Raw genomic sequence first — 461,373 nt, 5'->3', positions numbered from 1 at the left:
TTTTACCTTTATCAGGAGTAAACTTAAAGGCATTTGATAATAAATTAAAATATACTTTATCCATTAAATTTTGATCGATATAAATTTCTAATTCTGGATTATTTATTGTCAAAGTAAAATCTATATTTTTTTTCTTCGCCTCTTTATCAAAATCATCAACTATATTTTTAGAAAAATCTAATATATTGGTTATTGATGCTTTAAGTTTAAATTTTCTCTCTTCTGTTTTTCTAAAATCTAATAACTGATTAATCAACCTCAACAATCTCCTAGAATTGTTATACATTAAATTAATTTCTTTATTCACTAAAACACCTTTATTTTTCAGTTCATTTCCTAAAGATTCAATGGAACTTAATATTAATGTTAATGGTGTTTTAAACTCATGGGATAGGCCAGTCAGAAGGCTCAGTCTTGCTTCATTAATTTTCCTTAATTCCTCGACATATTTTTCTATCTCATTTCTTTGGCTGATTATTTTTTCAACCATCAATTCTAATTCTTTCTTTTTACGACTAATTATTATCCTTGAATAGATACTGTATATGGACAAACTAAGGAGCAATAATGATAGAACCAATACCATTTTCAGCAGATTACTTTGAGTTGAATATTTCTTTACCTGATCTTTTATAACATTCTGTTGTTCTTCTATATCAGATTGTTGGATTGATATCTTATCGAATTGATTACTCATAATATCTGCATTAAGAGAGTCTATCAATATCGTACTCAACTTATTATTTTTAGGAACAATCTCATTATTAGCTAACTTCAAAGCTAATTTAATAGCATCACTTCCTCCTGTCGGGTATAAAACCGTAGCTTCTAGAATTCCATCTTTAACCAATTGAATTCCTCCATTAGGCCCATTCAATCCATCTACACCAACAAATTTGATTTTTTTGTCTAATCCTTTCCCTTTAGCAATCTTCCAAGCATTATAGGCAACTATATCATTAAAAGCAAAAACATAATCTATTTTATTTAAACTATCTAAATTTTTTATATAATCATCTTTAGGCCTTCCATAATTATCTGCAACAATATTGATTAACTTAATACCTGGATATTGTTTTATTATCTGTCTAAATCCTAAACTTCGTTCAGAACCTGGAGTTGTTGTTGCTTCACCTCTTATCTCTAATACATTCGCATTGCCTTTTGACAAGGAAACAATATTTCTTCCTGCTATGCGACCTACTTCTATATTATCGGCACCCAAATATGCCGTGTAATTTGAAGTATTTACTTTTCTATCAACTAAAATCACAGGAATTCCTTCTGCCTTTGCCTTTTCAATTACAGGGACAATAGAATCCGACTCAAAAGGTGAAATAATGATAACATCCATTTTATCTTCAATCATTCTTTCTATATCTCTAATTTGATTTTTTGCTTTCCGATTAGCATTATAAATCTTCAGATTTATATCTGAATGGAGTGATGCTTCTATTCCCATTTCATGTTCCATTGATTTTCTCCAAATATCATTGTCAATGCATTGCGAAAATCCAATATCAACTGTTGATTTCTCTTCTTCGGATAATTTACATGAGTTAAGTATAAATAAGAAAATTGACAATACTATAAAACAGGATTTTTTTAACATAGAAGTTTAATTAATTGATTATAATACGAATCAAGAGTCGAATAAACACAAGAAAGGAACATCTTTTAAATTATTCGTTTTAAAAACTGATTATCAACACATTTAAAAACACATCTTACGTACTTTAAACATACTATAATTCAGGCTAAGACACCAAAATTAGTAAAAACATACCCATCTCTTTTAGGCATTTAAAAAGATTTAAATATCCTTGTAGCCGATTTAGAGATAATAACAAATCCGATTAAACAGACCAAATAAATTACGACAATTTATCTATTTGTTATTAAAGTAGAACAAAGATTCACTGTTAAGCAGATATAATAAATTTGCCTGTGATTATTTACATTCTTGATTTCATTATCTTAGTTTTTATTCTGCATTTTTCTAATCGTTAGAAGCATTTGCCAGAATCATTTAGAATTCTTTTGAGTTCACCCTTTAATAATATAACATTTCAAAGCCAAAAATTTATTCATTTAGAAATATGAAAAAAAACCAAAAAGTCCCAAAAAAATTGGGACTTTTTTTTTGCTAAAACAATCCTACTATTATTTGAATTCCAGTATTACGGCTTCATATGGTCTTAAAGTGCTATTTGTTATTTTACTGGTATTAGGGTAATTGTCTAAAACTATTGTAGATTTATTCAATGCTATTCCTAAATTGAAGGAAGCCATTTTGGCTGAAAAATTCAACAGTACCAACATTTTCTTTCCGTTAAGTTCTCGGGAATAAGCAAAAACATCCGGATTTTCTTTATCCAAAAGAGTATAATTTCCATAAACCAGCGTTGGTTCATTTTTTCTAATTTGCACTAATCTTCTGAAATAATTTAATACTGAATTAGGGTCTTTTTCCTGAGCTATAACATTAACCGTTTTGTAATCAGGATTTACTTTTAGCCAAGGCGTTCCACTAGTAAAACCTGAGTTTTGAGTTGTGTCCCATTGAAACGGCGTCCTGCTATTATCTCTTGAAGTCTGCTTTTGTTCCTCAATATATGCTTTTAAATCTCCTCCCTTATTTTTTAACTCAAGGTATTTGTTTTTGGTTTGAACATCATTATAATCACTAATATTATCAAATCGGATATTTACCATTCCCAGCTCATCTCCATTATAATAAAAAGGAGTTCCACGCATTGTCATCACAAAAGTGGAAAGCATTTTTGAAGAAATAGCTCTAAATTTTGGAGTGTCATTACCAAATTTACTCACCATTCTAGGTTGGTCGTGATTGGCAAGAAAGATAGACAGCCACCCTTTGTCTTTAAAGGCGTTGTCATATCGGGAAAAAATGTCTTTGTATTTTACAAGTCCAAAATCTTTTAAATGCTTGCCAATATCTACACTTTCAAAATGATAGGCTATGTTTAATTCCTTTCGATCCGGATCCACAAATTGCATCGCATCTTCAGGAGAGCTTCCCGCACCTTCGGCCACGGTCATTATATCATATTTACTAAAAACTTCGCGATTCATTTCTTGTAAATAGTCATGCAAATGAGGTCCGACACCATAATATTTAATTACATTTTTTTCATAACCTTTTGGTAATTCTGGCCATGTGGTATCTTTGGATGCAAACTGAAAAGCATCCATTCTAAAACCATCAATCCCTTTATCCAACCAAAATTTCATCATGTCATAAATTTCTTCTCTTACTTTAGGATTTTCCCAATTTAAATCGGGTTGTTTTTGAGAAAAATAGTGGAGATAATAGGAGTCTGTTTGAGCATCATATTTCCAGGCATCACTATTTACATCAAAACAACTCCATCTGTAAGGCGGCTTTCCTTTTTCAGCTGGCCACCAATGGTAGTAATTTCTATACGGGTTGTTTCTGGAACTTCGGGATTGTTTAAACCATTCATGCTCATCGCTACTGTGATTCACAACTAAATCCATAATCAATTTAATGCCGCGTTCGTGCATTCCTTTTAGTAAAAGATCAAAGTCTTCCATAGCACCAAAATCCTTCATGATTTGACGGTAATTACTAACATCATAACCATTATCATCATTTGGAGAAGTATAAATGGGATTAAGCCAAATAGCATCTATTCCCAAACTTTTCAAATAATCTAATTTAGAAATAATTCCTTTTAAATCTCCCACTCCATCACCATCACTATCTTTGAAACTGCGTGGATATATTTGATAAACAACAGCTTCTTTCCACCATTTAGTATCTGCATTTTTAATTATGGTAGTCTTTTTATTTTGTGCCAATGTACTCTCAGATGAGAATAGCATCAAAGCAAAAAATAGACATAAATTAATAATATGTTTCATAGTAGTTTGTATTCAGTTTTAAATTCATTGACTGTCCGTTTTTAGTCATAGGCACAGGTTTTACTTTTATATCAAACCATCATAAACTTTTTGATTTCTTTGTCGGAAATCTTAGGATTCGCTCCTTCGTGACCTGCTACCAATGCACCAATGGCACAGGCATAATTCAACGATTTTTGTGGTGATTTACCCCTCAATAATCTTACAATCAGAGATGCCAGAAAAGAATCCCCAGCACCAACAGTATCGACCACTTTTATAAAATAACCACTGTTGTAATAAAACTTATCATTATAATACAAAACTGCTCCAAAGGCACCTTTAGTCACACAAACATGTTTTGTATTTGTTTTTTCAGCGATGAATTTAATGTTCTGTTCAAAGGAATGATACGGTGATCCCAATAATTGACTTATCTCATGCAGTTCTTCATCATTGAGCTTGATAAAATCAGCCTTTGACATTAATTCGAGAAGCACTTCTGCCGTGTAATAAGGCGCTCTCAAATTGGCATCCAGAACTTTATATTCCGCCTTATCTAAAAGTCCATACAAAGTCTCTCGGGAAACCTCATCACGACAAATCAAACTCCCAAAAATAAAGGCATCAGCTTCAGAAACTTTTTTATCCATTTCTTTTGTTGGCACAATTTTATCCCAGGAAGAAGGATAATGAATGTCATAAGAAGCATTCCCCTTGTCATTAACCATTACATGAACCACCCCTGTTTTATAATCTGCCCCTACCTGAATAGAATCGGAACTTACCCCCTGCTCATTTACAAAAGACAGAATTCCATTTCCGTCTTCATCATCACCAACACGACTTATCATCGTTGTTTTCATCCCTAAAGAATTCATTCGAAGCGCCACATTCAACGGAGCACCGCCTATTTTTTTATGCGTCGGAAAAAGATCCCACAAAACTTCCCCGAAGCAAACAACGTTTAATGATTTTTTTTTGTTCATTTTTCTAAAATTTTAAACTCTAAATTATTTCACCTCATTGATTTCTAACACCACACTTGTTCTTTGTAAAGTAACATTGGGATTAAAGCCTGCTTTCATTAAAAAATCCCCGGTAAACTCTCTGTCAGCAGCAAGCGTTGACGTTACTCCCGGATACAGGTTAATTTCTTTTACCGTATATTTTTTCTTTGGATCCAGGCCATTAAAAACCACTGGTCGTTTAGTCGCCGTAATACTAAATCTATTGTTCACTAAATAGTTAAATACAATTGCTTTGCTTTTATTTTCATTAACATACATCAATGCTGCAATATCATTTTCATGCGGATTTACCAAACGAAACATATCGCCATGCCACACTATATCTTTGAATGAATTATAATTACTGATGGCTTGTTTACAAAATATTTTGTCATTAGCATCTAATTTTCCGGCTACAATATCAAATCCTAATTTACCCATACTGGCCACATCTACTCTAAATTTCAGGGGTTGTTTTCCCCAATCGGTAACGTGATTATCCATTGCAATAGAAGGGAAGAAATATGAATAATCCCATTGCAGAAATATACGCTCCACAGGCTCGGTGTCATCACTTGGCCAAAACTCGGTGAAATATTTCAAAAATTCATAATCACCACGGCCACCACCACCCGAGCACAGCATCATGGGAACTTTTGGATATTTGGCACGAATGCGTTGCAGTACTTTGTACAATCCTTTAATATAATCTACATACAGATTAGACTGAGGAATTCCTTTTTTATTGAGATAAGCCGAATAGGCATTATAAATAACCGCATTACAGTCCCATTTGATGAAAGCCAATTCGGGATTTTTCACAAACAAATCATCCACAATTCCAAAAACGAAATCCTGAACCTCGGGATTCGACAAATCCAACACCAGCTGATTTCTATAATAAATCTCAGGTCTTTCAGGTTGTCGTATTACCCAATCCAAATGTTTTTCATACAATTCACTTCTTGGATTTACCATTTCAGGTTCAATCCAAATACCAAATTTCACTCCTTCTTTTTTGGCTTCTTTCACCAAATAACCCAGTCCGCTTGGCAGTTTCTTTTTATTTTCCTGCCAGTCACCCAATCCTGCATCGTCATTATTTCGTGGATATTTATTGCCAAACCAGCCATCATCCAATAAAAACATATCGACTCCCAAATCTTTAGCATCTTTAAACAAATCTTTAATTTTGTTTTCATCAAAATCAAAATAGGTCGCCTCCCAATTATTCAATAAAGTAAGGCGTTCCCCCTGACCATCCAATATTCTGTATTTTCTGGCCCAATTATGTAAATTTCTGCTTGCCTCCCCAGTACCATTATTTGATAAAGCATAAATTAAAGAAGGGGTTTTAAAAGTTTCATTTGGAGCCAGCGCATATTCAGAAGCAAATGGGTTGATTCCTGCAATGAGACGAAGGTTTTTATGCGAATCAATTTCAAAATCCAATTTAAAATTACTGCTCCAAGCCAACTGTCCTAACATAACCGTTCCTTCATTGTCTGAAGCCGGCTTGCCAAATGACACTATAAAATTAGGTGTTTGCAACAACATCGCTCTGGTTCCCAGTTTAGAATCCACCGTTCTTATTCCCTGTAAAAGTTTGGTCTCAGCAGGCTGCATTTCTTTCAGATATTCTCCCTGAAAACTCGTCAGATAAAAATCTTTATTGGCAAAATATAAATTAGCCGATGCATATTTTTGCAATATAACCGGTTTTTTCTCCTTGTGTTTTATTTCGGTCCATTGTTCGATTATGTTTTCTTTTTCCCAAACTTTATAAAACAAAGTCACCTCAAACGTATAAACGGGATCTTTCAAAAGAATACTGGTAACCGAAGTATTGGCATCTATTTTTTCTTTTTTATGACTCACATATTTCAACTCCAACGACGGATTCCCATCAGCATGTTTCACCTGAATTGCAGGCTCAGACAAATTCCAGGTTCCCGCGGGAGTATAAGCCGAATTATAAATCCCAGCATTCGATTCATCATAATTATAATTTGCAGCTACAGCCTTATACTCACTTTCATTCTCCAATGGTTTCCCAAAATATACTGTCCTTAATCTATTGTTATTGTCAGTTTGCATCAATAACATATTATTTTCGGTGGCGATAGGAATAATTACTTGTGCCGATATATCTGCCGTAACCAGAATAAAACCACAAAAAAATATGATTTTATTTAAATACGTTGCTCGTTTTTCTTTCATAATTCTTGTTTTTAAAACGCTGCTTTTTTTATTGAATGTTTTTTAATGTGCATGATGTGTTATTGCATTGAAATCAACTAAAAACACCTTCTAAACAATACACATTCAACACCTATTTAGATTCAAAATTAAGAAACAGCTAAGGGCAAGTAGAAACTCGCCCTTAATCTGATTCAACTAATTTAAACAACCATTATTAACCTTATTTTTAGTACCCAGGATTTTGTTTGTATAATCCTCCTGTAAAATCAATTTCTCTTTGAGGTATTGGATAATATTCATCTCTACCCGCTGTAAAATGAGCACTTAAAAGGAAACTTTTATTAGCTCTATTTGGATTTTTCTCAACAGCAAGATAAGCATTTAAAACCGGCTCAGCTTCACCCCATCTTACAAGATCAAAAAAGCGAGGACCTTCCATTCCAAACTCTAATCTTCTTTCAAATTTAAGTGCTTTCAAAGCATAGGCTTTTGAAGGAAAAGAAAGATATTGTCCTATTTTATAAACATTTGAAGCTCCTGCTGCCAATGGCATTGCTGTACTAGCTGCTGCTCTTGCTCTAATTTGGTTAATTATTGGCAGTGCCTCATCTTGTCTATTCAATTGAATTAATGCTTCTGCTTTGAACAATAACACATCAGCATATCTAATAAAATCGACGTTTTTAGAAGTTCCTACGAAAGGTCCGTTTTTAACATAACAAGAACAGTCCGGTGATTGTTGCTCTTTCATATTACCAAAGAAACCATAAACTCCAGGATCTCTAGCCCAGCTAAAATTATAAACCATATCTCCTGCTGTTTTCAGCGTATTTTTATATTTAAATGGTCTTCCAGGAATTCCTACTGTATGATCAATTCTTGGATCAAGCGTTACTCCTGCAGTTAATGATGATTTACCACTACTATCTACAGTATTATAAATATCAGAAGTATTAAAAGTATCCAATAATGGTAAACCTGTCACAGGATCGGTTTTGAATGCATTCACCATATTTTGACTTGCCAAGTGAAAACCACAACATCCATAAAGAGGTGTACCATGAGGTGAATTTAATCCCGTAACAAAACTTACTCTTCCTGTATTAGTTCCATCATTTATAGAAAACTGAACAGCCCAAATAGATTCTGGTCCATTATCATGACCATCTAAGAAATTGAAACCAAAATCAGGCTCTAAACTTCCCGTTACCTCATTAGCATAGTTGATTACTTCCTGCAATCTAGCTGCATTAATCCCTGTAACTTGATGTGCATCATTTTGTTCATACGCTTGATACAATCTCAATTTTGCTAAATATGCCGATGCAGCATTTTTATCCGCTCTACCTACCAGATCTTGTGAAGGAGGTAAATTATCATGTGCAAAAATAAAATCTTCGGCAATTTTATTCCATAATGCATCAGAAGATAAATCATTTGAAGTTTTCAAAATTTGCTCCTTAGTAAGATCTTCTGTAATAAACGGAACTTTATTAAATAATAACTTCAACATAAAATAAGAATGCGCTCTTAAAAAACGTAATTCTGCCTGTCTGGTTTTCTTTAACGGATAATCTGTTTCTGAGAAAGCATTGATTACAGATAAAGCAAAGTTAGCTCTGGAAATTGCCTTATAGTGATTAGTCCAGGTTCTAGGCAACATCCAGTCTCCATAATCAGGAATGGTCAAATTATACTGCTCATATCTGTCCACAACATCTACGTCTCCACGACCTCCACCTCCTTTGTAGGCATCATCAGATCGCACACTTCCATAAACCCACTGACTGGTAATTGGCCCAATCATTTCGTCATTTCCAATTGCGGCATAAGCAGCATTAACAAGTGCATCCGCATTTGCCATAGTAGCAACCTGATCTGGTTTTAATGCGCCTTTAGGTTCATAATCTAAAAAATCTGCGCTACATGATGCCAGCAATATTGCTGACAAAAAGCTGATAACTATTTTATTATATTTTTTCATGGGAATTAATTAAAAGTTTAAGTTTATACCTAATGAGAATGTCGTAGGTACTGGTATTCTATTGATATTAGTACGCTCCGGATCAGAACCGATATATCCTTTTGGAGTAAACCAAAATAAGTTTTCCCCTTGAGCGTATATTCTACAACGAGTAATAAAACCCGTTTTTTCAGTTATACTCTCCGGTAGTGAATATCCAATTTGTATATTTCTAACTTTGAAATAAGAGTTGTTTCTGAATAAGTAATCGGACATATTAGCGTAATCCGTATTATTTGTTGTCAGTGAAGGTATATCACTATTTGTATTTGTTGGAGACCATGCATTTAGTGTTCCAGGTCCTGCATTTTCTCTACCCTGAACAAAATTATTCCAATAGATATAAGGATCGACCCCTTTTCTTCCTGTAACCCCTGAACCAAAGATTGACATATCTATATTTTTATAAGCCAAACTAATATTGATACCATATTCTAATTTTGGTTGAGTTGAACCTATAAAAGTTCTATCATTAGAATTGATAACTCCATCATTATTGATATCCACATATTTAATACCTCCTAATCTGGATGCTACTTGAGTGGCATGGGAATTAATATCTGCTTGCGATTGGAACAAACCTTCCGTTTTATATCCAAAAACTTCAAACTGGGAATGACCAACGATAGAATTAGCTGCTGTACCCGGATAAGCTGTTCTTACTTCTTCCGGCAATTCTGTTATTTTGTTTTTAGTAGCACCAAAATTAGTGGTAACATTAAAATTCAATCCATTCTCTAAAGTGTCTGAGTATCCTAAAACTAATTCCCAACCTTTATTCGAAGTAGACGCCCCATTCACAAAACGTTGTTGTCCTTCTCCTAAAACTGAAGCAACTGGTGGTTTAATTAATATCCCGTCAGTTTTTCTGGTAAAATAATCAAAGGAACCTGATAATTTGTTATCCAAAAAAGCAAAATCCAAACCAACGTTTATCTCTTTAGTAGATTCCCATTTTAATCCTGAATTGGCCGCTTGTATAGAAACAAAACCTGATGGTAAATTCCCTGTATTAATTCCACCCAAATCATAAGCTGTACCAACATTATAATAAATATTGAAAAAATCAGGTATGAAAACATTTTGATTAGCTCCGTATCTGGCTTCATACAAGCCTAGACTGGCAAAATCTCCAATAGATTGATTTCCTACCTCACCATAACCGGCACGAAGTTTTAATGACGAAAGTGCTTTAACATTTTTCAAGAAATCTTCATTACTGATTTTCCAACCTACTGTAGCAGCCGGAAAAACACCATATCTGTTATCTGCTCCAAATCGAGAAGAACCATCTCGTCTTATAGTAAAAGTTGCCAAATATTTATCAGAAAACGCATAATTAACTTTTCCAAACTGAGATAGTAATCTGCTTCCTGTTGTTAATCCGTTTGAAGTTCTGGATCCTGATGCAGCCGATAATACAAAATAAGATTCTGATTCCACCGCAAAATTCTCTCCACGGGCTAATAAACTATTAAAATCTGTTTTAACCGATTCTATACCTGCAACAACACCAATTTTATGATTGGAAAGTTTTACATTATAACTTAAAGTATTGGATATCGTTAAACTGGAATATTTATTGGTATCATAAGTCAAACTATTATTACCTCTGTTTACAGAACCATTGTTTACTTTTGGCTCAATGTCTTTCCTGCTGAAATCATTAAAATCAATACCAATACTATTTCTATAAGTAAGGTTTTTAACTAAATCTATTTCTGTGAAAACATTTCCATATAAAGAGACTCTCCTTGTATTATCCCATCGGTTTAAATATTGCATCAACAAAGGGTTATTTCTGTCTGAATAACCAGAACCTAATGGTCCTCCATATCCACCAGAATTGGTATAAACAGGAATTGTTGGTGCTAATGAAATAGCTAGAGCAGGAACCGGAGAATTTCCTACATCATTAGCCGCTAATTTTTCATTAGACTGTGTAAACTGTGTATTAACCCCAAATCTAACCTTATCATTAAATAATTTAAAATTAGTATTTAATCTTGCGGTATATCTTTCATAATTCGTGTATTTCAACATTCCTGTATTGTCTAAATACCCTAAATTCAACATCGCATTCATTTTATCTGAACCTCCCGAAACAGACAAATCATTATTGACAACAAACCCTGTTTTATACACTACATCCTGCCAATTAGTATCTCCTGCAGGAACATCGGTATTACCCCCAACATATGGCTTAACCGATACACTATTTAAAACCGGATTACTCAAATTCTGATTCCAGTCAAAATTATAGATTTCGCCATAACCATCTTCTGGTTTCACTCCATCATTAACTGAAGCTTGCCATAAAACTTTCCCACGATCCACTGCATTAAGCATATCATATCTTTGTTTTTTTTCTGACATTCTAGAAATACTAGTACTATAAGAAACACTCATAGCTCCTCCTTTTGAGGCGTTCTTTGTGGTTACTACAATAACTCCATTGGCCGCTCTGGAACCATAGATAGAAGAGGCCGAAGCATCTTTCAATACCTGAACTGACTCTATCGCACTTGGATTTAAACTGGCAAAAACTTCAGGTCTTACTGTAGGAACCCCATCAATTACATACAATGGATCGGTATTCCCCAGGGTACTTACCCCTCTAATTAAAATCTTGCTACTCGTACCACTTGGATCTCCAGATTTCTCAATAGACAAACCGGCAACCCTACCCTGCATGGCCTGCATAGCGTTACCCGAACTCATACTTTGACCCACGATTGGTTTCATTTCAACAACAACAACAGCACCGGTCACATCGACTTTTCGTTCTTTAGAATATCCTGTTACAACAACTTCAGTTAATTGTTGCGATTCTGCTTTCAAAACAACATTAATCGTTTCTTGTCCATTTACTTGTACCGTTTGATTCATGTAGCCTACATAACTAAAGGTCAAAGTTGCTTTTGCATCTACATTTTTAAGTTCATAATGACCATCAAGATCAGTTGTAACACCCTTATTAGTTCCGGAGACCAGAACAGATACTCCCGGTAACGACATTCCGTCTTCGGAAGAAGTTACAGTTCCTTTTATTCCTATGTTTTGGGCCGTTAGTGAAAAAAAGGACCCCATTAGAATTAAGTAAAGAATGATTTTTCGTTTCATAGTTTAGATAGTTTAGTTAAAATTTAATTGGTTAATTGTTAAGTTTTCGATGGTGAAATCGAAATTTCCTTTGGTGACAGCAAATGTTTCCATTGGTTTCTCCGGAAAAAATATTTCTGTCATAACTGTTTTGCCATTATTATAAAAGACTTCAATTGACGTTTTATCAACGATGACTCTTACGTCAATTTTATCAAAATCCTCCGTAAAGGGAGCTTTAGAAATTTGCTTTGCAAACGCATCCGAAAAAGACAAATCCCCTGATTTTTTTCTGTCGATAAAAAAGTATTTGTCTTTTTTATTGATACCGAAACTTATGGTATTATTGGAACCATTGGATAGTGAAAAGGTATAGACATCTTTCTTTAGGTTCTTCAAAGTAAACTGAATGTCTAACTTTGTTAAATCAACCAGTGATCTATCAATTAAGACTGTTTTTTTATCCTTAATTTTAAGAGTTTCTTTCTTTATGGTCTTTGCCACATAATTTTGTAATTCCCTAACCGGCTGAGAAGAAACCCTGTAATGATTATCCTCTTTAATCAGTTTTAATTCTCTTGGCATAGTCATACTGCTTCTCCATTTTTGAGTTGGAACTTTTTGGGCATATTCCCAATTAGACATCCAACCTATAAACAACTTTCTGCCATCGATTTCTGAAATATTCGACCAGGTAACTCCTGCATAATTATCCCTTCCGTAATCTATCCATAACCCTTTTTCTTTATTTATATCTTTAGAAAAAGATTCATCCAGCTTAAATGTCTTACCGTCAAAATCTCCCACAAAATATTGCGTAGCCGAACCGCCATTAGGGCCTCCCGGATTGATACTCAGTAAAAGCACCCATTTGTATTCATCTGAACCTTCTACAAGCAGCGGGAAGAAATCAGGACATTCCCAAACACCTCCGTGAGCTCCAATATTTTCACCAAAATCAGAAAGCAATTCCCAATCTTTTAGGTTTTTCGAACCATAAAACATTGTTTTATTCCCAGCAGCCAGAACCATCAGCCATTGTTTATGAATATTATCCCAAGTCATTTTTGGATCTCTGAAATCCTTTTTACTCGGAAACTCAACCACTGGGTTATTTTTATACTTAGTCCAGGTCAGACCTTCATTTAACGAATAAGCGATTCCCTGAGATTGTACTCCCGGTGCATTGGCTTTCTCCTTCTCAGGATTATGATAGGTAAACATCGCTACGATAGGCGGATTTTTCAGACTCCCAAAACCAGAAGTATTTTTTAAATCAACTACTGCACTTCCTGAAAAAATATATCCTTTTTCATCCGGATAAATGGCAATTGGTTTTTCTGTCCAGGTAACCATATCGGTACTTATTGCATGTCCCCAGTGCATCGGTCCCCAAACAGTTGAATCCGGATAATATTGAAAATAAAGATGGTAATAGCCATTATAATAAAACATCCCGTTAGGGTCGTTCATCCAGGCTTTTTTAGGCGTAAAATGAAAGTTGGGTCTGTACAGTTCTTCATTTGAATACTCTTTTTTATCAGCAAACGGAGCTTGTTTACAACCAAACAAAACCAGAAATCCTATGGCGCTACACACCAATCTGAAGTAACTCTTTTTATTAATTTCGATCATGACTTTATTCTTTTATTAATTTTTTACTTAATTCTTCTAAAGAAATCCCTTTGGTTTCCGGCATTAAAAACGCAACAAACAAGAGTTGGAAAACCATCATTACGGCAAAAAACAAAAACACCACTCCAGGGCCTATCGTAGAAAACAAAAACGGAATCAACGATGGAATTATAGCTGCCAAAATCCAGTGGGTCGTACTACCAAAAGCTTGCCCAGATGCCCTAAGGTGATTCGGAAAAATTTCTGAAATGAATACCCAGATCACAGCTCCCTGTCCAATGGCGTGGGAAGCAATAAACAAAAACAAGAATGTCGGAACCGCGATTCCCTGCCATTTCAAAAAGAAAGCCATGGCAACAAGACTCAACGAAATAATATAGCCCACTGAACCGATATACATTAATACTTTTCTACCCAATCTGTCAATCAGAAAAACACCTACCAGCGTAAAAACCAAATTAGTAGCTCCAATTCCTATACTGCTTAATAAAGCTGTACTTTCTCCCAAACCTGCTTCCTGAAAAATCCTTGGTGAATAATATAAGAATGCATTTATCCCCGATAACTGATTGAAAAAAGCAATTAAGAAAGCTAAGATTAAAGGGGTACGGTATTTTTTCAGGAAGATATTATCATTTGCCAAAGCAGCATTGTTATTATCCAATTCAATCTCCTTTTTCATTTCTTCATACTCTGATTCCTGCCCCATTAATGCCAACACTTTTCTAGCCTCCTCATTTCTGGATTTAGACAACAACCATCTTGGACTCTTTGGAATAGAAAAAATAAACAGAGTATAAATAAAAGACGGAAAGGCTTGTACTCCCATCATCCATCTCCATGAATTTTCACCTGTATTTCTGAGTAAATAATTAGAAAGAAACGCCATCAAAATTCCAAATACAATATTAAACTGGTAAAAGGCAACCAATTTCCCCCTGTCTTTTGCAGGTGCTATTTCAGAAATATAGGCAGGCGCTGCAATTGTAGACGCTCCCACACCAAGACCTCCTATAAATCTAAAAGCAGCAAACACATAAGGATTGTTTGAAAGAGCTGATCCAATAGCTGAAAAGAAAAACAAAATTCCTATCCATAATAATGTCTTCTTTCTTCCTATTTTATTAGTAGGTATTCCTCCAAATATGGCTCCAAAAACGGTACCCCATAAAGCCATCCCCATCACAACCGTACCATGAAAAGCATCAGAGGAATTCCAAAGCACTTGTAGCTTTTTATCAGCTCCAGAAATGACCACGGTATCAAAACCAAAAAGAAAACCTGCTAGTGAAGCAATAACAGACCAAGTGACTATTTTTTTCATTATATGTAATTTTAAATTTATATTACTAATACATTATTTTTAAAATGGCTTGTCTTTAAACCTTTAAAAACCCATCAAATCGAACCTACAAAAACAAAAAGAGTACGTGTATTACATTTTTTTCAATCGAAACATCTTTGTTTCGTGACGTTGTACTACTCCATTCCATTTTTTCCCTTTACCAATCACTTTATGTTCCCATAAATCTTTGATCTCATAGGTTTCGTTCAATCCTAATTCAGCAAAATTTATTTTTGATTTCTGGATTGTTTCAGAACGGTTTACAATAGCGATTGCAGCATCACCATTTGCCAATGGTTTTACAAATACACTCCAAGTATCATTCTTGATTTTACAAACTGCCTGTTTACCCAAAGCATCCTGATTGATAACAATTACCTCATCATTTAATAAAATGCGTTTGGTTTCGGCATTCATATTCCGAACATCATTAGATGCTGCCAATGGAGAATTCATAATAGACCAAAGACTCATCTGACTTTGGTATTCGGCAACGGTACATCCAACTCCACCAAAATCACCCGAAGGCCCTTTTTTACCATAAAGCCCTACCACAAGCATATCCATATCATTCCAATGCCCAGGTCCGGCATAGGATGCGTAATCTTGAGAAAAATCAACAATATCTAATATTCCGGCTCCCTCAGTATCTAAATCTTTAAGTGTTTTCACTGGCTTAAGACTTCTCCATTTATCTCTGACATCACCGGTTGTACGCCATAACTGACCACCAACCTGTCCACCCCAAAGCCAAGGTTTACGTCCACCCCATTCGCAAATACCCAACACAATATCACGTCCGCTGTTACGTAAAGCATCTGCCATTTTTTTGTAACGTGTTTTCGCAATCTCCATATCATCGGGAGCACCGCAATAATCGTATTTCAAATAGTCAATTCCCCAAGAAGCAAAAATTTTCGCATCCTGTTCTTCAAAATTCAAACTAGCAGTATACCCCCCGCAGGTTAATGGTGCTGCATCCGAATAGATACCTAATTTTAATCCTTTGCTATGCACATAATCCGCAAGTGCTTTTATACCAGATGGAAATTTTTTAGGATCAGGAATTATATTGTTCCTGTTATCTCTTCCACCCTGCCATCCATCATCAATAAACAGATAACTATAGCCCGCCTTAACCATACCACTACTTACCATTGCATCTGCCATTTCACGTATGTCAGTTTCATTAAAATTATCCGCAAAATAGTTCCAAGTCATCCAACCCATAGGTGGAGTTGATGCCAATAAAGAACTATCGGTCGATTTGGTTTGCGCTTCTACACTTCCATAACTCAAGAAGAACACTATTAGGATAAGGCTGAAAATTTGTTTTCTCATTCTATATAAATTGTTACGTTTATTTTTTTATTGATTAGCATGACTCCAAAAAAAGTATCGGAGGTATTCTAAAGCACTTGTAGCTTCTTATCTTATCCTGAAATTAGCGTTGCATCAAATCCGAAAAAGAATTCTGCCAATGAAGCAATCACAGACCAAACAACATTTTTTTTCATTATCAAAAATTATTAATTTGAATTGCTAAGATATCCGTAAAAAAAAGCTGCCTATTTTAAATATGTTACAATAACCTACAACACATTAGAACCACTACAATCTTCCCTTCAAAACACTTGATTTCAGTAGATTAAAACCTAAAAAAGATTAAAAACTATACCGATGTAGTTATAATGATGTTACATCAATTACAATGATGTTACGTTAGTTTTTCAAAAAATGAATGTCGGTATTGATTTCTTAATTGGGTTTTAACACATTCTTATGCTTTTTAAGAGAACACAAGATTATTTTTGTGAAAATTTTAGGCAAATTGATTTTTAAAAGCATTATTAATTCAATGAAGTTTATTTTTGAATTGAATTAAAATGAAACTATATCATAATTTCTATGTATCATTTTTATTGGTAAATCAATCGATGTTGATTTTGTCCATACTAAAGCCTAAACACTCCATTTATATGATTACAAAAAAGCCCGTCAAAAGATATTTGACGGGCTTGATTGAAACACTAAAAAAATAAGCACGCTCTTTTCAAAACGTGCTTATTACAAACGAAGCTTAATTCTATTTTATATCTATATTGGACTTATTTAAAAATTTTCAGATTCAAAAAAGTACCACATGATTTTTGGTTCATTTTATAATACTGATGATACCTAAATATTTTTATATTCTTTAGGAGAAATTCCAAATTTATTCTTGAAGGAAGTCGAAAAATAATTGGGTGATGAAAAACCAACGGCATAGGCAATTTCCGAAATGGTCTGATCTGACTTTTTCAACAGTTCTTTGGATTTATCCAATCGCATATTATTGATATGATCACTGATACTAATTCCTAATATGGCTTTGACTTTTCGATACAATTGAACACGGGAAATCGCTAAATCCCGAGCTAAATCTTCAACAGTATACGATGAATTTTCCAAATTTTTCCCGATTAACTCATTCAGTTTTTTAAGAAAATCCTGTTCCGAAATACCAAAACTACCCTCCTCAATATTTACAATATTGTTAGTATAATAAAAACGTAGTTTTTCTCTATTAAAAAGCAATCCTTTTATAGACTGCGCTAAAACTTTTAAATGAAAAGGTTTAGTCAAAAATATGTCGGCTCCACTATCCAAAGCCTTTAAATAAGAGTCCTGATCATCTGAAGCGGTCAATATAATGGTGGGAATATGAGAAGTTCTTAAATCTTTCTTTAGCGTTTCACAAATTTGAAAACCATTCATTCCCGGCAAATTCAAATCACAAATAATAATATCCGGAATTAACTCCAAAGCTTTCTCAACGGCATCAGTACCATCTGATGAGAAAAAAATATACTCGGTTGAGAATTTATGGGAAACAAAATCCAAAAGATCTTTATTGTCCTCGATGTACAAGATGGAATATTTATCCTCAGTATTTTTAGGCTCCACTTTTTGAATCACCTCTGAATCCAAATAATCCGATTGATGAACAAAATCTAAAACTGGTTCTTTGATGATCTCTTTTTCATCAAGATGTGCCGTTCCTAATGGTAATGTAATTATAAATTCGGCTCCATTTTTTGAATGAATTTCTATAGTTCCTTTGTGCAATTCAACAAAATTTTTAGATAAATGCAATCCTATTCCGGAACTGTTTCTGTAATTATTTGAACCTTGATAAAAAGCATTAAACACTTCTCCCAATTCATTATCCGGGATTCCAATTCCTGAATCCTTAAAGTGAATTTTAACGATATTATTCGTTTTATCTTCTTTAATAGTAATCGAAATTTTTCCTTTTTCAGGAGTAAATTTGAAGGCATTTGACAACAAATTAAAATACACTTTATCCATTAAATTTCGATCCAAATACACCTCTAAATCCGGATTAGTTGTTGTTAATGAAAAATCGATATTCTTTTTCTTTGCTTCCCGTTCAAAATCACTGACAATACTTTTGGAGAAATCTAATAAATTAGTTTGAGATGCTCTTAAAGTAAAGCTATGCCCCTCGGTTTTTCTGTAGTCCAGCAGCTGATTGATCAAACGCAGCAATCTTCTGGAATTATTATACATCAAATTGATTTCTTTATTCACAGAAATTCCTTTATTCTTGAATTCCGTTTCCAAAGACTCTATAGAACTCAAAATCAATGTCAAAGGCGTTTTAAATTCGTGTGACAAACCGGTAAAAAAGTTCAATCTTGCCTCATTACTTTTCTTTAATTCATTAGAAAATTTCTTAATCTCATTTCTCTGATTCTTAATTTTTTTATTGGTGTCTTCTAATTCTATTTTTTTACGACGAATTACAATTCCAGAATAAATACTATAAACAGCAAGGCTCAACACAATTAGCAATAAAGAAATCAAAAGTTTTATAAGATTACTTTGAGTTGAATATTTTTTTAACTGATTTTTAATAACACTTTGTTGTTGCTCAATATCCGATTGCTGGATAGTTATTTTATCAAATTGATTGCTCAGGATATCCGCATTCAAAGAATCAATCAATATGGTATTCAGCTTGTTGTTTTTAGGGACAATCTCTTTATTTGCTATTTTCAATGCTAATTTAACAGCCTCTGCCGCTCCGGTGGGATACAAAACCGTTCCATCTATAATTCTATCTTTAACTAACTGAAGTCCTCCAGTGGGTCCGTTAAGTCCATCAACCCCAATAATTTTTATTTTCTTCTCTAAGCCTCTTTTCTTAAGTACCATCCAGGCTTGATAGGCAATTACATCATTATATGCATAAATATAATTGATTTCGGGAAAACGATTCAGAATTTCCACAAAAGGCTCCAAGTCTAGTTCATCCTTTCGGGCTTCCATAGTAACCACTTTAATACCCGGATATTTACTCAAAACCTGCTTAAAACCTAAATTTCTTTCAAAACCAGGGGAAGTAAAGGAACTACCTTTTATCTCTATAACATTCGCATTCCCTTTAGAGAGTGAAACAATATGTTTCGCCGCTATTCGTCCTACTTCAACATTATCAGCACCTACGTATGCCGTATAATTTGAGGTGTTTACTTTTCTGTCTACAATTATCACAGGAATCCCATTTACACCTGCTTTTTCTATTACCGGGACTATAGAATCCGATTCAAAAGGAGAGACAATTATAACATCCACATTATTCTGAATCATCCTTTCAATATCCTGAATCTGCTTTTTTACTTTACGATTAGCATTGTAGATTTTTAAATTAACTTCAGGATGAAGAGATGCCTCTACGGTCATTTCATGATTCATCGATATCCTCCAGACATCCTGGTTGATACATTGTGAAAACCCGATTGAGAGTTCCTCTTTGTCCTCTTCTGGTGACTTACATGAATTTAGAATACTTATAAAACCTAAAATCAAAATGAAAGAAACTTTTCTTAGCATATTTATATAAATTAAATAATGATAGTGACTGATGTGATAATGCCGTCTGTTTTAATTGCTTTTAATATTAAAACTTTTCAACGGTTCAAAAAACATGATGAAATAGAATAATTTCAATCGTGAAGTAATTGTATTTTTAACAATAATTAAACACTAATTGCAAACAAATATATAAAAACACAGCTATACTATTTCACTATATATCAAGAAAAAAATATAGTTTTTTTATCATTCCAACTTCAAAATTTAGCCCTTAGTTATTTTAACATAAATAACATTCAAAACTAAATGTCAATCAAGTTTAATTAATTATCCCCTTTGAAATTAATCATCGTAGCAATCGTAGTAAATAAATGAGGATGCTGTTTTTTAAAAACTTCCGGTGTTTCAAAAAAATGTTCTAAGATGACAGACAAAAATTCAAATTGATTTTCATAAGCATACAATCTAAAATAGCCTTTGGTTCTCAATTCGGCATTTAAATCAACATCATTATAATATTGTATCACTTTATCAAATTCATCCCGAAAAATAACTGCACTGGGATCTCTTTTTTGAAGACAATGAAAATGCAAGGCATGTGAAAACTCATGTAATCCTAAATTAATATTATCATTCAAGGTACCATGCCCTAAAACAAAATCTTCCCAGGAAAAAGCAATCACCTTCATCCTTGGATTGAATTCTCCTTTGTGAAAAGCATCATTTGTTGTTGAATAATAATTGGTAGCATAAATCAATATTCTTGAGAACTGATTGATCAGATAATTTCTCATTCCAAAAGTCAACATCACATAAGTTCCGGCTATAAGCACTTTCATTTCTTCAGTCACGGCAATGTCTTTGCCTATGAATTCATATTTCCCTATAAATTCATTTACTCTATGCTCAAAATAGCGTTTCTTTTTAATAGATAGTCTCCGGTAAAAAGGAAATTCTTTTTCTAAAACTTCTTTTTGATTGTCATTTAACTTTTTAAGAATAATATATCCATACAAAAACAACGGTTTTTTGAAGGCTAATACATAAACAGGTTCAATAATTCTAAAAACAATCAGTCGAAGGACAAGCAGCCCAAAAAGAAGAATAATTATAAATTGAAACAAGATTTTCAAATCCATTATAGGGGCAATTCTATTGGGACACAATTTAAAATAAAAAGCTTCAAAAACAATCAACTAAGCTGATTATTTTTGAAGCTTTACTATTTAGGGCTGCTTACCAGCTGACTCTTTTTTTATCTTAGCGTAAAATATTTTCGTTTTAAAATTAAGTGGGGCGCCTAAAATAAACGAATAAATTTCACCATAAACTTAAATGAACTCTAAAACAGTCTCTTTAATCTTGATTTTTTCTGCAACTTCTAAAATATCCGTAAGGACACTTCTTGCCGTTACCTGTCTTCCTGCTCCTGCACCCTGAATTACAATAGGCTCAACATTGCTTTTGGTATATATCTCAACCAGATTATCGGCTCCCCTTAACTGACCAATAACCGAATCCCTGGATACCGAAACCGGTTTTACATCCAATTTCTTTTTGGCAATATCCAATTCGCCCACATAGCGTAACACATTATTTTCGGCTTGCGCCAATTTGGCTAATCGAAAAGGCTTGTCTAATAATGACTTGTTTCGGGCATAATCTGCCTTGGAATTGTTTTCATTCAAATTCGGGAGCAATAATGACACAATTTTCACATCCGAAAAATCAAATTCATTTTCGATTTCACGGGCTAGAATGAGTAATTTTCGAGCTACATCATTTCCGGCCAGGTCTTCGCGGGAATCCGGTTCAGTCAAACCTAATTTCTCGGCATCCTTTAATATTACCGAAAAATATTCCTCCTCATTCGAAAATCGATTGAAAATATAACTCAATGAGCCTGAGAAAACCCCTCTGATTTTGGTGATTTTTTCTCCTGAAAAATGCAAATCGCGAATGGTTTTAATCACAGGTAAACCTGCTCCAACGGTAGCTTCGTACAAGAAAAGCTTGTCGTGTTTTTTTAAAATTCGACGCAATTCTTTATAAAACTCAATATGCAAAGTATTGGCTTTTTTATTGGCAGCCACAATATTAAAACCGTTTTGGATAAGCGGAATATAATTTTTAATGATTTCAGAACTTGCAGTAGCATCTACCGCAATTAGGTTTTCTAATTTCTTTTCCTTTACATAATCCAATATGTCCTGAAATTTATACGGAAATGCCAATTTTGTAAAATCGGCTTCCCATTTATTTTTAACGCCTTCTTCTTCAAAGAAAGCTAATGTAGAATTTGTAATTATAGGAAAACGCAAATCGATATTTCTTTTCTCAAGAAAAAATCGTTGGCTTTCAATGACCTGACTTAACAGTTCACTACCTATATTTCCAACTCCAAAAAGGACTACATTTATTCTTATTGCTGACATGATTTCTCTATCTATTAACTAATTATTGTTTTTTTTTAACTGCCCCCTACTAACCAATGAGGGCAGCTATAAAAAAAAACCAAAAACAAACTAAACTAACTTTTCAACCGGAAGCTGTACAAAAGCCTCTTTTAAATCGGCTTTTAAATCTTCTATATCTTCTAATCCTACTGAAAGGCGAATTAAATCATTGGTAACACCCGTAGCAATTTGCTCTTCTTCTGACAATTGCTGATGTGTTGTACTGGCAGGGTGAATAATCAGAGACTTGGTATCTCCTATATTGGCCAAAAGAGAAAATAATTTCACACCGTCAGCAACTTTTTTAGCGGCTTCGAATCCTCCTTTTAGACCAAAGGTCAAAACACCACTCTGCCCTTTTGGCAAATATTTTTGTGCCAAAACATATTGCTTACTCACCTTTAAACCAGGATAATTTACCCAGGCCACTTCTTTTTGAAGTTCCAGCCATTGGGCAAGAGCCAATGCGTTTTCACTATGTCTTTTAACACGAACTGCCAAAGTTTCTAAGCCCTGAATAATCTGAAAAGCGTTAAACGGACTCAAGGCTGCTCCGTAATCTCTAAGTCCTTCAATACGAACTTTTGCAATATAAGCGGCATTACCTAATACTTCATGGTATACTAAACCGTGATAACCGGCAGACGGTTCCGTAAATTCAGGGAATTTACCATTGCTCCAATCAAAATTTCCCGCATCGATAATTACACCTCCAAGCGAAGTTCCGTTACCCGAAATATATTTGGTCAATGAATGAATAACAATATTAGCTCCGTATTCAATTGGGTTTAATAAATATGGCGATGCCACGGTATTATCTACAATAAAAGGCACTTTAAATTGCTTCGCTACATCCGAAATAGCCTTTAAATCCAGTACATCTAATTTTGGATTCCCTAAACTCTCTGCAAAAAACACTCTTGTATTTTCTTTTGCAGCATTAATAAAATTAGATGGATCAGCAGCGTCTACAAAAGTGGTCGTGATACCTAATCTAGGCAAGGTTACTTTTAGCAAATTATAGGTTCCTCCGTATAAACTATTCGAAGCAACGATGTGATCTCCTGCTTTCAATAAAACCAATAAGGCCGTAGCTATTGCCGATGTGCCTGAAGCAGTAACCACTGCACCAATTCCTCCTTCGAGTTTTGCCAGGCGTTGTTCTAAAATATCATTTGTTGGATTATTTAATCGCGTGTAAATAAATCCTGCTTCGGCCAAACCAAAAAGATTGGCAGCTTGGTCCGAATTATTGAATACATAAGAACTTGTTTGGTAAATTGGTACAGCTCTTGTCCCTGCGTTTTTTGTTACGTCATGTCCTGCGTGTAATGCGTTTGTTTCAAATTTTTGAGTGCTCATGATTGATATGTTTTTAATGTTTTAATACTATTTTGTTTTTTATTCTTGTTGAAAATTGCTTTATAAAAAAAGTCCTTTTGGACAGCTTACCAAAAGGACTTTCGATTTCATAGTTAACTATGATTATCTCTTTCGCTTGAGGCAATATTTATCCGTGCTGCACATTGGCATCATACAACACAGTTTCATTGTTTTTATAATTGATTTCATTGTTTCTTCGTTTTTACTGTATGAGTTTTTCTTTTATTTTTAAATATTACTAAATCTATAAAATTAGCAGATTTTAAAATCAAAAAACTTACACTGCAAATGTATAACTATTTTTGAATTACAAAAAAATATTTTAATTTATTTTTCAAAAAACAATAACAACAAATCACAACCAACTAAAAAACAATAAGTTAAAATATAAATATTTTTAACCAAAACAATAGTAATCTATAAAAATAATAGACTTTTAAATTAAAAACAAGGCCATAAATGGATTATTACAAAATTTAAAAACCACAAAAAAACAACACAAAAACAACGTTTATACTTATATTTTTCTATAAATCAAAATGTTGTTGTTTTAGATAATCAACTGTCCTTAGCTTCCACAGTCGAGAGTCAAATGTTTGAAAAATGCGTAAAAAGAAAAGCTGTTTGAGCGATAGCGAGTTCTTTTCTTTTAGCATTCGAAAACTAATTTGACCGACGAGGAAGCGCAAGACTTGATTTTTTTGTTTCTTTTTTGATCAAGCAAAAAAGAAAATTGGTAAATCTAATTTTTCACTTTTGATAAAAACGTCATTAGTTCTGATTTCTTTTTGAGCGGAATCGTATCTAAGAAATTTATAATCTAAAACGGTTCTCGATACATTTTTATGCTTCATTTCATTACGCATAAAAACACTCGAACAGACGTTTTAATAATTTCACCCAACGAATTAGATTAGTAATTTTATATTTGTAAAAAAACAAACAGCATGCTTTCTAAAAAATCAAAATACGCTATCAAGGCATTAGTCGCTTTGGCAAAACACGAAAAGGAAAATAAAGATGGTTCTCCTATGCGTATTATAGAAATTTCAGAACAGGAAAAAATTCCTAAAAAATTCCTGGAAGCCATATTACTGGAATTACGCCGACATAACCTATTGGGAAGTAAAATGGGTGTGAATGGTGGCTATTATTTATTGAAAAGCCCAAAGGATATTGCTTTAACAGACATCATCCGTTTAACCGACGGACCTATAGCTATGATTCCTTGTGCCAGTTTAAATTTTTACGAAAAATGCGATGATTGTGTAGATGAAACCATCTGTGGATTACGAAAAGTAATGACCGAACTAAGAACCGCCAGCCTAAAAGTGCTTAGCGGAAACACCATAGAAGACATCATAAAAAACGAAAAAAAACTGATTAAGACGAAAAATCAGGAATGAAAAAGTCAAGCTTTGATTTATTGACTTACATCAATTTTTCACAGTTTTATTAGTTTCATCTTTGCATAGAACATTAAAGACTAGAAAGATGAATAAGAAATATTTCAAGTATATCAATACTTTATTTGTGGTTTTGCCAATGACTTTGATCATGGCATTTGTGGGATTGATTCGTAATTATGGTTTTGGAGAAGATTGGTTTTTCAAATTCTTAAATGCCTGGAGTATCATGCTTCCTGTTGCTTATATGGCTGCATTTTTAATTATCCCAAAAGCCCGAAAGTTGGCCGAAAAAGCAACTACTGAAACAAAAACAACACAAGCAATTTGAATTTAATACATCGGATTTTTGGTTTCTCTTAAATCCTGATTTAAGTTTATAAAAAATGCAGCAAGATGTATGACCAACTAACACAATTTATTAGAGAGAAATTAAGTATTTCTGGTGAAGATTTAGATTCTATATTACCTTACTTCAAAATGCTTTCTGCCAAAAAAAATGAACTTTTGGTAAGCCATGGCGAATTGGGTCATCAACTGTATTTTGTAGAAAAAGGATGCCTTCGTGTTTTTTTCATCAATGAAGAAGGCCAGGAATCTACCCGCCACCTGGCTTTTGAAAATTATCTTGCCGGTGCTCTTATTTCTTTCATAACTGATACTACTGCTGTAGAATATGTTCAGGCATTGGAAGATTCTGAACTTCTTTACATTGACAGAAAGGATTTCTTCTACTTGTTAGAAAAATATCCCGTTTGGGAGAAATTCTACAGGCATTATTTGGAATATGCTTATGTGACCAATACCAATCGTCTAATGTCGTTTATCACTATGGACGCCAAAACCCGCTATGAAAACCTGTTAAAAGAAAGACCTATTGTGGTAAAAAGACTTCCTAATAAAGTGGTAGCTTCGTTTTTAAATATCTCGCAGGAAACCTTGAGTAGGTTGAAGTCCAGGAAATAAAAGTTGATTGCAAACTTATTATTTTCTTTGCTTCTTCTCTTTTGATGTACTCACTTCGCTAAGCCATTTTGCCTGTGCCCTTGCTTCCTCTAAGGTAACTGGCGACTGCTTGGATAGTTGCTCCATGCTCAACTTGGCTCTTTTCTGAAATGATATTTTGTAGTTCATGTTTCATGAAATTTTATAACACAAATCTAAAGATTTTATTGTTATGATATTCTGATTCATGAGTACACCGTTTTATGCTCTCCTTTGTAGGCAGGGTTTCTACGTCAGTTCGCTATTGCTCGTGCAATGTCATATAGAAAAGCCACCCCGTCTTTCAGACACCCCTCCAGAGGAGGGGAAATCACGCAACTTCCCCTCCTCTGGAGGGGTGCCCAACGGGCGGGGTGGTTTAGTTACTATCCCTTAACTTATTACATTAATCGCTCGTGTGTAAAACCGAGGAATCAGGTGACAGTTACATTGCTTTATTATCGCTTCCTTTTAGAATAAAGATTCTCCATTTAAATTCGTAGTAAGTAATTCACTCATATAATCGAAAAAAGGTCTCATTGCTAAAAATGTTGCAATCACTTCTTTCTGAAAATCATCAGATAAAACTTCCTTGTCTGTAAATTTTCTCTTCACTACAAATTGTTTTTTCTTAATCAGATTAATTGCAGGATGATTTTTATCGAAGCCTTTCGGAGCAGTTTTTACTCCATCTTCTCCTTTAAGCTCTCCGAAATATTTTACGAAAGTATTTTCGGAAGTAATCTTTTCGATTTCTGTTGTATCCATTTCGAATTCTTTACGGATACGAAGTAAATCTTCACTATTTGGAGCCCAAAATCCTCCACCCACAAAACTGTTATTTTGTTCTAAATGAATATAATAACCACCTCTTAACATTGGTTTTGTACGGGAATATCCAGCTCCAAAATTAGTTTTATAAGGAGATTTATCTTTAGAAAAACGAACATCTTTGTAAATTCTAAAAATATGGATTCCTTGTAAACTATCCTGTTTTTGAAGTTCGGAATAAATCTGTTCGAAAAAAATTTTATTTTCTTTCACAATCAAATCGTATTCTGGTTTGTGCTTAGTAAACCATTCCCGATTGTTATTTTCTTTTATCTGTTTAAGAAATTCAAATCCTCTTTTCATAATACTATACAGGTCAAAGTCCGAATATTTTTCTCATTTGTTTCAAGTCTTAATTGTCTTTTCGGGTTGTAGCTTCTTAAAATTTCATTACTTAATCTCGTTTGTGGGCAAGGTTTACTTCGTCAGTTCGCTATCGCTCGTGTGTAAAACCGCGCTATCCGCTGACGAGATATTTACTACATATCCGAGCGATCGGGTTTCATAAATGTAAAATTACAGCGCTCAACTGATACTATCCTCTTGGGCTTTCATCTTTTCTTTTGACTGTCCTAAGATACCTGATGTACTTTCTGGATTTGTTTTTCTGAAATGATGCTTTTTTAAATCATCAACAATTTCATACCAAACATTATTAGATATCTCATAAGAATTAATTGGTTTACCTTTAAAATTAGAAGTATATTTTCCTAACAAATCTTCCCAATGAATTTTTTCTAAAATGATTGGAATCAAAACCACATTATCGTTTGGATCATTATTTCTTTCAATACCTCTTTTAACTTCTTCATCTAAAATAAAAGGTGTGCTAAAAAAATCACTACTAATAAAATAAAGAATTATATCAGCCTCATAAAATTTCTTTTTTATTTTAGATTCCCAATCCTCACCTAATTCAAGTTCAGAACAATGCCAAGTCTCAACTTCTTTTGTCAATTTAAAAGGAGCTATTTGTTTCTGAAATTCATTAACTTCTCTTTTATTCTCCTTTGCATAAGAGATAAATATTTTTTTCATATTTTCTGCATTCTTATTATTTGTAAAGTTCTTAAACAATCCTGTAGCTTTTTCTTTAAATGAATTTTTATCTAATCTTCTTATTTCAATTTCTTTATTGTTTTGTGTTTCATTTTTTATTTTCAAACCAAAAGACATAATTTTATTAAAGGTTTTATTCTTATTTTCTAAGTCTTTATGATTTACAAAATATCTATTATCTATCGAAATATATAAATCATCAGGACTAACAAATTCATAATTTATACTTTCATTATAAACATTAGCCTTTAATCTACTATCAATTAAATTTTCACTGTTAATATCTTCAATATTAATATTCCCTTCTTTTATATCTTTATGTTTGACTTCATATGTTTTATCCCAATATATATCTAAAATATCTTTAAATATTTCTTGTTGTAATTTATCTATCTTTTTACTGTCATCTTTGGATTTTATAGAGATGGAAATTTCTAAATTAGTAAAGTCTAATTTGATTAATATTTTAGAATTATCTTTAGTGAATAAAAGTTGATCCCTCCAATAATGTTTTTTATTTCTATTTTTTCCGTAGAAACAAACTAGTTGGTTAATTAGTCCGAAAGGAAGGAAATATTCGAACTTCATTACGAAATTAGGTTCAATAAAATCAAATGTAAGTAATTCATATAATTTATCTTCCTCTTCTGTCAATGGTAAGTAACCTGGAATAATATAATTATTATCATACTCGTCTAAAAATATTACTTTTTGATTAATTAATAATTTTATGACTTTATCATCCTTTATGATTTTATCAAAAGCTTCTTGATTAATTATCCCCCTATTCTTTTTTATAATATCTTTTGATAATATTCGGTTATGAATATCTTCTATTATTCCTGTTGGATTAAGCCAAACAATATCTTTTAAATCAGCATCATCTTTATAATATAAGATTAATCCTGTTTGAGCAATTTCGCGTAAAACTTCAGGCAATAAATAATTATTTTTATCACTTTCCCTTTTATATTCTAGTCCTAAATCTTCTAATCTTATATACGATTTCCTTTTAGACCTTAAAATATAATTCAAAAAATCTTTATACCAAATTGGTTCATATTTAACTATTTGCTTTTGTTTTATTTGTTCATTTAATGTTTCTTCAAAATAACGTAAACCAATATCTAAGGTTTTATTATTTTTAATGGCAGTTGAATTGAATGACAAATAAAATTCATTAATTATATTAAAATTATTACAATCGCCAATATAAGTCTCTCTATTAACTAATTCATTATCAGCGTGAGTTTGAATCAAAATAATAGGCTCTGTATTTTCAGTAGAATTTAATTTCTTTGAATTACTATACTGAAATTTTAATTGATATAACCAATAATTTCTATCATAATCTCTAGTTAGCTGTTCATTTCGATCTTTCCTTATTTGATTTTTATCATTTTGACTATCCCATAATAGAATATTTAAGGAATCATTACTTAGAAAAGCTTTATAAAGACCATGATAATAATCTTGCCCTCCAAAATCATAAAAGACAGCTTCTGGAATTATATTTTTCTTGATTTTTTTTGGAAAAGTTTCCACTTGAATTATATGTGTACTTTCTAAATTATTTTTAAACATTTTAGGATTTATGTCCTGTAATATATAATCTAATAAAGTCGATTTTCCACACCCTGTATTGCCTAGTAATAATACTTTCGTTGGTAAAACATATTCCTTTTTTTCTTCATCTATTTTTTTTATAAGATTTAAGACTAGATCATAATGGTTTTTATCTAATTCAAATTCCACATCATACCCATCAAAACAAGGATTATTATTAGTAGTAATAAATAATGAATCTATATTAACTATAAACTGAAATTGTTCTAAATCTAAAATTTCATTATCATTTAGAAAAATTTTTGAGATCTTTTTAAACTTCCTTAAAACATCTAGATTTGATAAATTATTCTTCCCTAAATTTAAAACTTTTAAGTCTGTTAAGTCTCCTAAAAAAGAAATGTTGTAAATATCATTACTAGCTATAAACAATTCTTCTAAACTTGTTAATTGCCCTAAAATTTGAAAATCATTAGAGGCAATATTATTTAATGATATTTTTTTTATTTTTTTTAAATATTTAAGAGGTGTGATGTCAAATACTGGATTATCACTTAAACGTAAAGTATTCAATTTTTCTAATTTCTTTAAACAATTAATCAAACTTATTTGATTACCAGACAACTCCAATGAAGTTAATGATGTCAAATTTTCAAGAAATGAAATATCCATGATATTATTTCTACTTAAATCTAATGAAGTAATAGATGTTAAATGTTCCAAAATAGAAATATCAGAAATTTTATTAAAGCCTAAATCTAAAATAATTAATAATTTCAAATTTTCTAAACTTGATATATCTGAAATTTTATTATGCCATAAATATAGTGTAGTCAAATTTTTTAAATTTGCCAAAACTGAAATATCGAAAATTTCATTTATCCATAAATTTAATGATCTCAAATTCACTAAATTCGCTAAATCTGAAATATCTGAAATTTGATTATTTCTTAAAGCTAAGGAATCTAAAGAAGTTAAATTTCTTAAACTTGAAATATCTGAAATTTCATTACTTCCTAAATCCAAATTAGTCAGTAATTTTAATTTTTCTAATATTGAAATATCTGAAATCTTATTATTTTCAATATTTAAATTAGTTAGTAATACCAAATTTTCTAAACTTGATATATCTGAAATTTTATTTTCACCCAATTTTAAAATGGTTAATGAAACTAAATCCTTCAAAATTGATATTTCTGAAATTTGGCATTTACTTAAATTTAAACCAACAATTTCATGATTTTCATTTAAACTATATGAATTATTTTGAAAAGAAGAACTCGATTCAGTAAGTGAAATTCCATAATATTCTTCTAATTCTAAAATTTCAGTAGGTTTATCCATTTTTTACAATTTAATCATTTTAAAACCTATTTAATTCCTTAAATATAGTCTTGTGATACGAGTATTTCTATTTTAATTACCCTCTATATATTTTCTCAAATTAACAAATAATAAACCACAAAAACTCCAAATAATTCAGAGAATTTGTGGTTACTGTTTATAACAAAAAAACCCAAGAACTAAATCCTGGGCTTTTGCTTTTTTATTTCTTTCCGGATTTTAATTTCCAGAGGGTTTCTATAAAAACATCCACATCCTGAGTGGTGTTGTAAAAGGCCAAAGACGGCCTCACACAGGTTTCTACGCCCATTCTTCTCAAAATAGGCTGTGCACAATGATGTCCTGTTCTCACGGCAACACCTTCTTTATTCAATGCCTGTCCTACTTCATCATTAGTAAAACCTTGCAGGTTAAAAGAAAGCACGCTCGCCTTATGAGCCGCAGTTCCTATCAATCGAACACCCGGAATTTGTTTCAGCAAATTAGTCGCATATTCTAATAAATAATGCTCGTATTGCCCAATCACTTCTATTCCTATTTTCGAAACATAATCAATCGCTGCACCCAGACCAATGGCATCGGCAATATTTCCTGTCCCCGCTTCAAAACGATTCGGTGCTTTGTGGTATTTGATTTCCTCAAAAGTCACATCCTGAATCATATTTCCACCAGATTGATACGGCTGGGTTTCGTTTAGCAAATCTTCCTTGCCATACAAAGCGCCAATTCCCGTTGGTCCAAATAATTTATGACCAGAGAAAACCAACCAATCGGCATTCAGATACTGAACATCTACTTTCATGTGCGAAACAGATTGCGCTCCATCCAAAAGTACTTTAGCACCAACAGCGTGAGCCATTTCTACCATTTGCTTAGCCGGAGTTACCGTTCCCAACGCATTCGAAACTTGTGTAAAAGCGACTAATTTCGTTTTAGAATTCAGCAGTTTTGCATATTCGTCTAACAGAATTTGTCCGCTATCGTCCACAGGAATCACTCTTAATTTCAGGCCTTTTTTATCAGCCAGACGTTTCCAGGGCACAATATTAGCATGATGCTCTAAATTACTCACCACAATCTCATCGCCGGCAACCAAATTCTGATCGCCCCAGCTTTGAGCCACTAAATTGATTCCTTCCGTTGCTCCACGAACAAAAACAATTTCGTTTACCGATTTGGCATTCAGGAATACTTTCACTTTTTCACGGGCAGCTTCATAGGCATCAGAAGCTCTGGCTGCCAGTTCGTGAGCGGCACGGTGAATATTCGAATTTTCGTGCTCGTAAAAATAACTCACACGATCAATTACTGATTGTGGCTTTTGGGTTGTTGCAGCATTGTCAAACCAGATTAAAGGTTTGCCATTTACCGTTTCCTTCAAAATTGGAAAATCTTTCTTGACAATATGTGGATTGAAATTCGTTCCACCAAAACCTTCAAATTCATGATGACTTACAGGCGAAACATCTGCTTTTTTGGAATCAAAACCAAAAGGATTTTCATTCAAAAAATAATAAGATGCCGGAGTATCGATAATTCCCGGAGTGTTTACCAAAGATGGAATTCCAAAACTCGAATTCAGTGCCTCTAAAGCCGCCTTTAATTCGGCTTCAAAAGAAGTATGTTCCAATTCGAATGGCAAATAATTCTGATTCAAATTCGTAGACGAAGACGAATTCCCGCCACTATTTTTCAGATTGGGATCATTGAAACTGGTTTGCGGGTCAGCCGCATTGATATTATTGCCGTTATGTACCGCATAGGGATCGGCTCCACTTCCTGAAACAGGAGCAGATGCAAACCCTTGATTGGTATCCAGATTCAAATCACCTAATTGTGAAATATTTTCGATAGTAGGATCGGAAAAAGCATTAGAATAGCCTCCAAAAGCGGGTGTCTTTCCATACTGTACCACCGAAGGCGATCCGCCAAAGCCACCAAACGAAGGCGGTGTTTGTACAGAACCTATCGGACTGGCTGAAACCGCCGGAGTTGCCAATGGAGCAAAACCGGATTGTCCCAACAAGGTATCGTGATTGCTAACTGGAAATGCCGCTTCGACACCACCTAAATTACCCGCAGCAAGCAGCGTTTCGGCAATTTTGGTAGCGCGAGGATGCTCACTGGCATTGGGACTCAACGAAATTTCTTTTGGAAACTCATTTGGCAACGCACTGAACAACTCATTGGCTAACTTTTCCAAGTCGGCAATATTAGGCAATCCCGTACCCGTTGTATTAATATTTGTACTCATGATACTTTCCTATTTCTACATCTTCCAATACGGCAATGGCATCATCCACAGTAACTGCCAAGGAACAATACAAGGATACTAAATAAGAAGCAATGGCTTTTTCATTAATTCCCATAAAACGTACCGATAATCCCGGAGACTGTTCTCCCTGTAATCCCGGTTGGATAAGACCAATTACACCTTGACGGCTTTCTCCTGTACGCAATAAAATGATTTTAGATTTACCGTCTTTAATTGGTAATTTATCAGAAGGAATAAGCGGAATTCCTCTCCATGTCAAAAATTGGGAACCAAACAAAGAAGTTGTTGGAGGCGGCACACCACGACGGGTACACTCACGACCAAATGCTGCAATAGCTAATGGGTGCAACAGGAAAAAACCAGGTTCTTTCCAAACTTTGGTCAACAATTCGTCTAAATCGTCCGGAGTTGGAGCTCCTGTTCTTGTTTTTATAATCTGAGAAGGCGCTACACTATTTAACAAACCGTATTCTTTGTTGTTGATTAATTCGCTTTCCTGACGTTCTTTAATCGTTTCAATTGCCAAACGCAATTGCTCTGAAATTTGGTTGTATGGTTTGCTGTACAAATCCGAAACACGAGTATGTACGTCAACAATAGTTTGAACTGCAGCCAAATTGTATTCTCTTGGATTATCGATGTAATCCACAAAGGTATTAGGCAAAGTTCTTTCGTCTCTGGCCGAACAATCCACTTCAATATGATTGGCATCTTTTACTTTATTCAAACGATACACCCCTGATTCAACCGGAACCCAGTGTAACAAATGTGTAAGCCATCTTGGAGAAGTTGCCATTGTAGGCACCGAACGTGTTGCTATTGCTAATTGTCTTGCTGCTACGTCTCCTAACGCAGTCTGTTGTTTTTTTACTTCTGCCATTTTCTTAGTTTTAGATTATTTAATAATGTATTCGTAAAATTCTATTGCGTAGTACTCTTCTGCTAATTTAATGTTTTACGATTAATTATCCACATCGACTACTTGTTATTTTTGTTAAATCCTCCTGCCTACAAAACCGAATCAAACAACTCATCTACAGACAAATATCGTTCTCCGGTATCGTAATTAAAAGTTAGAATTACTGCGTTTTCAGGTATCCCCTCAAGCTTTTTAGAAACTCCCGCCAAAGCAGCTCCTGTAGAAATTCCTGAAAAAATTCCTTCTGTTTTGGTTAATTTTTTTGAAAATTCAAAGGCATCTCCTTTTTCAACGGTAATGATTTCATCTACATGTTCCCTTTTAAAAACATCCGGAACAAATCCGGCGCCAATACCCTGAATGGGATGCGGTGAAGCTATACCACCGCTTAAAACCGGCGATAATGCCGGCTCAACAGCAAAGGTTTTCAACTTGGGGAAATGTTGTTTTAAAATTTTGGAAACTCCCGTAATATGTCCGCCGGTTCCCACTCCGGTGATTAAATAATCAATTCCATCGGGGAAATCTTTTAGAATTTCCTGGGCGGTGGTTCTTTCGTGAACTGCCACATTCGCCGGATTATTGAATTGCAAAGGCAAAAACGAATTGGGAGTCGAAGCCGCTAATTCATGTGCTTTTTCTACCGCTCCTGCAGTTCCTTTTTCTCTTGGTGTCAGAACAAATTCTGCGCCATAGGCATTCATGATTTTTCTTCTTTCGATACTCATCGATTCCGGCATTACCAAGATTACTTTGTATCCTTTTACAGCGGCTACTAATGCCAATCCAATTCCTGTGTTTCCGGAAGTGGGTTCGATAATAATCGAATCAGGATTTAAAAGCCCTTTTTCCTCTGCATCTTCAATCATCGCCAAGGCAATTCTGTCTTTGATACTCGATCCCGGATTTGATTTTTCTAATTTTATCCAAACCTGATGCGTTGGAAAAAGTTTGTTCAGTTTTACGTGGGGTGTATTCCCTATGGTTTCTAATATATTTTGATATTTCATTTTTTGTAATTCTTTTTTTAATACTTAGTTTTTAGTCCCTAGTACTTAGTCCGTAGTCCTTAGTTTTTAGTGCTTAGTTCCTAGTCTCTAGATTTGTACTAAGGACTAAGTACTAGGGACTAAAAAACAACTAAATCGAATAAAAAATAGGCTCCGGAAAAGGATTATTGTCCTTAACCCTGATTTCGTTTTTATGATAAACCACCGAATTAGACGGAATGGTATACGTCAACCAAACATTTCCTCCAATGATAGAATCCCTGCCTACGGTTGTTTGTCCACCAAGAATGGTACTATTGGCATAAATAATGACGTTGTTTTCAATCGTTGGATGTCTTTTTATGGATGCTTCTCCTTTTTTGACACTCAAAGCGCCAAGGGTAACTCCTTGATATATTTGAACATTATTCCCAATAATTACGGTTTCTCCAATCACGATTCCGGTTCCGTGATCTATGGCAAATTCATCGCCTATTTGTGCTCCGGGATGGATTTCGATACTGGTTTTACTGTGTGCATATTCCGAAATGGTTCGGGCCAACAATTTCAAATCCTGTTTCCAAATCTGATGTGAAAAACGATAAATGGCAATTGCAAAAAAACCGGGATAGGTATACAAAACTTCTTCTAAAGATTTTGCAGCCGGGTCTTTGGCAAAAATAGTTTTGGCATCACTTAATGCCTTTTTATGTAAATTGGGTAATGCCTCAAAAAACGTTTTGGTCTGTTGCTGGCTTCTCTCGTTTTTGGGTTCAAAATCCAAAACCAGCTCATTAAATTGTATTTCTAATTCTGTGAATTTTTCTTCGATGATAGTCACATTCCCGAAAGATTTTGAGGTATTCGAAAACAAAACCGAAAACAACTCATCTATAAATTGATGGATTAATTTCTTTTTTGGCAGAATCAGGAAGTCTTGATGCTGTTGGGCTATTTCTTGGTAAAAAGATTTCATAATAATTTAGCTTTTATGTTTAAAAATCAGTGCTGCTATTTGTCCTTCACACATCTAAATCCTAAGTGATTACAAGCGCTTGTCGTTTCTCCTTTGCCTCGGCTGCCAGCTACATAACGAATACAATATTGGTCGCTACACAAATAAGAGCCACCTCTTTGAACGTGTTTTTCAACACCCGGCTCTTCCGGATCATGACTTTCTAAAGGCCCTTTTGGATTATCACCGGGACTCGTTTTATAATAATCATCACGGTATAAATCGTTACACCATTCCCATACATTTCCTTCCAAATCATAGATTCCTAAAGGGTTTTTAGGGAAAGACTTTACAGGAGCTGCGGCTGCAAAACCGTCTTCGGCGGTATTATTATTCGGGAAAGTTCCCTGAAAAATATTGGCTAGCCATTTCCCATTCGGTTTCAACTCCTGACCCCAATAATATTTAGTATGCTCTCTTCCTGCTCTGGCGGCAAACTCCCACTCAGCCTCTGTTGGCAATCGCTTTCCAGCCCATTCAGCATAAGCTTTGGCATCCAGATAACTAACTTGTACTACAGGATTATTTTCGAGTCCTTCAATACTGCTTTCCGGTCCACTGGGATGTTTCCAACTGGCTCCCGGAACATACTGCCACCATTGCTGTATATTATCCAAAGAAACCTTTGTTGTTGGCGGTACAAATACTGCCGAACCCGGCACTAAATTTTCAAGTGGAACTCCCGGATAATCAGCCGGATTTAAAGGCCTTTCGGCAATAGTTACATAATTAGTCGCAGCTACAAAAGCTGCAAACTGGGCATTGGTTACCTCGTGTTCATCAATCCAATAGCCTTTTACACTTACTTTATGGACGGGTTTTGCATCGGGATAATCATTGGTTCCCATATTGAATTCTCCCCCTTGAACCCAGACCATTCCATCGGTAGAAGTTGCCGTGTTTTCTTTAGATTTCTTTTCAATAGATTGCAGTAACAATGCTTTTTTAGAAGTATTTGCCTTGCACATTGCTTCACAGCTTGTTGTTGTAACAACAGCAACAGCTTTATTTTCCTGCCCCGAAGCAGTATATAAACCCGATAAAATAATGGCAACAATTAAACTATATTTTTTCATATTCGTATTATTTCATTATCAGCGTACCCGAACGAATCAGGAACTTATTGTATTAAAATTTCAATGGATAAAAAGCAAAAGCATTAACAACAACACATCAGGCAAAGAATGCCACATGCAAAAAGATCTTGCATTTTTAAAAAAGAGATGTATTGGGTATTTTTCAAAATTTTTCTGTTTTAGAATTTTTAATTCTATTAATTTGATAGAACAAATGTATATTAAAAATACCAACTTACAAATTTTGAATTCTATTTTTTTGTCTTACAATAAAAACAGCGAACACAAAACCTACGCAAACCCATATAAAATAAGGATTAAACAGAATTATATTTTTTTTTAATCATACAGGATTTTAAACAAAAAACAACACAGATTTAGCCAATTCCCACCAAACATGCTGTGAAAAATGACTAAATCTGTGTTGAAAAATTAACTAACCTGACAGCTTTCTAAAACCTGTCAGGGATAAATAAAAATTATATTTTATTGGCTAAAGCCGCATCAACCTCTTTTTTCAAATCGTTCGAACCGTCTTTTTTGAAAACAATTTTTCCGTTTTGGTATAAAATCAAAGTTGGAAAAACCTTCACTGTTTTTAAATCGGCTATCACTTGTGGACTTTCTTCCAAATCAATTTCTATGATTTTTAAATTAGTGCCCTGCTCTGCTCTGATAGTTTCCAAAATAGGTTTTACTTTTTTACAGGCACCACAATATCTGGAACCTATATCAACTAAAACACTCTTATTATCGGCTATGATTTTATTGTATTCCGCCAATGTCAACTTGCTTTTCAAATTAGTGTAAAAAGGCTTTCCGCCTCCTATCCAGGCAGCAATTCCTCCTTGTAAATCATGTACTTCCGAAAAGCCATTTTTCAATAATTCTTTGGCTAATAAATTACTTCTTCCCGCACCAATTGAATAGATAAATACTGGTTTTGATTTATCCAAACGGGCTACATACTCGGTATAATTTTTTGTTTCCAAATTAAAATTAACCGCTCCATTGATATGGTTTAATGCAAACTCCTCGGGACCTCGTGCATCAACTATCTGAGGATTTTTTTGTTCCTTAATTTTTGCAGAAAAAGGAGCTAATTGTAAGGTAATTGTATTTTGATTTTGGGCAAAACCGACAATTGTAAAAAGCAAAATTATTGCTGTGATACTGTTTTTAAAACTTTTAAGATTGAACTGGCTCATATGCGTTTGGATTAGGTTGAACAGTCTGTTTTTGAGAAATTGGAATAGCAATGACTCCATCAGCTAAGGGACTTCCTTCAATTTTAGATTTAAATATTGGCCAAAGGAATTGTGCATACCACTCTTCGCTTTTGTATGATTTCGTTCCGTATGATTTTGGAAATTTACGAGTGATTAAACCCGTACCGAAAATCACATCCCATAAGAAAAACATATTTCCAAAGTTACCTTTAAAATGTCCTACGCCATCACCACTGGTATCCGCATGATGTGCGTGATGCGTAGCCGGAGTAGAAATAAGTCGTTCTAAAACCCAGGCAATCGGGTGCAATACTTTGTATTTGTAAAACGGTTTGTCCCAGGCAAGACTGGAATGTGCTCCTAAGGTGATAAAACTTTTGACAACCAAAACAAATAAAGCCGGTATTCCCAAACCTAAATAAGTCAGGGTTGCAGTCAAATAAATCTGAGAGAAAAAAACCGTGTAAAGGAAGTTTTGTCTTGAAGCCATTGCCATTCCCATGTAAGGAGCCGAGTGATGCGTTCTGTGAAAACGCCATAAAAAAGGCACTTGATGGTGCAAACGGTGGTACCAATATTGGGTTAAATCGTCAGCTATTGCAATCAGAAAAAATCCTCCCCAAAATGGCACCCATGACAATGTGTTTGCCAAATTTGGAATTACATACGGTAAAACGGTTAAGCTAAAGTATGCTGTTACAGGTGGTAAAAGCAATTTTGGTGCTAAAAAGCAAATGATATCCACTTTACGTTCACGTCCTGTCCAGTGATCATCATACAAACCTGCCGTAAATTCGACAATTCCTAAAACAATCGAGAATACAATTAATCCCCAACTTCTTATGTTTTTAAAAACTGGTTGCAAAAATTCCAAATAAGATGGTAATGTAAGCTGTGATTCTGCTACAATACCATTATTTAGTTTAAAATAAAGGTAAATTGCCAATACCGGCAAACTATAAATAAAAAGACTAATACCTAAGTCTCTTTTTAATTTTGTTTTATCTAATGCCATGATTTTTTAATTTAAAAAAGTTTTTAATAATGTTAAACCTCCAGCTAAAATCAGTAGTGGTACTAAAAAGACGATTATCCCAACGATAATTTTTTTTGCTATTATTTGAAAATCTATTAGTTTCATTTGTATAATTTTTAAAAGAATCAGGCCTTTTAGGTTCCAATAAAAGACCTGAATTCACGATTAAGCAATTAATTAGTGCTACCTGTTTGAGGTGTCTTATGAATTAATTCCTGAATATTTTGATTTTTATCTCCTGAAGGGTTGTGTATTTTTCTACCCAATACATCACTCCAGTCAATTAATGGATACAGGTTATTTTCTTTGGCCTGTTCGTCAAACAATTTTTTAAGTTCGGCTAATTTTTCAGGATACTTTTTAGCCAGGTTATTACGCTCGTTAAAATCTTCGTTCAGATTGTACAATTCCCAAACATCAGTGTCAAAATTGCTTGGTGTCGGTGCCTGATTTTTACCCGCAGTATTTGGTGAGGTAAACGGATTCGCATGTGCCGCAGCCGCTTTCCAACCATCTTTATAAATAGCCCTGTTTCCAAAAATATAATAGTACTGTACTTTGTGTAAAGATTCCGCTTTAGCATCATTTAACGAAGCATACAAAGACGAACCCTGAATAATATCCTGCTTAATCTCTTTAATTTTTTCAGGTGCTTTGATTCCTGCAATTTCCAATGTAGTAGGAAGAATATCCGTCACGTGGCTGTATTGATTTCTGATTCCGCCTTTTTCTTTAATACCTTTTGGATAAAAAACAATCAAAGGATTACGTGTTCCTCCTTCGGATTGTGCATCTTGTTTCCAATTTTTGAAAGGGGCATTAGTAGCCTGTGCCCATCCCAATGGATAATTGGTATTCAAGCCTTTTGCTGTACCAATTTCTCCGATTTTCTCCAAATTAGACTGAAGATTTTGCTCGTCAGATACACCTTTAGAAAAAAGATTTTGGCTGATTGTACCTACCTGACTTCCCTCTTTACTCGCACCGTTATCACCAATGGCAACAAAAATCAGGGTGTTATCTAATTGATTGCTTTCCTTCAAATAATTAACCACTCTTCCAATTTCGTAATCTGTATACGTCAAATATCCGGCATACACTTCCATGAATCTTGCATATAGTTTCTTTTGATCGGGAGTTAATTTTTTCCATTCAGTGATAAGTGCATTACGATCCGGCAACACCGCATTAGCAGGAATTACACCCAGTTTCTTTTGATTTGCCAATGCTTTTTCACGGTATACATCCCAACCTTCGTCAAATTTTCCTTTGTAAGCATCACTCCACTTTTCAGCAACCTGATGTGGGGCATGAACCGCTCCCGGAGCATAGTATAAAAAGAATGGTTTTCCCGGAGCTGCCTTTTGTTGTGTTTTAATATAACCAATCGCTTTATCCGTAATTTGATCGGTTAAATGTCTTCCGTCCGGTTTTACATGTGCCTGATCTTCCACTAAATCAGGATTGTATTGATCGGTTTGAGAACCTAAGAAACCAAAGAAATGATCGAATCCTTTCCCTGTTGGCCATCTGTCAAAAGGACCTGCATCGGTAGCATCTTCATCAGGAGTTACTCCATATTTACCCACTGCAAAAGTGTTGTAGCCATTCTCTCTTAAAATCTCGGCAATTGTTCCTTTATCCGCTGGAATTCTTCCGTCCCAACCCGGGAAACCTGCCGATAAAACGGTGTGTGAAAAACCACTAACGTGAACTCTTCCTGAATTTCTACCTGTCAATAATGCGGCACGGGTTGGTGCACAAATGGCTGTTGTATGGAAATTAGTATATCGCAATCCATTGTTTGCCAAGGCATCAAATGTTGGCGTGTTAATCAAACCACCAAAAGCACTGGAAGCACCGAATCCTACATCATCCAGCAAAATCCAAACTACGTTAGGAGCGCCTGCCGGAGCTTTTACCGGTTCTGGCCAATATTCTTTTGATTCTGCTAATGTTTTACCAATAACTCCTTTATAATTCACATCAGCTTTATTTTGAGCAAAACTAAGCTGTGCAACAACTAAAGCCGTAAGTAAAAGTCCCTTCTGGGGAGTTTTCAACTTTGAATTAAATTTAAATTTCTTCATTGTTTTGTTTTTTATAAATTATTAATGAACCCGCTATGGGGTGAATATTTCGTTAATTTTGAAAGAACTAAACACCTTAAACCTGTTTAATTCTATAGGTATGATATAATTTCATTATGTAATTATCCACTAACTTTAAAGTCCAGAATTAGAAATAGCCTTTGTTTACTTTGCCTTTATTGTTTTTTTTTACAACTCTTTTCAGAAAACGAATTATAGAAAAAACAGCCATCAAAATGGATAACGGTATCAGATAAATAACTGTCAGCACTAATTTCATTTTCCTGTAATTTCAAAGTTGATTCGTTTCACAACTATCTCATTTTTTGAATTATCAGAGCTACCAAATTCAAATTCAATAGCCCTGAAATAAATATTACCTGTTTGCCTTGGTCAATAATTCCTGAGCCGTCTTACCTTCCGTACCGGGCGTTTGGTGAATTCTTCTTTGGTAAACATCCGACCAGTCAATTAATGGGTACAGGTTATTTTTCTTAGCCTGTTCATCAAATAGTTTTTTCAATTCGGCCAGTTTTTCAGGATATTTCTTAGCCAAATCTTTTCTTTCATTGAAATCTTCATTGATATTATATAATTCCCAAACATCTTTATCGAAATCAGCATTTAAAGCATTCAATTTAGTTTTATCATTCAATGCCTCTTTCACATCAATGGAGCTTCTATGTGCAGCTGCTGCTTTCCAACCATCATTATAAATTGATCTGGCTCCAAAAATATAATAGTGCTGAATTTTATGTGACGATGCCACTTTTGCATCATTCAAAGAATTAGAAAACGAATAGCCCTGAATGGAATCCTGCTTAATTTCTCTGATAGACTCAGGTGCTTTAACTCCCAGAATATCAAGGGTTGTTGGCAAAATATCAATTACGTGACTGTATTGATTTCTGATTCCACCTTTCTCTTTAATCCCTTTTGGATAATAAACAATCAACGGATTGTGCGTTCCTCCTTCAGAGTTAGCATCTTGTTTCCATGATTTAAATGGAGTGTTAGTGGCCTGTGCCCAACCTAATGGATAATTCCCATAAGTTTGAGGAGTTCCAATTTCACCAATTCGGTTTAGATTATTTTGGAATGCCTGCTCTTCTGTAACTCCTGCTACATAAGTTTGTCTGTCGACTGCTCCTTGTAAGGTTCCTTCTTTACTGGCTCCATTATCACCTATTAAAACAAAAACCAAAGTATTATCTAATTGATTGGTTTCTTTTAAATGATTCACCAATCGTCCAATTTCATAATCGGTATAAGTCAGATATCCAGCATATACTTCCATGAATTTTGAATATACTTTCTTTTGATCCGGAGTTAATTTTTTCCAGTCTGCAATAAGTGAATTACGCTCCGGCAATACAGCATTGGCAGGAACCACTCCTAATTTCTTTTGGTTAGCCAATGTTTTTTCACGGTAAGCATCCCAACCGTCATCAAATTTTCCTTTATAAGCATCACTCCATTTTGCTTCAACCTGATGCGGTGCGTGAACAGCTGCTGGTGAATAATACAAAAAGAATGGTTTTCCCGGAGCTGCTTTTTGCTGTCTGCTGATATAGCTGATGGCTTTATCGGTAATTTGCTCGCTAAGATGTCTTCCATCCGGAGTAACGTGTGCCTGATCTTCAATTAAATCCGGTTTGTACTGATCGGTGGCTGAACCTAAGAATCCGAAGAAATGCTCGAATCCTTTACCTGTAGGCCATCTGTCAAAAGGACCTGCATCGGTAGCATCTTCATCAGGAGTTACTCCATATTTACCTACACCAAAAGTATTGTATCCTTTGTCACGTAAAATCTCAGCAATAGTTCCATTTTTTGAAGGTAATCTTCCATCCCAACCCGGAAACCCAGCTGACATTATAGTATGCGAGAATCCTCCAACATGGACTTTATGAGAATTACTTCCTGTCAACAAAGCCGAACGTGTAGGAGCACAAATAGCTGTAGTGTGAAAATTAGTATATCTCAATCCATTGTTGGCCAGACTCTCTAATACCGGTGTTTGTATTAATCCTCCAAAAGCACTCGAAGCCCCATAGCCTACATCGTCCAGAATAATCCAAACTACATTGGGAGCGCCCTTAGGCGCAGTAACCGGCTCCGGCCAATATTCTTTAGACTCAGCTAAAGTTTTACCAATAACTCCTTTATAATTGGCATCCGGTTTGTTCTGGGCAAAACCTAATTGAGCAACAATCAAAGCGGTAATCAAAAGCCCTTTTTGCGGGCTTTTGATGATACTATTATATTTAAAATTTTTCATTTTCTGTAATTTTATAGATTAATAACCGTCATTTTGTGGCAATCCTATCGGGTCAATATTGCGTTCACTTTGAGGAATTGGATACAAATTATTACGGGCAGAAACAGAGTTTTTAGCCGTTACTTTTTTCACTTCTGTAACTAAAGTTCCCCAACGCACTAAATCAAACCAACGTTGTCCTTCCTGAACGAATTCTTTTTTACGCTCTTCGCGAATAGCTTCTCTTAATTGAACAGTTGTTAGTCCTACTAAATCTACCGTCACATTTGGTGTTGAGATTGGTTTTGCAAAAGCTCTTCTTCTTACCTGGTTCACCAATTCATGAGCTTCTAAAGTCGCTCCGTCTTTTTCATTAATCGCTTCTGCAAGAGATAATAAAATATCAGCATAACGAATTATTGGGAAATTAATCGCCACGTTAGATGGTGTAGCCAAATTGTTCAAATCCAAATACTTTTTGAAAAGTGGTTTTGGAAAAGTATAAAGTGCCCCTGTAGCAGGATTCACTAATTGTTTCACATAACTCGCATCTCTTCGGGTATCTCCTGTTGCATAAATATCATAGAACAAGGCTACATCCGAAATAATATCTGCCGGCTCGGTAGCAGTGAATCCTGTAAAAGAAGTCGATTGAAAAGTGCTTCCACTAGAACCATTCCCTGCCTGATTTGACTCAAACTGAACAGAAAAAATATGTTCTTTTCCGTTCTTTTTCGTTTTATCAAAGATGTCTGCAAAATTTTCGAAAAGTGCATATCCATAACCTCCATTAATTACTTCTTTCGCTTTAAGTATCGCATTTGGCCAATCTTTTTTAGTCAAATACACTTTTGCCAAAATAGCTTTTGCAGCTCCTGAAGTAGCACGTCCCACATTCGTTCCTGTATAAGTTGATGGCAATGCTTCGGCGTCCGTTAAGTCCGAAATAATTTGCGTGTAAACCTGATCTACAGTAGCTCTGTTTGATTTTAAACTTTCCACTTGAATAGAAGTTGGTTCGTGTAAAACGATTGGAACTCCTCCCCAAAGACGCACTGCCTGAAAATACAATAATGCTCTGATGAATTTAGCTTCATTAATCAATCTTGTCTTTACAACGTCAGTAGCAGCTGTTTTCGGAATGTTATCAATAGCCACATTCGCTCTGTTTATTCCTGCATAAATTTGGCGCCAAGCCACCTGAACACGATCGGAAGTAGCATCATGAGTCAAACTACTTAAAGCTCTTACCTGTGGATTAGTCGCCGAAACTCCAGCCGCAGCATAATCAGAAGCCATATCAGTCAGGAAATAAAGATTTCTTCCGAATAAGCTTTGTTCTCCCGGGTCAAGACTCAAAGAAGCATAAACTGAAGTCACACTCGCAATAGCGTCATCCTGAGTTATAAAAAAATTTTCTTTGGTTACAAAAGAGGTTGGTGTGACCTCCAGCTCGGTGCACGATACAAATAGACCGGCACTTAATATCAATATTAGAATTATCTTTTTCATCGTATATATTTTTTTTACTTAGAAAGTTACGTTCAAGCCCGTGATGAATGTTTTAGAATTTGGATAAGCTCCAAAATCAATTCCGGGATATAAATTGTTTTGTTCATAAGAACTTACTTCTGGATCAAAGCCTCTGTATTTAGTCCATGTAATTAGATTTTCGGCAGATACATATAGCTTAACGCTCTTAGTTCCTATTTTTGAAGAAATACTTTTAGGAAGTGTATATCCAAAAGTGATGGTTTTTAATCTCACAAAAGAACCATCTTCAATATAACGCTCCGTAATGATTCCTAACGGAGAACTTGTTGCTCTAGGAATTTCATTACTTAGATTAGTAGGAGTCCAACGATCTAATAAAGCTGTAGAAGCATTGGTTCCAAGAGTTGAAATTTCTAATTGTTGGTTTAGGGCGTTAAATATTTTACCTCCAAAAGATCCCTGGAAATTAAATTGCAAATCGAAGTTGTTATAAGAAACAGTGTTACTGAAACTTGCCACAAATTTAGGTTGTGAACTTCCCAGATCCCCTTTGTCAGTAGCAGTAATTACTCCATCTCCATTGGTATCTACGTATCTTCTATCCCCTATTTTTGTATTAGCAAGACTGTTTATTTTAGGTTGTGTATTAATCTCTTCCTGAGTTTGGAAGATCCCATTAGATTTGTATCCCCAGAAAGTTCCCAAAGGCAATCCTACTTTTACCGTTACTGGTTGTTGTTGCAACAAAGTACCATTTGGAACTACCGGGAAAAATTGATCAACCCCATTCCCTATTTCAAGTACTTTGTTTCTATTGGCAGAAAAAACAAAGTTAGAATTCCATGAAAAATTTTCTGTTTTTAGGTTTTCTGTATTCAAACCAATTTCAATTCCTTTATTCTCAACACCTCCAATATTCTGAAGAACTGCAGAATACCCGGAAATCAATGGAACCGGTACATTAACTAGTAAATCGTTTGTTTTTTTATAGTAGGCATCAAAAACAAAGTTTACTTTCCTGTCCAATAATGATAGATCTAAACCAACATTGTATTGTGTTGTTTTTTCCCATCTCAAATCCGGATTTGCCAAACGCGTTGGCGTCAATCCTGTTTGAACAGTACCTCCAAAACTATAATTAACAGAACCTATTGATGCTAAAGAAAGATAATTCCCAATCTCTTGATTCCCTGTTGTTCCTGCACTTAATCTCAATTTAATATCATCAACCCCTTTGATATTTTTAGCAAAGTCCTCATCGGTAATGTTCCAGGAAAAACCTGCTGATGGGAAATACCCCCAAATTGATTTTGAACCAAATCTTGAAGAACCATCCGCACGTGCCGATACCGTTAAATTGTATTTCCCTTTATAAGAATAATTCGCTCTCGCTAACCATGATTTCAATACACTTTCGAATGCTTCGCTATACGGTTTTACAGCCACCCCATCTTGCAAAGCGTTGTAGCTATTAACATCATTTACAAAGCTGTTAGCCCCTGCATTTACCACTTCACCTTTAGTATATTGAAGTGTATATCCTCCCAAAGCAGAGAACTTGTGATCATCACCAAAATGAGTATTGTAATTCACTGTATTCTCATTCAATACCGAGCTTACTAATCTGTTTCCAACTGAAGCTAATCCTTTAGTCCCTGCTCCTGTTCCAGTAGTAGAAGGAGCGTAATAATTTTGTTTGGTATCAATCACATCTCCACTAACAGCCACTTTAGCTGTAAGTTCTCTGTTTACCTTATATTCACCAAACAAACTGGTCAAAATTCTATTAATTTGGGTTTTGTTGATGGTGTTTTCCAAATCATTAATTGGATTGGCTATAATCCCATTTACTGCAGTTGCGTAAGGATTATTGGTAAAATTATAGGTTCCGTCAGCATTTTTAATAGGAACTACAGGAGGTTGATATAAAACAGCAACCAATGGATTTGGATTTCTTCCACCAGCATTATTCGCAATACCATTAGAAGCTGAATTACTATAATTAGCATTCACACCAAATTTAAAGTTCTGGGAATAATTTCTTTCGTAATTAGCTCGAAGCGAAATTCGTTTAAAATCAGACCCTATAACAACTCCATCCTGATCGAAAAACCCTGCTGAAACCGCATATCTGGAACGATCATCTCCACCTGAAAATGACAATTGATGATTTTGAACCGGAGCAGTTCTAAAAGCTGCCGATTGCCAGTCATAATTTCCTGAAGTTTTTAAAGCTTCAATTTGCTCCGGAGTAAAAGAAGGTGCCTGTCCTATACTTGCCTGAACGTCATTGCGCAAACTGGCCCATTGGCTGGCATTCAATAAATCCAGTTTTTTGGAAACTCTTTGAAATCCAAAATAACCCTGATATGAAATATTATCCTGTCCTTTTGTTCCTTTTTTAGTAGTAATGATAACTACCCCATTAGCACCACGTGAACCGTAAATAGCTGTTGCAGAAGCATCTTTCAATACTTCAATCGACTCAATATCAGCCGGACTTATCGTTGACAACACATTGACTCCTGCTCCTGCATTAGACACCCCGGCCGTACCATTACTGTTGTCATTATAAATCAATATACCGTCTACCACATATAGTGGCTCATTCCCTCCTGTGATTGAGTTTCCTCCTCTAATACGAACACTGGAAGTAGCACCAGGTCGCCCTGAACTTTGAGTCACGACCACTCCTGATACCGCACCTCGTAATAAATTATCGGCTGAAGAAGTAACCTGACTTAGATTTCCTTTAGGAACTGAAGCTACTGAACCAGTAATATCTTTTTTCTTTTGAGTTCCATAACCCACTACTACCAACTCATTCAGCTCCTGAAGATCTTTCTTTAAACTGATGATAATGGGACTTCCGTCGGCTATAACTTCTTTTTTCTTGTAACCTATATAACTTACTACTAAAATATAAGGAAATCTTTGTCCTGTTTGAAAGTAAAATTTACCTTCGGCATCACTGATTACACTATGAGTAATCCCCTTAATAGCTATAGTCGCCCCAACAATTGGTTCATTTGTAATATCGTCTATTACGGTACCATCCAATCTTGACTGTATCAGTGGTTTTGTATTTTGTGCATTAATTCCAATTGATAATAATATTAGGATTACCAAAGAATATATATTTAATTTTTTTTTCATTACTTTGTTTTAGTTTAAATAATAAGGAGCCTGAAGGCTGATTTATCAACTTTCTTTTTCCTTTTTTGAGATGAACATTTCTTTTTTAAACTTCGCCATTTCTGTTGCCGCAGAAATGGCTTTTTTTATTTACAACACATTAACTTCATTTTCTTTTATTTTTGATTAATACTATTTTGATTTTTTATCAGATTCAAAAAAATATAATTTCTATTTACCACAAGAAACACACTTGACTTTCCACAAGCATTTCTCATCTTTCTTTTCCAATAAACTTTTGTATAATTCTTCTTTTAAGAATTTGTTTGTTTTCTATTTTAGTTTTGCATAACTAATAATACCAAGCGTTTTTTTTCTAAACTGCAACTGTACTTTCATACAAAACCAAATAATCTGAGGCTTATAAAAACTCTAACAGCAACAACATACTCGTCCAGGATTGACGAATACTTGATTTAATTGCATGATCAAAAAAGAGGTGTTTTTGATAGTTTTCAAAGCCTTAATTTTATTAATGAATATTGTTTTTAAAACTCTACTAATTCTATAGACAAAGTTAAGTTAAAATTCAAACTGACCAAATGAAAACTTAATTTTTTTAAAACAAATTATTAATTATTTCTAAAAATTAAAAAACACAGCACAATAATAAGCTGAATAATAAGCACTTAAAGATTAGTGGCTATTATTTTGAAATATAAAAAACAATTCATTCATACTAAAAATCATAAAACTATTACTATAAAAAAACTCGGGAATTTGAGTTTATAAGTCTTGTTAATTGAAAAGAAGTATCAAATTAAAAGCAAAAAAAGGGGCAATCTCAAAAGAGACTACCCCATTAAGAGATAAAAAAAACCGGAAGTAAATTCTAATTTTTATATTTAAACAAAATGCCAAATATAACTTCCTAAAAACAAAAAACACCTTAGTTTTCTAAGATGTTTTTTAAGGTGACCACGGCAGGGTTCCCTGCCCGACCGGCAGGCGGGGAACCTGCAACCCTCAGAGCCGAAATCTGATATTCCCTGGCTGTCGGCAGACAGGTATCCAGTTGACTAACAAAACTAAAAACCAACTGGTCATTTATTTTGTAATTTCTCTTTTAAAAAAGCCCTTCCACTTCCTGTTTTAAAATATTTTTCACGCTCTAATGCTTTTTCTCTTGTATCAAAAACCTCAAAATAAACTAATTTCCAAGGTTTATATCCTTTTGTAGATTTAGTTTTTCTAAATTATGTTCTTTTATACGTTTATCAATATCAGATGTCTGACCTTTATATAATCTCCCATCTATTTCACTTTCCAAAACATATACATAATATTTCATAGTTTACTGAAATTTGATTTTTATATAGATTGACTATTTCCAATTTAAAAACAAAAAGCCTCAAAAACAATCAAAATAGTCTGATTATTTTTGAAGCTTTAAAATTGTGACCACGGCAGGGTTCGAACCTGCAACCCTCAGAGCCGAAATCTGATATTCTATCCAGTTGAACTACGTAGCCAAAATATAAATTCCAAATCCCAATTTGGAATTTGGAATTTTTATATTGGAAATTTAGACTAATAATTTTTTTACAATAGTAGAAATCGTTTTGCCTTCGGCAGTTCCTCCTAATTGTGCTGAAGCCAATCCCATTACTTTACCCATAGATGCGATTCCAGAAGCTCCAGTTTCAGCAATGATTTTCGCAATTACAGCTTCTATCTCAGCTTCACTTAATTGAGCTGGTAAAAACTTCTCTATTACAGCAACCTGAGCCAATTCTGGCTCAACTAAATCAGGACGATTTTGTTCAGTAAAAATTCTTGCACTTTCTTTACGGGTTTTTACCAAACGTTGCAATAATTTAATCTCTTCGTCTTCTGAAATTTCTTCTTTAGAACCAGATGAAGTTTGTGCTAAAAGCAATTCTGATTTTATTGCTCTTAAAGCTTCTAATGCTACTGTATCTTTAGCTTTCATGGCCGTTTTCATTTCGTCCATGATTTTTACTGATAAACTCATTTGTGTTTTTATTAATAAGCAATACTGCTTTGTTTGACATTTTTTTGCATAAAAATAGGACTGGTTTTGATAAAAAACAATACGAACCAAGCCTCAAAATTTGTGCGAAGATAAAAAAAATAACCCGAAAATTAAATGCAATTTTCGGGTTATTGTATAAGTGAATATCCTGTACTAATCTACATTATCATGCAAATAAGAATTGTTTGAACGCAATTGTAAATCGTTATTACTATCAATTCCAACCGAAATTCTTGAATTGGCATTATTGGTTTGATTGTTTGAAATATCGATACCTAATCTTTTGTAAGCAGGCTCTTTTTCGTATTCATCAATTTTAGAAACATTATTATGAAACTTATAATTGAATTCTTTTAATTTTTTTCTTCTCTCATCAGCTCTTAAACGCAATGTTTCTTCAATTGTCATTTCGATTGGAGAAATATCTTCAGCATTTGAAAAATCTTCCGGAGCCAATTCTACTTTTTTCATCGTAATATTTAACTCCTCAGGAATTACCTCTTCAACTTTTGCAACCGCTTTAGAAGCTGCTAATTCGTTCTCAGCATCCATATACTCTTCAAGAGAATATTTGATAATTCCATTATCAGACAATTCAGTAACAGGCACAAATTGAACCGCTTGATTTACTTTGATTTCTTTAGTTTCATTTGTTAATTCAAATAAAACTTTCTCTTCTTTAACTTCCTGAACTGGCTCGGATTTAAAAAGAGGCATATCAAAAGAAATAGAAGTTTGTTCTTGTTTTTCAATTGCTTTTGGTTGTTCAACAATTGGTTGTTGTTGTTTTACTTCTTCTACTTTTGGTGCAGAAAATGTAAATTCTTCCTCTTGGATTGGAGAAACTATTTCGAAAGTAACATCTATATTTTTAATAAATTCAGACATTGCCATCAATTCTTCGTTTCCCGGAACAGGAACTACCGGAGCTTCGGCTACAACAGAAGTTGGAACTACAATAGGAGCTACAGCTATTTCTTCCTCTTCTTCATCAATTAAATCAAAAACAACCCTGTTCTCAGTATTACTTACCGGCTTGTCAATATTCAAATCAAAACTCGCAACAGGAGTATTACTTAAATTGTGAACAATTTTTTGCTCATCCTCTAAGCTGTGAATGATTTTTTTTGGTTCAGTATTTACAATTCCGTTTTGTTGTTCAATATCAAATCCAGTAGCAATGATAGTTACAGCAACTGCATCACCTAATGTATCATCTTCACCAACTCCCATGATGATATTAGCATTATAACCCGCTTCGCTTTGAATGTGGTCATTAATTTCACCAATTTCATCTAAGGTAATTTCGTTAGATCCAGAAACGATGAGCAACAATACGTTTTTGGCTCCTGTAATTTTGTTATCATTTAATAATGGAGAATCTAAAGCAGCAATAATAGCTTCTTTAGCTCTGTTTTCACCTGAAGCAACAGATGATCCCATGATAGCCGTTCCACTATTAGCTAATACGGTTTTAGCATCACGTAAATCGATATTTTGCGTATAGTGATGTGTAATTACTTCGGCAATTCCTCTTGAGGCTGTTGCCAAAACTTCATCGGCTTTTGAGAATCCTGCTTTAAAACCAAGATTTCCATATACTTCTCTTAATTTGTTATTATTGATAACAATTAAAGAATCGACTTGTTTACGTAATTTTTCAATTCCTATAAGTGCTTGTTCCTGACGCACCTTTCCTTCAAAAGTAAACGGCAAGGTTACAATACCCACGGTAAGGATTTCTCTTTCTTTAGCCAGTTGAGCAATTACAGGCGCAGCACCAGTTCCGGTACCTCCACCCATTCCGGCTGTAATAAAAACCATCTTAGTACCACGGTCTAACATTTTTTCGATATCAGCGATACTTTCTATAGCCGATTGCTGTCCTACGTCTGGATTAGCTCCAGCACCAAGACCTTCTGTTAGATTTACACCTAATTGAATTTTGTTAGGAACACCACTATTTTGCAGTGCTTGTGAATCAGTATTACAAACAATGAAATCAACCCCTTTGATTCCTTGCTTGAACATGTGGTTGATAGCGTTACTTCCGCCTCCACCTACACCTATTACTTTTATTACATTTGATTGATTTTTTGGTAAATCAAATGAAATACTTCCAAATTCTGAGTTGCTCGTCATAATATTTGGTTTTTGATATTAATATATTTTTGTGCTTTATTCTTCTATCTTACTACTCTGCGTTATCTAAAAAATCTTTAATCTTATCAACATAACGATCAAAGAAAGATCGCTTAATCTTCTCCCCTGTTGATTCTTCTTTTTTAGAATAACTTTGCGTTTCTACCTCTTCTACTTCTTGTTCAAATCGCTCTACAGTTTCAACAACTGGTTCACGATAAAAAACAGTTCTTTGAGGAACTACTTCTTCTTTTCTTATCGCACTCTGCGTATTATTACAAATACTATTCATTACTAATCCAACTGCAGTTGCATACAATGGACTAGAAAACTCTTCGTCTGAATTACCTGCTAAATGCTCATTAGGATATCCAATTCTGGTATCCATTCCAGTAATGTATTCTACTAATTGTTTGATGTGTTTCAGTTGAGCTCCACCACCGGTAAGTACAATTCCAGCAATTAGTTTTTTTCTTGGATCTTCGTGACCATAAGCTTTTACTTCTGTAAAAACCTGCTCAATGATTTCCACCACACGGGCGTGAATAATCTTAGACAAGTTTTTCAACGAAATCTCTTTTGGCTCTCTTCCTCTCAATCCCGGAATAGAAACAATCTCGTTGTCTTTATTTTCTCCCGGCCAAGCCGAACCAAATTTCACTTTCAACAATTCAGCCTGCTTTTCTATAATAGAACAACCTTCTTTAATATCATCAGTAATTACATTTCCTCCAAAAGGGATTACTGCTGTATGACGAATAATTCCATCTTTAAAAATTGCCAAATCAGTTGTTCCACCGCCGATGTCAATTAAGGCAACTCCGGCTTCTTTTTCTTCCTGACTTAAAACTGCATCTGACGACGCTAAAGGCTCTAAAGTCAATCCTGACAATTCGATTCCTGAACTTTGAATACAACGTCCTACGTTACGTATAGACGATGCCTGACCTACCACAACATGGAAACTAGATTCCAGTCTTCCACCGTACATTCCGATAGGCTCTTTAATTTCCGATTGCCCATCGATTTTAAATTCCTGAGGTAAAACATGGATAATTTCTTCCCCTGGCAACATGGCTAATTTATTAACCTGATCGATCAGTAATTGGATATCATTACCGCCAATCACTTCTTCGGGATTACTTCTGCTGATGTAATCGGTATGCTGAATACTACGGATGTGTTGTCCTGCAATCCCTACAACAACATCTTTAATTTTATAACCTGAATTTGTTTCCGCATCATTTATTGCTTGCTGAATAGATTGAATGGTTTGTGTAATATTATTAACCACTCCTCTAGCCACACCTAGACTTTTGGATTTTCCAACTCCCAAAATTTCTAACTTACCATATTCATTCTTCTTGCCTATCATGGCAACGATTTTGGTTGTCCCTATATCTAGACCTACTGCAATATTCTCTTTTTCCATTTTCTATTATTTAGTGCAAACTACTTGTTTTGTAAACCTGAGGTCAATCTTCTTATATTTATATAACGTACTATCTAAAACTGCTTTTTGAAAAAAGGCTTTATAATTTTTAAATTTCGTTTCAAAATTCATCATACTACCAAAATCAATCTGGTAATCGTAATTTCTATTGAACATTTTTAAGCTAGCATTAGGCATAATCTCTATAGCAATGATGTTTTTTTTCAAAAAATCATCCTCATAAATCACACGAAACAAACGAGCCAATTTTTCGTTATCCCCTCTATTTATATCCCCCGAAACAAGTGGAACTCTGGCTGTGAAATTATCCGATAGCGGCATCTTACCACCTTTATAATCAACATAAAAAGATTCCGAACCATTAATCACTCTAGCCACAGGAGTCTTTTGCTTTACAACCGCTTTCAGAATGCCATCGATACTTACAAAAACATCTGATTCGTCAATCATCGCATTTGAATTCAGCTTTCCTTCCAGCTTATTCAAATCTAATTTATCTTTTTCAATAGCTAATGGGTCACCCATATTTTCTATTAACAATTTATTAACCGTTTCCGTCTTAACAAAAAGATTGTTTTCTCCTACAAAAACAACAGAGATTTTTGCCAATTTTCGCTTTTCATTTCGCTTAGAAGTAAACGAAAAAAGAAAAACCACCAACCCTAACATTAGGATTAATCTGATGTTTGTCCAATTAAATATTTTTTTCATTTAAAGCGTTTTTAATTGCTCCCACCATTTCACCAATATCACCAGCTCCAACTGTAACCATAACCGGAGCATCACTTTTCAACATAGTTGCTATCAAATCTTCTTTTGAAACTAATTTTTTATTCTGATTTTCTATTTTAGACAACAACCAGTCCGAAGTCACTCCTTTCATAGGCAACTCACGTGCCGGATAAATATCCATCAACAAGACTTCATCAAATTGAGAAAGACTTTTAGCAAAATCATCTGCAAAATCTTTTGTTCTGCTAAAAAGATGCGGCTGAAAAACAGCCAATACTTTTTTGTTAGGATACAATTCCCTAACTGCTTGATGCACCGCATTTATCTCGGTAGGATGATGCGCATAATCATCAATATAAACCAGGTTTTCAGTTCTAATTTGATACGAAAAACGTCTTCTTATTCCTTGGAATGAAGCTAAGGCTTTTGCAATGGCATCGGTTGGGGTGCCGAAATTTACTGCCATTGCAAAAGCCATTAAAGCATTCATTAAATTATGTCTTCCTGGTAATCCAAAACGAAAATCTTTTAAAACTCCAGCAGGTGTTTTAACATCAAAAACATAGTTTCCGTCTTCTATTCTGATATTAAATGCATTGTAAACCGCTTCCTCATTTACTCCAACAGTAATTCCTGAAAGTGGCAAATCAGTCGTAATAAACAATTTAGATTTATCCTCTACTTTATCTGCAAACTCCGTAAACGATTCTTTTATAGCATCACTTGTTCCGTAAATATCTAAATGATCAGCATCCATAGAAGTCACACAGGCAATATCCGGATGCAAATGCAAAAACGAACGGTCAAATTCATCAGCTTCAACAACGGTTACGGTTTTCCCACTTCCTATTAAATTCGAATTGTAATTCTCTACAATTCCGCCTATAAAAGCCGTAACATCAGCACCACTTTCATGCAAAATATGTCCTAAAATACTTGATGTGGTGGTTTTCCCGTGCGTTCCCGCCACTGCAAAACAAAAAGTATCCTTAGTAATAATTCCTAAAACTTCGGCTCTTTTTTTAACCTGATAATCACGCTCTAAAAAGTAATTCCACTCTGAATGCGATTTAGGAACCGCAGGCGTAATTATCACCAAGGTATTTTCAACAAAATAATCCTTAGGTATCAAACTGATATCATCATCAAAATGAATATCAATTCCACTTTCGATTAATTCATTAGTTAAAATCGTTGGTGTTTTGTCATAACCGGAAACTTGCTTTCCGATATACTTAAAATAGCGCGCCAAAGCACTCATACCAATACCACCGATACCGATAAAATATACGTTATGTATTTGATTTAGATTCATTTTTAATATCAATTTCAATAACAATGTCAATTTTCAAGAAATCCAAATTGACTTTACTATTGTGTTATTATTTTTTTTTCTATTTTTCTATTGTCATTGCTATTAACAATTGCCATTGTTATTGTATCAATTTCACAATTTCGTCAGCAATTTGCTTCGTTGCTTCAGGCAATGCCAATTCTTTTATATTTTCACTCAGCTGTTTTTGTTTTCCTGTATCTTTCAACAATGCTTCGAAAACCAAACTAAACTCGGTATCTAATTCGGATTCTTTGATTAAAAGGGCTCCTTTTTTATCGACAATAGCCTTAGCATTTTTAGTCTGATGATCCTCGGCTACATTAGGCGATGGAATAAAAATTACCGGTTTCCCCACAATACATAATTCCGATACCGAAGAAGCTCCTGCACGCGAAATAATAATATCGGCGGCAGCATAAACAAAATCCATTTTTTCAATAAAAGCAACCACTTGAACGTTTTCTGAATTGTATTTTTTATAATCTTCGAAATACAACTTCCCACATTGCCAGATAATTTGAATGCCTTGAGCCTGTATATTTTTCAGCTCTTTTTCAATTAACTGATTCACTCTTCTGGCACCTAAACTTCCTCCAAGAACCAAAAGCGTTTTTTTATTGGCATCCAATTTAAAATATTCAATTGCTTCAGCTCTTTTATCCTCAATAGCAATCAAATCCTGACGAACAGGATTTCCAGTTAAAATCATTTTTTCTTTTGGAAAGAATCGTTCCAGATTTTCATAAGCCACACAAATAGCATTCGCTTTTTTACTCAACAATTTATTTGTAATTCCCGGAAAAGAATTTTGCTCCTGAATCAATGTTGGAATACCAAGCAAATTTGCCATTTGCAACAAAGGACCACTAGCAAAACCACCTGTTCCTATAACCGCATCGGGTTTGAACTCTTTTATTATTTTTCTGGATTTCCACAAACTGCTAATTAATTTCAATGGAAACATTGCATTTTGCAGAGTCAATTTTCTTTGCAATCCGGCAATCCACAAACCTTTGATAGCATATCCGGCCTGAGGCACTTTTTGCATTTCCATCTTGTCCTGAGCTCCTACAAAAAGAAACTCCGCGTCTGGAAATCGCGACTTTAATTCATTGGCAATTGCAATCGCAGGATAAATATGACCTCCTGTTCCTCCGCCACTTAATATGAATTTATACTGTTTCATTGCTATCAATCTATTTGTTTAAAACGGCATTCATTGGATTAGTCATTTTATCTTCTATCGAATAAGACTCTTTTTGCTGTTGTTCTTCAGCTGCCAATTCAGCATCAATCAATCTTTTAAGAGCTTCCTCTCTTCGGGCAGCTTCTTTTTGTTCCTGCTCTATCTCTTCTTCTTTTTTGGTCACACCAATGATAATTCCCAATGCGATACAAGTCATCCAGATAGAAGTTCCTCCACTACTGATTAACGGCAGGGTTTGTCCCGTAACAGGCAATAATTCTACTGCCACCGCCATATTAATCATCGCCTGAAAAATCATTGGAAAACCAAGTCCTATGACGACTAATTTTCCAAAAAGCGTATTGGCCTTATGCGAAGCAATTACAAAACGGAAAAGCAACAACAGATACAGGAACAACACTCCTAAACCACCAATCAATCCATATTCTTCAACTATAATAGCGTAAATAAAATCGGAAGAAGATTGTGGTAAAAAGTTTTTCTGAACACTTTTCCCCGGGCCTAATCCATATATTTTTCCAGATGCAATCGCAATTTTAGCTTTCTCAATCTGGTAATCGTCTTCATCCGGTTTATCGGTACTGAAATTTTCAATTCGGCTTTCCCAGGTTCTAACCCTGCTAAAGAATTTAGCATCAGGAAATGCTTTTGAAATCAAAACAAAGAAGGTCAGAAATATAATTCCGGAGCCTACAATGATTCCGATATACTTCATTGGATATTTCCCTATGAATACCAACATTAATATCATAGAAAAAATTAACGCCGTAGTAGAAAAATTCGAAGGAAGAATAAACATTAAAGTAATAAAAACAGGCAACCAAAGTTCTTTTAATGACTCTAAAAAATCTATCGGTTCTGTTCGTGTTTTAGACAAATAACGAGCCACAAACACAAATAAAACCAAAGCCGCAAAAGCAGAAGGCTGGAACGAAATCCCCACAAACGGAATTTGAAGCCATCTACTGGCGTTAGCTCCGCCAATAACCGTACCTTTAATCATTGTAATGGCTAAAACTACCCAAACTACAGGCAATAACCATTTAGAAATAGAACGGAAATAATGATAAGGAACTTTATGAACGTAATAGATAATGGCAAAACCACAACCAATATGCGCCAAATGTTTCAACAAATACCCTAAAGTATTTCCTGTCCCATGACCCAAATAAGCCAGATTACTACTCGCACTAAAAACAGGCATAAAGGAAAATAAGGCCAATAAGGCCACAAATGACCAAATACCTTTATCTCCTTTTAATCTGCTAATTAGTTTTTTCATCGTTTTTAAGTTATATATTGTCAGTTATAAGTTATGGGGCTGGGTTGTTAGAAAAAAACTTTAAATAATGGAAGACTTCTAACTCCTAACCTCTAACTCCTAACTTTTTTACAAATTATGCACTGCATCTTTAAATTGACGACCTCTGTCTTCATAGTTTTCAAACAAGTCAAAACTAGCGCAGGCTGGTGACAATAAAACGGCATCTCCTTTTTCAGAAATATGTTGAGCCATTCTTACAGCATCGCTCATAGTGTTCACTTCAACCATGATATCAACCACATTGCCAAAAGCATCAATAATTTTTCTATTATCAACTCCAAGACAAATAATAGCTTTTACTTTCTCACGAACCAATGCCATCAATTCGTTATAATCATTTCCTTTATCAACACCACCCACAATCCATACTGTTGGCGTATTCATACTGTCTAAGGCAAAAAAAGTAGCATTTACATTCGTTGCTTTAGAATCGTTTATGTATTGTACATTTTGGATTTTCAATACTTTCTCAAGACGGTGTTCTACACCTTGAAAATTAGATAAACTCTCGCGAATTGTTGCCTTTCTAATTTGCATCAATTTTGCTACAGAAGTTGCTGCCATGGCATTTTTTAAATTATGTTTTCCTTCCAAGGCAATTGATTCTGTTTCCATTTTAAATTCCTCTTGATTGATTATTGCTTCCATTGTGTTATTTTTTATAAAGGCTCCTTCTTCAAATGTTTTTGTCAAAGAGAAAGGAATTAATTTTGCTCTTGTTTTGTTCTTTTGTAACCATTCTGAAATTGCCTCATCATCTGCATCATAAATGAGATAATCCTCTTCAGTCTGATTCATTGTTATTCTAAATTTCGAATCAATGTAATTCTCATATTTATAATCATATCGGTCTAAATGATCCGGACTGATATTAGTTATAATGGCTATATGCGGCTTATAATTTATGATTCCGTCCAACTGAAAACTACTCAACTCTAACACATAACTATCGTACTTATCTTCGGCAACCTGTTCAGCAAAGCTTTTCCCGATATTTCCTGCCAGTCCTACATTCAATCCTGCTGATTGAAGCAGATGATACGTCAACATCGTAGTAGTTGTTTTCCCGTTACTTCCTGTTATTCCTATCGTAATTGCTTTAGTAAAAGGAGCAGCGAATTCTATTTCAGAAATTACCGGAATCCCCCTTTCAACCAGCTTTTTAACTATGGGTGCTTTCTCCGGAATTCCGGGACTTTTCATCACCACATCGGCATTTAAGATTAGGGATTCAGTATGCTTTTCATCCTCCCATTCAATCCCTTTATTTATAAGAACTTCTTTGTAACTTTCTTTTATTTTTCCAAAATCAGATACAAAAACATCGTATCCTTTTTCTTTTCCCAGGATGGCTGTCCCCACTCCGCTTTCGCCTCCGCCTAATACTACCAGTCTCATCTTATCTTAGTTTTAGGGTAACAATGGAAAGTATCGCTAACATGATGGCCACAATCCAAAATCGGGTAACAATCTTACTTTCGTGGTAACCTTTCTTTTGATAATGATGATGCAATGGCGACATCAGGAAAATTCTTCGGCCTTCGCCAAAACGTTTCTTCGTATATTTAAAATAACTCACCTGCAAAACCACTGAGAAATTTTCGACAAGGAAAATCCCGCATAAAAGTGGAATCAATAATTCTTTTCGAACCGCAATAGCTAATACCGCTATAATCCCTCCTATGGTTAAACTTCCTGTATCTCCCATAAATACGGATGCCGGATACGAATTATACCATAAAAATCCGATGAGTGCCCCAACAAAAGCGGCAATAAAAACCGTCATTTCCCCCGAATTAGGGATATACATAATATTGAGATAATTAGAGAAAATGATATTTCCCGAAACGAAGGTAAAAATCGCCAATGCCAGTACCGAAACTGCAGAAGTTCCAGCCGCGAGTCCGTCAATACCATCAGTTAAATTGGCACCGTTTGAAACCGCCGTGATAATAAAAATCACTACAGGAATAAAGATTATCCATGCCCATTTTTCATATCCATCTCCCATAAACGAAAGCACTTCGGCATAATCAAATTCGTTATTTTTCACGAAAGGAATTGTCGTTGCCGTCGATTTTTCTTCAACACCAGCTGGTACTACAACCGTTTCTGTAGTTTGCCTAAAGATGTCTGTTCTTCCTGTATCGGTACGAACAGTTACATGAGGATTAAAATACAAGACACTCCCCACAATCAATCCTAATCCTACCTGGCCAAAAACTTTAAAGATTCCTTTTAACCCTTGTTTGTCTTTTTTGAAAATTTTGATATAATCATCCACAAAACCAATTGTCCCCATCCATAAGGTAGTTACAATCAACAAAACAATGTAGATATTATGCAATTTGGCAAACAACAAAACAGGGATTAATGTTGCAAAAATGATAATCAAACCTCCCATGGTAGGAGTACCCGCTTTCTCATTTTGCCCTTCTAAACCAAGTTCCCTGATGGTTTCACCAACCTGCTGCCTTTGTAAAAAACGAATAACTCTTTTCCCGTAAATTGTAGACAACAACAACGAAAGTATAAAGGCCAATGCCGATCTAAAAGTGATGTATTGAAAAACTCCTGTTCCAGAAATATTCAATGTTTTGTTGAAATAATCAAATAAATAATACAGCATATTTTTACTATTTATGAAGTTGTTCTAAAATTTCCTTAACAGTTTCCATATCATCAAAATGGGTACGAACGCCCTTGATTTCCTGATAGGTTTCATGTCCTTTTCCGGCAATTAAAATAATATCATTTGGCTGAGCCAATTGACAAGCAATTTTTATAGCTTGTTTTCTATCGGTAACGGCAAAAACTTTTTTATGATTTTGTGGTGGCACTCCGGCTTCCATCTCACTGATAATGGTATCAGGATCTTCATCTCTGGGATTATCCGATGTTAAAATGGTTTTGTTGCTTAACTCGGCAGCAATTCCTGCCATAATTGGACGTTTAGCCTTATCTCTATTTCCTCCACAACCTACAATCGTGATAAGTTGTTCGTTTTTAGTACGTACTTCATTAACCGTTTTCAATACATTTTCTAAGGCATCAGGAGTATGTGCATAATCAACAATGGCAGTAATATTCGAATCGGAAACAATATATTGGAATCTTCCTGAAACGCTCTCTAGTTCCGACAACAAACGAAGTGTTTCCAAATTATCCAAACCTAATTCGATAGCAGTTCCATAAATTGCCAACAGATTATAAGCATTAAAAACACCTATTAATTTCACCCAAACTTCGTTGCCTTCAATTTTCAACAACAAACCGGATAATAAGTTCTCTAAAATTTGAGCCTTATAATCAGCATAAGATTTAAGAGCGTAAGTACGTTTTTTAGCTACCGTATTTTGTAACATTACCGCTCCATTCTTATCGTCGATATTAGAAATCGCAAAAGCAGTTTTTGGTAAATTGTCAAAAAATGATTTTTTAACATCTCTATATTCGGCAAATGTTGGATGGTAATCTAAATGGTCATGTGACAAATTAGTAAAAACACCTCCTGTAAAATGCAATGCTTCGGTGCGTTTTTGATGAATTCCATGCGAACTCACTTCCATAAAGCAATATTCAACACCGGCATCAACCATTTCATTCAAAAAATGATTTATCGTAATCGAATCGGGAGTGGTATGAGTCGCTTTGTACTCCACATCATCAACCAATATTTTTACGGTAGAAAGTAAACCAACTTTAAATCCTGCTTTTTTAAACAATTGATACAATAAAGAAGCAATAGTTGTTTTCCCATTAGTTCCCGTTATTCCTACTAACTTCAATTTTTCAGATGGATCTCCAAAATAATTAGCAGCCATAAAAGCAAGCGCCTTGTTCGTATCGTTTACCTGAACATAAGTAACTTCACTAGCAAATTGCTCAGGAAAAGTATCGCAAATTATTGCTTTGGCACCTAAATCGATTGCTTTTTGAATATAATCATGCCCATCCGAAATTGTTCCGCGAATAGCAACAAACACATCATTGGCTTCGATTTTTCTCGAATCGAAATCCAATTTCCCGATGGCAATGTCAGTCGATCCATGAACGGCTTCGATTGCTACTCTATATAATATGTCTTTTAGTTTTATCACAATAATTCTAAGGTTATAGTTGTGTTTTTCTTAATGTTTTGACCCGCCTGTAGCGATTGTCTTTTAACTTTCCCCATTCCACTGGTTCTTACTTTCATTCCTAAATTTTCTAGCAAAGCAATAGCATCCATCCCCGGCATTCCTTTAACATCAGGAATTAGTTGTTGATTTTTTTGAAGTTTAGCAAAATACTCGTTGTAATTTTTCTCTTGTTTTGGAATCTTTCTGTCCAGTTTTTTGATTTCATTTGTCGAAGGCACTTCAGTAAAAATCTTTTGAGCAATTCGTTTAAAAACAGGGCCCGCAACGTCGGCACCATAATAATTATTATTGGCCGTATTAGGTTTATGCACCACTACAATACAGGAATATTTAGGATGATCAGCCGGAAAATACCCCACAAAAGAAGAGGCATAATACATTCCTTCTCTTCCTGCCTTATTATAATTAACCATAGCAGTTCCTGTTTTTCCTGCCATCGGAAAATCTTTTGAATACAATTTAGAAGCTGTTCCTTTTTTTACCACATTCCCTAAAACTGCCCTTACTTTTTTAAGTGTTTCAGGCGAACAAATCCTTGGATTAATTACCTCCGTATCAAATTTTTTAATCGTTTTGTTCCATTCTTTAATTTCTGAAACAAATTGAGGCCTTACCATTACGCCATTATTTGCAACCGAATTATAAAAGGCTAAAGTTTGCATTGGAGTAACTGAAACTGAATATCCAAAAGCCATCCACGGAAGTGAAATTCCCGACCAAATTTTATCACCAGGATGTGGAATAATTGGCCTTCCTTCCCCTTTAAGATGCAATCCTAAAGGTTTGTCTAATCCAAAATTTTTGATGTGATTTACAAATTTTGATGGATTATTTTTATAATTCTCATAAACCGCCTGAACCATCACTGTATTTGATGAAAGTTCAAAACCACGGGCCAACGAAATCTTACCATAACCACCAGTATGTGAATCACGTACAGATCTTCCGTAATATTTAACTACACCACCATGACTATCATAAACCGTACTGGTATCGGCAACTTTATCTTCTAAAATGCTCATTAAATCAACCAGTTTAAAAGTAGAACCTGGTTCATGCGATTCGGCTACAGCATAATTAGTTGTTTCGTAATAAGAACCATCATTAGCTCTTCCTAAATTAGAAATTGCTTTTACCTGTCCGGTATGCGTTTCCATCACCACCACACAACCGTGATCGGCCTGATAATCTTCCAGTTGTTTCAATAAAGCATGGTGTGCAATGTCCTGAATGTAAACATCTAATGTAGAAATCACATCGTATCCATCCTGAGGGTCAACCTCATTTAAATCCCTGATAGGTTTCCATTGTCCTTTAGCAATTTTTTGCTTTAGAATTTTTCCATCCTTACCATTCAAATAATCTCTATAAGCCCATTCGATTCCTTTACCATCTGAATGTCCTACCTGATATTTTCTTTCGTAACCAATGGTTCTTTCAGCAATTTTGCCAATTGGATGTTCACGTACTGTTTTTTGTTCGATTATGATTCCGCCTTTATAAGCCCCTAATTCAAATAAAGGAAATCCTTTGATTTTCATGTAATCAGTGTAACTTAAATCTCTGGCAACTAAAAAATAACGGTTATTATTCGCTCTTGCTTTTCTAAGTTCGTTTTGATAATAAGCCGCTGATTTCCCTAAAACAGTCGCTAATGAATCGGCTAATGCATTAACATTTTTTTCAAAAGCTTCTCTCTTTGGTGCCAAAGCATCAAAACGGATAATGTATTTTGGAATTGAAGTAGCCAATAAACTTCCGTCAGAAGAATAAATATTTCCTTTATTGGCAGGAATAACAAAATTCCTAACAGTTCTTTCCTTAGCTAATTCTCTATAATAATCTCCTTCAACCCATTGAATATTGGTCAACTTAACAGCAATTGCCATTGCTATCAAAAAAATAGCAAAAGCAACCAGGTAGATTCGGTACGATATGTATTTATCATCTACTGCCATAATTTCTTAAGGAAATTTTTTTCTTCTACTTTTTTCACTTTTATCTTCACTGGAGGAACTGTTGACGGGAAAATCTCTTTCTCTACCATCTTTTCAGAAACCGTCGATTCCATTCTCAATTTCATCAATTCCGAACGTCTGTCCACAAACTCAGAACGCAACTCCTTTACCTCCGAAGTCAATTCGGCTATTTTAAATACTTTTTGCTCGTAGCGCTGTGTATTTGCAATCATGACAATAGCCAGAACAATCAAAAAAACAATAAAACGCCAGTTCTTAATCGCATCATCATCGATTAAAAATCTTGCTTTTAATAGATTGTAAATACTCGTTTTCATTGTTTTTATCTAAATCTTTTCGGCAATTCTCAACTTAGCACTTCTTGCTCTGTTATTAACTTTAATCTCTTCGTTATCAGGAACGATTAGCTTTCCAATAGTTTTAAATGGAACTGAAAAATTTCCAAAAAAATCACGTTCCGGCTCTCCTTCAAACATGCCGTTTTTTATAAATCTTTTTACCAAACGATCTTCTAAGGAATGATAAGATATCACACTTAATCTCCCTCCCGGTTTCAAAATTTCTAATGATTGTTCTAAAAATTCTTTTAAAACATCCATCTCCTGATTCACCTCAATTCGAATTGCCTGATAAATTTGAGCTAATACTTTATTTCGAACTCTTTCAGGTAAATATTTCGACAAAACTTCTTTTAGTTCATCAGTAGTTTTTATTGGTCGATGCACTCTGGCTTCTATAATGGTTCTTGACAAAGCAGGTGCATTTTTCAATTCGCCATAATCAAAGAAAACCCTTCTCAAATTAGCATCATCATACTCATTAACCACCTTATAAGCATTAAGGTCATTTTTCTGACTCATTCTCATATCCAAACCTGCATCAAATCGGGTTGAAAAACCTCTTTCCGGCACATCAAATTGATGGGAAGAAACACCTAAATCACCTAAAATCCCGTCAACACTTCTTGCACCGTGAAAACGCAAGAATCGTTTTATATGTCTAAAATTTTCATTAATCAACACAAATCGCTCATCAGGAAGCGCATTAGCCAACGCATCTTCATCCTGATCAAAAGCGAATAATTTTCCATCAGGACCTAATCTTCTTAAAATCTCTTTCGAATGACCACCTCCTCCAAAAGTCACATCTACATACACTCCATCAGGCTTAATATTTAAACCATCTACCGTCTCTTTCAGCAAAACCGGATTATGATATTCCATCGTTGTCATCATTTATATTACCCATTACCTCTTCAGCCAAGTCTGCAAAATCAACACCATCATCTATTGACTGCTCATACAAATCCTTATCCCAAATTTCCACAATATTAACCGCAGACGAAAAAACAACATCCTTAGCAATACTGGCAAAATTCACCAAATCCTTAGGCACTAATAAACGCCCCAAAGTATCAATCTCAACTACCTTAACACCAGCTGTAAACTTGCGGATAAAGTCGTTGTTCTTCTTAACAAATCGATTAAGCTTATTGATTTTTTGCATCATCAAATTCCATTCTTCCATTGGATACAACTCCAAACAAGGCTGAAACAAGGAACGCTTCAAAACAAAACCGTCCTGAAGAGAGGTAGCCAATTGCTTTTTTAAAGGAGCAGGTAACAAAACCCTCCCTTTAGCATCGACTTTACACTCATATGTTCCAATAATTGTATTCAAAAGAATTGCTTTAAATGATACAGAGCAAAAATATAAAAAAATTTACCACCTTTTACCACTTTCTACCACTTTGTTGATAAGTTTACCCACTTTAGAAGCAAAACCCTTAATTTTTAGACTATCAGAATATTAGCTCAATTATCTTTTCTTACAAGCATGCCATTTCAATCCAAAAAACAGTCCGTAGCAAGAAGCTTTTTTATCAACAAAAAACACCTACAATTCCTCAAAAAAACACTAGATACTCAACAAGATAACCAAACACACTTTTTTTAGATATAAGTGAATTCTGGAATATTATCCTCAAAAAAAGTTTTCAAAAACTCATTTTAACTGATTATATACTATATTTGTCGAAATTGAAATTCGCATCCAAAAGCATGGACAAAAACTATAAGAAAGAAGGCAGATACAGCTATTACGAAGCAGGAGAAGGAATCCCTATTGTTATTTTACACGGTTTAATGGGAGGTTTAAGCAACTTTGATGGTGTAGCTCGTTATTTCTCTGACAAAGGATATAAAATTGTTATTCCAGACTTACCAATATACACTCAAAGCTTACTTAAAACCAACGTAAAAGCCTTTGCTAAATACGTAAAGGACTTCATTACTTTTAAAGGTTTTGACAGGGTAATTCTTTTAGGAAACTCATTAGGTGGACACATTGCATTGTACCACACCAAAATGTATCCTGAAAAAGTAGCCGGACTTGTAATAACAGGAAGTTCAGGACTTTACGAAAGCGCCATGGGAGACAGCTACCCAAAAAGAGGTGACTACGAATACATCAAAAAGAAAGCTGAAGACGTATTTTACGACCCAAAAATTGCCACTCCTGATTTGATTGACGAAGTATATGCAACCGTAAACGATCGTATAAAACTAATCAAAACTTTAACTATTGCTAAGAGTGCAATTCGTCACAATATGGCTAAAGATTTACCAAAAATGCACGTTCAAACTTGTATTATTTGGGGGAAAAACGATAAGGTTACCCCTCCGGAAGTAGCGACGGAATTCAACAAATTACTACCTAATTCCACCTTGTACTGGATTGACCAATGTGGTCATGCAGCCATGATGGAACACCCCGATGAATTCAATAAATTACTGGAAGAATGGCTTACAAAAACCAATTTAAAAGTTCCTTCGCTATAAAAATAGCTTTTTTAGATAAAAAAATATGAAAATCAATACCGCCGAATTCGTAATTAGCAACTCAGATGTAAGCAAATGTCCTAAGGACTTTTTGCCCGAATATGCTTTTATAGGCAGGTCAAACGTAGGGAAGTCATCATTAATCAACATGTTGACTAACCGACAAAAATTAGCTAAAACATCAGGAAGACCAGGAAAAACCCAACTAATCAACCATTTTTTAATTAACAACAATTGGTTTTTAGTCGATTTACCAGGCTATGGTTACGCTAAAGTTTCCAAGAAAACTAAATCTGTTTTTCAACAATTCATCACGGATTATTTTGAAAAAAGAGAACAACTAGCCTGTGCTTTTGTATTAATTGACATTCGTCATGATGCACAAGCTATCGATATTGAATTCATGAGTTATATGGGTGAAAGCGAAATCCCTTTCTGCATTATTTTCACCAAAGCCGACAAAATCAGTAAGGTTAAAATTGACTCACACATTGCTGCTTACAAAAAACAGATGTTCGCTAACCATTGGGCCGAAATGCCACCATATTTTGTAACCTCATCTACAGAAGGAACCGGAAGAGACGAAGTTTTAAATTATATAGACGAAGTCAATCAGGAAATTTTCAAGAATAACAGCGGATTTTAAATTTCAAATTCCAATTCCGATAGCTATCGGAACAAAATTCCAAATTCTAAACACAATACTCAATATAAAAAATCCCAAATTCCAACTTTAACAATTGGAATTTGGGATTTTTTTATTGGAATTTTTATCCCGAAACTTCGGGATTATTTCGTCAACTCTAACTTTTCTGCAAAATACTCACAGAAATCTTTCATCGTTGCCGACATTTTTTCATCACCCGTTGCACGGTGAAAAGTATCCGACATAGCCACTAAAGTTTGGTGAAAGAAAATCTTCATTTCATCCACAGGCATATCCTTAGTCCACAAATCAATACGCATACTTTCTTTAGCCTTACTATCCCAAACAGACAGCATAATTGCCTTTGATTCTTCTAATTCTACCCCACCATCTTTTGCCGTCCAATACAATTTTTCCGGAATGCGGTTTTCATCTAATTCTACTAGAAAATTAATTTCTGATTTATTTTTATCTGACATTACTTCTTAGGTTTATAATTTGATTTTTCAAATATTTCTTTTGCACTGGCATGCATTAATTGCGGCAAAGATACTTCATTATTTTTCATATACGAACGAACAATTTGCCATCCTATCCACGCTCCCACTTTACCGGGAGACTCATTATCGATTTCCAAATAAAATTTAGAAAAAGGTGCCGGACTGATAAACCTGGGAATCAATTTAGGATCATCATTATACAACAATTGATCTTCAATAAAATAGCGCCACATGTAACTTTCGTTTTCCTGACACCATTTCAACTGCTCCGGTGTGTAACCTATTTTATCAGCATCAGTATAATCTTCCGATAAAAGCATATCCTTTAAATACAACTGCTTACCGGAATAAATCATGGCAGCCAAAAAACTTTTTTCCATACCAGGCGGAATTTGTCTTTTGGCAAAACTTTCCACAACATCTGGCATGAGTTGTTTAGGTTCAAAATTTTGTTTTAAATAATTTGGAAACTGATAAAATTTATGCTCTCTCCCCAAATACATTTCAAGCGAAATAATCAATAAACTGTCTGCATAAATCACCTTATTACTATAATCCATTTCCGAAATAACAGTATAGACTTTAGGAGTTTTCGTTTTTGGAAAGTAATACTTCACATGCTTAAAAACATCTTCTAATTCAGTTTTATACGAATCAAAATTGGAAAACTTTTTCTGAACCTCAGTATACAATTCTCGCCAAAGCGGGTTTTGCATTTTCTCTAACCAAACAGCATCACCATTTCCTACAGGAAAGAAAAAAGGAAATTCTTTTTTAATCTTAGGTAAATCCTTAGGAGCTGTTTCGAAAAATATTTTATCAAATCGCACCACTTTTAAATCTACCGGAATAGCTTCTACTGCTTTTTCTGTCTTATTCTTCGTATCACAAGACAAAAAAAAGAACAATACAAGTAAGGAAAATACACAAGTTTTCATTTTATTTTAATTAAATTTGCACCATTATATCAGGATAACCAGTATTTTACTAGAAATTTTGTGCAAAGATACGCTCCTGATGGCTAAAATTTGAACTATTATGACTAAAAAAAGTACTATCAAAGTTGAGCAGGTAAACACCCAGATTGTCAATTGGTTAAAATCCTATGCAGAAACCACAAAGGTTAATGGTTTTGTTGTAGGGATTTCAGGAGGCGTAGACTCGGCTGTAACTTCAACTTTATGTGCTCAAACAGGACTTCAGGTTCTATGTGTTGAAATGCCAATACACCAACATGAAAGTCATGTGAGTCGTGCCAAAGAACACATTGAGCAACTCAAAAAACGTTTTTCTAACGTAAGTAGTGTACAAACTGATTTAACCTCAGTATTTGAAACTTTCAAAAAAGAAGTCCCGACAAACTTTGATGAAAACAAACTAAATCTAACATTAGCCAATACCCGTGCCCGATTAAGAATGACTACTTTATATTACCATGCAGGAGTTCACGGACTTTTAGTTGCCGGAACAGGTAATAAAGTAGAAGATTTCGGCGTTGGTTTTTACACTAAATATGGTGATGGCGGTGTCGATTTAAGCCCAATCGCCGATTTGATGAAATCAGATGTTTTTGCATTAGCCACTTATTTAGGAGTTCCTGATTCTATTTTAACTGCCCAACCTTCAGATGGTTTATTTGGAGATGAAAAGACAGATGAACAACAATTAGGTGCCTCTTATGACGAATTAGAGTGGGCAATGCTTGAAGACGAAAACAAAAACTCTTCAGACAACTACACTGAAAGAGAAAAAAAGGTGTTTGAAATCTACAAAAGACTCAACACAATCAACCAACACAAGATGAATCCAATACCCGTATGTGTAATTAATCGGATTTAATACTATTTTATCTATAAAAAATAGTATTAAATCTTTTTTTTTCCTAAATTTATATATAGAATTCACACAAAAAAACAACCCTAAAAAAAAAAAATCATGATTAAAGTTTGTCTAGCCGATAATTTCCCGGTAGTGCATTTTGGAGTAAAGTCGTACTTCAAAGACCATTCAGACATATCAATTACTGCCAATGTTGGTAGTTTTTTGATGATTCGAGATATTCTCCAAACAAAAGAAATTGATGTTCTGGTCTTAGACCTGGAACTAGAAGGTCTTTCGAGTATATTTGAAGTGAAATCGCTTTTAAAGAATTTTCCTAAAACTAAAATTATTATTTTTAGCGGACTTTCTGAACAAATCTATGCTCCAAACGCTATTAAAGCCGGAGTATCTGGATATGTTCACAAAAAAGAGAAATTAGAGACATTAGGACAATCTATTATCAAAGTTCATCAAGGTAAAATTATCATGAATGAAACTGTTAAGAAAAACCTGGCTTTAATTGCTAAACAAAGTAAAAGCGAACGTTTGTACCGTAAACTTTCTAATCGTGAAGTAGAAGTTTTACGTTATTTAAGTGGTGGAAAGAAAAACCACGAGATTGCTGAAATCTTAGGTTTAAACGAAAAAACCATCAGTACTTACAAATTACGTTTATTAACTAAGCTAAATGTTACTAATTTAGTTGACTTAGTAAACAAAGCTAAAAGTTTAGAGATCGTTTAATTTAAAAACGAGACATAACCCGACCAAGTTTCTTTGAAAAAGCACGGGTTAGTTCATTATAATCTCTAATCATAATCATAGACTCCATATTATCCTTATCAGGTGATATGGAGTTTTTTAATTCGTCAATAATTCGCCCAACTAAATACCATCTTAAAGTTAAAATGGTTTCAGAAACATTTTGACTTATGGTATCTTGTTTTGTTTTCGGAAAAATATTTTGCCCTTCCCAGTCATGCATGACCAATTTTTCATCTTCCATCAAAATATCAGTCACTTCCTGAGCATACTCAGGCGGCAAGTGCATTAAATACTGCTCCAGACTGAATTTATCATTTTGAAGATAATAGTTTATCAAATTATTAAATATCCCTCGAAACAATGGATTTGCTAATTCAACCTCATCTTCTTGCAAACTCAGATAAATCCTTTGAAATACTTTATACGATTTCATCTCTGTAACATTGACGATTTCCCCTTCTTCATTAGTTCTCATCAAAACATCCTCAAACTCTTCGGTTTTATTACCATACAAAAGCAAAATTTCAATTATTTTACGCTCTAAACGATATAAAACATCTACTTTTTCTGTAGACTCGCTTGGATATCCTGGTTCTCCCGGATAATCCTCTGGCGGCCCAAATCTAGGATCTTCTGGATCTCCTCCTGAATACCCCGTATTTTTTGGGTTTTGGTTTCTATAAACCTCAAAAGGTTTTTGTTCCTGCTTTTGCTTTTTAGCAACTTCAGCAACATCTTTTTGAATCAACTGAGCTAAAGTACTCACCAATACCTGCTCCGAAATATCCATAATTCGGGAACATTCCTGAATATAAACTTCACGTTGAATACGATCTGGAATTTTAGAAATACTTTGCACCATATCCCGAATCAAATCGGCTTTTTTGATAGGATCGTTCTTAGCTTCATTCATCAAAAGCGAAGCCTTGAACTGGATAAAATCCTTGGCGTTATTTTCTAAATAAGCCACCAAATCATCGTGAGGTGTTTTTTTAGCAAAACTATCCGGGTCTTCACCGTCAGGAAAAGTACAAACTTTGACATTCATTCCTTCTTCCAGAATCAAATCGATTCCACGAACAGAAGCACGAAGTCCTGCAGCATCACCATCAAAAAGAACGGTAATATTTTTAGTCAATCGGTTGATTAGTCTAATTTGGTCCGGAGTTAAAGCAGTTCCCGAAGAAGCCACCACATTTTCAATCCCAGCTTGATTGAACTGAATCACGTCCGTATAGCCTTCAACCAAAAAACAATTATTCAGTTTTGCAATAGATTGTTTGGCCTGAAAAATTCCGTACAGAACTTTACTCTTATGATAAATTTCACTTTCTGGTGAATTCAGATATTTAGCCGCTTTTTTATCATTGGTTAAAATTCGACCTCCAAATCCTAAAATACGTCCCGACATACTTTGAATAGGAAACATCACACGACCTTTGAATCGGTCAAAAGGTCGGTCTTCTTTAGGAATAGTCAAACCTGTGCTTTCCAGAAATTCTAATTTATAGCCTTTCCCCAATGCTTCTTTAGTAAAAGCATCCCAGGTTTCAGGCGAATATCCTAAACTAAACTTTTTAATCGTTTCGGTAGTAAAACCTCTTTCTTTAAAATACGAAAGTCCAATTGCTTTACCTTCTTCGGAATTTAAAAGTGTTTTATGAAAATAATCTTTTGCAAATTCAGAAACCAAATACATACTTTCACGAGCATCTGTATTGGCTTTTTCAGCATCCGTTAACTCGGTTTCCTCAATTTCGATATTATATTTTTTAGCCAAATAACGAATGGCTTCCGGATAGGTAAAATGAGAGTGCTCCATCAGGAAAGCTACCGAATTCCCTCCTTTGCCCGAGCTAAAATCTTTCCAGATTCCTTTGGCAGGCGACACCATAAACGATGGCGAACGCTCATCAGAAAACGGACTCAAGCCTTTAAAATTACTTCCTGCGCGCTTTAATTGCACAAAATCGCCAATAACCTCCTCTACACGGGCAGTTTCGAATACAGTATCTATGGTAGCTTTTGAAATCAATTTTTAAGAAATAATATTAAGAAAGGTCAAAGATACAATATCAATGGCAATTTTCAATTTCAATGACAATATCAAAAATCAATTAAAATCAAATCGCAATCCTAAGGAAACATTGTTTTGCTTTACGGCATTATCTTTAAACAACGGATTTAAATCGTATTTCAAATACAAGCTAGTCGCTTTATAACCCATGTAAGTACTCAAACCATAAATAAAATCACTGGTATTAAAATCGCCTCGGGTTTTATCTACTGTTTTGTATCCATCCAAATTATACTTTACAATTTGCTTAGATTTTATATTAGTTCCAAAATAGCCTCCTATTCCCAACCTAAAACTGTCATGAGATTTAAAATAAGTCTTATCATTTATAACGGTCGGTTTTGTAAAATCAAATTCCAAATGTAAAGGCACTACCAAGTTTACATTTCTAAAACGGGAATCCTTTAAATCAACCGAATTAACAACAAGACCGGTTTGATTTCCGTTAACCTCAAAACTACTGTTATTAGTTGGACGCAAATCATTATACATCAACGACAAACCATATTTGGCATGCAATAAATTATCGTTTTTTAATATTCTGGTATTATAGGTCAATCCCCATTCATAAAAATACGATCTCGCGTATTTAAAATCAGAATTTTCAACTGCCCCATCAGTAATTAAATTATTGGCTCCTATAGCAAAAACAATCTGACTTGTTGTTCGTTTTATATGACGATTTAACTTGTCATCATAACCATAATAAAATTTCATTGAAGCAAGATTAATCTCTCTACTGTTATCAAAAGAACCATTATTACTTCCTAAAATTAACGTACCTCCTTTCTTTTTCGGATCAATTTCTTCACCTACCTTTCCATCTACCTTATCCTGAACTAATTGATTCAGTTTTTCTTGTTCAACAGCAACTTTCGTTTCAATATTAGCAGCATGTTCCTGTGCTTTTCTCAATTTGAGTTCTGCTGCTTTTTCTTTAAAAATTATTCCCTCTTCAATTTCTTTATCTATTGAACTTACTTCAGCTTTTAGAGCATTTTTCTCCTCATCTGTTATTCTTTTAATTTCATTACCAATTGCTTTGGCTTTGGCTTCAAATGACAATACTTTATTTTCTCTTCCTTTATTTATCCCTGTTTCAGGAACAGTATCATCAACAATTTCGAACTTTACATCCTTAAACCAAACTTGACCAGTTCCAGCTAATAAAACGCCATAAGAAATGGATGTTGCTTCAACAGGAACAAATAAAACAATTTCATATTTTCCCCAATCAGACGTTCCTTTGATAGGTCTTTTCTCCATATTATCAAAAGCAAGAACATTACTATCATAATAATCAACACGCATCCAAAGTCCAGTCCAGGATTTTACATCTTCACTTTTAACATAAGCCGTCATTTTAACTGTTTTTCCTAGATACAAATCCGGTTTAGTCGTTTTCATAAGCGTTCCAAAACCATCAATTTTACTTTTAACAGATTTAATAGTTAAGATGTTTTCATCAATTAGTTCCGCTTTTTTTTCAAGACTCATCTCGTATTCTGGCTGTTCAGCTTGCCAATATCCCCAATCTAAAACTTTTTTATAACTCCCTTTTTTTTGCGCATTTAAATTCGTTGCGAAAGCAAACGCCATTATTAGTATAAATAAAATATATTTTTGCATAATTTACTTTTTTGATTTTTTGATTGATTCTTAATCTTCGTAATTTCTATTAGCCAAAACTGTTTTTATAGTCTTAATTTTTTTATTAAATCTGTCTAATGCAGATTCTTTAAAAGACTGATTCAATTCATTTTCAGCATTTGATAATAAAATCTGTGGATTTACAGAAATAGTTTTAGTTGTACTTCCCATTGTCTCATTAGCAGATTCAAATTTAGTATTACTGATTTCTGCCAATAATTTTTCTGCTGAAACGTATTTATTTTTGGTCATTGATTGAAAATTTTTCTTTTCAAAAGAAACAGCAACAGAATCATAATCTTTATTTTGATTAATAACTGAAACCTCATTTCTAACAGCTACTGATTCTTGTTTTAACTCAGAAGGTTGATTACTTTTTGAAGTCGATTTTTGAATTATTTGAACTATAGATTCTTTTTTCTCCATTTTTAAATTAACAGAATCTGACGTTATTGCTTTAGTTTTAGGAGCAACTGTTTTTTGAATTACCACTTCATTTTTCTGGGTTTTAATTGTCTTTTCTTGAAAAGCAAAATAAGCTGTTCCAATCAATAGCAAACCTGCTAAACTTGCAGCTACATATAACCAAGGAAATTTAGCTTTTGGTTTTTCTGCTGCCGAAAGCATGGTATCGAGTTTTGTCCAAGCCATTTCAGAGGGTTTGATTTCACGAGAATTCAATTGTTCCCTAAATTGTTTTTCTAATTTATTCGGTTCCATTGCTATACTTTTTCAACTTATTAATTTGTCCTTTCAATACTTTTCTGGCATGCGATAACTGCGATTTAGACGTCCCTTCGCTAATTCCTAACATACTGGCAATTTCCTGATGTTTATATCCTTCAATAGCATACAAATTGAAAACGACTTTATAACCATCTGGCAAACTGTCTATCAAAAACTGAATATCAGCTACCGAAAATTGACTTTCAATAGAATCAAAACTTTCCTCATCGCGTCCAATGACGAAATCATCTTCGATATACTTCAATTTTTTGTGAACCCTGATAAATGAAATACATTCGTTTACCATGATTTGTCTTATCCAACCTTCAAAACTTCCTTTGAATTGAAAATTCTTCAAATTGGTAAACACTTTCATAAAAGCAGTTATCATGATATCTTCGGCCTGATGAATGTCTTTTATATATTGTCGGCAAACACTTAGCATCTTGGGTGAAAACTGGCTATAAATCTTTTGTTGAGCTTGTCGATTGTTTTCGACCGCTAACCGGATTAGTTCGTTTTCCTGCTGATGTAAGTTGATTACTTTCAAAATTTTTATAAAGTGTTTCTATTAGCATAGACGATTGACAATGCAAAAAGGTTGCATGGGGAAGAAAAAATTTCAAAAATCAATTACAATTTTCAATAGCAATGGTAATCACAAAGCAATGACAATTCCCAATATCAATTTAAAAATTTGATATTGCCATTGATTTTTGTCATTGAAATTGTTATTGATTTTATTGATTATTTTTTCCTTTCGATAACATAATTCACCATCAAAATCAAGGCTTCTTTGAATTCTGAATTAGGATAATGATCTAGAAGACGAAGTGCTTCTTGTTGGAATTCGACCATTTTTTGTTCGGCATACGCCAATCCGTTATTGTTTTTCACAAAAGCAATCACTTCTTTAACGCGTTTTTTGTCTTTATTGTGATTCTTTATCGAATTGATAAGCCAGCTTTTTTCTTTTGAAGTACAATTATTCAAGACATGAATTAAAGGCAAGGTCATTTTTTGCTCTTTGATATCAATTCCTGTAGGTTTTCCAATGGCTTCATCGGTATAATCGAATAAATCGTCTTTTATCTGGAAAGCCATTCCAATTAATTCACCAAACTTGCGCATATTCTCGACCTGAATTTCATCTTCAATAACCGATTTTGCACCAAGAGCGCAACAGGCAGCGATAAGAGTGGCCGTTTTTTGACGGATTATTTCATAATACACTGCTTCGGTAATATCAAGTCTTCGGGCTTTTTCAATCTGGAGTAATTCACCTTCGCTCATTTCGCGAACCGCTACCGAAATAATACGCAGTAAATCAAAATCGCCATTGTCTATAGAAAGCAACAATCCTTTTGAAAGAAGATAATCACCTACTAAAACTGCAATTTTATTTTTCCACAGAGCATTAATAGAAAAAAATCCACGACGACGGTTACTGTCATCCACCACATCATCATGCACTAAAGTTGCGGTATGAATCAACTCGATCACCGAGGCACCACGATAGGTTCTTTCGTTAACAACCCCACCCGAAACCATTTTTGCCGTCAAAAAAACAAACATCGGACGCATTTGTTTTCCCTTGCGGTTTACAATATAATAGGTAATTCGGTTTAACAACGCCACTTTAGAGGACATCGATTCGTGGAACTTTTTTTCAAAAAGTTCCATTTCATTAAAAATGGGCTGTTTTATTTGAGAAGTAATATTCATTCAGATTTCAAATATACTATTTTTAATAAAAAAACCACCTCTTTCTCAAGAAGTATCTTATTTAAATAAACCATAGTAAATTTAGACTATGAATTAAATAATTGCAACTATAAATCCAATCATGTCGTTCAACGATATTATATACAACATTAGAAATATTTGATTATTTTTATTCGATAATTACCCCATAATTAAACCTTTAACCAATTCTTTTATCAAAAAAGAAAACCTAAACCCTATTAGCTATGAAAACAAAAATTTTATTTTTAAGTATGGTATTGAGTTGCCTAACCTACACCGGCTGTACTAAAGATTCTGAACAGGATACATCTAATGTATCTGCTAATGATGTCGCTGAAAACCAACAAGTCGACGATTCCTTTGATGATATTTCGGTGATTGCTGATGACCAATACGAAGCAACAGAAGGCTCTACAACCGGAAAGGAAAACATTGCTATTTACACTTCCATATTACCGGATTGTGTCCATATCAGTGATTTAGGATCTACTGACTTAGTTAGGGTCTTGACAATTACTTTTGGAACCGAAACTACTGCCTGTAAATTTAGAGGTCATAATTTAAAAGGGAAAATTATTTTAACCCGTACCAGAGGAACTACATTTCCAAAAACAATGACCATTACTTATTCTGACTTTTATATTAATGACAATAAAATAGAAGGAACTTCAACCTGGACAAGAGAAATGATTGGAACCCTAAATGTAGATTTACACCCAAAAACTACATTTACTATGAACAATATGAAGCTGACAACTTCTAAAGGAACTTATACCCGCAACGGAAACAGAGTAAGAGAAATGACTGCAGGATTCTCAACAAGAACAAGCCCAACAGATGATATATTTTCTACTTATGGAACATTCACAACGACATACCCTAATGGAAATGTTTATACCTCTTTAATTGAATCAAGCACTCCATTGGTACATAAAACCGCTTGTGGTTTATTACAAAATCCGATGCCATTCCCTGTTTCGGGAATCTTAAAACTTTCAAAAAACACACACTATGCAACGATTAATTATGGTGAAGGTACTTGTGATAATTTAGCCATGCTATCTATTGATGGTGGCACAGCTACTCAAATCACACTGGGGAAATAATTAAAATACAATCTTAAAACTAAAAAAAAGGAGTTCAAATTGAACTCCTTTTTTTATGCTTCTTTATTCGCTAGCTGCCCACAGGCCGCATCTATGTCTTTCCCTCGACTTCTTCTTACTTTTACTACTATGCCAATAGCCTCCAATGCTTTTATATAGGCGCTTATTGATTCTTCAGATGCTTGTTGAAATTCGCCATCATCAATTGGGTTGTATTCAATCAAATTTACTTTACAAGGCACATATTTACAAAATTTAACCAATGCATCAACCGAAGCTTTGTTATCATTGATTCCTTTCCAAACCACATATTCGTATGACACCTTACTTTTAGTTTTTCGATACCAATATTCCAAGGCTTCACGCAAATCAGTCAATGGAAAATTTTTACTAAAAGGCATAATTCTGGATCTGATTTCATCAATTGCCGAATGTAAGGAAACTGCCAATTTGAATTTAACCTCATCATCAGCCATTTTCTTTATTATTTTAGGAATACCCGAAGTAGAAACCATAATTCGCTTTGGAGACATCCCCAATCCTTCTTCCGAAGTAATCATGTTAATCGCCTTAATAACATTGTTATAATTCATAAGCGGTTCACCCATTCCCATAAAAACAATATTCGACAACGGATGATTGTAATACAAACGACTTTCGCGATCAATGGCTAAAACCTGATCGTAAATTTCGGCAGGTTCAAGATTACGCATTCTTTTTAATCGTGCAGTAGCACAAAAATTACAATCCAAGCTACAACCCACCTGACTGGAAACACAAGCAGTAGTCCTGGTTTCAGTAGGAATCAATACCGACTCCACCACCAATCCATCGTGTAAACGAACGGCATTTTTTACCGTTCCGTCTTCACTGCGTTGCATCGTATCCACCTTGATGTGATTGATAACAAAATTAGCTTCCAGCATTCCGCGCGTTCCTTTAGAGATATTAGTCATATCTTCAAAACTATGCGCTCCTTTGCTCCACAACCATTCGTAAACCTGATTTCCACGAAATGCTTTATCCTTATTGGCAACAAAAAAATTGCGTAATTCTTCTTTAGATAAGGCTCTTATGTCTTTTTTCTCCATTTGCATGCTGCAAATTTAATGACTATTTGTTGATTTGTTGTTTTGATAATTTGATAACTTTGTCCGAAATTGAAAAAAATTTAAAAATGCATTTCATTTCCCAAGAATTAGAAGACTACATCGAACTACATTCTGAAAAAGAACCCGAATTATTGGCGGCTTTAAACAAAGAAACCTACCAAAAAATTTTATTACCCCGAATGTTAAGTGGACATTTTCAAGGACGTATTTTGAGTATGTTATCCAAATTAATCCGACCTGTAAATATTCTTGAAATTGGAACCTACACTGGTTATTCAGCCTTATGTCTGTGTGAAGGAATGCAGGAAAACGGACAGCTTCACACTATAGATATCAAAGAAGAATTAGTCGATTTTCAGAGAAAACATTTTGACAAATCACCTTGGGGAAGTCAAATTGTTCAACATTTAGGCGAAGCCGTTGATATAATCCCTACGCTTGACATCAAATTTGATTTGATCTTTATCGATGCTGACAAAGAAAATTACTTGAATTATTTTGAATTGATTGTTCCTAGAATGAACAAAGGAGGCATTATTTTATCAGATAATGTGCTTTGGAGCGGTAAAGTTTTAGAACCATTAAATCCGAAAGACAAAAGCACAAAAATATTACTTGATTACAACAAATTATTAAAAGAAGACCCAAGAGTAGAAACGGTCTTACTGCCTATCCGGGATGGACTAACCGTAAGCAGAGTACTTTAAAAAAACTCATTTATAAAAAAACCGCATATTCACATTTTACATAAAGGCTGTGAATATGCGGTTTTTATTTTTGGAACACTTTAAAATTTAAAGTGGGAAATATTTTATTTGTGTAAATTGGTATACTCTAAAAACAAATGTTCCTGTCAATATTCCAAATAAATAACCACTCAATATATCTAATGGATAATGCAAGCCTAAATAAATACGACTGTAGGCAAAAATTAACGGCCACAGAAACAATAAAAAAGTATATTTAAAATATGGCTTAATAAGATGATAAATAAACGTAGCTGCAGCCATACTATTAGCCGCATGTCCTGAGAAAAAACTAAATGAATTTGAGCTCTTTACAATCCTCATTATTGAATGAATATCCGGATTATTGCAAGGACGCAACCTATGAACACTATATTTAACCAAGTTGGTAAACTGGTCTGTAATTAAAATAAGTATCGCTATAGACAAAAGAACATACAAGGTTTGCTTAGCTCCTATTTTTTTAAAAATAACATAAAGTAAAAACAAAAACAACGGTATCCAGTTGATTTGTTTGGTTATAAAAAGCCATAATCCATCATACGATTCTGAACCTAGACCGTTTAAATAAACAAATAATTGAACATCTAAAGAAACTAGTTTATCCAGCATTATCGACTACGTTTTACTGGCCCTGCAATATCTTCGATATCTTCCTTGATTTTAGTTGCCTGAACAACGCTATCTCCTAAAAGATCTTCTTTGACTTTATTGATTTGCGAGTTGATACCACCTGTCATTTCCGACAATGATTTTGTATCTAAACCATTTTCCTCGGCACCTTTTTGAATTTCATGTTTTATATCGTTTGTGGCATTTTTTAATTGTGCCATAGCTTTTCCCATAGTACGAGCTATTTCCGGTATTTTATCAGAACCAAACAACAGCAATACTACAAACATTATAAAGACTAATTCTCCTCCACCTATACCAAACATATACTATATTTTTAAAGGGCAAATATACCAAAATTAAAAAAGTTCACTTTTAATTTTTTCATAAAAAAGCCTATTAATATTGAGTAATCTTCTTAAACTCATTATTTTTAGTTATAAAAAAGTCCATCAACTTAAATTCCTCACTCGGCTGCATTAAATCCCTGGATTTTGAATCATTTTCACAATAAATCAAAAACAACTTAATCTGATCGTCTTTTAACTGCAAAGTATTAGAAAAGAAAGAATAATTCACTTTGTTCAAAGCAAATTCAGAAAAACTGGTTTCCTTATAAAAATCGGTTTTTTGAGGATTCTTCTTTCTTAAAACACCTAAAACATCTTTGTAAATTCGTACAAAATCCATTCCGTTTTCTATCGTTCCATCAGGCGGCATAGTCCTGTTTTTAGGTGATGATTTTTCGTCATCAAAGAATTTTAAATCAACATATTTTTGCGTATTTCCTTCAATAGGACTTAATTCTTTCTTGGCTCTAATTAAAACTTCGGCTAATTCATTAGTGAAAACATCTAATTTCACAATCAATTTTGAAGCGATAAAATCTTTTTCACTAAGAACAATTTTTTTAGATTTAAATGCCAAACTAGAAAAAACCAAGGTATCATTGACTTTTGCCATAATTGCAAATGAGCCATATTGACTGACTACCGTTCCTAAACTTGAATTAACGTTAAAAACAATAACGTTTTCAACAGGAACCAAATCGTTTCTAACCTGTCCTTCTAATTTTTTTCTTTCCCCAATTTGACAAAATGATAATTGCCCCAAAAGAAGAAAAAACAAAATTGTTACTTTAGTTTTCATATACTACAATTTTATTATAATCACTTGCCAACGAAATAATTAAAAACATTGATAGCGTTTTGTTTTTTGCTTTTACAGAAGAAACAAAATCTTTATTTTCAATGCAATACAATTGAAAATCCTTAATATACTCTTTGGGGATTTTCAACTTTTCCACATAATATTTCTCTTCAAAAAGATATTCCAATTTAGCCATTAATTGTTCTTTTTCAGAAACAACTAATTCTTTTTTCAACATGGCAGTTCTGCCGGACATCCAATTTAAAGGTCTATCTAACAAACCCGATCTGGCGGTATACAATCTCCTCTCGGCAACTGTATATTTTTTTTGTCCAGAGGAAACAATCCCTAAACTTTCAGCATTAATTCGAGATTCCTCTTTTACAATAACTTCTTTAAGCGGTATGCTTTCAACATGTAATTGTACTACTAAATTTGATTTTTCCAAATCAGCACGCACTATCTTTTTACGTAAAGTTACGAGATTTACTGCAGAAAACACCAGAAGATCACCTTCTTTTAAAAAAAGAGAAAAATTCCCATTTTTATCACTCGAAGTTGCTTTTTGGGTAGTTTCATTTACAATATTCACTCCTTCCACCAAAGTAGAATCGACACGAATAATGCCATGAATTTCTTTTCTATCGTGATCTTGACCAAAAACAATTTGACACAATAAAAGCAGTAATAAAAAAATAGTATTATTCGTTTTCACAGGCTATTATCGCTTTGTATTTTTCAGCCAATTCTCCAAGTAAAAACTCAATTGTAGTCTTATTATTCATTTCTAACACTTTTGTGAATTTTTGATTATCCATCACATAATACTTAAAACCTTTCACGTAATCCAAAGGTAATTGCAATCTATTAATAAAATGTTCTTTCTCAAACATTTTTTCCAGCATCGCTATATAGGATTCTTTTTTCTCAACTTCTAATTCTTTTTTAAGCATAGCTGTCCTTCCTGAAAGCAAATTAATAAGCGGATCAGCCGAAATAGAGCCACCAGCCATTCCACTTAAGCTAGCAGAAGGATTCAAATCGGTAGCTGTTTTTAACTTTCTTTCAGCTTGCGTATATTTCCTTTGATTTGAAGGAATAATTCCAAGCGAAGCAGCATTAATCGAATTATAATTCCGAACCACTACCTCATCCAATTGATGAACCATTGTTACTAAATGCACATCCAAAATGATTTTCTGAAAATCTTCAGCACACAATACCACTTCCTTGCGTTTAAATTGCAATCCCGAAAACACCAAAGTATCTCCAACACTGGCTTTAATTACAAAATATCCGGTCTCGTTAGTAAAAACGGTTTGCTCTGATTTTAAATTAATAACAAAAACCCCCTCTAAATTAGATCCATAAGCATTTAGCTGTCCTTTTATCTCAGTCGATTTTTTTAACTGACCCAAAACAACAGTAGTAAACAAAATAAAAAAAGTAGCCAGAAATCTATTCATCTTACACAATACCAAAGAGTAAAAATAAACCAAGCCCATCCCAATTTGATACTAAGAAGCTGATAAAAATTTGTTAATAAATCAAAGCCAACTAGTTCTGATTTTATACCTTTAAATCCAAAGAAATCACAATGAAAAACCTATTACTAGCCAGCACCTCTAGCCTTTACGGAACCGATTATCTGGAATACCTTCTGCCAGAATTAAAATTGCATTTCAAGAACTGCAAAACAATATTATTTATTCCTTATGCCAGACCTAGCGGAATTTCACATGAAGAATACACAAAAAAAGTCGCCTTGGCTTTCGCCAAAATAAACATTGCCGTAAAAGGAATTCACGAATACAAAAACCCTGCATTAGCTATTCAAAATGCAGAAGGGATATTTACAGGAGGGGGCAACACTTTTTTACTGGTAAAGCAATTGTATCATGACAAAATCATGACTACCTTAAAAGAGACTCTTGAAAAAGGAACTCCCTATCTGGGCACCAGCGCAGGAAGCAACATTGCTGGATTGACAATGCAAACCACAAACGACATGCCTATTGTTTATCCTCCAAGTTTTCAAACTTTAGGATTAATTCCTTTTAATTTAAATGTACACTTTCTGGATACCGATCCTCAATCGACACATATGGGAGAATCCCGGGAAACCAGAATAAATGAATTCCATCAATTTAACAATTTTCCCGTTTTAGGACTAAAAGAAGGAAGTTGGCTTGAAATAAAAGAAGGGAAAATAATTTTAAAAGGAAACTTATCAGCTAAATTATTTCGACAAAACCGTATTCCAATTGGAGTAGCACCTGGCTCAGAATTGAGTTTTATAAAATAAAAGTTCATTAAACCCCCGCTTTTAAAATTCCAATTATCCAGATTGCTAAAAATTTTCCACATCCAGCTTAAAAAGAAAAAAAACTTCACAATTCCGGATTTTAAAAAACTAAGGCTTCTCATTACAAGCAACGAGACAACAACCAGTCTAAAAACAAAAAAACCCAAACTTTCGTTTGGGTTTAACAGAGCGGAAGACGAGGCTCGAACTCGCGACAACCAGCTTGGAAGGCTGGAGCTCTACCAACTGAGCTACTTCCGCATTAGCGTGGTGCAAATATAAAGAATAAGTTAAGTTTAAAACAAATTTTTAGAGTAGATTTTTTATCTAAAAACCCGAATTAAACTATAACTTTTTTAAAACTAAATTGTTACCTCTTGATTTTTTTTCATTCAATCCCCATCTAAACGATATATCCTTCTTTCTTTTTCTAATCTTAACTAAGAAATTAACTTTGATGAACGTTTATAAGACTCCGAAGGATAATAAATAAACAGGCAGGATTTGTCTTTTATGGTACTAATTAATTCATCTGTAATTTCTAATGGAATAGCAGGACAACCAAGACTTCTTCCTAATCTCTTATTATTTTGAATAAAAGAATTCGAAACATAATCGGCCCCATGAACCACAACAGCCCTATCTCGGGCATTATCATTAATTCCTTTTTCTAAACCGTCTAGTTTTAATGACTTACCATGCTTGCCATTGTACACTTCGCCGGTAACATAAAACCCCAAACTACTTTTGTAAGACTCTGGCGCATTTGAAAAACTATTAGCATATTCATCTCCTGTATTTCTTCCATGAGCCACAAGAGAGTGCAATAAAATGCTATTAGTATCCAAATCAATTACCCAAAGTCTTTTAGTATTTGCCGACAAACTAAAATCGATAAGCGTAATTATATTTTTACTTACAAGACCTTGATTTTTCAATTTGTAAAAACCTTCTAAGGCTTCTTTAAAACTTTCTAACTTAGGCAAATCATAATTTGCCGAATGTAATTTATTATAAACCTCTTCAATATCTGGCTCTACATTCACTCTTTCCACATTACTTTTTAAAACTGTTGCATTTGCTTTTTCTTTAGAAAAAAACACATTCGTGGAAACAAACAAAGCAACTAGCACTAAAAAGACCCTTAAACCATTATAAACCATTGACTATTATTTAATTACAACAAAACTATTGTTGCCAAAAATATAAAAAAAAACCGCTAAACAAAACTCAAAATAACACTTATATGATGCTTTTAACTTATTAGTAATTCTTTTACTACAGATATATCTGTTAAAAAGTTGTTAATGTCGTCGATTTTCTTATTTTTGCTTGAATATTATCTTTTGCATGGCGTCATTCCGTTTATCAATTTATTACTTATTCGCCCTATTGAACCTAAGTGTTTTTGCTCAAAAAAAAATCGTTTTGGCAAAAATAAAAGGTGGAAACATCGCTATTGACGGAAAAATTGACGAAGAAGAATGGCAAAACAATACCGAAATTGCCACTGATTTCATCATGTTTACTCCAGACAACGGAAAACCAATTAACAAAGATCAAAAAACAGAAGTAAAGGTTCTTTACGACAATGATGCCATCTACATTTCAGCTATCTTAAACGACAACGAACCTGAAAAAATCCAACGCGAATTAACAGAAAGAGATGTCTTTGGCGTAGCCGATCATTTTGCTGTTTACATTAACGGCTTTAATGATGGACAACAAGACTATCGCTTTTATGTCAGTGCTTCGGGTGTACAAATGGACTGTTTAGCCACCGAAGACAATGAAGATTTTACCTGGGATGCTATTTGGCAAAGCAGTGTTAAAATAACTAATTCTGGCTGGACAGTAGAAATGAAGATTCCCTATGCCGCTATCCGTTTTCCAAAAAACAAAAAACAAATCTGGGGCATTAATTTCTTACGTGAAATCAAAAGAACAACTCAAAAATACACTTGGAACCGAATAGACACTAAAATAGGCGCAGTTGTAACTCAAACTGGGCAACTGGAAGGCATTGAAAACATAAGTCCGTCCACTCGTCTTTTCTTTATCCCTTATACTTCAGCTTATTATCAAAAAGATGATTTTACATCTGACAAAACATTAAAAGCCGGATTGGACATTAAATACGGAATAAATGATGCATTCACTCTGGATGCTATTTTAGTTCCTGATTTTGGGCAAACTAAATTTGACAATGCCATCCTTAACCTGGCACCTTTTGAACAAAAACTAAACGAAAACAGACCTTTTTTTACAGAAGGAACTAATCTATTCAATATTGGTGGGCTATTCTATTCCCGAAGAATTGGTGGAAACCCAACTACTACTCCTTCAACTGCCAGTAATGAAGAAATCACCAATTATCCCAGTAATGTCGATTTAATAAATGCTGTAAAAATATCCGGAAGAACAAAAAAGGGATTGGGCATTGGTTTTCTTAATGCCATTACCGAAAAAACTTATGCAACCATAAAAAACACAGACACTAATAATACCCGAAAAGAAATAATAAATCCCTTAACCAATTATAACATACTAGTATTTGACCAACGCTTTAGACAAAATTCATCTATATCATTTATCAATACTAATACAACTCGTAATGGTAGTTTTAAAGATGCTAACGTTACAGGTTTAGTATTCGATCTAAACACAAAAGCAAATACCTATAATCTTTCTGGCGACTTCAAATACAGCTCTATAAACGACATCAATGATTCTAAGGGATTCAAAACCTTTCTAAATTTTGCCAAAACAAGCGGAAAATACCGATACTTATTTACCGGAAAATATACCTCAAAAGATTTTGACACTAATGACCTTGGCATCTTATACTACAACAATTACTACAGTGGTTATGTCAATGGAAGTTACAGGATCTTGAACCCTAATAAAATTTTCAACACTTTCCTTATAGAACAAGAAGTAAATTTAGACATAGACAACACTACTAATAAACTTCAAAACACTAGTTGGATTCAAACAGTCGCAACAGCAACAACATTAAATTTTTTTTATTTCCAATTAGGTCTCACATTAAACCCTTTTAAAACATTCGACTTTTACGAACCTCGTGAAAAAGGCAGATATCTTTATATGCCAAGTAAATTTTCGGGATATCTGGAAATAGAATCTAACAGGAACAAGAATTTAACATTTGACATCACTCCTTCTTTTGTTAAATACGACGAAGCCAATCGATTTTCTTATAGAATATATGCTGGACCAAAATACCGATTTAACGACAAATTCTCCCTGGCTTTTTATACTGATTACACAAAAGAAGCAAACAATATAGGATGGACAGAAACCACTGATTCTGAAATTGTTTTCGCAAGAAGGGATAGAGAAATATTACAAACCGAATTAACGGGAAAATATGCTATCAATAATAAAATGACTATTAACTTAAAAGCACGTTATTACTGGTCATACTCTGACAACCATCATTATTATACTCTTCAAGATGACGGTTACCTAACCCATAATGATCTTTATGATAACAATAAAAACAGAAATTTTAATTCCTGGAATCTAGATCTATCCTATTCCTGGTGGTTTGCTCCAGGAAGTCAATTGTCAGTTTTATACAGAAACTATGCTCAAGAAGAAACAAATATGGTAGAACGAAATCTAAATCGTAATCTTAATACAATTTTTAACGCTAATATGACTAATATTTTTTCTATTAGCCTGCGTTACTTCATTGATTATAATGTTGTAAAAAACAAATTCTAAACTGCATTTATTTTAATAAAACAGCACTTCCACAACAAAATTGTCATTTTTACTATAGCTAAATTCTTGAATACATAATAGTAGTTTTATTAATAACGAAGATTTTATAAATAATTTATCTTTGCCAAAAACTAAAAACTAATGAGCAAAAAAGTAATCCTTATGATTTTGGATGGTTGGGGAAAATCTCCTGACCCTAAAGTATCTGCAATTGACAATGCAAATGTTCCCTTTATAAACAGTCTTTATAAAAAATACCCTAGCGCACAACTTAGAACTGATGGTTTACATGTAGGTTTACCTGAAGGTCAAATGGGAAATTCTGAAGTAGGACACATGAATCTTGGTGCAGGAAGAATTGTTTACCAGGATTTAGCTAAAATCAATTTGGCTGTAGCCAATAAAACTTTAGCACAGGAACAAGTATTAAAAGATGCTTTTCAGTACGCAAAAGACAACAATAAAAAAGTTCATTTCCTAGGATTGGTTTCTGATGGAGGTGTTCACTCACATACTTCTCACTTACGTGGATTAATTGACGCCACTCAAGATTATGGCTTAAACCAAGTTTTCATCCACGCCTTTACTGATGGTAGAGATGTTGACCCTAAATCTGGTAAAAAGTACATCCAGGATTTAGAAAACTACATTGCTGATACTCCGGTAAAAATTGCCTCGGTAATTGGTCGTTACTACGCAATGGATCGTGACAAACGTTGGGAAAGAGTAAAACTGGCTTATGATTTGGTTGTTCACGGAAAAGGAACTCCAACAAGTAATGTAGTTACTTCTATCGCTACAAGTTATGGAAACGACATCACCGACGAATTCATAGAACCACTTGTAGTTACTGATGCTGACAATAAACCATTGGCTACTATCCAGGATGATGATGTTGTTATTTTCTTTAACTTCAGAACCGACAGAGGTCGTGAATTGACTGAAGCACTTTCGCAACAGGATTTTCATGAGCAAAACATGCATAAATTGAATTTGTACTATGTTACATTGACCAATTATGACGAAACCTACCAAAATGTAAAAGTGGTTTACAACAAAGATAACATCACTGAAACACTAGGTGAAGTTTTAGAAAAAGCCAACAAAAAGCAAATTCGTATTGCTGAAACTGAAAAATATCCACACGTAACTTTCTTCTTTTCTGGAGGTAGAGAGGTTCCGTTTGAAGGTGAATCACGTATCTTGAGAAACTCTCCTAAAGTAGCTACTTACGACTTACAACCTGAAATGAGTGCTTACGAATTAACCGATGCACTTTGTCCAGAACTTGAAAAAGGAGAAGTGGATTTTGTATGTCTTAATTTTGCCAATGGTGACATGGTAGGGCATACCGGAATCATGGAAGCTGCAATAAAAGCTTGTGAAGCTGTAGATAAATGTGTAGAAAAAGTAATTACTACTGCACTAGAAAATGGTTATTCAACAATTGTTATTGCCGATCACGGTAACTGTGAAACCATGATTAATCCTGATGGAAGTCCTAATACAGCTCATACAACTAATCCAGTTCCATTTATTTTAGTTGACAATGACCAAATAGCCATCCAAGACGGAGTTTTAGGTGATATTGCCCCAACAATTTTAGATTTAATGGGAGTAGCACAACCTGCTGCAATGTCTAGTCATTCGTTATTGGCAAAATAATATACACTACATATTTTACATAAACGGCTGTTCGAAAGAGCAGCCGTTTTTATTTGAATTCAATTTAACTTTTTAAAAAATCTTAATCCTAAAATTATGATTTCAGACTTCTTCAGCTGCTGATATTATTTTAAAAAGAAAACAATTACCTACAAAAAAATACCAAGATTAAACCAACATTAGAGCAACATTAGAAAATGCTTTTTTTTCACTTAATTAATTGTTAAAACCCCAAAATTAAAAGTAACACTATTAATTTTGTATGAAACAGAGATTGATAATGAGTGCTTTTTTAGAGAATTTAAAGATAAAAGTCAACGAAAAACTGTATCTGAAAGATCCGGACACTTCAGAGCTGGGGAATAAAATAATCCAACACAGTATTTTATTAATAGACGAAATTGGATTAGAACATTTCACTTTCAAGAAACTCGGGGAACGAATTAGTTCTAACGAAAGTTCTATTTATCGCTATTTTGAAAACAAACACAAACTAGTCATGTATTTATCAGCCTGGTATTGGGGATGGATAGAATACAAACTTATTTTGGCAACTAACAACATCCAAAATCCATCAGAAAAATTAAATAAAGCCATAAAAGTATTGACCGAAAAAATTAAGGATGACGACAGCACCAAACACATTAACGAATCTATTTTAAACAAAATTATTATATCCGAATTTAACAAAGCGCTCTATACTAAAGAAGTTGACGAGGACAACAAGGAAGGCTATTTCTGGGTCTATCAAAAAATAATCAATCAGTTGGCTGCCATTATTCACGAAGCCAACCCTGATTATCCATACAGCAAAAGCTTAGCATCGACAATAGTAGAAGGAAGTTTACACCAACATTTTCTTAACGACCATCTAAATACGATTACCGATTGTAATGATTCGATAAGCGTAACTTCATTTTACTTTGATTTAGTAAGCCGAATATTAAAAAAATAAAAAATACAATCTTTCATATGACACCATTAAGACGATTTTACAACTTACTCCAACTAGACAAAAAAGATGTTGCCCAGATTTTTTTCTACGCCATCTTCGCCGGACTAATAAGCTTGTCTTTGCCTTTGGGTATCCAAGCCATCATTAACTTTATACAATCAGGGCACGCCAGTGTTTCATGGATTGTTTTAATTATTATTGTAATTATTGGAGTGGCTCTGGTAGGGATTCTTTCGTTGATGCAATTGCGTATTACCGAGAATTTACAACAAAAAATATTTGTTCGTTCTTCTTTTGAATTCGCAACCCGATTGCCAAAAATAAAATTCGAAGCATTATACAATTCCTACCCGCCGGAAATTGCCAATCGTTTTTTTGATACTCTAACGATCCAAAAAGGGACTTCAAAACTATTAATTGATTTCTCGGCAGCTTTATTGCAAATTGCTTTTGGTATCATTCTATTATCCTTATACCATCCTTTCTTTATTGTATTTGGGATTTTCCTTTTCTTTTTATTGTATTTTATTTTCAAATTCTCTTATAAATCAGGGCTTGAAACCAGTTTAAAAGAATCTAAATTCAAATACAAAGTTGCAAGCTGGCTACAGGAAATTGCCCGAAACAATTCCAGTTTCAGAAACGATTTAAACTATAATTATGCGTTGCAAAAAAACGATGCTATAGTTTCAGGCTATCTTGATTACAGAGAGAAACATTTTAATGTAATCAAAAAACAATTCATCCAGTTAATTGGTTTTAAAGTTTTAATTACTGCAAGTTTATTATTAATTGGTGGATATTTAGTCTTATCACAGGAAATGAATATCGGTCAGTTTGTGGCTGCCGAAATCATTATTTTGCTTGTAATCAATTCAGTTGAAAAAATTATTTTAGGATTAGAAACTTTTTACGATGTATTGACCGCTACCGAAAAAATTGGTCAGGTAACCGATATGGACATCGAAGAAGAAACTACGGAATCTTACGATAATTGCTATACCAACATTAGTTTAGAGACTGAGAATCTAAGCTTTAGATTCCCTGATTCGAAACAAAAATCCTTAAATGAAATTGATTTAAAAATTAATCAGGGCGAACATATCTTTTTAGAAGGGAAAAACGGTTCAGGAAAAACCACTTTAATCCGAATCCTTTCGGGATTATTACAACCTACAGCTGGAGCTTTTTACATTAACGACGACACTTTCAAAAAGATAAACTTGAAACAATACCGTTCACAAATTGGCAGTATTATTCATGGTGAAACACCTTTCGAAGGGACTATTTTAAGCAATATTACCTTTAACGACAAATCTGTAAGCTCAGAAGATTTAAAGTGGGCAATTACAGGATTACAGCTCACCGATTTAATAAAATCATTACCTAAAGGACTCGACACTGCCATTTTCCCGGAAGCCAAACAACTGACTTCTTCAAATGTTAAGAAAATATTATTAGCCCGAAGTATCATACATAAACCGAAGATTCTTTTCTACGAAGACCCAACTGACATGATGGATGAAAACGTAGCCAAAGAAATCATTGATTTCTTAACTGCTAAGGAACACAACTGGACCATAGTTGTCTCCTCTAAAAATCCGTATTGGAAAACTAAAAGTGATAGAATAATCACAATGCAAGATGGTAAAATAGTTTCGGACTCAAAAAAGTAAAAAAATGCTAAATATTTCAGATAACAACAATCCCAAACAAGTCTTAGAACAATTTAAAACCGTTCGCACGCTTGAAAACAAAACGCATTATAAGATTTTAAACAAAATTATAATTGGTATTTCCATACTGGGAATAGCGATGTTGTTTTTGCCCTGGACACAAAATATTTCCGGTTCAGGTGCGGTAACCACCTTAAAACCCAACCAGCGTCCGCAATCTATTCAAAGCGTTATTTCCGGTCGAATAGAGAAATGGTATGTTCAGGAAGGTGATTTTGTCAAAAAAGGTGATACTATCTTATACATCTCGGAAATCAAGGAAGACTACATGGATCCTAATCTGGTTCAAAATACAAAAAACCAGGTTGATGCCAAACAAAATGCTGTCGAATCATATCAGGCAAAAGTAATCAGCTTAGAGAATCAATTACAAGCCATTGAAGCCGAAAAAAAATTAAAACTGGAACAGGCTTACAACAAAATCAAACAAGCGCGCCTTAAAATAAAAAGCGACAGTATTGATCTTGTTGCTGCTAATACCCAACTTAAAATTGCTACAACGCAATTTAACCGTGCTATTAAATTAAACGACGAAGGACTAAAACCTCTGACCGATGTTGAAGAAAAGAAACTAAAACTTCAGGAAGTCGAGGCTAAAATCATCAATCAGGAAAACAAATTATTGACCAGCAAAAATGATTTCATCAACTCCAAAGTAGAAGTAAACAGAATCATTGCTGAATATGCTGAGAAAGTTTCAAAATCTCAAAGCGATAAATTTACTGCCCTAAGTAGTCAATATGATGCTAAAGCACAGGTGAACAAACTGGAAAATCAGCATGCTAATTACAGCATCCGCAACAATATGTACTACATCAGAGCGGCTCAAAGCGGCTACATCAACAGGGCTTTACAATCAGGAATTGGTGAAACCGTAAAAGAAGGAACTGCTATTGCAACCATTATGCCTGCCGCTTATGAAATTGCCGTTGAAACTTATGTAGACCCTATTGACCTGCCTTTAATCCATAAAGGAGAGAAAGTTCGCATTTGGTTTGACGGATGGCCTACCATAGTTTTCTCAGGCTGGCCTGATATATCTTATGGAACCTTTGGAGGGACCATTGTTGCCATAGAAAATTTCATCAGTCCAAACGGCAAATACAGAGTCTTGATTACTCCCGACAAAAATGAAGACAAATGGCCTAAAGAATTAAGCATCGGTTCAGGCGCGCAAACCTTAGCCTTATTGGATACTGTGCCTATCTGGTTTGAAATCTGGCGAGTTCTAAACGGATTCCCTCCTAATTATTACAAACAAGCAACATCAACAACAACCAAAGAAAAGAAATAATGAAAAAGCTTTTCTACATCTTACTATTTTTATCCCTAAACATTGTAGCTCAGGAACCGGTTTCGAAAGAACTGAGCTACAATGAGTTTTTGGGCTATGTGAAAAAATTCCATCCGTTGGTAAAAAATGCTGAATTAACGCTCAACAAAGCCCAAGCCGATTTAATGATGACTCGCGGTGCTTTCGATCCTAAAATTGAAGTGGATTATGCAAAAAAACAATTCAAAGACAAGGAATATTATTCACTTTTAAACAGCAGTTTCAAAATACCGACTTGGTACGGAATCGAAATTAAAGCCGGTTTTGAAAACAACGAAGGTTATTATTTAAACCCGGAGCACAACACCCCTACTGATGGTTTAGCTTCACTGGGAATTAGTGTTCCCGTAGGACAGGGTTTGTGGATTAATAAACGAATGGCCGATTTAAGCAAAGCCAAAATGCAAATAAAACTCAGTCAGGCCGAGGTAAAACTACAAGCCATTGCTGTTTTATATGATGCTTCATTAGCTTATTTTAACTGGAAAAAAAACTATGAAGAAGTACAGCTGTATCAAAATTACAGCAATAACGCAAAGTCCAGATACAAGGGAATTCAAACCTTAATTGTCCTGGGAGACAAACCTGCTATTGACAGTGTAGAAGCAGGAATTAACGTTAAAAACCGCCTCCTGAGCTTAGAAGATTCTAATTTAAAATTGGCTAAAGCCAAATTAGAATTATCTAATTATTTATGGCTGGACAACGCTATTCCAATGGAAATTTCTAATGACCTGATCCCGGAAACAAAACTCGAAAGCAGCATTCAGGAAACTTTGAAAACCAATAATTTGTTTAGCGAATCGGTTTCCTTAGAAAACCATCCAAAGATTAATGCTTTGCAAAGTAAAATTGACATTCTAAACGTAGAAAGAAAATTAAACGCTAATGAATTACTGCCAAAAATCAATTTAGGCTATTCCTATTTGTCCGACACCAATTACCTTGACAATTTTAATCGGGAAAATTACAAAGTGGGTGTTGACTTTTCATTTCCTTTGTTTTTAAGAAAAGAAAGAGGTAAACTAAAACTGACCAAATATAAAATTCAGGAAACGGAATACATCATGAGTGTGGAAAAAATGCAACTTTCAAACAAAATTCAGGCTCAAAAAACAGAAATCCAATCGTTAAACAAACAATTAGACCTGATAAAAAAATTAGCTCAGGATAACAAAATCATGCTGGATTCGGAAGAACGATTATTTTCTTTTGGCGAAAGCTCGCTGTTTTTAATCAATACACGCGAGAATAATCTGGTAAGTGCTAAACTGGCTGAAATAAGTTTAGCCAACCGATTTTACGTTTCTAACTCGGAACTTTTTAAAATTATGGCGAATCCGGATTAAATAATTTAAAAATTGTACTTTTGCCCACTGAAAATCCGAAATTATGATTATAGTAAAATCACGTGAAGAAATAGAATTAATGCGCGAAAGTGCCTTAATCGTATCCAAAACATTAGGAATGCTGGCTTCTGAAGTAAAAGAAGGAGTTACAACTTTACACCTTGATAAATTAGCCGAAGAATTCATTCGCGACCATGGCGCCGTACCTAGTTTTTTAGGTCTATACGGTTTTCCAAATTCACTTTGTATGAGTCCAAACGCACAGGTAGTTCACGGAATTCCGAACAACACTCCTCTTGTTAACGGTGATATTATTTCTATTGACTGTGGTGCTTTTAAAAATGGCTTTCACGGTGATCACGCTTATACTTTTGAAGTGGGTGAAGTTGCCCCGGAAACTAAAAAATTATTACAGGTTACCAAAGAATCTTTATATGTGGGAATGCGCGAATTCAAAGCAGGTAATCGCGTAGAAGATGTAGGGAATGCTATTCAAAAATATACTGAAGGACATGGTTACGGAGTGGTTCGTGAATTAGTGGGCCACGGATTAGGACAAAAAATGCACGAAGATCCCGAAATGCCTAACTATGGAAAAAAAGGACGTGGAAAACTTTTTGTGGAAGGAATGGTTATCGCATTGGAACCCATGATTAACCAGGGAACACGAAACATTAAACAATTAAAAGACGGCTGGACAATCTTGACTGCCGACGGAAAACCATCTGCACATTTTGAGCACGATATTGCTTTAGTAGATGGAAAACCAGAGTTGCTTTCTACGTTTGCATACATCTATAAAGCGTTAGGAATAGAGAGTAATGAAGAAGATGAGTTCAGAAAAATTCCATTAGTTCTATAATGAAAAAAGCATTCAAATTCATTCTTAATACCATTCCGCGTCCATTATTAATTCGTTTGAGTTATGTGGCGCGTCCCGTTATCGCTTTTTCATTAAAAGGAACTAATTTTACGGATCCTATTGATGGAAAAAGTTTCAAATCGATGTTGCCTTACGGATACGAAAAACAAAGAAACAATGTACTTTCACCAAGTACACTTTCGTTAGAAAGACACCGTTTACTTTGGTTATATCTGAATGAAAAAACAGATTTTTTCACAGCTCCCAAAAAAGTTTTACACTTTGCTCCGGAACAGGCTTTTTACAAATTGTTCAGAAAACAAAAAAATTTGGATTACACCACAACCGATCTGTTTTCGCCTTTGGCAGACGTAAAAGCTGATATTTGTAATTTACCTTTTGAGGACAATCAGTACGATGTGATTTTATGCAATCACGTTTTGGAACACATCCCTGATGATACTAAAGCCATGCAGGAATTGTATCGTGTATTAAAACCGGGGGGAATGGCTATTTTACAAATTCCGCAAGACTTGAATCGAGACGTTACTTTTGCAGATGATTCGATTACAGACCAAAAAGAACGCGCTAAAATTTTCGGTCAATACGACCATGTACGCATTTACGGTCGCGATTATTTTGACAAACTAAGAAGTATTGGTTTTAAAGTAATCGAAGAAGATTACACTAACAAAATCAGTCCTGAATTAGTAGACAAATATTGTCTGGCCAAAGGAGAAATTATCCCTGTTTGTTTCAAATAATTTTACATCATAAAAAAACCTGTTCGCCGCGGCGAACAGGTTTTTAACTTTAATTCAGTTCTATTTTCTTTTCTGGCATTAGCATCCCAATTACTTTATCTTTTGTGAGGTATTTTTTGGCAACATTCTGAATGTCTTTAGCAGTTATTGCCTTTACAGATTCTTCAAATTTCAAGACTTCTTCCACACTGTTCCCCTTAGTATAAGAATTAGTAAAATTAGACAACCAATACCTGTTTTCTTTACTATCTTTTCTAAAATCGGCTAGTTCCCCTTCTTTAAATTTAGCCACATCTTTTTCATCCGGTCCGTTATCTATAATTTTCTTAAGTTCTTCTAAAGCTGAAGTTGTCAATTTCTCAGCATTCTCGGGACCACACGGAAATCCGATAGAAAAATTATAAGAACCATACGGCACTTTACTCATACTTCCTCTGGCTGAAACTCCATAAACCCCACTTTCATTTTCACGTAATTGTTCAATTAATTTTATTGTCAAAATTTCGCCTAATGCCTGCATGCTCATGGCTTCCTTATTCGAATATTTCGCATCTCCATAATACAATATCATGACATTACTTTTAGGGTCAGCTCCTTTATTCACCACTTTTTTCAAATCTCCTTTTAGCATTCTATATCCTAAATCTCTCGCTTTTTCTTTTTTATCAGAAGAAGGCAAAGAAGCCAAATATTTAACGGCGAATTCTTCTATCGTTTTATCATCAATATTTCCAACGAAATAAAATTCGAAATCGGCTGCATTAGCAAAACGCTCTTTGTATTTATTGTATGCCAAAGTATAATCTGTTTCTTTCCAGGTTTTATCATTTGGAACTAAACCATTAAATCTAGGATTATCTTGGTACAAATAAGAAGAAAGCTCTTGCTGAAAATAAAAATTAGGTTGTAAAGCCAGATTATTATAATAAGTAGATTGCTTTTGTTTGTATGCTTCAAAAACCACTGGATCTAAGTTTAAATCGGTAAAATAAGCATAGGTCATTTGAAATAAATATTCCAGATCCTTAGGAGTTGCATTACCGCTCAATCCTTCGGTTACGCTTCCAATATATGGCCTTACGCTTGCTTTTTTCCCTGTCATGAATTTATTAATATCATTCAGTTTAAGACCTGAAAAACCGGCTTCCTTCAAAGCTCCGTTTGCAAACTCTACTTTTTTCATCTCAGCATCAGAATACAAATTAGTACCTCCAAAACTAACCGCTTCAAAAAGAATCTCGTCATTTTTAAAATCGGTATTTTTATAAGTTACTTTTGCCCCATTAGACAATACTAAAGTCTTGGTTCCAATTTTTGGATTACTTTCACGCTTAACAATTTTACCTGGCTTAATTTCATTTCGAATCAAACTAGTTGCTACAGCTGCATCCTGATAAGGCTCAATAGCATCTGTATTAATTTTTAAAGCATCTAAAACCTCCTGCTCTCCAACTTTTTTAAGACCTTCTTTTTCTGGACCTGTTAGAATAACCACACGATTATCTTCTTTCAAATAGGTTTTAATCAAAGCATTTACATCATTCAAATCAATAACTGGCAATAGTTCTTTAACCATTTGATACGTCCAATCTAAACCTGGTGAAGGATCATTATTTAAGAAATTTGCCTGGTACTCGCTTACAAAATTTGCCGAATTGGTTTTATCTCTGTTATTGTATGCTTTTTCAATTGAAGCTAGAAATTCCGCCTTAGAACGATCTAATTCACCTTGGGTAAAACCAAATTTCTTCACTCTTTCATTTTCAGTAACCAATACTTTCAAAGCACTCAATTGCTTGTCTTCCTGTGACATCGCTACCGATTGAAACGCTTTTTTATTTCTGGCAAAAGTTCCTCCATAATAAGAATAGCCATACGTAAAAGGTGGCGCTGGAGAGTTAACCAATTCTCCTAATCTGGTATTCAAAATAGTTGTAAATAGACCTTCAACCAAATCATTTTTAAAATCTCCAACATTTATAACTGGCTTTGGAGCCTCATAATCTTTGTACAATAATTGAATTTGAGCTGATGGAGCCTCTTTATCTGTTTCAACAGCTACAAAAGTTTCTTTGTGGTTCGGAATCTCGAAAGTTTTTCTAGCCTTCTCATTCGTTGGATTTTTATAAGTCGAAAAATGAGAAATGATTTTTTGCTCCATTTCATTAACATCAATATCACCCACAACAATAACACTCATCAAATTTGGACGATACCAATCTGTATAAAAACGATTTAAGGTTTCATATTTGAATTTTTCTAAAATTTCTTTTTTCCCAATAGGCAAGCGTTCCGCATAATGAGAATTATACATCAGTTTAGAAATATAATGACTTAGCATTCGTTTTTGGGCACCTAAACCCAAACGATATTCTTCCAATACTACACCTCTTTCTTTATCAATTTCTTCGGGACTCAAAACGGTATTAAATGCCCAATCTTCAAGAATTTGAAAACCCTTCTCCAATTTTTCAGGACTATCTGATGGAATTGGCAGGAAATAAACTGTTTCATCAAAACTGGTATAAGCATTTAAATGTTGCCCAAACTTTACTCCGATACTTTGCAAATAATCGACTAACTGGTTTTTAGGAAACCGTTTCGTCCCATTAAAACACATGTGTTCCATAAAATGAGCCAATCCTTGTTGGTCATCATCCTCAAGAATAGAACCTACATTTACCACCAACCTAAGATCTACTTTTTTCTCTGGCTTTGCGTTTTTCTTGATGTAATAGGTTAAGCCGTTTTCAAGCTTTCCTGTTTTTACAGTTGGATCAAAAGGAATTTTCTTTGAAAAATCGATTTGCTGTGCAAAAACAGCCAATGGAAATACCATCATCCCGAATACTAAATTGTTGATTTTTTTCATAGAGCTAAATACAGTTACAATAAGATAATTCTTAACACCTAACGAAGATACATTTTATTTAACAGAAAATACACACGAAAAATATTTTTAGAAATTAATTTAATAAATAAAAACAAGGAGTATTCGTTATATTTACAAAATCTTAAGTACTACAAAATGGCAAAGTCTTTTTTCAAAATAATCCTGTTTTTTCTTATCGTACTTTCAACAAATCTTTCTTTAGCCCAAACAGAAAAGGAAGTGGCTCCTCCCTACAACATAAAAACAGTTTCTTTTGTACAAAACAACCAAAATGTAGTCCCTATTTTTGGATTAGGTAGCGGTTTTCAGTTTCAATTTGATGACCTTTTTGGCAACGAAGCCAACTATTATTATGAAATCATTCATTGTGATTATAACTGGGCTCCTTCTAATATTCAAAAAAACGAATATTTACAGGGGTTTGACAATCAAAGAATCCAAAATTATTCGAATTCTTTAAACACCCTACAAATTTATTCGCATTATAATTTAAGCATCCCAAACCAATTTACGCAGCAATTGCGCTTGAGTGGTAATTACATTCTTAAAATCTTAAACGAAGACAAAGAGGTTGTCTTTTCCAGAAAATTCATGCTTTACGAAGATATCGCCACAGTTCCTTTGCAAATAAAAAGAGCCAGAAATGTTAGTGTTATTGAATACAAACACAATCTGGACTTTTCAGTAAAATCAAGCACAATTACTTTTCAGAATCCTATAAAAAACATAAAAGTACGTCTGATTCAAAATGGAAATTTCAATTCTGAAATAAAAGACATCAAGCCCCAATACACCATTGGCAATGATTTAATCTATAAATATGATACCGAAACCCAATTTTGGGCAGGCAACGAATTTCTTTATTTTGAAAACAAAGACATCAGAATAGCGAGCAATAATGTAGCCCGAATAGACTCAAGTACTGATATTTACAATTGCTATTTACATACCAATAATGCACGGGCTAATTTTCCATATACCCAATTTGGAGACATTAACGGTAATTTTGTTGTAAAAAACACAAATGCAACCAACAATGAAATCGAAGCCGATTATGCCTGGGTTTATTTCAGTCTTTCGGCACCAACCTACAGACTTGATAAAGACATTTACATCAACGGCATGTTCAACAATTACAGTCTGACTCCAGATTATAAAATGGATTACAACGAGAAAAAAGGGATTTATGAAAAAGCGGTTTTAATCAAACAAGGCTTTACCAATTTCAAATATGTTGTTGCCGACAATAAAAAAACCATTGATAACACAAATGCAATCGACGGAAATTTCTATCAAACTGAAAACGAATATCTGGTTCTGGTTTACTATAAAGAAAACACTGGACGATATGACAGAATTATTGGAAAAGGAACAGCTAATTCTCTGAACATCATTAACTAAAAAAACATTTAAAAATAAACAAAAGCAAATGAAAATTTTGTAATTTTGACCCTGTTAAGCACATAATTTAGCACTTAAGTATGGTTTCTCAGATAACAAGAGGCATAAAAATAACCGTTTTGACTAGTTTTGAAGGTACCTACTTCAAAAACTACAAAATCCACTTTGCCTTTAGTTATCATATCACAATTGAAAATCACAGTAAAGATTCGGTACAGCTTACTTCACGCCACTGGGAAATATTTGACTCTTTAAACAATATCGAAATTGTTGATGGCGAAGGAATTATTGGCAAAAAGCCGGTTCTAAAACCTGGAGAAAACCACACTTACAGCTCAGGATGCTTACTTTCTTCTCCTTACGGAGCTATGAAAGGGCACTTTAATATGATTAACTTTACCAATACTAAAAACTTCAAAGTTATCATTCCTACCTTCAGGCTGTGTGCTCCATTTGCATTAAATTAATCCCCCGTTTAACATTTTTTAAAACTTATTTATAAATCTTTATAAAAGTTTTAAAATCTCCTTTTGTACTTTTGTTAGTAACCATTTAGATTTTATATTGATCCAATGTCAGTTCGAGTAAAGTCGAGAACATTGTCTATATAAAACCTTGTCTCTTGACTCCGCTCGGGATGACAACTCGATTATCTAAATAATATAAAATTTTCTAACCTTAGATAAACAAAATACAATGCTAAAAGGATTTTTTAAAGTACCCAAAGCTATAAATGAGCCTGTAAAAAGTTACGCTCCAAATTCACCCGAAAAAGAAGCCGTTCTTGCCGCTTACAAAAAAATGTGGAATACTCAAATTGACGTTCCCTTATACATTGGTAGTGAAGAAATCAGAACTGGAAACACCAAAAACATAACTCCTCCACACGACCACAAACACATTGTAGGGAGCTATCATCTTGCCGAAAAAAAGCATGTAGAAAGCGCTATTGCAAATGCACTAGAATCAAAAGCAGCATGGGCAAATATGGCTTGGGAACAACGCGCCGCTATTTTCCTGAAAGCCGCCGAACTGATTGCTGGTCCTTACAGAGCCCGAATCAACGCCGCAACCATGATTGGACAATCTAAAAACATTCATCAGGCTGAGATTGATGCTTCCTGTGAGTTAATTGATTTTTTGCGTTTCAACGTAGAATTCATGACGCAAATTTACGCTGACCAACCTACCTCCGACTCCGCAATCTGGAACCGTTTAGAATACCGCCCATTAGAAGGTTTTATATATGCCATCACTCCGTTTAACTTTACTGCCATTGCCGCTAATCTTCCTGCAAGTGCTGCCATGATGGGAAATGTGGTGATTTGGAAACCCAGCGATAGTCAGGTGTTTTCGGCAAAAATTATTATCGAAATTTTCAAAGAAGCAGGACTTCCTAACGGAGTTATCAATGTTGTTTTTGGTGATGCCGCAATGATTACCGATACCATTTTAGCAAGTCGTGATTTTGCCGGATTGCATTACACAGGTTCCACCTTTGTATTCAAAGATCTTTGGGCAAAAATTGGAAGCAACATTCACCATTACAAAACCTATCCAAGAATTGTAGGCGAAACTGGCGGAAAAGACTTTGTTATGGTCCATCCTAGTGCTAATGTAAAACAAGCCGTTACCGGAATTGTGCGTGGCGCTTTCGAATTCCAAGGGCAGAAATGCTCGGCTGCATCAAGAGTGTATATTCCTAAAAGTTTGTGGCCAGCTATTAAAGAGCAACTTACAATTGATATCCAATCCATGAAAATGGGATCGCCGGAAGATTTCAGCAACTTTATTACAGCTGTTATTCACGAAGGCTCTTTCGATAAATTGGCTGGTTATATTGACAGAGCTAAAAAAGATACTGATGCCGAAATTATCATTGGAGGAAATTACGACAAATCGGTTGGTTATTTTATTGAGCCTACGGTTATACTTACCACAAACCCAAAATACGTTACGATGGAAACCGAATTATTTGGACCTGTTTTAACTATTTATGTCTACGAGGATTCCAAATGGATTGAAACCTTAGAACTGATAGATCAAACTTCAGAATATGCTCTTACTGGAGCTATTTTTAGCCAGAATCGCTATGCAATTGAAGAAGCCACGGTAAAACTTCAAAATGCTGCCGGTAATCTTTACATCAATGACAAACCTACAGGAGCCGTTGTAGGCCAACAACCTTTTGGCGGTGCCAGAGCTTCTGGAACTAATGACAAAGCAGGTTCGGCAATGAACTTGTTACGATGGGTTTCACCAAGAACTATCAAGGAAGTTTTTGTATCTCCGGAAAATTACAGATATCCGTTTTTGGGAGAATAGTTTCAGAATTTAGAAATCAGATTTCAGATTAAAAAAACGCCGAATCTAGTTAAAGGTTCGGCGTTTTTATTCTATTTTTTGATCTCAATTAAACCACAAACTTCAATGGCAAATGCACCACTTTTTTAGTTTCAAAGAATTCATCTTTGAAGAAATCGGCTAAGTCGTATTGTGTTGCTTTTGGGAAAGCGGCTAATTCTTCGGTTAAATCTCCTCCTTTTAAATAAAGAATTCCGTTTTTCAATTCGTGTTTTTGTTGTTTCTTGATTTTGGTTTTTACCCAGGAAACAAAATCAGGCATATTTGTTACCGCACGACTTACAATAAAATCGAAATCGCCTTTTACATTTTCGGCTCTGATTTGTTCCGCTTTTACATTTTTCAAACCTAAAGCATCAGCAACACCTTGCACTACTTTTATTTTTTTGGCAATTACATCAATCAAATAAAAACGGGTTTCAGGAAATAAAATCGCCAATGGAATCCCTGGGAATCCTCCGCCAGTTCCCACATCCAGCACATAACTTCCGGGTTCGAATTTCATGATTTTAGCAATTCCTAAAGAATGCAAAACATGTTTAGTGTATAAAGAATCAATGTCTTTTCTTGAAATAACATTTATTTTTTCGTTCCAATCGTGGTATAAAAAATCCAGTTTTTGGAATTGTTCTTTTTGAATATCGGTTAAATCCGGAAAATAGCTCAATATTTCGTCCATCGTTTATTTTTTTAACAAAAGTACTATTTTTAAGTTTGAAATATTTAACTCAATTTTGCAGAGTTAAAATTTATAAATAATTATCTTTGAACGCTATTTTTGAATTATATGAATACTACCGCACCTACATTTGCTAAGCAAGACAAACTAAAGTTCTTTAGAACGCTTAACTCGCGGGTAAACAACTACTTCAAAGAAAATAACATTTCAAAAGCAGGTAATTGGAAACTGCATTTAAAAGCGGTCATCCTTTTTACTGTTTTTCTGGTTCCTTACTTTTTAATTCTTACGTTGGATATGCCTTTTTGGGCTCACCTACTTTTAACCATCGTTATGGGAATTGGCATGGCCGGATTAGGAATGAATGTCATGCATGATGGGAATCACGGTTCGTATTCGAATAAAAATTGGGTTAATAAAATAATGGGCGGAACCATTTATGTATTGGCCGGAAATGTGTACAACTGGCAGGTACAACATAATGTTTTACACCATACCTATACTAATATTCCCGGTTATGATGAAGACTTAGATGCAGGAAGAATTATCCGATTTACTAAAAGTGCACCATGGCATAGCTTTCATCGTTTTCAACATTACTACTCCGTTTTTCTATATGGATTATTAACTTTCAATTGGGCGATTACGACTGATTTTAAGCAAATGAAAAACTACCTTAAAAGAAAATTATCCTATGGTGAACCTAAAAGTCCTAAAATTCTATGGACTACTTTAATTATTACTAAAATAATTTATGTTTCGATCTGGATTGTAATGCCTATCCTAATTGGAATCGTTTGGTGGAAAGTATTAATTGGTTTCTTCGTAATGCATTATACCGCAGGATTGATTTTAAGTATCGTATTCCAATTGGCACACGTAGTAGATGAAGTCGAAAACCCTTCTCCAAATGAATTAGGAGAAATGGAAAACACCTGGGCAATCCACCAATTGTTTACCACAACTAATTTTGCCCCAAAAAACTGGTTAGTTAACTGGTACACCGGAGGATTAAATCATCAAATAGAACATCATATTTTTCCAAATATTAGTCACATTCATTATGGTAAAATTGCAAAGATTGTTCGCGAAACCGCACAAGAATGCAATTTGCCTTATTATGAATACAAAACCATGGGAAGTGCTATAATTGCACATTTCAAACATTTAAAAGAATTAGGAACAAACCCAGAAATGGCATAAAATAAAGAGACGCTTCGGTGTTTTTAAACAATAATTAATTAAAATAAATAATTAACCTCCCTTAATTCAAAAAAAGAATTTTAGGGCTTTCAACACTTTATTAATGAGTAATCCACTTTCAGACAGAATTAACAATCTTGCTACATCACAAACATTAGCAATGGCAGCTTTGGCTAGAGAATTAAAAGCGCAAGGTAAAGACATTATCAGTTTAAGTTTAGGAGAACCTGACTTTAACACGCCTGATTTCATCAAAGAAGCCGCTAAAAAAGCGATTGACGAAAACTACAGCACTTATTCTCCAGTTGACGGATATGCTGAATTGAAAGATGCTATCTGCAGAAAATTCAAAAGAGACAACGGTTTAGATTACAAACCATCTCAAATTGTAGTATCTACAGGGGCAAAACAATCTTTATACAACATTGCACAGGTAATGTTAAACGATGGTGACGAAGTAATCTTACCAGCACCTTACTGGGTTTCTTACTTCGAAATCGTAAAATTATCAGGTGGTGTTCCTGTAGAAGTTCCAACTTCTGTAGAAACTGATTTCAAAATCACACCAGAACAATTAGAAGCTGCTATCACACCAAAAACTAAAATGATGTGGTTTTCTTCTCCTTGTAATCCTTCAGGATCTGTTTACAGCCGTGAAGAATTAACTGCGCTTGGTAAAGTTTTAGAAAAATATCCAAACATATACATCGTTGCTGACGAAATCTATGAGCATATCAATTTCTCAGGAACTTTCTGCAGTATCGCTTCTATCCCAGGATTATTCGACAGAACAATCACTGTAAACGGAGTTGCTAAAGCTTTCGCTATGACAGGATACAGAATTGGATACATTGGAGCACCGGAATTTATCGCTAAAGCTTGTACTAAAATTCAAGGACAGGTAACTTCAGGAGCAAATTCTGTGGCACAACGCGCTACAATTACTGCTGTAGATGCTGACCCGTCTGTGTTAAACCACATGGTTCAGGCTTTCCACAGCCGTAGAGATTTAGTTGTTGGATTATTAAAAGAAATTCCAGGAGTAAAAATCAACGTTCCGGAAGGAGCTTTCTATGTGTTCCCAGACGTTTCTTCTTTCTTCGGAAAAACATTAAAAGGAACTGAAATTAAAGATGCTAACGATGTTTCTATGTATCTTTTGGCTGAAGCAAATGTAGCAACCGTAACTGGTGATGCTTTTGGTAACCCTAACTGTATTCGTTTTTCTTATGCTACCAGCGACGAATTGTTAAAAGAAGCATTAAAAAGAATCAAAGACGCTTTGGCAGGATAGTCTAAAGTTAGAAGTCAGAAATTAGAAGTTAGAACACTAACTTAAAATTTATATCAAAGCCTCAAGGAAACTTGGGGCTTTTTTTATTAAATATCCCGATACATCTTTCGATACTTAGAAGGCGACATTTTTACAAACTTATTGAACTGTCGATTAAAAAAACTCAAATTATTATAACCCACTTCGTAACCAATTTCAGAAGCGGTTAAATCAGTATTGATAAGCATTTTGGTTGCCATACTAATTTTGTATTCATTGATAAATTCAAAAAAAGATTTGCGAAAGGTCTTCTTAAAAAAACGGCAAAAGGATTCTTTGTTCATCGCTATTTTTTTAGAAACATCGTCCAGACTAATTTGCTGGTTGTAATATTCCTTCACATAATTGTAAATCAAATTCACCCGCTCACTTTCTTTAATGGTCAAATTAGTTGTAAAACCTTCGCCAGCTAAAAAGTGATGATTCGCATTCACTGCTAATTCCTGTAATATTTGCAAAAAAGACAAAAGCCGCTCAAAAGGAGGCAATTCAACCAAGGCTAACAACTTACTCTCCACCTTCAAAGCCGTTTCAAAATCAAACCGAATTCCTCTTGAAGCCAAAGCAAGGAGTTGCTTAATGTGCTGGAATTCTTTTTTCTCTAACCAATCTTCGAGCATTTCTTCGTCCCATTGCACAATAATACAGCGTACTTCTTCTTTTTGTTCGCCAATGGTTTTCCAGCAATGCGGCAAATTAGAACCGACCAAAACCAAGTCGCCATATTCAAAATTCCCCATATTATCTCCCACATATCGGATTCCACTACTTCCCAGAATATAAGTCAGCTCATATTGAGGATGAAAATGCCAGGAAGCAATAAATTCTTTGCCTTCAAACAAAGTCGTTTTAAAAGAACTACCCGGCGATGGACTTATACTTCGGTATTCAGCTTTCATTTTTACACTATAATGGTTTAATAAAGATTAAAAATACACTATTCTTTATCAATATAGTGTTTAAAAATCCATTTATTGTGTAAATAGTGTTGCTTTTAGAGTTGTAATATTGCATATCTAAAACAACATAGCATGAATACAGATACTGCCATCAGAGACGTCAAATTATACAAGGCTTCCACTACACTTAAAAAACCAATATCGGATGCCACACATACGCTAACCGAAATTTCATTTATCGTAATGCGAATCCAACTGGAAAACGGTGTCATTGGCGAATCCTATTTATTGTCTTTTCAATATTCTCCCAATGCCATTGTAGGTGCACTAAAAGATATTATTCCGGTCATAAAAGGCTATAAGGCCAACGAAACTGCGGCAGTTTACCAAAAATTGGACGACTTAGCCGAATATTTTGGAAACCAGGGCGTATTGCGTTGGGCACAAGCCGCCATCAACATTGCCATGTGGGATGCCTGGGGTAAAACTTTAGGACAACCCATCCATAAAATCTTAGGCACACACAAAGAAAAAGTATCCATTTACGGAAGCGGCGGTTGGATTTCCTACTCCATCGATGAATTGATTGAAGAAGTGACCAATTATGCCGACAGAGGTTTCAAAGCGGTAAAAATAAAAGTAGGTTCGCCAAAAGTCAGCACCGATGTGGAGCGTTTGCGTTTAGTGCGCGAAGCCGTGGGCGACAAAGTAGATATTATGATGGATGCCAACCAAGGAATGGATTTGCCATCGGCAATGAAACTGGCTCGTGAAGCCCGGGATTTAAACATCAACTGGTTTGAAGAACCTATCCATCACCAGAATTTTCAGGGCTACGAAATCCTGAAAAACCAAACCGGAATTTCACTAGCTATGGGAGAAAGAGAATTCGATACTTTGCCGCTTAGAGAATTAGCTACCAGAAATGCCTTGGACATTTGGCAACCCGATATTTTGAGAATTGGCGGTGTCGAAGCCTGGCGCGAAAGTGCAGCTTTGGCTAAAAGTTTCCACCTGCCTGTGCTCCCGCATTATTACAAGGATTACGATGTTCCGTTGTTGTGTACCATTTCAAATGGCGTGGGCGTAGAATCTTTTGACTGGGTCGATCCATTAATTGACAATCCTATGGTTATCCAGGATGGTTTTGCAAAACCGCACGATTTACCGGGTTGGGGATTCGGTTTTATCGATGACCGAATGACTGAAATTAAGTTATAAAAACAACTCCTTTTTCTAAAATAGTTTAAGATTTGAAGTGACAATACTCCAAATTTTAAACTATTTTTTTGTTTATGGGGTTCCCTCGTTGTTGAAAATTGTAATTCCAATTTATTTTGTTTCAACAACGAGGTCGGGCTATCCGTTACAATCTTTTATTTTTAAAGAAAAAATAAAAGGATTTCCACTACTATCCCTAACCCATAATCCTGTTACCACAATAGCATCTGGATTTACCTCAACACCAATAAAACTCCCAAATAGAAAAACTGCAAATCCAATTGAAAACCTTAAATAAAATGATTGAGAAAGAAAACGAGTTGCAGAAATATTTTGTAGGATATTTTTATATATTTGAGAAATAAATACGATAGCGGATAGCTATCAAACCTATATACAAGTTAACAGCAATTTACTAACACAGCCATCTAAATCGAGATATGAGTGATATTAGAATAATAGATTTAATTGATTTGGCATCAGAAGACATTGAAGACGCCGAAGAAAAAGTACAAAAAGCTTTTGATTGGTATTATGACAAAACAACGATGACTATAAAAGGCACAATCGGTGCTGCTGTTTCTATTATTGTCGCATTAAGCATATCATATTTCAAACAAGAATTTAAAGTTAATCTTCAAGAAATAATAATAGCTTTTTGCTTTTCACTTGCAACAGCTTCATATGGCTTTTATAAAATGTACGAGTTAAATTTGATAACACGAGAATACATTTCAGCAATCAAATTACTAAGCGATTTAAAAAAGATACGTCCTTTCCTTTCCTTATATAGATCAATTCTTAATCAGTAATTATGGAGGATTTTCAAAATATTATTACTACTATTTCTAGTTTAACAGGGATACTTTCTATGGTAGCTACTCTATTAGCTATTTATTTCAATAAAAAAAAAACAAACTAAATCACTCGACGATATAAGAGAGAAATCTTTGGATGAATTAATAGATTCATTTGATATAAAATTATTAGGCAAATATCTTGACAAAAATTTAGGACAAGTAACTATAAAAGAATATTCTGCCAACAAAAAAATTCAAAAAATAGTTAATAAATACGTTCAGACAATTGTTAACTATATAGGCACTGAAGAAAAATTAAGTCAAAAAATTATTGCTCCAGAAAATAGCAGAGAATATAGTGCCAATATTTCAATGGATTTAATCCCTATAATACTTGAGTATGAAACAGGTCAAACCTGGAATGCATTAGCAAAATTGCGTCGACACTTAGAGATAACTATAAGAGATTTAGCTAATAAAAATAAGTTACAAACAAATGAATATTCTTCTCCTCAAAAAATACTTTATACTATGTATGGATTGAATATCTTATCAAAATCAACAGTAGATAATTTAAACTATGTAATTAAAATTTGCAGTAAAGCAATTCACGGAATTGAATTGACCCAAGAAGAAGAAGATAATGCTTTAAATTTAGCTATTAGAAGTTTGGATGAAATTGAGAAACTTAAAAAATAAATTACGTCACGCTTGTCCCCATAAGATAAAACTATAAAGACCAAAATTAAATTACAGAATTCTTCCCCACTCTTCGAAGTCTTCATCTAACAACAAAATATAATTAGGAATGCTGTGCGAATATCTCCTGACTTCGCACGTCTTCCTATAATCTATAAAATTTATTGTGAGATTGCTTCGTTCCTCGCAATGACTCAGTTTGCGGAATTACTTTGTGAAAAATTTATAAATTTTGTCACTATGAGTTACAAAATAGCGCTCGTTTTCAACGCATACCCAATTACTAATAAAACACAAAAACAAGCGTTTGCAACAGAATTCATTTATACTTAAAATTAATCGCGTTGCTGAAAATAGTTTAAAATTTGAAGTCGCAATACTCCAAATTTTAAACTATTTTTGTTTTTTAATTATTCATTAGTAATTCTCGTAGTGAGATTGCTTCGTTCCTCGCAATAAAATATAAAATGGCAAAAATCCTTCTTCTCGGCTCAGGCGAACTTGGTAAAGAATTTGTAATCGCTGCGCAACGCATCGGGCAAACTGTAATTGCAGTTGACAGCTATCTAAATGCTCCTGCTATGCAAGTCGCTCACGATTTTGAAGTGATTAATATGTTGGACGGCGACGCTTTAGATAAAATTGTTGCTAAACACAATCCCGATTTCATCGTTCCCGAAATAGAAGCTATCAGAACCGAACGCTTTTACGATTACGAAAAACAGGGAATTACCGTTGTTCCATCGGCTAAGGCGGCCAACTTTACGATGAATCGCAAAGCCATTCGTGACTTAGCTTCTAAAGAATTAGGATTGAAAACTGCCGAATATCGTTATGCCACAACAGCCGAAGAGTTACGAAAAGGCGTTCTAGAAGTCGGGATTCCTTGTGTAGTAAAACCATTGATGTCATCGTCAGGAAAAGGACAATCTACGATAAAAACCGAAGCTGACATCGAAAAAGCATGGGAATATGCCGTTGCGGGTTCGCGTGGAGATGTGGTAGAAGTAATTGTGGAAGCTTTTGTAAAATTCAATTCCGAGATTACTTTATTAACCGTTACCCAAAACAACCGCCGCACTTTATTCTGTGCTCCTATTGGTCACAGACAAGAACGTGGCGATTATCAGGAAAGCTGGCAACCCGCCCGAATTTCTGATAAAGATTTATACGAAGCGCAGGATATGGCCAAAAAAGTTACTGAAGCCTTGGGTGGCGCAGGACTTTTTGGCGTTGAATTTTTCATAGCCGATGATGGCGTTTATTTCTCTGAATTGTCTCCTCGTCCGCATGATACCGGAATGGTAACGTTAGCCGGAACACAAAATTTTAATGAATTCGAATTGCATCTTCGAGCAATTTTAAGTTTACCTATTTTTGAAATCACCTTAGAAAAAACAGGAGCAAGTGCTGTAATCTTGGCTTCGGAAAACAGTGCCAATCCAACATATACCGGAATAGAAAAAATTGCTGCCTTAGCTAAAACCGATTTCAGAATCTTTGGCAAACCATCTTCAAGACCTTACCGAAGAATGGGCGTAGCTTTGACAAGCGATTCTTTAGAAACTCCAGTAGAAGAAGTTGTGGAACGTGCTGTAAAAGCCGCGAGTTTAGTAACTGTAAATCCTTAGTTAGTAGCAAGTATCAACAAGATTCTCTGAAAATGAATGCATCATCATATTTTTCGATTTTAGCAAATAAGCTACCTCCAATTGAAAACCAAGAACTTTTTGCTGAACTTGAGCAAAAATGTGATGTTATTATTCTCAACAAAAACGAACCTCTTATTAAATTTCAAACAAAGGATAGACAAATTTATTTTGTAGTAGAAGGAAGTTTTATAAGGAATATCATTACTTCCAGAGGTGAAGAAAAAACTATAATGTTTCACACAGAAAGTTTTCACGAATTTTTTAAATCTTACGATACCGTCTATTTTCATCAAAAAACAAATTATGAAATTAAAGCAAATGAAAAATCCATTGTTCTTGCTTTTGATTTCGACTTTTTATTTGCATTTGTACAAAAAGACATCCAATTGCTTCAATATTACATTCATAAAACAGAAGAGCTTTTTGTCACACTAGATTTATTCCGTAACTTTCAATTAGGTTTAACAAGTGAAGAATATTTGAGTTGGCTTTATGAAACTCATCCTTTTCTATTTAAACGTTTTCCCGCTCAAAATATAGCTAGCTTTATGGGAATAACTCCAGTTTGGTTAAGTAAATTAAAAGCTAAACTCATTTCTTAAATTAATTTAAGAGCATTTAAATTATTGATTTAGAACTTTGTACTATTAATTTTAAATCAACAAAAAATGAAAACTTATAATTCAAACACAGCTTGGAAACAATTGAACAATTTACTTCCAAAAGAATTTCAGATCACAGACGAACAACTTCCTCTTGAAGAAACTTGGGATTGGAACGGAAACAAAATTCATCTTGACAGATATCCAAATCCCACATCAGAATACAGAATTTTCCTGCATCATGGTGTTGGTACAAACGGAAGACAATTAAATATGATATTTGGTCATAAAATGGCGGAATTAGGTTACGATGTTGTTGCGATTGATAACTTAGGCTATGGAATGACGGAGGTAAACCAAAAAGATATTACTTATGATGATTGGGTACATTGTTTTGCGGACTTTGTAAATGCTGAAACAAAGCGAGATTATAAAAAACCAATACTTTATGGGTTAAGTGCCGGTGGTATGATATGTTATAATTCATCTTGCTTTATGAATGAAATTCACGGTATTATAGGAATGTGTTTTTTAAAAAATGATGACAAGACGGTTGGAAAACAAACAGCAAAGTACGGAAGTACAAATTGGTTTATGTTTCCGATGATGAATTTATTAAAAAAAATAGGTTTCAAAAGATTTTCAATTCCTATGAAAGCTGTTTCCAAAATGAATTATCTTACCAATCATCCAGAAGCCTTAAAGATCTTTATGAAAGATAAAGCTTCCGCAGCAGCCAACGTACAACTACAATTTTTGTATGAGTATATGAATTACAAATTACCAATCCCGGTTAATGAATTTGATAAATGTCCAATTTTATTAACACAACCTGACAAAGACAAATGGACACCATTAGAGTTGAGTAAAATATCAATGAAAGGAATTAAAGCACCTTATACTGTGAAAATATTAGAAGATGGTGGACATTATCCAATGGAAGAAAAATCTCTTAATCAATTAATAAAGTATGCAGATGAATTTGTAAAATCATTGAAATAAAAACACCTGTTACTAAAGTTATTACAACGGATTTGGGCAATTGGCTAAATGGAAAGTTGGTTTTTATTTGAGATGATTTGACAAATTCAATTAATGGGCTTAATTTAATCCCAAATTCGCTATAGTACTAGAACATTGTTTTTAATAATCGAAAAGCTGTGGGTGTTACACTCGTGTGTTTTTTAAACAAACGCGTAAAATAAGAGTAATCGTCATAGCCCAACTCGATTGCAATTTCATTAACCGTCCAGTTTTTATCGAGCAACATTCGTTTGGCTTCCAGCATAACCCTATCAACAATCACTTCGGTGGTTGTTTTTTTTAGGATTTCATTGCAAATTCGGTTCAAATGCTTCAAACTGACATTTAATGCTGAGGCATAAAACGCCGCCGATTTTTCTTCTTTAAATTTCGTCTCTAAAAGCTGTTCCAGATTTTTAATTTTCACATTGTACGAATGCGCTTCATGAATATAAATTTCGCTGTATTTACGAGCCAGTTCAATGTGAATAATATCCAACAAGTTCATTATTTTATCCCGTTTCAATACTTTATTCGTTTGCATTTCGGCAATCAAATTTTCGAAATAAGGCAAAATGGATTTTATTTCGGCTTCTTCCAATATAATTTCCGGACTATTTTTTACCGAAAAATAAAACGGATAATCTTCGATTGTCTTATTTCCAAAATACAAATTATACATTTCGGCAGTATAAAAAACAATGAATCCTTCTATATCTTCTGATAAAATCCAATGATGCATTTGTCCTGGCTGCAAGACAAAAACGCTTCCCGGACGAATATCAAAGCGATCAAAATCGACCTCATGAATTCCCGAACCATTGGTAAAAAAAACCAGCAAATAAAAATTATGACGATGCGGTTTTTCTACAAAACTATGATTAAGCAAATGATTTTTAAAAGTATTGATATACAAATCGCTCGTTACCGAATTGCAGTTAAACTGTTCAATACTATAGATGGGATATTTTTTCATCCTAAAAATGTCTTTTTTGTCCTATAATAAGCGAATATAGAAAATAGCTGGCAGATTGATAATAAATACCTTTGATAAAAAAATAGAAATCATGTCAAATACAATCCTTCACATCCTGAACAACGATTGTCCCCATTGTCATCAAGGGAAATTTTTTAAAGAAAATAGTATTTTTTTCAAATTCAGTTTTCCTAAAATGAACGAATACTGTTCGCATTGTCATTATAAATTCAAAAAAGAACCGGGTTATTTTTTTGGTGCCATGTATGTTAATTACGGACTTACAGTAACCCAGGGAATTGCAACTTATGTTATAGCTCATTTCTTTTTTAAAGAAACATTCGACTTAAGAATTATCCCCATTATTATGGGCGTAATAATCGCTTTGTCACCATTAAACATAAGATTATCAAGATTATTATGGATTTATATGTTTAAGAATTATTCGAATTAAAACAAAAAAAGAAAGACCGCTTAACTGTCTATTCGACAAGCAAGCAGTCTATCTCCTGACTAAACTAACACTAACACAAATTAAATTCTAATATCTATTTATAAGCTTCATTTTGAGTAATCACACCCGGATTTTGGTTAATTACTAAAAACGGAATTGGCAATAGTAATTTAGCTTCAGTAGTAGTAATATTTTTACCACTAGCTTTAATTACCGGAATCGCTCTTCCGGTTCTTATTAAATCAAACCAACGGTGGAATTCGCATGCAAATTCTACCTGATTTTCATGTTCCAGAGCAAGAGCTACCGTATTGTACTGAGCAGGATAACCTATCGCTCCATAAGCCGGTAAGCCAACACGAGCACGAACTTCGTTTAGGTATTTTGGATCTGAAGTTGCTTCTGTTAGCATTAAAAGGACATCTGCATAACGAAGAACGATAAAGTTATTATCCGAAGCTTCTCTTAAACCGGCAACAGGAGCTGTTTTATCTTTCCATTTAATTGGAAATTTCACATTGACAAATGATCCGCTAGGGGTTGTGTACCCATTTTGGATAGAAATATCTCTTCTTGGGTCACCTGTTTCATAAGCATTCCATAAATCATTGGTAACCTGATTAAATCCTCCTCCCCAGGCAGTAACCACACGATTATCAACCGGTGAAAACATAGCCCAATACAAACTATAAGGATTAGATACTCCACCTTTATATTGAATCTCAAAAATAGAAGACGCACCATTTTTCTTAGTTAAATTCCATAAATCAGCGTAAGGTACCAGACTAAATTTACCATAAACTTTCAACAAAGTTTCAGCAGCTTTTGTTTTATTCCCCATAGTTAGATAAACTTTACCCAGCAAAGTATTAGCTGCTTCCTGGCTGGCCGCACCTACAAAACGCTGACTTGTTTTTACCGGCAATTTAGCGGCAGCAAAATCAAGATCGGCAACAATTTGAGCATAAACCTGATCTTTTGGCGTACGTCCTTGTGAATAAGCATTAGCAATACTTAGCGGAGTTGTAACCAATGGCACATCGCCCCAGGCACGAACCATGTCAAAATAATACAAAGCACGTAAAAACTTGGCTTCGCCTATTAAAGCATCTCTACTGGCAAAATCCAGTTTTTCGGCATTAGCAATAATGTTATTTACAGTATAAAGTGCCTTATAATAATTATTCCAGAAATTGAACACTAACTCATTATCGATAGACATCGTGTGCAATTCAAAACTTTCGTAATCCTGAATCCTTCCGGCTGCATTATCACTGTATGCATTATCAGACATTAACTCGCCATAAAAAGAAGGCAAACTTTCAGGACCGTACAAGGTATAAAGCGAATTATAAGCAGACCATAGCCCTGTTTCTATATCTTTTTGGGATTTATAGAAATTTTCCTCATTAGCATTTGAAATAGGTGCTTTATCTAAAAAATCAGAACTACATCCCAATAGGAATAAGTTGCAAAAAAGTATGATGTATGTTATTTTTTTCATTTTCTTAAGTTTTAAATGATTGATCCGGATGATTAAAAACTAATATTTAGTCCAGCAGTAGCCGTAAAAGGATTTGGATAAGCACCATAATCAAAGCCTACCAATACACCTGATTGATAAGTACTACCTTCCGGATCGTAACCTAAATAATCAGAGAATACATGTACATTTTCCAAATTCACATATAATTTTACGTTACTTAGCTTCATTTTATTAACTAATGTTTTTGGCAAATTATAGCCCATACGAATATTTTGGATACGAACGAATGATCCGTCTTCAACCCAGTAACTGGATCCAAAATCACGAACAGTAGTTGGCAACATACGAGGTTTAGGAATCATTCCGTTTCCTGGCTCAGCATCCGACTTCCAGTAATTATTTACTTCAGCATACATGTTACGGTTACCACCACCAACACCTGATTTTAAATATCGGGCATTATGGTTAAGAATTTCGCCACCTTGTGAACCGCGTAACAAAACTGAAAGTTCAAATCCTGCATAAGAAAAATTATTTGTCATCCCCCATTGAAAATTAGGTTGGTAATTCCCTAAATAGGTACGGTCATTAGAATCAATTTTACCATCATTATTGACATCCCTTACCCTTGGGTCACCCGCTTCACTGCCTGGCCATACCGGATAAGCTTTGCTATCCAACTCAGCTTTTGACATGATTACACCATCAATTACATAACCATAGTACATACCTATTGGTTCTCCTACAGCTGTGCGCGATGTCATACTACTCACATTAATATCTATTGGAGCATCGTTAGCACCCAGTTTCAATACTTTGTTTCTATTAGCAGAAATATTAAAATCAGTGCTCCACTTGAATTCGCTGTCAATATTTTGTGTGCTAAGATTTAATTCAATCCCTCTGTTTTCAAGCTCGCCGATATTAGTCAAAGTAGAAGAGAATCCTGAAAGGATTGGAATAGGCACATTAAGTAATAAATCTTTCGTTTTAGAATAATAGATATCACCTGTAAACTTCACGCGCCCGTTAAATACACTGAAATCAACTCCAAAGTTAGTTTGACCCGTTTTTTCCCATTTCAAATTTTTATCAGCAAAATTTGATGTATAAATCCCCTGGTTCACAGTTCCGGAACTTACATAAGGGCTATACCCTAATGTTCCAATCGATCCATAATTTGGAATCGAATTGTTACCCGTTGCTCCATAACTTAACCTAACTTTCAGGTTGCTTATCCATGAAACATCTTTCAGGAAAGATTCTTCAGAGATACGCCATGCAAGCGATCCCGACGGGAAATACCCCCATCTGTTATTGGCTCCAAAACGGGAAGAACCATCTGCTCTAATTGCCGCCGATGCCAAATATTTACCTTTATAAGAATAATTAGCACGAGCCAAATAAGAAACTAACGACCACTCTTCTGAAAAAGTATTACCGGCATTCACAACACCCGCATTCAACGTATGCACTAAATCATTCGGGAAACTACCCGCTGTCATACTGCTGGTATCTGTAGTTTGTTCCTGAGCAGAATAACCCGCCAATAAATTTAATGTGTGAGCCTCATTAAATGTCTTATTGTAATTCAGTGTAGTTTCCGAAATCCAGTTATTGGATTGTAATGTTTTGAAATCAGCCTGAGCCGGCACCCATCCTGAGTAACCCCAGTTCTGACCTGCATTCCAATAGAAATTATAAAATGTATTCTCAATATTAGAACTCGCAGAAGTTTTAAACGTCAAATCTTTAATAACATCCCACTCCAAATAAGAAGTGATTGTAGATATATTAGTTGTTTTTTTAGTGGATGCTTCTCTTGTTAATGAATAAGGATGCCAAAGTTGGAAACCATATTTAGAAAAGGTATTCCAAATTGAAGCAGGATCTTTAAATCCTAAACTTCCTGTTTCAACATACAATGGAAAAAACGGATCACTTTGTAAAGCCAAACTCACCACATCACTTTTTCCACCTGTTCCGTAAGGAGCTTCTTTTGCACGGCTAAGACCAATGTTCAATCCCATACGGATATTATCATTAAACTTATGCTTAATATTTGATCTTAGGTTTATTCTATCATAAGTATTTCTGTCAACAACACCTTCTGAATCTAAAAAGCCCAATGACGCCATGAATTGCGTTTTTTCATTACCTCCGGAAGCCGATAATTGAAAATTTTTGTTGTGTGCAGTTCTAAGTGCAACATCCTGCCAGTCCGTTCCATTACCAATACGGGCAAGCCACGCTGGATCAGAAAATTCAACAGGAACAGTTACATTAAGTCCTCTTGTAGCCGTTGGATTTGCAGCAACAATTGTTGCCCATGAATTATTTCTGGCAGCTGTGTTGAAAGCAATAAATTCGGAAGCATTCATCATCTTAGTCGTACGGTTAACATGAGAAAAACCAGTTTCTATAGTTGCATCAATCTTAGTTTTACCGGCTTTTCCTTGCTTAGTTGTAATGATAACAACACCATTTGCTCCTCTTGAACCATAAATAGCTGCCGAAGATGCATCTTTCAGGATATCAATCGACTCAATATCATTAGGATTAATGAAATTTAGTGGATTTCGGTTAAAACTCAGGTTACTACCCGTGGTAATTCCTGTATCAGTTGAATTTGTTGAACTGTCTTCCAATGGAATTCCATCAATAACATAAAGCGGAGTAGTTCCTGCATTTATCGAAGAAGCACCACGTACTTTTACAGTTGGTGCAAGACCAGGAGCACCCTGAGATTGTGTAATTTGAACACCCGTAGCCTGTCCAGCAAGCGATTGAAGCACGTTAGTATTCGACCTGCCTTCCAGTTTTTCTGCACCAACAGAAACCACAGCTCCGGTCAAGTCCTTTTTCTTAACAGAACCGTAACCAACAACAACTACTTCCTCCAGTTTAGCTGAGTCTTCCTGTAATTTAATCACAAGATTACTCTGCCCATTTAACGGAATTTCTTTTGTTGTAAAACCAATATAAGAAACCACTAATATTGCTTTTTCGCTTTTTACACTTAATGAAAACTTACCGTCAAAATCACTCTGAACTCCGTTTGTGGTTCCTTTTTCAACAATATTTGCTCCAGGAATAGGCTGTCCTGAACCGTCGGTAATTTTTCCGCTTATTGTTTTTTGCTGTACTGCCTTATTTACAACTACTGCCTTTTCTTTAATTAAGATGGTATTATCATCCGTTAGCTCAAAATTGAGATTGTTTTTCGAAAGGCATTGTCCTAATAATTTAGTTACTGCAATGGTACCTTTTTTTAATTCAACATCCGGAATGTCTTTAAAAACCTTTCTGGGATACACAAAATTCAAATCAGTTTGTTGCTTGATAATTTTAAAAACCTGAAAAATTGTTACCGATTGATCCTTTTCGATAGTCACATTCGCTTGTGCAAATGTCTTGCCTACATTGAGACAAAAAACATTGGTACACCATAAAAAGATAAACGCTCTCATAGCAGTTTTAATTAGCCTTTCTCTAACGGGAATAAAGGCATTACGTACTTTAATTTCCATAATTTTTGGTTTGGTTTGGTTGGTTATACAATAGTTTAATCGATTTAAATAGCTGGGATTAGTAAACACTGAGGGATGTGCTACTTCTTCCCGATTTCTTATTCCAGAATTACTTCTTTGTCTTTTATCTCATAGTTTTTTATAATTTTAAAATTCTTAATACTTCTCAAAATTTCATCCAGACTTTGGGTTTTCCTTATAACCCCATCAAAAATTTCATTTTCAATTGCTTTATTTTTGAATACAACATCAAAATCATACCAACGGGACAACACTTTCATCATATCCTTAAGTGTTATTTTTTCGAAACTAAAAACCCCTTCTTTCCATGCTATTTCATTATAAACATCTACATTTTTTATAACCGAACTGCTGGTTGCGATGTTTAAACTTAATTGTTGGTTTGGCATTAATCTTTGTTTTCTATTTTCAATACTCACATCCACTTTTCCTTCAACTAAAGTTGTATAAATACTGGCTTCGTCTTTATAAGCTTTGATATTAAATTCGGTACCAATAACCTCCACTTCCTGTTTATTATTAAGCACTTTGAAATGAGCTCCTTTGTGTTTTGTACTAGGCGAAACATCAAAATAGGCTTCCCCGTAAACCAATTCTACTTTTCTGGTTTGTCCTTCAATAAAAGCTACCGGGAATTTTAATTTAGTTTCAGAATTTAACCATACTTGGGTGCCATCAGACAATGTAATAGAGAATTTCCCTCCTCTGGGAATAGTCAAATAATTGTAGACCATTTCATTTGCATTCCCTTTTTGGGAATCATAAATAATTTCCTCACCATTACTTTTGGCATTTTGTGTTTTCACCGAAGCTCCATTGGCTAAAACTACTTGCGAACCGTTCGCTAACGTAAGTACCGCCTTATCAGTACCCGGTTCAACAACATTTTTAGTATCCCGATTAACTATTACCGGAATAGTTTGGACTGGCTGATTAAAAAGAACATCCTTAAAAAAATAAGCTGTAGTTAAAACACCTATGAAAACAGCTGCAGCTGCATATTTCATAAAATGGGATTTCTTTTTTAGAGGTATCTTTTGTTCTTTTTGGGGAGTAGCTAGTATTTTATCCCTAATACGCATAGCATCAAGCTCGGTCAGCATTGGCTTATCATCTAAAATTGCCAACACTTCTTCTACAGTTGGTAGTCTGCTAGATTCGGTTAACTCCTGAATATACTGTACAACTTCATCAACCTCCTGTTCGGAACATTGATTGAGAATGAACTTTTTTAATAAATTTTGGGTATGGCTATCGTGTTGCATAATATACGTTCTTATATATAATACAGATGAGAAAAGGAAAAGTACTATTCAGTATTATTATTTTTTTCGAAAAATAGAAAAATAATAACTAAAAAGAAATAAATAGAAAGGAATGGAAAATATAAAAGAAAGAAAAGGTAATAATTAACGAATCATTATTCCAGCCAACGAGATGAAAGAAGAGTTATCAGAAGTGTAACATCTCCATGAGTCTCCAAAAAATTTCTAATATCGGCTAAGGCTTTGCTCATTTGACCTTTTACAGTACTTACCGAAATATTCAATTCCTTGCTTATTTCTTCATAGCTCATTTCTTCATTACGTGACATTTCAAAAATAGCTCTGCGTTTGGGTGGCAGTTGTTCAATAGCCTTTTGTTTTATAACATCATAATCAGCTTCATCAATAATATCCTCAATTGGGCTGTATGACTTTTGACTGACATAAAATACTTCTTCTTTAAGCTTATGGCTATTGGCTACTTTACTAATAAGATTAAATGTTAAGTTACGTGTAATAGTAAACACATAGGATTTAAAAGATAAATCAGCATTAAGTCGGTCTCTGTGTAACCAAATATTTAAGAATACATCCTGAACAATTTCTTCTGCCAGAGCCTGATTTTTAAGCATACTTAAACTATAAGCATAAACATCGTTACAGTAGGTATTAAAAAGCTCACTAAAAGCTTTTTCATTACCCACCATAAGTGCTGTAACCAATAGTTTATTATTAATTGCTTTTGTTTCAGTCATTATGAATTGCTTATATAGACCGCTTAATTATTGTCTTACTATAAATCTCCCGGTTTTGTATCAAAATTCTCATTTAGAACTCTGCACAATACTAATATAGCAATATTAACTAATTAATGTATAAAAAACACGCAATATTAGAACTGAGCTATTTTTTCTTCCTAAGCTAAACCCCACTTTGCCTTATGATTTGTTTCGATTGGTTTAAGAATTATTAAATTAACGAAAGAACAAACAAAGCAAAATAACTATCTTGCAGAGTCAATTTTTAAAAAACAATAATGTCCCTGATTTTAACCAATATAGAAAAACACGTTCAGCTAACAGCCGAAGAAAAAGAACTTTTCTTAAGTAAAACTGAAATTCATCATTACAAAGCCAAAAGTATTCTGCTCAATTCGGGGCAAATTTGCAAATACTCTTATTTTGTAAACTCCGGTATTTTAAGAAGCTTCAATATCAATGATAACATTGTCGAACACGTTTTAAGCTTTGCCTGCGAAGGATGGTGGATGGGCGATATGTACAGTTTAATTTCGCAAAAACCCGGAAATCTGTTTATCGAAGTATTAGAAGATGCCGAATTAGTATTGCTATCCAAAGAAAATCAGGAACAACTTTATACCGAAATTCCTAAACTGGAACGCTTTTTTAGAATCCTTACTGAAAATTCATTAGTAGCCCATCAAGACCGACTAATGGATAATTTGAGTTTATCGGCAGAAGAACGCTTTGACAAATTCAACAAAAGATATGGTAATCTTACCCATAAAATCCCTCAAAAACAAATTGCTTCTTATATAGGTGTAACACCTGAATTTTTCAGTAAAATGAAAAGCCGATTGCTAAAAAAATGATCCGTGGTCACTTCTTAATCTAGGTTAAGTGCAAAACGCTTATGGCGGATGTACATTTGTAATGTAATAATCAATAAACAAAAAATATCATGGCAACTACAGTTTTACACAAAGCAGATACAAGAGGACACGCAGATCACGGATGGTTAAACGCTTATCACAGTTTTAGTTTCGCTAGCTGGTACAATCCGGATAGAGTACAGTTTGGTTCACTTCGCGTTTTGAATGATGACACCGTTGCAGCTGGAATGGGTTTTGGAACACATCCTCACGATAATATGGAAATCATCACCATTCCATTGGAAGGCGATTTGGCTCACAAAGACAGCATGGGAAATGCCGCTACCATCAAAACAGGTGACGTACAAGTTATGAGCGCCGGAACAGGAATTCAGCACAGCGAATTTAACCCAAATGCAGATCAAAGAACTAAATTGTTCCAAATTTGGTTGTTTCCTAAAACCAGAAATGTAACACCTAGATACCAACAAATTACTTTAGACACAGCAGAACAAAAAAATAATTTTGCTCAAATATTGTCTCCAAATCCAGATGATGCAGGTGTTTGGATTCACCAGGACGCCTGGTTCCATTTAGCTGACTTTGACAAAGATTTTGCTAAAACATACGAAATTAAAAAAGAAGGAAACGGAATCTATATTTTTGTAATTTCAGGAACTGTAAATGTTGATGGTCAGGAATTAGAAACCCGTGACGGTTATGGAATCACTGATTTTAAAACTTTGGATATCAAAGCAACGACTGATGCTAAATTTTTATTAATGGAAATTCCAATGAAATACTAATAATAAAAGTCTATGAACGAAATTATAGGACTAGAATACAACGAAAAAAAAGGTTATTTTTATGTCAAAATCGAAGACAAGATTGAAGCAAGAATGACCTTTGTTTTCGCTGGACCTCATAAAATCATTATTGATCATACCGAAGTAAATCCAGGACACAATGGTAAAAACTTTGGAAAGAAAATGGTGGAGAAAGCAGTTTTATTTGCCAGAGAAAAAGAAATAACAATTCTCCCTCTGTGTCCTTTTGCAAAAAAAGTTTTTGACAAAACTCCTGAATTTAGGGATGTTTTATAATTGTCTTTAAAGAATTAATTTAAAAAAATGGGAAACTTACTAGAGAAAGACATTGTTGGAACAATCGGTTCGCAAAAATATTTGTGTACTATTTCCTGGCGTAATGGTCAATTGATTATGGATGAACCCGAAAGCAATGGAGGAAAAGATATAGGTCCTGATCCTTTTTCAACCCTCTTTGCTTCTTTAGCAGGATGTACACTGGCAACTCTGCGAATGTACATTGACCGAAAAGGCTGGAATATTCCTGAAATCAATATAACTCTCAACGCGACACAGGAATTAGACGGTGAATTTGAAACTATTTTTTCAAGACAAATTTCTTTTTCTACTGATATTACTCAAGAACAAAAAGAACGATTACTACTAATTGCTGACAAATGCCCCGTTTCTAAAATCTTAAAAGGAAAAGTAACTATTAATACACTATTGTAATTATGAATCCAAAAGACATCAAAAAAGAATATACTAATGGTGAAGTTACCATTGTATGGCAATCAGCAAAATGCATCCATTCGGCTAATTGCGTCCACAATAATCCGGATGTATTTCATCCCAAAGAAAAGCCCTGGATAAGACCGGAGGCTTCAACAACAGAAAAAATTATCGATACTGTAAATAAATGTCCTTCGGGAGCTTTAACCTACTTTTTAAACAAGAAAAATGACTAAAAAAATTATCGCCTTTGGTGCTTCCTCAAGTACAAATTCAATTAACAAACAACTGGCAACTTATGCTGCATCACAATTTGAAAACACTGATGTAGAAGTTTTAGACTTAAACGATTACGAAATGCCTATTTTTTCTTTGGACAGAGAATCTCAAAATGGTATTCCTGAATTAGCAAAAGACTTTTTCAATAAAATAGGAACTGCCGATTTAGTTATTGTTTCGCTTGCCGAACATAATGGCGCTTATTCAACCGCTTTCAAAAATATTTTTGACTGGACTTCCCGAGTGAATCCTAAATTTTTCCAGGAAAAGCAAACCCTGATCCTCGCTACTTCTCCAGGCCTAAGAGGAGGACTTAGCGTTTTAGAAATTGCAAAAAACCGTTTCCCTTTTCAGGGTGCTAATGTAAAAGGAAGTTTTTCTTTGCCAAGTTTTGGTGAAAATTTCAACAGCGAAGAAGGGATTACAAATGAAAAACTAAAAGGCGATTTGCTTGAAATCATACAATCAATCGAACTTTAAAAAATAATTCAAACCCTATTTTTAGAAAGCGTTACTTCTGGTAGCGCTTTCTTTTTTTATAAAAACAATATCTCCTTTTTTAACAAAAGCTACGATTTTGATAAAAAAATAAGATTAGTCATTATTTTGCAAATTTTTAAGAAGACAATATCTATTTTTGAAGTAGAATTAAAAAATCATTTATGAAACTACTCATTATTGAAGACGAACCCAACCTTTTATCGATTATTCGAAAAGGTCTCTCTGAAAAAAATAATGAGGTAAGTGTAGCCCTTGACGGTACAACAGGGCTGGAAATGATTTTGAACCATAATTTTGATGTCGTAATTTTAGACATCATGCTTCCTGATATTAACGGAATCGAAATTTGCAGACGATTAAGAGCCGCTAAAAACTTTGTACCAATTTTACTTTTAACCGCTCTGGGAACTACCGAAAACATTGTTACCGGATTGAATGCCGGTGCCGATGATTACCTGGCAAAACCTTTTAAATTTTCGGAACTGGAAGCGCGGATAGCAGCCTTAGCCCGAAGATCAAATCAGGAACACAGACCGAATGACTTAATCCAGATTGATGATTTAGAAATTGACAGAAGAGCAAAATCGGTCAAAAGAAATGGAGAGCTGATTCAATTAACCGCTAAAGAATTCAAATTATTATACTATTTGGCAAACAATGCCGAAACTATTTTGTCCCGGGAAAAAATATTGGATAATGTTTGGGATATTAATTTTGACATGAATACTAATGTGGTTGATGTTTACATCAACTATCTGAGAAACAAAATAGACAAACCTTATCAAAACAAATTAATCCATACCATCAAAGGCTTAGGCTACATTATAAAACCATAATTCATGCAAATTAGAAAAAAAATCACCATTACTTATATTGCGCTATCGTGCTTTAGCACTTTGCTGTTGTGTATAGCTGTTTTTTTTCTGTTCAAGCAAAACAATGAATATTATTTTATAAAAAGGCTTCAGGATAGGGCCAAAATCGCTTCATCGGCCTATTTCCAAAAAAATCAGGAAAACAAAGATTCTTTTCAAAAATTCAAAAAAGGCGGCTTAGAAGAACTCATTGAGGAAAAAGATTATGAATTAAAAGTAAACAGCAGCAATTCTTTTGAATACAACACCGATTTACATCTTCCTCATGAATTTTATGACGATGTAATGAAAAAAGGTTCCGGCTGGATTGAAGAAGATTACCGCTATTATTACGGACAAATTTTTAGTGAAGCCGGGCAAAAACACATTGTAATTGTTACAGCCAAAGACCGCCGTGGCAATACGAGTACCATTTATATCTTGCAACTTTTAATCTTTGGAGGTATCGGTTTTATCATTCTGGCTTACTTTTTTGGTAAGTTTTTAGCCCGAACAGTAATTGATCCAATCGCCCGAATCACAAAAGAAGTGCATAGAATCAGTGCTTCTAATCTTCATAACCGATTAGCGGATGCCGATGGAAAAGATGAGATTACTGATCTTACCAAAACCTTCAACGACATGCTGGACCGATTAGAAACTTCGTTCGAAATCCAGGCTAATTTTATTAATAATGCTTCGCATGAGTTAAAAACACCAATTACGACCATTATTGCCGAAACTGAAATTATGCTCTTAAAAGAAAGAGAAACTGAAGAGTACATTCATTCGTTAGAAAACATCAACAGGCAGGCTTCCAAATTAGGAAACCTAACCGAAAGCCTTTTAAAATTGACCCAAACCGGCTATGACGGAACCAAGCAAGTATTAGACATTGCCCGAATTGACGAAATTCTTTTAGAGGTAAAAGCTTCGATAGACACGCTTTTCCCTAATAATCGGGTTAACATTAAACTGAATGCTATTCCGGAAGACGAATCGCTATTGACCATTCCCTGCAACCGACCATTATTAGAATTGGCTTTGAATAATATTATTTCAAACGGTGTAAAATATTCGGATAACGATGAAGTTTTTGTCAACCTTACCGCAGACAAGTCTAAGATTAAAATTGCCATTACTGATATTGGTATTGGAATTCCACCTGAAGATATTCCGTATTTGTACGAACCTTTCTTTAGAGGAAAAATCGCTTCTAAATACAATGGCTACGGACTTGGATTGCCATTGGCCATGAAAATTATCCGAATGCACAGCGGAGAACTTCAAATTCAATCGGAAACTGGAAAAGGAACGGTTGTTAATATTACCTTCGAAAAAACCAACATTAAAAATTCTAATCTAAAATCTTAGGGAATTCTAATTTTAATCCAAGAACCCTCTAATATTCAACCCCTTATTTTGTATGTATAATTAAAACAATACATATGAAAAACTTATTAATACCTTCAACATTAGAATCAGATACTATAAATGCTATCAAAGTAGCCGTCCAGCAATCTCAAGGTAAAGACTGCACTATCTTTTTAGCATTAGTTAACGACATTCCAAACACTTATTCTTCGGCTACATTTCTAAGAAGCATGAAAAGCGACATGAGCGTTTCGCAAAAAAATGTATTAGAATATTGTAGAGAATTAATTGCTATTTCTCAAAACTGCAATCTAAAAATCCATTATCAATATGGAATTTCGACACCATTGATGCGAAATTTAATTGAACATCTTGAAATTGAATTGACCATTTTGACGCCTTCGTTCAGAAACGCCGAAAAAAGAATCCACAATCAATTTGTCCAAATTCTGAGTAATTGCAAATGCCCAATTTTGCATCTAAGTCCAAATTTCGAAGAGTACGATTTAACCAAAGCAATGTATCTGGAACAAACAAAATCAAAACTTCAAATTGAGGATTTACAGGAATTAATTCCGAATCGTTTTAATTTTAGAATCGTGAGTCAGGCTAAAATTTTTAGTGACCAAAATCCTGAAAACTTCGAATCATTGCTAAAAGAAGCTATTACAAAAAACAAAATCAATCTTTTAATCGAAACCAGAAAACCAAAAAAGATTAAACTCAAAAAACAAAACCCAAGTGCAACCGAAAATTTTGGTTTACCGATTTTATCTTTATACGAAGAGATAGCTTAAATTCCAAAGTTAATATCCCGTTTTTTATTTCTTAATCTAGGTTAAGTGACACAGCTGTATTGTTGCCATAAATTTGTCATATCAAAATAAAATAACAATTTAAAAAAATAAAATTATGGCAACTACAAAATGGGCAATTGACTCGACACACTCAGAAATTGGATTTAAAGTAAAACACATGATGTTTACAAATGTTTCAGGAAAATTTGAATCATACGACGCTACAATCACAGCCGAAGATGACAACTTCGAAAACGCAAATATCGAATTCTCTGCAAACATCGATTCGATTAACACCAACAACACTGACAGGGACAATCATTTAAAAAGTGGTGATTTTTTTGACGCTGAAAACTTTCCTAAACTCACTTTCAAAGCTACTTCTTTGACTAAAAATGGTGATGATTATGAACTAACAGGCGATTTAAGTTTAAGAGGAGTAACAAAAACGGTTAAGCTTCCTACCGAATTCAGCGGATTAATGAAAGACCCTTGGGGAAATACTAAAGCAGGATTGAATATTTCTGGTAAAATAAACCGTAAAGAATGGGGATTGAACTGGAACTCGGCTTTAGAAACTGGTGGTGTTTTAGTAGGCGAAGATGTAAAACTGAACATCGAATTACAATTAATAAAACTATAAAGAATCTCACAAAAACTGATTTTCTTCACATACAAACCTCCCTACTTCATTAGCAAGCAGGGAGGTTTTCTTTTATCCATTTTTATCTTTTCATATAAATCCTAAAAAAATACTACTTTTGCATCCCGATTGAATCTAATATTTCAATCTATAAATATTTCAATTTTTAAATTAAAAAAATATGAAGGCATACGTATTTCCAGGTCAGGGTGCGCAGTTTACAGGAATGGGCAAAGACTTATATGAAAACTCTCCATTAGCAAAAGAATTGTTTGAAAAAGCAAACGAAATATTAGGTTTCCGCATCACAGACATTATGTTTGAAGGAACTGCAGAAGAATTGAAAGAAACTAAAGTTACGCAACCGGCAGTATTTTTACACTCGGTAATCTTAGCTAAAACTTTAGAAGATTTCAAACCGGAAATGGTAGCGGGACATTCTTTAGGCGAATTTTCAGCTTTGGTTGCCAATGGTGCTTTGTCTTTTGAAGACGGATTAAAATTAGTTTCTCAAAGAGCTTTGGCGATGCAAAAAGCCTGCGAAATCACTCCTTCAACTATGGCTGCTGTTTTAGGATTAGCAGATAATATTGTGGAAGAAGTTTGTGCTTCTATCGACGGAGTTGTAGTGGCTGCCAACTATAACTGCCCTGGACAATTAGTAATTTCAGGAGAATTTAAAGCCGTAGAATTAGCTTGCGAAAAAATGAAAGAAGCAGGTGCAAAACGTGCTTTATTATTACCTGTTGGTGGTGCTTTTCACTCACCAATGATGGAGCCGGCAAGAGAAGAACTAGCTGCTGCAATCGAAGCAACTACTTTCTCTGCTCCTATTTGCCCAGTGTATCAAAACGTAACTGCAAGTGCGGTTTCGGATGCAAATGAGATTAAGAAAAATCTAATCATTCAATTAACAGCTCCTGTGAAATGGACACAATCAGTACAACAAATGATTGCTGACGGTGCTACTTTATTTACCGAAGTAGGTCCAGGAAAAGTATTGGCTGGATTAATTGGAAAAATCAATAAAGAAGCAGCTACTGCAAATGCATAAAATTGCAGATTGCAGTCCCGATAGTTATCGGGATTAGATTTCAGAATTAAAAATCAACACTATAATAAATAGAATCCTCATAAACTTCGGTTTGTGAGGATTTTTTGTTTTAAAAAGAAATTAGGCTATTCCGAAATAATAAACGCTAATAGTTATCTTTGTTTTTAAGAATACTTTCTTATGAATTTAGATTTACGAACAGTAAACGTTATACGATACATTACGCCACTTCGGGAAGGTGGCTCCTTACCTGCCTTAGCAGAAGCCGACGATGATTTTAAATATGTATTAAAATTTAGAGGAGCAGGTCATGGGGTAAAAGCATTAATTGCTGAATTTTTAGGTGGTCAAATAGCAAAACAATTAGGTTTACCAGTTCCTGAATTAGTTTTTGCACACTTAGACGAAGCCTTTGGAAGAACAGAAGCTGACGAAGAAATTCAGGATTTATTAAAATTTAGTCAGGGTTTAAATTTAGGGCTACACTATTTATCAGGAGCAATTACCTTTGATGCCGCTGCAAATGATTGCGAAGCTTTATTGGCATCAAAAATTGTTTGGTTAGATGCTTTTATTACTAATGTTGACCGAACCTTTAAAAACACCAATCTTTTAATTTGGAAAAAAGAACTTTGGCTTATTGATCACGGAGCTTCTTTTTATTTTCATCATTCCTGGATTAACTGGGAGAAAACTGCACTTACACCATTTGCATTAATTAAAGATCATGTTTTATTACCAAAGGCATCAAAACTTGAAGAAGCACATGTACAATGTTCAAGGCTATTAAATGATTCGATTTTAAAAGAAATTGTAAATCAAATTCCTGAAGACTGGTTGCAATGGAAAGATCAAACGATAACTCCGGAAGAAATTAAAAACGTCTATTTCCAGTTTTTAAGCTTACGCTTGAAAAATGCTGAAATATTTTTAAAACAAGCTCAAGATGCACGAACAACACTTATATGATTATGCTATCATTCGTGTTGTACCAAGAGTAGAACGCGAAGAATTTATAAATGTAGGTTTGATGCTTTATTCCAAGCGTCAGAAATATTTACGAATTCAATATCAAATTCCTGTTGCTAAAATCAGTTCGTTTTGCAGTGAATTTGATTTAGACCAACTCAAAATCAATTTAGATTCTTTTGTAGCCATTTGCGAAGGCAAAAAAGAAGCGGGACCTATTGCTCAATTTGAAAAAGACGAACGATTTAGATGGCTCACTGCTGTTAAAAGTTCGAGTATTCAAACCTCAAGACCCCATTCGGGATTTAGCAGCGATTTAGACCAGACTTTCGAAAAACTATATTCTGAATTAGTCTTGTAAAAAGAATTGTTTTCATAAATACATCTCCGTAAGCGAAAGTTTACGGGGATTTTTTTATATTTGAAAGACAACGTTTTAAATATCAATCATTAAAATACAGTACAAATGAGAAAAACAATTTTAGCAGTAGCTTTTATGCTTGCTGCGATGGTTTCCTGCCAGGACAAAACTAAAGACAAAATTGAAGATGCTAAAGAAGCCGTTGGAGCTGAAGTAGAACAAAAAGTGGATACTGTAACCAAAAAAGTGGAAACAGCCATTGATTCAACTCAATCAAAAACGGGTAAAATCCTTGAAAAAGGAGCAGAAAAAATGGATGAAGCCGCAAATAAATTAAAAGAAGCCGCTAAGAAGTAAGTAAACAAAAAATCCCAAACTATCTATTTCGATAATTTGGGATTTTTACTTTTTACAGCTTTTTTTACTGAGGTAATTTAAAAGCCTGTCTGGCAATCAGCAACCACTTGTTTTTTTGTTTTTGCCAAACGAGTACGTTTCCAATTTTTATGTCTTTTTCAACACCACTATCTTTAGTATGTGCTGCCAGACTATGTCTTACTATAGCAACATCTCCGGTAACTTGAATACTTTGATTTTGAAATTCTATCGTCACAAAATCAGATTCTCCGTTAAGTAATTTTTCGATAAAAACTTTTTGATCTTGAAGTACACCACTGGAATGTCCGTAGCTTAAATCTTTTGAAGTCAAAGCTTTCAAATTGCTTTCTGTTGGGTCAATTAATGCTTTTCTAAAAGCTTCAACGCTATTTAAAACAGCACTTTCTTCTTTAGAAATTGGTTTTATTTGCGCCCAATTTGAAAACGAGATTAAAACTAAGGTCAAGCATAAAAAACACTTTTTCATTTTTATTTATTTAAAAATTCTAAAACACTATCAGTAATAAATTTTATTTGCTCATCCTCTAATTCGGTATGCATTGGCAACGAAATCACCTCTTTAACCAATTGATTCGTCACCGGAAAATCTTCTTCTTTATACCTTACATCAACATAAGCTTTTTGCGAATGCAACGGAATTGGGTAGTAAATAGCACAAGGAATCCCTTTATCTAACAGATGTTGCATCAATGCATTTCTGTCAGCATCAATAATTCGCAACGTATATTGGTGAAAAACATGATCATTTTCATTTTCATCAAATGAAGGGGTAATAATATTAGCGTGACCAGCTAAAGCAGCATTATACTTAGCGGCAGCTCCACGACGCGCTGTATTATAATCGTTCAATAAAGGTAATTTAGCATTCAAAACAGCCGCCTGAATACTATCTAATCTAGAATTCACTCCTACTACATCATGATGGTAACGTTCGTACATTCCGTGATTTACAATTCCGCGAATAGTATGTGCCAAAGCATCATCATTGGTAAAAATAGCTCCACCATCACCATAACAACCTAAATTTTTAGAAGGAAAAAATGAAGTTGCTCCTACATGACCAATAGTTCCTACTTTAGATTTTGCACCTGAAGCTGAAATAAAATCGGCACCAATGGCTTGCGCATTATCTTCAATAACATACAAGTTATGTTCATTGGCCAAAGCCATAATTGCATCCATATTAGCTGCACGACCGAACAAATGTACTGGAACTATTGCCTTAGTTTTTGGAGTAATAGCCGCTTTGATTCTTTCTAATGAGATATTCATATTGTCCAAATCAACATCAACTAACACCGGAGTCAATTGCAACAAAGCAATTACCTCAACTGTAGCCGCAAAAGTAAAATCGGCAGTGATTACCTCATCACCCGGCTTTAAATCCAATCCCATCATCGCAATTTGCAAAGCATCTGTTCCGTTTGCACAAGGAATTACGTGTTTTACGCCCAAATAATCTTCCAAAGATTTTTGGAATTGATGCACTTGAGGTCCATTGATATAAGTATTTGTATCCAAAACGTCCTGAATAGAAGCGTTTACTGTAGTAGCAATTTTATCATATTGACTTTTCAAGTCAACCATTTGAATTTTCTTCATTTCAACTTTATTAATAGTTAGAAAGCTGTTGTTTTTACACTTCTTACGCAACAACAAAACTTTCATAAAACGGAAACAAAAATAGGTATTATTGATTTCAAACCAATGAATTTAAGCCAAAGAAAATGTATTTTAGCACCAAAAATTATCCGAATGCTTTTTCTGTACAATATAGCCATTACATTAGCCGATTTTTTCTTGAAAATTATCGCATTGTTTAACCCCAAAATGAAACTTTTTGTTGCCGGAAGAAAAACAGTTTTTGAAACGCTTTCGCAAAAAATAAAACCTCAGGATAAAACCATTTGGTTTCATGCGGCATCACTTGGCGAATACGAGCAAGGGCTTCCTGTGATTGAAAAAATAAAAGAAAAATATCCTTCACATAAAATTGTTTTGACTTTCTTTTCTCCTTCAGGTTACGAAGTTCGAAAAAACAATACGGTTGCTGATGCAACAGTGTATCTGCCGATGGACACTAAAAAGAATACTCAAAGATTCCTGAAACTAGTTCATCCGGAAAAGGCTTTCTTCATCAAATATGAATATTGGCCAAATTACCTAAACGAACTAAAAAAATCTAATACTCCGACCTATTTGATTTCTGGGATTTTTAGAGAAAACCAACTATTTTTTAAATGGTACGGTCAATTTTACAGAAACGCACTGAATACTTTTACCTATTTCTTTGTTCAAAATGAAGCTTCAAAAAAATTATTACTCCAATTAAACAAGACCAATATCGCTGTTTCCGGAGACACCCGCTTTGACCGGGTTGCCGCTATTTTAGAAAAAGATAACTCTTTGGATTTTATTTCCCAATTCAAAAACAATACGCTAACTATTGTCATTGGAAGTTCCTGGCCAAAAGACGAAAGTTTATTGATTGAATACATCAATTCATCTACTCAAAATGTAAAATTCATCATTGCACCTCACAACATAAAAGCGGAACAAATACAGCAATTAAAAAACAGCATTTCTAAGAAAACGGTTCTTTTTTCAGAAAAAGAAAACAAAAACCTTGCAGAGTTTGATGTATTTATCATTGATACTATTGGGATTTTAACTAAAATATACAGCTATGCTGATATTGCTTATGTGGGTGGCGGATTTGGAAATCCGGGCGTACACAACATATTAGAACCAGCTACTTTTGGAGTTCCAATAGTTATCGGATCTAATTTTTCACATTTTGCAGAAGCAACCGCTTTGGTAAATTTAGGTGGCTGCATCAGTATTACTAATCAAAACGAATTAAAAAACGCTTTTGATTCATTAATTTCTAATGACACAATCCGAGATGAAAAAGGGGCTATTTGCAGCAATTTTGTAAATACAAACAAAGGAGCAACCAGCCTGATAATAGAAAATATCTGAAAACGGGACCTTTAAATGAATCTTAAAAATTAGCATTTAAAACAATTTAATTCTCAAAAAAGAAAGCTACATATTTCACAATTCACAAATAAGCAACCAAAAACAGATACAACAAATTAAAAATCAAGTTATTAAAAACCAAAAAACACCCCATGTTCAAAGCAACTTTTTATTTTAAAATATTATTTTCCTTATAAAATTTGCTTTTTGAAGGTCGGAAAAATAATCGAATATTATTTCAAAAAAAAAATGAAAAAATATTTTACATATTAAAAATTTTATATCTTTGCCTCGAATTAATAATTAACCTTTTATAATAAAGTAAGATGAAAAAAGTATTTTTAAGTTTAGCTGTTGTTGCTGTTTTAACTGTTGTATCTTGTAAAAAAGCTGAAGAGGCTGCTCCAGAAGCTGCTGCTGATACAACTGCTGTAGCTGTTGATTCTGCTGCTACTGTAGCTGATACTGCTGCTGTTGCTGTTGATTCTGCTGCTGCTGCTCCTGCTGCTGCTGCTACTGAAGCTCCTGCTGCTGCACCTGCTAAGTAATTTTAAATTACAGTAAAAAATAAGCCGTTCACATTGTGACGGCTTTTTTTTATACCCAATAATTCCAAAGACCACACTTTAAACAGTCTTCAAAATTCTTAATCCGGAAAAACAAAATCATTGTTAGCAAAATCCAATATCTCTGCTTTCGAACCGTATTTTACTATTTCATCAATTCCTTTCTGAACCATCAACTCCGTACTGTATTTTCTACTTACAGCCACAACCCTGTTATCAATTACAACTCTAAAGAAAAATTTCCCTTTAGACGTCTTAAACTTTACATAAGAACAAGCCTCCAATACCGAACGCAAATATTCCGCATCTGCCTCACAATCCATCCTTAATTCATACGCATTACTCGTAAAAATAGTTTTTCCTTTCCTGGAAGTAAATTCAAACTTATAATCACCGCTAAATCTTTTACTAATAACAAAAGTTCCCATATTTTTTATTCCAAATACCAATTTTTAAAAATTCTAAATTCCAATTATTCAGAATTCAAAAAGCTCACCTCTTCACAGATTCAAAACAAACCACAAAACTGATTTTATACAAAATAAAAAAAGCTCCAAACATTAGTTTGAAGCTTTCTTTGTACTCAGAGCGGGACTTGAACCCGCACGAACATTGCTGTTCACTGGATTTTAAGTCCAGCGTGTCTACCAATTTCACCATCCGAGCATGATGTGATTTCGAGCGAAAAACGGGGCTCGAACCCGCGACCTCGACCTTGGCAAGGTCGCGCTCTACCAACTGAGCTATTTTCGCATTTATCAATTCTTAAAAAGAACCGCGATACTTGTTCTGTATTGCGGATGCAAATTTAAGAGCTTTTTTCGATTATACAAGCCTTTTTTGAAAAAATAATCAATATTTTTTTAAGCTTTTGATTTGCTTTAATTTAAAAAATAAAAAAATTATTTCCTGGTTAACATTCTTTTAATTTCGTTCAATTTCATCAAAGCTTCTACCGGCGTTACCGAATTGATATCGATATTTAAAATCTCTTCTTTGATTTCTTCCAGCAATGGATCGTCTAAATTAAAGAAACTCATCTGCATTTCTTCCTTTTCTGACTTGATTCCGTTTAATGCATCACCAGAATGATCTTTCTCCAGCTTCTTCAAAATCTTTTGTGCTTTCGAAATTACAATTTGAGGCATTCCCGCCATTTTTGCCACGTGAATTCCAAAACTATGCGCACTTCCTCCTTTGACTAATTTTCGAATAAAAAGCACCGTATCTTTTAATTCTTTTACAGCCACATTATAATTCTGAATTCGGGCTAATGACTCACTCATTTCATTCAATTCATGATAATGGGTCGCAAACAAAGTTTTAGGCTTAGATGGATGCTCATGCAAATACTCGGCAATAGCCCAGGCAATGGAAATTCCGTCATAAGTACTGGTTCCTCTTCCAATTTCGTCCAGCAACACCAAACTTCTATCGGAGATATTATTCAAAATAGAGGCTGTTTCGTTCATTTCGACCATAAAAGTAGATTCTCCCATCGAAATATTATCGCTCGCCCCTACTCTGGTAAAGATTTTATCTACTAGTCCCATTTTCACGCTATCAGCCGGAACAAAACTTCCCATTTGAGCCAAGAGCACAATTAAAGCAGTTTGACGCAAAATAGCCGACTTACCCGACATATTAGGCCCTGTAATCATAATCAATTGCTGAGTTTCTCTATCCAGGAAAACATCATTAGCAATATAAGGCACGCCTACAGGCAGTTGTTTTTCGATAACAGGATGCCTTCCGTTTTTAATATCTAATTCAAATGTTTCATCCAATTCTGGACAAACATATTTGTTCTCAATTGCCAATTGTGTAAAAGAACACAAACAATCCAGTTGCGCAACCAAATTAGCATTCAACTGAACCGGCTTGATGTAAGTAGCAATCCAAGCCACTAATTGCTCGAATAATTCCGATTCAATTTTGTGAATTTTCTCTTCAGCACCCAGAATTTTAGCTTCGTATTCCTTTAATTCTTCGGTAATATAGCGTTCGGCATTAACAAGGGTTTGTTTTCTTATCCATTCCGTTGGCACTTTATCTTTATGAGTATTTCTAACTTCGATATAATAACCAAAAACATTATTAAATGAAATTTTTAAAGAAGAAATCCCTGTACGCTCTGACTCTCTTGCCTCGATTCCTTCTAAAAATTCTTTTCCCGAAGTAGAAATCGCACGCAATTCGTCCAACTCTTCATTCACTCCTTTAGCAATCGCATTTCCTTTGGCAATAGCCACCGGCGCATCTTGGTTTAAAGTAGTTTTTATCTTTTCGCGCAATAAATCGCAGCTATGTAAATTATCTCCAATAACTTTCACCGCTTCCTGCGGACTTTCTAACGACAGCGTTTTTATAGGGATAATAGCATCTAATGATTCTTTCAAATAAACCACTTCACGAGGTGATACTTTCCCCGCAGCGATTTTAGAAATCAATCGCTCTAAATCCGAAATTTGCTTAATCTGATATTGTATTTTTTGCAACACCTCTTGATTTTCTTTCAAATAAGAGACTACATCATGTCGGCTTTGCACTTTCTTGATATCTTTTAAAGGCAATGCCAACCAACGTTTCAACAAACGTCCTCCCATTGGCGAAAGCGTTTTATCAATTACATCCAAAAGCGTAACCGCATTAGGATTATAACTGTGATACAATTCGAGATTCCTAATGGTAAATCGGTCCATCCACACATAAGCATCTTCGGCAATACGCTGAATTGCCGTGATATGTTGCACTTTGTTATGTTGGGTTTCCGACAAATAATACAACACTGCTCCCGAAGCTATAATTCCATCTTTTAAATCTTCTATTCCAAAACCTTTTAAAGAAATCGTTTGGAAATGCTTGGTCAAAGTCTCAAAAGCATAATCTTCTTTATAAACCCAGTCTTCTAAATAAAAACAATGGTAATCATCGCCAAAATTAGTTTTGAAATCATTCTTATTATTTTTTTGAATTAAAACCTCCGATGGGCTAAAATTCTGTAATAATTTATCAATGTATTCTGCATTTCCCTGAGCTGTCAAAAACTCACCTGTGGAAACATCCAAGAAAGAAATTCCTATTGCTTTATTAGAAAAATAAACAGAAGCCAGGAAGTTATTGGTCTTAGAATGTAAAACCTCGTCATTCATAGAAACCCCGGGAGTAACTAATTCGGTCACGCCGCGTTTCACAATCGTTTTAGTCATTTTAGGATCTTCAAGCTGATCACAAATTGCAACACGAAGTCCCGCTTTGACTAATTTTGGCAAATAAGTATTAATAGAATGATGTGGAAAACCAGCAAGAGCTGTTTCTGTTTCAGAACCCGCACCACGTTTAGTCAATGTAATTCCTAATATTTTTGCTGACCGAATAGCATCTTCTCCAAATGTTTCATAAAAATCACCAACCCTAAACAATAAACAAGCATCCGGATATTTCCTCTTGATTTCATTATACTGCTTCATTAATGGGGTTTCCTTAACCGTTTTCTCTTTAGATGCCAATTTGTATCGTATTTAATTTATTAGAAAAATGTGAAGGCGAATTTAAAAATTTTATAACGAATAACTATCACTAAAAAAATTAAAAACATTTTTAAGTAAATTTTAAGTCAATGGCATGATTTTTTCTTTAGATTTGTTGTACCAAACCTAAAATTAAAAAAAAAAATGAAAAAAATAATTTTACTTGCAGCACTTATTGTATTTGGAGTTACTACTTCTAAAGCACAAGAAACAACTAAAAAAATCAAAGCATCGGCTACTAAAATGGCAAAAGTAAACGGAGCAGGAATGGTTTTTGAAAATGAAACTATTGACTACGGAACAATTGCCCACAATGCTGACGGAAAACGTGAATTTGTTTTTACAAACAACGGAAACAAACCTTTAATTATCACGAATGCCGTAGGTTCATGCGGATGTACCGTTCCAACTTACCCAAAAGAGCCTATTGCTCCAGGTGCTAAAGCAGTTATCAATGTAAAATATGCTACTGACAGAGTAGGTCAATTTACAAAAACAGTTACTGTAACCTCTAATGCTGAAGGACAAGCTACTAAGACTTTAACTATCAAAGGAACAGTTCTTCCTGATGACGCTCCAAAAAAGAGCTAATTTTTAAATTATAAAACTCAAAAAAAGCTTCCTTTGACAAAATCGGAAGCTTTTTTTATTCGAATAAATGCCATTGTTAAAAAATGAGAAAACTAGAAAACAGCGAGCTGGAACGAAAATCAATTGAAGACTTCAAAAAATCTGAAAAAACACCTCTTATCCTTGTCTTAGACGATGTACGAAGCTTACACAATATTGGTTCGGTATTTAGAACTGCTGATGCCTTTTTGATTGAAAAAATATACTTATGTGGTATTACCGCAACTCCTCCCAACAAAGAAATTCACAAAACAGCCTTAGGCGCAACCGAAACGGTAACTTGGGAACACAACGAAAATGTACTTGACACCATCACCAACTTAAAACAAGAAGGAGTCATTACTCTAGCCATCGAACAAGTAGAAAGCGCTATTTTTCTACAAAATTTTGAAGTAGAAAAAGATCAAAAATACGCTTTGGTTTTTGGTAACGAAGTTCATGGCGTAGCCCAGGAAGCTGTAGCATTATGTGATGGCTGTATTGAAATTCCTCAATTAGGCACTAAACATTCGTTGAACATTTCAGTTAGTGCTGGAATTGTAGTTTGGGATTTATTTCAGAAAATGAATTGGAATTTGTGATTTTTTATTTTTTTTCATATAAAACAATTAATTTACAAGAGTTTATTTATATCTTCCGCGAACTTTTTTCTTTAAAAAATTTAATTTGGGCATGAAAAAACTTTATCTACTTTTTATCCTTTTGTCTAGTTTTTTTGGACATGCCCAATATACTTCAATTCCTGATGTTAATTTTGAGAAAGCTTTGATAGATTTAGGAATTGATAGTGGTGCTATTGATGGGAAAGTACTTACTGCAAGTGTTAAAAATTTGACAAGCTTAAGTGTTCCTTTTCGGAATATTACTGATTTAACAGGAATAGAGGATTTTTCTTCATTAACCTTTTTATCGTGTGAAGCTAATAAATTAACTAGTTTGGATGTTTCAAAAAATTTGGCTCTAAACACTTTGTATTGCTATTCTAATCAAATAACAAGATTGGACATTTCCGTAAATACAGCTTTAACTGGTTTAGGCTGTTCTAATAATCAAATAACCAGTCTAGACCTCTCTAAAAACATTAATTTAGTGGCACTAAGTTGTTTTAATAATAAGTTAGTAACGCTAAACTTAAAAAACGGAAATAATACAAATTTCGCTACTGGGCTTTCTGATCTAAAATTAAACCCCACACTAACCTGTATTCAAGTAGATAACAAAGTATATTCGGATGCTAAATGGGCGGCAATTAAAGACGCCACAGCCAGTTATTCTGAAATCTGTAACAAAACAACAAATACAATTAACCCTCCCTCGATTACTGCAGATGGTAATGAAATCTATTGCCCTCAATCTTATACAAAGATTGCAAAAAATGTAGTCATTACTCACGACCCGGCAGAAACAAGTACTGATGCAGTTTATATTCAAATTTCTTCCGGCTATGTAAATGGACAAGACATACTTAAATTAAGCGACAGCTATACTGCCGCCCATCCTGAAATCACAAGTTTTTTTTATCCTTCTGAAGGAAAATTAAAATTATACAGCCCAACAGCTAGCTTATTACCTTATACTGATTTTATTGCAGCAATTGAAGCGGTTGAATTTTACAATTCTTCTGCTTCTGCATCCGGAACGAGAAACTTTTCCATCAGCATCGGTATTGGAGAACTCAGTTATTTACCCAGAAATGGTCATTATTATGAGTATGTTGCTTCTTCTGGAATCAATTGGACAAGAGCCAGAGATGAAGCTGCTTCCAGAACCTATTATTATTTACAAGGCTATCTGGCGACATTAACCGCTTCGGATGAAGCACAACTAGCCGGCGCACAAGCACCCGGAACAGGATGGATTGGCGGAAGTGATGCCGAAACAGAAGGTACTTGGAAATGGGTTACAGGACCTGAGGCAGGAACTACTTTCTGGCAAGGAAAAAGCAATGGAACTGCGACTCCTCCTTTTTATTATACCAATTGGGTAATACAAAGAGGTGAACCAAACAACAGTACAAACACCACTACAAAAATAAACGGAGAAGATTATGCCCATATTACCGATCCGGCACTTGGATATCCCGGAACATGGAATGATTTAGCAGAACAAGGTGACCCACCCGGACTTTATTTCCCTAAAGGCTATATCGTAGAATATGGCGGAATGCCCGGAGACCCAGAATTACATCTTTCGGCAAGTACAACACTAAACTTTTCCAATATCACAAGCACAACCTCAGCTTCCCGATGTGGCAATGGATCAGTAACTTTAAAAGCAACTGCACTAAATGGAACCGTAAGCTGGTATGACTCTCTAACAGGAGGTACAATATTAGCAACAGGAAATAGTTTTACTACTCCTACTTTATCATCATCAACCACTTATTACGCCGAAGCTGCCGGCTGCGAATCTACAAGAATCGCCGTAACAGCCACTATCAACAAAATACCAACTTTAAGCATAGCAAACACCACAATCCCAATATGCGATTCAGGAAAAGCTACCTTAACAGCAACAACTGATATTGGCATCATTAACTGGTACACTTCTTCAACTGATAATACCATTTTAGGCTCGGGGACACAATTTACCACACCTATAATCACACAAAACACCACCTACTATGCCGAAGCTATAAACAATGGTTGTAGCAATGGTGTTAGAACCGCCGTAAATATTGTAGTGTATTCTTCTCCAAATGTTAGCGACGAAACCGTTATTTTATGCAAAGGAACTAACAAAGAATTAGACGCAGGACTAAGTGGAATGCGCTATTTGTGGTCTACAGGAGACACTTCGCAAAAGATCACCGTTTCAGCTTCTGGAAACTATATCGTAGAAATTACTAATGTAAATAATTGCAATAGCAAAAAAACTATAACCGTTACGGAACACACAACTCCCGAAATCGATCGTATAGATGTAAACGAAACTACCGTAGTCATCTATTTAAAAAAGGAAGAAGTTTATTTTGAATACTCCATTGACGGTATTAATTACCAATCTTCAAACGTATTTTTTGATGCTCCAAGTGGTTTACAAACGGCTTATGTTAGAGAAATAAATTCATGTGGCTTAGACAGTAAAAATTTCATTGTACTAATTGCCCCTAAATTTTTCACTCCAAACAATGACTCTTTCAATGACCGCTGGGAGATTAACGGATTAATTTATTACCCAAAAGCATCGGTAACCATTTTTGATCGTTACGGGAAATTAATCAGTATTTTAAATAGTAATAACCCAAGCTGGGATGGAACATATCATAAGATTATGCTCCCTGCTTCTGATTACTGGTACATTTTAAAAATAGATGATTCCGGTCTTGAAAAACGAGGACATTTTTCACTAAAAAGATAATAAATTAGCTATTAATTCGTTTTTGAATTTCGTCTAAAATAAAAAGATAATCCGATTGATTATTTACAAAATCTTTGTTGGTAACATCAATAATTAAAACATTCAATTCGGTCTGAGAATTCAAATAATCCAAATAAGCAGTATTTATTTTTTCTAAGTATTCGGTGGAAATCAGCTGTTCGTAATCCCGGCCCCTTTTCTGAATATTTTTCAATAATTGCTCCGGATGTTGCAACAAATAAACATACAAATCAGGCTTAGGAATTTCTTTGTAGACAATATCAAAAAGGTCTTTATACAGCTGATATTCGGCTTCTTCCAATGTCACTTTTGCAAAAATAAGCGACTTAAAAACATGGTAATCGGCAACTAGAAAATCTTTTTGCAAATCTAATGAAGCTAAATCTTCTGAAAGTTGTTGGTATCTATCTACCAGAAACGACAATTCAAGTGGTAAAGCATAACGCTCCTGGTCTTTGTAAAACTTAGCCAAAAACGAATTTCCGGCAAAACGTTCAAAAAGTGTTTTGGTATTAAAATCCTCTGAAATTTTAGTCGCCAATGTTGTTTTTCCTGCTCCAATATTTCCTTCAAAAGCAATATAATTTATCTTTTCAAAAGAAACATTTTGCAACGGACTTTCTAAATTAGCTACAGCTTCACAAACTCCTTTGTCAGGACAGGTTTCAATTAACTCCGAAATAGTTTTATGCAACACAGGATGCGTCCAATTTATTTTTAAATCCTGAAAAGGAAGCAAAACAAACTTTCGATCTTGCATCAATGGGTGTGGAACCGTGAGCGCCTCGGTATCGATAATTTCCTCATCAAAAGCAATCATATCAATGTCAATAATCCGGGATTGATATCCATTGGCATTTTGTCTAATTCGTCCTAATTTTTGCTCTACTTCTAAGGCCTTAGAAAGCACTTCTTCTGCCAAATGATAAGTATGCAAAATCAATGAACAATTGTAAAAAGCATCACTATCAAAGCCCCAGGCTGCGGTTTCATAAACCCGGGAAACGGCAATTACCGTTCCTATTTCCTGATGGATTAATCCAATACATTGTTTGATGTTTTCCAGACGATTGCCTTGATTAGTTCCGATAGATAAAATAACCTGATGTTGTGCTCTCATATTAAGCACAAATTAACTAAAGAATTTTAGAAATAGCAATATATTTGCACAGAGTATCTGTATTAAAATCCCTGACAAAGGCAATAATTCAGATACTTTTTCTTTATAAAATCAAAAATACTATTATGAAGTTTTTAAGCAATGTTATCGCTACCGTTGTAGGTCTGTTTGTATTTCTAATGCTGTTTTTTTTCGGAATCTTTTTTATCGCAGCTATTTTTGGCGGAGAAACTGAGACAGAAACCCTTAAAAATGATTCCGTTATCGAATTAAATCTTGAACATGTAAAATATGATTATGCCGGTAAATACAAAGATCCCTGGATGAGTTTTCTTTCTGAAGAAAAAAATATTGGTCTTTCGGATGTTATCAATGCTATTGATGTTGCTTCGATAGACGACAACATCAAAGGAATTTCTATTCTAAACAACAATACCGAATTAGGAATGGCACAAAGTAAAGATTTGCGCAATGCCTTAGAAAATTTCAAAAAATCAGGAAAGTTTGTAATGGCTTACGCCAATAGCTATTCACAAAAAGAATATTACCTGAATTCGGTAGCCAATAGCATTTATCTAAATCCTGTGGGTGAATTAGATTTCAAAGGATTATCTTCTGAAATTATGTTTTTCAAAGATTTACAGGAAAAAACAGGTGTAAAAATGGAAGTCCTGAGACATGGAAAATACAAAAGCGCCGTTGAACCTTTCTTAGAAAATAAAATGAGTGATGCCAATAGAGAACAAACCACGGCATTGCTACAATCCATTTGGAATTCAGTTTGTGCCGACATTTCAAAAAGCAGAAAAATTTCTGTTAGCCAATTAAACGAAATTGCCAACGGCTTACTTGCGAGAACTCCTGAAATGGCTAAAAAACAAAAACTAATCGACCACATTGCTTATGAAGATGTGTACCATAACGACATTAAAAAAGCACTAAAAATAAGCCCTGACAAGGACTACAACAAAATATCCATTGGCGATTACACGCATAAAATGACCTCAACTTCTATAATTTCTGAAACCGATGATAAAATCGCCATTATTTTTGCTCAAGGCGAAATTCAAAATGGAGAAGGAGATGTAAACACTATCGGGGAAGGCTCTATACGCCGTTCTTTAAAAGAAGCACGAAAAGACAAAAAAGTAAAAGCCATCGTACTGAGAATTGACAGTCCCGGAGGAAACGCCTTAACATCTGATTTGATTTGGAGAGAAGTTGAATTGACTAAAAAAGTAAAACCCATAGTGGTTTCAATGGGAAATTATGCCGCTTCAGGTGGTTATTATATTGCTTGTAATGCCAATACTATTTTTGCTCAAAAAAATACCATTACCGGTTCTATAGGTGTTTTTGGGATTTTGCCTAACTTTAGTCAACTGTCAAAAAAGATAGGAATCAATATCGAACAAGTAAAAACAAATGACAATGCTGCCCGCTACAGTCCTTTTGTTCCAATGGACGAAAACTTCAAAGCCGTTACACTTGAAAGCATTGAACACATCTATAAAACCTTTGTAAGTCACGTTGCCCAAGGCCGAAAAATGAATTTTGCGGCTGTAGATTCTATTGCTCAGGGAAGAGTCTGGTCAGGAGCCGAAGCACTAAAAATTGGTCTTGTCGATAAAATTGGCGGATTAAACGCTGCAATTGTCGAAGCAGCCCGTTTATCAAAAACCTCAAATTACACTACTCAGAATTATCCCGAATACGAAAAAGACTTAGATGATGTATTAGCTAAACTACCTTTTAGCAATTCAAAAGAGAATATCATAAAAGAGGAAATTGGCTTCGAAAATTACCAACTATTACAGCAACTAAAAAAATTCCAATCCCGAAAAGGAGTTCAGGCTATGATGCCATTTGAAATTTCGATTTATTAAAAAAACATCAGCCGTTTAAGTTATCCTTAAACGGTTTTTTTATCTATTCCTCACAAATTCAATGCTGTTGAAAATTGTAAGATATTATGAAAATATTGTAAATTTCCTATGAGCTAATCTGCTATTTTTGTAATAGAATAGGTTCATAAAATAGATTCTTTGTATAAAATAAATATTCCATCGCCATGTTAAAAAAAATAGCAATAATCACAGGAGCTATCATCCTCTTAGTTGCAGGATCATTATTTGCAATTCCTTATTTTTTCAAGGATCAGATAAAGGCTAAAATCATTGACGCCATCAATCAAAAAGTGGATGCCAAAGTCAGTTTTGCCGATGCCGATCTGAGTTTGTTTAAAAACTTTCCCAATGCTAATGTTACCATCGAAAAATTAGCTATCATCAATAAAGCACCTTTTGAAGGAGACACACTGATTGCATTAGGCGAACTGAATTTAAAAATGTCAATCAAAGAACTTTTCAAAGGAAATAATGAACCCATAAATATTGACGGAATTAGCTCTAAAGATGGTTTAATCAATATTATTTTCAACAAAGATGGAATTGGAAATTATGATATTGCCATAAAAGATAACAAAGCAGCTGAAGAATCTAAAAGCAAACCATTGGCTTTGAATATTCAGAATTATAAAATAGAGAATTTTCAGTTCCGATATTTTGATGAAAAATCGAAAATAAAAATGCTTATCGACAGCTTAAACCACGAAGGAACAGGTAATTTTGCGGCTTCCAAATTAGATTTAGAAACCAAATCAACTGCTAAAATAAGTCTGGATATGGACAAGGTGAATTATATGAAAAATGTAGCCCTGACACTGGACGCTGTTTTAGGGATTGATTTAGAAAAAAGCAAATACACTTTCAAAGAAAACAAGGCTTTAATCAATCAATTACCATTAGAATTTGACGGATTCATTCAATTAGTCGATGCGGGTCAGGAATACGATTTGAAATTTAAAACCCCTACCTCTTCCTTTAAAAATTTCTTAGGTGTTATTCCTGCGGCTTATGCCGCCAGTTTAGACAATGTAAAAACCACCGGTGATTTTACCGTTGTTGGTTTTGCCAAAGGATTGTATTCGGACACTACAGTACCAAAATTCAACATCGAAATTGCATCCAACAATGCCTCTTTTCAATATCCTAATCTACCAAAATCAGTACAAAATATTATCATAGACACTAAAATCATCAATCAAACCGGAATTTTAAATGACACTTATGTCAACTTAGACAAACTTTCTTTCCGCATTGATCAGGATGTTTTTAATGCCAAAGCCAATATTAAAAACGTTACTCAAAACGCCATTGTTGATGCTGCATTAAAAGGAACGATCAACTTGGGTAATTTATCTAAAGCCTACCCTATCAAATTAGACAAACCGTTAAGCGGAATCTTAAAAGCCGATGTCACTACTAAATTTGACATGCAATCGGTAGAAAAAAGCCAGTACCAGAACATCAACAATGCCGGTACGATGAGTTTATCAGGTTTTAAATATACTGACGAAAACGGTAAATCGATGAACATTAACAATGCTGCGATTGTATTTAATCCGTCAAGAGTGAACTTAAAACAATTTAATGCTTCGACCGGAAAAAGCGATTTGAGCGTTACTGGAGTTTTAGAAAATTTCTATGGTTTCATATTTAAAAATCAAAACCTGCAAGGAAATTTCAACCTGACTTCAAACCAATTGGCTGTCGATGATTTTGTGACTACTGAAAAAGATGATGCTTCTAAAACACAAACTAAGAAAACAGAAGCGATGAAAATCCCAGCTTTCTTAGATTGTAGTCTTACGGCAAAAGCCAATACGGTATTGTATGACAATTTAAACCTAAAAAATGTTTCCGGAAAATTAATTGTTAAAGACGAAAAACTAACAATGGAGAACGTTAAAACTTCCATTTTTGGCGGTTCAATCGGATTAAATGGTGCGGTTTCTACTAAAGAAAAAACACCCACTTTCAATATGAATTTAGGTTTAAATCAAGTAGATATTGCACAGTCTTTCACCCAATTGGACATGCTAAAAAAATTAGCCCCAATTGCCGGAATTGTTAATGGTAAAATCAACTCTACCATCAAATTGAATGGAAATCTGGATGCAAACGAACTAACACCTGATTTAAAAACCATTACAGGAGATTTATTAGGCCAGTTTCTTTCCACTACCATCAATTCCAGTAATTCGACGCTATTGACAGCCCTAACTTCAAATATCAAGTTCTTAGACATGAGTAAAATCAATTTGAACGATTTGAAAGCGGCTATTTCCTTCAAAGATGGAAAAGTAAACGTAAAACCTTTCAATATCAAATACCAGGACATTCAGGCAACTGTTGGTGGATCGCATGGTTTTGACCAAAGTATGAATTACAACATCAAACTAAATGTTCCCGCAAAATATCTGGGAACAGAAGCCAATGCGTTAATTTCGAAATTATCAGCTGCCGATGCCCAAAAACTGGAAAACATTCCTATCAATGCTATTTTGACCGGTAGTTTTTCGAAACCTAAAATCACCACCGATTTAAAAACTGCAGCTACAAATCTTACTAATCAGTTGATTCAACAACAAAAAACGAAATTAGTCAACAAAGGCACCTCAGCATTAACTGATATTATCAATAAAAACAAAAAACCGGGAGATACCACTAAAACAGTTATTCCTGCAACCAAGGCAGAAGTACAAGAAAAAGCCAAAGAGCAGGTAAAAGCGAAAGCTTCTGACTTATTAAATGGATTTTTCAACAAAAAGAAAAAAGTAGTGGATACGACTGCAACGAAGTAATAATTTATCTTTTTAAAAAAAGGATGGTTTCTGAATTAGAAAACCATCCTTTTTTTGTTTTCTAATTAAAACTTCATTGAACTAGCCAACTCGGCTCTTTAATAAAATTCAAAAACTTAAAATTTTGTAGGATATTTTTATATATTTGAGAAGCAAAATAAAACCAGCTTTATTGATTAAAGCAAGCTTAGTATAGATAGTATTGCGTATATAAGTTAGTTAAAATAAAACTATGAAATTAAAATGTTTAATTATTGCAGCAGCTATTTGTTTAATTACAAGTTATTCTTCTGCCCAAAATAGTACTTCTAAATACGAAACAATGAATCTTTCGGAATTGAAAAATAAGAAAGACAGTATTGACAAACAATTAAGTTATTTAAAGTTAGCTTTTTATCTTCAAAACATAAAAAAAGGAAAAAGTAGATATTCTTTGGCTACCCAAGAAGATCAAAATCTTTTATGGATTATGCATCAATCTCCTAACTATGAAAACCTAAGAAAAATATGGAAGAAGGCTGTTAATGAATATATTGCCTTTGAAGAAGAATATTCTCCTGAAATAAAGAAACATCGAAGTTTAAATTATAAAAACAGTGAGAAATCTTTAACTAGCAGAAATGAATATAATAAAATATATTTACATCTAAAGGATGAGTTAAAGCATCGAGAATATGAAAAATATATCTATTATGAAAAAAACTTCTCTGACAAACTTGGTGACATGTGGTATGATGGTGGATCATACTTATTAAACTTTCACAAATCTAGAAACTTGAAGGTTCCAACAGACTGGTTAACCTATAAAGATTTATTTGGAATTGAAAATTTCTCTAACTACAATGAATTGATGGAGAATTTAAAATATACTAATAAAGCAATCTCAACAAAATAACTTTAGCTAATCGAGAGACGGCTCTGCCCCAAACGGGGCGGAGTTCGCCTCTCAAATTTATATTCCGAAAACCAAAAAAACAACAAAAACTTATCGTTGTCCACTATGCGTAAGGGATAGAAGCGGCATCCTTTTAGGAATCCTTCGCCCTTTTTGGACGGGATGATTCCTAAAAGATATAGCGTACAGCCCGACCTTATTGAAAAAACATTTTTCTTGTTTTTTCAATAAGGATACGCCCCAATAATAATACTGTTAGACTTCAATACTCACCACATAACCCTCCGAACCACGAACATTAAAAACAGTTCCATCTTCAAATAACAAATACTGTCCTTTTATCCCGGTCAATTTCCCTTCAAAATTAGGGGTTTTGTCTAAACTCAGACTTTTTACTTTAGAAGGATATTGTAAAACGGGATATTCCATTTGGTACAAATCATTTTTATCCAAAATAAAATAATCTCGTACTTCGTGAGGAATTAAATTTTCCAATTTCAATCGTTCAGCAACTAAATCTACGGCTTCAATATCGTTGGTCAACATTTTGCGCCAATTGGTTTTATCGGCATAATGATTTTTTAGAGCGACCTCGGTAATTCCTGCCAAATAACGATTAGGAACTTCCACAATGGCTATCGCCTCATTGGCACCCTGATCAATCCATCGCGTAGGAACTTGTGTTTTTCTAGTCACTCCCACTTTTATCTCGCTTGACAAGGCCAGATAGACAATATGAGGTTGCAATTGCACTTTTTCTTCATAAGCCAAATCTCTATCTGCAATTCCTAAATGCGCCGTACTCAACTCGGGTTTCATAATCCAATCGCCCACAGCGGCACTGGAATAAAAACAATCATAACAAAAACCCTGACGGAATATTTTCTTCTTTTTACCACAATTCAAACATTGGAAACCAACAAAATTAATGGCAATATTTTTATCTAATAGCTGGTTTACATTCAAAAAACTATCTTCAAAAACCAGGTAATATTGAATCGGGTTTCCGTATTCGGTTTCCATTTTAGTAAGTACTCCTTCGTATTGCATTAAGATTAGTTTTTTAAAGTTTGATGTTTCGTAAATTTTCCTATTTTTGGTAAAGTTATTATTCCTAAGGTAAATTTCATAACCCTATTTTTTAAAAATGCCAACACAGCTCATCAATTCATTTGCATCCTGGGTTTTAAAACAACGAATCCATCAGATTGAACTTTTCTTGAAATACCCAAATGAGGTTCAGGAAGAGCTACTTGTGAATTTGATTGCTGCTGCAAAAAACACAGTATTGGGTAAAAAATACGATTATGCTTCCATTAATTCCTATGCCACTTTTGCAGAAAGAATTCCGATTTCTACTTATGAAGAATTACAGCCTTTAATTGAAAGAACAAGACAAGGAGAACAAAATGTTTTTTGGGAATCGCCTATCAAATGGTTTGCAAAATCCAGCGGAACTACCAATGCGAAAAGCAAATTTATTCCTGTAAGTAACGAAGCACTCGAAGATTGTCATTACAAAGGCAGCAAAGATTTATTGTGTTTGTACCTGAGTAACAATGAGAACTCTGAACTTTTTACAGGCAAAAGTTTACGTTTGGGAGGAAGCTCTCAAATCTATGAAGACAACAATAGTTTTTTTGGTGATTTATCAGCCATACTGATTGAGAATATGCCTATTTGGGCTGAATTTAGCAGCACTCCCAGCAACAAAATTTCGTTAATGAGCGAATGGGAATCTAAAATGGCTGCCATTATCAACGAAACCAAAAGAGAAAATGTAACCAGTTTTGCCGGTGTCCCTTCTTGGATGTTGGTTTTAATGAATAAAATGCTCGAAGAAACAGGCAAAGGGAATTTATTCGAAATTTGGCCAAACCTGGAAGTGTATTTTCATGGTGGAGTGAGTTTTAATCCATACCGCGAACAATATCAAAACTTACTTCCTAAAAAAGATTTTAAATACTACGAAATATACAATGCTTCCGAAGGCTTTTTTGCCATTCAGGATTTAAATCATTCCAGTGATTTATTGTTGATGCTGGACTACGGAATTTTCTATGAATTCATACCAATGGATACTTTTGGGACAATGAATCAAAAAACTATCCGTCTGGCCGATGTGGAGTTGAATAAAAACTATGCCGTTGTAATTACTACTAATTCAGGTTTATTTCGCTATTTAGTGGGAGACACGGTACGTTTTACTTCACTAAATCCATTCCGGATTAGAGTTACCGGAAGAACCAAACACCACATCAATGTTTTTGGAGAAGAATTGATGGTCGAGAACACCGATCAAGCCTTAGCCAAAGCCTGCCATATCACTCATTCCGAAATAGTAGATTATACCGTAGCTCCAATTTTCATGAAAGAAAAAGAAAAAGGAGCCCACGAATGGATGATTGAGTTCAAGAAAAAACCGGCTGATATGGTGGTTTTCCAAAAAGCGTTGGACGAAACTCTGCAATCATTAAATTCGGATTACGAAGCCAAACGTTACAACAACATGACGCTAAATCCATTGGTAATCAATGTGGCCAGAGAACACTTATTTTACGATTGGCTCAAAGACAATAACAAATTAGGCGGTCAACACAAAATCCCGAGATTATCTAATGAAAGGGATTATTTAGAACAGTTGAAGAACATGCAGGAAAAAGTGATTTTATAAAAAAACCTTAACTCATTGAATTAAGGTTTTTAACTATATATTTTACAAAAAGAATCATTCTTCCAAAATCTTCTTCAAATTAGCCAAATTTTGAGTTTGTGCATCGGTGATAAATTTCTTCCCTATAATAGACATTAAATTCATCGGATAAGCGGCATGACCATAGAATTCATTGGTAACTTTCGTTTGATTTCCTGAAACAGCCTCTACAATTGTAGCTGCCTTATCATCGCCTTTCATTGGTCTTTCAAAATGCAAATCAACGTCAATTCGTTCATCAGAAACAGCCGTAATTTGCTGCGAACCTTCGCCCACATTGTCATCCTTACTATTCCATGAAGCCTTAAATCCTACTGTACCGTCGGTGCCTTGGTAATCCATAACGACATTAGTATCCTGCATTACCCAAACACTGTATTTCTCTTGATTTTTAATCATCTTTACATAATCAAAAACCTCTGACTGCGGCTTATTAATAGTGGTTGAAACCGAAACCGTATAATCATTTGGAATAAACAAAGCCACAATTAAAAGTAAAGCTACTAAGGCCAGAAATACAAATATTATTTTTTTAATGATTCTCATGCTTATTGTTTTTCGTTTTTATCAAAATTCACCATCCAGTTGATTCCAAATTTATCGGTAAACATTCCAAAATAAGCACCCCAAAAAGTATCAGCCATCGGCATATAAGCATTTCCTCCTACTGAAAGTCCGTTAAAAATTCTATCGGCTTCGTCTTTGCTTTCCACATTGATAGAAATAGAAACATTACTGCCAAAAACCACATCACCACTAGCCGAATTACTATCGCTTCCCATCAAAACAGCCTGACCAATAGGCAGGCAAACGTGCATGATTCTGTTTCCTTCCTCTTCAGATAATTCAGGAGTATTGTCTCCTGCAGGCATATCTTTGAACTTTCCGATGTATGGAAATTCCCCACCAAAAACTGATTTGTAAAACAAAAAGGCTGCTTCACAGTTGCCATTAAAAATTAAATAAGGATTGATTGTTGCCATAATTATATTTTAAGTTTGATTGATTTATTCTTTTGAAAGTTCTTTTACTATCGCTAATGCCTTTAAAAATGTAGTGTTTTATATCTGTAAGTATTAAGACAACTTACTAAAATCCATATACAACACTCCCCATCGATGACCATCTAAATCAGAAAAACCACAGCCATACATCCAACCCTGACTCAAGGCCGGTTTTGAAAAGACTATTCCTCCTGCTTCCTCAACTTTATGAGCGATTGCATCTACTTCTTCCCAACTTTCAGCATCTATCGAAATTAATACTTCTGAACTTTGCTGTGTATCCGTAATTTTATTTTTTATAAACTCCTGAAACATCATCTCTTCAAAAAGCATGATCACAAAATTACTTTCCCCAACTAACAAACAAGTGGAATATTCGGTATCATGTTGTTCGTTAAAAGAAAAACCAAGTTTAGAAAAAAATAGCTTAGATTGCTTAATATCTTTTACCGGAAGATTAAGCCATATCTGTTTAGTCATCTTTATTGAATTTAAATCGGATTAGTTTTCAACGTACTTTTTGAAATTATCTAATATAGCCTGCCATCCCTGATGTTGTAATTCTTCTGAATTTACTGATTCCGGCTCGAAATATTCCCTTATTTCAAATCCATCTTCCTGCTCCTCAAAAACAACAATGACCATCCTGCCGTCTTCGATAAAATAAGCAATTAATTTTTTGTCCAGAATAGCCGAATAAGTACCTACAAAGTCAAAACTCATTGTTCCATCTTTGGAAGCCATAGTATATTTGAATTTCCCTCCTACTTTCAGATCATTTTCTGCATAAGGGGTATGCCAATCTTCTGAAGCTGCGTTCCAGCTTGTAATATGCTCAGGTGATGTCCACAAACTCCAAACCTTTTCTATGGGAGCTTGAATTTTAGTTTGTACTGTTATCATTATGCTCTATTTAAGTCCGTTTTATAAAAATACGATTTTAAATTTACATTCATAAAAAAAACCTTAGTTCAAAATGAGAACTAAGGTTTCTTAAACGTTATTATTTTGTTATTTAAATTTCGTCCATCATATCGATGTGTCTATCGTGGTAACCTAAAAGATACAAAACACCATCAAGACCCAAACTCGAAATAGAAGTGGCAGCACTTTCTTTTACCGTAGGTTTAGCATGGAAAGCAATTCCTAATCCGGCTAAATTAATCATTGGTAAATCGTTTGCTCCGTCACCCACAGCAATAGTTTGATTGATGTGAATGCCTTCTTTCTCAGCAATAGCTTTCAAATATTCGGCTTTCTTTTGACCGTCAACAATTTCGCCAATATAATTCCCTGTTAACTTACCGTCTTTAATTTCCAATTCATTGGCATGAACATAATCAATACCTAATTCTTTTTGCAAATAATTTCCAAAATAAGTAAAACCTCCAGATAAAATAGCCGTTTTATATCCGTAATACTTCAAGGCTTTCATCAAACGGTGTGCTCCTTTTGTTATTGGCAAATTGATAGCCACATTGTGCAATACATCTTCACTTAAGCCTTCTAACAAAGCCATACGTTTCTTAAAGCTTTCGCTAAAATCAATCTCACCATTCATCGCCGATTCGGTAATAGCTCTTACCTGCTCACCAACACCAGCCAATTCGGCCAATTCATCAATTACTTCGGTTTGAATCAAAGTAGAATCCATATCGAAACATACCAAACGACGGTTTCTTCTGTAAATGTTGTCTTCCTGAAAAGAAATATCAACATCTAAGGTTCTGGAAATTTCCATAAAACTAGCCGTCATAACAGTTTTATCTACAATTTCTCCAGAAACGGACAATTGTACACAAGAACGAGGATATACTTCTGTTTCTACAATCGAAGTTCTTCCAGTTAATCTTTTTATGGAATCAATATTTAAATTTTGGTCGGACATTATTTTAGTCACCGCAGCCAGTTGTACCGCAGCTAATGTTTCGCCTAAAATATTAATGATGTAACGTTGTTTAGATTGGGCTTTTACCCATTTTTCGTAATCGGCAATGGTAATTGGAATAAACTTTACTTTGATTCCCAATTCATAGGCTTTAAACAACAAGTCTTTTAAAACCGGCGCTGAAGAAGAACCTGCTTCGATTTCGAACAAAATCCCTAAAGAAAGTGTATCGTGAATATCGGCTTGTCCAATGTCTAAAACAATGGCATTATACGTTGCCAACACTGATGTTAAACCAGCAGTTACCCCTGGTTTATCCTGACCAGAAACTTTTAATAAAATAATCTCTTTATCCTCAATTTCCATTTTTAATCTATATTGATTTAGAAGCGACAAAAATCGACAATCTATTGCTGATATAAAAGAATATTGTTTGTTTTTTACAAAGAGATAATTTTAAAGAAATAATCCGCATAAAAAAACCCGTCTCGTTCTAAAAAACGAGACGGGTTTGAAATTTTATAAATCAAAAAAATTAAGAAGTAATCTCTAAACGCTTCAATAAATTTTACATATAAAAAATACGCTTTGTAACGACAGCTAATTATTTCAATTTAAAAATCTGGTTATCATACTTATCAAACACATAAATATCATCCTTAAATGACTCTATTTTTAATGTATTAGTATACTCACTTAAATTATGGTTTTTGTCTTTGCCTAAAGAAGAGTCTTCAAGAAAAATCTCCGCATCCAAATTTTGATCTATCTTTATAATTCGGGTTCTTTTTCTATCAGTGACATAGATATTCCCTGAAGCATCAATTGTAATATTCTCTGGTTCATCTAATATAATTCCGTTAGGAGCTATTAATTTCACATCATTATTTTTTGAAACTTTCAAAATTCTATTTGTGTTAGAATCACAAATAAACAGATTGTCATTTTTATCAACTGCAAGTCCTGCTGGACCATTCAATGCTACCGATAAATTAAACTGAATTTCTTTACCCCAAGCATCAAATTTGAAAATTTTATTTGCATAATTATCTGAAACATATAGGTTATTTTCAGAATCAAAAACCAAATCATTCCATCTTTTATAATCTAAATTTTTACTTTGGGGATCAATAAAAATTGAACATTGTCCATTTATATCAATTTTTTTTATCTGTACATTTTTAAAATCTCCATCTATAACATAGAGATTTCCCAAATTGTCGATTGTTATGGCTTCAGTATTTGTAAAACTTGTATTTTGTGGCATTCCTATTTTGTTACCATATTTTCCATTTCCGGAAAAAGTACTTACCATTCCGTCTGATGAAATTTTTCGAATCACCAAATTTCCTTTATCGATAACATAAAGATTGCCACTAGTATCAAAAACCCCATCATAAGGATAACTAAATGTTGCTTTATTTATAATCCCATTTCTACGACTACCATTATCTTCACCAATTTGAATTATCTGTGCATCTTTATCAATGATATTTACAAAATCTTTAGATGGAACTATAATATTATTATTATCATCTACAGTAATTTTGACATGAAATGAAAAGTCCTGAGAACTCAAACCATCACTCTTTAAAGCTTTTCTTAATCTACCTTGTTTATCAAACGCATACAATATTTTATCAGAACTATCAAATACTAAAACATATCCTTTGCTAGTTAACGCAATTGATGACGGCCATTTAATTATTCCATTAGGTATAAAAGTTGTAACCATTCCATCTAGACCTAATTTTTTAATTTTCCTATTTACTTGATCAACAATAAAAAGTTCATTTTCATTATTTAAAGCTATATCAGAAATTTGATTAAACAAAGCTTCACCAGCTTGTCCTTGCTGATCTCCACTTATATCTTTCCCGGTAACAGTAGTTACTTTTCCATCAGACCCAATTTTTCTGATTTTATTTTTATCTGCAACATATATTTCATCTTTTTTATCTACAACTAAAGCTGAAATAAATTTAAACATAGCCGTCTCTTTTTGACCGTCTACTGCGACATCATATCCACTCTTAGAATATTTCCCAGCAAAATGACTAACATTACCCAGAGTGTCAATTTTAAAAATTTGATCATAATCTGTGGAAACATAAATATTATTTTTACTATCAACAATGATGTTTTCCGGATTATTTAATGAAGCTTTGGTATATTGTCCTGCTATATTCTCTTTTTGACCATTACCTGCATATGTCGTAATCTTATTGTCTTTGATTTGTCTAATAAGATTATTACCCGTATCAGTTATTAAAATAGTTCCATTATAATTAATAGCACTTGAAGCATTATTAAAGTAAGTATCTTTAATCCCGGGTATTCCTGAATAATTTACAATTTGAGTTGTCTTAATTGGCTTTGTACTGACCGATTCAACTTTTCCAATAGATTTTAATTTGTTATCATTATTAGTTATTGTATTCTTTTTAACAGATGAACAACTAGCGATTACAAAAATCAGTATAGGTATTGAAATCTTTTGTAACATAAATTTATCTTATTTATTAATGATTGTGAAATACTTCAAATGTATAAATATTTTCTTATGCAAATTAAAATCAATTATAAAAAAAAACCTGCTCAAACTAATGAACAGGTTTTAAGTATTGTAATAAAAAAGGAATCTTTTTAAGAAGCAATTTCCAAACGCTTCAATAAATTTTTATTCAATGTTTCCTTAGCATAATCCACATCAATTTCTAATATTTTATCATCAGAACTTGGTAATTCATACATCGCATCGGTTAAGATAGCCTCGCAAAGCGAACGCAATCCACGAGCTCCTAATTTGTACTCCAATGCTTTATCGACAATAAAATCCAAAGCTTCATTAGTGATAGTGAATTCCACATCATCCATTAAGAATAACTTTTGGTATTGCTTGATTAAAGCATTTTTAGGCTGAGTCAAAATTGATCTCAAAGTTGCTCTATCCAAAGGATCCATGTGTGTTAACACCGGTAAACGACCAATAATCTCTGGAATCAATCCAAAATCTTTGATGTCTTTTGGAATGATGTATTGCAATAGATTTTCCTTATCAATATTGTCTTCATTTTTTGACGTAGAATAACCCACAGCCTGACGGTTCAAACGTTTAGAGATAATTCTTTCTACTCCATCAAAAGCACCACCGGCAATAAACAAAATGTTTTGGGTGTTTACTTCCACAAATTTTTGGTCCGGATGTTTACGCCCTCCTTTTGGTGGTACGTTTACAACCGTTCCTTCTAATAATTTCAATAAGGCTTGTTGCACTCCTTCTCCTGAAACGTCGCGAGTTATGGATGGATTATCGCTTTTACGGGCAATTTTATCTATTTCGTCAATAAACACGATTCCGCGTTCAGCTTTAGCCACATCATAATCTGCAGCCTGTAAAAGACGTGTCAAAATAGTTTCAACATCTTCTCCTACATAACCTGCTTCAGTTAAAACTGTCGCATCCACGATAGCCAAAGGAACATCTAACATTTTAGCAATGGTTTTTGCAACCAATGTTTTTCCAGTTCCTGTTTGTCCCACCATGATGATGTTACTTTTTTCAATCTCTACCTCATCATCCAGTTGCTGTTGCATTAAACGTTTGTAGTGATTATAAACCGCCACCGACATTACTTTTTTAGTCTGGTCTTGTCCGATTACATATTGATCCAAGAAAGCTCTAATTTCTTTTGGTTTTTGCAAAATCAAATCACCAACTAATTTTGAACTTCCGCTTGATTTCAATTCTTCCAGAACAATTCCGTGAGCTTGTTCGATACATCTGTCGCAAATGTGCGCATTAATTCCAGCAATCAATAAATTGGTTTCTGGCTTTTTCCTTCCACAAAACGAACATTCTAATACTTCTTTTGCCATCTTTTTAACTTAGAAGTTAGAAATTAGAAGTTAGAAGTCCATATTCGTACCTCTAACTTCTAACCTCTAACTTTTTATTTATCCTCTTATTAAAACCTCATCAATCATTCCGTACTGTTTTGCTTCTTCAGCAATCATCCAGTAATCACGTTCACTATCAGCATATACTTTATCAAATTCTTGTCCTGAATGGTGAGATATAATTTTATATAACTCATCTTTCAGTTTCAACATTTCGCGTAAATTGATTTCCATATCCGAAGCAACTCCTTGAGCTCCTCCTGACGGTTGGTGAATCATTACTCGTGAATGTGGTAAAGCCGAACGTTTTCCTGCCGCACCTGCACATAACAATACTGCTCCCATAGAAGCTGCCATTCCTGTACAAATTGTTGCTACATCTGGTTTGATGTATTGCATGGTGTCATAAATTCCTAATCCTGCGTAAACACTTCCTCCCGGAGAGTTCAAATAAATCTGAATATCCTTAGAAGCATCAGCACTTTCTAAGAAAAGTAATTGTGCCTGAACGATGTTTGCAATTTGGTCATCAATTCCTGTTCCCAGAAAAATGATTCTGTCCATCATCAGCCTTGAGAAAACGTCTAATTGCGAAATGTTTAATTGACGTTCTTCAATAATATACGGAGTCATATTAGTAGGTGTCATGGCGTTTACGATTTTATCGTAATACATGGCGTTTACTCCTTGGTGCTTTGTAGCAAACTTTTTAAATTCTTTACCGTAGTTCATATTTATTTGTTCTAAGTTTTACGTTATATCTCGTTCTGTTGTACTTGTACAAAGGTTATACCTCTTTACAAATAATGCCATTATGTCTTGTTTTTTAGCCCAGATAGTAGCGAAAAGCTTTTTGAAATCCGTTTTTTAGTTTTTTTATTCTTGTAAAGCGACCGGAGGAAGCTCTTTCAAGAATTTTAAAAAACTGAAACGGATGAAAAAACTTGTAGCGTATAGCTGGATTTTGCTCCTGAAACAATTTAAAACAAAAGAGCGTCAAAAAAAACTTCTGACGCTCAAATATAACTATTTTTTTAACTTTTGGCTAATGCCTACAGCTATTCACGAAATTATTTATTCTCCGTAAGAAGCAGCAATAAATTCTTCGTAAGTCACTTCTTTAGTTGTTGGGTTTGCTTTTTCTTTGAACAATTCCAATAATTTTTCAGCAACTACCTGATCAGAAAGTCTTTTTACTTCGTCTTGGTTAGATAAAACTCTAGCTACAATTCCTTGAACTTCTTCGTCAGTAGGATTTGTTTGCCCGAATTGAGCCATTTGAACTCTGATGTTTTTAGCTGTAAAAGTTTTTAAGTCTTCAAAAGTGATTTTGATATCATTTTGAGCCAATGCTTTTCCTTCGATTAATTGGAAACGCAATCCTTTTTCAGAACGTGCATATTCTACTTCAGCTTCTTCTGGAGTTAATTTTTTCTCTCCTACAGTTTGCAACCATTTTTTAAGAAATTCAGAAGGCAAGTCGAATTTTGTGTTTTCGATTAAAAACTCAGTAACGTCACCTAATAATTTTTGGTCCGCTTGTTGAGCAAATTGAGATTCAGCATCTTCTTTGATTTTTCCTTTCAAATCTTCCAATGAAGCTACTTTTCCTTCTCCGAACAATTTGTCGAACAATTCTTGGTTCAATTCAGCTGGCTCAGAAACACTGATAGCTTCGATAACGAAATCTACATCAATTGCTAAACCGTGAACGTTATCATGACCTACTTTTAAGTAATCCATCAATTGGTGATCGTCTTCAAATAAACCGCTAGTGTTTACAGTAACAACATCACCCACTTTTTTACCGATGAATTTATCAGCAGTAGCTTTGTCTTTGAAAATATCTAATGAAATAGTAGTTGTGTTACCAATTCCTTCAGCCTCGTTAGTAAAAATTCCTTTGATGTCAGAAGTAGCTTCAACAACTTCCTGAGGAATTGCAGTACCAAATTGTTTTTGGATACGAGCTACCTGACCATCGATTAATTTATCATCAGCAGTAACTACATATTTTACGATATCGTTTTTAGCATCTAAGTCTAATTCGAAGTTTGGCACTAAACCAATTTCGAATTCAAAAGTCAATTCTTCAGCAGACCAATCTAATTCTTCGTTTACTTTAGCAAGTGGAGTTCCAAGAAGATTTAATCTTTCAGATTGAATATAACGCTCTAAAGCCAAGTCAACAACTTTCTTAACTTCTTCTTTTTTAATCTCTCTACCGTATTGTTTTTCAACTAAATCTTTAGGCACAGCCCCTTTTCTAAATCCTTTTACTTGCGCCAAAGGCATTTTTTCGTTGATTCTTTTGGCTACTTGTCCTTTGTAATCCATGTGTACCACAGTCATTACAATGGTTTCAGTTACAGCATCAATTGCTACTCTTTTAATATCCATCTTCTTCTTTAATTTACATAATAAAATTGGCTGGCAAAATTATAAAATTTTCACAAGCCAACCAAGCTTTTTTATTTATTGAATTTCAAGGAGTTCAAGATGCTAAAGTCCAACTTATTTCCACCTATTTATTTGGGCGTGTCCCTCCGAGATTGCTTCGTCGTTCCTCCTCGCAACTCCGGTTCAGGCTGTTCGTTATAATCTTTTATTCCGCTACGCTCCATAAAAGGATTTTCACTGCCATCCTTCACGCAACTTTGTGTTTAGAGACAACACCTTGTTATTGAAATTGATTTAAATATTTTGTAAGAAAAAATGAATATATTTGGATTAAAAATACTAGTTATTCAAAAAAAACATCATTATGCTTGAACTAATCTGGGGAATACTCAATTTTGCCATCCTAATTTATTTCATAATTATTTGCTTCAAAGCAGTTAAAGTTATTCGTGAAAATTTAGGAGGAATAGCAGCACTTGTTTTGGTTTTGGGTCTTTTATCCTTTAAAGTGAATTCAAAAGATGAAAATAACAAAATTAAAACCTTTGATTTACAAAACGTATCCCAGAAAATAGAATCTGAAAAATTTGAAGGGAACGAACATCTTAATGAGAAGAAACTTGAGCAAAATCTATTAACAGATTTTCAAATGTTAATTAAATATAGTGAAAATAATAATGAAATTAAATTACTAACCGCTTACGTAAGTAGGACAGGAATCGAAATGGGAACCGAATGGAAACCCTCTACTGTATTTCTAAATAAAGTTCACAATAATTTATATGAATATCATATTTCAGGTTCAATCGATTGGAAAATTTTAGGAATTAGATTTTATACCCAATCAAAAGAATTTGATGGAAAAATTGAATTGAAAAACTAAAATTATCAACAACAAATGAAAAAAATAATCCTCACAATATTAACCAGTTTAATTTCACTAAGCTTCTTTGGACAAGAAATTGCAGGACAATGGAATGGAATTTTAAAAGTCCCGGGGGCACAATTAAGGCTTGTATTTGATATCCAAAAAACAGCTAATGGAATCGGCGCAACTATGGACAGTCCAGATCAGGGAGCTAAAGGAATTCCGGTAAGCACAAGCAGTTTTGAAAATTCGGTATTAAAAATCACCGTAGCAAACTTAAAAATTGAATACGAAGGAACATTAGGAAAAGACAATATCATTGTGGGTAATTTTAAACAAGCCGGGCAAAGTTTCCCTATGAATTTGTCAAAAGAAAAAGCGGAAAAAGAAGCACTTATTCGACCACAAGAACCTACAAAACCATATTCCTATTATTCAGAATACATTATTTTCGAAAATAAAAAAGCAGGAATCAATTTAGCCGGCACGCTGACATTACCAAAAAAAGACGGCGTTTTCCCAGTTGTAATTTTAATTAGTGGTAGCGGACCTCAAAACAGAGACGAGGAACTATTAGGTCACAAACCATTCCTTGTATTATCAGACTATTTAACAAAAAACGGAATTGCCGTTTTGCGCTATGACGACAGAGGAGTTGCAGCATCCAAAGGCAATTTTAAAACCGCTACAAGCCTGGATTTCTCCACAGACGTTGAAGCCGGAATTGAATATTTAAAAACCAGAAAGGAAATTAATAAAAGTAAAATTGGTTTAATTGGTCACAGTGAAGGTGGAATAATTGCACCTATGGTTGCCCGTAAATCAAAAGATGTTGCTTTTATTGTTTTGTTAGCTGGAACAGGAATTCAAGGCGACCAATTGCTTTTATTACAACAACAATTAATAGGAAAAGCATCAGGAGTTAGTGATGAGGACTTACAAAAAAACAAATTGTCCAATAGAAAAGTTTTTGACATTGTAAACAAATCGGCGAGCCTTGAGCAATTGCAAATAGATTTAACGAATTACATTAAACAAACTTTAAAAGACAATTCTAACGGTGAAAAACCAGCAGAAATGAGCGATGATGATTTTATAAAACTACAACTTAAACAAATCGCAACTCCTTGGATGCATTATTTCATCAAGTACAACCCTGCACCAACCTTAGAAAAAGTCAAATGCGCCGTATTAGCTCTTAATGGTGAAAAAGATTTGCAAGTACCTCCAAAAGAGAATTTAGCAGCAATAAAAGAAGCATTATCAAAAGGTGGAAATAAAAATGTAACTGCAATAGAACTTCCCAACTTAAACCATTTATTTCAAGAATGTAAAACGGGTTCTCCACAGGAATACGCTACAATTGAACAAACTTTCTCCCCTACTACTTTAATAGAAATTCTAAAGTGGATAAAAACTCAGACGAAGTAAAAAAAACGAGAATAGTATTAAAATAAAATCTAAAAAAACATGCTTACAGACATTCATCCAAAGTTACCCATGCGGGACAAAGGACTAACCCGGGATTATTACATCAATAAACTAGGCTTTCAGGAATTTGGCAGCGCTGATTTTGACGGCTATCTTATGGTGCAAAAAGACCATATCCAAATTCATTTTTTTGAGTTTAAAGAACTTGACCCGAAAGAAAACTACGGTCAGGTTTACATCCGGACAGATGATATTGACCAATTGTACCAATCCTTATTAAACAACAAAGTACCCATTCATCCAAACGGACATTTAGCAATAAAACCTTGGGATCAAAAAGAATTTTCATTACTTGATCCTGATAACAACTTGCTGACCTTTGGGCAAACATTATAAAAGTAAAAGCTTGTGCTAGTTCAATAAAAAGAATTAAATACTTTTTAAACCTTTATTTAGCATCAATTGGAATAAGCTTAGACAAAATTAATGTTTGGAATAGAATTGCCCAACTACCCCATTGAAACCTGAAAAAAGAATCAACTTACAAACTAACGTTTTCTTATTCAAAAGAATACTAAAATTACAATCAACTCGTTTAACTTCTGTATGCAAGCTGATTTATTTTTAAAAATCAACCAATCATGTCAATTCTGTGTTACATTTGTTTCCTCTGTATCAGCAAAATAAATTTTACGTTCTTATATTAAATCGCATATTTGTAAATAAAAACCTATTCACCGTATAGTCTTTACTATTACACAACCAAACCCCATTCTAACCGATTTACAAAAAATGAAAACGCCAATCATACCCAAAAATGAAAAAGAAAGACTTGCAGAACTGGATTCTTATAAAATAATAGGAGAACTAGAAGGGGAAGATTATGATTTTTTGACACAAATGGCGGCACAAATTTGCGATACCAAAATCTCCTTAATCAGCTTAGTTACGAATGACAAACAATGGTTTTTATCCCATCATGGTTTAAAAGAACGTGAAACGCCAAAAGAAATAGCATTTTGTGCACACACCATCAATCACCCAAAAGACATTTTCATTATTGAAGACGCGACTATAGACGAACGTTTTCACGACAATCCTTTAGTAACAGGACATCCAAAAGTAAGCTTTTATGCAGGAATGCCTTTGGTAACTGAAAATGGTTTTCCGCTAGGGACAATTTGTGTAATAGATGATTCCCCAAAAACACTAACTGAAAAACAAATTACATCTTTAAAGATGCTAGCCAGTCAAGTCATCAACCTTTTGGAACTTCGTAAAAAAACATTTGAGCTAAAAGAACAAAATAACAGCTTAAATAAAATTTCAGCATTATTCAATGAAAGCCAAAAAATAAATAATATTGGTGCTTGGGAATTAGACTTAACAACGGGTAATACCTTTTGGACAGACCAAGTGTACCACATTCATGAAGTACCTAATAATTTAATTTACGACAAATCAAAAGCAATTGAATTTTACCATCCTGATGATAGACATATCATTATAAATGCCATTGAAAACGCCATCGCAACAGGAGAAGATTTTGATGTAGAATGTCGTTTTATTACCGCAAAAAATAACTTCAAATGGGTGCGTTCTTCTGGAAAAGCATGGATAGAAAATGATAAAATCATCAAACTCATAGGAACTTTCCAAGATATTACAGAAAAGAAAAAAACCGAGGAACAACTGCGCATAAACGAAGAAGCTTTCAGAGGAAATTTTGAAAATGCAGCTGTCGGCATGGCGTTGTTGAACCATAAAGGACAATGGATTAAAGTAAACAAAAAACTTTGTTCCATTTTAGGATACGAAGAAAAAGATTTTTTGAACCTGACCTTTAAAAAAATAACCCATCCTGAAGATGTAACAACTGATTTATACTTACTAAAACAACTGATTCAAGGCAAGCGGGACAGTTATACTACAGAAAAACGATATTTTCATAAAAACGGACAATTAGTTTATATCATTCTTGCGGTTTCCATAGTCAAAAATAACAAAGGAGAAATCCTCTATTTCATATCCCAATTTGTAGATATTACATCGCTGAAAAATACCGAGATCCAATTAGAAAATACGATTGCTTATAATGAAGCCATAATGCATGCCAGCACTCAAGTGGCCATTATTGGGACGGATACCAGAGGAATTATTAAAACTTTTAATGAAGGCGCCGAACTATTACTAGGATATAATGCCAACGACCTTATTGATAAAGAAACACCTCAATTCATTCACCTTCCCGAGGAAATGATAAAGGCCGGTCAAAAGCATTTTGAAGAAACAGGCGAACAAATAGAAGGTCTTAACATCTTTGTAAATAACGTACGAAAGGGAAAATCAGAAACCAAAGAATGGACTTACAAACGAAAAGACGGCAGTACTTTTCCTGTTTTACTTTCTATGTCAGCCATTAAACAAAAAGGTGAAATTACCGGATTTCTTGGAATAGCCACTGATATTACCCAAATGAAACAAGTAGAAAGAGAAATCCTAACACTGCTTGAAATTGCCGAATCTCAAAATGAAAGACTAAAAAACTTTGCTTATATCGTTTCGCATAATTTACGCTCGCATTCTGGAGGTATCAGTTCCCTAATTGAATTGATAGCATCAGAATTTCCGGATTTTAGCCAAACTGACTATTTTGATTATCTAAAAAAATCCTCTATCAACCTTTCAGAAACGATAAAACATTTAACCGAAGTAGTTCAAATTAATTTATCTGCTAAAGCAAAACTGGAAACCATTTTGTTAAAGCCTGTTATTGAAAATAATATTAGCAGTCTAATGATTCAGGCTCATAAACAAAACATAACTATTACAAACGAAGTCAATCAAGACACTACTGTCAAAGCAATTCCAGCTTACTTAGATAGCATCATTATGAATCTAATTTCGAATGCTATTAAATACAGCTCTGAAGAAAGAAATAGTTACTTAAAAATAAAAGCGAAAAAAACCGATAAATATATTATTTTAAAATTTATTGACAACGGCTTAGGAATCGATTTAAAAAAACACGAAAAGAAGCTTTTTGGAATGTATAAAACATTTCATAATCATGCTGATTCCAGGGGTATTGGGTTATTTATTACCAAAAACCAAATTGAATCCATGAATGGTAAAATTGAAGTCAACAGCGAAATAAATATTGGCTCTACTTTTAAAATATATTTAGAATATGAAGAAAATTGATATTACATCCGTTATTAAAAACAATACTACTTTTTCTTTTTAAACATCCTCATTGGAAATAACTGGCCTTTCTCAAGAAACAAAACTATTTTGAGTCACTGTGTTTCACAACTGTAACAACATCACTAACTTTTAAATTTCCGTCCTGTTTTGCAATTGCATTCTGCCCAAAAATCACTTTCTCACCTACTTTCTTGTATTTTGACAAGGTAAACAAAGGATCCTTACCCGAGAAAACTCCTTTTTCGGGATTAACGGTTGTCATAATACAGCGCCCACAGGGTTTCACTCCATAAAATAGCAATGTACCAATAGTAAATTCCTTCCAGCTTTCTTCTTCGTAGGCTTGTCCTCCGCTAAAAACAAAATTAGGTCGGAAACGACGAATACTCAAATTTTCTGCCAATCGCGAATTCAAATCATCCAACGACGACTGACCAATAATTAAGAAAGGGAATCCATCCGAAAACGACGTAATATCAGTCGGAGAAACGGCAAAATCAGGATCTACTTTTCGCTGACTTTCATCAGGCATATAGACCAATCGAACGCTAAAGCCCAGAATTTCCGAAAACCAAGCCGAAATTTCGGCATCCACTTCAACGGCTGCTACACAATCTTCCCAAACCATAACATCTGACAGTGCATTGTTATTTTGCTGAGAAAGAGAAAAAGACACACTGCCTTTGGACAAATCAGCATGCGAAATATGAAAAATATCCTTCTCTATTTTTGGCTGAAATAAAGCTAATTTGGGATGTGTTCTTTGACTGATAAAAACACCTTCCTCATCCACTAACATCCAGCGTCTGTCGTATTCCAATCCTCTTTGGGTTACCCGGGATTCCTCTAAACGAATACCTGCCAGTGATTTTACAGGATAAATCCAAATTTCTGAAAGTTGCAACATCGAAGTTTTTTTCAAAAATAATAAAAAACTATAAACATCTAAATCTTTTAAAACCATTAAGACAGCTAAGAGTCATTAAGTTTATTGCTTAACTTCTTAACTACCTTAATGGTTAAATTTTAAAACATTATACTTAAAAAAACTATTTAATTTCTTTTATCATTCCTCCACATTCCAGCATTTCTGAACCATAATACGGATTCTTGATTACTTTAAATTCACTTATCCAGTAGCCATTTTTGCCTTCATTATACATTGGGCAATAGTCCTGATACAATTTTTGTTTACTTCCAAAAGTGGCAATCAAGCTGGTTATATCCTTACTTAAAACCGCAAAATGCATTCTTTGTTGGTCAATTTTTCCTGAATTAGAAACAATCAATTCAGCTTGTTTTTTAGCATCCTCGGTGATTTCAGAATACTTCACTGTAAGTTTTGCATCTATTTTATTAGTATCAGTAGCTGAAACTGCCTTAATAAAATCGGTTGAAGCTGCGGCTGCATCTTTACCGTTATCTTTTGCTAATGCATTTTTAATTTTCAAATAGGCATTGATAATTACTTCAGTTGAAACAGATGCTTTAACGGCATCGCTTACCGGGACAATTTCTTCTATTTTTTCTTCAGGAGCTTCTTGAGCTTCTTTTACCGGCTCTAAATCCATTCCGCATTTTTTGCAGCTATCTCCTTTTTTCCCTGTTTCTTCAGGATGCATAGGACAGCAGTATTTTTCGTCGCTTTGTGCTGTCGTTTGTTCGATTTCGCTTCCTGTTTCTTTATTTTTTTGATTACAACTTAGCACCACAAGCGCTAATAAGACAGAAGAAAGAATTATTTTTTTCATTTTTAAATTTAAAAGAATTAAAACTAATTGGTTACATTAAAAAAAGTATACTCAAATTTCAGCAAAATACCACTGGTACTTGTGCGTTCCATATTGCTATATATCTGGCGTCGATAAGCTAAATCTATTCGCGCCTGACTGTTTAAAATAAACTGAATCGAAGGTACAACATCTAGATAAGATTTCCCATTTTGGTTCAATCGTTGCCCCAAAAACTCTAACATTCCATTGATGTTTGTTTGTTTAAAATTAGTGTACTTTTTAGGATACATCAATTGCCCTATCGAAAAAGTATAATTCATCGCACTATTACTAAATGCATCGGGAAAGGCATTGTCCTGATTATTCAGCGCTCTTTCATAGCTAACACTTGCACTCAAGGCCGTTTTATTAATCAATTTAGTAGCTACGGTTCCTATTTCATAACCTGAATTCATTCCCATAGTCTCTATATCTTCCTGATTAATCGAAGCATTATTAGTACTAATTCTTCCATAAGCAGCCAGTCTTAAATGACTATGAAGATCATCAACCGAAAAGAAACGATACTTAGCATATAAACTTCCGCCTTCTAAGACCAAATTACCCTGTTTGTTACTAAAAAAAGCCGAAGCATGAAGCATCCAATCTTTATTAACACCCCACATCAACTCAGGCATATTGTGGTAATTATAATCCGCAGTCTTTTTAAACGCAAAGTGACTCATATCCCTTACTCCTATTGAGCCTGTAGGCATATTACTGGCCGGTTCGGTCATTACAAACAACTCTTGGGCATTGATTTGTGATGACAATAAACTCAGCATCAAGATTATTAAATATCGCATCACTATATTGTTTTTACAAAATAAGTTCCTTCCTGAGCATCTAAAGCTAAATATTTCGACAACATCTTAGCCGATTGTTTGTACTCTTTTTTAGTTACAAAACCGCTATTCAACACTTTCAGTCTAAGTGTTCCATTAGCTGCTTTTTCTTTGGCATCTACAAAAACATAAGTTCCACTTTCATTTTTAAAGCTTGTATTGTCCTTTTGCTGTAAATTATCCACATCCATTGTCAAAATCATGGAACCCACAAAAAAACCTGTTTTTTCAATATTGGCTTTTAATTGTTGCGGAGTTATCACGCTGTTTTTCTTAATGTTAACCACAAAAGTATTGTTATTCAAATCAATCATTACTTTTTCAACCTCTGGCATTGCCTTAAGTTGTTTATTAATTGCATTGGAACACATCGAACAAGTCAATCCTGTCGCAATGATTTCGGCTTTTGAAATTTGGGCATAGGAATTTATCATGCCCAGTAACATTACCAAGACAATCAATCGTTTTTTTATTATATCTGTTTTCATCTCTTTTAAATTTTGTCATTCAATAATTTACTACAGTCTTTTTGGAATACAAAAAAAAACTAAAGACTGTAGCAATAAAATTGAAGAATTAGTGGTGACTATGATCTTCCTTTTTTTCAGATTTATCAGTATCAGTAGTTCCGGTAGCTTCTCTATCGTATTGACAACAAGTGTGCAATTTTTTGTATTGCTCTTCGGTAGCTGAGAACTTCTCACTATCATAACCGGCTTGGGCAATTCTGCTCAAAATTTCATCCGGATTTGTTTTAGCTGAATCATAAGTTATTTTTGCCATTTTAGAATCGACATCCCATTCTACTAAAGCTACTTTTTTAAGATTCCCTGCTTTTTCAATGTTCTTTTTACACATCTCACAGTTACCTGAAATTTTTACAGTCTCTGTTTTTTTGTTTTTAATTTGCGCATTAACACTGATTGATAGCAATACCACCGCTGCTATCATTATTTTTTTAAATGATTTCATGACTTTATATTTTTTAAATGATAAGATTAATCAATACCAACAAGATAGTCTTAATACACTATCGTATTTTTAATTAACCGAAAAAATGAATTGTTTGTAAAGCAATAATTTTGCTTTGAATTTGATACACCAATGGCTATCAAGAAAGAGATTTAGCCTATTTTAGGTATCAACCAAAGGCTGACATATCCATCAGAAGGGAAGGATACAGCATGAGAAAAATTTTGTTTTTTTTCTGAAAAGCTAAAAGCTGTATTCAGAATTTCGTATTGAATCGAAGAAGTGATTCCAATATTTACTGAAGAAACACTACACATAGATTGTCCGCATTTCCCTGAACAACCTTTGTCTTTTGAATCTTTAGAATTTGATTTTTTACTACAGCAATCTTTCATCTTTGTTTTGGAAGACATTTCCATTTTACAGGAATGATTGCCTGAATCAGGCCCACATGCATAAGTTGCACCCGGCATCAAGAAGAAGCCCAGTAACAAAAATACTATGATGTAGATTTTATTCATTTTTAAATCCTTATTGAATACAAAATTAATGATTTTACTCCGTCAAAAGAGAAATCAATTTGTATTTATGATTTTTTTATAGATTCCTGCGACTATTTGTCTCCCAAAAATAGATTCACAATAGACTGTGATACCGACAGTATAATACTAAATATCAAAGCCGTGAAAAAAGTATCCACATCAAAACCACCCACAATATTATCACATAGTATAATAATCAAACCATTGATGACCAATAAAAATAATCCCAGCGTAAAAAAAGTAATAGGCAAAGTGAACAAAACCAAAATAGGCTTAATGAAAACATTAAGCAATCCTAAAACAATAGCAACAAAAAGTGCCGTAGTAAAACTTGCCACATGAACCCCGGTCATAAAATGAGAGATTATCAATACCAAGATTGAAGTAGTCAGAACTCTAATAATTAATTTCATTTACTTTATATTTATTCTTCAAAAATACTACTATTTTAAATTATAGCAATTTCTTTAAAAAAAGAAATTGCTATAATCCGCATTCAGTCTTATTTCGTAACACCTTCGGTAGTCATTACAACCCTTTTTATAGTACCATCGTTATTGTACTCTAATTTATCAATACAAACCGATCTGCTGTAACTGGAACCATTTGTCTGGATTGCTCCGTTGTGATAAATAAAATACGGCTTTCCTTTAAAATCTAAAATCGCTTGATGATTAGTATTACTGTTTCCTGCTATTTCATTCAAAATCCCCTTGTATTCATAAGGGCCTTCAATATTATCAGCCATTGCGTAGGCAATCTTTTCCGGAAAACCACTGGCATAACTTAGATAATATTTACCGTTCTTTTTATGAACCCAAGGAGCTTCAGTGAATTGCAATCCTTTGAAATCGATTTTCTTAATTACTCCATCAATTTCAATCATGTTTTCTTTTAGTTTAGCATAATAGCACACGCCATTACCCCAAAACAACCAGGCCTGCCCATCATCATCTATAAAAACAGCCGGATCAATACAAGTCCAGGAATGCGTAGATGCAAAACAATCGGCATTAGTTAACAACGGTTTTCCAATAGCATCTTTATAAGGCCCTTGTGGCTTATCGGCAACCGCCACCCCAATTCCGGAACCATTTGTACTGATATACCAATAGTACTTCCCATTTCTTTTGATGGTTTGACCTGCATAAGCATCATTGGTTTTATCCCATTTAAAATCTTCAATTTTTAAAGGCACCTGATATTCCGTCCAATTTTTCAAATCGGTAGTTGAAAAAACCAGCCAATCTTTCAATTTATATCCTTTCTGGCCTCCTTCAAAATCGTGCCCTGTAAACAACCACAAGGTATCTTTTTCTACAAAAGCAGCCGGATCAGCCGTAAACTTATGTTTGATTATTGGATTTCCTTCTGCCTTAAATTGGAATGTTCCATCTTTAGCAGTCAATAAACTTTGAGGAATGCCGCCCCATTTTTCCTGTAATCTTATTGCTTCTTCTGTTGTAATACCAATTACGCTTCCGTGTCGTGGAAAGAAATCTTTGGTAAACGATTCGGTTTTATCTGTAAAATGATACAGGTCTTTAGAACGTTGAAATTCATATCGACCACTGGAATACAAATCATACATCAAAATATATTCGTCGCTATTATTCAACTTAAAAACTGACGAACCTTCCACACCCGTTTTTTTATCGGCATAATAATCTAAATATTCGAAACTTTCTTTCCAAGGCCCCTGAAGCTTCTTACTTTTAGCCTGTTTGATACCGTTTTTGATTTCCTTCCCGTTTTCGTCTTTTGTATTTCCTTTATAAAAGAAATGATAAACACCGTCTTTATAAATAATATCCCCATCAATTGCGCCGTCTTTTGGACTAAACATCAACTTAGGTTCTTGTTCAAAACCTGAAAAATCTTTATTGGCATAAGCGCAATAGAAATCAAGCTTCTCATTATATTTAAAACGAACCGTGAAATAAACCAGATACTTCTTGGCTTTAGTATCGTAAAAAGTCTGTGGTGCCCACACCCATTTGATATCTTTAAATTTTGTAGGGTATAATTTTTCCAAATCAATTACCGATGATTTCCAATCCAAAAGATTATTAGAATGCATCAAGACAATTCCCGGATTGTAATCCCATCCATTTTTCTTGGTGTTCATATCGGTAGCGGTCATATAAAAACTGTTCCCATCGGCACTTCTAAGAATATGCGGATCTCGAATTCCTCCTGTATTGGAAATATCCTTTGACGCCACAACTGGCTCATTATTATTTAATGCCTTCCAATTAACTGCATCATCGCTCACCGCAAAACGCAGTTGCTCTTGTTTTTCGCCAGGTCCTTTGCCTTCAAAATAAGCAAATAAATAGCCTTTAAAATCCTTTTGCTGAGCTGATAAACTGGACACACACAACAAACTGAAAAATGCTATTTTAACTATTGATTTCATAATTTGCTATTTTTTATCATTAAATGAAAAATTCGTATTCCAATGTTTAGCTAAAAGCTCCGCTTCTTTTTTAGTCAAATGAATAACTGAACCATGCTTCTGAACCGAAAAATTAGTACGTTTCATCACTCCCTCATCAAAATGACCAAGATTAGTAAATGTCTTAAAATCGCTGGTCTCAGCAAATCCGAAGTTGTGTGGATTTACACTAAAAATATCGTACATCAAAACCCATTTATTATCGCTTAAACGCTTAAAAACATTGGGAGCTTCGCATGATTTTTTTTCAAAATCAATTTGTTCCGGCTGATAAACATAACCTGAATTTATTTTATCCGAAAATGCCATTTTAATCCCACCCGGATTTTCCTGCGCAACATACATCATACAAAATCTTCCATCAGGAAGTTTAGTAATATCGGCATCTAAAATTTGTTTTGTACTATCAGGATACTCAAAAAGAATTTCCGGCGTGGTTTCCAATGCTGTAAACTCCTTATTCATATAAGCATAATACAACTTCGTCTTTCCTTTACTCTTACGCATAGTGAAATAAATCATGATTCTATCTTTTACGTCGTCATAAATCAATTCGGGAGCCCAAACGCAACCAACATTCCATTCCGGATACATCTTGTCAATATCTAAAATAGAATGTGACCAATGAATCAAATCTTTTGATTTCATCAATACCAAATCCCTATTATTTCCCCAGTCGTATTTATCCCCAGGACGTTCCCATTCGGTTTCACGATAACCTTTTTGTTTACCATAAATATGCAAATCGGTCATTGCCAAATAAAAATAACCATCGTTACCGCGCATGATATAAGGATCACGAATTCCTTTTTGTTCAGCAATAGTATCTCCGGCAATAATAGGCTTAGCATTATTTACATCGGTAAAAGTATAGCCGTCTTTACTTAATGCAAAATACAATCCATGTGTATCGTCTTTAAAATAAGTCATTAAATAAGCGCCCATTTTATCTTTTGAAGATTTTTTATCCCCATTTTTCAAAGTAGTACAACTCTGTAAAATAGCAATTGCCAGTAAAGCCAGACTGAGATTTTTTAAAGTTTGGTTTCTCTTAAAAAAGCCAATAATTGCATTCATATAATTTTAATTTTTAGTTGGTTTCTAATTTCATTTAAAAAAACAATAGCGGTTTTTTCAAACAGCACAAACATAAGTGTTTTTTTTACATTTATCAAAATTATAATTTACAAAAACGGTAATTCAATTTTGGGGAATAAAAAAACAGCAACCCGAAAGTTGCTGTTTTGTATAAAATTATTTTATAAATCCTAAGTTTATAACAAACCAATTAATTTAAAAACGAAAGAGCCATTTGGTAAAACAAGGCTGGATTTTCGGCATGAAGCCAGTGTCCGGCATTTGGAATGGTTTCCAGTTTCATCAATGGAAAATGAACGACTATATCCTCAACATCAGAATCTAAAATATAATTCGAACTTCCGCCACGGATAAAAAGTGTTGGTTTTTCAAAAACCAATTCTGATGGCAAAGGCACTCCTATTTCTTCAACTTCTTTAGTTAAAACATCCAGATTAAATCTGAAAGCCAATTGTCCCGGTTCCTGCCAATAGAGGTTTTTCAACAAAAATTGCTTGGTACCAAAATCGGTAATGTATTGTCCTAAGGTTGCTTCAACGTCGGCGCGACTTGGTTTAACCGAAAAATCTACTGCGTTTAATCCTGCCAAAATAGTTTGATGATGTGGTGCATAATATTTAGGACCAATATCGGCAACAATTAATTTTTCGACCATCTCCGGATATCGGGTTGCAAAAAGCATTGCTATTTTCCCTCCCATCGAATGTCCTAAAATATTAATGGATTGCAAAACATGAGCCTGACAATAGTCAAAAACATCCTGAACCATTAACTCATAACTAAACTCTTCCGATTGAAAACTTCTCCCGTGATTGCGCATATCGAGCATATGAACCTGAAAACCTTCGCCGGCAAATTGCTGCCCTAAGGTTTTCCAATTGTCGGACATTCCAAGAAATCCGTGTATGATTAAAAAAGGTTTTCCTTCTCCTTCTTTTTTTGAATACAACATTTAATTCTAGATTTTAGATTGCAGATTTAGATTGCAGAAAAAATTCTATTAAATCTTCAATCAATTGAAATTATTTTAATTTTCGCAGATACATATTAACTACGTTTTCCAAACCTAAGTACAAAGCCTCAGCAATTAAAGCGTGACCAATAGAAACCTCTAATAATCCAGGGATATTTTGTTTAAAAAACTGAATATTATCTAAACTCAAATCGTGTCCGGCATTAATTCCTAAACCCAATTCGTTTGCCAAAACAGCCGATTCCACATAAGGAGTAATTCCTTTTTCATTTCCCAGGCTGTATTGATGAGCAAAAGCTTCGGTATACAATTCGATTCTGTCAGTTCCTGTTTTTTTAGCACCTTCAATCATTTCTAATGTTGGATCCACGAAAATCGAAGTTCTAATTCCGTTGCGTTGAAATTCCTGAATCATCTCAGTTAAATAAGCCTGGTTTTTTACCGTATCCCAACCTGCCGAAGAAGTAATGGCTCCAATAGCGTCAGGAACTAAAGTAACCTGGTCAGGTTTACACTCCAAAACTAAATCGATAAAATTGTGTTGCGGATTGCCTTCGATATTGTACTCAGTATAAACAATCGATTTCAAATCGCGGGCATCCTGATAACGGATGTGACGCTCATCGGGACGCGGATGAATGGTGATCCCCTGTCCTCCAAATTTTTGAATATCGGTGGCTACTTTTAATAAATCGGGAACATTTCCTCCACGGGCATTACGTAAAGTAGCTATTTTATTGATGTTTACACTTAACTTTGTCATTGGAACGCTTTTTGATTACGAAAAACTATAATTTGGTTACAAAAATACAAAGTAAAAGCTAGGCGTTTTTGCCTTTTTTTGATTATTTTGCATAAAAATTGAGGACTCAGACAAAATGGAAATTACAAACTACATCACTAATGATTTCAAACCTATTGACAGCCAAGAAACTATTGGTACTGTAAGGGATTTTTTGGTCGATTTCAATTTTTCTCATTTCCCGGTTGTCGAAGAGGGCATCTATATTGGCAGCATTTCGACAGAAGACGTTGAAACTTTTGAAGAACATAAAAAAGTAGCTGATTACAAATACAGCCTTGAAACTTTTTTTATCAGAACCAACGCACTTTGGCTAGAAGTTTTAGAAGTTTTTGCCAAAAACCATTCTAATTTGATTCCGGTTTTAGACGAAAACAATAAATATGTGGGCTATTATGAAATAGAAGACATTATCAATTTCTTCCATCAAACGCCTTTCATAAAAGAACAGGGAGCCATCGTAAAAATAAGAAAAGGCATTTTGGATTATTCAATGAGCCAAATTACACAGATTGTGGAAAGCAACAATGGTAAACTCTTGGGATTATTTATTTCAGAATCCGATATCGACAGTGTTGAAGTAACCATAAAAATTAGCTCGGGAGCTATCAATGAAATTATTCAAACTTTCAGAAGATACAATTACGAAATTATCTCCGAACACCACGAAGACTCATACATTACTAATTTAAAAGAACGTTCAGACTATTTAGACAAATATCTTAACATGTAATACCAATGAAAATAGCCATTTACGGTCAATATTATCAAAATAGTACAGAACCAATTATAAAAGACATCTTTGTATTTTTTAATAAAAGAAATATAGAAATAGTTATCGAATCCAAGTTCTTAGCTTTAATTCAAGAAAAAAAAATAATCGAAAAGGAATACAAAACCTTTTGTTCTCACACCGAATTAGACTCCAGCTTCGACATGCTTTTAAGCATTGGAGGAGACGGTACCATTTTAAGAGCCGCAGCCTTAGTTCGGGATTCCGGAATCCCAATCCTGGGAATTAATGCAGGCAGACTAGGTTTTCTTGCCACAGTTCCTAAAGAAAATATTGACAAGTTTTTACAAATTGTAATCGATAAAAAATACACCCTTTCTAAAAGAACGCTGTTAAGCCTAACTTCTACACCGGAAAACGAAGCTTTGAATGACATTAACTTTGCCATGAATGAAGTTTCTGTTAGCCGAAAAGATACCACTTCGATGATTACCATCGAAACCTATTTGAACGGTGAAATCCTAAATTCCTATTGGGCTGACGGACTTATTATCTCGACACCTACGGGTTCAACAGGATATTCCTTAAGTTGTGGCGGACCTATTTTAACTCCAGATGTAAAAAGTTTGGTAATCACCCCTATTGCCCCTCACAATCTTAATGCAAGACCACTGGTAATCCCTGATGAAACTGAGATTATGCTAAAAGTTTCCGGAAGGGAAGAAAACTATTTAGTTTCACTGGATTCCCGAATTACATCTGTAGGGAACGAATCTATTTTGACTGTTAAGAAAACTCCTTTTCAAATTAATATGGTCGAAATACCTAACGAAACCTTCCTAAAAACACTCAGAAGCAAATTGCTTTGGGGAGAAGACAAAAGAAATTAATTTTTTTATCTCCTAAATTATACAATACAGTCAAAATTTACCGTTTTAGTATAACAAAAACGGGTTCCCGTTAAGATAAATAGATTTTTTTTCAAAAAAAAGTACATTTATTTTAATGGGCATTGATTCGTATTGATAATTATTATATTTGCAGGCTATTTTCTATGAAAATGAAAAAAAAATTAAGCGTAATAATAGGTTTATTTCTGAGCGTGAGTCTACAGGCACAAATACACGAAATTGGAGTTTTTATCGGCGGAAGTAACTACATTGGCGATGTAGGCTCAACCACCTATATTGCTCCTAATGAGCCTGCTTTTGGCATTTTATACAAATGGAACAGAAGCCCCAGACATTCCTGGCGAATATCCTATTCACAGTCTACTATTAGTGCCGATGACCGCGATTCGGAGGAAGCCGGCAGAAGTCTGAGAGGCTATCATTTTGAAAATAGCATAAAAGAACTATCTTTAGCCCTTGAATTCAACTTTTTCGATTTCAATCTTCATACTTTAGACCACAAAACCACGCCTTATGTGACCTCTGGAATCAGTTTTTTAAAGTATGACAATTTGTATGTCGAATTAGGAGAAACAAAGAAGAACGGAGGAAAAAGCTCGGTTGCGATTCCCATGATTGTAGGAGTAAAATCAAAAATATCAAGGAGTCTTATTCTGGGAGTTGAAGCTGGAGCCCGCTATACATTTACTGACAATCTTGATGGCAGCAACCCTAAAGAAAGTAGTTTGAGTGCATTGCGGTTTGGAAATTTAAATAATAATGATTGGTATGTTTTCTCAGGATTTACATTAACGTATACCTTTGGAGAAAAGCCCTGTTACTGTCCACTATAAAAAATGAGCGTACTAGATACTTTAAATAAAAATAATTTACCAAAACACCTTGCCATTATTATGGACGGCAATGGTCGTTGGGCAAAACAACAAGGCTTATTAAGAACAATAGGTCATGAAAACGGTACAAAATCAGTAAAAATTACAATCGAAAACTGTGTTAAATTAGGAATCGAAAACCTGACATTATATGCTTTTTCTACTGAAAACTGGAACAGACCAAAACTGGAAGTAGAAACCTTAATGAAAATATTAACAAAGTCACTACAAAAAGAACTCCCTACTTTTCAGGAAAACAATATCAAACTCAATGCTATAGGAAACTTAGACATGATGCCAAAATCGGCTCGAAAAAAGCTTCTTGAGGTAATAGAGACAACAAAAAACAACACTCGAATGACCTTAACACTAGCCCTCAGTTATGGTTCAAGAGAAGAAATAGTAAATGCAGTAAAGAAGATTTCTGATAAAGTTAAAAATAATATAATTTCAATAGACTCTATTGACGATTCAATTATAAATGAGCATCTTTACACGCAAAATCTACCCGATGTAGATTTATTAATCAGAACAAGCGGAGAACACAGGATAAGTAATTTCCTACTATGGCAAATTGCTTATGCTGAATTATTTTTTTCTGAGGTTATGTGGCCTGACTTCAGAGAAGAGCACCTCTATGAGGCACTCATGAGTTATCAAAAAAGAGAACGTAGATTTGGAAAAACAAGTGAACAAATTAAATAATTTTTTAGTGTTGAATAAAAGTATCAAAGCATTACTTACCCTAATATTTTTGGGAAGTTTTTCACAAATTAAGGCACAAGACAGAGTACCATTCGATCAGGGTAAAAAATACATTTTAGCTAAGGTTGAATTAACAAATAAAATTAGTTTCAATGACCAAACTGTAGTAACCTTTGCCGGACTACAAAAAGGTCAGGAAATCACCGTACCCGGTGAAGAAATTAGTGCAGCTATCAAAAAACTAGGAAAGCTAGGTCTTTTTGATGAGATTGCTTTTTATGTCAACCATGTATCTAATGATAGTATTTATCTTGATTTAGACATCAAAGAACTTCCTAAACTTAACGAGGTTAAATTTGTAGGAGTTAAGAAAAGTAAAACCGAAGCATTAATAAAAGACAACAGCCTAACTAAAGGCAAAGTAGTCAACGAAAACTTAATAACTACGACAAAAAACTACATAGAAAACAAATACAAAAAAGACGGTTACTTCAATACCAAAGTAAACATCAACACTGTAAAAGACACTGCTGCTATCAATCAGGTAAACATGGTGGTAAGCGTAGACAAAGGAGACAAAATAAAAATCAGTCACATTGACTTTACAGGCAACACCAAACTTTCTGACAAAACTTTACGTAAAGCGATGAAGGATACCAAACAAAGAAATCCTATTCGCATATTAAAAGCATCAAAATTTGTTAAAGACAAATACAAAACCGATTTAGAAAAAGTAATTGAATCTTATAAAGAAAAAGGATACAGAGATGCCCGTATTGTTTCGGACACAGTAGCCTATAATAAAGAAAAAAATACCTTAGCCATTAAGGTCAATGTTGAAGAAGGAAACAAATACTATTTTGGTAATGTCAAATTCTTAGGAAACTCTGTTTATACTGATCAGTATTTAAACCGATATTTAGGAATTAAAAAAGGAGAAACTTACAACGGGGTTTTACTTGAAAAAAGAATTGCTGACAAATCAAAACCTGATGGAGAAGATATTACCAATTTATACCAAAACAACGGTTATTTATTCTCTAGTATCAACGCTGTAGAGGTAAAAACAGCCAATGACACTATTGATTTCGAAATTAGAGTAACCGAAGGTCCTTTGGCTTATTTTAACCATATTACTGTAGTAGGAAACGACAAAACAAATGACCGCGTAATCTACAGAGAACTAAGAACAAAACCAGGAGAAAAATACAGCAAAGAAGAACTGGTAAGAACTGTTCGTGAAATTGGTCAATTAGGTTATTTTGACCCGGAAGCTATAGATCCTAAATTTAAAAACGTAGATGGAGCAGCCGGAACAGTAGATATCGAATACAACCTTGTAGAAAAAGGTTCCAGCCAGATTGAACTTCAGGGAGGTTACGGTGGAGGTGGTTTCATCGGTACATTAGGACTTTCGTTCAACAACTTCTCGGCAAGAAATATCATGAACAAATCGGCTTATAAACCATTACCGATGGGAGACGGTCAAAAAGTATCTTTACGTTTACAAGGAAGTACTTATTTCCAGACTTATAGCGTATCGTTTTCTGAGCCATGGTTTGGACAAAAAAAACCGGTACAATTTAGTTCTTCTATTTCGTACAGTAAGCAATTCTTAAACAACTATGTTACTTACAAAGTAGATAAAACTAAAAGTTTTAACATCCTGACTTTATCGGTAGGTCTTGCTAAAAGATTGACTGTTCCTGATGATTTCTTTGTATTATCACAATCTATCAGTTACCAACATTATGATTTAAATAATTACAACACTGGATTATTTACCTTTGGAAATGGTTCTTCAAGAAACTTTGCTTATACAGTAGGACTTTCAAGAAGCAATAAAGGGGTGAATCCTATTTTCCCAACTTATGGTTCTGAATTTAGTATTTCTGCAAAAGTTACTCCTCCATATTCTTTATTCAATGGTATTAATTATGGTGATTTAAAAAATCAAGAAGCCTACAAATTGAAATACGATCCTAATTCCGGATTAACAATTGATAACAGTAACGGTATCCCCACTACAAGTGATTATTTAAAAGAAACTTCTACCGGATCTGGAGTTTACACAAGGGCAAATTCAGCAAATGATGCTACAGCCGATGCATCTAAAGTAGATCAAAAGAAATACAATTGGTTAGAATATTATAAAATTAAATTCAAAGCTGATTGGTATACGAAAGTTTATGGTAAATTTGTTTTAAGAACATTAACTGAATTTGGATTTCTTGGCGCATACAACCAAGAGAGAGGTTTAGTTCCATTTGAACGTTTTTATGTGGGTGGAGACGGAATGGCTAACTACTCAATGGACGGTAGAGAAACCGTACAGTTGAGAGGTTATCCTAACAACTCTTTGACACCAGTAAACGCAGCAGGACAACAAATTGGAGCTACTGTGTACAATAAATTCTCTATGGAATTGCGTTATCCAATAACATTAAAAGCAGCAGCATCAATTTATGCATTAGCCTTTTTAGAAGCAGGTAATTCTTTTAAAGATTTTAAAAGCTACAATCCGTTTGACATTAAACGTTCGGCGGGTGTTGGTTTAAGAGTATTCATGCCAGCCTTTGGATTGTTAGGAATTGATTTTGGTCATGGATTTGACGCCTTGCCAGGATCAACAAAACCAAATGGTTGGGAGACTCATTTCATTATTGGACAACAATTCTAAAAAAAATTGGTCTCTGATTTTCTAATACTATAAGTTATGAGAAAACATTTTTTATTTCTATTTTTAGCCGCGATTGCTGTAAACAGCCTTCATTCGCAAGCTCGAGGAAACAGAGTCGGCTATATTGACATGGAGTATATTTTACAAAATGTAACTAGTTATAACGAATCTAATTCTCTTTTAGAACAGAAGGCTGAAAATTGGAAACAGGAAATAGAAACAAAAAAATTAGACATTAACAAACTCAAAGAAGCACTTACAGCCGAAAAACCACTGTTGACAAAATCATTAATAGAAGAAAGGGAAAGTGAAATTACTTTTCTGGAAAACGAATTATTAGATTTACAACAAAAGAGATTTGGTCCAAATGGCTTACTGATGAGTCAAAAAGCATTATTAGCAAAACCAATACAAGATCAGGTATTCACAGCAGTTCAGGATATTGCCGAAGCAAAAAAGTACGACTTTATTTTTGACAAATCATCTGATTTAACATTGCTATTTGCTGACAAGAGGTTTGACATTAGTGATCAGGTATTAAGAATTATCAATCGCACCGAAAAAAGAGAACAGCTAAGCAAAAAAGAATTAGCCGCTGAACAGGAAAAAGAAAGCAAAGAAGACGCAATAGACAGCAATCCAAATCTTGCCGAAAGACAAAAGGTTTTAGATGAAAGAAAAGCCGCAAGAGATAAAATTATAGCCGACAGAAAAGCAGCCGTAGAACAAAAGAAAAAAGAATACGAAGAAAGAAGACAAAAAATTCTGGACGAAAGAGCAGCTAAAAAAAATGGCACGGTTTCTGAAACAACTAAGACAGAGGTTCAAAAAGTTGCAACACAAGACTCTCAAACCGAAGCTGAATTAGCCAAACAAAAAGCAGCCGATGCTAAAGCAAAAGCTCTTGAAGACAGAAACAAAACTATTGAAGATCGTAAAAAAGCTTTAGAAGAAAGAAGACAACAAATTCTGAATGACAGAGCAGCTCAAAAAAACAAGTCCGTTTCTGAAACAGCTAAGAAAGCAGAAAACACAAATACCGCTAAAACCGAAGTTCAAAAAGCAGTAACAGCAGATACTCAAACTGAAGCGGAATTAGCCAAACAAAAAGCAGCAGACACAAAAGCAAAATCTGCTGAAGAAAGAAAAAAAATTATTGAAGACCGTAAAAAAGCTTTAGAAGAAAGAAGACTTAAAATTATTCAACAAAGAGACTCTATCAAAAGAGTAAAAGAAGAAAAACTTAAACAATAAATTAATTACTTAATATTTTAAAACCAATGAAACAAATTAAAACTTTATTAATTGCCGCTCTTTTCGTTTTAGGAGCAAATCAAACCATCAATGCACAAGCAAAGGTTGCCCATGTAGATACAGGTGAAATTATGGGGAAAATGCCAGCTATGCTAGATGCTCAAAGCCAATTAGAAAAATTAAGCGGAACATACGATGCAGATTACAAAAAAATGGTAGAAGAATACCAGGCTAAATTAAAAAAATACGAAGCTGAATCTACAACAGTAACTGAAGCTGTAAACACTGAACGTGGTAAAGAAGTTCAGGACATGCAAAAAAGAATTGTTGACTTTAGAGATAACGCTCAAAAAGAATTACAACAAAAAGAATCTGATATTGTAAAACCATTAATGGAAAAAGTAAAAGCTTCTATTCAAAAAGTAGGTAAAGCTAAAGGATTCCAATATGTTTTAGACAGTACTAATCTTTTATTAGCTGATGGTCCAAACATTACTGCTGATGTTAAAAAAGACTTAGGATTCTAATATTCTAAAACAAAAAATAAAAAAACCGCTCTTTTTTCTACACAGAATCGAGCGGTTTTTTTATGCCTTATTTTTAGGAAAATTAATTCATAGCCCTTAAATTTGTTTCAATGGACAACAACCAACCCATAGGCGTTTTTGACTCTGGCATAGGAGGAACTTCAATTTGGAGAGAGATTCACAATCTTTTACCAAATGAAAAAACCATCTATTTAGCCGACAGCAAAAATGCTCCTTATGGAGAAAAATCCAAAGAAGAAATCATTCGATTAAGCATGAAGAATACTGATCTTCTACTTGATATGAATTGCAAACTCATTGTTGTGGCCTGCAACACGGCAACTACCAACGCTATAAGAGAATTAAGGGATAAATATGACGTTCCGTTTATAGGCATTGAACCTGCCATAAAACCAGCCGCAATTAACTCCAAAACACAAATTATAGGCATACTGGCTACCAAAGGAACATTAAACAGTGAGTTATTTCATAAAACTACCGAAATGTTCCAGCACATAAAAATCATTGAGCAAATAGGCTACAGATTAGTCGAATTGATAGAAAATGGACAAATTGAATCGGCGGAAATGACTCAATTGCTTCACTCCTATCTAAAACCTATGATTGAAGCCAATATTGATTTCCTTGTACTGGGCTGCAGTCATTATCCATATCTTATCCCTCAAATAAGAAAAATCATCCCCGATCATATTCAGATAATCGATTCTGGTTTGGCCGTGGCAAGACAAACGCAAAACCTATTAAAAGAAATCGGCTTTAACAATGATAACAACAGCAAGCCCATTTTTTACACCAATACTAACCCTAAGGTTTTACAAACCATTTTAGGCAATAATTGTGTTGTACAAGAAAAAGATTTTTAATTACTCAAATTTTCTTTTGACAAACCAAATCCCGTCTAAAGACAGATTAATAGAAATTTTATGATAATTTTCTTTTATTAATCCATTGCTAATTCTTCCTTTTTGTCCGTAAGAATACGAAATATTAAGGGCTGAAAAAGTATTCTCGATAGGCAAAGAAATCCCAAAAGAAACCGCCTTATTCTCAATTCTTTTATTGTCTACTTCAAGAAAACCGGTATCATAATTAATTCCGGTTGAAAATTGGATTCGATCAAAATAGCTTCTTGGATTTTTTCCCTTTCGATACGAAAACCCTAATTTAAATTTTTCCTGGTTTAAATAATTCCCATACATATCAGCCTGATCTGTCGTTTTCCAAAAAGCCTTTTCATAATCCATGCTCACATTAAGCTTATTCTTAAACTGCTTATTGATACCAACAGCAAATTCAAATGGCAAATAATAATCATCTACATCCGAACTCGCTTGAGATTCAACAGTATTAGAAGCATTCAAATTAGCGTTATAAGTGATTACCGATTGGACTTTGGTTGCATTTACTTTGGATGGCGATTTTAAATTGACACCAATAGTAAAAGTAGAATCTACTTTGAATTGGCCACCTAAATTAAGTCGGACTCCATTATAACTCGATTCTTTATCAATAGTGGTTACTGAATTTGCAATAACATATTCCCTATTGTCTTTAGTGCTTCCAAAAAGAACCGAACCGAACAATCCTAATGCTCCTTTTTTTCCTATTCGATAGCCATACGAAATATCTAAATTATTTAAACCTCCGGTTCCTGTAGCACTTAAAGTATATTCTTCATTACTATCCTGAATAGGTAATTTGTAATCTGATATTTTAAATCCAGCACTGGAATAAGGCTTTAATGCAACACTAACAGCCGATTTAGTACTTAACGGGAAAGCAAAAGCAATATGAGAAAACTGTACGTTATTGCGACTCTCCTTCTTCGACAAATCTTGATATGAGGTCTGGATAGCCTTTCCTCCTACATCAAACAAAAAGTGATTTTGATACATAAATCCTAAAGAAGCAGGGTTCAAATTATTTATAAATCGATTAGATGGCAGGGCAACTCCCGAAGAACCAATAGCCGAAATAGACCCAAAATCAGAATCATACAAACTTCCTAAACCAAATATAGAATAAGGAGAACTGGACAAACTTTGTGAAAAAGAGCTAAAAGAACCCAAAATCAAAAAGAATAATAATGCGATTGTATTTTTCATCTAATAAGAGATATAGTAAATTTTCAATTGAACTTTGTTGCCCACATTTTTCTGGTTACCCAAAACCAAACGATCAACAGCCTTGGAAATATTGGGAATCGTCAAAATTAACGCCGATTTAGAATCCGATGTTTTAACCATCTCGTTTTGCATAAACGTTCCTAATGGAATACTGTAACCTATATTTTCATCAAACTCGTCATTAACCTTATTCAGCTTGGCATAAATAGAAGACCCCGTAGCCGATTTAAGAGTACCACTCAGCCTGTTTAATTTATCGGCAACATACACATTCAAGGAATCTGCCAGAGGATAACTTTTAGAATAGGTATTATTTACAGGTCTGATAACTAACTGGGCATCCACAATGGCGCCTTTTTCAGTAATGTATTTGAGTTGCTTGATATTGGGAAAATCAATCCTACAGGCTAATCCCGTTCCGGATTGGATAAAAGATTTATTCTCGGTGGACTCACTCGACAAACGCTCGGTTGTTCCCGGTAAATCTTTCAATACCGTTCCGGTTCGATCTAAAGAAATCCTATTAAATTGCTTGCTAGCGTCAGTAATTGTAAACTCTTTTAAAATTGATGTTTTAGAATCGGTTACTTTTTTCGAATAATACAATTGTAATGTTGCTGATGTGCTAAAGCCTATAACACTGGATGAATTTACCGAAGTAGACCGAATGACCAAACCTTTAAAATATTCTATAAACTCATCCTCGGTAGTTATCTCTCTCTTTTTTAATTTCTGAAAAAGGGCTTCTCCAAAAGTATTATCTATTTTTACAAAAACAGTGTCCTGAGTTAAAGGCTTAGGTGCAAATGAAGCTGTTCCTAAAGTTACCGGATCATAGGTGAATTTCGAATTGTTATACAAATTAGCATCATCTTCAGAATCTGATTTTACTTTTTGTGACAAACGATGAATGCTTATTGATTGCACTTTTGTAGTATCGCCATAATAATATCTATCCGGTACTAAAACCATTCTGATAGAATCAAAAACATAATTAGCTCCCTCAGTATCTGAACTCGTTGTTTGTAAATTATAACCGGAAGACGAAAGCTGAAAATAACTTTCTGAATTTACTTTCCCAAAAATAGGATCGTCATAATTCCCTAAAAGAATTCGGCTTTGCCCAGAAGTCACTAAGGAATCAAAGTTTATAGTTGAAACTTCAACAGTGGCAGTATCGATTAGTATTACTTTATTAGTCACCGATAAATTATCAGAACCCACTACAAATTCTCCTGCATCTACATCAGAGTTACACGAAGTAAGTATAACTCCAAAAAACAACACTATAAATAATCTATACATAAAAAATTTTTGAACAAATATAGCAGAGCACTATCTACAAAGCCTAACAACATATACAACCAAGGATTTTACATCTATAAAAGCCCCTTTTTAAGCTACAAAATCAATCCGTGTTGTTATAATTGATTCACCCTAAGAAAACCCCGATTTGTCTATTAAAAACAGCCATCTATATATCTTCTTTTTTTAAAATAGATATTGAGTCTACTTTTGAAGCAATAAAAAAATAAATGAAGTTAAAATATTTTACAACTCTAATTTTCATGATTTCAATTCTTAAAATATCTGCTCAAAGTAGCTATTCGTTAGAATTGAATCTAAAAACGATTCCGACAAAAGAAATAACCAAAAACGAAACCGGAATAGGCTTTTCTTTTGATGAAAATTTAGATTCGAAAAACAAAATCACCAATAGCCTTAGCTATAAAAACACAAGTTTAAACTATAACCTTGAAAATTATTATTCAGAGAACAACAACAATAAATACAACCGGATAGAAAACAACTTCGGACTCGTACATCAAATCAACAATAAAATGGATTGGGATTTCGAATTTAAAACAGTAGCTACTTTTGAAAAAAGTTTGGGGTTTTCTGACGTTACAATCCTTGGTGGAACAGGAATTAAATATGACTTTAATGGGAACAACACTATTCATCTGGGAGTAAAAAGGATGACCGTTTTTGGGAAAGCAGAAGTACTTCCTACAGTTGCTTTTTACAGCAAACTAAACAGCAATACCGCTATTGAAATAGGATTCCCTAATTCGAGTATTAGCTATTCAAATAACGAGCGAAACGCTTTCCGATTGACAAATACTTTCAGTGGAGAATATTACAATCTCGATCAGGCAAAGGCTATCAATTCAAATCTAAGTGCTACAAAAATGAGTTTTTCTCAAATGACAACCGCATTAGAATATGAGAGAAACATTGATCGCAACTGGTTCATGAGTTTTCAGGGAGGATATGATTTTAACAAAAAATATACATTAACAAACGATAGAGGAACAACACAATTTAATTTCAACGCTAATGATGGTTACCACTTTAACATTGGCATAAAATACAAACAGTAACAAATAAAATAAATTATGACTATTTTAAAAGGAAGAACGATAATTACCATGCTATTAATGGGATTAGTATTTGTGGGTTGCAGCAATGACGACGATGAAGAGTTGTTAGGTAACTGGATTAAAAAATCTTCATTTGACGGCCCTGCAAGATCAAGCGCAACAAGTTTTGTAATTGGTTCGTATGCTTATGTTTCTACAGGATATACCGGAGACGAATATCTAAAAGACCTTTGGGCTTACAATTCTGATGGCGATTATTGGGAACAAAAAGCTGATTTTACAGGTGTTGCCAGAAGTTCGGCATCCGGATTTGAATTAGACGGAAAAGGATACATCGGTTTAGGATATGATGGAACCAATAAACTAAAAGATTTTTACCAATACAATCCAAACACTAATAGCTGGTCTCAAAAAGCTGATTTTACTGGAACTGCACGCTATTCGGCTGTTGGATTTCAAGTGGGTGGAAAAGCTTATTTTGGAACAGGATACGATGGAAATTATCTAAAGGATTTTTACCAATATGATGCCAACTCAAATTCCTGGTCACAAGTAAATGGTTTTAGCGGAAACAAAAGACGAAATGCTACCGTTTTTATTATTGATGACAAAGCCTACTTAGGAACAGGTATCAATAATGGAGTTTATCAGGTCGATTTTTGGATGTTTGATCCAAGTACTGATACCTGGACTAAAAAACGTGATATTGATCAGGACGATAATGATGATGAAACCTATAACGATGATTATGCAATTACACGTTCTAATGCATCAGCATTCTCAATAAATGGATTAGGATATGTTGCTTGTGGAGAAAGCTCAAAAACCATTTGGGAATACAATCCTGCTACTGATGTTTGGAAAGAAAAAACAGCTCTTGAAGGTTCAGGAAGAACAGATGCTATTGGGTTTTCAATCAACCAAAGAGGATTTATATTACTAGGTAGATCAGGCTCTACTTATTATGACGATGCCTGGGAATTTAAACCATTAGAAGAACAAAATGACAATGACAATTAATACAAACCCTAAATTCTTCCGGACTAACATCCGGAAGAATTTTCTATTCAATGCCACAAAAAAGCTTTTATTACTAATTGGCTTTATAATATTCTTTTCCTGCAACAATAAGCAAGGCTTAAATTTAAAATCCATAAAAACGCCAACCGGCTGGGGATACATTATAAAAAACAATGACAAAATCATTATAAAACAATCTATAATACCGGTAATTCCGAATCAAAAATCGTTTGAAAGCGAAGAGGAAGCACTAAAAGTAGGTAACTTAGTTTTACAAAAATTGAAACAGAAAACATCGCCTACAATTACAAAAAAAGATTTAATTTTATTGTCAATTAAAATCTAGATGAACTTAGAGGGAATTACAAACAACAATTCAAACAAAATACTGATACACAGTATCATTTGGTGCTTTTTAATAATTGCCTCACTATTGCCATTTTATCAAAATTTCACCAGTATCAACGCCGAATTTTATGTACAATGGTCAAGTGGCATTATCATCTTCTATGCAAACTATTTTTATTTTGTCCCTAATTTGCTTTTGCAAAAAAAATATGCCGCTTATTTAGGAATTATTTTTGCCATAGTGACCTTTTTCAGCTGCCTGAAGATTTTTTATTTCTCACCCGATTTCCACAATTTTCCTCATCAAAAACTATATGATGCAGCAGGAAAAGAATTTATTCCTGAGAAAAGATTCCTAAAAAAACCACCTTTTTTTTTCAAGTTTTTCCCTTCCCTTTTTTATTTATTTATCGTTACAATAAGCACCATAATTAAAACGCTTTCAGAATATTACACTAATCAACAAAACAAATTAATTTCTGAAACCCGTAAAACAACTACCGAATTAAACTATTTAAGGAAACAAACTAATCCACATTTTTTATTCAATGCCTTAAATAGCATATATTCTTTAGCCTATAAAAAATCGGATCTTGTGCCTGATGCGATTGTTACCTTATCGGAAATGATGCGCTACATGCTTTATGAAACCGACAATAAAGCTGTATCTTTAGAAAAGGAAATCAACTATATCAAAAACTATATCGATTTACAAAAGTTACGATTAAACAATATTGAAAATATTTTCATCAACATTCATGGCGATACCAGAAACAAGTCTATCGAACCCATGCTGTTGATTTCGTTTATCGAAAATGCTTTTAAATACGGGACTGATTACAAAGGAACTACTTACGTAAAAATTAAAATCAGTATAGAAGATAACATCCTGGATTTTTGGATTGAAAACAGAATTGAAAATCAAATAAAAGATCCTAACAACTCTGGAATTGGGCTGGCAAACATTAAAAACAGATTGAATATTCTGTATCCAAATGCACACCAATTAACCATTAATCAAACCGATAACAAATATTGTGTTCATTTGAATTTGAAACTAGAACCATTGGAAAACTAAACAAAAAAGATGAAGTGTGTAATTATAGATGACGAACCTTTAGCAGTTGATTTAATCAAAGAATTTGTTAGCAAAGTTGAAAGTCTGGAACTCATCAGTACCTTCAATAATGCTATTGACGCCATAGCTATGATTAATACTTCAAGTGTTGACCTGATATTTCTGGACATCGAAATGCCTCATTTTTCAGGCATTGATTTTCTGAATGCGATTGACAAAAAACCACTGGTCATTTTCACCACTGCCTATTCTGATTATGCCGTAGAAGGATTTAATCTTGGAGCTGTCGATTATTTGGTAAAACCAATTCCTTTTCATCGTTTCTTAAAATCGGTGATGCGTGCCCAACAAACATTTCTTTCACAAAATAGCACTCCTACTACCGCTACTCCAAAAGTAGTTGCCCCGGAAATTGAACCCGATTTTATGTTTGTTCGTTCAGAATACGAAAATGTAAAAATCAATTTTTCGGATATTTTATTTATCGAAGGTTTGAAAGATTATGTCAAAATATACACTACTGACAATAAATTTACGCTAACCTTAATCAGTTTGATAAAACTTGAAAACTTACTTTCATCCAAAGGTTTTGCCCGAATTCACCGTTCGTATATCATCAATATCAAATACGTGAAATCCATCCAAAAAAATAAGGTATTAATTGCCGACAAACGCATTCCTATCAGCGAAAGCTATAAGACTTCTTTCTTCGAAAAAATCAATCTATAAACTATTCCTCTTCTTTATACCAGCTGGAATACAATAAATAATTTTCGGCAATACGCTCAATTTCCCCTGCAAAACTGGATTGATCTAAATCTTTTACTTTTTTGGCAGGAACTCCCGCCCATATAGAACCCGAAGTAACTACGGTGTTTTGAGTAATCACCGCACCTGCCGCAATAATAGAATTGCTTTCAATAGTACAATTATCCATTACTATGGCACCCATTCCTATCAAAACATTGTCGTGAACCACACAGCCATGAACAAGGGCATTATGCCCAATAGAAACGTTATTCCCTATGATAGTTGGATGTTTTTTATAAGTACAATGAATAACAGCTCCATCCTGAATATTGACTTTGTTACCAATTTTTATATAATTAACATCGCCTCTAATTACAGCATTAAACCAAACACTACAAGAAGCACCAAAACTAACATCACCAACAATAGTAGCATTTTCGGCTACATAACAATCCTCAGGAATATTAGGCGATATACCATTAACAGCTTTTATTACCATTTTTTAAATGTAAAATATTTTAGTTAATTGCAGGACAGTTACACTCGTACTTCTCACGCTTGCAGAACAAATTAAGACCTAAGGTAATTTGGTGAAAACCACCAGTTCCAAATTTCACATCTCCACCTAAATGCGAATAAGTATAGGCAAACATGAAATTATTATAATTTACACCAACAATTGGAGTGATTGATTGGTAACGTTGCTTAGAAGTCCCGTTTCCATTATTAAATTCAGCACCATCAAAACTGCTTCTATAGGACAAACCACCCCATAAACTACCAAAATCCATGTTTTTATAGGCTTTCATATTGATATCGATAGCTTTTTGTTTCGTTACATCATAATACTGAAACATGATTGACGGCTCCCATAATATTCTATTTTTATCCCCAAAAATATAACCTGTGTTTAAGATAAACTTTCTTAAGTTATCACTTTCTACTTCGGTATAAATATCTCTTCTGGTTTCTAAAAGACCTTGAACTGTTGCATGCACATAAAAATCCAAATAATTGTAAGACATTCCAACATCGACATTGAAATAAGAATCTTTTTGAATTTGCCCAAATATTATTGGATCAAAATCAGTAAAGGTACTCTCGTCTAACTGACTTTGAATTAAACCTCCACTAATACCAAAAGACAACTGATTCAAATCGATTTCATCTCTTGAAAACATCAAATGATAAGCATAAGTTAACTTCACTCCTTTTTGAGAATGATAGCCATTTTTATCACTAAAAAGTATAATCCCGGCTCCTGCTTTCTCACCTATTCTGCCATTATAACTCAAGGTTTGAAGTGATGGGGCATCCTCCTGATCAAACCATTGCTTACGAGCGGTCAGTCTTAATTTAGAACAATTAGAAGCACCAGCCATCGACGGATGTAACAGATAATAATTATCAGAAAGGTAATCTGAATATACAGGAATTCCTTCTTGAGAATAAGAATACACACCGATAAAAAAGCAGATTATAAAATATTTAATTTTGGTATACATTTAAAAAATATTAATCAAGATAAGTGAAAAAGCAAAAAAAAACTTAACCCAAAAACTAAAGTTAAGTTAATTTATTCATTAATAATTCAAATATAGTTATTCATAGAAAATAACTTTACTAAATTTGTAAAAATTTACAAAAATTATGACAAAAATATCCATTAAAGAGACACAAAACCCTACAATATTAAAATTTGAATTTGAAGATTTTATCACTAAAAATGAAAGTTTTGAATTCAAAAATATAGACGAGGCTAAATCCTCCCCTCTTGCACAACAATTGTTTTATTTACCATTTGTAAAAACCGTTTATATCTCGGGTAATTTCATTGCAGTTGAAAGATTTAGTATTGTAGAATGGGACGATGTTAAAGAAGCTGTTGCTGAACAAATTGAAAACTTTGTGAACAATGGTGGGACCATCATAAATATTGATGAGAACAAACCAAAAAAACAGCCTATTACGGTTTACGGAGAAACGACTCCTAATCCTTCGGCTTTGAAATTTGTTGTAAGCAGAATGCTGACAAAAAATGCTATTGAATACAAAAACATCGATCAAACTGCTTCTTCGCCTTTAGCAAAAGAATTATTTAAATTTCCTTATGTAAAAGAAATTTTCATTGACGAAAACTATATTTCGGTAACAAAATACGAATTGAACAGCTGGGATGAAATTACCTTAGAGCTAAGAACATTCATCAAAGAATATATCGAGAATGGAGGAATTGTTCTTGACGACAGCGTAGTAATCAATGCTGAAAAACAAGAGCAAATTAAAACCGAAGAGTTCGACAAACTTGATGTTACTTCACAACAAATCATCAACATCCTGGAAGAATATGTAAAACCAGCAGTTGCTGCCGATGGTGGAAACATTGCTTTTGAGTCTTATGATGAAGAAAGTAAAACTGTAAAAGTAATTCTTCAGGGTGCTTGCAGTGGTTGTCCATCTTCTACTTTTACTTTAAAATCAGGAATCGAAAACATGTTGAAGAGCATGTTGAATGATGAAAAAATTCAAGTGGAAGCAATTAATGCTTAAAACAAACTCATTTATAAAAAACAAAAACGCGTTTCGATTGAAACGCGTTTTTGTTTTTATGATTCTCAAATATAAACACAACATTCGGTTTGTCATCTCCCTTTTTGTCGAAATTGCAAAAACTAGTTAGATTATAGATTGAATTGTTCGAGGACTTAATTTTCTCCAAGAAGAAAACAAACGAACAACTGAATACCAATACAATGCTAATAAAGCATTATAGTAATGTGGAATGTTTTTTTGTTATGCTTTTACTCAAAATAAAATAATATCTAACTCTATCCAATTTATTTCCATAGCTTTTTATTTTAAATATCTATTTTGAACAAAATCATACCATTCACTGAAAAATTGGTCATTGGAACTGTCAAAAGTCGTCTGCAAATTTCCGTAATTTTTAATCAGTGAAATCAATTTATCCTGTCCGTATTTTTCCAAGATATATTCAATAATAGTGTAACCACAGCTGTATATTTTCCCGCCTTTCTTTCGGTCGTTGAGTTCTGTTACACTAGGGTAATGTACTTTATTCATATAGGACAAGGTTTTGGGATTTATAAATTCCTGTGCTTCATAAACACTGATGGCTTCCCAAAGCCAAATGGGGAATGTTAAAAATTTTTTATCAAACACTTCGTTGTTAATGGGCTGTTTTTCAATATCCAACAATAATTTTAATGTCACAGTATGGGTAAACTCATGAAGGGTCACTTTTTTGGAATCTGCTTCATCCCAGGCATGTTCCATGAAATGAAGTTTATTGATTCCTTCGATACTACCTGATCCTCCCCAATTTTTTGTTGCTTTCACATATTGCCATCTATTGGCATATACGGTTGTTATAATATTTGGGGCAGCCGTTGTTTTTAAATCGTTTTGGATTCTCATGTAGTTACCTTCCAATGTTTTTGAAAGGGTTTCTATTTTAGATTTATCAATACTTGTACTATAAAAAAAGGTAAAATGTTGGGTTTTCAATTCATTTCTGCGTTCAGGAATGAAAAGTAGTATCAAGGTAATAAGGATCAGAAGGATACATCCTAAAATCATTTTCTTGGTTCTGTTCATTTATTTCTATTTATAATCTAAAAACAGTTTCACTATATTTAGTTTTATTACTTTTTAGAAGTCGTTATCATGAAATCTTTCAAATAATAAGGCTCAAAATATGCCACATCTACAAAATCATTTTTCAGGTACTTTTCATAACTCAAAGCACTCATTTCGTTAGCCGAAGGATATTTTATATTTTCTAAGAAAACAAAATTAGCTTTATTTAAAACCGTCTGGCATTTCTCGGTACAATCGCCAACAAAATATAAGGTTTCTTCAAATTCCTGAAAAGAATCTTCGGTGATAACCTCGGCAAGAATTGCCCTTTCTGATTCTAATTTAGCGGAAAAAACAGCACTGTAAACCTCCATTCTTCGCGCATCTAACATTGGTACTACAAAACCGGATTCAATCTTTGCCTGAGCCGCTAATGCCTGTAGCGTATCCACAGCAATTAATGGAATCCCTAAAGCAAAACACAATCCTTTTGCCGCCGAAACACCTATTCTAAGTCCCGTATAAGAACCCGGCCCTTGACTTACCGCAATAGCAACCAAATCCTTGTAGGTGATACCAACTTCCTTTATACTTTCCTCTATAAATACATGCAACCGTTCGGCATGCGAATAGCCTTCTTCGGCAATTTCTTTACAAATCAGGGTTTTGCCTTCTTTGGCAATTGAAACGGAACAATTCTTTGTTGCTGTTTCTATGTTAAGTATATAATTCAATGTCTTATTTTCTTTTTGCAAAGGTCTAAAAAAATTTAAATCAACAGTCAAAAGAAAACGGCTTATTTCTTTTTGTTTTCCGATTTAATACTCACTTTATCTCCCGAATTCAATTCTTTACTCACTATCGTATAAGGTCCGGTGATTACTTCATCGCCTTTTTTAACTCCGCTTAGAATCTCAATATTCGTATCATCCTGAATTCCTGTTTTCACAATCTTAATTTTAGCTTTTTCGCCAACTTTTAAAAACAGACATTCCAGTTTTTTATCACTTTTAGGCCCTTCCTTTTTATCTTCTTTAGGATCCGGAATTTCCTTATCTGACACAGCCACAGCAGTAGTATCCGATTTTACAACAACGGAGCTAATTGGCACCGCTAAAACATTTCTTTTCGTTTTAGTAATAATATCAACCGTGGCAGTCATTCCTGGTCTGAATGGCGAATAGGTTGCCGGTTTTCCAACCAATAAATCTTCATAAGATTCTTTTAAAATCCGAACCTTAACTTTAAAATTGGTCACCTGATCGGCTGTCAAAGTCGAACTCGCCGAATTAGAAATACTGGTAACAACTCCTTTGAATTGTTTTTTCAAATAAGCATCCACTTCAACATTAGCCAAATCGCCTACTTTGATTTTCACAATATCATTTTCATTGACATCCACTTCCACTTCCATATTATTCAAATTGGCCACTCTCAAAAGTTCCGTTCCGGTCATTTGTTGCGTTCCCAATACTCTTTCGCCTAATTCTACATTCAACATCGAAATAGTTCCATCAGCAGGAGCATAAATAATAGTTCGACCTAAATTATCTTTAGCCTCATTAACCGATGCCGAAGCACTCTGAACACTAAAATAAGCAGATTGTTTTGCCGCTTTAGCAACATCAAAAGAAGCAACTGATTTATCCCAATCTGATTTTGAAATAATGCCTTTTTCGAATAAGATTTTATTTCGATCATAACTGGCTTTAGCCTCTTTAAATTGTGCTTCACTTTGTGTCAGTCCCGCTTTAGAACCAGACAAGCCCGCAACAGTTCTATTCAGACTGGACAAATACAAATCGGGGTTTATCTTTACTAACAAATCCCCTTTTTTAACTACCTGTCCTTCTTTTACAGGTAAATCAATGATTTCACCCGAAACCATCGAAGCTATTTTAACTTCAATTTCAGGTTGGATTTTTCCCGTTGCCGAAACTGTTTCAACAATAGTCATAGGGACAATCTTGGCAATTTCTATCTCTTTAACATCGTCTTTATTTCCAAAAACTCCTTTTTTTCCTAATACAATCAAAGTAGCAATTACCACTACAAAAACAGCAGCAAGGATATAAATATTTCTTTTTGACATAACTTATTTAATTTTTTATGATTGGAATTCCAAAATACAATTCCAGTATTTTAGTTTTAAAAATATAATCGTATTTGGTTCTCAACACTTCTGATTGCGCTGCAGACAATAAGGTTTGCGATTGACTTAAGTCGAATGAATTCATCAAACCCACTTCAAATTTTTCTTTGGCATAATTATACGATTGTGATCTCGCATCTAAGGCTTGAATTGCCGATTCATAAGCTTTCAAAGCACCTTTAGCATCGGTAAAAGCAGTGTAAACATTGCGTTGTAAATCTAATTCCTGCTTTTCTAAAGCTATTTTAGACTTTTCGAAACTCACCTTATTTCGCTCGACATTATTTCGAACAGCAAAACCATTAAAAACAGGAATACTCAACTGAGCTCCGAACGATTGTCCTTTATTGTCACTAAACTGATCTATAAATTTAGGCGGTGATTGGGTACCAATAATAGCTCCTGTATTGCTGTCTCTTAAAGCAATATCCGCATAAGAAACACGGCTATTAAAATTATAGAAACCTCTCAAAGTGGGTTGGTAAGCACCTTTAGCTATAATTACATTTTTCTGGGCAATTTCCAGATTGGTCTGAGCAATTTTCAACTCCACGCGCTCTTGCTTTGCTTTATCATAAATTGCTGTTGGTGTTTGGGATAAAATAGCCTGATCCATTTGGAATTCATTAGAATCAGTAACATCGAAATTTTCAAAACTATCCAGTTGTAAAAGTTGAGTCAAACTTAACTTAGCAATCAGCAAAGCATTCTCGGCATTAATTACTTTTTGATTATCGGCAGCAATAGTAACTTTGACATCTAACAAATCCCCTTTAGGCAAAGTCCCTGCATTGACTAATTCCTGAGTTCTGTTTAATTGTTTCGTATCAATAACCAATTGATTATTTTGCACCTTTAAATTCTCTTTGTTAAAAAGCACCTGCAAATAAGCATTAGCAACATTAAGAGCAATATCTTCTTTCATTTTTTGCAATTGGTATTTTGCAGCCACAACAGAAAGATTTGCTTTTCTCAACGTATTTAAATTTTGCAAACCTTTGTAAATATCAATTCCCACATTGGCTCCAGCCGAAGTAAACTGAGTAGTCTGATTTTTTAAAAGTCCGGTAGTAATATCCTGATTCAAACCAATATTCCAGGAATGAGAAGCATTAGCCGATACAGTAGGCAAAAAACTTCCAAAAGCAGTTTTTTTATCTATCCCTGCCGATTGGGTATCTAACTCTGATTGTCTGATGGAAATATTATGCTCTAAAGCATATTTTACACAGTCTTCCAAAGACCATCGACGAGATTGTGCATTCGAATAAAAACTAATTATTACAAAAAGTAGTAAACTAAAATATTTTTTTGGATTCATATTTATTCGAACTAAAATGAAGTAAAGTTACTACACAAAAATAAGTTTTTCTTGCTAAGAATATTCAAATCCTTCAAAAACATTTAAAAATCAAACAAATAAAAGCTTCGTCATTTAGTCTTCTCTTTTTTTAACAGGAATTAAAAGCTTTTTCTAAATTTACAACTTCAAATCAATCCAATGAAAAAAATTATTTTCTTAACTGTTTTCACTAGTCTACTGGCTGTTATAGGTTGTTCTACTTCTCAAAAAATTGCCACATTAAAACCTGAGCCAGATGATGCCAGTCCGATTGTTTATAACAATGTTCCTTCGTTTATCAATTTGCCTATAAGCATCAAATTAAAAGACATTGAAAACCAAACCAACATCGCATTAAACGGATTGATTTATGACGACAGCAACATCGAAGACGATGATATAGAAATGAAAATTTGGAAACTTGCTCCTATTACCATTAAAAACGGTAGTGCTGCCAGTTCAGAAAAAATCACCACCATACTACCATTAAAAGCCATCATAAAATACCGAATTGGAACAAAAACAATGGGAGTTTCACTTTACAATACTAAAGAATTTAATTTAAATGGGGTTGTAACGCTAAATAGCACGGTAAGTCTAAACAACTGGAAACTGAAAACCCAAACCGAATTGACCTCTTTAGACTGGAACGAAAGTCCGACTATGAGTGTTTTTGGTAAAAACATGCCTGTAACTTACTTAATTAATCCTTCTATAAAATTATTCAAATCCAAAATAGAAAAAAAGATTGATGACGCTATTGAAAAATCAACGGATTTTAAACCCAATGTTATGGCGGCTCTACAAAAAATCTGCACTCCCTTTCAAATGAATGAAGCTTACGAAAGTTGGCTCAGAATTGTCCCTGTAGAAATATATTCCACAGCAGCCCATTTAAAAAACGAATCTTTTCTATTACAAATGGGTATGAAATGCAATATGGAAACTATTATAGGTCAGGTTCCGGAAACTAAATTCAATGCGAATCAAATCACATTGAAGGCTGTCAGTAAAATTCCGAATCAAATTACAGCAAATATTACTGCCGTTTCCAGTTATGCTGATGCCTCCAGAATAATGAAGAAAAATTTCACTGGTGAAGAATTTGCCTCTGGTTCAAGAAAAGTAAAAGTAGAAGACGTAAATATCTGGCACAAAAGCGGAAAAATGGTCATTGCCTTAGATTTAACCGGCTCACTAAACGGAACGATATATCTGGCAGGATTTCCAAAATACAATCCCGAGAAAAAAGAAATTTATTTTGATGAATTGGATTATGCCTTAGACACCAAAAGCAAATTAATGCGCACCGCAAACTGGCTTGCTCAAGGAATAATTTTAAGAAAAATTCAGGAAAACTGCCGCTATTCGATTAAACCCAACCTTGAAGAAGGAAAGAAAACCATGCTAAACTACCTGAACAATTACTCGCCAATGACGGGGGTATTTGTAAATGGAAAAATGGAGGACATTCAATTTCAAAAAATAGAACTGAGCCAAAATGCTATTATTGCTTTTGTAAAAGTAAATGGAGAAATCAACATTACTGTTGACGGTTTCAAATAAAACTATTTCGTTTTATTTTTCTTCATTCGATAAACAAAATAACCAATTACAGCCACTAGTAAATAAGGAATAACCATCAGATAAACAATTCCATCATTGACGGCTTTTGCTTTCTCTACGTTAGCATCACCACCTAAGGCAGCTCTACACATAGCACATTGAGCGTTAGTAGTAAGAGAAAAAAACATAGAAAATAGAAAACAGAAAATAGAAAATAGAATTTTCACTTTACCATTTTCACTTCTAACTTCTAACTTCTGACTTCTGACTTTAGTAAACATAATAAGGAGAAATCATTAAATACACAATAACACCTGTAACCGCAACATACAACCAGATAGGAAAAGTAATTTTAGCAATTTTTTTATGCTTATCAAATACTTGTGCCAAAGCACGAACATAAGTGATTAAAACCAGTGGAATAATAACAACCGAAAGAACAATATGAGTTATTAATATAAAATAATACACGTATTTTATAATTCCTTCACCTCCAAATTTTGTAGAATCGGAAGTCATGTGATAGGCTACATACATCGCTAAAAAGGCAACAGAACAAGCTATAGCCGTTTTCATTAAGCTTTCATGTAATTGTCTGTTTCCTTTTTTTATAGCCAACACAGCCAAAACCAATACAATTGCTGTAATCCCATTTATGGTAGCATAAATAGGAGGTAAAAAAGAAAGTGGCTCTACATCATAACCCAATTTTCTCAAATTAACTCCAAAAAGGATTGCAACCACTAATGGAATTACAACTGACAATAGTACAATCCACTTATTGTATTTTGTTTCTAAACTTTGATTTTCCATAATTTATTCTGCTAATAAAATACTGATATCCTGTTGAATATCTCTAACTCCTGCTTTTTCTAATCCATCATAATATAAAATTGGATTTCCAAAATCATCTTTTCTACAACGGATATTACCATTTTTATCAATCAAAGCAAACATTCCTGAATGCTCAAATCCACCATTTACCTTGCTGTTTTCTCCTGCATAAAGATTAAAACCTTTGTTAGCCAAATCAAATATTGTTTGTCTTTCGCCAGTTAAAAAATTCCAATTAGACGAAGTCGCCCCTATCAATTTAGCATGAGATTTTAAAACCTCAGGAGTATCATGTTTAGGGTCAATTGTAATGGAAACGATTCCGAAGTTAGGATTCCCAAAGAATTTTTTCTCCAGAATTAACATGCTTTGATTCATTTTTGGACAAATAGAAGGACAGCTTGTAAAGAAAAATTCCAAAACATAAACTTTCCCTTTATAAGTTGCATTATTTATCTTTTGATTATCCTGATTTGTCAATTCGAATTTTGGTGCCGGACCAATTTTTACCAAATTTTCTTCTGAATTACTGCCAGACGACACTTTATCTAAACGATCGGCCTTAACAACATCTCCATTTTGAATACGTGAAATAATCTTTGGAACTGCATAAATTCCAAAAATTAAAACAATAAACGAAATCCCGATATATGATTTATTTTTCAACATAAAATGTTTTTATAATTGTTTGGTAGCATTGTGATTCTTCTTAAGAGCAGCACGGTACTCATAAAGAATAATCTTAAAATCATCTAACATCTCATTACTCAATTCAGAAGGATGAAAAGTATCATAGCCTTCTTTATATTCTTTTTGATCTTTTCTACCTCTCAAATTTCTTAGCTTATCTACTATAAAAACATTAGAAGTTCCAGCATTAGCATCTAATGGCTTCACTAATTTTAATTGCTTATAATAGGATTCAATTTCTTCAGGAGTTGTAAAAACGAAATGCCATTGAGAAACATCGGTAAAGTCATCAAAAGCATCCATTATGTTTTTTATATCCTTTTCAGTTCCTAATGGACAAACCATCACAAACTGCAAATCATTAAAAGTATGGTAACGCTGATAGATCTTTTCATTTAAATTAAAAAGATTCCCTCTGTTCTTTAAAATCTCCGTTCCTGAAAAGCCCAGAATAGTAATTTTATTATCCAGACTAACCTTTTCTCCCTTTAAAGATTTCCAATTTCCTAAGTCAGCAACTTTAGGGGTAATAATAGGAAGCTTAGTAAAGCTATTAACACCCGAAGCAAAGAAAAGATAAGCTACAATAGGCAAAACAAAGAGTGTAAAAAGAACTATATTTTTTTTCATCAGGAAAAATTAATTTTAAATGCAAAAATAAAAAAAGGCACGCAATGCGTGCCCTTTTTTTGAATTAATATAGTGTTAAAAATTCCATTTAATGGTTGAATCTTTAAAAACCCCATAAATATAATGCCCTTCAGTCAACAGAATGAAAAGTAAGTATAAGACAAGAAAAACAACTGGTAAAACTACAGCCCATCTAAGGCTTGATTTCTCCCCTTCCATGTGCATAAAAGCCCATACAATGTAATATGCCTTAAAAATAGTAAGTGCATAAAACACCCAGTTCAACAAACTTAAACCAAGAAAATGACTATGATGTAAAGCATCAGGCTTGTAAATACCTAAAAAAACCTCTATAATTGTAACTACTGATAGGATTGCGAATACTTTCCAAATTCTACCCGCGTTTGATTCATGTGCGTGTGCCATAATAAAATAACTTTAAAAAATTAAACTAGATAGAAAACCGTGAATACAAATACCCACACCAAGTCAACAAAGTGCCAGTATAATCCAACTTTCTCCACCATTTCATAACTTTTTCTTTTCTCATAAGTTCCAAGCAACACATTAAAGAATATAATGATATTGATAATTACCCCTGAGAAAACGTGGAATCCGTGGAAACCTGTAATAAAGAAGAAGAAATCAGCAAACAACTTACTTCCATACTCATTTCTTTCCAAGTTAGCTCCTTCAACTACTAAAGCAGCCTGAGCTAATCTTTGTTCAGATTCAGCTCTTGAAAGAACAGTTTTCTTTTTATCTTTTATAACTTCAGTTCTAATCAACAAATCAGGATGTGCTTTAAAACCAGCCTGTACTTCAGCTACTGAATAAGTTGGCTGAGTAGACTCTTCCATAAACCAAGTCGCATGACTTCTTGACAACTGAGTTCTTTCTTCAGGTAAAGTTGCTGCAAAATCAGCAAGTGCTATTTGTTTTCCGTCTTTATCAACAAACTGAAGAATGCTTCCTCCTTTTGTTTCGATAGCTCCATACTCACCATTGATAAAGTTTTTCCACTCCCAAGCTTGAGAACCAACGAAAATTAAACCACCGATAATGGTTAAAAACATGTAAATAATAACTTTATTCTTTTTCATTTGATGACCCGCATCAACAGCCAAAACCATTGTTACAGATGAGAAAATCAAAATAAAAGTCATAAATGCTACATAGTACATAGGTGCCGCAACCCCATGCATAAAAGGGAAGTGAGTAAACACTTCATCTGGCAAAGGCCATGTTTCAATAAATTTAAATCTAGAAAAACCGTAAGCTGCTAGAAATCCAGAGAATGTTAAGGCATCTGATACGATAAAAAACCACATCATCATTTTACCATAACTTGCTCCCATTGGCTCATTGCCGCCTCCCCAAGTTTTTTCTTCACTATTTGCAGTAGTAACTGTCGCTTCCATAAAAGTTATTCGTTAAAAAGTTCCCAAATTTACGTTTTTTTCTTATTTAAAGAAATATAAAAATACAAATAATAAAACCCATAGGAAATCCAGAAAGTGCCAATACATTGCACCTAGTTCTATTCCAAGAGTTTGACTCGAATTGTACTTTTGTTTAAAATGATTATAAATTATAATTAAAAGTGAAATTAAGCCTCCAGCCACATGTAATAAGTGCATTAAAGCAATTATATAAAGAAAAGTCATCGTAATCGAACTTCCTTGCCCAGTCACATAATAACCACTTTCGATAATTTGTCCAAAACCCACAAATTGCGATACCACAAACAAAATTCCCAAAATCAAAGTAGCCAAAAGCATTATTGTAGTTTGACTTTGATCATCCTTTTGAATTGCTTTCTTAGCCAGATAAAAAGTCACACTACATCCAATTATCACAATTGTACTAATACAAAAAGCTGTTGGTAACTGAAAATCTTTCAACCAATCGGCTCTTGACTTACTTACCACAAAAGCACTTGTTAATCCTGCAAACATCATAGTCATACTAACCATAGCAAACAACAATATCATTTTATATGATCTTGCCGTTCTTGCTTTATGTTCGTCTGCTGTCATTGTAACTCCCATAACTATCTTAAAAATTTATCAATTATATAAACCAATTGCAACAATGAAATATAAGAAACACTTACTAACATTAAAGTCCTAGCCGCTTTAGCCGTTCTAACCTTATACAACTGAACCGCATAATAAAGCATCCAAAGCCCCAATAAAAACACTGCTACCGCAGCATATGAAGAAATAAACAATTTACCTGTGTACCCAATTGATGGCAACAAAGAAGCAATAATCAACCAAACGGTATACAAAATAACCTGCAATGCCGTTCCTTTATCTTTCTTACCGGTAGGCAACATGAAAAAACCAGCTTTCTCATAATCTTCATACAAAAACCAACCAATAGCCCAAAAATGAGGAAACTGCCAGAAAAACTGAATTAAAAATAAAGTCCCTGCCTCAATTCCAAAATCGCCTGTAGCAGCAACCCAGCCCAACATAAAAGGAATAGCACCCGGAAAAGCCCCCACAAAAACAGATAAAGAGGTAAGTGTTTTTAGCGGTGTATAGACGCTGGTGTATAAAAATATAGAAATTGCCCCAAACATTGCTGTTTTGGGATTAATCATATACAATAATGAAAGCCCTATTAAGGTAAGTAAACTAGCCACTACCAACGCCATATTTGAAGACATTCTTCCTGAAGGCACCGGACGATTTTTAGTTCGATCCATCAAAGCATCTAAATCTTTCTCAATTACCTGATTGAAAGCATTTGAAGCTCCTACCATACAATAACCACCTACACAAAGCATCAACAAAACCGACCATTGAAAAGGCTGATCCTCATTAAAACCTAAAAGATATCCCGCAATAGAAGAAAACAAAACACTAATAGCCAATCCTGCTTTTGTGATTTCTTTAAAATCTGTAAAAACCGTTTTAAGGGAAAATGTATTTATAGTCGTGTTCAATGCAGTTTTCATTAAGTTTTATAAAACTGCTGCAAAAGTAACGCAACAAAAGGGATTTGACAAAAAACAAATCATAAAATATTGTTGAAGAAAAATTTAAGCTTTTTTAGAGTAAAATCTTGAAAATTTATTTCGTTAATCCATTGCACCATCACTTCGAGTGGTTTTTAATAGTAATGCGACAGCTTTACTATTAAAAATTGTATCGAGAAGTTTACAAGAAGTAGCATTCGACACAAATCCTTAAGAACAATACCATTGAGAGATACCACATTTATTTCTTTACTGGTTTTTTATTTGGATTTCTCCAAGTATTAAAAACAGCATAAACAATTACTTTATTTCCTTCTATTTCGTAGATAATTAAATATGGAAAATCTTTAATAAAAGCTTCTCTATAAGGTTTTCTCCTGATTTGATAATGCTCAGGATATTGCTGTACTCTTTCTAAATAGATTTCTAAAGTATCTAAAAAACGATTCCCCAAACCTATTTTACGTTCCTCATAATAAAGATACGCTTCCTTAATATCAAGAACTGCTTCTTCTTTAATTTCTAGCGTATACTTCACAAAACTATGATTTAAGAATCTGCTGTTTTGCTTCTTCCCATGAAAAAGATTTGCTTTCACCTCTTAAGTGGCTTTCTCTTCTCGAATCAATAATTTTATAATCCTCCTCTGTTAATCGAGCCTGGTCTTCTTCTAAAATAGCCTTTACTTTCTTTAACACAGTCGCTTTTTTAGTACTTAAAAGCATCTCTATCAGCTCCATTTTTGTTAACTGTAAATTCATAACAATCTGTCTTTTATTACTTCAAAGATACAATTTTTTGCATCAAAACTAATTAGGATAACTTCTTGAAAATTTATTAAGTTAATCTATTGCGCCTTAATTATCAATAATCAAAATACCAGTTAAAAACATCCGAACGAACTCCTATAGAAAACCAATTAGTACTTTCTTTAAATACAGTTGCAGTATTTTGCATTGGGTTAAAATCCCTGTAAATATAACTCGCAAAAAGTTTCAAATTGGTTGACGGATTTATCAAATAACCTCCCTGAATGTCAGCCATGAAAAAATTAGTCTTATTTCCTTGCCCTACTTTTACTCCTGAATTTGCAAAACGCTCTAAGTCGTAATCGCGATAAATATCACCACCGTAATTAGAATTCGCTCCTGAAGCAGCAAAATCAAAACCTCTTATCGCAGTTGTCAATTTTACATCAGCAAAAAATCGGTCTTTATGATAGCGGGCAATAGCTACAAACTCACCAAAATTCCCACCCCACTGATGGCCGATACTCTGGTTATTATGTCCGTAATTAGTAATTGGATCAGAATGCGAATACACATAAGGACGCACTCGGTTGTATTCCAGTTGCAATAATAAGTTGGTCACATTAAAAGCATTGTAATATTTAGCCCCTAACTGGTAACCGTATTTATTTTTCCAACTATTATCTCCATCTTTAATATCTCCCAATGAAAATTCATCTAAGAGAAACTGCCCGTAAAAGTTAATTTGGTTATCCCATTTGTATTTAAAAGTCAAACCAAGCAAAGCATTACCTGACTTAGAAGAAGAACCAAACTCTACCGAACGGTAAAAAATAATCGGATTGATAAAACTCGCATCAAATCCTCTATCATTACTATTGCTCCATACTACTGATTCAAAGAAACCTAAATTCAATCTGTTAGAAACATTCCAACTCAAATAATGATTCGCCATGAACTTCGTAGCATAAGTTTTATCCAACGTTACGGCAGGACGCACATCTTTCAGCCACATATAAGTATTGGTATATTTTATTTTCCAAAACTTGGTATTCAACTTAAAATAAGGATACGGACTTGCACCATCACTTTCTAACAAAGAGCGATAACCGTCACCTATAAAGTTCCTTCCATAACCCAATTGCAAATCCAAAAATTTATTGGGAGTAAAAGTTAAATTGGCTTCAGCCAAAGGAAAATCGTAAGCATCGGTTTTAAAATCTTTAGCAATACCTATTCCCGGAATAATCGCCGGATTTCCTCCGGAAGGCTTTATCGACTCGGCATAACGATTATAATAATCCGCAAAACGTCCCTGGCTTTCAAAAATCGTGGTCGTAAAATTCAATTGCTTCCCTAAACCACCTCTAAAATTAATGGCGCGTGTATTGACAAATGTATTCGTCGAATTATTCCCTGATGCTTTTCCTACCTGCAAATCCAAAACAGGATTCAGAGTAAACCAATAATCTTCCCCTCTTATTTCTACCGTATTTTCATTCCATAATTTTCTGGTCCACCAGCCCGAAGTTTTTTTCTTTAACTTCTCATTTTCTTGTTTAATGTTGTAATATTTAGCAACCTCAGCATAAGTATAAGGTTTTGAAGCCGTATGATTATTGCTTCCCACTTGGTTTAAAGCTCCATCAAATTGCGCATAATAACTATGCGAAAAAGGAATATTCAAATGGCTTTCAAACTCAGGATTATTGTATTTTTTATAAACAATATTATCTAATTCAGTCAATTGCTGGGTGGTATTTCTAAGAATATCCGCTTTTGCCAGATTCTCAGCTGCTAATGTAGCTGGGCTTTTTAACGGAATAGCAATTGTGATATTATATCTCGAATATTCCGCTTTCCCGTTATAAGTGGAAGGAGTAATTTTTGGGAATTTTGTAAAAACGCGCTTGGTTTCCTGAATTAAATTTTCATCAACTGCATTGACATAAATCACTTTAAAAACACCAGTCGCATCTACTTCAAAAAGCACTTTGACATTTCCCTTGAAATTATTCTCCACCAAATTTTCCGGAACAACAAAATTTTGAAAAACAAACTCCTGCACCTCATTATAAAAACAACTTTCCAGTGCTGCTGCTTCTAAACTTTTACAAGCCGGAAAAACAGGAAAACGTTGCGAATTCAACACCGCATCAGAACTCAAATCCTGAGATTGAGAATGACCCAAAATAGTAAAAAAGCACAAAAACAAAATTGGCACTATTTTTTTCATATCGTTTACAACCATTCTTTTAATACTCATTTTGATTTTTTTCTCCATTTACAATTGCTTTTGCTGCCGATGTCCCAATACGTTTGACACCTAATTTAATCATCTCCACCGCATCTTCATAGGTTCGAACTCCACCGGCCGCTTTTACCGAAAGTGGCGATGCATTCTCAATCATCATAATTACCGCAGGAATCGTGGCACCGTTAGGCGCATTATTTTGAGTTTGATAAAAACCCGTTGAAGACTTCACAAAGACAGCAGCATAATCTGCTTCTTTAAAATTAGCCATAACAACATTTTTTATCAAAGTCGACAACTGAATTATTTGCTTATCACTCAAAGCGGCAACTTCAATAATCCATTTGATTATTTTATTATTATCCAATACTAATTGGGTTCCTCTGAGAATTTCTTCTTTCACCAAATCTACATTACCATTTTTAAAAGCCTCATAATTACAAACAAAATCCAATTCGTCAGCGCCGTCAACAATCGCCTGATTAGCCTCACGCAATTTTTCTTCAATACCGGATTGCCCTTGGGGAAAATCGATTACTGTTCCTACTTGGAGATTCGATTCCGATTCTGAAATTATTTTTTTGGCTACAGCAACCATTTCCGGACGAATCATAATGAGCTTAAAACGCTCTTCCACAGCTTCTCTGATAAAAGTCTCCACCACAACTTGGTTTTGAGTTTCATCCAATGCCGCTTGCGAAGCTGTTTTTAAATAAGTGGAATCTATAAAAGGTCTAATATCCATTTATTGTTTTGAATATTTGTAGTTGTTTGAACACAAAAATACATTTAAATTTTTTATTAATCCTGCATCACTTTTTCCAAAATTAAACCAAGATACAAACATCAATTTATTTATGTAGTTTTATAAGAAAGATGAAAAGACTAAACCCCTAATACTGAAATGTTAAAAAAGGAACAAAACAAAAAACAATGTAACTAATTCATTACATTTGTAAAAGATTTAAATATGAGAAATTTACAATTCACGGACGAGTTTTTAGATTTCATAAATTCATCTGAAACCATTGTTAAAACTAAAATAGCTTATCTATTTGAAGTTATAAAAACCCAATCGGTAATTAACTCTAAAATAGCAAAGAAATTAATCAATACTCAGTTTTATGAGATTAGGATACAGGTTAACAATGAATATCGGGTTATCATATTTACAATAGACCATAACAATATAAACCAAAGTAAGGAAATATTGTTTCTAAATGGTTTTATGAAAAAATCGACTAAGGACTATGACAAACAGATAAAAAAGGCAATTAAAATTCTAGAGCAATGGAAAGAATAAAAATAAATATAGAAAAGTTAAAAAAAGAAACACACTCTGCTAATGACTATTTAGACGAAAAATATGGCAAGCAAGGCACAGCCGAAAGAGAGGAGTTCACAAAAAAAGCATTGGCTTTTTATTATGGCGAATTGATAAAAGAAAAACGCAAAGAAAAAAACCTAACACAACAACAATTAGCGGATCAAATAGGCAAAGAACGCGCCTATATTGCTAAAATTGAACAAGGTAAAACTGATTTACAAATTTCAAATTTTGTACAAATAATCAATGCGTTAGGATTGACATTACAGATTGCATAATCCCACAAAACATAAGGTATAAAAAAAGCTTCTCGATTGAGAAGCTTTTTGTGCGGATAATAGGACTCGAACCTACACGCCTAGACCATCGATTTGGCATTTTCAGAAAACCATTAAAAAACCTAGACAAATTCCTTAAAACACCAACAAATTCAATACTTTATAAGAAACAAAAGCATCATTCAATAATAGAATAAAATTGAACGAAATTGAATAAAATCTTAAAACGGTTGGGCAACGGTTGGGCAACTTTGTAAAACGTATTACGAAATTCATTACTTTTGAATTGTTCAAAGTTCAAAAGTTCACAAAATGGCAACTATTCAATTTAGATTAAGAAGTAAGGCAAACAAAAATGTTTCTATTAAAGTACGCCTATCAATAGACCGAAATAATGTATTTGAGTTAAATACAGGTTTCTCAATCAATCCGAAAGACTGGAGCGAAACAAACAACCTACCCAAACAAACCACACCCGAAAACAAACTACTATCTAGTGACCTCAAAAAACTAGATTCCTATATTATTGAAAACCTTAACACCGATTTAGGCAAAAGCATCTTAATTGATTCCAATTGGTTAGAATCAAAAATTAATGATTGTTTTAGCAGAGTAGTTAAAACCGACACCAGTTTATTAATTAATCACATTCAACACATTATCGATAATGCAAATACCCGAAAAGTAAAAAACAAAATCGGTTTAAGTGCAAGCACAATTAAAAACTACACTTTATTCAGAAACATCATTTCAGAATATCAAAAGAAAATTAAAAAACAAATCCAGTTTATAGAGATTACAAAACCTTTTGTTGACAAATTCACAAACTGGCTTATCAATACTAAAAACTACTCTACTAACTACGCAGGAAAACAATTAGAAATCTTAAAAACGGTTTGTATAGATGCTGAAAAGAACGAAATTCAAGTCGCACCCTATTCTAAAATTATTCAACATTTTAGAGAAAGTGAAAAAGACCGATACATTCAGACATTGTCATTTGAGGAATTGGAATTAATTCTAAATGTAGATTTATCAAATATTGAACAACTCAACCAATTTAAAAAAGAAAACCCCGAACTAACTAAAAACCTATCAATTACCCCTGAAAGTTTAAACAACGTTCGAAACTGGATTTTATTAGGTTGTGAAATTGGGCAACGTGGAGGCGACTTATTAGAAATCACTCGCGAAAACATTAGATATAACGGCAAAAACTACTATATCGACCTTATACAACAGAAAACAAATAAGAGTGTTACAATCGGTATCATTGCACCTCACGTTATCGACATAGTAGAAAACAACTTACCTAAAAAAATACCACACCAAAAACTAAACGAATATGCAAAAGTAATTTGCAAACTGGCTGGAATTGTTGAGGTAGTTAAAGGAACAAAACTAAATACAGAAACCAACCGCAAGGAATTAGGAAACTATCCGAAATACGAATTAATTGCCTCACATTGTTTCAGACGTTCTTTTGCCTCAAACTACTACAAAAAGATACCTACACCCATTTTGATAAATATTACTGGGCATTCAAAAGAAAGTTTATTTTTAACCTACATTAACAAAAGAGAGGATAAAGATGCAAATGCTGATTTATTTATGCAGTTTTACGAGAAACTCAACAAAGACAAAGAACCTCAACTAAAAATCATAAAAAGCGGAACAAATGATTAACGAAAATTTTATCTTACCAATATTACCGCCACAGCAAGAAATTGAAACAATAGCAATATTAAAACAACTTGCACAATCTCACCGTTATTTAGCCGAACTAAAAGGAACATCAAAAACAATCCCAAACGAAAGTATTTTGATTAATACTTTAACCTTACAGGAAGCAAAAGACAGTAGTGAGATAGAAAATATTGTAACTACTCACGATGATTTATATAAAGAAAACATACTAATTCACACTAACCCAGCCACCAAAGAAGTGTATAATTATGCACAGGGTTTAAAGTTGGGGTTTGAAATTGTCCGCAAAGAACATCTTTTATTAAACAAACATATCCTAACCATTCAAAAAGAGTTGTTAGAAAACAACGCAGGATTTAGAACCCAAGGCGGTACAAAATTAGTGAACGCTCAAGGGCAAACCGTTTACACACCGCCACAGAGCGCAACCGAAGTTTTAGACTTAATGAGCAACCTCGAAAAGTTCATAAACGACAATGAATTTTCAAATCTCGATCCATTAATAAAAATGGCAATCATTCATTATCAATTCGAGAGCATACACCCATTTTATGACGGCAACGGACGTACTGGACGTATTATAAACATTCTCTATTTGGTTTTACAAGGATTGTTAGACATTCCAATTTTGTATTTAAGTCGTTATATTACCCAAAATAAAGCAGAATACTACCAAGTATTACAAGACGTAAGAACCAAAAACGATTGGGAACATTTGATTTTATATTTTCTAAAAAGTGTCGAGGTAACAGCCAAACAAACCATTGATTTAATTACGAATATCAATACTCTGATGCAGGATTACAAAACCGATATTCAAACCCAATTACCTAAAATATACAGTCAAGATTTAATTAACAACCTCTTTAGAAACCCTTACACCAAGATTGAATTTTTAGAAAAGGAATTGAGAATTAATAAAAGAACTGCACAAAATTATTTAGATAAAATTGCGGAATTAGGATTTTTAGAAAAAACAAAAGTGGGCAAATCAAACTATTATATGAATAACGCATTAATCAAAGTTTTGATGAATGAGTAACGTGGTAAAAAGATGGTAAAAATTTACCACGTTATTCACGACGTGGTAAAAAGATGGTAAAAATTTACCACGTTATTCACGACGTGGTAAAAAAAAGCATATAATCAACATAGGTTTTAGTTTATATTAGAAAAACCAACAAATTCCAATACGTTTATAAAGAAAAAGTTCAATTTAAAATAACAGGCAAATGATTGAAGAAAGAAACATTTCATTTAGTGAACATCAAGAGGAATTTGAAAAGTATGAAAACTCAATAACCATTTATGAAATTACAGATAAAGAAACAGTCAAACAGTTAGGAGGAAATATAGGGGATAAATATACCACAAAAAGAATTCCTCAAACAAAAGAAGAAGCATTTGAAAGACTCATAAAATATGATGCAATGAGGATATTTTTCGCACTGGTAGAAAATTTTAATGACAAATATTCTTTAAACATTAAAACATTAAGGGACGAATTAGATACTATAAATGAATTCATTGAAAGTGCAGAAAAAATAAAAATAGATGAGGCTACAAATATTTACAACAAAAACTTCAATCCATCCAAACGTTTTGAAAACGAATACATTAAATTAAAATACGGGCATTATGAGAAGAAAAATTACAACAATTATTTTTCTTTTTTTGACAGCATTACTGCAACTGTAAAAGCAAAATACTTTTTATACAAAGAATGTTTAGAGCATGAAATAAAAAAGATTGAAGAATTTCAAAGTCCATTATACGACATCTTTTGTGACAAATCACAAATCATCAATTTCAATAAATATACTAAACTACATATCGTAGAACCTTATATTGATTATTCGTATTTATTTCAACGATTATTAAATGAAAATATAATCACCAAAATACCACACTTAAACTTTGCAGAATTACTATTTAGAAACAAATACATCAATGAAAATATCATGGACACAATAAATAAAAACTCTGGTTTCAGAACTTTAAAAAAATCTTTTTCAGCACAAAGAGAAAACAACTTTAACAACGTATTTAATAGATAATACAATCTTCCGATATTTTCGGAAAAAACTGCCAGCAATCGGAAATTAAACAGATTGAAATTCGCAGAGTAATATTTAAACATTTACTCATGGAATCAATTCAATTCATTCAGTACACCCCCGAACAACTACAAAACAAAATTACCGCATCGGTAAAAAACCAATTAGAAGAGTTCCTAAAACTCTACCAACCGCAACAACCCAAAGAATATCTTTCGAGAAAAGATGTTGCAGATATGTTTGGGGTGGATATTTCGACCGTCCACAATTGGTCGAAATCAAAACGTCTCAATCCTTTGGCGTTGGGTTCAAGAATTTATTATCTACGTTCCGAAGTAGAAGCCAGTTTACAACCTTTAAATGTGTAAACGATGAGTTCAACAGGCAATACACCCGACTACATTCGACACACTTATAACGTGACGAGCGAATTAAAAAGTTACACCATTTACCAATTGGCTGAGGTCGCAAGAAACAAAAATCTACTTACTGATATTTTGAGGATTGAGAAATTTCAAGGAAAATCCAACGCCTCGAACATTAAAGACTATTTGCGATTACGAACCACAAACAACTGGAGTACTTGCGAACAAATAACAGGATTAAAAAACACAAACAAACCGCAAGTCTTTTATGGCGACCGCAGAGACAAAGAAACCTCAAAAAGAACCTTACTAATCTTTTTGTTTTCAGAAGACAAACAAACCCTGTTTATTGATATTTACAGAGGTTTTTATCCTAATCACAACGGAATACTTCAAAACATCATTAACACCTATTAAACAACCTGAAAGGCAATAAAAAAGGGAGTTGTTCAAGCTCCCTTTATTGTTCAAAGTTCGTTTCAACAGGCAATGCAGAAACATTGTAAAGATAGTAAAAAATGATAGACTTTCTAAAATTAGAAACTTATACTATTTCGCAAATAGATTATTTCAAAAACCATATTTTACTGAACTGGGTTAGTGATACCGACAAAATAAATATTTATGATAACGAGGTAATAACAACCAAAAAAGTAAAACAATACAAGGGTATTTATTTTTGTTTTTATTCCAACAAATTAGAGATACGATTTAAACCTCATTACTATTTTAATGACAATTTACACAATGCAAACGATTTTTCGATTATAGATTGCATCAACACAATCATTGAGGTTAAAAACGTCTTGAAAATAGATTTACAGGCATTTAAAGTAGTAAATATCGAATACGGATTAAATTGTATTTCTCCTATTGATATAAAAGATTTGATTACTTATTTAGCCTATCACGAAAAAAATGAGTTTAGAACAGATATAGAACTGGCATATAGTAAAAAAAGTTATTCAGTTAGTGCAAAAGGAACGGCAAACGAATACAAAATAATTAAGGCGTATGCCAAAGGTTTACAGTTCCCGAACAATGCGCATATAAATACATTCCGATTTGAAGTTAAAAGCAAAAAGAGTAGGTTCATTAACCCACTAGGCATTAATACAGCAAAAGACCTACTAAACTCAGCCATTTATTTGGCATTGACAGAAAGTCTAATCAAAGAGTTTGAAAAGGTTTTAATTTTAGATTGTGCCACCGATTATAAAAGTCTAACACAAAAGGAACAAAACAAAATAGCAAAGTACAACAACCCGATGGAATGGTACAAGATAAACAACTCATCAAACCGCAATAGTTTTAGTAAGAACAAAACCGCCTACCATAAACTAACAGACAAAGTGCCTAATAACTTAAAAAATCAATTGTGGCAAATCATTTATGACAAACTTGAAGAACTAAAAAAGGGTGCAATTTCACAGCCTAAAGACATTATCAAAAAGGGTGCAGATTCACAGTTATATAATAGGGGAATATGCACCTATAATGAAACAACAATTGATACGGCAAAAACCTCGATTTGTAAAGTAACTGGATTAAATTTATGTGATGAAAAAGAGGGTGCTAAATACGCTCTAACAGCTACACTAAAGAAACTAAAAGAAACGAATCCTGAAACTTTTGAACTGATTAAACTTAATTTACTAAGCAAATCCAGATGTAAACCCAAATTTGAGCAATCAGAAATATCACACCTTACTAAACAAATCAGAAACCAATATTTCAACTCGTTCAAGATTAAACAAAAGGGATATAACCAACCAGTAAATTATTTTCAACATTCCCAATTAAACATCTTAACCCAATTAGGAATATAAACAGTAAACTAATGAGACTAATAAACACCGATACGCAATACGATTACTATATAGATTACTTTCAAGGAACAGAAGTAAGAATAAAAAAAGACAAACTAACCCAACAAATCTATTTCAGTTCAGATAGTGTAGCAAAGATATTAGGGTTTAACAATACCGATGAAATGATACAAAGTAATGGCGATGTTACAAACACCTTTCTTGATGGAATGAATAATAATTCTGTTCTTAAAGACTTTTAAAACTAACATCATAGACCTTTAGCAAACAATTACGCGCGTACGCGCGCGAGGAAAACTAAAAACATCACAAGGACACCCCCTACCCCCCTTAATTACCAAAGTGGAATAACCCCCATAACCTTACACAATAATTTTTTAAAAATTTAAAATAGAAAAATCACTAAAAATGGGTATTGTGGGTAAAAATTAATACTTGTTAATTTACTGAAAATCATTCGTTATCAAAAATGAATAATTCGGAAACAAAATTATTTAATTTGAAAATCTAAAAGTTCTTTTGGCTCAATCTCAAAGGCGTTGGCGATTTTTACGAGGGTTTTTACAGAAGTATTCATTTCGGCTCTTTCAATACGTGCAATTGTAGATTTTGGAAAATTACACATATCAGCCAAGTTTTGTTGAGAAAGATTTTTTCTTTCCCTTAACTGCCGAATGTGAACTCCTAATTGCACCAAAAAAACATCCCCTGAAATCATATTCAAAGGTCAAAAACAAATAAAAACACACGAGAGCGTACTCGCTTCCAATTTTTCCTATATTTGGAAAATAAAAAAATAAAAAATGAGAAAAATATTATTATTGTTTTTTGCATTAATCGTTTTGTCTTGCTCAAAAACGAATTGCGATGAAGAAATGGCTAGGTTAGAAGAATTACGAACACAAGGCTGGCATAATTGTAACGGTTCAAAAGCATGCTGGGATAAAATCAATTCTGATTATAATAAAAAAGTAAACGAATTAGATTGTGATTAATCCCAATAAACCAATTTTAAAAAACATCTAATATTTCAGTATTAAATTAAAAAATCAAAAAATGAAAAAAATTATTACCTCTTTAAGTATATGCTTATTCTTAACTTCTTGTGCAGTTCAAATTAAACCAATAGAACCTAAAAGCAGGACTTATGATGACGTTCCATTAAACACAGTACTCAATAATGAAATAGGGGATAGACTTATAACTACTGGAAAAGAGTATTATCAAGAAGCCTTAAAGATTACGGAAAGTCGTGATTTTAAAATCAATACAGCAATTTACCCATACAAAAATGGTGAAATATTGCCTCTTTCAGGTTCTACTAATGAATGGTTTTTATATTATAATAAAAAAGATATTGGAACAAATAGTTATTTCTTTGGAATAGCAATTAATAAAAAAAATACCTCAATAATAAACCCTTTTCTAAGTTCAATTCCTGGTGCAATGGGAGGTTTATATACAAAAAAAATAGAAGGTTTTAAAACTAAACAGGATACATTTATTGATAATGATTGTAAAGACTGTTTCAAACAAGAATTTATATTTAATGGAAAAGTTGGCACTAATTTAAAATTTATTTATCGAGAGTATATTAACGATATGGCTCGACCTGCCTTTAACCAAGAATTGCAATATGATTTAAACGAAAGTAATCTTATTGGATTTAAAGGACTACGAATTGAAGTAATAAAAGCAACAAATACTAATATTGAATATAAAATATTGAGTTCATTCAATAAAATAAAGTAAGACACATTTTAACTTAAAACACAAATTATGAGAAAATTATTGATAGGAATAGTTTTAGCTGTCTTTGTTTTTTGGATTATAGGTAGTTTAAATAATTCAAATGCAACATCTCAAACACTAAGTGAACCTATTACAGTTGATACAACTGCCGTTTCTGTTGACACAATGATAAACACACCAACTGCAAATGACAACAAGTGGCAATACGATTCGAGTATTGACAAAATGACTTCAAAAACTTCAAAATTTGCAACCATTACATCAAACGAAAGTTTAGATTTAGATTTCCCTTATGATGGAGTTAATTGGGCATATCTAACATTAAGAAAGAAAAACGGAACTTTAAATATCTACCTTAAAATAGACAAAGGACAAATTCACGGAGGATATGAAAACAACTACATAGAGGTTAGATTTGATGAAGACAAACCCATTACATTTAGTTACTCTGAACCTGAAGACAATAGTAGTGACTTGATTTTTATCGATAACGAAACCAAATTCTTATCCAAACTAAAAAAATCTAAAAAAACTCTAATTGGCATACCACTTTATCAAAATGGAACACAAATACTAGAATTTAATACTGAAAACTTAGAATGGTAAATAAAAAATTCAAAATGAAAAAAATATTTTCTCTTTTTATACTTATTACAAGTATTATTCACGCACAAGAAACAGAATTCACTTTTACTCCTGAAAAAGGAATGACCGATTATATTGTTATTTCAGTTGAAGGAAAAACTGCTCCTGAAATATATAAAAAAGTAATTGAATGGATAAAAATCAATTATAAGAACCCTGACAAAGTTATTCTTTCAACAATTGAAAATGAATATATAAGATTTGAAGGGATTGGAGAAAACGCATTCTCTTATGAAAATATGTACGGCAAGGGATTTAAAGACATCAAATATCAAATTGAAATTTATATTAAAGATGGTAAGTATAAATTTGATGTAATAAAATACGAAAATTGGTTTTCAGGAAACTCCAGCGAATCAGCTTCTTGGTATGAAATTCCAGAATATAAGAACAATTTAACAGAAGAAAGATTAAAGAATATTTTTTATAGAAAAAATGGCAAACCAAGAGAAACTAACAAATACTTTTATGAAAATATAAATTACTTCAATACTTTAAACAAATCTCTGTTTGAAAGTATTAATTCAACAGTTAAAAAAAATGATAACTGGTAAAGTCACCCATTCAAAAACAAATTATAATTAAACCCTGAAACGGGTTTTTTTTATGTTTTTTTCAATCCGTTGGGCAACGGTTGGGCAGATTTTAAAATAAAAACCCTAACTACGTAATAGTCAGGGTTTTAGTGCGGATAATAGGACTCGAACCTACACGCCTTGCGGCACCAGATCCTAAGTCTGGCACGTCTACCAATTTCGCCATATCCGCGCGTTATTGTGGGTGCAAATATAAGGATACTTTCCAATATTCAAAGTAAAAAATTAAAAAAAATTATAATTCTGTTTTTTGTATTTTTGAAAGTATCAAAACACAGCATAATCAATGGAAAACATTACAAATTACATCCAACAAAATAAAGACCGTTTTATCAACGAATTAATTGAACTATTAAAAATTCCATCTGTAAGTGCTGACTCTGCTTATTCCCAGGATGTAATTGACACCTCCGAAGCGGTAAAACGGAGCTTGGAGAAAGCCGGCTGTGATAAAGTCGAAATATGCGAAACCGATGGCTACCCTATAGTTTATGCCGAAAAAATAATTGATCCTAATTTACCAACGGTTCTAGTTTACGGTCATTATGATGTACAGCCGCCCGACCCTATGGAACTCTGGACGTCTCCTCCATTTGAACCCGTAATCAAAAAAACAGCTATTCATCCTGAAGGTGCTATTTTTGCCCGCGGCGCTTGTGATGACAAAGGTCAAATGTACATGCACATCAAAGCATTTGAATACATGATTCAGAGCAAGACCTTACCATGCAATGTCAAATTCATGATTGAAGGCGAGGAAGAAGTAGGCAGCGTGAACCTAAAAAGCTTTGTCGAAAACAATGCAGCAAAACTAAAAAACGATGTGATTTTAATTTCCGATACCGGAATGATTTCTAATCAGCAGCCGTCTATCACAACAGGATTGCGCGGTTTGAGTTATGTTGAAGTTGAAGTCACAGGACCTAACCGCGATTTACATTCAGGATTGTACGGCGGTGCTGTAGCCAATCCTATTAATATTCTAAGCAAAATGATTGCTTCGCTTCACGACGAAAACAATCGCATTACTATCCCGGGATTTTATGACAAGGTAGAAGAATTATCACTGAAAGAAAGAGCCGAAATGGCAAAAGCGCCTTTTGATATCGAAGAGTACAAAAAAGCACTCGACTTAAATGAGGTCTATGGCGAAGAAGGCTATGTTACCAACGAAAGAAACGCCATTCGCCCTACGCTGGATGTCAACGGAATTTGGGGAGGTTACACCGGCCAGGGAGCCAAAACCGTGATTCCCTCTAAGGCTTTCGCCAAAATCTCGATGCGACTGGTTCCTAATCAGGATTGGGAGGAAATCACCCAATTATTTACCACCCATTTCACCGCTATTGCTCCCGCAGCAGTTACCGTCAAAGTAACTCCGCATCACGGCGGTCAGGGATATGTAACCCCTATTAACAGCATTGGTTACCAGGCTGCCAATAAAGCGTACACCGAAACCTTTGGTATTCCTGCTATTCCGGTGCGTTCAGGCGGAAGCATCCCCATTGTATCCTTATTCGAAAAAGAACTAAAAAGCAAAACCATCCTAATGGGATTTGGACTCGACAGCGACGCCATTCATTCTCCCAACGAACATTTTGGGATTTTCAATTACCTAAAAGGAATCGAAACCATTCCGTTGTTTTATAAATATTTTGTAGAGCTTTCAAAGTAATTTAACCGCAATCCCGATAACTATATGGACGCTAAATTTTTCGCAAAGTACAGCAAGTTAAAAGAGACAAAATCCGTTTAGCAATGAACGGATTTTTTATTGTATTTTTTTTGCTTAAAAGAAAGAAGATTACATATTCAAAACACAAACAATAATTTTCATTCTATATAAATAAAAATAAATTGTAATATACCTAAGATTTTAGTTTATTTGCGAGCATGAATATTGAATCAGAATTTTTTAATCGTTTTGAATTATTAATCAGTAGTATAGGTGTTATTTTAGGATTTTTATTTAGCATACAACTACTTGTAAAAAAAGATAAAGGTTTAAAAGCAAATCTTTTTTTATCTCTATATTTTTTAGTATTAAGCCTTCGTGCTACAAAAGCAATATTTCATAATTATTATGAAATGACTGATTCTTTTTTAGCCTTTTTTTTATGCTTGTTTTTATTAATTGGTCCTTATACTTGGTTTTATGTTAAACATCGCTATTGTAATAATACTCCCGTAAAAAAATTAGAATATTACTTGCATTTTACTCCTTTTTGTTTAATAACTATTTATAGTGTATTTGTCCCAAATAATAATTTTACCTACACAAGTATTTTTTACTTGGGTCTATTTTTACATGGTTTAATTTATTGTTTTTATAGTTTATACTGGCTTATAAATATCCAAAGTGATACGATTGTTTTAGAAAGGCAAGAAACAATTAAAAAGTGGTTGCTTTTTTTTATACTATCAACCATTTTAGTATTTATTAATGCTATACTCATCTTTTTTGATATAGTGCCTTTTTACCCAAGTAGTACGTTCTTATTTTCATTTATAAATATTTTCATGGCTGTTTTAGGTTACAAAAATTTGTGGCTGTTTGAAATGCAAAAAGAAAAATATTCCAATTCAACATTAAATACAAAAATTGCAAGAGAATATTCAAACCAACTTAATCAATTTATGGAAAAAGATAAATTGTATTTAGACCCAGAATTAACTTTAGTGAAATTAGCAGAAAAAATGAATATTTCATCGAAGCAGCTATCTCAAATTATTAATCAAATTGAACATACAAACTACTCTCAATATATTGCAAGGTATCGCGTTGAAGAAGCGAAAAAATATTTAGAAAACCCCGATTATAATAATTATAAAATTTCAGCTATTGCTTATGAAAGTGGTTTTAATAGTATATCTTCTTTTAATACAACTTTCAAGAATATCACAAAGACTACAGCAATTGACTATCGAGAATTATTTATGAAAAAATAAAAATCATATATGATTTTGTTTGCCAGATTCATGAATTTGGTAATTATTAGCAATAATTTAAACGAATTTTGTCCAGAACTTTTAAATTATTCAAATGTCTAAGCTTTTAATATTATTCATCATTATCCAACTTATTCATTTTTTTTGCACTTTTAAATTATATGTAAAAGCTGGCAGAAAATCTTGGGAAGCATTAATTCCAATTTATAATTCTGTTATATTAATGCAAATCATTAATAGACCTAAATGGTGGGTATTTTTATTTTTTATTCCTGTTATAAATTTAATAATGTTTGCCGTAGTTTGGGTTGAAACTATTCGAAGTTTTGGTAAAAACAGTATATATCACACATTATTAGTAATCTTTACTTTCGGATTTTACATCGCTTATTTAAACTATACTTCTGATAAATTAGAATACAATACCAATCGAAACTTAAAACCAAAGTCAGGAGTTGAAGAAACAGTTAGTTCGCTATTGTTTGCCGTTGTTGTTGCGACTATTATTCATACGTATTTTATTCAGCCTTTCACAATTCCAACTTCATCATTAGAAAAGTCATTATTGGTTGGAGATTATTTATTTGTAAGTAAATTTCATTATGGAGCACGAATTCCAATGACTACAGTTGCGTTACCGATGGTGCATGATACAATTCCTTTCCTGAAAAAGAAATCGTATTTATTTGATGATGACATTTCAAAAAAAGAATCTTCATTAAAGAATCTTTTTCAATTGCCCTATATGCGATTACCAGGTATTCAAAAAATAGAACGCAATGATATTGTAGTTTTTAATCAACCGGCCGATACTCTTTTGGATATGAATAATTTTAATCCTGATAGAAATTATTATAAACCTATAGACAAAAAAACAAATTTAGTAAAACGCTGTGTTGGAATTTCAGGAGATACTTTAGAAATCAAAAATGGTTATGTATTTATCAATGGACAACCATCAAAAATGCCTGATAGAGCAAAATTACAATTCTCCTATACTATTAAATTTAAAACCCAATTTTCTAGTTATGAACAAGTTTCCAATCTATTAAAATCATATGACATAACAGACGGAATAGCTTATGACCCTAAATCTGGAGATTATTTTGTTCAAGCAACTAAGGAAGCCGCCAGTAAGGCAAGAAACAATCCTTATATAGAAAACCTAGAATTGAGAAAAGACAAAAATGGATTCAGAAATTTAAAAACATTCCCTCACAATATCAACTACAACTGGAATGCTGATTATTATGGGCCTATTTATATTCCTGAAAAAGGAAAGACAATTGCAATCAATGTAGATATTCTACCTCTTTATAAACGATTAATTACAGAATATGAAGGTCATAAATTACGTATCAAAGGAAATCAAATTTTCATTGACGGTAATCTTACCACCACTTATACTTTTAAACAAGATTATTACTGGATGATGGGCGACAATAGAGACAATTCAATCGATGCAAGATTTTGGGGATTTGTTCCTTTTGATCATATAGTTGGTAAGCCTATATTTATTTGGTTAAGTTGGAATAATGATGGTAAAGGAATTCATAAAATTAGATGGAACAGAATGTTTACGACCGTCGGAGGAAATGGAGAACCAATCTCCTATTTTATTTATTTTATTATAGCTGTAATTATTTTTATAGGTTATGATAAATATCGAAAAAAGCAAAAGATATAGCGTACAGCCTGGCCCGCGATTGCGAGGAGGAACGAGGAAGCAATCTGGCGGGAACGCTCAAATTATTATCAAACCTGTTGGGTGAAATTGTTTTTGATTGTAAATTTTCGTCAATTCGAGGTATAATTTCTATTCTAAAAAAGCAATCTAAAATGACATTTATTGCATTCGATTGTGTCCTTAGCTTCCGCAGTCGAGCGTCAAATGTTTGAAGAATACTTAAAAAGAAAATCTGTTTGAGCGTAGCGAGTTATTTTCTTTTAGTATTCGAAAACTAATTTGACCGACGAGGAAGCGTAAGACTTGATTTTTTTGTTTCTTTTTTGATCAAGCAAAAAAGAAAATTGATAAACTATAATTTTCTCTTTTAATAAAAACGTCAATGGAGGTAATTTTCGTTAGAAAATAATGTCGAGAACAAGAAAATTTATCATCAAAAACGGTTCTCGATACATTTTTTGCTTCATTTCATTGCGCAAAAAACACTCGAACTGACGTTTTTGATAATTTACCCAACATGTTATTATCAACTGTATTTATACCCCAAATAAGGCAACATTTGCGAATGGAAAACAACTCCATATTTTTCTAATTCTTCCAAAACAGGCAAATACACTTCTTTCAAGATTGGGAGTTGCACTCCGGGAGTTGTAATCTTTCCGTTTAGGATTAATAAGGTAGCCATAGCAACAGGCAGTCCAACGGTTTTTGCCATAGCGGTATAAGTCTGGTCTTGTCCTATGCAAACCATTTGGGAATCCATTTGGACTTTTTTGCCATCAATTTCGTAGCCAAATTTATGATACATCACAATCATGTCTTTGTCATCGGGCTGGAGTTTCCAACTGTCATTGAGGATTTTTTCTAAAATCTGGGCCGGAGTAGCATTTTTAAGTCCGACGATTTTCTTGTCGTTGAATAAATCCAACTCCAGCAATTTGTCCCACATAATATCGTCCTGATCAATTTTGAGTAACAAACGGGTTTTTATCTCCACCGAATCGGTTGGGTGATACGGTAAAAACGAATTGATAAATTGGCGATAACTCATGTTTTCGGAATCTTCCATGACATAAGAATCATCGGTCATGCCGAGTTGCACAAACATATTCCAGGCTTTCGAAAAACCAACACGACGAATCGTTCCGCGAAATAAAGTGAGAATATCATCTAAACCATAAATGCTTCTGTATTTTAAAGAATCCCTATTGGAATAAGCCTCAAATCGGCCGTAACCTTCTATTTCCAGAAATTCGGTTCGGCGAAACAAAGAATCATACGGAATATATTTATATGTTCCTTCTTGAATAAATTTAGCCACACCACCCTGCCCCGCCAAAACCACATTGCGAGGTGCCCAAGTAAATTTATAATTCCAAAGATTAGTGTCCGATTCGGGAGCTACTAGTCCGCCACAGAAAGATTCGAACAAAAGCATTTTTCCGCCTTTTTCCCTGATTTCGTCAATTACCTTCATGGCACTCATGTGGTCGATTCCGGGATCTAAGCCCATTTCGTTCATAAAAATGAGTCCGTTCTTTTTTACTTCCCCATCAAGAGCCTGCATCGCATCACTGATATAAGAAGCGGTCACCAAATTTTTCTTGAAATTCAGGCAATCCTTGGCAATTTCGATATGCAAATGTGCCGGCAACATCGAAATTACAATGGCGGCTTTTTCAATTGCGGCTCTTCGCTCCTTTTCATTAAAGATATCCAAGGCAATTGGAGTAGCATTAGGATGATTATTGGTTTTCTTTTGAGCTAATTCCAAAGACAAATCGGCAATTACAAGATGCAATTGTTCTTCTTCAGACTTATCCAAAAGATACTGAATCAGCGAAGAAGCGGATCGACCTGCACCAATAATTAAAATCTCTCTCATAGTGGGGAAATATAACTCAAAAATAGGTAATTGTTTGAGCTAACACAAATGCTAGCCATTAAATAAAAAATAACCGCAGATTCGCAAATTAAAATATTTCAAAAAAAATTTGCGAATTTGCGGTAAAAAAATCAATCTGCTTTCTTAAAAATCCCGATAGCTATCGGGACACAAAACTTTAGCACAACAAACAGTAAACTATCCTCCAAAAAACTTTTGGTTTCCTTTGATTTCGAATACTTTTGTGTAGAACCTAAACAGAACAAAAATGGATAAAAAAACAATTTCTACAGCGGCTTTACTCGGAATGATTGCAATAATCTTAGGTGCTTTTGGCGCTCATGCCTTAAAAAAAGTACTCAGTATAGAACAATTGGCCACATTTGAAACGGGAGTTCGCTACCAAATGTATCACGCCTTATTTTTATTATTCATTGGATTACTGCCTGTTTTAAATTCGAAAACCAAAAAAACCATTTATAATCTGGTGCTTTTCGGGGTATTATTATTCTCAGGTTCCATCTATTTATTAGCCACAAATGGGCTTACTCCTATTGATTTTAGAGTAATTGGTTTTGTAACGCCTATTGGTGGTTTTTTATTAATTAGTGCCTGGGCTGTTTTGTTGTATAATATCACAAAAAAGTCCGATAAAAATTAGGCTTTCAAAAGAGGAACTAAAATATATGTTTTATCTTTAATATAGAAACCTAAGAACTACTAAATAAGCCACCTTATGATTGTCAACAATTTGTTTTCGCTTGAAAATATAGGAATTAAAAACGCGGAAATACACTATCAATTGAGTCCGGATGAGTTGCACCAATTGACCTTAGATCGTGGAGAAGGAACAGAAACAGCAACCGAAGCCTTAGCCATCAATACGGGTAAATTTTCAGGTCGTTCACCACAGGATCGCTTTATTGTAAAAGACAGTATTACCCAAAACGAAGTTTGGTGGGGAGACATTAATATTCCTTTTGAACCGGCAAAATTTGATGCTTTATATACCAAACTAACAAACTATTTATCGAATAAAGAAATCTTTGTCAGAGATGCCCATGTATGTGCCGACCCGAATTACAGATTAAATGTTCGCGTTATTACCGAAACTCCCTGGGAAAATTTATTTTGCTACAATATGTTTCTCAGACCGGAAGAAAAAGAACTGGCTGATTTTACTGCCGATTGGACACTTATCTGTGCACCCAGTTTCTTAGCCGACCCAAAAACCGATGGAACACGTCATGAGAATTTTGCAATATTAAATTTTACTCGAAAAACTATAATCATTGGCGGAACCGGATATACAGGCGAAATGAAAAAAGGGATTTTTTCCGCTTTAAACTTTATTCTTCCTGTTTTTAAAAATGCCTTACCGATGCATTGTAGCGCCAATGTAGGCGAAGATGGAGAAACCGCTATTTTCTTCGGATTGTCCGGCACCGGGAAAACCACCCTTTCTGCCGACCCAAACCGAAAATTAATTGGAGACGACGAACACGGTTGGACGAGTGAAAATACCGTTTTTAATTTTGAAGGCGGATGTTATGCCAAAGTGGTCAACCTTAGCGTAGAAAACGAACCTGATATTTTCAGAGCCATAAAAAAAGGCGCATTATTAGAAAATATTGTTTTTAAAGAAGGAACAAACGAAGTCGATTACACCGATATTTCCATTACTCCCAATACACGTGTGAGCTACCCAATTGAACACATTAACAATGTACAACCGGGTTCCATTGGTACAAATCCTAAAAATATCTTTTTTCTGACTGCCGATTCATTTGGAATCCTGCCTCCTATTGCCCGCTTAACTCCGGGTCAGGCGGCTTATCATTTTATTTCGGGCTATACCGCAAAAATTGCAGGAACTGAAGCAGGAATCAACGAACCTCAACCTAATTTTTCGGCTTGTTTTGGAGCTCCATTTATGCCGTTGCATCCCACAAGATATGCCGAAATGTTAAGCAAAAAAATGAAAGACGCCGATGTAAAAGTTTGGTTAATCAACACCGGATGGACAGGCGGTCCTTATGGTACAGGAAACCGAATGAAATTAAAATATACCCGCGCCATGATTACTGCGGCTTTAAGCGGTCAGCTAAATGATGTGAATTATCACAATCATGCTGTCTTTAAAATGGCAATTCCGGAATCCTGCCCTAATGTTCCCAGCGAAATTTTAAATCCAAGAAACACCTGGGAAGACAAGAACTTATACGATACTAAAGCAATCGAATTGGCTCAAAAATTCAGGGAAAATTTTATGAAATTTGAGTCTTATGCTAATGACGAAATCCTGAGTGGAGCTCCAGAGGCATAACGTTTATACTTTGTTAAATGTAAATTAAATTATGTTTTTTTTCTGGGGTTTAATTGTCCTTAGCTTCCGCAGTCGAGTGTCAAATGTTTGAAGAATACGTAAAAAGAAAAGCTGTTTGAGCGTAGCGAGTTTCTTTTCTTTTAGTATTCGAAAACTAATTTGACCGACGAGGAAGTGTAAGACTTGATTTTTTTGTTTCTTTTTTGATCAAGCAAAAAAGAAAAAAGTAAATTTTCTGTTCTTGATACAATCACGTCCAAAAACAATACAAGCTGTTCCATACGAACAGCTTTTTTTATTTCAAAAAAATCATAACCAAATACATATCAATTATTTACACCAAAATTCATTTTTTGGCGTTAAATTTGTAATCAATACACGAATCAAAAAAGACAATCATGTTAAAATCATTTTTTATCCTCTGTTCCGGAGCCGACAAAAACCTTCTAGAAGGATGCTCCGAAGGGGAACAAACCAAATATGTAGGCATTGGCGCGACGGTTTTCTTCACTGCCGTCATGGCTTTTATAGCTAGTGCTTATGCGCTTTTTACCGTATTTGACAGCGTATATCCCGCTATTGCTTTTGGGGTGATTTGGAGTTTGCTGATTTTTAATTTGGATCGTTTTATTGTGTCGACTATTCGAAAAAGAGAGCGTTTTGGGAGCGAATTTCTACAGGCCTCGCCCCGAATTGTCTTGGCAATCATAATCGCCATCGTTATTTCGAAGCCTTTGGAAATTAAAATTTTCGAAAAGGAAATCAATACCGTTTTATTGAAAGAAAAAAATACCATGGCTTTGAATAACAAAAAAGAAGTGGCTAATTATTTCAAATCGGATTTGGATAAAAACAAGGCTGAAATTGCGACTTTAAAGAATGAAATCACCCAAAAAGAGAAAGAAGTCAATAGCTTATACGAAACCTATATTACCGAAGCTGAAGGAACCAAAGGCACTATGAGAATGGGAAAAGGTCCTGTTTTTAAGGAAAAAATTGCCAAACATAATCTGGCTTCAGCCGAACTGGATACCATTAGAAAAAAGAATCTGGCAAAAATTGCCGAAAAGGAAAATCAGAACAAAATCCTTCAGACTGATTTAGACAAAAAAGTAACCCAAACCCAGCCCATCATTGACGGTTTTGACGGCCTAATGGCAAGAATCAATGCGTTGAGTAAATTACCCTCGCTGCCGTCCTATTTTATCATGTTATTGTTTCTGGCCATTGAAACTTCACCGATTATTGCCAAACTTTTATCTCCAAAAGGCGAATACGATTATAAGTTAGAGGATTTAGAAACTGCTTTAAAAGCTACATTAGAACAAGACAAATACCAACGAAGTTTACTAGTAAAAACCAGTGCTGCCATGCACGACAAGGTATATCAGGATATTGCCGAGGACAAGCAATTGTATGATTTACAACGAAAAAACGCAACTAATTTACTGGAACTGCAATCCAATAATTTTTTAGAGAAACAGAAGAAAACTTTATAAAACACAATACCAGACAACTAGAACGTTTTGGGTTTTTGTTTATGATTTTTGTTCAACAGTATTTTTCAGTTACAATTCTATCATTAAATTAAGCTTATTACCCTAATCCGTTGTAGCTGTTATAGCCAGTACTTTATTTTAATCTACTTTAACAGGAATCAATAATTTACGAAACAATTCTTTTTTCCCATTCCTTTCTTCAAATAAAGAAATTTCTAATTGGTTATTAACAAGATATTTTTTCACTGGAGAAATTTTTAATTTAGTAAAGTTCTTTCCTCCTCCACACATTTGAATCCCAACACCCTCAATACTGAAACCATTTATGTAAATATTTTCAAATGAAATTTTTAATGCAGTTCTTCTCTTTAACTCTAAATACTTTTTATTAGTGTCAAATTCCAATTTCATTATTCTGTTTCCTTTTTGTAAAGTACAATTCAATCCATTTTTTTGTCCATTTTCATTAAATGAACACATAATAAAAAGAACGGAAAATATTAAGAATGTCTTTTTCATAGTTTATTTTAAAACTCGATTTATTTTGTTTTTTTAGGTGCATTCGCTATAACTCGCTTATAGGTCTGATGAAATCAGACTTATCTACCTTAAATTGGGTGGATTGATCTGATAAACTCCAGATTCTATTTTTTGCTAATATATAAATAAATCTTACAAAAATTCAAGTTTTCATCAATTGTGTCTGGCTTTAGCCAGATGACAAGCATTTGAAAAACAAAAAAGGCTTTAGCCAAATCCGTATTTAGATTTCGGCTAAAGCCTATTATAAATTTTAATTTTGAAACGGGCTAAAGCCCATTTCTATTGATTTACATAAACTACATCAAACTCAGAATCTCTTTCTTAAGGGCATCATATTCTCCCTGAAGAATCAATCCGTTATCCAGTAGTTTTTTATAATTCTGTAATTTTTCAAAAAGTTCGTCCTGAGACAATTCATTTAATTTTTTTTCTGCTGTTGGGCTAAGATTATCATTTGGTCTTTCGGAATAATCAGGAACACTAGGTATAATTTCGGCATAATTAGTAACCTCTTCTGTTTCCATTTCTTCAATTTCCTCTACAGACTCTTCTGGAGTAGCTACCGTGTTTTGAACCGATCCGGTTTTTAGAATATCCAATTGCTCTTTAGCATAAGTAAAAATCTTTCTGGCTTGAATTTTCGGGATATAATCAATAGAAACCGTCATATCAGTTTTAGTCGAAAAAGAAAACTCTGAACCCAGAATGTTTTCTTTCACAAAAGTTCCTTCGATTTGATCCCAGGTATAATCAACAAAATCCATCGAAAGTCCTAAGTTTTTAGGTTGGCAAATGATGATTCGCTTATTTGTCAAAACAATACTATCGGGAAAAACAGTAATTGCCGGTTTTTTTTGAACTGCGATATACCCAATTTCTTCGTTCTTCATCAATAAATCATATAGCTTTGAGGTGATTTTCTCAATAGCTTTAGGATCTTGTTCTTCGTTTAAAAATTTCTTGATTTGTTCTTTCATTTTAGACTAGATTTATTTTTCTATTGGTTGAATAGTCGTTTTTACTTTACAAAAGTAAGACCTAATTTCATAAATATGAGTTAATTATTAGGTATTAGATTGTAATTATTTTGATAAAAATAAACAAAAAAGTCTTAGTTATTTTACACAAACAACTAAGACTTTTTTTATTTCATTTATCTTTTTAAAGAAGACCTTTTCTCTTTTTCTCTAAATAACCATAATAAGTGAGATTAGTAGGTACTTCAACTTTCGGAAAGAAGTAACTGGCTATCCAGCCTACAAAAAACAATACAAAATGACTATAAACCCCTAACATGTATTTATGATGTGTAAAATTAAATGAGCCTAAGTCCAAAACAAGATGGCTAGTGGCTCCACTTCCTGTATAAGTTGATGTTAACAAAGCATAGCTTGTGAAGAGCATACAAGCTACAATTCCAACATTCAAACCTCGTCTGTTAGCTCTATTTACAAAAAGTCCTAACAGCAGCATTCCTGCAATTCCACCCGAAAAGATAGCATACAACATAAAAACTGTAGACAATATACCAACTCCACTTCCTAATTTTATATAAATAGTAGCTACTGAAATCGCTCCTGTACCTGCTATAACAACTAATAATTTTCCAAAATTAAGCTGTTGTTTTCCCGAACTATTACGTCTTAATCGTTTGTAATAATCATCTACCCCTACTGCTGCCAAAGAATTTAAATCGGCATCTAAACTGGAAATAGCCGCTGCAATAAGTGCTGACAATATTAATCCAACCAGTCCCGGAGGCAATTGAGTGGTTATAAAAAACGGAAAAACTGCATCCGGTTTTATACCAACAGGTAATGCTAAATTATTTATGGCGTAAAAGCAGAACAAAGCCGTTCCGATAAACATAAAAAGAGTCCATATAGGCACCGTGATTGATATTCCGATGATAGAACCTCTAATGGCTTCTTTATCTGATTTTGCTGTAAGATATCTTTGCACAATAGTCTGGTCGGCACCATATTTTTGTATGGCATAAAATAGTCCATTGATAGACATAACCCAGAAAGTAAGATTTACAAAATCCCAATTAAATGGACCAAATCCAATCTTATCGTGGTCAACGGCGTAATTTACAATGGCAGGAAGACCTCCATCAGTCTTGAAAATAATTACTGCAATAGCTACTAATCCTCCTAAAATAAGTAAAAATCCCTGGATAACATCTAACCAAATTACGGCTTCCATTCCTCCTAAAAGGGTTATCAATATAATTGAAATTCCTATCACCCAAAGTATAATCAAGGGTTCAATACCCGTCATTGAAGTCAATGCTAATGACAAAAGATATAATACGGATCCCATTTTTGAGAAATGGGCAAAAATAAATCCTAATGAGCCATAAACTCTTGCCAAATAACCGAATCGTTTTTCAAAATATTCATAGGCACTTAATCCTATGACATTTCGATATAAAGGAACAATAAATCGTATGGAAAAAAGAAGAACTACCGGCACCATAAAACCTTGGATTAGTAATATCCAATTGGATTTATAACCTTCGCCTGGGTAAGCTAAAAATGTTACACTACTGATTAATGTTGCGAAAATTGACATTCCAATAGCCCAAGCCGGAATATTTCCCCCCGCTGCAAAATATTGTTGTGTATTAGTGTTTTTTCCAGAATATTTTACTCCAACTCCTAATGTAACTAATAAAGATAAAATTATTATTAAATAGTCAATAAGGTGTAACGAAGATTCATTCATGCTTTATAATTTTAAAATTTCCAAATAGACTTAGTCCATTGATAACTTCCTGGTTTTAGGGTTAAATGCATTTTATTTGTTTGCTCAATCTCCATCCTTATTACACCTTGAGATAGTTCTTGCTCTGGGTAAAATTTTTTATATCCTAAATGTTCAATTATCGAATAGGCCGTAGCACCACCTTCTATCAATAACTCTTCCAAACTTACTTTTTCAAGCACTTTTTTTATCAACACTCCAAATATATCATTAATTTTATTAGAGACATCCTCCACACCTTCACATTCTAACTCATCTATAGCTATAACAACCTTATCTTTTTTCTGAATAATTTTAATAATTTCATTTGACCATTTTTGTATAATTTCCTCATAATTATTATCACAAAAAATAGTACTCGGCATATAAGAAACACAAGCACCACTTTCTTTCGCCTTCCTAACTACCTCTCTACTAGGCTGATAATTACTCCCGCATAAATACAAGGCTTTTTTGCCAAACGTGTGGGAAGATACTGTTTTTTTTCTTTCTGATTTAATTTTTCTTAAAATTGCATTAAAAAAACTGGCTCCACCAGCCGGCAACATGGTTTCATCAATCAAATTAGCCCACTCCATCAGATCCTCATTGGTCGCAGTATTCCCAATTATAAAACCTTCACCAGGCATTTCCTGCCCTAGAGAAATTGAAAAAGATTGGTCTTTATAATCATTACCGATCATATCTAAAACATTTGAAGTTGCCCCTTTAGCAAAATCGTCTCCAAAAAAATCAGATTCCATCAGCGGGATTTTATTTATATAATAAACACCGTCCACAATAGTTCGATGTAATAAAGGATTTGCGGGAACTAGTAATACTTTTTTCTTTCCGGAAACTTCGAGTTGGGCTATGAGTTCATCCCCTACTTTTCCACGAAGTAATGAATCGGTTTTTTTATAAATAAAATCTGGATTTAATTTAAGTAATTCTTGAGTAACTTTTTTAATTTGTTTTTGAGCATCAATTTTACACAAAGAGCGTGTATTTGTTGCTATTACTAAAACATCACAGTTATAATTTGCATTTACAGTAGTATCTATCGTAACACTAAATCCGTTACGAATACCAATTCCGCCTATTTCGGCAGCACCTGTAAAATCATCTGATATAACTGCTATCATTTTCTATAGATTATCTTGTTTATTTCTATGTAATCTTGCTGCATATTCTATGGCAAGAACCATAGCGTCCGGACTCGCTATTCCTTTTCCCGCAATTTCCATCGCAGTTCCGTGATCAACTGAAGTTCTAATTATAGGAAGCCCTAACGTAATGTTTACTCCTCTTACACTTTTCATTTGTCCTTTGGCTTGATCCCAATTGAATCCTACTGTTTTAAAAGGAATGTGTCCCTGGTCGTGGTACATAGCTACACAACCATCATAAACACCCCCAATTGCTTTTGGAAACAAAGTATCAGCAGGAATTGGTCCTTCTACATTGAATCCTCTTTTTAGTGCTTCCTGTACTGCCGGAAGAATTTCCTGCTCTTCTTCATAACCAAAAAGCCCTCCATCGCTGGCATGCGGATTTAATCCAGCAACACCAATTTTAGGATTTGCAATTCCTAACTTTTTACAAGCTTCATCAATAAGGAAAACACATTCCAGAATTCTATCCTTTTTAACCAAATCACAGGCTTGCCTCAAAGAAACATGGGTTGAAACGTGAATTACTCTCAAATTCTCCTCTACTAATAACATTCCGTATTTTTTAGTATCGGTATAATGGGCGTATATTTCGGTATGCCCGGCAAAAACATGACCTGCTTTTTGAATCGATTCTTTGTTTATGGGACCAGTAACCGTTCCGTCAATTTCTCCGGCTAAAGCCAATTCGATATTTTTAACAACGGTTCTAAAAGCCACATCACCTGCTTCGGCTGTGATTTCGCCCATCTTTAAATCGGCGATATTCATATAATTCAAATCAAAAACATCTGCTGTGCCTTTTTCAAATTTGGCATCAGCAATTTTTGAGATTCTATTTATTTTTAAATCCAATCCGCAAAACTGAATTGCCTGTTCAAAAACATCGGCTTCACCTACTAAAACAGGTTGGCACACTTCATAAACATTAGAATCCAATAAGGCTTTTACGGCTACTTCAGGCCCTATACTTGCAGGATCCCCCATAGTAATCCCTAAAATTGGCTTTCTATTCTCCATTATTCAATGCTGTTTAAGCCTTTTAAATCCTTTCCTAATTCATTTATTTTGGCTTGAATTTCTTGCTCATTAATTGTATTGACTTTTATCATTGGTAACAATACTTCATTCTTACAAAGATTGTAATGAGCCAACATCGTTTTGAGTATTGGTATGGCATTAGTCACTATTTGATTTTCCTGGTACACCTTAGAAATAGCATCGCTTTTTTCCTGAGCTTTTTGAGCTGCTTCGTTATTTCCTGAAAGCACACTTTCGTAAATCGTGTTGTACAATTGCGGAGTTAAGTTTCCCGTACTAGGCACTAATCCGTCAGCTCCGAGCAACATTCCCTCATACGATTTAACTGCCCAACCCAGTAAATACGAGAAATTTTCACGGTATTTCCAAAGTCCGATTGCTTTTGCCATGCGTTCTTCGCCTCTTTCAGATTCTTTGTAACCTACTATGTTAGGGTGTTTACTCAAAGTATCGACAATTTCTAAATCAATAGACATATTGGTTGTCATTGGCATATTGTAAACAATAAGCGGCAATGAAACTGCCGATGCTAATTGATTAAAATAATTTAAAATATGATTCTGGCTTAACGGATAATAATAAGGAACGTGAGCTACCAAAACATCAACACCTAAATCAGTGTAAACCTTAGCCTGATCTAAGGATTCCTGGAAACAATTCCCTGAAATCCCGGCGTAAATCGTAGCTTTTCCTTTAGCTACTTCTACTGTTTTTTTAACCAATGCTACTTTGCTTTCGAAAGAAACAGAACTAGATTCTCCCGTTGTTCCCAATACAAAAGGATGACAACCACCATCAATTAAATGATTGACCAAAACAGTTACTGCATCTAAATCAATACTTAAATCGTTGCTTAATGGCGTCACCATTGGCACAACTACTCCGTGATATTTTTTAATGTTTTTCATTTTTATTTACTAAAAAGCTGATTTATAAATTGCAACCGCATCGTCTACAGCAATTTCTCTAATATTATTTTTCAATAATCGCTGCACTTTTACGGCTTCCTCGGCTAATTTAGCAATTGATTCTTCTTTTACTGCGGTCTGTCTCAAAGAAATTGGCAACCCACAATCGGCTATTAATTGTTTTAAAATTTTTACCCCTTCTAAAGCCGTTTCTTTCGGATTGCTTTTCTTTTCAGCCCCTAAAACTTCAGCTATTCGCTCATATCTGCTGGCATCAGCTTCTATATTAAATTCCATTACATAAGGCAACAACAAAGCATTTGACAATCCGTGAGGAATATGATACTCCACTCCCAGAGGATAAGACAAAGCATGTACTGCGGCTGTATTTACCGGTCCAAGACACATCCCACCATACATACTCCCTAAGGCCACCTGACTTCTAGCTTCTATATCGGCACCATCATCACAAGCTCTTTTTAAATATTTTGCAATAATTCGAACCCCTTCCAAAGCATACAAATCAACAAATGGATGCGCAAACTTATTGGTATAAGCTTCTAAACAATGTGTCAAAGCATCAATTCCTGTTGCAGCAGTAATATTCTTTGGCAAAGAAACTGACAGAACAGGATCAATATAAGCTGCATCCGGAACTAAATACGGACTTATAACTCCTATTTTTTCTCCTTGATTATTTACAAAAATGGCATTTGGAGAAACCTCACTTCCTGTTCCGGAAGTCGTTGGAATACAAACCAGATGTGTTTTTCTTTCTTTAAGATTTCCAATTCCTTTTACTTCCTCCAAGCTTTGAGAATTCTTTAACTGAGCTGCAACCAATTTTGCAACATCCAGCACACTTCCTCCTCCAATACCAACAATACTATCGGCTTCAAAAGCTTTAGCCTTAAGCAAAACATTTTCAAAATCATCAAAAGTTGGTTCCCCTACTATTGATTCATCAATTACAATTTCAATCCCTTGTGATTTCAATTCTTCTATAAAAGGAGACAAAACGCTTCTAAGCTCAACTATTGTCAACAAAAACATTCGCTTAAGGCCTCTTTCTACAAAATCACTAACAAATCGTTTTATGCTTCCTTCTCCAAAAACAACACGATTAGGGTTTAAAATCACAATTTCTCTCATACTACTATCTCTACATAAACGATTTAAAAACAACACAATAAACCTAAAAAACCCTTTGATTCAAAAATGTAAACGTTTACATTTTTGAATCAAAAAAACTACTCTAAAGGAGCAGTAGACTTCCTCAGCATTAACTCTGTTTTCAAAATAACTTTTTCTTTTTTACTATGAGGATTCAAAATCCTTTCATACAACATCTCTGCTGCTTTTCTTCCCATGTCAAAACCAGGCTGACGAACAGCACTCAATGGTGGATTCAAAGAAATAGACCATGGCATATCATCAAAACCTATAATCGAAATTTCTTCCGGAATCCTGATATGTTTTGAATGTATAGCTTCAAGAGCTCCTAAAGTCAACAGATTATTTCCCGAAAAAATGGCTGTTGGCCTATCTTCTAACTCTAGAATTTTATTCGCAATTTCAAATCCACTCTTATAATCGGTGTCTCTTGCAAAAACTAAATTTTCGTCAAAAGGAACTCCGTACTCACTTAAGGCTCTTTTATAACCAGCTAAACGCTCAATATATGTTGGGATTCTAAAATTACCAGAAATAAAAGCAATTTTTTTATGACCTATACTTAACAAATGATCAATCGCATTAAAAGCGCCTTGTTCATTATCCACTTTCACCACGTCAACATCGATCTCTGTCAATCCCCTGTCAATACAAACAACAGGAATATTCTTTTTAACTAAGTTTTCAATCCCTTTATCCTTTCCATGAATAGGAGCAACGATTAAACCATCAATATTTTCAGACTGAAGAATGTCTAAATACAATTTTTCTTTTTTCTCGTCCTGTCCAAAATTACCTATCATAACCGCAAAATTATTCTGATAAGCATAATCCTCAACACCTCTGACTACATCAACGAAAAAAGGATTTTGAATATCAGGAATAACCAAGCCTAATAATTTTGTTTTTTTGGTGGTACTTCTTAATCTTTGGGCTACACGATTTGGTTTATATTCCAAAGCCGCTATCGAAGCCTGAACTTTAAGCATAGTATCCTTGCTTACCTTAGGATCATTATTAATTACCCTAGATACTGTGGCTATAGAAACCTTAGAATGTTCAGCTACTGCTTTTAAATTTGACAATTTGATAAATGTAAACGTTTACATTACAAATGTGAGGAATTAAATTTTAAAAAACAAATTTTACTCACTTTTGTTTTCTATTCTACCAAAAAGCGCCATAAAATACTATAAACAAAATAGCTATACTTAAATCCATCAAACAAAACTAATCTAAATCCAATACATTTTTTTGATTCACTTTAGTTAAACTACTAAAAACCAAATCATAAGAGTGATCAATCATTTCTTTCAGAAACGAATCAGAAACATCAGAATTTATAACAACCGTGTTCCAATGGTTTTTGTTCATGTGAAAACCCGGCTGAATAGCTTCAAATTGCGCTCTCCATTCTTTAGCCAAATCAGGATTGCATTTTAAATTAACCGATGGAGTTCCTATTTCCCATTGTTTTAATGACGACAAAGCAAACATTTTGCCTCCTACTTTAAAAACCAAAGTATCTTCATCAAAAGGAAAATGCTCAGTCACCCCTTTCTTGGAAGTACAATACTCATAAAAAATCTCTAAATTCATATCACTATTTTTTCCATTAATTTCTCTGGGCAAGCCAACGAATTGAATCCAAATTTTTGATACAAAAAATGAGCATCTGTAGTGGCTAATCTCCAAATTTTAATCTCTTTTAACTCCGGTTCGTTCATCATGGCGTCAATCAATATAGACGAATAGCCATTTCCTCTGTATTTTTGATCAATAAAAACATCCATCAAATAGGCAAAAACTACATAATCAGTAATTACTCTTGCAAAACCTATTTGTTGATTATCCAGATAAATCCCAAAACAAAAAGAATTATCAATACAAGTTTGTACCTCTTCTATAGTTCTGGGTGCAGTCCAATAAATATCCTTTAGAAAATTATGGATAAAAGGGATATCTAATTTAGTTTTATCTGTAGAAACGCTAATCATATTTTTATAAATGAGTTTACTTGGATTGGTATCATTTTTAAACACAAAGAGCACTAAGGTTTGCGCTAAGTTCACAAAGCTTTGTGGTCATTGTGCCTTCTTTGTGTTCTTAGTGGTTAGATTATTCCAAATTTAAATAAAACAAATCACTCGCAATTCCATCCGTTAAAAACTTTCCTTTTTTTGTTGGTTTTAGGATGTTACTTTCAACAAAAAGCAAATCATCGTTTAAGTATTTCTGTGTCTGTTTTAATAAATAATCCGAATAATTTTGTCCAAATTCAGCTTGAATTCTATCCAACGACACACCCCAAATAGTTCTCAATCCCGTCATAATATATTCGTTATAACGATCAACAACGGAAAGAATTTCGGTTTCATTCGGAAGTTTGTTTTCCTGAATAGATTTCAGATAAAGTGTATTGTTAGCTACATTCCAACTTCTGGAAACACCATCATAACTGTGTGCCGAAGGACCAATTCCGATGTATTTTTTGCCCAACCAATAAGCCGAATTGTTTTTAGAAAAGTAATCTGGTTTACCAAAATTGGATAATTCATAATGAATAAATCCATTGGCTTCGAGTGTTTCGACCAAAATCATAAAATGTGCTGAAGCCACCTCATCTTTTGGCTCGGCAATTTTCCCTGCTTGAATCAATTTATTCAAGGCTGTTTTTGGCTCTACCGTCAAGGCATAACTCGAAATATGCGGAATCCCAAAACTCAAAGCCGTTTCGATATTTTTTTTCCAACGTTCATCACTCATTCCTGGAATCCCATAAATCAAATCCAGCGAAATGTTATCAAAATATTTTGTCGCTACTTCCAAGCATTTTTTAGCTTCCGCCGAATTATGCGCACGATTCATCATTTTCAAATCATCTTCGAAAAAAGATTGAATTCCAATAGACAGCCGATTGATTGGAGTTTTCGATAATTCAATAATTCGTTCTTTAGATAAATCATCAGGATTAGCTTCAATCGTGATTTCTGGATTCTCTATTACTTTATAATTTTTGAACACTTCATCAATCAGAAATCTTAAATCTGCAGTCTGCAATACGGAGGGTGTTCCTCCTCCAAAATAAATGGTTTCAACCGTCTCTTGGGCAAACTCATTTTTTCGCAACTGAATTTCTTTAGCCAAAGCCAAAACCATCTCGTCTTTTTTCTTCATCGAAGTCGAAAAATGAAAGTCGCAATAATGGCAAGCTTGCTTACAAAAAGGGATATGAATGTAGATACCGCTCATAAATTAGTGTTCAGTGTTCAGTTTTTTAGTAATCAGTCTTTAAGAAGTGTTCAGTCCTTTTTCACCCCAAATTTATCTGGATTTAGTATCATATAGTTAATGAGTTTTCCTATTTCTAAGCTTTCCGAAGTAAGTTCTTGATAAATTGTCTCAGATATATATTTACAAGCAAATGCAAACTCTAACCAAACTTGTGTTTCTGAATTTTCACTATCAGAATCGGTTAATTTACTATGAAAATGTCTGGGATAAATTCTCTTTCTATAGGCTTCTGCAACAGTAACAGGAACGCTTCTCGAAGAACGCCTAATTTGATCTGTTAATGAATAGGTTTCTTCCTTTGGGAACTTCTGTGTTATTTCAAAAATCTTCATTGCCAAAGCAAATAATTTTTTATAAGCTAATAAATCCTGAAATCTCATAAATACATTTTTAAAATTGAACACTATGTTTCTCCAGTTAGTGCTCAAGTGTTCAGTTTTTTTTTAATATCCAGCAGATAAACTGATCACTAAAAATCTGACCACTGACCACTATTTCTTGACTCTTTCCTCATTCTGTTTCACAAAAGCATCCCAACCCGAATAACTTTTCCCTGCCACCACTTTTCCGGAATTAAAAAAATGACAAACTGCCGCTGCTAAACCATCGGTGGAATCGAGGTTTTTAGGCAATTCTTTCAGTCCTAAAAGCTGTTGCAGCATTTTAGCAACTTGTTCTTTACTGGCATTTCCGTTACCGGTAATCGCCATTTTTATTTTCTTAGGTTCGTATTCTGTAATAGGGATATCTCTTGACAATCCTGCCGCCATAGCCACACCTTGGGCGCGACCTAACTTTAACATCGATTGTACATTTTTACCAAAAAAAGGTGCTTCAATGGCAATTTCGTCCGGATGATGCGTATCGATTAACTCAATGGTACGCTCAAAAATGATTTTTAGCTTTTGGTAATGATTATCGTATTTAGACAATTGCAATTCGTTAAGCTGAACGAACTCCATTTTTTTATTGATAACACGTATCAAACCAAAACCCATTATGGTTGTTCCCGGGTCAATCCCTAATATGATGCGTTCTTTTGTCATTATTTTGTTCCGCTAAGCTGCACGAAGTTGGCACAGAGATACACGAAGTTTTTTTGTTACTATAAAAATTTAAAATTCTTTGCGAAACTCTGTGAGTCTTTGCGTTTCTTTGCGTAATAGTTCTTCGTTATGATTTCAATTCCTCACAAAACTAAACAATTCCTCGTACTTCTAATCAAAATTTTGATTGTAGCCGGTGCCTTTTATTTTATTTATGACCAACTAGCGAATAATGATAAACTGGATTGGCAAAAATTCATCGTTTTGTTCAAAAAAAACCAGTCCGTTTCAGGAATCAGTTTTATTTTGTTGTTGAGTGTTTTAAACCGCTATTTCGAAATCTTAAAATGGCAAAATCTGGCGCAACACATTCGTAAAATTACAGTAGTCGAATCAACCCAACAAGTACTTGCCGCTTTGACCGCCGGATTATTTACCCCAAACGGCGTAGGCGAATATGCCGGAAAAGCCCTGTTTTTCAATAAATCAGAAGCTAAAAAGGTAATTTTCCTGAACCTGATTTGCAACGGAATCCAAATGATACTGACCATTATTTTTGGATTTTTTGGTTTGTTATATTTCAATGCGGAGTTTAATGTTATTACATCAAACACCGTTTTGATACTTTTCGGAATTTTAATTACCGGTTTTGCTTTACTTTTTTCAATAAAAAAACTAACAATTAAAGGTTATTCGATAGAAAAATTAATCCATAAAATTAACGAAATTCCAAAAAGCATTCACCAACGCAATATCTTCCTTGGCATTTGTCGCTATATCGTTTTCTCACATCAATACTATTTCTTGTTTCTCGCTTTCGATGTTGATTTACCTTATTTAACACTCATTGCTGCGATTTCAAGTGTTTATTTTCTTGCTTCCGCTTTGCCTAGTTTTCAGTTTCTGGATTTTGCCATAAAAGGAAGTGTGGCCATCTATTTCTTCGGAATTTTAGGCATAAATGAATGGATTGTAATTTTTATTTCTACTTTGATGTGGTTTCTTAATGTGGTAATTCCGGTGGTGATTGGCAGTTATTATGTATTGAATTTCAAATCCAGAGAAATAGCATAATGCTTTTTCTAATCCTCATATTATCCATTTATTTCGCAACCATATTGCTTTTAATTTATGGTTTTACCAAAATAAAAAACTACGATGCTATTGGCTTAAAGCCAAAAACTAGCTTTACGATTCTAGTTCCTTTTCGAAATGAAGCTGAGAATTTGCCAATACTTTTAGAAAGTATTTCAAAAATGAATTATCCAACGGATTTATTCGAAGTGATTTTAGTTGATGATGATTCAGATTGCAGATTTCAGACTTCAGATTTCAGACTTCAGATTTCGGTGATCGATACTATTAGAGTTTCGAATTCTCCAAAAAAAGACGCCATTACAACTGCCATTCCATTGATAAAAACAACATGGATTATCACCACCGATGCCGATTGCATAGTTCCTGAAAATTGGCTTTTAACTCTGGACAATTATATTCAAACGCATGGGGTTTCGATGATTGCAGGAGCAGTGACTTACGAATGCAACAATTCGTTTTTACATCATTTTCAGCAACTGGATTTGGCTAGTTTACAAGGAGCAACAATAGGGAGTTTTGGAGTAGGAAAAGCTTTTATGTGTAATGGTGCGAATTTGGCTTATACCAAATCACTTTTTGAAGAACTAAACGGTTTTGAAGGAAATAATACCATTGCCAGCGGGGATGATGTTTTTCTGTTGCAAAAAGCTATCGCGCAATTTCCCGAAAAAGTACATTATTTAAAATCAGAAAACGCCATTGTCTCCACAAAACCAGTTGACAACTGGAAAGCCTTGTTTTACCAAAGAGTGCGCTGGGCTTCGAAAACCACTTCTTATCAAAGTAGCTTTGGGAAAATATTAGGATTAGTAGTTTTTGGAGGAAATATCGATTTGTGGTTTATTGTTTATTGTTTATTGTCTGGAATAGGAAGCTATTATTTGCTGTGTTTCTTAATATTAATAAAATTAGCTATTGACTTTGTACTGATCCATAAAACGAATCAGTTTTTAAAAACAAAAACACATTCTTTTTTACTTAGTAGTTTACTTTATCCTTTTTTCAGTGTAAGTGTGGCTTTGTATACTATGTTTTGGAAGTATGAATGGAAAGGAAGAAAATTCAATTCTTAAACCTACTCCTTTAGCCCTGATGGGAACGACATCCTTTTATGCCGGTGTTCGGCATAAAAGATACAGTGGACAGCAGGATAAAGCTCCTCCCTTCGACTAGGCTCAGGGGAAACATTACTCCACTTTAATAATTACAGGAAGAATAAATTGGGTTTTTACAGGAATGCCTTGTTTGATGGCTGGGTTTACTTTTGGAAAATTCACCAATCGGGCGTGCAGAATACTGTCGATTTTAATAGTATCATAAGCAACCGAATCTTTAGGAAATTGAGGCTCGAATTGCATTTTAGAATTAGGAAAAACAGTCACTTTTACTTCGATGGTATCGAGTTCAGGATACAAAACCGAAAGTGTATCTACTTTTAATTTTTCCTGTATGAGTTGGGTTAAATAATCAAAAAAGCATTGTTGACGCTGTGTTTTTTCTTCTAATTTATCACAATCCACAAACGAAGGATATTCGTCAACCTCTTTCCAGTTAATGGCTTTCAATTCCTTTTGCAATAATTCTTTCTCTGACGGTACTTGTTTTTCGAAGTATTGACAGGAATTAAATATAACAAAGAGTAAAAAAAAGTAATAATGCTTCAAGGTTTTGTTTTTGAATTCGACCAATATTTTATAAAAATACAATTATTTTTTTGAGATGCTTTGGAAAATAAATAATCTTCATAACTTTCTATTATTTATTTTTTCAAAATTAGCAAAAATTAATTTATGGATATTTTACTTTTAATTCTTGGTTTAGCTTGTATGTTAATTGGAATTCTAGGCAGTTTTTTACCGGTATTACCGGGTATTAGTTTGTGCTGGTTAGGAATAGTGTTACTTTATTTTACAAATGCAATTCCAGTTAATTACTGGGTTTTAGGAACAACATTTTTAGTCGTCATTCTTTTTTCTATTGCCAATTATATTCTACCAGCTAAAGGGACTCAACGATTTGGAGGCAGTAAGGCTGGAATTTGGGGAACAAATATTGGACTTGTTATTGGATTATTGGCCCCGATTCCATTAGGCTTTATAATTGGTCCGTTTACAGGTGCGTTAATTGGAGAATTAGTTTTTGATACTAAAAATATAAAACAAGCATTAAGGGCTGCCACTGGATCTGTTTTAGGAATTTTAGCTTCCAGCTTTATACAATTTATGCTTTGCGTGATTTACTTCGGGATATTCATTTCAATTATTTGGGAGTATAAAGCACTCCTCTTTAACTAAACTAAAATTTATCAATAAAAAAAGCCTTTCCGTTAAGAAAGGCTTCTTGCAAATTTGCGGTCTGGACGGGACTCGAACCCGCGACCCCATGCGTGACAGGCATGTATTCTAACCAACTGAACTACCAAACCTCTGCTTTATTGCGAGTGCAAATATACAATATAATTTTATTTAAAAACAAGAAGAATTTAAAAAAGTATTTCAAAATAAATTATGCCTTAAAATCAAAAAAGCCATTCACAATTAAGTGAAAAGCTTTTCATTGGTCTAACTACTAAACCACGGTTAGCGTTACAAAGGCTAACCAAACAACACAACTAGCTTTAGATACCGTATAGTGGAAAAAAAAGCCTTTCAGTTACGAAAGGCTTTCCCAATATTGCGGTCTGGACGGGACTCGAACCCGCGACCCCATGCGTGACAGGCATGTATTCTAACCAACTGAACTACCAAACCTCTGCTTTATTGCGGTGGCAAAGATACAATAGATTTCTGTTTACACAAGCGTTTTTGCTAAAAATAATAATATATTTTCACGACTATCATCCAAAGTTTTGTTTTTCAACCAAATAAGTTAGCATTATTTTTTCAAAATTTTCCCTTACACTTACCGGAACGTACTTAATTTTGTTTTGAGCACAACTTAAAGCGAGCTTTTTAAAATACAAAGAGGCTTGTTTTTCATATTCTTCTTTGACATTATCAGCAAAAACAACTATTTCTTCCTTAGTTTCTACATCAATAAATTTCCGGGGCGCATTATCAAAATCAAAATTAAGTTCTGTTTTTCCATCTACTACATGAAACAAAACCACTTTATGCTTATTGTATTTTAGATGTTGTAATGCACTCAACAATCGTTCTTCCTCTCCAGTTTGAAACATATCAGTAAATAGAACAATCATCGAACGACGGTGAATCTTCTCGGCTATCTGATGTAAAAAAGTAATCGTATCGGTACTTTTACTAACAAGCGGTTCTTTTAATAAATTCTCCAGAGCATTTAACACCATTCTGTGATGACGATCACTACCTTTTTCGGGCGCATAGTACTCATAAGTATTCGAAAATACACTTAGCCCTACTGCATCACGTTGTTTCTTTAAAAGATTCATTAAAACAGCCGAAGCCAAAACAGAAAACCCTATTTTGTTTTCATAAAAATTCTGATTCCCATTTAATTTTGGATAATGCATCGACGAAGAATTATCGATAATAATATGACAACGCAAATTAGTTTCTTCTTCAAACTGCTTGGTGTACAACCGATCTGTTTTGGCAAACAATTTCCAATCGATATGCTTCGTACTTTCGCCTGTATTATACACCTTATGCTCAGCAAATTCAGCCGAAAAACCATGAAATGGGCTTTTGTGCATACCCGAAATAAAACCTTCCACCACTTGGTTTGCCAATAACTCCAAATGCTGAAAACTGGAAATTTTTCCTATTTGAGATTCAATCTTCATCTCTCAAAGATAATAAAAAAGAAAAACCGACAGCTTTTAAAAAGCTGCCGGTTTTAATTAATCCCACAAAAAAAGGCTTGACTCTCGCCAAACCTTTTTTTCATATAAATCATAATCTTACGATTACAACAAAGCGTCTAAACTATCTGCGTAAGTTTGTTTCGGAGCAACTCCTACTTGTTTTCCTACGACTTCTCCGTTATGAAAAACCAACACTGTAGGTATGTTTCTCACTCCGTATTTTGCAGCAAATTCCTGGTTTGCATCAACATCAACTTTTCCTACTACTACTTTTCCGTCGTATTCAGAACTTAATTCGTCAATGATTGGACCAACCATTCTACAAGGCCCACACCATGCTGCCCAAAAATCTACCATAACTGGTTTATCTGATTTCAATACTACTTCTTCAAAAGTAGCGTCTGTTATTGCTAATGCCATATTTTTTTTATTTAAAAATTTATAAATATAAAGTCTTTAATTCCTTAAACACTCTGCAAATTTAGAAATTAAAAACTAACAAAACACCATTCCAAAATTAGTTTTGGCTATTAATGTATTGTTAATTATTATCAAAGTTATTCCTGCTTTTTGCAATAACAATAAAAAATCCCGCCGAAGCAGGATTCTTAATTATTTTGGTATTTTATTTAAAAAGTTATTTTTATTTAAAAACGTAAGAACTAAAATCGCTAATAAAGCACCCGTTGTATTAGATAAAACATCTATTACATCTCCATTTCTGGAAACAGTAAAAAATGCCTGAAATAGTTCTATTGTAATCCCAAAAGATAAAGAGATAAAAAAAACGATCCCTAAAAGCTTTGTACTACTTTGATTTTTATAATAAAATCGAAGTACTAAAAACCACAATAGACTAAAAACAAAATGGAAAAAAGCATGAACAAATTTATCAAGGTAGACAATATCTACGCTAGGGAGATTACTTGCCTTAATTAAACACAAATACAAAATAATTCCTGTCCAAGATAAAGCGGCTCCTAAACAAATTTTCTTAAGCACCAATAAGTTCTTTGTAGCCTTCAGCAGTTAATAAAGTATCAAATTCAGCTAAATCTGAAACTTTAATTTTTATCATCCATCCAGCACCATAAGGATCTGAATTTACTAATTCAGGAGCATCTTCCAATCCAGTATTGAATTCGATAATTTCTCCAGATAAAGGAAGAAACAAATCAGACACTGTTTTTACTGCTTCAACAGTACCAAAAACTTCATCTTTTTCAAGTGTTTGATCTAAAGTTTCCACTTCAACATAGACAATATCACCCAATTCTTTTTGAGCAAAATGTGTAATTCCTACTGTTGCAATATCTCCTTCTAAATTTACCCATTCATGATCTTTAGTGTACTTTAAATTTGCTGGTATACTCATAATAATAGTAATTGATATATGATAATTGTTTTTTTTGGCAAATGTAACAATCTTCGAATTAAATCTTATCGAGATTCAAGAAATTAATTCCCAAAATTATATCGAAGTGTAAATCCAGATCGAATATTAGTTATAGGAAACGAAGTCGATATCACTGCTTTAGAAAACGAATGGTCATAATAGAAAATAGCGGTTAGATTTTTACTGAACGAATAATCAGCTGTTACTTTCAAAGACCATAAATTTTGCCCACCTGCCAATTGGTTGTTATCATAATCTAAATAACGCACTATGGTTTGATTATTTCTATACGACAAATCGGCTTTGACATTGATATCACCTTTTATAACTCCGGTAGGATTATCGGCTAGTCTTGAAGAAAAAACTACATTCTTAAAACGATAGCCTAAACCTACTATGTATTCAACTCCTTTTACTTCGGTCAATAAATTATTATCAAAACTCATTGACAAAGCACGGTCTTTTTTAATTTCGGTAAGCACTTTTAACGAATTTTTCAATTCAAAATCCATTCGAACAAGCGGACTAAATTGCTCCACTAAATTCACATTAGACATAATTGTTTTATTGTAAAAATTGCCACTGGCATCGGTTCCTGAAGGATTTTCATCATAATTAAAATTAGAACGATACTGATTAATGGTATAAGACGCTCTATAACTATGCTGCAAAGAAAATCGCTTGAAATTCTTTTTAAACAATCCGTAACGCATCAATCCATTGTATTTTAATGTCCAGTTAGGAATAGGGAAATTTCTAAAAATACCCGTCGATACATTTGAAGCGTCGGCTCCTGAGTATGCCGCTATAAATGACGGCAATAGTACGGCTTGATTACTTTTTCCAAAACCTATTGGATATCCATCATTACTAATAATTCTTTTTCGCTCAGGGTTATTAGGATTTGCCAAATCAGTTTCAGGAAGACTTGGATTTTCTGCCGGAAGAGCCGCAGCATCATATCTTGGCACTACAGCACCGTAATGATCTGTTGCCAATCGGTTAGCAACCAAAAGCCTATTGGTTCTAAAATCATCAAAAGCCGCTGAAGAATTTTCATTGCTGGTAGAAAATGCTGTTTTAATCAACACCGTAGAAATAGAAAACATTCCGTAATTATAAGGAGAACGCGAATTATAAGTCCCATTGGCTGACACATCATACTGCTCAGAATAATTTGAAGAAAGCGATCTATCCATTGTCAAATCGATTTTCAAATCAGGGAATAAATCCACATTAGCGGTAGCTCTCAATACTTTATTACTAACCTGAGTATAATTTTGACTGAATTCCTGGTAATTAGTCAACCAACCGTTTTTGGCTGCTTCATATCTTACATCATCCTGACTACCAAAAATAAATCCTAATGATGGTCTGGAAGAACCTAAGAATCCAATACTAGGCGTATATCCCGGTAATAAAGTACCACTGTTTTCGGTGTAATTAATTTGAATATTCTTAACACTTGTCAAAACCCCCATCAAACCATCTACAAATTCGTTGCTTTGCGCTTGTGGTTTAGCTGCTACATTTGTTATTTTTTGCCCTGGTTTTGGTGCTACAGCGGGAGTCTTTGCCACTGCATTTGGTTTTTTGGACAAGCCTAAATATTTGTACAACATATCCATATTAAAACTGGCATTCAAAGTATTGGTACGAGCATTTTGAACAGTATTCCCTAAATTATATGCTGACCCACCTACTTCTATTTCAGACAAGGCATTTGCCGATTTCTGCCAACTATAATCTCCTGTATAAGAATAATTCGCCTTTACAAAACTAAATAGCGGTATCTTATTGATAGGAATATCATAATTCAAAATAATTTGCTGGGTATGCCTATTTGGATCTCCAATATCCCAATAACTATCCCAAATTGAGAAATCGGCTATAGGCTGATCGTCTTGATCCAAATAATTCTTAACAATATTGCTCGTTGAAGCCGCATAACTAAATTTCAACGATTTAGTCAAATTATAATTGAATCCATAATTGTAATTAAATCCAAAATTTCTTCGGTACAATGGATCTAATTCAAGCCCAGGAACATTATCCACTTGTCTAAACTGCTGACGATTGTACTGTCTGTTGATATTAGTATTAAACGTAATATTAGAAGGCAAATAATTAAAGTTAAAATCGCTCAACAACTTCCAATATGAACTTTTCTTCATAAACTTCGTTTTCTTAAAAGGCTCCACCGCTTTAGAATCGAAAGTATAAGCATAATCAACTGAAGTACTGGCTTGCTGGTCAAGATAGTCTTCAATTTCATAATCATGTCGCTCTACTTTATTAAACGATTGGGAGAAAGTAAAATTCTCAGGGTCATAAACGTGTGGTTTTTGCTCTGCTCCTCTTTGTTTTCTCACTCCAATAAAATTAATACTGGTACGCTTAGTATAATCAATTGCACGATTTCTTAAATTAGCTCTTTCGTCGGCATCATCGGTTTCACTTAAAAGCTGTTTTAATTTAATATCCTGATTAAAAGGATCATATTCCGGCTTTATAGTCTCTTCTCCTACACTGTAGTTAAAAGGCAAATTAACACCCCATTTATTAGGCAACAATTTGCCCAAGTTCAAATTGGTCACAATATTATATTGTTGGATATCCTCACGACTTCTTTCATTTGGACCTTGTTCAATAGTACCAAAACCTACAGTACTAATTTTTCCGGTTGCAGAAACGGTTGCAAAATCGGCAAAGTTTGTATCTACATTTAGCACCGCCGCCATACCACCATGATTATCCATTTCAGCTAAACGAAGTTCATTAAACCAAACTTCCCCTTTAAGATCCTGGTGCGTTTCGTTACTTTTAATCCCCACCATCAGGGTACGAACCATCCCGAAATTTGGATTTCCTTTAATACCTAATCTCAATTTATTGATTTTATTAGCTAAACCACCATCCAGCTCATCTTCATTTTTATAATAAATTCCATCCAAAGGCAGCGTACTGGCATCTACCGCCATAGCTTCTATTTTTAATTTTGTCAGTAAAGCTAAAGACAAATCGATTTCATTGGCTTCAGGCCAAACCTCTTCAGCAGTATATTTACAATTACCATCTGTTGTTTTGGTTACCTTTAAAGGAATCTCAATTTGATAGAAATTTTGAGTAAAATCATTTCCAAATCGAATAAAACCTACCATCTGATTATCCTCTAATGGAATCTCTCCTTTTGAAGATTCGGCATGTAAAAACATCTTCAGTTTTTTAAACTGACGCATGTCTACACTCACATTTTTAAAAACCGCTCTGGAATCAGCAATCTCCAAACCATCTCCAGCCACTCTTAATGATAACGATTGTTCATTTTGATTAATCAAAGTATTATTATTGTACAACTGCTCTCTTTGAACCCCTGGAGGAGTGATATAATTAACAGGACATCTTTCATCATTCTCCTGAACATTTACTGCCGTAACGGCTAATTCTGTGTTATCATCATCCACATTGGTATCATTAGGATCTAATGTGTTTGTATATCTTCTCCATTCACCACGTACTAAATCCAAAGCCCCAAAACGCACCGTTACTTCATCCTCAAATCCTGTCATAAACATTCGCATAAAACGAATGGATCTAAAATCGGAAATATTCCCAATGGTATTCTGAGGTTGTGAAACCGGAATTTTAAACTGAATCCATCTCGAATTAGTTGTCCCCCCATTAGGCAAGGTTACCTGAGTTTCTCTAACATCAGTCACATAATTTTGTCCCACTTGCATACCCGGCTTCATATCAACGCTGTATTCATAATAAGCATTAATAGTATTCATGGTATTGTCTCTGTTAATATCTTCAACATCCGGAACAGTCGAAGCACCACGATTAGGGTCATTAATATCAACAGCTGAGTTACCATCCACTCCGTTATAATTTTTATAGCGGTCTTTTACTCCTCCCGAAGTATTAAGATAATAGGTATAATCATCGGCTGCCGGGTCTGGTTCAGAAGCAAAATTATTATAAATAGTTGCCTCTGCATTATTAGACAAACCATCCAATCCAACATCCTGATTCTTTCTGTTATTTGTATCTGCATCAAAAGCATACACCAATGATTGTGATGCCGGAACATCTCCCCAAATTGGCTGTGGATTTACTTTTACCTGATCAGGTCCAAGTCCGTTTTCATATTGTTTTCTACCATCTTTCAGGATGTCTTCCGAAATTTCCCCTAAGTTAAAATAGATTTTACCCGTATTTGTTCCATCAGCTTTACCGTTTCCTACATAAGGATCTAAAACCCAAAACTGGATATACTCCACATTTCCTTGTTCGAAATTAGTAGAACTCAGCGAGCGCATAATCCCCCCAAAATTATCTTTTGGAGTTAAACCAAAACTAGAATTATTGTTATAAGGTCCTCTTTCGGATGGAAAATAGGTCAAATCTAAGGTATTAATTACCTGTGTTTGTCCTTGTGCAATATCAGTTAACGGATACAGTTCTTCACTAAAAACCCTTCTGGTTGAGTTCAACGAAATATCATCAGTAGATATTCCTGATGGTCTTTGAACATAAAAAATAGGATCAATGGTGTACCAGGCTAATTTGGCTCTTTTAAAACCATACGTTAAATCATTCGATTTTGCATTAAAATTATAAGTACTATGAGTATTCTCCTCTGGTGTTGATGCCAAACTCCAGGCATAGGCTGAACGCATATCGATAGTAGATTGCGAACCTTCAAAATCATCTACATAAAGCGTTGATTCTCCATTAAATTGATCTGCTTTTGGCGTATCAGGCTTTAAGAAAGCTATTTCTCCCCTTACTGATAAATTCGATGGCACATCAGTATCAATATTAGGAAGCATATTCACTAATCGGGTAAAAAACGGAACCTCGGTAGAGAAATTTGTATTGAATCCAAAAATGGTATTATTAACCGACTCCTGTCCATAACTGGATTTTTGTGTAAATGGCTTTTCGGTCATTTTCAAAAAGGTTCCCCCTAAAGTAAAATTATCCGAAAACTTATGCTCGACATTTACTCCCATAAATCTTCGGGTTTGTTGACCAAAAATGGAATTATTCTCAAGAGAAACATTAATAGGCGTATTAGATGCCTGTAACGAAGGATCTAAAATTTGAACTCTTCCTAATTGATAATTTACACTGTAATCTACTCCTTCAACTAAAACCCTACCTCCGGCAGTTACCACAACCGAACCTTGAGGCACATTATAAGCCCCAATAGGGATTCCGTCTCCAGCAGAAGATTTATATCTTCCTCTCAACAAGAACTTATTCTTATCACTATCCTGTAATGCTCCCGATTGCGTATTGCGATACATACTTCTAAAAACATATTTCCTTTGATTATCATTATAACCCACCGGATCGTCATAGTTCTTAGGATTATTAGGGTCATTTAACTTATCAAAAAGCAATTCTCCAAATGGCTCCTTAGTCGTAAAAATAATACGTCCATTTTGGGTATCCATTGTTAATCCTGAAACAAAGTCAAAGAAACCATCCCCGCCTATTTGACGATCATTATTATAATTTAATTTATCTAAGTTAAAGACATTCAATAATGGTGTTTCGGCCACTTTGTTTTCTGGCAATGGATTTGACGGGAAAGGACTTCCAGTTACCGGAGTAATATAATTTAAAGGTGACGGATCGGTATAAAGAATATTAAATCTAAAATCTTCCTGTTTTATTTGATAAGCACCAGGAATCTGATAAATATTTTTCATCATCAGGTTCCAAACCGGATTTTTGACATTGGTTAAATTACTTTTCAGCATCTTCAAAATCAAACTCTGTGTAATAACTGCCTGAGTCGATTGTGGGGTTCCTGTAACAAGAGTAGCATCGACACCATCATTTCCAAATTCCCCTACCTGATACACCTGATCACCGACGGTATATTCATAGGCTACCGCCAAAATCTCATCGTTTGACAATCTTTGCTGTAAAGAGATATATCCTAATTGTGGATGAAAGGTATATTCATTGGTTGTAAGTTTACGGGCATTTTCAAGTTTCGAATAATCCTGTCCTTCGCTCACCGTTCTGTTAAAACCGGAACTTGCCGTTGCAATTTCACGAATATTAGAATTCAATAATCCTGTACCGGATTGGATTTGCTCCGGATCGTATTTATTATTCGAGTTATCCGAAGGTGAATCAGTAGGGTTATTAAACATTCCCGTGGAAGGATCTAAAACCACCACTTCATTATCAGCTAATCCTGTCAACTGCGATTCCCCTAAATCCTGAAGAGCTATAACGTTTCTAAGATTATTAGATGTTGTATTAAGACGTGTTTGTTTATTAGTAACCCAAACTTCTAATCGGGTTATTTGAACCCTGCTATCTATAAAAGGATAGTTTTTTAATGCAGTATCATATCTGTTTCTAAAATACTGAGACAGGAAAAAGTGCCTGTCGTTATCATAATCTAATGCGTAAATATCAAAATCCTGTATGGTTCCCCCACCTTGAGAAACTACTGTTTTTGTTTGTGACTTCTGTTCAGAGTAAACACCAGTAACGGTAGTTTTACCAAATTGCAATTGTGCCTTAACCCCAAATAAACTCTGTGCTCCTCTAATCAGCGAACTATTTAATGGCATACTGACATTTCCAACTTCAATTTTCTGAATAATATCGTCTTCTGTTGGTGTATATTCTAACTTTAATAAATTCTGAAAAGCAAAAGTTGATTGTGTGTCATAATTAGCATTAACATTTAATCTTGTTCCCACTTTCCCCATCAAACTCATGCTGATTCTTTGGTCAAAATCAAAAGCAAGATTAGATCTGTTTCTTGGTGAAAATGAAGGGTTATCTTGTTTTGTATATCTTACTCCCATATCCATTTCAACAGAACCCGTAGGTTTTACGTCTATGGTGTTACTTCCAAAGATGGATTCAAACAAACCCGATTTCACATAATATCTAGGCAATAAATCCTTTTTATTGGCTTCACTTCCTTCTTTTTTACCATCAATTGCATCTGACTTCTTTTTAAAATAATCTCTCATAGAATCTTTTAAAACTAAGTTTTCATATTCTTTTGGAGTCAAAATAAGAGGATACTTAATTGAAAATCCACTAACAGAACTGGTATAGATATACCTGTCTGTTTTTGGATCATAAGTATACGCAGACAGAATACTCTTAGGATCTTTTATTTGAACTTTACCTAATGAATATTCTCTTTTTGTTGTATCCTGAACTGGTTCATTTACTTGAGCTAGTGATACAAAACCACATAATAAAACCGCCAAAAAAATACAGATTTTATGCATACAATTGGTTTTTACTGTGCCTTTATAAGCTTTTTAATGCTTGTTTGATAATAGATTCTACAGATGCGTCCGGGTTCTCTTTTACAATTTTTTCTATGACCTTTTCTGAAGCTTTCCTAACAAATCCTAGAACTTCTAATGCAGATAACGCTTCATCTCTATTTGTATTGCTTTGTGACATAGAAACTTCATCCAAATCATACAATTTCAACACCTTGTCTTTAAGATCTAAAATTACTCTTTGAGCCGTTTTACTCCCAATCCCTTTTATAGACTGAATAGTTCCCACATCTCCTGATGCAATTGCATTAGTAATTTGTTTAGGATCCAATGAAGACAACATGGTTCTTGCAATACCTGCCCCAATACCTGAAACCGAAATCAGTAATTTAAAAATCTCCCTTTCTGATTTCTCAACAAAACCAAATATAGTATGCGCATCTTCCTTTATTTGAAGATAAGTAAATACTTTTATAAAATCAGAATTAGGAAGCAAAGAATAAGTGTGTAATGAAATATGAACATCATAACCCACTCCACCACAATCAATAACGACTTGTGTTGGCGATTTTTCAACTAACTTCCCTTGTAAATGTGCAATCATCTGAGACTTTTTGTATAAAGTTTTTTTGTTCAAAATTACTATTACCCATCTTCCTTTCCCAAACAGCTGTAACTGTAATAGCAGTTTTATCTTATATACAAAGATAGAAGTCTTAACTTAAAAAGTTAACATTTTCATAATTCTTTTATAAAAAACCGACAATTAATTCCATAAAAAAAGCCGCAAAAAATTGCGGCTGGAAAATATCTTTATATATAATTAATATCAAAAACTAAGACTGGGTTCCATTGATATAAGAATCCAATAACTGAATCGTTTCTTTTTGTTTTTCAATTATCGATTTTACAACATCCCCAATAGAGATAAGCCCAATGACTTTATTATCAACAACAACAGGTAAATGTCGTATTCTATTAGAACTCATCAATTCCATACAATAATCTAAATCATCAGTAGGCTTAACGGTAATTACCTTACTTACCATTATTTCATCCACCAAAGTATTCTTAGACGATTTCCCCTTAAGAACAATTTTCCTGGCGTAATCCCTCTCAGACAGAATTCCTTTCAGTTGGTCATTTTCAATAACGAGTATTGCCCCAACATTTTTCTCCCCCATTACTTTAATAGCATCATAAACGCTAATAGTTGGAATAATTGAATATACATTATTCCCTTTCGTGCTTAATATTTGATTTACAGTCATATTGAGAATTTTTAAGAACTATAAATTTATAAAAAAAAACAGTACTCAAGCGATAAAGTTTCAAAAAAATGGTCAAAATAAATCCTCCGGAGAAGTCATTTTATTCAACTCCCCCCTCAAATTAGGGGTTAAATGATTTAATCCATATTGAAAAGAGGCATTCATCCATCCAAATCCTTCCCGGGTGATGTATTCAAAATCAGTTCCCTGATTGCCATATTCGGCAAAAACTTTATGGGAAGCACTCACAACGTCATACTTTTCAGGAACGGTTCCGTTGTATTCACAGGCATTCTTGGTAATCATCCACAACCAACGGTAGATTAATTCCTGAGCCAAATCATCGTATCCATAATGGCACAATCCTTTCCAAATTATGATTTGATGTGGAGGCCATCCATTAGGATAATCCCATTGGCGTTGCATTTGTTCAGCTCCGATATGAGCCAAAGCTTCCGGAGCGCAACCTGCAATTCCTCCCAAACAAATTAGTTTAGGCAAAGCATATCTTACCATTTTTTCAGCTTGCTCTTCAGTCGCAATCCCTGCCCATAATGGAAAAAAACTGGTAGCTGAAAGAAAATTAATGCTTTTTTGGGTTTCAAAATTGTAATCATCAAAACATTTCAGGTCCTCGTTCCATAGAAACCGGTTCATCAGATGTTTTCGTTTCTCAGCCTTTTCCTTCCAATATTCAGGTGTATAGGTAAAACCGTTATACATGAAACTCCCTTTGAAATACTTTGTAGTTAACTCTTCAAAATCTGTTTCATATTTATACAACATCGCATTTAATTCAACCACGTTTAATGAGGCGCAAATCGCTTCCAAACGATAACTGGTATCATGGCCACTTTCCCTAACACTTCTATCGTGTACAAAGTAAGCATCCAATTCTTTGTTTATAATTTTCCTTTGGTAATATTCTTTCTCATAATCTGCAACAGAGAGATTGGCCGCTTGGGCATAGGGCTTCAAAAGATCATCATAATGTCCTTGTTCTGTCTCAGGTGGCAAACCAATTCCTTCTGCAAAATAACGATTGAGACCGTTATCCGTCAACCTTTTCCCTTTTTCCATCCAAACCGTTTCATATTCCTTAATGGCAATTTCAAGTTTAGATTGCAACCAATTTATATCTTTATCCGGCATGCTTTCAAAAACCTCCCGAATCATGCTAGAAAAAAATGGAGGCTGTGTCCTGGTTAGATAATATGACCTATTGGCATTTAATATTTTTCCGTAATGTTCAATTTGATAGGCAAAATTATCCACCATACTTTTTGCCAAATCTAATTTCCCATCGAGCAACAAACCTATGTTTTCAAAATAACTGTCCCATCCATACATTTCATTAAATCTTCCCCCGGGAACCACAAAAGGCAAACCTGAAATTTCACCGTTATGCTCAACCAGCGCTAATGACAATATTCCACCTTCATCATTGATACTTCTCACATACTCAGGCGTTATTTTCTCGGGTAACTGCACCACTTTGAGATTAAATTTTGATGCTAATTTTTTATAATATTCAAAAGCAAAATGGTCTGTAAAAGGCACGTAAACAATTGCTTTTTCAGCCTTAGATTTCGAATCAGTCAAAATATTCTCCAGCCCTTTTTCATCCATCGTCCTCGTTAAACCATCCCAAAAATAATCCCGTATCATTCTGGAGATTCGCTCAGCAGGTTTTTCAAATATCATTTCGGTATCAATATAATCATTGCCTTGCTCTCCCGCCAGGATTAACTCTTGCAACAAATTAGACAAAAAATAAGTACCCTCAACAACAATCTCCTGCCCGTTACTTGCAAGATGAAATTTTTTAGGACCTTTATCTTCAACTGTAATTCGTTTGTCCTGATCAATATCCTCCTGAAGCAAAAGCTCTTGGAATACTTTATCTATATTGAGTATTATTTTCATGATTTAGAAGTAAGTTTTTTTAATATAAAGAAAGAAATGAGCAACAAAGACATCGGAATTAAAGTATAATAAAATGCATTTTCAGGCCCTTCATTTTTAAACAGATAGCCAATAATTCTGGAACCAAGGGTTCCTCCTAAAGCAGAGAAAACAACAATTAGACCGGTCATTGAACTGTGCAATTTTTGAGGCAGCGCACTCAAAACAACAGAATTCAAAAGTGGATATATAGGTGCAATAAAAAGTCCCACAAGTGGAAAAGCAAATCCTATTATTGGAATATCACCAAGAGAGTTGATTTCTTTTACTTCTAATCCAACTGTTTTGGGAAGCACAAAAATCACGATGAGCATAGCCATCACAATACAAAAACTCAACACCCAAATCCAGTTTATTTTTTTAGTAATAATCCCTGCTAACAACCTGCCTATTGCCAATGTAACAGCTAAAATACTGGCCATCATAATGCTGATATTCTGCGGCAGATGCAGCACTTTACTGTTGAATGTAGGAAGCCAGGACATGATTCCCTGTTCAATCATCACAAAGAGAAAAGCACTAATCACAAAGACTATCGTTAAAAGCTTAGCAAATAATTTGAACATTTGCGTAAAATCATCAGCCAAATTAACGCCCGGTATTTCTGTTTGATTTTCAAATTTTGTAAAAAACAAAAAGCCAAATGAAACCAATGAAATTGCCGCCAATAACCAATACACATTCAACCAGGCATCTGGATTAGTATCCGAATTAAACGCCGGAAAAAGAAAATATGCCAGTGCAATCCCTAACATAAAAACCCCTTCAATGCTACTCATCAAACTATTATGCTCTTTTTGATTTTCGGTAACGGTTCCTATTAATGAATAAACAGACACTTTAATTAATGCAAAAGAAATACCTACCGTTGCAAAAAGTAACTTTGCCGATTGGAATGAATTGCCAAAATACATACTGACACAAGCAAAAGCAACCAACCCAAGACCGATAAGCATGGCTTTTTTATAGCCAATTCTAGGTAAAAAAGAGGCAACCAAAAAAGAAACAATAGCGATAGGTAAATCCTTGAAAGCCTCCAGGATACTGGCTTGCAATTCATCAACACCATAATTTATCTGCGATTTAAGGATTACAATCCCTACACTATTGAGCAGAATTGCAAACACAAAATAATTGAGATACATGGCTATTTTTACAGTGCTTTTCTTCATGTTTTATTTTTTAATCATTTGAACAATTATGATTTTTAAATCCCTTTAGGCGTCACTACCTTTATTTTGATATTTTGACAGGCCTAATTTTTCGATTACAGTATAAAATTTAAAAACTCATAGTGCTTTTCATACCATTTACCGAATGGTCAATTGTAAAACGATTGATTTGAAGGTTTGCCTTTAGGTGAGTAATTGTGGTACCATTTACCCATTTGATATCTATAACAGCGTCAACAGTATCATTTATTTCTACCTGACCTGAAAACGCATTCGAATTATTTCTTAAGCGCATGATTTCGAGTTGCCTATTTACAACTTCCGTTTTCACCCCTTGGTCTACATCGTGCATGGTCAATGTGGTACGATTAATTTCTTTATGTCCTGCACTACCTCCATTATCTGCTGCTTCATAATTATTTTTACCGGCAAAAATATCTAAATACCAAACCTGCGGTATTCCCGGCATAAACATTTGAATAGCTCTCGCAAGAAGCAACTTTTGTTCGTCTTCACCTAGTGCACTAAAAAATGTAGCATTTATTTGATAATACGAAATTTTATTTCCTGAAGGATCGTAAAGATTCTTTACACGACCACCACGTTCCATAATTTTATTCATGATACTTTCAATCTCAACATCTTCTAACAATCCTTTATTATAGACACCATTAACCTCCTTACCTTTCAAATCCAGAACAGGTATCCCATCATGACAACCAAGCATGTTTACTGTTTTATATCCTTTAGCAATAATTTCCTTAGCCCAACTCAACAAAGCTTTACTCGTTTTATTTTCGATAGTATGTATCATTAAACCAGGCAAGAAAAAGTCATAGATGTAATATCCTTCATTGGCGACTTCATCATGTAAATGCAAACCATATTCTGCGTGAATTTCTGGCAATAGCATCAAATTATTTTGTTGTGCTATTTTCTTAATACGCTCAAGATATTCCCAAGTCCCTGGTTTATTAAAGAAATTAGATTCCCCTACTTGTTTATGCAAATAAGCAAAAGCGTCTAATCGAAGTATATTACAACCATAACCATTTAATTTCTTTAGTGTCTCCTCATAAAAATCCCATACCAAAGACGATGCCGCATTGACATCCATTTGTCCTAAATAGGAACGCTTTTGTTCTACAATTTGTAAAATTTCTGATTTCAAAGGAGTACAGTCTTCAAAATCAATAGTCAAAAAATCCCGATTATCCTTAATTGCAGTATTTATTGCGGCAACTACAAATAGACTTTGCTTTTCTGTTAATCCTTTTACATTTTGTAAATCTGCTACATCAATCGGATTATAAGTTATCTGTTGATAAAAAGTATTCCAATAAGGTTGTTCTGTACCATCCGGAAAACGGACTTTCAATATGGGCAAACCCGATTTTCTCATGAACAATTTTTGGAGAAACTCTGGTTTTGGGATTACAATTCCATCTTCATTTTTCACGCCGTTCCCTTCCCAGAACTCATTCCAATTGATAAAAAAATCTTTAAATTTAGATTCATTACCATATTGTAGTAAGTCTTTAAACTGAGGGGAAGCTACAGAAAGATGATTTAACACAATATCAAATTTCAGCTTTATCTGTAGCTCATTCAAATCCTTTAAATCTTTTGTATCTACTAAATCTTTATTTATATCATAATCAATAATAGAAAAACCTCTATCCAAATCACTATTAAAAAAGGTAGGTAAGACGTACAGGAAAGAAAATACCTCTTTAAACTCGGCCATTTTAAGCATGGCTATGGCGTCACTAAATTTTTCTCCAATACTATCCGGATAAACATTGAGCATTACACCATTACTGATTTTTTTATTATTTTGTTGCATCGTATTTTATAAAAGTTTAGAGAGGATATTGATGTTATCCGGTAATCGTCCGACATTTTGAAGTTTTAAAGCCGCCAATTTTAAAGCGATATCCAAACATTCATTAATTGATTTTTCTTTTATATGAGCAAATAAAAATCCGGACCAAAAAGCATCACCCGCCCCAGTGGAGTCCATAACTTTGTCAATTTTTATTGCTGGCATTTGTATTATTTCTTTCCCTTTTTGGGATAATTTAACCCCTTTGCTACCTAAAGTTAAGCAAACAGTATCTACTCCCTGATGGTGAAAAAATTCAAATATCTCTTCATGGGGAAGTTCCTTCTCAAAAAGACGCAACATATCATCTTCACTAATTTTTATTAATGGATTGAACTGACAATAGGCTTTGATTACTTTAAAAGCCTTCTTTTGACTTTTCCACAGCTTTCTTGCATAGTTAACATCGATACTTAGCTTACACCCTAAATCGTGTGCTTCTTGTGCTTTCTTTAAGATAGTCTTCTGTGCCGGATTTTTACTTAATGCGAAACAAGTGGTATGGAATATCTTTGTACGGGATAGTATTTCCTTTGAAATTTGTTCTTCATAGATACAACAATCTGCTGAACGGTACGGAATAAAATCTGGTGTCCCCTCGGATCTTGAAACAAAAATCACACTAGTCGATTTATCATCCAGGACGTTAAGATGGTTTGTATTTATACCAACACTCGTTAATCGTTCCGTGATATAGGATCCAAAACCATCATTCCCAACAGTTGCAACCATAACGGTATTCAAACCTAATCGCTTTGAATTCATAGCAACATTAGTAGGTGAACCGCCTAAATACCTATGATAATCTCTAGTTTCATTAATAAGTACTCCTTCTTGATGCCCAATAAAATCCACAAGAACTTCACCAACACAAAGGATATCTATTTCATTCATATTATTCTTTTTTTGTATTACTCACTTAATTTTGTCTTTTTTATTTTAATTAATAATGTGCAGAAAGCAGCAATCACTAATAACACTCCTGCAAAGCTTATTGCTAATCGAGGATCATTATTTAAAAAATGTTTAAGAATATAGCCAAAAGAAAGATTTTGAAAAATCATTGGAATTACAATCATCATGTTAATTATACCCATATATACACCATACCGTTCTTTTGGAATATCAGCTACAATCATCAGATAAGGTATCCCCATCATGCTTGCCCAACCGATACCAAAACCGGTAATAGCAAAAAACAAAAGATTTTTATTTTCTATATGCGGAAATACTAAAAATCCTATTGCCGCTAAAATCAAGCAGGAGGCATGTACTTTTTTGGGGCCAAACTTTTTGGCAAAACCAACCAAAGCAAATGCAGTAACAAAAGTGACGATGTTATACCAACCATTGACCAATCCTGTCCAACCTACTGCTTCTTCATATGCAGCAGGGTTACTTTGGGGAGTGGCACCCCAAACAGATAAGGCGATACTTTTGGAGGAATTTTGCCAATAACAAAACAACGCATACCACTGAAAAAGATATACCAATGCCAATTGCCACATCACTTTAGGCATATCTCCAATAGCCGAAAATATTTCTATTAAAGGATCGAACAATCCTCCTTTTTTTTCTTTAATGTGAAGCAATTCTTCTTCCGAGGGGGGGATTTCAGTCGTTGTTTTCATACTCCACCAAATAGTCCCAATCGAACAAATTGCCCCAAGAAAAAAGGAAGCATAAACCCAGGAAGGCAATGATCCTGTTTTACCAACAATTATCATTGGAAAAATAAACAATGACAAGTTTGCCAACGTTTGTCCAAATCCGGTAAAAAAACTTTGCATCTGAAACCCCAAAGGCAATTGTTCTTCATCCAGCTTGTCAGCAATAAAAGCTCTATAAGGCTCCATTGCAGTATTATTTCCCGCGTCTAAAATCCATAATAAACCCGCTGCCATCCATAACGAACTACTAAATGGAAACAACATTAACGCAATACTGCACAACAAGGCTCCTGCAAAAAAATAAGGTTTACGCCTGCCCCATTTGGGATGCCAGGTCTTATCGCTCATTGCTCCAATAAGCGGTTGAATTAACAAACCTGTCATTGGACCAGCCAGATTTAATAAAGGGATTTGATCTGGAGTTGCTCCTAAAAAATCATAGATGGGATTTACAGCACTTTGTTGCAATCCAAAACTATATTGAATTCCAAAAAATCCGACATTCATATTCCAAATTTGCCAAAAATTCAATCTTAGTTTTACTCCCATATACGGTTAGTTTATTAAATGGTGGTTTGAATATGCTAATAAAATTTACAGTTTAAGTTAAACTACATTTTTATAAATGTGATTTTGATTATTGAACTCCTCTATTGTTTTATAAACTAAAGCAACATGTCTTCTTTTTCCATTATACCATATTTCAATACATCCATATAGATTCCATTTCTTTAACTTCATTTACAAAACTAACTCTGGTTTGAAAAGAATTTAATTTTGTAAATAGAAGATTTTTTTGAACCTAATTATCTTTTGAAAATGATACCAAAAACATTACTATTATTGCTGTTATAGATTAGATATTTAAAAATCCACAGATAAAAAATTAGATTTATATTTTTAAGCAATGCTAATTTACACAGCAAATCATTTGCAACAAAAGCAACAAAACAGGAAGAAAAGAGGGTAAAATATTACCCTCTTCTATTATAATCTCAATTTATGATTTCAGCTGTAAAATAATTAATAACCAGGATTTTGTACCAAATTAGGATTTGCCGCCAACTTAGCCAATGGAATTGGAAAAATTAAAACATGGACATCTGTTACAGTAGCGCGCCCTTGTACAGCTGCATTAAATGTACCAAATCTAATTTGATCTTGTCTTCTGTGTCCTTCCCAATACAATTCTCTAGATCTCTCATCTAATATATTTGACAGAGTCAAGGAAACAAAGCTACTAGCCCCACGTTTAACCCTAAGTGTATTAACAATTATTAAAGCTGCAGCGGTATTTCCTTTACGAGCCAAAGCCTCTGCTTTCATTAACATAACATCTGCCAGACGCAAGAAAACAAAATCATTACTAGGTCTTGTAGGCTTACTATAATCTGTAAAATATTTCACCACTCTCATCCCTTTCTCTTCTGTAGAGTTTGTAAGAGAAAAATCTTGTGTAAACGAAAGTTGCGTGTTTGGTGTGTCTCTAAGGAGAATAGGTGCCCCATTCTCATTAACTTGTGGCCCTAACAAAATACCTGCTTTTAAACCATGTTTATCAGTAAAACCAGGAACTGATGCAGAACGACGAGTATCTAGTGCTTCAAACTTATTATATAAATCTGTCAAAGCCACAAAACCATTCCAACCACTAGGCGTTTGATTATAATGCAAAGAAGCAAAAGATAGTGTCTGAATATCGCCTCCCTCAGTATTTGTATTTTTAGCCGTAAAAATTAATTCAGTGGAAACTTCACCATTTGTAGGTCCAAAGTTTTCAAAATAATTAGTTTGTAACGTTCTATTTGCCATTGCTGCATCTGAATAAGCAATTACCTTGTCCATATCAGCAGCCGTAAATGTATAAGGTCCTGCCTGAGGCTTTCCATCGGCATCAGTTGCTTTATAAACAGCACGATTTAAATACATTTTAGCCAAAAGTGCATTTCCCGCATTTTTGTTGGCAATGTATGATGTTGCAGCCGTTCCATCAGGTAAATTCGCTAACTGTGCTTCAAGGATTTGTATAGCAAAATCTATAGCCTCTGTTCTTTTTAAATTTTTAGACGGAAGATTAATAACTGCTTCTCCTGGCTCACGCATAGAAACTTGCCCAAAAATATCCGTAATATAAAAAGTATATAAAGATTGTAAAAATACAGCTTGCGCCTTTTGTGAAGCTGTTATTCCGGTAAAACTTTGCGCATCTAATGCAAAAGCCAATCCTTTGTACAATTGCTCCCATGAACTTAAAATTCTTGCATTATCCGGAGTCCAGGTATGAAGATGCAAAGCTCTCCAAGTACCGTTATCATCCCAGTCAGCTCCTCTTGTAGGCCCTGCCATTTCATCAGAAGGATGCTCCTGAAGCATTAATTGATTATCATTATTTTGGAAAGACCTCAATTGTAGATAAGCAGATGATAAAGCCTGATCGGCACCTAAAATATTATTTGAAGCTTCTTTAGTAATAGAGTCATTTAACTCCTCTGACAAAGAACAAGAGGTCAGCGTTAACAACACTCCTGCCAATAGTATTATGTTTTTTTTCATGATTGTTAAAATTATAAGTTAACATTTAAACCAAAAGCAAAAGATCTTGATTTAGGATATGTTGCATAATCTATACCTAAAGATGGTATCCCATTATATTGCTTATTAGAATTTACCTCAGGATCTAAACCATTATATGGTGTAATTACAAATAGATTTGAAGCTGTAAAATATACTCTTAATGATTTCATCCAAGGAGCAAAACTTTTCTCACCACCTTTAAATGTATATCCAATTTGAACATTAGACAATCTAAAAAAGTCTCCTGATTTTAAGAATCTTGTAGAGGCTCCATTAGAATTTCCAGAAGTAGCTTCTCCATTATTTACAACATAAGCAGGTACATTGTTACCGGTTGTCAATAGACCACGAACAAATAATGCGTTTTCTGTATTGTTATAAATTTTTTGCCCATAAGCTCCATATCCACTAGCTACGAAATCCCAGTTTTTATAGTGTATTGAAGTATTTAAACCTGCATTAAACTTTGGATTTGCTGAACCAGAAAAAGCTCTATCAGCATCTGTAATTTGATTGTCACCGTTTAAATCTTTATAAGTTGACTTTCCGTTTGAATCAAAACCGGTAAACTGTAATAAGTTAAAAGTATAAGTACTTTGACCATCAAAATGACCTTGAGCTATTGTACCAGATAATCCTTGGCCTGAAATTGTTCCTGTTACAATACCTGTTGGGTAACCGTCAGCAATTAAGCCTGTAACTTTTCCTTTATTGAATGCGATGTTTCCACCTAAATCCCATGAGAAATCATCTTTATCAATGATTTTATAGTTCAAGGCAATCTCTACCCCTTGAGAAGTAATTTCTGCATTAGGCAAATTAGCCCATTTTGTAGCATACAAACTTGGATCTGCTACAGGAACCTGTAATAAAGGATCTGAAGTCACTTTTTTATAATAATCAAAAGATCCTGTCAACTTATTCTCTAATATTCCAAAATCAACACCTGCACTATATTGAGCTGTTTGCTCCCATTTTAAGTCCGGATTACCAATATTAGAGATAGTAGGAACACCTTCTACAGGTTTAACTAATGTACTTGCAGCTCCGGCAGGGAACTCCTGATTTCCTGTAATACCCCAACCTACTCTTAATTTAAGATCACTGAATACTTTTGGAATAAAAGGTTCTTCTATTATTTTCCAAGCTACAGATAATGCTGGAAAAGTACCATACTTATTACTTGATCCAAATTTGCTGGACCCGTCTCTTCTTAAAACTGCAGAGAAAATATACTTATCAGAATACGTTAATATCGCTCTACCAAAATAAGATTGCAATTTATTACTTGGATCAAAATAAGCCGTTTGGGCATTTGCACCAGAAATTGCAAAATTAGTAGCCGCAGTAATATTTTTAATATAATATCCTTGATCTGTATATTGTCCAAAACCAGTACCCACAAAGGTATTCCCTTGATTTGAAAACTTTTGGAATGAATATCCTCCAATAGCATTTAATTTTAATTCTTTGGTGATATCGGTAGAATAGTTTAAAGTTTGTTCCACTAAATAGTTAGATCTTTCAACATATGATTTAACAGCAATACCTCCGTTAGACGTTGCAGGATCAATACCTAATAGTTTAGACATACCAACATTTCTATTAGAACTAGAATAATCAACACCTACTCCAACTTTATAATCCAAACCTTTAGCTAATTTATAAGTAGCTGATACATTTCCTAAAATTCTGGCAGTATTAGTATAGTCAGTATATCTATCTAACAAATCCATTGGATTTCTTTGATTGTTACTAATTTTAACATAAGAACCATCTGGATTAAAGAATGCTCTTGTTGGATTCCATTTAACAGCAGAAACAAATAAATCTCCCTCAGCACCCACATTATCAGACAAAGAAGTAGCCTTATCGTGAATAAATGAAGTTTGAATATTGCCCTCAAATTTCAATTTATTGTCAAACATACTATGAGTTATACTGGAACCCAAGTTGTATTTTGTCAATCCTGTATTTTTAACAATACCCTCTTGATCGGTATAGCCCATAGAATAACGATAAGTTCCATTGTCTCCACCTCCACTGTAAGCTAAATCAATTTGTTTTGTTACCGCCGTTCTTAATATTGCATCAAATGCATTTACACTTGAACCAAAATCAGCAGTTGGATTAGCCGCTTTAAATTCAGCAGCATTTAACAAATCATAATCTTTGGCTATTGTTGCAGTAGTATAAGAGGTATTAAGCACCAATTGACCCGCACCTTTAGTTCCTTTTTTAGTTGTAATAATGATTACACCATTTGCACCTCTAGAACCATAAATAGCTGTTGCAGATGCATCTTTCAAAACATCCATACTAGCTATATCAGATGGATTAATAAAATTCAAAGGGTTTTTAGCGGTTTGAGCACCAACACCTACATCCGTAGTTCCTGAACTCACATTCCCTCCCCCGATAGGCACACCATCAACAACATATAAAGGTTCACTTCCTGAACGAATTGACGAAGTTCCTCTAATTTTCACTGTATTACTTCCTCCTGGTTCACCGCTAGCCTGGGTTACCTGAACACCTGCAGATTTTCCTTGAAGTAATTGCTCTGGAGAGGTTGTAACTCCTTTGTTAAAATCGGCAGCCTTAATTGATTCTACTGCTCCGGTTGCATCCTTCTTTTTAACAGTACCGTAACCAATTACGACTACTTCTTTTAATTCAGCTGAATCATCTTTTAAAATAACATTTATCGTTTTTTTTCCTGCTACATTAACTTCTTGCGTTTTAAGACCAATGTAACTAAAAACTAAAATTGCATCTGAACCTACATTTCTAATGGTAAATTTACCATCCGGATCTGTTTGCACTCCGTTTGTTGTTCCTTTTACTAATATAGTAGCTCCTGGAAGAGGACCACTAGGATCTGATACTGTACCTGACACTTCTTGCGAATAAGTCAAACTAGTACAAAGCATGGTTAGAAACACCATCAAGCCTTTTATTAGACTATTTTTCATACGTAATAAATAAGTTGGTTAATAATTTGTTTTTAAGTGGTTTGTTTTAATTATAAGGTAAACCTAATGATAAAATCATGTTAATTTAAGTTGAACCAAAAACTAAAACGTTTTCGATTTATCGAAAACGTTTTAGTTTTTAATAATAATATCCTAAAAAATTAATGTAAAAATTACATTAACAACAACAATAAGCGAATAAAAAAACACTATCTCTATTTTCTACTCATTACCAACAACTCAGGTGTTGTAACCCCATAAAAGATCATTCCCATTAGGGAATAAAAATTCCTAATCTTATAATTAGACCTAAAAGGAAAAAATAATGCTGCTTTAAATAACAAAGCATTTAAAAAATTTATTTCTATTATAAATAAAAAAGACGAATGCTTTTCCAACCTATCAATAGGCCGAAAAAGCATTCGTCTTAAAAATTTTATTGACTATTTCTAGTTTATTGTAATTGTTTTATCATCAAAACCCAGTCCAATTATTTTTAATGATTTCCACTTTTTAGGTAAAATTCCTTTATTAAATTTCAAACCACTATCTGTTTGTTCGACTCCTCCAAAACCATAAATAACTGCTTGAAGCATAGCCCCTGCACCAGTAGCAAAATAAGGGTTATTGCTATTTGCTGATTCTGAAAACACTCCAAATGGAGGACGACTATTAGGCAAATACGATTTCACGAAATAATCATAAGCCTTTTCTCTATCTCCTAAGCGAGCATATAAAACAGACAATACTCCGGATGACATTGCAGGCCCATCTTTAGGATCGATCTTGGCAGCATAATACTCCAAATCTTTTTCAATCTGTTTTTTTTCTGCAATTATATGTAAAGGATATGATAATAAATTCACATCGGCCTGTTTAATCATCTGACCGTCATAACCTTTATAATTTTGAGTAATTCCATTTTTAGTATGAATGAGTAAATGCTCAGATATTTCAACCCATCTGGCATCTACTGGCTCTCCAAGAATTGCGGCTGCTTTGATTGTATTTTTCAGAGATTCAATTACAGATGCATTTGTAAAAGCATTATCATCTATATGTTGCGCATATTCATCTGCCCCGACAACATTCAAAATAGAATAACTTCCATCCTGATTTTTATGTACACGACTTACCCAAAAATCAGCAGTCTGTTTTAAAACATCCCATTCTTTTTTTAACCAAACCTTATCTTGGGTATAAGTATAATAGTTCCAAAAAGCAATTGATACATCGGCAGTAATGTGCTGCTCAAATATCCCTGTTAATGCCCAGGTCGGAGTAGCTTCTTCACCTGTATCATCCGATTCCCAGGGATACATTGCTCCTTTATAACCATAAACGGTTGCTTTTTGCTTAGCCTTCTGCAAGCGATCCGAACGATAATCCAAGCAAGATTTGGCCATATCAGGCTGTAACGCTAAAAGAGTAGGATACATCCAAAGTTCAGTATCCCAAAAAATATGCCCATTATATCCTTGCGAAGACAATCCCATAGGCGCAATACTTTGTCTTGTACCAGGACGGATATAAGAATACAAATTATACAAAGCAAATCGTACACGTTGTTGCGCATCTAAATCCCCTTCGATTTGAATGTCTCCGGTATTCCATAATTCAGACCAGGCATTCTTATGACGTTGCAACAAATTATCAATTCCTTCCTGCAAAGCATATATAGCTTGTCTTTCAGATTCATTCAAGGGATCAGTAAAATCTTTGGAAGTGCAAATCCCACCGGCAATGGCAAATCTATATTTTTGTCCTTTTACTAATTTTTTTGAAAATCCAACTTCATTTTTCTCTGTTTGTTTTAAAATCTCTTTATTACCGTCAAAGAGGAATGTTGTCGAAGCCGAAACTGTATATTTACCCGTCAATGTTTTTGCCGTTGTTCCAAAAACAGGCATGATAAATTGATTGTCTTTTAAAACTCTAAACTGATTTTTTGCTTCTTTTAATTCATCAGGAACAATCATATAATTACTAGCCATTATTTCAACATCACTTTTAGGAATAATTTCTACAATTGCCATTCCAGAAAAAGGAACAGCCCTATTCGCCAAAATAGTATAATTAATACTAACCAAATCCTTAAAAGTAAAAGATGTAGTACTTGTCCCTTCTTTCATAGAAACAACCTGACTCCAATTATCAATATTATTCGACTGTATTTCCTGATTATTAACTGATAAATGAAGATTAAGAAATTCTATTCCTCTTACAATTCTACTAATTCCATTTTCAGGACTACCATCATAAATCCCGTTTAAGAAAATTTCCTTTGTCTTTAACGGAGTATCATCGGTAACAATACCTATCTGGCCATTAGCCATTGCAACTCCAAAATAATTTTGTCTCGAATTGGCATACAAATGCCATTCATCAGATTTAGTTTGTCCAAAAGTAATTGGAGACACCAAAAGCATTAACAATGCTATTTTTAAATTCAAGTTCATAACTGTTTTTTTAAACTTTTTTTTTCAAACCTATAAAAGATTTTACAGAAAAATGATTTTTTTTCTTAAAACTCAAATCGATAACGTTTTCGATATAACGAAAACGTTATCGATTATTACAAAATAGACAATTAAAAAAAAGAATTCTATTTTTATAGAGATAATATAAAAATAAATACTTTTTAAAGTAAAATTCGCAAATACTATGCTATTAAGCCTATTCTTCCAAACGACCATTTTATTAGCATTTTATCATAAAAAAGAAGAAAGCAATACTATCATTATTGCTAATTCATCTGAAAAAATAGAAATTTTATTGAATAATTGGATTTATAACTTCATTGAGCAACCCTTCCCTAAAACCATATCCCAAATTGAGTATTCAATCAGAAAAAATTAAAAAAAATTAAATTCTAACTATTAACAAATAATAATCCTAAAATGATTATGAAACCAAAATTCACAAAAACAACCTCACTGGGACTTCTTTTTCTTCTAGCTTGTTTATCAAGTAAACCTATAATGGCCCAGGAAAAAAATGCTCCAATTGAAAGAAAATGGTGGAAAGAAGCCGTAGTTTACCAAATTTATCCCCGCAGTTACAAAGACACTGACGGCGATGGTGTTGGTGACCTGAAAGGAATTATTTCAAAACTTGATTATATAAAAAGTTTAGGAATAGATGTTGTTTGGCTTAACCCTATATACGGTTCACCAAATGCAGACAATGGTTATGACATCTCAGACTACCAATCCATTATGAAGGAATTTGGGACTATGGAAGATTTTGATGCATTGTTAAAAGGCATGCATGAAAGAGGGTTGAAATTGGTGATGGATTTAGTTGTAAATCACAGTAGCGACGAGCACAAATGGTTTGAAGAAAGCCGAAAATCAAAAGACAATCCTTACAGGGATTATTACCATTGGTGGCCAGCCGAAAAAGGAAAACCGGCCTTCCGACCAGGTGCTTTTGAAGCCGATGGCAGTGGCTGGAGATATGACAAAACAACCAATTCGTATTACTTACATTATTTCAATTACAAACAACCCGACTTAAATTGGGAAAATCCAAAATTGCGTCAAGAAATTTATGCAATGATGAACTGGTGGTTAAAAAAAGGGGTCGATGGTTTTAGAATGGATGTAATTCCTTTCATCTCAAAAGACACCACTTTTCCTGTTATCACTCAAGAAGATTTAAATAAAAATTATGAGGAAAGATGGGATGTTTATATGGCTAGCGGTCCTCATTTACATGAGTACCTTCAGGAAATGAATAAAGAAGTTTTGAGCAAATATGATGTAATGTCTCTTGCTGAAGGTGCAGGAATGATAAAATCAACAGCCTTAAATTTTGTAGATGCCGACAGAAAAGAATTGAATATGGGCTACCATTTTGATGGGGTAAACCTAGGCTATGTTCCTGGATATTTCAAAAAAATGAGTCCTGATTGGAGCCTGGTTGAATTCAAAAAAATCTATTCTGATTGGGATGCCGTTTATGACAAAAAAGGATGGGGAACCATCTATTTAGGAAATCACGATCAACCAAGAATGACTTCTCGTTGGGGAAATGATTCACCTGAATTTAGAGAACAATCTTCAAAAATGCTTACTACGTTCCTACTATCAATGAGAGGGACTCCGTATTATTATAATGGCGACGAAATAGGGATGGTCAATGCCAAGTTTGACAAAATAGACGATTATCGAGATATTGAAACCATTGCAGAATACGAAAAGCTAAAAATAGCCGGAGGCGATTTGAAACAATTCATCGAAGACCAAAAAACAGGCGGCGCAAGAGATAACGGGAGAACTCCCTTTCAATGGAATAATACAACCAATGGTGGTTTTACAAATGCTGAGCCTTGGCTAAAAGTAAATAAAAATTACAAAACGTTAAATGCGGCAGCGCAAGAAAAAGACCCAAATTCAGTATTGAATTATTTTAGAAAAATGGTCAAATTACGTAAAAACAATCCTGTATTGATCTATGGAAAATATACGCTTTTGGACAAAGACAACCCAAATGTATATGCTTATACCCGGGAATTAGATAATAAAAAAATGCTCGTTTTATTAAATTTTACATCCAAAAATGCGACTGTAAAAACAAAAATAAACACGACCAAGGCTAAAGTGTTAATCACTAACTATTCTAAACCAGCAAAAACTACAACATTAAGACCTTATGAAGCCATTATTATAGAATTATAAATATTGAAGTCTTACAATTGCTACAAAACAAATTATATTCCTAATATAAATTTAAAACTTAATACTAACTACCATGAAACATATTATTAATTTATGCTTATTTTCTGCTATGATACTGTCCACAAATGAGAGCACATTGGCACAAAACATGTCTGCAAAAACAACTCAAAAAAATGATCAAAAATGGTGGAAAGAAGCCGTTATATATCAAATATATCCTAGAAGTTTCAAGGATAGCGACGGCGACGGCATTGGTGATTTGAAAGGGATTATTTCTAAATTGGATTATCTAAAAAGTCTCGGTATTGATGCGATATGGCTAAATCCAATATATGAATCCCCAAATGATGACAATGGTTACGACATCAGTAATTATCGCGAAATCATGAAAGATTTTGGGACCATGAAAGATTTTGATCTTTTGTTGAAAGGAATGCATGAACGCGGTATAAAACTAATAATGGATTTGGTAGTAAATCATAGCAGTGATGAACATGAATGGTTTAAACAAGCCAGCAGTTCAAGAGACAATCCTTATAGAGATTATTACCACTGGTGGCCAGCCGAAAAAGGAAAACCACCTTACAGATGGAGTTTTTTTGACGTAAACAGTGACGCTTGGAAATATGATGCAAAAACAGATTCTTATTATCTGCATTATTTTTCCAGAAAACAGCCTGATTTGAATTGGGAAAATCCAAAATTAAGACAAGAAGTATATGATATTATGCGCTTTTGGTTAGATAAAGGTATCGATGGTTTCCGTATGGATGCATTTCAATATGTATCCAAAGACACCACTTGGCCAGAATTACCAAAGGGATATGAGAAAGAAATCAATAAATATTATGGTGAAGGACCTCATTTACACGATTATATTCAAGAAATGAATCGTGAGGTATTAAGCAAATATCCTAATGTAATGACCGTTGCTGAAGGTGCAGGAAGTTCGCCTGAAGATGCCATGAAATTTGTAGATCCCGATAGAAAAGAATTGAATATCGCTTACCATTTTGAAAGTGTCGGTGTAGGAAACCATGTAAAAGACTTTGGATTGGTAAAATACAAAGAAATATTCTCCCGATATGATGAATATTTTAAAGATAAAGGATGGCTATCTATTTTTATTGCCAATCATGACCAGCCAAGAATGGTGAGTAAATTTGGAAATGACTCTCCAGAATTCAGGAATATTTCTTCAAAAATGCTTTCTACATTTGTTATGACAATGCGTGGAACTACTTTTTATTATTATGGAGATGAAATAGGAATGAAAAACATAAGATTCGATTCGATTGATGATTATAATGATGTAGATACCAGAAACAAGTATCTTGGATTAAAAGAAAAAGGAGGCGATTTAAAAGCATTCCTAGAAGGACAAAAACAAACCTCAAGAGAAAACGGACGCACACCAATGCAATGGAATACTGATAAAAACGGAGGATTCACAACTGGAAAACCTTGGCTAAAAGTAAATCCTGATTACAAAATGGTTAATGCGGCAGCCCAGGAAAAAGACCCCAATTCAGTATTAAACTATTTTAGAAAATTAGTGCAAATCAGAAAAAAAGAGCCAACGCTCGTTTATGGAAAATACACTCTTTTGGATAAAGAAAACCCAAATGTTTTTGCTTATTCCCGAGACCTTAACGGAAAAAAAATGTTGGTACTGTTAAATTTTTCAGACAAAGCTGCCTCCTTCAATATAGGAATGCCATTGAATAAATCTACAATAGTTTTAGACAATTACCTTAATACTAAAAACATAAAGAATAACTCTTTACGACCATATGAAGCCGCAATAATAGAATTCAAATAACAGTAAAAGAATCATTTTTAATTTAACTGTTTAATAGAAATTGATTTACTATAAATAAATTGTAAATTAGTTTCTATTAAACAGTTTTTATTTGTTTTTTATTAGAAAATCAAAACATGAATAATACTACTCTAAAAGAAATTGCCAATCAATTGGGAATATCCATAACAACCGTTTCAAAAGCGCTAAAAGGTTACCCCGATGTAAGTGAAAAAACCCGAAAGGCTGTAGTAGAATTAGCAAATCAATTAAACTACACACCAAATAGTTTTGCGGTAAACTTAAGAACAAAGGAATCCAAAACCATAGGCTTAATAATCCCCACTATTGTACATCATTTTTTTTCGAATGTTATTGAAGGAATTCTCGAAGAGGCCGAAAAAAGGGATTATATGGTGATTATTTTACAGTCAAATGAAAAATTTGAATTGGAAAAAAAACAAATTAATCTTCTATTGAATAAAAGGGTTGATGGTATTTTAATCTCCTTATCTAACGAAACCGGCGAATTTAATCACTTGAATACTGTTCTTTCCCACAATACTCCTTTAGTTCTTTTTGATAAAATTGCAAAAATTGTTGACTGTTCAAAAGTGATGATTAATGACCGCAAAGCAGCTTATGATGCTGTTTGTTACCTGATTAAAAAAGGGTATAAAAAGATTGCACATTTCAGAGGTTCATATCTACCGCAAAATTCTATTGATCGTTTTTTAGGATATAAAAAAGCATTGGAAGACAATAATATTCCCTATGATCCTTCTTTAGTTTTTGTATGCGAAAACAACAACGATTTTCAAGACGGTTATGAAAATGCTAAAAAAATAATCCATGAAAATCTAAACATCGATGCGATATTTGCAGTAACTGATTTAGTTGCTATTGGAGTTATAAAATATTTAAATGAAGTAAATATTTCAATTCCAGGCCAGATTGCTATCTTAGGATTTAGCAATTGGTTTATGTCAAGTGTTATATCACCTAGCCTTTCAACGATTGATCAACCTGGATTTGAAATCGGAAGAAAATCAGCAGAAATTCTATTTGATGAAATTAACTTAAAAAAGAATCATTTACCTATAATTTTTCAGTCTATTGAACTAGAAACTAAATTAATTGAACGGGAAACTACATAAGATTGAAATTTTATCAATCTTAATTTCATCGTTTATTTTAATAAAAAAAGAATCCATATTATAAAAATTTCTATCTTGGTATTCGGAATTGATGGTGGAATTTTATTTAAACCAAATGTAAGGTGAAGAAATAAGTCTAAATTATTATACTAAACCACTAGAAACTAGTTCATGAAAGACATTACTCTTAAAGAAATTGCAACAACATTAGGAATTTCAATAACAACTGTCTCTAAAGCTCTCAAAAACTATCCGGATGTTAGTCTCAAAACTAAAAATGCTGTTACTGAATTAGCGCAAAAATTACATTACACACCTAATAGTTTTGCAGTAAATTTAAGGACAAAGGAATCTAAAACCATCGGTTTGATTATACCTGAGGTACTGCATCATTTTTTCTCGAATATCATTAATGCAATTATAGATGAAGCCGAAAAAAACGGTTATTTAGTTATAATCCTTCAATCAAATGAAACACTAGAATTAGAGAAAAAACAAGTGGAACTTCTTATCAATAAAAGAGTTGACGGAATTCTAATATCACTTTCAAACGAATCTAATTATGATGAGCATCTAAAAGAAATAGTCAACAGAAACATCCCTCTTGTAATGTTTGACAAAATATCCAAATTGGCTAAATGTTCTAAAGTGATTATTGATGACCAGAAAGCTGCATTTAATGCTGTGCAACATTTAATTGACAAAGGTTGCAAAAAAATAGCCCATATCCGCGGCCCTGAAAACCCACAAAATGCCATTGATCGTTATATTGGATACAAAAAAGCTTTAGAAAAAAACAATATCGCTTTTGATCCTAAATTAGTTTACACCTGCGAAAAAGTTAGTTTTGAAGAAGGTCATGAATTTGCCAAGCAAATCCTTGCAGATCATCCAGATACTGACGGAATATTCGTAATTACAGACTTGGTTGCCGTTGGTGTACTTTCTTATTTCAATGAAATAGGGATTAAAGTTCCGGATCAAATCGCCGTAATTGGATTTAGTAATTGGTTTATTTCACAAGTATTTACCCCAAAACTAAGTACCGTTGACCAACCTAGCAACGAAATGGGTATTTCGGCTTTCAATTTATTGTTAGAAGAAATGAATTGTCATAAAGAGAAAACCGTTTTCACTCCAAAAACAATTGAATTAGACACCAATATAATCGTTCGGGAATCTACGATGAAGCTTTAAACTACTTCAAAAAATTAACATTTCTACTCAATCCTTGAAACTTAGTCCTCTTAACTGGTGAATCTTTAAAAACTATTTTAAAGGTTTCTTCTGTCATTTCTTCCCAATCCTTTTTAGTCATCGAAAGCAAAGCAGGATTAGGATTAAACAATGGTTCGTTATGACTTTTAGAGAATCTGTTCCACGGACAAACATCCTGACAGGTATCACACCCAAATACCCAATCATCAAAATGTCCTTTCATTTCCGCAGGAATGTTTTCCTTCAGCTCGATGGTAAAATACGAAATACATTTACTTCCATCAACGATATAAGGAGCAACAATAGCCTTTGTGGGACAGGCATCGATACAGGCAGTACAACTTCCGCAGTGGTCAGTCGTAGGATTATCATATTCCAGGTCTAAATCTATAATTAATTCGGCAATGAAATAAAAAGAACCTACCTTTTGAGTCAATAGGTTACTGTTTTTCCCTATCCAACCTAAACCGCTTTTGGCGGCCCAAGCTTTGTCTAAAACAGGTGCTGAATCCACAAAAACACGACCTGAAACCTCTCCGATAGTCTCCTGTATAGAAAAAAGCAGTTCTTTTAATTTTTCCTTGATGACAAAATGATAATCTTTACCGTAAGCATATTTAGAAATCTTATACGAATCCAAAATTTGTTCTTTTTCCGGATAATAATTAAGCAAAAGTGACACCACACTTTTAGCATCATCAACAAGTAAAGTTGGGTTCAGGCGTTTATCAAAATTATTCTCCATATACGCCATCTGCCCATTATAATTTTTATTCAACCAGTTTTCCAGTCTGGGTGCTTCCTCTTCCAGAAAACCCGCCTTAGATATACCACAAGATAAAAATCCGAGGCGTTTGGCTTCGGATTTTATGAACTGCGTGTATTTTGATCTATTGTCGATGAGTTTTGAGTTTTGAGTTGTCAGTTATGGGTTATGGATAAGTTTTAAACTCACAACCCACAACTTTAGAAAAGTCCTCCTTGAATATTAGCTCTAATTTTACCTAAATGCCTATAGGCTTTATCGGTAACTTCACGTCCGCGTGGAGTACGCATGATGAATCCTTCCTGAATTAAAAAAGGCTCGTAAACTTCCTCTATAGTTTCACTACTTTCGGAAACAGCAGTTGCCAGAGTACTCAATCCTACAGGCCCACCTTTGAATTTATCAATGATGGTATTTAGGATTTTATTATCCATTTCGTCCAAACCATGAGCATCAACATTAAGTGCTTTTAAGGCATATTTCGAAATTTCAATATCAATAGTTCCATTACCTTTTATTTGGGCAAAATCACGAACTCTTCGCAACAAAGCGTTTGCAATCCTTGGTGTTCCTCTACTCCTACCTGCTATTTCTATGGCAGCTTCCATGGTAATAGGCATTTTTAAAATAGAAGCACTTCGCTGTACAATGGTTGTCAACAATTCGACAGTATAATATTGTAACCTTGAAGAGATACCAAAACGGGCACGCATTGGAGCTGTTAAAAGTCCCGAACGAGTTGTGGCACCAATCAAAGTAAACGGATTTAGATTAATCTGAACCGTTCTGGCATTTGGCCCTGATTCAATCATGATATCAATCTTAAAATCCTCCATTGCCGAATATAAATATTCTTCGACTATAGGACTCAAACGATGAATTTCATCAATAAACAAAACATCTCTTTCCTCAAGATTGGTCAACAAACCAGCCAAATCTCCCGGTTTATCAAGTACAGGCCCAGAAGTTATCTTGATACCTACTTCTAATTCGTTAGCCAAGATATTAGCCAATGTAGTTTTTCCAAGTCCCGGAGGCCCATGAAATAAAGTATGATCTAAAGCTTCATTACGTTGATTAGCCGCTGCAACAAAAACTTTAAGATTTTCTAAAACCTGATCCTGTCCTGCAAAATCATCAAAAGAAAGAGGCCTTAATCGTTTTTCAAGATCAAGTTCTTCGGAATTATATCCTTTGTTTGTTGGGTCTAAATTTTCATTCATGTAACAAAGATAGACAAAGTAATCAGTTTGTAAAACAGTTAAATTCCAAATTAAAAATCCCAAATCCCAATAATAAGACTATACATCATTGGAATTTGGGATTTTTTATTTAAAATTTCTTTTTTTTATTAACAAAAAAAAAGACCCTCTTTTCAGAAGGTCTTTATAATATTTAGTGATGTAAAACTGATTCACCTGGTTTCATTGGAACTGTTTGAGGAACAAAATCCTCTTCGTGCTCAGGGTTACTGTAATCGTAAGCCCATCTATGAACTTCAGGAATTTCACCTGGCCAGTTTCCGTGAATATGTTCTACTGGAGTAGTCCATTCTAATGTAGTAGATCTCCATGGATTTTGAACCGCTTTCTTACCGTAAAAAATACTGCTAAAGAAGTTGTACAAGAAAACCAATTGGAATGCTCCACCAACTAATGCAAATGTTGTAATCAATACGTTTACGTTTTGCAAATCGTCAAATAACGGGAAGTTTGTATTTGTATAATAACGTCTTGGTAAACCAGCTAATCCAATAAAGTGCATTGGGAAGAAAACTCCATAAGCACAAACCGCAGTTACCCAGAAGTGAATATAACCTAAGTTTTTATTCAACATTCTTCCGTACATTTTAGGGAACCAGTGGTAAATACCAGCAAACATTCCGTAAAGCGCAGAGATACCCATTACTAAGTGAAAGTGAGCAATTACAAAGTAAGTATCATGAACGTTAATATCTAAAGTACTATCCCCTAAAATGATGCCTGTTAAACCTCCAGTGATGAAAGTTGAAACCATTCCGATAGAGAATAACATAGCAGGATTTAATTGCAAATTACCTTTCCATAAAGTTGTAATCCAGTTAAACGCTTTTACAGCAGATGGAATTGCAATCAATAAAGTAGTAAATGTAAATACAGATCCTAAGAACGGATTCATACCTGAGATAAACATGTGGTGACCCCAAACAATTGTAGATAAAAATGCAATTGCAAGAACTGACATAATCATCGCTCTGTAACCAAAGATTGGTTTACGAGAGTTTGTAGCCATAATTTCAGATACAAGACCCATTGCAGGTAAGATTACAATATAAACCTCAGGGTGCCCTAAGAACCAGAATAAGTGTTCAAATAAAACCGGAGATCCACCTTGATAATGTAAAACTTCACCAGCAATATAAATATCAGACAAGAAGAATGATGTACCAAAACTTCTATCGAAAATTAATAATAAAGCTGCAGATAACAATACAGGGAAAGAAATTACCCCAATAACAGCAGTAACAAAGAATGTCCAGATTGTAAGAGGAAGTCTAGTCATAGACATTCCTTTTGTTCTCAAGTTAATAACAGTAACGATATAATTTAAAGATCCCATTAAAGAAGATGCAATAAATAAAGCCATCGAAACTAACCATAATGTCATACCAGCACCTGATCCAGGGATTGCTTGCGGTAAAGCACTTAAAGGCGGATAGATTGTCCAACCTGCTGATGCAGGACCAGCTTCAACAAATAATGAACTTAACATAACTACTGCTGATAAGAAGAACAACCAGTAAGAAATCATGTTCATAAATCCTGATGCCATATCTCGGGCACCAATTTGAAGCGGAATAAGTAAATTACTAAACGTACCACTCAATCCTGCTGTAAGAACAAAGAATACCATGATGGTACCGTGTATTGTTACTAAGGCAAGATAAACATCATTAGCCATTACACCTTCAGGAGCAAATTTATCACCTAATAAAACATTGAAAATTTTAAAAGACTCTTCTGGCCATGCTAATTGCATTCTAAAAAGCAAAGACATACTAATACCAATAACTCCCATAATAATACCTGTGATAAGGTATTGTTTAGCAATCATTTTGTGATCAATACTAAAAATGTATTTAGTAATGAATGTGTCTTTATGGTGGTGTTCGTGTTCGTGATCGTGAGCGTGATCGTGACCTTCTGCTGACATATATTATACTTTAAATTTTCTTAATAAATTATTTAATAGCAACTTCTTTACTAGCCGTCGCTACTGAATCTCCCTGAGCTTCTCCTGATGCGTCATCAGCAGGTTTTTCTAATGATGCTTTTACTTCATTAACTAAGGTAGTTTTATCTGCTAACCATTTTTTGTAATCTTCCGGTGTATCAACTACAATCTTCATTTGCATGTTATAGTGAGAAGCACCACAAATTTTATTACAAAGCAACAAATAATCAAAAGTATAAGGATCTAATCCAGATTGACCTTTAGCAATTAACTCAACACTTTTCTTAGCTCTTAATTCATTAATATGAGCTACTTTTTCAATCATATAAGGTAATTCTCTATACTCTGAAGTTGTGTAAGTAGGAGTAAAAGCAAATTCAGTAACCATACCTGGAACACAGTTCATTTGTGCTCTAAAATGAGGCATATAAGCTGAGTGTAAAACGTCTTGAGAACGTAGTTTAAACTGTACTTTTTTACCTTTTGGGATATGCAATTCAGTTACAACAATATCGTCTTGTGCATTTTTATCTGATAAATCAACTCCTAAAGTATTAACACCTTCAATATATCTAACATTTGCTTTACCTAAAACATTGTCTTCTCCAGCTAATCTGGCAGTCCATTTAAACTGTTGTGCATACAATTCGATTACAATAGTATCTTCGTCCTCATCAATAAACATAATATTAGTCCAAGCATACAATCCGTAAAGAATTAAACCAGCCAATGTTACTGCAGGAATGATACTCCATAAAGCTTCTAATTTATTGTTATCGGCAAAATACAAAGCTTTTTGATCTTTTTTACCTTTATATTTAAAAGCAAAATAGTGTAATAAAGCCTGAGTAATTGCCTGAACTGTAAAAATTAAAACCCAAGTAATATTCATTAATCTATCAACTTCTGTTCCATGCTCAGAAGCAGGAGTATGAAGAGGTAAATTACCCCAAGTAAGCAAACCATATATAGTAAAAACATATAAGAATGCTAAAAAACCAAACATCAAATATCCTTGAATATTATTGTCTTTATCATTAGCTACCTGAGAACTATCTGAAGAAGAACCCACTTGAGTAAGGTCGAATATTTTAGTCAATTGCCATAAAGCAACAGCTAATAAAACTAAAACTATAATTACCAACAAACTTGTCATCTGTTTATCTCTTTAAAAATTAATAATGAAAATGTTTACTTTCTTCGATATAAGGATTTCTTTTTGCTAATAAAGGAGTTTTAGTTAATGCTGTAAATACAGTAAAAATAAACAATCCAAGGAAGAAAAGAACTGATGAGATTTCAGGAATACCAATAAACCATTGATCACCAACAGTACCCGGCATAATCATATTAAAGAAATCTATATAGTGACCTGCCAAAATAACGATACCAGCCATAACGATTACCCAAGTAATTCGTTTGAAATCAGTATTGATAAGAATCAATATCGGGAAAACAAAGTTCATAACAACAGCTCCAAAGAATGGTAAGTTGTATAAATTAATTCTGGTAACGAAATAAGTAACCTCTTCAGGAATATCAGCATACCAAATCAACATAAATTGAGAGAACCATAAGTAAGTCCAGAAGATACTGATACCAAACATGAATTTAGCTAAATCATGAATATGACTAGTGCTTACAAATTCTAAATAACCTCTTGATTTTAAATAAACAGTTACCATTGCAATCATAGTGATACCACTTACAAAGAAACTTGCAAATACATACCATCCAAACAAGGTAGAAAACCAGTGTGGATCAATTGACATAATCCAATCCCAAGACATAATAGACTCAGAAACGATAAAGAAAACTAAGAAACCAGCTGATAATTTAAAGTTCTTTTTATAAGAAGCATTATCATTAGCTTCATCTTGTTCTAAACAGTTTTTTCTTGAATAATGACGGTATAAATTCCATCCAATTAAGAAAACAGCAGCTCTGGCAATCCAAAACCCAAAGTTTAAATAACCTGATTTACCAGCAATAATTTCGTCATAATCAGCATGTTTAGGATCCGTAACATGCTCTCCTAACCATACGAAGATATGATTAAAATGTAATCCACATAAAACCAAAATAACAAAGAAAATTACTGAGCCAACTGGTAAATAAGCGGTAATACCCTGCATTACTCTAAACAAAACCGGAGACCAACCTGCCTGAGCAACTTGTTGAATAGCATAAAAAGCTAAAGTTCCCATAGCAATAAGCATAAAGAAAATACAAGCAACATATAAAGCTGCCCATGGCTTATTTTGCAATTGGTGTAAGACATGAGTTAAATGCTCTTCATGTTCAGCTGCCTCTTTAACTTCAGCTGCACTAACATGTTCAGCTTTTGCATGAGCTCCCTCAGCTTTAGCTTCTTCATGATGTGCTTCACCATGTCCACCGTGAGATTCAGCAGCAAGGATATTCTCAACTTCATGAATATCTTTAGGTGCGTTTAAAAAACCATAAGCTATTCCTAATATACCAACGGCCATTAAGATGATAGAAAAAGTTTTTAATTTACTTGAAAATGTATACATATCTAATACGATCAGTTTGTTCAACAATTATAATTGGCTTTTAAGTTTAAGCACGTAGTCAGCGATTAACCAACGCTCTTTTTTACTTAATTGATTTGCATGAGAACCCATTGCATTTAAACCATACGTCTCAACGTGAAAAATACTTCCTTCAGTGATATCTCTATCTTTATAACTAGGAACTCCTAAGAATTTTTCTCTCTCAACTAATTTTCCTTTACCATTACCAGCTGCACCATGACAACTAATACAATAGATTTCGAAAAGTTCTTTTCCTTTACCAGAATTTCTATCTAATGAATCAAGCGGTGACTTTAAATTAGCTTTAGCCAATTGATATCCAGCAGTAGAATTTTCATACTCGTAAGGTTCAAAACCTCTATTAATACTACCTTCAGCAGGAAGTTGACCTTCTTTACCATTAGGAAAAGCTTTAGACTCTGAATAAGTTTCATAGCCTACTGACTCATACATATTTGGAAAATACTGATAATTCGGCGCTTTATCATTATGGCATGAAGCTACTAACATAGTTATGCCTAACAATAGTGTTATTTTATATACCCTTTTCATATCTAAATTAATTCTTTTCTATTACTTTAACTTCTACAGCACCTGTATTTTGGAAAAAAGAAACCAATTCTTCTTCATTATCTTTAATAGCAACTTCCATTAAGAAATGATCATCTGTAGTTCTAACATCTGGATTTTCAGCTTCTTTGAAAGGCCATAATCTACTTCTCATATAGAAAGTAATAACCATTAAGTGAGCTGCAAAGAATACAGTCATCTCAAACATAATAGGCACAAAAGATGGCATATTTTGAATATAACTGAAACTTGGTTTTCCTCCAATATCTTGAGGCCAGTCATGAATCATGATATAGCTCATCATAAAAGTGGCAACAGAAATACCAACACATCCATATAAGAATGAACAAATAGCTAATCTTGTAGGCGCTATTCCCATAGCTTTATCCAAACCGTGAACAGGAAATGGACAAAAAACATCTTCAATATGATGGTGTGCTGCTCTTGTTTTCTTAACAGCATTCATCAATATATCGTCGTCATTATAAATGGCGTAAATTACTTTATTACTCATGGTGTGAATCTTTATTTGCTTCTCTTTCTCTTATGTAATTATCTCCTGTTGCTTTTAAAATTGTTTTAACCTCTGCCTGTGCAATTACAGGGAAAGTTCTTGAATACAATAAAAACAATACAAAGAAGAAACCTATTGTTCCAATGAAAATTCCAATATCAACAAATGTTGGAGAGAACATTGTCCAAGAAGACGGTAAATAATCTCTATGTAGAGAGGTTACGATAATTACGAATCTCTCAAACCACATTCCTATGTTTACAACAATCGAAATAATGAAAGAAAACATGATACTAGTTCTTAATTTCTTGAACCACATAAATTGCGGAGAGAAAACGTTACAAGTCATCATTGCCCAATATGCCCACCAGTAAGGTCCGGTAGCTCTGTTCAAGAAAGCATATTGCTCATACTCTACACCTGAATACCAAGCCACAAATAACTCCGTAATATAAGCCACACCTACGATAGAACCTGTAATCATAATAATGATGTTCATCAACTCGATGTGTTGTAAAGTAATGTAAGCTTCTAAGTTAGAAACTTTTCTCATGATGATAAGCAAAGTATTTACCATTGCAAATCCTGAGAATACCGCTCCAGCAACGAAGTATGGAGGGAAGATAGTTGTATGCCATCCTGGAATTACAGAAGTAGCAAAGTCCATCGATACAATTGTGTGTACAGAAAGTACAAGAGGAGTTGCTAAACCAGCAAGTACCAAAGATACTTCTTCAAAACGTTGCCAGTCTTTGACTCTACCACTCCATCCAAAACTTAGGATTGAATATATTCTTTTATTAAATGGAGTAATCGCTCTATCTCTAAGCATTGCAAAGTCAGGTAATAAACCAGTCCACCAGAAAACTAATGATACTGATAAATAAGTAGAGATTGCAAATACGTCCCAAAGTAATGGAGAGTTAAAGTTAACCCATAAAGATCCAAATTGGTTTGGTATAGGTAATACCCAGTAAGCTAACCAAGGACGTCCCATGTGAATAATTGGAAACAAACCTGCCTGAACTACTGAGAAGATTGTCATTGCCTCAGCCGAACGGTTAATCGCCATTCTCCATCTTTGACGGAATAACAATAATACCGCAGAAATTAAGGTTCCAGCGTGTCCAATACCTACCCACCAAACGAAGTTAGTGATATCCCAAGCCCAACCAACTGTTTTATTTAATCCCCATGTTCCAATACCTGTAGATATCGTATAAACTATACATCCTATTCCCCAAAGAAAGGCTGTTAAGGCGATTGTAAAAACAATCCACCAATGTTTATTAGCCAAACCTTCGACAGGCGCTGCCACATCTACTGTTACATCGTGATAAGATTTATCACCTATAACTAAAGGCTTTCTAATACTAGAGTCGTATATATGAGACATATTCCTTTATATTGATTTTAAATTTATTTCTTAAGTGTTTCTAACTTTTACGTGATAAACCACATTTGGTTTTGTTCCTACGTGCTCTAACAAGTGATATGATCTTTCGTCAGCAGCTAATTTAGCTACCTTACTTGCTTTATCATTAACATCACCAAAAATCATTGCTCCAGAAGAACAAGCTGCAGAACAAGCTGTTTGGAATTCACCGTCAACCACTTCTCTTCCTTCTCTCTTAGCATTCAAAATTGTAGCTTGAGTCATTTGGATACACATAGAACATTTTTCCATAACCCCACGAGAACGAACGTTTACGTCTGGGTTTAATACCATACGACCTAAATCATCATTCATGTGGTAATCGAATTCGCTGTTTTTGTTGTATAAGAACCAGTTGAAACGACGTACTTTATAAGGACAGTTATTAGCACAGTAACGAGTACCAACACATCTGTTATAAGCCATGTGGTTTTGACCTTGACGACCGTGAGATGTAGCAGCAACAGGACAAACTGTTTCACAAGGTGCGTGATTACAGTGTTGACACATTACTGGTTGGAAAGCAACTTGTGGGTTATCTGATGCTTTCTCCATTTCATTAAATGTAGAAAGTGAGCTAGACAATCCTGCAATACCTTCTTTTCTTTCATTATCTCCTTCGAAAGTTTCTTCAGAAGAATAATATCTGTCAATACGCAACCAGTGCATATCACGACTTCTTCTTACCTCAGATTTACCTACAACAGGTACATTGTTTTCTGCATGACAAGCAATCACACAAGCTCCACAACCTGTACAAGCATTTAAATCGATAGAAAGATTAAAGTGGTGTCCTACTGAACGATCAAAAGATTCCCATAAATCTACAGTAGTTGCTTCAACTTCTTTATGATTTAAAGATACTTTTGGAGTTTCGTTCCAAATTGCAGAATCCTTAGTATTGAAGATTTCTAAAGAAGTTTCTTTAATGATATCTCCTCTACCCATTAAGGTTTTTTGACCTTGAACACAAGCAAACTCATGTTCTCCATCAGCTTTAACTAATTCAACTGATTGCACATCATTAAAACCTTTATATAAAGCGTAAGCATTTAAACCTACCTGCATTTCTTCTTTTAAAGCCGCTTTACGACCATAACCTAAAGCTAAACCAACAGTACCAACTGCTTGTCCTGGCTGAACAATAACCGGTACATTTTCTAATTTAACTCCGTCAGCAGTTGTAATAGTAGCATAACTACCATTCAAACCACCATTAGCAACAATCTCATTAGATAATCCTAATGTTTTAGCATCAGCATTAGCAACTGTTACATAGTTATCCCAAGATACTCTTGTAATTGGATCCGGGAACTCTTGTAACCATGGGTTATTAGCTTGTTGACCGTCTCCCATACCAGTTTTAGTATACAATACTAATTCTAATCCGTTAGCAGCTTTTGATTTAGCCAATGCAGTTGCAGCAGCAGTATAATCAGCAGCACCTCCAGATAAAGCAGCAGGAGCTCCAACAAATACCCCATCGTGTAAAACTTTATTCCAAGTTGAACCCGCAATAAATGATGAAGAAAATGCTTTTAAATAATCATAGTAAGTTCCGGTAAGACCATTAATAGACATCAAAACATCTTGAAATTGTTTTGTTTTGAATAATGGACGGATAGTTGGCTGCGTTAAACTATAAGTTCCTTTAGTTAAAACTAAATCTCCCCAAGCCTCTAAGTAGTGAGGTACCGGAGCAGCAATAGTTGCAATTGAAGCAGTTTCATCTTCTTTCAAAGATAAAGCAACAGAAGTTTTTACTTTTTTAAGACCTTCAACAAAAGAAGATGAATCAGCCAAAGTATACGCCGGATTCACTCCACTCATAATCAAAGTATGAACGCTACCAGCTTTCATGTCATTGATTAACTGAGTCACTTTTGCATCAGAACCTTTTCTTATTTCTCTAACACCTACAGTAGTAAAAGCTTCACTAGCCAAAACCTGGTTGATTGCCAATACTAATAATTGTGCGTTTTTATCTTGGATACCTGAAACCAAAAGTCCTTTAGAACCAGCAGCTTTCAATTGTTGAGCCGCTTTAGTAACTTCTGCCTTAAATTCAGGTGCTAAGTTTACAGCAACAGCAGAACCTGTTACTACATTATATATATGTACTAATGCTTGTTTTTGATTAGCAACCGACATCGGTAAACGCTTATCAGCAGCAGCACCAGACAAAGTCATATTAGCTTCTAATTGGAAATGACGGGACATTTTTCCGTTTTTCGGAATTCTTCCCTGTGCATATCCTGCATCATATCCTCCACCTTGCCAATCTCCAAGGAAATCAGCTCCTACAGAAACAATAAGAGATGCTTTTGCAAAATCATAATCTACTAAAGCTCTTTCTCCATAAACAGCTTCAAAAGCATCTAAAGCTTCAGAAGAAGAAACAGCATCATAAATTACGTGTTTTGCATTTGGATTAGCTCCAATAAAATCAGCGATTAATTTTTCAGTTGAAGGACTCGCTAGAGTATTCGTTAAGAAAACCACCTGACCACCTTTAGCTTTCGCATCGGCAATGCTTGATTTAATTTTCGAATTCACTACAGACCAATCTGAATTCTTACCTTCAACTTTAGATTCTTTCAAACGCATATTATCATACAATGACAATATTGAGGCATGAATTCTAGCATTTGCAGCAAATTTAGCTCCCGAAATAGTATTATTATCTATTTTAATAGGACGCCCTTCACGTGTTTTAACAAGTAGATTTGCAAAATCAAAACCATCAAAAACAGAAGTTGCATAATAATCTGCTACTCCAGGAATGATTTGCTCTGGTTGTAATACATAAGGAATCGACTTGTTCACAGGTCCTTCGCATGCTGCAAGTGTAGCTGCTGCAGTACTAAACCCAACGTACTTTAGAAAATCACGTCTTGAAGTTGAAGAAGATGACATCGCATCAGCATTTCCTAAAAATTCATCCGCAGGAATCTCTTCAACAAACTCGTTATTTCTAAGCGCCTCAACAATAGAACCATTTTCTAGTTCCTCAACACTTTTCCAGTATTTTTTGTTTGATGACATTGTATATATATATTAAAATCTTAATAATTTGATTAATAGTGGCATTTTCCACATTCTAAACCTCCCATTTGTGCTTCAGTCAATTTGTCCACACCGTATTTCTTAGAAAGTTCTTCGTGTATCTTAGTATAATACCCATTCCCTTCCATTTTAACTTCAGTTTTTCTGTGACAGTTCACACACCAACCCATAGTTAACGGAGCAAATTGTTTTTGAATTTCGTAAGTTTCAACAGGACCGTGACAAGTTTGGCATTCAATACCTGCAACAGTTACGTGTTGAGAGTGGTTGAAATAAACAAAATCAGGTAGATTATGGATACGAACCCATTTAACAGGCTGTTGTTTTCCAGTGTAAGACTGAGTGGTTTTATCCCAACCAACAGCATCGTATAATTTTTGAATTTGAGCATCGTAGAATGCTTTGCTGTACTCAGCAGTAGCAGTAGTCTCAGCAACTTCAGAAATATTTTTATGACAGTTCATACAAACATTCAAAGAAGGAATACCTGCATTTTTACTTACTCTGGCAGCAGAGTGACAGTACTTACAGTTAATCTCATTATCACCAGCGTGAATTTTATGAGAATAATGGATTGGCTGAATCGGTTGGTAATCCTGATCAACACCTACCTGCATTAAAAAACCGTAAACAAAATATCCACTAGCCAATAATAAGAAGATAGAAGAAACCAATACTAAAAATTGATTTTTAACAAAAGCTTTCCAGATTGGAGTACACTCAGCTTTAGGAGCAACTTCAATACCATTTGCTTTAGCAACTTTTCTTAAGACATTGTTTACCATAAACAACATCACAACTAAAACCACCAAAACTAAAGCAAGAACTCCTAAAATTACATTATTATTAGAACCCGTCCCTTCGACATTCGCTCCAGGAGGAGTAGCAGCTCCACCGGCCGCAGCCGCAGGCTCTGCCTTAGGCTCAGAAGTATAAGCTATAATATTATCAATATCAGCCTCAGATAACTGAGGAAAAGGAGTCATTACCGACTTATTATTTTCTTCAAATAATTTAACAGCAGCAGCATCTCCTGATTTAATTACTTCAGAGCTATTATGAACCCATTTATAGATCCAAGCCATGTCATGTTTTTCAGCAACCCCTCTAAGCGCAGGACCTGTTGACTTAGCATCAAGCTTATGACACGCAGCACAATTAGAATTAAAAAGCGCCTTACCTTTTACTGGATCACCACCAGCTGTAGCAGCTGCAGGAGCAGCCTCGGTTGCAGCTGCAGGAGCAGCATCTTGCGCAAATGAAGAGAAGGAAAAAGTTAGCATCATTGCTAAACCTAAAAACATTTTCCTTGAGTTCGAATTATGGTTACCCACCTTTTTCATAAAGTATAATGATTATCTACTAAAAATTGGCACAATTTTTTATACAACAATTTCATATAAAAACGTCCCTTTATTTTAAACAGCCACAAAAATACGACTTAAGAACTATTCTCAAAACCTTAAAACAACCCAAACAACAATTTATATTAATTCTAAATAATCTTTTTATTTCACATTAAGTATATAATTAGTAATTTTACTTAAAAATCTTCACGTTATGAGAATTTTAACTATTCAAAACAGCATTTTTTACATTGCCTATCTAAGTATTTTAAGCCTAAAATTATCAGCCCAGGAAACAAAAATTAACATTCAGCAAAATCCTAAGTTTGAACAATTACTAAACGAAAAAAGAAAGATCAACAGCTCAATAGCTGTAAATGAGAGATATAAAATTCAGGTCTTTAGTGGCGTGAGTGAAAAGGCAAAAAAGACCTTAAGCGACTGCAAACAAAATTTTGCCGATTTAGACGGAACCATCGTATTCAACACTCCTAATTACAAAGTTTGGATGGGTAATTTTAAAACCCGAATTGAAGCCGAACGAAATTTAGTAGAAATTAAAAAAGTATATGCTAATGCGTTTTTAATAAAACCTAAAAAATAAAAATTTAACACTTTTTGCTACAAATAAAAGAGACGAATCAAGTAGAAAACCACTTGATTCGTCTCTTTTTATTTACATTATAATTAACCTAAAATCACATTAAAAGTCAACTTATAACGTTATGGTACAAAATTAAAAATCAAGCAAAAATTGCATTTAATAAATACAAATAGAGAGATAATAATTTAAAAAAATCAAGCTATTTAATTTTCACCATTATTTTTAAATCAAAATTCTCCACAACTTTTTGTCTTCCTCTTTTAACACCATTAACATTCAAATAAGTTATTAAAAGATGATACTTTGAATATTCAACTAATTGAATTATTTTTTTATCATGAATTAGATTGCTGTCAAAATCTGCATTTTTATTTATAAAATCAAAAATCCTCAAAGGAATAGTATCATTATTAATTTGCAAATCGATACCATAACTTTTCTTATTTGATTTTACAGAATAAAGAACCTTACCAATTTCTAGACACTTTTCACAATTTAAATCTGAATAATTTGAAAGCGCTATAATCACATCATAGCCTTGTATACTTTCTACATATTGATTATCTGAAAAATTATAATAAAATGCTGAATTAACATTGTTTTCTCTTTCATATTTATCATGATACACAAGTCCCAACGATTCCATAATTTTGAACGGACTTGGATTTTTATCTTTTTTAAGCAAGGAAGAAAGTTTACCTTTTGCATCAGAAACGAGAAATATTTCTACCCCGTAATTATCATCTAAAAAATCTATAATACTACTTAAGTCCTGCTCTTGTTTGAAACTCAATTTTTGTTTTTTAATTATTTGCAAATAGGATTCAAATCTATCAAGTTGACTATTTTTCGAAATACTATCAGCACTTTGTGGTCCAACAATTGACAACAATCCTGCAACACACATACTAATAGGAATAAATTTTATTTTGGGTTGTTTTTGAATTAAAAAATAAGCGATAACAATAGTCAACCAAATAGAGAGCAATAATACATAATATCGTTCATGCGTAAACCCATACAATTGTATGCGGTATAAAATAGCCCAAAACAACAAGCCTAATAATGGAACCAATAAAAAATAAAACCAACGATTAAAACTTCGCATCCATAAATTTCCTTGAATGTTTGCTATTGGATGAATCAATAAAAAGGATAATATCCCAACTATTGCAAAAACCAAAACCAGATAAGAAACCCAACCAATAGGTAATGAAAATAAAACTATAATCTTTGCTTCATAGCCTAATAAAATAAGCAAATAAATACTAATCAAAGGCAACAAAACATATTGGGTGAAATTTTTAAGTCCATTAGGATATTTCAATTGAAGAGGCTGCTGATTTTTACCAATTGAAGGAACACCGTTCAAAAAAAACATGGTGTTGAAAATACCCGCGATAGTAAAAAACAGATAACCATAAATTTTATTATCAAAATCAACATTAAACAATTCTTTAATTGCTACCAATGCTAAAGTTAATCCCAGATATAGCACTACACTATATAAACCGGCGGTCAAGATCCTCAAGAACAAACGCTTGTTAAATTCCCAAAACTCTTCCTGATTATATTGAATTGGTATAAATCCGGCAAATGAAACTAACAAATGCAAAGCAATATCAAGAACCACAAACTGAATAATATCAACTTGTGAAAGTGATTCATGAAAATTAAAAACAAATAAAACCGCTAATACTCCCAGCAACAAACTAATCAAATAACGATAGAGATAATTTTTGGATTTACTTATAAAGTACAAGCTTACGGAAAGAAACAAAACCAAACAGAGCGAACTGCTCATTATTGCTTTTAACAAAAACTGCCTCGTAGGATCTTGGTATTCCAAATCGATAGACCGAATTGCAAAAATAGTTCCGCATAAAGCCGCTATAATTTCTAACGGAAATCGTATAACTGTCGCTTTGGTTGCATCAAAAACATTTTGAAGTGAAGGGAATTTTGACATAGTTTAGATATTTACCACTAAGTAACGAAAAATACTACACAAAAAACACAAGCTTTTGTTTTTTCAAATTAAACTAAATGGGTTAAAACAAAAAAAATCCCGATTGCTCGGGATTTTCTTATAAAAATATATTTGAAATACTATTTCAATTTTTTCTTGATTGCTACTTCATGGTAAGCTTCAATAACATCTCTTTCTTCAATGTCATTGTAACCTTTAACCTGAATACCACAATCGTAACCTTTAGTAACTTCTTTCACGTCGTCTTTGAAACGTTTCAAGGCAATTAATTCACCTTCATGAACTACTACACCATCTCTAACGATTCTGATTTTCGCCTGACGGGTAATTTTACCATCCATAACCATACATCCGGCAATAGTACCCACTTTAGAAATTTTAAACAACTCTCTAATTTCAGCAGTTCCTAATACTTCCTCTTTCATTTCAGGAGCAAGCATTCCTTCCATCGCGTCTTTCAAGTCGTCAATAGCCGCATAGATAATTGAGTAGTAACGGATATCAATTTCTTCTTTATCAGCTAACTGTCTTGCGTTTCCTGCAGGACGAACGTTAAATCCGATAATGATGGCATCAGAAGCAGAAGCCAACATAACGTCAGTTTCAGTAATTGCTCCAACACCTTTATGGATAATATTGATTTGAATTTCTTCAGTAGACAATTTAGAGAACGAATCAGATAAGGCCTCAACCGAACCATCCACGTCTCCTTTAAGGATTACGTTCAATTCTTTAAACTGACCTAATGCAATACGACGACCAATTTCGTCTAATGTAATGTGACGTTGTGTACGTACTGATTGCTCACGCATTAATTGAGAACGTTTGGCAGCAATTTGTTTTGCTTCTTTTTCGTCTTCAAACACATTGAATTTATCACCCGCAGTTGCCGCACCATCCAGACCTAAAATAGATACTGGCGTTGAAGGTCCTGCAATTGTAACAATATTACCACGTTCATCATGCATCGCTTTTACTTTTCCATGGTGCTTACCTGCTAATAGGTAATCTCCAATTTTCAAAGTACCATGTTGTACTAATATGGTAGAAACATAACCTTTTCCTTTATCTAAATAAGCTTCGACTACTGTTCCTTGAGCTGATTTGTTAGGATTTGATTTCAAATCTAAAATTTCAGCTTCCAATAATACTTTTTCTAAAAGTTCTTTAACACCTGTTCCTTTTTTAGCAGAGATATCGTGAGATTGGATTTTTCCACCCCAGTCTTCTACTAATAAATTCATACCTGCTAAACGCTCTTTAATTTTTTCAGGATTAGCATTTGGCTTATCTACTTTATTGATGGCAAATATAATTGGCACACCAGCTGCCTGAGCATGACTGATAGCCTCTTTGGTTTGTGGCATGATATCGTCATCGGCAGCAATTACAATAATTGCAATATCGGTAACCTGAGCACCACGTGCACGCATCGCGGTAAACGCCTCGTGACCCGGTGTATCTAAGAAAGCAATTTTTTGACCATTGTCTAAAGTTACTCCATAAGCTCCAATGTGCTGTGTAATTCCTCCAGACTCACCAGCAATAACATTTTCTTTACGGATATAATCCAGTAAAGAGGTCTTACCGTGATCGACGTGACCCATTACCGTAACAATAGGCGCTCTGGTTACTAAGTCTTCTTCTTTGTCTTCTACAACTTCGATAGCTTCTTCGATATCTACAGTTATAAACTCAACATCATAACCAAACTCGTCTGCCACAATAGTTAATGTTTCAGCATCTAAACGTTGGTTCATGGTAACCATGATTCCAAGAGACATACAAGTTCCAATTACCTTCGTAATTGGCACATCCATCATGATAGCAATTTCACCTACAGTTACGAACTCGGTTACTTTAAGAATTTTACTTTCTTCATCTAAAGCTCTTTGTTCATCGTCTGATTTTTGACGGTGCGTATCTCTTTTATCTCTTCTGTATTTAGCAGCCTTAGATTTTCCTCCTTTTTTACCTTGAAGTTTTTCTAAAGTCTCTCTAATTTGATTTTTTACTTCCTCTTCTGTAGGCTCAACTTTAGCCACAATAGCAGGACGATTTCCTTTTACAAATCCTGGTCTGGCACCTCTGTCTCCTCTGTTGGCATTAAATCCACCACCAGCTGTATTAGGTGTTATCTTGTTAGGATTTGGAGCACCAGGCGCTCTAGGTGTAGTTGGTGTATTAGGAGAACCGGCCGTTCCAGGCTTAGGAGCAATTCTCTTACGCTTGTTTTTATTTGCATTAGCTCCCGCAGCTCCAGGCGCACCTGGTTTATTAGGAGTAATTTTAGGATCTTCTTTTTTCTTTTTAGGCTTGTTGAATTGAGATAAATCAATCGTCTGACCTGTTAATTTAGCTCCGGAAAGTTTTTGGTATTGGGTAGCAATTGCTTCTTCAGCCGGAGCTTCATCTGTTTTTGCAACCTCTTTAACTACCTTAACATCTTCCTTAGCCTGAGGAGCAGCAACAGGCTCTTCCTCTTTTTTAACTTCTTTTTTAGGTGCTATATTTTCAACAACAGTCTTACTAGCTTCAGCAACAATAGGTTTTTCTTCTTTTTTGTCTGATTCGATTTTCTCTGGAGCACTAGTTTTAGCAAGCGGTTTGTCTTCTGCAACTTCAGGCTTAGGAGCAACTACTTTCTCTTCAGCTACAGGAGCAGCAGCAGGTTTTGCAGGATTTAAATCAATTTTTCCAACTTGAACAGGTCCTGAAATTACAGCTCTTGCCTTAATTACTTCCTGTTGTTGTCTTTGCAATTCTTCCTCTTGCTTACGTTTATCTTCTGCCTCTCTGTCACGCTCAATACGTAAAGCCTCTTTCTCTTTTCTTTTTTCTTCGCTTACTTCTTTAGAAGCCTCTTTTTTCCCTCTGTCACCCGCAAACTGACCGCACAAGACATTGTATACATCATCAGAAATTTTTGTGTTCGGATTTGACTCAATAGCAATCCCTTTATCCTTAAGATAATCCACAGCTCTTTCCAAAGAAATATTCAATTCCCTTAAAACTTTGTTTATTCTTATTACTCTCTCTTCAGACATATAACCTTTTTATTATTACCTATTTCGTTGTGTTGTTTAGAAGTATAGAACTAACTATCGAACTCTTCTTTCAATATTTTCATTACATCTAGAATTGTTTCCTCTTCTAAATCTGTTCTTCTTACTAAATCTTCTACATCATGTTTCAAGATACTTTTTGCTGTATCTAATCCAATTTTTGCAAATTCTTCGATGATCCACTCTTCGATTTCATCTGAAAACTCTGTTAATTCAACATCATCCTCATCTGCGGTAGTACCTTCAACATCTCCTTCTCTGATAACATCTAACTCATAACCAGTTAACAAACCAGCTAGTTTAATGTTGTGTCCTCCTCTACCAATAGCTTTTGAAACCTCTTCTAATTTCAAAAACACCTCAGCTCTTTTAGCTTCTTCATTGATTTTAATCGAAGAAACCTTTGCCGGACTCAATGCTCTTGTAATGAACAATTGAACATTATTAGTATAATTAATAACATCGATGTTTTCATTACCTAACTCACGTACAATTCCGTGAATACGAGAACCTTTCATCCCCACACAAGCCCCTACCGGGTCAATTCTATCATCATAAGAATCCACAGCTACTTTTGCTTTTTCACCTGGAATTCTCACTACTTTCTTAATCATAATCAAACCGTCAAAAACCTCTGGAATTTCCTGTTCAAATAATTTCTCTAAAAACTTCTCAGAAGTTCTAGACATAATAATTTGAGGTTTGTTTCCTTTTAATTCAACGCTTTCAATAATTCCACGAACATTATCCCCTTTACGGAAGAAATCGGATGGAATTTGTTTTTCTTTTGGTAAAACAATTTCATTCCCTTCATCATCCACAAGAATAACAACTCTTGGTCTTACATGGTGTACTTCGGCGGTGTAAATATCGCCTATTAAATCTTTAAATTGCTTATAAAGATTTGTATTATCGTGTTCATGTATTTTAGAAATCAAATTTTGACGCAAAGCCAAAATAGCTCTTCTTCCTAAATCAATCAATTTTACCTCTTCAGAAACTTCTTCTCCAATTTCAAAATCTGCTTCAATTTTTCTAGCCTCAGTCAAAGTAATCTCTTCATTTTCGAAATCTAAATCTTCGTCAGCAACGATTACTCTCCTTCTCCAAATCTCCATATCTCCTTTATCAGGATTGATAATGATGTCGAAATTATCATCTGAACCGTATTTTTTCTTCAATGCATTTCTAAATACATCTTCTAAAATTGCCATAAGCGTTACACGATCAATAAGTTTATCATCTTTAAACTCTGAAAATGAATCGATTAATGCTAAATTTTCCATGCGAATTCTTTAAATTAAAATGTTACTGTAACAACTGCCTCTTTAATTTCTGTATAAGGTATTTGCTGTTCTTTCTGTACTGTTTCTTTTCCTTTTCCTACTTTTTTAGGCTCTCTTGCTTTCCAAGACAAAATTATGAAATCTTCATTAGCATCAACTAATTCAGCTTCAATTTTTTCAGTATTTGTAGTCACAATCAAGGTTCTACCAATATTTTTCACATATTGACGAACCATTTTTAACGGCGAACCTACCCCTACTGAAGCTACTTCTAAAGAATAATCCTGCTCTTCTCTGTCCAGATTACTCTCTATTGCCCGACTAATATCAATACAGTCCTGCAAAATTACACCATTATCATCATCTAAAGTTATCATAACTTTAAATGCATCAGTAATAGTCAAATCAATCAAAAAAAGTGTAGGTCTTTCCTCAAGAGCCTCCACCAATAACGTATTTACTTTCTCTTTAAATGTCATATTTTTTATAAAAAGAGGGGACATTTAGTCCCCTCATTATCTAGATTTTAATAAATAACGGCACAAATATAGTGTTTATTTTTATAAACCAAAAATAATTGATTGCTGTAAAATTATTCCTTACCTTTATTTAAATAATAAAAACATCCCAACCTTACCAACAAAAACCAAAATCCATGAAACGTATTTTAGTACCTACCGATTTCTCAACACAGGCCGAAAACGCCCTGAAAGCTGCAGCACAAATAGCACGGAAAAACGATTTCGAGATACACCTTTTACACATGCTGGAAATTCCCAGCCAAATGAATGACGCCATCTCAGGCGGAGCTGCGATACCTGAAATCATGCTATTTATACAAAAAGCAAAAGAGACAATCCACTATATAAAAGAGCAACACTACCTAAAAGATATCCCTATTATTGAATCCATCAAACTGGAAAAAGCCTCACAAGGCATTCTTTCCTACAGCAAAGAAAACAACATCGATTTAATCATAATGGGTTCCAACGGTGTTTCAGGAATCGAAGAAATAATCATTGGTTCCAATACCGAAAAAGTAGTCCGCCTATCAGCCGTTCCAGTCATAATCATCAAAGAAGAAATCAACAACTTCAACCCTAAAAACATTGTTTTTGCCTCCGACTTTTCTGAAGAAATAAAAAAACCATTCAAAAAAGTACTTGATTTTGTAAATTTATTCGATGCCAAACTCAACTTAGTAACCATTTGCACACCAAACAGCTTTAAGACTACAGCTATTGCAAAAAAAATATTCCAGAAATTCATTAGTGAGTTTGAAATCAAAAATTTCTCTACCCACATTTACAATGACCTAAATATTGAAAAAGGCATCATTCATTTCTCAAAAGAAATAAACGCCGACCTGATAAGCCTTTGCACACATGGCCGAACCGGACTTTCCCATTTCTTTACCGGAAGCATCAGCGAAGACTTAGCCAATCACGCCACCAAACCACTGATTGTTTTTAAAATATAAATTCAAAAACTACAAATAAAAAAAGCCTCTCAAATGAGAGGCTTTTTATGTTGGTCTACTAGGACTCGAACCTAGAAAGACTGCACCAAAAACAGTTGTGTTACCATTACACCATAGACCAGCAGTGCTTTATTGCGAGTGCAAATTTACAAGCTTTTTCAGTTTACACAAACTTTTTTTAGTTTTTTTTTCGAAAAAAAATTCAAAAAACAAAAACCTCACTCATAATCAATACTTTAAAAAACCCATTTGTTTTGCAGAAAATTTTGTTAATGCCTCCATCCTTAAACAAAAAAACATTTTCTTTGTACCTCGAAAAATTAACTAAATTTTACTACATGAATAAGGAGTCTTTCAATTTCAAAAAATGGAATACTATCATAGGCTGGATTGCGTTTGGAATCGCATTAATAACCTATTCTCTTACCGTTGAGCCCACTATGAGCTTTTGGGATTGTGGAGAATACATTGCCACAGCAGCAAAACTAGAGGTAGGGCATCCTCCCGGAGCTCCTTTATTTCAAATGATTGGTGCCTTTTTCGCCATGTTTGCCACTAATGCACAACATGTTGCTTTAATGGTTAATATGACTTCTGTTTTCTCCAGTGCCTTTACTATTCTTTTTATGTTTTGGTCTTCAACTATGATTTTAAGAAAAATCATATCCAGTTCTGAAGAACCAAGTAAGAGTAATGACATTGTAATTTTAGGAAGTTCTTTTGTTGGTGCTTTAGCCTATACTTTTTCGGACAGTTTTTGGTTCAACGCTGTAGAAGCCGAAGTATACGCTATGGCTTCTTTACTTATTGCCTTACTTTTTTGGCTGGGATTGCGTTGGGAACAAGACATGAATACTCCAAGAGGAAACAAATGGTTATTAGTTATTTCATTAGTAACCGGTCTCTCATTTGGGGTACACTTTATGGCATTATTAACGATACCTGCAATAGGATTCTTATATTATTTTAAACATTACAAAACTGTAACGATTAAAAATTTCATCATTGCTAATGTTGTAGTAGTTTCTGTTTTATTGTTTATTTTCAAATTACTACTTCCTTTAACGATGGCGTTTTTTGCCAAAGCAGAGGTTTTTGCCGTAAATAGCCTTGGAATGCCTTTTAATTCGGGAACCATTCTGGTTACTTTAGTATTAATAGCTGCGTTTTATTTTGGATTAAAATACACTAAAAACAAAGGTCTAGTTACTTACAACACCCTAATTCTTTGTATTTTATTCATCCTAATTGGATTCTCTACCTGGTTAATGCTGCCTATTCGAGCGAATTCAAATGTTATCATTAACGAAAATAAACCATCGGATGCTCGTGAGGTTTTAGCTTATTACAATAGAGAACAATATGGCTCTAACCCTTTATTTTACGGACCTCAATACACGGAGAGTTTTGCCGGATTAGACAAGAACACTCCTTATCTTGACAAAGCTCCTAACTACGAGAGAGATTACAAAACCGGTAAATATGTTATTGTAAACAATTACAAAAACGCAGAACAAAACAGCGATAATGCCCAAAAAACATTCTTACCTAGAATGTGGAGTACCGAACACATTGAAAACTACATCAATTTTACGAATCCTCCTCAATTCAGTATCAATCCTGATTATCCATACGAAAATGATTTGGCCAGATATGGTGTGGACGCAAGCAAACTTTCTGAAGAAGACTATAACAAGGCGATTGCCCAATTAAAAAATGAGGTAGAAAAAACCGTTTCTGAATTCCGACAGGCTTATGCTCAAAAACAAATTGACAACGAAGGCTATGTAAAATTCCTTAGAAGCTATGGCGACTACCTAATAATCGAAAAGCCTACTACAGCTGACAACCTTAGTTTTATGGCCGAATACCAATTTGGCTACATGTATTGGAGATACCTAATGTGGAATTTCGTAGGACGTCAAAGCGACAATCAGGGAAGATACGACAACCAGGACGGAAACTGGCTGAGCGGAATCAAGTTTATTGACGATATTCATTTAGGTTCACAAGATAATTTACCTACAGACACCTTAAACAACAAAGGGCGTAATGTCTATTATTTCATTCCTTTCATCTTAGGACTTATTGGATTAATGTATCACGCCGGTAAAGATTTAAAAAGTTTTTATGTATTACTCGCTTTGTTCCTTTTCACGGGAATTGCTTTAAAAATCTACCTAAACGAAAGACCTTTTGAACCTAGAGAAAGAGACTACGCCTTAGTGGGCTCGTTCTATGTTTTTGCTATCTGGATAGGATTAGGCGTTTATTCATTGTACGAAAGTGCCAAAAAATATTTATCCCCAAAAATTGCCGGACCGGTTATTGTAGCTGCTTCTTTATTGACAGCACCTGTTTTAATGGCTTCTCAAAACTGGGATGACCACGATCGTTCTGGCAAATACACGGCGTTGGCCATGGCAAAAGCCTATTTGAGTTCCTGCGACAAGGACGCTATTTTATTTACTATTGGAGACAATGACACCTTCCCTCTTTGGTATGCACAGGAAATCGAAGGCATCAGAACCGACATAAAAATAGTCAACACCAGCCTTTTTATGACCGACTGGTACATTGACCAAATGAAAACCAAAACTTACGAATCAGAACCATTGCCAATTTCTTTCACACACGATCAATATGTGGGAGACAAGCTGGATTATGTGGTAAGTATTCCTAAGATAAAAAGCCGTTGGAGCGTAAAAGGCTTTATGGATTTCATCAAACATCCTAAATCGACGGTTGATATGCAAAACGGACAAACCATCCATTTCTATCCAACAAACCAGATTAGGATTCCTGTTGACAAAAATACCATCATCAAAAACAAAATTGTTTCTGAGAAATATTACGATTCAATAGTTCCTTATATCGACATTGACATCAAAGGAAGCGCCTTATACAAAAACAGATTGATGATGCTGGATCTTGTTGCCAATAACAACTGGAAACGACCAATCTATTTTAGTGGTGGAGCTTTTGATGACGAAGAATACCTATGGATGAAAGACTACCTGCAATTAGACGGTATGGTTTACAAACTGGTTCCTGTAAAAACAAGCATTCCTAAAGACGGAAACCCTATGGAAATGGGACAAATTGATGCCGACAAAATGTACAACATCGTCATGAAATGGGATTGGGGGAATAGCGAAGGTAACATCTACCACGACCCGGAAACACGTCGTGAAAGTATTACTTACAGAACGAACCTTTCCCGATTGACTGACCAGCTAATCAAAGACGGTAAAATAGACAAGGCTAAAAAAGTGATTAATTTAGCCATGGAAAAAATGCCAATTGACAAATTTGGTTATTATTCTTTGTTAGAACCATTTGTAAACAATTATTATCAGGTAGGTGAGACTGCAAAAGCACATGAACTTCTTGAAAAATTAATTGAAAAATACAAAGAAAGTCTAAATTACTACAGCAAAATGAGCGCTGGCGACCAATCAGACATAGCGATAGACATAGTTACTGATATTGAGCGTTACAGAGCCTTATTAGAAGTAGTTAAGAAAAACAACGACGCTGCTTTCTTCCAGAAACACCGTGGAGCTTTCAATACTTATATTGATATATTCCAGCGTTTTGGCCGCGATAAAGAATAGGCAAAAAAGTATTAATTTGATAAAAAATGTAGCAATCCTAACAAAAAAGATTGCTACATTTTTTTTATCTTTAATATGATAGATGAGATTTATTTTTCAAGTTTCAAACGTCCTTAGCTTCCGCAGTCGAGTGTCAAATGTTTGAAGAATGCGTAAAAAGAAAAGCTGTTTGAGCGATAGCGAGTTCTTTTCTTTTAGCATTCGAAAACTAATTTGACCGACGAGGAAGCGCAAGACTTGATTTTTTTGTTTCTTTTTTGATCAAGCAAAAAAGAAAATTTGTAAGCCACATTAATAATTACACCCAATTGTCATTTTTAATACAAAATACAAATGAAACCTTATTGGATTAAAACACATAGTATCATCAAAAAAATATTTTCTAATTACGTTTGGGATATCCCTAACAACGAAAAGAAAATCTACCTTACTTTTGATGACGGACCAACACCAGAAATTACTTCCTGGGTTTTAAACCAATTAGAACAATACAATGCCAAAGCTACTTTTTTTTGCATTGGTAAAAACATTGCAGCACATTCTGAAATCTTTGCTCAAATTCAAGCCAAAGGACACAGCATAGGCAATCACACAAATAATCATTTAAATGGCTGGAAAACTTCTATTGATGATTATTTAGAAAACATTTCTTGTTGTGAAAATACAATCAATAATCTGTCATCTGAAATCAAAGATCTAAAGTCTAAAATCTTCAGACCTCCTTATGGCAAAATAAAAAGAGTCCAGGCTAAAAAACTCAGACAACAAGGCTATAAAATAATTATGTGGGATGTTTTAAGTGCCGATTTTGACCAAAACATCAGTAAAGAAGAATGCCTGAATAATGTAGTATCCAATACCCAATCAGGAAGTGTAATCGTATTTCACGACAGCGTAAAGGCTTTTAAAAACCTGGAATATGTGTTGCCAAAAGTGCTCAAACATTTAGCTGATAAACACTTTTCTTTCGAAGCAATAAAAGATTAAACCAGCAGCTCCTGCACGATAGTAATCAAAGAATTAGCATCTAATTCCCCTGATTTTCTCCAAACCATCTGACCATCTTTATATACCATCAAAGTAGGCAATCCTTTAATTCTTAATGCTTCGGCCAGCTCTTGATTTTTATCGACATCAATTTTTATCACCTTTGCCTTATCACCTAAAGCTGCAGCAACATCTCTAATAACCTCATGCATAGAAACCGAAGATTCATTCCAATCTGTGTAGAAATCAATTAACACAGGTACTTGTGCACTTATAAGTTCTCCAAATTTTGACATAAAACCAAGAATTAATTTTTTTTAAATCTAAGAAAAATAACGTTTCTTCATATACAAATGTAGCATTTTTAACGAATTATGCTACTTTATCTCCTTTTTTTAGCTCGATAACCGTAATTTCAGGCATAATTCCTACTCTACCCGGATAAGCATGGAAGCCAAAACCCCGGTTTACATATACATAACGCCCTAAATGCTCATACAAACCTGCCCATTGTGCATAGACATATTGCGCCAGACTCCATTTAAAATAACCCGGAATTTCAATCCCAAACTGCATACCATGTGTGTGTCCTGACAGCGTAAGATTAAAATTCTTTTCGTGATTTTTAACCTCATAATCCCAATGACTCGGGTCATGGCTCATCAAAATCTTAAATTCTTTCTCGTCCAAAGCCTGAGAAGCCTTGTTCAAATCGCCTGCTTTTTTAAAATTATGCCCCCAGTTTTCTACTCCTACTATGGCAATCCTGTCATTTTCTTTTTCTATAAAAGTATGTTCATTCAACAGCAAACTAAAACCTATTTGCCCGTACAATTCTTTTATTTCCTTGAAATTTTGACTTTTTTCAGCTTCCGATGGCCAGCTTACATATTCTCCATAATCATGATTCCCTAAAACCGAAAACTTACCATATTCAGGCTTTTTGATGCGATTAAAAGTTTCAATCCAAGGATGCATTTCCTTAGCGTGCGTATTGACAATATCGCCGGTAAACAAAATCAAATCTGAATTTTGCTCGTTGACCAAATCAATTGCATAGTTTATTTTCTCAGGATTGTCAAAACTCCCCGAATGCACATCGGAAATCTGGGTAATCGTAAAACCATCAAAAGCATCAGGTAAATCAGGAAAAAAGATGCGTTGTTTGATTACTTTATAATTGTATTTCCCAATGGTTACACCATAAAGCAAAGACAAAAACGGAATCGCAGCCAGGCCTAATCCAATTTGGCTAACAAACTTTCGCCTCGAATTAAAGAAACTCTCATTATCATTTTCCACAAAATAATTGACAGCTCCCGCTCCTACTCTAAAAATATCCTCACCTAATAAAACAATAGCCAAAACAATTTTAGGAACATATACCAGCAGCATCAAACCCATGGTAAACATCGTATGCTTGGTTTGCCCCACCGAACGGTCAAAACTAAAAAAACCGTAAACGATATAAATTAAAATTGCCAGACTCAACACGCTGTATCCAACCAAAAACCATTTATCCTTTACAATTGTTTTAACAGCCTGAAAGGCATAGAGTTCCAACACCATAAGAAACACTACAAAAAATAGTAACCTAAAACCCATTTTAATACATTTTTACACAAAATAACAACATCTACCGCTTAATTTTGAATATGTTAATTAAACTTTAACTTGATAAAGTTGTTTTTTAGGAGCAGAACGGTAAAATATTTAATAACGTCCCCTCCTACTCTTCGCTATATCTTTTTATTTTGTCATACTGAGTTTAACCTGTCTAAAGTTCACCGAAGGATCGAAGGACAAAATAAAAAGGATGCCGCTGCGATCAGGGCTAAAAAGAACGACTCAATTTTACAATAAAATTTGTAAGAATATTTTAATATATTTGAAAAAATATAAAGCACGATAAAACTCCGAAATTAACCGATTTTGAGTATCTAAACGAAAATTCTTTTCGACTTTATATAAGTTAGTAGCAAGTATTGCAAAACTGAACATTCTAAAAACACTCCATAGTTAAATGAACAAAGATTTTCCATACTTCAACGAAGAACAAATAGGTATACTTCAAGGATACAAATTCTCTAGATTTATCTCTTTTGATAAGTTCATTGATTTCATGACAAAAGGACTATTTATTCCTAATGCAACTTTATTCGAAGACAATTCTGAAGGTTATGTTCTTTTAAAAGAAGGCTTTCTAAAAATAAAAACAAATGAATTAGAAAAAACTGGAATTTTTAAATGTTTCCCTGAATACGATGGTGATGTAACTTCAAAATCAGAATTAATTGAACATTATAAAAGTAAAACTTTTGTAAGTTGTTGGTATAATGAAACCAGTGAATCCATAGCAATGTGGAAATATTATGGAGCTAATCCAAATAGTGTAATGATAACAACTGATGGATATGAATTAAGCAAAATATATTTTGCAAACGAACAATTTATCGACAATTCATTTATTGCAAAAATGGGACTTGTAAAATATGTTAAAAGAGGCGAATGGGATCTTAAATATAATGAAGTCCCCTTATTTCATAACAGAGAAATACTCGGAACCAAAATTGATGCCCCAGAAGTATTTTTATTTGAGTCATTTTTCTTTAAACAACACCCTTATTCATTTGAAAAAGAAATAAGATTAGTCATAAGAAAACATGAAATTGAAAATGAACCATATTTGCCTGGTATTAGACTTGAAATAAAAAATTATAATAGCTTCATAAAAGGCATCAAACTTTCTCCTGAAGCTTCTTTATGGTTTAGAGATACTGTACAATGGACATTGAATCAATTTAATATTGACACTAAGATAGAAAGTTCAATAGTAAATATTTTTACATAAATAATCCCGAATCTAGCTTCTTGATTGTATTTAGCACCTAGTTTCTTGTAAAACATTGCTCGCAAATAAATGAAAAATGACTATATTACCTCACAAAAAATCACGTAATGAGTATATCCAAAGCAAATCAAATACAAGTTCATTATTACTTCTCTGATACTTCACATGGTTTTGAAGCATTAGTACGCAATGAATGCGAAAAAGAACTTCTAAACTTATATTATGAAATAGCAAAAAGCTTAGATTTAAAAATACTTGTGCAAAGTGAACCACCTAAAGAAGGTGGATTTATCGAAATATGGAAATTCCTTGGCGATAATGGTAGCCAAATATCATTAATCGTAAGCGTAATAACGTTACTTATCTCTCGAATTCCAGTTGAAAACAAAAAATTAACTCAACTTCAAATAGAAAATTTAGAGTTAGATAATGAATTAAAAAAAGCAGAATTAAAAGAATTGCACCTAAAAAGTTTACAAGAAGAAGATTTAAATGAAGAACTAATTAAAAAAGTAGTAGAATATTTAGCCGTAAATTATAAAATCACTTGGCGAAGATCAAATTTTTATAAAAAAGTTTCCTCTTATAAACGCATTAATAAAATCTCAACACAAAGACTTTATAATGATTCTCCAATTGGAACAGACAGAGAGGTCCAAAGAGGACAGTTTTATAATTTTACGTTACTAACTGATGATCTTCCTGAAACAGAACCTAATGAAGTAAAAATCGATCTCATTTCACCAGTATTAAAACCCGGAAAATTCTATTGGAAAGGTTTTCTAAACAAAGACATCATAAACTTTGAAATGCTCGATAATACTTTCAAAACGATGATACAAAATGGAGAAATCCCATTAAATAATAAAGTAGTAATTAACACATTACTAGTTCAAAATCGCAAAATTGACGAAGATGGACATGTAAAAGTGACAAAATACACAGTTAAATTAGTAATCGACTATGACATTAAAGGATTAACTATTATTACGCCTGAAGGGCAAAAATATCTTGATTCAAAATAATTCCTCACTATTGCCCGTCACTATAACATCTAACGCTCGATTGCATCCACAACCTACTTTCCTGAAAAAAACAAAGTATCTGTAACACAGTTCTTAATAGAAATTTTCCTTAACTGGAAAATGCAATAAAAAAATAGTGCCTTCGCCAAGTTTTGAATTCACTTCAATTTTTATTTGGTGAAAAAGCGCAATGCTTCTCACAATGGCTAATCCTAAACCGTTTCCATCCTCGTTGGCATTTATTCGTGTAAATCGATTGAATATATGACTTACCTGATTTTCATTCATTCCAATTCCGGTATCGGAAATCGATAAAAAATAATCCGTCTCGTCAAAGCCGTCAGTTACAACAATACTGCCATTTTCTTTGTTGTATTTTATGGCATTTACCATTAGATTATACAGCAGAATATGGATCAGGGTTTTATTTCCAATAAACTCAAACTGATGCTGAAGATTCATTTTCAAATCTATCTTTTTCTCATCGATACGGTCTGTAAGATCTTCGCACAAGTCATCTAACAATTCCTGTAAATTTACCTTCTCATTCGATTCATATTGATGATTTTCAATTCTAGAAATAAGCAATAAATTATTAATCACTTTCTTGAGCATATCCAAAGTCCGCAATGAGCTGGCTATTTTATCGACTGCGTTGTCATTTAATGATTCGTTTTGAATGAGGTTTTCAAATTTGTTTTGAAGTAATGCAATAGGTGTTAAAAGTTCGTGGGAAACATTGGCAATAAACTGTTTTTCCATTTTAAAAAGCTCGCTTATTCGGTTCATCATTTGGTTTAAAACCGTATCCAATTCCCTAAAATCAGAAGATGTCGAATTAATGGGAGTATGGTCAAAAGTATCGGGTTCATTGACACGCCTAATTTTAGTATCGATAATTTTATAAAATGGTTTTAACAAATATTCGATATAAAAAGTATCCATCACAAAAGTAACAACCAAAATAATGATGAGTACCACCAACACAAAGAGCTTGATAATAAAAGTCAAATCCTGAATTTCTCCCAGGCTATTTCCTATTTCGAGTTCGTAAGCTGTTTTCTCATATAAAAACTGGTATCTTAAAATTCGGTAATTGTCCTGCTCTCCTTCAATAATTCGATATTCATCCACAAAAACCGTTTTATTTTGATGAAAATCAGTTGGTTTTCGAGACAATTGGAGAAACTCACTATGCAAGGTAGAAAAACTAGCATAGGTTTCGGTGGTATCATTTCGAAGAATAAAATCATTTATTTCTTCTTTATCTAAATGCTCTAAGAATTTTTGTTTCTTTTCAACTAAGCTTTTATCAATCTTTTTGTAAACTACTTTTTGGACTAAAATGGGTAATACTAACCAAAAAACCAGAATTACTAATAATCGGGTTATCAGGTTAAAAATTATTAATTGGCTCTTAATTTTCATTGCTTATGAATTGATACAATAACCCACATTCCGAACCGTTTCAAACCAAGGTATTGAAACAAATTTATCCAGTTTTTTTCGCAAATTACGCACATGAACATCTATAAAATTAGAATCAGAGTTTAGCTCTAAAACATCTCCCCAAATATGTTCCGTCAACTGTAAACGTGTAATAACTCTATTTTTATTGAGTACCAGATATTGAAAAATATCAAACTCCTTTTTAGTCAAACTAATTGTATTTCCCTGATAACTTACTTTATAATCCTGAAGCTGAAGCTTGAATCCATGTATTTCCAATTCATTCAGAACAAAACCATGCAAACGTCTGATAACGGCAAACAATCGCGCATTCAACTCGGTTAAGGCAAATGGTTTTGTCAAATAATCATCGGCACCTAATTCCAATCCGTTCACCCTGTCGTCTATTTCTCCACGGGCAGTAATTACAATCACGGCAATTTTTGACTTTGACTTTCTGACCTCTTTTAAAACCTCAAATCCGTCACCATCAGGCAATCCTAAATCCAATAACATGGCATCATAATCGGTTCCTGCAAACGCATCTAAAGCCTGCTCACAATTTTTAGCAAGGGTACAGAGATAACCATTTCTGCTTAAAAAATCCCGAACTTCATTAGCTAATTCCTGATTGTCTTCGACTATTAGAATATTCATAAACCTTCGTCTTATTTAATTTAAATGTAATGAATTTTGAAAAACATTTTATAAATTTTATTAAACCAATTAAAAACAATAAAGCTGATAAATTTCTTTACCAGCTTTAGTTAGATGCTGTCTTTAACCAAAATTAACTTGTCTATTTTGCTCCTTTCGTTGCTACTGTTTTAGACTCCATTTTTGCAGCTTTTGCAGCTTTACGTTCTTCTTTGCTTTTGTGTTTATGTTTTTTTACAACAGTTACTTCTTTAGCAGCTGATGCTTTTTTAGGTAGTGGTGCTGCTGTTGCTAACACAGTTGTCCCTAATAGAACTACGGATAATAATACTAATTTTTTCATGACTTTAGTTTTTTATAAGATGAATTTATTTTTTTGCTTCTGCTTTTGGTGCTTCTGTTTTTGTTTCCACCTTAGCAGCTGTTTTTTTAGCTTTTTTCGCTTTGTGGGTCGCTGGTTTTGCCATTGTAACCTCTTTTACAGGAGTGGCTTGTTTAGTTTGTATTGGTGCTGCTGTTGCTAAAACGCTTGCTCCAAATACGGCTACTAATGCTAATGCTAAATTTTTCATGACTTTAATTTTTTATGTTATTATTTATTTTTTTGCTTCTGCTTTTGGTGCTTCTGTTTTTGCTTCCACCTTAGCAGCTGTTTTTTTAGCTTTTTTCGCTTTGTGGGTCGCTGGTTTTGCCATTGTAACCTCTTTTACAGGAGTGGCTTGTTTGGTTTGTATTGGTGCTGCTGTTGCTAAAACGCTTGTTCCAAATACGGCTACTAATGCTAATGCTAAATTTTTCATGACTTTAATTTTTTATGTTATTATTTATTTTTTTGCTTCTGCTTTTGGTGCTTCTGTTTTTGCTTCCACCTTAGCAGCTGTTTTTTTAGCTTTTTTCGCTTTGTGGGTCGCTGGTTTTGCCATTGTAACCTCTTTTACAGGAGTGGCTTGTTTGGTTTGTATTGGTGCTGCTGTTGCTAAAACGCTTGTTCCAAATACGGCTACTAATGCTAATGCTAAATTTTTCATGACTTTAATTTTTTATGTTATTGTTATTTATAGTTCAAATTTACTCTGGTGAAATGAAGCCAAAATGAAGTTTTTATCCCTGATTCAAACCTTAAGTTTTAATTAACAACTTCGTTATTTAAGGCTAATTCGTTTCGAATTTTCAACCTTTACAAAAACTTATCTGCTTATTTACAGGTCAAATGTATTTTGGTAAAATGAAGCTAAAATGAAGATTGCTCTCCATCTCCAAAAATTAACTTTGCATTAACTAATTCAGCTTTTAATTTTTTCAAAAAGCCATAAGGTTCCTCCATTTACAATTATAAATTTCAGTAACAAATTCATTTTTAAAAGTCAATTGTCTATTTTTACGGACTAATTTCTTTTATATGTCAGCTCAAAAACGTCTTTTTCTACTCGATGCCTATGCTTTAATTTTTAGAGGCTATTATGCCTTTATTAAAAATCCAAGAATCAACTCTAAAGGCATGGATACATCGGCCATTATGGGATTTATGAATTCACTGATGGATGTGATTAAGCGTGAAAAACCGGATCATTTGGCGGTAGCTTTTGACAAAGGCGGTAGTGATTTACGCAACGAATTGTTCCCGGAATACAAAGCCAATCGTGACGCAACACCCGAAGCCATCAAAATTGCCGTTCCTTATATTCAGGCTTTGTTGAACGCTATGCATATTCCTATTATTGAAGTGCCGGGTTATGAAGCCGATGATTTGATAGGAACTATTGCCAAACAAGCCGAAAAACAAAACTACAAGGTGTACATGATGACACCTGATAAAGATTTTGCCCAATTGGTTTCGGAAAATATTTTCATGTACAAACCAGCCCGTATGGGTAACGGAATCGAGATTTGGGGAATTCCTGAGGTTTTGGAGAAATTTGAAATCGAAAGACCGGAGCAGGTTATTGACTACTTAGGAATGATGGGCGATTCTGCTGATAATATCCCTGGATTACCGGGTGTGGGAGAAAAAACAGCTAAAAAATTCCTTGCTGAATATGGCTCTATCGAAAATTTATTGGCTAATACCCACCAACTCAAAGGAGCCATCAAAGACAAAATTGAAGCCAATGCCGAACTGGGATTGCTATCAAAAAAACTAGCAACTATTCTACTGGATTGCCCGGTAACTTTTTGTGAAAAAGATTATGAACTTTCAAAGCCTGATGTAGAAAAAACAGATGCTTTGTTCAACGAACTCGAATTTAGAAGAATGGCGGAGCAATTTGATGCTATTTTTAAAAATCCATCCCAAGCTCCCCAAAATGAAGTAATTCCAGTTGACGAAGCGAAACTATATAAAAAACCACAGCCTAAAAACGAAGACCAGTTTGATTTGTTTTCGGCTACCACTCCAGCGCAAGATACTGAGGTAACTCATCATCAATTTTACAGTACACTGGAAAACACCCCGCATTCGTACCAAATTATTCAAGGCGATTTAGGCATTAGATTATTGTTGCAAAACTTACAAAAACAGACTTCTGTTTGCTTTGATACCGAAACTACTGGTTTAGATGCTTTACATGCTGAACTGGTTGGAATGTCTTTCTCTTACGAAAAAGGAAAAGGATTCTATGTTCCCTTTCCCGAAAACCAGGACGAGGCCAAAGCTTTGGCAGAAAAGTTCATTCCGTTTTTCGAAAATGAAACCATTGAAAAAATTGGTCAAAACATCAAATACGATTTAAAAATATTATCGAATTATGGCATTCGCGTAGCCGGAAAATTATTCGATACCATGATTGCGCATTATTTGATTAATCCTGATATGCGTCATAATATGGATATTTTATCAGAGACTTATTTGAAATATTCGCCTAAATCCATCGAAGATTTAATCGGCAAGAAAGGAAAAAACCAAAAGTCGATGCGCGAAGTAGCTTTGGAAGACATCAAAGAATATGCTGCCGAAGATGCTGATGTTACCTTTCAATTAAAGGAATTATTTGCCGTAGAACTGGAAAAAACCGAAACACAAAAACTATTTGACGAAATCGAAATTCCGCTTGTTCCTGTCCTTGCGGCTATGGAAACCGAAGGAATCAAACTTGATGTTCCTTTCCTGAAAAGCATGTCAGTGGAAATGGCTGCCGAAAGCAATGCTTTAGAACAAAAAATATACGAAACTGCCGGTGAAAAATTCAATTTGGCTTCGCCAAAACAACTCGGCGATATTTTATTTGACAAATTGAAAATTGGCGGTGCCAAACAAAAGAAAACAAAAACTGGACAATATGCTACTGGCGAAGAAGTCCTGAGTTATTTAGCCAATGACAACGAAATTGTACGTGATATTCTAGAATGGCGCCAAATGGTAAAATTACAAAGCACTTATATTGACGCTTTACCGAACCAGGTCGACACCAAAACAGGACGCGTGCATACCGATTATATGCAAACCGTTGCGGCAACAGGACGTTTGAGTTCTAACAATCCGAACTTACAAAACATCCCTATTCGTACCGAAAGAGGTAGATTGATTCGTAAAGCATTCATTGCCCGTGATGAAAATTACACCTTAGTTTCTGCCGATTACTCTCAAATAGAATTGCGTGTAATTGCAGCACTAAGCGGTGAAGAAAACATGATTAAGGCTTTCCAAAACAACGAAGACATTCACAAATCAACTGCTTCTAAGGTTTTCAATGTACCTCTGGAAGAAGTAACCCGCGAACAACGTAGTCATGCTAAAACAGTAAACTTCGGAATTATCTATGGGGTTTCGGCTTTTGGTCTTTCGAATCAAACCAATCTTTCCCGTTCTGAAAGCGCTGATTTGATTGAAGCCTATTACAAATCGTACCCAAGATTGAAGTCTTATATTAATGAGCAAATTGATTTTGCGAGAGATCATGGTTATGTGCAAACGGTTTTAGGTCGTCGCAGGTATTTAAAAGACATCAATTCGCAAAACGCTATTGTTCGCGGCGGTGCCGAACGTAATGCGGTTAATGCCCCTATTCAAGGTTCAGCAGCTGATATTATCAAAATTGCGATGATTAATATTCATAATAAATTGATTGCCGAAAACTGGAAATCTAAAATGTTATTGCAGGTACATGATGAACTTGTGTTTGACGTTCATAATGATGAATTAGAAAAAATCCAACCAATGATTAAAGCCGAAATGGAAAATGCTTTTAAACTGGAAGTTCCCCTGGTTGTCGATTTAGGAATGGGTAAAGACTGGCTGGAAGCGCATTAAAATTTTAGATTTCGGATTTTAGATCTCAGAATGTAGTGATCAACATCTATAAAACATTGTGTTTTTTATGAAAAGATTTTTAATAATTGTGTTTTTAGCTTACAGCTCGTTAATTTTTTCGCAAGAAAAAGACACATTAATTATAGGCAAATGGAAAGTAATCTCCATTGAAACACATAATTATTACTACAATTCTGAAACTGATTCATTATCTTATTTCAAAGAATATAAAAAAATGCTACCTGACCTTATTAAATCATTTGGCTATAAAAATTTAGCCGAATTCGAACAAGGGACAAAAAAGGAATTTGCAAACGACAAATTTATTTTTAAAGACAATAATGTTTACTTAAGAAAAAAAGGAGATAAAATATTGCGTGAAGGCAATTACACTGCCAACAAATCAGAAAAGACAATATCTTTTAAAGATAAAGACAAACCTGAGCATATTATGGAATATTTTATAGAAAAAGGACTTTTACATCTAACAATGAATTTCAAACAAAAAATAAAAACAAAATCTAGCTCCATTAATCTAAGACCTACAAAACTTATTTTACAAAAAATTACAATTCAATAGAAAATACAAACTATAGATTTTGATGAAATTTACGAATCAAACAAAAAATCCATTCTTATTTATTTTTAAGAATGGATTTTTTTGTGGTTTTAGAAGATTCTCTTTCTTTCAAATTAGTTTTTATAACAACGGTTTGATAAGGAGCTTCATTTTCTTCATCGGCTTCTAAGCGATCAATGAGTAATTTGGCTGCTACCTCTCCAATCTCAACTCCATGCTGACTTACAGTACTTAAACTTGGTGTTAAACGTCTCGAAGCTAAAATTCCGTCGGCAAAACCTATGATGGATAACTCTTCTGGAATTTTATATCCTTTTTTAATAGCAACTTTCAAAGCCGCAACCGAATCGCGTTCGTCCAAAGCAAAAACACCATCAATAGTATTGTTTTCAAAAATAGCTTCAATTCTTTTTTTCATATCATCTTCTGAATTGGTGCGAAGAATAATATTTTCATTTACCGCAATTCCATTATCAGCTAAGGCTTTCAAATACCCCTCGGTTCTTAGTTTTCCAACACTCAAATCATCTACCGAAGATATCAATGCAATATTTTTACATCCCGTATCTATCAATCTTTGGGTAACATTTAACGCCGAATCATAATCATCTACCACTACTTTATCACATTCCACCTCTTCGGCAATGCGGTCAAACATAACAATTGGTGTTCCTTCATTAATAATATCGGTAAAATGAGAGTAATCCTGAAGTTTTTGAGCTTCTTCTGAAACTGATAAAATAAAACCATCGGTAGTTCCATTACTTAACATCCCTAGTGTATTGATTTCTTTAACTATCGATTCGTTAGAAATACAGGTAATCACGTTATATCCTTTTTCATCGGCTACTTTTTCGATGCCGCTAAATACTTTGGCAAAAAAAGAATTCAAGATATTCGGAATAATAACTCCTATGGTTTTTGTCTTTCTGTTTTTTAAATTCAAACCAATGATATTGGGCTTGTAATTTTTGAGTTTAGCATACTCCTTAATCTTTACTTTCGTTTGATTACTAATCTCCGGACTATCATTCAGTGCTTTAGAAACTGTAGAAACAGAAACATTAAGTTCTTTTGCAATTTGCTTCAGTGTTGCTTTAACTTTCATAATGAATTATATTGTCTTAGTTTTAGTCGTTTTTAGAATAGATGGGCTAAATGTTTTTTGACAAAATCACATCTTCACTACATCTAAAAAAGGAATTAAATCCCCCCATTCTTTACATCGCAAGATTGCAAGGTAATCAAATTATTTTTTATATCAAATGTAAGATAAATTTAAAACCTAAAGCAGTCTCTCCAATTATAAAAAAAGAGTACTTCAAAGCACTCTAAATATCCGATTGATTATCAGCACAAAAACCTGAAAAAATTATTCATTTAAAGGTATTTGTATTTAAAATAATTAATTGTACTTTTGCAACCCCTTTATTGGGGATGGAATGTTTAATTAAAAAATTTTTATTGTGAACGCATTAAGCTACAAGACAATTTCAACTACAAAGGCAAACTCTACTAAAGAGTGGATCGTTGTAGATGCAGAGGGTCATAACTTAGGACGTCTTGCTTCTAAAGTCGCTATGATTTTAAGAGGAAAGTACAAGCCAAGCTATACCCCACACGTGGACTGTGGAGATAACGTAATTGTTATCAACGCAGAAAAAATCAACCTTACAGGTAACAAAATGGACGAGAAAATTTACATGCGTCACACAGGTTATCCAGGAGGACAAAGAACTTTAACTGCTAAAGTATTGCAAGCTAAAAACCCAGCAGCTTTAGTTGAAAAAGCAGTAAAAGGAATGTTACCTAAGAACAAATTAGGAGCTGAACTTTTCAGAAATTTAAATGTTGTTGTAGGAGCTGAGCACAAACAAGGAGCTCAAAAACCTAGAACTGTTAACCTAAACGATCTTAAGTAATGGGAGTTATTCACAAAATCGGTAGAAGAAAAACCGCTGTTGCACGTGTTTATGTTTCAGAAGGAACAGGAGTAATCACTGTTAACAAAAAAGAATTTGCAACTTATTTCCCTACAGCTACTTTACAGTACAAAGTATTGCAACCAATGTCTATGACAGAAAATGCATCTAACTTTGACGTGAAAGTAAATGTTTACGGAGGTGGTGTAACTGGTCAGGCAGAAGCTGTAAGAATGGCAATCGCTCGCGCAATGTGTGAAGTAAATGCTGAAAACAGAGGTGTTTTAAAACCAGAAGGTTTATTAACTAGAGACCCAAGAATGGTTGAACGTAAGAAATTCGGTCAGAAGAAAGCTCGTAAGAGATTCCAATTCTCTAAACGTTAATATTGCCTGTCTTGTTCACAGGAGCAAGACTTTATTGAATTTATTATTGAATTTAAACAATGTTGTTGTTGTTGTCTCACCGAGGTGAGAAATTAGTTTAGCATCTAAATGTATTTAGCCGAAATTTCGCCATTTATACATTGCTTACTCAACAGAACGTAAACTAGTACAAAAATGTCAAACAAAGTAGAAGTAAAAGAATTACTAGAAGCAGGTGTTCACTTTGGACACATGACTAGAAAATGGGATCCAAACATGGCTCCTTACATTTATATGGAGCGTAATGGTATTCACATCATTAATCTATATAAAACTGCAGCTAAAATCGAAGAAGCTAACGAAGCTTTAAAAAAAATCGCTGCATCAGGTAGAAAAATATTATTTGTTGCTACCAAAAAACAAGCAAAAGACATCGTTGCTGATAAAGCAAAAGCTGCAAACATGCCTTACATCACTGAAAGATGGCCTGGTGGAATGTTAACAAACTTTGTTACTATCCGTAAAGCAGTTAAAAAAATGTCTTCTATTGATAAAATGAAGAAAGATGGTACTTTCAACACTCTATCTAAAAAAGAGCGTTTGCAAGTAGATCGTCTTCGTGCTAAATTAGAAAAAAACTTAGGTTCAATCGCTGATATGTCTAGACTTCCAGCTGCATTGTTCGTAGTAGATATCAAAGCTGAGCACATCGCAATAAAAGAAGCACAAAAATTAAACATTCCAGTTTTCGCAATGGTTGATACTAACTCTGATCCACGTGAAGTAGATTACGTTATCCCAGCCAATGATGATGCTTCTAAATCAATTGAGAAAATTTTATCTTTAGTAACTGCTTCAGTTATCGAAGGACTTTCTGAAAGAGGTTCTGAGAAAGAAGTTGAAGTAGCTGAAGAAACTGCTCCGGCTGCTGAGGCTGAAGCTGCTCCAGCAACTGAAGAATAAATAAACTTTTAAATTCCAAATTTTAAATTCCAAATTCCAAAATTAGATTTTAACGATCTGATAACGTTGGGATTTGGGATTTGAAGATTGGAATTTTTACTTTTAAACCTTAAAAATAAATACTATGTCAACTATAACAATTACTGCTGCAGACGTAAATAAATTAAGACAAGCTACAGGTGCCGGAATGATGGACTGTAAAAAAGCTTTAGTTGAAGCTGAAGGAGATTTCGATAAAGCGATACAAAACCTTAGAGAAAAAGGACAAAAAGTTGCTGCTAACCGTTCTGACCGTGACTCTTCTGAAGGTGCTGCTGTTTCTTTTATCAATGCAGACAACACTAAAGGAGCTATTATCACTTTAAACTGTGAGACTGACTTCGTAGGTAAAAACGAAGCTTTCGTAACTTTAGCTAAAGAATTAGTTGAAAAAGCAATCAACTTCTCTTCTAAAGAAGAATTTTTAGCATCTGATTTCAACGGAATTACTGTTGCTGAAAAATTAATCGAGCAAACTGGTGTTATCGGTGAAAAAATCGAAATCGGTGGTTTCGAAATTTTAGAAGGTGCTTACGTTGGATCTTATGTTCACGTTAACAAAATTGCTGCTTTAACTGCAATTTCTGCTCCAGTTGCTAACGCTGAAGCTTTAACAAAAGATATCTCTATGCAAGTTGCTTCTATGGGAGCTGATATATTATCTTACAAAGATTTTGATCCTGCTTTCGTTGAATCTGAACTTGCTGCTCGTATTGCTGTTATCGAAAAAGATAATGAAGAAGCTGCACGTTTAGGAAAAACATTGAAAAATGTTCCTAAATACATCTCTTTCTCTCAATTAACTCCTGAAGTTATCAAACAAGCTGAAGAAGATGCTAAAGCTGAATTAAAAGCTGAAGGTAAACCAGAGCAAATCTGGGATAAAATTATTCCAGGAAAAGTACAACGTTTCATCTCTGACAACACTACTTTAGATCAGGAAAAAGCTTTATTAGACCAAAACTTCATCAAAGATGACAGTAAAAAAGTTGGTGACTACGTTAAAGGATTCAATGTTGAAATTACAGGTTTCAAAAGAGTTACTTTAGGTTAATCTAACTATATTTTATACTCGTACAAAATCCCATTCGTTCATTCGAATGGGATTTTTTTTAAATTTAACTTTTGTTCCATCCATAAATTCAAAATAAAGAAACTAAATTTGGTTGAATCAAATTCCAAATAATGTTTCAATCCAAAAAAGACCTTGTTTACGTAATCCTAGCCGGAATATTTATCACCAATGCAGTAGTGGCCGAATTAATCGGTGGAAAACTCATCCAAATTGGCCCTTTTATCATGAGCCTCGGGATTCTTCCCTGGCCCATCGTTTTTATCACTACCGATATTATCAATGAACATTTTGGCAAAGAAGGAGTAAAAAAACTCTCCTATATAACCGCAGGGCTTATTGCCTATTGCATTCTTATTCTTTTCATTGGGACAAAAATCCCTGCTTTTATCACCAAGGAAACCGTTAACGACGAACAATATTACGCCGTTTTTGGCCAGGGTATGTTCATTATGGTTGCCAGCATTATTGCTTTTCTAGCTTCACAATTGATTGATGTTTCTATTTTCTGGTTTTTACGAAATAAAACCGGCAAAAAAATGATTTGGCTTAGAAGTACAGGTTCTACGTTAATTTCCCAACTTATCGACAGTTTTATCGTTTCGGGAATTGCCTTTTGGCTTACCGGAAAAATTACAACAAATCAATACCTGAACATGTCCATAACGGGTTACACTTTCAAATTAATGTTGGCTATTGTTTTAACACCTTTAATTTACCTTGGACATCATCTCATCGAAAAATACCTTCATAACGATTAATCATGGAAAACAAAACACGCTGCACCTGGTGCGAGAAAGACGATTTATACCGTAAATACCATGATGAAGAATGGGGAAAACCTGTTTATGATGATGCTACTTTATTCGAATTTTTAATCCTCGAAACCTTTCAGGCAGGATTGAGTTGGTACACTGTTTTGGCAAAAAGAGAACATTTCCGTCTTGCTTTCGATAATTTTGATTATAAAAAAATAGCTAACTACCAGGAAGATAAATTCCAGGAATTATTACTGAATCCGGGGATTATTAGAAATAAACTAAAAGTGCGCGCTACCACCACAAACGCTCAGGCTTTTATAAAAGTACAGGAAGAATTTGGTAGTTTTTCCAAATACATCTGGGGTTTTGTAAATGGCAAACCCATTGACAACAAACTTCAAAGTCTCAAAGACATTCCTGCTACTACTCCCCTTTCAGATGTCATTAGCAAAGACTTAAAAAAACGTGGTTTTAAATTTGTTGGTTCCACTGTTGTCTATGCCCACATGCAGGCAACAGGAATGGTTAATGACCACGTGGAAACTTGCTGGACAAGAAAATAGTACGCAGTGTTTAGTTTAGAGGTATTCAGTATAAAATTGTTAAACTTCTATCTTCTAAAATCTTATTTCTAACTTTTTCATTACATTTGCGTCACACTTTAGGGGTGTCTGCAATCGCAGGCTGAGATTTTACCCTCTGAACCTGATCTAGTTCACACTAGCGTAGGGAAAAGTAAGATGACTTCCATAGTCCCATTTTTTTGGGCACTTGTAGCCATTCCTAAAGTAGTACTCATACTAAATTTAAAAGGAATGGAACTAAAAATTAACAACCAAATCAAAAAATTTGAAGCAGAGTCTCTCAGCGTTCAAGCCCTGCTCGATATCGAAATTCCCCAAAAACAAAATGGCATTGCTGTAGCCATCAACAACAGCGTTATTCCAAAATCCAATTGGAACAATCACCTCCTATCTGAAACTGACGATATTTTAATTATTTCAGCCACACAGGGAGGATAGGCATTTTTAAATTCCAAAAACTAAATAACAAATTCCAATTTAACCTCAAGGAGTAACAAATTTCCATAAAATTCTAAAAGTTATGCCAAACACATAACTTATAACACACAACCCATAACTTCAAAAACATGAACAACGAAGAACAAATATCAAGACAACCATTCCCGAATTCGACCAAAGTGTACATAGATGGTGAAATCCACCCGATAAAAGTGGCTATGCGCGAAATCAAATTATCCGACACTAAACTTTCTAAAGGTGGTGTAGAAAAAAATCCTCCTGTAACTGTTTATGATACTTCAGGTCCTTATACCGATCCAAATATCGAAATTGATGTTCGCAAAGGATTACCTCGCATCCGTGAGCAATGGATTCTGGATCGTAATGATGTGGAAGAATTAACCGAAATCACTTCTAATTACGGTAAAGAACGTTTGAATGACGAAAAACTAAATCACTTACGTTTTGAATATTTACACAAACCGATGCGTGCTAAAAAAGGAGCCAATGTTTCGCAATTACATTATGCCAAAAAAGGAATCATCACTCCTGAAATGGAATACATTGCCATTCGTGAAAACCAACGCATCGAACAATTAGAAACGGCACAAAAAGCAATGCAATGCCAACACGCTGGACATAGCTTTGGAGCCAATACGCCAAAAAGTAAAATCACGGCCGAATTTGTACGCTCAGAAATTGCAGCTGGTCGTGCCATCATCCCTAACAACATCAATCACCCGGAAAGTGAACCGATGATTGTGGGACGTAACTTCCTGGTAAAAATCAACGCCAATATCGGAAACAGTGCAGTTACATCCTCTATCGAAGAAGAAGTGGAAAAAGCGGTTTGGGCTTGCCGTTGGGGAGCTGATACGATTATGGATTTATCAACTGGTAAAAACATCCACGAAACCAGAGAATGGATTATCCGTAACTCTCCGGTGCCAATTGGGACGGTGCCAATTTACCAGGCTTTGGAAAAAGTAAACGGTATTGCCGAAGATTTAACTTGGGAAATTTTCCGTGATACTTTGATTGAACAGGCTGAACAAGGAGTCTCTTATTTCACTATTCACGCAGGAGTACTGTTAAGATATATTCATTTAACAGCTAATCGTGTAACGGGAATTGTATCTCGTGGAGGTTCGATTATGGCTAAATGGTGTTTGTTTCATCACAAAGAAAACTTCTTGTACACGCATTTTGAAGAAATTTGCGAAATCATGAAACAATATGATGTGGCTTTCTCTCTTGGAGATGGTTTACGTCCGGGTTCTATTGCCGATGCCAATGATGCTGCTCAATTTGCCGAATTAGAAACTTTAGGCGAACTGACAAAAATTGCCTGGAAACACGATGTTCAGGTATTTATTGAAGGACCGGGTCACGTTCCGATGCACATGATTAAAGAGAATATGGACAAACAATTAGAACACTGTTCTGAAGCGCCATTTTACACCCTAGGACCATTAACTACTGATATTGCCCCTGGTTATGACCACATCACTTCTGCAATTGGAGCTGCGATGATTGGTTGGTATGGCTGCGCAATGTTGTGTTATGTTACCCCAAAAGAACACCTTGGTTTACCAAACAAAAAAGACGTTAAAGACGGTGTTATCACCTATAAAATCTCGGCTCACGCTGCTGACTTAGCCAAAGGACATCCGGGAGCACAATACCGTGACAATGCGTTGAGTAAAGCCCGTTTTGAATTTCGTTGGGAAGACCAATTCAACTTAGCCCTTGACCCTGATACAGCCCGTGAATTCCACGATGAAACCTTACCTGCTGACGGAGCTAAAGTAGCGCATTTCTGTTCTATGTGCGGACCAAAATTCTGCTCAATGAAAATATCACAGGAAATCCGCGATGTTGAAGAAGCTAAAAAAGGAATGCAGGAGAAATCAGAGGAGTTTATCGAACAAGGAAAAGAAATCTATATCTAAAAAAGGGAAGTAGGAAGTTAGAAGTGGGAAGTTAAAACTTCACTTCTAACTTCCCTCCCCTAACTTCTAACTTAAAATGATAGTCATCTCCAATCCAACAGCGATAGCTAATGAAATCAATACCATCCATGCTCTTTTCGAGCATGGATTGGAATTGTTTCATGTTCGAAAACCTGATTTTTCAGAGAAGGAAATGAAAGCTTTTGTAGCTGCTATTGGATTAAAATATCGCAGCAAACTGGTTTTACACAGTCAACATCAATTGGCAGAAGATTTAGGGATTAATCGACTACATTTTTCTGAAAAAACGAGAAAACAAATCGATCCCGAAACTTTGTATCATTACAATGAGAAAAGGATTCATTTATCGACTTCCATTCATACCATAGAAGCCTTTAACGATTTAAGAATCTTTTTTCAATATGCATTTCTAAGCCCTGTTTTTGCCAGTATATCAAAATCGAATTACCAATCGAATATTGATTTATTGGAAGCAATACAAAACCGAACTAATCATCAAACTAAACTAGTTGCATTAGGCGGAATCGAAGCTGAGAATATCCAAAAAACACTAGCTGCTGGTTTTGATGATTTTGCTCTTTTAGGCACTATTTGGAACGCAGAAAATCCTATCAAAAATTTTGAATTATGTCAACAAATCGTCCTTTCGTATTAAGCATTGCGGGTTTTGACCCTTCGGCTGGCGCTGGAGTTTTGGCAGATGTCAAAACTTTCGAGCAACATCAGGTTTATGGTTTTGCCATCAATACAGCCAATACCATCCAAACCGAAAACGAGTTTGTTGCTATTCAATGGACTGAACTTGATTTTGTATTGCAATCCATCGAAACCTTATTTGATTCTTACGAAATCAAAGTGGTAAAAATTGGCATAATCCCTTCTTTGGACTATTTAAAATCGATTGTTTTTTTGATAAAAAGGCTTTCGCCAAAAACCAAAATAGTGTGGGATACGGTTTTAAAATCTACTACTGAATTTGACTTTTTGACTATTGAAAATCAAAATGATTTTATTAGCATTTTAGAAAAAATAGAACTGATAACTCCCAACTACAACGAAGTTTTAAAACTTATTCCAACAGAAAATAAACTAGAAGTTAGTATCGAAATATTATCCAAATACTGCGCTGTTTTACTAAAAGGAGGACATCATCCCACGGAAGTTGGCACCGATTATTTGCATACACCAAATCAATCTTTCAGGTTTTCGCCAAAAAACACTGAAATATATCAAAAACACGGTTCAGGCTGTGTATTATCGGCAGCAATAACCGCTAATCTGGCCTTAGGACAAGAGCTTTTAACTGCCTGCAAAAACGGAAAAAATTACACCGAAAACTTTTTATTGTCAAACTCATCACAATTAGGACATCATTATGTATAAGCGTTTACAATACATCTCACAAGGAAACACAATTGAAACACAATTGCACAACATTCAGCAAGCTTTAGAGCATGGTTGCCAATGGATTCAGATGCGTTTCAAAAATGCCACTTCAGAAGACACATTTACTTTGGCGGAAGCCGTAAAAATCTTGTGCAACGAACACTCAGCCACATTTATCATCAACGACAATGTACCGCTAGCTTTAGAAATTGATGCCGACGGCGTTCATTTAGGGCTAAGCGACATGAAAATAGCCAACGCAAGGGCAATTCTGGGTAACCAAAAAATCATTGGTGGTACGGCAAATACTTTTGAAGACATTCAAAAACAAATCAATCAAGGAGCTGATTACATTGGCTTAGGCCCTTTTCGTTTTACAAAAACCAAAACTAATTTAAGTCCAATTTTAGGATTAGAGGGCTACCAAAACATCCTGAATCAATTAAAAGAGCAACAAATAAAAACCCCTGTTTATGCTATTGGAGGCATCCTGACTGACGATGTGGAATCTATTATCAAAACAGGAATTCATGGTATTGCCGTTTCAGGACTGATTACTGAAAGTGATAGCAAAACAAAATTAATTACTGAACTTAACGAAAAATTATATGGAAACGTCATTGTTTAAAATTGGCAATAAAGAACTGCAATCGCGCTTGTTTTTAGGAACAGGAAAATTTGGTTCGAATATCCAAATGGAAGAAGCTATTTTGGCTTCTGAAAGTGAATTAGTGACTGTAGCACTAAAACGAGTAGATTTAGAAACCGATACCGATGCTATTTTATCGCATTTGAAACATCCTGGAATCAATTTATTACCTAATACATCAGGAGCTAGAAATGCCAAAGAAGCTGTTTTTGCTGCACAATTAGCAAGAGAAGCGTTAGAGACAAATTGGTTAAAACTGGAAATTCATCCCGACCCAAGATACCTGCTACCCGACCCAATCGAAACCTTGAAAGCCACCGAAGAACTGGCTAAATTAGGTTTCATCGTTTTACCTTACATCCATGCCGATCCTGTTTTATGTAAAAGATTAGAAGATGTGGGAACAGCGGCTGTAATGCCTTTGGGATCACCAATAGGAAGCAACAAAGGACTAAAAACCATCGACTTCCTGGAAATCATCATCGAGCAATCTAAGGTTCCTGTGATTATCGATGCGGGAATTGGCGCTCCATCTGATGCGGCAAAAGCAATGGAACTGGGTGCCGATGCCGTTTTAGTAAACACCGCAATTGCAGTGGCCGGAAATCCAAAAATGATGGCTGAAGCATTCAAAGAAGCCGTAATCGCAGGAAGAAAAGCCTACGAGGCCAAACTAGGACAACAATACACTCATGCAATAGCATCAAGTCCATTGACAGCATTTTTATATGAATAATTTTTCAACCGCAAAGTTCGCAAAGCAAAGCGCCAAGAACGCAAAGCTTAGTGAACTTTGCGTAAATCTTTGCGCCCTTTGCGGTTAAAAACTATGAAAACATTTAAATCGGTTTTTGAACAATACAATTGGAATGAAATTCAATCCAAAATTTATACTACTACAGTCCAGCAAGTAGAACAATCATTAGCGAAGTCAAAAAGAAATCTCGATGATTTTTTAACTTTAATTTCTCCTGCTGCTCAGCCGTATTTGGAACAAATGGCGCAATTAAGTCATGAATTGACTAAAAAAAGATTTGGTAAAACGATTCAGATGTATGCTCCGTTGTATCTAAGTAATGAATGCCAAAACATTTGCACCTATTGTGGTTTTAGTCTGGATAACAAAATCAAACGAAAAACCCTCACGGATTCGGAAATAAAAATCGAAGCCGAAGCCTTGAAAAAAGCAGGATTTGATCATGTTTTATTGGTTACCGGCGAAGCCAATTACACCGTAAACATCAATTACTTCCTGAATGCAATTGAACAAATAAGAGAACAATTCTCCATTATTTCTGTCGAAGTGCAACCACTTTCACAGGAAGAATACGAGCGATTGCATGAAGCAGGAGTCTATTCGGTTTTAGTGTATCAGGAAACCTACCATCAGGAAGTCTATAAAAAATACCATACCAAAGGCAAGAAATCAAATTTTGATTTCCGTCTTGACACTCCTGACCGAATTGGGAAAGCGGGTATTCACAAAATTGGATTGGGCGTTTTATTAGGTCTGGAAGATTGGCGCACCGATAGTTTCTTTAATGCCTTGCATTTGGATTATTTACAAAAGACTTATTGGAGAACCAAATACGCTGTTTCCTTCCCAAGACTGCGCCCTGCCGAAGGAATTATCGAACCCAATTTTATCATGGACGATAAGGATTTAACCCAATTAATTTGTGCTTACCGTTTGTGGAATGAAGATGTGGAGATTTCGATTTCGACCCGAGAGAATGAAAAATTTAGAAATAACATTATCCCCATTGGAACTACCAGTATGAGTGCAGGTTCAAAAACGAATCCTGGAGGTTATGTTGTCGATCCTCAATCCTTGGAGCAATTTGAAATTAGTGATGAACGTTCAGTAGCAGAAATTGCAAGAATTATTACCGAAAGAGGATACGAACCTGTTTGGAAAGATTGGGACAGAACTTATTTTTAAAGTTCCTAAGATTCTTAGCAACTTACAAACTTAGAACCTTATTAAAAAATGAGCGTAATACAAGATTTTTTAAGATACAATCGACAGGTAATTTTACCTGAAATTGGAGAAGAAGGACAAAACAAACTTAAAAATGCCAAAGTACTTGTTATTGGTGCCGGCGGTTTAGGCTGCCCTATTTTACAATATCTGGCTCCTGCAGGTGTTGGAACTATTGGCATTGTAGATTTTGACACTATCGAAATTCATAATCTTCACCGCCAAATTTTATATACCGAAGAGCAAATAGGTCTATCAAAAGCCCTGACTGCAAAAGCGACTGTCGAAAAACTGAATCCGATCATTGAAGTTCTGACTTTCGAAGAAAAACTAACCGCTGGAAATGCTTCCAGAATTATTGCTGATTTTGACATTGTAGTCGATGGTTCGGATAATTTTAGTACCCGTTATTTAGTTAATGATACTTGCGTAACTTTAGGAAAACCTTTGGTTTATGGCAGTATTTTAGGTTTCGAAGGTCAGTTAGCTGTTTTTAATCATCAGGGAAGTAAAAATCTACGTGATTTATTTCCTGAACCACCTAATCCTAAAGATGTGCCTAATTGCAGTTTTAATGGCGTTCTAGGTACTTTACCGGGAATGATTGGCACCATGATGGCACACGAAACCCTGAAACTGATCATCGGTTTACCGAGTTTGAAAAATGAATTGGTCTTATATAAAACCTTGGATTGGAGTTTTGTGAAGTTGAATTTTTAGCGTTTACATTAAAAAGGAACACGGACCTGTCTGCCGACAGGCAGGTTTAAGAAATTCAAGAAATCTTAAAAATCCTTTTTTGTGTCTTTGTAATTCTCTTTATGAACTTTGTTATTAAAAATAAAAGCTATTCGGGATTCAATTGTATCTTTATAATTCATAAATATTTACCATGAATTTATACGATTATATCCATTTTATATTAGATACGCCTTTAGTAGAAACTGAAGGAATTAATATTGGTACTTCTGTTGAAGGTCATACTATTCAAGGCTTCCGATTTGGAAAAGGTATTAAAAACATTAGTCTTATTGCAGGTAATCATGCTGATGAACCTATTGGCCCATTGCTTTTAAAGAAATTAGTTTCCTATTTCTCAACGTTACCAGAAAACCATGTTTTATTGGAAAAATATAGTTGGTGGATTGTTCCTCATACCAATCCTGATGGGGAAAAACAAAACTTAAAATGGTATAACTATACCGACACCAAAACAGACTTAACCCAATATTTACTCCATGTCCAAAGGGAATTACCCGGACGGGATTTAGAATTTGGTTATCCAATAGAAGGAAAAATTCCTGTTTTGCGTCCTGAAAATACTGCTGTTTATAATTTTTGGAAAACAGCAAATGCTACTTTTTCCCTACACGCCTCTCTTCACGGAATGAAATCAAGTTATGGGGCTTGGTTTTTAATTGATGAAGCCTGGATTGACAGAACAAAAAAACTAAGACAAGATTGCAAGAACAAAACAACTGAACTGGGTTATGACTTATATGATTTAGACCGAAAAGGTGAAAAAGGATTCACACGCATTGATGAAGGTTTTTGTACCCGTCCTGATGGTGGAAAAATGCGAGAGCATTTTTTAAATTTAGGAGACACCAAAACAGCGGCACAATTTCATGCGAGTTCAATGGAATCCATTCGAAGTTTGGGAGGCGATTGCTTAACCTTGGTTTCAGAAATGCCTTTGTTTATTTTTCCAAAAAAAGACAGAGAATTGGTCTGGCCTGATACTTATTTAAACGAATGGAGTGACCAATTTATACAATGGAAAAACGAATTACTTTCTGGAAAATTATCTGCCACAGCATTAGAAACTGAAATGAAAGAAAAAGAGGTATATGCCATGCCTTGGGAAGACCAATTGAAATTACAATGGCAGTTTATAGTCTCGGGATTAGAAGCTATTTAAAATTGCCATAAACTCATCGCGTTCAATTTCGCGACAGCCTAAACTTTCCAGATGAGAATTATAAACCTGACAATCGAGGAGTTTGTAATTCTCATTTTTAAGTTTCTCAACTAAGGCAATAAAAGCTACTTTAGAGGCATTGGAAACTAAAGAAAACATACTTTCGCCACAAAAAATGTGTCCTAAATCAACACCATACAAGCCACCTACGAGTTCATCATTCTGCCAGACCTCAACCGATTTGGCCATTCCTAATTCATTGAGTTTACAATAGGCTTCAATCATGTCATTAGTAATCCAGGTTCCGTTTTGACCTTCCCGTTTTATCTTTTGACAATTGGAAATCACATCCCTGAAATTCTGATTGAAAGTCACTTTGAAAACATTCCTTTTCAAAATGTTACGCATGCTTTTAGAAACTACCAATTCGTCCAGAAACAAAACCATTCTGGGATTTGGTGACCACCAGGTAATAGGTTCTCCATCTTCAAACCAGGGAAAAATACCACTATTATAGGCTAATTGTAAGCGCTCAGGCGACAAATCTCCTCCTAAGCCAATAATTCCTGAAGAATGGGCTAGGTGAACTGGCGGAAAAAATAAGTCCTGAGATAAGTAATACATGCTTAAATTTCAAAAATCAATGGCAATATCAAAACAAAAAAGCCAGAAATTCAAGTAAACTCAAACTTCTGACTTCTAACTTCTAATTTCTTTATTTTTTAGAACGGCAAATCATCTGGCTCATCTTCGTTTAAGTTTGTTGCCGGTGCAAAAGCTGGAGCAGCTGGCATTGGTGCAGCAGCAGGAGCTTCAGCAGCCATTTTTTCGATTCTCCAACCTTGGATACTGTTAAAATATCTTGTTTCCCCTTGTGGATTTACCCACTCTCTACCTCTTAAATTGATAGAAACCTTTACTGCTTCCCCAATATTATAATTGTTCAACAAATCACATTTGTCTTGTGTAAACTCAATTAGGATATGTTGAGGATATTGTTCCTCGGTAGTAACAACTAATTCTCTTTTTCTAAATGATGCACTAACTTGTTGCTCCGGATTAACAACTTTAATTTTCCCTGTAACTTCCATCTTCGTTATTTTAATTGTTATTTGATTATTATTATCCAAAAAGTATTCCCCGACTGAAATACGTTCTTTTCATTTGAGTATTTGCTAATTTCTAAATCAATCTATTCAAAATCAACCGAAAACAAAACTCTTTACAGAAAAACTTTGTTTTACAAATATAATAACTTCTTCTATCTGACCACAATGTTTGTTTTACAATTTTAATTTTAATTTTTAATTCCTTGTCAGGCAAGACGGTTCGATAAAAACAGAAGAACTCTCAGCAAAAAAGCCGATACATAAAACTTAAAAAAAACTAAAATAATACCACTTATATTTCGTTATATTTATAGTTCTAAATATCGTTTATGCAATTTTCGGACAAAAGAAATACTGGAAGATGGATTCTTATTTTCGCTTCCTTTTTAATCATTTCCTTGATTCTTTGGAATACCTATACTTTTTTTCAGATATTTAAAAACGAAGAACGTCTAAAGATGAACCTTTTGGCAAAAGCCCAAAAAACCCTCATCAATGCCGATGAAAATACCGATGTTGAACTTCCTCTCCAAATTTTCAATAACAACACCTCTATTCCGGTCATTCTTACCGAAAACGACAGTATCATCAACACCATTAACATTGATGAAGCCATAGTAAAAAACAAGTCAAAAGCTATGGATTTTTTATCCCAATTAAAAAAAGAAAACGATCCTATTATTATTGAATATGCACCTAATAAATTCCAAAAATGGTATTATGGAAATTCAGCTTTACTGAATAAACTGAAATATTATCCCATTGCCTTATTGCTGATTATAGTCTTATTTTCGGCATTGATTTATTATTTTTATCGAAGTACAAAAATTGCAACCCAGAACAAACTTTGGGCGGGAATGGCTAAAGAAACTGCACATCAAATAGGCACGCCACTTTCTTCATTAATTGGTTGGGTAGAAATTTTAAAAACCGAAAATATTGATGAAAGTACGACTATCGAAATCGAAAAAGATATTGATCGACTGCAAACCATTACCGATCGTTTTTCTAAAATTGGTTCGGAACCCGTTTTAGAAAAAAGCAATATCATTGAAGAAACTTTACAAACCTACAACTATCTTCAATCCCGGTTTTCTAAACAAATTGAATTCTCTTTTGAAAGTCCAAATTCGGAAATTTATACTATGCTCAATCCTACTTTGCATAGCTGGACCATAGAAAACCTAATAAAAAACGCCATTGACGCAATGAAAGGAAAAGGAAAAATTGTTGTCTCCATAGAAGAAGATGCTCTTTATGTCCGCATAAATGTTACTGATACTGGAAGCGGAATCCCTAAAAACCAATTCAACACCATTTTTGAACCTGGATTTACCACTAAAAAAAGAGGTTGGGGACTGGGACTTTCTTTAACCAAACGAATTGTAAAGGAATACCACAAAGGCAGCATCAAAGTCTTGCAATCCGAAATAGGAAAAGGCACCACCATGCAAGTGAAATACAGCAAAATCTAATTATTTACCATCTTAGGTCTCTGTACAATCTTATAAAACATTGTTTTTCTAACTAAAGCCGGCTTGGTCAAATACAGATTTACAAATTGCAAATGTTCTTGGGCTCTCTCTAAAGTTTGAGAAATTGTTTTTCGTAAATTTTCAACACTAGACATATTAGCGCTACTCACCTCTTTTTCAAAATCAAAAAGAGTCTGTTGGCATCTGATTAAACTATCTATAGGTTCCTGTATTTTTCTTTTTATTTCCTCATCCGGAACTATGGGTTGAAATTGCTTGTTTCTATAATGGATAAAATCGTTTAACTGTCTATTGGCTCTATTGTATTGATCTATAATTTCAGTATATTTCTTTCCTTTTTCTCTTTCATTTTCATTTCTCCAAGCCGTTTTTGCATATACAAAAGCCTGAGAAATATGCTGATTTCTCATTCCTCCCTTTTCAATTCGCTGACAAACTTCTAAAAGTTGTTCCAATTTAGGCAAACTTTCAAATCTTATAATTTCATTTGCATAATCAAATTTTTGTTTTGTGTCATCTCCCGCATAAACGCCTTCCATAAATTCCTGATTGGTAATTGGATATTCTCTAAGTTGCCATAAATAATCAAATGGCATGTGGGTATTTATCATCAATTCGGGATCTACTTTAAAATGATCATTGTTCAGTCTTCGTGTAAAAATCCCATTGATAACATATCCTGAACCCCATGTAGCATCAAATAGATACCATTTATTATCAATTCTGGCGGCATTCCATGAATGAGACAAATTATCCACTTTTACCTTATTCCATTTGGTATATCCATTTACCACTACCGATTTTATTCCTACCGAAGTCGCTAATTGATTAAAAATATTGGAATAATCAAAACAATTTCCTTTTTGGGCCTTAAAGGCTCTTGCAATTCTATCTTGAAGCGATTCGTCAAATTTAACCTCAAACATATTGTCAGCATCATAACTAATAATGTTAGCTGTCCAATAAAAAACGGCGCGAATTCTATCTGATTCTGTTTGAAAATTACTTTTTATATATTGGCTTATTTCATCCATAGACTGATTATATTCGGCTGGCATTTTATCCATCTTAGCATCAACCAAATCATAATTTTTCTGGATTTTTTGTTTCTTTTGAGCCAAAACAAAAAAGGAACAAAAACAAGAAAGCAACAAAAGAGTATGTCTCATAACAATATAAAAAAGTTTGTTGTACAATATCAAATATATAAAACAAGATTAGCTTTACAAGATATACAAAGATTAATTCATAATTACTTCCGAACCAGAATTTACAAAAAAACCAATAACAACATTTAAAAGCATAAAAAAATCGTTTAAAGAATAACCTCTAAACGACTTATATATCAACTTATTATAGAAACTACAAATTAGCTCTAATTTCCTGAGCTAAGCTTTCAAATTCTTCTTTGCTTAAAGCTACTTTTTTCTGAAAACGTATATCATCCATTTTGTTTAACGGAATCAAGTGTACGTGAGCATGTGGAACTTCAATACCAATAACTGAAATCGCAATTCGGTTACACGGAATAGTTTTTTCTAAAGCAATGGCCACTTTTCTCGAAAACTGCATTAATCCTAAATAAACTTCATCATCCAAATCAAAAATCTTATCGACTTCTACTTTTGGAATGCACAAGGTATGTCCTTTTGCATTAGGATTAATATCTAAAAAAGCGAAATAATTATCATCTTCAGCAATTTTATAACATGGGATTTCTCCGTTTACTATTTTGGTGAATATAGAACTCATATTTAAAGCTTTAAATTATTAAACTAATCTCTTGAAATTTCTAAAATTTCAAATTTCAAAACACCATTAGGCACTTTAATTTCGGCAACTTCACCTATTGACTTCCCTAACAATCCTTTCCCGATTGGAGAAGTAACAGATATTTTTCCTGTTTTTAAATCAGCTTCACTTTCGGCAACCAGAGTATATTTCATCTCCATACCGTTAGCCTGATTCTTAATTTTAACGCTTGACAAAACCAAAACTTTTGATAAATCAAGATTTGACTCATCAATCAATCGGGCATTGGCATGAATTTCCTCTAATTTGGCAATTTTCATTTCCAACATTCCTTGCGCTTCTTTGGCAGCATCATACTCTGCATTTTCAGATAAATCTCCTTTATCTCTTGCATCGGCTATATCTTGAGATGCTTTAGGACGCATCACCGTTTTTAAATAATCTAATTCTTCTCTTAATTTTTTAAGTCCTTCTGCTGTGTAATAAGATACTGTACTCATAACTTCATCATTTTATAAAATAGAAAAAATCCCATCGGAACGGGATTTCTTTCCACAAAGATAATATATTTTTTTATAGTGTATAATTATATGTTAACCATATGATATTTCAAATGTAAATAAATTAAATTTGTTTCACTAATACTTTTACGAATTAAAAACATGAAAAAAATCATCCCGCTTTTCCTGATTAGTCTTTTGTTTTTTTCCTGTTCCGATAATGGCTTTAATAATAAAAATCCATACATACCCAACTATAATTTTTCGGTAACTTTCGACTTGAATCTTCCAGCCTATTCGAATCTGAAATTTGTGAGCAATGCTATTTATTATGCAGGTCCCGATGTAGGTCCAAAAGGGATTTATGTATTCAACACTGGAAGTGGATACAATGCTTTTGATGCAGCCTGTCCTAATCAGGCACTCAGTAGTTGTTCCACCTTGACACTTAATGGTATTAACCTGGTTTGTCCTTGTGACAATCAAGAATACAGTTTGTTTTCAGGACAAGGAAAATTACAATATCCATTAAAACAATATCGAGTAGAAGTGATAGGAAGCATACTCCGAGTATACAACTAAATAAAAAAAGCCTGAAAATTTTAAAATTTTCAGGCTTTTTTTATTTAAAAGTTCTAATTAAAACTTCAATGTTAATCCGGCTAAGAAATTAGCTCCAGCTTGTGGATAATAATACACATAGCCTCCTCCATAATCAGCTCCATTGGAAATATAGCTTCTATTGGCAAAATTATTAGCTAAGACACTAATAGTTACAGCTTGGAAAATACTTTTTGGAAAAATGGTGTAAGTTGCATTAAAATCGTTGATGAAATAATCTTTTAATTTACCCTGACCGTCATTTATATTATTCATATACTGACTCCCTACAAATTTTGACAACAAGTTCAATTGTAAATTAGCTATTGGTGAAAACATCAAACTATTAGCCGCAATTAATTTTGGAGAAAAAGCAATATTAGTATTTCCTAATTCAATTAAATCGGTTCCATTATCCAATACAAAATCAATATTCTTATTATCACTTAACGTAAAGTTAGGACTAATAGCCCAGTTTTTATCCAATTGAAATCTAGCATCTACTTCTAATCCTAAACGATAGCTTTTACCCACATTCGTTCTAATTGGATTTCCAACATTATCTAATTCACCCGTTAAAACCAACTGGTCTTTGTATTTCATATAAAATCCATTCAAATTAATTTGAGTTTTTGGCGCTACATATCTCCAACCCAATTCAAAATCATTTAATCGTTCTGGTTTTACACTTCCTCCTTCGTAATCAGTACGATTAGGCTCACGATTAGCTCTTGCATAAGAAAAATAAATTGCATTGCTATTATTAATAGTATAAGTTAAACCGGCTTTAGGATTAAAGAAATTAAAATTATCATTAACTACACCTGTATCTACACTATTGGCTTTGTAATGTACATTTCTCAATTGCGCATCAGCAAAAAAGTTCACATTTGTACAAAGTTGGTAATTGATTTTAGCGAAAACATTCACATCATTTTTAGTTGCCATATTATAATCCATAGGAACTCCTATTTGACTATTTGATGGATATTGAAGCCACAATAATTCTGTAAAATGAGCTCCTTCATAACGATTAGCTCCTCCTCCAAAAATCACATTTAATTTTTCGTCTTTATAATTAGCAGAAAAAGTAGTTCCGTAAAAATCATTGTCCAACCATTTTCTTCTAGTGTAATCTGTTGAAGTTATGGTTTGGCCATCAACTACTATAGGATTTAAACCTAAAAACGAATATTGAGCATCATCTGCGTAATACAAATTTGTGTACTTCCAGTCATCTACATACTCTTCATAATAACCTTTCCCTTTGGTATAATGAAAAGCTAAATTTGTACTCCAACGACTTGAAATTTTTTCATTCCAATGTAATTGTGCGTGATCCTGATTGTAATTATCTATTTGATTTTTATAAAACCCTTCAAAATTCCCTGAATTATCAAATATTTCACCTACAGAGTTGTACCTCCTATTCGAAGCCATTGTTACCGCATCAATTCCATTCCAAGATTGATAGGTTCTTTCTTTCCCTCCAAAAACCAAAGCTTTTATCAAAGTAGTTTTTCCCACATAGGTTCCTTGCAGGAAATAAGATTTCAAATCAGAACTCGCTCTGTCTACATATCCATCAGATTTTAAAGTTGACAAACGACCGGCAATTTCAAAATGATCATTCATCAATCCTGTACTAAATTTCACTGTATGCTTGTGCGAATTAAAGCTTCCAAAAGAATTTGAAATTTCGCCACTACTCTTTTTCGAATAAGAATCTGTTAACATATTTAAACTTGCTCCGAAAGCTCCTGCTCCATTAGTTGATGTTCCTACTCCGCGTTGTAATTGTAAACTTTGAACTGAAGAAGCAAAATCAGGCATATTTACCCAAAAAGTACCATGACTTTCCGAATCATTATAGGGAATTCCGTTAATAGTCACATTCACACGGGTCGCATCACTACCACGTACACGAATTCCTGTGTAACCAAATCCATTTCCAGCATCAGAAGTGGTAACCACCGATGGCATATAATTCATTAACACCGGAATATCCTGCCCTAGATTGCGAGGAGCAATTTCTTTTTTATCTAAATTAGAAAAACTTACTGGTGTTTTTGTAGTAACACGCACCGCCGAAACCAGCACTTCATCGAGTTGGTTCACTTTTGTAGTGTCTTTTACTTGAGAAAAAGAGGTTACAGAGAGAAGAGAAAAGAAAATAGAAAAAAGAAAAAAGAGAATTGACTTTGAGCCTATACAACTTAGTATCTTGGCATCCTTAAAAATAGTATTCATCCGTAATTGTTTTACGAATAAAAGGGGGAATTATTCTTTTTGTTAATTGATTTTTTTTATGATAATTCAAAAGTAATTATAATTGATTTATCATTTTTTCCCTTGACAACATTACTCGTCCAGGTTCGTTGGGTATGATCTCAGCTCGTTATTTTGAGCACCCCTTTGAGACGCGGCAAAGGTAACGCTAAAAAAATCAAATCCCAAAGATCAAATTCCAAATTCCAAAAACTCGCTTTTAAATGGTTTTTGTTGGTATTTGGCTCCGAGCTATAGCATTCCGATAGCTATCGGAAAGGCGAAGCAATTTATTAATTGAAATTTTAATCTAAGTTTGGTTTTCTACGCGATTGTTTAATTTCTGATAAATTCTTTTTGTCTTTGATTCGTTTTTTAATCACCGATTTTGGAACTTTTGTAGACTTTCTAATTTTAGGAACGATGAGTCCTTTTTTTATTAGTTCCAAAAAACGTTTCGTGACAATTTCTTTATTTTTAAGTTGGCTCCTGTCTTCATCACAGTTCAGAATCAAAACTAAATCAGTTGTCAATCTTGAGGAAAGATTCGTTTCTAACAACATTTTTTCTTCTTCAGACAAAGCCTGAGAATTTTTCAAATCGAAAGACAATACCACTTTAGACGAAACCTTATTGACGTTTTGCCCTCCAGCACCACTACTCCGCACTGCTTTATATTGTAATTCGGATATAATCTTTTGAATTTCCATCTCTTATTTCGACTGATGTGCTTCTTTCAACAAATCATTTACAGTTTTCACCGGATTAAAAGTTATCAAAGGCACTTCGACAAAAACAGTCAGCCAATTAGCCATTGCCCCATTCCACAAACCAGGCAATTCATAACCTTTAATGTCTTTTCCCTGATAATTTTTCTCAACTATAAATCCGCTATTTTCATCCACAAACTGATGCAAATCGAACTTTTCGTTTTTATAATTTTTAGTAGCACAAACTAAATCTACAGGATTAAAATGAGTGGCATTGGCCATAATTTTAGCCTGCTTTTTATTATTCAAATCCACCTGAGAAGATTCTACAATTTGCAATGAAACTTCCTTTTCAGTACTTTTTACCCAAAAAGGCCCACCTCCGGGTTCCCCCTCATTAATCACCATTCCGCATACTCTGATAGGACGATTTAATACATTTTTCAGCACTTTTATTTTATTCTCAATAGTGTACAAATCAAAATCAGACTTAATATCCATATTCAATTTTTCTTTCAAGAATATTTTAATCTCTTCGATTTGTTTATCATCAATCGTGTAGAGATCAATCAAATTCAAACAGGCAAAAATTTGCTGTTGCAGTTCTAACAAAATACCTGCCAATGCCTTCTTATAAAGCGCAATTTTCTCATTATTATGAAGAATTACATTATCAATGTTTTTGATAAAAATAATATCAGCATCCAACTGATTCAAATTGCCAATCAAAGCACCATGACCTCCAGGTCTAAAAAGCAATTTTCCTTCTTCAGTTCTAAAAGCTTTATCATGCATCGTCACCGCAATGGTATCGGTGCTTTTATCCTGATAAGAATAACTTACTTCAATACTGGTTTGCGTTTCCTTTTCTACCTTATCCTTTACAGTATTTATAATCTGCTCAAACTGTTCCTGATGTGACTCAGAAACCGTAAAATGCAAATACGATTTATTATTGGTACTTGAATAATAACCACATTCATATAAATGTTCTTCGATAGGCGTAGCAATTTTGCTGATATATTTATGAAAAGGCAAAATCCCCTTAGGTTTAGAAGCAAAATCAAAATACTTTGCATCCAACATCAATTTTATAAAATAATAATTTTTATAATCACGAGATAAGGAATCAAAGTTGGGAAACTCTTCTTTTAATCTGTTATAAATAATTTCAAAAAAAGGCAACTTTTCCATCCCTACGATAAAAACTGGCAGCTTAGTATCCTTTTTTCTGTTTATATAAGCATTAATCGTTTCTTTCTCAATATTAAATTCGTTCAGGAAAGCAGTCAGGAATTTAAACATTCTACTTGCTGCTCCTGAAGCCGGCACAAATTTTAATAATTTTAAATTGGATTTATGTGTATCAAAAAAAGTAGCTTTCTCAACAAAATCAGTATCGGTCAGTTTTAGAATCCCGTTTCCAACTGTTGCTGCTTCGAGTAATTCCATCTTAGCAATTCCTTTTTTAAAAATCGCAAGTTCTTTTTTTATGTTTTCCAATGAAACTCCATGTTCTTTGATTTGTTCAAAATCCTGTTCTGACAATCCCATACTTTTAATTTTATTTAAATCATCAATTGATCCCGATTTCTCTAACACTAAAACTCCTATCTTACTCATATAATTGTAAAAAGACATTGCATTAATCTCATTAAAAACACAAAAACTATTATTCTAAAACAGCTGCTTCTCCAGACTGTTTCTGCTGATTATTTAAAATTCCTTTCCACTCTAAATAACCAAAAACTGCAAGAACTGTAAAAATTAAATATTGCAAACTTGTAAATGTATAGCCTTTAAAAAAATATAAAGGTATCGAAATAAAATCTCCAATAATCCAAAAAATCCAGTTCTCAATTTTCCTCTTAGCCATCAACCACATTCCAACAAAAAAGAGTGCCGTTAATAAAGTATCGACATAATTATACCAATTAGTAAATTTATCAAAATACTGGTAAACTAAAAACACAAAAACTAAAGTTAAAACAAAAATAACAGCCGCTATCTTATGCTCACTTTTTGTCGCAACTGAAACAGGAAATTCTACAACATCACCTTTTTTCCGCGTCCAATGATACCAACCATAAAGACTCATTATAAAATAATAGCCGTTAATCATCGAATCACCTAATAACTCCCATTTCCAAAGCAAATAAGCATAAATAAAAGTACTCACTAATCCTGTTGGAAAAACCCAGATATTATCTTTTTTAGCAAACCACACACTTGCCAATCCAAAAAAAACACCCATCAATTCCAATACAATTTCCGAAGTGGGGTAATTAGCATATTGGGCGAAAAAGAAATCTATCATTTATATTTTTGTTTTTGGATTAAAAAAATCAACGTCTTTTTCAAAAGCCGTCCCTATCACAACTAAATCAGCACCCGATTGATAGGCATTTTGAATTCCTTCTAAATCTACAATTCCGCCACCTACAATTAATGGAATGGCAATATTTTGAGCTACATATTCAATCATTTCTAACGGAACTGCTTTTTGTGCACCACTTCCTGCTTCAAGATAAATCAATTTACTTCCAAGCATTTCACCTGCTTGGGCTGTTGCCAATACCAAATCAAGATTATCCCTATCCAAAGGCGTTGTTTTACTCACACGTTCAACAGCCGTTTCGCTTCCGCTTTCAATCAAAATGTAACCCGTAGACAGAATTTCAAGATTGGTTCGCTTTAAAATTGGCGCAGCCTTAACCTGATGCTCTATCAAATAATCAGGATTTCGACCGGACAATAAAGATAAAAACAAAATTCCATCGGCATGATTAGAAATTTGAGAAGGATGTCCCGGAAAAAGCACAATAGGCAACGCACAACCCTTTTTAATTCTAATAATCAAATCATCCAAAATAGAGTTTTCTACAAGACTTCCGCCAATAAAAAGATGAGTAGCTGGGGATTGATTTATCTTGTTAACCAAATCCGCTATAGTATCCAAAACTATTTTATCCGGGTCAAGAAGAATGGCTAATAATTTCCGGTTTTCTGATTTAGCTTTTTGTATTTCCTGATAAATTGTTACTTTTTCCATGAGAGCGTAAAAGTAAAAAGTTTTTCAAAGTACCAGAACAATTTCTAAACAATTATATTTGTTATACTGATATTGATTTTATTTTTAATTCTATCTTTTTGGTATAATGCCGTTGTATATTTCATTTAGTTCCTCAAAAAGGAACTATTTTAAAATAACAAACGGTATTAGCACTTTTAGAAATCCTAAAACTCATCCGATTATGATTGCAATTCCATTGCTCGAAAAATATAATGGCATTATAAAAAACTATCAAAGTGGCGATATCATTTTTGAAGAAGGTAAACAACCAACGCATTATTACCAAATTATTTCGGGCGAAGTAAAGATGAACAATTACAATGATGAAGGCAAAGAATTCATTCAGGGAATTTTTTATAAAAACCAGTGTTTTGGCGAACCTCCGCTGTTTATTGACCAGGTTTATCCTGCCAATGCCGTAGCAGTGACTGATTCCGAATTAATCATAATTACAAAAGACAAATTCTTTGAATTACTAAAAAACAATTCGGACATCAGTTTAGCAATCATCAAAAATCTATCGCAAAGACTCTATTACAAATCGGTTATGGCGGCCGAGATTTCTTCTCAGGATCCTGAACACCGCGTGTTGCGATTAATAGATTATTCGATAGAACAATTGAATTTTAAAAAAGAAGAAGCTGGTTTTCTAATTAATTTCACCCGACAACAAATAGGCGATTTAACCGGTTTAAGAGTCGAAACCGTTATCCGGGCTATAAAATCACTGGAAAAAAAAGGCGATTTAAAAATAATCAACCGAAAAGTATATCGCTAAATAATATTATTTTATATGATTTAAGTCATAAAATGGTGGTCTAGTACCGTTGTAAATTTGTGGTATTAAAACAAATTATTATGACACTTTACAACACTACCTTCGAAAGATTCAATCAAAATTTTATTGGTTCTGCTACTTTAAGCATACTAGTACAAAGCTGTTTAGGTGGCGCAGCTGCCATGAGCGTATTAGCTAATGGAACTTCAATACCACAAATGATCCAACTGGCAATTATTGTATTTATATGCATCATTGCAAACACATCCATTCTTGCTCAAATGAAACATAAATTCATCTTTAACAGCGTTATTATAAGTGCTATTTCAAGCATCTTATTTATTATTCTAAACAATCTGTAAAATGAAAAACGACATCAAAAACAGAGCTGATGTTGCTGTTTTAGTCCATGCTTTTTATGGCAAAATAAGGGCTGATGAAGAAATTGGCCCTTATTTTAACGAACTGATTTTAGACTGGGATTCTCATTTAGAAAAGCTAACTGATTTTTGGGAAACCAATTTATTTGCAGTTCGAAAATTCAAAGGCAATCCAATAGCTGTTCATAATAAAGTAGACGAACATTTTGATGGTCAAATCAATGCGAATGAATTTGGGATTTGGTTAAACTATTGGTTCCAGACATTAGATTCTCTTTTTGAAGGTGAAAATGTGGAAATTTTAAAGAACAGAGCCCGCAAAATGGGTAGTTTTCTTTATCTGAATATGTTTAAGAACAGAGTAAAAATTTAGGAACACAGACCTGTCTGCCGACAGGCAGGTTAAAGAAATTCTATAAATCTTATAAAATTTCTCTTAGTGAATCTTTGTGTTTCTCTTTGCGAATCTTTGCGAAAAAACTTTATTCTCCCTGCCTGTCGGCAGACAGGTTTGCGGTTAAAAATAAACTATTATTCCAAAGCATAGACTAAAGTAAAATCCTCCACTTCTTCAAAATAAATTTTGAAATCTTTGTGCAAACTACCAAAATGAAGACTTGCTATAGTTTGGGTTTGGTTCAAATCAAACTCATTTACTGCAATATGATCTTTAAAGCTGATTCCTTTTTCGTTTCGAATTTTGAAAATCGCTTCTTTGGCTCCCCAAATTACCGTTAGCTTTTTAATGTATTCGGCTGTTTTTTCTCGGTCTAAATATTCAAATTCTGCATCACAGAATTTATCGGCGATTCGAATAATTTTTTCTCTTTGTAATTCGATATCAATCCCAACAATTTCATCACTAATGATTATTGCAGCAAACTGATACGAATGCGTTATCGAAATATGTTTTCCATCATGAAGATGTGGTTTTCCAAATTCGTCATAATACAAGTCAAAATCAGTATAGCCAGCTTCATTTAAAAGTTTGCGCACACTTAGAAACCCTCGCTGATGCAATTCGGATTTCATACCATCAATACGCAACTGACATATAGGATTCAGACTTACTTCTTCTAATAATTGTTCCAATGGTTCGGTAATCTTCCAAACGTAGATAGCGGTTGCGGAATTAAATTGTATTTTTTTATATAAAGGCATTCTTTTAATTGTGAATGATAAATTGTCAATTATTAAAGTTGCTGTAATTCGAAGTAAATTAAAACCTAAAGGAGTAATTTACAATTGATAATTAACAACTGATAATTAAATTGCTAGTATTCTAGTTATTACGACATTAAACAATTCATAAATATTTTAGAAATTAGTTTAATTCTAAAGTTATTACGTAAATTTGCAAAAATTTTACAATTACAAATATACTATAAATGAGTACAACGACTACGCCTTATGTGGCTTTCAAAGTAAAAGACATTTCTCTAGCGGCTTGGGGAAGAAAAGAAATTGAATTGGCTGAAGCTGAAATGCCAGGTTTAATGGCGCTTCGTGCTGAATATAAAGACGAACAACCTCTTAAAGGTGCTCGTATTGCTGGATGTTTACACATGACTATCCAAACTGCAGTTTTAATTGAAACTTTAATTGCTCTTGGTGCTGAAGTTACTTGGTCTTCTTGTAACATTTTCTCTACTCAGGATCAGGCTGCTGCTGCTATTGCTGCTGCTGGAATTTCAGTTTATGCTTGGAAAGGTCTTGACGAAGAATCTTTTGACTGGTGTATTGAGCAAACTTTATTCTTTGGTGAAGACAGAAAACCATTGAACATGATTCTTGATGATGGTGGAGATTTGACTAATATGGTTATTGATCGTTACCCTGAATTAGTTCCTGGAATTAAAGGTCTTTCTGAAGAAACTACAACTGGTGTTCACAGATTGTACGAAAGAGTAAAAGCCGGAACTTTACCAATGCCTGCAATCAACATCAATGACTCTGTTACTAAATCTAAATTTGATAACAAATACGGATGTAAAGAATCTGCTGTAGATGCTGTTCGTCGTGCAACTGACTTAATGTTAGCTGGAAAAAGAGTTATCGTTTGCGGATACGGTGACGTTGGAAAAGGAACTGCTGCTTCTTTTAGAGGTGCCGGATCTATTGTAACTGTTACTGAAATTGACCCAATTTGTGCTTTACAAGCTGCAATGGACGGTTATGAAGTTAAAAAATTAAACACTGTAATTGCTAATGCTGATATCATCATTACAACTACCGGAAATAAAGATATCGTTCTTGGAGAGCACTTCGAGCAAATGAAAGATAAAACTGTTGTTTGTAACATCGGACACTTTGATAACGAAATTGACATGGCTTGGTTGAACAAAAACCACGGTGCATCTAAAATCGAAATCAAACCACAAGTTGACAAATACACTATCAACGGAAATGACATCATCATTTTGGCTGAAGGTCGTTTAGTAAACCTTGGTTGTGCTACAGGTCACCCAAGTTTTGTAATGAGTAACTCATTCACAAACCAGACTTTGGCTCAAATCGAATTATGGAATAACAGTGCTGCTTACAACAATGACGTTTACATGTTACCAAAACATTTAGATGAAAAAGTAGCTGCTTTGCACTTAGCTAAATTAGGCGTTGAATTAGAAACTTTACGTGAAGATCAGGCTGCTTATATTGGCGTTCCTGTTGAAGGTCCATTCAAACCAGAATATTACAGATACTAGGTCATTGCGAGGAACGAAGCAATCTCCCTATATTTTCAAAACCCTTACAGTAATGTGAGGGTTTTTTTATTCCTCTAAGAAGCTTTATTTATTAATTTAGCAAATAATAATCTGACAAATGCTTATAAACTTTTTAATCCTTACAACACTTTGCCTACTACTTTTGGGCTATAAAAGATTTATTCAGAAATTAAAACAATCTGAAGAACTAACGATATGGGGACGCATGTTAAACAGAAGAATTATATCTTTCTTAATAATAGGCATATTAATATCCCTTTTTTTACTACTAAAAAATCTATACAATTCAATATAAATCATCTCGAACTCAAGCAAACAAAATAACATCTCATAATAATTTGAATTTAAACATATTTGAATTAATTTTAACAGACTTAAATCCAGATTATTATGAGAAATATTCCGAAAATAATCTTAATCATTTGTATCCTGTTTTTTTCCTGTAAAAAGACAACTCCAGAACAAAAGAAACCACTTGCAGGCAAAAATAGCTATGGTTGCGCTCCTGCAACAACAGATGCCAAATGGTTTGAATCCGACAATAAAGCACCACTTTTTGACGGAATGGATATTATTGACTATACGATAAGCACTAAAAATATCGAAGCACAAAAATATTTCAACCAAGGATTAGCTCTGGCTTACGGTTTCAACCATGCAGAAGCAGCCCGTTCCTTTTATTATGCTACAAAATTAGACCCTCAATGTGCTATGTGTTTTTGGGGATATGCTTATGTACTTGGCCCCAATTATAATGCAGGCATGGAACCTGACAATTATGAAAGAGCTTATAATGCTATCCAACAAGCCATAAAACTTTCTAATATGGCTACTGAAAAAGAGAAAGTATTAATCATTGCATTAGCCAAAAGATACACTGCAAAACCTGTAGAGAACAGAAGTCAATTAGACATTGCTTATTCCAAGGCAATGAAAGAGGTTTTCAAAAAATATCCTGAAGACAATGACATCGCAACCATTTATGCCGAGTCGATAATGGATTTACATCCTTGGGATTTATACAACAAAAAAGGAACTCCTAAAAAATGGACTCCTGAAATCGATTCAATCTTAGAAAAAGTATTAAAACAGAATCCAAAACACATTGGCGCCAATCATTTTTACATTCATGCCGTTGAAGCTTCTTTTACTCCTGAAAGAGGCAACACCTCAGCAAACCTTTTTGATAAAGGATTAGCCCCTGCCTCTGGGCATCTAACTCACATGCCTTCCCACATTTATATTAGAACTGGAGAATATCACAAAGGCACAATAGCTAACATTAACGCTGTAAAAATAGACAGTAATTACGTAACCATGTGTCATGCTCAGGGTGCTTATCCTTTGGGATATTACCCGCACAATTATCATTTTATGGCCGCCTGTGCCACATTAGAAGGTAATTACAAATGGGCAATGCATGCTGCAAAACAAACAGCAAAATTGGTTCACCCTAAAACAATGACAGAACCAGGATGGTCAACATTGCAGCATTACTATGTTATCCCTTATTTTGTAGCTGTTAAATTTGGTAAATGGGATGAAATCCTAAAAATGAAATTAGTATCAGACACCTTAAAATACCCTTTAGCCATTTCTCATTATGCAAAAGGAATGGCATATCTAGGAAAAAAAGATTTTGTAAAAGCTAAATTAGAATTAGCAAAACTCGAAATCTTAACCAATGATCCTTCAATGAAAAAAATGACCATTTGGGGAATTAATTCAATGTATGATATTCTACAAATAGCAAGTAACGTTTTAAAAGGAGAGCTATTCGCATCTGAACAAAAATATGAACAAAGCATCCCAATACTTGAAAAAGCAGTTTCTATTGAAGACAAATTAAATTATAACGAACCACCAGACTGGTTTTTCTCTGTACGACATCATTTGGGGGCAGTCCAAATAGAAGCTAAAAAATACAAAGCAGCTATTTCGACTTATCAAAAAGATTTAAAACAATTCCCTAATAATGGATGGGCACAACATGGACTAAAACTAGCTTATGAAAAACTAGGCGAACAAAATTTGGCAAAAGAAATAAGTAACAAAATAGCCAAAAGCTGGGCCACATCTGACATAAAAATTACCAGCTCCAGAATTAAATAAAACAATTCTCAATCTAGCTCTTAAAAATAAATATAAATTTTACACTTCCTATTAAACCTTTGGTTGTAATTAACATCTTATGTTAAGTTTAACCAAATTATTATGAGTAAATATTTATCATTTCTGTTTTTTCTTGCTTTTTCGTTTTATGCATCTGCACAAAGCAATTATATCTTAAAAGGAAAAGTACTTAATTTAAACAACCAGCTTCCATTAGAATCCGCTACTGTATATATCAGTACGGTTAAAGATTCCACTATATTGGAATATACTTTAACAGATAAAAACGGAAATTTCAATTTTGCAGTTAAAAAAAATGAAAAACCGGTATTTTTAAAAGTAACCTATATGGGATTTGAAACCTTTGCTGAAGAGCAAAAAGAGATTAATACCAATAAAGATTTCAACAACATCTATCTTGCCGAATCAGTAAATACCCTTAAGGAAGTTAAAGTAAAAGCTGAAGATCCACCTATACGAATTAAAAACGATACAATCGAATTCAAGGCTTCTTTATTCAAAGTTCGTCCTGATGCTAACGTCGAAGCTCTATTAAAACAGCTTCCGGGACTAGAAGTAGACAGTGATGGAAAAATTACCGCTAACGGTAAAGAAGTTACTCAAGTATTGGTAAACGGAAAGCCCTTCTTTGACCGCGATGGGGCTATGGCATTAAAAAATCTTCCTGCCGAAATAATCAATAAAGTTCAGGTTTCTGATTTTAAAACCAAAAAAGAAGAATATTCTAAAGATCAGGCAGCATCTGACAATGCCAGTATCAACTTAACCATTGACGACGATAAAAACAAAGGATATTTTGGAAAATTCCTTGGTGGATACGGTACTGACGACCGTTATGAATCCAGCTTTATAGTAAACTTATTTAATAATAACCAAAAAATAAGCCTTTTAGGTTCTTCTAACAACATTAATGCTCAGGGGTTTTCCCAAGACGAAGTATTTGACAATATGGGTGGCGGTAGAAATAGCCGTGGAACAACTGTTAACAGAAGCCAGGCCAATGGAATTACCACATCAAATCTATTAGGATTTAACTATTCTGACGAATTATTCAAAGATTTTCAAACGAATGCCAGCTATAATTATTCGGATGCCCATACCGAAAACAAAAGCCACTCTAACTCCACCGAGTTAAGACCTGACGGTATTTTTTACAATAATATTTCTGACTCAAAAACTGATAGCAGAAACAGCAGCAACAAAGCCAATGTAGAATTAGAATACAAAATATCGCCAAGCATACGATTATTTGTTTCGCCAAAATTTAGCACTTCTACTTCAGAAAGCAATCCTGAATCCAATAGCAGTAGTACTAATTTAACAGATAACACTTTAGTTAACGATGCTTTCTCAAAATCAGCTAACAAAAGTGAATCAAACAGCTTTAGCAATTCAATTAATTTTAATAAATCATTCGAAAAGAAAGCAAGAAATTTAAGCTTTGTATTTAATAATAATAACAACAATTCAAGTTCGAATAATTTTATCGAATCTGAAACAAATTTCTACGCTACAAACAGATTCGTTAAACGAGATCAAAACACTAAAAGCAACAGCATTAGCGACTCTTATTCTGCCGAAATTGAATATACCGAACCTGTTACTGATTCAATTCGTTTTAAAGTTGGTATGGAATACAACTTCCAAAACAACATCAACGATAACAAAACCTATGACGACATAGGAAACAATGTATATACTGATTTAAATGAAGACCAAACTACCTATTTGACTTCTAAACAAAACAGCATTGTTCCAAAAGCTGGTATTCGTTTACAAAAAAACAAATTTACATTTGACATCAATTCCTCTACATCTATTTTACAATACGACAATCATGCTTTTTACCAAGGGGAAGCAACTGATTTAAATAAGAAATATGTCCTACCTAACGGAAGTGCACAAATTAGATACAGAGTAGATCGTTCGAAATTTTTCACTTTAAGATATAATTACGACCAATCGCTTCCATCGGCTAATCAATTACTTCCTATCCAAAACGTATCTAATACCTTAAATACAGTTACAGGAAACCCCGATTTACTACCTACCGAAACACATACTGCCAGCATTAACTATAGAAATTTTAATTTCCAAACCCGTTCTGGATATAATCTCTTCCTTAATGGTAACTACAACAACAACGACATCATTAGCACTGCTGTTTATAACCCTGATAATAGTCGTACAACTTCCTATGAAAACATATCAGGAACTTACTCCTTATCAGGAGGTGGTAGCTGGAACAGATCCATCAAACAGGAATCTAATTTATTGCGTTATGGTATAGCTTTAAGCGCTAATTACAGGTTTGAAAAAGGGTTTACCAATATGGTTTTATACGGTGCCAAATCTATGGGAATTTCACCTAGACTTTATCTTAATTATGATTACGGAGAATTTTTTACTGTAGCTCCTTCTTACAATTTCTCATATAACGAAACGCAATACGACATTAGTTCTTTAAAATCCAGATCGAATGTGGTTCACAGAATCAATCTGCAAACTACAAGCTACTGGCCAACCAACTGGATTTGGGGTAACGACTTTGGATACACTTATAATTCTAACAATCCAAGTTATTACTTATGGAACACCAGTTTATCTTATACTTTCTTAAACAAAACATTTATTGCTAAAGTAAAAGTATATGACGTTTTAAACCAAAATCAAAGTATCTCAAGAAGCATTTCGGCTACATCGGTTACTGATAGCGAAAACACCGTTTTAAGACGTTATGCCATGTTCTCTTTGACTTACAAAATTCAGAACTTCTCAGGAATGAAAAGACCCCCTGGAAGAAACAACCGAAATATGGAAGGAATGGATAGAGGCGAACGCCCTGAAGGATTTGGCGGCGGTGGCGGTGGCTTTGGCGGTGGCGGCCAAAGAATGATGGACTAATCAACGCAATTATTAATTCAATTTTAAACAACAAATCCCCTTGTTTTATTAAACAAGGGGATTTGTTATTTGTAGCTATTGAAATGGAAAAATTCATAATATCACTAGAATATCTATTCTAAAAAAAGCAATCTAAAATAACAGCTATTGTCACCTCGAGCGGAGTCGAGAGGCATCTTCATCAATACACTTTAAAATCCTGATGTATCAGAAACCATTTTTAACTTAATAACTTAAATGTGACCTCGACTGGATTCAAACCAGTAACCTTCTGAGCCGTAATCAGATGCGCTATAAATCGCCGAAAAACCACCATTTACACACTTTAGGCACAAAAAAACCTGCTAGCTAAGCTAACAGGTTTTAAAATAAATTGAGAAAATCAATTAAGCTTCTACTTCGAATGGAAGGATTGAAACGTATGATTTGTTATCTCTTTTCTTTTGGAACTTAACAACTCCATCTACTTTTGCATGTAGGGTGTGATCTTTACTGATGTAAACATTTTCACCTGGATTGTGTTTTGAACCTCTTTGTCTTACGATGATGTTCCCTGCGATAGCAGCTTGTCCTCCAAAAATCTTAACACCTAAACGTTTTGATTCTGATTCTCTACCATTCTTAGAACTACCGACACCTTTCTTGTGAGCCATGATGTTTTAGTTTTAATATTGTTATTATTCTTGAGTATCTTCTTTTTTAGCTTTAGCTACTTTTTTCTTTGGAGCTTCAACTTCTTCTGTAGTTGCTTCAACTGCTGCTTTTTTAGAAGCCGCTTTTTTAGCACCTGCTGCAGTAATACCTTCAATTACAATTTGAGTAAGATATTGTCTGTGACCATTTCTCTTTTTGTACCCTTTTCTTCTTTTCTTTTTGAAAACGATAACTTTATCTCCTTTTAAGTGTTGTAACACTTTAGCTTCTACTGAAGCACCTTCTATAGCTGGGGCGCCCAAAGTTACATTCCCATTGTCATCTAATAAAAGAACTTTGTCAAAAGAAATTTTTGAACCTTCTTCACTAGCTAAACGGTGAACATAAACCTTTAAGTCTTTGCTTACTTTGAATTGTTGCCCTGCTATCTCTACGATTGCATACATACCAAATTGATTTATTGATTTTTAAGGTTGCAAATATACAATTATTTTTTTATCACGCAATCACTAAATTTAAAAAAATAATTCAATCTGTTTTTCACTTATTATCAACTGATTAAAATCAGAATTCGACTTATATTTTTGTTAAAAAAAGTTCTACTATAGAAACAATACTAAAAAAAAGTATTTTTGAGGTAACAATATTACTCATTAAGTATTGCAACCTTATTTTTTATTAATCTTATATGAAAAAAACAATAATGGCAATTAGTACTGCGCTTTTACTTGGTGGTGTAGCCACAGCTCAAAAAATAGCTTTCGAAGAATATGATTTAGACAACGGCATGCATGTTATCTTACATCAGGACAACAGCGCCCCTGTAGTAATCACTTCGGTTATGTATCATGTAGGCTCTAAAGACGAAAACCCAAACAAAACCGGTTTTGCCCATTTTTTCGAACATTTATTATTCGAAGGCACCCAGAATATTAAAAGAGGCGAATGGTTCAAAATTGTTACCGCTAATGGAGGAGTTAATAACGCCAATACTTCAGATGACCGTACCTATTATTACGAAGTTTTTCCTTCCAATAATCTGGAACTAGCTCTTTGGATGGAATCAGAAAGATTAATGCATCCGGTAATTAATCAAATTGGGGTTGACACTCAAAAAGGAGTAATCAAGGAAGAGAAAAATTCGCGTTACGACAACCAACCTTACGGAAAAATAATTGAAGCTGTTAAAGAAAACTTATTCTTCAACCATCCTTATCGATGGACAACAATAGGTTCTACAGAACATTTAAACTCAGCAAAACTAGAAGATTTCAAAGCCTTTAACGAAAAATTCTATGTTCCAAACAACGCTGTTCTGGTAGTTGCCGGAGATTTTGAACAAAAACAAGCCAAAGAATGGATTCAAAACTATTTTGGACCTATCAAAAAAGGAGCAGCAATAAAAAAAGAAACATTTGTTGAAAAACCAATAACCGAAACTATAAAAGCAACTCACATTGATCCAAACATTCAAATCCCGATGCTTGTGACTGCTTACAGAACTCCATCAATGAAAACAAGAGATGCCCGCGTTTTGGATTTCATTTCTTCATATCTAAGCGATGGGAAAAGTTCTAAACTTTATAAAAAAATAGTGGACGACAAGAAAAAAGCCCTGCAAATTGGCGCGGTAGGTTTTAACGAAGAAGACTATGGCATGTACATTATATATGGTTTGCCAATGACAAACTACACCACCAATGATTTGCTTAAAGAAATAGACGAAGAAATTGTAAAAATCCAAACGGATTTGATTTCTGAAAAAGATTATCAAAAACTATTGAACCAATTTGAGAATCAATATGTCAATCAAAACTCAAATGTAGAAGGAATAGCCGAAAATTTAGCCAAATACTATTTGCTTTATGGCGATATCAACCTCATCAATACCGATATCGACATTTATCATTCTATCACAAGAGAAGAAATTAGAGCTGTTGCCAAAAAATACCTGAATCCTAATCAGCGACTGATACTGGATTATATTCCTAGCCCTGAAAAGAACGAAAACTAAGCTATTTCGAATCATGAAAAAATCAAGCATACTATTCATTATAATATTAGTCTCCGCAATCATGCAAGCACAAGAACGCAAACAGCCCACCCCCGGAAAACCACCAGTAGTTAACATAAAAAAACCGCAAAGTTTCATCTTAGCTAACGGACTTACGGTAATGATTGTCGAAAATCATAAATTACCTAAAGTAACCTTTAACCTTACCATCGACAATCCGCCTTTTGCCGAAGGAAACAAAAAAGGGGTTGACGAATTATGTAGCAATCTATTAGGAAACGGAAGCACTAAAATATCTAAAGAAGACTTTAATGAAGAAGTGGATTTCATGGGAGCCACAATGGAGTTTAGCTCCAGCAGTGCCTATGCCAGCTCACTTTCAAAATTTTCAAAACGCACCTTAGAACTTTTATCCTTCGGCGCATTAGACCCTAATTTCACGCAGGAAGAATTAAACAAAGAAAAAGCAAAACTAATAGAAGGATTGCGCTCTCAGGAAAAAAGTGCTTCGGCTATTGCTAACAGAATGGTGAATACACTTGCTTATGGAAAAAACCATCCTTCAGGCGAATTCACTACCGAAGAAACCTTATCGAATATCACTCTGGAAGATGTTATAAAAAATTACGCCAATAATTTTGTTCCTCAAAATGCCTATTTAGCAATTGTAGGCGATATTAAATACAACGAAATAAAACCACTGGTGGAGCAACTTTTTGGTTCCTGGAAAAAAGTAAACATCACTAAAACTCTTTATCCCGACCCAGAAAACGTAACAACCCAAATTAACTTTATCGATGTTCCTAATGCGGTTCAATCTGAGATTTCTTTGGTAAACACTTATAAGCTAAAAATGAACGACAAGGATTTTTTCCCTGCCGTAATTGCCAGTTACATTTTAGGCGGAGGTTTTAACAGCTACCTCAACATGAATCTAAGAGAAGCTCACGGATGGACTTATGGTGCCAGCACTAACATGGGCGCAGGAAAATATGTAACCAGTATAAGATCAGCATCGGCTATAAAAAACAATGTAACCGATAGTGCTGTGGTAGAATTCATCAAAGAAATCAAAAAAATAAGAACCGAAAAAGTAACCACTGAACAGCTTAATAATGCAAAAGCAGGTTACATTGGCCGATTTGTAATGAAAGCCGAAAAACCTGAATCGGTTGCCCGATACGCCCTAAACACTAAAATAGAAGATTTACCGGCTGATTTCTACGAAAACTACATTAAAACTATCAACGCTGTCACTAAAGAAGATGTACTGGCTGCTGCCAACAAATATTTCCTAATAGACAATAGCCGAATAGTTATTGTAGGCAAAGGAAAAGAAGTCATCCCGGGATTAGAAAAGCTCAACATCCCTATTTCCTATTTTGACAAATACGGTAATCCTGTTGAAAAACCTAAGTTCTAGCAAACAAACCTATTAAAATTTAAAATAACCGCAAATTCGCAAAACCATAAAATAAATTTTGTGAATTTGTGGTAAAAAAACTCATACGTCTTCCATGTTTCCTAACTAATCACAAGCACGACAATCTATTTTCTCGCACTCAAATAAACACCGATTAAAATAACAAAAGCGCCAAAAAACTGAACGAGCGTTAGTATTTCGTTATCTAATAATCCCCAAAACAGTGCTATAACAGGAATCAAATAAGTTACTGATGCAGCAAAAACAGGAGAAGCAATTTGTATTAATTTAAAGAAAAGAATATTGGCAATCCCTGTTCCTAAGACACCTAGAATCAAAATAAAACAAACTGATTTTTGGGTTTTCTCCAAATGAATTTGTTCCGGGAAACCTGAAAAGACCAAAATAAGTATCGCAGGAATCAAAAGCACCACAAAATTCCCGGTCGTTATACTTACAGGACTTACGTCAGACAAATGTCTTTTTATCAAATTAACATTGGTAGCATAACTAAAAGAAGCCAGGATAATCAACAAAGCATAATAATAATTTTGTTCGGGATTATTTTGCGCACCATTATAAACCAAAAGCAAACTACCTAAAAGCCCAATTAACAAACCCCAAAGCTGTTTCCTCTGGAAACCAATTCCAAAAAATAACACTCCTATTGCCAATGTATTCAATGGCGTCAATGAATTTAGAATCGAAGTTACCGAACTATCTAATTCCGTTTGGGCAATAGCAAATAGAAAAGCCGGAAAAAAAGTTCCGAAAAGAGCGGTAATGGCAATGTATTTCCACTTTAACTTCGGGATAAGCTTCAGACTTTTAAATCCAATAATCAACAGAAAAAAGGAAGCAAAAATAATTCGCAACGAACCTACCTGAATAGCAGACAATCCAACTAATCCCTTTTTTATCAAGATAAACGAACTCCCCCAAATTAAGGCAAGAACCAATAAATAAATCCACTTCAACTGTTTTGATTCCAAAGCTTTAATTTTTTGTCAAAATTGTACAATTTTGACGAGATAAGTTTCTTTTTTTAAAGAAAAAAATCTGCCAAACCTATGAAGTACAAACAAACCATTAAGTTAGGCGTAAATTTTAAACAAAAGGATTATCCACAAACCAAAGATTATTTAAATTTCAACATCCCCCATGTTTTCTCAATTTCTTGCTTAACTATATCGTCTTGACCATATTTGTAAAAAAACAGTATTTCAACTCTACCAACATTATCTTTATAAACAATTAATTTTTTACATCTTGGATAAATCCCTAGATATAAGTTTTTTCTAACTTTTAAATTATATAGATAACCTCTATTTGCATTCATTTTTTTTATGTGGGGGGCATCAATATAAATCAACTTTGATAAACGAGTATCCATTTCTGAAGACAACCACTTTTCATGAGGACGATTCAAATCTTCAGTAGCAATTAAATATTTTTGTGCCCTAGTGTTACCTTTAGGGTAAGGAATCATTGCGACAGTAATCATAATCTGATTATCACCATTTATCATAGAAATATTACATTGACTCTGCTGAATGGTTGGGTATATTTCAAAATAAGAAGAAACAGGTCTTATATAGAAATAATTATCTGGCCGATGATAATTAATTATTTTAGCTTCTTTAACAAATAATTGATCATATTCATCCAAATAGCTTTGCGATTGCATGCTAGTAACTACAAGGAGAAACAAAAGCAATTGAAATCCTCTTTTCATTATTAATCTTTGTACCATGTCGTTCCTTTTTTATCAAATCTAATTAATACAAAACTGCTTAATCATTAATTGTAAAATTCATCAATTGTGCATAAAGCGCACATATCAAAGCTGCTATTAAAAGTATTAAAATAAAATAATACCTAAATGTACTTCCTTTAGCATACACATCTTGACTATTAAAATCTTTAATATGTTTTTTATTCTTCAATGACCAAAACAAAATAAAAAGCAATAATATTAATGCTAAAGAAAAAAGCGTAATGTATTTCATAAATTATTTATGGTTTTGTTTGCTTCTAAAAAGCACCCTAATATACAAGAAAAAACCTTCAAAATAATTTTACGCCATTAAAAATCATGATTAATAAAAATTTTATAAAGGAATAACGTCAGAATGAATAAAAGAACAACCTAAAAACTTTTTCGGTTGTTCGCGGTGAAATATGCTTACCTTTTTATAACAAAAGTATTTAAAGTGTAAATTTTATATAAAAATTACTTCCAAGTTAAAGTTTCCATCAAATGCTGCATATCGTTTTTAATATAACTGGCCGCAGGCATAATCGAATCAAAATTAGGTTTGGCATAAAAGTAAACCGAAGCCGTTAAAAAATGCTTCGTGCTGTCGGTAGCATAAAACTGTGAGTTAGTTGCAGCATTTCCATCAACCTGATAAAACATTCCGTACACCTTCCTTTGCTGATTCAAATAGGGTTGTTCTAAAATATCATCGGCTTTTATTACATGTTCAAAAGTCAGTTTTTGAGCATCACGCAATAATTTATTGATATCGTTATTTACTGGCTTATAGGTCAAATAAATGGTCGCTTTCATCTTTGGATAAGTAATCGTAAAACCACAATCCTTTTCCCCTTTTATGATCGCTTTTGAATTCATCTCAAAAGTAAAAGGACATTTGTTTTCAAAATGCGCATATTCAGCTATTGGATAATCCAATCGCAAATAACTCGACGGTTTAGGCAAAACATCATTTTTACAACTTGAAAACAACATTAAACTTAAAAACACAATCACAAAAAACGATGCATTGCAATTGTATTTTTTATTGGCACATTTTAAATTAAACATCAATAGTAACTTTTATCTGTTTGATACGTTTTTTATCTACAACCTCAATGGTAAATAGACAATTCTCGAAAGCAATCTTTTGTCCTTTGGCCGGGAAATTTCCTGAAATCTCCAAAATAAATCCCGCTAAAGTCTCTGCCTCCCCTTTTTTCTCTTCAAATATTTCTTCGTCAACATCAACAATTCGATAGAAATCTTTCAGGTTAATTTTACCTTCAAAAAGATAATTTTTATCATCTATTTGAGAAAAATTGATATCCTCATCGTCAAATTCATCACTAATATCCCCTACTATTTCTTCGATTACATCTTCGAGAGAAACTAAACCCGATGTCCCTCCATATTCATCCACCACAATAGCAAGATGACTTTTCATAGACTGGAAATCTTTTAACAAATTATCCAATTTTTTATTTTCAGGCACAAAAAACGGTTCTCGGATTAAAGTTGTCCAGTCAAATTGCTCCTTATCAATATGAGGCAGCAAATCTTTGATAAACAAAACGCCTTCTATCTGATCAATATTATCCCGATATACCGGAATTCTCGAATAGCCTTTTTCTAAAATCTTAGCATATATTTCACTGAAAGAGGCTGTAATTTCCAAAGCAAAAATATCAATTCTAGGACTCATAACCTGCTTAGTATCGGTATTTCCAAAAGAAACAATACCTTCTAATATTTTTTGCTCATCAGTAGAAGTTTCATCGGTTGCTGTAAGTTCCAAAGCCTGAGACAATTGGTCAACCGAAAAATTAGTTTTCTGCTTCCCTAATTTATTATGTAAATAAACTGTAGCCCCACGCATTGGAATGCTAATTGGCGAAAGTAAATTATCCAAAACCGATATAGGATAAGCTATTCTTTTAGCAAATTTCACATTGTTTCTACTTGCATATACTTTAGGCATCACCTCCCCAAAAAGCAACAATAAGAAAGTCACAACGATAACTTCAAAAATAAATTTCAATGCAGGCGAAGTAACTGCCGCAAACAAATCGGAACCAATAAAAGAGAACAGAATAACAACTCCTATATTGATGAAATTATTAGCCACAAGAAGTGTTGCCAATAGTTTTTTAGGTCTTTGCAAAAGCTCGGAAAGAATTTTTCCTGTCGAAAGATTTTCCTGAAGCGTATCATCAATATCTTTTTGCGACAGCGAAAACAAGGCTACTTCGGCTCCCGAAACTACTGCTGAACAAAACAGCAATACAAATATTCCGGCAAAACCGAACAATAGATCTAAATCTACTGTATAAACGAAATTCAAACTGGGCTCTGGGTCCAAATTAAAAAAGATTAGTTAAACAATCAAAAAGGCAAGTCGTTGATAGGCAAGCCTTTATTTGGTGTGTCAAAATTAGTGTTTTTTGTGGATTCTGAACCCTGATTTTGCTTATTGCCCTCAGTATCTTTTTTAGTTGTTAAAAAAGTAAATTCAGTCACTTGAATTTCAGTAGTATGCTTCATCGAACCATCTTCTGCCTGCCACTGACGGGATTTAATCCTTCCCTCCACATAAATTTTATCTCCTTTTGACAAATATTTTTCACATATCTCAGCCGCTTTATTGCGTACCACTAAATTATGCCATTCAGTCGAAGTGATTTTCTCATTGGTAGTCTTATTAATGTACACCTCATTTGTTGCCAACTGAAATCTTCCGATACAATTGCCTGCTTCAAAATAGTGCAACTTAACATCGTCACCCAAATGACCTATTAGCATTACCTTATTTAGTGTTCCGTTCATAGTCGTTTTAATATATGGTATCTATCCCAAAGATACATTTTTTCGGAAACTTATTTTAATGAAAACCTAAAAATAAAACAGATAAATCTACTCCTCTAATAAATATTTATCTAATTCAACTTTGACATCTTTACTATCGGGACTTGGAGCATTATCATTAACTAAGCGACCATTTTTATCAAAAATAATATAACGCGGAATAGTCTTAAGTATCAACCCCTTAAACAAGCTTGCCTGCGGATAGTTTATTGCCAAAAAATTATTTTGCAAAGGCAAAAGTTTTTCTTTGATGCTTGCTTTTTGCCAATTAACAATATCATTATCTATTGATATGTAAACAAACTCAACTTGTTTGTTTTTATATTCTTCATGAAGTAAAAGTGAACTTGGCATTGCAGCTCTACAAGGAGCACACCAACTTGCCCAAAAATCAACATAAACAACCTTTCCTTTATAGTTACCAACAACCTCTTTTAAAACCTTCTCCTCTTTATTCCTATCAAATAGCAAAACTTCTTTGCTGTTTTTATTTTTGTCAAACTCAAAAAACAAAGCATATTTATTTTTAAAATACCCCTTTAAAACATCATCTTTTATTTCTTTTTCAAAAACAGCATAACACTTTAAGAAACTTTCTTTCGTTCCTCTTATAGCCAAACTTTCTAAATACGAAAACATCAGATACTCTCTATTAACCGAATTGATGATTTTTAAAGACACAGCATTCTCAAATAGCTCTTTAAAATCAGGTATCCTCCCATCAGAAACACTTATCAATTTTGGTTTATATTTTCTTTCAAAAGCAGTTTTAACTAAAAAAGCATTTCCAATATCAGCCAAATTATAAGACTGACTCAGAAGCTTTAACGGACTCAAAGAATTTAGCCTTTGTTTATTTCTCAAATATGATAAATTCAATTTATAATCTGCCTCACCAATGCTTTTTTTAGTCTTCAAAGAATCCAAAAAAGCTATAAATTTTATTTCCCTTTGCTCTCTTGCTGTTTTATCATCTGTTAATTCCTGATCATTTTTATATCGCTTAAACCTATTAAAAAAACGTCCTTCATCCGTATCAGTTGGATTTTTTAAATTAAAAAACGATCCAAAATTATAATCGTATTCTTTATACTTTTGACTCACCACATAAGGCACACCATTTTTATATTCAAATATCAATGTCTCATTTGGATAAAAACAATAAGAGTTAAAATAATTATCCTGAATATAGTACTGGTGATATAAATAAATTGGTTTTGAAGTTTTTATCCTCACAACCTTTTCTTTATTCGAAACAAAAATCTTATGATCTATAAAACTATTTTCTAACCTATATGTTATTTGATCTTCACGAATTACATAAAAGTTCTTATTATAGAAAATAGTATCTTTTATATCTGGATTTTTAAAAATAATAGTGATATAACTTTCTTCATCTACATCCTTTTTTTGATTTCCTTTCCAAGACAATAATGCTAAAACAAACACCAGTAATACTATTTTTTTCATATTAATATTTTAAGCTTCCGAATAACCACTCAAATTAAGTGTCATGCATTTTTTTAAAGCCTATAAATATAAAAAAAATCCTATCAATAATTACCCTAGAAAAATAGACTTTAATTAGCTTCAATAAAATTATGAATAACAATCGGAAAAGGATATTGCCTTAACTCCTCCTTAGTAATCCCATTTTCGACCACGCCTTTTACATTTAGTTTCCAAAATTTAATATGTAAATGTTGATGCGATAGTTTATGAACAATACTTTTTTCGTTGCAGGCACGCATACTTATGATAGGATTAGTAAAAAACGATTCTTGCTGAACGGCATTCGACACAAACTCAAAATCTTCTTCCTGCATAGTTTCAATTAAAGGAAACTCATATAAGTTATGCCAAATTCCTTTTGCCGTTCGTTTCTGAATTAAAGTATTCTCCTCAGCATCCGAAAGCATCAAATAATTAAAGTATCTGTTTCGCACTTTCAACTTCTTTGATTTCACAGGCAATTGATCGACTTTCTTCTTTTGCAATGCTGCACAACTATCATTAAAAACACAATTCCCACAATCAGGACTTTTAGGAACGCATTGCAGCGCACCAAACTCCATTATGGCCTGATTAAAAATGGCTGGCTTGTCTTTTGGCATTAATTCGAAAGCCAAAGCAGCAAATTCTTTTTTGGCGGAAGCCAAAGCAATATCGGTTTCTACATCAAAATAACGAGAAAGCACTCGAAACACATTTCCATCCACAACCGGCACCGCTTCATTATAAGAGAAAGAAGCTATTGCCGCAGCCGTATACTCACCCACTCCTTTTAATTGTAATAAGTCCTTATAATTATCCGGAAAAACTCCGCTTAATTCATAGGCTATATATTGAGCTGTTTTATGCAAATTGCGGGCACGGGAATAATAACCCAAACCCTGCCATAATTTCAACACCTTTTCTTCATCGGCATTAGCCAAATCAAAAACGGTTGGAAAAGCCGCAGTAAAAGCTAAAAAATAAGGCATTCCCTGAGCAACTCGCGTCTGTTGGAGCATGATTTCTGAGAGCCAAATATGGTAAGGATTGGTAGTATTTCTCCAAGGCAAATCACGCTTGTTTTCTAAATACCACTTTATTAGAAAGTTATGAAAAATCATCATTGAATATTTGTTGACAAAAGTAAAAGTTTATGTAATTAAAATTTAATGAATTAGCTTGAATAATTGTTTTTTAAATTCATATATTTGCACACTCAAAAAAATTATTACAAAATAATAAATAAGGAAAGAAAATGACGAAAGCAGATATCGTAGCGAAAATTTCAGAAAAATTAGGTCTTGAAAAAGGTGATGTGCAAGCAACAGTAGAGACTTTTATGGAAGAAGTAAAAACTTCATTAGAAACTGGAGATAATGTATATTTAAGAGGTTTTGGTAGCTTTATCGTAAAGACAAGAGCAGAGAAAACAGGTAGAAATATCTCTAAAAACACTACAATTAAAATACCTGCACACAACATTCCAGCTTTCAAACCTGCAAAAGTTTTTGTAGAAGGAGTAAAAACAAACAACGAAGCAAAATAATATTAATTAATCATAAAATCTACAAGCTATGCCAAGCGGTAAAAAAAGAAAAAGACATAAGGTAGCGACTCACAAAAGAAAGAAAAGAGCGAGAGCTAACCGTCACAAGAAGAAAAAGTAGTCTAGAACTACTTTTTTCTTTTTAAACGTTCATTGAAATTGAAAATCAGTCAGCAGTGTTCAGAATTCAGTCAGCAGTTAGCTGCATTCTGCCAACTGAAAACTGCCAACTAGTTTTCTCCGGGTTAATACCTGTTCAAAAATATTGTTTAATCCATCTGTAAATAAGATTTTAGATCTTAGATTTTAGACTTTAGACTTTCAAAGTCTTTACTCTTCTCTCTATGTTCTATTTTCTAAAAAACAGATAAAAATTTACAACATGAATAAAGAATTAATCATTCGATCTAGTTCTGATTCAGTAGATTTTGCCTTATTAAAAGATGGAAAACTAATTGAATTACACAAAGAAGAAGAGACAAGCAACTTTCAGGTAGGCGATATTTTTATTGCCAAAATCAGAAAACCTGTTGCCGGACTCAATGCTGCTTTTGTAAATGTAGGCTTCGAAAAAGATGCCTTTTTACATTATCACGACTTAGGTCCTAATCTAACTTCCCAACTGAAATTCATAAAACTTGTAAGCGCAGGTAAAATAAAAGATTTCTCCCTAAAAAACTTTCAGTTTGAAAAAGAGATAGACAAAGATGGGACCATTACCGATGTAATAAACGCCAATCAATCTATCTTAGTACAAGTTGTAAAAGAACCAATATCTACCAAAGGACCAAGAATTAGCGCCGAGCTTTCTCTTGCCGGACGTTTTATTGTTTTAGTTCCTTTCTCTGACCGTGTTTCTATTTCTCAAAAAATAGAAGACAAAAAAGAAAAAGACCGACTAAAAAAACTTGTACAATCCATCAAACCAAAAGGATTTGGTGTTATTGTTCGCACAGTAGCCGAAGGCAAAAATACAGCCGAATTAGAAAAAGATTTGCAGAACCTGCTTAGCAGATGGACTGCAATGTGTAAGAAATTACCAACTGCTCATCATCCCTCAAAAGTATTAGGCGAACTCAACCGAGCTTCCTCAATACTAAGAGACGTTTTCAACGATACCTTTACCAGTATCCAAATAGATGATGAAGAGTTGTACAACCAAACTAAGGATTACTTGCAAGAAATTGCTCCATCCAAACAATCTATTGTGAAGTTTTATCAATCAAACGACACGCCAATCTTCGAGAAATACAATATAGAGAGACAAATCAAAACTTCTTTTGGGAAAACCGTTTCCATGAGTAAAGGCGCTTATCTTATTATCGAACACACTGAAGCTCTACACGTAATTGACGTGAACAGCGGAAATCGTTCGAATAAAGCGACTAATCAGGAAGACACAGCCATGGAAGTCAATATGATTGCCGCAGCCGAAATAGCCAGACAATTGCGTTTGCGCGATATGGGCGGTATCATAGTAGTGGATTTTATCGATATGTCTAATCCCGAAAATCGCAAAGTCTTGTTCGACTTCTTGAGAGAAGAAATGAGCGACGATAAAGCAAAACACAAAATCTTACCTCCTAGTAAATTTGGATTAGTCCAAATTACCAGACAAAGAGTAAGACCAGAAAGAAATATTAAAACCAGAGAAGAAGATCCAAACAATGAAAATGGTGAAATCGAAGCACCAATACTAATCATTGATAAAATCAACTCCGACCTGGAAAGAGTTTTAAAAACCCACAAAAAAGTAGTGCTTAATGTACATCCGTTTGTGGCTGCTTACCTCAGCAAAGGTTTTCCATCATTACGTTCAAAATGGTTCCTTGAACATAAAAAATGGGTGAAAATTATACCACGTGACGCTTACACGTATTTAGAATATCATTTCTTTGACAACAAAGGAAATGCTATAAAAGACTAAACAAAAAACCGCCTTTCGTGAGATTGGCGGTTTTTTTGTGCCTTTTTTTAACTACAGATTCCTTAGTGTTCTTTGTGTTTTAAACTTTGTGCCTTTGTGGTAAAAAAAATTAAATGTTTTCAGGAGCTACTTCCTGCTATTCGCTTCAATCTTTTTATTTTAAAAGAAAAATAAAAAGGATTTCCGCTACTATCAGGGCTAGGGATTTTGTTTTTAAAAGACTATCTCTTTTTGCAAAAATTCAATTTTCATTTTTATACGAATAAAATACTATATTTAGGTTTTATATCTTTCAAAGATACAAGTACACAAATATGCTTTTTTAGATAATAATCATTTTAATGACAGAGCACTTAACAACAATAACAACTGCAATAACTGGAGGAGTCATATGGGAGGGATTTAAATTCTTACATCCTGAAGTGAAAAGATATTTTACCACAAGAAGAGAAGCCTCAAAAATATTTTATGAAAATCTTGATCCAATATTAAAATCGGCAAGCGAATTATATGGAAAACTAGAATCGTTAGCAAAAGAAGACCTTTCCTCCTTTATAAACCTTGATAATTCAAATTCAATCGACCCATTACATAACCAAAAATATGTCTTTTACTTGTTTGCACAATTTTGGGCTCAAATTGAATATTTAAGATTAGAAAGTCAATATACAGACTTATCAAAAATTAAAAAAGGTAAAGAATTATTAAGATTTATTGAAACTATAGAATCTAGAAAGTTCAGAATTCTAGACCGATCAATGCAAAGAATTCTTGGGGAATGTCTTATTAAAGAACAAGGGCATAGATTTAGAGTCATGTCTTTAAAAGAATTCACAGAAACCCTAGACACATCTGAATCAAAACTTTCCCAGTGGCTTGAAAATTTAAAGTCAACTTTATTTTCTACAAATAAAAAAGAAGCACGTCAATTAATATTACGATTTGGGGTAATAATAGCTATCTTAATTGACCATTTCGACCCTAATTACAAAACCGTAAGAAGAAGAGAAATCTACACTAATAAACTTTCCAAAAAGAGTAAAAGCATAATAAGAAACAACTTAACTAATCATTATTTATCTTTTATTTCCAATAAAAGACAGATATTATTAAAGATAAGAGCCCGCAGATTTTTTTCGTTTTATAAACTACTTAAATCGTTGGACTCTTCCGTTATTGTAAAGCAAATCTTTATATAATTGAAGTGTAAATATAGAAAAAAAACGTTTATAAACTAAAACAACTTCAATACTACTGAAAACATATCACATTTACATACAACAAAAAACCGCCTTTCGTAAGATCGGCGGTTTTTTTGTGCCTTATTTTATCGACAAATTTCTTAGTGCTCTTTGCGTTTTTAAACTTTGTGTCTTTGTGGTAAAAAATTAAATCCTTTGCAACTTTAAAACACGTCGTTTTCTTTGTAAAAAGACTACCGTAAAAAGCACTCCCAGAATCGACATTGTGATACCAACTAAATTAGGCGAAGCATAACTAAATCCGGCAATTAAAGGCAATCCACCAAGAAAAGCCCCTAAAGCATTTCCGGTATTAAAAGCCGCCTGAATAGCTGCCGAAGCAATCATTTCGGCACCTACCGCAGTTTGTATCATCAAAGTTTGAATTGGCGCAGCCACAGCAAAAGCAATACAACCAGTAGAAAAAACCAATGCTAAACTTACATAAGGATTGGACGAAAAGAAAAACACCAACATCAAATCGATTGCCATAACCGAAAGCAACACAATAATCGTCTTTTCAGCAGAATATCGATCAGCTAATTTTCCACCTATAAAATTCCCTAAAACCATTCCCAATCCAGCCAACATCATAATATATGGCACATCACCAGCATCAAAGCCTGAAATTTCTGTTAATAATGGTGCAATGTAACTAATCCAACAAAACAAACCTCCTGCACCAATAGCGGTAATAAGAATCACCAACCAAGCTTCGGCTTTCTTAAAAAACAACAACTGCGTTTTCATACCTTCCCTGGCTTTAGCCTCTATATTAGGCATCCAAAAATAAAGTGAACATACTGTAAGAGTTCCAACAATGGCGATAATTATAAACGTATAACGCCATGAAAAATGATGTCCAATATAAGTCCCTAAAGGAACTCCCAAAAGATTAGCAATAGTCAAACCCGCAAACATAACCGATATAGCCTGAGCTTCTTTACCCTTGTCAGCTAGGCGACTGGCAACCACCGCACCAACTCCAAAAAAAGCACCATGCGGCAATCCCGAAAGCAGGCGCACCGCAAATAAAAATCCATAATTAGGCGCTATAATCGAAAGCGTATTAAAAACAGTAATCATACTCGCCAGAATCAAAAGCGTTTTTTTAGGCGGATAATTTCGTGTGATAATCACTAACAATGGCGCACCGATTACAACTCCAAGCGCATAAGCCGAAATTAAATGTCCCGCAACGGGTATGCTAATATTTAAATTGGTAGCAATATCAGGCAATATTCCCATCATCACAAACTCCGTAATTCCTATCGTCAAACCACCCAAAGCGAGTGAAAGCAAACTTTTTTTCATTTTATTATAAAAGAGATTATTAACTAACGTGGCATCATTTATAGAGCAACGTCTATTTTACTTTGCAAATTTATTGATAACTGCTGCAAAGAAATTGTAATTTTACAACATAAACTTGCAACTATAGGTTATGAAATGAGCACACCCTAAATTACTCGTAAACACCAATGAAAATATGCGAATTACATATGACCGATAAAAAACAATAAATATCTACATATGAAAACATTAAATCAATTTGACACCTTAGTAATTGATGAATTTGAAGAAGACCAATATCATCTTCCCAGACACAGTCACACCTATTACGAGATTATTTACATTATAAAAGGAAGTGGGATTCACCAATTAAACAAAAACCTGCTTCCGTATAAATCCGGAGATTTGTTTGTGCTTTCCACTGATGACGAGCACTATTTTGACATCAAAAAAACAACACGGTTTTTCTTTATCAAATTCACCGACACCTATTTCAATTCAAATAAAAAACTGGCTTGCGATGAGTTTCTGCTCAATACTCCCGAGAATTTCATGCGCGATAAATCACTTAAAGAAAATGTACTAAAATTAGATGCTACTTGTGCAAACATACTAAAAAACACCATTGACAATATTAGAGCCTACAATAGCAAAGCCAATATTTCTACTTCGCCAATTGCCTTTTACCAAATCTTATCCATATTTGGACTGATAAAAGAAAGCTTGCAACAACAGAATATAAAAATCACCGGCTCAGGAATAGATAACGACCAGATTATTTCCTATATCCATCAGAATATTTACAAACCAAAACTGGTTCAGATTAAAACCATTGCAGAACATTTTAATATCTCTCAAAGTTATTTTGGAACCTATTTCAAGCGTAATTTTTCGATAAGTTATCGGGAATATTGCAACAAACTAAGAACCCAGTTAATAGAAAAAAGGATTCTGAACAAGCAATTATCGATGAAACAAATCGCTTACGAATTTGGTTTTACAGACGAGAGTCATCTTTCTAATTATTTCAAGAAACAAAGGAATTTAAATCCCAGCGCGGTTAAGAAATTATAAAATCTACTGTTAACCTTAATTTTCCTTTCCTAACATATTGATAAAGATTTGATTTCGTTTTCACAAAACCGGCTTTACATTAAATATAGCTTTGACAGCTAGCTTTACAGAAGTTTAAATTTTTGTAAAATGAATTCTTTTTTAAAAGTAATTACTCAAAATAGTTTTTTCTACGGCCTTAATTTAGTCCTGATAGCCACTGTTATCTTGCAGTTATGCTCCTTTTCTCAAGCCGATGGTTTCATCTGGCTGAATCAATTTCATACCGCTATTTTAAATCTTATTTTCGAAAGTATTACCTTTCTGGGTGATGGTTGGTTTATTATTGTTTCGGCTGTATTTATTTTACTTTTTGTCAAAAAACATCGAAAACTGGCCTTCATCATCTTACTTTCCTACATCAGTTCCGGAATTTTTGCCCAAATTATAAAAAACATCATAGCGGCTCCAAGGCCAAAAGTTTATTTCGAATTGCATCATTATCAATATTATCTGGATACTTTTGCTTCAAGCCGAATAGGCTTTAACAGTTTTCCTTCGGGACATACAGCTTCTTTTTTTGCTTTGGCAACCGTATTATCTAATTATTGCAAAAGAAGATACATCTGTATTTCACTACTTGTATTAAGTATTTTGGTGGGTTATTCCCGAATTTACCTGGCCCATCATTTTTTGATGGATGTATTTGCAGGAGCATTAATTGGAGTAGTTTTTGGTTCTTTATCTGTGATTTGGTTTAATAAAATCATCGAAAATCCCGTTGTAAAAAAGAAAATAGATTCTCTAAAACACTCTTCTCCCAGTTTTTCAAATCCTACACTAAGCCAACAATAAATGGATATTTTAAAGTTTTTTAAATTTGGATTAGTTGGTTTTACAGGACTTGTTATTGACTTTGGTATCACCTGGATTTGTAAAGAAAAATTAAACCTCAATAAATACGTTGCCAATGGTTTTGGTTTTCTATTTGGAGTTACAAATAATTATTTTTTGAATAAATACTTCACTTTCGACAATCACAATCCTGAAATCGGGCTTCAATTCCTTAGCTTTTTAATCATTGCAATAATTGGTTTTAGCATCAATACAGGCTTTCTATATTCATTGCAAAAAAAGACCAAAATCAATTTTTACGTTTGTAAAATCATCGTGACTGCAGTTGTATTTATTTGGAATTTTGGAGCGAATACTTTCTATACTTTTAAAAGCTAAATATGTTCTTTAAAAATAAAGTGGCAGGTCTCATCCTACTTGCAACAGTAATTCGCTGCATTATTGCTTTTTCAATAGGTTTAGGAAATGACGAGGTTTATTATGTGACTTATGCCCAGCATTTGCAATGGAATTATTTTGACCATCCGCCATTAGTTGCCTTGTTAATTCGGCTAACGACTTTTAATTTGATGTTGACCTCTGATTTTTTCATCCGATTAGGCCCTATTCTTTTAGCTGCTGCCAATACCTATCTCATGTATGCTATTGGGAAAAAAATCAAAGACGAAAGAGCCAGTTTCATTGCTGCTTTGCTGTACACTTCGTCTATTTATGCCAGTATTATTGCTGGTGTTTTCATTATGCCCGATGCACCACAATTGTTTTTTTGGATTCTCAGTCTTTACTTTTTAGTGCATCTAATTACTGACGAACAAAGCAACGCAAAATCTAATTTGTACTTGCTGTTGTTTGGATTAAGTACTGGCTTGTGCGTAATGAGTAAGGTTCACGGAGTATTTTTGTGGTTTGGATTCGGACTGTATATTCTTATTTACAATCGAAAGTTACTTTCAAACGGCTATCTGTACGTATCGATATTGTTGACGCTTTTAGTGATTTCACCTATTTTGTTTTGGAATATAGAAAATGATTTTATCACTTACACTTTTCATAGCAATCGAGTAAGCATCAATCGAGGAATCAATCCCAATAGTTTTATTCGGGAGTTTTTTGGCGGAGCGGCATATAATAATCCAATAAATTATTTTATAATCATAACTACTTTGATTGCCTTTTGGAAAAAGAGAATTAACATCTCAATTAATTATATCAGACTCTTGCTTTTAATGAGTTTTCCTTTGATTGGGATTTTATTGTTTGTTTCGTTGTTTAGAGATACTTTGCCACACTGGTCTGGACCTGGATTCACCGCTTTATTGTTACTGTCAGCTTGTTATTTATCTGATTTTAAAATCAATTCCCGGCTGCCCCGCTTAGTATATTATGCTAATTATTTAATTCTAGCTGTGAGTTTTCTTGGAATTTTAGTTCTATCATTTTACCCCGGAACTTTAGGAAAAACCGATGAAGCTAGTTTAGGTAAAGGAGATGTGACTTTAGATATGTATGATTGGAATTTTTTCAAAACCGAAGTTGGTAAAATAATTCAGAAGAATAAATCAGAGGGAAAAACCAATACCAATTTTATCATCAACAACAAATGGTTTCCGGGGGCACATATTGATAATTATATTGCAGCACCTCTTCTTCTTAATTTTGTTGCCATTGGAAAACTGGAAGACATTCACACCTATCATTGGTTGAATCAATTCAGGAAACCAATCCAGAAAGGAGATGACGCCTACTATATTAACGTTTCCAATAATTTTAGCGACCCGAATGAAATCTATAAAGATGATTTTGAAAAAATAAATGCTCCTGTCATCATCAAACAATATCGGGGAGGGAAACCCGTGAGAAATATGCTAGTGTATTTGATGGAAGGATTTAAAAACTAAAAAACAAATAAAAAAATGCTACTTCTATCTGGACTAAGACTCAAATTTTCATAAGAATATTTTTATTTTAAATAGAATGCAAAAAATCAGACTAAAAATATATTATATTTCGTTCGTCTTAAAGAATAGAATAAATGGCCAGTCTACCAGCAGATTTCCCTGAAAATGAATTCATATCAAAAAACAAAACATTAGTGATTTATGCTTTAAGCATAATAACCTTTTTTATATCATTAGGATTTTTAGATTTTTACGTCTTACCGACTTTAAAAACAACAGATATAATAACTCATTACGCTATAAGAACTGTTGGAGGAAAAAATGGAACTAAACCACAAAAACTGTCTTATCATTATTACACACAAAAAGGATTCACTTTTTCAACAGTAAAAAATTACATCGAAGAGAGTGATATAGAACTTGAATATTCTTTAGTATTTAAATCTGTAACAAAAATCAAATCAAAGAATAATGATTACACAAGTGATATTTCTAGTAGCTTAAGTATTAACGGAATTCAATTTTACTTTTATTGTGTGTTGCTTTTTTCAATAGCGATAAGCTTAAAAATACTTCTTTCAGGGAAAAGGTTTTCTGAAAACACATTTTACAACATAATTTGTTTTAATGGCTTTATGGTATTCTTATGCCTTTATATGTTTTACTTATATTAAATGAAAAGAAATTAACTTATTTACGTCTTTCCAGAAAAAAACGTTTCATTAAATCAGCCGCTTCATCAGCCAATACTCCTCGAACAACCGTAGTTTTAGGATGCAACTGTGTTCCCATTTTCTCAAAACCACGCTGTGCATCACTAGCGCCAAAAACAATCTTAGAAATTTGGCTCCAATACAAAGCACCGGCGCACATCTGGCAAGGCTCCAGTGTAACATACAAGGTACAATCTTTCAAATATTTTCCGCCTAAATAATTAGCCGCAGCCGTTATAGATTGCATTTCGGCATGGGCGGTAACATCATTCAGCATTTCGGTTAGATTATGACTGCGGGCTATAACCGTATTATTAACAACAATAACTGCACCTACAGGTATTTCGCCTTTTTCAAAAGCCATTTCTGCCTCCTGCAAAGCTTTCTTCATAAAATAGTCGTCGGTGAAAATATTTTCCATGGGGCAAAAATACAGCATTCAATTTGTACATTTGCACTATGCCGGAAAATTTACTTTCAAACATAGCTACACCCAACGATTTACGCCTGCTTGACGAAGCCCAACTTCCTCAATTAGCACTGGAATTACGTGATTTTATTATCGATATTGTTTCGGTAAAAGAAGGACATTTGGGAGCCAGTTTAGGTGTTGTCGAATTAACCATTGCTTTGCATTATGTATTCAACACGCCCAATGACGCATTAATTTGGGATGTTGGTCATCAGGCTTACGGACATAAGATTCTAACGGGTCGCAGAGAAATTTTCCATACTAACCGCCAACTAAACGGAATTTCAGGTTTTCCTAAAAGAAGCGAAAGTGTATATGATGCCTTTGGCGTGGGCCACTCCTCTACTTCCATTTCGGCAGCTTTGGGAATGGCAATTGCATCCAATTTAAAAGGCGATTTCAATAAGCAACACATTGCAGTAATTGGCGACGCATCGATTGCATCGGGAATGGCTTTTGAAGGATTAAATCATGCCGGAGTAACCAATGCTAATTTATTGGTCATTCTTAACGATAACGCCATCGGGATCGACCCGAGTGTTGGGGCCTTAAAAAACTATCTTACCGCAGTAAAAGAAGGTAAAAATCCGAGGCAAAATAATATGATTAAATCCTTGAATTTTAATTATTCAGGACCAATTGATGGCAATGATATTTTTGCCGTTATCAAAGAACTAAAGCGTTTACAAAAAATAAAAGGGCCTAAATTCCTGCATGTCATCACTACGAAAGGCAAAGGACTACAACAAGCCGAAGAAAATCAGGTGCAATACCATGCGCCGGGAAAATTTGATGCTGCAACAGGCGAAATCATTCCAAAATCAGAAGAAAATTTACCTCCTAAATATCAGGATGTTTTTGGCTTAACCATATTGGATTTGGCACAAAAAAACAAAAAAATAGTAGGAATCACTCCAGCTATGCCTACAGGAAGTTCATTAAAATTCATGATGGATGCCTTGCCGGAACGCGCTTTTGATGTGGGTATTGCCGAGCAACATGCAGTAACCCTAGCCGCCGGAATGGCAACCCAGGGAATGACTGTTTTTTGCAATATCTATTCTACTTTTTTACAAAGAGCTTACGATCAGCTCATTCACGATGTGGCTTTACAAAAACTGCCTGTGATTTTTTGCTTAGACAGAGCAGGACTCGTTGGCGAAGACGGGGCGACCCACCACGGTGTTTTTGACATAGCTTATTTACGCTGCATTCCTAACCTCATTATTTATGCGCCTGCAAATGAAATTGCTCTACAAAACATTCTATACACCGCTCAACTAGGGCTTGAATCGCCAATTGCTATCCGATATCCGCGTGGTCGCGGCATTATTGCCGATTGGAAAAAAGAACATTTTGGTCATTATGAAAGTATTGAAATTGGGAAAGCATTTTGCCTTAAAAACGGAACAAATGTAGCGATTTTATCCAATGGAACCATCGGAAACAATGTAAAACTGGCACTGGACGAAATTGGAAATCCGGAAAAAATTGCGCATTATGATTTTGCATTTGTAAAACCATTAGACGAAAAATTACTTCACGAAATATTCAAAAAATTCAAAAATATCATCACCATCGAAGATGGCACAATTATTGGAGGCTTTGGAAGTGGAATTTTAGAATTTGCTGCCCAAAACAATTATCATCCCAATTTTAAAACTCTGGGGATTTCAGATGAATTTATTGAGCAAGCTACTGTTAGTCAATTGCAGCAACATTGCAAGATTGATGTTAACACACTAAAATCACTTTTTTCAAGTTATATAAACAAGTAATTTGCGCAACCCAAAATTTCAATTTACGAATGAAAGCACAAAATCTCAGTTTCCTTATAATTACATTCTTATTCAGTATTACTATTCCTGTTTTTTCACAATCAGTTAGTGACTCGACTCAAACAGATACTATAAAAAAAATTATTCTTCCGGTATTAAACGACAACTTTTACAGAAAAATTCCACCTGCAAAACTAAAGTATACTCTTGCCAGAATGGTTGTACTTCCTGAAGTTGAAAAAAAGCTTCCATCTTGTTGGGGCAAAAAAAACATACTTGGGTTTGATATTTCCGAAATTGCTTTTGTCAATTGGAGTGCCGGGGGAACCAGTTCTATTTCAGGATTGCTCAAAGGCGATTTCAACAGAACTTACGAAAAAAAACTGGTGAAATGGGTTAACGAGCTTAGTGTAAGATACGGAATGAACAAACAAGACGGAATTGAAATCCGTAAAACCGACGATGCCTTCCGATTCAACTCTACCTTTGGTCATAGACAAGATACAGAAAGCACTTGGTTTCATTCAGCTAAACTGAATTTCAATACCCAATTAACCAATGGTTACAAATATCCAAATAAAGATAATCCTATTTCCAGACTATTCGCACCAGCTTATATGTTCTTGGGTGTTGGTGCAGAAAACAGCACAAAGTCAAAAAGCCGGGTAATATATCTTTCTCCTTTTACCTATAAAGCAACCTTTGTTTGGGATCAGGAATTAGCTAATAAAGGAGCTTTTGGGGTTGAAAAAGCCATTTATGACAAAGACGGAAATATAATAACAAAAGGGAAAAGATCTAAAAATGAATTAGGCTTTTTAATTACCAATCAATACAAAAAAGAGATTTACAAAAACGTGGTTTTTGTAAATAACTTAAGCCTTTATTCGGACTATGTGAACAATTTTGGAAACGTCGATGTTGACTGTGACTTAGCTTTAAACTTGGTGGTAAACCAATATGTAAAAGCCAACATAGGAACCCGAATTTTATATGATGATGACATCAAAAATAAAACCGAAGTTGCCGGAGTACAAGTAACCGAAGGTCCAAAAACCCAAATCAAGCAAGTTTTGGGTGTAGGGTTGACTTATGCCTTTTAAAGCCTAACTTTTTTTCCTGCCGTTTATGGTTTCGTATATTTCCAGTGCATTCCCATCGGTCAGTAAGGAAACATAATGGCAAATATGCAGCAGGCGCTCATAAAGATTTTCTTTTTCCAAATTATGTTTTTCAGGTAATAGTTTCAAGATTAACTTATCATAATTAGAGGCTGTTCCATTAAATTTATTATCGTAAGCCGTAATAAACTTATCCAATAAAGTTTGTATAATCTGGTAACCTACTAATTCTTTTTCGATAACCTCGCGGCTTTGGTAGATTTTATCAACACTGATTTTGATAATATCATCCATTTGTGCTTTATATTTACTTTTATCCATTAAGGCAAAAGGAAATTTTCCTTGCAAAATGGCTTCTTCATTGGTAATAAACACTTTTACGGCATCATTAATCAAACTACCAATTGCCAGTGCACGCAAATAACTGATTCTATCCTCTTTGGTTTCTAAAGCTTTGTATTTTGAGGTATCAATACTGTCCTTCACTAATTTGATTAAATATTCCAAAGCAAAATCTTCGGAAACCAAACCTAAATTAATTCCGTCTTCAAAATCAATAATGGTATAGCAAATATCATCTGCCGCTTCGACTAAATAAGCCAAAGGATGTCTTTCAAAACCAATGTCCTCTCCCGATTTATTTGGAATCAAACCCATATCTTTTGCCGCTTCTTCAAAAAACGCTTTGTCAGCCTGAAAGAAACCATATTTTTTATCAGAAATATTTCGGGTTGGTTTTTTAGGCAAACTTTCTTTTGGGTATTTCATAAAAGCACCTAAAGTGGCATACGAAATTCGGAGTCCGCCTTCAATCCCCGGACGACTGGAAGTCATCACCGAAAAACCATTAGCATTCCCTTCAAAATCAATTAAATCCTGCCATTGTTTTGGACTCAGAAACTCTTGGTATTTTTTTCCCTTACCAATAGAAAAATATTCTCCAATAGCCTTTTCGCCCGAATGCCCAAAAGGAGGATTTCCTATATCATGTGCCAAAGATGCCGCAGCAACGATAGCTCCAAAATCGTTCATGTGAAAACCATGAACTTCTTTTAGATAAGGATATTTCTCAATGATTTTTTTCCCAACCAAACGCCCTAAGGAACGTCCCACAACCGAAACTTCTAAACTATGTGTCAATCTAGTATGCACAAAGTCGGTCTTAGAAAGCGGAATAACCTGAGTTTTATCTTGCAAACTTCTAAAAGCAGCCGAGAAAATAATACGATCATAATCAACTTCAAAGCCTAAACGGGTGTCATCCTGCTCTATTCGTAGTCGTTTGCTTGTATCACCTTGTCGTTTTAAAGATAAAAGTTGTTCCCAGTTCATATGATATTAGATTGTAGATTTATGATTGTAGATTTAAGAACCAAAAATACATTTTATTTTAGGACTTTCTCCAAAGATTCTAACACAAGATGTTCTTCTATTCGCTGTTCGAGTTTGGATTTCATAACAACAAAAGTTCTTGATTTTTCATCGTGTAAACCCAAAGTACGTCCTCTCAAAAAACTCAAAGGTTCAAAAGGGAAAATACGCACCAAAGTTCGAACTAAAATCGTTATTATATCTGGTTTTGAACCGTCTTCCATAACAACAATTGTTTTAGTAAAATATTTAGCTAGAGAACGGGAAAGAAAAACTTCGGTAATTCCATAATAAATAAAAATGATAATACTCCAGAATAAATAACGTTCAATCATGTCAAACGAATTTATTCTATTTGAAATAGCTGAAGAATTCATAAAAGTCAATGCTAAATAAACAATAAACCGCATTATTATAATATCAATAATCCAATTTAAAACTCGCTTTTGTTTTGATGCGAGTAAATAATTTGCAATTTTAAATTGTTCCATTTACAGTATAGTTTCCTAATATTTATCTCCAAATATAAGAAAACAGTGACTATAATTACTTATTTAAAAATGCAAAAATCAAAAACTCAATTCAGTACTGTGTTTAATCTCACCCATTACAAAAACACTTTGGGTATTTCCAATATTCTCAATGGTTGACAATTTATTCATTACAAAATCCTGATAGCTCGCCATATCGGCAACTAAAATCTTCAGCATAAAATCATAATCTCCCGCTATATTGTAACATTCTATGATTTCGGGAAGTGCCACGATATCTTTTACAAAATTAGCTCCCACATTTTTAGCGTGTTCTTTCAAACGTACATTACAAAAAACGGTCATTCCGCGATTGAGCTTTTTCTTATCCAATAAAGCAACATATTTCATAATATAACCTTCGCGTTCCAATCTTTTGATGCGCTCATAAACGGGAGTTACCGTCAAAAACAATTTAGCTGCCAGGTCTTTTATACTAATATTCGAGTCCTGTTGGAGCTGTTTTAATATCTGTAAATCGGTGTTGTCTAAATTTTCCATAGAATATTTTACTGCTAAAGTTGTGTTTGAGAATTATTAAAAGAACAAAAAACCAAAATAAAACACAAAAACAATTCATTTTACTTAATTAACAACCAAATTTAAGTATTAAAATCTACAAACATACCTTTGTACAGTAATAAATACTGATAAAATGAAAACAAATAATTTAGGTTACCCTAGAATTGGAAGTAATAGAGAATTAAAAAAATCTAGTGAGTTATACTGGGCCGGAAAAATTTCAGCCGAAGAACTATTGGCTACAGCCGCAACAATCAGAAAAGAAAATTGGCAATTACAGACCAAAGCCGGAATTGATTTGATTCCGTCAAATGATTTTTCTTTCTACGATCAGGTTTTGGATTTAAGTTTAACATTAGGAGCCATTCCTAATCGTTATGCTGAAATTGCTAAAACAAAACCGGCATTGGATTTATACTTTGCTATGGCAAGAGGTTCGCAAAAAGATGGACAAGACGTTGTTGCAATGGAAATGACCAAATGGTTTGACACCAATTACCACTATATCGTTCCTGAATTCACTAAGAACCAACAGTTTTCTTTATTCTCAGAAAAAATAATCAACGAATTCATTGAAGCCAAGCAATTAGGAATTCATACAAAACCAGTTTTAATTGGGCCAATCACCTATTTATTGCTGGGAAAAGAAAAAGAAGAAGGCTTCAACCGCATTGACCTTATCGATGCTTTATTACCTGTTTATTTCGAAATTTTAGAAAAATTAGAAGCACAAGGTGCAACTTACATCCAACTTGACGAACCTTTTTTAGCCCTTAATCTTACTGACAAAGAAAGAAACACCTACACAAAAGTATATAATGCAATCAACAAACGTTTTCCAAACTTAAAAGTAATTCTGGCTAATTATTTTGACTGTTTTGGAGAAAATCTGGAAACCGCTTTGGCTTTGCCTGTTGATACTCTACATTTGGATTTAGTACGTTGTCCTTCGCAATTAGACGATATTTTACAATCCGGAAAATTAGCCAATAACGTAAAACTTTCTTTGGGAGTTGTTGATGGTAGAAATATCTGGAAAAATGATTTCAAAAAATCTTTAGCTTTAATCGAAAAAGCGACTGCTGCAATAGGAAATGACCGTGTTTTAATTGCACCTTCTTGTTCCTTAATCCACTCCCCTTGCGATTTAGATTTGGAAACAAATGACAAAACGCTAACTCCTGAAATCAAACAATGGCTGGCTTTTGCCAAACAAAAAATTGAAGAAGTAGTAGTGCTTCGCAATTTAGCTTCTGGAGAAATCACCGAAAATGACCAGGCTCATTATCAGGAAAACACTATCGCTAACGAGAACCGAAAAACCTCGAAATTAATTCACAACGAAGCGGTAAAAAATCGTGTTGCCAGTATTACAAGCGGAGACGATCAACGTAAAAATGTATTTGCTTTTCGAAGAGAAAAACAAATTGAAGCTTTAAAATTGCCGCTATTCCCAACAACAACTATTGGTTCTTTTCCACAAACTGCCGAAGTAAGAAGTTGGAGAGCTAAGTTTAAAAAAGGCGAATTGTCCCAATACGAATACGATACCTTATTGGAAAAAGAAACCGAAGAAACCATTCGTTTCCAGGAAGAATCCGGAATTGACGTTTTAGTTCATGGCGAATTTGAACGCAACGATATGGTGGAATATTTTGGAGAGCAATTAGACGGATTTGCCTTTACTAAAAACGGTTGGGTACAAAGTTATGGTAGCCGTTGCGTGAAACCGCCGGTTATTTATGGTGATGTTTCCCGTCCGAATCCGATGACTGTAAAATGGGCTGAATTTGCACAATCCTTAACTCCAAAATGGGTAAAAGGAATGTTGACCGGACCGGTTACTATTTTGCAATGGTCGTTTGTGCGTAACGATCAGGCGCGCTCAGAAACCTGTACCCAAATTGCACTTGCCATCCGTGATGAAGTAGTAGATTTGGAAAAAGCAGGAATTAAAATCATCCAAATTGACGAACCTGCCATTCGTGAAGGACTTCCGTTGCGAAAAGAAGAATGGGCTGCTTATTTGGATTGGGCAATTAAAGCTTTTAGAATTTCTGCCAGCGGAGTTGCCGATGACACCCAAATCCATACGCACATGTGCTACAGTGAATTTAACGATATCATTCAAAATATTGCCGATATGGATGCCGACGTGATTACCATCGAATGTTCGCGTTCGCAAATGGAATTACTGGATGCTTTTGCCGATTTTAAATATCCAAACGAAATTGGACCGGGAGTATATGACATCCACTCGCCACGTGTGCCTTCAAACGAAGAAATGGTTCATTTACTGGAAAAAGCAGCTGCGGTAATCCCTGCCGATCAATTATGGGTAAATCCTGATTGTGGTTTGAAAACCCGTCATTGGGATGAAACCAAAAAGGCTTTAATCGAAATGGTTGCTGCTGCAAAACAGATGCGTGTTGCAGTAGAAAACACTACAATTGCTTAATTAATTTTCTTTATTTACAAAGAAGCCTTCTCAATTTAATTTGAGAGGGCTTTTGTTTTTGAGACTAAACTATTGCATTATATGATAAAAAACAGCTATCCCAAAAAATAACTTTTCATTTTTTAACCGCGTTTAAAATACTACGATTTATCTTTTTAATTTAAATAGGCACTCGTTAAAAACGAGCGGCAGAGGGGGTCTTTCGGTTAAACACAAATTTTCCAAGTACAAAACCAACTTTAAATTAAGCCTAAAACCCAAATCTTGCCAAACCTCTGTTAGTGGCTGTGCTAATTATAAATTTGATTAATGATTTCTATCGTATTGTCAATATATTTTCTTGGTCCTCCAGATGTTTTGTGACGATGCTTTTTCATTAAATCAAGTCCGATTTTTTTTGCTTCTTCTTTTCCATTTTCAAAATTTATTGCTGCTACCCAATCTAATATAAAATGATCTATTTTTCCACTTTTTAACGGAACTTTACAGTCATGATACAATTCGTCGCCGATCATTACTTCAATATACTCATTTAGTTTTTTTTCAGCTGTATTATGAAGTACTAAACCATAAAAAGCAACGTCTTCTTGTAATAGATACGCATCAATCAATGGTTGCCCGAAGAATATTTGTCTAGAAATATTCACACTCATTGTACCACAAGCAATTGCTCCTTTAATTGGAATTTCTTTTTCCATTGCTCTTGCAAACAGCCAACTTACTGCAAAAGTTATCAATTCTAAACATTCTTTTGAATCTGTCTTAGTGAAAATAACTATAGTATCTGAAAAACTTACTGTCTTCATAGAATCGGTTTCATAACTTTCTACTTTACCTTCATCTAATGTGCTTCGTTCTTTAGCCAACTCTTCAAGAATTTGGTAAATTTCATTATGTGAGTTTCTCATTACCATATCCTTAAAACCCATTATATCTAAAAAGCAAATGAATCTATTTTCAGTAACGTTCCAACTTTGTTTTCTAGTCTTAGCCATAAGTTATTAGAATTTGATTAAGCATTGCCACTAACTAATTTATAGGCGAAACAAACTTTCGTATATACACCCAAAATTGGGTAGATTGGCGAAAGTTTGTTTCGCTTTATTTGTTTTTCAAATATATTCATTTTTTTCTTACACAATAAAATACAACAATAAAAAAGCCCTGATTGACTGCTGTTCAACCAAGGCTTTCCGTTATTAAAACAAATAATAAACTAAAATATTTTTTTAAAGTGTTGCTGCTCCTCCGTCAAGTAATAATTCGCCTCCTATCATAAACTTAGAATCATCAGAAGCCAGATAAAGGAAACCTTCAGCCATTTCTTCAGAGGTTCCTAAACGTTTTGCCGGTATTCCTGAAGCATAATAGGCTTTTGTTCCGTTTGCTTCTTCTTCTGAAGCTCCTCCTCTTGAAAATATTGGCGTGTCAATTGGCCCAGGCGAAAGTACATTCACTCGGATATTTCTATCCAATAATTCGGCTGATAAGGTTCTTGCTAACGAACGAACGGCTGCTTTTGAAGCTGAATAGGCTGCAGTAGTTGCAAAACCTTTGTGGGCTACTGTAGATGCCGTAATGATAATTGAAGCACCATCATTTAGATGCGGCAAGGATTTTTGAATTGTGAAGAAAACCCCTTTGAAGTTGATATCGCTGGTTTGGTCGAACATTTCTTCGGTATAATCTGCTAAAGGTGCCGCAATAAATACCCCGGCATTCACTACCAATACATCAATTTTCCCAAAAGTATCTTTAACCGTTCCGTAGGTGGTGTCAATATTGTTTATATCCGAAACATCGCTTACCAAACCAATCGAAGCATTCCCAATTTCGAAAACCGCTTCATCAATTGTCTTTTTATTACGGCCTGTTATTGCCACTTTGGCACCTTGTTCTGCAAATAATTTTGCTGTTGCTAATCCGATTCCGCTGTTTCCTCCTGTGACAACAGCTACTTTGTTTTCTAATTTTTTCATTTCTTTTATAATAATTTAATTATTGCAAGTATTTAAATATCTAAATATTTCGATTTATTTAATTAAAAAAAAGGCTAAAAGCCTAAATTAGAAATATAACGACTATAAGCATCGCATATTTCTTTATTGATAACAAATTTCAAATTGCGTCCTTCCTTTTCAGATACTAATAATTCGGCTTCCACTAATTGTTTCAAATGGTGAGACATGGTAGACTGTGCCAAATTAAAACATTCTGAAACTTCACAGCATTGCATAAAATCCTTTCGTTTACTAATCATATCCAATATCTTCAAACGATAGGGATCTCCTAGTGCTTTAGAAATTTTTTCAACTTGTTTTATGTTCAATTCGGTAATCATGAGGCAAAGATAAAAATATATTTTTAATATATCGAAATATTTCGATATTTATATTTTAAATTTGTACCAACTTATAATTCAAATACCTATTTTAGTTTGAATTATTTCCTTTAAAAGATTCCTTATGCAAATTTTATATACCTACATCAAAACCCACAAAATACTTTTATACATAGCGCTGTTTCTGGCCGCTATAAATCAGTGTTTTTCTTTATATGATTCGATAATCATTGGTAAGCTATTAAACGAATGCGGCGTTGGGGTTGCCAATTTCAACCACAATCAGGGCAGCTTTATCAAAGCTGTTACAGGCTGGCTATTATTGTCATTAGGAGCTGCAATGGCTTCAAGAATTGCCAAAAACTTTCAGGACTATTTTACCAATATCATCATTCAGCGAACAGGTGCTCAAATGTACACCGATGGAATACAAAAAGCACTTCAATTGCCTTTTCAGGACTTTGAAGACCAACGCAGCGGAGAAACTCTGGGCAAGCTTCAAAAGGTAAAAATTGATTGCGAAAAATTCATCACCTTATCTATTTCGCTTATTTTTCAATCAATAGTCGGGATTGTATTTGTGGTGGTTTATGCTATAAGTATCCATTGGTTATTAGGACCTATATTCCTGGTAACTGTTCCTGTAATTGCTTTTGTAAGCTCTTTTTTGGGAAAAAAAATCAAAAAGATATCCCGGGAAATTTTAGGCGAAACCACTGCTTTGGCAGGAGCCACAACCGAATCATTACGAAATATCGAATTAGTAAAAAGCTTAGGTTTGACCGAACAGGAAGTCAACCGATTAAATGCTACAACCATTAAAATCCTTGGATTAGAATTAAAAAAAGTACGTTTTATCCGTTCGCTGAGTTTCATACAAGGCACAACAGTACACTTTATGAGAACCAGTCTGGTTTTCGCACTCTATATGTTCATTTTTCAAGACATCATCAAACCCGGTGATTTGATTACTCTAATGTTCTTTTCATTCTTTTTGTTTAATCCATTACAGGAACTTGGGAACGTGATTGCCACTTACAACGAAACCAAGGCTTCTATGGATAATTTTAGCGATTTGATGAATGCAAAAATCGAAAAGACTCCTAAAAACCCAAAAACTATTGGTTCAATCAGCCATTTAAGTTTTCAGAATGTATCCTTCAAACATAAAAGCGCCAAAAGTTATGCCGTAAAAAACATTTCATTTGCAGCAAAATCTGGAGAAACCATCGCTTTTGTAGGCCCATCTGGGAGCGGAAAAACAACTTTGGTAAAAATGTTAGTCGGATTGTATAATCCTGCTGAAGGTGCTATCTTTTACAACGAGAAAAACGCCAAAGAAATTGACCTCAACGAATTAAGACAACAATTAGGTTTTGTAACCCAGGATGCCCAATTGTTTTCGGGAACGATAAAAGACAATTTACTTTTTGTAAAACCAAGTGCAACTGACGAAGAAATCAATGATGTTTTGCAAAAATCGGCTTGTCAAAATTTACTCAAACGTGCCGAAAACAGCATCTATACCACCATTGGCGAAGGCGGAATAAAAGTATCGGGAGGTGAAAAACAACGTTTATCGATTGCCAGAGCTTTACTTAGAAATCCTAAATTGTTACTTTTTGACGAAGCTACCTCGGCATTAGATTCGATTACCGAAGAAGAAATCACTAAAACCATCCGTAGTATATCTTCTAAACAAGATCAAATCACCGTGTTAATTGCCCACCGTTTATCGACTATCATGCATGCCGATAAAATATTTGTATTGGAACAAGGAGAAATTATCGAGCAAGGGAAACATCAGGATTTATTGGACGAAAAAGGGCTGTATTACGCTATGTGGAGACAGCAAATCGGGGAAAGAAAATAATTAAATTAAGTCTCAGCCACCTCAGTAAAAGTTTCAAAATGTTTGCGTTTTTTATTCAGCTTGCGTTTTTTAACCACATAAGTATTCGAAAAAGTATCATGCCATCCTCTTGGAACTAATCCAAAGAAAGAAAAGGCTTCGAAAGGAATAAAACGACAGCATGTTCGAATAAAAAAACTTCTTTTAGAAGGCTTGGTTCCATCAATATTTACAACAATAGTATGGGTTAACAATTTAGCAATAGTGCGGGAAAAATACACCTCAGTAATATAATAATACAAGAAGGAAACTATTGCTGTGTAGAAAGCAATTTCTACTGCACTTAAATTGGTTACCCAATTAGAAAGCGCAAAATTATTGGCAGACAAAGCAACCAAAATGATTGTTGTCCCTAAACTAAGCACCAAGATATAAATAAACATTAAATCAATGCTCAGGTTAAGAAAACGTTGAAACTGCGTGGCCTGTAAATCAGCTGTTATTGTAAATTCCTCGTTTTTCATGGCTACTTTTTTTAGTATTAAGAAAAGAAAAACACCAACAAACTTAACTATCTCAAATATAATGAATTATTAGCAAATTACAATCTTATAATTAGAGTTTTACACCGCCGTATCTCACAAACTCACTATGTTTAAAACAAAAAAACAGCCATCTAAACGATGGCTGTTTCAATAATTATTTTGAATTAATAATTAAATTTGGTTTATGCTCCGCACATTTCGCAATCCTCCGGACCTGCAGCCTGTGCTTTTAAAATCATCGCTTTGTAATCTTCGATGTTTATCGGCTCAGCCTCATCAACTGGCTTTGGATTTTCTTTTTTATCGTTATTCAAGGTAAACTTAATTGCATCAACTGCCGATTTAGTTCTCAAATAATACATTCCTGTTTTCAATCCAGATTGCCAAGCATAGAAGTGCATAGAAGTTAATTTAGCATAATTAGCATCTTGCATGAACAAGTTCAATGATTGAGATTGGTCAATAAAATACCCTCTTTGACGAGACATATCAATGATATCTTTCATAGACATTTCCCAAACTGTTTTGTACAATTCTTTCAGGTCTTGTGGGATCACATCAATATTTTGAACAGAACCATTATGACGCATAATTTCCTGTTTCAAACTTTCGTTCCACAATCCGCGCTCTACTAAATCATGCAATAAATGTTTGTTTACCACAATAAATTCTCCTGATAACACACGACGAGTGTAGATATTAGAAGTATATGGCTCAAATGCTTCGTTGTTACCTAAAATTTGAGATGTAGAAGCAGTAGGCATTGGCGCCACTAACAATGAGTTACGAACTCCGTACTCCATAACTTCTTTTCGCAATGAAGCCCAATCCCAACGTCCTGATAATTCTTCATCTTTCAAGCCCCACATATTGTGCTGGAATTCTCCTTTAGAAATTGGAGAACCTTCATAAGTTGAATAAGGCCCTTCTTCTTTAGCCATTTCCATAGAAGCGGTAACAGCAGCGAAGTATAAAGTTTCAAAAATTTCCTGGTTTAATTTCTTAGCTTCCTCACTTGTAAACGGCATACGCAACATAATGAAAGCATCAGCTAAACCTTGTACTCCTAAACCTACCGGTCTATGACGAAGGTTAGAATTCTCTGCTTCCTGAACCGGGTAATAGTTTCTGTCAATTACCTTATTCAGGTTTCTTGTTACACGTTTAGTAACATTAAACAATGCCTGATGATCAAATTTTCCGTTATCAACAAACATTGGCAATGAAAGCGAAGCTAAGTTACAAACCGCAATTTCATCCTTAGAAGTGTACTCCATAATTTCGGTACACAAGTTAGAAGAACGAATAGTTCCTAAGTTTTTTTGGTTTGATTTACGGTTAACCGAATCTTTATATAACATGTATGGTGTTCCGGTCTCGATTTGAGATTCCAGAATTTTCTCCCATAATTCACGTGCTCTGATGGTTTTTCTACCTTTTCCACGGTTTTCATAATCAATGTACAAAGCTTCAAACTCATCTCCGTAAACATCATATAAACCAGGACATTCATTAGGACACATCAAAGTCCAGGCTGCATCTTCCTGCACACGTTTCATGAACAAATCAGAAGTCCACATTGCGAAGAATAAATCTCTCGCACGCATTTCTTCTTTTCCTGTGTTCTTTTTCAAATCCAGGAATTCAAAGATATCAGCATGCCAAGTTTCGATATAAATAGCAAAACTACCTTTGCGCTTTCCTCCACCCTGATCTACATAACGGGCCGTATCGTTAAATACTCTCAACATAGGAACAATCCCGTTTGAAGTTCCGTTTGTCCCACGAATATAAGAACCTGTAGCACGAACATTATGAATAGAAAGCCCGATTCCTCCCGCTGATTGCGAGATTTTAGCCGTTTGTTTTAAAGTATCATAAATTCCATCAATACTATCATCCTGCATTGCCAAAAGGAAACAAGAAGACATTTGAGCTTTTGGAGTACCTGCATTAAATAATGTTGGAGTAGCATGCGTAAAGAACTTTTTAGACATTAAGTCGTAAGTTTCTAAAACAGACTGTAAATCATCTAAGTGAATACCAACAGCTACACGCATTAACATATGTTGTGGTCTCTCTACGATTTTCCCGTTTATTTTTAACAAATAAGAACGCTCTAAAGTTTTGAAACCAAAATAATCATAATTAAAATCTCTTGTATAAATAATATGAGAATCTAAGAAAGCCGCATTTTCCTGAATTACCTTAAATACTTCATCAGAAATCAATGGCGCAGCCTGACCGTTTCTTGGATTCACATAGTGATACATTTCGGTCATTGTTTCCGAAAATGATTTTTTTGTATTCGAATGCAAATTCGAAATTGCAATTCTCGCTGCCAACTGAGCATAATCCGGATGCGCAATGGTCATCGAAGCCGCAGTCTCAGCCGCTAAATTATCTAACTCTGACGTAGAAACTCCATCATACAATCCTTCAATCACGCGCATTGCCACTTTTACGGCATCCACTAAATCATTTAAACCATAGCAAAGTTTTTTAATTCTCTCTGTGATTTTGTCGAACATTACTGGCTCTTTGTGGCCGTCTCTTTTTACTACGTACATAAGTTTTGGGTTTTGTAAAACAGGGAATCCCTTCACTGTTTTTGGTTATTTGTAATCTTTTTTGGAGCTGTTTCCAGCTATCCGCTGCAATCTTTTATCTCTTAAAGAAAGAGATAAAAGGATTTTCACTGCTATCTGGGCTAGAGCCGTAAATAGTAATTTGTTTATTATAAAGAAGCCGAACTATTAAAAATCAGCGTCAAATGAAATTTTCTGAGCATCAGAGTCATTCGCAGTTCCGCTGTTTAAAACACCTGCTTTTTGATATTCAGCCACTTTTTTCTCAAAGAAATTTGTTTTTCCCTGAAGCGAAATCATATCCATAAAGTCAAATGGATTTGCGGTGTTATACACTCTTTCGCAACCTAATTCCACTAATAATCTATCAGTAACAAACTCTAAATACTGAGTCATCAAACCGGCATTCATACCTATCAAACTCACAGGAAGTGATTCGGTGATAAACTCTCTTTCAATATCCAAAGCGTCCACGATAATCTCTTTGATTCTTTCTTTAGACACTTTATTCACCAAGTGGTGGTTGTGTAAATGCACCGCAAAATCACAGTGAACACCTTCGTCACGAGAAATCAATTCGTTAGAAAAAGTCAATCCTGGCATTAAACCACGTTTTTTCAACCAATAAATAGAACAGAAAGCACCAGAAAAGAAAATTCCTTCCACAGCTGCAAAAGCAATTAATCTTTCGGCAAAAGAATCAGATTCGATCCATTTCAAAGCCCAATCCGCTTTTTTTCTAATTGCCGGAAAAACCTCTAACGCATTAAATAATTCGTCTTTCTCAGTTTCGTCTTTTACATAAGTATCAATCAAAAGCGAATAAGTTTCACTATGAATGTTTTCCATCATAATTTGGAAACCATAGAAAAATTTAGCTTCAGCATATTGTACTTCATTCACAAAATTCTCAGCTAAATTTTCATTTACAATTCCATCAGAAGCCGCAAAAAAAGCTAAAATATGTTTGATAAAATATTTCTCGTCCGAATTCAATTTATTGTTCCAATCATGTAAATCTTGAGACAAATCGATTTCTTCGGCTGTCCAAAAACTAGCCTCCATCTTTTTGTACCATTCCCAAATATCATGATGTTTGATAGGAAATATTACGAAACGATTTTTATTCTCTTGTAAAATTGGTTCTATTTGCGACATTACTATGTTATTTTTAGATAAATTTTAAGATATTTTTTGCTTTCAGAAGCATTACAAAGATTATGAAATATTGCGGGAATTAAAAGTCAAACTTATTCACAATACACTCTAGTTTTTAACAAAGACAAAAAACTAATCTTCTTTTTACAAATTAAGTAATCGATTAAATATCAATAAATTAAAAACAATAAAAACCACATGAAGCACCGTAAAATATAGGATTTAAACAATATAAAACAAGAAAAAAATAGTTTATTTTGACTTGACTTTTTTCCATTCCTGAGCTACCAATTCAAGCTCTAAATACCAATCTTCACCAAACCTTCTAATCAAAGCCTCTTTGACAAATTTATACACCGGAACTTCTAATTCCTTACCTAAAGAACAGGCGTCGTCACAGATATCCCACTTATCATAATTAACAGCTGCAAACTCCGTAAAATCTTTTACACGAATAGGATACAAATGACAGGAAACCGGTTTTTTCCAATCTACAATCCCCTGATTATAGGCCTGCTCAATACCGCAAAGCGCAGTTTTGCCATCAAAAATCACATAAGCACAATCCTTATTATCAATTAACGGTGTTTCAAGATCACCATCAGTACCTTTTACCCAGGTACCCTGAGCTTCAATGGCCTCAATCCCTTCTTTGCGTAAAAAAGGCTTTACCTTGGGAAATATTTCTTCTAAAATAGCTGTTTCTTCCTGACTTAAAGGCGCACCTGCATCGCCATCAACACAACAGGCACCGTGACATGCTGATAAATTACAAACAAATTCTTTTTCCAAAATATCTTCTGAAACTATGGTCTTTCCTAATTGAAACATGGGTTAACTTACTATAATTTATAAAATGCAAAGATAATCAATCCTTAACTTACACTATCAAGCAAGAACTTATTTATACCTAACTTTAACTAAATCCGGAACTATTTAAAATCAGAAAAAACAAGCACTAATCCTCAGCAAACAAGAGTTAGTCAAAACAACACAACTAACTAACAACCAAAAACTTACGATTCTATTTTAACATATCGCTGTTAAATTATAAGCTTCTAATGTTAAAGGTCTATTGCTCTAAACAAATTTTTTATAATTTTACCCCGTAATTTAGCCTGTAGAAACAACTTGAATTTCAATCTACAAGCCAACAAAAATATCATGAAAATCTTTACTAACATCTTAGTGTTTCTCGCATCAGCACTTGTTATTTTCAACATCACCCAACTGGATTTCAACAATCTGTTTGGAGGAGATAACGCAGTAGCTTTTATTGGAATAGCTGCTTCTTGTTGTGCCATCTTAATTCTATTGATTTTTAGAATGTCTAAAAAAATAGAAGACAAAATGAACGACAAACTATAAAATTATATGTTTGACGTATTAATCATTGGAGGAGGAGTTTCCGGAATGTCATGCGCTTTAGTTCTTGGCTCAGCCAAAAACAAAAGTTTTGCGACCGAAAAAAAAATTGGCATTTTCGCACACCAGAAATCTTCTTCACTACAGGACGCCTTATTTAACAATGCTTATGGTATTCCGGCAGGTAAATTAGGCTCGGAACTGCTTATTGAAAGCATTTCACATTTAAGCGAAAGCTATCCTCACATTACACAAATTCAAAACGAAAAAGTAATTCGAATTGAAGGAGAATATCCAAATTTTAATGTTATCACCAATAAAAACAGCTACAAAACAAAGTCTATTGTAGTAGGTATTGGTTCAGCAAATACATTCGCAATCGAGGGATTAACACAATATGTTATTCCACATCAGAAAGCACTTCCCGAAAAACAAAGAATACAATTAAAAAACAGTGACCATAAAGTAACCGAAGGCATTTATGCCATAGGAACTTTAGCCGGATGGAGAAGCCAGCTTGCCATTGCAGCCGGAAGTGGTGCTGCCGTAGCCACAGATATTCTTACTTTATGGAATAATGGCCTGCAAACCCACACTCATGACAGCATTCGATAAAAATAAGTTTCTTTAAAAATTTAAACTATTAAGGGATTAAGAAAATTAAGCGTTATAGCTTAATTTTCTTAATCCCTTAATAGTTTTTAAAATACTCTGTTTTCTTATCAGTTCACCGTAACACGATATCGGTAACTTTTATATGTTTTTCAGTATCAGATTTCCAAAATTCTCCTTTTAAAGTAACTTTCTCCCCTATTTTAAAAACCTTATAATCCTGAGAGTCCACAAGATTGACTCTACTGATAGTTGCCAAATAAATTTCTTTTTTAGCAGTCTTAATTTTTGCCGTATAACCGTCTTTACCATATTCTATAGCCTCCACATCACCTGTCAACAGATTTTTATCTTTCATCAAAGCACAAGAAACAATCAAACTAACTAAAAAAACGAAACTCAAAAACTTTTTCATATTGTTATTTTTTACTTAAAACCTTTTTCACCATAACATCATCCTTCAAAACAATATCATAATAGGCTTTTTCTCCATACAATTGTCGGGCAAATTCAGCATTTAGATAACGCTTCACAACCGCTTTACTTTTATCTAATTGAATCCCTTTTAGATGTTTAGAAATAAATTTCTTGAAAACAATAAAATACTCATCTGTAGCATTCATCTTGTTTAAAAATTGCCCAAACGAAAGCCCTTTGAAACCATTTCTGCTTTTATCCAATTGCTCAAAAACAAAATTGCCTACAATTCCGGACTCCATCAAATAAACGGTCGCTTCATCGGCATTTTCAAATTCGAGTGGCACAAAAACATCGGGAACAATTCCGCCGCCGCCGTACACAATCTTTCCTTTAGGCGTTTTAAATTTTAAACCATCCGACACTTTTATACTGTCTTTATTATACAATTCGCCGTTTTTAAATCGCGCTTCCGACTCTTTAAAATATTGCTCCTCCCCTTTAAAATAAGGTTTTTGAATCGACCTTCCGGTAGGCGTATAATAACGCGCCACGGTTAATCGCACCGCCGAACCATCATCAAAATCCATTTCCTGTTGCACCAGCCCTTTGCCAAATGAACGACGTCCCACAATAGTCCCCCTGTCATTATCCTGGATTGCACCGGCAAGAATTTCACTGGCCGAAGCCGAATTTTCATTAATCAACACAAACAATCTGCCTGTTTCAAAATCCCCTTTTCTAGTAGAATAGGTTCTCTCGACTCTCCCCCTTTTATTTTTTGTAAAAACAATCAACTTTTTTCCCGCCAACAACTCATCAGCAATATCAATTGCCTGCTCCATATAACCACCACCATTATCGCGAAGATCAATTACCAGCGATTTTGCACCATTTTTTTTAAGTCGGATTAAATTAGATTTAAACTCCTCATAAGTAGTTTCAGCAAAACGATTGATTTTAATGTAGGCCATTGATGAGTTCAACATCAGGCCAACATCGACACTTTTAAGCGGAATAACACCTCGCTTGATTTTAAACTCTATCTTTTTCTTTTCGGAATTCCTATAAACAGTAAGAGCTACCTCAGAACCTTCTTTTCCTTTAAGCTTAGCAAACAAAGTATCTGAAGGTAATTTTCGTCCAAACAATTTTGTCCCGTTGGCATACAAAATTCTATCGCCGGCCTTAATTCCTGCTTTTGCCGAAGGGCCATTTTCAATAGGCTGAATAATAGCAACAGTATCCTTATAAATGTAAAAACGAACACCAATACCCACAAAATCTCCTTTCATGTTTTCGGCAACTTCAGCCTGTTCAGAAGGAGGAACATAAACTGAATGAGGATCTAATTGAGCTAAAATATTATCGACAGTCCTATTAATAATTGAATCGGTGTCAACATCATCAACATATTCGTTGTCAATAAAATCAATTAATTTATTGAGTTTTACTTTCGAATTATTAGCTACCGAAGATTGATTTTGAATTGTAAAATCTAATAAACTGCCAATAAATATCCCTATCGCCAAAATGGCGCTAATATAAATGGGAATATATTTGCTATCTATTTTCACTTTTAATCTTCTAATTCCGGAATGTGTTCCACAATTACACCTGCTTTTATTAAAAATTGAATCCCTGAATCATCGCGATATCCGTTTTGATATACCACTCTTTTAATTCCTGATTGATGAATCAATTTACTGCATTCCTTACAAGGAGAAAGCGTAATATAAAGCGTAGCTCCTTCACAGGATTGGGTAGAGCGGGCCACTTTAAGAATCGCATTGGCTTCGGCATGTAACACATCCCATCTTGTCAATCCTTCTTCGTCCTCACAACAATTATCAAAACCCGAAGGTGTACCGTTATAACCATCCGAAATAATCATTCGGTCTTTAACAATAATAGCGCCTACCTGCTTGCGTTTACAATAAGACAAAAGTCCCCATTCCTTGGCAATACGCAGATAAGCCTTATCGTATTTATTTAATTTCTTTAGTTCCATAATTTATCTTAACCAAATTTCATTCCCTATAATAATAGGCAAAACTACTCCAATAATAAATGCCGACATAACTAAAGTCCAATCTCTTTTAGAAAATCTAAAAACAGTTTGTACTATATACGACAAAATCAAAGCGACAAGAATCACCACTAACTGAGCCGCTTCAATACCTAATGCAAATTCCAGTATCGCTAACAACTTAGAAGTCGCAGTTCCATGATGAATAGACTTAAAAGTATTCAAAAAACCTAATCCGTGGATTATACCAAAGAAAAGCGTAATAAAGAAAACCAAATTAACGCTTTCCTTTTTAGCTGATTTTCCGGCTGTAAAAAGATGAAACAAAGCCACTATTAAAATTGTAATAGGAATCAACAATTCTATTACAGCCACCTTAACGGCGATGATTCCGTAAATAGTCAACAACAAAGCAATAGTATGCCCTAAAGTAAATGTAGTTATTAAGAGTAAAATTCGTTTCCAATCTTTAAACGAAAGCGGAATTGCCAACGCAATTAGAAACAAAATATGGTCGTAGGAATAGATATTTAAAATATGTTTTAATCCTAATTGAAAATAAATTAAAAATTGGGACATCTGCTACATTATTTAATTGATAAAGGGGTTGTAAACTTACGATTAATTTTGAAACCCCTCAATTCTATTGCTAATTCCTTTGAAATAAAATTGATTCTAAATTATATTTCCCGTTAAATAAAATTTAAAAGAAAATTAATAATTTAAAAATTGATTTATATTTGCTCAATAAAAAAAACACAATAATTATGTCATTTTCAGATTTATTTGATAGCGAATTTAAACAAAGAAATAAGGGACATTTTTCTGCGATTGTTCGTGTTGCTCTAGCCGATGGTATTGTTGCTCCAGAAGAAAAAAACTTCTTAGACAAACTGGCTACAAAGCTTGAAATTTCACCTTCAGAATACGATGAAATTTTAGAAAACCCAACAATCCACCCTATCAACCCTCCTTATTTATACTCTCAAAGACTAGAGCGTTTGTACGATTTAGCTAGAATGGTACATGTTGACCATCAATTAGGTGACAAACAAGAGGTAGTTTTAAAGAAAATTGCAATTGGTTTAGGCTTTACTCCAAGTAACGTTAATTACATTATTGCAAAGGCCTTGTCTCTAGTTGACAAAAAAGTAGATTTTGACACTTTTGCATACGAAATGCAAAACATGCACAAATAATTTTATTTACCAAATACCACAAAAAAAGCTCTTGAATTCAACATCAAGAGCTTTTTTTATTTATCGATAAATCTGAAAACTATTTACTGGCATTAAGCATAAATTCTTCCGCCTTAGTCACCATATTATAGCTTCCACAGAAAAATGGCACGCGTTCATGCAATTCAGTTGGTTTAATTTCCATTATTCGCCTGAATCCATCCGATGCTTTTCCACCGGCCTGTTCAGCAATAAAAGCCATTGGATTACACTCATACAACAATCTCAATTTTCCTTTAGGAGCCTTTGAACTTGTAGGATAGATATAAACCCCTCCTTTTATCATGTTTCTATGAATATCAGAAACCAAACTACCAATATATCTTGACGTATATGGTCTGTCACCCTCTTCTGATTGACAATATTTAATATAATCCTTTACTCCTTGTGGAAACTGAATGTAGTTCCCTTCGTTAATAGAATAAATATGTCCGTCTTTAGTAAATTTCATATCAGGATGCGAAAGATAGAAAGTACCAATTGCGGGATTCAAAGTAAATCCATTCACTCCATGACCTGTAGTGTAAACCAGCATGGTCGATGTTCCGTAAATTACATATCCTGCCGCTACCTGCATGGTTCCCGGTTGTAGAAAATCTTCAATTGTAACTGGCGTTCCCACAGGGGTTACTCTTCTGTAAACTGAAAAAACCGTTCCTACCGAAACATTCACATCAATATTAGACGAACCATCTAAAGGATCCATCAAAACCACATACTTGTTCTTATGACCTTTATCTTTTCCTTCCACAGTGATAAAATCATCGTTTTCTTCGGATGCAATTCCGCAAACAATTTCACGGTTTTTCAAAGTTTGGATAAAAACTTCATTAGCATAAACATCTAATTTTTGCTGATCTTCTCCCTGAATATTTTGTTCACCCGCTGCTCCCGTAATATCAACTAAACCCGCTTTATTCACTTTGTAGCTAACTACTTTTGCCGCAAGACGTATTGAATTGATTATTCGAGATAATTCACCAGATGAATATTGAAATGCATTTTGATTTTCAATAATAAATTCTCCTAAGGTTTTACTGCTTTCTTCCATTACGAAATCGATATAATTTGAATTTGAAGTCACAAATATCGTTTTTTTTGTGATAATGACTCAATAAAACTTACTTAGTTTGGCAGTATTGTATATTTGCTAATAATTAGCATTCTAATAGAATTCCGAAAAGCCTTATTGTTAAATTTTAAACCAAATAATACGAATATATGAATATTAGAGTAGGTGAAAAAGAAGACATGAAAGGCGTTTTGAGCCTGATTCAGGAGTTAGCGGAATTTGAAAAAGAGCCAGATGCTGTTATAGTAACGGTCGAAGATTTAATTAGAGATGGTTTTGGTGACCAACCATTATTTCACGTTTTTGTTGCCGAGATAGATTCAGAGATTGTAGGAATTGCATTTTATTATTACCGATATTCAACCTGGAAAGGAAAAATAATCCATCTTGAAGATTTGGTAGTAAAAAACAATATGCGGGGCAAAGGAGTGGGTTATGCGTTATACTCCGAAATTATCAAACAAGCTCAGAGAGACAACGTAAAAAGAATAGACTGGAATGTACTGGACTGGAACACTCCCGCTATTGATTTTTACGAGAAAACAGGAGCCAAAGTATTAAAAGAATGGCATGTTGCCCAAATGGATGAAGCAGGAATTGCTGATTTTATAGAAAAGAGATTAAAACAATATTAGCGAAAATAAAAATATGAAAGTATTTAAATTTGGTGGTGCATCAGTAAAAGATGCTGCCGGAATAAGAAACGTATACGACGTTTTGCAAAAAGCAGGTTATGAAGATGTATTATTAGTGGTTTCGGCAATGGGAAAAACAACCAATGCGCTGGAATTAGTAATTAAAAACTATTTTGACAAATCAGCTGAACTTAACGCATCAGTACAGGAAATAAAAAAATACCACAATCAAATCCTATTGGATTTATTCGAAGATGAAAACCATGCTGTTTTTGCCGCTGTGCAAGAACATTTTTCTGATTTAGAGTATTTCCTGGCTCATAATAAATCTCCTAATTACAACTTTGTTTACGACCAAATTGTAAGTATGGGAGAAATTATTTCGACAACTGTTTTGAGTTATTACATGAATTTCATGGGAATTGAAACTCAATGGATTGATGTGCGTAATTACATTAAAACAAACAACAATTATCGTGATGCCGAAGTTGACTGGGAATTGACTCAAAGCAACATCTCTAAAAACATCAAAACCAAAAGTTTAAACATTACTCAAGGATTCTTAGGTTCTGACGAAAACAATTTCACAACTACTTTAGGTCGTGAAGGTTCTGATTATACTGCAGCTATTTTTGCTTATTGCTTAAATGCCGAGAGTGTTACTATCTGGAAAGATGTTCCGGGAGTTATGAATGCTGACCCAAGATATTTTGAAAATGCCAGTTTGTTAAACCAAATCTCATACAGAGAAGCAATCGAATTGGCTTTTTACGGTGCAACGGTTATCCACCCAAAAACTTTGCAACCACTACAAAAAAAGGAAATTCCTTTACACGTAAAATCATTCATCAATCCTTTATTAAAAGGAACTGTTGTAAGCAAAGGAGCAACTTTGGAGCCATTCATGCCTTGTTTTATTGTTAAGAGAGAGCAATTGTTGATTTCACTTTCTTCTATTGATTTTTCATTCATTATGGAAGAAAACATCAGTGAGATATTTGGATTGTTCCATGAATTTAAAATTAAGGTAAACTTAATCCAAAACTCAGCTATCAGTTTTTCTGTGTGTGTTGAGGACAAATTTGGTAATTTCAAGGATTTACTTGCCATTTTATCTAAAAAATTCAAAGTGGGTTACAACGAAAATGTTACGCTATACACTATCAGACATTTTAACGATACTGCTGCCCAAACAGTGGTTGAAGGAAAAACAGTTTTGTTAAAACAATTAGGTACTGAAACCATGCAAATTGTTACTAACGAAAACTAAGATTTTCAATATACTTTCTTAAAAAGACACTGTTGTTTTCTAATAAACAACAGTGTCTTTTTTTTTAAACAATTACTTTTTAATTATTACATTAGGAAATAATAACTTAATAGTTTGATAATTCATAAGCAAGTTTGCAAAAATTTTGTTTAACTATTTTTATCATTAAAATGATTTAAAAAAAATGAATTTAAACTCTCCTAGCAAAACAATTTTAGTAGCTCCGTTAAATTGGGGCTTAGGACACGCAACGCGCTGTATCCCGATTATTAAAGCCTTACAAGACAATAATTTTATTCCAATTATTGCCTCAGACGGAATTGCTTTGGACTTATTAAAAAAAGAATTTCCTTATTTAAAATTTCTGGAACTACCATCCTACGAAATAGAATATGCCAAAAACGGCAAATATTTCAAATGGAAACTACTGAAGAATTGCCCCAAAATGATTGAAGCCATTTTAGAAGAAAAGAAATTAGTAAAAAAATGGATTAAAAAATACGATATAGACGGCATCATTTCTGACAACAGACTTGGAGTTTACAATAAAAAAGTGCCTTCGGTATTTATTACACACCAACTTAATGTCATGACAGGAAACACTACCTGGTTAAGCAGTCTTTTACATCAAAATATTATTAAAAAGTATACCGAATGCTGGATTCCCGACACCGCTGATACACCTAATTTAGCGGGCGAATTAAGTCATTTAAAAAATCATGATTTAAACATAAAATACATAGGCCCGTTGAGTCGAATGAATTCTAAGAAGCTTGAAAAAAAGTATGACTTGATGATTATTCTTTCGGGGCCTGAACCGCAACGAGGAATGCTGGAAGAAAAACTAAAAAAAGAAATTGCACTTTACAATGGGGACATTCTTTTTGTAAAAGGAATTATAGAAAAAGAGCAAAAAAAGGAACAAATAGACGCTGTTACTTTTTATAATTTTATGCACAGTCGCCAGCTAGAACAAGCTTTCAATGAAAGTAATATCATACTTTGTCGTTCCGGATACACCTCGATTATGGACTTGTCAAAACTGAATAAAAAAGCTTTTTTCATTCCTACTCCCGGACAATACGAACAGGAATATTTAGCCCAAAAATTAAAAAAAGAAGGCCTAGTTCCTTTTGCAAAACAAGATCATTTCACTATTAAAGATTTAAATGAGATAAACGATTACAAAGGACTTTCTGAAATAAAATCCAATCTAAACTGGCCTGAAATACTCAATGTGTTTTTAAAAGAAGAAACACTAATCAATCATAACTGAATATGATCAATTAGTGTTTTTAAAATGTTACCCTATATAACCCCCGTTTATAGGGTAACGGCAATAAAACCTAAACTAACTAAACTACTTTATAGAAATAATTACAAACTCACTTCGTCTATTAGCCTGATGTTCTTCTTCAGTACACTCTACTCCATCAGCACATTTATTTACCAATTGTGATTCCCCATAACCTTTAGCGGTTAAACGCAATTCATCAATTCCATTTTGAATTAACCACGCCTTAGTAGAAGCGGCTCTTCTTTCCGATAATTTCCAGTTATACATTGCAGTATTCCTACTATCAGTATGCGAACGAATATCAATTTTGATTGTTGGATTTTGCATCATCACATCTAAAATCTTAGACAATTCCAACGCCGCATCATTTCGGATATCTGATTTATTTAAGTCGAAATAGATAATTTTTATTCCAAAAACTTTAGCAATATCATCTCCAACAGTTACTTTTTTCAAGGTTTTTTCTATTGCAACCGGAACATGGGTTTTTCCTGTATTTCCCGCAATTGTTGTAGCAACCTCATCAGTGTTATAAGCTTCTTTTTCTGTTTTAATATAATATTTAGCTTCACATTCTACTTCTCCAAAATCAAACACTCCTTTAACATCAGTTGTTGCCGATTTCAATAATTGATAGCTACTGTCATACAAACTCACTTTGGCATTTGCAATCAATTGATTAGTCTCAACATCGGTAACTTTCCCGCCTAAAAACTGTTCGCAAGGATATTCTATTGGTCTGTTTTCCTTAACCTTATAAATATCATCTCCTCCCAAACCGCCATCTCTGTTTGAAGTTACATATCCAATTTTAGATTTATTGTCAAACAACAAACCAAAATCATCCTTAGGACTATTCAGCGGTTCTCCCACATTTAAAACCTCTCTAAAACTTCCGTCCTGTCTGGCTTTCGAAACAAAAACATCCATTCCACCTAAACCGGGATGACCATCAGAAGCAAAATAGAGTTCGTTTTTTTCGGTTATAAAAGGAAAGGTTTCCCTGCCTTCGGTATTGATGCCCTTTCCTAAATTTTCTGGAGTACCATAAGTTCCGTCTTCATTTATTTTTACTTTATAAAGATCAGACTGTCCTAATGTTCCCGGCATATCAGAAGCAAAATACAAAGTCTTCCCATCGAAACTCAACGCCGGATGCGCCACACTATAGTTATCACTATTAAAAGGTAATTCGGTAACATTCTCCCATTTTTCACCATTTAAGGTTGCTTTATAAATTTTCAACAAAGTAGTTTCCTTAGTATCCTTTCCGCGTTTACCGTCATTATAATTGTTTCGGGTAAAATACACCGTCTTAGCATCCTTAGTAAAAACCGGAGTTGACTCATGAAATTTAGTATTCAAATCTTTAAATGCTCTTCTCACATTAGTTAACAAGCCATCTGAATCAATAGTTGATTGATATAGATTAGTAAACCCCTCTCCAGTCCAGGGATCCATCCGTTTTACAAAAGTTCCCGTATCACGGGCACTGGTAAAAACCAAATTGTCATTGTAATACGAACTTCCATAATCAGAATATTTAGAATTGATACCTGCATTTTCTATGGCATATCGTCCCGAATTTTTCTTAATAACAGTGAGATAATCTCTTTGAGTTCTTGCCAATTTAGCTCTCAAATCATTACCATTCTCTTTATTAAATTTGGCCATCATTTCATCTGCCTTTTTATACTCTTTAATTGACTTTAAAGATTGGGCAAATCGGTAATAACATTCGGGAGTCACAATGGTTTCAGAAGCAAACAACTCTTTGTAATATTTGGCGGCATTCTCTAAATCACCGCTGAAATAATAGGCATTGGCCAGTTTTAACAACATGTCCGGAGACTTATAGCCTCTTTCAAACATGCGTTCGTAGGTTTTTATAGCATCGATATAAGCGAATCTGTCGTAATCCTTATCCGCCTTATTATCTCTGGAACCAACTTGTGCCGAAAGTTGCAAAGCAAAAAAAACAAGCAACAATACTGATATGTTATACTTTTTCATAAGCTATTCTTTTAGAAAAATCTTGGAGTTATTATTCTCTTTTGAATATTAAACAATTCAAAACGTAAAAATATTTCATGAGAACCTGAGTTGTAATTTTCCAAACTAGTAGTATCAAAATCATAGCTGTAGCCTACAAGCAATCCATGAGTAACTTGAATTCCTGCCATTGCCGTTGCTGCAGCACTCCATCGATAAGAAAGTCCTAAGGTAAATTTATCCTGCAGCAATACATTAGCAGATAAATCGACTTGCAAAGGAGCTCCCGATACCATTTTGGTCAAAATACTTGGCTTTAACTTAATCGATGGACTCACGTCAAAAACATATCCTCCCATCAAATAATAATGCAACCGGTCTTTGACAGCAACTGATGAATTATCATCGAAATGTTTTGTGTTTAAAAAGTTGGGAACCGAAAAACCTACATACATTTTATCAGAATGATAATAAACCCCTGCTCCAATGTTTGGAGAGAATTTGTTATCAATATTATTTTGAAATGCCGGATTAGCTGTATTATATCGGGATAATTTGGTATAATCCACATTCAATAAATCGGCAGAAGCTTTGATTCCAAAAGACAAATCATATTCTTCAGATGTTGGAATAGTATAAGATACATCAACAGCAATATTATTTTGATCTCCTGCACCAATTTCATCATTTACAAATGAAAGTCCAAGCCCAACCCTTGAATTTTGGAGTGGTGCATTAATCGAAAAAGCATTAGTAGTAGGCGCACCATCTAATCCTACCCACTGGGTACGATGCAAACCAAAAATACTCGTCACACCACGATTACCGGCATAAGCAGGGTTAATATTAATTGTATTATACATATAATGTGTGTATTGCGAATCTTGTTGAGCAAAACCAGAGACCATTACTAATAACAGAAGTAGTATTATAGAATTTGTTTTCATACTATTAATTTTAATTACTCTAAAGAACCTTTCTTTCCAATGCTATATTTATTTACTAATCGTTAACTAAATGCAAGTAGCCTGATTTATTAAACCCTTTACCTTCTGCATCAACATATTTAAGCACATAGAAATAAGTCCCACTTGGCAAACCATTAGATTGACTTAGCGTTGTTCTTCCTTCAGACACTCCCCTAAACGCCTTGTTCGCATTATCATAACCATCCACTTCATACACTTTTACCCCCCAACGGTCAAATATTTGAACGGTATTATTTGGATAACAATCTAATCCTCTTATATATAAAATCCTCTCATACTCTGAACCTACATTTGGTGAAACAGCGTTGAATACTTTTATTACACAACCATCAACACCTATTACGGTAGCATCATTTTCTAATGGATTATCATTATCAGACAAATCCTGAACTATTACACCTAAAGGACTTGTACCATATACAGTAGCTTGATTAGTTACATGTCCTGCAATTATATCTTCTTGGGTAATGCTATAACTTCCTGTGAAAGTAGTATTATCCACAGCTCCAATAGGCATATTAATTCTACCACTATTCATTCCAAGTCCAACCATTGCATTATCAATCCAAACATTAGACAATGGTACATTACCCAAATTCATAATAGTATAGGTATACAAAATTGTTTCACCTATTTGAGCCTGGCCATCGTTATTTTCATCTTGAAACTCCCCATTTAACATTAATCCAATTTTTGGAGATTGTGGTAAATTAGTTTCTGTGCTTGTATCATTATTAACTGTTGTTCCCGAGATGTCCTGAACATCGTTACCTAATAGATCTTGCCCTTTGGCAATAGCCGTATTAGTCACTTTTCCTAAATTAATATCAGCTTGGGCAATGGTGTAATTTCTAGTTACCACTCCAACTCCCGATGGTGCTAATGTAGACGGCACTAAGGCTAAATTTGCCACTCCTAACTTAGCATCATTGATTACAATGTTACTTACTGGTAAGTTCCCTGTATTGGTTACTGTAAAAGTATAAGTAACGGTATCTCCTACTGCAGCTTTTGTTGCATTTCCATTATAAACCGCTGTTTTAACAAAGGCTAACGAAGCCGATTTTGGTAAACTAGTTTCGGTACTGGTGTCATTATTAACCGCCGTTCCTGAGATATCCTGAACATCCACTCCTTGAGGATCCTGTCCTTTGGCAATAGCCGTATTCGTTACTTTTCCGGCATTAATATCAGCCTGGGTAATGGTATAATTTCTAGTTACCACTCCAACTCCCGATGGTGCTAAAGTAGAAGGCACTAAAGCTAAATTAGTCGCTCCTAATTTGGCATCATTAATTACAATGTTGCTTACCGTTACATTTCCGGTATTGGTCACTGTGAAAGTATAAGTAATAGTATCACCCACTGCTGCTTTAGTCGCATTTCCATTGTAAACCGCTGTTTTAACAAAGGCTAATGAAGCCGATTTTGGCAAAGTAGTTTCGGTACTCGTGTCATTATTAACGGCTGTTCCTGAGATATCCTGAACATCCACTCCTTGCGGATCCTGTCCTTTGGCAATAGCCGTATTGGTTACTTTTCCGGCATTAATATCAGCTTGGGTAATGGTATAATTTCTAGTTACCACTCCAACTCCCGATGGTGCTAAAGTAGAAGGCACTAAAGCTAAATTAGTCGCTCCTAATTTGGCATCATTAATTACAATGTTGCTTACCGTTACATTTCCGGTATTGGTCACTGTGAAAGTATAAGTAATAGTATCACCCACTGCTGCTTTAGTTGCATTTCCATTGTAAACCGCTGTTTTAACAAAGGCCAATGAAGCCGATTTTGGCAAAGTAGTTTCGGTACTCGTGTCATTATTAACGGCTGTTCCAGAAATATCCTGAACATCAATTCCTTGCGGATCCTGTCCTTTGGCAATAGCCGTATTGGTTACTTTTCCGGCATTAATATCAGCCTGGGTAATGGTGTAACTTCTGGTTACCACTCCAACTCCTAACGGTGCTAAAGTCCCCGGAATCAAGGCTAAATTGGTCGCTCCTAATTTGGCATCATTAATTACAATGTTACTTACCGTTACGTTACCGGTATTGGTCACTGTGAAAGTATAAGTAACTGTATCGCCTATTGCTGCTTTTGTTGCATTTCCATTGTAAACCGCTGTTTTAACAAAAGCCAATGAAGCTGATTTTGGTAATGTAGTTTCGGTACTGGTATCATTATTCACAGTAGTTCCTGAAATATCCTGAACATCCACTCCTTGAGGATCTTGTCCTTTGGCAATAGCCGTATTCGTTACTTTTCCGGCATTAATATCAGCCTGGGTAATGGTGTAACTTCTGGTTACCACTCCTACTCCCGATGGTGCTAAAGTTCCCGGAACCAAGGCTAAATTAGTCGCTCCTAATTTGGCATCATTAATCACAATATTGCTTACCGTTACATTTCCGGTATTGGTAACCGTGAAAGTATAAGTAATAGTATCTCCCACTGCTGCTTTTGTTGCATTTCCATTGTAAACCGCTGTTTTAACAAAAGCCAATGAAGCTGATTTTGGCAAAGTAGTTTCGGTACTCGTGTCATTATTAACGGCTGTTCCTGAAATATCCTGAACGTTATTGCCCTGAGGAGTTTCGGCATTAACCAAAGCGGAGTTGGTTACTTTACCCGCATCAATATTGGCTTGAGTAATAATATAAGTTCCCGTTATACTTGAATTTGTTGCACCTACTCCCAAACTGGCAATAGAATTTCCTGTTATTGTTAAACCAATCATTGGGTCAGAAACTACAACATTAGTTAAGGTTGTATTTCCTGTATTAGAAACCGTGAACGTATAGGTAATTGTATCACCTACCGATGCCTTAAGTGGATTACCATTATAAACAGCTGTTTTCACTAAAGCTATTGCCGGTGTTTGAGTCACAGGAGTTTCAGTACTATCATTTGTACCTATTGTAGTTCCTGAAAGATCACTAATATCATTATTTTGCGGGTCTTTTGCCGTAACTGTTGCCTGATTGGTTACTTTTCCTGCATCAACATCAGCCTGAGTAATTACATGAGTTCCTTTAATAGTAGAATTTGTAATACCTGGAGCCAAACTGACTATCGGATTTCCAGTGATAATTAAACCAACCATAGGATCAGTCACCACAACATTTGTCAAAGTTGTATTTCCTGTATTGGTTACTGCAAAAGTATAAGTTATTGTTTCTCCCAATAGCCCTGTAGCTGTTCCGCTGATTGCGGCTGTTTTTACTAACGCAATGCTTGATGTTTGAGGCAAAATAGTTTCAGTACTGGTATTATTATTTACAGTAGTTCCAGAAATATCCTGAACGTTATTCCCTTGAGGAGTTCTGGCAGTAGCCAAAGCAGAGTTGGTTACTTTACCTGCATCAATATTGGCCTGAGTAACAATGTAAGTTCCTGTTATACTTGCATTTGTTGCACCTACTCCCAAACTGCCAATAGGATTTCCTGTTATTGTTAAACCAATCATTGGATCAGAAATGACAACATTAGATAAAGTTGTATTTCCGATATTGGAAACTGTGAACGTATAAGTAATTGTATCTCCTGCCGTTGCTTTAAGCGGATTACCATTATAAACTGCCGTTTTTACCAAGGCGATAGCCGGGCTTTGAGTAACCGGTGTTTCTGTACTGTCGTTAGTACCTATAGTAGTTCCTGAAATATCAGTAACATTATTATTCAGTGGATCTTTAGCCGTTACTAATGCTGAATTCGTTACTTTTCCTGCATCAACATTGGCTTGAGTAATCACATAAGTCCCTGTGATACTTGTATCCGTAATTCCGGGAGCCAAGCTAGCTATCGGACTTCCTGTTATAGTTAAACCAACCATAGGGTCTGTCACTACTACATTAGTTAAAGTTGTTGTCCCTGTATTGGTTACTGCAAAAGTATAGGTTATTGTTTCTCCCAAAAGTCCTGTTCCAGTACCGCCAATTATTGCTGTTTTTACTAAAGCAATTGTAGATCTACTACCAATTGGAGTTTCGGTACTATCATCTGTTAATACCGTAGTACCCGAAATATCCGTAATATTATTATTTTGTGGATCTTTTGCGTTTACTAATGCCGAGTTAGTTACTTTACCAGCGTTAACATCTGCTTGGGTAATCACATAAGTTCCTGTAATACTTATATTAGTTGCCCCAGGAGCTAAACTGGCTATTGGGTTTCCAGTTATAATCAATCCAGGCATAGGATCGCTTACTACAATATTAGTTAATGTTGTTGTCCCTGTATTGGTTACTGCAAAAGTATAGGTAATTGGATCCCCTAATCCTCCAGCTCCTCCAACGCTTCCTGTCTTAACTAAAGCAATTTTTGGATTTTGAGTTACCGGTATTTCTGTATTATCATCAGTAGTTACAGTTGTTCCCGAAATATCGGTAATATCATTATTCTGTGGATCTTTAGCGGTTACTAATGCCGAATTGGTTACTTTTCCGGCATCAACATCTGCCTGGGTAATAACATAAATTCCTGTTATACTAGTATTAGTAGCCCCCGGAGCTAAACTGGCTATTGGATTTCCTGTTATACTCAAACCAACCATAGGATCGGTTACTACAATATTAGTTAAGGTTGTATTTCCTGTATTAGTTACCGAGAAAGTATAAGTAATAACGTCTCCCTTAGCTCCTGTTCCTCCCACGACTGCTGTTTTTACCAAAGCAATTCCATCCGTTTGAGGCACTAATGTAGCAGTACAATCTGTACAACCAGGGTTTACCGGACAACTACCGCAAGGTGTTGGATCAGTAGAAGTAGCCGTTATAGTTGTTCCAAAAGGTGTTACGGCAGTTACAGTTGCTAAATTATACACAACTCCTGCATCTATATCAGCCTGGGTAATAATATGAGTGGCAGTATAACTTGTAGAATCACTGGCTCCCGGAGCAAGACTCGCTATTGGAGTTCCTGAAACGTTAGCATTATTATCTGTTACAGTAACATTGGTTAAGGTTTCATTGCCTGTATTTTTTACTACAAAAGTATAATCAATTCTATCTCCTACGTTTACTTTTCCATCTGAATTGGTATCAACATAAACTCCGTCCTTAGTTACTGTAATTGCCGATGAATTACACAACAATGTGCCACCATCACTCTCAGAAGTATCTACAAAAGCCCCATAAACATTAATTGAATTAATTACACTTGCAACTGAATTCAAAGTAAGTCTGATCTCATCAAATGGCAGCGTAGTTTTAAAACCAATATTATACACTCCCGGAACTGAACCCAAAACATCAAGCCCTATAAGTGACAAATCGATTACTTGTCCTGCTGTTCGGGATTCTTGTAAAACACCATCATTATAAGTACTGATGCTCAAAGATTGTAATAAATTAACCTGAGCCAGAGTTCCTAAATCTCTAATTACATATCCTGCAAATGTTCCTTTAGGGTAGGTAAATAATTGATCTTTTACAGAAACTGACCCTGAACCTACCACTCCTGCAATCAAAGTAATATTAGCAAAATCGGTTTTATCGGCAGTCAATAAATTATTGGTATTATTAACGGCACAGGATACACAGGCAACTCCTTCAACTCCCGTTCTATCTTGATTAATTACTACCGGAAAATCAGGATTTGATAAAACATAGGTCTTATTACATTCTACTACAGGATCACATAATTTTTGGAATACCGCATTATAAACTTTAACAATCCCTAAATTTAAAGAGACTAAATTTTCAAAAGTAATTTTAACCTCATCAAAAGCTGTTGTGGATACGAAACCAACCGTTTTTTTACCCGTAGTAACTAATAAATCGGTTCCTACAGAAACCAAAACATCATTACCTATTTTTGATTCTTGTTGTACTCCATTCAAATAGGTAGTTACTCTTACTGCATTAAAAGCACCTACATTAATTAAATTTGGATTTTCTATAGTATAACCTGCAAAAGTTCCCGCCGGATAATCGGTAATTTGTTCTTTTACTGATAAACTTCCGCTTGTACCTACCCCTACTGATAAATTAACTTCGGCATAATTCGTAAGATTGGCATCTATTAAATTATCCTGATTATTTACTGAACATAACGCACAAACTAAACCATTTATACCAGAATTGGTATTATTAACATATACCGGATATGTTGGTGTAGTCACTGCTGTTTGTGTATTACAAGGCAAGGCCGGTCCTGCACAGAATCTTTCAAAAACAGCACCATAAACTCTGGTTGTTCCTAAATTCACTGCTAAAGTTTGATTGACCGACAATTTCACTTCATCAAAAGATTGTGTACTGACAAACCCTAATTTGAATCTCCCTCCCGAAGCGAGCAATGAGGTATTTGCAACTAGATTATTTCCCGAAAATTGCTCCCTTAGGACACCGTTTAAATAAGTGCTAACCACTACATTCCCTAAGGCCGTCAAACTTAAAAGATTACTATTCTCTATTTCTAAACCGGCATAAGTACCTGCAGGATAATCTGTAAGCTGATCTTTTATAGCTATAGTTCCGGAAGCCAACAAACCAACAGTTAAATTAATTGTTGCATAATCATTAGCATCAGAACTAATAGCATTTTCAACATTAGAAACACTTCCCACACTAACCCCTGAAACTCCTGTATTAGCCTGATCAATGGCAACTGGATAAGTAGGCAAACTTACTTTAGTAGCTGTATTACAAACCAAAGCCGGTCCTGCACAATATTCTCTTACAACTGCATGGTAAATATTAGTAGAACTTAATAATGACACTCCTCCATCTAAAACAATCTCAATGGCATCAAATGCTACTGAAGTATTAAAACCAACAATATAATCTGTCGGGCTGGACAACAAACTTAACCCCAGTAATGAAGCACCAGAAAATGATTGCTGTTGAACGCCATCATTGTACGTTTTAATTGTTATACCATTTAGCAAATCCAAACTAAGTAATCCACCACTTGGAGCAATTTTAAATCCCGCAAAAGTTCCAGCAGTATAGGTTGTATTACTATCGGTAACCCTCAATGAATGAGAAGTCCCGATACTGACTACTCCAAAATTGGCCGAAGCAAAATTGGTTAAACTGGCATCTATTAAGCGGCTTTCATTATTGATACCACAACCCACAATCGAAAGACAAACACCTGTAGTATTTGTACTAACCGATAAGTTATCAAAATTAGCCGATACAAAAGGGGTAGGAACTTCAACATTACATTGCCCATAAGAATTCAAAGACAATAGTATCAACCCTAAGAACAAAAACAACTTATTAAATCTGTTTCTTAATTGCGTTATTTGAATAAGGTTTTTATTAGATAAATCAAGGTAGTTATTTCTCATAATCTAAAGAATTTAATTTTGATTTAAATCACATTTTAGGCGTTTTATACGAATACTATGACTATAAAAACTATAAAACCCAAGAGCAGAAATGATTTATTAACAAAATTAAATTATTGAATATGGAAAAAGTTAAATTATCTATAGATATAAAACTACAACTTAACAAAATAAAAACTACTAAAAAATGGACAATATTCAATCAGTAAATGGACATATTCCTACAAAATAAGTTAAATATATTGGTATATTTGTAGAACGATTTAAAATAAAGTTGATGAAAACTGCCCCCCTTTTCATACAATTCCCTGGATTATCCTAATTATTATTTTAAAAATCAACTTAGTACCCCTTTTGTAAATTGAAACAAACCAAAGCAAATACTATTACCTTTTTGATTATAATATTAACGGCTTGTTCTATGTTGATAGTCATCAACTTTTATACTATAAAAACTTTATCGGCAACCAGAGCTTATGTAAATGGGGAGTCTCATTATTCTAAAGGACATAATATAGCTACTCGTAATTTGATTAACTATCTGTTTACATCAAACAAAAAATATTGGATAAAGTTCAAAGAAAACCTTATTACACCAATGGGTGATGCCAAAGCAAGGATAGCACTAACTAAAGCATTAGACAAAGAAACCATAAAACAGGGCTTTAGAGAAGGCAAGAATAAAGAAGAAGACCTGGACGACATGATATGGTTGTTTAAAAATTTTAATGGCTTCTCATTCTTCAAAAAAGCAATAATCGAATGGAAAGGCGGTGATGTATTGAATGCAGAACTTTATCAAACAGGAGTTCGTTTACAAAAAAAAATAGAAGCCAATCAATTAGATTTTAAAACAAAAATCAAAATACTCCAGCAATTAGACTATATAAATAATCAAATAGCAATCAAAGAAGATAATTTTTCCAATTTATTAGGAAATGGAACCCGCACCGTTAAATATTATCTGCTATTAACAAATATCTTTTTCATCTGTGTAATCATAGGTTCAATAAGTATATACTACAGTTCAATGCTCCAAAAATTAATTAATTCCAAACAGGAATTAAACCAACAAAAAGAGCAACTGGAAGCCATAATCAAAGATTTAGAAAGAACAAAACTGGATTTAAACACCGAAATTATCCAACATAAAAAAATTATAGGCACCATAAGCCACGATATAAGGAGCCCTTTAAAATACATCCAACTCATTGCAAAACATCTAACTAGCACTAGCAAAAAAGCTAAAAATACCATCACATACAAATATGCTAATTCAATATACAAATCATCCTCCCAGCTTTATGACTTTACAAAAACACTCATTGAGTATTCTAAAATATATATAGAAGATAAAGATTACAATCAAAAACGGTACTCGGTCTATGATCTAATTGAAAATAAAAAAAATTTCTTTGAAGAAATAGCTTTAAATAATGGCACTAAAATTATAAACAATGCCGATATCAATTTAAAATCAAACATAAACATTCGAATAATTTCAATAATCATTCATAATTTATTAGACAATGCGGTAAAAAACACCAATACAGGTATTATTGAAATCGGAGCCCAATCAGATACTGAAAAAATCACATATTGGGTTAAAGATACAGGTGTAGGAATGAGTCCGGATATTATTGATTATTATACCAAATTATTCGAAAACAGAGATCCCGAAAAATTAATTTTAAGCACCTATGGTATCGGTTTACATCTAGTACTCGAATTATTAATAATACTTAAAGGAGATATCGTATTTTCAAATCCCAACAATGATGGAACTACAGTAACCATCGACATCAACCTCAAATAAATTTTTAATCTAAATATTAAACTATGCTTAAAGAAATCCTTATTGTAGACGACCATTTAGTTGTAAGAACAGGTGTTTCAATAATTTTAGAAGAAAAATTAAAAAATATTGCCATTTCAACTACCGATAATTACAACGAAACTTTAGGTCTTTTAAAAAAGAAAACGTTTGATCTAATCATATTAGACATTAATATTCCCGGCGGCAGAAACACATCCATGATACAGGAAATAAAAGAGCTTCAAACTGATGTCAAGATATTAATTTTTTCAGTTTACGAAGAAGAAACCCATGCCTGTCCTTACATTATTGCCGGAGCTAATGGCTACCTCAACAAATTAAGTGACAAGAAAATGCTAATTAATGCTGTCGATACTATTTTAAAAACAGGTAATTATTTAACGCCAAGCATTGTCAACGAACTGGTGAAAGCTTCCAATAACAAAGAAAGCATGAACCCCTTAGACAAGCTCTCTAAAAGGGAGAGAGAAATCTCTGAATTATTGGTGAAAGGTGATGGAAACATTGAGATTGCCAACAAACTGAGCATCCAACTCACAACAGTAAGTACTCATAAAAACAAAATATTCAACAAATTAAATATTAAAAATATAGTTGAACTCATTTCGATTTTTAACAAATCTATTGGGCTAGACAGTTAAAATTAAATAGATTAGTAGCGTTACTACCGTAAAAGCCCTATATATTATTTTCCATTTCTATTCTTAATATTATGAATAAACATAGTTAACTCTCTTGTAAAAAGATCCAAATCAGCAATTGGCTTTTTTATACATCCTAACAGTTCTTCTAATTCGGTCTTTGATTGCTCTTCCTCAATTAACGTTGAAATTCCAATAATCTGGGTTATAGGATGCCGAACTTTATGTGAAGTCATAAACATCATTTGTTCGAGATCGGCTATATATTGTTGTTTTTCAAATTCAGCTTTCTTAATATCTGTAATATCATAACCTGTCAAAATATATTTATCATTCTCTTCCAATGGATGCAAAATCCTAAGCATATATTTTATTTCTCCATCATCCATGGATAATTCATCTATCCATTCAACCGATTCATTTTCTTTTACTTTTTCAAAGGATTCACTTCTTTTTTTAGCAACAGCATCATCTATCCCAGTTAACTTGCAATAATCAAAATCTGTTTTTCCAATAACCCAATCCCTAATCTCCTCATTTTCTATACCTTTTGGATTCACATATAAATATTTTTGATTATGATCATATACTGCAATTTCTGTTGGAATTTTATTCAAAATATCATCTGTAAATTTCTTCTGGTTTTGTAATTCCGCTGTTCTTTTTTCCACTCTTTTTTCTAAATTTTGATTTAATTTTTTGATTTCTTTTTCTGCTTTTTTTCTTTGAGTAATGTCCATAAATGAACCTATAAAACACATCTCTCCTTCAATCTCAATACTTTCAACAGAAAAAAGAACATCAATAATTTCTCCATTACATCTTCTGAATTTTGATTCTAAATTTTTTTCATGACCTCCGGAATCAAAAGTTTGTTTCTTAATTCTTTCTAACTCTTCCGCGCTTAATGTTTTAAGTTCCAAAGCATTTTTCCCTATAACCATTTCTTTATCAAATCCTGACATTTCACAAAAAGCATCATTGGCATACTTTATATTTCTATTTTCTACATCCGTAATCACTATAGCTACCGGATTAGATTCCAGAATCTGATAAAATTTTTGTCGTGCAGCCTTAATCTCTTCTTCAGCTTTTAATCTCGCTGTAGTGTCTCTCGCTATTGCATACCAAATATCTCCAACTGGGGTAACATTCCATTCTATTGATTTATAATTCCCGTTTTTACACTTGTACCTGTTTATAAAATTCACAGTAGGTTCCCCCATAGATAGCTTTTCAACCTCTTTAAATGTTTTGTCAATATCATCTGGATGTATAAATTCAATAAAGCCTTTCGACAGAAATTCAGTTTCAGTATACCCTAACGTTTTTTCAAAAGCAGGATTAATATGCTTAAAAAAACCATCCTTTCCGGCAATACCAATCATATCAATTGATTTAGTATAAAATAAATCTCTCTCCTGCTGTGTCTTTTTCTTGTCGGTCACATCACGAAAAATTAGTACTCCTCCTATAATTGTATTGGTTCTGTCATGAATAGGAGATCCACTATCATCAATATATATTTTCTCTCCATTTTTCGTTTGTAAAAGTACATCTTGTTCTAAAAAAACTATTCTACCGAGTTTAATAGCTTCTATAACAGGATTCTTAACCTGATTCCCGTTTTTTTCATTTGTAATTAAAAAAACAAAATCAATATGCTTTCCTATCGCTTCTTCTTTAATCCATCCGGTTATATTACAAGCTGCTTTGTTAATCATTGTGATTATTCCGTTGGTATCTGTAGTGATAACACCATCTCCCAAACTCACTAAAGTTTGTGTAAACCATTCGTTCTGAATGAACAACTGTGCTTCATTTTTTTCTCTTTTCTTAATCTCTTTTTGAAGAACATAAAAAACTAGAAAAAGTATCAATAAACTTAAAAAAGTTCCAACAAACAGAATCATTTTAGTTGTAAAAACATATACTTGAGTTTCTATCTTCCGAGTTTCCAATAACCTATTTTCTTCTTGTTCTAAATGCTCAAAAACAACAATAATCTGATCCATTATTCTTTTACCTTCCCCTTTTTTCATCACTTTAACAGCTTCTTCATAACCTTTCTTTGCTCTTAAAGACAAATTAGAGTAAATAAAAAAATATTTTTTCTCTACTAATTTTCTTAGTGTGTCTATTCTACTTTTCTGACGGGGATTATCCGCAATAAGAAGCTCAATTTTATTAAACAAACCATCCTTTTTAACAACTGCTTTAGCAATAGAATCTAAAAAATTTTGATTGCCTGTAAGTATATATGCCCTGTGATAATTTTCAGCATCTTTAACTGATAATAAAATCTTTTTACTGGTCTGTAGCACCACATAGGTATGTCTTACCCATTGTTCTTTTTCGTTACTTTTTTGAAGTGATTGATACGAAAACAGGCTTAAAAGTAGAAGTATAATTACAGCTATAAAAAAACCTGTATAAATGAATCTGTTGCTGAGTTTCCAATTCATAATTCAAATTTTTAAGATATTTTTAATAATGTATTTTTTATAATCAGAATTAAAACATTAAGATAATACTTATTTTTTGATTACAGACATTTTTTAAAAAAATATTTAGACACTATTAAAACCTAATTTACTTCATAAAAAAAAACTAGGTTTTCCTTATCGAAAAACCTAGTTTTTTTTTATAAAACCAAGATTATATATTACTGCTGTTTATCTTCAAATTTTTCATGTTTGATGATTTTAGCTTTAATCATAAAATGAACATGCTCAGCAATATTAGTACAATGTTCCGAAACTCGCTCTAAATGTTTTATTACCAAAACCAGATTCATACCTGAAACTACAGCCTTAGAATTAACTTTCATTTCGTTCATAAGGTTATGAATAATATCATCACTACTCGTTTTAATACTATTATTTAAAACAAAAATTTCTCCAATAGTAGTTTCACTTCTATTGATAAAACATTCATTCATTTTTACAGTTATAATTTCAACCTGTTTAGCTAATTCAGCAATATTGAACTTAGCAATTAAGTCATGTTTCTCTTTTATGTTTTTTGAGTTTTTAATGACACTCATCGACAAATCCCCAATTCTTTCAATCTCATTACTAATTTGCATTGAGGCCATGATAAATCGTAAATCAGAGGCTACCGGCTGTTGTAAGGCAAAGATACTTTGACAAATCTCATCTATCTTCACATCTAGTTTATCGATTTTCTCTTCAGTTTTTTTAACCTCTTTTTTCTCAACCATTGGCTCAGAAAGCAAAGCTTTTACCGCCTCACTTAACTGATGTTCAGCAAGAGTACCAATTTTTATAATTACATTTTTAAGTTTTTCAAGTTCTATTTCAAAATGTGATGCCATGTTTATATATTTAAAATTTAAAAGTAAACGGATATAATTAATATGATAATGGAATTTATACCAATTTAAAAATATTATCCAAATCTACCTGTAATGTAATCTTCAGTTTGTTTTTTCTCTGGTTTGGTAAATATATCATTTGTTTTCCCCATCTCAATCAATTCACCCATATAGAAAAAAGCGGTGTGATCACTGGTTCTCGCTGCTTGTTGCATATTATGCGTAACAATGATAATGGTATATTGCTCTTTTAATTCGTGAACCAATTCTTCAATTTTAGAAGTAGAAATTGGATCCAAAGCACTCGCTGGCTCATCCATCAAAATAATATCCGGGCTTACCGCCAAAGTTCTGGCAATACACAAACGTTGTTGCTGTCCTCCCGAAAGTCCTAAAGCTGAATCTCCTAATCGGTCTTTTAACTCATCCCAGATAGCAGCTTGTCGCAATGAAGTTTCAACAATTTCGTCCAGCTCTCTTTTATCGTTAATTCCATTAATTCTGGAACCGTAAGCAACATTCTCGTAAATAGATTTCGGGAAAGGATTTGATTTTTGAAAAACCATCCCGATTTTTTTTCTGATGTTTACCACATCAACATTCTTATCGTAAATATCAACTCCTTCCACAAGCATTTGACCCGTTATAGAAACACTAGGAATCAAGTCATTCATTCGGTTAATACATCTCAAAAAAGTCGATTTACCACAACCCGAAGGACCAATTAAAGCAGTCACTTTATTAGCCGGCACCTGCATTGTAATCTCTTTTAACGCCTTCTTTTCACCGTAATACAATGACAAATCATTTACTTGTATTTTTATGTCTTTCATTTTTATTTTATTATATCTAAAAGTAAATTTTATTAGTTAATGTGCAAAACTATTTTGCTTTTCTTCTGATTCTTGATCGAATTATAACCGCTACAAGATTCAACGACAAAGTAAGAATTAACAATACTAATGTTGTTGCAAATTGTATAGGCATCGTTTTCTCAACATCTGAAGATTGTGTCGCCATAATATAAATATGGTATCCTAAATTCATAAACTGATCGCTCAATGAACCAGGTAACGAAGCTAAATAATAAGCCGCTCCGGTAAATAAAATAGGCGCTACCTCTCCAGCTCCTCTACTCACCGCCAAGATAGTCCCTGTCATAATACCCGAAATCGAACCCGGAAGCACCACATTTTTTATAGTTTGCCATTTGGTCGCACCCAAAGCCAAACTGGCTTCGCGTAACTCACGCGGAATGGTTTTTAAAGCTTCTTCAACAGAAACAATAATTACCGGCAATGTCAACAAAGACATGGTCAAACTCGCCCAAAGTATATTAGGCTGTCCCCAACGTAACTGTCCTCCATTAAAAGCAGTATCAAAACCGGCACCGATAAACTGAATAAAAAATCCAAGTCCGAAAAGACCAAAAATTATCGAAGGCACTACCGCCAAAGTACGAACAGAAAAACGAACTGCCGCAGCAAATTTTGAACTTTCACTGGCATATTCTGTCAAATAAATTGCTGTAATGGTTCCAAAAGGCACCGCAGCAATAGACATTACAATAACCAAAATAAAGGTTCCAATCAAAGCCGGAAAAATACCTCCTTCGGTCATTCCATTTGTTGGAAAAGAACTGATGAATTCCCATGAAAATTTTTCACGTCCTTCATAAACTATAATTCCTAAAATAACAAAAAGAACTGCAATTATAGTAAAAACTGCCAGTTGAGTAGCTCCTACAATAAGTTTCCCTTTAATGTCACTATTATTATTTTGAGTTGAAAGCAAGGAACTGTTGATTTCTTTAGTCGCTGTATCCATGATTATTTCCCTTGAAATTTCTTAATTAATCTACCCTTTACATAAAATTCTGCCAACGCATTTAATCCAAAAGAAAAAATGAACAACAATGAACCGATAAAAAACAACACACTATAATGAGTTTCCCCAAAAACGGTCTCTGCCATTTCAGCTCCGATAGTAGCCGCAAAAGTTCTCACACTCTCAAACGGATTTGCTGACATCAAGGCCGCATTACCTGTAGCCATCAAAGCAATCATGGTTTCACCAAAAACCCTACCCACACCTAATAATAAGGCTGCAAAAATACCCGGAGTTGCAGCAGGCAACACCACATAAAAAGCGGTTTGCCATTTATTAGCTCCTAGAGCCAAACTAGCCTCGGTATAAGTTTTAGGGACAGAAGAAAGTGCATCCTCAGATATCGTATAAATAATTGGAATAGACGCTAAAGCCATAGCGATACCACCAACAAAAGCATTTAGACGCGAATCATATCCAAAAATATCCTGAAAAAAAGTAGCCATAACCATCAAAGCAAAAAAACCAATAACTACCGATGGGAAAGCTGCAAGCATTTCGATAATCGGTTTAATAATTTCTTTGGTTCTTTTAGAAGCAAAACAAGCTGTATAAAGTGCTGCCAAAATAGCAATAGGACCTGCAATAAGCATCGAAATAATGGTAACTTTTAATGTACCGATAAGCAAACTTAATAATCCAAATCTAGGATTCTCAGAAACAGGAACCCAATCTGCAGTCAACAGACTATCCCAAATAGAATTAGATTTTTCTTCTTTCACTTCTGTACTCTCCGCCGAATTATCATCGGCAACCAATGGCTCTACCTCAACACCTCCATAAGATTCTGGTTGTAAATCTTCCTTTTTTACATCACCATAGGATTCCGGTTGTAAATCTTCTTTTTCTACACCTCCGTATGATTCTGGCTGTAACTCCTCCTTTTCTACACCTCCATAAGACTCTGGTTGCAACTCTTCTTTTTCTACACCTCCGTATGATTCTGGTTGCAATTCAGCTGATGTTTCTGATCCTCCATAGGATTCAGGCTTATCATTTGAAGCAGCTGACTGTTGAATTTCAGTTTTAACTGATTCTTTACCTTGAGAAAAAATGGGTAAAGACTCTTTAAAAACAAAAATAAAAATCAGAAAAATAATCGCAATTGAAAGAAAAGCAACGGATGAAATTATTTTTTCGGCAAGAAACTCAGAAAGTCTGAATTGTTTCTTCAGACTTTCTTTAGTGAAATTTTGTTTACTCGGAATTTGAGAATTCATTTTGAATATTTAAAATTTTATAAATACAACATATCCTTTATCGGTGGTATCCCCCGATAAAGGATAGTTATTATTTATTTTTTTATTTTACTGGGAAATAACCTGTCTCAACAACTAATTTTTGTCCCTCTGGGCTAAGAATCCAATCAATGAACGCTTTAGTTTCACCAGTTGGTTTTGATTTCAAGTACATGTACAGGTATCTCGCGATAGGATAGGTTTTATTTTTGATAGTAGCTGCAGTTGGCAATACACCTTTACTCTTAGCGTCTTTCTTAACTTTACAATCTTTAACGCCTTCAGCATAAGCTGCTCCACCGTAACCAATACTATATTTATCTTTACTAACTGCATTAACAATAGCAGCAGTTCCAGGCAATGTCTGTACGTTAGCCGCAAAGTCACCTTTTACAACATGCTCTCTAAAAAACTCAAAAGTACCTGAGCTGCTTTCTCTTCCATATAGACGAATTTTAGCATCATCTCCACCCACTTCTTTCCAGTTAGTAACTTTACCGGAATAGATATCTCCTAATTGTTGAATTGATAATTCAGAAACTTTATTACTCTTATTCAAGAAAACTGACAAACCATCTTTAGCACATGGAATTTCGATTCCCTGTGTTTTAAACTTTGCTTTTAGTTTTTGAACTTCTGCTGGTTTTATAGGACGACTTGCATTAGCAATTTCTGTAGAACCATTCAATAAAGCTGCCAAACCTACTCCAGAACCACCTCCAGTAACCTGAATTACCGTTCCGGGATGCTTAGCCATATAAACTTCAGCCCATTTTTGAGACAAAATCACCATCGTATCAGACCCCTTCACCGTGATTTTTTTCAATGTTGTAAAAGACAAACCAACAGTCATTATTACTGCTAAAAAAGCGAATAATTTTAAATTTGATTTTTTCATTTTAATTGTTTTTAATTTAGCACAAAAGTACCTTATATACCTCTTGTCAATGTTAAGTTAATATTATGTTTGTTTTACTAAAAAGCTACCTAATTAGCTCTGAATTAGAAATTAAACTGAGCCTGAAGTCTCAATAAATTTCCTTTTTGCCTATTGTTTGGAAGTGCACTATCTTCAAAAGTACGATCAGCAATTACCCATTCCGCTACCAATTCGAATGCCTTGAATGGTTGCCATTCTAAACCCAATTCATAATCTCTTACCACATAGCTTCTAGCATCTTTTTCGAACTTTTTACCTCCATCATAATATTGGAATTTAGCAAATGGATACAACAACTGGTGCTTAGGCAAATCCCACTTATAGTTCAAGGTTACATACCCTCCTTCTAAACTGGATACATCAACTGAATTTGTAACTTTATTGTAACGAGGTCCTTTACCAATGTTGTATTCTGCCTGAACTCCAAATGGTTTTGGATACAAAATAAAAGATGCAGCAACTCTTTGGTCTAAAGTATTTAGTTTGTTTGCAGTAGCAACACCTGTAGAAAGTTCACTTGTAAAAGCCCATTTCCCAGTATAGGCCTGAATACCCGGCTCGATAATTTGGTTTCCTACTACAAAAGGATAACTTACTCTAGTTACTACATGTAAATTTCTATTTCCTTCTGATTTATTAGCCGTTTGACCGTTGTAAGCTCCAAAAGCAAACACACCATAATCTCCAGAACCTTTGTAACCATCTTTTACCAACATTGCAAAACGTTCTCTTACTTCACTTGGAGCCCAGTAGAAAAAAGCTCCCAAATCACGCTCATTTGCCACAGCACTGTTCAAGGCATCATTACGGTCTAAGGTCAATCTATTTTGACTGGATTGCATATTTTCAAAACCATAAGGCACTTTACTTTGCCCTAATCGTATTCTAAATTCTCTTTTTTTATCAAATGACAAATCGAAATAAGCATCTCTCAATTGCACAAAATTATTCACTCCGGTAGCAGGAGAACTGGCAAAATCCGGCTGAATATAAATAAAAACATTAGGATGGATTTGTCCGGAAAACACTAAACGGGCACGTCTGATAAAAAGACCATTAGTAGATTTTGCATCTGGAGCCGTAGAAGTAGTTCCCCAGGATTTATCACATTGGTCACAAGACACTTTATCATTTGTTGATAACAAACCATTATATCTTACTTGCACATAACCTCTTAAACCTATATTATCATACCAATGTTCTTTTTTAGGCTTAGCACTTTCTTCGGCAGCTTTAACTTTATTAATGGAGTCCAAAACACGAACGACTTCTTTCGCAACTGCTACTTTATCAACATCTTGTGCATTAATCAAACACGAAACAAATAATACACTTGTAAATAAAATTTTTTTCATTTTTAACTTATGATTTATTTTTTTACAAAGTTGAGGTGGCAATGTTAAGCTAATGTTAAGACAGTGTTATGTTGCCAATAAATTAACCATAACCAAACAATTAGGAGATAATTTATTAAAACTATGCACTTTTTAAACCATCAATGTTAATTAATCATAAATTTACATTAGAAAACAAATAGAATTTTGATAAAAAAACAAAACAACAATCACTCAAAAGAACTAAAAACAAAAAAGCCCTTATTGTTTTCACAACAAGGGCCTTATAAAAAATCTTTAACCTAATATTATTTCAATGGGAAATATCCTGTTTCAACAACTAATTTTTGTCCTTCTGAACTTAGAATCCAATCAACAAAAGCTTTAATCTCACCTGTTGGTTTTGATTTCAAGTACATATACAAGTATCTTGTAATAGGATAAGTATGATTTTTAATTGTAGCTGCTGTTGGCAAAATCGCCGGACTTTTATCATCTTTCTTAACTGCACAATCTTTCACTCCTTCAGCATAAGCTGCTCCACCGTAACCAATAGAGTATTTGTCTTTTTTAACCGCATTTACAATTGCAGCTGTTCCTGGCAATGTTTGGCAACTTGCAGAAAAATCTGTTTTAACCACATTGTCTTTAAAGAAACCAAAAGTTCCTGAGCTACTTTCTCTTCCGTATAATTTAATAGGAGCATCTTGACCACCTACATCTTTCCAGTTTGTAATTTTACCAGAGAAAATTTGTCCAAGTTGCTTAATTGTCAAAGCCGTAACCGGATTAGCTCTATTTAAATATACTGACAAACCATCTTTAGCACAAGGAATTTCAACACCAAGAGTATTGTATCTTGCTTTCAATTTTTCTACCTCAGAAGACTTAATAGGACGACTTGAATTAGCAATATCAGTAGATCCATTAATCAATGCTGCCAAACCTACTCCAGAACCACCACCAGTAACCTGAATAGAAGCTCCGGGATTTTTCTTCATATATACTTCAGCCCATTTTTGAGACAAAATAACCATTGTATCAGATCCTTTTACAGTCACTTTGTTAAGTGTAGTGAAAGAAAAACCTATTGTCATCACAACTAATAAAATTGCTGCGATTCTTAATTTATTTGTTTTCATTTTATATCTATTTATTTAATTTAAATTTAATATTTATTAAAATCTAGCTTGTAATCTTAATGTGAAGATATTATCATGTTTATCTTTAATATAATCCGCTCCGGCATTTAGAGATTTTTCATTAACAGGCAATGTATAAGAAGCCATTACTTTAATGTAATCATTGAAATAATACTGCCAAGCAAATGTCCAGTTATAGTATTTCAAATCATCCTTAGTTTTAACTCCATCTCCTGACAATTTTGTATTTGGATCAAAAACATCATATCTCAAAGAAACCTCATTTACCTTACCTACATTTTTAACCAATGAAAGATAATAACCTTCTACATTTCTTACTTTGTTAGCATTGAACAAGGTGTTAACCTGAGCAGTATTAGTTGTTCCTGAATAAGTTCCTCTAATGTATTCTCCTTTTAAAGACAAACCTCCTAAGAAATCATAATACAACTGCATCTCTGTTCCAAACAATTCTTTTTTCAGTTTATCTCCTACATTAGGAGTAAATGAATTATTATTCACATCCGAAAATACTGTTACAGGACTTGTTTGAGCAATTACAGTAGTATTTCCAAGATAGGTATGCGCTCCAAAATCAATACCCAAACCTTTACTTGGGAATTTAAAAGAATAAACCGCTCTGGCCATTAAATCTTTTCCATTATCAACATCTTTCGCCTGATTAGCTAAAGCTCCTTCACCAAAGTTACCGTTTAACACTGCAAATTGTAATTTTAAAGGAATCTCAAACTTTGTAGCAAAATCAGCTTCTAATTTGACCCCCTGATCTCTTTCGGTAGGGTAAAGCGTTCTGGTCATTAAAGTTCTTTCGGCAAATTCTCTTGAAGCAGAAGAATATTCTATCTCATATGTTGGTCTGTTAAACTGTCCAACCCATAAAGAGAAAGTATTTAACCAACGGTCATTCAATTGCACAAAAGCATCTTTCAAAGTAACCTGATGTACTTCAAAGTTGGGTTGCAACACAAAATTCACACCGTCAATAGGCTTATACGTAAATTTAATTCTCGCTCTTCTAATATAGAATGAGTTGTCTTCATAAGCTGACCCTGTTACCGGTATACCGTGCTGACTACCGTCAGAAGCCCATGAATCATACATTTCATATTGCGCCTGAATATAACCTGAAACTTTAATTTTAGACAATTCATTAACCACTGTTTCCAAGGCAGAAAATCGCTCCTCATAGCCTGCTAATTTCATTGAATGATCATCCACTGATTCTTTTAACCTGGTTAATTCATCAGTTTTTAATGTATCTACACTATTAGATTTAACCGTATCGTTTGTAACCTCCTGCGCATTAATCAAACATGAAACAAACAGTAAACCTGTAAATAAAATTTTTTTCATTTTAACTTTTAATAAACTTTATATTATTTTAATGCAAACCTAATATTAAACTTTGTTGTAAATATTAAGCCTGAGTTACCTTTAAGGAAACATAACGTAAAGATTTATTCATATTAGCCTTTATATAATGTCAGAAAACCAATATAGAAATTCAAGAAAATCAGCAAACACAATACTTAACAGCACTATTTTCTGTTAACATTTACTTAACATTGAAGAAATAAGCTGTTTTTGAATCTGTAAAAAAGTGGGATTTTGGATTGCATTTCGATATAAAAACAAAAAAAGGTGCCGTTGAATTAACAACGACACCTTTTCATATTTTATAAGAAACTATTTCTATTCCTCCGGAAGAATCTTTTTTTCCTTCTTTGCTTTTTCAATCGTGAATGAAAACTCAGATCCAATTCCAAATTCACTTTCTACATATATCTTCTCTTTATGAGCTTCAATAATATGTTTTACAATAGCTAATCCTAATCCGGAACCTCCCTCGGCCCTGGAACCGCTTTTATTAACACGATAAAAACGTTCAAAAAGCCTTGGAATATTTTGCTTTTCAATCCCTTCACCATCATCACTTATTCTAACTAAGACTTTTTCTTTGGTTAAATTCACCACGGCCACTTCGGTAGAACCTTCTTTTTTACCATACTTGATTGAATTCACGATCAAGTTTTCGATAACTTGTTGAATTCGGTCCTTATCAGCCTTGACAAAATTGGGACGGATGTATTCGTTTTCAAAGCTCAAAGTGATTTTTTTCTTATCAGCTTTCATCTCTAACAAGTCAAAAACATTTCGAATCAATTCGACAATATCAAATTCGGTTATCTCTAAATTCAAATCTCCCGATTCTAACTTAGTAATCATATCCAAATCTTCTACTATATATATAAGACGCTCTACTCCTTTGTCAGCACGTTTTAAATATTTTTTTCGAATAGCCTTATCTTCCATAGCTCCATCTAATAAAGTGGAGATGTAGCCCTGAACGGTAAATAATGGTGTTTTTAATTCATGCGAAATATTGCCCAGAAACTCTCTTCTATATTCTTCACGAACTTGCAGCATTTCGATTTCCAACTTCTTATCAGTGGCAAACTTTTTAACTTCTCTGGTCAAAGTTTCCATATCAGTTGTAATGGGCTGATTAATCAGGGTACTGGATTCCAGTAAGGAAACATCATCGTATATTTTTTTAACCCTTCTGTAAATGAAGCGCTCTACACGATATTGCAATACCAAAAAAGAAAAAAGATAAATAGCAAAAACAAAGACAATTCCAAAAATCCATAAACTTTGAACAGAAGCTTTAAAAATAACTACCGCCAGAAAGATAACAAAAGCGGTAGAAAAAAGACTGATGTAAAATGCCGATTTGATGGCAAACTTATATGTTTTTTTAAAGCTAATTTTCATTTATTAACAGTTGTTCTTGATTTTTAAAAGTATTGTAAAAATAACTACTATACTTCAAATTTGTAACCTACACCTTTAATGGTTTTAAAAAGGTCATCACCTATTTTCTCACGAAGTTTTCTAATGTGTACATCGATAGTTCTTCCGCCTACAACTACTTCATTACCCCAAACCTTATCCAGAATTTCGTCTCTTTTAAATACTTTTCCTGGTTTTGACGCCAAAAGATAAAATAACTCAAACTCTTTTCGTGGTAAAGCAATCTCAATATCGTCTTTTATGATTTTATACTCTTCACGATTAATTTCGATTCCGCCTACATTTAATGTTTCGCTATCCTGTTCGCCGGCCTCTTTCAATCTTCGCAATAAAGCTTTTACTTTACTTACTAATAACTTTGGCTTAATAGGCTTAGTAATATAATCGTCGGCTCCGGCATCAAAACCTGCCACCTGAGAATAATCTTCGCTTCTTGCTGTCAGGAATGTTATGATTACATTACTTAATTCAGGAATGTTTCTAATGTTTTCGCAGGCTTCCATACCGTCCATCTCCGGCATCATCACATCCATAATGATTAAATCAGGTAATTCCTTTTTAGCCTTAGCAATAGCTTCCCTACCATTAGAAGCAGTAACTATTTGATAGCCTTCCTGGGTTAAATTATAACCTACGATTTCTAAAATATCTGGTTCATCATCTACCAGTAAAATCTTTGTGTTTTTCTTTTTCATATCAAGCAAATTTTCTTTTGCGATTGTAAATGTAACAATAAAAAAACAGCATAAAAGTCCTATTAACCGTAATTTAAAGAGATAACAATTTAGTAATACTAGAGCAACATAATCGTAACAACCGATTAACACCAACTTTACAAAGCTAGCATTTCTTTGCAAAAAATTTAATCAAATTATGAAACTTAGATTATTCATTCTATCACTTTTTATCACTACAATTAGCTTTGCACAAAGTAAAGGTACGATTTCAGGGGTAATAACAGACAAAGATTCTAATAATGAGACATTACCATTTGCAAATGTGCTTATAAAAGGAACGAAATTTAATGCCACTACAGATATTAACGGAAAATATTCTATTACTATCAGTCCGGGAAGCTACGTTATTCAGTTTAGCTTTGTTGGATACGAACCTAAAGAACTCCCTGTAAAAGTAACTGAAGGAGCTAAATTAACCATAAATCAAGCCCTGTCTGCAGGAGCCTATACTCTTAAGGACGTGGTGGTGAAATCTACTGTAAACAGACAAAAAGAAACTGCTCTATTATTAGAACAAAAAAACGCAGTAGAAATTAAACAATCTATAGGTGCTCAGGAAATGTCCAGAAAAGGGGTAAGTAATGTTGAACAAGGTTTAACAAAAATTACCGGTGTGAGTAAAGTAGGTTCAAGAGGTATATTTGTTAGAGGATTAGAAGATCGATACAACAATTTACTTGTAAATGACCTATCAGCACCTTCAAACAATCCGTACAGAAAAATTCTCCCATTGGATATTTTCCCAACAGATATCGTTGGAGCGATAGACGTATACAAAACCTTCAACACTAATATCTCAGGAGATTTTGCAGGAGCTACATTCAATATCGCTACTTCAACAACTAGTAAAAGCGAAACAAAACTTAATATTGGTTTTGGATATACAACAAACAACAATTTATCACCTTTCCTTATAGCATCTGACATAAAGAACACAAAAGGATTTTTAGGATTGTCTGGAAGTGATAGAGAACTGCCTTATTCTTTAGGAGGAACACCTTCAAACCACACCTTAACTACTAACGAAGCTTTAAGCGGATTAAAATCGGGATGGAATGTATCAGAATCTACAAGTCCTATAAATTCAAGTATTGGATTTTTGCATTCACAAAAATTTGATTTGAATAATGGTAGAAATTTTTCATACTTACTTTCTATCAATGCAGATAATAGCTACACCTTTACTCAAGGTAATAATAATACTTTTGAAGCAAAAAATGGTACTTTTGACAACAACGCATTTAAATCTGAATACCACTACAAAACAGCTTTATCCACATTGTTAAATTTAAACTATAAAACAGGCAATTTAAATTTAACTTCTAATACATTTTACTTAAGATCAACTGATAATTTAATTCAGGATCAAAAAGGTGCTTTCGGGGGATTATTGGAAAATAAAAATGTTTTTATTCGCACCAATCAATTAGACCAATCCGATTATATCAACTCACAATTATTAGCTAATTACTCAATTGGTGAAAATAAAAAACAAAAAATTAAAGCCGGAGTCTCTTTTGCAACAACATCTTATCAACAACCTGACAGAAAAATATACAAAGGAAACATCGATGCAAATGACAATATTTCTATTAGCTATGGTGCAAACAATTTTCTTCGCCAATATTTAGATATAAACGGAAATTCTTTTCTTTCAGCTTTACTAGAGTATAACTTAAAGTTTGGAAAAGAAGATAAAAATAATTTTTCTTTTGGATATAATGGAAATACTTCCCTTACTGAAACATCTTATCGATTTATTAAGACCAACGGAAGTTCTACTATTAACGGACATATTAATTCAGATTTAGATAAAATTATAAATGCTGATTTAATTGCAGGCAATTTTAATTACCAGGAAAATTCAAATACAAGTTATAAAACTAAATTAGCTGAAAACACAAATGCTGCGTATTCAAATGTTTTGTTCAAATTAAATGACAAATGGGAAATTAGCGGTGGAATTCGTTTTGAAAAATTCAACCGAGAAATTAAATACCGTTTCAACGGTTCATTTGACGATCCATTCCTTAAAAAGAATTTCGACAAAAACTACTTCCTTCCGGCACTTAATATCAAATATGCTATAGTAGAAAGAGCGAATCTTCGTTTTGCTGCATCAAAAAATTACACTAAACCTGTAACAATGGAAGTTATTCCAATTTCATACATCAATGGTGATGGAACAAGTGTACAAGGAAATCCATTTGTTGTAAATAGCGACAACTTAAACTTTGACTTGAAATATGAATTTTTCCCAACCAGCAAAGAACTTTTTGTAGTAAGTGCATTTGCTAAACATCTTGACAATCCAATCGAAAGAACTTTCAGAGGTGAAGCTGGTGGAAATATCACTACATTCCTAAACTCAAAAAAAGCTGATTTATACGGTATTGAAGTTGAAGGAATTCTTGATTTAGGAAGAATTAATAACTCTTTAAAACAATTTAGCATTGGAGCAAATGCAACTTTGATGAATACTAAAGTTATTGTAAATCCATATACATTAGATCCAAATACAGGAAATAAAATTGAAACTGCAGAAACACATCAAAGTAGAGATTTACAAGGTGCTTCGAAATGGTTAGTAAATGGAGATGTGAAATACGAATTTAACTTTTCAGAAAACTGGAGTAATACAGCTAACTTAGTATATTCTGTTTTTGGAAAAAGAATATACAGTGTAGGTTCATTAGGATTGGATCATATCTATGAATTACCGGTACAACAACTTGACTTTGTATGGACAAGTAAAATTTCCGAAAATTATTCATTAAAATTAGGTGTAAATAATATCCTGAATCCAAATAGAAAACAAATAATAGGCAACGATAACAAAGTTAATTTTATAGCGGACTCAAAAACTGTACAAGAATACAAAAAAGGGACAGGCTTCTCAATTAGCTTTGAATATAAGTTCTAATAAAAAACATACTTTTAAAAGAAAAGACTGCTATAAAAAGCAGTCTTTTTTTTTTGTGTTTTTAATTTACATTCTTAACGTTAAATTCATGTAAAATTCAATATTCTATAACTATAGAATAACCTTATGCTAACCTCAAAAAAAAACATCAATTCTATATTTGCTGCATAAATTTTTAACACAAAAACAATAAAACAAAATGAAAAAATTAATTTTAAGTTTAGCGATTATATCTGCAATTTTTACAGGTTGCTCTAGTTCTTCTGATGATGCTCCGGTTCTGGCTACAGGAGATATTACAGGAACATTTACAGCCAACAAGACATTTGCAAAAGGAAATTATACTTTAAAAGGAATAGTAAAAGTAGCTTCAGGTGTAACACTTACTTTTGATGCAGGTTCTACTATTACATGTGATAAAGGAACAGGTGATAATGCTTTTGTTATCTTAAATGGTGGAAAAGCAATTATGAATGGTACTGCTTCTGAACCAATTGTATTTACTGAAAAATCAGAAGTTCCAGGTTCATGGGGAGGAATTATCATGTACGGTGATGCTCCAATCAAAGGTGCTGGCGGACTTACAACTTTATTATCAGAAGATGGAAATTCATTGAATTATGGTGGTACTAATGCTGCTCACAACGGAGGAACATTAAAATACGTAAGAGTAGAATATGCCGGAGCAAAATTAGCTGATGGACAAAAAGAAAACAACGGTTTCACTTTCTATTCTTGTGGTACAGGAACAACATTAGATCATTTAGTTTCTTACAAAGGTGCTGATGATGGATATGAATTCTTCGGAGGAACTGTAAGCATGACTAATGCTATTTCTTATGGTAACTATGATGACGCTTTTGACTGGCAAGATGGATGGCAAGGTCAAAACAATACTAACTGGTATGCTTACCAAGAAGTTAAAGGTAATTTCGGAATGGAAATTGAGGCTTCAGGAAATAACAATACATTTTTCCCTAAAGTGGAAGGAGTTACTCTAAAAAGAGCAGCTGGATGTACACCTGAAGACAATGCTTCTATAGAAATTGATGCATTCCAATTCAAAAAAGAAGGAAATGGAGAGTTCAACAACGTTATTGTTGATGGTTACGGAACATATACTGTAAATGCAACAACATATAACGGTGCAATTGTAAAAATCCAGGATGTAACTACAAATACTAATCAAGTTACTGGTGCTAAAATTAAAGTTACAAACACAAAAATCTCTAACACAACTCAAACAACACCAATAGGAGCAACTGGTTCAATTGTGGTTAGTTTCCCTGTTGGTAATTTTACCACAAGCACAACTACAACTGGAGCTTCTCTTACTGCAGGAACATGGGCATCTGTTAAAGGAGCTAGTTTGATTAAATAATAAATCCTCTTCAATAATTTAAATGCCTTCCTATTTAGGAGGGCATTTTTTTGGCATACTATTTGATTTTTTGTATATTTACTACACAAAATCAAGCTGATGAAAAAAAATTACTTTTATAGTATCCTTTTAATGGTTTTTTTCTGCTCCCTAAGCATTTATGCTCAGGAAAATAAGCCGCAAACAAACCTGAACGCCCCCTCAGTTATTGAGGGCTTGAATTTGTACCCTAATCCTGTAAGCAATGGTCGAGTAAGTATCTCAACTAAAAATGATGGCGAAAAAGAAATTATCATTTTTGACCTTCTGGGAAAGAAAGTACTTCAAACCCTTCTCAATACCAGAGAGCTGAACATTTCTAATCTATCTCCAGGTGTTTATATCATCAAGATTAATGAGCAAAATGCTACAGCAACCCGCAAACTTATTGTAAGATAAATACAAAACCTGAAATAAGATTAAAAGCTTCAAAATACAAATTGAAGCTTTTTTTATTCCTAACAAAAAGTATTTAATTTATACCTTTACCGAAAAAAATTCTTGATTACAGCTACTGATATATTTACTATTTCGAGTCAAAAGCAATTTGAAAAAATAGCTTTAAAAGTCTTCCGTTTTCAGTACGAAAATAACCTGGTATATAAAGAATTTTGCGATTTCTTAAAAACTGATGTCCAAAAAGTAAAATCGCTACAACAAATCCCGTTTTTACCCATTCAGTTTTTCAAAAGCCACAATGTAGTTTCTAATAACAATCCCATTCAAACTACTTTTAGCAGTAGCGGAACTACAGGCATGATTACCAGTAAACATCTTGTAACCGACGTGACTTTATACGAGGAAAGCTACCGAAAGGGATTTGCCGAATTTTATGGAAACATCGAAGACTATGTCGTTTTGGCTCTGCTTCCATCTTATCTGGAAAGAGAAGGTTCTTCACTAATTTACATGGTCGAAGATTTAATTAAACTTTCCAATCATCCCGAGAGTGGTTTTTATTTGCACAATCATGACGATTTGATTAAAAAACTACTCAAACTGGATCAATCAGGACAAAATGTCATTCTAATTGGCGTTACCTATGCCCTGCTCGATTTAATTGAAAAAGAAAAACTTAACCTCCAAAACACCATCATCATGGAAACTGGAGGCATGAAAGGCAAACGCAAAGAAATGATTCGCGAAGAACTACACAAACAATTGTGTGATGGTTTTGGTGTTTCAGCCATCCATTCGGAGTATGGCATGACCGAATTATTATCCCAAGCCTATTCTTTAGGAAATGGCATATTTGAATGTCCTTCCTGGATGCAAATCCTCATTCGCGATACCGAAGATGCTTTGACTTACATTCCACAAGGAAAAACAGGCGGTATCAACGTAATTGACCTTGCTAATATCAATTCCTGCTCTTTTATTGCCACCCAGGATTTAGGCAAAAAATATCCCAACAACTCTTTCGAGGTATTGGGACGTTTTGATAATTCGGATATTCGCGGCTGTAATTTAATGGTAGTTTAATTTTCTTCAAATAAACCTATACTGTCTATTCCTTCTTTTTCTACTAATTCTCTTTCCTTTTCTCCTTTGCGTTCTAAAAACTTATAAGCTCCATAACATCCTAAACCTCCAAAAAAGACAAAAAACAAATTCCAACCAGATGTGTCATAATTTTCATTAGCAACAGAATCAAAACCATTTATAAAACCCATCACAATGGCTAAAACAAATCCGACTATAACACTACTTGCATAATAAGACACTATTCCAAAAAAGAAATATTTCCATTTATTCTTATTGTACTCAATAGCTAAATTGCTGAAAGCTTTCCATATCCAATATATAAATAAAAGTCCAATCATCTGTTTTATTTTTTCAAAGTACTAACTTACAAAAAATAAAATACTATTTTATTCATATCATAAACTCTTCATTGCAACAACCTTATATTTTTTCTCTTTAATAAATTGCAAAATTTCATTTAAAAAATCAATTGAAGTTGAGTAATCAGGATGAATTAAATCAGGAACTCCGTGAAAAGTTAATACCAGAACATCTTCCTCTTTTAAATTTTGTAACGCTTCCAAAGTGCGCTCCTTATATTTAGAAGAAGATATTACGGTATAACTTGGAATCGCCAACCTGGAATCTTCATTTACTTTATAATACTTAGCGCCTCCGGTTCTTGCAAACTTATACCCCATTTCTTTTAAAATTCTTTGAGATATGGTGTCATAACGGTTCCCCGGATACGCAAAAGATATCGGTTTTGGGATTCCAAATTCCTTACATTTTTCATCAACAAAACCCACTTCTTTTTTAATGTCCTCAACACTCAATTTGGTAACATTTTTATGATGCCCCGTATGATTCCCAATTTCAAATCCCATATCATGAAGATTTTTAATTTGCTTCCAAACCAAATATTGCTCTTTTTCATCCTGTTGACGAATAGGAAATTCACAAACAAAAAAGGTAGCATTATAGCCATATTTCAACAACAGAGGAGCTACATTAGTCAAATGACTCACTTCAGCATCATCAAAAGTGAGTACGACTCTGGGTTTCTTAGTTTCCTTAAAAGATTCCTGCTCTAATTTTTTCATCTCGGCAGCATATCGTTTACCTAGTTCGCGGGCAGAAGCGGTGTCAAAATGCAAATGATCCCCTTTATCCGTCAAATCCTTTGCTGAAACTACCGCTGTATGTGCTACTTCGTCAGGCAGCTTATTAATAATGGTGTTAATATGATTCTCTTTATTGAAATAGCCAATTTCCCCTGCCACAAACGACAGATTTGGCGCATTCAAATCCATTCTTAAATTAGCAACCAAAGCCTTTAATTTTTCTAAATACACCTCCGCTTTTTTGGAATCGTTATCCGATTCACCCTGATGCCATAGAATTCCTTTTAAAACACCTTTTTGCAACGCTATTTTAGCTCGTGCAATTGCCTCATCATAAGGAAAATTATCAAAATACTTTACCCCCGGCTGCCATACTTTTATGGGAGAACCTCCCCAGGCACAAGGTATAAGTCCTATTTGAGCATTCATTTTATCTTTTAACATCGCTTGAGCAAAACTGATAGCCGGTCCTACTCCTGCTGAGGATTTATCAAAATGTACCGGATCTTTGGCTATCACCCAATTATTAGATTTATCCAGCATAAAAATATCTTGTGATGTTTTCTCACTCTCTGCATCAATAGCTCCACGACCTGCCATATTAGACTGACCTATGAGTAAATATACTTCCATAGGTTTACTAGAAATGCTAACTTGACAATAAATATTATTTTGAAACACTAATAATAGAAGCAATACTGTTCTGAATCTTTCTTTCATTGAAATTTGACGTTCATTTGATTAAAAAAGCCTATCCAAGTAAATAGTATACTTAGATAGGCGACTGACTAACCTTAACCGAACCTATTTAATTGTTGTCAATTTATTTAATGTATCGATTGGCTCATAAAACTCCACCTCAACTATAGGCAATTGCGGTGTTTTGCTATTTGTTTTTTTCAACCCTCCATCATCTACCTTTCCGGTAATTTCAACCAAATTGATATCATTACTATCTTTAGAATTCTCCATCAATTCAATTTGGACTTTCTTCCCTTTGGTCGGAGAAACATCAAGTGTTACATAACCCAAACTTGTAGGTGTTATTCCTTCGAAAACTTTCTTTTCGTCCACTGAAATTCGAAGCGGATATTTTTTACTTCTCCAACCCGATAATTTCAATACAACCTGATTAATGGTTGCTTCACGCTCCAGAGTATATTCAATTTTTGGACTTCCATCCCCATTAGTCCATTCGCTCAATTCGTTATCATCAAAACTTTTCTCTGCATCCGCCTGATTCGAATCAGCCTTTACAGCTGTAACCTTAATTGCATTTCTGGTTTTTGTAAAAGATGGGGTATTAGGTGTTGGCCCTTTTGCAGTATAAGACGGTAAATTATCTGAAGGCATAGCCAATGATAATTTTTGAAGATCGGTTTTAACTGTCTTGATACTTAATTCAGCCGCTTTAAGAGACTCCGAAGTAGCTTTTACCTTAATTTCTCCGGCCAGGTCGCTGGCTTTTACAAAAATTCTGTTCACCCCGCATTCTACCGGAAGATTCTTTGAACCAATGTAATTATCCGGCCCTTGTGCAATTCCACCTATGAATAATCCTTGACCCGTCACCTCAAAATTAATCATGTCCATCGCAGTAGGACAACGGTTGCCTTTGTTATCCACGACTTCAACCTCAACAATTGCCAAATCGTTAGCATTGGCCAACATTCCTCCCGGTCTTTCAATACTTGTTAATTTAAGTCCAAAAGGCTTTCCTGCTGTTTTGATCTCGTCTTCACAAATGGCTTTACCCGATTTATCATAACCAATGGCTTTGATACTTCCTGCCTGGAAAGCTACATTTTTAAACGTAAACAGGAATTGTTTTGATTGAACTCCCTTACCAATCTTTTTACCATTTACAATCAATTCCACAGCATAAGCAGTAGAGACAACGTTTATGTCTTTAGTCACCCCTTTTTCATAATTCCAATGTCCGATAATATGTACTGCCGGTTTTTCGGTATCAACCCATCCGTCCCAAATTACTTGGTGTGCATAAAATCCATCTTTAGGAATACGCATTGGGTCAACCTCACCACTTCTACGGTAATTTTCCTGCCCGCGGTAATGCGTATTCGAATCGCTGAAAATAATATTCACACCTCCCGAACTCACTCTGTCTCCCGTTCCCGGACGTGCTTCCCAATAGTCGTACCAGCGTACCACATCCTCAATAGCATGTGCATCCTGATTGTGATTATAAGCACTTGCATCGGTTACTTTTGTCCCATTCACATTACTATGCGATGTTCCTCCTGTCCCTTCTTTATGAAAAGGCGTGGTAAATTCGTCCCAATATTTACGTAAGCCTTCATCCCTGCTGTATTCGGTTGCCCAGAATGGAATACGGGCACTTTTATTGATATACAGCATTTCACCTCCATACTCAGCTACTTTACTGTCCAACATTTCCCTACTACCAATAGCACGACCTCCAAAAGGATCATATTGATTTCTTATTGCCAACATTTCGCTCATGTGCGCTTCTGAGATACTTTCGTTACCACATTCGTAGAATAAAATACTAGGATTATTGCGATTGTAAATAATAGCATCACGCATCAACTCGGTACGTTGCTCCCAACGTCTTCCTTCCACATCTTTCTCCGAATCTCCAGCCGGCATAGCCTGAATCAGACCTACCCTGTCACAGGATTCCACATCCTGTTTCCAAGGCGTAATGTGCATCCAACGCACTAAGTTCCCATTGCTTTTTACCATTAAACTATTCGAATAATCACTTAACCAAGCCGGGGCCGACATTCCAATCGAAGGCCATTCGTTGCTGGTGCGTTGCGCATAACCGTGCATCATAATCACACGGTCATTTAAATAAACCATTCCGTTTTTAAATTCCGCTTTTCTAAAACCTGTACGGATTTCTGTTTTATCAACCGATTGATTGTCTACTACTAATTCAGAAGTAACAGTATACAGATAACCATAACCCCAACTCCAGAAATTCAAATCCTGTAAGGCTTTGGACGCTTTTAAATCCTTCATTTCATTTGGAGCCAATGATATTGCATTGCCTAAAAAAGAAGCCACTTCTTTACCTTGCATATCTTTAACACTTACTTTCAATTGTGCACTGACCGTTTTAGCCTCTTCATTTTTCACTTGCGAAGAAACATTTACAGTAGCCTTCTTTTCAGCTATATTAAAATCAGTGGCATATACATAAGTTCCTGTTGTGCCTAAAAATGAATACAAAGGCAGGGTTTGGTATACTTTGGATTTAATATGTAAGAATACATTTTTTGGAATTCCTCCATAATTGGCATTGAAGTTTTTATCATTCCATTGAAATCCTGAACCTGTAGCTTTTTCTTTGTATCGCCAATCGTTGTCGGTTTTAACGGCAATTACATTTTCCTGAGGAAAAGGATTCACAAAAGCAGAAATATCGATTCCAAAAGCCATAGCCCCATTTTCATGACGCCCCGCAAATTTTCCGTTTACATAAACTTCACCCATTTGACGCACCCCTTCAAATTCGATAAAAACTTTTTTGTTAGCAGCCTCTTTTGGCAGTTGAAATATTTTTCGGTACCAGGCAACTCCTGTTGAGAGATGGGAAATATCCAGTCTGAAAGCTTCCCCCTGATTCCAGGAATATGGCAAATTTACGTTAGTCCATAACTTATCGTTAAAGTTGGTATTTTGTGCCTCCTCTACATCTCCAACATTTAATTTCCAGCCGTAATTGAAGTTGTATTTTTCCCTAGCTGATTTTTTATCCTGTGCACATACCGTATTTGCCAATAGCGTTACAAAACTGAGTGCATATAAAACTCCTTTCAAATTCATTGCTTAATAGTTATTTGGTTTATTTTTTTATAATGAATATAGATTAACAATACATCTACAAATGTAAATTCCTTAATTCATTTTGAATTATCATAGATTGCCATTAGCATTCATATCTTGACATTTGGCGGAATTTGATATGAAATGGCTGAATATAACTAGTGAATAAGAAGAAAAACAATAAATAACAAGAATAATTTTATTTTGAATTTGACAAACTGAAACCACGAAACTATAAATTCAAAACCTAAACTTTGGAAAATAAATTTTACCGCAGATTCGCAGATTATTAAAAATTTGCGAATTTGCGGTAATTATTTTTAGAACCTGAAAACTAAATAGTAATGATAAGCTTAAAACTATTGCCTACAATTTATTTTAAATACTGTGAAGGACTACAACCAAAATGCTTAGAAAAAGTACGTGAAAAATTGGATGGTTCTGAAAACCCTACTTTATAGGCAATTTGAGATATACTTAAGTCCGAATTTCTAAGCAGCTCTTCGGCCTGATTCATCTTCACTTTAGTAATAAACTCATGAACCGTATTTCCAGTTATTCCTTTTAGTTTACGATACAACTGTCTTTGGCTAATACCCAAAGCCTGCGCCAGCTCCTCAGAATTAAAATCAGTTTCTTCTATGTTGAGAGTAATTTTTTCAATCACTTTTTCAAGAAACTCATTATCCTGATCTGGTACTTCCTGTTGTAATTGCTCAATCTTTTTGATACCGGCAAGCCTGTTTTGCAAAATGATTCTGTTTTCTAACACACTTTTTATCTGTGCGTTTAAAACATCCACATTAAACGGTTTCATCACATAAGCCTCTGCTCCCAGATTATATCCTTCTATCTGGTTTTCATCAGAGCCTTTTGCTGTTAAAAAGATTAGCGGAATATGGCTGGTATTTTCATTGCCTTTAAGTGCTGCACAAAATTCCGTTCCCTGCATTTCCGGCATCATAATGTCGGAAACAATAATATCCGGTATGTACTTTATGGCAGCCTCAAGCCCTTTCTTTCCGTCATACTCCTGAATCAAAGTGTATTCTTTCCCTAATTCTTTATTCAAATAGGTTTGCACATCCGGGTTGTCTTCTACAATAAGCAGCGTAGGCTTGGCGCTTTCAAAAGAAATTTGTTCACTCTCTTTTTCCTGATTATCCTCATAATCTTCCTCCTTTTGATGAAGTTGCTCCACTTTAACTAACGTAATATCCTCCGTTTTGGCGGCATCGTAAGGCAGACTAATCAATACTTTAGTTCCCTTATCAGGCTCACTTTCAATAGAAATAGTTCCTTTTAAAAGCTCAATTAAATTTCGTGTTAAAGACAACCCTATTCCGGAAGAATACCCATGATAAGGACTAGAGCCTACATTATTAAATGGTTCGAATATTTTTTCCAGTTCTGCAGCATTAATTCCAACACCATTGTCTTGAACCGTGATTTCCAAAGTAGATTTCGCCTCATTAAGAGCTGCCGAAAGTATTACCAGTCCTCCGTCAGAAGTATATTGAAAAGCATTAGAAACTATGTTCACAATAATCTGTTGTACTTTTTCAAAATCCAAAGAACAGTATAAAGGCGTTTTATCTACCTGAAGCTGAAGTGCTATATTTCGTTTTGCAGCTATAAATTGAAATGAGGTATAACATTCTTCTATAAAAAGATTGAAGTTTTGAACAGTAGGATTTAATTTCAATTTACCCATCTCCGATTTACGAAAATCCAAAATCTGATGAATCAACTTGGTCAAATAATTTATATTTCTATTGACTATGGAGAAATAAACTTCTTTGTCTTCTGCAGCCACTTTATTATCGTGAATGCGTTTCAAGGGATCCACAATCAGGGTTAGCGGCGTTTTTAAATCATGGGAAATATTGGTAAAAAACTCTATTTTTTCTTTGTTTAAAGCTTCCTGTCTTTCGGTATTCAATCGCTCCAGTTTGATTTCATTTTTCAAACGATCCCTGTACAACATGGCTTTAAAAATCCAAAAAGCTATTGCCGCCAACAAACCTAAAAAAAACAGTTTAGCCCACCAGGTTCCATACCAAGGCGCACTCACATCAATATCCAATACTTTTATTGGCGATTTTGTATCATTTGGCGAAACAACACGGGCCTTAAAAACATAATTACCCGGAGGCAGTTTATTATACGTTATTTTACTGCTATTGGTCTTAATCCATTTGTCTTCATAGCCTTCTAAGGTGTACTCATAAACCATCTTATTTGTATTGCTATAATTAAATGAAGCTAATTCTATCGTAAAACTTCTGTTTTCATAATCCAACTGAATCGATTGGGTTTGCGATAAATCTTTGGTCAAAACAATTTGATCATTAATTGTATCCATCGGAATCACTTTTTCATTCGATAAATACAAGGTTTTAAAAATCAATTTATCATTAACTGAATTCGTTTTGATTTCTTTTGGACTAAAAGAAAGATAGCCGTTTTTATCCCCAAAATATATTTTCTGATTGGCTAAATCTTTATAAAAAGCTCTTTCTGAAAAAGTCCATGACCCAAACTGATCTTCTCTTCTGTAATTAGAAATTTTATTCGTTCTAATATCAATCATCGAAAGACCCTGTTTATGGGCAATCCAAAGATTTCCTTTGGCATCATCAGTAATTGAAGAAATATAAATATTAGGACTTTCCGATTGCAATTGTATTTTTTCAATTCGCATCGGATTTGTATTTGTGTAAATTTTATTCAATCCTTCGCTGGAACCAACCCAAATTGCTCCTCGTTTGTCTCTATGCAAAGCGTAAATAATATTTCCTGAAATCTTATTCTTAAGATGCTTATCAAAAGTATTCAGTGCTAATTTATCATATATCTTCCCCTTATTATCTATTTTTAATCGGATAACCCCGCTTCCCTCAGTTGCTAACCAAAGTTCACGACCGTTAACAGATAAAACATCCATAACACTACCATTATGGACAGTAGCCGCTAAATCATAATAGCTGATTTTATCGTTGGCTAAATTGATACAGGCAATACCATTGTACAAACCAACCCACAAATTATTCCCGGATACTTCTAAGGCATAAACAGACCATATTTCTAAATTAGGACTTAAAACTCTATTGATTACAACCTTACATTGGTTAGTTTTAGGATCATAACACTCTAGTCCGTTAATACCACCTATCCAAATCCGGCCTTTATTGTCCTTCAAAAAACTACGCGCATTCTTAATTTGGCTATTCGATTTATAAAAAGGATGATTATAATCTAAGCCTTTATTATTGTAGATTAATATTCCTTCATCAGTAGCCAGCCATATTTTATCATCTACTTTTAAAATGCCTTTAACAGTAGCTAATTTGGTGTTTTCACTATCCTTTCTGTAGCTGTAATGCAATTCAAAAGGATTCCTGTTTGGATTTGCCTTATACACATCGCCTCCTCTGCTTCCCAGCCAGATAATATTCTCGTCATCAATAAAAAAATCAGTTATATAATCATCCAATAATTGTCCCGGATGATTGATATTAGCCGTATAACGATATTCTTCACCTGATTTTACATCCTGAGAAGTAAATTGATGTGAGGATAAATAATAGCTTTTCCCATTTACAATCCGGTTTTTATTTAACTCACTGGATTTATTGTTAAGCCTCTCAATTACAATTTTAGGTACTTTATTATCAAGAACAATTTTAAAAGAATTTAACTGATAATTAAATCGCACGTATTTTCTATCGAAGGTAAAAAACCAAAGTCCTAATTTTTTGTCGGAAACAATATTGCGTATTCTATTATTAGGTAATGAAGTCTTATCTTTTGGGTTATGATAAAAAAAGTCAAATGTTTTACCGTCATATCGATAAGCACCATTCCAGCTTCCAAACCATATATAGCCTATGGAATCTTTAGCAATACCGTGTATTTGAGTAACGGGGTTTGCTTCACGACCGGAAATTTTTTCGAAAAAAAGATTTTGGGCTTTCAATCCTGATAAAGACAGGAGAGAAACCACAAAAAAAGAAACTACGTAAGACCAAACTTGTTGATTTTTCATACTGATAGCAAAAGCCAAAAATAGAGAACGGTTCTTAAAACACAAAAGCCTGATAACAATATTATCAGGCTTTTGAATTTTTAATGTAATTCCCTAAAAAGAAAATCACTTTATTCTTCTTATGATTAAACTACTCTAACCACAAAATAATTTTTCTTTCCGCTTTGCAACAACACAAATTGCTCATTGATTAAATCTTTTGTCGAAAGTGCAAAATCTTCTTTTACTTTTTCTCTGTTTACCGAAATAGAATTGGCAGTCAAGGCTCTTCTTGCTTCACCATTAGATTTCATAAATCCTGTCTTTTCATTCAAAACAGCAACAATATCTAAACCAACTTCTATATCAGCCTTAGCAATTTCAGCTTGCGGAACACCATCAAAAACTTCTAAGAAAGTAGCTTCGTCCAATTGTTTCAAATCATCGGCAGTGGCATTTCCAAAAAGAATATTCGATGCTTTAATGGCATTTTCTAAATCTTCGGCTGAGTGAACCATAATTGTAATCTCTTCGGCCAATTTTTTTTGCAATACACGCAAATGTGGCGCTTCCCTATGTTTTATCGTTAAATCTTCGATTTCTTCTTTAGACAAAAAGGTAAAGATCTTGATGTATTTTTCGGCATCAATATCAGAAGTATTCAACCAATATTGGTAAAATTTATATGGAGATGTTCTGGCAGCATCCAGCCAAATATTTCCTCCTTCGGATTTACCAAATTTAGTTCCGTCCGCTTTTGTAATTAATGGGCAAGTCAAAGCATAAGCCTTTCCACTTGCTATCCTGCGTACTAATTCGGTTCCGGTGGTGATATTCCCCCACTGGTCACTTCCTCCCATTTGTAGTGTACAGCTTTTATCTCTGTACAAATGCAAGAAGTCGTAGCCTTGAACCAGTTGGTATGTAAACTCAGTAAACGACATTCCTTCAGCCGACTCTGACGACAAACGTTTCTTTACCGAATCCTTCGCCATCATGTAATTTACGGTAATGTGTTTCCCCACATCACGAATGAAATCCAGGAAAGAGAAATTCTTCATCCAATCGTAGTTATTTACTAACTCGGCAGCATTTGGCGCATAGGAAGTAAAATCCAAAAAACGAGCCAATTGTCCTTTTATCGCTTCCTGATTGTGACGCAAGGTAGCTTCGTCTAATAAATTTCTTTCGTTAGATTTTCCTGACGGATCTCCAATCATTCCTGTGGCACCACCCACCAATGCTAATGGTTTGTGTCCGGACAACTGAAAATGTTTCAACAACATTACGCCCACTAAATGTCCTATATGTAATGAATCTGCAGTTGGGTCAATCCCCACATACGCCACACGCATTTGTTCCATCAAATGTTCTTCGGTGCCTGGCATAACATCGTGGAGCATTCCTCTCCAAGTTACTTCTTCAATAAAATTCTTCATGTTTTTAATCAATTTACTTTCGTCAGTTCAGCCTTTCAGGCTTCGAGTGCGCAAAGATAACAAAATCAACAGCAATGACAATATTCAATAACAATGGCAAAAAACAATTTCCATCCCGATAGCTATCGGGATGGAAATTGTTTTTTGCCATTAAAATTGATTTATTACATTTACAAAATGATTTTAGTTACAGGAGGAACCGGTTTAGTAGGCGCACATTTATTACTTCATTTATTAGAAAATGGAGAAAACGTTCGTGCCATTTATCGCAAGAAAAGCAACATTCAAAAAACAAAATCCTTATTTCAGCATTATAACAAATCCGCTTTGTTTGATGCTATCGAATGGGTACATGCTGATATCCTTGACATTCCTTCACTAGAACATGCTTTTGTCAATTGCACGCAAGTTTATCATTGTGCTGCCATGATTTCTTTTGACCCAAAAGACGAAAATTTACTTCGAAAAATCAATATTGAAGGAACAGCTAACATCGTCAACTTTTGTATTGCCAAAGGTGTCCAGAAATTATGCTACGTAAGCTCTACTTCTGCTCTTGGCGATTTAGCCGCACACGAAACTGTAAAAACCGAAGAAACCGAATGGAATCCGGAGAAACATCATAGCGATTATGCTATTTCTAAATACGGAGCCGAAATGGAAATTTGGCGTGGCCAACAAGAAGGTTTAAATGTTATCATTGTTAATCCCGGTGTTATCATTGGACCCGGATTTGAAGACCAAGGCAGCGGACAGCTCATTAAAAAAATAGCCGATGGCTTGCTGTTTTACACATTAGGAAGCACTGGTTTTGTTGCTGTAGACGATGTAGTGAGAATCATGTACCAGTTGACACAAAGTACCATTTGCAACGAACGTTTTATTCTTATTGGACAAAACATTATTTTCAGAGACATCTTCAACACTATTGCCGATACTCTAAAAGTAAAAAGGCCAAGCGTAGAAGCCAAGCCTTTTATGATGGAAATCACATGGAGAGTAAACTGGTTTTTGAGTCTTTTTTCCCGTAAAAGCAACAATATCTCTAAGGATACTCTTCGTTCTTTTATGAGCAGGAATGAATTTTCAAATGCCAAAATTAAAACTGCGTTAAATACTTCATTTTTAGATGTACATCAATACATCAAAGAAAATTTTACCGCTAATTAACTCTAACTCCGTTTTTAATCACCTTTGATTTTATTGATGTCGAAATCTTTTTTGGAGCTTTTGGCTTTTTCTTTAACAAAAGCAAGCTATCTTTTTTCTTTATTTTTTGCAACGAATCTTTCTTCTTAACCAACGCTATTTTCTTAACTTTCTGGATAGAATCCGTTCGTTTCTTTTGGGCGATTAAAGAATCTCTTTTTGCTTCTTTTTTAAGAACAGCATCAATAACAGCCTTTTTACCGTCTATTCGCTTAATGACATTATCATACATCGCCTTATACTCATCAAAATTAGAAGCATAATAGATGTTGTTTTGCGCAAATTGCGCGCTGTCTATTTTATATTTTCTATAAATAAACTCTTTAGGATTAACTCTGTAATTTTCGGTAGTATTAGGTTCGTTGTATTTTATCGCTTCCAGAAGCGACAAATCATAAATAATGTTTTGCATTACTTCTTTGTCTATAAGATGATCCGGTTCTTTTACCGTCTCCTCCTTACAGCCAAAGAATAACATTATAATAACTAAAAAAAATACCGTTTTTTTCATTGCTTACCTATCAAATAAGAGTCTTTTTCCAGCACGAATATTCTTTACTTTAAAAGCATTATATACTAACTGTCCATTTACAAAAGTATGCGTAATTCTGGATTTAAAAGTAAATCCTTCAAAAGGAGACCATCCGCATTTAGCAAAAATATTCTCTTTTTTAACTCCCCAAGGCAAACCTGCATTTACAATTACTAAATCGGCATAATAACCTTCTTTAATAAAACCACGTTTTTCAATCTTGAAAATCTTAGCGGGATTGTGACACATTTTCTCCACAATTTTTTCCACGCTAATTTTCCCCTGATGAAAAGCTTCAAACATAGCCACAACAGCATGTTGTACCAGCGGTCCTCCTGATGGGGCTTTTAAATAAGATTGTTTTTTCTCTTCTAATGTATGTGGCGCATGATCCGTTGCAATAACATCGATTCTGTCATCTAACAAGGCTTTCCACAAAGCATCTCTGTCATTTGCTGTTTTTACCGCCGGATTCCATTTTATAAAATTACCTTTGGTTGCATAATCTTCATTGGTAAACCACAAATGATGCACACAAACCTCAGCAGTGATTTTCTTTTCTTCCAATGGAATTTTATTGGTAAACAAATCCATCTCTTTAGCGGTAGAAAGATGAAAAATATGCAAACGGGCACCTGTTTTCTTGGCCAAAGCAATCGCTTTTGAAGAAGACAAATAACAAGCCTCTTCACTTCTGATTAAATGATGCACCGTTACAGGAACATCATCACCATACTCTTCTTTATATTTTTCCGAATTAGCTTTAATGGTTGCCTCGTCTTCACAATGCACTGCAATAAGCATTGGAGTACTTGAGAATATTTTTTCAAGTGTTAGCTGGTCATCCACTAACATATTTCCGGTTGAAGAACCTAAAAATATCTTAATTCCCGCAACATTCTTCGGATTAGTTTTTAAAACCTCTTCCAAATTATCATTGGTTGCTCCCATCATAAACGAATAATTCGCATAGGATTTCTCGGCAGCCAACTGGTATTTTTCTTCTAAGATTTCCTGAGTAACCGCATTAGGAACCGTATTAGGCTGCTCGATAAACGAGGTAATTCCACCCGCAACAGCAGCTTTGGATTCCGACTCGATATCACCTTTATGCGTCAAACCTGGTTCTCTAAAATGCACCTGATCATCGATAGCCCCCGGAATTAAATAATTCCCTTCGGCATCTACAATTTTACAATCGGATGATTTTGCACTAATGCTTTCTGAAATCTCAACAATTAAGTCATTCTCAATTAAAACATCGCCTTCAAAAATTACTCCTTCATTTACTATTTTGGCATTCTTAATTAAAACCCTGTTCATTGTTCTTTTTATTATTATAATCTGTTTACTAATTTTTTTAATCGAAGTGAAATAACCCCAAAAACAGCTTCCACTATTATTGAATTACTCATTTTAGACTGCCCCTTGGTTCTATCGGTAAAAATAATAGGCACTTCGGCAATATTGAATTTATTACAAAAAGTACGGTACTTCATCTCAATTTGAAAAGCATAACCCACAAATTTTATTTTGTCGAGATTTATCTTTTCTAATACCGCTCTTTTATAACAAACAAAACCGGCCGTGGCATCATGAATCACCATTCCGGTAATCATTCTTACATAAACCGAGGCAAAATATGAAAGCAACACCCTGTTTAAAGGCCAATTGACCACATTAACTCCCGTAACATAACGAGAACCAATGGCCAAATCAGCATCTCCAAAATGGCAGGCATTATATAGCTTTTCTAAATCATGAGGATTGTGTGAAAAATCGGCATCCATTTCGAAAATAAATTCATAATCATGAGCCAATGCCCACTTAAATCCATGAACGTATGCCGTTCCTAAACCTGATTTTTGCTTTCTGTTTTCCAGAAACAAACGTCCTTCAAATTCCGTTTGCAACAATCTGACCTTGTCGGCCGTATGATCCGGCGAATTATCATCCACTATAAGAACATGAAAATGTTTATGCTGGGAAAGCGTCGTTCTAATGATACTTTCTATGTTTTCAATTTCGTTATACGTAGGAATTATAACAATACAATTATTCATGTTTCTAGAAATTTCACCGCAAAAATAACCTTTTTATGGCATTTGATTCACAATAATTTTATAATAAAAATATTGACACAAAATTTTAGTAATTTTGCCAACATTATGACCGAATACCTTCTACATCCCAGAATTATAGAAAGCAAAGATTGGGCAACCCTTTTATTTGTTTTAGCCTTTGGTATCATTGCCATCACTAAAGCGATTTATGGTAACCGATTTAGTGATTTTATTAATTTATTGTTTTCCGACAAGTATTCTAAAGTCTATCGCGATAGCAGCCAACTCAAAAGCAGTTTTACTATCTCGCTGTTCTTTGTACAGGTAATCTCATTTGCTTTTTTTATCCAAATCTCGTTAAGCATTTTTGGCTATGCCTCCAAAACCGATTGGATATTGTACATACAGATTATCACTTTTCTTATCTTTTTTATTTTATCGAAGTTTTTAATCGAAAAAATTATCGCCACAACCTTCAATATTGAGGAATTTGTGGAGCAATTTAACCTGCAAAAAATCACTTACAGGGCTTATATAGGGATAATCATTCTGCCTATTAACATCCTTTTATTTTACCACAACACTGTGTCTCAGAATATTCCTATAGCAATAATAAGCATAATACTAGTCTTAAGCATACTAACATATTCCCTTTCAATAAAAAAATATCAAAGTTTAATATTCAGTAAGTTGTTTTATTTTATTTTATATCTTTGCACTCTCGAAATAGCTCCCTATTTTTTCATGTATTATTTGTTTACAAAAGGGAGCGCTTAGAAAATGTTAAAATATATGAAAGTCAAAACAATTTTGGTATCGCAACCAGAGCCTAAGGTAGAAAATTCGCCTTACTTTGAACTCCAACACAAACATAAAATCAAAATTGATTTCCGCCCTTTTATACACATAGAAGGAGTTAGTGCGAAAGAAATTAGACTTCAAAAAATTGATCTCAACAATTTTTCTGCTATTATTTTAACCAGTAGAAATGCTGTTGACCACTTTTTTAGAGTGGCAGAAGAAATGCGTTTTAAAGTTCCTGAGGGTTTAAAGTATTTTTGCCAATCTGAAGCCGTAGCTTTCTATTTGCAAAAATATGTGGTCTACAGAAAAAGAAAAATCTATGTTGGACCAAAGGATTTTGCCGATTTATCGCCTTTGATTAAAAAATACAAAGACGAAAAATTCTTATTACCAGCTTCTGACCAATTAAATGCAGATGCTCCTCAAACTTTAAACAACTTAAAAGTCGATTGGACACAGGCTACTTTTTACAGAACGGTAATGAGTGACTTGTCTGATTTAGCAGATGTTTACTATGATGTTTTAGCCTTTTTTAGTCCAACAGGAATTAAATCATTGTATAAAAATTTTCCTGACTTTCAACAAAATAACACCCGAATTGCTGTTTTTGGAAGCACTACTCAAAAAGAAGCTCTCGATCACGGATTAAGAGTAGACATTATGGCTCCTGCACCGGGAACACCATCAATGACTATGGCATTAGAAAAATACATCACCGAAGCTAATAAAGGAAAATAATCCTTAGCTGTATATACAAATTCAAACCCGACAGCGTTTAAAAAGCTGTCGGGTTTTTTATGTTTAAAAGATTTCACACAAATTAAATCATCACAGCACACAAATCAGTTTTTTAGTATTTTTGACTTCTAACCAAAAACATTCTGAAAAATTCTACAAAAACAAAACCAACAACGATAATATTTTCCTTTCTTAAACACCTATTTTTAAATTAAAAAACATAAATTGTTATTTTAAATGACAGCTATTTAAATTGAGAACAATAACTACTAAAGTGCAAACATGACAGAGGGAAATGAAATAAAAAATATTCGTTCAGAATTTTTTAATAATGCAGAATTACACTTTATAGTATTTGACAAAAATCTAAATGTAATTGATATAAATGACAGTTTACTTAAATACTATCATCTAGATTACAATACAATAATTGGTAAGAACGTCTTAGAAATAGGACCAGATATAAAAGAAAAAGGATTGTATGACAAATACCTGGAAGTAATTAGAACAGGTAAACCAATTGTTATTGAAGACAGTTTAAGCCATCCAAAATTTGGAAACCAACACAACCGGATAAAAGTATTCAAAGTTGGAGATGGAATTGGCATAACTGCATCAAACATAACAGAACTTAAAGATACTATCAGTGCTTTAGAATCATTCTCTTACAAGGTTACACATGATATTAATAGTCCAATAGCAAGTATATTAGGGATTACGAATCTAGCTCTTAATGGACCTAATGATATCAATGAATTAAAAATGTATCTTGAATTAGCACAAGAAAGTGCCAAACAACTAATTAACACGCTGAATCAAATCAACAAAACACTGAGAATCCAAAAAGGAGACACCCATGTTGAATTAATAAATTTCGAGCAAATTATTCTTGACGTAAAAAAATCACTTACGTACATACCGGGTTACAATGTAGTACGATTTGAAGAAAACATAGAAATAATTCCTGATTTTTATTTTGACAAACTCATCATCATTTCTCTATTCCAAAATCTCATCGACAATGCCATAAAATACCGAAACGAGAAACGAAATGCTTCCTTTATAAAAATCAATGTTTCAAAAGAAGAAGACAGCACCACCAAAGTTACAGTTACAGATAATGGGATAGGAATAATTAAAGATTTACAAAAAAATATTTTCAAATTATTTTATCGGGCAACTAATCAGTCCAGCGGAAACGGAATTGGACTTTACACTCTTAGATACGGTATCGAAAAACTCGGAGGGCACATTAAATTTGAAAGTGAGGAGAATATTGGAACCACTTTTACAATTTACTTGCCTAATAAAAACAACTTTAACGCATAACAACAGTCATTATTGAAAAATATTTAAGATTTTTTCTTAAAAAAAAGCAAATTGAATTTCGAAAACAGATTTTTTTTATTTTCTTAGAAAAATAAATTAATAAACAAAACCAACTTTAATAAGCAACACAAAAAATGACAAAAAAAATCCAATTAATCGCCCTTATCATCCCTTTATCCATACTAATGGTTAATTGTAGCTCTGCAAGAAAAGGAAAGTCAGAATATGTAGAAGCTAAAAAAATAAGCTACACTGCCGATGTTAAACCTATAATCGCTAACAGCTGTACTCCTTGCCACATGCCACCTCAAGGGCGAAAAGAACCGTTTGAAAACTACGAACAGGTAAAAGCACATATTACAGCTATAATTGCCCGTGTAAAATTACCTCAGGACGACCGTAAATTTATGCCTCCTGTAAACAAAAAACCAGCTTTAACTAATGACCAGGTTGCCCTTTTAGTACAATGGCAGCAACAAAATATGCCTCAATAACAGCCCAAAATATTCAATAAAAAAATTCCAAATCCCAATAACACTTCGACAAGCTCAGTGTGACAGTTGGAATTTGGAATTTTTGCTTTTGGAATTTTATTTTTTTAACTCCTCCTATTACCTCCCAAATAAATAGACAAATAATACAACAAGGTAGCGATAGAACCCAAAGCTGCCACCACATAAGTACGAGCTGCCCATTTTAAAGAATCTTCAGCACCCGCATATTCTGCCGGGTTAAGCATGTTTTTGTTTTTTAGCCAGGCCAAAGCGCGATTACTCGCATCATATTCCACCGGCAAAGTAATAATCGAAAACAAGGTAGTTGCCGCAAACAGGATAATCCCAATTAACAACAAGCCCGGAAAGGTTCTCAACATCAGGATTCCAGCCAGCAAAATCCATTGCATATACGAAGAAGCCACATTAACAAACGGAACCAATTTAGAACGCATACTCAACCACTCATAACCCACGGCATGTTGCACCGCGTGACCGCATTCGTGTGCCGCTACAGCCGCAGCCGCAGCATTACGCTGATTGTATACCGACTCGCTTAAATTAACCGTTTTATCCACCGGATTGTAATGATCCGTTAATTGACCCTCAGTCGAAATGACACGCACATCATAAATTCCGTTATCTGATAGCATTTTTTGCGCAATCTCGGCACCGCTCATATTATTTTGCAAATGCAGTTGTGAATAATGTTCAAACTTGCTCTTCAGTCTTGAACTCACCAACCAGCTGAACAACATAATTGCCCCAGCTAGAATTAAATAACCACTTCCCATATCTTTATATTTTTTATTTCTGTTTTTTCAATACAAGCAACAAATTCTGAACCAAATTACAAAAATGCCAACTTGACAGCTGTTAAAAAATTCCAAAATAAAAATTCCAAATTCCAACAACACTTCGACTAGCTCAGTGTGACAATTGGAATTTGGAATTTTAAAATATTGGAATTTATTTGGTTATCCAACCAAATTAATGATTTTCCCCGGAACGATAATCACCTTGTTTGGTGTTCTACCGTCTAATTGTTTTTGGGTTCTTTCGTCTTTCATAACGATTTCCTCGATTTGTTCCTTGGTTAAATCCAAAGGCAAATTAATCGTGAAACGCATTTTTCCGTTGAAAGAAACCGGATATTCTTTATCAGATTCTACCAAATGAGCTGCTTCGAATTTAGGGAAAGCTACAGTCGCAATCGAACCTTCATGTCCCAAAGCACTCCATAATTCTTCAGCAATATGAGGTGCATAAGAAGAAATCACAATGGTCAATGGTTCTAAAATAGCACGAGAATGACAATTTTGAGTTGACAATTCATTCACACAAATCATAAACTGGGAAACCGAAGTATTGAAAGAGAAACTCTCGATATCTTCTGAAACTTTCTTGATGGTTTTGTGTAATGATTTTAGGTTGTCTTTGGTTGGTTCGTCGTTGTTCACGATTAAACCATTTTCATCAAAATACAATCTCCATAATTTTTTCAGGAAACCAAAAACTCCCGAAATACCAGCCGTGTTCCAAGGTTTTGCCTGTTCCAATGGACCTAAGAACATTTCGTACAAACGCAAAGTATCGGCACCATACTCTTCGCAAATATCATCAGGCGTCACTACATTGTATTTTGATTTCGACATTTTTTCGACTTCTCGAGAAACAAAAATCTTATCGCTATTATTAGTTATTATTTCCCCATTTTCTCCTATAAAAATTGAGTTCTTATACTCACTATACAAAGGATCATTAATGAATTTTTCAATATCTAATTCATTCGTAATTTCATTAATTAATTTAATATTGACATGAATTACTTGCGCACCTATTTCATTAATCTTTTCTCCATTTACTTCTGAAATTTGATTTTCATTTTCAAATTGCAAATAACAACCTCCTTCAAGCGCCGTTTTCATTTCTGGTTGATTATTAGCAGATACAAAAACAAATGTCTTACCATCAAGATTAATATTATAACGTCTAATCTTTGCACTATTTCCCAAAATCATTCCCTGATTAATCAGTTTTTTGAATGGTTCTTCTGTTGGTGCAAAACCTTTGTCTTTTAAGAATTTATTCCAAAAACGGGAATACAATAAATGTCCGGTTGCGTGTTCGCTTCCGCCAATGTATAAATCTACAGATTCCCAATATTTCAATGCTGCTGCCGATGCAAATTCATTTTCATTAGTTGCATCCATATAACGCATCCAGTACCAAGAACTTCCTGCCCAACCTGGCATGGTATTTAATTCTAAAGGAAAAATAGTTTTATTGTCAATTTTTTCATTAAAATCAACATCATTAGTTAATGTGTTCCAAGCCCATTTAATAGAATTTCCTAATGGAGGCAAACCGTCTTCGGTTGGTAAATATTTTTCCACTTCCGGCAAGATAATTGGCAAATGTTTCGCATCAATCATCTGTGGCAAACCATTCACATAATACACCGGAAATGGTTCACCCCAATATCTTTGACGGGAGAAAACCGCATCACGCAAACGGTAATTTACCTTACCGTAACCTTGATTGATTTTTTCCAATTCGGCAATTACTTTTTGGGTTCCATCTTTGTAACCCATGCCATTTAAGAAATCAGAATTCACTAATTGAAAACCTTCTTTTCCTCCAAAAGCCGCTTCTGAAATATCTTTATCAATAATATTTTTGATTTCCGGCATTCCGTTTTCACCTTTGAAGAAATTAGCAAAAGCATAATCTCTCTCATCCCCACAAGGAACCGCCATAACCGCTCCTGTTCCGTAACCTGCCAAAACATAATCCCCAATCCAAACCGGAATAGCTTCTTTAGTAAACGGATGTTCAGCATAAGCCCCCGTGAAAACTCCCGAAATGGTTTTTACATCAGCCATACGCTCTCTTTCGGAACGTTTAGCTGTTTTTTCAATATAAGCTTCAACCGCTTCTTTTTGTTCAGCAGTTGTAATTTTAGCTACCAATTCGTGTTCCGGTGCCAAAGTCATAAACGTCACTCCGAAAATTGTATCAGGACGGGTCGTGAATACATCGATTACTTCGCTATGGTCTTTTAGATTAAAAGTCACCATCGCACCAACACTCTTCCCAATCCAGTTTCTCTGACTTTCTTTGATACTTTCGCTCCAGTCGATATCATTTAAACCTTGCAACAAACGCTCCGCATAAGCCGAAATACGCATGCTCCATTGGGTCATTTTTTTACGAACTACCGGATATCCTCCTCGTTCTGAAACTCCATTTACAATTTCGTCATTAGCCAAAACAGTTCCTAATCCAGGACACCAGTTTACTTCGGTTTCAGCCAAATAAGTCAGTCTATATTGTAACAAGATTTTCTCCTGTTGTTCTTTTGCGAAAGCATTCCATTCAGCAGCTGAAAAACCTTCGATAGTATCATCACAAACCGCATTGACATTAGCATTTCCTTCTTCTTCAAAAAGGGCAATCAAAGTCGAAATATCCTCCGCTTTATCTGAATCTTTATTGTACCATGAATTGAATAATTGGATAAAAATCCACTGTGTATGTTTGTAATAATCAGGATTTGAAGTTCTAACTTCTCTATCCCAATCAAATGAAAATCCTATTTTGTCTAATTGTTTTCTGTAACCTGCAATTTGGTTTCCTTCTTTATCCACACCACCGTCAATATTTACACGAGTGGTATCTTCCGGACGTTGACCTGTTTGAATAGCATATTGCTCAGCCGGCAATCCAAAACTGTCGTAACCCATTGGGTGCAACACGTTAAAACCCTGATGTCTTTTAAAGCGAGAATACACATCCGAAGCAATATAACCCAGCGGATGCCCCACGTGCAATCCCGCTCCCGAAGGATAAGGAAACATATCTAAAACGTAATGTTTTGGTTTATCTGAATTGTTTTTGGCTGCAAAAGTTTTATTATCAGCCCAGTATTTTTGCCATTTGGCTTCAATTTCGTTCGGATTGTATTTCATTCCTCTTTGTATATTGTTTTTTTTAATGGAGTCATGCTTTCACACGCTCAAGTCATTATTCTGTTAATGGTTTATTGCTTGTGGTTTATGGTTTTGATTTCAAGCTCATAACAACAAACTAAAAACTATAAACAACAAACTAAAAATGAACGGCAAATTTACATTTATTGTGCGGGCTACGAAAATAATTTATTTACAATCAAAAAATAAGTAAAAATACGTATGTTTGCACTGTGCTTAAAAAAACACACCCATGATGTCTAATAAAAAATATACCATAGAAGTTCGACTTTGGATTGAAGAAACCGAAGGTCCTTTTTTGGGAATTGGAAAAATCTGGTTGCTGGAAAACATTCGAAAAACAGGCTCTATTACTAATGCTGCCAAAGAAATGAAAATGGCTTACCGCCAAGCTTGGCAATTAGTACAGGAAATGAACCAACGTGCCGAAAGCCCGCTAGTCGAAAAAGTATTGGGCGGTAAAGGCGGAGGCGGTGCAAAACTAACTGAAGCCGGAGAAAGAGCAATCGAAACTTTTTACGAAATTGAAAAACGAATCAAGGATTTCGCGAAACAAGAAACTCAAAATCTAAGGTTTTGAAAAAGTAAAAAAACCAAGCTATCTTTGCCGAAAATTAAATGTTATCAAAATAAAAATCAGTCTGATACCAAATAAAACCAAAATCATTACAATCTTTCTAATGAAAAAAACAAAAAATACGCTTTACTTTTTTGCATTCACCATCCTTGCTTTATTTTCGAGCGAAAAAATCACAGCCCAAATCGATAATAACCTTACTAAACTATTACTCGAAAAAAAGATTATCACTCAGCGTGAAGCCGACTCTTTAAGTGTTTTAAATGCCTTCACTCAAAAAGTAAATTCAGAAAATAAAAATTTTTCTATTGGTTTAGAATTCAGACCACGTGCGGAATATCGTGATGGTTACCGAGAATTAAGAACAAGTGATAACAAAGCCGCTTTTTTTGGAACTCAAAGAAGCCGATTGTATTTCAGTTATAGCCAACCCAAATTTAAATTCCACACTTCTATCCAGGACATTCGCGTGTGGGGACAATACGGTCAAACGTCTACATCAGGTTCGCTGAATGTTTTTGAAGCCTATGCCGAAACTTCCATTTCTGATGCTTTTTCAGTGCGATTAGGACGTCAGAAAGTAGAATTAGATAATGGCCGACTTTTCTCGGCGGCCAACTGGAGTCAGGCAGGAAGAGCGCATGATGCCGTAAATATTATTTACAACAGTAGTACTATTCATGCAGAATCTATTAACTCTTTTAACCAAACATCTGAACGTATTTTTGACACTGATTTTTCTCCAACAACTTTTACAAATTATAAATTACTCAATGTACTTTTTCTAAAAGCAAGACTGAATGAGCATTTTACGCTAACCACTATCAATTCAGCCGACAGTTATCAAAGTAAAACCTATAGCGGAACTTTGTACACCAGAGGAACATCGGGTGGACGTTTGGAATTTGAAAAAGGCAATTTGTATGCAACCCTGAGCGGTTATTATCAATATGGCCAATTGCAAACCAGAGAACACATTTCGGCTTATTATTTCCAACCCGAAATTCAACTTCGATCCAATAAACTAACCACCCGTTTAGGTGCCGAGTTCATGAGTGGTGAAAATGCCGAAAAAACGAGTGACTTTTCTAAATCATTTGTACCTCTTTATGGAGTAGCCTGGAAATTTATGGGAAACATGGACTATTTCACTACTTTCCCTGCCGATGTAAAAAAAGGAGGATTGTTTAATCCTTACCTATTCTTTATCTATGATTTGAATAAAAAAGTAGCGCTGCGTTCTGACTTTCACCTATTTTATTTAGGGAACAAAACTAAAAATACTTTAGGCACTACGATTAATCCTTATTTAGGTTTCGAAAATGATATGTCAGTAAAATACAAGTACAATGAGTTTACAACAATTGATTTTGGATTCTCTTACATGGCAGCCGAAAAAAGCATGGAAACGCTTAAAACCGGAAGTAGTTCTATTGTCCCTATTTGGAGTTATCTGATGATTACTTTCAAACCTGATTTATTCAATTTTACCAAATAACAACTAGCTAATATCCGATGATAAAAAATATAAAATCCCTGTTACTTATAGCTGTTCTATTAAGCACAACTGTCTTTTTTGCTCAAGGCAAAGCAACAATTGTAGTTGCTGCCAATTTGAAAACGGCTATGGATTCGATTGCTAAAGTTTACAAACAAAAAAATCCTGCCGATAACATCCAGATTACTTATGGAGCATCGGGAAAATTCTATGAGCAAATAGCCAATGGAGCTCCTTTTGATGTATTTTTCTCAGCCGACATGGCTTTTCCTGTTAAATTAAAAGAAACTCATTTTGGTATTTCGACAGTTAAATTATATGCGATAGGAAGACTTGCTATCTGGAGTAAAAAATTAGATCCAAATAGCCAAAAAATGAATTCGTTATTAGACCCAAAAGTGAAGAAAATTTCGATTGCCAACCCGACTACTGCCCCTTACGGAGCCAAAGCAGTTGAAAGCATGAAACGCACTAAAATTTACAAAAGCGTAAAAAGCAATTTGGTTTATGGTGAAAATATTGCTCAGGCAGCTCAATTTGTTGCTTTTGGTGCAGCCGAAATTGGAATCATCGCCTTGTCAGATGCTTTGTCGCCAGCAATGAAAAAAGAACGTGGTAAATATTATATGATTCCGCAAGAATATCACGCTCCGCTTGAACAAGGTTGCGTTGTATTAAAACACGGCAAAGGAAATCCGGCCGCTTCGAGATTTTATGATTATATTTCATCAGATAAGGCAGTAGCGATTTTAGATTATTATGGCTATTCTCAAAAAAAGAAATAAGTTTTAATTGTCCTTAGCTTTCGCAGTCGAGTGTCAAATGTTTGAAGAATACGTAAAAAGAAAAGCTGTTTGAGCGCAGCGAGTGCTGCCTCTTTTAGTATTCGAAAACTAATTTGACCGACGAGGAAGCGTAAGAATTGAAATCGAAGATTCATGAATACCGAAAAACAATAAGAATGCATGAATATTTTTTTGTTTCTTTTTTGATCAAGCAAAAAAGAAAAATCATAATTTAACTTTTTTGAAACCAACAAAATGAACCTATTAACAGGAGAAATAATAGCAATAAAAACTGAAGGCTCTTTGTCTTTGGTAAAAGTGATGGTGCAAGATTGCGCCATTACTTCTATTGTAATTGAAACTCCTGAAACCGCAACTTATCTTCGCATTGACAACAAAATAAAAATTGTGTTCAAAGAAACCGAAGTCGTGCTTGCCAAAGCATTCTCGGGAGCAATCAGTCTTCAAAATAAATTAGATTGTAACGTTCATTCTTTTGAAAAAGGAAAATTACTTTGCAAAATCATCTTAAATTTCCAAAATACTAAATTTGCATCAGTAATTACCCGAAATGCTTTTGACCAACTCGATATCAAGGAAAACGATTTGGTACAGGCGATGATAAAAACTAACGAAATAAGTCTGGCAACTCATGATTGATTTTGAACCGATATACCTCACGCTAAAACTGGCTTTTTGCACCACAATCATATTGCTGGTACTGAGTTTGCCTTTGGCATATTGGTTAGCTTACAGCAAATTGAAATCGAAAGTAATCATTGAAGCCATCGTGAGTTTACCGCTGGTTTTACCGCCATCGGTTTTAGGATTTTATCTGTTACTAGCTTTTAGTCCCGAAAATGCTTTTGGAAAATTTCTCGATCAGTATTTTGACATCCGACTTGTTTTTACATTCCCCGGATTAGTAATTGCATCGGTTTTGTACAGTCTGCCGTTTATGGTGCAGCCCATACAAAACGGATTTAAATCACTTTCGAAATCACTGATTGAAGCTTCACTTTTATTAGGAAAAAGCAAAACAGAAACACTAATTAAGGTGTTAATCCCGAATATAAAAAAAGCCATTCTAACCGGAATTGTACTCACTTTTGCTCATACCATTGGCGAATTTGGCGTGGTTTTAATGGTGGGTGGAAGCATTCCCAGCGAAACCAAAGTAGTATCCATTGCCATTTATGACGAAGTGCAAGCCATGAATTACCACAATGCTAATATTTATGCAGGGATTTTATTTGCCTTTGCTTTTGTGGTGCTTTTATGCGTTTACAGTATTAATCATCGTTTTAGCCAAACCAATCCGTTACAATGATTGTATTTAAAATCCAGAAAAAACTCCAATCAGCATCGGGCGAAATGCTTTTGAACCTTGATTTCGAAATCAAAGAAAATGAATTCGTGACCTTATATGGCGCATCGGGTTCCGGAAAAACCACTACATTACGAATACTTTCGGGTTTATCAGAAGCCGACAAAGGAATAATTACAATCCATAACGAAACTTGGCTTGACACCGATAAAAAAATCCAGCTTCCTCCGCAAAAGCGTAAAATAGCCTATGTTTTTCAGGATTATGCTTTGTTTCCCAATATGAGCGTCAGAGAAAATCTAAGCTATGCACTCGAAAAAGGACAAGACAAGACCATTATTGAAGAGTTGTTAGCCCTGATGGAATTAGAACAATTACAACATCAAAAACCGGCACAATTGTCAGGCGGACAAAAACAAAGAGTCGCCCTGGCAAGAGCCTTGGTTCGTAAACCGGATATTTTATTGCTGGACGAACCTTTATCGGCGGTAGATCACGAAATGCGTTTAAAACTACAGGATTACATTATCCAGGTGCATCACAAATACAAACTCACCACCATTTTAGTGAGCCACGATATTGCCGAAATTTATAAAATGTCCGACAAGGTAATTGTACTTGAAAATGGTAACATCAGCAAACAAGGAACTCCTGAGCAAGTATTTTCCAGCCGCTTAGTCAGTGGAAAATTTCAGTTTGTGGGCGAAATTTTAAAAATCGAAAAAGAAAATTTCATTTATATTGTCGTGGTTTTAATTGGAAACAATGTAGTCAAAATAATTGCGATGGAAGAAGAAATAAAGGATTTAAACATTGGAAACAAAGTCCTAATTGCTTCAAAAGCCTTCAATCCCATCATCACTAAAATCGATTTATAACCCGTTGGCTAAAATTTATTCTTAAAAAAACATGAATGACCTTTGTGTTAGATTCGATTGTGTCCTTAGCTTCCGCAGTCGAGTGTCAAATGTTTGAAGAATGCGTAAAAAGAAAAGCTGTTTGAGCGTAGCGAGTTTCTTTTCTTTTAGCATTCGAAAACTAATTTGACCGACGAGGGAGCGTAAGACTTGATTTTTTTGTTTCTTTTTTGATCAAGCAAAAAAGAAAATTTAGAATCAAAAACGGTTCTCGATACATTTTTTGCTTCATTTCATTACGCAAAAAACACTCGAACTGACGTTTTGGATAATTTCACCCAACGAGTATTAATACTTTAAAAGCAACATTTTGTAACACGAAAGTTGAAACTTTGAACGTTATTAACTTTAAATAAAGAAATTCTTTATTATTTTTACCCCATAATTAAAGTAAACTATGAGTTCTTCATTTGATAAGTTTCAGAAACGCAGGTTAATTTCCTCTTATTTTTCGGTAGTTTTAAGCATTTTCCTAGTTTTATTCCTACTGGGAATATTAGGGCTTTTCATTATTAATTCTAAAAAATTAGCTGACGACTTTAAAGAAAAAATCGCCATGACGGTTTTCTTTAAAAATGAAGCCAATGATACCATCCTGAAAAGTTTTGGTACCGAATTAAAAAGAGCACCTTATGCAAAGTCTATTGTTTATGTGAGCAAAGAAGAAGCGGCGAAACAACATACCGATATTATTGGAGAAGATTTCCTGACTTTCTTAGGCGAAAATCCGCTACAGAATTCTTATGACATCCACATCAAAGCGGCTTATGTAGAAAAAGACAGTGTAGCCAAAATAGAACGACAATTGCGTACTAACCCTATGATTTCTGACATTGTTTACGACAAACAATTAGTGAATTTAGTAAACGACAATATCAAAAAAGTAAGTATGTGGATTTTAATCGTCAGCGTATTTCTGACTTTTATCGCTGTGTTATTGATCAACAGTTCGCTTCGTCTTTCTATTTATTCCCACCGATTCATCATTAAAACCATGCAAATGGTAGGCGCTACAAAGTCTTTCATCAGAAAACCTTTTGTAATGCGAAGTGTAAAACTGGGAATGCTTGGAGCCGCATTGGCTATTTTAGCCTTGATAGGTGTTTTATCTTATGTACAAACCAACTTTCCCAATTTAGGAATCTTAGATGATAAAGTACTTATCTTACTGGTTTTTGCAGCAGTTTTTGGATTTGGAGTTTTAATCACCTGGTTGAGTACCCATTTTGCTACGCAACGTTTCTTAAACCTAAGAACTGACGATTTATACTAGTATTCAGTAAATCATTAAAGAACGATTTAAAAAAATAAAAACTTTAAAAAATACAGGAATGAAATTGCTTCCGCCACGGCGGACAAGTCGTTCCTCACAATAAAAGATGAAAGACGACAAACAAGAATTCTTATTCGATAAAATAAACTACAAAATTCTGTTGATTGGAATTGGTGTAATTGTACTTGGATTCATATTAATGTCCGGTGGTGGCAGCGACGATCCTAAAGTGTACAGCGATGCTATTTTTGACTTTAGAAGAATCCGATTAGCACCAACGACTGTCCTAATTGGTTTTGGAATCACAGTTTATGCTATTTTAAAAAATCCTAAGAAAAATAGTTAGCAGTGTTAAGAATACAGTGTTCAGTTGGCAAAACTGAAACTAAAATCTACACTCTAAAATCAAAAATAAAATGAATACATTACAAGCTATTGTTCTGGCTATAATAGAAGGAATTACCGAATTTCTTCCTGTTTCTTCAACCGGACACATGATTATTGCTTCTTCTTTTTACGGAATTGCACAAGACGATTTTACCAAGCTTTTTACTATTGTAATCCAGTTAGGAGCCATCCTTTCGGTTTTGATACTTTATTACAAGCGCTTTTTCCAGTCTTTTGATTTCTATTTCAAATTATTGGTAGCCTTTATTCCCGCAGTTATTTTTGGTTTGCTTTTCAGCAAAAGAATCGATGCCTTATTAGAAAATCCTGTAACCGTAGCCATCTCATTATTAGTGGGTGGAATCATTTTATTAAAAGTAGACGACTGGTTCAGTAATTCAGAAGAAACTGAAATCACTTATACTAAAGCAGTCAAAATTGGATTGTTCCAATGTTTAGCCATGGTCCCAGGAGTTTCACGAAGTGGTGCATCCATTGTGGGCGGAATGTCTCAAAAACTATTCAGAACTTCAGCTGCCGAATTTTCTTTTTTCTTAGCCGTTCCTACCATGTTAGGTGCAACGGTAAAAAAATGTTATGATTATTACAAAGACGGTTATGTATTAACACACAACCAGATAAACATATTAATTATTGGAAACATTGTGGCTTTTATAGTAGCCCTTTTAGCTATAAAATCTTTTATTGATTTTTTAAGTAAAAGAGGATTTAAACTTTTTGGTTATTACCGTATTGCCGCTGGATTAATCTTATTGATTATTCATTATTTTATTCACCCACTGACTGTAATCTAATGACGCCCGAAGAATACTTAGAAGGACAAGTTTTATTAATAGACAAACCATTGAAATGGAGTTCATTTCAGGCGGTGAATAAATTAAAATACCTGCTTATTAACAAAGTAGGTTTACCAAAAAAATTCAAAATAGGTCATGCTGGTACTTTAGATCCTCTAGCCAGCGGATTGCTATTAATTTGTACTGGAAAGTTTACCAAAAGAATCGCTGAACTTCAAGGACAGGCCAAAGAATACACCGGTACTTTTTATATTGGAGCCACTACTCCATCCTATGATTTAGAAACCGAAATCGACGCTACTTTCCCAACAGCTCATATCGATGAAGACTTAATTCACGAAACCGTGAAGCAATTTTTAGGCGAAATCGACCAAAAACCACCTATTTTTTCTGCGATAAAAAAAGACGGAAAACGTTTGTACGAACACGCCCGTGCAGGTGAAGAAGTTGAAATTACCAGCAGAAAAACTACCATTCACGAATTTGAAATTACCCGAATTGCATTACCTGAAATCGATTTTAGAGTCGTTTGCAGTAAAGGAACTTACATCCGTTCTTTGGCTTATGATTTTGGAAAAGCGATGAATTCAGGTTCGCACTTAACCGTGTTAAGAAGAACAAAGATTGGCGATTACGATGTGAAAAACGCAATCGATGTTACTCTTTTCGAAGATAATTTAAAATCCAATTCCTAATTTCCGCCTTAAAAAATTGCTTAACTTAGTACAATAAGAATAAGGAATCTGTTTACAGAAACTCTATATCGATAATTTAAAAATCTATATATGAAAACCTTAGCTTGCTTACTAATTACAGTCGGTTTCTCATGGCCTCTTTTTGCCCAATTTGATCAAGGCTCCTATACTCAATTTGGTGTATCAGTTCCTTTAAAAGAAAATATAGACAGAGATGACGATGACTCCAATTGGTTTACACCAAACGGCTTAAGCCTTAAATTTGGAGAAGGTATTCATTTCAACAAAACTATTTCCGTTGGTTTAAATTCCGGCATTGACTGGGTTGCATCTAAAAAATTGGTCGTAGTTCCTGCATTTGCCAATCTCAAAATAAGCCTAAAAATAGATAAAGAAGGATTCTTATACATTCAAACAGATTACGGAAAATCAATTATTTTAGGTCGCGGAAATCTACACGGCGATTATAAGAAAATTAGTTTAGGCTTAGAACATATCGAAGGCATTGCCTTTTTTATAGAACTAACACAATACGGATTTAGTTTGGATACCCCAGAAAAAGTAACCACCGTTAGTTTAGGTATTTCGAGTATCTGGTTTACAAAAAAATCAAAAAACAAAGCCGATAACGCCGACAAATAGATAACTATAAAAAACATCATTAAAATCTTAGAAACACAGTGAAAGCTGTGCTTTTTATTTTGTAAGAAAAACTAAATGTTTTTTTATTAGATTTGTTTTGAAATGCAGATACCCTAGTTCCTAAAATTTCAGGAGCCAATTTTTAAAATCAGACTAAACAATTTGCACAATTAATCCAAATAATAAAACATGAATATCAAAATATTTACATTATTCCTTCTTTTTTATTCTGGTTTTAATACTTATGCCCAAATAGATGGTGTTCAAGTTACTTATATTCATAACGCTGATAATTCCTGTGATTTCTATTATCAAAAAAGTACGCCAGGAACATTCCACCTCATAATAAATTTCGAATCCTTAAAAAACACAGCCAAATTTCAATACGAGGGAAATGTTAAAGAGAATTCAGGATTTTTATTCCAATTGAAACCCATAAAACAAGAAAAGAAAATTAAATTTATTTGCGAACCTTACTATATAAAAGGAAACCCAAAACCTGATATTGACAAAAACTTCACCTACTTATTGCCTTTTAAAAAAGGGGAAAATATTACTATTTCAACAGTTATGACTATCATGAACGAACTCAACGAAGGTAATACGCATTATGCACACTGTTTAAATTTTTCTGAATCTAATAAAACAGAAACCATTCATGCCATGCGAAAAGGAATCGTAATTGATATAATAAATGTTTATGATTTTGACCCCAAAAGTTATTCCATTTTTGACGAAAAAAGGAATTCTATTATCATAGAACACGAAGATGGAACTTATGCCTTTTATTCAGGATTTAAAAAAGACGCCATCACTGTAAAAATTGGACAAACCGTTTTACCAACAACTTTTTTAGGTATACTAGAAAAAAGCATAGATAATCAATACCATCTTTTTTTTGACATTTATTATAAAGCCTATATAAAAGATGTTTTCCCAGACAAGAAAAAAGATTTATACACACGAATCCCAAAAAAGATAGATCCTTTGTTTTACACCAATACCGGTTTAGTGACTTTAGACGGCAGAATATACGAATACAAAAATTACACTGTAGAAACCCCAGAAAATATTATCCGTCAGGAACTAACAAAAAAAGAATTGGATGAAAGAGTAAAATTATCAACTAAATAGGATTTCAAAAACATAAAATATTGAATCTTTGATGCTTGAATAGTCCCATATTGACTTCGTCGAATTTCATTTCGGACTAAGCAGAAAATTATCTGCTTAGTCCGTTTTATCTGTGTCCCAAAAAAATTAATTTCATCCTTATAAAATTACTTCCGAACCACTAAAAATTGTAATTTTATAAAAACTACCCAAAAAATGAACTTAAATTCAAAATCAATTGGTTTGGCACTTTCGGGTGGTGGGTCAAAAGGTTTAGCCCATGCGGGTGCTATTAAATTCTTAGAAGAAAAAAACATTCGTCCCAATAAAATTGCAGGAACCAGTGCCGGTTCAATTGTGGGTGCCATGTATGCCTGGGGAAAAACACCTGAAGAAATCCTAAACTTCTTCAAATCGATTTATTTATTTCATTGGAGACACATAACTTTCACTAAGGCTGGATTGATTGATTCGGAGGCATTCAAAGATTATTTTCATGCCGTTTTTAAAGATGCCAGACTTTCTGATTTGGAAATCCCAACCCAAATTACCGCCACCGACATGATTAAAGGCGAATTAAAAATATTCGAACCCGAAACAAAAATTGTCGATGCCCTTATTTCTTCTTCTTCTTTTCCGGGCATTATTTCTCCTTATGAAATTAAGGGAAATCATTACAGCGATGGTGGTATTTTGAATCATTTTCCAACCGATTTATTAAGAGAGGATTGCGATATGATTATTGGCGTTTATGTGAGTCCCATCAATAAAATTGAGGCTAAGGATTTGAATTCTATCCGGGCCGTAACCA

At 34.1% G+C, this 461,373-nt stretch carries 398 protein-coding genes, 8 tRNA genes, 1 pseudogene and 1 riboswitch (2 of these 408 only partly in view); of the genes and pseudogenes, 174 read left to right on the top strand and 233 right to left on the bottom strand.

Features of this window, described 5'->3' with window-relative positions; all coding sequences use genetic code 11:
• The 13 genes from EOD40_RS05720 to EOD40_RS05660 form a co-directional block, all read right to left on the bottom strand.
• Nucleotides 1-1,612, bottom strand: the 5' portion of a protein-coding gene (locus EOD40_RS05720; protein ID WP_128193930.1) for a substrate-binding domain-containing protein. The gene continues 1,115 nt to the left of window position 1, outside the view; 1,612 of the gene's 2,727 nt are visible here — the first part of the coding sequence; the start codon lies at nt 1,610-1,612; its stop codon lies off the left edge, out of view.
• Nucleotides 1,613-2,163: 551 nt separating this feature from the next.
• Entirely contained in the window at nt 2,164-3,909 is a 1,746-nt protein-coding gene (locus EOD40_RS05715; protein WP_128193929.1) for a glycoside hydrolase family 13 protein, read from the bottom strand.
• Nucleotides 3,910-3,980: 71 nt separating this feature from the next.
• Nucleotides 3,981-4,877 carry a carbohydrate kinase family protein gene (locus EOD40_RS05710; protein ID WP_128193928.1) on the bottom strand — a complete coding sequence of 299 codons (897 nt, stop codon included), beginning with the start codon at nt 4,875-4,877 and terminating at the stop codon, nt 3,981-3,983.
• 24 nt (nt 4,878-4,901) lie between these two features.
• Nucleotides 4,902-7,118 carry an alpha-galactosidase gene (locus tag EOD40_RS05705; protein ID WP_128193927.1) on the bottom strand — a complete coding sequence of 739 codons (2,217 nt, stop codon included), beginning with the start codon at nt 7,116-7,118 and terminating at the stop codon, nt 4,902-4,904.
• Nucleotides 7,119-7,326: 208 nt separating this feature from the next.
• The gene (locus EOD40_RS05700) at nt 7,327-9,084 is read right to left on the bottom strand and encodes a RagB/SusD family nutrient uptake outer membrane protein (protein ID WP_128193926.1); all 1,758 of its coding nucleotides are present in this window, start codon (nt 9,082-9,084) and stop codon (nt 7,327-7,329) included.
• Nucleotides 9,085-9,093: 9 nt separating this feature from the next.
• Nucleotides 9,094-12,246: a SusC/RagA family TonB-linked outer membrane protein gene (locus EOD40_RS05695; RefSeq protein WP_128193925.1), complete on the bottom strand. Its 3,153-nt coding sequence runs from the start codon at nt 12,244-12,246 to the stop codon at nt 9,094-9,096.
• A gap of 12 nt (nt 12,247-12,258) precedes the next feature.
• Nucleotides 12,259-13,860, bottom strand: a complete 1,602-nt coding sequence (locus EOD40_RS05690) for a glycoside hydrolase family 32 protein (RefSeq protein WP_128193924.1) — start codon at nt 13,858-13,860, stop codon at nt 12,259-12,261.
• A gap of 4 nt (nt 13,861-13,864) precedes the next feature.
• Entirely contained in the window at nt 13,865-15,184 is a 1,320-nt protein-coding gene (locus tag EOD40_RS05685) for a sugar porter family MFS transporter (protein WP_128193923.1), read from the bottom strand.
• 111 nt (nt 15,185-15,295) lie between these two features.
• Complete coding sequence (locus tag EOD40_RS05680; RefSeq protein ID WP_128193922.1) at nt 15,296-16,546, bottom strand: glycoside hydrolase family 27 protein; 1,251 nt, start codon at nt 16,544-16,546, stop codon at nt 15,296-15,298.
• 837 nt (nt 16,547-17,383) lie between these two features.
• The gene (locus EOD40_RS05675; RefSeq protein WP_128193921.1) at nt 17,384-20,104 is read right to left on the bottom strand and encodes a hybrid sensor histidine kinase/response regulator transcription factor; all 2,721 of its coding nucleotides are present in this window, start codon (nt 20,102-20,104) and stop codon (nt 17,384-17,386) included.
• 305 nt (nt 20,105-20,409) lie between these two features.
• Nucleotides 20,410-21,102 carry a zinc-dependent peptidase gene (locus EOD40_RS05670; RefSeq protein ID WP_164905453.1) on the bottom strand — a complete coding sequence of 231 codons (693 nt, stop codon included), beginning with the start codon at nt 21,100-21,102 and terminating at the stop codon, nt 20,410-20,412.
• A 315-nt stretch (nt 21,103-21,417) separates the two neighbouring features.
• A complete protein-coding gene (locus tag EOD40_RS05665) occupies nt 21,418-22,521 on the bottom strand; it encodes a homoserine dehydrogenase family protein (RefSeq protein WP_128193919.1) in 1,104 nt (367 codons plus the stop codon).
• A gap of 90 nt (nt 22,522-22,611) precedes the next feature.
• Nucleotides 22,612-23,904: an O-acetylhomoserine aminocarboxypropyltransferase/cysteine synthase family protein gene (locus EOD40_RS05660; protein WP_128193918.1), complete on the bottom strand. Its 1,293-nt coding sequence runs from the start codon at nt 23,902-23,904 to the stop codon at nt 22,612-22,614.
• A 968-nt stretch (nt 23,905-24,872) separates the two neighbouring features.
• Here EOD40_RS05660 and EOD40_RS05655 point away from each other — a divergent pair.
• The 3 genes from EOD40_RS05655 (at nt 24,873) to EOD40_RS05645 (ending at nt 26,297) form a co-directional block, all read left to right on the top strand.
• Nucleotides 24,873-25,331: an RrF2 family transcriptional regulator gene (locus EOD40_RS05655; RefSeq protein WP_128193917.1), complete on the top strand. Its 459-nt coding sequence runs from the start codon at nt 24,873-24,875 to the stop codon at nt 25,329-25,331.
• An 88-nt stretch (nt 25,332-25,419) separates the two neighbouring features.
• Nucleotides 25,420-25,662: a DUF2798 domain-containing protein gene (locus tag EOD40_RS05650; protein ID WP_128193916.1), complete on the top strand. Its 243-nt coding sequence runs from the start codon at nt 25,420-25,422 to the stop codon at nt 25,660-25,662.
• A 65-nt stretch (nt 25,663-25,727) separates the two neighbouring features.
• Complete coding sequence (locus EOD40_RS05645) at nt 25,728-26,297, top strand: Crp/Fnr family transcriptional regulator (RefSeq protein ID WP_128193915.1); 570 nt, start codon at nt 25,728-25,730, stop codon at nt 26,295-26,297.
• A gap of 489 nt (nt 26,298-26,786) precedes the next feature.
• Here the strand turns inward: EOD40_RS05645 and EOD40_RS05640 are convergent, their stop codons facing one another.
• The 29 genes and pseudogenes from EOD40_RS05640 to mraZ all read right to left on the bottom strand — a co-directional run bounded on the left by EOD40_RS05640 (nt 26,787) and on the right by mraZ (nt 66,684).
• Nucleotides 26,787-27,449, bottom strand: a complete 663-nt coding sequence (locus EOD40_RS05640; protein WP_128193914.1) for a DUF2461 domain-containing protein — start codon at nt 27,447-27,449, stop codon at nt 26,787-26,789.
• Nucleotides 27,450-27,671: 222 nt separating this feature from the next.
• A complete protein-coding gene (locus EOD40_RS05635; RefSeq protein ID WP_128193913.1) occupies nt 27,672-31,115 on the bottom strand; it encodes a leucine-rich repeat domain-containing protein in 3,444 nt (1,147 codons plus the stop codon).
• A gap of 202 nt (nt 31,116-31,317) precedes the next feature.
• Nucleotides 31,318-33,369 (bottom strand): family 2A encapsulin nanocompartment cargo protein cysteine desulfurase, encoded by a 2,052-nt coding sequence (locus tag EOD40_RS05630; protein ID WP_128193912.1) that lies wholly within the window; start codon nt 33,367-33,369, stop codon nt 31,318-31,320.
• A complete protein-coding gene (locus EOD40_RS05625) occupies nt 33,353-34,270 on the bottom strand; it encodes a family 2A encapsulin nanocompartment shell protein (protein ID WP_128193911.1) in 918 nt (305 codons plus the stop codon). The genes EOD40_RS05630 and EOD40_RS05625 overlap by 17 nt, the downstream gene beginning before the upstream one ends.
• 128 nt (nt 34,271-34,398) lie before the next feature.
• Nucleotides 34,399-35,319 carry a cysteine synthase A gene (gene cysK / locus EOD40_RS05620; RefSeq protein ID WP_128193910.1) on the bottom strand — a complete coding sequence of 307 codons (921 nt, stop codon included), beginning with the start codon at nt 35,317-35,319 and terminating at the stop codon, nt 34,399-34,401.
• A gap of 130 nt (nt 35,320-35,449) precedes the next feature.
• The gene (gene epsC / locus EOD40_RS05615) at nt 35,450-36,274 is read right to left on the bottom strand and encodes a serine O-acetyltransferase EpsC (protein ID WP_128193909.1); all 825 of its coding nucleotides are present in this window, start codon (nt 36,272-36,274) and stop codon (nt 35,450-35,452) included.
• A gap of 35 nt (nt 36,275-36,309) precedes the next feature.
• Entirely contained in the window at nt 36,310-37,389 is a 1,080-nt protein-coding gene (locus EOD40_RS05610) for a formylglycine-generating enzyme family protein (protein ID WP_128193908.1), read from the bottom strand.
• A gap of 479 nt (nt 37,390-37,868) precedes the next feature.
• On the bottom strand, nt 37,869-38,597 hold the full coding sequence (locus tag EOD40_RS05605; RefSeq protein ID WP_128193907.1) for a thioredoxin domain-containing protein: 729 nt from the start codon (nt 38,595-38,597) through the stop codon (nt 37,869-37,871).
• Nucleotides 38,578-39,633, bottom strand: coding sequence for a sterol desaturase family protein (locus tag EOD40_RS05600; protein WP_128193906.1), 1,056 nt, complete (start codon nt 39,631-39,633; stop codon nt 38,578-38,580). Before EOD40_RS05600 ends, EOD40_RS05605 begins: the two co-directional genes overlap by 20 nt.
• Before the next feature lie 194 nt (nt 39,634-39,827).
• Nucleotides 39,828-41,744, bottom strand: coding sequence for an arylsulfatase (locus EOD40_RS05595; RefSeq protein WP_128193905.1), 1,917 nt, complete (start codon nt 41,742-41,744; stop codon nt 39,828-39,830).
• A 376-nt stretch (nt 41,745-42,120) separates the two neighbouring features.
• Nucleotides 42,121-44,025 (bottom strand): arylsulfatase, encoded by a 1,905-nt coding sequence (locus EOD40_RS05590; protein ID WP_128193904.1) that lies wholly within the window; start codon nt 44,023-44,025, stop codon nt 42,121-42,123.
• An 18-nt stretch (nt 44,026-44,043) separates the two neighbouring features.
• Nucleotides 44,044-45,516, bottom strand: a complete 1,473-nt coding sequence (locus EOD40_RS05585; protein WP_128193903.1) for a RagB/SusD family nutrient uptake outer membrane protein — start codon at nt 45,514-45,516, stop codon at nt 44,044-44,046.
• Between the two features lie 18 nt (nt 45,517-45,534).
• Nucleotides 45,535-48,654 (bottom strand): SusC/RagA family TonB-linked outer membrane protein, encoded by a 3,120-nt coding sequence (locus EOD40_RS05580; RefSeq protein ID WP_128193902.1) that lies wholly within the window; start codon nt 48,652-48,654, stop codon nt 45,535-45,537.
• Nucleotides 48,655-49,736: 1,082 nt separating this feature from the next.
• Nucleotides 49,737-49,984: pseudogene (locus tag EOD40_RS05575) on the bottom strand (GIY-YIG nuclease family protein).
• Nucleotides 49,985-50,091: 107 nt separating this feature from the next.
• A tRNA-Arg gene (locus EOD40_RS05570) sits at nt 50,092-50,165 on the bottom strand.
• 53 nt (nt 50,166-50,218) lie between these two features.
• A complete protein-coding gene (locus tag EOD40_RS05565; protein ID WP_128193901.1) occupies nt 50,219-50,668 on the bottom strand; it encodes a GatB/YqeY domain-containing protein in 450 nt (149 codons plus the stop codon).
• Nucleotides 50,669-50,842: 174 nt separating this feature from the next.
• The gene (gene ftsZ / locus EOD40_RS05560; RefSeq protein WP_128193900.1) at nt 50,843-52,831 is read right to left on the bottom strand and encodes a cell division protein FtsZ; all 1,989 of its coding nucleotides are present in this window, start codon (nt 52,829-52,831) and stop codon (nt 50,843-50,845) included.
• Between the two features lie 52 nt (nt 52,832-52,883).
• Entirely contained in the window at nt 52,884-54,263 is a 1,380-nt protein-coding gene (gene ftsA / locus EOD40_RS05555; RefSeq protein WP_128193899.1) for a cell division protein FtsA, read from the bottom strand.
• A gap of 6 nt (nt 54,264-54,269) precedes the next feature.
• A complete protein-coding gene (locus EOD40_RS05550) occupies nt 54,270-54,995 on the bottom strand; it encodes a cell division protein FtsQ/DivIB (RefSeq protein WP_128193898.1) in 726 nt (241 codons plus the stop codon).
• Nucleotides 54,979-56,331 carry a UDP-N-acetylmuramate--L-alanine ligase gene (gene murC / locus EOD40_RS05545; protein WP_128193897.1) on the bottom strand — a complete coding sequence of 451 codons (1,353 nt, stop codon included), beginning with the start codon at nt 56,329-56,331 and terminating at the stop codon, nt 54,979-54,981. Before murC ends, EOD40_RS05550 begins: the two co-directional genes overlap by 17 nt.
• 118 nt (nt 56,332-56,449) lie before the next feature.
• A complete protein-coding gene (murG, locus tag EOD40_RS05540; protein WP_128193896.1) occupies nt 56,450-57,538 on the bottom strand; it encodes an undecaprenyldiphospho-muramoylpentapeptide beta-N-acetylglucosaminyltransferase in 1,089 nt (362 codons plus the stop codon).
• 10 nt (nt 57,539-57,548) lie between these two features.
• Entirely contained in the window at nt 57,549-58,841 is a 1,293-nt protein-coding gene (locus tag EOD40_RS05535; protein ID WP_128193895.1) for an FtsW/RodA/SpoVE family cell cycle protein, read from the bottom strand.
• Nucleotides 58,842-58,949: 108 nt separating this feature from the next.
• The gene (gene murD, locus EOD40_RS05530) at nt 58,950-60,281 is read right to left on the bottom strand and encodes a UDP-N-acetylmuramoyl-L-alanine--D-glutamate ligase (RefSeq protein ID WP_128193894.1); all 1,332 of its coding nucleotides are present in this window, start codon (nt 60,279-60,281) and stop codon (nt 58,950-58,952) included.
• 1 nt (nt 60,282) lies between these two features.
• Nucleotides 60,283-61,512 carry a phospho-N-acetylmuramoyl-pentapeptide-transferase gene (gene mraY, locus EOD40_RS05525; protein ID WP_128193893.1) on the bottom strand — a complete coding sequence of 410 codons (1,230 nt, stop codon included), beginning with the start codon at nt 61,510-61,512 and terminating at the stop codon, nt 60,283-60,285.
• 7 nt (nt 61,513-61,519) lie between these two features.
• A complete protein-coding gene (locus tag EOD40_RS05520; RefSeq protein WP_128193953.1) occupies nt 61,520-62,980 on the bottom strand; it encodes a UDP-N-acetylmuramoyl-L-alanyl-D-glutamate--2,6-diaminopimelate ligase in 1,461 nt (486 codons plus the stop codon).
• Entirely contained in the window at nt 62,980-64,983 is a 2,004-nt protein-coding gene (locus EOD40_RS05515) for a penicillin-binding protein (protein WP_128193892.1), read from the bottom strand. The genes EOD40_RS05520 and EOD40_RS05515 overlap by 1 nt, the downstream gene beginning before the upstream one ends.
• The gene (locus EOD40_RS05510; RefSeq protein ID WP_128193891.1) at nt 64,974-65,321 is read right to left on the bottom strand and encodes an FtsL-like putative cell division protein; all 348 of its coding nucleotides are present in this window, start codon (nt 65,319-65,321) and stop codon (nt 64,974-64,976) included. The genes EOD40_RS05515 and EOD40_RS05510 overlap by 10 nt, the downstream gene beginning before the upstream one ends.
• 9 nt (nt 65,322-65,330) lie before the next feature.
• The gene (rsmH, locus tag EOD40_RS05505) at nt 65,331-66,239 is read right to left on the bottom strand and encodes a 16S rRNA (cytosine(1402)-N(4))-methyltransferase RsmH (protein ID WP_196781414.1); all 909 of its coding nucleotides are present in this window, start codon (nt 66,237-66,239) and stop codon (nt 65,331-65,333) included.
• Nucleotides 66,214-66,684 carry a division/cell wall cluster transcriptional repressor MraZ gene (gene mraZ, locus EOD40_RS05500; RefSeq protein ID WP_128193889.1) on the bottom strand — a complete coding sequence of 157 codons (471 nt, stop codon included), beginning with the start codon at nt 66,682-66,684 and terminating at the stop codon, nt 66,214-66,216. Before mraZ ends, rsmH begins: the two co-directional genes overlap by 26 nt.
• Before the next feature lie 380 nt (nt 66,685-67,064).
• Between mraZ and EOD40_RS05495 the strand changes: the two genes are divergently transcribed.
• Nucleotides 67,065-67,844 carry an alpha/beta fold hydrolase gene (locus EOD40_RS05495; RefSeq protein WP_128193888.1) on the top strand — a complete coding sequence of 260 codons (780 nt, stop codon included), beginning with the start codon at nt 67,065-67,067 and terminating at the stop codon, nt 67,842-67,844.
• A 25-nt stretch (nt 67,845-67,869) separates the two neighbouring features.
• Nucleotides 67,870-68,490, top strand: a complete 621-nt coding sequence (yihA, locus tag EOD40_RS05490) for a ribosome biogenesis GTP-binding protein YihA/YsxC (RefSeq protein WP_128193887.1) — start codon at nt 67,870-67,872, stop codon at nt 68,488-68,490.
• A gap of 143 nt (nt 68,491-68,633) precedes the next feature.
• On the opposite strand, the gene gldC is transcribed toward yihA, so the two are convergent.
• Together gldC and gldB are read right to left on the bottom strand one after the other, a co-directional pair.
• Complete coding sequence (gldC, locus tag EOD40_RS05485; RefSeq protein ID WP_128193886.1) at nt 68,634-68,969, bottom strand: gliding motility protein GldC; 336 nt, start codon at nt 68,967-68,969, stop codon at nt 68,634-68,636.
• The gene (gene gldB, locus EOD40_RS05480) at nt 68,969-69,928 is read right to left on the bottom strand and encodes a gliding motility lipoprotein GldB (RefSeq protein ID WP_128193885.1); all 960 of its coding nucleotides are present in this window, start codon (nt 69,926-69,928) and stop codon (nt 68,969-68,971) included. Before gldB ends, gldC begins: the two co-directional genes overlap by 1 nt.
• 100 nt (nt 69,929-70,028) lie before the next feature.
• On the opposite strand from gldB, the gene nadE reads away from it, so the two are divergent.
• Nucleotides 70,029-70,829, top strand: a complete 801-nt coding sequence (nadE, locus tag EOD40_RS05475) for an NAD(+) synthase (protein WP_128193884.1) — start codon at nt 70,029-70,031, stop codon at nt 70,827-70,829.
• A 96-nt stretch (nt 70,830-70,925) separates the two neighbouring features.
• On the top strand, nt 70,926-71,555 hold the full coding sequence (locus EOD40_RS05470; RefSeq protein ID WP_128193883.1) for a response regulator transcription factor: 630 nt from the start codon (nt 70,926-70,928) through the stop codon (nt 71,553-71,555).
• A gap of 1 nt (nt 71,556) precedes the next feature.
• Here the strand turns inward: EOD40_RS05470 and dnaG are convergent, their stop codons facing one another.
• From dnaG to EOD40_RS05445, 5 genes are all read right to left on the bottom strand, one after another.
• Nucleotides 71,557-73,611 carry a DNA primase gene (dnaG, locus tag EOD40_RS05465; protein WP_128193882.1) on the bottom strand — a complete coding sequence of 685 codons (2,055 nt, stop codon included), beginning with the start codon at nt 73,609-73,611 and terminating at the stop codon, nt 71,557-71,559.
• Nucleotides 73,612-73,689: 78 nt separating this feature from the next.
• On the bottom strand, nt 73,690-75,282 hold the full coding sequence (locus tag EOD40_RS05460) for an OmpH family outer membrane protein (protein WP_128193881.1): 1,593 nt from the start codon (nt 75,280-75,282) through the stop codon (nt 73,690-73,692).
• A 30-nt stretch (nt 75,283-75,312) separates the two neighbouring features.
• The gene (locus tag EOD40_RS05455) at nt 75,313-76,023 is read right to left on the bottom strand and encodes a hypothetical protein (protein WP_128193880.1); all 711 of its coding nucleotides are present in this window, start codon (nt 76,021-76,023) and stop codon (nt 75,313-75,315) included.
• Complete coding sequence (locus EOD40_RS05450) at nt 76,010-76,579, bottom strand: RNA polymerase sigma factor (RefSeq protein WP_128193879.1); 570 nt, start codon at nt 76,577-76,579, stop codon at nt 76,010-76,012. The genes EOD40_RS05455 and EOD40_RS05450 overlap by 14 nt, the downstream gene beginning before the upstream one ends.
• Before the next feature lie 197 nt (nt 76,580-76,776).
• On the bottom strand, nt 76,777-77,754 hold the full coding sequence (locus tag EOD40_RS05445) for a polyprenyl synthetase family protein (RefSeq protein ID WP_128193878.1): 978 nt from the start codon (nt 77,752-77,754) through the stop codon (nt 76,777-76,779).
• A gap of 245 nt (nt 77,755-77,999) precedes the next feature.
• On the opposite strand from EOD40_RS05445, the gene EOD40_RS05440 reads away from it, so the two are divergent.
• A complete protein-coding gene (locus EOD40_RS05440) occupies nt 78,000-78,881 on the top strand; it encodes a hypothetical protein (RefSeq protein ID WP_128193877.1) in 882 nt (293 codons plus the stop codon).
• A gap of 53 nt (nt 78,882-78,934) precedes the next feature.
• Here EOD40_RS05440 and rlmN read toward each other — a convergent pair whose 3' ends face one another.
• On the bottom strand, nt 78,935-79,978 hold the full coding sequence (rlmN, locus tag EOD40_RS05435; protein WP_128193876.1) for a 23S rRNA (adenine(2503)-C(2))-methyltransferase RlmN: 1,044 nt from the start codon (nt 79,976-79,978) through the stop codon (nt 78,935-78,937).
• Nucleotides 79,979-80,058: 80 nt separating this feature from the next.
• On the opposite strand from rlmN, the gene EOD40_RS05430 reads away from it, so the two are divergent.
• Complete coding sequence (locus EOD40_RS05430) at nt 80,059-80,700, top strand: O-methyltransferase (RefSeq protein WP_128193875.1); 642 nt, start codon at nt 80,059-80,061, stop codon at nt 80,698-80,700.
• Nucleotides 80,701-80,787: 87 nt separating this feature from the next.
• Here EOD40_RS05430 and EOD40_RS05425 read toward each other — a convergent pair whose 3' ends face one another.
• The 5 genes from EOD40_RS05425 to EOD40_RS05405 form a co-directional block, all read right to left on the bottom strand.
• Nucleotides 80,788-81,351 carry a phosphatase PAP2 family protein gene (locus tag EOD40_RS05425; protein ID WP_128193874.1) on the bottom strand — a complete coding sequence of 188 codons (564 nt, stop codon included), beginning with the start codon at nt 81,349-81,351 and terminating at the stop codon, nt 80,788-80,790.
• Complete coding sequence (locus EOD40_RS05420) at nt 81,351-81,677, bottom strand: Sec-independent protein translocase subunit TatA/TatB (RefSeq protein ID WP_128193873.1); 327 nt, start codon at nt 81,675-81,677, stop codon at nt 81,351-81,353. The genes EOD40_RS05425 and EOD40_RS05420 overlap by 1 nt, the downstream gene beginning before the upstream one ends.
• A gap of 73 nt (nt 81,678-81,750) precedes the next feature.
• On the bottom strand, nt 81,751-82,500 hold the full coding sequence (locus tag EOD40_RS05415; RefSeq protein ID WP_128193872.1) for a hypothetical protein: 750 nt from the start codon (nt 82,498-82,500) through the stop codon (nt 81,751-81,753).
• On the bottom strand, nt 82,490-83,215 hold the full coding sequence (locus tag EOD40_RS05410; protein WP_128193871.1) for a carboxypeptidase-like regulatory domain-containing protein: 726 nt from the start codon (nt 83,213-83,215) through the stop codon (nt 82,490-82,492). The genes EOD40_RS05415 and EOD40_RS05410 overlap by 11 nt, the downstream gene beginning before the upstream one ends.
• Nucleotides 83,202-83,966 (bottom strand): hypothetical protein, encoded by a 765-nt coding sequence (locus EOD40_RS05405; RefSeq protein ID WP_128193870.1) that lies wholly within the window; start codon nt 83,964-83,966, stop codon nt 83,202-83,204. The genes EOD40_RS05410 and EOD40_RS05405 overlap by 14 nt, the downstream gene beginning before the upstream one ends.
• A 131-nt stretch (nt 83,967-84,097) precedes the next feature.
• Here EOD40_RS05405 and pepE point away from each other — a divergent pair, with 131 nt between their 5' ends.
• Nucleotides 84,098-84,805 (top strand): dipeptidase PepE, encoded by a 708-nt coding sequence (gene pepE, locus EOD40_RS05400; protein WP_128193869.1) that lies wholly within the window; start codon nt 84,098-84,100, stop codon nt 84,803-84,805.
• 188 nt (nt 84,806-84,993) lie between these two features.
• Here the strand turns inward: pepE and EOD40_RS05395 are convergent.
• Nucleotides 84,994-85,066, bottom strand: a tRNA-Gly gene (locus EOD40_RS05395).
• A 179-nt stretch (nt 85,067-85,245) separates the two neighbouring features.
• Complete coding sequence (locus EOD40_RS05390; protein WP_128193868.1) at nt 85,246-85,968, bottom strand: murein L,D-transpeptidase catalytic domain family protein; 723 nt, start codon at nt 85,966-85,968, stop codon at nt 85,246-85,248.
• Nucleotides 85,969-86,233: 265 nt separating this feature from the next.
• On the opposite strand from EOD40_RS05390, the gene EOD40_RS05385 reads away from it, so the two are divergent.
• The 8 genes from EOD40_RS05385 (at nt 86,234) to EOD40_RS05350 (ending at nt 97,219) form a co-directional block, all read left to right on the top strand.
• Entirely contained in the window at nt 86,234-88,555 is a 2,322-nt protein-coding gene (locus EOD40_RS05385; protein ID WP_317127908.1) for a DUF5916 domain-containing protein, read from the top strand.
• Nucleotides 88,556-88,696: 141 nt separating this feature from the next.
• Nucleotides 88,697-90,220 carry a 2,3-bisphosphoglycerate-independent phosphoglycerate mutase gene (gene gpmI / locus EOD40_RS05380; RefSeq protein ID WP_128193866.1) on the top strand — a complete coding sequence of 508 codons (1,524 nt, stop codon included), beginning with the start codon at nt 88,697-88,699 and terminating at the stop codon, nt 90,218-90,220.
• A 280-nt stretch (nt 90,221-90,500) separates the two neighbouring features.
• Nucleotides 90,501-91,175 carry a TetR/AcrR family transcriptional regulator gene (locus EOD40_RS05375; protein ID WP_128193952.1) on the top strand — a complete coding sequence of 225 codons (675 nt, stop codon included), beginning with the start codon at nt 90,501-90,503 and terminating at the stop codon, nt 91,173-91,175.
• Nucleotides 91,176-91,192: 17 nt separating this feature from the next.
• On the top strand, nt 91,193-92,851 hold the full coding sequence (locus EOD40_RS05370) for a peptidase domain-containing ABC transporter (protein WP_128193865.1): 1,659 nt from the start codon (nt 91,193-91,195) through the stop codon (nt 92,849-92,851).
• A gap of 4 nt (nt 92,852-92,855) precedes the next feature.
• On the top strand, nt 92,856-94,205 hold the full coding sequence (locus tag EOD40_RS05365; RefSeq protein ID WP_128193864.1) for an HlyD family secretion protein: 1,350 nt from the start codon (nt 92,856-92,858) through the stop codon (nt 94,203-94,205).
• Nucleotides 94,205-95,593, top strand: coding sequence for a TolC family protein (locus EOD40_RS05360; RefSeq protein ID WP_128193863.1), 1,389 nt, complete (start codon nt 94,205-94,207; stop codon nt 95,591-95,593). Before EOD40_RS05365 ends, EOD40_RS05360 begins: the two co-directional genes overlap by 1 nt.
• Nucleotides 95,594-95,636: 43 nt before the next feature.
• Nucleotides 95,637-96,455: a type I methionyl aminopeptidase gene (map, locus tag EOD40_RS05355; protein WP_128193862.1), complete on the top strand. Its 819-nt coding sequence runs from the start codon at nt 95,637-95,639 to the stop codon at nt 96,453-96,455.
• A complete protein-coding gene (locus EOD40_RS05350) occupies nt 96,455-97,219 on the top strand; it encodes a class I SAM-dependent methyltransferase (protein WP_128193861.1) in 765 nt (254 codons plus the stop codon). The genes map and EOD40_RS05350 overlap by 1 nt, the downstream gene beginning before the upstream one ends.
• A 49-nt stretch (nt 97,220-97,268) precedes the next feature.
• Here the strand turns inward: EOD40_RS05350 and EOD40_RS05345 are convergent, their stop codons facing one another.
• Nucleotides 97,269-100,091, bottom strand: coding sequence for a M16 family metallopeptidase (locus EOD40_RS05345; RefSeq protein ID WP_128193860.1), 2,823 nt, complete (start codon nt 100,089-100,091; stop codon nt 97,269-97,271).
• A 156-nt stretch (nt 100,092-100,247) separates the two neighbouring features.
• Here EOD40_RS05345 and EOD40_RS05340 point away from each other — a divergent pair, with 156 nt between their 5' ends.
• The 3 genes from EOD40_RS05340 to pruA all read left to right on the top strand — a co-directional run bounded on the left by EOD40_RS05340 (nt 100,248) and on the right by pruA (nt 103,838).
• Entirely contained in the window at nt 100,248-101,513 is a 1,266-nt protein-coding gene (locus EOD40_RS05340) for a type IX secretion system plug protein (protein ID WP_128193859.1), read from the top strand.
• Nucleotides 101,514-101,593: 80 nt separating this feature from the next.
• Nucleotides 101,594-101,980, top strand: coding sequence for a Co2+/Mg2+ efflux protein ApaG (gene apaG, locus EOD40_RS05335; protein WP_066326834.1), 387 nt, complete (start codon nt 101,594-101,596; stop codon nt 101,978-101,980).
• A 229-nt stretch (nt 101,981-102,209) separates the two neighbouring features.
• Nucleotides 102,210-103,838 (top strand): L-glutamate gamma-semialdehyde dehydrogenase, encoded by a 1,629-nt coding sequence (gene pruA / locus EOD40_RS05330; RefSeq protein ID WP_128193858.1) that lies wholly within the window; start codon nt 102,210-102,212, stop codon nt 103,836-103,838.
• Nucleotides 103,839-103,926: 88 nt separating this feature from the next.
• Here the strand turns inward: pruA and rsmG are convergent, their stop codons facing one another.
• Nucleotides 103,927-104,556 (bottom strand): 16S rRNA (guanine(527)-N(7))-methyltransferase RsmG, encoded by a 630-nt coding sequence (gene rsmG / locus EOD40_RS05325; protein WP_128193857.1) that lies wholly within the window; start codon nt 104,554-104,556, stop codon nt 103,927-103,929.
• A gap of 108 nt (nt 104,557-104,664) precedes the next feature.
• On the opposite strand from rsmG, the gene EOD40_RS05320 reads away from it, so the two are divergent.
• On the top strand, nt 104,665-105,759 hold the full coding sequence (locus tag EOD40_RS05320; protein ID WP_128193856.1) for a fatty acid desaturase family protein: 1,095 nt from the start codon (nt 104,665-104,667) through the stop codon (nt 105,757-105,759).
• A gap of 103 nt (nt 105,760-105,862) precedes the next feature.
• Nucleotides 105,863-107,053 (top strand): pyridoxal phosphate-dependent aminotransferase, encoded by a 1,191-nt coding sequence (locus tag EOD40_RS05315; RefSeq protein WP_128193855.1) that lies wholly within the window; start codon nt 105,863-105,865, stop codon nt 107,051-107,053.
• Between the two features lie 86 nt (nt 107,054-107,139).
• Here the strand turns inward: EOD40_RS05315 and EOD40_RS05310 are convergent, their stop codons facing one another.
• Nucleotides 107,140-107,991, bottom strand: a complete 852-nt coding sequence (locus EOD40_RS05310) for an AraC family transcriptional regulator (protein ID WP_128193854.1) — start codon at nt 107,989-107,991, stop codon at nt 107,140-107,142.
• 132 nt (nt 107,992-108,123) lie between these two features.
• Between EOD40_RS05310 and EOD40_RS05305 the strand changes: the two genes are divergently transcribed.
• From EOD40_RS05305 to EOD40_RS05280, 6 genes are all read left to right on the top strand, one after another.
• Nucleotides 108,124-109,212 (top strand): mandelate racemase/muconate lactonizing enzyme family protein, encoded by a 1,089-nt coding sequence (locus tag EOD40_RS05305; protein ID WP_128193853.1) that lies wholly within the window; start codon nt 108,124-108,126, stop codon nt 109,210-109,212.
• Nucleotides 109,213-109,652: 440 nt separating this feature from the next.
• Nucleotides 109,653-110,024 (top strand): hypothetical protein, encoded by a 372-nt coding sequence (locus EOD40_RS05300; protein ID WP_128193852.1) that lies wholly within the window; start codon nt 109,653-109,655, stop codon nt 110,022-110,024.
• 138 nt (nt 110,025-110,162) lie between these two features.
• Nucleotides 110,163-110,711, top strand: a complete 549-nt coding sequence (locus tag EOD40_RS05295) for a hypothetical protein (RefSeq protein ID WP_128193851.1) — start codon at nt 110,163-110,165, stop codon at nt 110,709-110,711.
• Nucleotides 110,712-111,178: 467 nt separating this feature from the next.
• Nucleotides 111,179-112,342 carry a formate-dependent phosphoribosylglycinamide formyltransferase gene (gene purT, locus EOD40_RS05290; protein WP_128193850.1) on the top strand — a complete coding sequence of 388 codons (1,164 nt, stop codon included), beginning with the start codon at nt 111,179-111,181 and terminating at the stop codon, nt 112,340-112,342.
• A gap of 32 nt (nt 112,343-112,374) precedes the next feature.
• On the top strand, nt 112,375-112,965 hold the full coding sequence (locus EOD40_RS05285) for a cyclic nucleotide-binding domain-containing protein (RefSeq protein WP_128193849.1): 591 nt from the start codon (nt 112,375-112,377) through the stop codon (nt 112,963-112,965).
• A gap of 66 nt (nt 112,966-113,031) precedes the next feature.
• The gene (locus tag EOD40_RS05280; RefSeq protein ID WP_128193848.1) at nt 113,032-113,967 is read left to right on the top strand and encodes an alpha/beta hydrolase; all 936 of its coding nucleotides are present in this window, start codon (nt 113,032-113,034) and stop codon (nt 113,965-113,967) included.
• 127 nt (nt 113,968-114,094) lie between these two features.
• Here EOD40_RS05280 and EOD40_RS05275 read toward each other — a convergent pair whose 3' ends face one another.
• Entirely contained in the window at nt 114,095-114,964 is an 870-nt protein-coding gene (locus EOD40_RS05275; protein WP_128193847.1) for a helix-turn-helix domain-containing protein, read from the bottom strand.
• Nucleotides 114,965-115,055: 91 nt separating this feature from the next.
• Here EOD40_RS05275 and EOD40_RS05270 point away from each other — a divergent pair, with 91 nt between their 5' ends.
• Nucleotides 115,056-115,418, top strand: coding sequence for a DUF983 domain-containing protein (locus EOD40_RS05270; protein ID WP_128193846.1), 363 nt, complete (start codon nt 115,056-115,058; stop codon nt 115,416-115,418).
• 94 nt (nt 115,419-115,512) lie between these two features.
• Here the strand turns inward: EOD40_RS05270 and EOD40_RS05265 are convergent, their stop codons facing one another.
• The 4 genes from EOD40_RS05265 to EOD40_RS05250 all read right to left on the bottom strand — a co-directional run bounded on the left by EOD40_RS05265 (nt 115,513) and on the right by EOD40_RS05250 (nt 122,442).
• On the bottom strand, nt 115,513-116,922 hold the full coding sequence (locus tag EOD40_RS05265; RefSeq protein WP_128193845.1) for a RagB/SusD family nutrient uptake outer membrane protein: 1,410 nt from the start codon (nt 116,920-116,922) through the stop codon (nt 115,513-115,515).
• 32 nt (nt 116,923-116,954) lie between these two features.
• A complete protein-coding gene (locus EOD40_RS05260; RefSeq protein WP_128193844.1) occupies nt 116,955-120,434 on the bottom strand; it encodes a SusC/RagA family TonB-linked outer membrane protein in 3,480 nt (1,159 codons plus the stop codon).
• 98 nt (nt 120,435-120,532) lie between these two features.
• The gene (locus EOD40_RS05255) at nt 120,533-121,720 is read right to left on the bottom strand and encodes a FecR family protein (RefSeq protein ID WP_128193843.1); all 1,188 of its coding nucleotides are present in this window, start codon (nt 121,718-121,720) and stop codon (nt 120,533-120,535) included.
• 155 nt (nt 121,721-121,875) lie between these two features.
• A complete protein-coding gene (locus EOD40_RS05250) occupies nt 121,876-122,442 on the bottom strand; it encodes an RNA polymerase sigma factor (RefSeq protein WP_231129581.1) in 567 nt (188 codons plus the stop codon).
• 314 nt (nt 122,443-122,756) lie between these two features.
• Here EOD40_RS05250 and EOD40_RS05245 point away from each other — a divergent pair, with 314 nt between their 5' ends.
• The 14 genes from EOD40_RS05245 (at nt 122,757) to EOD40_RS05180 (ending at nt 132,059) form a co-directional block, all read left to right on the top strand.
• Entirely contained in the window at nt 122,757-123,332 is a 576-nt protein-coding gene (locus tag EOD40_RS05245) for a Crp/Fnr family transcriptional regulator (RefSeq protein ID WP_128193841.1), read from the top strand.
• Nucleotides 123,333-123,421: 89 nt separating this feature from the next.
• On the top strand, nt 123,422-124,138 hold the full coding sequence (locus EOD40_RS05240; RefSeq protein WP_128193840.1) for a pirin family protein: 717 nt from the start codon (nt 123,422-123,424) through the stop codon (nt 124,136-124,138).
• 12 nt (nt 124,139-124,150) lie between these two features.
• Nucleotides 124,151-124,435, top strand: a complete 285-nt coding sequence (locus tag EOD40_RS05235) for a GNAT family N-acetyltransferase (RefSeq protein ID WP_128193839.1) — start codon at nt 124,151-124,153, stop codon at nt 124,433-124,435.
• A 27-nt stretch (nt 124,436-124,462) separates the two neighbouring features.
• Complete coding sequence (locus tag EOD40_RS05230) at nt 124,463-124,870, top strand: OsmC family protein (protein ID WP_128193838.1); 408 nt, start codon at nt 124,463-124,465, stop codon at nt 124,868-124,870.
• 2 nt (nt 124,871-124,872) lie between these two features.
• A complete protein-coding gene (locus EOD40_RS05225) occupies nt 124,873-125,106 on the top strand; it encodes a (4Fe-4S)-binding protein (protein ID WP_128193837.1) in 234 nt (77 codons plus the stop codon).
• Nucleotides 125,099-125,629, top strand: coding sequence for an NADPH-dependent FMN reductase (locus EOD40_RS05220; protein WP_128193836.1), 531 nt, complete (start codon nt 125,099-125,101; stop codon nt 125,627-125,629). Before EOD40_RS05225 ends, EOD40_RS05220 begins: the two co-directional genes overlap by 8 nt.
• Before the next feature lie 182 nt (nt 125,630-125,811).
• On the top strand, nt 125,812-126,486 hold the full coding sequence (locus EOD40_RS05215) for a response regulator transcription factor (protein ID WP_128193835.1): 675 nt from the start codon (nt 125,812-125,814) through the stop codon (nt 126,484-126,486).
• A gap of 3 nt (nt 126,487-126,489) precedes the next feature.
• Entirely contained in the window at nt 126,490-127,878 is a 1,389-nt protein-coding gene (locus EOD40_RS05210; RefSeq protein ID WP_128193834.1) for a sensor histidine kinase, read from the top strand.
• Between the two features lie 74 nt (nt 127,879-127,952).
• Nucleotides 127,953-128,675: a hypothetical protein gene (locus tag EOD40_RS05205; RefSeq protein ID WP_128193833.1), complete on the top strand. Its 723-nt coding sequence runs from the start codon at nt 127,953-127,955 to the stop codon at nt 128,673-128,675.
• 115 nt (nt 128,676-128,790) lie between these two features.
• Nucleotides 128,791-129,318 (top strand): YceI family protein, encoded by a 528-nt coding sequence (locus tag EOD40_RS05200; protein WP_128193832.1) that lies wholly within the window; start codon nt 128,791-128,793, stop codon nt 129,316-129,318.
• A 181-nt stretch (nt 129,319-129,499) separates the two neighbouring features.
• Nucleotides 129,500-130,372 carry an ACP S-malonyltransferase gene (fabD, locus tag EOD40_RS05195; RefSeq protein WP_128193831.1) on the top strand — a complete coding sequence of 291 codons (873 nt, stop codon included), beginning with the start codon at nt 129,500-129,502 and terminating at the stop codon, nt 130,370-130,372.
• 180 nt (nt 130,373-130,552) lie between these two features.
• On the top strand, nt 130,553-131,341 hold the full coding sequence (locus EOD40_RS05190) for a HipA family kinase (RefSeq protein ID WP_128193830.1): 789 nt from the start codon (nt 130,553-130,555) through the stop codon (nt 131,339-131,341).
• On the top strand, nt 131,319-131,702 hold the full coding sequence (locus EOD40_RS05185) for a DUF3037 domain-containing protein (protein ID WP_128193829.1): 384 nt from the start codon (nt 131,319-131,321) through the stop codon (nt 131,700-131,702). The genes EOD40_RS05190 and EOD40_RS05185 overlap by 23 nt, the downstream gene beginning before the upstream one ends.
• Before the next feature lie 105 nt (nt 131,703-131,807).
• Nucleotides 131,808-132,059: a hypothetical protein gene (locus tag EOD40_RS05180; RefSeq protein WP_128193828.1), complete on the top strand. Its 252-nt coding sequence runs from the start codon at nt 131,808-131,810 to the stop codon at nt 132,057-132,059.
• Nucleotides 132,060-132,123: 64 nt separating this feature from the next.
• Here EOD40_RS05180 and EOD40_RS05175 read toward each other — a convergent pair whose 3' ends face one another.
• Both EOD40_RS05175 and EOD40_RS05170 read right to left on the bottom strand, forming a co-directional pair.
• Nucleotides 132,124-132,567, bottom strand: a complete 444-nt coding sequence (locus EOD40_RS05175) for a nuclear transport factor 2 family protein (protein ID WP_128193827.1) — start codon at nt 132,565-132,567, stop codon at nt 132,124-132,126.
• Nucleotides 132,568-132,569: 2 nt separating this feature from the next.
• The gene (locus EOD40_RS05170) at nt 132,570-133,703 is read right to left on the bottom strand and encodes a DegT/DnrJ/EryC1/StrS family aminotransferase (RefSeq protein ID WP_128193826.1); all 1,134 of its coding nucleotides are present in this window, start codon (nt 133,701-133,703) and stop codon (nt 132,570-132,572) included.
• Between the two features lie 153 nt (nt 133,704-133,856).
• On the opposite strand from EOD40_RS05170, the gene EOD40_RS05165 reads away from it, so the two are divergent.
• Both EOD40_RS05165 and EOD40_RS05160 read left to right on the top strand, forming a co-directional pair.
• Nucleotides 133,857-135,083 carry a 3-deoxy-D-manno-octulosonic acid transferase gene (locus tag EOD40_RS05165; protein WP_128193951.1) on the top strand — a complete coding sequence of 409 codons (1,227 nt, stop codon included), beginning with the start codon at nt 133,857-133,859 and terminating at the stop codon, nt 135,081-135,083.
• Nucleotides 135,084-135,409: 326 nt separating this feature from the next.
• Nucleotides 135,410-135,631, top strand: a complete 222-nt coding sequence (locus EOD40_RS05160; protein WP_128193825.1) for a hypothetical protein — start codon at nt 135,410-135,412, stop codon at nt 135,629-135,631.
• Between the two features lie 98 nt (nt 135,632-135,729).
• On the opposite strand, the gene EOD40_RS05155 is transcribed toward EOD40_RS05160, so the two are convergent.
• The 4 genes from EOD40_RS05155 to mutS all read right to left on the bottom strand — a co-directional run bounded on the left by EOD40_RS05155 (nt 135,730) and on the right by mutS (nt 139,158).
• On the bottom strand, nt 135,730-136,077 hold the full coding sequence (locus EOD40_RS05155) for a DUF1508 domain-containing protein (protein ID WP_128193824.1): 348 nt from the start codon (nt 136,075-136,077) through the stop codon (nt 135,730-135,732).
• 152 nt (nt 136,078-136,229) lie between these two features.
• Nucleotides 136,230-136,315: transfer RNA gene (locus EOD40_RS05150), tRNA-Leu, on the bottom strand.
• A 14-nt stretch (nt 136,316-136,329) separates the two neighbouring features.
• Nucleotides 136,330-136,402 (bottom strand) — tRNA-Gly (locus EOD40_RS05145).
• A gap of 149 nt (nt 136,403-136,551) precedes the next feature.
• Nucleotides 136,552-139,158, bottom strand: coding sequence for a DNA mismatch repair protein MutS (gene mutS, locus EOD40_RS05140; protein ID WP_164905451.1), 2,607 nt, complete (start codon nt 139,156-139,158; stop codon nt 136,552-136,554).
• A 165-nt stretch (nt 139,159-139,323) separates the two neighbouring features.
• Here mutS and EOD40_RS05135 point away from each other — a divergent pair, with 165 nt between their 5' ends.
• The 3 genes from EOD40_RS05135 to EOD40_RS05125 all read left to right on the top strand — a co-directional run bounded on the left by EOD40_RS05135 (nt 139,324) and on the right by EOD40_RS05125 (nt 143,169).
• Nucleotides 139,324-139,770 carry a DUF1573 domain-containing protein gene (locus EOD40_RS05135; protein WP_128193823.1) on the top strand — a complete coding sequence of 149 codons (447 nt, stop codon included), beginning with the start codon at nt 139,324-139,326 and terminating at the stop codon, nt 139,768-139,770.
• 83 nt (nt 139,771-139,853) lie between these two features.
• Nucleotides 139,854-140,390 (top strand): RNA methyltransferase, encoded by a 537-nt coding sequence (locus EOD40_RS05130; RefSeq protein WP_128193822.1) that lies wholly within the window; start codon nt 139,854-139,856, stop codon nt 140,388-140,390.
• Between the two features lie 91 nt (nt 140,391-140,481).
• The gene (locus EOD40_RS05125) at nt 140,482-143,169 is read left to right on the top strand and encodes an Ig-like domain-containing protein (protein ID WP_128193821.1); all 2,688 of its coding nucleotides are present in this window, start codon (nt 140,482-140,484) and stop codon (nt 143,167-143,169) included.
• Nucleotides 143,170-143,173: 4 nt separating this feature from the next.
• Here EOD40_RS05125 and folK read toward each other — a convergent pair whose 3' ends face one another.
• A complete protein-coding gene (gene folK, locus EOD40_RS05120) occupies nt 143,174-144,310 on the bottom strand; it encodes a 2-amino-4-hydroxy-6-hydroxymethyldihydropteridine diphosphokinase (RefSeq protein ID WP_128193820.1) in 1,137 nt (378 codons plus the stop codon).
• A gap of 125 nt (nt 144,311-144,435) precedes the next feature.
• On the opposite strand from folK, the gene sppA reads away from it, so the two are divergent.
• The 3 genes from sppA (at nt 144,436) to EOD40_RS05105 (ending at nt 149,910) form a co-directional block, all read left to right on the top strand.
• Complete coding sequence (sppA, locus tag EOD40_RS05115; protein WP_128193819.1) at nt 144,436-146,196, top strand: signal peptide peptidase SppA; 1,761 nt, start codon at nt 144,436-144,438, stop codon at nt 146,194-146,196.
• A 185-nt stretch (nt 146,197-146,381) separates the two neighbouring features.
• Nucleotides 146,382-149,015 carry an AsmA-like C-terminal region-containing protein gene (locus tag EOD40_RS05110; RefSeq protein WP_128193818.1) on the top strand — a complete coding sequence of 878 codons (2,634 nt, stop codon included), beginning with the start codon at nt 146,382-146,384 and terminating at the stop codon, nt 149,013-149,015.
• A gap of 232 nt (nt 149,016-149,247) precedes the next feature.
• Nucleotides 149,248-149,910: a hypothetical protein gene (locus EOD40_RS05105; protein ID WP_128193817.1), complete on the top strand. Its 663-nt coding sequence runs from the start codon at nt 149,248-149,250 to the stop codon at nt 149,908-149,910.
• Between the two features lie 255 nt (nt 149,911-150,165).
• Here the strand turns inward: EOD40_RS05105 and EOD40_RS05100 are convergent, their stop codons facing one another.
• Nucleotides 150,166-150,960: a DUF2797 domain-containing protein gene (locus EOD40_RS05100; protein WP_128193816.1), complete on the bottom strand. Its 795-nt coding sequence runs from the start codon at nt 150,958-150,960 to the stop codon at nt 150,166-150,168.
• Between the two features lie 97 nt (nt 150,961-151,057).
• Between EOD40_RS05100 and EOD40_RS05095 the strand changes: the two genes are divergently transcribed.
• Nucleotides 151,058-152,584 (top strand): GH3 auxin-responsive promoter family protein, encoded by a 1,527-nt coding sequence (locus EOD40_RS05095; protein ID WP_128193815.1) that lies wholly within the window; start codon nt 151,058-151,060, stop codon nt 152,582-152,584.
• A 54-nt stretch (nt 152,585-152,638) separates the two neighbouring features.
• Here EOD40_RS05095 and EOD40_RS05090 read toward each other — a convergent pair whose 3' ends face one another.
• From EOD40_RS05090 to EOD40_RS05050, 9 genes are all read right to left on the bottom strand, one after another.
• The gene (locus tag EOD40_RS05090; protein ID WP_128193814.1) at nt 152,639-153,169 is read right to left on the bottom strand and encodes an SRPBCC family protein; all 531 of its coding nucleotides are present in this window, start codon (nt 153,167-153,169) and stop codon (nt 152,639-152,641) included.
• A 2-nt stretch (nt 153,170-153,171) separates the two neighbouring features.
• A complete protein-coding gene (locus tag EOD40_RS05085; protein ID WP_128193813.1) occupies nt 153,172-153,606 on the bottom strand; it encodes a VOC family protein in 435 nt (144 codons plus the stop codon).
• Between the two features lie 93 nt (nt 153,607-153,699).
• Nucleotides 153,700-154,107, bottom strand: coding sequence for a VOC family protein (locus tag EOD40_RS05080; protein WP_128193812.1), 408 nt, complete (start codon nt 154,105-154,107; stop codon nt 153,700-153,702).
• A gap of 21 nt (nt 154,108-154,128) precedes the next feature.
• Nucleotides 154,129-154,530, bottom strand: coding sequence for an SRPBCC domain-containing protein (locus EOD40_RS05075; RefSeq protein ID WP_128193811.1), 402 nt, complete (start codon nt 154,528-154,530; stop codon nt 154,129-154,131).
• 112 nt (nt 154,531-154,642) lie between these two features.
• Nucleotides 154,643-155,881 carry a phosphoserine phosphatase SerB gene (gene serB / locus EOD40_RS05070; RefSeq protein ID WP_128193810.1) on the bottom strand — a complete coding sequence of 413 codons (1,239 nt, stop codon included), beginning with the start codon at nt 155,879-155,881 and terminating at the stop codon, nt 154,643-154,645.
• Nucleotides 155,882-156,119: 238 nt separating this feature from the next.
• Nucleotides 156,120-158,021 (bottom strand): NHL repeat-containing protein, encoded by a 1,902-nt coding sequence (locus EOD40_RS05065; protein WP_128193809.1) that lies wholly within the window; start codon nt 158,019-158,021, stop codon nt 156,120-156,122.
• Nucleotides 158,022-158,161: 140 nt separating this feature from the next.
• Complete coding sequence (clpX, locus tag EOD40_RS05060; protein WP_128193808.1) at nt 158,162-159,394, bottom strand: ATP-dependent Clp protease ATP-binding subunit ClpX; 1,233 nt, start codon at nt 159,392-159,394, stop codon at nt 158,162-158,164.
• Between the two features lie 78 nt (nt 159,395-159,472).
• Nucleotides 159,473-160,147: an ATP-dependent Clp endopeptidase proteolytic subunit ClpP gene (clpP, locus tag EOD40_RS05055; RefSeq protein WP_128193807.1), complete on the bottom strand. Its 675-nt coding sequence runs from the start codon at nt 160,145-160,147 to the stop codon at nt 159,473-159,475.
• Nucleotides 160,148-160,489: 342 nt separating this feature from the next.
• Complete coding sequence (locus EOD40_RS05050; protein ID WP_128193806.1) at nt 160,490-161,815, bottom strand: trigger factor; 1,326 nt, start codon at nt 161,813-161,815, stop codon at nt 160,490-160,492.
• A gap of 364 nt (nt 161,816-162,179) precedes the next feature.
• On the opposite strand from EOD40_RS05050, the gene EOD40_RS05045 reads away from it, so the two are divergent.
• The 4 genes from EOD40_RS05045 (at nt 162,180) to EOD40_RS05030 (ending at nt 167,318) form a co-directional block, all read left to right on the top strand.
• Nucleotides 162,180-162,698, top strand: coding sequence for a hypothetical protein (locus EOD40_RS05045; protein ID WP_128193805.1), 519 nt, complete (start codon nt 162,180-162,182; stop codon nt 162,696-162,698).
• Between the two features lie 15 nt (nt 162,699-162,713).
• Nucleotides 162,714-164,114: an alpha/beta hydrolase family protein gene (locus tag EOD40_RS05040; protein ID WP_128193804.1), complete on the top strand. Its 1,401-nt coding sequence runs from the start codon at nt 162,714-162,716 to the stop codon at nt 164,112-164,114.
• A gap of 39 nt (nt 164,115-164,153) precedes the next feature.
• Entirely contained in the window at nt 164,154-164,510 is a 357-nt protein-coding gene (locus EOD40_RS05035) for a bleomycin resistance protein (protein ID WP_128193803.1), read from the top strand.
• A 396-nt stretch (nt 164,511-164,906) separates the two neighbouring features.
• Entirely contained in the window at nt 164,907-167,318 is a 2,412-nt protein-coding gene (locus tag EOD40_RS05030; RefSeq protein WP_128193802.1) for a GAF domain-containing sensor histidine kinase, read from the top strand.
• An 85-nt stretch (nt 167,319-167,403) separates the two neighbouring features.
• Here the strand turns inward: EOD40_RS05030 and EOD40_RS05025 are convergent, their stop codons facing one another.
• From EOD40_RS05025 to EOD40_RS04975, 11 genes are all read right to left on the bottom strand, one after another.
• The gene (locus EOD40_RS05025; RefSeq protein WP_196781413.1) at nt 167,404-168,228 is read right to left on the bottom strand and encodes an MOSC domain-containing protein; all 825 of its coding nucleotides are present in this window, start codon (nt 168,226-168,228) and stop codon (nt 167,404-167,406) included.
• A gap of 142 nt (nt 168,229-168,370) precedes the next feature.
• Nucleotides 168,371-169,072: a DUF3347 domain-containing protein gene (locus tag EOD40_RS05020; RefSeq protein WP_128193800.1), complete on the bottom strand. Its 702-nt coding sequence runs from the start codon at nt 169,070-169,072 to the stop codon at nt 168,371-168,373.
• Between the two features lie 23 nt (nt 169,073-169,095).
• A complete protein-coding gene (locus tag EOD40_RS05015) occupies nt 169,096-169,899 on the bottom strand; it encodes a hypothetical protein (protein WP_128193799.1) in 804 nt (267 codons plus the stop codon).
• Nucleotides 169,900-169,901: 2 nt separating this feature from the next.
• The gene (locus EOD40_RS05010; RefSeq protein WP_128193798.1) at nt 169,902-170,426 is read right to left on the bottom strand and encodes a heavy-metal-associated domain-containing protein; all 525 of its coding nucleotides are present in this window, start codon (nt 170,424-170,426) and stop codon (nt 169,902-169,904) included.
• 88 nt (nt 170,427-170,514) lie between these two features.
• Nucleotides 170,515-170,910 carry a heavy-metal-associated domain-containing protein gene (locus EOD40_RS05005; protein ID WP_128193797.1) on the bottom strand — a complete coding sequence of 132 codons (396 nt, stop codon included), beginning with the start codon at nt 170,908-170,910 and terminating at the stop codon, nt 170,515-170,517.
• A 152-nt stretch (nt 170,911-171,062) separates the two neighbouring features.
• A complete protein-coding gene (locus tag EOD40_RS05000; RefSeq protein ID WP_128193796.1) occupies nt 171,063-171,431 on the bottom strand; it encodes a hypothetical protein in 369 nt (122 codons plus the stop codon).
• Nucleotides 171,432-171,523: 92 nt separating this feature from the next.
• Complete coding sequence (locus EOD40_RS04995; protein ID WP_128193795.1) at nt 171,524-171,865, bottom strand: phage holin family protein; 342 nt, start codon at nt 171,863-171,865, stop codon at nt 171,524-171,526.
• 89 nt (nt 171,866-171,954) lie between these two features.
• A complete protein-coding gene (locus EOD40_RS04990; RefSeq protein WP_128193794.1) occupies nt 171,955-173,871 on the bottom strand; it encodes a family 43 glycosylhydrolase in 1,917 nt (638 codons plus the stop codon).
• Between the two features lie 6 nt (nt 173,872-173,877).
• Nucleotides 173,878-174,987, bottom strand: coding sequence for a glycoside hydrolase family 43 protein (locus EOD40_RS04985; RefSeq protein WP_128193793.1), 1,110 nt, complete (start codon nt 174,985-174,987; stop codon nt 173,878-173,880).
• A 211-nt stretch (nt 174,988-175,198) separates the two neighbouring features.
• Entirely contained in the window at nt 175,199-175,960 is a 762-nt protein-coding gene (locus EOD40_RS04980; protein WP_128193792.1) for an alpha/beta fold hydrolase, read from the bottom strand.
• 70 nt (nt 175,961-176,030) lie between these two features.
• A complete protein-coding gene (locus tag EOD40_RS04975; protein ID WP_128193791.1) occupies nt 176,031-176,744 on the bottom strand; it encodes a pyridoxine 5'-phosphate synthase in 714 nt (237 codons plus the stop codon).
• 115 nt (nt 176,745-176,859) lie between these two features.
• Between EOD40_RS04975 and EOD40_RS04970 the strand changes: the two genes are divergently transcribed.
• The 8 genes from EOD40_RS04970 (at nt 176,860) to murI (ending at nt 185,349) form a co-directional block, all read left to right on the top strand.
• The gene (locus tag EOD40_RS04970; RefSeq protein ID WP_128193790.1) at nt 176,860-177,516 is read left to right on the top strand and encodes a CBS domain-containing protein; all 657 of its coding nucleotides are present in this window, start codon (nt 176,860-176,862) and stop codon (nt 177,514-177,516) included.
• Between the two features lie 5 nt (nt 177,517-177,521).
• A complete protein-coding gene (locus EOD40_RS04965; RefSeq protein ID WP_128193789.1) occupies nt 177,522-178,406 on the top strand; it encodes an NAD kinase in 885 nt (294 codons plus the stop codon).
• A gap of 170 nt (nt 178,407-178,576) precedes the next feature.
• Nucleotides 178,577-179,260: a type IX secretion system protein PorG gene (gene porG, locus EOD40_RS04960; protein ID WP_128193788.1), complete on the top strand. Its 684-nt coding sequence runs from the start codon at nt 178,577-178,579 to the stop codon at nt 179,258-179,260.
• A gap of 3 nt (nt 179,261-179,263) precedes the next feature.
• Entirely contained in the window at nt 179,264-180,004 is a 741-nt protein-coding gene (locus EOD40_RS04955; RefSeq protein ID WP_128193787.1) for an isoprenyl transferase, read from the top strand.
• 7 nt (nt 180,005-180,011) lie between these two features.
• Nucleotides 180,012-182,684, top strand: coding sequence for a BamA/OMP85 family outer membrane protein (locus EOD40_RS04950; protein ID WP_231129580.1), 2,673 nt, complete (start codon nt 180,012-180,014; stop codon nt 182,682-182,684).
• Between the two features lie 36 nt (nt 182,685-182,720).
• The gene (locus EOD40_RS04945; protein ID WP_128193785.1) at nt 182,721-183,938 is read left to right on the top strand and encodes an OmpH family outer membrane protein; all 1,218 of its coding nucleotides are present in this window, start codon (nt 182,721-182,723) and stop codon (nt 183,936-183,938) included.
• A 26-nt stretch (nt 183,939-183,964) separates the two neighbouring features.
• On the top strand, nt 183,965-184,465 hold the full coding sequence (locus EOD40_RS04940; protein ID WP_128193784.1) for an OmpH family outer membrane protein: 501 nt from the start codon (nt 183,965-183,967) through the stop codon (nt 184,463-184,465).
• A gap of 110 nt (nt 184,466-184,575) precedes the next feature.
• On the top strand, nt 184,576-185,349 hold the full coding sequence (gene murI, locus EOD40_RS04935; protein ID WP_128193783.1) for a glutamate racemase: 774 nt from the start codon (nt 184,576-184,578) through the stop codon (nt 185,347-185,349).
• Here murI and EOD40_RS04930 read toward each other — a convergent pair whose 3' ends face one another.
• Together EOD40_RS04930 and EOD40_RS04925 are read right to left on the bottom strand one after the other, a co-directional pair.
• Nucleotides 185,350-186,591, bottom strand: coding sequence for an aromatic hydrocarbon degradation protein (locus EOD40_RS04930; protein WP_128193782.1), 1,242 nt, complete (start codon nt 186,589-186,591; stop codon nt 185,350-185,352).
• A complete protein-coding gene (locus tag EOD40_RS04925) occupies nt 186,592-187,917 on the bottom strand; it encodes a DUF4270 family protein (RefSeq protein WP_128193781.1) in 1,326 nt (441 codons plus the stop codon).
• 263 nt (nt 187,918-188,180) lie between these two features.
• Between EOD40_RS04925 and EOD40_RS04920 the strand changes: the two genes are divergently transcribed.
• From EOD40_RS04920 to EOD40_RS04900, 5 genes are read left to right on the top strand one after another with little or no spacing between them, the layout of a single operon-like run.
• Entirely contained in the window at nt 188,181-188,996 is an 816-nt protein-coding gene (locus EOD40_RS04920) for a DUF6268 family outer membrane beta-barrel protein (RefSeq protein ID WP_128193780.1), read from the top strand.
• 15 nt (nt 188,997-189,011) lie between these two features.
• Nucleotides 189,012-190,016, top strand: coding sequence for a Kelch repeat-containing protein (locus EOD40_RS04915; RefSeq protein ID WP_128193779.1), 1,005 nt, complete (start codon nt 189,012-189,014; stop codon nt 190,014-190,016).
• Entirely contained in the window at nt 190,000-190,362 is a 363-nt protein-coding gene (locus tag EOD40_RS04910) for a DUF4907 domain-containing protein (RefSeq protein ID WP_317127907.1), read from the top strand. The genes EOD40_RS04915 and EOD40_RS04910 overlap by 17 nt, the downstream gene beginning before the upstream one ends.
• Entirely contained in the window at nt 190,363-191,442 is a 1,080-nt protein-coding gene (locus tag EOD40_RS04905; protein WP_128193777.1) for a sensor histidine kinase, read from the top strand. It abuts the gene before it with no gap.
• 9 nt (nt 191,443-191,451) lie between these two features.
• Entirely contained in the window at nt 191,452-192,171 is a 720-nt protein-coding gene (locus EOD40_RS04900; protein WP_128193776.1) for a LytR/AlgR family response regulator transcription factor, read from the top strand.
• Between the two features lies 1 nt (nt 192,172).
• Here the strand turns inward: EOD40_RS04900 and EOD40_RS04895 are convergent, their stop codons facing one another.
• Together EOD40_RS04895 and EOD40_RS04890 are read right to left on the bottom strand one after the other, a co-directional pair.
• Nucleotides 192,173-192,691 (bottom strand): gamma carbonic anhydrase family protein, encoded by a 519-nt coding sequence (locus tag EOD40_RS04895; protein ID WP_128193775.1) that lies wholly within the window; start codon nt 192,689-192,691, stop codon nt 192,173-192,175.
• 19 nt (nt 192,692-192,710) lie between these two features.
• Entirely contained in the window at nt 192,711-193,697 is a 987-nt protein-coding gene (locus EOD40_RS04890) for a PorP/SprF family type IX secretion system membrane protein (RefSeq protein ID WP_128193774.1), read from the bottom strand.
• Between the two features lie 145 nt (nt 193,698-193,842).
• Here EOD40_RS04890 and EOD40_RS04885 point away from each other — a divergent pair, with 145 nt between their 5' ends.
• Nucleotides 193,843-194,742: a NifU family protein gene (locus EOD40_RS04885; protein ID WP_128193773.1), complete on the top strand. Its 900-nt coding sequence runs from the start codon at nt 193,843-193,845 to the stop codon at nt 194,740-194,742.
• 303 nt (nt 194,743-195,045) lie between these two features.
• Here EOD40_RS04885 and EOD40_RS04880 read toward each other — a convergent pair whose 3' ends face one another.
• From EOD40_RS04880 to EOD40_RS04865, 4 genes are all read right to left on the bottom strand, one after another.
• Nucleotides 195,046-195,810: a hypothetical protein gene (locus EOD40_RS04880; RefSeq protein WP_128193772.1), complete on the bottom strand. Its 765-nt coding sequence runs from the start codon at nt 195,808-195,810 to the stop codon at nt 195,046-195,048.
• A gap of 47 nt (nt 195,811-195,857) precedes the next feature.
• Nucleotides 195,858-196,526, bottom strand: a complete 669-nt coding sequence (gene tsaB, locus EOD40_RS04875; protein ID WP_128193771.1) for a tRNA (adenosine(37)-N6)-threonylcarbamoyltransferase complex dimerization subunit type 1 TsaB — start codon at nt 196,524-196,526, stop codon at nt 195,858-195,860.
• A gap of 62 nt (nt 196,527-196,588) precedes the next feature.
• Nucleotides 196,589-197,884 carry an efflux RND transporter periplasmic adaptor subunit gene (locus EOD40_RS04870; protein ID WP_128193770.1) on the bottom strand — a complete coding sequence of 432 codons (1,296 nt, stop codon included), beginning with the start codon at nt 197,882-197,884 and terminating at the stop codon, nt 196,589-196,591.
• A gap of 7 nt (nt 197,885-197,891) precedes the next feature.
• A complete protein-coding gene (locus tag EOD40_RS04865) occupies nt 197,892-199,265 on the bottom strand; it encodes a TolC family protein (RefSeq protein WP_128193769.1) in 1,374 nt (457 codons plus the stop codon).
• Nucleotides 199,266-199,445: 180 nt separating this feature from the next.
• Here EOD40_RS04865 and EOD40_RS04860 point away from each other — a divergent pair, with 180 nt between their 5' ends.
• Entirely contained in the window at nt 199,446-200,852 is a 1,407-nt protein-coding gene (locus tag EOD40_RS04860) for a DUF4403 family protein (RefSeq protein ID WP_128193768.1), read from the top strand.
• Between the two features lie 2 nt (nt 200,853-200,854).
• Here EOD40_RS04860 and EOD40_RS18315 read toward each other — a convergent pair whose 3' ends face one another.
• From EOD40_RS18315 to deoC, 12 genes are all read right to left on the bottom strand, one after another.
• Nucleotides 200,855-201,004 (bottom strand): hypothetical protein, encoded by a 150-nt coding sequence (locus tag EOD40_RS18315; RefSeq protein WP_394343663.1) that lies wholly within the window; start codon nt 201,002-201,004, stop codon nt 200,855-200,857.
• A gap of 118 nt (nt 201,005-201,122) precedes the next feature.
• Nucleotides 201,123-201,665, bottom strand: a complete 543-nt coding sequence (locus tag EOD40_RS04850) for a DUF420 domain-containing protein (protein WP_128193766.1) — start codon at nt 201,663-201,665, stop codon at nt 201,123-201,125.
• Between the two features lie 3 nt (nt 201,666-201,668).
• Complete coding sequence (locus tag EOD40_RS04845; RefSeq protein ID WP_128193765.1) at nt 201,669-202,355, bottom strand: SCO family protein; 687 nt, start codon at nt 202,353-202,355, stop codon at nt 201,669-201,671.
• A gap of 9 nt (nt 202,356-202,364) precedes the next feature.
• Entirely contained in the window at nt 202,365-203,006 is a 642-nt protein-coding gene (locus EOD40_RS04840; protein WP_128193764.1) for a hypothetical protein, read from the bottom strand.
• A 75-nt stretch (nt 203,007-203,081) separates the two neighbouring features.
• Nucleotides 203,082-203,432 (bottom strand): cytochrome C oxidase subunit IV family protein, encoded by a 351-nt coding sequence (locus EOD40_RS04835; RefSeq protein ID WP_128193763.1) that lies wholly within the window; start codon nt 203,430-203,432, stop codon nt 203,082-203,084.
• A gap of 20 nt (nt 203,433-203,452) precedes the next feature.
• Nucleotides 203,453-204,427, bottom strand: coding sequence for a cytochrome c oxidase subunit 3 (locus EOD40_RS04830; RefSeq protein WP_128193762.1), 975 nt, complete (start codon nt 204,425-204,427; stop codon nt 203,453-203,455).
• Between the two features lie 42 nt (nt 204,428-204,469).
• Complete coding sequence (locus EOD40_RS04825; protein WP_128193761.1) at nt 204,470-205,057, bottom strand: cytochrome c oxidase subunit 3; 588 nt, start codon at nt 205,055-205,057, stop codon at nt 204,470-204,472.
• Nucleotides 205,058-205,059: 2 nt separating this feature from the next.
• The gene (gene cyoE / locus EOD40_RS04820; protein ID WP_196781418.1) at nt 205,060-205,962 is read right to left on the bottom strand and encodes a heme o synthase; all 903 of its coding nucleotides are present in this window, start codon (nt 205,960-205,962) and stop codon (nt 205,060-205,062) included.
• A 274-nt stretch (nt 205,963-206,236) separates the two neighbouring features.
• Nucleotides 206,237-206,533, bottom strand: coding sequence for a type II toxin-antitoxin system RelE/ParE family toxin (locus EOD40_RS04815; RefSeq protein ID WP_128193759.1), 297 nt, complete (start codon nt 206,531-206,533; stop codon nt 206,237-206,239).
• Between the two features lie 4 nt (nt 206,534-206,537).
• Nucleotides 206,538-206,735 carry a hypothetical protein gene (locus EOD40_RS04810; protein WP_164905450.1) on the bottom strand — a complete coding sequence of 66 codons (198 nt, stop codon included), beginning with the start codon at nt 206,733-206,735 and terminating at the stop codon, nt 206,538-206,540.
• Between the two features lie 124 nt (nt 206,736-206,859).
• The gene (locus EOD40_RS04805) at nt 206,860-208,980 is read right to left on the bottom strand and encodes a gliding motility protein RemB (protein WP_128193949.1); all 2,121 of its coding nucleotides are present in this window, start codon (nt 208,978-208,980) and stop codon (nt 206,860-206,862) included.
• A gap of 19 nt (nt 208,981-208,999) precedes the next feature.
• Nucleotides 209,000-209,743, bottom strand: a complete 744-nt coding sequence (gene deoC / locus EOD40_RS04800) for a deoxyribose-phosphate aldolase (protein ID WP_128193757.1) — start codon at nt 209,741-209,743, stop codon at nt 209,000-209,002.
• Between the two features lie 225 nt (nt 209,744-209,968).
• Between deoC and EOD40_RS04795 the strand changes: the two genes are divergently transcribed.
• The 9 genes from EOD40_RS04795 (at nt 209,969) to EOD40_RS04755 (ending at nt 216,803) form a co-directional block, all read left to right on the top strand.
• Nucleotides 209,969-210,301 carry a type II toxin-antitoxin system RelE/ParE family toxin gene (locus tag EOD40_RS04795; RefSeq protein WP_128193756.1) on the top strand — a complete coding sequence of 111 codons (333 nt, stop codon included), beginning with the start codon at nt 209,969-209,971 and terminating at the stop codon, nt 210,299-210,301.
• Nucleotides 210,289-210,603, top strand: coding sequence for a helix-turn-helix domain-containing protein (locus EOD40_RS04790; protein ID WP_128193755.1), 315 nt, complete (start codon nt 210,289-210,291; stop codon nt 210,601-210,603). Before EOD40_RS04795 ends, EOD40_RS04790 begins: the two co-directional genes overlap by 13 nt.
• Before the next feature lie 312 nt (nt 210,604-210,915).
• Nucleotides 210,916-212,289, top strand: coding sequence for a phage integrase SAM-like domain-containing protein (locus tag EOD40_RS04785; protein WP_128193754.1), 1,374 nt, complete (start codon nt 210,916-210,918; stop codon nt 212,287-212,289).
• Nucleotides 212,282-213,352, top strand: a complete 1,071-nt coding sequence (locus tag EOD40_RS04780; RefSeq protein ID WP_196781412.1) for a Fic family protein — start codon at nt 212,282-212,284, stop codon at nt 213,350-213,352. Before EOD40_RS04785 ends, EOD40_RS04780 begins: the two co-directional genes overlap by 8 nt.
• A gap of 190 nt (nt 213,353-213,542) precedes the next feature.
• Nucleotides 213,543-214,367 (top strand): hypothetical protein, encoded by an 825-nt coding sequence (locus EOD40_RS04775; protein WP_128193753.1) that lies wholly within the window; start codon nt 213,543-213,545, stop codon nt 214,365-214,367.
• Between the two features lie 89 nt (nt 214,368-214,456).
• Nucleotides 214,457-214,735, top strand: a complete 279-nt coding sequence (locus tag EOD40_RS04770; protein WP_128193752.1) for a helix-turn-helix domain-containing protein — start codon at nt 214,457-214,459, stop codon at nt 214,733-214,735.
• Nucleotides 214,736-214,738: 3 nt separating this feature from the next.
• Entirely contained in the window at nt 214,739-215,149 is a 411-nt protein-coding gene (locus EOD40_RS04765) for a hypothetical protein (RefSeq protein ID WP_128193751.1), read from the top strand.
• A 101-nt stretch (nt 215,150-215,250) separates the two neighbouring features.
• Nucleotides 215,251-216,561 (top strand): hypothetical protein, encoded by a 1,311-nt coding sequence (locus tag EOD40_RS04760; RefSeq protein ID WP_128193750.1) that lies wholly within the window; start codon nt 215,251-215,253, stop codon nt 216,559-216,561.
• Nucleotides 216,562-216,572: 11 nt separating this feature from the next.
• Entirely contained in the window at nt 216,573-216,803 is a 231-nt protein-coding gene (locus EOD40_RS04755; RefSeq protein ID WP_128193749.1) for a hypothetical protein, read from the top strand.
• A 248-nt stretch (nt 216,804-217,051) separates the two neighbouring features.
• Here EOD40_RS04755 and EOD40_RS04750 read toward each other — a convergent pair whose 3' ends face one another.
• A complete protein-coding gene (locus EOD40_RS04750; RefSeq protein WP_164905449.1) occupies nt 217,052-217,279 on the bottom strand; it encodes a helix-turn-helix domain-containing protein in 228 nt (75 codons plus the stop codon).
• 85 nt (nt 217,280-217,364) lie between these two features.
• On the opposite strand from EOD40_RS04750, the gene EOD40_RS04745 reads away from it, so the two are divergent.
• The 4 genes from EOD40_RS04745 to EOD40_RS04730 all read left to right on the top strand — a co-directional run bounded on the left by EOD40_RS04745 (nt 217,365) and on the right by EOD40_RS04730 (nt 219,512).
• On the top strand, nt 217,365-217,556 hold the full coding sequence (locus EOD40_RS04745) for a hypothetical protein (protein ID WP_128193747.1): 192 nt from the start codon (nt 217,365-217,367) through the stop codon (nt 217,554-217,556).
• Nucleotides 217,557-217,617: 61 nt separating this feature from the next.
• A complete protein-coding gene (locus EOD40_RS04740) occupies nt 217,618-218,313 on the top strand; it encodes a hypothetical protein (RefSeq protein WP_128193746.1) in 696 nt (231 codons plus the stop codon).
• Nucleotides 218,314-218,340: 27 nt separating this feature from the next.
• Nucleotides 218,341-218,919, top strand: a complete 579-nt coding sequence (locus EOD40_RS04735; protein WP_128193745.1) for a hypothetical protein — start codon at nt 218,341-218,343, stop codon at nt 218,917-218,919.
• 14 nt (nt 218,920-218,933) lie between these two features.
• Nucleotides 218,934-219,512: a DUF4468 domain-containing protein gene (locus EOD40_RS04730; protein ID WP_164905448.1), complete on the top strand. Its 579-nt coding sequence runs from the start codon at nt 218,934-218,936 to the stop codon at nt 219,510-219,512.
• Nucleotides 219,513-219,644: 132 nt separating this feature from the next.
• Here the strand turns inward: EOD40_RS04730 and EOD40_RS04725 are convergent.
• Nucleotides 219,645-219,726 (bottom strand) — tRNA-Leu (locus tag EOD40_RS04725).
• A 114-nt stretch (nt 219,727-219,840) separates the two neighbouring features.
• On the opposite strand from EOD40_RS04725, the gene EOD40_RS04720 reads away from it, so the two are divergent.
• The 3 genes from EOD40_RS04720 to lepB all read left to right on the top strand — a co-directional run bounded on the left by EOD40_RS04720 (nt 219,841) and on the right by lepB (nt 224,190).
• Nucleotides 219,841-221,229, top strand: coding sequence for a dipeptidase (locus tag EOD40_RS04720; RefSeq protein ID WP_128193743.1), 1,389 nt, complete (start codon nt 219,841-219,843; stop codon nt 221,227-221,229).
• 218 nt (nt 221,230-221,447) lie between these two features.
• A complete protein-coding gene (locus tag EOD40_RS04715; RefSeq protein ID WP_128193742.1) occupies nt 221,448-222,503 on the top strand; it encodes a helix-turn-helix domain-containing protein in 1,056 nt (351 codons plus the stop codon).
• A 94-nt stretch (nt 222,504-222,597) separates the two neighbouring features.
• Entirely contained in the window at nt 222,598-224,190 is a 1,593-nt protein-coding gene (lepB, locus tag EOD40_RS04710; RefSeq protein ID WP_128193741.1) for a signal peptidase I, read from the top strand.
• Between the two features lie 526 nt (nt 224,191-224,716).
• Here lepB and EOD40_RS04705 read toward each other — a convergent pair.
• Nucleotides 224,717-226,075, bottom strand: coding sequence for a saccharopine dehydrogenase family protein (locus EOD40_RS04705; RefSeq protein WP_128193740.1), 1,359 nt, complete (start codon nt 226,073-226,075; stop codon nt 224,717-224,719).
• Between the two features lie 268 nt (nt 226,076-226,343).
• Between EOD40_RS04705 and EOD40_RS04700 the strand changes: the two genes are divergently transcribed.
• From EOD40_RS04700 to EOD40_RS04690, 3 genes are all read left to right on the top strand, one after another.
• Nucleotides 226,344-226,736 carry a DUF423 domain-containing protein gene (locus tag EOD40_RS04700; protein WP_128193739.1) on the top strand — a complete coding sequence of 131 codons (393 nt, stop codon included), beginning with the start codon at nt 226,344-226,346 and terminating at the stop codon, nt 226,734-226,736.
• 75 nt (nt 226,737-226,811) lie between these two features.
• Entirely contained in the window at nt 226,812-228,401 is a 1,590-nt protein-coding gene (gene pckA / locus EOD40_RS04695) for a phosphoenolpyruvate carboxykinase (ATP) (RefSeq protein ID WP_128193738.1), read from the top strand.
• 398 nt (nt 228,402-228,799) lie between these two features.
• Nucleotides 228,800-229,900, top strand: a complete 1,101-nt coding sequence (locus tag EOD40_RS04690; RefSeq protein ID WP_128193737.1) for a DUF4407 domain-containing protein — start codon at nt 228,800-228,802, stop codon at nt 229,898-229,900.
• Nucleotides 229,901-230,038: 138 nt separating this feature from the next.
• Here the strand turns inward: EOD40_RS04690 and EOD40_RS04685 are convergent, their stop codons facing one another.
• The 13 genes from EOD40_RS04685 to ruvC form a co-directional block, all read right to left on the bottom strand.
• Nucleotides 230,039-230,419: a hypothetical protein gene (locus EOD40_RS04685; RefSeq protein WP_128193736.1), complete on the bottom strand. Its 381-nt coding sequence runs from the start codon at nt 230,417-230,419 to the stop codon at nt 230,039-230,041.
• Between the two features lie 320 nt (nt 230,420-230,739).
• Nucleotides 230,740-231,420: a PH domain-containing protein gene (locus EOD40_RS04680; protein WP_128193735.1), complete on the bottom strand. Its 681-nt coding sequence runs from the start codon at nt 231,418-231,420 to the stop codon at nt 230,740-230,742.
• A gap of 184 nt (nt 231,421-231,604) precedes the next feature.
• Entirely contained in the window at nt 231,605-233,173 is a 1,569-nt protein-coding gene (locus EOD40_RS04675; protein ID WP_128193734.1) for a sodium:solute symporter, read from the bottom strand.
• A gap of 11 nt (nt 233,174-233,184) precedes the next feature.
• Entirely contained in the window at nt 233,185-234,336 is a 1,152-nt protein-coding gene (locus EOD40_RS04670) for a four-carbon acid sugar kinase family protein (RefSeq protein ID WP_128193733.1), read from the bottom strand.
• 3 nt (nt 234,337-234,339) lie between these two features.
• Nucleotides 234,340-235,383 carry a 4-hydroxythreonine-4-phosphate dehydrogenase PdxA gene (gene pdxA, locus EOD40_RS04665; protein ID WP_128193732.1) on the bottom strand — a complete coding sequence of 348 codons (1,044 nt, stop codon included), beginning with the start codon at nt 235,381-235,383 and terminating at the stop codon, nt 234,340-234,342.
• Entirely contained in the window at nt 235,383-236,312 is a 930-nt protein-coding gene (locus EOD40_RS04660; RefSeq protein WP_128193731.1) for a dihydrodipicolinate synthase family protein, read from the bottom strand. Before EOD40_RS04660 ends, pdxA begins: the two co-directional genes overlap by 1 nt.
• A 9-nt stretch (nt 236,313-236,321) precedes the next feature.
• Nucleotides 236,322-237,464 carry an iron-containing alcohol dehydrogenase gene (locus tag EOD40_RS04655; protein ID WP_128193730.1) on the bottom strand — a complete coding sequence of 381 codons (1,143 nt, stop codon included), beginning with the start codon at nt 237,462-237,464 and terminating at the stop codon, nt 236,322-236,324.
• 98 nt (nt 237,465-237,562) lie between these two features.
• A complete protein-coding gene (locus EOD40_RS04650) occupies nt 237,563-238,570 on the bottom strand; it encodes a LacI family DNA-binding transcriptional regulator (protein WP_128193729.1) in 1,008 nt (335 codons plus the stop codon).
• Nucleotides 238,571-238,715: 145 nt separating this feature from the next.
• Nucleotides 238,716-239,084 carry an MmcQ/YjbR family DNA-binding protein gene (locus EOD40_RS04645; protein WP_128193728.1) on the bottom strand — a complete coding sequence of 123 codons (369 nt, stop codon included), beginning with the start codon at nt 239,082-239,084 and terminating at the stop codon, nt 238,716-238,718.
• Nucleotides 239,081-239,482: a GNAT family N-acetyltransferase gene (locus tag EOD40_RS04640; RefSeq protein WP_128193947.1), complete on the bottom strand. Its 402-nt coding sequence runs from the start codon at nt 239,480-239,482 to the stop codon at nt 239,081-239,083. Before EOD40_RS04640 ends, EOD40_RS04645 begins: the two co-directional genes overlap by 4 nt.
• A gap of 121 nt (nt 239,483-239,603) precedes the next feature.
• Nucleotides 239,604-240,737: a radical SAM family heme chaperone HemW gene (gene hemW, locus EOD40_RS04635; RefSeq protein ID WP_128193727.1), complete on the bottom strand. Its 1,134-nt coding sequence runs from the start codon at nt 240,735-240,737 to the stop codon at nt 239,604-239,606.
• Between the two features lie 50 nt (nt 240,738-240,787).
• Nucleotides 240,788-241,159, bottom strand: a complete 372-nt coding sequence (locus EOD40_RS04630; protein ID WP_128193726.1) for a four helix bundle protein — start codon at nt 241,157-241,159, stop codon at nt 240,788-240,790.
• 111 nt (nt 241,160-241,270) lie between these two features.
• Nucleotides 241,271-241,825 carry a crossover junction endodeoxyribonuclease RuvC gene (ruvC, locus tag EOD40_RS04625; protein ID WP_073244027.1) on the bottom strand — a complete coding sequence of 185 codons (555 nt, stop codon included), beginning with the start codon at nt 241,823-241,825 and terminating at the stop codon, nt 241,271-241,273.
• Between the two features lie 129 nt (nt 241,826-241,954).
• Here ruvC and EOD40_RS04620 point away from each other — a divergent pair, with 129 nt between their 5' ends.
• Both EOD40_RS04620 and EOD40_RS04615 read left to right on the top strand, forming a co-directional pair.
• The gene (locus EOD40_RS04620; protein ID WP_128193725.1) at nt 241,955-242,899 is read left to right on the top strand and encodes a lysylphosphatidylglycerol synthase domain-containing protein; all 945 of its coding nucleotides are present in this window, start codon (nt 241,955-241,957) and stop codon (nt 242,897-242,899) included.
• The gene (locus EOD40_RS04615) at nt 242,899-243,996 is read left to right on the top strand and encodes a glycosyltransferase family 2 protein (RefSeq protein WP_128193724.1); all 1,098 of its coding nucleotides are present in this window, start codon (nt 242,899-242,901) and stop codon (nt 243,994-243,996) included. The genes EOD40_RS04620 and EOD40_RS04615 overlap by 1 nt, the downstream gene beginning before the upstream one ends.
• Before the next feature lie 114 nt (nt 243,997-244,110).
• On the opposite strand, the gene EOD40_RS04610 is transcribed toward EOD40_RS04615, so the two are convergent.
• Entirely contained in the window at nt 244,111-244,587 is a 477-nt protein-coding gene (locus EOD40_RS04610; RefSeq protein ID WP_128193723.1) for a hypothetical protein, read from the bottom strand.
• A gap of 126 nt (nt 244,588-244,713) precedes the next feature.
• On the opposite strand from EOD40_RS04610, the gene EOD40_RS04605 reads away from it, so the two are divergent.
• Entirely contained in the window at nt 244,714-245,217 is a 504-nt protein-coding gene (locus EOD40_RS04605; RefSeq protein ID WP_128193722.1) for a DUF456 domain-containing protein, read from the top strand.
• Nucleotides 245,218-245,274: 57 nt separating this feature from the next.
• Here EOD40_RS04605 and EOD40_RS04600 read toward each other — a convergent pair.
• The 17 genes from EOD40_RS04600 to EOD40_RS04520 all read right to left on the bottom strand — a co-directional run bounded on the left by EOD40_RS04600 (nt 245,275) and on the right by EOD40_RS04520 (nt 271,357).
• Nucleotides 245,275-245,348: transfer RNA gene (locus tag EOD40_RS04600), tRNA-Asp, on the bottom strand.
• A 251-nt stretch (nt 245,349-245,599) separates the two neighbouring features.
• Nucleotides 245,600-245,673: transfer RNA gene (locus EOD40_RS04595), tRNA-Asp, on the bottom strand.
• A gap of 86 nt (nt 245,674-245,759) precedes the next feature.
• On the bottom strand, nt 245,760-246,686 hold the full coding sequence (locus tag EOD40_RS04590; RefSeq protein WP_128193721.1) for a DUF58 domain-containing protein: 927 nt from the start codon (nt 246,684-246,686) through the stop codon (nt 245,760-245,762).
• Nucleotides 246,687-246,809: 123 nt separating this feature from the next.
• Nucleotides 246,810-247,127 carry a thioredoxin gene (trxA, locus tag EOD40_RS04585; RefSeq protein WP_128193720.1) on the bottom strand — a complete coding sequence of 106 codons (318 nt, stop codon included), beginning with the start codon at nt 247,125-247,127 and terminating at the stop codon, nt 246,810-246,812.
• Between the two features lie 192 nt (nt 247,128-247,319).
• On the bottom strand, nt 247,320-247,709 hold the full coding sequence (locus EOD40_RS04580; protein ID WP_164905447.1) for a VanZ family protein: 390 nt from the start codon (nt 247,707-247,709) through the stop codon (nt 247,320-247,322).
• Complete coding sequence (gcvH, locus tag EOD40_RS04575) at nt 247,702-248,082, bottom strand: glycine cleavage system protein GcvH (RefSeq protein ID WP_128193718.1); 381 nt, start codon at nt 248,080-248,082, stop codon at nt 247,702-247,704. The genes EOD40_RS04580 and gcvH overlap by 8 nt, the downstream gene beginning before the upstream one ends.
• Nucleotides 248,083-248,165: 83 nt before the next feature.
• Nucleotides 248,166-255,386: a T9SS outer membrane translocon Sov/SprA gene (sov, locus tag EOD40_RS04570; protein ID WP_128193717.1), complete on the bottom strand. Its 7,221-nt coding sequence runs from the start codon at nt 255,384-255,386 to the stop codon at nt 248,166-248,168.
• 22 nt (nt 255,387-255,408) lie between these two features.
• Nucleotides 255,409-255,990 carry a Holliday junction branch migration protein RuvA gene (ruvA, locus tag EOD40_RS04565; protein WP_128193716.1) on the bottom strand — a complete coding sequence of 194 codons (582 nt, stop codon included), beginning with the start codon at nt 255,988-255,990 and terminating at the stop codon, nt 255,409-255,411.
• A gap of 232 nt (nt 255,991-256,222) precedes the next feature.
• Nucleotides 256,223-256,657, bottom strand: a complete 435-nt coding sequence (locus EOD40_RS04560; RefSeq protein WP_128193715.1) for a CBS domain-containing protein — start codon at nt 256,655-256,657, stop codon at nt 256,223-256,225.
• A 72-nt stretch (nt 256,658-256,729) separates the two neighbouring features.
• On the bottom strand, nt 256,730-258,583 hold the full coding sequence (locus EOD40_RS04555) for a trehalase family glycosidase (RefSeq protein WP_128193714.1): 1,854 nt from the start codon (nt 258,581-258,583) through the stop codon (nt 256,730-256,732).
• Nucleotides 258,580-259,794, bottom strand: a complete 1,215-nt coding sequence (locus EOD40_RS04550; RefSeq protein WP_128193713.1) for an MFS transporter — start codon at nt 259,792-259,794, stop codon at nt 258,580-258,582. The genes EOD40_RS04555 and EOD40_RS04550 overlap by 4 nt, the downstream gene beginning before the upstream one ends.
• Nucleotides 259,795-259,903: 109 nt before the next feature.
• Nucleotides 259,904-261,640 carry an alpha-amylase family glycosyl hydrolase gene (locus EOD40_RS04545; RefSeq protein WP_128193712.1) on the bottom strand — a complete coding sequence of 579 codons (1,737 nt, stop codon included), beginning with the start codon at nt 261,638-261,640 and terminating at the stop codon, nt 259,904-259,906.
• 6 nt (nt 261,641-261,646) lie between these two features.
• Nucleotides 261,647-262,573 (bottom strand): carbohydrate kinase family protein, encoded by a 927-nt coding sequence (locus EOD40_RS04540; protein WP_128193711.1) that lies wholly within the window; start codon nt 262,571-262,573, stop codon nt 261,647-261,649.
• Nucleotides 262,574-262,590: 17 nt separating this feature from the next.
• Complete coding sequence (locus tag EOD40_RS04535) at nt 262,591-263,898, bottom strand: MFS transporter (RefSeq protein WP_128193710.1); 1,308 nt, start codon at nt 263,896-263,898, stop codon at nt 262,591-262,593.
• A 474-nt stretch (nt 263,899-264,372) separates the two neighbouring features.
• A complete protein-coding gene (locus EOD40_RS04530; protein WP_128193709.1) occupies nt 264,373-265,902 on the bottom strand; it encodes a RagB/SusD family nutrient uptake outer membrane protein in 1,530 nt (509 codons plus the stop codon).
• Nucleotides 265,903-265,913: 11 nt separating this feature from the next.
• Nucleotides 265,914-268,898 carry a SusC/RagA family TonB-linked outer membrane protein gene (locus EOD40_RS04525; protein ID WP_128193708.1) on the bottom strand — a complete coding sequence of 995 codons (2,985 nt, stop codon included), beginning with the start codon at nt 268,896-268,898 and terminating at the stop codon, nt 265,914-265,916.
• Nucleotides 268,899-269,347: 449 nt separating this feature from the next.
• Nucleotides 269,348-271,357, bottom strand: a complete 2,010-nt coding sequence (locus EOD40_RS04520) for a glycosyl hydrolase family 95 catalytic domain-containing protein (protein WP_128193707.1) — start codon at nt 271,355-271,357, stop codon at nt 269,348-269,350.
• Nucleotides 271,358-271,562: 205 nt separating this feature from the next.
• Here EOD40_RS04520 and EOD40_RS04515 point away from each other — a divergent pair, with 205 nt between their 5' ends.
• The 5 genes from EOD40_RS04515 to EOD40_RS04495 all read left to right on the top strand — a co-directional run bounded on the left by EOD40_RS04515 (nt 271,563) and on the right by EOD40_RS04495 (nt 277,735).
• Nucleotides 271,563-271,757 (top strand): hypothetical protein, encoded by a 195-nt coding sequence (locus EOD40_RS04515; RefSeq protein ID WP_128193706.1) that lies wholly within the window; start codon nt 271,563-271,565, stop codon nt 271,755-271,757.
• A 47-nt stretch (nt 271,758-271,804) separates the two neighbouring features.
• On the top strand, nt 271,805-273,580 hold the full coding sequence (locus EOD40_RS04510; protein WP_128193705.1) for a glycoside hydrolase family 13 protein: 1,776 nt from the start codon (nt 271,805-271,807) through the stop codon (nt 273,578-273,580).
• Between the two features lie 73 nt (nt 273,581-273,653).
• Complete coding sequence (locus EOD40_RS04505) at nt 273,654-275,402, top strand: glycoside hydrolase family 13 protein (protein WP_231129578.1); 1,749 nt, start codon at nt 273,654-273,656, stop codon at nt 275,400-275,402.
• Between the two features lie 116 nt (nt 275,403-275,518).
• Nucleotides 275,519-276,538, top strand: coding sequence for a LacI family DNA-binding transcriptional regulator (locus tag EOD40_RS04500; protein ID WP_128193704.1), 1,020 nt, complete (start codon nt 275,519-275,521; stop codon nt 276,536-276,538).
• A 171-nt stretch (nt 276,539-276,709) separates the two neighbouring features.
• The gene (locus tag EOD40_RS04495) at nt 276,710-277,735 is read left to right on the top strand and encodes a LacI family DNA-binding transcriptional regulator (protein WP_128193703.1); all 1,026 of its coding nucleotides are present in this window, start codon (nt 276,710-276,712) and stop codon (nt 277,733-277,735) included.
• A 1-nt stretch (nt 277,736) separates the two neighbouring features.
• On the opposite strand, the gene queG is transcribed toward EOD40_RS04495, so the two are convergent.
• The 10 genes from queG to EOD40_RS04445 form a co-directional block, all read right to left on the bottom strand.
• Nucleotides 277,737-278,657 (bottom strand): tRNA epoxyqueuosine(34) reductase QueG, encoded by a 921-nt coding sequence (gene queG, locus EOD40_RS04490; RefSeq protein ID WP_164905454.1) that lies wholly within the window; start codon nt 278,655-278,657, stop codon nt 277,737-277,739.
• Nucleotides 278,658-278,722: 65 nt separating this feature from the next.
• Nucleotides 278,723-279,745, bottom strand: coding sequence for a Holliday junction branch migration DNA helicase RuvB (gene ruvB, locus EOD40_RS04485; RefSeq protein ID WP_128193701.1), 1,023 nt, complete (start codon nt 279,743-279,745; stop codon nt 278,723-278,725).
• Nucleotides 279,746-279,917: 172 nt separating this feature from the next.
• Nucleotides 279,918-281,714 carry a cytochrome c oxidase subunit I gene (locus tag EOD40_RS04480; protein WP_128193700.1) on the bottom strand — a complete coding sequence of 599 codons (1,797 nt, stop codon included), beginning with the start codon at nt 281,712-281,714 and terminating at the stop codon, nt 279,918-279,920.
• A 28-nt stretch (nt 281,715-281,742) separates the two neighbouring features.
• A complete protein-coding gene (locus EOD40_RS04475) occupies nt 281,743-282,891 on the bottom strand; it encodes a cytochrome c oxidase subunit II (protein ID WP_128193699.1) in 1,149 nt (382 codons plus the stop codon).
• A gap of 19 nt (nt 282,892-282,910) precedes the next feature.
• Nucleotides 282,911-284,272: a quinol:cytochrome C oxidoreductase gene (locus EOD40_RS04470; protein WP_128193698.1), complete on the bottom strand. Its 1,362-nt coding sequence runs from the start codon at nt 284,270-284,272 to the stop codon at nt 282,911-282,913.
• Between the two features lie 27 nt (nt 284,273-284,299).
• Nucleotides 284,300-284,845 carry a c-type cytochrome gene (locus EOD40_RS04465; RefSeq protein ID WP_128193697.1) on the bottom strand — a complete coding sequence of 182 codons (546 nt, stop codon included), beginning with the start codon at nt 284,843-284,845 and terminating at the stop codon, nt 284,300-284,302.
• Between the two features lie 7 nt (nt 284,846-284,852).
• Entirely contained in the window at nt 284,853-285,377 is a 525-nt protein-coding gene (locus EOD40_RS04460) for a DUF3341 domain-containing protein (RefSeq protein ID WP_128193696.1), read from the bottom strand.
• A complete protein-coding gene (nrfD, locus tag EOD40_RS04455) occupies nt 285,370-286,773 on the bottom strand; it encodes an NrfD/PsrC family molybdoenzyme membrane anchor subunit (protein WP_128193695.1) in 1,404 nt (467 codons plus the stop codon). Before nrfD ends, EOD40_RS04460 begins: the two co-directional genes overlap by 8 nt.
• Nucleotides 286,774-286,803: 30 nt before the next feature.
• Nucleotides 286,804-289,857: a TAT-variant-translocated molybdopterin oxidoreductase gene (locus EOD40_RS04450; protein ID WP_128193694.1), complete on the bottom strand. Its 3,054-nt coding sequence runs from the start codon at nt 289,855-289,857 to the stop codon at nt 286,804-286,806.
• 32 nt (nt 289,858-289,889) lie between these two features.
• Entirely contained in the window at nt 289,890-291,221 is a 1,332-nt protein-coding gene (locus EOD40_RS04445) for a c-type cytochrome (RefSeq protein ID WP_128193693.1), read from the bottom strand.
• A gap of 217 nt (nt 291,222-291,438) precedes the next feature.
• Here EOD40_RS04445 and EOD40_RS04440 point away from each other — a divergent pair, with 217 nt between their 5' ends.
• A complete protein-coding gene (locus EOD40_RS04440) occupies nt 291,439-291,828 on the top strand; it encodes an SPOR domain-containing protein (protein WP_128193692.1) in 390 nt (129 codons plus the stop codon).
• Between the two features lie 199 nt (nt 291,829-292,027).
• Here the strand turns inward: EOD40_RS04440 and EOD40_RS04435 are convergent, their stop codons facing one another.
• The 4 genes from EOD40_RS04435 to rimP form a co-directional block, all read right to left on the bottom strand.
• Nucleotides 292,028-293,797: a DUF4153 domain-containing protein gene (locus EOD40_RS04435; RefSeq protein WP_128193691.1), complete on the bottom strand. Its 1,770-nt coding sequence runs from the start codon at nt 293,795-293,797 to the stop codon at nt 292,028-292,030.
• Between the two features lie 140 nt (nt 293,798-293,937).
• Nucleotides 293,938-296,865, bottom strand: a complete 2,928-nt coding sequence (gene infB / locus EOD40_RS04430; RefSeq protein WP_128193690.1) for a translation initiation factor IF-2 — start codon at nt 296,863-296,865, stop codon at nt 293,938-293,940.
• A 50-nt stretch (nt 296,866-296,915) separates the two neighbouring features.
• The gene (gene nusA, locus EOD40_RS04425; protein WP_128193689.1) at nt 296,916-298,169 is read right to left on the bottom strand and encodes a transcription termination factor NusA; all 1,254 of its coding nucleotides are present in this window, start codon (nt 298,167-298,169) and stop codon (nt 296,916-296,918) included.
• Between the two features lie 14 nt (nt 298,170-298,183).
• A complete protein-coding gene (rimP, locus tag EOD40_RS04420; protein WP_128193688.1) occupies nt 298,184-298,648 on the bottom strand; it encodes a ribosome assembly cofactor RimP in 465 nt (154 codons plus the stop codon).
• A gap of 176 nt (nt 298,649-298,824) precedes the next feature.
• On the opposite strand from rimP, the gene EOD40_RS04415 reads away from it, so the two are divergent.
• Nucleotides 298,825-299,649, top strand: coding sequence for a universal stress protein (locus EOD40_RS04415; protein ID WP_128193687.1), 825 nt, complete (start codon nt 298,825-298,827; stop codon nt 299,647-299,649).
• Nucleotides 299,650-299,699: 50 nt separating this feature from the next.
• On the opposite strand, the gene EOD40_RS04410 is transcribed toward EOD40_RS04415, so the two are convergent.
• A tRNA-Gln gene (locus EOD40_RS04410) sits at nt 299,700-299,770 on the bottom strand.
• 217 nt (nt 299,771-299,987) lie between these two features.
• On the opposite strand from EOD40_RS04410, the gene EOD40_RS04405 reads away from it, so the two are divergent.
• A complete protein-coding gene (locus EOD40_RS04405) occupies nt 299,988-303,266 on the top strand; it encodes a glycosyltransferase family 117 protein (protein WP_128193686.1) in 3,279 nt (1,092 codons plus the stop codon).
• Nucleotides 303,267-303,599: 333 nt separating this feature from the next.
• Nucleotides 303,600-304,253 carry a polysaccharide deacetylase family protein gene (locus EOD40_RS04400; RefSeq protein ID WP_128193685.1) on the top strand — a complete coding sequence of 218 codons (654 nt, stop codon included), beginning with the start codon at nt 303,600-303,602 and terminating at the stop codon, nt 304,251-304,253.
• Here the strand turns inward: EOD40_RS04400 and EOD40_RS04395 are convergent.
• Together EOD40_RS04395 and EOD40_RS04390 are read right to left on the bottom strand one after the other, a co-directional pair.
• Nucleotides 304,250-304,549 carry a thioredoxin family protein gene (locus EOD40_RS04395; RefSeq protein ID WP_128193684.1) on the bottom strand — a complete coding sequence of 100 codons (300 nt, stop codon included), beginning with the start codon at nt 304,547-304,549 and terminating at the stop codon, nt 304,250-304,252. The two genes, EOD40_RS04400 and EOD40_RS04395, sit on opposite strands and share 4 nt — an antisense overlap.
• A 76-nt stretch (nt 304,550-304,625) precedes the next feature.
• Nucleotides 304,626-305,858 (bottom strand): metallophosphoesterase, encoded by a 1,233-nt coding sequence (locus EOD40_RS04390; RefSeq protein WP_128193683.1) that lies wholly within the window; start codon nt 305,856-305,858, stop codon nt 304,626-304,628.
• A 418-nt stretch (nt 305,859-306,276) separates the two neighbouring features.
• On the opposite strand from EOD40_RS04390, the gene EOD40_RS04385 reads away from it, so the two are divergent.
• Both EOD40_RS04385 and EOD40_RS04380 read left to right on the top strand, forming a co-directional pair.
• Nucleotides 306,277-307,104, top strand: coding sequence for a hypothetical protein (locus EOD40_RS04385; RefSeq protein WP_128193682.1), 828 nt, complete (start codon nt 306,277-306,279; stop codon nt 307,102-307,104).
• 107 nt (nt 307,105-307,211) lie between these two features.
• On the top strand, nt 307,212-308,129 hold the full coding sequence (locus EOD40_RS04380; RefSeq protein WP_128193681.1) for a hypothetical protein: 918 nt from the start codon (nt 307,212-307,214) through the stop codon (nt 308,127-308,129).
• Nucleotides 308,130-308,222: 93 nt separating this feature from the next.
• Here the strand turns inward: EOD40_RS04380 and EOD40_RS04375 are convergent, their stop codons facing one another.
• From EOD40_RS04375 to EOD40_RS04350, 6 genes are all read right to left on the bottom strand, one after another.
• A complete protein-coding gene (locus EOD40_RS04375; protein WP_128193680.1) occupies nt 308,223-309,557 on the bottom strand; it encodes a sensor histidine kinase in 1,335 nt (444 codons plus the stop codon).
• A gap of 3 nt (nt 309,558-309,560) precedes the next feature.
• Nucleotides 309,561-310,235 (bottom strand): response regulator transcription factor, encoded by a 675-nt coding sequence (locus EOD40_RS04370; protein ID WP_128193679.1) that lies wholly within the window; start codon nt 310,233-310,235, stop codon nt 309,561-309,563.
• A 142-nt stretch (nt 310,236-310,377) separates the two neighbouring features.
• Nucleotides 310,378-310,578 (bottom strand): hypothetical protein, encoded by a 201-nt coding sequence (locus EOD40_RS04365; RefSeq protein WP_128193678.1) that lies wholly within the window; start codon nt 310,576-310,578, stop codon nt 310,378-310,380.
• A gap of 25 nt (nt 310,579-310,603) precedes the next feature.
• On the bottom strand, nt 310,604-310,807 hold the full coding sequence (locus tag EOD40_RS04360) for a hypothetical protein (protein WP_128193677.1): 204 nt from the start codon (nt 310,805-310,807) through the stop codon (nt 310,604-310,606).
• A gap of 24 nt (nt 310,808-310,831) precedes the next feature.
• Entirely contained in the window at nt 310,832-311,035 is a 204-nt protein-coding gene (locus EOD40_RS04355; RefSeq protein ID WP_128193676.1) for a hypothetical protein, read from the bottom strand.
• A gap of 24 nt (nt 311,036-311,059) precedes the next feature.
• Nucleotides 311,060-311,263 (bottom strand): hypothetical protein, encoded by a 204-nt coding sequence (locus EOD40_RS04350; RefSeq protein ID WP_128193676.1) that lies wholly within the window; start codon nt 311,261-311,263, stop codon nt 311,060-311,062.
• A gap of 371 nt (nt 311,264-311,634) precedes the next feature.
• On the opposite strand from EOD40_RS04350, the gene polA reads away from it, so the two are divergent.
• Both polA and EOD40_RS04340 read left to right on the top strand, forming a co-directional pair.
• Complete coding sequence (gene polA / locus EOD40_RS04345; protein ID WP_128193675.1) at nt 311,635-314,481, top strand: DNA polymerase I; 2,847 nt, start codon at nt 311,635-311,637, stop codon at nt 314,479-314,481.
• A 67-nt stretch (nt 314,482-314,548) separates the two neighbouring features.
• A complete protein-coding gene (locus EOD40_RS04340) occupies nt 314,549-315,061 on the top strand; it encodes a hypothetical protein (RefSeq protein WP_128193674.1) in 513 nt (170 codons plus the stop codon).
• A gap of 55 nt (nt 315,062-315,116) precedes the next feature.
• Here the strand turns inward: EOD40_RS04340 and EOD40_RS04335 are convergent, their stop codons facing one another.
• A complete protein-coding gene (locus EOD40_RS04335; protein ID WP_128193673.1) occupies nt 315,117-316,169 on the bottom strand; it encodes a LacI family DNA-binding transcriptional regulator in 1,053 nt (350 codons plus the stop codon).
• 358 nt (nt 316,170-316,527) lie between these two features.
• Between EOD40_RS04335 and rplM the strand changes: the two genes are divergently transcribed.
• The 15 genes from rplM to EOD40_RS04260 all read left to right on the top strand — a co-directional run bounded on the left by rplM (nt 316,528) and on the right by EOD40_RS04260 (nt 329,115).
• Nucleotides 316,528-316,983 (top strand): 50S ribosomal protein L13, encoded by a 456-nt coding sequence (gene rplM / locus EOD40_RS04330; RefSeq protein WP_128193672.1) that lies wholly within the window; start codon nt 316,528-316,530, stop codon nt 316,981-316,983.
• Nucleotides 316,983-317,369 carry a 30S ribosomal protein S9 gene (rpsI, locus tag EOD40_RS04325; protein WP_071184711.1) on the top strand — a complete coding sequence of 129 codons (387 nt, stop codon included), beginning with the start codon at nt 316,983-316,985 and terminating at the stop codon, nt 317,367-317,369. Before rplM ends, rpsI begins: the two co-directional genes overlap by 1 nt.
• 174 nt (nt 317,370-317,543) lie before the next feature.
• Nucleotides 317,544-318,311, top strand: coding sequence for a 30S ribosomal protein S2 (gene rpsB, locus EOD40_RS04320; RefSeq protein ID WP_128193671.1), 768 nt, complete (start codon nt 317,544-317,546; stop codon nt 318,309-318,311).
• A 124-nt stretch (nt 318,312-318,435) separates the two neighbouring features.
• Entirely contained in the window at nt 318,436-319,404 is a 969-nt protein-coding gene (gene tsf, locus EOD40_RS04315; protein ID WP_128193670.1) for a translation elongation factor Ts, read from the top strand.
• A gap of 131 nt (nt 319,405-319,535) precedes the next feature.
• Nucleotides 319,536-320,183: a queuosine precursor transporter gene (locus EOD40_RS04310; protein WP_128193669.1), complete on the top strand. Its 648-nt coding sequence runs from the start codon at nt 319,536-319,538 to the stop codon at nt 320,181-320,183.
• Between the two features lie 2 nt (nt 320,184-320,185).
• The gene (locus EOD40_RS04305; protein WP_128193668.1) at nt 320,186-320,746 is read left to right on the top strand and encodes a DNA-3-methyladenine glycosylase I; all 561 of its coding nucleotides are present in this window, start codon (nt 320,186-320,188) and stop codon (nt 320,744-320,746) included.
• Between the two features lie 90 nt (nt 320,747-320,836).
• A riboswitch (TPP riboswitch) is annotated at nt 320,837-320,932 on the top strand.
• Between the two features lie 66 nt (nt 320,933-320,998).
• Complete coding sequence (thiS, locus tag EOD40_RS04300; RefSeq protein ID WP_128193945.1) at nt 320,999-321,205, top strand: sulfur carrier protein ThiS; 207 nt, start codon at nt 320,999-321,001, stop codon at nt 321,203-321,205.
• A 128-nt stretch (nt 321,206-321,333) separates the two neighbouring features.
• Nucleotides 321,334-323,157 carry a phosphomethylpyrimidine synthase ThiC gene (gene thiC, locus EOD40_RS04295; protein ID WP_128193667.1) on the top strand — a complete coding sequence of 608 codons (1,824 nt, stop codon included), beginning with the start codon at nt 321,334-321,336 and terminating at the stop codon, nt 323,155-323,157.
• Between the two features lie 76 nt (nt 323,158-323,233).
• Nucleotides 323,234-323,833, top strand: a complete 600-nt coding sequence (locus tag EOD40_RS04290) for a thiamine phosphate synthase (RefSeq protein ID WP_128193666.1) — start codon at nt 323,234-323,236, stop codon at nt 323,831-323,833.
• Nucleotides 323,806-324,561, top strand: a complete 756-nt coding sequence (locus tag EOD40_RS04285; RefSeq protein WP_128193665.1) for a hydroxymethylpyrimidine/phosphomethylpyrimidine kinase — start codon at nt 323,806-323,808, stop codon at nt 324,559-324,561. Before EOD40_RS04290 ends, EOD40_RS04285 begins: the two co-directional genes overlap by 28 nt.
• The gene (locus EOD40_RS04280; RefSeq protein ID WP_128193664.1) at nt 324,554-325,192 is read left to right on the top strand and encodes a thiamine phosphate synthase; all 639 of its coding nucleotides are present in this window, start codon (nt 324,554-324,556) and stop codon (nt 325,190-325,192) included. The genes EOD40_RS04285 and EOD40_RS04280 overlap by 8 nt, the downstream gene beginning before the upstream one ends.
• Nucleotides 325,173-325,949, top strand: a complete 777-nt coding sequence (locus EOD40_RS04275) for a thiazole synthase (RefSeq protein WP_128193663.1) — start codon at nt 325,173-325,175, stop codon at nt 325,947-325,949. Before EOD40_RS04280 ends, EOD40_RS04275 begins: the two co-directional genes overlap by 20 nt.
• A 93-nt stretch (nt 325,950-326,042) precedes the next feature.
• On the top strand, nt 326,043-327,155 hold the full coding sequence (thiH, locus tag EOD40_RS04270) for a 2-iminoacetate synthase ThiH (RefSeq protein ID WP_128193662.1): 1,113 nt from the start codon (nt 326,043-326,045) through the stop codon (nt 327,153-327,155).
• Nucleotides 327,156-327,203: 48 nt separating this feature from the next.
• Entirely contained in the window at nt 327,204-327,914 is a 711-nt protein-coding gene (locus EOD40_RS04265; protein WP_128193661.1) for a HesA/MoeB/ThiF family protein, read from the top strand.
• A 172-nt stretch (nt 327,915-328,086) separates the two neighbouring features.
• A complete protein-coding gene (locus tag EOD40_RS04260; RefSeq protein WP_128193660.1) occupies nt 328,087-329,115 on the top strand; it encodes a M14 family zinc carboxypeptidase in 1,029 nt (342 codons plus the stop codon).
• Here EOD40_RS04260 and aat read toward each other — a convergent pair.
• Nucleotides 329,101-329,739: a leucyl/phenylalanyl-tRNA--protein transferase gene (aat, locus tag EOD40_RS04255; RefSeq protein WP_128193659.1), complete on the bottom strand. Its 639-nt coding sequence runs from the start codon at nt 329,737-329,739 to the stop codon at nt 329,101-329,103. The two genes, EOD40_RS04260 and aat, sit on opposite strands and share 15 nt — an antisense overlap.
• Before the next feature lie 98 nt (nt 329,740-329,837).
• On the bottom strand, nt 329,838-330,206 hold the full coding sequence (locus EOD40_RS04250) for a DUF3127 domain-containing protein (protein ID WP_128193658.1): 369 nt from the start codon (nt 330,204-330,206) through the stop codon (nt 329,838-329,840).
• Between the two features lie 347 nt (nt 330,207-330,553).
• Here EOD40_RS04250 and EOD40_RS04245 point away from each other — a divergent pair, with 347 nt between their 5' ends.
• A complete protein-coding gene (locus tag EOD40_RS04245) occupies nt 330,554-331,699 on the top strand; it encodes a sensor histidine kinase (protein ID WP_128193657.1) in 1,146 nt (381 codons plus the stop codon).
• Here EOD40_RS04245 and EOD40_RS04240 read toward each other — a convergent pair.
• The 3 genes from EOD40_RS04240 to greA all read right to left on the bottom strand — a co-directional run bounded on the left by EOD40_RS04240 (nt 331,696) and on the right by greA (nt 333,972).
• Entirely contained in the window at nt 331,696-332,889 is a 1,194-nt protein-coding gene (locus EOD40_RS04240) for a transglutaminase domain-containing protein (protein ID WP_128193656.1), read from the bottom strand. The genes EOD40_RS04245 and EOD40_RS04240 overlap by 4 nt on opposite strands.
• Before the next feature lie 193 nt (nt 332,890-333,082).
• Entirely contained in the window at nt 333,083-333,472 is a 390-nt protein-coding gene (locus EOD40_RS04235) for an HIT family protein (protein ID WP_128193655.1), read from the bottom strand.
• A 23-nt stretch (nt 333,473-333,495) separates the two neighbouring features.
• Complete coding sequence (gene greA, locus EOD40_RS04230) at nt 333,496-333,972, bottom strand: transcription elongation factor GreA (protein ID WP_128193654.1); 477 nt, start codon at nt 333,970-333,972, stop codon at nt 333,496-333,498.
• 162 nt (nt 333,973-334,134) lie between these two features.
• Here greA and EOD40_RS04225 point away from each other — a divergent pair, with 162 nt between their 5' ends.
• Complete coding sequence (locus EOD40_RS04225) at nt 334,135-334,554, top strand: Rieske (2Fe-2S) protein (RefSeq protein WP_128193653.1); 420 nt, start codon at nt 334,135-334,137, stop codon at nt 334,552-334,554.
• A 57-nt stretch (nt 334,555-334,611) separates the two neighbouring features.
• Here EOD40_RS04225 and EOD40_RS04220 read toward each other — a convergent pair whose 3' ends face one another.
• The 5 genes from EOD40_RS04220 to EOD40_RS04200 all read right to left on the bottom strand — a co-directional run bounded on the left by EOD40_RS04220 (nt 334,612) and on the right by EOD40_RS04200 (nt 340,602).
• Nucleotides 334,612-336,822 carry a TonB-dependent receptor gene (locus tag EOD40_RS04220; protein WP_128193652.1) on the bottom strand — a complete coding sequence of 737 codons (2,211 nt, stop codon included), beginning with the start codon at nt 336,820-336,822 and terminating at the stop codon, nt 334,612-334,614.
• 323 nt (nt 336,823-337,145) lie between these two features.
• A complete protein-coding gene (arfB, locus tag EOD40_RS04215) occupies nt 337,146-337,550 on the bottom strand; it encodes an alternative ribosome rescue aminoacyl-tRNA hydrolase ArfB (protein ID WP_128193651.1) in 405 nt (134 codons plus the stop codon).
• A 3-nt stretch (nt 337,551-337,553) separates the two neighbouring features.
• Nucleotides 337,554-339,173 (bottom strand): DUF4301 family protein, encoded by a 1,620-nt coding sequence (locus EOD40_RS04210; protein WP_231129577.1) that lies wholly within the window; start codon nt 339,171-339,173, stop codon nt 337,554-337,556.
• 49 nt (nt 339,174-339,222) lie between these two features.
• Nucleotides 339,223-339,867 carry a nicotinamide riboside transporter PnuC gene (gene pnuC, locus EOD40_RS04205; protein ID WP_128193649.1) on the bottom strand — a complete coding sequence of 215 codons (645 nt, stop codon included), beginning with the start codon at nt 339,865-339,867 and terminating at the stop codon, nt 339,223-339,225.
• Nucleotides 339,868-340,602 carry a geranylgeranylglyceryl/heptaprenylglyceryl phosphate synthase gene (locus EOD40_RS04200; protein ID WP_128193648.1) on the bottom strand — a complete coding sequence of 245 codons (735 nt, stop codon included), beginning with the start codon at nt 340,600-340,602 and terminating at the stop codon, nt 339,868-339,870. It abuts the gene before it with no gap.
• A 202-nt stretch (nt 340,603-340,804) separates the two neighbouring features.
• Here EOD40_RS04200 and EOD40_RS04195 point away from each other — a divergent pair, with 202 nt between their 5' ends.
• From EOD40_RS04195 to EOD40_RS04185, 3 genes are all read left to right on the top strand, one after another.
• Complete coding sequence (locus tag EOD40_RS04195; RefSeq protein ID WP_128193647.1) at nt 340,805-341,401, top strand: Crp/Fnr family transcriptional regulator; 597 nt, start codon at nt 340,805-340,807, stop codon at nt 341,399-341,401.
• Nucleotides 341,402-341,481: 80 nt separating this feature from the next.
• Nucleotides 341,482-341,763: a hypothetical protein gene (locus tag EOD40_RS04190; RefSeq protein ID WP_128193646.1), complete on the top strand. Its 282-nt coding sequence runs from the start codon at nt 341,482-341,484 to the stop codon at nt 341,761-341,763.
• Between the two features lies 1 nt (nt 341,764).
• Complete coding sequence (locus EOD40_RS04185; RefSeq protein WP_128193645.1) at nt 341,765-342,154, top strand: group III truncated hemoglobin; 390 nt, start codon at nt 341,765-341,767, stop codon at nt 342,152-342,154.
• Nucleotides 342,155-342,312: 158 nt separating this feature from the next.
• On the opposite strand, the gene EOD40_RS04180 is transcribed toward EOD40_RS04185, so the two are convergent.
• A complete protein-coding gene (locus EOD40_RS04180; RefSeq protein ID WP_128193644.1) occupies nt 342,313-342,942 on the bottom strand; it encodes a 4'-phosphopantetheinyl transferase family protein in 630 nt (209 codons plus the stop codon).
• Between the two features lie 227 nt (nt 342,943-343,169).
• Here EOD40_RS04180 and ahcY point away from each other — a divergent pair, with 227 nt between their 5' ends.
• From ahcY to EOD40_RS04165, 3 genes are all read left to right on the top strand, one after another.
• Nucleotides 343,170-344,486, top strand: a complete 1,317-nt coding sequence (ahcY, locus tag EOD40_RS04175; RefSeq protein WP_128193643.1) for an adenosylhomocysteinase — start codon at nt 343,170-343,172, stop codon at nt 344,484-344,486.
• Between the two features lie 411 nt (nt 344,487-344,897).
• Complete coding sequence (locus EOD40_RS04170; RefSeq protein WP_128193642.1) at nt 344,898-346,619, top strand: tetratricopeptide repeat protein; 1,722 nt, start codon at nt 344,898-344,900, stop codon at nt 346,617-346,619.
• A 102-nt stretch (nt 346,620-346,721) separates the two neighbouring features.
• The gene (locus tag EOD40_RS04165; protein WP_128193641.1) at nt 346,722-349,544 is read left to right on the top strand and encodes an outer membrane beta-barrel protein; all 2,823 of its coding nucleotides are present in this window, start codon (nt 346,722-346,724) and stop codon (nt 349,542-349,544) included.
• 386 nt (nt 349,545-349,930) lie between these two features.
• Here the strand turns inward: EOD40_RS04165 and rpmA are convergent, their stop codons facing one another.
• On the bottom strand, nt 349,931-350,197 hold the full coding sequence (gene rpmA / locus EOD40_RS04160) for a 50S ribosomal protein L27 (RefSeq protein ID WP_128193640.1): 267 nt from the start codon (nt 350,195-350,197) through the stop codon (nt 349,931-349,933).
• A gap of 24 nt (nt 350,198-350,221) precedes the next feature.
• Nucleotides 350,222-350,644 (bottom strand): 50S ribosomal protein L21, encoded by a 423-nt coding sequence (gene rplU, locus EOD40_RS04155; protein WP_128193639.1) that lies wholly within the window; start codon nt 350,642-350,644, stop codon nt 350,222-350,224.
• Nucleotides 350,645-350,886: 242 nt separating this feature from the next.
• On the opposite strand from rplU, the gene EOD40_RS04150 reads away from it, so the two are divergent.
• Together EOD40_RS04150 and EOD40_RS04145 are read left to right on the top strand one after the other, a co-directional pair.
• Nucleotides 350,887-352,212: a M16 family metallopeptidase gene (locus EOD40_RS04150; RefSeq protein ID WP_128193638.1), complete on the top strand. Its 1,326-nt coding sequence runs from the start codon at nt 350,887-350,889 to the stop codon at nt 352,210-352,212.
• A gap of 13 nt (nt 352,213-352,225) precedes the next feature.
• On the top strand, nt 352,226-353,635 hold the full coding sequence (locus EOD40_RS04145; protein WP_231129576.1) for a M16 family metallopeptidase: 1,410 nt from the start codon (nt 352,226-352,228) through the stop codon (nt 353,633-353,635).
• A 125-nt stretch (nt 353,636-353,760) separates the two neighbouring features.
• Here the strand turns inward: EOD40_RS04145 and EOD40_RS04140 are convergent, their stop codons facing one another.
• The 8 genes from EOD40_RS04140 to mutY all read right to left on the bottom strand — a co-directional run bounded on the left by EOD40_RS04140 (nt 353,761) and on the right by mutY (nt 360,871).
• The gene (locus tag EOD40_RS04140; protein ID WP_128193637.1) at nt 353,761-354,627 is read right to left on the bottom strand and encodes a DMT family transporter; all 867 of its coding nucleotides are present in this window, start codon (nt 354,625-354,627) and stop codon (nt 353,761-353,763) included.
• A gap of 146 nt (nt 354,628-354,773) precedes the next feature.
• A complete protein-coding gene (locus EOD40_RS04135) occupies nt 354,774-355,388 on the bottom strand; it encodes a hypothetical protein (protein WP_128193636.1) in 615 nt (204 codons plus the stop codon).
• Nucleotides 355,389-355,428: 40 nt separating this feature from the next.
• Nucleotides 355,429-355,644 carry a hypothetical protein gene (locus tag EOD40_RS04130; protein WP_128193635.1) on the bottom strand — a complete coding sequence of 72 codons (216 nt, stop codon included), beginning with the start codon at nt 355,642-355,644 and terminating at the stop codon, nt 355,429-355,431.
• A gap of 224 nt (nt 355,645-355,868) precedes the next feature.
• On the bottom strand, nt 355,869-356,387 hold the full coding sequence (gene gldD, locus EOD40_RS04125) for a gliding motility lipoprotein GldD (RefSeq protein ID WP_231129582.1): 519 nt from the start codon (nt 356,385-356,387) through the stop codon (nt 355,869-355,871).
• Nucleotides 356,388-356,454: 67 nt separating this feature from the next.
• The gene (locus tag EOD40_RS04120; protein WP_128193633.1) at nt 356,455-357,753 is read right to left on the bottom strand and encodes a gliding motility-associated protein GldE; all 1,299 of its coding nucleotides are present in this window, start codon (nt 357,751-357,753) and stop codon (nt 356,455-356,457) included.
• Nucleotides 357,754-357,776: 23 nt separating this feature from the next.
• A complete protein-coding gene (locus EOD40_RS04115) occupies nt 357,777-358,217 on the bottom strand; it encodes a single-stranded DNA-binding protein (protein WP_128193632.1) in 441 nt (146 codons plus the stop codon).
• Nucleotides 358,218-358,304: 87 nt separating this feature from the next.
• Complete coding sequence (locus tag EOD40_RS04110; protein ID WP_128193631.1) at nt 358,305-359,726, bottom strand: TlpA family protein disulfide reductase; 1,422 nt, start codon at nt 359,724-359,726, stop codon at nt 358,305-358,307.
• 110 nt (nt 359,727-359,836) lie between these two features.
• Nucleotides 359,837-360,871 (bottom strand): A/G-specific adenine glycosylase, encoded by a 1,035-nt coding sequence (mutY, locus tag EOD40_RS04105; protein WP_128193943.1) that lies wholly within the window; start codon nt 360,869-360,871, stop codon nt 359,837-359,839.
• A gap of 134 nt (nt 360,872-361,005) precedes the next feature.
• Here mutY and EOD40_RS04100 point away from each other — a divergent pair, with 134 nt between their 5' ends.
• From EOD40_RS04100 to EOD40_RS04090, 3 genes are all read left to right on the top strand, one after another.
• Nucleotides 361,006-361,296, top strand: coding sequence for an HU family DNA-binding protein (locus tag EOD40_RS04100; RefSeq protein WP_007805026.1), 291 nt, complete (start codon nt 361,006-361,008; stop codon nt 361,294-361,296).
• Between the two features lie 382 nt (nt 361,297-361,678).
• A complete protein-coding gene (locus EOD40_RS04095) occupies nt 361,679-363,223 on the top strand; it encodes an Rne/Rng family ribonuclease (RefSeq protein ID WP_128193630.1) in 1,545 nt (514 codons plus the stop codon).
• A gap of 341 nt (nt 363,224-363,564) precedes the next feature.
• Nucleotides 363,565-364,422 (top strand): hypothetical protein, encoded by an 858-nt coding sequence (locus tag EOD40_RS04090; RefSeq protein WP_128193629.1) that lies wholly within the window; start codon nt 363,565-363,567, stop codon nt 364,420-364,422.
• A gap of 189 nt (nt 364,423-364,611) precedes the next feature.
• On the opposite strand, the gene EOD40_RS04085 is transcribed toward EOD40_RS04090, so the two are convergent.
• Nucleotides 364,612-365,778, bottom strand: coding sequence for an MFS transporter (locus EOD40_RS04085; protein ID WP_128193628.1), 1,167 nt, complete (start codon nt 365,776-365,778; stop codon nt 364,612-364,614).
• A 219-nt stretch (nt 365,779-365,997) separates the two neighbouring features.
• On the opposite strand from EOD40_RS04085, the gene EOD40_RS04080 reads away from it, so the two are divergent.
• From EOD40_RS04080 to EOD40_RS04060, 5 genes are all read left to right on the top strand, one after another.
• Nucleotides 365,998-366,831, top strand: coding sequence for an AraC family transcriptional regulator (locus EOD40_RS04080; protein ID WP_128193627.1), 834 nt, complete (start codon nt 365,998-366,000; stop codon nt 366,829-366,831).
• A gap of 129 nt (nt 366,832-366,960) precedes the next feature.
• Nucleotides 366,961-367,665 (top strand): phosphatase PAP2 family protein, encoded by a 705-nt coding sequence (locus EOD40_RS04075; RefSeq protein WP_128193626.1) that lies wholly within the window; start codon nt 366,961-366,963, stop codon nt 367,663-367,665.
• Nucleotides 367,666-368,043, top strand: a complete 378-nt coding sequence (locus tag EOD40_RS04070; protein WP_128193625.1) for a GtrA family protein — start codon at nt 367,666-367,668, stop codon at nt 368,041-368,043.
• A 2-nt stretch (nt 368,044-368,045) separates the two neighbouring features.
• The gene (locus tag EOD40_RS04065) at nt 368,046-369,563 is read left to right on the top strand and encodes an ArnT family glycosyltransferase (RefSeq protein WP_128193624.1); all 1,518 of its coding nucleotides are present in this window, start codon (nt 368,046-368,048) and stop codon (nt 369,561-369,563) included.
• Between the two features lie 134 nt (nt 369,564-369,697).
• The gene (locus EOD40_RS04060) at nt 369,698-370,237 is read left to right on the top strand and encodes a hypothetical protein (RefSeq protein ID WP_128193623.1); all 540 of its coding nucleotides are present in this window, start codon (nt 369,698-369,700) and stop codon (nt 370,235-370,237) included.
• A 16-nt stretch (nt 370,238-370,253) separates the two neighbouring features.
• On the opposite strand, the gene EOD40_RS04055 is transcribed toward EOD40_RS04060, so the two are convergent.
• On the bottom strand, nt 370,254-370,697 hold the full coding sequence (locus tag EOD40_RS04055) for a nucleoside deaminase (protein ID WP_128193622.1): 444 nt from the start codon (nt 370,695-370,697) through the stop codon (nt 370,254-370,256).
• A 38-nt stretch (nt 370,698-370,735) separates the two neighbouring features.
• Here EOD40_RS04055 and EOD40_RS04050 point away from each other — a divergent pair, with 38 nt between their 5' ends.
• Nucleotides 370,736-372,526, top strand: a complete 1,791-nt coding sequence (locus EOD40_RS04050; RefSeq protein ID WP_128193621.1) for a 1-deoxy-D-xylulose-5-phosphate synthase — start codon at nt 370,736-370,738, stop codon at nt 372,524-372,526.
• 29 nt (nt 372,527-372,555) lie between these two features.
• Complete coding sequence (locus EOD40_RS04045) at nt 372,556-373,629, top strand: DUF3078 domain-containing protein (protein ID WP_317127906.1); 1,074 nt, start codon at nt 372,556-372,558, stop codon at nt 373,627-373,629.
• A 3-nt stretch (nt 373,630-373,632) separates the two neighbouring features.
• On the opposite strand, the gene EOD40_RS04040 is transcribed toward EOD40_RS04045, so the two are convergent.
• The 3 genes from EOD40_RS04040 to EOD40_RS04030 all read right to left on the bottom strand — a co-directional run bounded on the left by EOD40_RS04040 (nt 373,633) and on the right by EOD40_RS04030 (nt 376,049).
• Nucleotides 373,633-374,979: a deoxyguanosinetriphosphate triphosphohydrolase gene (locus EOD40_RS04040; protein WP_128193620.1), complete on the bottom strand. Its 1,347-nt coding sequence runs from the start codon at nt 374,977-374,979 to the stop codon at nt 373,633-373,635.
• 53 nt (nt 374,980-375,032) lie between these two features.
• Nucleotides 375,033-375,509 carry an RDD family protein gene (locus EOD40_RS04035; protein WP_128193619.1) on the bottom strand — a complete coding sequence of 159 codons (477 nt, stop codon included), beginning with the start codon at nt 375,507-375,509 and terminating at the stop codon, nt 375,033-375,035.
• A gap of 78 nt (nt 375,510-375,587) precedes the next feature.
• A complete protein-coding gene (locus EOD40_RS04030) occupies nt 375,588-376,049 on the bottom strand; it encodes an Lrp/AsnC family transcriptional regulator (RefSeq protein ID WP_128193618.1) in 462 nt (153 codons plus the stop codon).
• 154 nt (nt 376,050-376,203) lie between these two features.
• Between EOD40_RS04030 and metE the strand changes: the two genes are divergently transcribed.
• Nucleotides 376,204-378,528 carry a 5-methyltetrahydropteroyltriglutamate--homocysteine S-methyltransferase gene (metE, locus tag EOD40_RS04025; RefSeq protein WP_128193617.1) on the top strand — a complete coding sequence of 775 codons (2,325 nt, stop codon included), beginning with the start codon at nt 376,204-376,206 and terminating at the stop codon, nt 378,526-378,528.
• Between the two features lie 290 nt (nt 378,529-378,818).
• Here metE and EOD40_RS04020 read toward each other — a convergent pair whose 3' ends face one another.
• The 3 genes from EOD40_RS04020 to EOD40_RS04010 form a co-directional block, all read right to left on the bottom strand.
• Nucleotides 378,819-379,523 (bottom strand): hypothetical protein, encoded by a 705-nt coding sequence (locus EOD40_RS04020; RefSeq protein WP_128193616.1) that lies wholly within the window; start codon nt 379,521-379,523, stop codon nt 378,819-378,821.
• Between the two features lie 234 nt (nt 379,524-379,757).
• The gene (locus EOD40_RS04015) at nt 379,758-380,507 is read right to left on the bottom strand and encodes an SDR family oxidoreductase (protein ID WP_128193615.1); all 750 of its coding nucleotides are present in this window, start codon (nt 380,505-380,507) and stop codon (nt 379,758-379,760) included.
• Nucleotides 380,508-380,581: 74 nt separating this feature from the next.
• Nucleotides 380,582-380,869, bottom strand: a complete 288-nt coding sequence (locus EOD40_RS04010) for an ArsR/SmtB family transcription factor (RefSeq protein ID WP_071184664.1) — start codon at nt 380,867-380,869, stop codon at nt 380,582-380,584.
• Between the two features lie 124 nt (nt 380,870-380,993).
• Between EOD40_RS04010 and EOD40_RS04005 the strand changes: the two genes are divergently transcribed.
• Nucleotides 380,994-382,742 (top strand): ABC transporter ATP-binding protein, encoded by a 1,749-nt coding sequence (locus EOD40_RS04005; RefSeq protein WP_128193614.1) that lies wholly within the window; start codon nt 380,994-380,996, stop codon nt 382,740-382,742.
• Nucleotides 382,743-382,747: 5 nt separating this feature from the next.
• Here EOD40_RS04005 and EOD40_RS04000 read toward each other — a convergent pair whose 3' ends face one another.
• From EOD40_RS04000 to EOD40_RS03985, 4 genes are all read right to left on the bottom strand, one after another.
• Entirely contained in the window at nt 382,748-383,245 is a 498-nt protein-coding gene (locus tag EOD40_RS04000; protein WP_128193613.1) for an RDD family protein, read from the bottom strand.
• Nucleotides 383,246-383,448: 203 nt separating this feature from the next.
• A complete protein-coding gene (locus EOD40_RS03995) occupies nt 383,449-385,836 on the bottom strand; it encodes a ribonucleoside-diphosphate reductase subunit alpha (protein WP_128193612.1) in 2,388 nt (795 codons plus the stop codon).
• A 186-nt stretch (nt 385,837-386,022) separates the two neighbouring features.
• The gene (locus tag EOD40_RS03990; protein ID WP_128193611.1) at nt 386,023-387,012 is read right to left on the bottom strand and encodes a ribonucleotide-diphosphate reductase subunit beta; all 990 of its coding nucleotides are present in this window, start codon (nt 387,010-387,012) and stop codon (nt 386,023-386,025) included.
• Between the two features lie 252 nt (nt 387,013-387,264).
• Nucleotides 387,265-387,843: a DUF3109 family protein gene (locus tag EOD40_RS03985; protein ID WP_128193610.1), complete on the bottom strand. Its 579-nt coding sequence runs from the start codon at nt 387,841-387,843 to the stop codon at nt 387,265-387,267.
• Between the two features lie 333 nt (nt 387,844-388,176).
• On the opposite strand from EOD40_RS03985, the gene EOD40_RS03980 reads away from it, so the two are divergent.
• Both EOD40_RS03980 and EOD40_RS03975 read left to right on the top strand, forming a co-directional pair.
• Nucleotides 388,177-388,380 (top strand): hypothetical protein, encoded by a 204-nt coding sequence (locus EOD40_RS03980; RefSeq protein WP_128193609.1) that lies wholly within the window; start codon nt 388,177-388,179, stop codon nt 388,378-388,380.
• A gap of 6 nt (nt 388,381-388,386) precedes the next feature.
• Nucleotides 388,387-388,992: an FAD-dependent oxidoreductase gene (locus EOD40_RS03975; protein ID WP_128193608.1), complete on the top strand. Its 606-nt coding sequence runs from the start codon at nt 388,387-388,389 to the stop codon at nt 388,990-388,992.
• A gap of 112 nt (nt 388,993-389,104) precedes the next feature.
• Here EOD40_RS03975 and EOD40_RS03970 read toward each other — a convergent pair whose 3' ends face one another.
• The 4 genes from EOD40_RS03970 to EOD40_RS03955 are packed head-to-tail and all read right to left on the bottom strand — an operon-like array spanning nt 389,105 to nt 392,014.
• Nucleotides 389,105-389,404, bottom strand: a complete 300-nt coding sequence (locus EOD40_RS03970; protein WP_128193607.1) for a hypothetical protein — start codon at nt 389,402-389,404, stop codon at nt 389,105-389,107.
• A 4-nt stretch (nt 389,405-389,408) separates the two neighbouring features.
• Nucleotides 389,409-390,983: a S41 family peptidase gene (locus EOD40_RS03965; RefSeq protein ID WP_128193606.1), complete on the bottom strand. Its 1,575-nt coding sequence runs from the start codon at nt 390,981-390,983 to the stop codon at nt 389,409-389,411.
• Nucleotides 390,984-390,985: 2 nt separating this feature from the next.
• Nucleotides 390,986-391,417 carry a deoxycytidylate deaminase gene (locus EOD40_RS03960; RefSeq protein ID WP_128193605.1) on the bottom strand — a complete coding sequence of 144 codons (432 nt, stop codon included), beginning with the start codon at nt 391,415-391,417 and terminating at the stop codon, nt 390,986-390,988.
• A 3-nt stretch (nt 391,418-391,420) separates the two neighbouring features.
• Complete coding sequence (locus tag EOD40_RS03955) at nt 391,421-392,014, bottom strand: HupE/UreJ family protein (protein WP_128193604.1); 594 nt, start codon at nt 392,012-392,014, stop codon at nt 391,421-391,423.
• A gap of 188 nt (nt 392,015-392,202) precedes the next feature.
• Here EOD40_RS03955 and EOD40_RS03950 point away from each other — a divergent pair, with 188 nt between their 5' ends.
• Nucleotides 392,203-392,634 carry a TerB family tellurite resistance protein gene (locus EOD40_RS03950; RefSeq protein WP_128193603.1) on the top strand — a complete coding sequence of 144 codons (432 nt, stop codon included), beginning with the start codon at nt 392,203-392,205 and terminating at the stop codon, nt 392,632-392,634.
• Between the two features lie 79 nt (nt 392,635-392,713).
• Here EOD40_RS03950 and fbp read toward each other — a convergent pair whose 3' ends face one another.
• Nucleotides 392,714-393,724 carry a class 1 fructose-bisphosphatase gene (gene fbp, locus EOD40_RS03945; protein WP_128193941.1) on the bottom strand — a complete coding sequence of 337 codons (1,011 nt, stop codon included), beginning with the start codon at nt 393,722-393,724 and terminating at the stop codon, nt 392,714-392,716.
• A 170-nt stretch (nt 393,725-393,894) separates the two neighbouring features.
• On the opposite strand from fbp, the gene EOD40_RS03940 reads away from it, so the two are divergent.
• The 3 genes from EOD40_RS03940 (at nt 393,895) to EOD40_RS03930 (ending at nt 396,926) form a co-directional block, all read left to right on the top strand.
• Entirely contained in the window at nt 393,895-394,380 is a 486-nt protein-coding gene (locus EOD40_RS03940; RefSeq protein WP_128193602.1) for a GNAT family N-acetyltransferase, read from the top strand.
• Nucleotides 394,381-394,393: 13 nt separating this feature from the next.
• The gene (locus EOD40_RS03935) at nt 394,394-395,650 is read left to right on the top strand and encodes an aspartate kinase (RefSeq protein ID WP_128193601.1); all 1,257 of its coding nucleotides are present in this window, start codon (nt 394,394-394,396) and stop codon (nt 395,648-395,650) included.
• A 184-nt stretch (nt 395,651-395,834) separates the two neighbouring features.
• A complete protein-coding gene (locus EOD40_RS03930) occupies nt 395,835-396,926 on the top strand; it encodes a glycosyltransferase (RefSeq protein ID WP_128193600.1) in 1,092 nt (363 codons plus the stop codon).
• An 84-nt stretch (nt 396,927-397,010) separates the two neighbouring features.
• On the opposite strand, the gene EOD40_RS03925 is transcribed toward EOD40_RS03930, so the two are convergent.
• From EOD40_RS03925 to EOD40_RS03915, 3 genes are read right to left on the bottom strand one after another with little or no spacing between them, the layout of a single operon-like run.
• Nucleotides 397,011-398,960 carry an OmpA family protein gene (locus tag EOD40_RS03925; RefSeq protein ID WP_128193599.1) on the bottom strand — a complete coding sequence of 650 codons (1,950 nt, stop codon included), beginning with the start codon at nt 398,958-398,960 and terminating at the stop codon, nt 397,011-397,013.
• An 11-nt stretch (nt 398,961-398,971) separates the two neighbouring features.
• Nucleotides 398,972-399,886 carry a PorP/SprF family type IX secretion system membrane protein gene (locus EOD40_RS03920; protein ID WP_128193598.1) on the bottom strand — a complete coding sequence of 305 codons (915 nt, stop codon included), beginning with the start codon at nt 399,884-399,886 and terminating at the stop codon, nt 398,972-398,974.
• A 55-nt stretch (nt 399,887-399,941) separates the two neighbouring features.
• Nucleotides 399,942-407,228: a DUF7507 domain-containing protein gene (locus EOD40_RS03915; RefSeq protein ID WP_128193597.1), complete on the bottom strand. Its 7,287-nt coding sequence runs from the start codon at nt 407,226-407,228 to the stop codon at nt 399,942-399,944.
• A 394-nt stretch (nt 407,229-407,622) separates the two neighbouring features.
• Here EOD40_RS03915 and EOD40_RS03910 point away from each other — a divergent pair, with 394 nt between their 5' ends.
• Nucleotides 407,623-409,044, top strand: a complete 1,422-nt coding sequence (locus EOD40_RS03910) for a sensor histidine kinase (RefSeq protein WP_128193596.1) — start codon at nt 407,623-407,625, stop codon at nt 409,042-409,044.
• Between the two features lie 23 nt (nt 409,045-409,067).
• The gene (locus EOD40_RS03905; RefSeq protein ID WP_128193595.1) at nt 409,068-409,706 is read left to right on the top strand and encodes a response regulator transcription factor; all 639 of its coding nucleotides are present in this window, start codon (nt 409,068-409,070) and stop codon (nt 409,704-409,706) included.
• 44 nt (nt 409,707-409,750) lie between these two features.
• On the opposite strand, the gene EOD40_RS03900 is transcribed toward EOD40_RS03905, so the two are convergent.
• The 11 genes from EOD40_RS03900 to EOD40_RS03850 form a co-directional block, all read right to left on the bottom strand.
• The gene (locus EOD40_RS03900) at nt 409,751-412,171 is read right to left on the bottom strand and encodes a PAS domain S-box protein (protein ID WP_128193594.1); all 2,421 of its coding nucleotides are present in this window, start codon (nt 412,169-412,171) and stop codon (nt 409,751-409,753) included.
• A 200-nt stretch (nt 412,172-412,371) separates the two neighbouring features.
• Nucleotides 412,372-413,043, bottom strand: a complete 672-nt coding sequence (phoU, locus tag EOD40_RS03895) for a phosphate signaling complex protein PhoU (RefSeq protein ID WP_128193593.1) — start codon at nt 413,041-413,043, stop codon at nt 412,372-412,374.
• 74 nt (nt 413,044-413,117) lie between these two features.
• Nucleotides 413,118-413,876 carry a phosphate ABC transporter ATP-binding protein PstB gene (pstB, locus tag EOD40_RS03890; RefSeq protein WP_128193592.1) on the bottom strand — a complete coding sequence of 253 codons (759 nt, stop codon included), beginning with the start codon at nt 413,874-413,876 and terminating at the stop codon, nt 413,118-413,120.
• A gap of 49 nt (nt 413,877-413,925) precedes the next feature.
• Entirely contained in the window at nt 413,926-414,870 is a 945-nt protein-coding gene (gene pstA, locus EOD40_RS03885) for a phosphate ABC transporter permease PstA (protein ID WP_128193591.1), read from the bottom strand.
• A gap of 2 nt (nt 414,871-414,872) precedes the next feature.
• Entirely contained in the window at nt 414,873-416,150 is a 1,278-nt protein-coding gene (gene pstC, locus EOD40_RS03880) for a phosphate ABC transporter permease subunit PstC (RefSeq protein WP_128193590.1), read from the bottom strand.
• 82 nt (nt 416,151-416,232) lie between these two features.
• The gene (locus EOD40_RS03875) at nt 416,233-417,066 is read right to left on the bottom strand and encodes a phosphate ABC transporter substrate-binding protein (protein WP_128193589.1); all 834 of its coding nucleotides are present in this window, start codon (nt 417,064-417,066) and stop codon (nt 416,233-416,235) included.
• 104 nt (nt 417,067-417,170) lie between these two features.
• Nucleotides 417,171-418,463 carry a porin gene (locus tag EOD40_RS03870; protein WP_128193588.1) on the bottom strand — a complete coding sequence of 431 codons (1,293 nt, stop codon included), beginning with the start codon at nt 418,461-418,463 and terminating at the stop codon, nt 417,171-417,173.
• Between the two features lie 287 nt (nt 418,464-418,750).
• Nucleotides 418,751-419,584 (bottom strand): PstS family phosphate ABC transporter substrate-binding protein, encoded by an 834-nt coding sequence (locus EOD40_RS03865; protein WP_128193587.1) that lies wholly within the window; start codon nt 419,582-419,584, stop codon nt 418,751-418,753.
• Nucleotides 419,585-419,620: 36 nt separating this feature from the next.
• Nucleotides 419,621-420,958, bottom strand: a complete 1,338-nt coding sequence (locus EOD40_RS03860; RefSeq protein ID WP_128193586.1) for a porin — start codon at nt 420,956-420,958, stop codon at nt 419,621-419,623.
• A gap of 339 nt (nt 420,959-421,297) precedes the next feature.
• Complete coding sequence (locus EOD40_RS03855) at nt 421,298-422,380, bottom strand: sensor histidine kinase (protein WP_128193585.1); 1,083 nt, start codon at nt 422,378-422,380, stop codon at nt 421,298-421,300.
• Between the two features lie 47 nt (nt 422,381-422,427).
• Nucleotides 422,428-423,114 carry a response regulator transcription factor gene (locus tag EOD40_RS03850; protein ID WP_128193584.1) on the bottom strand — a complete coding sequence of 229 codons (687 nt, stop codon included), beginning with the start codon at nt 423,112-423,114 and terminating at the stop codon, nt 422,428-422,430.
• Between the two features lie 178 nt (nt 423,115-423,292).
• On the opposite strand from EOD40_RS03850, the gene EOD40_RS03845 reads away from it, so the two are divergent.
• From EOD40_RS03845 to EOD40_RS03830, 4 genes are all read left to right on the top strand, one after another.
• Complete coding sequence (locus tag EOD40_RS03845; protein WP_128193583.1) at nt 423,293-426,079, top strand: TonB-dependent receptor; 2,787 nt, start codon at nt 423,293-423,295, stop codon at nt 426,077-426,079.
• A 199-nt stretch (nt 426,080-426,278) separates the two neighbouring features.
• Nucleotides 426,279-427,460 (top strand): hypothetical protein, encoded by a 1,182-nt coding sequence (locus EOD40_RS03840; RefSeq protein ID WP_128193582.1) that lies wholly within the window; start codon nt 426,279-426,281, stop codon nt 427,458-427,460.
• Between the two features lie 99 nt (nt 427,461-427,559).
• Nucleotides 427,560-427,898: a T9SS type A sorting domain-containing protein gene (locus EOD40_RS03835; RefSeq protein WP_128193581.1), complete on the top strand. Its 339-nt coding sequence runs from the start codon at nt 427,560-427,562 to the stop codon at nt 427,896-427,898.
• Nucleotides 427,899-428,000: 102 nt separating this feature from the next.
• Entirely contained in the window at nt 428,001-428,981 is a 981-nt protein-coding gene (locus EOD40_RS03830) for a LuxE/PaaK family acyltransferase (RefSeq protein ID WP_128193580.1), read from the top strand.
• Here the strand turns inward: EOD40_RS03830 and EOD40_RS03825 are convergent.
• The 5 genes from EOD40_RS03825 to tyrS form a co-directional block, all read right to left on the bottom strand.
• Nucleotides 428,978-429,322, bottom strand: a complete 345-nt coding sequence (locus tag EOD40_RS03825) for a hypothetical protein (RefSeq protein WP_128193579.1) — start codon at nt 429,320-429,322, stop codon at nt 428,978-428,980. The genes EOD40_RS03830 and EOD40_RS03825 overlap by 4 nt on opposite strands.
• A 57-nt stretch (nt 429,323-429,379) precedes the next feature.
• Complete coding sequence (locus EOD40_RS17925; protein WP_196781411.1) at nt 429,380-430,720, bottom strand: sialate O-acetylesterase; 1,341 nt, start codon at nt 430,718-430,720, stop codon at nt 429,380-429,382.
• Nucleotides 430,721-430,891: 171 nt separating this feature from the next.
• Nucleotides 430,892-433,903 carry a glycoside hydrolase family 2 protein gene (locus tag EOD40_RS03815; RefSeq protein WP_128193578.1) on the bottom strand — a complete coding sequence of 1,004 codons (3,012 nt, stop codon included), beginning with the start codon at nt 433,901-433,903 and terminating at the stop codon, nt 430,892-430,894.
• A gap of 373 nt (nt 433,904-434,276) precedes the next feature.
• Nucleotides 434,277-437,951, bottom strand: a complete 3,675-nt coding sequence (locus EOD40_RS03810; RefSeq protein WP_128193577.1) for a hybrid sensor histidine kinase/response regulator transcription factor — start codon at nt 437,949-437,951, stop codon at nt 434,277-434,279.
• A gap of 125 nt (nt 437,952-438,076) precedes the next feature.
• The gene (gene tyrS, locus EOD40_RS03805) at nt 438,077-439,369 is read right to left on the bottom strand and encodes a tyrosine--tRNA ligase (protein ID WP_128193576.1); all 1,293 of its coding nucleotides are present in this window, start codon (nt 439,367-439,369) and stop codon (nt 438,077-438,079) included.
• A gap of 177 nt (nt 439,370-439,546) precedes the next feature.
• On the opposite strand from tyrS, the gene EOD40_RS03800 reads away from it, so the two are divergent.
• A complete protein-coding gene (locus EOD40_RS03800) occupies nt 439,547-440,539 on the top strand; it encodes an NAD-dependent epimerase/dehydratase family protein (protein WP_128193940.1) in 993 nt (330 codons plus the stop codon).
• On the opposite strand, the gene EOD40_RS03795 is transcribed toward EOD40_RS03800, so the two are convergent.
• The 3 genes from EOD40_RS03795 to EOD40_RS03785 are packed head-to-tail and all read right to left on the bottom strand — an operon-like array spanning nt 440,532 to nt 443,173.
• A complete protein-coding gene (locus EOD40_RS03795) occupies nt 440,532-441,089 on the bottom strand; it encodes a DUF4296 domain-containing protein (RefSeq protein WP_128193575.1) in 558 nt (185 codons plus the stop codon). The genes EOD40_RS03800 and EOD40_RS03795 overlap by 8 nt on opposite strands.
• Nucleotides 441,090-441,092: 3 nt before the next feature.
• On the bottom strand, nt 441,093-442,433 hold the full coding sequence (locus tag EOD40_RS03790; protein WP_128193574.1) for a dihydroorotase: 1,341 nt from the start codon (nt 442,431-442,433) through the stop codon (nt 441,093-441,095).
• Between the two features lie 14 nt (nt 442,434-442,447).
• Entirely contained in the window at nt 442,448-443,173 is a 726-nt protein-coding gene (locus EOD40_RS03785) for a polyprenol monophosphomannose synthase (RefSeq protein ID WP_128193573.1), read from the bottom strand.
• A 105-nt stretch (nt 443,174-443,278) separates the two neighbouring features.
• Between EOD40_RS03785 and EOD40_RS03780 the strand changes: the two genes are divergently transcribed.
• The 4 genes from EOD40_RS03780 to EOD40_RS03765 all read left to right on the top strand — a co-directional run bounded on the left by EOD40_RS03780 (nt 443,279) and on the right by EOD40_RS03765 (nt 446,538).
• On the top strand, nt 443,279-443,950 hold the full coding sequence (locus tag EOD40_RS03780; RefSeq protein ID WP_128193939.1) for a DUF4271 domain-containing protein: 672 nt from the start codon (nt 443,279-443,281) through the stop codon (nt 443,948-443,950).
• A gap of 15 nt (nt 443,951-443,965) precedes the next feature.
• A complete protein-coding gene (locus EOD40_RS03775; protein WP_128193572.1) occupies nt 443,966-444,715 on the top strand; it encodes a uroporphyrinogen-III synthase in 750 nt (249 codons plus the stop codon).
• 282 nt (nt 444,716-444,997) lie between these two features.
• A complete protein-coding gene (locus tag EOD40_RS03770; RefSeq protein ID WP_128193571.1) occupies nt 444,998-446,044 on the top strand; it encodes a sensor histidine kinase in 1,047 nt (348 codons plus the stop codon).
• 134 nt (nt 446,045-446,178) lie between these two features.
• Nucleotides 446,179-446,538: a hypothetical protein gene (locus tag EOD40_RS03765; protein WP_128193570.1), complete on the top strand. Its 360-nt coding sequence runs from the start codon at nt 446,179-446,181 to the stop codon at nt 446,536-446,538.
• A gap of 104 nt (nt 446,539-446,642) precedes the next feature.
• On the opposite strand, the gene EOD40_RS03760 is transcribed toward EOD40_RS03765, so the two are convergent.
• Together EOD40_RS03760 and EOD40_RS03755 are read right to left on the bottom strand one after the other, a co-directional pair.
• Complete coding sequence (locus EOD40_RS03760; RefSeq protein ID WP_128193569.1) at nt 446,643-447,332, bottom strand: zinc metallopeptidase; 690 nt, start codon at nt 447,330-447,332, stop codon at nt 446,643-446,645.
• Nucleotides 447,333-447,515: 183 nt separating this feature from the next.
• Complete coding sequence (locus EOD40_RS03755) at nt 447,516-450,509, bottom strand: leucine--tRNA ligase (RefSeq protein ID WP_128193568.1); 2,994 nt, start codon at nt 450,507-450,509, stop codon at nt 447,516-447,518.
• 253 nt (nt 450,510-450,762) lie between these two features.
• On the opposite strand from EOD40_RS03755, the gene EOD40_RS03750 reads away from it, so the two are divergent.
• The 13 genes from EOD40_RS03750 to EOD40_RS03690 form a co-directional block, all read left to right on the top strand.
• The gene (locus EOD40_RS03750; protein ID WP_128193567.1) at nt 450,763-451,110 is read left to right on the top strand and encodes a winged helix-turn-helix domain-containing protein; all 348 of its coding nucleotides are present in this window, start codon (nt 450,763-450,765) and stop codon (nt 451,108-451,110) included.
• A gap of 100 nt (nt 451,111-451,210) precedes the next feature.
• Nucleotides 451,211-452,605, top strand: coding sequence for an alginate export family protein (locus EOD40_RS03745; protein ID WP_128193566.1), 1,395 nt, complete (start codon nt 451,211-451,213; stop codon nt 452,603-452,605).
• Between the two features lie 17 nt (nt 452,606-452,622).
• Complete coding sequence (modA, locus tag EOD40_RS03740; RefSeq protein ID WP_128193565.1) at nt 452,623-453,390, top strand: molybdate ABC transporter substrate-binding protein; 768 nt, start codon at nt 452,623-452,625, stop codon at nt 453,388-453,390.
• Nucleotides 453,391-453,645: 255 nt separating this feature from the next.
• On the top strand, nt 453,646-454,050 hold the full coding sequence (locus EOD40_RS03735) for a TOBE domain-containing protein (protein WP_128193564.1): 405 nt from the start codon (nt 453,646-453,648) through the stop codon (nt 454,048-454,050).
• Nucleotides 454,043-454,720, top strand: coding sequence for a molybdate ABC transporter permease subunit (gene modB, locus EOD40_RS03730; protein ID WP_196781410.1), 678 nt, complete (start codon nt 454,043-454,045; stop codon nt 454,718-454,720). Before EOD40_RS03735 ends, modB begins: the two co-directional genes overlap by 8 nt.
• A complete protein-coding gene (locus tag EOD40_RS03725) occupies nt 454,717-455,595 on the top strand; it encodes a sulfate/molybdate ABC transporter ATP-binding protein (RefSeq protein ID WP_128193563.1) in 879 nt (292 codons plus the stop codon). Before modB ends, EOD40_RS03725 begins: the two co-directional genes overlap by 4 nt.
• Before the next feature lie 436 nt (nt 455,596-456,031).
• A complete protein-coding gene (locus tag EOD40_RS03720; protein WP_128193562.1) occupies nt 456,032-456,907 on the top strand; it encodes a cell division protein FtsX in 876 nt (291 codons plus the stop codon).
• Nucleotides 456,908-457,013: 106 nt separating this feature from the next.
• Nucleotides 457,014-457,253: a DUF3098 domain-containing protein gene (locus EOD40_RS03715; protein ID WP_128193561.1), complete on the top strand. Its 240-nt coding sequence runs from the start codon at nt 457,014-457,016 to the stop codon at nt 457,251-457,253.
• 70 nt (nt 457,254-457,323) lie between these two features.
• Entirely contained in the window at nt 457,324-458,109 is a 786-nt protein-coding gene (locus EOD40_RS03710; RefSeq protein WP_128193560.1) for an undecaprenyl-diphosphate phosphatase, read from the top strand.
• Entirely contained in the window at nt 458,109-458,807 is a 699-nt protein-coding gene (gene truB, locus EOD40_RS03705; RefSeq protein WP_128193559.1) for a tRNA pseudouridine(55) synthase TruB, read from the top strand. The genes EOD40_RS03710 and truB overlap by 1 nt, the downstream gene beginning before the upstream one ends.
• Nucleotides 458,808-458,897: 90 nt before the next feature.
• The gene (locus EOD40_RS03700; protein WP_128193558.1) at nt 458,898-459,449 is read left to right on the top strand and encodes a hypothetical protein; all 552 of its coding nucleotides are present in this window, start codon (nt 458,898-458,900) and stop codon (nt 459,447-459,449) included.
• A gap of 189 nt (nt 459,450-459,638) precedes the next feature.
• Nucleotides 459,639-460,583, top strand: coding sequence for a peptidoglycan DD-metalloendopeptidase family protein (locus tag EOD40_RS03695; protein WP_128193557.1), 945 nt, complete (start codon nt 459,639-459,641; stop codon nt 460,581-460,583).
• Nucleotides 460,584-460,778: 195 nt separating this feature from the next.
• On the top strand, nt 460,779-461,373 hold the 5' portion of the coding sequence (locus EOD40_RS03690; protein ID WP_128193556.1) for a patatin-like phospholipase family protein. 191 nt of this gene lie beyond the right edge of the window; the window shows 595 of its 786 coding nt (coding positions 1-595); its start codon is at nt 460,779-460,781; its stop codon lies beyond the right edge, outside the window.

Origin of the sequence: Flavobacterium sufflavum (assembly GCF_004016525.1) — a bacterium.
GTDB classification, from domain to species: Bacteria; Bacteroidota; Bacteroidia; order Flavobacteriales; family Flavobacteriaceae; genus Flavobacterium; species Flavobacterium sufflavum.
Note: the sequence above shows the minus strand (reverse complement) of the source record. Positions and strands in the feature narration are given on the sequence as shown.

Coding starts and splice junctions, on each gene's coding strand:
- EOD40_RS04730 (WP_164905448.1), top strand. CDS start 218,934: ATGAAAAAAATATTTTCTCTTTTTATACTTATTACAAGTATTATTCAC.
- EOD40_RS05425 (WP_128193874.1), bottom strand. CDS start 81,351: ATGCTGGATAAACTAGTTTCTTTAGATGTTCAATTATTTGTTTATTTA.
- EOD40_RS04925 (WP_128193781.1), bottom strand. CDS start 187,917: ATGTATAGATTATTTATAGTGTTGTTTTTTGGAGTTATACTTACTTCG.
- EOD40_RS05180 (WP_128193828.1), top strand. CDS start 131,808: ATGAGAAAAACAATTTTAGCAGTAGCTTTTATGCTTGCTGCGATGGTT.
- rimP (WP_128193688.1), bottom strand. CDS start 298,648: ATGACATTTAAAGAGAAAGTAAATACGTTATTGGTGGAGGCTCTTGAG.
- EOD40_RS04535 (WP_128193710.1), bottom strand. CDS start 263,898: ATGGGAGTAAAACTAAGATTGAATTTTTGGCAAATTTGGAATATGAAT.
- EOD40_RS04900 (WP_128193776.1), top strand. CDS start 191,452: ATGAAGTGTGTAATTATAGATGACGAACCTTTAGCAGTTGATTTAATC.
- EOD40_RS05710 (WP_128193928.1), bottom strand. CDS start 4,877: ATGAACAAAAAAAAATCATTAAACGTTGTTTGCTTCGGGGAAGTTTTG.
- EOD40_RS04265 (WP_128193661.1), top strand. CDS start 327,204: ATGAGCGTAATACAAGATTTTTTAAGATACAATCGACAGGTAATTTTA.
- EOD40_RS04880 (WP_128193772.1), bottom strand. CDS start 195,810: ATGAACAGAACCAAGAAAATGATTTTAGGATGTATCCTTCTGATCCTT.
- EOD40_RS04890 (WP_128193774.1), bottom strand. CDS start 193,697: ATGTATACCAAAATTAAATATTTTATAATCTGCTTTTTTATCGGTGTG.
- EOD40_RS04475 (WP_128193699.1), bottom strand. CDS start 282,891: ATGACAAGTTTGTTGGTAATTATAGTTTTAGTTTTATTAGCTGTTGCT.
- EOD40_RS04000 (WP_128193613.1), bottom strand. CDS start 383,245: ATGAAAAACGAGGAATTTACAATAACAGCTGATTTACAGGCCACGCAG.
- EOD40_RS04510 (WP_128193705.1), top strand. CDS start 271,805: ATGAAACCAAAATTCACAAAAACAACCTCACTGGGACTTCTTTTTCTT.
- EOD40_RS04030 (WP_128193618.1), bottom strand. CDS start 376,049: ATGGAAAATTTAGACAACACCGATTTACAGATATTAAAACAGCTCCAA.
- EOD40_RS05650 (WP_128193916.1), top strand. CDS start 25,420: ATGAATAAGAAATATTTCAAGTATATCAATACTTTATTTGTGGTTTTG.
- EOD40_RS04015 (WP_128193615.1), bottom strand. CDS start 380,507: ATGAAAAAATTAGAAAACAAAGTAGCTGTTGTCACAGGAGGAAACAGC.
- EOD40_RS04495 (WP_128193703.1), top strand. CDS start 276,710: ATGAAAGACATTACTCTTAAAGAAATTGCAACAACATTAGGAATTTCA.
- greA (WP_128193654.1), bottom strand. CDS start 333,972: ATGAGTACAGTATCTTATTACACAGCAGAAGGACTTAAAAAATTAAGA.
- EOD40_RS05600 (WP_128193906.1), bottom strand. CDS start 39,633: ATGGCATTAGATAAAACAAAATTAAAAAGAGACTTAGGTATTAGTCTT.
- EOD40_RS04440 (WP_128193692.1), top strand. CDS start 291,439: ATGAGAATTTTAACTATTCAAAACAGCATTTTTTACATTGCCTATCTA.
- EOD40_RS04290 (WP_128193666.1), top strand. CDS start 323,234: ATGATAGTCATCTCCAATCCAACAGCGATAGCTAATGAAATCAATACC.
- EOD40_RS04680 (WP_128193735.1), bottom strand. CDS start 231,420: ATGAAAGAACAAATCAAGAAATTTTTAAACGAAGAACAAGATCCTAAA.
- EOD40_RS04645 (WP_128193728.1), bottom strand. CDS start 239,084: ATGAATTTAGAGATTTTTTATGAGTATTGTACTTCCAAGAAAGGGGTG.
- EOD40_RS04415 (WP_128193687.1), top strand. CDS start 298,825: ATGAAACGTATTTTAGTACCTACCGATTTCTCAACACAGGCCGAAAAC.
- EOD40_RS03905 (WP_128193595.1), top strand. CDS start 409,068: ATGCTTAAAGAAATCCTTATTGTAGACGACCATTTAGTTGTAAGAACA.
- EOD40_RS04560 (WP_128193715.1), bottom strand. CDS start 256,657: ATGACTGTAAATCAAATATTAAGCACGAAAGGGAATAATGTATATTCA.
- EOD40_RS04435 (WP_128193691.1), bottom strand. CDS start 293,797: ATGTCAAAATTCCCTTCACTTCAAAATGTTTTTGATGCAACCAAAGCG.
- serB (WP_128193810.1), bottom strand. CDS start 155,881: ATGGAAATTGAGGATAAAGAGATTATTTTATTAAAAGTTTCTGGTCAG.
- EOD40_RS04055 (WP_128193622.1), bottom strand. CDS start 370,697: ATGGAAAATATTTTCACCGACGACTATTTTATGAAGAAAGCTTTGCAG.
- EOD40_RS03855 (WP_128193585.1), bottom strand. CDS start 422,380: ATGAAAATTAGCTTTAAAAAAACATATAAGTTTGCCATCAAATCGGCA.
- EOD40_RS05175 (WP_128193827.1), bottom strand. CDS start 132,567: ATGAAAAAGTGTTTTTTATGCTTGACCTTAGTTTTAATCTCGTTTTCA.
- EOD40_RS04720 (WP_128193743.1), top strand. CDS start 219,841: ATGGAAAACATTACAAATTACATCCAACAAAATAAAGACCGTTTTATC.
- EOD40_RS04075 (WP_128193626.1), top strand. CDS start 366,961: ATGAATTCTTTTTTAAAAGTAATTACTCAAAATAGTTTTTTCTACGGC.
- EOD40_RS03720 (WP_128193562.1), top strand. CDS start 456,032: ATGAGTTCTTCATTTGATAAGTTTCAGAAACGCAGGTTAATTTCCTCT.
- EOD40_RS04190 (WP_128193646.1), top strand. CDS start 341,482: ATGACACTTTACAACACTACCTTCGAAAGATTCAATCAAAATTTTATT.
- metE (WP_128193617.1), top strand. CDS start 376,204: ATGAAAACAAATAATTTAGGTTACCCTAGAATTGGAAGTAATAGAGAA.
- gldC (WP_128193886.1), bottom strand. CDS start 68,969: ATGTCAGATAAAAATAAATCAGAAATTAATTTTCTAGTAGAATTAGAT.
- EOD40_RS05225 (WP_128193837.1), top strand. CDS start 124,873: ATGAATCCAAAAGACATCAAAAAAGAATATACTAATGGTGAAGTTACC.
- EOD40_RS04860 (WP_128193768.1), top strand. CDS start 199,446: ATGAAAAAAATTATTTTCTTAACTGTTTTCACTAGTCTACTGGCTGTT.
- EOD40_RS05040 (WP_128193804.1), top strand. CDS start 162,714: ATGAAAAAAATAATCCTCACAATATTAACCAGTTTAATTTCACTAAGC.
- pckA (WP_128193738.1), top strand. CDS start 226,812: ATGATTGTCAACAATTTGTTTTCGCTTGAAAATATAGGAATTAAAAAC.
- EOD40_RS03915 (WP_128193597.1), bottom strand. CDS start 407,228: ATGAGAAATAACTACCTTGATTTATCTAATAAAAACCTTATTCAAATA.
- EOD40_RS05190 (WP_128193830.1), top strand. CDS start 130,553: ATGAATTTAGATTTACGAACAGTAAACGTTATACGATACATTACGCCA.
- EOD40_RS04010 (WP_071184664.1), bottom strand. CDS start 380,869: ATGATTACCGAATTGAACATAAAACAAGTTGAAAAAATTTCTAAAGCA.
- EOD40_RS03710 (WP_128193560.1), top strand. CDS start 457,324: ATGAATACATTACAAGCTATTGTTCTGGCTATAATAGAAGGAATTACC.
- EOD40_RS05155 (WP_128193824.1), bottom strand. CDS start 136,077: ATGGGAACTTTTGTTATTAGTAAAAGATTTAGCGGTGATTATAAGTTT.
- EOD40_RS04750 (WP_164905449.1), bottom strand. CDS start 217,279: ATGATTTCAGGGGATGTTTTTTTGGTGCAATTAGGAGTTCACATTCGG.
- EOD40_RS05515 (WP_128193892.1), bottom strand. CDS start 64,983: ATGGCAGTAGATGATAAATACATATCGTACCGAATCTACCTGGTTGCT.
- EOD40_RS04835 (WP_128193763.1), bottom strand. CDS start 203,432: ATGGCACACGCACATGAATCAAACGCGGGTAGAATTTGGAAAGTATTC.
- EOD40_RS04130 (WP_128193635.1), bottom strand. CDS start 355,644: ATGAAATACATTACGCTTTTTTCTTTAGCATTAATATTATTGCTTTTT.
- EOD40_RS04915 (WP_128193779.1), top strand. CDS start 189,012: ATGACTATTTTAAAAGGAAGAACGATAATTACCATGCTATTAATGGGA.
- EOD40_RS05680 (WP_128193922.1), bottom strand. CDS start 16,546: ATGAGAAAACAAATTTTCAGCCTTATCCTAATAGTGTTCTTCTTGAGT.
- EOD40_RS03825 (WP_128193579.1), bottom strand. CDS start 429,322: ATGATTGGACTTTTATTTATATATTGGATATGGAAAGCTTTCAGCAAT.
- EOD40_RS05220 (WP_128193836.1), top strand. CDS start 125,099: ATGACTAAAAAAATTATCGCCTTTGGTGCTTCCTCAAGTACAAATTCA.
- EOD40_RS04050 (WP_128193621.1), top strand. CDS start 370,736: ATGCCGGAAAATTTACTTTCAAACATAGCTACACCCAACGATTTACGC.
- EOD40_RS05495 (WP_128193888.1), top strand. CDS start 67,065: ATGGACAAAAACTATAAGAAAGAAGGCAGATACAGCTATTACGAAGCA.
- EOD40_RS04740 (WP_128193746.1), top strand. CDS start 217,618: ATGAAAAAAATTATTACCTCTTTAAGTATATGCTTATTCTTAACTTCT.
- EOD40_RS04540 (WP_128193711.1), bottom strand. CDS start 262,573: ATGAATGAAATAGATATCCTTTGTGTTGGTGAAGTTCTTGTGGATTTT.
- EOD40_RS17925 (WP_196781411.1), bottom strand. CDS start 430,720: ATGGAAGTATATTTACTCATAGGTCAGTCTAATATGGCAGGTCGTGGA.
- EOD40_RS05000 (WP_128193796.1), bottom strand. CDS start 171,431: ATGAATAAAATCTACATCATAGTATTTTTGTTACTGGGCTTCTTCTTG.
- mutY (WP_128193943.1), bottom strand. CDS start 360,871: ATGATTTTTCATAACTTTCTAATAAAGTGGTATTTAGAAAACAAGCGT.
- EOD40_RS05430 (WP_128193875.1), top strand. CDS start 80,059: ATGCATTTCATTTCCCAAGAATTAGAAGACTACATCGAACTACATTCT.
- EOD40_RS03810 (WP_128193577.1), bottom strand. CDS start 437,951: ATGAAAAATCAACAAGTTTGGTCTTACGTAGTTTCTTTTTTTGTGGTT.
- EOD40_RS03795 (WP_128193575.1), bottom strand. CDS start 441,089: ATGAAAAAAACGGTATTTTTTTTAGTTATTATAATGTTATTCTTTGGC.
- EOD40_RS05135 (WP_128193823.1), top strand. CDS start 139,324: ATGAAAAAAATAATTTTACTTGCAGCACTTATTGTATTTGGAGTTACT.
- EOD40_RS04985 (WP_128193793.1), bottom strand. CDS start 174,987: ATGAATGCAATTATTGGCTTTTTTAAGAGAAACCAAACTTTAAAAAAT.
- EOD40_RS03920 (WP_128193598.1), bottom strand. CDS start 399,886: ATGAAAACAAATTCTATAATACTACTTCTGTTATTAGTAATGGTCTCT.
- EOD40_RS05100 (WP_128193816.1), bottom strand. CDS start 150,960: ATGCAATACGAAGGAGTACTTACTAAAATGGAAACCGAATACGGAAAC.
- EOD40_RS04135 (WP_128193636.1), bottom strand. CDS start 355,388: ATGGTACAAAGATTAATAATGAAAAGAGGATTTCAATTGCTTTTGTTT.
- EOD40_RS04805 (WP_128193949.1), bottom strand. CDS start 208,980: ATGAAAAAAATAGTGCCAATTTTGTTTTTGTGCTTTTTTACTATTTTG.
- rpsI (WP_071184711.1), top strand. CDS start 316,983: ATGGGAGTTATTCACAAAATCGGTAGAAGAAAAACCGCTGTTGCACGT.
- EOD40_RS04110 (WP_128193631.1), bottom strand. CDS start 359,726: ATGAAAAAAATAGTATTACTGGTGTTTGTTTTAGCATTATTGTCTTGG.
- EOD40_RS03775 (WP_128193572.1), top strand. CDS start 443,966: ATGAAAGTCAAAACAATTTTGGTATCGCAACCAGAGCCTAAGGTAGAA.
- EOD40_RS05550 (WP_128193898.1), bottom strand. CDS start 54,995: ATGAAAAAAATATTTAATTGGACAAACATCAGATTAATCCTAATGTTA.
- EOD40_RS04845 (WP_128193765.1), bottom strand. CDS start 202,355: ATGTTGAAAAATAAATCATATATCGGGATTTCGTTTATTGTTTTAATT.
- EOD40_RS04240 (WP_128193656.1), bottom strand. CDS start 332,889: ATGAGACATACTCTTTTGTTGCTTTCTTGTTTTTGTTCCTTTTTTGTT.
- EOD40_RS05630 (WP_128193912.1), bottom strand. CDS start 33,369: ATGAGTACAAATATTAATACAACGGGTACGGGATTGCCTAATATTGCC.
- EOD40_RS04955 (WP_128193787.1), top strand. CDS start 179,264: ATGAGCGTACTAGATACTTTAAATAAAAATAATTTACCAAAACACCTT.
- EOD40_RS03985 (WP_128193610.1), bottom strand. CDS start 387,843: ATGTTTCAATTAGGAAAGACCATAGTTTCAGAAGATATTTTGGAAAAA.
- EOD40_RS05700 (WP_128193926.1), bottom strand. CDS start 9,084: ATGAAAAAATATAATAAAATAGTTATCAGCTTTTTGTCAGCAATATTG.
- EOD40_RS04505 (WP_231129578.1), top strand. CDS start 273,654: ATGAAACATATTATTAATTTATGCTTATTTTCTGCTATGATACTGTCC.
- rpmA (WP_128193640.1), bottom strand. CDS start 350,197: ATGGCTCACAAGAAAGGTGTCGGTAGTTCTAAGAATGGTAGAGAATCA.
- EOD40_RS04400 (WP_128193685.1), top strand. CDS start 303,600: ATGAAACCTTATTGGATTAAAACACATAGTATCATCAAAAAAATATTT.
- murC (WP_128193897.1), bottom strand. CDS start 56,331: ATGAATCTAAATCAAATACATAACGTATATTTTATCGGTATCGGTGGT.
- EOD40_RS03990 (WP_128193611.1), bottom strand. CDS start 387,012: ATGTCGCAAATAGAACCAATTTTACAAGAGAATAAAAATCGTTTCGTA.
- EOD40_RS04705 (WP_128193740.1), bottom strand. CDS start 226,075: ATGAGAGAGATTTTAATTATTGGTGCAGGTCGATCCGCTTCTTCGCTG.
- porG (WP_128193788.1), top strand. CDS start 178,577: ATGAAAAAAAAATTAAGCGTAATAATAGGTTTATTTCTGAGCGTGAGT.
- EOD40_RS04550 (WP_128193713.1), bottom strand. CDS start 259,794: ATGAAGAAAAGCACTGTAAAAATAGCCATGTATCTCAATTATTTTGTG.
- EOD40_RS03950 (WP_128193603.1), top strand. CDS start 392,203: ATGTCATTTTCAGATTTATTTGATAGCGAATTTAAACAAAGAAATAAG.
- modA (WP_128193565.1), top strand. CDS start 452,623: ATGATAAAAAATATAAAATCCCTGTTACTTATAGCTGTTCTATTAAGC.
- EOD40_RS03980 (WP_128193609.1), top strand. CDS start 388,177: ATGAAAATCTTTACTAACATCTTAGTGTTTCTCGCATCAGCACTTGTT.
- EOD40_RS05695 (WP_128193925.1), bottom strand. CDS start 12,246: ATGAAACGAAAAATCATTCTTTACTTAATTCTAATGGGGTCCTTTTTT.
- EOD40_RS04365 (WP_128193678.1), bottom strand. CDS start 310,578: ATGAAAAAATTAGTATTATTATCCGTAGTTCTATTAGGGACAACTGTG.
- EOD40_RS04100 (WP_007805026.1), top strand. CDS start 361,006: ATGACGAAAGCAGATATCGTAGCGAAAATTTCAGAAAAATTAGGTCTT.
- murG (WP_128193896.1), bottom strand. CDS start 57,538: ATGAAACAGTATAAATTCATATTAAGTGGCGGAGGAACAGGAGGTCAT.
- EOD40_RS04980 (WP_128193792.1), bottom strand. CDS start 175,960: ATGTTGTATTCAAAAAAAGAAGGAGAAGGAAAACCTTTTTTAATCATA.
- EOD40_RS04675 (WP_128193734.1), bottom strand. CDS start 233,173: ATGAATGAATCTTCGTTACACCTTATTGACTATTTAATAATAATTTTA.
- clpP (WP_128193807.1), bottom strand. CDS start 160,147: ATGAACTACGGTAAAGAATTTAAAAAGTTTGCTACAAAGCACCAAGGA.
- EOD40_RS03930 (WP_128193600.1), top strand. CDS start 395,835: ATGAATTTAAACTCTCCTAGCAAAACAATTTTAGTAGCTCCGTTAAAT.
- truB (WP_128193559.1), top strand. CDS start 458,109: ATGACGCCCGAAGAATACTTAGAAGGACAAGTTTTATTAATAGACAAA.
- nusA (WP_128193689.1), bottom strand. CDS start 298,169: ATGGAAAATTTAGCATTAATCGATTCATTTTCAGAGTTTAAAGATGAT.
- EOD40_RS04340 (WP_128193674.1), top strand. CDS start 314,549: ATGAAAAGATTTTTAATAATTGTGTTTTTAGCTTACAGCTCGTTAATT.
- EOD40_RS05715 (WP_128193929.1), bottom strand. CDS start 3,909: ATGAAACATATTATTAATTTATGTCTATTTTTTGCTTTGATGCTATTC.
- EOD40_RS03725 (WP_128193563.1), top strand. CDS start 454,717: ATGATTGTATTTAAAATCCAGAAAAAACTCCAATCAGCATCGGGCGAA.
- EOD40_RS05440 (WP_128193877.1), top strand. CDS start 78,000: ATGAAAACAAAAATTTTATTTTTAAGTATGGTATTGAGTTGCCTAACC.
- EOD40_RS04450 (WP_128193694.1), bottom strand. CDS start 289,857: ATGTCATCAAACAAAAAATACTGGAAAAGTGTTGAGGAACTAGAAAAT.
- EOD40_RS04040 (WP_128193620.1), bottom strand. CDS start 374,979: ATGAACTGGGAACAACTTTTATCTTTAAAACGACAAGGTGATACAAGC.
- EOD40_RS03755 (WP_128193568.1), bottom strand. CDS start 450,509: ATGAAATACAATCCGAACGAAATTGAAGCCAAATGGCAAAAATACTGG.
- EOD40_RS04195 (WP_128193647.1), top strand. CDS start 340,805: ATGATTGCAATTCCATTGCTCGAAAAATATAATGGCATTATAAAAAAC.
- EOD40_RS05580 (WP_128193902.1), bottom strand. CDS start 48,654: ATGAAAAAAAAATTAAATATATATTCTTTGGTAATCCTAATATTATTA.
- EOD40_RS05635 (WP_128193913.1), bottom strand. CDS start 31,115: ATGGATAAACCTACTGAAATTTTAGAATTAGAAGAATATTATGGAATT.
- EOD40_RS05015 (WP_128193799.1), bottom strand. CDS start 169,899: ATGCGATATTTAATAATCTTGATGCTGAGTTTATTGTCATCACAAATC.
- EOD40_RS03955 (WP_128193604.1), bottom strand. CDS start 392,014: ATGTCCCAATTTTTAATTTATTTTCAATTAGGATTAAAACATATTTTA.
- EOD40_RS03735 (WP_128193564.1), top strand. CDS start 453,646: ATGAACCTATTAACAGGAGAAATAATAGCAATAAAAACTGAAGGCTCT.
- EOD40_RS05445 (WP_128193878.1), bottom strand. CDS start 77,754: ATGAATATTACTTCTCAAATAAAACAGCCCATTTTTAATGAAATGGAA.
- clpX (WP_128193808.1), bottom strand. CDS start 159,394: ATGGCAAAAGAAGTATTAGAATGTTCGTTTTGTGGAAGGAAAAAGCCA.
- cysK (WP_128193910.1), bottom strand. CDS start 35,319: ATGAAATATCAAAATATATTAGAAACCATAGGGAATACACCCCACGTA.
- hemW (WP_128193727.1), bottom strand. CDS start 240,737: ATGAGCGGTATCTACATTCATATCCCTTTTTGTAAGCAAGCTTGCCAT.
- EOD40_RS05665 (WP_128193919.1), bottom strand. CDS start 22,521: ATGTCAGCAATAAGAATAAATGTAGTCCTTTTTGGAGTTGGAAATATA.
- phoU (WP_128193593.1), bottom strand. CDS start 413,043: ATGGCATCACATTTTGAAATAGAACTTGAAAAACTTAAAAATGTAATT.
- EOD40_RS03700 (WP_128193558.1), top strand. CDS start 458,898: ATGAAAACCTTAGCTTGCTTACTAATTACAGTCGGTTTCTCATGGCCT.
- EOD40_RS04280 (WP_128193664.1), top strand. CDS start 324,554: ATGTATAAGCGTTTACAATACATCTCACAAGGAAACACAATTGAAACA.
- EOD40_RS04500 (WP_128193704.1), top strand. CDS start 275,519: ATGAATAATACTACTCTAAAAGAAATTGCCAATCAATTGGGAATATCC.
- EOD40_RS03975 (WP_128193608.1), top strand. CDS start 388,387: ATGTTTGACGTATTAATCATTGGAGGAGGAGTTTCCGGAATGTCATGC.
- EOD40_RS04200 (WP_128193648.1), bottom strand. CDS start 340,602: ATGGAAAAAGTAACAATTTATCAGGAAATACAAAAAGCTAAATCAGAA.
- EOD40_RS05270 (WP_128193846.1), top strand. CDS start 115,056: ATGTCAAATACAATCCTTCACATCCTGAACAACGATTGTCCCCATTGT.
- EOD40_RS03800 (WP_128193940.1), top strand. CDS start 439,547: ATGATTTTAGTTACAGGAGGAACCGGTTTAGTAGGCGCACATTTATTA.
- EOD40_RS04445 (WP_128193693.1), bottom strand. CDS start 291,221: ATGAAAAAGGTGGGTAACCATAATTCGAACTCAAGGAAAATGTTTTTA.
- EOD40_RS05685 (WP_128193923.1), bottom strand. CDS start 15,184: ATGAAAAAAATAGTCACTTGGTCTGTTATTGCTTCACTAGCAGGTTTT.
- EOD40_RS04210 (WP_231129577.1), bottom strand. CDS start 339,173: ATGAGTAAGATAGGAGTTTTAGTGTTAGAGAAATCGGGATCAATTGAT.
- apaG (WP_066326834.1), top strand. CDS start 101,594: ATGGTTTCTCAGATAACAAGAGGCATAAAAATAACCGTTTTGACTAGT.
- EOD40_RS05240 (WP_128193840.1), top strand. CDS start 123,422: ATGGCAACTACAGTTTTACACAAAGCAGATACAAGAGGACACGCAGAT.
- EOD40_RS05285 (WP_128193849.1), top strand. CDS start 112,375: ATGAATGCATCATCATATTTTTCGATTTTAGCAAATAAGCTACCTCCA.
- EOD40_RS05045 (WP_128193805.1), top strand. CDS start 162,180: ATGCTTGAACTAATCTGGGGAATACTCAATTTTGCCATCCTAATTTAT.
- EOD40_RS04990 (WP_128193794.1), bottom strand. CDS start 173,871: ATGAAATCAATAGTTAAAATAGCATTTTTCAGTTTGTTGTGTGTGTCC.
- gpmI (WP_128193866.1), top strand. CDS start 88,697: ATGAGCAAAAAAGTAATCCTTATGATTTTGGATGGTTGGGGAAAATCT.
- EOD40_RS05020 (WP_128193800.1), bottom strand. CDS start 169,072: ATGAAAAAAATAATTCTTTCTTCTGTCTTATTAGCGCTTGTGGTGCTA.
- EOD40_RS05005 (WP_128193797.1), bottom strand. CDS start 170,910: ATGAAATCATTTAAAAAAATAATGATAGCAGCGGTGGTATTGCTATCA.
- EOD40_RS05085 (WP_128193813.1), bottom strand. CDS start 153,606: ATGGCAACAATCAATCCTTATTTAATTTTTAATGGCAACTGTGAAGCA.
- EOD40_RS05340 (WP_128193859.1), top strand. CDS start 100,248: ATGGCAAAGTCTTTTTTCAAAATAATCCTGTTTTTTCTTATCGTACTT.
- EOD40_RS03715 (WP_128193561.1), top strand. CDS start 457,014: ATGAAAGACGACAAACAAGAATTCTTATTCGATAAAATAAACTACAAA.
- EOD40_RS04765 (WP_128193751.1), top strand. CDS start 214,739: ATGAGTTCAACAGGCAATACACCCGACTACATTCGACACACTTATAAC.
- EOD40_RS05105 (WP_128193817.1), top strand. CDS start 149,248: ATGAAATTAAAATGTTTAATTATTGCAGCAGCTATTTGTTTAATTACA.
- EOD40_RS04970 (WP_128193790.1), top strand. CDS start 176,860: ATGGAAATTACAAACTACATCACTAATGATTTCAAACCTATTGACAGC.
- EOD40_RS04145 (WP_231129576.1), top strand. CDS start 352,226: ATGAAAAAATCAAGCATACTATTCATTATAATATTAGTCTCCGCAATC.
- EOD40_RS05130 (WP_128193822.1), top strand. CDS start 139,854: ATGAGAAAACTAGAAAACAGCGAGCTGGAACGAAAATCAATTGAAGAC.
- EOD40_RS05275 (WP_128193847.1), bottom strand. CDS start 114,964: ATGAAAAAATATCCCATCTATAGTATTGAACAGTTTAACTGCAATTCG.
- EOD40_RS04715 (WP_128193742.1), top strand. CDS start 221,448: ATGAATATTGAATCAGAATTTTTTAATCGTTTTGAATTATTAATCAGT.
- EOD40_RS04785 (WP_128193754.1), top strand. CDS start 210,916: ATGGCAACTATTCAATTTAGATTAAGAAGTAAGGCAAACAAAAATGTT.
- EOD40_RS03865 (WP_128193587.1), bottom strand. CDS start 419,584: ATGAAAACAAATAAATTAAGAATCGCAGCAATTTTATTAGTTGTGATG.
- EOD40_RS05255 (WP_128193843.1), bottom strand. CDS start 121,720: ATGCAACACGATAGCCATACCCAAAATTTATTAAAAAAGTTCATTCTC.
- EOD40_RS04885 (WP_128193773.1), top strand. CDS start 193,843: ATGACAAAAATATCCATTAAAGAGACACAAAACCCTACAATATTAAAA.
- EOD40_RS04465 (WP_128193697.1), bottom strand. CDS start 284,845: ATGAAAAGGGTATATAAAATAACACTATTGTTAGGCATAACTATGTTA.
- thiC (WP_128193667.1), top strand. CDS start 321,334: ATGAACAACGAAGAACAAATATCAAGACAACCATTCCCGAATTCGACC.
- EOD40_RS03785 (WP_128193573.1), bottom strand. CDS start 443,173: ATGAATAATTGTATTGTTATAATTCCTACGTATAACGAAATTGAAAAC.
- polA (WP_128193675.1), top strand. CDS start 311,635: ATGTCAGCTCAAAAACGTCTTTTTCTACTCGATGCCTATGCTTTAATT.
- EOD40_RS04035 (WP_128193619.1), bottom strand. CDS start 375,509: ATGGAACAATTTAAAATTGCAAATTATTTACTCGCATCAAAACAAAAG.
- EOD40_RS03935 (WP_128193601.1), top strand. CDS start 394,394: ATGAAAGTATTTAAATTTGGTGGTGCATCAGTAAAAGATGCTGCCGGA.
- EOD40_RS03970 (WP_128193607.1), bottom strand. CDS start 389,404: ATGAAAAAGTTTTTGAGTTTCGTTTTTTTAGTTAGTTTGATTGTTTCT.
- EOD40_RS04545 (WP_128193712.1), bottom strand. CDS start 261,640: ATGCAACAAAATAATAAAAAAATCAGTAATGGTGTAATGCTCAATGTT.
- EOD40_RS04460 (WP_128193696.1), bottom strand. CDS start 285,377: ATGAGTAATAAAGTAATTTACGCCATTTATAATGACGACGATATATTG.
- EOD40_RS04770 (WP_128193752.1), top strand. CDS start 214,457: ATGGAATCAATTCAATTCATTCAGTACACCCCCGAACAACTACAAAAC.
- EOD40_RS04685 (WP_128193736.1), bottom strand. CDS start 230,419: ATGAAAAAGACATTCTTAATATTTTCCGTTCTTTTTATTATGTGTTCA.
- EOD40_RS04945 (WP_128193785.1), top strand. CDS start 182,721: ATGAGAAAACATTTTTTATTTCTATTTTTAGCCGCGATTGCTGTAAAC.
- EOD40_RS04170 (WP_128193642.1), top strand. CDS start 344,898: ATGAGAAATATTCCGAAAATAATCTTAATCATTTGTATCCTGTTTTTT.
- EOD40_RS05365 (WP_128193864.1), top strand. CDS start 92,856: ATGCTAAATATTTCAGATAACAACAATCCCAAACAAGTCTTAGAACAA.
- EOD40_RS05510 (WP_128193891.1), bottom strand. CDS start 65,321: ATGAAAACGAGTATTTACAATCTATTAAAAGCAAGATTTTTAATCGAT.
- EOD40_RS04245 (WP_128193657.1), top strand. CDS start 330,554: ATGCAATTTTCGGACAAAAGAAATACTGGAAGATGGATTCTTATTTTC.
- EOD40_RS05095 (WP_128193815.1), top strand. CDS start 151,058: ATGCCAACACAGCTCATCAATTCATTTGCATCCTGGGTTTTAAAACAA.
- EOD40_RS04360 (WP_128193677.1), bottom strand. CDS start 310,807: ATGAAAAATTTAGCATTAGCATTAGTAGCCGTATTTGGAGCAAGCGTT.
- EOD40_RS04470 (WP_128193698.1), bottom strand. CDS start 284,272: ATGTATACATTTTCAAGTAAATTAAAAACTTTTTCTATCATCTTAATG.
- EOD40_RS03840 (WP_128193582.1), top strand. CDS start 426,279: ATGAAAAAATTAATTTTAAGTTTAGCGATTATATCTGCAATTTTTACA.
- EOD40_RS04865 (WP_128193769.1), bottom strand. CDS start 199,265: ATGAATCCAAAAAAATATTTTAGTTTACTACTTTTTGTAATAATTAGT.
- EOD40_RS05310 (WP_128193854.1), bottom strand. CDS start 107,991: ATGAAAGCTGAATACCGAAGTATAAGTCCATCGCCGGGTAGTTCTTTT.
- EOD40_RS04700 (WP_128193739.1), top strand. CDS start 226,344: ATGGATAAAAAAACAATTTCTACAGCGGCTTTACTCGGAATGATTGCA.
- EOD40_RS05690 (WP_128193924.1), bottom strand. CDS start 13,860: ATGATCGAAATTAATAAAAAGAGTTACTTCAGATTGGTGTGTAGCGCC.
- EOD40_RS05565 (WP_128193901.1), bottom strand. CDS start 50,668: ATGAGTTTATCAGTAAAAATCATGGACGAAATGAAAACGGCCATGAAA.
- EOD40_RS05110 (WP_128193818.1), top strand. CDS start 146,382: ATGTTAAAAAAAATAGCAATAATCACAGGAGCTATCATCCTCTTAGTT.
- EOD40_RS03780 (WP_128193939.1), top strand. CDS start 443,279: ATGACCGAATACCTTCTACATCCCAGAATTATAGAAAGCAAAGATTGG.
- EOD40_RS05645 (WP_128193915.1), top strand. CDS start 25,728: ATGTATGACCAACTAACACAATTTATTAGAGAGAAATTAAGTATTTCT.
- EOD40_RS04090 (WP_128193629.1), top strand. CDS start 363,565: ATGACAGAGCACTTAACAACAATAACAACTGCAATAACTGGAGGAGTC.
- EOD40_RS03760 (WP_128193569.1), bottom strand. CDS start 447,332: ATGGGAAGTGGTTATTTAATTCTAGCTGGGGCAATTATGTTGTTCAGC.
- ruvB (WP_128193701.1), bottom strand. CDS start 279,745: ATGAATGAAAATTTAGACCCAACAAACAAAGGATATAATTCCGAAGAA.
- EOD40_RS05360 (WP_128193863.1), top strand. CDS start 94,205: ATGAAAAAGCTTTTCTACATCTTACTATTTTTATCCCTAAACATTGTA.
- EOD40_RS03960 (WP_128193605.1), bottom strand. CDS start 391,417: ATGGAACTAAAGAAATTAAATAAATACGATAAGGCTTATCTGCGTATT.
- EOD40_RS04085 (WP_128193628.1), bottom strand. CDS start 365,778: ATGAAAAAAAGTTTGCTTTCACTCGCTTTGGGTGGTTTGACGATAGGA.
- EOD40_RS04250 (WP_128193658.1), bottom strand. CDS start 330,206: ATGGAAGTTACAGGGAAAATTAAAGTTGTTAATCCGGAGCAACAAGTT.
- EOD40_RS04045 (WP_317127906.1), top strand. CDS start 372,556: ATGAAAGCACAAAATCTCAGTTTCCTTATAATTACATTCTTATTCAGT.
- pepE (WP_128193869.1), top strand. CDS start 84,098: ATGAAAAACCTATTACTAGCCAGCACCTCTAGCCTTTACGGAACCGAT.
- EOD40_RS04850 (WP_128193766.1), bottom strand. CDS start 201,665: ATGGAAAATCAAAGTTTAGAAACAAAATACAATAAGTGGATTGTACTA.
- EOD40_RS05010 (WP_128193798.1), bottom strand. CDS start 170,426: ATGAAAACAGATATAATAAAAAAACGATTGATTGTCTTGGTAATGTTA.
- EOD40_RS05590 (WP_128193904.1), bottom strand. CDS start 44,025: ATGAAAAATTTTAAATATAATAGTATCATCAAAAGCCCGCAAAAAGGG.
- EOD40_RS04940 (WP_128193784.1), top strand. CDS start 183,965: ATGAAACAAATTAAAACTTTATTAATTGCCGCTCTTTTCGTTTTAGGA.
- EOD40_RS04995 (WP_128193795.1), bottom strand. CDS start 171,865: ATGAAATTAATTATTAGAGTTCTGACTACTTCAATCTTGGTATTGATA.
- EOD40_RS04895 (WP_128193775.1), bottom strand. CDS start 192,691: ATGGTAATAAAAGCTGTTAATGGTATATCGCCTAATATTCCTGAGGAT.
- EOD40_RS04790 (WP_128193755.1), top strand. CDS start 210,289: ATGGAAAGAATAAAAATAAATATAGAAAAGTTAAAAAAAGAAACACAC.
- mraY (WP_128193893.1), bottom strand. CDS start 61,512: ATGCTGTATTATTTATTTGATTATTTCAACAAAACATTGAATATTTCT.
- EOD40_RS05390 (WP_128193868.1), bottom strand. CDS start 85,968: ATGGTTTATAATGGTTTAAGGGTCTTTTTAGTGCTAGTTGCTTTGTTT.
- EOD40_RS04795 (WP_128193756.1), top strand. CDS start 209,969: ATGAGAAATTTACAATTCACGGACGAGTTTTTAGATTTCATAAATTCA.
- EOD40_RS05125 (WP_128193821.1), top strand. CDS start 140,482: ATGAAAAAACTTTATCTACTTTTTATCCTTTTGTCTAGTTTTTTTGGA.
- EOD40_RS04735 (WP_128193745.1), top strand. CDS start 218,341: ATGAGAAAATTATTGATAGGAATAGTTTTAGCTGTCTTTGTTTTTTGG.
- arfB (WP_128193651.1), bottom strand. CDS start 337,550: ATGGAAATTCAAAAGATTATATCCGAATTACAATATAAAGCAGTGCGG.
- EOD40_RS04775 (WP_128193753.1), top strand. CDS start 213,543: ATGATTGAAGAAAGAAACATTTCATTTAGTGAACATCAAGAGGAATTT.
- EOD40_RS04670 (WP_128193733.1), bottom strand. CDS start 234,336: ATGATAGCAGTTATATCAGATGATTTTACAGGTGCTGCCGAAATAGGC.
- map (WP_128193862.1), top strand. CDS start 95,637: ATGATTATAGTAAAATCACGTGAAGAAATAGAATTAATGCGCGAAAGT.
- EOD40_RS04530 (WP_128193709.1), bottom strand. CDS start 265,902: ATGAAAAAAAACATAATACTATTGGCAGGAGTGTTGTTAACGCTGACC.
- EOD40_RS05535 (WP_128193895.1), bottom strand. CDS start 58,841: ATGAAAAAACTAATTAGCAGATTAAAAGGAGATAAAGGTATTTGGTCA.
- EOD40_RS04310 (WP_128193669.1), top strand. CDS start 319,536: ATGTTTCAATCCAAAAAAGACCTTGTTTACGTAATCCTAGCCGGAATA.
- EOD40_RS04745 (WP_128193747.1), top strand. CDS start 217,365: ATGAGAAAAATATTATTATTGTTTTTTGCATTAATCGTTTTGTCTTGC.
- EOD40_RS03750 (WP_128193567.1), top strand. CDS start 450,763: ATGATGTCTAATAAAAAATATACCATAGAAGTTCGACTTTGGATTGAA.
- epsC (WP_128193909.1), bottom strand. CDS start 36,274: ATGAAATCTTTTTACCAAGAAATAGCCCAACAGCATCAAGACTTCCTG.
- deoC (WP_128193757.1), bottom strand. CDS start 209,743: ATGGATATTAGACCTTTTATAGATTCCACTTATTTAAAAACAGCTTCG.
- EOD40_RS05230 (WP_128193838.1), top strand. CDS start 124,463: ATGGGAAACTTACTAGAGAAAGACATTGTTGGAACAATCGGTTCGCAA.
- ruvA (WP_128193716.1), bottom strand. CDS start 255,990: ATGATTGCACATTTACAAGGGAAGTTAGTTGAAAAATCGCCAACACAA.
- rlmN (WP_128193876.1), bottom strand. CDS start 79,978: ATGCAAATGGAGAAAAAAGACATAAGAGCCTTATCTAAAGAAGAATTA.
- EOD40_RS05160 (WP_128193825.1), top strand. CDS start 135,410: ATGAAAAAAGTATTTTTAAGTTTAGCTGTTGTTGCTGTTTTAACTGTT.
- fabD (WP_128193831.1), top strand. CDS start 129,500: ATGAAGGCATACGTATTTCCAGGTCAGGGTGCGCAGTTTACAGGAATG.
- EOD40_RS03845 (WP_128193583.1), top strand. CDS start 423,293: ATGAAACTTAGATTATTCATTCTATCACTTTTTATCACTACAATTAGC.
- EOD40_RS05605 (WP_128193907.1), bottom strand. CDS start 38,597: ATGAGCCAGTTCAATCTTAAAAGTTTTAAAAACAGTATCACAGCAATA.
- EOD40_RS03995 (WP_128193612.1), bottom strand. CDS start 385,836: ATGTACGTAGTAAAAAGAGACGGCCACAAAGAGCCAGTAATGTTCGAC.
- EOD40_RS04385 (WP_128193682.1), top strand. CDS start 306,277: ATGAACAAAGATTTTCCATACTTCAACGAAGAACAAATAGGTATACTT.
- EOD40_RS05170 (WP_128193826.1), bottom strand. CDS start 133,703: ATGAAGAAAATTCAAATGGTTGACTTGAAAAGTCAATATGATAAAATT.
- EOD40_RS03815 (WP_128193578.1), bottom strand. CDS start 433,903: ATGAATTTGAAAGGAGTTTTATATGCACTCAGTTTTGTAACGCTATTG.
- EOD40_RS03765 (WP_128193570.1), top strand. CDS start 446,179: ATGACAAAAAAAATCCAATTAATCGCCCTTATCATCCCTTTATCCATA.
- lepB (WP_128193741.1), top strand. CDS start 222,598: ATGTCTAAGCTTTTAATATTATTCATCATTATCCAACTTATTCATTTT.
- modB (WP_196781410.1), top strand. CDS start 454,043: ATGATTGATTTTGAACCGATATACCTCACGCTAAAACTGGCTTTTTGC.
- gldD (WP_231129582.1), bottom strand. CDS start 356,387: ATGTTGTTTTCAAGTTGTAAAAATGATGTTTTGCCTAAACCGTCGAGT.
- sov (WP_128193717.1), bottom strand. CDS start 255,386: ATGCATAAAATCTGTATTTTTTTGGCGGTTTTATTATGTGGTTTTGTA.
- EOD40_RS05030 (WP_128193802.1), top strand. CDS start 164,907: ATGAAAACGCCAATCATACCCAAAAATGAAAAAGAAAGACTTGCAGAA.
- EOD40_RS05320 (WP_128193856.1), top strand. CDS start 104,665: ATGAATACTACCGCACCTACATTTGCTAAGCAAGACAAACTAAAGTTC.
- EOD40_RS05585 (WP_128193903.1), bottom strand. CDS start 45,516: ATGAAAAAGATAATTCTAATATTGATATTAAGTGCCGGTCTATTTGTA.
- EOD40_RS05305 (WP_128193853.1), top strand. CDS start 108,124: ATGAATACAGATACTGCCATCAGAGACGTCAAATTATACAAGGCTTCC.
- EOD40_RS04870 (WP_128193770.1), bottom strand. CDS start 197,884: ATGTCAAAAAGAAATATTTATATCCTTGCTGCTGTTTTTGTAGTGGTA.
- EOD40_RS05050 (WP_128193806.1), bottom strand. CDS start 161,815: ATGGATATTAAAAGAGTAGCAATTGATGCTGTAACTGAAACCATTGTA.
- EOD40_RS05065 (WP_128193809.1), bottom strand. CDS start 158,021: ATGTTACAAAAGATTTCAATACCTATACTGATTTTTGTAATCGCTAGT.
- EOD40_RS04830 (WP_128193762.1), bottom strand. CDS start 204,427: ATGGAAGCGACAGTTACTACTGCAAATAGTGAAGAAAAAACTTGGGGA.
- EOD40_RS04780 (WP_196781412.1), top strand. CDS start 212,282: ATGATTAACGAAAATTTTATCTTACCAATATTACCGCCACAGCAAGAA.
- EOD40_RS03870 (WP_128193588.1), bottom strand. CDS start 418,463: ATGAAAAAAATTTTATTTACAAGTGTATTATTTGTTTCGTGTTTGATT.
- EOD40_RS05460 (WP_128193881.1), bottom strand. CDS start 75,282: ATGCAAAAATATATTTTATTTATACTAATAATGGCGTTTGCTTTCGCA.
- sppA (WP_128193819.1), top strand. CDS start 144,436: ATGAAGTTTTTAAGCAATGTTATCGCTACCGTTGTAGGTCTGTTTGTA.
- EOD40_RS05210 (WP_128193834.1), top strand. CDS start 126,490: ATGCAAATTAGAAAAAAAATCACCATTACTTATATTGCGCTATCGTGC.
- EOD40_RS03850 (WP_128193584.1), bottom strand. CDS start 423,114: ATGAAAAAGAAAAACACAAAGATTTTACTGGTAGATGATGAACCAGAT.
- tyrS (WP_128193576.1), bottom strand. CDS start 439,369: ATGAAGAATTTTATTGAAGAAGTAACTTGGAGAGGAATGCTCCACGAT.
- EOD40_RS05350 (WP_128193861.1), top strand. CDS start 96,455: ATGAAAAAAGCATTCAAATTCATTCTTAATACCATTCCGCGTCCATTA.
- EOD40_RS04620 (WP_128193725.1), top strand. CDS start 241,955: ATGATTTCAATTCCTCACAAAACTAAACAATTCCTCGTACTTCTAATC.
- EOD40_RS04375 (WP_128193680.1), bottom strand. CDS start 309,557: ATGAAAATTAAGAGCCAATTAATAATTTTTAACCTGATAACCCGATTA.
- EOD40_RS04390 (WP_128193683.1), bottom strand. CDS start 305,858: ATGGGTTTTAGGTTACTATTTTTTGTAGTGTTTCTTATGGTGTTGGAA.
- EOD40_RS05455 (WP_128193880.1), bottom strand. CDS start 76,023: ATGGAACCGAATAAATTAGAAAAACAATTTAGGGAACAATTGAATTCT.
- EOD40_RS18315 (WP_394343663.1), bottom strand. CDS start 201,004: ATGTGTAGAGCTGCCTTAGGTGGTGATGCTAACGTAGAGAAAGCAAAA.
- EOD40_RS04840 (WP_128193764.1), bottom strand. CDS start 203,006: ATGAAAAAAAATATAGTTCTTTTTACACTCTTTGTTTTGCCTATTGTA.
- EOD40_RS04905 (WP_128193777.1), top strand. CDS start 190,363: ATGAACTTAGAGGGAATTACAAACAACAATTCAAACAAAATACTGATA.
- EOD40_RS04810 (WP_164905450.1), bottom strand. CDS start 206,735: ATGGAGCTGATAGAGATGCTTTTAAGTACTAAAAAAGCGACTGTGTTA.
- EOD40_RS05300 (WP_128193852.1), top strand. CDS start 109,653: ATGAGTGATATTAGAATAATAGATTTAATTGATTTGGCATCAGAAGAC.
- murD (WP_128193894.1), bottom strand. CDS start 60,281: ATGAGACTGGTAGTATTAGGCGGAGGCGAAAGCGGAGTGGGGACAGCC.
- EOD40_RS04165 (WP_128193641.1), top strand. CDS start 346,722: ATGAGTAAATATTTATCATTTCTGTTTTTTCTTGCTTTTTCGTTTTAT.
- EOD40_RS03925 (WP_128193599.1), bottom strand. CDS start 398,960: ATGAAAAAGTATAACATATCAGTATTGTTGCTTGTTTTTTTTGCTTTG.
- ftsZ (WP_128193900.1), bottom strand. CDS start 52,831: ATGACGAGCAACTCAGAATTTGGAAGTATTTCATTTGATTTACCAAAA.
- EOD40_RS05025 (WP_196781413.1), bottom strand. CDS start 168,228: ATGTTGCAACTTTCAGAAATTTGGATTTATCCTGTAAAATCACTGGCA.
- EOD40_RS04615 (WP_128193724.1), top strand. CDS start 242,899: ATGCTTTTTCTAATCCTCATATTATCCATTTATTTCGCAACCATATTG.
- folK (WP_128193820.1), bottom strand. CDS start 144,310: ATGAGAGCACAACATCAGGTTATTTTATCTATCGGAACTAATCAAGGC.
- nadE (WP_128193884.1), top strand. CDS start 70,029: ATGACTAAAAAAAGTACTATCAAAGTTGAGCAGGTAAACACCCAGATT.
- EOD40_RS04760 (WP_128193750.1), top strand. CDS start 215,251: ATGATAGACTTTCTAAAATTAGAAACTTATACTATTTCGCAAATAGAT.
- thiS (WP_128193945.1), top strand. CDS start 320,999: ATGGAACTAAAAATTAACAACCAAATCAAAAAATTTGAAGCAGAGTCT.
- EOD40_RS05625 (WP_128193911.1), bottom strand. CDS start 34,270: ATGGCAGAAGTAAAAAAACAACAGACTGCGTTAGGAGACGTAGCAGCA.
- EOD40_RS03695 (WP_128193557.1), top strand. CDS start 459,639: ATGAATATCAAAATATTTACATTATTCCTTCTTTTTTATTCTGGTTTT.
- thiH (WP_128193662.1), top strand. CDS start 326,043: ATGAAAACATTTAAATCGGTTTTTGAACAATACAATTGGAATGAAATT.
- rplU (WP_128193639.1), bottom strand. CDS start 350,644: ATGTATGCAATCGTAGAGATAGCAGGGCAACAATTCAAAGTAAGCAAA.
- EOD40_RS04640 (WP_128193947.1), bottom strand. CDS start 239,482: ATGATTAGCGTTTCTACAGATAAAACTAAATTAGATATCCCTTTTATC.
- EOD40_RS04020 (WP_128193616.1), bottom strand. CDS start 379,523: ATGGCTAAGACTAGAAAACAAAGTTGGAACGTTACTGAAAATAGATTC.
- tsf (WP_128193670.1), top strand. CDS start 318,436: ATGTCAACTATAACAATTACTGCTGCAGACGTAAATAAATTAAGACAA.
- EOD40_RS04285 (WP_128193665.1), top strand. CDS start 323,806: ATGTCAACAAATCGTCCTTTCGTATTAAGCATTGCGGGTTTTGACCCT.
- EOD40_RS04095 (WP_128193630.1), top strand. CDS start 361,679: ATGAATAAAGAATTAATCATTCGATCTAGTTCTGATTCAGTAGATTTT.
- EOD40_RS04515 (WP_128193706.1), top strand. CDS start 271,563: ATGCTATTAAGCCTATTCTTCCAAACGACCATTTTATTAGCATTTTAT.
- EOD40_RS04070 (WP_128193625.1), top strand. CDS start 367,666: ATGGATATTTTAAAGTTTTTTAAATTTGGATTAGTTGGTTTTACAGGA.
- pstC (WP_128193590.1), bottom strand. CDS start 416,150: ATGAATTCTCAAATTCCGAGTAAACAAAATTTCACTAAAGAAAGTCTG.
- EOD40_RS03770 (WP_128193571.1), top strand. CDS start 444,998: ATGACAGAGGGAAATGAAATAAAAAATATTCGTTCAGAATTTTTTAAT.
- EOD40_RS04370 (WP_128193679.1), bottom strand. CDS start 310,235: ATGAATATTCTAATAGTCGAAGACAATCAGGAATTAGCTAATGAAGTT.
- EOD40_RS04380 (WP_128193681.1), top strand. CDS start 307,212: ATGAGTATATCCAAAGCAAATCAAATACAAGTTCATTATTACTTCTCT.
- EOD40_RS04590 (WP_128193721.1), bottom strand. CDS start 246,686: ATGAAGATTGAATCTCAAATAGGAAAAATTTCCAGTTTTCAGCATTTG.
- EOD40_RS05660 (WP_128193918.1), bottom strand. CDS start 23,904: ATGAGCACTCAAAAATTTGAAACAAACGCATTACACGCAGGACATGAC.
- EOD40_RS04690 (WP_128193737.1), top strand. CDS start 228,800: ATGTTAAAATCATTTTTTATCCTCTGTTCCGGAGCCGACAAAAACCTT.
- EOD40_RS04225 (WP_128193653.1), top strand. CDS start 334,135: ATGAAAAAAATCATCCCGCTTTTCCTGATTAGTCTTTTGTTTTTTTCC.
- trxA (WP_128193720.1), bottom strand. CDS start 247,127: ATGGCATTAGCAATAACAGACGCTACTTTTGAAGAAGTAGTATTGAAA.
- rsmH (WP_196781414.1), bottom strand. CDS start 66,239: ATGATGACAACGATGGAATATCATAATCCGGTTTTGCTGAAAGAGACG.
- EOD40_RS05080 (WP_128193812.1), bottom strand. CDS start 154,107: ATGACTAAACAGATATGGCTTAATCTTCCGGTAAAAGATATTAAGCAA.
- EOD40_RS05075 (WP_128193811.1), bottom strand. CDS start 154,530: ATGATAACAGTACAAACTAAAATTCAAGCTCCCATAGAAAAGGTTTGG.
- EOD40_RS04180 (WP_128193644.1), bottom strand. CDS start 342,942: ATGCCTTTATATAAAAAAATACAATTTAATTCCGCAACCGCTATCTAC.
- ruvC (WP_073244027.1), bottom strand. CDS start 241,825: ATGACAAAAGAACGCATCATATTAGGGATTGACCCGGGAACAACCATA.
- gldB (WP_128193885.1), bottom strand. CDS start 69,928: ATGAAAACTTGTGTATTTTCCTTACTTGTATTGTTCTTTTTTTTGTCT.
- purT (WP_128193850.1), top strand. CDS start 111,179: ATGGCAAAAATCCTTCTTCTCGGCTCAGGCGAACTTGGTAAAGAATTT.
- EOD40_RS05375 (WP_128193952.1), top strand. CDS start 90,501: ATGAGTGCTTTTTTAGAGAATTTAAAGATAAAAGTCAACGAAAAACTG.
- EOD40_RS03835 (WP_128193581.1), top strand. CDS start 427,560: ATGAAAAAAAATTACTTTTATAGTATCCTTTTAATGGTTTTTTTCTGC.
- EOD40_RS04065 (WP_128193624.1), top strand. CDS start 368,046: ATGTTCTTTAAAAATAAAGTGGCAGGTCTCATCCTACTTGCAACAGTA.
- infB (WP_128193690.1), bottom strand. CDS start 296,865: ATGTCTGAAGAGAGAGTAATAAGAATAAACAAAGTTTTAAGGGAATTG.
- EOD40_RS05405 (WP_128193870.1), bottom strand. CDS start 83,966: ATGAATAGATTTCTGGCTACTTTTTTTATTTTGTTTACTACTGTTGTT.
- EOD40_RS04630 (WP_128193726.1), bottom strand. CDS start 241,159: ATGAGATTTCAGGATTTATTAGCTTATAAAAAATTATTTGCTTTGGCA.
- EOD40_RS03790 (WP_128193574.1), bottom strand. CDS start 442,433: ATGAACAGGGTTTTAATTAAGAATGCCAAAATAGTAAATGAAGGAGTA.
- ahcY (WP_128193643.1), top strand. CDS start 343,170: ATGAGTACAACGACTACGCCTTATGTGGCTTTCAAAGTAAAAGACATT.
- ftsA (WP_128193899.1), bottom strand. CDS start 54,263: ATGGAAAAAGAGAATATTGCAGTAGGTCTAGATATAGGGACAACCAAA.
- pruA (WP_128193858.1), top strand. CDS start 102,210: ATGCTAAAAGGATTTTTTAAAGTACCCAAAGCTATAAATGAGCCTGTA.
- EOD40_RS03875 (WP_128193589.1), bottom strand. CDS start 417,066: ATGAAAAAATCAAATTTAAAATTATTCGCTTTTTTAGCAGTAATAATG.
- EOD40_RS04755 (WP_128193749.1), top strand. CDS start 216,573: ATGAGACTAATAAACACCGATACGCAATACGATTACTATATAGATTAC.
- EOD40_RS05235 (WP_128193839.1), top strand. CDS start 124,151: ATGAACGAAATTATAGGACTAGAATACAACGAAAAAAAAGGTTATTTT.
- EOD40_RS05200 (WP_128193832.1), top strand. CDS start 128,791: ATGGCAACTACAAAATGGGCAATTGACTCGACACACTCAGAAATTGGA.
- EOD40_RS04220 (WP_128193652.1), bottom strand. CDS start 336,822: ATGAATACTATTTTTAAGGATGCCAAGATACTAAGTTGTATAGGCTCA.
- EOD40_RS03900 (WP_128193594.1), bottom strand. CDS start 412,171: ATGAATTGGAAACTCAGCAACAGATTCATTTATACAGGTTTTTTTATA.
- EOD40_RS05265 (WP_128193845.1), bottom strand. CDS start 116,922: ATGAAAAAAATAACATACATCATACTTTTTTGCAACTTATTCCTATTG.
- EOD40_RS04275 (WP_128193663.1), top strand. CDS start 325,173: ATGGAAACGTCATTGTTTAAAATTGGCAATAAAGAACTGCAATCGCGC.
- EOD40_RS04405 (WP_128193686.1), top strand. CDS start 299,988: ATGAATAAGGAGTCTTTCAATTTCAAAAAATGGAATACTATCATAGGC.
- rpsB (WP_128193671.1), top strand. CDS start 317,544: ATGTCAAACAAAGTAGAAGTAAAAGAATTACTAGAAGCAGGTGTTCAC.
- EOD40_RS04305 (WP_128193668.1), top strand. CDS start 320,186: ATGGAAAACAAAACACGCTGCACCTGGTGCGAGAAAGACGATTTATAC.
- EOD40_RS05315 (WP_128193855.1), top strand. CDS start 105,863: ATGAGTAATCCACTTTCAGACAGAATTAACAATCTTGCTACATCACAA.
- pstA (WP_128193591.1), bottom strand. CDS start 414,870: ATGGATACAGCGACTAAAGAAATCAACAGTTCCTTGCTTTCAACTCAA.
- EOD40_RS04350 (WP_128193676.1), bottom strand. CDS start 311,263: ATGAAAAATTTAGCATTAGCATTAGTAGCCGTATTTGGAACAAGCGTT.
- EOD40_RS04115 (WP_128193632.1), bottom strand. CDS start 358,217: ATGAACGGAACACTAAATAAGGTAATGCTAATAGGTCATTTGGGTGAC.
- EOD40_RS04060 (WP_128193623.1), top strand. CDS start 369,698: ATGGCCAGTCTACCAGCAGATTTCCCTGAAAATGAATTCATATCAAAA.
- EOD40_RS05470 (WP_128193883.1), top strand. CDS start 70,926: ATGATTAAAGTTTGTCTAGCCGATAATTTCCCGGTAGTGCATTTTGGA.
- EOD40_RS04355 (WP_128193676.1), bottom strand. CDS start 311,035: ATGAAAAATTTAGCATTAGCATTAGTAGCCGTATTTGGAACAAGCGTT.
- pdxA (WP_128193732.1), bottom strand. CDS start 235,383: ATGGAGAATAGAAAGCCAATTTTAGGGATTACTATGGGGGATCCTGCA.
- pstB (WP_128193592.1), bottom strand. CDS start 413,876: ATGAAAGACATAAAAATACAAGTAAATGATTTGTCATTGTATTACGGT.
- EOD40_RS05165 (WP_128193951.1), top strand. CDS start 133,857: ATGCTTTTTCTGTACAATATAGCCATTACATTAGCCGATTTTTTCTTG.
- EOD40_RS04005 (WP_128193614.1), top strand. CDS start 380,994: ATGCAAATTTTATATACCTACATCAAAACCCACAAAATACTTTTATAC.
- EOD40_RS04335 (WP_128193673.1), bottom strand. CDS start 316,169: ATGAAAGTTAAAGCAACACTGAAGCAAATTGCAAAAGAACTTAATGTT.
- EOD40_RS05655 (WP_128193917.1), top strand. CDS start 24,873: ATGCTTTCTAAAAAATCAAAATACGCTATCAAGGCATTAGTCGCTTTG.
- EOD40_RS04660 (WP_128193731.1), bottom strand. CDS start 236,312: ATGAAAAACATTAAAAAATATCACGGAGTAGTTGTGCCAATGGTGACG.
- EOD40_RS04965 (WP_128193789.1), top strand. CDS start 177,522: ATGAAAATAGCCATTTACGGTCAATATTATCAAAATAGTACAGAACCA.
- EOD40_RS04480 (WP_128193700.1), bottom strand. CDS start 281,714: ATGTCAGCAGAAGGTCACGATCACGCTCACGATCACGAACACGAACAC.
- fbp (WP_128193941.1), bottom strand. CDS start 393,724: ATGGAAGAAAGCAGTAAAACCTTAGGAGAATTTATTATTGAAAATCAA.
- EOD40_RS04825 (WP_128193761.1), bottom strand. CDS start 205,057: ATGGGAGTTACAATGACAGCAGACGAACATAAAGCAAGAACGGCAAGA.
- EOD40_RS05205 (WP_128193833.1), top strand. CDS start 127,953: ATGAAAAACTTATTAATACCTTCAACATTAGAATCAGATACTATAAAT.
- EOD40_RS05185 (WP_128193829.1), top strand. CDS start 131,319: ATGCACGAACAACACTTATATGATTATGCTATCATTCGTGTTGTACCA.
- EOD40_RS05705 (WP_128193927.1), bottom strand. CDS start 7,118: ATGAAAGAAAAACGAGCAACGTATTTAAATAAAATCATATTTTTTTGT.
- nrfD (WP_128193695.1), bottom strand. CDS start 286,773: ATGTCTCATATATACGACTCTAGTATTAGAAAGCCTTTAGTTATAGGT.
- EOD40_RS05090 (WP_128193814.1), bottom strand. CDS start 153,169: ATGAGAATCATTAAAAAAATAATATTTGTATTTCTGGCCTTAGTAGCT.
- yihA (WP_128193887.1), top strand. CDS start 67,870: ATGAAAATCAATACCGCCGAATTCGTAATTAGCAACTCAGATGTAAGC.
- EOD40_RS05280 (WP_128193848.1), top strand. CDS start 113,032: ATGAAAACTTATAATTCAAACACAGCTTGGAAACAATTGAACAATTTA.
- rsmG (WP_128193857.1), bottom strand. CDS start 104,556: ATGGACGAAATATTGAGCTATTTTCCGGATTTAACCGATATTCAAAAA.
- EOD40_RS04975 (WP_128193791.1), bottom strand. CDS start 176,744: ATGACAAAGTTAAGTGTAAACATCAATAAAATAGCTACTTTACGTAAT.
- EOD40_RS04080 (WP_128193627.1), top strand. CDS start 365,998: ATGAAAACATTAAATCAATTTGACACCTTAGTAATTGATGAATTTGAA.
- EOD40_RS04185 (WP_128193645.1), top strand. CDS start 341,765: ATGAAAAACGACATCAAAAACAGAGCTGATGTTGCTGTTTTAGTCCAT.
- EOD40_RS04260 (WP_128193660.1), top strand. CDS start 328,087: ATGAATTTATACGATTATATCCATTTTATATTAGATACGCCTTTAGTA.
- EOD40_RS05595 (WP_128193905.1), bottom strand. CDS start 41,744: ATGAAGAAATTTAAATTTAATTCAAAGTTGAAAACTCCCCAGAAGGGA.
- EOD40_RS05345 (WP_128193860.1), bottom strand. CDS start 100,091: ATGAAAAAAATCAACAATTTAGTATTCGGGATGATGGTATTTCCATTG.
- gcvH (WP_128193718.1), bottom strand. CDS start 248,082: ATGAGTATACCAGCAAATTTAAAGTACACTAAAGATCATGAATGGGTA.
- EOD40_RS05245 (WP_128193841.1), top strand. CDS start 122,757: ATGTCCCTGATTTTAACCAATATAGAAAAACACGTTCAGCTAACAGCC.
- EOD40_RS05640 (WP_128193914.1), bottom strand. CDS start 27,449: ATGAAAAGAGGATTTGAATTTCTTAAACAGATAAAAGAAAATAACAAT.
- pnuC (WP_128193649.1), bottom strand. CDS start 339,867: ATGATAGATTTCTTTTTCGCCCAATATGCTAATTACCCCACTTCGGAA.
- EOD40_RS03940 (WP_128193602.1), top strand. CDS start 393,895: ATGAATATTAGAGTAGGTGAAAAAGAAGACATGAAAGGCGTTTTGAGC.
- EOD40_RS05035 (WP_128193803.1), top strand. CDS start 164,154: ATGCTTACAGACATTCATCCAAAGTTACCCATGCGGGACAAAGGACTA.
- EOD40_RS04910 (WP_317127907.1), top strand. CDS start 190,000: ATGACAATGACAATTAATACAAACCCTAAATTCTTCCGGACTAACATC.
- EOD40_RS04525 (WP_128193708.1), bottom strand. CDS start 268,898: ATGAAAAATAGTCTAATAAAAGGCTTGATGGTGTTTCTAACCATGCTT.
- EOD40_RS04150 (WP_128193638.1), top strand. CDS start 350,887: ATGAAAAAAACAATAATGGCAATTAGTACTGCGCTTTTACTTGGTGGT.
- EOD40_RS05610 (WP_128193908.1), bottom strand. CDS start 37,389: ATGAAAAAATATAGTTTAATTGTTGCCATTATTTTATCGGGTTTATAT.
- EOD40_RS03860 (WP_128193586.1), bottom strand. CDS start 420,958: ATGAAAAAAATTTTATTTACAGGTTTACTGTTTGTTTCATGTTTGATT.
- aat (WP_128193659.1), bottom strand. CDS start 329,739: ATGTATTACTTATCTCAGGACTTATTTTTTCCGCCAGTTCACCTAGCC.
- EOD40_RS04555 (WP_128193714.1), bottom strand. CDS start 258,583: ATGAAAATAATACTCAATATAGATAAAGTATTCCAAGAGCTTTTGCTT.
- EOD40_RS05420 (WP_128193873.1), bottom strand. CDS start 81,677: ATGTTTGGTATAGGTGGAGGAGAATTAGTCTTTATAATGTTTGTAGTA.
- EOD40_RS04235 (WP_128193655.1), bottom strand. CDS start 333,472: ATGAGTTCTATATTCACCAAAATAGTAAACGGAGAAATCCCATGTTAT.
- EOD40_RS04655 (WP_128193730.1), bottom strand. CDS start 237,464: ATGAGAGAAATTGTGATTTTAAACCCTAATCGTGTTGTTTTTGGAGAA.
- EOD40_RS05215 (WP_128193835.1), top strand. CDS start 125,812: ATGAAACTACTCATTATTGAAGACGAACCCAACCTTTTATCGATTATT.
- EOD40_RS04920 (WP_128193780.1), top strand. CDS start 188,181: ATGATTTCAATTCTTAAAATATCTGCTCAAAGTAGCTATTCGTTAGAA.
- EOD40_RS05260 (WP_128193844.1), bottom strand. CDS start 120,434: ATGGAAATTAAAGTACGTAATGCCTTTATTCCCGTTAGAGAAAGGCTA.
- EOD40_RS04930 (WP_128193782.1), bottom strand. CDS start 186,591: ATGAAAAATACAATCGCATTATTATTCTTTTTGATTTTGGGTTCTTTT.
- EOD40_RS03745 (WP_128193566.1), top strand. CDS start 451,211: ATGAAAAAAACAAAAAATACGCTTTACTTTTTTGCATTCACCATCCTT.
- EOD40_RS04520 (WP_128193707.1), bottom strand. CDS start 271,357: ATGAACTTGAATTTAAAAATAGCATTGTTAATGCTTTTGGTGTCTCCA.
- murI (WP_128193783.1), top strand. CDS start 184,576: ATGGACAACAACCAACCCATAGGCGTTTTTGACTCTGGCATAGGAGGA.
- EOD40_RS05370 (WP_128193865.1), top strand. CDS start 91,193: ATGACACCATTAAGACGATTTTACAACTTACTCCAACTAGACAAAAAA.
- EOD40_RS05675 (WP_128193921.1), bottom strand. CDS start 20,104: ATGCTAAGAAAAGTTTCTTTCATTTTGATTTTAGGTTTTATAAGTATT.
- EOD40_RS05415 (WP_128193872.1), bottom strand. CDS start 82,500: ATGAAAACTAAAGTAACAATTTTGTTTTTTCTTCTTTTGGGGCAATTA.
- EOD40_RS04395 (WP_128193684.1), bottom strand. CDS start 304,549: ATGTCAAAATTTGGAGAACTTATAAGTGCACAAGTACCTGTGTTAATT.
- EOD40_RS04605 (WP_128193722.1), top strand. CDS start 244,714: ATGGATATTTTACTTTTAATTCTTGGTTTAGCTTGTATGTTAATTGGA.